Source organism: Bacillus pretiosus (assembly GCF_052947655.1).
In genome coordinates this window covers 1,121,716-1,583,088 of sequence record NZ_CM129593.1, presented here as the reverse complement: position 1 = coordinate 1,583,088, position 461,373 = coordinate 1,121,716, and the positions used below count along the sequence as shown (strand labels likewise).

486 protein-coding genes, 1 tRNA gene, 3 other RNA genes, 2 pseudogenes, 9 riboswitches and 6 other annotated features (2 of these 507 cut by a window edge) are annotated in these 461,373 nt (G+C 35.7%); of the genes and pseudogenes, 140 read left to right on the top strand and 352 right to left on the bottom strand.

Features of this window, described 5'->3' with window-relative positions; genetic code table 11:
* Window positions 1-89, top strand: partial view of a protein-glutamate O-methyltransferase CheR gene (gene cheR / locus ACU8YW_RS08285; protein ID WP_000582890.1) — the 3' end only. The gene continues 694 nt to the left of window position 1, outside the view; 89 of the gene's 783 nt are visible here — the last part of the coding sequence; its start codon lies off the left edge, out of view; the stop codon is at window positions 87-89.
* 33 nt (window positions 90-122) lie between these two features.
* On the opposite strand, the gene ACU8YW_RS08280 is transcribed toward cheR, so the two are convergent.
* The 7 genes from ACU8YW_RS08280 to ACU8YW_RS08250 form a co-directional block, all read right to left on the bottom strand.
* A complete protein-coding gene (locus tag ACU8YW_RS08280; protein ID WP_097907347.1) occupies window positions 123-839 on the bottom strand; it encodes a hypothetical protein in 717 nt (238 codons plus the stop codon).
* Window positions 840-866: 27 nt separating this feature from the next.
* On the bottom strand, window positions 867-2,225 hold the full coding sequence (locus tag ACU8YW_RS08275) for a transglycosylase (RefSeq protein ID WP_426933794.1): 1,359 nt from the start codon (window positions 2,223-2,225) through the stop codon (window positions 867-869).
* A gap of 29 nt (window positions 2,226-2,254) precedes the next feature.
* Complete coding sequence (locus tag ACU8YW_RS08270; RefSeq protein ID WP_087985602.1) at window positions 2,255-3,898, bottom strand: flagellar motor switch protein; 1,644 nt, start codon at window positions 3,896-3,898, stop codon at window positions 2,255-2,257.
* 173 nt (window positions 3,899-4,071) lie between these two features.
* Window positions 4,072-6,075, bottom strand: a complete 2,004-nt coding sequence (locus tag ACU8YW_RS08265; RefSeq protein WP_426933795.1) for a chemotaxis protein CheA — start codon at window positions 6,073-6,075, stop codon at window positions 4,072-4,074.
* A 129-nt stretch (window positions 6,076-6,204) separates the two neighbouring features.
* The gene (locus tag ACU8YW_RS08260) at window positions 6,205-6,573 is read right to left on the bottom strand and encodes a response regulator (protein WP_000940570.1); all 369 of its coding nucleotides are present in this window, start codon (window positions 6,571-6,573) and stop codon (window positions 6,205-6,207) included.
* Window positions 6,574-6,723: 150 nt separating this feature from the next.
* Window positions 6,724-7,401, bottom strand: coding sequence for an OmpA family protein (locus ACU8YW_RS08255; RefSeq protein WP_000977943.1), 678 nt, complete (start codon window positions 7,399-7,401; stop codon window positions 6,724-6,726).
* Between the two features lie 22 nt (window positions 7,402-7,423).
* Entirely contained in the window at window positions 7,424-8,257 is an 834-nt protein-coding gene (locus tag ACU8YW_RS08250; RefSeq protein ID WP_098134026.1) for a flagellar motor protein MotP, read from the bottom strand.
* 172 nt (window positions 8,258-8,429) lie between these two features.
* Between ACU8YW_RS08250 and ACU8YW_RS08245 the strand changes: the two genes are divergently transcribed.
* Window positions 8,430-9,032 carry an HD domain-containing protein gene (locus tag ACU8YW_RS08245; RefSeq protein ID WP_064476552.1) on the top strand — a complete coding sequence of 201 codons (603 nt, stop codon included), beginning with the start codon at window positions 8,430-8,432 and terminating at the stop codon, window positions 9,030-9,032.
* 25 nt (window positions 9,033-9,057) lie between these two features.
* Here ACU8YW_RS08245 and hfq read toward each other — a convergent pair whose 3' ends face one another.
* Window positions 9,058-9,246: an RNA chaperone Hfq gene (hfq, locus tag ACU8YW_RS08240; protein ID WP_087985600.1), complete on the bottom strand. Its 189-nt coding sequence runs from the start codon at window positions 9,244-9,246 to the stop codon at window positions 9,058-9,060.
* Between the two features lie 54 nt (window positions 9,247-9,300).
* Window positions 9,301-9,519 (bottom strand): aspartyl-phosphate phosphatase Spo0E family protein, encoded by a 219-nt coding sequence (locus ACU8YW_RS08235; protein ID WP_002096752.1) that lies wholly within the window; start codon window positions 9,517-9,519, stop codon window positions 9,301-9,303.
* 239 nt (window positions 9,520-9,758) lie between these two features.
* Between ACU8YW_RS08235 and ACU8YW_RS08230 the strand changes: the two genes are divergently transcribed.
* From ACU8YW_RS08230 to ACU8YW_RS08205, 6 genes are all read left to right on the top strand, one after another.
* Entirely contained in the window at window positions 9,759-9,878 is a 120-nt protein-coding gene (locus ACU8YW_RS08230) for a YjcZ family sporulation protein (protein WP_000120183.1), read from the top strand.
* Window positions 9,879-10,043: 165 nt separating this feature from the next.
* Window positions 10,044-10,511 carry a VOC family protein gene (locus ACU8YW_RS08225; RefSeq protein ID WP_000589719.1) on the top strand — a complete coding sequence of 156 codons (468 nt, stop codon included), beginning with the start codon at window positions 10,044-10,046 and terminating at the stop codon, window positions 10,509-10,511.
* 7 nt (window positions 10,512-10,518) lie between these two features.
* Window positions 10,519-11,733 carry an MFS transporter gene (locus ACU8YW_RS08220; RefSeq protein ID WP_097907351.1) on the top strand — a complete coding sequence of 405 codons (1,215 nt, stop codon included), beginning with the start codon at window positions 10,519-10,521 and terminating at the stop codon, window positions 11,731-11,733.
* Between the two features lie 128 nt (window positions 11,734-11,861).
* Window positions 11,862-12,311: an ArsR/SmtB family transcription factor gene (locus ACU8YW_RS08215; RefSeq protein WP_000459087.1), complete on the top strand. Its 450-nt coding sequence runs from the start codon at window positions 11,862-11,864 to the stop codon at window positions 12,309-12,311.
* 19 nt (window positions 12,312-12,330) lie between these two features.
* Window positions 12,331-13,551 (top strand): MFS transporter, encoded by a 1,221-nt coding sequence (locus ACU8YW_RS08210; protein ID WP_426933796.1) that lies wholly within the window; start codon window positions 12,331-12,333, stop codon window positions 13,549-13,551.
* A gap of 123 nt (window positions 13,552-13,674) precedes the next feature.
* The gene (locus ACU8YW_RS08205) at window positions 13,675-14,400 is read left to right on the top strand and encodes a sulfite exporter TauE/SafE family protein (RefSeq protein WP_097889721.1); all 726 of its coding nucleotides are present in this window, start codon (window positions 13,675-13,677) and stop codon (window positions 14,398-14,400) included.
* 87 nt (window positions 14,401-14,487) lie between these two features.
* On the opposite strand, the gene nfsA is transcribed toward ACU8YW_RS08205, so the two are convergent.
* From nfsA to ACU8YW_RS08190, 3 genes are all read right to left on the bottom strand, one after another.
* Window positions 14,488-15,222, bottom strand: coding sequence for an oxygen-insensitive NADPH nitroreductase (gene nfsA, locus ACU8YW_RS08200; RefSeq protein WP_088608790.1), 735 nt, complete (start codon window positions 15,220-15,222; stop codon window positions 14,488-14,490).
* Between the two features lie 233 nt (window positions 15,223-15,455).
* Window positions 15,456-15,773, bottom strand: coding sequence for a magnetosome magnetite crystal formation protein family (locus ACU8YW_RS08195; protein WP_098082110.1), 318 nt, complete (start codon window positions 15,771-15,773; stop codon window positions 15,456-15,458).
* 149 nt (window positions 15,774-15,922) lie between these two features.
* Window positions 15,923-16,501, bottom strand: coding sequence for a YdcF family protein (locus ACU8YW_RS08190; RefSeq protein WP_088062754.1), 579 nt, complete (start codon window positions 16,499-16,501; stop codon window positions 15,923-15,925).
* A gap of 160 nt (window positions 16,502-16,661) precedes the next feature.
* Between ACU8YW_RS08190 and ACU8YW_RS08185 the strand changes: the two genes are divergently transcribed.
* The gene (locus ACU8YW_RS08185) at window positions 16,662-17,327 is read left to right on the top strand and encodes a DUF421 domain-containing protein (protein WP_000923941.1); all 666 of its coding nucleotides are present in this window, start codon (window positions 16,662-16,664) and stop codon (window positions 17,325-17,327) included.
* Between the two features lie 36 nt (window positions 17,328-17,363).
* Here ACU8YW_RS08185 and ACU8YW_RS08180 read toward each other — a convergent pair whose 3' ends face one another.
* The 3 genes from ACU8YW_RS08180 to ACU8YW_RS08170 form a co-directional block, all read right to left on the bottom strand.
* Entirely contained in the window at window positions 17,364-18,719 is a 1,356-nt protein-coding gene (locus tag ACU8YW_RS08180) for an MATE family efflux transporter (protein WP_088062787.1), read from the bottom strand.
* A gap of 129 nt (window positions 18,720-18,848) precedes the next feature.
* Window positions 18,849-19,694, bottom strand: coding sequence for a MerR family transcriptional regulator (locus tag ACU8YW_RS08175; protein ID WP_088062753.1), 846 nt, complete (start codon window positions 19,692-19,694; stop codon window positions 18,849-18,851).
* A gap of 96 nt (window positions 19,695-19,790) precedes the next feature.
* Entirely contained in the window at window positions 19,791-21,464 is a 1,674-nt protein-coding gene (locus ACU8YW_RS08170) for a ribonuclease J (RefSeq protein WP_088062752.1), read from the bottom strand.
* Between the two features lie 332 nt (window positions 21,465-21,796).
* On the opposite strand from ACU8YW_RS08170, the gene ACU8YW_RS08165 reads away from it, so the two are divergent.
* On the top strand, window positions 21,797-22,960 hold the full coding sequence (locus tag ACU8YW_RS08165; protein WP_048543422.1) for a cation:proton antiporter: 1,164 nt from the start codon (window positions 21,797-21,799) through the stop codon (window positions 22,958-22,960).
* Between the two features lie 70 nt (window positions 22,961-23,030).
* Here the strand turns inward: ACU8YW_RS08165 and ACU8YW_RS08160 are convergent, their stop codons facing one another.
* The 8 genes from ACU8YW_RS08160 to ACU8YW_RS08125 all read right to left on the bottom strand — a co-directional run bounded on the left by ACU8YW_RS08160 (window position 23,031) and on the right by ACU8YW_RS08125 (window position 29,649).
* On the bottom strand, window positions 23,031-23,309 hold the full coding sequence (locus ACU8YW_RS08160) for a DUF3986 family protein (RefSeq protein ID WP_426933797.1): 279 nt from the start codon (window positions 23,307-23,309) through the stop codon (window positions 23,031-23,033).
* Window positions 23,310-23,390: 81 nt separating this feature from the next.
* Window positions 23,391-24,740: an aspartate aminotransferase family protein gene (locus tag ACU8YW_RS08155; protein ID WP_000850952.1), complete on the bottom strand. Its 1,350-nt coding sequence runs from the start codon at window positions 24,738-24,740 to the stop codon at window positions 23,391-23,393.
* 180 nt (window positions 24,741-24,920) lie between these two features.
* Complete coding sequence (locus ACU8YW_RS08150) at window positions 24,921-26,471, bottom strand: solute symporter family protein (RefSeq protein WP_001027730.1); 1,551 nt, start codon at window positions 26,469-26,471, stop codon at window positions 24,921-24,923.
* Between the two features lie 2 nt (window positions 26,472-26,473).
* Window positions 26,474-26,815, bottom strand: a complete 342-nt coding sequence (locus ACU8YW_RS08145; RefSeq protein ID WP_000817375.1) for a DUF485 domain-containing protein — start codon at window positions 26,813-26,815, stop codon at window positions 26,474-26,476.
* A 309-nt stretch (window positions 26,816-27,124) separates the two neighbouring features.
* Window positions 27,125-27,754, bottom strand: a complete 630-nt coding sequence (locus ACU8YW_RS08140) for a sterol desaturase family protein (RefSeq protein ID WP_000832138.1) — start codon at window positions 27,752-27,754, stop codon at window positions 27,125-27,127.
* An 82-nt stretch (window positions 27,755-27,836) separates the two neighbouring features.
* Complete coding sequence (locus tag ACU8YW_RS08135) at window positions 27,837-28,130, bottom strand: hypothetical protein (RefSeq protein ID WP_000286360.1); 294 nt, start codon at window positions 28,128-28,130, stop codon at window positions 27,837-27,839.
* 19 nt (window positions 28,131-28,149) lie between these two features.
* Window positions 28,150-28,782, bottom strand: coding sequence for a LysE family transporter (locus ACU8YW_RS08130; protein ID WP_000466560.1), 633 nt, complete (start codon window positions 28,780-28,782; stop codon window positions 28,150-28,152).
* A gap of 138 nt (window positions 28,783-28,920) precedes the next feature.
* Window positions 28,921-29,649 (bottom strand): YqcI/YcgG family protein, encoded by a 729-nt coding sequence (locus ACU8YW_RS08125; RefSeq protein WP_098134022.1) that lies wholly within the window; start codon window positions 29,647-29,649, stop codon window positions 28,921-28,923.
* 266 nt (window positions 29,650-29,915) lie between these two features.
* Between ACU8YW_RS08125 and cspB the strand changes: the two genes are divergently transcribed.
* Together cspB and ACU8YW_RS08115 are read left to right on the top strand one after the other, a co-directional pair.
* Window positions 29,916-30,113: a cold shock-like protein CspB gene (gene cspB / locus ACU8YW_RS08120; RefSeq protein WP_001161731.1), complete on the top strand. Its 198-nt coding sequence runs from the start codon at window positions 29,916-29,918 to the stop codon at window positions 30,111-30,113.
* A 119-nt stretch (window positions 30,114-30,232) separates the two neighbouring features.
* A complete protein-coding gene (locus ACU8YW_RS08115) occupies window positions 30,233-30,481 on the top strand; it encodes a DUF2564 family protein (RefSeq protein ID WP_000534395.1) in 249 nt (82 codons plus the stop codon).
* Between the two features lie 33 nt (window positions 30,482-30,514).
* Here the strand turns inward: ACU8YW_RS08115 and ACU8YW_RS08110 are convergent, their stop codons facing one another.
* From ACU8YW_RS08110 to ACU8YW_RS08100, 3 genes are all read right to left on the bottom strand, one after another.
* Window positions 30,515-30,691 carry a zinc-finger domain-containing protein gene (locus ACU8YW_RS08110; RefSeq protein ID WP_000358801.1) on the bottom strand — a complete coding sequence of 59 codons (177 nt, stop codon included), beginning with the start codon at window positions 30,689-30,691 and terminating at the stop codon, window positions 30,515-30,517.
* A gap of 12 nt (window positions 30,692-30,703) precedes the next feature.
* Window positions 30,704-31,363 carry a ribonuclease H family protein gene (locus ACU8YW_RS08105; RefSeq protein WP_098134021.1) on the bottom strand — a complete coding sequence of 220 codons (660 nt, stop codon included), beginning with the start codon at window positions 31,361-31,363 and terminating at the stop codon, window positions 30,704-30,706.
* Window positions 31,364-31,511: 148 nt separating this feature from the next.
* The gene (locus tag ACU8YW_RS08100; RefSeq protein ID WP_048543446.1) at window positions 31,512-32,000 is read right to left on the bottom strand and encodes a QueT transporter family protein; all 489 of its coding nucleotides are present in this window, start codon (window positions 31,998-32,000) and stop codon (window positions 31,512-31,514) included.
* A 6-nt stretch (window positions 32,001-32,006) separates the two neighbouring features.
* A riboswitch (PreQ1 riboswitch) is annotated at window positions 32,007-32,051 on the bottom strand.
* A gap of 132 nt (window positions 32,052-32,183) precedes the next feature.
* On the opposite strand from ACU8YW_RS08100, the gene ACU8YW_RS08095 reads away from it, so the two are divergent.
* The 3 genes from ACU8YW_RS08095 (at window position 32,184) to ACU8YW_RS08085 (ending at window position 34,432) form a co-directional block, all read left to right on the top strand.
* Window positions 32,184-33,056, top strand: a complete 873-nt coding sequence (locus ACU8YW_RS08095; RefSeq protein WP_106382778.1) for an aldose 1-epimerase family protein — start codon at window positions 32,184-32,186, stop codon at window positions 33,054-33,056.
* 70 nt (window positions 33,057-33,126) lie between these two features.
* Window positions 33,127-33,513, top strand: coding sequence for a reverse transcriptase-like protein (locus tag ACU8YW_RS08090; RefSeq protein ID WP_106382777.1), 387 nt, complete (start codon window positions 33,127-33,129; stop codon window positions 33,511-33,513).
* Window positions 33,514-33,526: 13 nt separating this feature from the next.
* Entirely contained in the window at window positions 33,527-34,432 is a 906-nt protein-coding gene (locus ACU8YW_RS08085; RefSeq protein ID WP_048543452.1) for a DMT family transporter, read from the top strand.
* 2 nt (window positions 34,433-34,434) lie between these two features.
* Here ACU8YW_RS08085 and ACU8YW_RS08080 read toward each other — a convergent pair whose 3' ends face one another.
* Window positions 34,435-34,695 (bottom strand): DUF6123 family protein, encoded by a 261-nt coding sequence (locus tag ACU8YW_RS08080; protein WP_001195212.1) that lies wholly within the window; start codon window positions 34,693-34,695, stop codon window positions 34,435-34,437.
* Window positions 34,696-34,877: 182 nt separating this feature from the next.
* On the opposite strand from ACU8YW_RS08080, the gene ACU8YW_RS08075 reads away from it, so the two are divergent.
* Window positions 34,878-35,438 carry a cysteine hydrolase family protein gene (locus ACU8YW_RS08075; protein WP_098078484.1) on the top strand — a complete coding sequence of 187 codons (561 nt, stop codon included), beginning with the start codon at window positions 34,878-34,880 and terminating at the stop codon, window positions 35,436-35,438.
* 34 nt (window positions 35,439-35,472) lie between these two features.
* Here the strand turns inward: ACU8YW_RS08075 and ACU8YW_RS08070 are convergent, their stop codons facing one another.
* Window positions 35,473-36,333 carry a GNAT family N-acetyltransferase gene (locus ACU8YW_RS08070; RefSeq protein ID WP_106382776.1) on the bottom strand — a complete coding sequence of 287 codons (861 nt, stop codon included), beginning with the start codon at window positions 36,331-36,333 and terminating at the stop codon, window positions 35,473-35,475.
* A 122-nt stretch (window positions 36,334-36,455) separates the two neighbouring features.
* Between ACU8YW_RS08070 and ACU8YW_RS08065 the strand changes: the two genes are divergently transcribed.
* Window positions 36,456-51,488, top strand: a complete 15,033-nt coding sequence (locus tag ACU8YW_RS08065; RefSeq protein WP_446894050.1) for a CLIPPER-2 domain-containing protein — start codon at window positions 36,456-36,458, stop codon at window positions 51,486-51,488.
* 111 nt (window positions 51,489-51,599) lie between these two features.
* Here ACU8YW_RS08065 and ACU8YW_RS08060 read toward each other — a convergent pair whose 3' ends face one another.
* The 15 genes from ACU8YW_RS08060 to ACU8YW_RS07990 form a co-directional block, all read right to left on the bottom strand.
* A complete protein-coding gene (locus ACU8YW_RS08060; RefSeq protein ID WP_426933799.1) occupies window positions 51,600-53,147 on the bottom strand; it encodes a glycoside hydrolase family protein in 1,548 nt (515 codons plus the stop codon).
* A 92-nt stretch (window positions 53,148-53,239) separates the two neighbouring features.
* A complete protein-coding gene (locus ACU8YW_RS08055) occupies window positions 53,240-54,292 on the bottom strand; it encodes a glycosyltransferase family 4 protein (protein ID WP_097889729.1) in 1,053 nt (350 codons plus the stop codon).
* Window positions 54,289-55,089 (bottom strand): glycosyltransferase family 2 protein, encoded by an 801-nt coding sequence (locus tag ACU8YW_RS08050; RefSeq protein WP_098134017.1) that lies wholly within the window; start codon window positions 55,087-55,089, stop codon window positions 54,289-54,291. The genes ACU8YW_RS08055 and ACU8YW_RS08050 overlap by 4 nt, the downstream gene beginning before the upstream one ends.
* Window positions 55,064-56,278 carry an O-antigen ligase family protein gene (locus tag ACU8YW_RS08045; RefSeq protein ID WP_088062742.1) on the bottom strand — a complete coding sequence of 405 codons (1,215 nt, stop codon included), beginning with the start codon at window positions 56,276-56,278 and terminating at the stop codon, window positions 55,064-55,066. The genes ACU8YW_RS08050 and ACU8YW_RS08045 overlap by 26 nt, the downstream gene beginning before the upstream one ends.
* Window positions 56,279-56,281: 3 nt before the next feature.
* On the bottom strand, window positions 56,282-57,718 hold the full coding sequence (locus tag ACU8YW_RS08040; RefSeq protein ID WP_141542765.1) for an oligosaccharide flippase family protein: 1,437 nt from the start codon (window positions 57,716-57,718) through the stop codon (window positions 56,282-56,284).
* Between the two features lie 37 nt (window positions 57,719-57,755).
* Complete coding sequence (locus ACU8YW_RS08035) at window positions 57,756-58,394, bottom strand: sugar transferase (RefSeq protein ID WP_426933800.1); 639 nt, start codon at window positions 58,392-58,394, stop codon at window positions 57,756-57,758.
* An 18-nt stretch (window positions 58,395-58,412) separates the two neighbouring features.
* Entirely contained in the window at window positions 58,413-59,033 is a 621-nt protein-coding gene (locus tag ACU8YW_RS08030; protein ID WP_137035195.1) for a CpsD/CapB family tyrosine-protein kinase, read from the bottom strand.
* Window positions 59,020-59,763, bottom strand: a complete 744-nt coding sequence (locus tag ACU8YW_RS08025) for a YveK family protein (protein WP_426933801.1) — start codon at window positions 59,761-59,763, stop codon at window positions 59,020-59,022. The genes ACU8YW_RS08030 and ACU8YW_RS08025 overlap by 14 nt, the downstream gene beginning before the upstream one ends.
* Window positions 59,764-60,957, bottom strand: coding sequence for an acyltransferase family protein (locus ACU8YW_RS08020; RefSeq protein WP_426933802.1), 1,194 nt, complete (start codon window positions 60,955-60,957; stop codon window positions 59,764-59,766).
* Between the two features lie 328 nt (window positions 60,958-61,285).
* Window positions 61,286-61,426 carry an FbpB family small basic protein gene (locus ACU8YW_RS08015; protein WP_046955196.1) on the bottom strand — a complete coding sequence of 47 codons (141 nt, stop codon included), beginning with the start codon at window positions 61,424-61,426 and terminating at the stop codon, window positions 61,286-61,288.
* Between the two features lie 360 nt (window positions 61,427-61,786).
* Window positions 61,787-62,653 carry a 5'-3' exonuclease gene (locus tag ACU8YW_RS08010; RefSeq protein WP_087980021.1) on the bottom strand — a complete coding sequence of 289 codons (867 nt, stop codon included), beginning with the start codon at window positions 62,651-62,653 and terminating at the stop codon, window positions 61,787-61,789.
* 130 nt (window positions 62,654-62,783) lie between these two features.
* Window positions 62,784-63,509, bottom strand: a complete 726-nt coding sequence (locus ACU8YW_RS08005; RefSeq protein WP_000964966.1) for a P-type ATPase actuator domain-containing protein — start codon at window positions 63,507-63,509, stop codon at window positions 62,784-62,786.
* A 342-nt stretch (window positions 63,510-63,851) separates the two neighbouring features.
* A riboswitch (M-box (ykoK) riboswitch) is annotated at window positions 63,852-64,017 on the bottom strand.
* Window positions 64,018-64,142: 125 nt separating this feature from the next.
* Entirely contained in the window at window positions 64,143-64,529 is a 387-nt protein-coding gene (locus tag ACU8YW_RS08000; protein ID WP_000606860.1) for a DUF350 domain-containing protein, read from the bottom strand.
* Complete coding sequence (locus ACU8YW_RS07995; protein WP_426933803.1) at window positions 64,526-65,761, bottom strand: glutathionylspermidine synthase family protein; 1,236 nt, start codon at window positions 65,759-65,761, stop codon at window positions 64,526-64,528. Before ACU8YW_RS07995 ends, ACU8YW_RS08000 begins: the two co-directional genes overlap by 4 nt.
* 3 nt (window positions 65,762-65,764) lie before the next feature.
* Window positions 65,765-66,076, bottom strand: coding sequence for a hypothetical protein (locus ACU8YW_RS07990; RefSeq protein WP_000169026.1), 312 nt, complete (start codon window positions 66,074-66,076; stop codon window positions 65,765-65,767).
* Between the two features lie 83 nt (window positions 66,077-66,159).
* Here ACU8YW_RS07990 and ACU8YW_RS07985 point away from each other — a divergent pair, with 83 nt between their 5' ends.
* Entirely contained in the window at window positions 66,160-66,609 is a 450-nt protein-coding gene (locus tag ACU8YW_RS07985; RefSeq protein WP_088062736.1) for a hypothetical protein, read from the top strand.
* A gap of 54 nt (window positions 66,610-66,663) precedes the next feature.
* Here the strand turns inward: ACU8YW_RS07985 and ssrS (ACU8YW_RS07980) are convergent.
* From ssrS (ACU8YW_RS07980) to ACU8YW_RS07960, 5 genes are all read right to left on the bottom strand, one after another.
* Window positions 66,664-66,847: non-coding RNA, 6S RNA (gene ssrS, locus ACU8YW_RS07980), on the bottom strand.
* Window positions 66,848-66,868: 21 nt separating this feature from the next.
* Window positions 66,869-67,051, bottom strand: a non-coding RNA gene (gene ssrS, locus ACU8YW_RS07975) — 6S RNA.
* Window positions 67,052-67,167: 116 nt separating this feature from the next.
* Window positions 67,168-68,001, bottom strand: a complete 834-nt coding sequence (locus ACU8YW_RS07970) for a sulfurtransferase (protein ID WP_000637539.1) — start codon at window positions 67,999-68,001, stop codon at window positions 67,168-67,170.
* Between the two features lie 2 nt (window positions 68,002-68,003).
* Window positions 68,004-68,276: a YpbS family protein gene (locus ACU8YW_RS07965; protein ID WP_000451816.1), complete on the bottom strand. Its 273-nt coding sequence runs from the start codon at window positions 68,274-68,276 to the stop codon at window positions 68,004-68,006.
* Between the two features lie 21 nt (window positions 68,277-68,297).
* Window positions 68,298-68,765 (bottom strand): GNAT family N-acetyltransferase, encoded by a 468-nt coding sequence (locus ACU8YW_RS07960; RefSeq protein ID WP_426933804.1) that lies wholly within the window; start codon window positions 68,763-68,765, stop codon window positions 68,298-68,300.
* Window positions 68,766-68,837: 72 nt separating this feature from the next.
* Between ACU8YW_RS07960 and ACU8YW_RS07955 the strand changes: the two genes are divergently transcribed.
* Window positions 68,838-69,092 carry a DUF3931 domain-containing protein gene (locus ACU8YW_RS07955; protein ID WP_000369740.1) on the top strand — a complete coding sequence of 85 codons (255 nt, stop codon included), beginning with the start codon at window positions 68,838-68,840 and terminating at the stop codon, window positions 69,090-69,092.
* A 3-nt stretch (window positions 69,093-69,095) separates the two neighbouring features.
* On the opposite strand, the gene ACU8YW_RS07950 is transcribed toward ACU8YW_RS07955, so the two are convergent.
* Window positions 69,096-72,755, bottom strand: a complete 3,660-nt coding sequence (locus ACU8YW_RS07950; protein ID WP_426933805.1) for a dynamin family protein — start codon at window positions 72,753-72,755, stop codon at window positions 69,096-69,098.
* Between the two features lie 549 nt (window positions 72,756-73,304).
* Between ACU8YW_RS07950 and ACU8YW_RS07945 the strand changes: the two genes are divergently transcribed.
* A complete protein-coding gene (locus tag ACU8YW_RS07945) occupies window positions 73,305-74,468 on the top strand; it encodes a DUF418 domain-containing protein (RefSeq protein WP_426933806.1) in 1,164 nt (387 codons plus the stop codon).
* Window positions 74,469-74,483: 15 nt separating this feature from the next.
* Here ACU8YW_RS07945 and pbuX read toward each other — a convergent pair whose 3' ends face one another.
* The 13 genes from pbuX to ACU8YW_RS07880 form a co-directional block, all read right to left on the bottom strand.
* A complete protein-coding gene (gene pbuX / locus ACU8YW_RS07940; RefSeq protein ID WP_000809222.1) occupies window positions 74,484-75,806 on the bottom strand; it encodes a xanthine permease PbuX in 1,323 nt (440 codons plus the stop codon).
* Window positions 75,807-75,809: 3 nt separating this feature from the next.
* Entirely contained in the window at window positions 75,810-76,403 is a 594-nt protein-coding gene (locus tag ACU8YW_RS07935; RefSeq protein ID WP_426933807.1) for a xanthine phosphoribosyltransferase, read from the bottom strand.
* A gap of 106 nt (window positions 76,404-76,509) precedes the next feature.
* Window positions 76,510-76,611: riboswitch (purine riboswitch) on the bottom strand.
* Between the two features lie 116 nt (window positions 76,612-76,727).
* A complete protein-coding gene (locus tag ACU8YW_RS07930) occupies window positions 76,728-77,474 on the bottom strand; it encodes a type I methionyl aminopeptidase (protein ID WP_098134013.1) in 747 nt (248 codons plus the stop codon).
* 154 nt (window positions 77,475-77,628) lie between these two features.
* Complete coding sequence (locus tag ACU8YW_RS07925; RefSeq protein WP_087985567.1) at window positions 77,629-78,102, bottom strand: GNAT family N-acetyltransferase; 474 nt, start codon at window positions 78,100-78,102, stop codon at window positions 77,629-77,631.
* Between the two features lie 47 nt (window positions 78,103-78,149).
* Complete coding sequence (gene ypwA / locus ACU8YW_RS07920) at window positions 78,150-79,667, bottom strand: carboxypeptidase (protein ID WP_088062731.1); 1,518 nt, start codon at window positions 79,665-79,667, stop codon at window positions 78,150-78,152.
* A gap of 100 nt (window positions 79,668-79,767) precedes the next feature.
* Complete coding sequence (locus ACU8YW_RS07915; RefSeq protein WP_060489642.1) at window positions 79,768-81,705, bottom strand: ATP-dependent DNA helicase; 1,938 nt, start codon at window positions 81,703-81,705, stop codon at window positions 79,768-79,770.
* Between the two features lie 138 nt (window positions 81,706-81,843).
* Window positions 81,844-82,026, bottom strand: coding sequence for a DUF3921 family protein (locus tag ACU8YW_RS07910; protein ID WP_000376888.1), 183 nt, complete (start codon window positions 82,024-82,026; stop codon window positions 81,844-81,846).
* Between the two features lie 61 nt (window positions 82,027-82,087).
* A complete protein-coding gene (locus ACU8YW_RS07905) occupies window positions 82,088-83,227 on the bottom strand; it encodes a THUMP domain-containing class I SAM-dependent RNA methyltransferase (protein WP_000521230.1) in 1,140 nt (379 codons plus the stop codon).
* Between the two features lie 180 nt (window positions 83,228-83,407).
* An RNA gene (rnpB, locus tag ACU8YW_RS07900) (RNase P RNA component class B) lies at window positions 83,408-83,798 on the bottom strand.
* 87 nt (window positions 83,799-83,885) lie between these two features.
* A complete protein-coding gene (gpsB, locus tag ACU8YW_RS07895) occupies window positions 83,886-84,224 on the bottom strand; it encodes a cell division regulator GpsB (protein ID WP_000622425.1) in 339 nt (112 codons plus the stop codon).
* 97 nt (window positions 84,225-84,321) lie between these two features.
* Window positions 84,322-84,876, bottom strand: coding sequence for an SLOG family protein (locus ACU8YW_RS07890; RefSeq protein ID WP_000862919.1), 555 nt, complete (start codon window positions 84,874-84,876; stop codon window positions 84,322-84,324).
* Window positions 84,877-84,932: 56 nt separating this feature from the next.
* Window positions 84,933-85,349, bottom strand: coding sequence for a CotD family spore coat protein (locus tag ACU8YW_RS07885; protein WP_088608764.1), 417 nt, complete (start codon window positions 85,347-85,349; stop codon window positions 84,933-84,935).
* A gap of 155 nt (window positions 85,350-85,504) precedes the next feature.
* On the bottom strand, window positions 85,505-86,110 hold the full coding sequence (locus tag ACU8YW_RS07880; RefSeq protein ID WP_088062718.1) for a YppG family protein: 606 nt from the start codon (window positions 86,108-86,110) through the stop codon (window positions 85,505-85,507).
* 177 nt (window positions 86,111-86,287) lie between these two features.
* On the opposite strand from ACU8YW_RS07880, the gene ACU8YW_RS07875 reads away from it, so the two are divergent.
* Window positions 86,288-86,479: a YppF family protein gene (locus tag ACU8YW_RS07875; RefSeq protein WP_000242661.1), complete on the top strand. Its 192-nt coding sequence runs from the start codon at window positions 86,288-86,290 to the stop codon at window positions 86,477-86,479.
* 28 nt (window positions 86,480-86,507) lie between these two features.
* Here the strand turns inward: ACU8YW_RS07875 and ACU8YW_RS07870 are convergent, their stop codons facing one another.
* Together ACU8YW_RS07870 and ACU8YW_RS07865 are read right to left on the bottom strand one after the other, a co-directional pair.
* Window positions 86,508-86,852 carry a YppE family protein gene (locus ACU8YW_RS07870; protein ID WP_000872967.1) on the bottom strand — a complete coding sequence of 115 codons (345 nt, stop codon included), beginning with the start codon at window positions 86,850-86,852 and terminating at the stop codon, window positions 86,508-86,510.
* 15 nt (window positions 86,853-86,867) lie between these two features.
* Entirely contained in the window at window positions 86,868-87,110 is a 243-nt protein-coding gene (locus ACU8YW_RS07865; protein ID WP_001252041.1) for a hypothetical protein, read from the bottom strand.
* A gap of 85 nt (window positions 87,111-87,195) precedes the next feature.
* Between ACU8YW_RS07865 and ACU8YW_RS07860 the strand changes: the two genes are divergently transcribed.
* Window positions 87,196-87,372 (top strand): phage portal protein, encoded by a 177-nt coding sequence (locus ACU8YW_RS07860; protein ID WP_087985562.1) that lies wholly within the window; start codon window positions 87,196-87,198, stop codon window positions 87,370-87,372.
* A 309-nt stretch (window positions 87,373-87,681) separates the two neighbouring features.
* On the opposite strand, the gene ACU8YW_RS07855 is transcribed toward ACU8YW_RS07860, so the two are convergent.
* Window positions 87,682-88,707: a DUF2515 domain-containing protein gene (locus ACU8YW_RS07855; RefSeq protein ID WP_087985630.1), complete on the bottom strand. Its 1,026-nt coding sequence runs from the start codon at window positions 88,705-88,707 to the stop codon at window positions 87,682-87,684.
* Between the two features lie 103 nt (window positions 88,708-88,810).
* Between ACU8YW_RS07855 and recU the strand changes: the two genes are divergently transcribed.
* Window positions 88,811-89,413, top strand: a complete 603-nt coding sequence (gene recU / locus ACU8YW_RS07850; protein WP_046958934.1) for a Holliday junction resolvase RecU — start codon at window positions 88,811-88,813, stop codon at window positions 89,411-89,413.
* Between the two features lie 65 nt (window positions 89,414-89,478).
* Window positions 89,479-92,199, top strand: a complete 2,721-nt coding sequence (locus ACU8YW_RS07845; RefSeq protein WP_088062717.1) for a PBP1A family penicillin-binding protein — start codon at window positions 89,479-89,481, stop codon at window positions 92,197-92,199.
* Between the two features lie 21 nt (window positions 92,200-92,220).
* Here the strand turns inward: ACU8YW_RS07845 and ACU8YW_RS07840 are convergent, their stop codons facing one another.
* The 10 genes from ACU8YW_RS07840 to panB form a co-directional block, all read right to left on the bottom strand.
* Window positions 92,221-92,739: a YpoC family protein gene (locus ACU8YW_RS07840; RefSeq protein WP_087985560.1), complete on the bottom strand. Its 519-nt coding sequence runs from the start codon at window positions 92,737-92,739 to the stop codon at window positions 92,221-92,223.
* A gap of 3 nt (window positions 92,740-92,742) precedes the next feature.
* Window positions 92,743-93,390 (bottom strand): endonuclease III, encoded by a 648-nt coding sequence (gene nth / locus ACU8YW_RS07835; protein ID WP_046958931.1) that lies wholly within the window; start codon window positions 93,388-93,390, stop codon window positions 92,743-92,745.
* A gap of 15 nt (window positions 93,391-93,405) precedes the next feature.
* Window positions 93,406-94,113 carry a DNA replication protein DnaD gene (dnaD, locus tag ACU8YW_RS07830; protein ID WP_000728534.1) on the bottom strand — a complete coding sequence of 236 codons (708 nt, stop codon included), beginning with the start codon at window positions 94,111-94,113 and terminating at the stop codon, window positions 93,406-93,408.
* A gap of 121 nt (window positions 94,114-94,234) precedes the next feature.
* Complete coding sequence (aspB, locus tag ACU8YW_RS07825; RefSeq protein ID WP_088062716.1) at window positions 94,235-95,422, bottom strand: aspartate transaminase AspB; 1,188 nt, start codon at window positions 95,420-95,422, stop codon at window positions 94,235-94,237.
* 18 nt (window positions 95,423-95,440) lie between these two features.
* Window positions 95,441-95,944 (bottom strand): cell wall elongation regulator TseB-like domain-containing protein, encoded by a 504-nt coding sequence (locus ACU8YW_RS07820; protein WP_088062715.1) that lies wholly within the window; start codon window positions 95,942-95,944, stop codon window positions 95,441-95,443.
* 7 nt (window positions 95,945-95,951) lie between these two features.
* Window positions 95,952-96,122, bottom strand: a complete 171-nt coding sequence (locus ACU8YW_RS07815) for a YpmA family protein (protein WP_000358351.1) — start codon at window positions 96,120-96,122, stop codon at window positions 95,952-95,954.
* A gap of 250 nt (window positions 96,123-96,372) precedes the next feature.
* Window positions 96,373-99,177: an ATP-dependent DNA helicase DinG, 3'-5' exoribonuclease type gene (dinG, locus tag ACU8YW_RS07810; RefSeq protein WP_088062714.1), complete on the bottom strand. Its 2,805-nt coding sequence runs from the start codon at window positions 99,175-99,177 to the stop codon at window positions 96,373-96,375.
* 128 nt (window positions 99,178-99,305) lie between these two features.
* On the bottom strand, window positions 99,306-99,689 hold the full coding sequence (gene panD, locus ACU8YW_RS07805; RefSeq protein WP_088062713.1) for an aspartate 1-decarboxylase: 384 nt from the start codon (window positions 99,687-99,689) through the stop codon (window positions 99,306-99,308).
* Window positions 99,690-99,704: 15 nt separating this feature from the next.
* Window positions 99,705-100,550, bottom strand: a complete 846-nt coding sequence (gene panC, locus ACU8YW_RS07800; protein ID WP_098857571.1) for a pantoate--beta-alanine ligase — start codon at window positions 100,548-100,550, stop codon at window positions 99,705-99,707.
* Window positions 100,550-101,386, bottom strand: a complete 837-nt coding sequence (panB, locus tag ACU8YW_RS07795; protein ID WP_000853116.1) for a 3-methyl-2-oxobutanoate hydroxymethyltransferase — start codon at window positions 101,384-101,386, stop codon at window positions 100,550-100,552. The genes panC and panB overlap by 1 nt, the downstream gene beginning before the upstream one ends.
* A gap of 409 nt (window positions 101,387-101,795) precedes the next feature.
* On the opposite strand from panB, the gene ACU8YW_RS07790 reads away from it, so the two are divergent.
* Window positions 101,796-102,185 (top strand): cupredoxin domain-containing protein, encoded by a 390-nt coding sequence (locus ACU8YW_RS07790; protein ID WP_078183454.1) that lies wholly within the window; start codon window positions 101,796-101,798, stop codon window positions 102,183-102,185.
* A 26-nt stretch (window positions 102,186-102,211) separates the two neighbouring features.
* Here the strand turns inward: ACU8YW_RS07790 and ACU8YW_RS07785 are convergent, their stop codons facing one another.
* The 7 genes from ACU8YW_RS07785 to ACU8YW_RS07755 are packed head-to-tail and all read right to left on the bottom strand — an operon-like array spanning window position 102,212 to window position 107,767.
* On the bottom strand, window positions 102,212-103,192 hold the full coding sequence (locus ACU8YW_RS07785; protein ID WP_046955213.1) for a biotin--[acetyl-CoA-carboxylase] ligase: 981 nt from the start codon (window positions 103,190-103,192) through the stop codon (window positions 102,212-102,214).
* A complete protein-coding gene (locus ACU8YW_RS07780; protein ID WP_088608755.1) occupies window positions 103,177-104,370 on the bottom strand; it encodes a CCA tRNA nucleotidyltransferase in 1,194 nt (397 codons plus the stop codon). The genes ACU8YW_RS07785 and ACU8YW_RS07780 overlap by 16 nt, the downstream gene beginning before the upstream one ends.
* On the bottom strand, window positions 104,357-105,502 hold the full coding sequence (gene bshA, locus ACU8YW_RS07775) for an N-acetyl-alpha-D-glucosaminyl L-malate synthase BshA (RefSeq protein WP_087985552.1): 1,146 nt from the start codon (window positions 105,500-105,502) through the stop codon (window positions 104,357-104,359). The genes ACU8YW_RS07780 and bshA overlap by 14 nt, the downstream gene beginning before the upstream one ends.
* Window positions 105,503-106,204 (bottom strand): bacillithiol biosynthesis deacetylase BshB1, encoded by a 702-nt coding sequence (gene bshB1, locus ACU8YW_RS07770; protein WP_048543522.1) that lies wholly within the window; start codon window positions 106,202-106,204, stop codon window positions 105,503-105,505.
* An 11-nt stretch (window positions 106,205-106,215) separates the two neighbouring features.
* Window positions 106,216-106,611, bottom strand: coding sequence for a methylglyoxal synthase (mgsA, locus tag ACU8YW_RS07765; RefSeq protein WP_046955216.1), 396 nt, complete (start codon window positions 106,609-106,611; stop codon window positions 106,216-106,218).
* A 14-nt stretch (window positions 106,612-106,625) separates the two neighbouring features.
* Window positions 106,626-107,426, bottom strand: coding sequence for a dihydrodipicolinate reductase (dapB, locus tag ACU8YW_RS07760; protein WP_048543525.1), 801 nt, complete (start codon window positions 107,424-107,426; stop codon window positions 106,626-106,628).
* A complete protein-coding gene (locus ACU8YW_RS07755; protein ID WP_048543622.1) occupies window positions 107,426-107,767 on the bottom strand; it encodes a nucleotide pyrophosphohydrolase in 342 nt (113 codons plus the stop codon). The genes dapB and ACU8YW_RS07755 overlap by 1 nt, the downstream gene beginning before the upstream one ends.
* A gap of 240 nt (window positions 107,768-108,007) precedes the next feature.
* On the opposite strand from ACU8YW_RS07755, the gene ACU8YW_RS07750 reads away from it, so the two are divergent.
* Window positions 108,008-108,889, top strand: coding sequence for a YitT family protein (locus ACU8YW_RS07750; protein ID WP_000203306.1), 882 nt, complete (start codon window positions 108,008-108,010; stop codon window positions 108,887-108,889).
* A gap of 28 nt (window positions 108,890-108,917) precedes the next feature.
* Here the strand turns inward: ACU8YW_RS07750 and ACU8YW_RS07745 are convergent, their stop codons facing one another.
* The 29 genes from ACU8YW_RS07745 to ACU8YW_RS07605 all read right to left on the bottom strand — a co-directional run bounded on the left by ACU8YW_RS07745 (window position 108,918) and on the right by ACU8YW_RS07605 (window position 133,542).
* Entirely contained in the window at window positions 108,918-109,559 is a 642-nt protein-coding gene (locus tag ACU8YW_RS07745) for a uracil-DNA glycosylase (RefSeq protein ID WP_088608754.1), read from the bottom strand.
* A 109-nt stretch (window positions 109,560-109,668) separates the two neighbouring features.
* The gene (locus ACU8YW_RS07740; protein ID WP_002096760.1) at window positions 109,669-110,349 is read right to left on the bottom strand and encodes a zinc metallopeptidase; all 681 of its coding nucleotides are present in this window, start codon (window positions 110,347-110,349) and stop codon (window positions 109,669-109,671) included.
* Between the two features lie 112 nt (window positions 110,350-110,461).
* Complete coding sequence (gene ypjB / locus ACU8YW_RS07735; RefSeq protein ID WP_088062706.1) at window positions 110,462-111,250, bottom strand: sporulation protein YpjB; 789 nt, start codon at window positions 111,248-111,250, stop codon at window positions 110,462-110,464.
* Between the two features lie 107 nt (window positions 111,251-111,357).
* A complete protein-coding gene (gene lit, locus ACU8YW_RS07730) occupies window positions 111,358-112,044 on the bottom strand; it encodes a lipoprotein intramolecular transacylase Lit (RefSeq protein WP_088062705.1) in 687 nt (228 codons plus the stop codon).
* A gap of 17 nt (window positions 112,045-112,061) precedes the next feature.
* Window positions 112,062-112,652, bottom strand: a complete 591-nt coding sequence (gene lhaT, locus ACU8YW_RS07725) for a lipoprotein heptaprenylglyceryl N-acetyltransferase LhaT (protein ID WP_097907594.1) — start codon at window positions 112,650-112,652, stop codon at window positions 112,062-112,064.
* 121 nt (window positions 112,653-112,773) lie between these two features.
* Window positions 112,774-113,541: a menaquinol-cytochrome c reductase cytochrome b/c subunit gene (gene qcrC, locus ACU8YW_RS07720; RefSeq protein WP_000554601.1), complete on the bottom strand. Its 768-nt coding sequence runs from the start codon at window positions 113,539-113,541 to the stop codon at window positions 112,774-112,776.
* A 43-nt stretch (window positions 113,542-113,584) separates the two neighbouring features.
* Window positions 113,585-114,259, bottom strand: coding sequence for a menaquinol-cytochrome c reductase cytochrome b subunit (gene qcrB / locus ACU8YW_RS07715; protein ID WP_000932700.1), 675 nt, complete (start codon window positions 114,257-114,259; stop codon window positions 113,585-113,587).
* Window positions 114,260-114,772: a menaquinol-cytochrome c reductase iron-sulfur subunit gene (qcrA, locus tag ACU8YW_RS07710; RefSeq protein ID WP_001290419.1), complete on the bottom strand. Its 513-nt coding sequence runs from the start codon at window positions 114,770-114,772 to the stop codon at window positions 114,260-114,262. It lies immediately after the preceding gene.
* 143 nt (window positions 114,773-114,915) lie between these two features.
* Window positions 114,916-115,371, bottom strand: coding sequence for a YpiF family protein (locus tag ACU8YW_RS07705; RefSeq protein WP_048543535.1), 456 nt, complete (start codon window positions 115,369-115,371; stop codon window positions 114,916-114,918).
* A 155-nt stretch (window positions 115,372-115,526) separates the two neighbouring features.
* Window positions 115,527-116,063: a ReoY family proteolytic degradation factor gene (locus tag ACU8YW_RS07700; RefSeq protein WP_001095922.1), complete on the bottom strand. Its 537-nt coding sequence runs from the start codon at window positions 116,061-116,063 to the stop codon at window positions 115,527-115,529.
* A 73-nt stretch (window positions 116,064-116,136) separates the two neighbouring features.
* Window positions 116,137-117,399 (bottom strand): tetratricopeptide repeat protein, encoded by a 1,263-nt coding sequence (locus ACU8YW_RS07695; RefSeq protein WP_088062701.1) that lies wholly within the window; start codon window positions 117,397-117,399, stop codon window positions 116,137-116,139.
* A 350-nt stretch (window positions 117,400-117,749) separates the two neighbouring features.
* Entirely contained in the window at window positions 117,750-118,862 is a 1,113-nt protein-coding gene (gene hisC, locus ACU8YW_RS07690) for a histidinol-phosphate transaminase (RefSeq protein ID WP_088062699.1), read from the bottom strand.
* Window positions 118,863-118,982: 120 nt separating this feature from the next.
* Window positions 118,983-120,068, bottom strand: a complete 1,086-nt coding sequence (gene aroB / locus ACU8YW_RS07685; protein ID WP_088062697.1) for a 3-dehydroquinate synthase — start codon at window positions 120,066-120,068, stop codon at window positions 118,983-118,985.
* Complete coding sequence (gene aroC, locus ACU8YW_RS07680) at window positions 120,068-121,240, bottom strand: chorismate synthase (protein ID WP_087985544.1); 1,173 nt, start codon at window positions 121,238-121,240, stop codon at window positions 120,068-120,070. The genes aroB and aroC overlap by 1 nt, the downstream gene beginning before the upstream one ends.
* Window positions 121,241-121,513: 273 nt before the next feature.
* A complete protein-coding gene (gene ndk / locus ACU8YW_RS07675; protein ID WP_000415885.1) occupies window positions 121,514-121,960 on the bottom strand; it encodes a nucleoside-diphosphate kinase in 447 nt (148 codons plus the stop codon).
* A 124-nt stretch (window positions 121,961-122,084) separates the two neighbouring features.
* Window positions 122,085-123,047: a heptaprenyl diphosphate synthase component II gene (gene hepT / locus ACU8YW_RS07670; protein WP_000776075.1), complete on the bottom strand. Its 963-nt coding sequence runs from the start codon at window positions 123,045-123,047 to the stop codon at window positions 122,085-122,087.
* A 38-nt stretch (window positions 123,048-123,085) separates the two neighbouring features.
* Entirely contained in the window at window positions 123,086-123,799 is a 714-nt protein-coding gene (gene menG, locus ACU8YW_RS07665; protein WP_088062695.1) for a 2-heptaprenyl-1,4-naphthoquinone methyltransferase, read from the bottom strand.
* 29 nt (window positions 123,800-123,828) lie between these two features.
* Window positions 123,829-124,578: a heptaprenyl diphosphate synthase component 1 gene (locus tag ACU8YW_RS07660; RefSeq protein WP_141542766.1), complete on the bottom strand. Its 750-nt coding sequence runs from the start codon at window positions 124,576-124,578 to the stop codon at window positions 123,829-123,831.
* 211 nt (window positions 124,579-124,789) lie between these two features.
* Entirely contained in the window at window positions 124,790-125,359 is a 570-nt protein-coding gene (gene folE, locus ACU8YW_RS07655) for a GTP cyclohydrolase I FolE (RefSeq protein ID WP_001151478.1), read from the bottom strand.
* 120 nt (window positions 125,360-125,479) lie between these two features.
* Window positions 125,480-125,752: a non-specific DNA-binding protein Hbs gene (hbs, locus tag ACU8YW_RS07650; RefSeq protein WP_001043860.1), complete on the bottom strand. Its 273-nt coding sequence runs from the start codon at window positions 125,750-125,752 to the stop codon at window positions 125,480-125,482.
* Between the two features lie 298 nt (window positions 125,753-126,050).
* Complete coding sequence (gene spoIVA / locus ACU8YW_RS07645; RefSeq protein WP_000416519.1) at window positions 126,051-127,529, bottom strand: stage IV sporulation protein A; 1,479 nt, start codon at window positions 127,527-127,529, stop codon at window positions 126,051-126,053.
* Window positions 127,530-127,771: 242 nt separating this feature from the next.
* Window positions 127,772-128,485 carry a YphF family lipoprotein gene (locus tag ACU8YW_RS07640; protein ID WP_262719588.1) on the bottom strand — a complete coding sequence of 238 codons (714 nt, stop codon included), beginning with the start codon at window positions 128,483-128,485 and terminating at the stop codon, window positions 127,772-127,774.
* A gap of 64 nt (window positions 128,486-128,549) precedes the next feature.
* On the bottom strand, window positions 128,550-128,753 hold the full coding sequence (locus tag ACU8YW_RS07635; RefSeq protein ID WP_001288995.1) for a DUF2768 domain-containing protein: 204 nt from the start codon (window positions 128,751-128,753) through the stop codon (window positions 128,550-128,552).
* A 266-nt stretch (window positions 128,754-129,019) separates the two neighbouring features.
* Window positions 129,020-129,271 (bottom strand): stage VI sporulation protein F, encoded by a 252-nt coding sequence (locus ACU8YW_RS07630; protein ID WP_000369753.1) that lies wholly within the window; start codon window positions 129,269-129,271, stop codon window positions 129,020-129,022.
* Between the two features lie 115 nt (window positions 129,272-129,386).
* The gene (locus ACU8YW_RS07625; RefSeq protein WP_088062692.1) at window positions 129,387-130,409 is read right to left on the bottom strand and encodes an NAD(P)H-dependent glycerol-3-phosphate dehydrogenase; all 1,023 of its coding nucleotides are present in this window, start codon (window positions 130,407-130,409) and stop codon (window positions 129,387-129,389) included.
* A gap of 18 nt (window positions 130,410-130,427) precedes the next feature.
* Window positions 130,428-131,738, bottom strand: a complete 1,311-nt coding sequence (der, locus tag ACU8YW_RS07620; RefSeq protein ID WP_001125888.1) for a ribosome biogenesis GTPase Der — start codon at window positions 131,736-131,738, stop codon at window positions 130,428-130,430.
* Between the two features lie 124 nt (window positions 131,739-131,862).
* Complete coding sequence (locus ACU8YW_RS07615) at window positions 131,863-132,048, bottom strand: capping complex subunit for YIEGIA (RefSeq protein WP_000979052.1); 186 nt, start codon at window positions 132,046-132,048, stop codon at window positions 131,863-131,865.
* Entirely contained in the window at window positions 132,045-132,938 is an 894-nt protein-coding gene (locus ACU8YW_RS07610) for a YIEGIA family protein (RefSeq protein WP_000141603.1), read from the bottom strand. Before ACU8YW_RS07610 ends, ACU8YW_RS07615 begins: the two co-directional genes overlap by 4 nt.
* On the bottom strand, window positions 132,931-133,542 hold the full coding sequence (locus ACU8YW_RS07605; RefSeq protein WP_088062691.1) for a YphA family membrane protein: 612 nt from the start codon (window positions 133,540-133,542) through the stop codon (window positions 132,931-132,933). Before ACU8YW_RS07605 ends, ACU8YW_RS07610 begins: the two co-directional genes overlap by 8 nt.
* Before the next feature lie 116 nt (window positions 133,543-133,658).
* On the opposite strand from ACU8YW_RS07605, the gene ACU8YW_RS07600 reads away from it, so the two are divergent.
* Window positions 133,659-133,793 (top strand): YpzI family protein, encoded by a 135-nt coding sequence (locus tag ACU8YW_RS07600; RefSeq protein ID WP_000513900.1) that lies wholly within the window; start codon window positions 133,659-133,661, stop codon window positions 133,791-133,793.
* 330 nt (window positions 133,794-134,123) lie between these two features.
* Here the strand turns inward: ACU8YW_RS07600 and ACU8YW_RS07595 are convergent, their stop codons facing one another.
* From ACU8YW_RS07595 to ACU8YW_RS07580, 4 genes are all read right to left on the bottom strand, one after another.
* Window positions 134,124-135,173 (bottom strand): type 2 isopentenyl-diphosphate Delta-isomerase, encoded by a 1,050-nt coding sequence (locus tag ACU8YW_RS07595; RefSeq protein ID WP_087985539.1) that lies wholly within the window; start codon window positions 135,171-135,173, stop codon window positions 134,124-134,126.
* 12 nt (window positions 135,174-135,185) lie between these two features.
* Window positions 135,186-136,334 (bottom strand): 30S ribosomal protein S1, encoded by a 1,149-nt coding sequence (rpsA, locus tag ACU8YW_RS07590; RefSeq protein WP_000229549.1) that lies wholly within the window; start codon window positions 136,332-136,334, stop codon window positions 135,186-135,188.
* Between the two features lie 334 nt (window positions 136,335-136,668).
* Window positions 136,669-137,346, bottom strand: coding sequence for a (d)CMP kinase (gene cmk, locus ACU8YW_RS07585; RefSeq protein WP_000361262.1), 678 nt, complete (start codon window positions 137,344-137,346; stop codon window positions 136,669-136,671).
* A gap of 128 nt (window positions 137,347-137,474) precedes the next feature.
* Window positions 137,475-137,648, bottom strand: coding sequence for a YpfB family protein (locus ACU8YW_RS07580; RefSeq protein WP_000738047.1), 174 nt, complete (start codon window positions 137,646-137,648; stop codon window positions 137,475-137,477).
* Window positions 137,649-137,828: 180 nt separating this feature from the next.
* Between ACU8YW_RS07580 and ansA the strand changes: the two genes are divergently transcribed.
* Window positions 137,829-138,803: an asparaginase gene (ansA, locus tag ACU8YW_RS07575; protein WP_087985537.1), complete on the top strand. Its 975-nt coding sequence runs from the start codon at window positions 137,829-137,831 to the stop codon at window positions 138,801-138,803.
* Between the two features lie 36 nt (window positions 138,804-138,839).
* Here ansA and ACU8YW_RS07570 read toward each other — a convergent pair whose 3' ends face one another.
* From ACU8YW_RS07570 to ACU8YW_RS07515, 12 genes are all read right to left on the bottom strand, one after another.
* Window positions 138,840-139,820: a YpdA family putative bacillithiol disulfide reductase gene (locus tag ACU8YW_RS07570; protein WP_088608749.1), complete on the bottom strand. Its 981-nt coding sequence runs from the start codon at window positions 139,818-139,820 to the stop codon at window positions 138,840-138,842.
* A gap of 109 nt (window positions 139,821-139,929) precedes the next feature.
* Complete coding sequence (locus tag ACU8YW_RS07565) at window positions 139,930-140,460, bottom strand: peptidoglycan recognition protein family protein (protein ID WP_001240648.1); 531 nt, start codon at window positions 140,458-140,460, stop codon at window positions 139,930-139,932.
* A gap of 79 nt (window positions 140,461-140,539) precedes the next feature.
* The gene (locus tag ACU8YW_RS07560; RefSeq protein ID WP_001983018.1) at window positions 140,540-140,776 is read right to left on the bottom strand and encodes a DUF3961 domain-containing protein; all 237 of its coding nucleotides are present in this window, start codon (window positions 140,774-140,776) and stop codon (window positions 140,540-140,542) included.
* A 93-nt stretch (window positions 140,777-140,869) separates the two neighbouring features.
* The gene (locus ACU8YW_RS07555) at window positions 140,870-141,079 is read right to left on the bottom strand and encodes a hypothetical protein (protein ID WP_000426773.1); all 210 of its coding nucleotides are present in this window, start codon (window positions 141,077-141,079) and stop codon (window positions 140,870-140,872) included.
* A 78-nt stretch (window positions 141,080-141,157) separates the two neighbouring features.
* Complete coding sequence (gudB, locus tag ACU8YW_RS07550; RefSeq protein WP_000225171.1) at window positions 141,158-142,444, bottom strand: NAD-specific glutamate dehydrogenase; 1,287 nt, start codon at window positions 142,442-142,444, stop codon at window positions 141,158-141,160.
* Window positions 142,445-142,795: 351 nt separating this feature from the next.
* Window positions 142,796-143,404 carry a genetic competence negative regulator gene (locus ACU8YW_RS07545; protein WP_426933810.1) on the bottom strand — a complete coding sequence of 203 codons (609 nt, stop codon included), beginning with the start codon at window positions 143,402-143,404 and terminating at the stop codon, window positions 142,796-142,798.
* Window positions 143,405-143,481: 77 nt separating this feature from the next.
* Window positions 143,482-144,357, bottom strand: a complete 876-nt coding sequence (locus ACU8YW_RS07540; RefSeq protein ID WP_426933811.1) for a MerR family transcriptional regulator — start codon at window positions 144,355-144,357, stop codon at window positions 143,482-143,484.
* Complete coding sequence (locus tag ACU8YW_RS07535) at window positions 144,357-145,139, bottom strand: metallophosphoesterase (RefSeq protein WP_088062688.1); 783 nt, start codon at window positions 145,137-145,139, stop codon at window positions 144,357-144,359. Before ACU8YW_RS07535 ends, ACU8YW_RS07540 begins: the two co-directional genes overlap by 1 nt.
* Before the next feature lie 58 nt (window positions 145,140-145,197).
* Complete coding sequence (locus tag ACU8YW_RS07530; RefSeq protein WP_001231546.1) at window positions 145,198-145,677, bottom strand: LysM peptidoglycan-binding domain-containing protein; 480 nt, start codon at window positions 145,675-145,677, stop codon at window positions 145,198-145,200.
* 22 nt (window positions 145,678-145,699) lie between these two features.
* Window positions 145,700-146,263: a CPBP family intramembrane glutamic endopeptidase gene (locus tag ACU8YW_RS07525; RefSeq protein ID WP_001025770.1), complete on the bottom strand. Its 564-nt coding sequence runs from the start codon at window positions 146,261-146,263 to the stop codon at window positions 145,700-145,702.
* Complete coding sequence (locus tag ACU8YW_RS07520; RefSeq protein WP_088608748.1) at window positions 146,263-147,792, bottom strand: RecQ family ATP-dependent DNA helicase; 1,530 nt, start codon at window positions 147,790-147,792, stop codon at window positions 146,263-146,265. The genes ACU8YW_RS07525 and ACU8YW_RS07520 overlap by 1 nt, the downstream gene beginning before the upstream one ends.
* A complete protein-coding gene (locus ACU8YW_RS07515; protein ID WP_088062686.1) occupies window positions 147,782-148,843 on the bottom strand; it encodes a YpbB family protein in 1,062 nt (353 codons plus the stop codon). Before ACU8YW_RS07515 ends, ACU8YW_RS07520 begins: the two co-directional genes overlap by 11 nt.
* A gap of 289 nt (window positions 148,844-149,132) precedes the next feature.
* On the opposite strand from ACU8YW_RS07515, the gene ACU8YW_RS07510 reads away from it, so the two are divergent.
* Window positions 149,133-149,381, top strand: coding sequence for a ferredoxin (locus ACU8YW_RS07510; RefSeq protein ID WP_001151994.1), 249 nt, complete (start codon window positions 149,133-149,135; stop codon window positions 149,379-149,381).
* Between the two features lie 123 nt (window positions 149,382-149,504).
* Here the strand turns inward: ACU8YW_RS07510 and ACU8YW_RS07505 are convergent, their stop codons facing one another.
* On the bottom strand, window positions 149,505-150,083 hold the full coding sequence (locus tag ACU8YW_RS07505; protein WP_000810851.1) for an ECF transporter S component: 579 nt from the start codon (window positions 150,081-150,083) through the stop codon (window positions 149,505-149,507).
* A gap of 162 nt (window positions 150,084-150,245) precedes the next feature.
* Window positions 150,246-150,385: riboswitch (FMN riboswitch) on the bottom strand.
* 245 nt (window positions 150,386-150,630) lie between these two features.
* Here ACU8YW_RS07505 and ACU8YW_RS07500 point away from each other — a divergent pair.
* Window positions 150,631-151,317, top strand: a complete 687-nt coding sequence (locus ACU8YW_RS07500; protein WP_000711800.1) for a hypothetical protein — start codon at window positions 150,631-150,633, stop codon at window positions 151,315-151,317.
* A 29-nt stretch (window positions 151,318-151,346) separates the two neighbouring features.
* Here ACU8YW_RS07500 and ACU8YW_RS07495 read toward each other — a convergent pair whose 3' ends face one another.
* The 14 genes from ACU8YW_RS07495 to ACU8YW_RS07430 all read right to left on the bottom strand — a co-directional run bounded on the left by ACU8YW_RS07495 (window position 151,347) and on the right by ACU8YW_RS07430 (window position 164,391).
* Window positions 151,347-151,961: a LysM peptidoglycan-binding domain-containing M23 family metallopeptidase gene (locus tag ACU8YW_RS07495; protein WP_088062685.1), complete on the bottom strand. Its 615-nt coding sequence runs from the start codon at window positions 151,959-151,961 to the stop codon at window positions 151,347-151,349.
* A gap of 85 nt (window positions 151,962-152,046) precedes the next feature.
* Window positions 152,047-152,628: a cob(I)yrinic acid a,c-diamide adenosyltransferase gene (locus tag ACU8YW_RS07490; protein WP_087985531.1), complete on the bottom strand. Its 582-nt coding sequence runs from the start codon at window positions 152,626-152,628 to the stop codon at window positions 152,047-152,049.
* A gap of 137 nt (window positions 152,629-152,765) precedes the next feature.
* Window positions 152,766-154,541, bottom strand: a complete 1,776-nt coding sequence (gene resE, locus ACU8YW_RS07485; RefSeq protein WP_000964666.1) for a sensor histidine kinase ResE — start codon at window positions 154,539-154,541, stop codon at window positions 152,766-152,768.
* Window positions 154,541-155,257 carry a DNA-binding response regulator ResD gene (gene resD / locus ACU8YW_RS07480; RefSeq protein WP_000426862.1) on the bottom strand — a complete coding sequence of 239 codons (717 nt, stop codon included), beginning with the start codon at window positions 155,255-155,257 and terminating at the stop codon, window positions 154,541-154,543. Before resD ends, resE begins: the two co-directional genes overlap by 1 nt.
* A gap of 302 nt (window positions 155,258-155,559) precedes the next feature.
* Window positions 155,560-156,717, bottom strand: coding sequence for a cytochrome c biogenesis protein ResC (resC, locus tag ACU8YW_RS07475; RefSeq protein ID WP_087985530.1), 1,158 nt, complete (start codon window positions 156,715-156,717; stop codon window positions 155,560-155,562).
* 14 nt (window positions 156,718-156,731) lie between these two features.
* Window positions 156,732-158,357 carry a cytochrome c biogenesis protein ResB gene (gene resB / locus ACU8YW_RS07470; RefSeq protein ID WP_000910540.1) on the bottom strand — a complete coding sequence of 542 codons (1,626 nt, stop codon included), beginning with the start codon at window positions 158,355-158,357 and terminating at the stop codon, window positions 156,732-156,734.
* A gap of 121 nt (window positions 158,358-158,478) precedes the next feature.
* Window positions 158,479-159,000, bottom strand: coding sequence for a thiol-disulfide oxidoreductase ResA (gene resA, locus ACU8YW_RS07465; RefSeq protein ID WP_000742211.1), 522 nt, complete (start codon window positions 158,998-159,000; stop codon window positions 158,479-158,481).
* A gap of 94 nt (window positions 159,001-159,094) precedes the next feature.
* The gene (gene rluB / locus ACU8YW_RS07460) at window positions 159,095-159,823 is read right to left on the bottom strand and encodes a 23S rRNA pseudouridine(2605) synthase RluB (protein ID WP_000440552.1); all 729 of its coding nucleotides are present in this window, start codon (window positions 159,821-159,823) and stop codon (window positions 159,095-159,097) included.
* Window positions 159,824-160,115: 292 nt separating this feature from the next.
* The gene (gene spmB / locus ACU8YW_RS07455) at window positions 160,116-160,646 is read right to left on the bottom strand and encodes a spore maturation protein SpmB (protein WP_000029511.1); all 531 of its coding nucleotides are present in this window, start codon (window positions 160,644-160,646) and stop codon (window positions 160,116-160,118) included.
* Window positions 160,643-161,239, bottom strand: coding sequence for a spore maturation protein SpmA (spmA, locus tag ACU8YW_RS07450; protein WP_000247806.1), 597 nt, complete (start codon window positions 161,237-161,239; stop codon window positions 160,643-160,645). Before spmA ends, spmB begins: the two co-directional genes overlap by 4 nt.
* The gene (dacB, locus tag ACU8YW_RS07445) at window positions 161,232-162,356 is read right to left on the bottom strand and encodes a D-alanyl-D-alanine carboxypeptidase DacB (protein ID WP_001252621.1); all 1,125 of its coding nucleotides are present in this window, start codon (window positions 162,354-162,356) and stop codon (window positions 161,232-161,234) included. Before dacB ends, spmA begins: the two co-directional genes overlap by 8 nt.
* A gap of 111 nt (window positions 162,357-162,467) precedes the next feature.
* Entirely contained in the window at window positions 162,468-163,382 is a 915-nt protein-coding gene (locus ACU8YW_RS07440; RefSeq protein ID WP_000082674.1) for a superoxide dismutase, read from the bottom strand.
* A gap of 105 nt (window positions 163,383-163,487) precedes the next feature.
* The gene (locus tag ACU8YW_RS07435) at window positions 163,488-163,979 is read right to left on the bottom strand and encodes a YpuI family protein (RefSeq protein ID WP_000067570.1); all 492 of its coding nucleotides are present in this window, start codon (window positions 163,977-163,979) and stop codon (window positions 163,488-163,490) included.
* A 22-nt stretch (window positions 163,980-164,001) separates the two neighbouring features.
* Window positions 164,002-164,391 carry a hypothetical protein gene (locus tag ACU8YW_RS07430; RefSeq protein ID WP_000583791.1) on the bottom strand — a complete coding sequence of 130 codons (390 nt, stop codon included), beginning with the start codon at window positions 164,389-164,391 and terminating at the stop codon, window positions 164,002-164,004.
* Between the two features lie 186 nt (window positions 164,392-164,577).
* Between ACU8YW_RS07430 and mprF the strand changes: the two genes are divergently transcribed.
* The gene (mprF, locus tag ACU8YW_RS07425) at window positions 164,578-167,163 is read left to right on the top strand and encodes a bifunctional lysylphosphatidylglycerol flippase/synthetase MprF (protein WP_048541887.1); all 2,586 of its coding nucleotides are present in this window, start codon (window positions 164,578-164,580) and stop codon (window positions 167,161-167,163) included.
* Between the two features lie 4 nt (window positions 167,164-167,167).
* Here the strand turns inward: mprF and ACU8YW_RS07420 are convergent, their stop codons facing one another.
* Window positions 167,168-167,956 carry a DUF8832 domain-containing protein gene (locus ACU8YW_RS07420; RefSeq protein ID WP_141499058.1) on the bottom strand — a complete coding sequence of 263 codons (789 nt, stop codon included), beginning with the start codon at window positions 167,954-167,956 and terminating at the stop codon, window positions 167,168-167,170.
* Between the two features lie 175 nt (window positions 167,957-168,131).
* Here ACU8YW_RS07420 and deoD point away from each other — a divergent pair, with 175 nt between their 5' ends.
* From deoD to ACU8YW_RS07400, 4 genes are all read left to right on the top strand, one after another.
* The gene (deoD, locus tag ACU8YW_RS07415) at window positions 168,132-168,839 is read left to right on the top strand and encodes a purine-nucleoside phosphorylase (protein WP_000110707.1); all 708 of its coding nucleotides are present in this window, start codon (window positions 168,132-168,134) and stop codon (window positions 168,837-168,839) included.
* 156 nt (window positions 168,840-168,995) lie between these two features.
* A complete protein-coding gene (locus ACU8YW_RS07410) occupies window positions 168,996-170,807 on the top strand; it encodes a sensor histidine kinase (protein ID WP_088062683.1) in 1,812 nt (603 codons plus the stop codon).
* Between the two features lie 107 nt (window positions 170,808-170,914).
* Window positions 170,915-171,445, top strand: coding sequence for a tyrosine-type recombinase/integrase (locus tag ACU8YW_RS07405; RefSeq protein ID WP_000806231.1), 531 nt, complete (start codon window positions 170,915-170,917; stop codon window positions 171,443-171,445).
* Between the two features lie 119 nt (window positions 171,446-171,564).
* Window positions 171,565-171,759 (top strand): DUF3924 domain-containing protein, encoded by a 195-nt coding sequence (locus tag ACU8YW_RS07400; RefSeq protein WP_001094861.1) that lies wholly within the window; start codon window positions 171,565-171,567, stop codon window positions 171,757-171,759.
* Window positions 171,760-172,057: 298 nt separating this feature from the next.
* Here ACU8YW_RS07400 and ACU8YW_RS07395 read toward each other — a convergent pair whose 3' ends face one another.
* The gene (locus ACU8YW_RS07395) at window positions 172,058-172,903 is read right to left on the bottom strand and encodes a DUF72 domain-containing protein (RefSeq protein ID WP_000897337.1); all 846 of its coding nucleotides are present in this window, start codon (window positions 172,901-172,903) and stop codon (window positions 172,058-172,060) included.
* Between the two features lie 160 nt (window positions 172,904-173,063).
* On the opposite strand from ACU8YW_RS07395, the gene ACU8YW_RS07390 reads away from it, so the two are divergent.
* The 3 genes and pseudogenes from ACU8YW_RS07390 (at window position 173,064) to ACU8YW_RS07380 (ending at window position 176,382) form a co-directional block, all read left to right on the top strand.
* On the top strand, window positions 173,064-174,335 hold the full coding sequence (locus ACU8YW_RS07390; protein WP_088062682.1) for an ATP-binding protein: 1,272 nt from the start codon (window positions 173,064-173,066) through the stop codon (window positions 174,333-174,335).
* 229 nt (window positions 174,336-174,564) lie between these two features.
* Window positions 174,565-175,758, top strand: a pseudogene (locus tag ACU8YW_RS07385) (Gly-Xaa-Xaa repeat protein); the annotation flags it as partial.
* A gap of 195 nt (window positions 175,759-175,953) precedes the next feature.
* Window positions 175,954-176,382, top strand: coding sequence for a hypothetical protein (locus ACU8YW_RS07380; protein ID WP_088608746.1), 429 nt, complete (start codon window positions 175,954-175,956; stop codon window positions 176,380-176,382).
* Window positions 176,383-176,508: 126 nt separating this feature from the next.
* On the opposite strand, the gene ACU8YW_RS07375 is transcribed toward ACU8YW_RS07380, so the two are convergent.
* Window positions 176,509-178,551 (bottom strand): transglycosylase domain-containing protein, encoded by a 2,043-nt coding sequence (locus tag ACU8YW_RS07375; protein WP_088062680.1) that lies wholly within the window; start codon window positions 178,549-178,551, stop codon window positions 176,509-176,511.
* A 312-nt stretch (window positions 178,552-178,863) separates the two neighbouring features.
* Between ACU8YW_RS07375 and ACU8YW_RS07370 the strand changes: the two genes are divergently transcribed.
* The 3 genes from ACU8YW_RS07370 to ACU8YW_RS07360 all read left to right on the top strand — a co-directional run bounded on the left by ACU8YW_RS07370 (window position 178,864) and on the right by ACU8YW_RS07360 (window position 181,412).
* Complete coding sequence (locus ACU8YW_RS07370; protein ID WP_000231446.1) at window positions 178,864-179,484, top strand: DUF47 domain-containing protein; 621 nt, start codon at window positions 178,864-178,866, stop codon at window positions 179,482-179,484.
* An 11-nt stretch (window positions 179,485-179,495) separates the two neighbouring features.
* Window positions 179,496-180,494 (top strand): inorganic phosphate transporter, encoded by a 999-nt coding sequence (locus ACU8YW_RS07365; RefSeq protein ID WP_048544857.1) that lies wholly within the window; start codon window positions 179,496-179,498, stop codon window positions 180,492-180,494.
* A 117-nt stretch (window positions 180,495-180,611) separates the two neighbouring features.
* Window positions 180,612-181,412, top strand: coding sequence for a sulfite exporter TauE/SafE family protein (locus ACU8YW_RS07360; RefSeq protein WP_000455764.1), 801 nt, complete (start codon window positions 180,612-180,614; stop codon window positions 181,410-181,412).
* A gap of 310 nt (window positions 181,413-181,722) precedes the next feature.
* Here ACU8YW_RS07360 and ACU8YW_RS07355 read toward each other — a convergent pair whose 3' ends face one another.
* Window positions 181,723-181,950 carry a hypothetical protein gene (locus ACU8YW_RS07355; protein WP_000882907.1) on the bottom strand — a complete coding sequence of 76 codons (228 nt, stop codon included), beginning with the start codon at window positions 181,948-181,950 and terminating at the stop codon, window positions 181,723-181,725.
* 169 nt (window positions 181,951-182,119) lie between these two features.
* Here ACU8YW_RS07355 and ACU8YW_RS07350 point away from each other — a divergent pair, with 169 nt between their 5' ends.
* Window positions 182,120-182,632, top strand: coding sequence for a Crp/Fnr family transcriptional regulator (locus ACU8YW_RS07350; RefSeq protein WP_000600574.1), 513 nt, complete (start codon window positions 182,120-182,122; stop codon window positions 182,630-182,632).
* Between the two features lie 31 nt (window positions 182,633-182,663).
* Here the strand turns inward: ACU8YW_RS07350 and hmpA are convergent, their stop codons facing one another.
* From hmpA to ACU8YW_RS07335, 3 genes are all read right to left on the bottom strand, one after another.
* Complete coding sequence (gene hmpA, locus ACU8YW_RS07345) at window positions 182,664-183,872, bottom strand: NO-inducible flavohemoprotein (RefSeq protein ID WP_097889745.1); 1,209 nt, start codon at window positions 183,870-183,872, stop codon at window positions 182,664-182,666.
* 159 nt (window positions 183,873-184,031) lie between these two features.
* The gene (locus tag ACU8YW_RS07340) at window positions 184,032-184,550 is read right to left on the bottom strand and encodes a hypothetical protein (protein WP_097889746.1); all 519 of its coding nucleotides are present in this window, start codon (window positions 184,548-184,550) and stop codon (window positions 184,032-184,034) included.
* Between the two features lie 114 nt (window positions 184,551-184,664).
* Complete coding sequence (locus ACU8YW_RS07335) at window positions 184,665-185,762, bottom strand: site-2 protease family protein (protein WP_075308733.1); 1,098 nt, start codon at window positions 185,760-185,762, stop codon at window positions 184,665-184,667.
* A 156-nt stretch (window positions 185,763-185,918) separates the two neighbouring features.
* Here ACU8YW_RS07335 and ACU8YW_RS07330 point away from each other — a divergent pair, with 156 nt between their 5' ends.
* Window positions 185,919-186,116 carry a hypothetical protein gene (locus ACU8YW_RS07330; protein WP_001053356.1) on the top strand — a complete coding sequence of 66 codons (198 nt, stop codon included), beginning with the start codon at window positions 185,919-185,921 and terminating at the stop codon, window positions 186,114-186,116.
* A gap of 107 nt (window positions 186,117-186,223) precedes the next feature.
* Here ACU8YW_RS07330 and ACU8YW_RS07325 read toward each other — a convergent pair whose 3' ends face one another.
* Window positions 186,224-187,075: a YhfM domain-containing protein gene (locus ACU8YW_RS07325; protein ID WP_097889747.1), complete on the bottom strand. Its 852-nt coding sequence runs from the start codon at window positions 187,073-187,075 to the stop codon at window positions 186,224-186,226.
* A 108-nt stretch (window positions 187,076-187,183) separates the two neighbouring features.
* On the opposite strand from ACU8YW_RS07325, the gene ACU8YW_RS07320 reads away from it, so the two are divergent.
* Window positions 187,184-187,960 (top strand): class I SAM-dependent methyltransferase, encoded by a 777-nt coding sequence (locus ACU8YW_RS07320; RefSeq protein ID WP_097889748.1) that lies wholly within the window; start codon window positions 187,184-187,186, stop codon window positions 187,958-187,960.
* 39 nt (window positions 187,961-187,999) lie between these two features.
* Here ACU8YW_RS07320 and ACU8YW_RS07315 read toward each other — a convergent pair whose 3' ends face one another.
* Window positions 188,000-188,209 (bottom strand): hypothetical protein, encoded by a 210-nt coding sequence (locus ACU8YW_RS07315; protein ID WP_000880630.1) that lies wholly within the window; start codon window positions 188,207-188,209, stop codon window positions 188,000-188,002.
* Window positions 188,210-188,480: 271 nt separating this feature from the next.
* Window positions 188,481-188,739, top strand: a binding site (T-box leader).
* Window positions 188,740-188,795: 56 nt separating this feature from the next.
* On the opposite strand from ACU8YW_RS07315, the gene brnQ3 reads away from it, so the two are divergent.
* Window positions 188,796-190,151 carry a branched-chain amino acid transport system II carrier protein BrnQ3 gene (brnQ3, locus tag ACU8YW_RS07310; protein WP_097889749.1) on the top strand — a complete coding sequence of 452 codons (1,356 nt, stop codon included), beginning with the start codon at window positions 188,796-188,798 and terminating at the stop codon, window positions 190,149-190,151.
* Between the two features lie 23 nt (window positions 190,152-190,174).
* Here the strand turns inward: brnQ3 and ACU8YW_RS07305 are convergent, their stop codons facing one another.
* The 9 genes from ACU8YW_RS07305 to gltP form a co-directional block, all read right to left on the bottom strand.
* Window positions 190,175-190,471, bottom strand: a complete 297-nt coding sequence (locus ACU8YW_RS07305; protein ID WP_131932946.1) for a DUF3922 domain-containing protein — start codon at window positions 190,469-190,471, stop codon at window positions 190,175-190,177.
* A gap of 98 nt (window positions 190,472-190,569) precedes the next feature.
* On the bottom strand, window positions 190,570-191,202 hold the full coding sequence (locus ACU8YW_RS07300; RefSeq protein WP_000598709.1) for a response regulator: 633 nt from the start codon (window positions 191,200-191,202) through the stop codon (window positions 190,570-190,572).
* Window positions 191,199-192,254: a sensor histidine kinase gene (locus tag ACU8YW_RS07295; protein WP_064476649.1), complete on the bottom strand. Its 1,056-nt coding sequence runs from the start codon at window positions 192,252-192,254 to the stop codon at window positions 191,199-191,201. Before ACU8YW_RS07295 ends, ACU8YW_RS07300 begins: the two co-directional genes overlap by 4 nt.
* Window positions 192,254-192,994: a cell wall-active antibiotics response protein LiaF gene (gene liaF / locus ACU8YW_RS07290; protein WP_075308724.1), complete on the bottom strand. Its 741-nt coding sequence runs from the start codon at window positions 192,992-192,994 to the stop codon at window positions 192,254-192,256. The genes ACU8YW_RS07295 and liaF overlap by 1 nt, the downstream gene beginning before the upstream one ends.
* A 106-nt stretch (window positions 192,995-193,100) precedes the next feature.
* Entirely contained in the window at window positions 193,101-193,763 is a 663-nt protein-coding gene (locus tag ACU8YW_RS07285; protein ID WP_075308722.1) for a PspA/IM30 family protein, read from the bottom strand.
* A 56-nt stretch (window positions 193,764-193,819) separates the two neighbouring features.
* On the bottom strand, window positions 193,820-194,176 hold the full coding sequence (locus ACU8YW_RS07280; RefSeq protein ID WP_000808634.1) for a lmo0954 family membrane protein: 357 nt from the start codon (window positions 194,174-194,176) through the stop codon (window positions 193,820-193,822).
* A gap of 229 nt (window positions 194,177-194,405) precedes the next feature.
* Complete coding sequence (locus ACU8YW_RS07275; RefSeq protein ID WP_088062675.1) at window positions 194,406-195,722, bottom strand: Na+/H+ antiporter NhaC family protein; 1,317 nt, start codon at window positions 195,720-195,722, stop codon at window positions 194,406-194,408.
* 94 nt (window positions 195,723-195,816) lie between these two features.
* Window positions 195,817-195,922: riboswitch (SAM riboswitch) on the bottom strand.
* A 120-nt stretch (window positions 195,923-196,042) separates the two neighbouring features.
* On the bottom strand, window positions 196,043-196,561 hold the full coding sequence (locus tag ACU8YW_RS07270; RefSeq protein WP_097908613.1) for a ribonuclease FAU-1 family protein: 519 nt from the start codon (window positions 196,559-196,561) through the stop codon (window positions 196,043-196,045).
* Window positions 196,562-196,627: 66 nt separating this feature from the next.
* Complete coding sequence (gene gltP / locus ACU8YW_RS07265; protein WP_087985514.1) at window positions 196,628-197,902, bottom strand: glutamate/aspartate:proton symporter GltP; 1,275 nt, start codon at window positions 197,900-197,902, stop codon at window positions 196,628-196,630.
* A gap of 493 nt (window positions 197,903-198,395) precedes the next feature.
* Here gltP and ACU8YW_RS07260 point away from each other — a divergent pair, with 493 nt between their 5' ends.
* Together ACU8YW_RS07260 and ACU8YW_RS07255 are read left to right on the top strand one after the other, a co-directional pair.
* Complete coding sequence (locus ACU8YW_RS07260) at window positions 198,396-199,667, top strand: murein hydrolase activator EnvC family protein (RefSeq protein ID WP_097889752.1); 1,272 nt, start codon at window positions 198,396-198,398, stop codon at window positions 199,665-199,667.
* A gap of 102 nt (window positions 199,668-199,769) precedes the next feature.
* Window positions 199,770-199,931, top strand: coding sequence for a hypothetical protein (locus ACU8YW_RS07255; RefSeq protein WP_001096003.1), 162 nt, complete (start codon window positions 199,770-199,772; stop codon window positions 199,929-199,931).
* Window positions 199,932-199,961: 30 nt separating this feature from the next.
* Here ACU8YW_RS07255 and ACU8YW_RS07250 read toward each other — a convergent pair whose 3' ends face one another.
* From ACU8YW_RS07250 to ACU8YW_RS07195, 12 genes are all read right to left on the bottom strand, one after another.
* Entirely contained in the window at window positions 199,962-201,317 is a 1,356-nt protein-coding gene (locus ACU8YW_RS07250) for a sodium-dependent transporter (protein WP_046958187.1), read from the bottom strand.
* A 111-nt stretch (window positions 201,318-201,428) separates the two neighbouring features.
* Window positions 201,429-201,676: a binding site (T-box leader), on the bottom strand.
* A gap of 61 nt (window positions 201,677-201,737) precedes the next feature.
* Window positions 201,738-202,355 carry an NAD(P)-binding protein gene (locus ACU8YW_RS07245; RefSeq protein ID WP_446894049.1) on the bottom strand — a complete coding sequence of 206 codons (618 nt, stop codon included), beginning with the start codon at window positions 202,353-202,355 and terminating at the stop codon, window positions 201,738-201,740.
* Window positions 202,330-203,085, bottom strand: coding sequence for a sirohydrochlorin chelatase (locus tag ACU8YW_RS07240; protein ID WP_088062668.1), 756 nt, complete (start codon window positions 203,083-203,085; stop codon window positions 202,330-202,332). The genes ACU8YW_RS07245 and ACU8YW_RS07240 overlap by 26 nt, the downstream gene beginning before the upstream one ends.
* A 1-nt stretch (window position 203,086) precedes the next feature.
* Entirely contained in the window at window positions 203,087-203,863 is a 777-nt protein-coding gene (gene cobA / locus ACU8YW_RS07235) for a uroporphyrinogen-III C-methyltransferase (protein ID WP_088062666.1), read from the bottom strand.
* Window positions 203,864-203,948: 85 nt separating this feature from the next.
* Complete coding sequence (locus ACU8YW_RS07230) at window positions 203,949-204,149, bottom strand: DUF3906 family protein (protein ID WP_000366913.1); 201 nt, start codon at window positions 204,147-204,149, stop codon at window positions 203,949-203,951.
* 10 nt (window positions 204,150-204,159) lie between these two features.
* Window positions 204,160-205,782 carry a nitrite/sulfite reductase gene (locus ACU8YW_RS07225; RefSeq protein ID WP_097889753.1) on the bottom strand — a complete coding sequence of 541 codons (1,623 nt, stop codon included), beginning with the start codon at window positions 205,780-205,782 and terminating at the stop codon, window positions 204,160-204,162.
* Window positions 205,783-205,793: 11 nt separating this feature from the next.
* The gene (cysC, locus tag ACU8YW_RS07220; RefSeq protein ID WP_048561381.1) at window positions 205,794-206,387 is read right to left on the bottom strand and encodes an adenylyl-sulfate kinase; all 594 of its coding nucleotides are present in this window, start codon (window positions 206,385-206,387) and stop codon (window positions 205,794-205,796) included.
* 12 nt (window positions 206,388-206,399) lie between these two features.
* The gene (gene sat, locus ACU8YW_RS07215) at window positions 206,400-207,536 is read right to left on the bottom strand and encodes a sulfate adenylyltransferase (protein WP_088062662.1); all 1,137 of its coding nucleotides are present in this window, start codon (window positions 207,534-207,536) and stop codon (window positions 206,400-206,402) included.
* A gap of 38 nt (window positions 207,537-207,574) precedes the next feature.
* Complete coding sequence (locus ACU8YW_RS07210) at window positions 207,575-208,279, bottom strand: phosphoadenylyl-sulfate reductase (protein WP_075308704.1); 705 nt, start codon at window positions 208,277-208,279, stop codon at window positions 207,575-207,577.
* A gap of 86 nt (window positions 208,280-208,365) precedes the next feature.
* Window positions 208,366-208,509, bottom strand: a complete 144-nt coding sequence (locus ACU8YW_RS07205) for a YezD family protein (RefSeq protein ID WP_098717773.1) — start codon at window positions 208,507-208,509, stop codon at window positions 208,366-208,368.
* Between the two features lie 72 nt (window positions 208,510-208,581).
* Window positions 208,582-208,690: riboswitch (SAM riboswitch) on the bottom strand.
* A gap of 116 nt (window positions 208,691-208,806) precedes the next feature.
* The gene (gene lysA, locus ACU8YW_RS07200) at window positions 208,807-210,123 is read right to left on the bottom strand and encodes a diaminopimelate decarboxylase (protein ID WP_000280662.1); all 1,317 of its coding nucleotides are present in this window, start codon (window positions 210,121-210,123) and stop codon (window positions 208,807-208,809) included.
* Between the two features lie 180 nt (window positions 210,124-210,303).
* Window positions 210,304-210,485, bottom strand: a riboswitch (Lysine riboswitch).
* 89 nt (window positions 210,486-210,574) lie between these two features.
* Window positions 210,575-210,970 carry a DUF3888 domain-containing protein gene (locus ACU8YW_RS07195; RefSeq protein ID WP_001228833.1) on the bottom strand — a complete coding sequence of 132 codons (396 nt, stop codon included), beginning with the start codon at window positions 210,968-210,970 and terminating at the stop codon, window positions 210,575-210,577.
* Window positions 210,971-211,224: 254 nt separating this feature from the next.
* Here ACU8YW_RS07195 and ACU8YW_RS07190 point away from each other — a divergent pair, with 254 nt between their 5' ends.
* Together ACU8YW_RS07190 and pssA are read left to right on the top strand one after the other, a co-directional pair.
* A complete protein-coding gene (locus tag ACU8YW_RS07190; protein ID WP_046955254.1) occupies window positions 211,225-213,111 on the top strand; it encodes an LTA synthase family protein in 1,887 nt (628 codons plus the stop codon).
* Between the two features lie 182 nt (window positions 213,112-213,293).
* Window positions 213,294-213,995: a CDP-diacylglycerol--serine O-phosphatidyltransferase gene (gene pssA, locus ACU8YW_RS07185; protein WP_060489528.1), complete on the top strand. Its 702-nt coding sequence runs from the start codon at window positions 213,294-213,296 to the stop codon at window positions 213,993-213,995.
* A 29-nt stretch (window positions 213,996-214,024) separates the two neighbouring features.
* Here pssA and ACU8YW_RS07180 read toward each other — a convergent pair whose 3' ends face one another.
* The 21 genes from ACU8YW_RS07180 to ACU8YW_RS07080 all read right to left on the bottom strand — a co-directional run bounded on the left by ACU8YW_RS07180 (window position 214,025) and on the right by ACU8YW_RS07080 (window position 232,611).
* Window positions 214,025-214,996, bottom strand: coding sequence for a 2-hydroxyacid dehydrogenase family protein (locus tag ACU8YW_RS07180; RefSeq protein WP_097889755.1), 972 nt, complete (start codon window positions 214,994-214,996; stop codon window positions 214,025-214,027).
* 145 nt (window positions 214,997-215,141) lie between these two features.
* Complete coding sequence (locus tag ACU8YW_RS07175) at window positions 215,142-215,309, bottom strand: DUF4025 domain-containing protein (protein ID WP_097889756.1); 168 nt, start codon at window positions 215,307-215,309, stop codon at window positions 215,142-215,144.
* 67 nt (window positions 215,310-215,376) lie between these two features.
* On the bottom strand, window positions 215,377-216,396 hold the full coding sequence (locus ACU8YW_RS07170; protein WP_097889757.1) for a histidinol phosphate phosphatase domain-containing protein: 1,020 nt from the start codon (window positions 216,394-216,396) through the stop codon (window positions 215,377-215,379).
* Window positions 216,397-216,409: 13 nt separating this feature from the next.
* The gene (gene hisI / locus ACU8YW_RS07165; protein ID WP_000426349.1) at window positions 216,410-216,733 is read right to left on the bottom strand and encodes a phosphoribosyl-ATP pyrophosphatase; all 324 of its coding nucleotides are present in this window, start codon (window positions 216,731-216,733) and stop codon (window positions 216,410-216,412) included.
* A gap of 10 nt (window positions 216,734-216,743) precedes the next feature.
* Window positions 216,744-217,049 (bottom strand): phosphoribosyl-AMP cyclohydrolase, encoded by a 306-nt coding sequence (hisI, locus tag ACU8YW_RS07160; protein ID WP_088608742.1) that lies wholly within the window; start codon window positions 217,047-217,049, stop codon window positions 216,744-216,746.
* Window positions 217,046-217,804 carry an imidazoleglycerol phosphate synthase cyclase subunit gene (hisF, locus tag ACU8YW_RS07155; RefSeq protein WP_046955256.1) on the bottom strand — a complete coding sequence of 253 codons (759 nt, stop codon included), beginning with the start codon at window positions 217,802-217,804 and terminating at the stop codon, window positions 217,046-217,048. Before hisF ends, hisI (ACU8YW_RS07160) begins: the two co-directional genes overlap by 4 nt.
* Complete coding sequence (gene hisA, locus ACU8YW_RS07150) at window positions 217,798-218,517, bottom strand: 1-(5-phosphoribosyl)-5-[(5-phosphoribosylamino)methylideneamino]imidazole-4-carboxamide isomerase (RefSeq protein WP_000402304.1); 720 nt, start codon at window positions 218,515-218,517, stop codon at window positions 217,798-217,800. Before hisA ends, hisF begins: the two co-directional genes overlap by 7 nt.
* The gene (gene hisH / locus ACU8YW_RS07145) at window positions 218,490-219,119 is read right to left on the bottom strand and encodes an imidazole glycerol phosphate synthase subunit HisH (protein WP_000560363.1); all 630 of its coding nucleotides are present in this window, start codon (window positions 219,117-219,119) and stop codon (window positions 218,490-218,492) included. Before hisH ends, hisA begins: the two co-directional genes overlap by 28 nt.
* Window positions 219,120-219,704, bottom strand: coding sequence for an imidazoleglycerol-phosphate dehydratase HisB (gene hisB, locus ACU8YW_RS07140; RefSeq protein ID WP_088608741.1), 585 nt, complete (start codon window positions 219,702-219,704; stop codon window positions 219,120-219,122). It lies immediately after the preceding gene.
* Window positions 219,704-220,993: a histidinol dehydrogenase gene (gene hisD / locus ACU8YW_RS07135; protein WP_097889758.1), complete on the bottom strand. Its 1,290-nt coding sequence runs from the start codon at window positions 220,991-220,993 to the stop codon at window positions 219,704-219,706. The genes hisB and hisD overlap by 1 nt, the downstream gene beginning before the upstream one ends.
* A gap of 11 nt (window positions 220,994-221,004) precedes the next feature.
* A complete protein-coding gene (hisG, locus tag ACU8YW_RS07130; protein WP_088062646.1) occupies window positions 221,005-221,640 on the bottom strand; it encodes an ATP phosphoribosyltransferase in 636 nt (211 codons plus the stop codon).
* On the bottom strand, window positions 221,616-222,878 hold the full coding sequence (hisZ, locus tag ACU8YW_RS07125; protein ID WP_088608739.1) for an ATP phosphoribosyltransferase regulatory subunit: 1,263 nt from the start codon (window positions 222,876-222,878) through the stop codon (window positions 221,616-221,618). The genes hisG and hisZ overlap by 25 nt, the downstream gene beginning before the upstream one ends.
* A gap of 308 nt (window positions 222,879-223,186) precedes the next feature.
* Window positions 223,187-223,768, bottom strand: a complete 582-nt coding sequence (gene leuD, locus ACU8YW_RS07120; RefSeq protein ID WP_000433212.1) for a 3-isopropylmalate dehydratase small subunit — start codon at window positions 223,766-223,768, stop codon at window positions 223,187-223,189.
* Entirely contained in the window at window positions 223,746-225,140 is a 1,395-nt protein-coding gene (gene leuC / locus ACU8YW_RS07115; protein ID WP_088608737.1) for a 3-isopropylmalate dehydratase large subunit, read from the bottom strand. Before leuC ends, leuD begins: the two co-directional genes overlap by 23 nt.
* Window positions 225,140-226,204 carry a 3-isopropylmalate dehydrogenase gene (gene leuB / locus ACU8YW_RS07110; RefSeq protein WP_088608736.1) on the bottom strand — a complete coding sequence of 355 codons (1,065 nt, stop codon included), beginning with the start codon at window positions 226,202-226,204 and terminating at the stop codon, window positions 225,140-225,142. Before leuB ends, leuC begins: the two co-directional genes overlap by 1 nt.
* Window positions 226,205-226,282: 78 nt before the next feature.
* On the bottom strand, window positions 226,283-227,803 hold the full coding sequence (leuA, locus tag ACU8YW_RS07105; protein ID WP_076536199.1) for a 2-isopropylmalate synthase: 1,521 nt from the start codon (window positions 227,801-227,803) through the stop codon (window positions 226,283-226,285).
* Between the two features lies 1 nt (window position 227,804).
* A complete protein-coding gene (gene ilvC, locus ACU8YW_RS07100; protein WP_097889760.1) occupies window positions 227,805-228,821 on the bottom strand; it encodes a ketol-acid reductoisomerase in 1,017 nt (338 codons plus the stop codon).
* A 20-nt stretch (window positions 228,822-228,841) separates the two neighbouring features.
* On the bottom strand, window positions 228,842-229,351 hold the full coding sequence (ilvN, locus tag ACU8YW_RS07095) for an acetolactate synthase small subunit (RefSeq protein ID WP_000822948.1): 510 nt from the start codon (window positions 229,349-229,351) through the stop codon (window positions 228,842-228,844).
* Entirely contained in the window at window positions 229,348-231,048 is a 1,701-nt protein-coding gene (gene ilvB, locus ACU8YW_RS07090) for an acetolactate synthase large subunit (protein ID WP_088608732.1), read from the bottom strand. Before ilvB ends, ilvN begins: the two co-directional genes overlap by 4 nt.
* A gap of 73 nt (window positions 231,049-231,121) precedes the next feature.
* Window positions 231,122-231,349: a binding site (T-box leader), on the bottom strand.
* Window positions 231,350-231,366: 17 nt separating this feature from the next.
* A complete protein-coding gene (gene ilvE, locus ACU8YW_RS07085; RefSeq protein ID WP_087985494.1) occupies window positions 231,367-232,263 on the bottom strand; it encodes a branched-chain-amino-acid transaminase in 897 nt (298 codons plus the stop codon).
* A gap of 141 nt (window positions 232,264-232,404) precedes the next feature.
* The gene (locus ACU8YW_RS07080) at window positions 232,405-232,611 is read right to left on the bottom strand and encodes a hypothetical protein (protein ID WP_137036230.1); all 207 of its coding nucleotides are present in this window, start codon (window positions 232,609-232,611) and stop codon (window positions 232,405-232,407) included.
* Window positions 232,612-232,679: 68 nt separating this feature from the next.
* Between ACU8YW_RS07080 and ACU8YW_RS07075 the strand changes: the two genes are divergently transcribed.
* Together ACU8YW_RS07075 and ACU8YW_RS07070 are read left to right on the top strand one after the other, a co-directional pair.
* Entirely contained in the window at window positions 232,680-232,919 is a 240-nt protein-coding gene (locus ACU8YW_RS07075; RefSeq protein WP_000752504.1) for a DUF3911 family protein, read from the top strand.
* 86 nt (window positions 232,920-233,005) lie between these two features.
* The gene (locus tag ACU8YW_RS07070) at window positions 233,006-233,245 is read left to right on the top strand and encodes a YkuS family protein (protein ID WP_060489510.1); all 240 of its coding nucleotides are present in this window, start codon (window positions 233,006-233,008) and stop codon (window positions 233,243-233,245) included.
* Between the two features lie 363 nt (window positions 233,246-233,608).
* On the opposite strand, the gene ACU8YW_RS07065 is transcribed toward ACU8YW_RS07070, so the two are convergent.
* Both ACU8YW_RS07065 and ytfJ read right to left on the bottom strand, forming a co-directional pair.
* On the bottom strand, window positions 233,609-233,698 hold the full coding sequence (locus ACU8YW_RS07065; protein WP_000608225.1) for a hypothetical protein: 90 nt from the start codon (window positions 233,696-233,698) through the stop codon (window positions 233,609-233,611).
* Window positions 233,699-233,806: 108 nt separating this feature from the next.
* The gene (gene ytfJ, locus ACU8YW_RS07060; protein WP_053078521.1) at window positions 233,807-234,274 is read right to left on the bottom strand and encodes a GerW family sporulation protein; all 468 of its coding nucleotides are present in this window, start codon (window positions 234,272-234,274) and stop codon (window positions 233,807-233,809) included.
* A 202-nt stretch (window positions 234,275-234,476) separates the two neighbouring features.
* Between ytfJ and ACU8YW_RS07055 the strand changes: the two genes are divergently transcribed.
* Complete coding sequence (locus ACU8YW_RS07055) at window positions 234,477-234,869, top strand: imidazole glycerol phosphate synthase (RefSeq protein WP_137012683.1); 393 nt, start codon at window positions 234,477-234,479, stop codon at window positions 234,867-234,869.
* Window positions 234,870-234,902: 33 nt separating this feature from the next.
* On the opposite strand, the gene ACU8YW_RS07050 is transcribed toward ACU8YW_RS07055, so the two are convergent.
* Window positions 234,903-236,246 carry a TrkH family potassium uptake protein gene (locus ACU8YW_RS07050; protein ID WP_088062622.1) on the bottom strand — a complete coding sequence of 448 codons (1,344 nt, stop codon included), beginning with the start codon at window positions 236,244-236,246 and terminating at the stop codon, window positions 234,903-234,905.
* Window positions 236,247-237,452: 1,206 nt separating this feature from the next.
* On the opposite strand from ACU8YW_RS07050, the gene ACU8YW_RS07045 reads away from it, so the two are divergent.
* Window positions 237,453-238,688 carry a dicarboxylate/amino acid:cation symporter gene (locus tag ACU8YW_RS07045; protein WP_000814822.1) on the top strand — a complete coding sequence of 412 codons (1,236 nt, stop codon included), beginning with the start codon at window positions 237,453-237,455 and terminating at the stop codon, window positions 238,686-238,688.
* 22 nt (window positions 238,689-238,710) lie between these two features.
* Here ACU8YW_RS07045 and ACU8YW_RS07040 read toward each other — a convergent pair whose 3' ends face one another.
* Window positions 238,711-238,866 carry a hypothetical protein gene (locus ACU8YW_RS07040; protein WP_000184933.1) on the bottom strand — a complete coding sequence of 52 codons (156 nt, stop codon included), beginning with the start codon at window positions 238,864-238,866 and terminating at the stop codon, window positions 238,711-238,713.
* Window positions 238,867-239,002: 136 nt separating this feature from the next.
* A complete protein-coding gene (locus ACU8YW_RS07035; protein ID WP_137035313.1) occupies window positions 239,003-239,422 on the bottom strand; it encodes a MarR family winged helix-turn-helix transcriptional regulator in 420 nt (139 codons plus the stop codon).
* Between the two features lie 162 nt (window positions 239,423-239,584).
* Here ACU8YW_RS07035 and ACU8YW_RS07030 point away from each other — a divergent pair, with 162 nt between their 5' ends.
* Together ACU8YW_RS07030 and ACU8YW_RS07025 are read left to right on the top strand one after the other, a co-directional pair.
* Window positions 239,585-240,016, top strand: coding sequence for a YrvL family regulatory protein (locus tag ACU8YW_RS07030; RefSeq protein ID WP_087984835.1), 432 nt, complete (start codon window positions 239,585-239,587; stop codon window positions 240,014-240,016).
* 33 nt (window positions 240,017-240,049) lie between these two features.
* A complete protein-coding gene (locus ACU8YW_RS07025) occupies window positions 240,050-240,637 on the top strand; it encodes a thioredoxin family protein (RefSeq protein WP_097890357.1) in 588 nt (195 codons plus the stop codon).
* Window positions 240,638-240,666: 29 nt separating this feature from the next.
* On the opposite strand, the gene uppP is transcribed toward ACU8YW_RS07025, so the two are convergent.
* The gene (gene uppP, locus ACU8YW_RS07020) at window positions 240,667-241,458 is read right to left on the bottom strand and encodes a bacitracin resistance undecaprenyl-diphosphatase (protein WP_060489503.1); all 792 of its coding nucleotides are present in this window, start codon (window positions 241,456-241,458) and stop codon (window positions 240,667-240,669) included.
* Between the two features lie 181 nt (window positions 241,459-241,639).
* On the opposite strand from uppP, the gene ACU8YW_RS07015 reads away from it, so the two are divergent.
* The 3 genes from ACU8YW_RS07015 to ACU8YW_RS07005 all read left to right on the top strand — a co-directional run bounded on the left by ACU8YW_RS07015 (window position 241,640) and on the right by ACU8YW_RS07005 (window position 243,418).
* Window positions 241,640-243,004: an MATE family efflux transporter gene (locus tag ACU8YW_RS07015; protein WP_088062618.1), complete on the top strand. Its 1,365-nt coding sequence runs from the start codon at window positions 241,640-241,642 to the stop codon at window positions 243,002-243,004.
* A 70-nt stretch (window positions 243,005-243,074) separates the two neighbouring features.
* On the top strand, window positions 243,075-243,248 hold the full coding sequence (locus tag ACU8YW_RS07010) for a hypothetical protein (RefSeq protein WP_000343559.1): 174 nt from the start codon (window positions 243,075-243,077) through the stop codon (window positions 243,246-243,248).
* Window positions 243,249-243,268: 20 nt separating this feature from the next.
* Window positions 243,269-243,418, top strand: a complete 150-nt coding sequence (locus ACU8YW_RS07005; RefSeq protein WP_000743739.1) for a hypothetical protein — start codon at window positions 243,269-243,271, stop codon at window positions 243,416-243,418.
* A 63-nt stretch (window positions 243,419-243,481) separates the two neighbouring features.
* Here the strand turns inward: ACU8YW_RS07005 and ACU8YW_RS07000 are convergent, their stop codons facing one another.
* The gene (locus ACU8YW_RS07000; protein ID WP_097890359.1) at window positions 243,482-244,000 is read right to left on the bottom strand and encodes a biotin transporter BioY; all 519 of its coding nucleotides are present in this window, start codon (window positions 243,998-244,000) and stop codon (window positions 243,482-243,484) included.
* Window positions 244,001-244,083: 83 nt separating this feature from the next.
* Here ACU8YW_RS07000 and ACU8YW_RS06995 point away from each other — a divergent pair, with 83 nt between their 5' ends.
* Window positions 244,084-244,992, top strand: coding sequence for an aminoglycoside phosphotransferase family protein (locus ACU8YW_RS06995; RefSeq protein WP_097890361.1), 909 nt, complete (start codon window positions 244,084-244,086; stop codon window positions 244,990-244,992).
* Here the strand turns inward: ACU8YW_RS06995 and ACU8YW_RS06990 are convergent.
* The 5 genes from ACU8YW_RS06990 to amaA all read right to left on the bottom strand — a co-directional run bounded on the left by ACU8YW_RS06990 (window position 244,989) and on the right by amaA (window position 248,058).
* A complete protein-coding gene (locus tag ACU8YW_RS06990; RefSeq protein WP_046958209.1) occupies window positions 244,989-245,150 on the bottom strand; it encodes a hypothetical protein in 162 nt (53 codons plus the stop codon). The two genes, ACU8YW_RS06995 and ACU8YW_RS06990, sit on opposite strands and share 4 nt — an antisense overlap.
* Before the next feature lie 98 nt (window positions 245,151-245,248).
* Window positions 245,249-246,022, bottom strand: a complete 774-nt coding sequence (locus ACU8YW_RS06985; protein WP_088062612.1) for a hypothetical protein — start codon at window positions 246,020-246,022, stop codon at window positions 245,249-245,251.
* Window positions 246,023-246,046: 24 nt separating this feature from the next.
* A complete protein-coding gene (locus ACU8YW_RS06980; RefSeq protein ID WP_000041145.1) occupies window positions 246,047-246,493 on the bottom strand; it encodes a flavodoxin in 447 nt (148 codons plus the stop codon).
* The gene (locus ACU8YW_RS06975; RefSeq protein WP_016088748.1) at window positions 246,486-246,662 is read right to left on the bottom strand and encodes a hypothetical protein; all 177 of its coding nucleotides are present in this window, start codon (window positions 246,660-246,662) and stop codon (window positions 246,486-246,488) included. The genes ACU8YW_RS06980 and ACU8YW_RS06975 overlap by 8 nt, the downstream gene beginning before the upstream one ends.
* Before the next feature lie 226 nt (window positions 246,663-246,888).
* A complete protein-coding gene (amaA, locus tag ACU8YW_RS06970) occupies window positions 246,889-248,058 on the bottom strand; it encodes an N-acyl-aliphatic-L-amino acid amidohydrolase (RefSeq protein ID WP_098082187.1) in 1,170 nt (389 codons plus the stop codon).
* A 328-nt stretch (window positions 248,059-248,386) separates the two neighbouring features.
* Here amaA and ACU8YW_RS06965 point away from each other — a divergent pair, with 328 nt between their 5' ends.
* From ACU8YW_RS06965 to dltD, 5 genes are all read left to right on the top strand, one after another.
* Window positions 248,387-248,533, top strand: coding sequence for a teichoic acid D-Ala incorporation-associated protein DltX (locus tag ACU8YW_RS06965; protein ID WP_000440293.1), 147 nt, complete (start codon window positions 248,387-248,389; stop codon window positions 248,531-248,533).
* A 12-nt stretch (window positions 248,534-248,545) separates the two neighbouring features.
* Entirely contained in the window at window positions 248,546-250,060 is a 1,515-nt protein-coding gene (gene dltA / locus ACU8YW_RS06960; protein ID WP_097890366.1) for a D-alanine--poly(phosphoribitol) ligase subunit DltA, read from the top strand.
* A complete protein-coding gene (gene dltB, locus ACU8YW_RS06955) occupies window positions 250,057-251,223 on the top strand; it encodes a D-alanyl-lipoteichoic acid biosynthesis protein DltB (RefSeq protein WP_097890368.1) in 1,167 nt (388 codons plus the stop codon). Before dltA ends, dltB begins: the two co-directional genes overlap by 4 nt.
* A gap of 68 nt (window positions 251,224-251,291) precedes the next feature.
* The gene (gene dltC / locus ACU8YW_RS06950) at window positions 251,292-251,531 is read left to right on the top strand and encodes a D-alanine--poly(phosphoribitol) ligase subunit DltC (RefSeq protein ID WP_000807310.1); all 240 of its coding nucleotides are present in this window, start codon (window positions 251,292-251,294) and stop codon (window positions 251,529-251,531) included.
* Window positions 251,528-252,703: a D-alanyl-lipoteichoic acid biosynthesis protein DltD gene (gene dltD, locus ACU8YW_RS06945; protein WP_097890370.1), complete on the top strand. Its 1,176-nt coding sequence runs from the start codon at window positions 251,528-251,530 to the stop codon at window positions 252,701-252,703. Before dltC ends, dltD begins: the two co-directional genes overlap by 4 nt.
* Before the next feature lie 17 nt (window positions 252,704-252,720).
* Here dltD and ACU8YW_RS06940 read toward each other — a convergent pair whose 3' ends face one another.
* The gene (locus ACU8YW_RS06940) at window positions 252,721-253,815 is read right to left on the bottom strand and encodes an NAD(P)H-dependent flavin oxidoreductase (protein WP_097890372.1); all 1,095 of its coding nucleotides are present in this window, start codon (window positions 253,813-253,815) and stop codon (window positions 252,721-252,723) included.
* Between the two features lie 115 nt (window positions 253,816-253,930).
* On the opposite strand from ACU8YW_RS06940, the gene ACU8YW_RS06935 reads away from it, so the two are divergent.
* Complete coding sequence (locus tag ACU8YW_RS06935) at window positions 253,931-254,851, top strand: S66 peptidase family protein (RefSeq protein WP_097890374.1); 921 nt, start codon at window positions 253,931-253,933, stop codon at window positions 254,849-254,851.
* A gap of 27 nt (window positions 254,852-254,878) precedes the next feature.
* On the opposite strand, the gene ACU8YW_RS06930 is transcribed toward ACU8YW_RS06935, so the two are convergent.
* The 3 genes from ACU8YW_RS06930 to ACU8YW_RS06920 form a co-directional block, all read right to left on the bottom strand.
* A complete protein-coding gene (locus tag ACU8YW_RS06930; RefSeq protein ID WP_000435201.1) occupies window positions 254,879-255,277 on the bottom strand; it encodes an SseB family protein in 399 nt (132 codons plus the stop codon).
* A gap of 85 nt (window positions 255,278-255,362) precedes the next feature.
* Window positions 255,363-255,917, bottom strand: coding sequence for a cysteine hydrolase family protein (locus tag ACU8YW_RS06925; protein ID WP_116363177.1), 555 nt, complete (start codon window positions 255,915-255,917; stop codon window positions 255,363-255,365).
* Complete coding sequence (locus tag ACU8YW_RS06920; RefSeq protein ID WP_097890376.1) at window positions 255,910-256,401, bottom strand: carboxymuconolactone decarboxylase family protein; 492 nt, start codon at window positions 256,399-256,401, stop codon at window positions 255,910-255,912. Before ACU8YW_RS06920 ends, ACU8YW_RS06925 begins: the two co-directional genes overlap by 8 nt.
* 63 nt (window positions 256,402-256,464) lie before the next feature.
* Between ACU8YW_RS06920 and ACU8YW_RS06915 the strand changes: the two genes are divergently transcribed.
* Together ACU8YW_RS06915 and ACU8YW_RS06910 are read left to right on the top strand one after the other, a co-directional pair.
* Complete coding sequence (locus ACU8YW_RS06915; protein ID WP_001175491.1) at window positions 256,465-256,917, top strand: Lrp/AsnC family transcriptional regulator; 453 nt, start codon at window positions 256,465-256,467, stop codon at window positions 256,915-256,917.
* 100 nt (window positions 256,918-257,017) lie between these two features.
* Complete coding sequence (locus tag ACU8YW_RS06910) at window positions 257,018-257,200, top strand: DUF3913 family protein (protein ID WP_000707107.1); 183 nt, start codon at window positions 257,018-257,020, stop codon at window positions 257,198-257,200.
* Between the two features lie 28 nt (window positions 257,201-257,228).
* Here ACU8YW_RS06910 and ACU8YW_RS06905 read toward each other — a convergent pair whose 3' ends face one another.
* The 12 genes and pseudogenes from ACU8YW_RS06905 to ykzS form a co-directional block, all read right to left on the bottom strand.
* Entirely contained in the window at window positions 257,229-258,242 is a 1,014-nt protein-coding gene (locus ACU8YW_RS06905) for a CPBP family intramembrane glutamic endopeptidase (protein WP_098082188.1), read from the bottom strand.
* 195 nt (window positions 258,243-258,437) lie between these two features.
* Window positions 258,438-259,214, bottom strand: coding sequence for an ABC transporter permease (locus tag ACU8YW_RS06900; protein WP_088062593.1), 777 nt, complete (start codon window positions 259,212-259,214; stop codon window positions 258,438-258,440).
* Complete coding sequence (locus ACU8YW_RS06895; RefSeq protein ID WP_088608347.1) at window positions 259,214-260,116, bottom strand: ABC transporter ATP-binding protein; 903 nt, start codon at window positions 260,114-260,116, stop codon at window positions 259,214-259,216. Before ACU8YW_RS06895 ends, ACU8YW_RS06900 begins: the two co-directional genes overlap by 1 nt.
* 14 nt (window positions 260,117-260,130) lie before the next feature.
* Window positions 260,131-260,925 (bottom strand): ABC transporter permease, encoded by a 795-nt coding sequence (locus ACU8YW_RS06890; RefSeq protein ID WP_097890381.1) that lies wholly within the window; start codon window positions 260,923-260,925, stop codon window positions 260,131-260,133.
* Complete coding sequence (locus tag ACU8YW_RS06885) at window positions 260,922-261,620, bottom strand: ABC transporter ATP-binding protein (RefSeq protein ID WP_426933899.1); 699 nt, start codon at window positions 261,618-261,620, stop codon at window positions 260,922-260,924. Before ACU8YW_RS06885 ends, ACU8YW_RS06890 begins: the two co-directional genes overlap by 4 nt.
* Window positions 261,617-261,997, bottom strand: a complete 381-nt coding sequence (locus ACU8YW_RS06880) for a GntR family transcriptional regulator (RefSeq protein WP_000687513.1) — start codon at window positions 261,995-261,997, stop codon at window positions 261,617-261,619. The genes ACU8YW_RS06885 and ACU8YW_RS06880 overlap by 4 nt, the downstream gene beginning before the upstream one ends.
* Window positions 261,998-262,213: 216 nt before the next feature.
* Window positions 262,214-263,182 carry a class 1b ribonucleoside-diphosphate reductase subunit beta gene (gene nrdF, locus ACU8YW_RS06875; RefSeq protein ID WP_097890383.1) on the bottom strand — a complete coding sequence of 323 codons (969 nt, stop codon included), beginning with the start codon at window positions 263,180-263,182 and terminating at the stop codon, window positions 262,214-262,216.
* A gap of 93 nt (window positions 263,183-263,275) precedes the next feature.
* Entirely contained in the window at window positions 263,276-264,226 is a 951-nt protein-coding gene (locus tag ACU8YW_RS06870; protein WP_306295567.1) for a ribonucleotide reductase barrel domain-containing protein, read from the bottom strand.
* A gap of 383 nt (window positions 264,227-264,609) precedes the next feature.
* Window positions 264,610-265,737 (bottom strand): annotated as a pseudogene (locus ACU8YW_RS06865) (ribonucleotide reductase barrel domain-containing protein); the annotation flags it as partial.
* A complete protein-coding gene (nrdI, locus tag ACU8YW_RS06860; protein WP_000634376.1) occupies window positions 265,724-266,083 on the bottom strand; it encodes a class Ib ribonucleoside-diphosphate reductase assembly flavoprotein NrdI in 360 nt (119 codons plus the stop codon). The gene nrdI and the pseudogene ACU8YW_RS06865, both read right to left, overlap by 14 nt.
* 476 nt (window positions 266,084-266,559) lie before the next feature.
* Window positions 266,560-266,877, bottom strand: coding sequence for a hypothetical protein (locus ACU8YW_RS06855; protein WP_000502198.1), 318 nt, complete (start codon window positions 266,875-266,877; stop codon window positions 266,560-266,562).
* 25 nt (window positions 266,878-266,902) lie between these two features.
* The gene (ykzS, locus tag ACU8YW_RS06850; RefSeq protein WP_000356682.1) at window positions 266,903-267,097 is read right to left on the bottom strand and encodes a protein YkzS; all 195 of its coding nucleotides are present in this window, start codon (window positions 267,095-267,097) and stop codon (window positions 266,903-266,905) included.
* 245 nt (window positions 267,098-267,342) lie between these two features.
* Between ykzS and ACU8YW_RS06845 the strand changes: the two genes are divergently transcribed.
* Window positions 267,343-267,921, top strand: coding sequence for a GNAT family N-acetyltransferase (locus tag ACU8YW_RS06845; RefSeq protein WP_088062589.1), 579 nt, complete (start codon window positions 267,343-267,345; stop codon window positions 267,919-267,921).
* A gap of 37 nt (window positions 267,922-267,958) precedes the next feature.
* Here ACU8YW_RS06845 and ACU8YW_RS06840 read toward each other — a convergent pair whose 3' ends face one another.
* Window positions 267,959-268,561, bottom strand: a complete 603-nt coding sequence (locus ACU8YW_RS06840; protein ID WP_426933900.1) for a histidine phosphatase family protein — start codon at window positions 268,559-268,561, stop codon at window positions 267,959-267,961.
* A gap of 88 nt (window positions 268,562-268,649) precedes the next feature.
* Complete coding sequence (locus ACU8YW_RS06835; RefSeq protein ID WP_002096778.1) at window positions 268,650-268,805, bottom strand: hypothetical protein; 156 nt, start codon at window positions 268,803-268,805, stop codon at window positions 268,650-268,652.
* A gap of 263 nt (window positions 268,806-269,068) precedes the next feature.
* On the opposite strand from ACU8YW_RS06835, the gene ACU8YW_RS06830 reads away from it, so the two are divergent.
* Complete coding sequence (locus tag ACU8YW_RS06830; RefSeq protein ID WP_001165081.1) at window positions 269,069-269,254, top strand: YkvS family protein; 186 nt, start codon at window positions 269,069-269,071, stop codon at window positions 269,252-269,254.
* 53 nt (window positions 269,255-269,307) lie between these two features.
* Here the strand turns inward: ACU8YW_RS06830 and queF are convergent, their stop codons facing one another.
* The 4 genes from queF to queC are packed head-to-tail and all read right to left on the bottom strand — an operon-like array spanning window position 269,308 to window position 271,686.
* Entirely contained in the window at window positions 269,308-269,805 is a 498-nt protein-coding gene (gene queF, locus ACU8YW_RS06825) for a preQ(1) synthase (RefSeq protein WP_000918895.1), read from the bottom strand.
* A gap of 18 nt (window positions 269,806-269,823) precedes the next feature.
* Complete coding sequence (gene queE, locus ACU8YW_RS06820) at window positions 269,824-270,540, bottom strand: 7-carboxy-7-deazaguanine synthase QueE (protein WP_000036302.1); 717 nt, start codon at window positions 270,538-270,540, stop codon at window positions 269,824-269,826.
* Window positions 270,533-271,024, bottom strand: coding sequence for a 6-carboxytetrahydropterin synthase QueD (queD, locus tag ACU8YW_RS06815; RefSeq protein ID WP_000368411.1), 492 nt, complete (start codon window positions 271,022-271,024; stop codon window positions 270,533-270,535). Before queD ends, queE begins: the two co-directional genes overlap by 8 nt.
* Window positions 271,024-271,686, bottom strand: a complete 663-nt coding sequence (gene queC / locus ACU8YW_RS06810) for a 7-cyano-7-deazaguanine synthase QueC (protein WP_000711595.1) — start codon at window positions 271,684-271,686, stop codon at window positions 271,024-271,026. Before queC ends, queD begins: the two co-directional genes overlap by 1 nt.
* Window positions 271,687-271,779: 93 nt before the next feature.
* Window positions 271,780-271,823, bottom strand: a riboswitch (PreQ1 riboswitch).
* A 207-nt stretch (window positions 271,824-272,030) separates the two neighbouring features.
* Here queC and ACU8YW_RS06805 point away from each other — a divergent pair.
* Window positions 272,031-273,239 (top strand): ATP-binding protein, encoded by a 1,209-nt coding sequence (locus ACU8YW_RS06805; RefSeq protein ID WP_088608349.1) that lies wholly within the window; start codon window positions 272,031-272,033, stop codon window positions 273,237-273,239.
* Window positions 273,240-273,250: 11 nt separating this feature from the next.
* Here the strand turns inward: ACU8YW_RS06805 and ACU8YW_RS06800 are convergent, their stop codons facing one another.
* The 4 genes from ACU8YW_RS06800 to ACU8YW_RS06785 form a co-directional block, all read right to left on the bottom strand.
* Complete coding sequence (locus ACU8YW_RS06800) at window positions 273,251-273,367, bottom strand: DUF6254 family protein (protein ID WP_000038254.1); 117 nt, start codon at window positions 273,365-273,367, stop codon at window positions 273,251-273,253.
* 100 nt (window positions 273,368-273,467) lie between these two features.
* Window positions 273,468-274,001: a DinB family protein gene (locus ACU8YW_RS06795; RefSeq protein WP_088608350.1), complete on the bottom strand. Its 534-nt coding sequence runs from the start codon at window positions 273,999-274,001 to the stop codon at window positions 273,468-273,470.
* Window positions 274,002-274,140: 139 nt separating this feature from the next.
* The gene (locus tag ACU8YW_RS06790) at window positions 274,141-275,835 is read right to left on the bottom strand and encodes a M3 family oligoendopeptidase (protein ID WP_087984813.1); all 1,695 of its coding nucleotides are present in this window, start codon (window positions 275,833-275,835) and stop codon (window positions 274,141-274,143) included.
* Window positions 275,836-275,995: 160 nt separating this feature from the next.
* The gene (locus ACU8YW_RS06785; RefSeq protein ID WP_000203344.1) at window positions 275,996-276,442 is read right to left on the bottom strand and encodes a MarR family winged helix-turn-helix transcriptional regulator; all 447 of its coding nucleotides are present in this window, start codon (window positions 276,440-276,442) and stop codon (window positions 275,996-275,998) included.
* A 193-nt stretch (window positions 276,443-276,635) separates the two neighbouring features.
* On the opposite strand from ACU8YW_RS06785, the gene ACU8YW_RS06780 reads away from it, so the two are divergent.
* Window positions 276,636-278,132, top strand: coding sequence for a sensor histidine kinase (locus ACU8YW_RS06780; RefSeq protein WP_088608351.1), 1,497 nt, complete (start codon window positions 276,636-276,638; stop codon window positions 278,130-278,132).
* A 29-nt stretch (window positions 278,133-278,161) separates the two neighbouring features.
* On the opposite strand, the gene ACU8YW_RS06775 is transcribed toward ACU8YW_RS06780, so the two are convergent.
* Window positions 278,162-278,443 (bottom strand): aspartyl-phosphate phosphatase Spo0E family protein, encoded by a 282-nt coding sequence (locus ACU8YW_RS06775; RefSeq protein ID WP_000495532.1) that lies wholly within the window; start codon window positions 278,441-278,443, stop codon window positions 278,162-278,164.
* 397 nt (window positions 278,444-278,840) lie between these two features.
* Here ACU8YW_RS06775 and ACU8YW_RS06770 point away from each other — a divergent pair, with 397 nt between their 5' ends.
* Window positions 278,841-279,611 (top strand): divergent polysaccharide deacetylase family protein, encoded by a 771-nt coding sequence (locus ACU8YW_RS06770; protein WP_046958227.1) that lies wholly within the window; start codon window positions 278,841-278,843, stop codon window positions 279,609-279,611.
* 66 nt (window positions 279,612-279,677) lie between these two features.
* Here the strand turns inward: ACU8YW_RS06770 and cbpA are convergent, their stop codons facing one another.
* The 11 genes from cbpA to ykzP form a co-directional block, all read right to left on the bottom strand.
* Entirely contained in the window at window positions 279,678-280,301 is a 624-nt protein-coding gene (cbpA, locus tag ACU8YW_RS06765) for a cyclic di-AMP binding protein CbpA (RefSeq protein WP_048545012.1), read from the bottom strand.
* Window positions 280,302-280,425: 124 nt separating this feature from the next.
* Window positions 280,426-281,055, bottom strand: coding sequence for a class II aldolase/adducin family protein (locus tag ACU8YW_RS06760; RefSeq protein ID WP_048545015.1), 630 nt, complete (start codon window positions 281,053-281,055; stop codon window positions 280,426-280,428).
* A gap of 248 nt (window positions 281,056-281,303) precedes the next feature.
* Window positions 281,304-283,604, bottom strand: a complete 2,301-nt coding sequence (locus ACU8YW_RS06755) for an NEAT domain-containing leucine-rich repeat protein (RefSeq protein WP_098133181.1) — start codon at window positions 283,602-283,604, stop codon at window positions 281,304-281,306.
* Window positions 283,605-284,033: 429 nt separating this feature from the next.
* Complete coding sequence (locus ACU8YW_RS06750; protein ID WP_000117659.1) at window positions 284,034-284,816, bottom strand: DeoR/GlpR family DNA-binding transcription regulator; 783 nt, start codon at window positions 284,814-284,816, stop codon at window positions 284,034-284,036.
* A gap of 40 nt (window positions 284,817-284,856) precedes the next feature.
* A complete protein-coding gene (locus ACU8YW_RS06745) occupies window positions 284,857-286,041 on the bottom strand; it encodes a saccharopine dehydrogenase family protein (RefSeq protein ID WP_088608353.1) in 1,185 nt (394 codons plus the stop codon).
* Window positions 286,038-287,135 (bottom strand): 2-aminoethylphosphonate--pyruvate transaminase, encoded by a 1,098-nt coding sequence (phnW, locus tag ACU8YW_RS06740; protein ID WP_046957075.1) that lies wholly within the window; start codon window positions 287,133-287,135, stop codon window positions 286,038-286,040. The genes ACU8YW_RS06745 and phnW overlap by 4 nt, the downstream gene beginning before the upstream one ends.
* Window positions 287,136-287,150: 15 nt before the next feature.
* Window positions 287,151-287,945, bottom strand: coding sequence for a phosphonoacetaldehyde hydrolase (gene phnX, locus ACU8YW_RS06735; RefSeq protein WP_046957074.1), 795 nt, complete (start codon window positions 287,943-287,945; stop codon window positions 287,151-287,153).
* Between the two features lie 21 nt (window positions 287,946-287,966).
* Window positions 287,967-289,724, bottom strand: coding sequence for a putative 2-aminoethylphosphonate ABC transporter permease subunit (locus tag ACU8YW_RS06730; protein ID WP_142293430.1), 1,758 nt, complete (start codon window positions 289,722-289,724; stop codon window positions 287,967-287,969).
* Window positions 289,725-290,726 carry a putative 2-aminoethylphosphonate ABC transporter ATP-binding protein gene (locus ACU8YW_RS06725; protein ID WP_088608354.1) on the bottom strand — a complete coding sequence of 334 codons (1,002 nt, stop codon included), beginning with the start codon at window positions 290,724-290,726 and terminating at the stop codon, window positions 289,725-289,727.
* Between the two features lie 20 nt (window positions 290,727-290,746).
* Window positions 290,747-291,823, bottom strand: coding sequence for a putative 2-aminoethylphosphonate ABC transporter substrate-binding protein (locus ACU8YW_RS06720; RefSeq protein ID WP_000750887.1), 1,077 nt, complete (start codon window positions 291,821-291,823; stop codon window positions 290,747-290,749).
* Between the two features lie 228 nt (window positions 291,824-292,051).
* Complete coding sequence (gene ykzP, locus ACU8YW_RS06715; RefSeq protein ID WP_000240799.1) at window positions 292,052-292,204, bottom strand: protein YkzP; 153 nt, start codon at window positions 292,202-292,204, stop codon at window positions 292,052-292,054.
* A gap of 146 nt (window positions 292,205-292,350) precedes the next feature.
* Between ykzP and ACU8YW_RS06710 the strand changes: the two genes are divergently transcribed.
* Window positions 292,351-292,686 carry a DUF3905 domain-containing protein gene (locus ACU8YW_RS06710; protein ID WP_000725963.1) on the top strand — a complete coding sequence of 112 codons (336 nt, stop codon included), beginning with the start codon at window positions 292,351-292,353 and terminating at the stop codon, window positions 292,684-292,686.
* A gap of 38 nt (window positions 292,687-292,724) precedes the next feature.
* On the opposite strand, the gene ACU8YW_RS06705 is transcribed toward ACU8YW_RS06710, so the two are convergent.
* The 5 genes from ACU8YW_RS06705 to phaR all read right to left on the bottom strand — a co-directional run bounded on the left by ACU8YW_RS06705 (window position 292,725) and on the right by phaR (window position 297,933).
* Complete coding sequence (locus ACU8YW_RS06705; protein WP_001204694.1) at window positions 292,725-294,074, bottom strand: TrkH family potassium uptake protein; 1,350 nt, start codon at window positions 294,072-294,074, stop codon at window positions 292,725-292,727.
* Between the two features lie 23 nt (window positions 294,075-294,097).
* Window positions 294,098-295,291, bottom strand: a complete 1,194-nt coding sequence (locus ACU8YW_RS06700) for an NAD(P)/FAD-dependent oxidoreductase (protein ID WP_046958233.1) — start codon at window positions 295,289-295,291, stop codon at window positions 294,098-294,100.
* Between the two features lie 94 nt (window positions 295,292-295,385).
* A complete protein-coding gene (phaC, locus tag ACU8YW_RS06695; protein WP_000206842.1) occupies window positions 295,386-296,471 on the bottom strand; it encodes a class III poly(R)-hydroxyalkanoic acid synthase subunit PhaC in 1,086 nt (361 codons plus the stop codon).
* An 82-nt stretch (window positions 296,472-296,553) separates the two neighbouring features.
* On the bottom strand, window positions 296,554-297,297 hold the full coding sequence (locus tag ACU8YW_RS06690; protein ID WP_000250411.1) for an acetoacetyl-CoA reductase: 744 nt from the start codon (window positions 297,295-297,297) through the stop codon (window positions 296,554-296,556).
* Window positions 297,298-297,450: 153 nt separating this feature from the next.
* Entirely contained in the window at window positions 297,451-297,933 is a 483-nt protein-coding gene (phaR, locus tag ACU8YW_RS06685) for a polyhydroxyalkanoic acid synthase subunit PhaR (RefSeq protein WP_000566954.1), read from the bottom strand.
* Between the two features lie 199 nt (window positions 297,934-298,132).
* On the opposite strand from phaR, the gene phaQ reads away from it, so the two are divergent.
* The 7 genes from phaQ (at window position 298,133) to ACU8YW_RS06650 (ending at window position 303,606) form a co-directional block, all read left to right on the top strand.
* A complete protein-coding gene (gene phaQ / locus ACU8YW_RS06680; protein WP_000903018.1) occupies window positions 298,133-298,585 on the top strand; it encodes a poly-beta-hydroxybutyrate-responsive repressor in 453 nt (150 codons plus the stop codon).
* A gap of 42 nt (window positions 298,586-298,627) precedes the next feature.
* Entirely contained in the window at window positions 298,628-299,152 is a 525-nt protein-coding gene (gene phaP, locus ACU8YW_RS06675) for a polyhydroxyalkanoic acid inclusion protein PhaP (RefSeq protein ID WP_000448583.1), read from the top strand.
* Window positions 299,153-299,253: 101 nt separating this feature from the next.
* Window positions 299,254-299,697, top strand: coding sequence for a MaoC family dehydratase (locus ACU8YW_RS06670; RefSeq protein WP_001067917.1), 444 nt, complete (start codon window positions 299,254-299,256; stop codon window positions 299,695-299,697).
* A 147-nt stretch (window positions 299,698-299,844) separates the two neighbouring features.
* Window positions 299,845-300,030, top strand: a complete 186-nt coding sequence (locus tag ACU8YW_RS06665; protein ID WP_000241212.1) for an alpha/beta-type small acid-soluble spore protein — start codon at window positions 299,845-299,847, stop codon at window positions 300,028-300,030.
* Between the two features lie 114 nt (window positions 300,031-300,144).
* Entirely contained in the window at window positions 300,145-301,464 is a 1,320-nt protein-coding gene (locus ACU8YW_RS06660; RefSeq protein ID WP_087984798.1) for a TrkH family potassium uptake protein, read from the top strand.
* Window positions 301,465-301,502: 38 nt separating this feature from the next.
* Window positions 301,503-301,668: riboswitch (yybP-ykoY riboswitch) on the top strand.
* Between the two features lie 90 nt (window positions 301,669-301,758).
* On the top strand, window positions 301,759-302,553 hold the full coding sequence (locus tag ACU8YW_RS06655; protein WP_000383317.1) for a MeeY/MeeF family manganese export membrane protein: 795 nt from the start codon (window positions 301,759-301,761) through the stop codon (window positions 302,551-302,553).
* Window positions 302,554-302,754: 201 nt separating this feature from the next.
* Window positions 302,755-303,606: a formate/nitrite transporter family protein gene (locus ACU8YW_RS06650; RefSeq protein ID WP_097890401.1), complete on the top strand. Its 852-nt coding sequence runs from the start codon at window positions 302,755-302,757 to the stop codon at window positions 303,604-303,606.
* A 27-nt stretch (window positions 303,607-303,633) separates the two neighbouring features.
* Here the strand turns inward: ACU8YW_RS06650 and ACU8YW_RS06645 are convergent, their stop codons facing one another.
* The 9 genes from ACU8YW_RS06645 to ACU8YW_RS06605 form a co-directional block, all read right to left on the bottom strand.
* A complete protein-coding gene (locus tag ACU8YW_RS06645) occupies window positions 303,634-303,945 on the bottom strand; it encodes a cyclic-phosphate processing receiver domain-containing protein (RefSeq protein ID WP_048545036.1) in 312 nt (103 codons plus the stop codon).
* Window positions 303,946-303,959: 14 nt separating this feature from the next.
* A complete protein-coding gene (locus ACU8YW_RS06640) occupies window positions 303,960-304,682 on the bottom strand; it encodes a prepilin peptidase (RefSeq protein ID WP_000495730.1) in 723 nt (240 codons plus the stop codon).
* A 112-nt stretch (window positions 304,683-304,794) separates the two neighbouring features.
* The gene (locus ACU8YW_RS06635; protein WP_000147203.1) at window positions 304,795-305,505 is read right to left on the bottom strand and encodes a LutC/YkgG family protein; all 711 of its coding nucleotides are present in this window, start codon (window positions 305,503-305,505) and stop codon (window positions 304,795-304,797) included.
* Window positions 305,505-306,926 (bottom strand): LutB/LldF family L-lactate oxidation iron-sulfur protein, encoded by a 1,422-nt coding sequence (locus tag ACU8YW_RS06630; protein WP_000061936.1) that lies wholly within the window; start codon window positions 306,924-306,926, stop codon window positions 305,505-305,507. Before ACU8YW_RS06630 ends, ACU8YW_RS06635 begins: the two co-directional genes overlap by 1 nt.
* Before the next feature lie 16 nt (window positions 306,927-306,942).
* A complete protein-coding gene (lutA, locus tag ACU8YW_RS06625; RefSeq protein ID WP_000869144.1) occupies window positions 306,943-307,662 on the bottom strand; it encodes a lactate utilization iron-sulfur protein LutA in 720 nt (239 codons plus the stop codon).
* Between the two features lie 168 nt (window positions 307,663-307,830).
* Window positions 307,831-308,520, bottom strand: coding sequence for a FadR/GntR family transcriptional regulator (locus ACU8YW_RS06620; RefSeq protein ID WP_255256195.1), 690 nt, complete (start codon window positions 308,518-308,520; stop codon window positions 307,831-307,833).
* Window positions 308,521-308,747: 227 nt separating this feature from the next.
* Window positions 308,748-310,148: a sensor histidine kinase gene (locus ACU8YW_RS06615; protein ID WP_426933903.1), complete on the bottom strand. Its 1,401-nt coding sequence runs from the start codon at window positions 310,146-310,148 to the stop codon at window positions 308,748-308,750.
* A gap of 3 nt (window positions 310,149-310,151) precedes the next feature.
* Complete coding sequence (locus ACU8YW_RS06610) at window positions 310,152-310,823, bottom strand: response regulator transcription factor (protein ID WP_088062562.1); 672 nt, start codon at window positions 310,821-310,823, stop codon at window positions 310,152-310,154.
* Window positions 310,816-311,790 carry a YncE family protein gene (locus ACU8YW_RS06605; RefSeq protein WP_097906771.1) on the bottom strand — a complete coding sequence of 325 codons (975 nt, stop codon included), beginning with the start codon at window positions 311,788-311,790 and terminating at the stop codon, window positions 310,816-310,818. Before ACU8YW_RS06605 ends, ACU8YW_RS06610 begins: the two co-directional genes overlap by 8 nt.
* Before the next feature lie 136 nt (window positions 311,791-311,926).
* On the opposite strand from ACU8YW_RS06605, the gene ACU8YW_RS06600 reads away from it, so the two are divergent.
* From ACU8YW_RS06600 to ACU8YW_RS06585, 4 genes are all read left to right on the top strand, one after another.
* Window positions 311,927-313,042, top strand: coding sequence for a CdaR family transcriptional regulator (locus ACU8YW_RS06600; RefSeq protein ID WP_098230413.1), 1,116 nt, complete (start codon window positions 311,927-311,929; stop codon window positions 313,040-313,042).
* Window positions 313,043-313,159: 117 nt separating this feature from the next.
* Window positions 313,160-314,572: a glycolate oxidase subunit GlcD gene (gene glcD, locus ACU8YW_RS06595; protein WP_097890403.1), complete on the top strand. Its 1,413-nt coding sequence runs from the start codon at window positions 313,160-313,162 to the stop codon at window positions 314,570-314,572.
* Entirely contained in the window at window positions 314,569-315,897 is a 1,329-nt protein-coding gene (locus ACU8YW_RS06590) for a (Fe-S)-binding protein (RefSeq protein ID WP_097890405.1), read from the top strand. Before glcD ends, ACU8YW_RS06590 begins: the two co-directional genes overlap by 4 nt.
* A gap of 465 nt (window positions 315,898-316,362) precedes the next feature.
* Window positions 316,363-317,160 carry a CAP domain-containing protein gene (locus tag ACU8YW_RS06585; protein ID WP_446894048.1) on the top strand — a complete coding sequence of 266 codons (798 nt, stop codon included), beginning with the start codon at window positions 316,363-316,365 and terminating at the stop codon, window positions 317,158-317,160.
* A 40-nt stretch (window positions 317,161-317,200) separates the two neighbouring features.
* On the opposite strand, the gene ACU8YW_RS06580 is transcribed toward ACU8YW_RS06585, so the two are convergent.
* From ACU8YW_RS06580 to inhA1, 11 genes are all read right to left on the bottom strand, one after another.
* Window positions 317,201-317,806, bottom strand: coding sequence for a DUF1648 domain-containing protein (locus ACU8YW_RS06580; protein ID WP_060489453.1), 606 nt, complete (start codon window positions 317,804-317,806; stop codon window positions 317,201-317,203).
* Between the two features lie 91 nt (window positions 317,807-317,897).
* Entirely contained in the window at window positions 317,898-318,821 is a 924-nt protein-coding gene (locus tag ACU8YW_RS06575; protein ID WP_098230412.1) for an RluA family pseudouridine synthase, read from the bottom strand.
* A gap of 100 nt (window positions 318,822-318,921) precedes the next feature.
* Window positions 318,922-319,338, bottom strand: coding sequence for a YodN-related protein (locus ACU8YW_RS06570; protein ID WP_060489448.1), 417 nt, complete (start codon window positions 319,336-319,338; stop codon window positions 318,922-318,924).
* 101 nt (window positions 319,339-319,439) lie between these two features.
* Window positions 319,440-321,632 (bottom strand): MMPL family transporter, encoded by a 2,193-nt coding sequence (locus tag ACU8YW_RS06565; protein WP_088062553.1) that lies wholly within the window; start codon window positions 321,630-321,632, stop codon window positions 319,440-319,442.
* 109 nt (window positions 321,633-321,741) lie between these two features.
* The gene (locus tag ACU8YW_RS06560) at window positions 321,742-322,389 is read right to left on the bottom strand and encodes a phosphatase PAP2 family protein (protein ID WP_000727812.1); all 648 of its coding nucleotides are present in this window, start codon (window positions 322,387-322,389) and stop codon (window positions 321,742-321,744) included.
* Window positions 322,390-322,448: 59 nt separating this feature from the next.
* Window positions 322,449-323,498, bottom strand: coding sequence for a spermidine/putrescine ABC transporter substrate-binding protein PotD (gene potD, locus ACU8YW_RS06555; RefSeq protein WP_098230411.1), 1,050 nt, complete (start codon window positions 323,496-323,498; stop codon window positions 322,449-322,451).
* Window positions 323,499-323,536: 38 nt separating this feature from the next.
* On the bottom strand, window positions 323,537-324,337 hold the full coding sequence (gene potC / locus ACU8YW_RS06550; RefSeq protein ID WP_000714201.1) for a spermidine/putrescine ABC transporter permease PotC: 801 nt from the start codon (window positions 324,335-324,337) through the stop codon (window positions 323,537-323,539).
* 6 nt (window positions 324,338-324,343) lie between these two features.
* Complete coding sequence (potB, locus tag ACU8YW_RS06545; protein ID WP_000715495.1) at window positions 324,344-325,192, bottom strand: spermidine/putrescine ABC transporter permease PotB; 849 nt, start codon at window positions 325,190-325,192, stop codon at window positions 324,344-324,346.
* Complete coding sequence (gene potA / locus ACU8YW_RS06540) at window positions 325,189-326,172, bottom strand: spermidine/putrescine ABC transporter ATP-binding protein PotA (RefSeq protein ID WP_000720323.1); 984 nt, start codon at window positions 326,170-326,172, stop codon at window positions 325,189-325,191. Before potA ends, potB begins: the two co-directional genes overlap by 4 nt.
* Window positions 326,173-326,405: 233 nt before the next feature.
* Entirely contained in the window at window positions 326,406-327,773 is a 1,368-nt protein-coding gene (locus ACU8YW_RS06535) for an aldehyde dehydrogenase (RefSeq protein WP_426933905.1), read from the bottom strand.
* A gap of 171 nt (window positions 327,774-327,944) precedes the next feature.
* Window positions 327,945-330,332 (bottom strand): M6 family metalloprotease immune inhibitor InhA1, encoded by a 2,388-nt coding sequence (gene inhA1, locus ACU8YW_RS06530; RefSeq protein WP_001035922.1) that lies wholly within the window; start codon window positions 330,330-330,332, stop codon window positions 327,945-327,947.
* Between the two features lie 342 nt (window positions 330,333-330,674).
* Between inhA1 and ACU8YW_RS06525 the strand changes: the two genes are divergently transcribed.
* Both ACU8YW_RS06525 and ACU8YW_RS06520 read left to right on the top strand, forming a co-directional pair.
* Entirely contained in the window at window positions 330,675-330,809 is a 135-nt protein-coding gene (locus tag ACU8YW_RS06525; protein WP_088062551.1) for an anti-repressor SinI family protein, read from the top strand.
* Window positions 330,810-330,888: 79 nt separating this feature from the next.
* Entirely contained in the window at window positions 330,889-331,212 is a 324-nt protein-coding gene (locus ACU8YW_RS06520; protein WP_088062549.1) for a helix-turn-helix domain-containing protein, read from the top strand.
* Between the two features lie 73 nt (window positions 331,213-331,285).
* Here ACU8YW_RS06520 and calY read toward each other — a convergent pair whose 3' ends face one another.
* The 6 genes from calY to ACU8YW_RS06490 all read right to left on the bottom strand — a co-directional run bounded on the left by calY (window position 331,286) and on the right by ACU8YW_RS06490 (window position 336,353).
* Window positions 331,286-331,879, bottom strand: a complete 594-nt coding sequence (gene calY / locus ACU8YW_RS06515; protein ID WP_000053730.1) for a biofilm matrix protein CalY — start codon at window positions 331,877-331,879, stop codon at window positions 331,286-331,288.
* A 409-nt stretch (window positions 331,880-332,288) separates the two neighbouring features.
* Complete coding sequence (locus ACU8YW_RS06510) at window positions 332,289-333,104, bottom strand: DUF4047 domain-containing protein (RefSeq protein WP_088062547.1); 816 nt, start codon at window positions 333,102-333,104, stop codon at window positions 332,289-332,291.
* A gap of 156 nt (window positions 333,105-333,260) precedes the next feature.
* Window positions 333,261-333,851, bottom strand: coding sequence for a TasA family protein (locus ACU8YW_RS06505; RefSeq protein ID WP_088062545.1), 591 nt, complete (start codon window positions 333,849-333,851; stop codon window positions 333,261-333,263).
* Window positions 333,852-333,917: 66 nt separating this feature from the next.
* Window positions 333,918-334,487 carry a signal peptidase I SipW gene (gene sipW, locus ACU8YW_RS06500; protein ID WP_426933906.1) on the bottom strand — a complete coding sequence of 190 codons (570 nt, stop codon included), beginning with the start codon at window positions 334,485-334,487 and terminating at the stop codon, window positions 333,918-333,920.
* Window positions 334,488-334,684: 197 nt separating this feature from the next.
* Entirely contained in the window at window positions 334,685-335,971 is a 1,287-nt protein-coding gene (locus ACU8YW_RS06495; protein ID WP_002126097.1) for a D-alanyl-D-alanine carboxypeptidase family protein, read from the bottom strand.
* 154 nt (window positions 335,972-336,125) lie between these two features.
* On the bottom strand, window positions 336,126-336,353 hold the full coding sequence (locus tag ACU8YW_RS06490; protein WP_000251865.1) for a hypothetical protein: 228 nt from the start codon (window positions 336,351-336,353) through the stop codon (window positions 336,126-336,128).
* 407 nt (window positions 336,354-336,760) lie between these two features.
* Between ACU8YW_RS06490 and ACU8YW_RS06485 the strand changes: the two genes are divergently transcribed.
* Together ACU8YW_RS06485 and ACU8YW_RS06480 are read left to right on the top strand one after the other, a co-directional pair.
* Window positions 336,761-336,976 (top strand): hypothetical protein, encoded by a 216-nt coding sequence (locus ACU8YW_RS06485; protein WP_048526759.1) that lies wholly within the window; start codon window positions 336,761-336,763, stop codon window positions 336,974-336,976.
* A gap of 179 nt (window positions 336,977-337,155) precedes the next feature.
* Window positions 337,156-337,228 (top strand) — tRNA-Val (locus ACU8YW_RS06480).
* A 63-nt stretch (window positions 337,229-337,291) separates the two neighbouring features.
* Here ACU8YW_RS06480 and ACU8YW_RS06475 read toward each other — a convergent pair.
* The 7 genes from ACU8YW_RS06475 to relB form a co-directional block, all read right to left on the bottom strand.
* Window positions 337,292-337,888, bottom strand: coding sequence for a hypothetical protein (locus ACU8YW_RS06475; protein WP_193671325.1), 597 nt, complete (start codon window positions 337,886-337,888; stop codon window positions 337,292-337,294).
* Window positions 337,889-338,045: 157 nt separating this feature from the next.
* Window positions 338,046-338,591, bottom strand: coding sequence for a hypothetical protein (locus ACU8YW_RS06470; RefSeq protein ID WP_426933907.1), 546 nt, complete (start codon window positions 338,589-338,591; stop codon window positions 338,046-338,048).
* An 81-nt stretch (window positions 338,592-338,672) separates the two neighbouring features.
* Window positions 338,673-338,939 carry a hypothetical protein gene (locus ACU8YW_RS06465; protein ID WP_137012226.1) on the bottom strand — a complete coding sequence of 89 codons (267 nt, stop codon included), beginning with the start codon at window positions 338,937-338,939 and terminating at the stop codon, window positions 338,673-338,675.
* An 18-nt stretch (window positions 338,940-338,957) separates the two neighbouring features.
* Window positions 338,958-339,317, bottom strand: a complete 360-nt coding sequence (locus ACU8YW_RS06460) for a hypothetical protein (RefSeq protein ID WP_306007609.1) — start codon at window positions 339,315-339,317, stop codon at window positions 338,958-338,960.
* A 134-nt stretch (window positions 339,318-339,451) separates the two neighbouring features.
* A complete protein-coding gene (locus tag ACU8YW_RS06455; RefSeq protein ID WP_001178300.1) occupies window positions 339,452-339,634 on the bottom strand; it encodes a DUF3976 domain-containing protein in 183 nt (60 codons plus the stop codon).
* A gap of 28 nt (window positions 339,635-339,662) precedes the next feature.
* Window positions 339,663-340,040, bottom strand: a complete 378-nt coding sequence (locus ACU8YW_RS06450) for a permease (protein WP_306007608.1) — start codon at window positions 340,038-340,040, stop codon at window positions 339,663-339,665.
* A 2-nt stretch (window positions 340,041-340,042) separates the two neighbouring features.
* Entirely contained in the window at window positions 340,043-340,252 is a 210-nt protein-coding gene (gene relB, locus ACU8YW_RS06445; RefSeq protein ID WP_000428506.1) for a type II toxin-antitoxin system RelB family anti-toxin, read from the bottom strand.
* An 822-nt stretch (window positions 340,253-341,074) separates the two neighbouring features.
* Here relB and odhA point away from each other — a divergent pair.
* From odhA to ACU8YW_RS06420, 5 genes are all read left to right on the top strand, one after another.
* A complete protein-coding gene (gene odhA, locus ACU8YW_RS06440) occupies window positions 341,075-343,942 on the top strand; it encodes a 2-oxoglutarate dehydrogenase E1 component (RefSeq protein WP_088062533.1) in 2,868 nt (955 codons plus the stop codon).
* A gap of 132 nt (window positions 343,943-344,074) precedes the next feature.
* Window positions 344,075-345,334: a 2-oxoglutarate dehydrogenase complex dihydrolipoyllysine-residue succinyltransferase gene (gene odhB, locus ACU8YW_RS06435; RefSeq protein WP_330938421.1), complete on the top strand. Its 1,260-nt coding sequence runs from the start codon at window positions 344,075-344,077 to the stop codon at window positions 345,332-345,334.
* A gap of 125 nt (window positions 345,335-345,459) precedes the next feature.
* Window positions 345,460-347,379 (top strand): putative thiazole-containing bacteriocin maturation protein, encoded by a 1,920-nt coding sequence (locus ACU8YW_RS06430; RefSeq protein ID WP_088062531.1) that lies wholly within the window; start codon window positions 345,460-345,462, stop codon window positions 347,377-347,379.
* Complete coding sequence (locus ACU8YW_RS06425) at window positions 347,376-349,325, top strand: TOMM precursor leader peptide-binding protein (RefSeq protein ID WP_087984771.1); 1,950 nt, start codon at window positions 347,376-347,378, stop codon at window positions 349,323-349,325. The genes ACU8YW_RS06430 and ACU8YW_RS06425 overlap by 4 nt, the downstream gene beginning before the upstream one ends.
* 16 nt (window positions 349,326-349,341) lie before the next feature.
* A complete protein-coding gene (locus tag ACU8YW_RS06420; RefSeq protein ID WP_088062529.1) occupies window positions 349,342-350,883 on the top strand; it encodes a SagB family peptide dehydrogenase in 1,542 nt (513 codons plus the stop codon).
* Between the two features lie 30 nt (window positions 350,884-350,913).
* Here the strand turns inward: ACU8YW_RS06420 and ACU8YW_RS06415 are convergent, their stop codons facing one another.
* From ACU8YW_RS06415 to ACU8YW_RS06405, 3 genes are all read right to left on the bottom strand, one after another.
* Window positions 350,914-351,324 (bottom strand): DUF3908 family protein, encoded by a 411-nt coding sequence (locus ACU8YW_RS06415; RefSeq protein WP_000996802.1) that lies wholly within the window; start codon window positions 351,322-351,324, stop codon window positions 350,914-350,916.
* A 298-nt stretch (window positions 351,325-351,622) separates the two neighbouring features.
* Entirely contained in the window at window positions 351,623-352,111 is a 489-nt protein-coding gene (locus ACU8YW_RS06410) for a GNAT family N-acetyltransferase (protein ID WP_330938420.1), read from the bottom strand.
* Between the two features lie 100 nt (window positions 352,112-352,211).
* Window positions 352,212-353,546, bottom strand: a complete 1,335-nt coding sequence (locus ACU8YW_RS06405; protein WP_079245213.1) for an FAD-dependent oxidoreductase — start codon at window positions 353,544-353,546, stop codon at window positions 352,212-352,214.
* A gap of 199 nt (window positions 353,547-353,745) precedes the next feature.
* Between ACU8YW_RS06405 and ACU8YW_RS06400 the strand changes: the two genes are divergently transcribed.
* Window positions 353,746-354,174: a hypothetical protein gene (locus ACU8YW_RS06400; RefSeq protein WP_088062526.1), complete on the top strand. Its 429-nt coding sequence runs from the start codon at window positions 353,746-353,748 to the stop codon at window positions 354,172-354,174.
* A 37-nt stretch (window positions 354,175-354,211) separates the two neighbouring features.
* On the opposite strand, the gene ACU8YW_RS06395 is transcribed toward ACU8YW_RS06400, so the two are convergent.
* Together ACU8YW_RS06395 and ACU8YW_RS06390 are read right to left on the bottom strand one after the other, a co-directional pair.
* Complete coding sequence (locus ACU8YW_RS06395) at window positions 354,212-355,447, bottom strand: TcaA 3rd/4th domain-containing protein (RefSeq protein ID WP_088062524.1); 1,236 nt, start codon at window positions 355,445-355,447, stop codon at window positions 354,212-354,214.
* Between the two features lie 19 nt (window positions 355,448-355,466).
* Window positions 355,467-356,252 (bottom strand): zinc ribbon domain-containing protein, encoded by a 786-nt coding sequence (locus tag ACU8YW_RS06390; RefSeq protein WP_330938419.1) that lies wholly within the window; start codon window positions 356,250-356,252, stop codon window positions 355,467-355,469.
* Between the two features lie 198 nt (window positions 356,253-356,450).
* On the opposite strand from ACU8YW_RS06390, the gene ACU8YW_RS06385 reads away from it, so the two are divergent.
* Window positions 356,451-357,284 (top strand): hypothetical protein, encoded by an 834-nt coding sequence (locus ACU8YW_RS06385; protein WP_046958289.1) that lies wholly within the window; start codon window positions 356,451-356,453, stop codon window positions 357,282-357,284.
* 14 nt (window positions 357,285-357,298) lie between these two features.
* Here ACU8YW_RS06385 and ACU8YW_RS06380 read toward each other — a convergent pair whose 3' ends face one another.
* From ACU8YW_RS06380 to trpE, 10 genes are all read right to left on the bottom strand, one after another.
* Complete coding sequence (locus ACU8YW_RS06380) at window positions 357,299-357,982, bottom strand: DUF2278 family protein (protein WP_088062520.1); 684 nt, start codon at window positions 357,980-357,982, stop codon at window positions 357,299-357,301.
* A gap of 91 nt (window positions 357,983-358,073) precedes the next feature.
* Window positions 358,074-359,573 (bottom strand): L-lactate permease, encoded by a 1,500-nt coding sequence (locus ACU8YW_RS06375; RefSeq protein ID WP_426933908.1) that lies wholly within the window; start codon window positions 359,571-359,573, stop codon window positions 358,074-358,076.
* A gap of 116 nt (window positions 359,574-359,689) precedes the next feature.
* Complete coding sequence (locus ACU8YW_RS06370; protein ID WP_327958013.1) at window positions 359,690-360,049, bottom strand: DUF4029 domain-containing protein; 360 nt, start codon at window positions 360,047-360,049, stop codon at window positions 359,690-359,692.
* 74 nt (window positions 360,050-360,123) lie between these two features.
* Window positions 360,124-360,900, bottom strand: coding sequence for a tryptophan synthase subunit alpha (gene trpA, locus ACU8YW_RS06365; protein WP_048545100.1), 777 nt, complete (start codon window positions 360,898-360,900; stop codon window positions 360,124-360,126).
* Window positions 360,901-360,903: 3 nt separating this feature from the next.
* On the bottom strand, window positions 360,904-362,097 hold the full coding sequence (gene trpB, locus ACU8YW_RS06360; RefSeq protein WP_088062516.1) for a tryptophan synthase subunit beta: 1,194 nt from the start codon (window positions 362,095-362,097) through the stop codon (window positions 360,904-360,906).
* Window positions 362,094-362,708, bottom strand: coding sequence for a phosphoribosylanthranilate isomerase (locus ACU8YW_RS06355; protein WP_088062514.1), 615 nt, complete (start codon window positions 362,706-362,708; stop codon window positions 362,094-362,096). The genes trpB and ACU8YW_RS06355 overlap by 4 nt, the downstream gene beginning before the upstream one ends.
* Entirely contained in the window at window positions 362,705-363,466 is a 762-nt protein-coding gene (gene trpC / locus ACU8YW_RS06350) for an indole-3-glycerol phosphate synthase TrpC (protein WP_088062512.1), read from the bottom strand. The genes ACU8YW_RS06355 and trpC overlap by 4 nt, the downstream gene beginning before the upstream one ends.
* A gap of 1 nt (window position 363,467) precedes the next feature.
* Window positions 363,468-364,493: an anthranilate phosphoribosyltransferase gene (gene trpD / locus ACU8YW_RS06345; RefSeq protein ID WP_088062510.1), complete on the bottom strand. Its 1,026-nt coding sequence runs from the start codon at window positions 364,491-364,493 to the stop codon at window positions 363,468-363,470.
* Entirely contained in the window at window positions 364,490-365,077 is a 588-nt protein-coding gene (locus ACU8YW_RS06340; RefSeq protein WP_000636313.1) for an aminodeoxychorismate/anthranilate synthase component II, read from the bottom strand. Before ACU8YW_RS06340 ends, trpD begins: the two co-directional genes overlap by 4 nt.
* On the bottom strand, window positions 365,074-366,492 hold the full coding sequence (trpE, locus tag ACU8YW_RS06335) for an anthranilate synthase component I (RefSeq protein WP_446894047.1): 1,419 nt from the start codon (window positions 366,490-366,492) through the stop codon (window positions 365,074-365,076). The genes ACU8YW_RS06340 and trpE overlap by 4 nt, the downstream gene beginning before the upstream one ends.
* Before the next feature lie 52 nt (window positions 366,493-366,544).
* Window positions 366,545-366,789: a binding site (T-box leader), on the bottom strand.
* A gap of 42 nt (window positions 366,790-366,831) precedes the next feature.
* Window positions 366,832-367,069, bottom strand: a binding site (T-box leader).
* A 306-nt stretch (window positions 367,070-367,375) separates the two neighbouring features.
* On the opposite strand from trpE, the gene putP reads away from it, so the two are divergent.
* Window positions 367,376-368,854, top strand: coding sequence for a sodium/proline symporter PutP (gene putP / locus ACU8YW_RS06330; RefSeq protein ID WP_426933910.1), 1,479 nt, complete (start codon window positions 367,376-367,378; stop codon window positions 368,852-368,854).
* A gap of 163 nt (window positions 368,855-369,017) precedes the next feature.
* Window positions 369,018-369,416 (top strand): Ig-like domain-containing protein, encoded by a 399-nt coding sequence (locus ACU8YW_RS06325; RefSeq protein WP_098088909.1) that lies wholly within the window; start codon window positions 369,018-369,020, stop codon window positions 369,414-369,416.
* Window positions 369,417-369,440: 24 nt separating this feature from the next.
* Here ACU8YW_RS06325 and ACU8YW_RS06320 read toward each other — a convergent pair whose 3' ends face one another.
* A complete protein-coding gene (locus ACU8YW_RS06320) occupies window positions 369,441-369,836 on the bottom strand; it encodes a PH domain-containing protein (RefSeq protein ID WP_147786906.1) in 396 nt (131 codons plus the stop codon).
* Window positions 369,837-369,911: 75 nt separating this feature from the next.
* Complete coding sequence (locus ACU8YW_RS06315) at window positions 369,912-370,823, bottom strand: DMT family transporter (RefSeq protein ID WP_426933911.1); 912 nt, start codon at window positions 370,821-370,823, stop codon at window positions 369,912-369,914.
* Window positions 370,824-371,026: 203 nt separating this feature from the next.
* Here ACU8YW_RS06315 and ACU8YW_RS06310 point away from each other — a divergent pair, with 203 nt between their 5' ends.
* The 6 genes from ACU8YW_RS06310 to exsF all read left to right on the top strand — a co-directional run bounded on the left by ACU8YW_RS06310 (window position 371,027) and on the right by exsF (window position 376,244).
* Entirely contained in the window at window positions 371,027-371,758 is a 732-nt protein-coding gene (locus tag ACU8YW_RS06310) for an alpha/beta hydrolase (protein WP_088062503.1), read from the top strand.
* Window positions 371,759-371,850: 92 nt separating this feature from the next.
* Window positions 371,851-372,369: a YjcG family protein gene (locus ACU8YW_RS06305; RefSeq protein WP_000765870.1), complete on the top strand. Its 519-nt coding sequence runs from the start codon at window positions 371,851-371,853 to the stop codon at window positions 372,367-372,369.
* 1 nt (window position 372,370) lies between these two features.
* A complete protein-coding gene (locus ACU8YW_RS06300) occupies window positions 372,371-372,793 on the top strand; it encodes a GNAT family N-acetyltransferase (RefSeq protein ID WP_088608364.1) in 423 nt (140 codons plus the stop codon).
* Window positions 372,794-372,892: 99 nt separating this feature from the next.
* The gene (locus tag ACU8YW_RS06295; protein ID WP_088608365.1) at window positions 372,893-374,959 is read left to right on the top strand and encodes an ATP-dependent helicase; all 2,067 of its coding nucleotides are present in this window, start codon (window positions 372,893-372,895) and stop codon (window positions 374,957-374,959) included.
* Window positions 374,960-375,102: 143 nt separating this feature from the next.
* A complete protein-coding gene (gene cotY, locus ACU8YW_RS06290; protein ID WP_001277699.1) occupies window positions 375,103-375,573 on the top strand; it encodes a spore coat protein CotY in 471 nt (156 codons plus the stop codon).
* A 167-nt stretch (window positions 375,574-375,740) separates the two neighbouring features.
* Window positions 375,741-376,244 (top strand): exosporium protein ExsF, encoded by a 504-nt coding sequence (exsF, locus tag ACU8YW_RS06285; protein ID WP_000492937.1) that lies wholly within the window; start codon window positions 375,741-375,743, stop codon window positions 376,242-376,244.
* A gap of 77 nt (window positions 376,245-376,321) precedes the next feature.
* On the opposite strand, the gene ACU8YW_RS06280 is transcribed toward exsF, so the two are convergent.
* Together ACU8YW_RS06280 and ACU8YW_RS06275 are read right to left on the bottom strand one after the other, a co-directional pair.
* Window positions 376,322-376,507 (bottom strand): hypothetical protein, encoded by a 186-nt coding sequence (locus tag ACU8YW_RS06280; RefSeq protein ID WP_033657682.1) that lies wholly within the window; start codon window positions 376,505-376,507, stop codon window positions 376,322-376,324.
* A gap of 101 nt (window positions 376,508-376,608) precedes the next feature.
* Window positions 376,609-376,968 carry a DUF1360 domain-containing protein gene (locus ACU8YW_RS06275; RefSeq protein WP_000899663.1) on the bottom strand — a complete coding sequence of 120 codons (360 nt, stop codon included), beginning with the start codon at window positions 376,966-376,968 and terminating at the stop codon, window positions 376,609-376,611.
* A 125-nt stretch (window positions 376,969-377,093) separates the two neighbouring features.
* Between ACU8YW_RS06275 and exsY the strand changes: the two genes are divergently transcribed.
* A complete protein-coding gene (gene exsY, locus ACU8YW_RS06270; protein WP_088062499.1) occupies window positions 377,094-377,552 on the top strand; it encodes an exosporium assembly protein ExsY in 459 nt (152 codons plus the stop codon).
* Between the two features lie 61 nt (window positions 377,553-377,613).
* Here the strand turns inward: exsY and ACU8YW_RS06265 are convergent, their stop codons facing one another.
* The 10 genes from ACU8YW_RS06265 to ACU8YW_RS06220 all read right to left on the bottom strand — a co-directional run bounded on the left by ACU8YW_RS06265 (window position 377,614) and on the right by ACU8YW_RS06220 (window position 385,658).
* Window positions 377,614-378,174, bottom strand: coding sequence for a spore coat CotO family protein (locus ACU8YW_RS06265; RefSeq protein WP_446894046.1), 561 nt, complete (start codon window positions 378,172-378,174; stop codon window positions 377,614-377,616).
* A gap of 141 nt (window positions 378,175-378,315) precedes the next feature.
* Window positions 378,316-379,086 carry an enoyl-ACP reductase FabI gene (fabI, locus tag ACU8YW_RS06260; protein ID WP_000421885.1) on the bottom strand — a complete coding sequence of 257 codons (771 nt, stop codon included), beginning with the start codon at window positions 379,084-379,086 and terminating at the stop codon, window positions 378,316-378,318.
* Window positions 379,087-379,195: 109 nt separating this feature from the next.
* Window positions 379,196-380,050 carry a dTDP-4-dehydrorhamnose reductase gene (rfbD, locus tag ACU8YW_RS06255; RefSeq protein ID WP_147786908.1) on the bottom strand — a complete coding sequence of 285 codons (855 nt, stop codon included), beginning with the start codon at window positions 380,048-380,050 and terminating at the stop codon, window positions 379,196-379,198.
* 11 nt (window positions 380,051-380,061) lie between these two features.
* Window positions 380,062-381,033, bottom strand: a complete 972-nt coding sequence (rfbB, locus tag ACU8YW_RS06250) for a dTDP-glucose 4,6-dehydratase (RefSeq protein ID WP_426933913.1) — start codon at window positions 381,031-381,033, stop codon at window positions 380,062-380,064.
* A gap of 15 nt (window positions 381,034-381,048) precedes the next feature.
* Window positions 381,049-381,594 carry a dTDP-4-dehydrorhamnose 3,5-epimerase gene (rfbC, locus tag ACU8YW_RS06245; protein ID WP_088062494.1) on the bottom strand — a complete coding sequence of 182 codons (546 nt, stop codon included), beginning with the start codon at window positions 381,592-381,594 and terminating at the stop codon, window positions 381,049-381,051.
* A gap of 8 nt (window positions 381,595-381,602) precedes the next feature.
* Window positions 381,603-382,340 carry a sugar phosphate nucleotidyltransferase gene (locus tag ACU8YW_RS06240; protein WP_088062492.1) on the bottom strand — a complete coding sequence of 246 codons (738 nt, stop codon included), beginning with the start codon at window positions 382,338-382,340 and terminating at the stop codon, window positions 381,603-381,605.
* A gap of 14 nt (window positions 382,341-382,354) precedes the next feature.
* Complete coding sequence (locus ACU8YW_RS06235; protein WP_088062490.1) at window positions 382,355-383,035, bottom strand: glycosyltransferase family protein; 681 nt, start codon at window positions 383,033-383,035, stop codon at window positions 382,355-382,357.
* A 12-nt stretch (window positions 383,036-383,047) separates the two neighbouring features.
* Window positions 383,048-383,734: a glycosyltransferase family protein gene (locus tag ACU8YW_RS06230; RefSeq protein ID WP_088062488.1), complete on the bottom strand. Its 687-nt coding sequence runs from the start codon at window positions 383,732-383,734 to the stop codon at window positions 383,048-383,050.
* Window positions 383,731-384,420 carry a class I SAM-dependent methyltransferase gene (locus ACU8YW_RS06225; protein ID WP_088062486.1) on the bottom strand — a complete coding sequence of 230 codons (690 nt, stop codon included), beginning with the start codon at window positions 384,418-384,420 and terminating at the stop codon, window positions 383,731-383,733. The genes ACU8YW_RS06230 and ACU8YW_RS06225 overlap by 4 nt, the downstream gene beginning before the upstream one ends.
* Before the next feature lie 140 nt (window positions 384,421-384,560).
* Entirely contained in the window at window positions 384,561-385,658 is a 1,098-nt protein-coding gene (locus ACU8YW_RS06220; protein WP_088062484.1) for a glycosyltransferase, read from the bottom strand.
* Window positions 385,659-385,823: 165 nt separating this feature from the next.
* On the opposite strand from ACU8YW_RS06220, the gene ACU8YW_RS06215 reads away from it, so the two are divergent.
* From ACU8YW_RS06215 to ACU8YW_RS06185, 7 genes are all read left to right on the top strand, one after another.
* A complete protein-coding gene (locus ACU8YW_RS06215) occupies window positions 385,824-386,711 on the top strand; it encodes a BclA C-terminal domain-containing protein (RefSeq protein ID WP_446894045.1) in 888 nt (295 codons plus the stop codon).
* Window positions 386,712-386,833: 122 nt separating this feature from the next.
* On the top strand, window positions 386,834-387,679 hold the full coding sequence (locus ACU8YW_RS06210; RefSeq protein WP_088062481.1) for a TylF/MycF family methyltransferase: 846 nt from the start codon (window positions 386,834-386,836) through the stop codon (window positions 387,677-387,679).
* 141 nt (window positions 387,680-387,820) lie between these two features.
* Window positions 387,821-388,579, top strand: a complete 759-nt coding sequence (locus ACU8YW_RS06205) for a class I SAM-dependent methyltransferase (RefSeq protein WP_088121629.1) — start codon at window positions 387,821-387,823, stop codon at window positions 388,577-388,579.
* Window positions 388,580-388,585: 6 nt separating this feature from the next.
* Entirely contained in the window at window positions 388,586-389,521 is a 936-nt protein-coding gene (locus ACU8YW_RS06200; protein ID WP_088608369.1) for a glycosyltransferase family 2 protein, read from the top strand.
* 146 nt (window positions 389,522-389,667) lie between these two features.
* Window positions 389,668-390,828 (top strand): FtsW/RodA/SpoVE family cell cycle protein, encoded by a 1,161-nt coding sequence (locus ACU8YW_RS06195; protein ID WP_088062475.1) that lies wholly within the window; start codon window positions 389,668-389,670, stop codon window positions 390,826-390,828.
* Window positions 390,829-390,902: 74 nt separating this feature from the next.
* Window positions 390,903-391,643: a bis(5'-nucleosyl)-tetraphosphatase PrpE gene (gene prpE / locus ACU8YW_RS06190; RefSeq protein ID WP_426933915.1), complete on the top strand. Its 741-nt coding sequence runs from the start codon at window positions 390,903-390,905 to the stop codon at window positions 391,641-391,643.
* Window positions 391,644-391,798: 155 nt separating this feature from the next.
* Window positions 391,799-393,187, top strand: a complete 1,389-nt coding sequence (locus ACU8YW_RS06185; protein ID WP_088121626.1) for a peptidase G2 autoproteolytic cleavage domain-containing protein — start codon at window positions 391,799-391,801, stop codon at window positions 393,185-393,187.
* Between the two features lie 48 nt (window positions 393,188-393,235).
* Here the strand turns inward: ACU8YW_RS06185 and ACU8YW_RS06180 are convergent, their stop codons facing one another.
* From ACU8YW_RS06180 to ACU8YW_RS06165, 4 genes are read right to left on the bottom strand one after another with little or no spacing between them, the layout of a single operon-like run.
* Complete coding sequence (locus ACU8YW_RS06180; protein ID WP_001079117.1) at window positions 393,236-394,129, bottom strand: RluA family pseudouridine synthase; 894 nt, start codon at window positions 394,127-394,129, stop codon at window positions 393,236-393,238.
* A 15-nt stretch (window positions 394,130-394,144) separates the two neighbouring features.
* Window positions 394,145-394,942, bottom strand: a complete 798-nt coding sequence (locus tag ACU8YW_RS06175; RefSeq protein WP_000673190.1) for an NAD kinase — start codon at window positions 394,940-394,942, stop codon at window positions 394,145-394,147.
* Between the two features lie 18 nt (window positions 394,943-394,960).
* The gene (gene yjbM, locus ACU8YW_RS06170; RefSeq protein WP_001081480.1) at window positions 394,961-395,599 is read right to left on the bottom strand and encodes a GTP diphosphokinase; all 639 of its coding nucleotides are present in this window, start codon (window positions 395,597-395,599) and stop codon (window positions 394,961-394,963) included.
* 30 nt (window positions 395,600-395,629) lie between these two features.
* Window positions 395,630-396,001: a UPF0738 family protein gene (locus ACU8YW_RS06165; RefSeq protein WP_001179996.1), complete on the bottom strand. Its 372-nt coding sequence runs from the start codon at window positions 395,999-396,001 to the stop codon at window positions 395,630-395,632.
* 146 nt (window positions 396,002-396,147) lie between these two features.
* On the opposite strand from ACU8YW_RS06165, the gene ACU8YW_RS06160 reads away from it, so the two are divergent.
* From ACU8YW_RS06160 to ACU8YW_RS06145, 4 genes are all read left to right on the top strand, one after another.
* Complete coding sequence (locus tag ACU8YW_RS06160) at window positions 396,148-396,726, top strand: CYTH domain-containing protein (protein ID WP_048545155.1); 579 nt, start codon at window positions 396,148-396,150, stop codon at window positions 396,724-396,726.
* A 180-nt stretch (window positions 396,727-396,906) separates the two neighbouring features.
* On the top strand, window positions 396,907-397,305 hold the full coding sequence (locus ACU8YW_RS06155; protein WP_000043382.1) for a globin domain-containing protein: 399 nt from the start codon (window positions 396,907-396,909) through the stop codon (window positions 397,303-397,305).
* Window positions 397,305-398,198, top strand: a complete 894-nt coding sequence (locus ACU8YW_RS06150) for a ClpXP adapter SpxH family protein (protein ID WP_000360671.1) — start codon at window positions 397,305-397,307, stop codon at window positions 398,196-398,198. The genes ACU8YW_RS06155 and ACU8YW_RS06150 overlap by 1 nt, the downstream gene beginning before the upstream one ends.
* 230 nt (window positions 398,199-398,428) lie before the next feature.
* Window positions 398,429-398,602, top strand: coding sequence for a hypothetical protein (locus ACU8YW_RS06145; protein WP_046957017.1), 174 nt, complete (start codon window positions 398,429-398,431; stop codon window positions 398,600-398,602).
* Window positions 398,603-398,731: 129 nt separating this feature from the next.
* Here the strand turns inward: ACU8YW_RS06145 and pepF are convergent, their stop codons facing one another.
* From pepF to mecA, 4 genes are all read right to left on the bottom strand, one after another.
* Window positions 398,732-400,558 (bottom strand): oligoendopeptidase F, encoded by a 1,827-nt coding sequence (gene pepF / locus ACU8YW_RS06140; RefSeq protein WP_087984733.1) that lies wholly within the window; start codon window positions 400,556-400,558, stop codon window positions 398,732-398,734.
* 50 nt (window positions 400,559-400,608) lie between these two features.
* On the bottom strand, window positions 400,609-401,853 hold the full coding sequence (locus ACU8YW_RS06135; protein ID WP_097906724.1) for a competence protein CoiA: 1,245 nt from the start codon (window positions 401,851-401,853) through the stop codon (window positions 400,609-400,611).
* Between the two features lie 80 nt (window positions 401,854-401,933).
* Complete coding sequence (gene cls / locus ACU8YW_RS06130) at window positions 401,934-403,478, bottom strand: cardiolipin synthase (RefSeq protein ID WP_000799209.1); 1,545 nt, start codon at window positions 403,476-403,478, stop codon at window positions 401,934-401,936.
* 72 nt (window positions 403,479-403,550) lie between these two features.
* Window positions 403,551-404,234, bottom strand: a complete 684-nt coding sequence (mecA, locus tag ACU8YW_RS06125; RefSeq protein WP_000350711.1) for an adaptor protein MecA — start codon at window positions 404,232-404,234, stop codon at window positions 403,551-403,553.
* A gap of 342 nt (window positions 404,235-404,576) precedes the next feature.
* On the opposite strand from mecA, the gene ACU8YW_RS06120 reads away from it, so the two are divergent.
* Window positions 404,577-405,251 carry a TerC family protein gene (locus ACU8YW_RS06120; protein WP_060489329.1) on the top strand — a complete coding sequence of 225 codons (675 nt, stop codon included), beginning with the start codon at window positions 404,577-404,579 and terminating at the stop codon, window positions 405,249-405,251.
* 49 nt (window positions 405,252-405,300) lie between these two features.
* Here the strand turns inward: ACU8YW_RS06120 and spx are convergent, their stop codons facing one another.
* Window positions 405,301-405,696 (bottom strand): transcriptional regulator Spx, encoded by a 396-nt coding sequence (spx, locus tag ACU8YW_RS06115; RefSeq protein WP_000258267.1) that lies wholly within the window; start codon window positions 405,694-405,696, stop codon window positions 405,301-405,303.
* A 594-nt stretch (window positions 405,697-406,290) separates the two neighbouring features.
* Here spx and ACU8YW_RS06110 point away from each other — a divergent pair.
* Complete coding sequence (locus ACU8YW_RS06110; protein ID WP_000559978.1) at window positions 406,291-406,494, top strand: hypothetical protein; 204 nt, start codon at window positions 406,291-406,293, stop codon at window positions 406,492-406,494.
* A 28-nt stretch (window positions 406,495-406,522) separates the two neighbouring features.
* Here the strand turns inward: ACU8YW_RS06110 and ACU8YW_RS06105 are convergent, their stop codons facing one another.
* Window positions 406,523-408,169 carry a peptide ABC transporter substrate-binding protein gene (locus ACU8YW_RS06105; RefSeq protein WP_088062468.1) on the bottom strand — a complete coding sequence of 549 codons (1,647 nt, stop codon included), beginning with the start codon at window positions 408,167-408,169 and terminating at the stop codon, window positions 406,523-406,525.
* Window positions 408,170-408,521: 352 nt separating this feature from the next.
* Here ACU8YW_RS06105 and ACU8YW_RS06100 point away from each other — a divergent pair, with 352 nt between their 5' ends.
* Complete coding sequence (locus ACU8YW_RS06100; protein WP_426933916.1) at window positions 408,522-409,967, top strand: MATE family efflux transporter; 1,446 nt, start codon at window positions 408,522-408,524, stop codon at window positions 409,965-409,967.
* A gap of 144 nt (window positions 409,968-410,111) precedes the next feature.
* On the opposite strand, the gene oppF is transcribed toward ACU8YW_RS06100, so the two are convergent.
* From oppF to ACU8YW_RS06075, 5 genes are all read right to left on the bottom strand, one after another.
* Window positions 410,112-411,047: an oligopeptide ABC transporter ATP-binding protein OppF gene (oppF, locus tag ACU8YW_RS06095; RefSeq protein ID WP_000166340.1), complete on the bottom strand. Its 936-nt coding sequence runs from the start codon at window positions 411,045-411,047 to the stop codon at window positions 410,112-410,114.
* Entirely contained in the window at window positions 411,040-412,083 is a 1,044-nt protein-coding gene (locus ACU8YW_RS06090) for an ABC transporter ATP-binding protein (RefSeq protein ID WP_000854346.1), read from the bottom strand. Before ACU8YW_RS06090 ends, oppF begins: the two co-directional genes overlap by 8 nt.
* An 18-nt stretch (window positions 412,084-412,101) precedes the next feature.
* The gene (gene opp3C, locus ACU8YW_RS06085) at window positions 412,102-413,118 is read right to left on the bottom strand and encodes an oligopeptide ABC transporter permease (protein WP_000974096.1); all 1,017 of its coding nucleotides are present in this window, start codon (window positions 413,116-413,118) and stop codon (window positions 412,102-412,104) included.
* Window positions 413,115-414,044, bottom strand: a complete 930-nt coding sequence (gene opp3b / locus ACU8YW_RS06080; RefSeq protein ID WP_000534165.1) for an oligopeptide ABC transporter permease — start codon at window positions 414,042-414,044, stop codon at window positions 413,115-413,117. Before opp3b ends, opp3C begins: the two co-directional genes overlap by 4 nt.
* Window positions 414,045-414,171: 127 nt before the next feature.
* Window positions 414,172-415,803: a peptide ABC transporter substrate-binding protein gene (locus ACU8YW_RS06075; RefSeq protein ID WP_088062466.1), complete on the bottom strand. Its 1,632-nt coding sequence runs from the start codon at window positions 415,801-415,803 to the stop codon at window positions 414,172-414,174.
* 319 nt (window positions 415,804-416,122) lie between these two features.
* Between ACU8YW_RS06075 and ACU8YW_RS06070 the strand changes: the two genes are divergently transcribed.
* Together ACU8YW_RS06070 and trpS are read left to right on the top strand one after the other, a co-directional pair.
* A complete protein-coding gene (locus ACU8YW_RS06070) occupies window positions 416,123-416,503 on the top strand; it encodes a DUF3899 domain-containing protein (protein WP_088062464.1) in 381 nt (126 codons plus the stop codon).
* 105 nt (window positions 416,504-416,608) lie between these two features.
* Window positions 416,609-416,825: a binding site (T-box leader), on the top strand.
* Between the two features lie 74 nt (window positions 416,826-416,899).
* Window positions 416,900-417,889 (top strand): tryptophan--tRNA ligase, encoded by a 990-nt coding sequence (gene trpS, locus ACU8YW_RS06065; protein WP_000110998.1) that lies wholly within the window; start codon window positions 416,900-416,902, stop codon window positions 417,887-417,889.
* A gap of 278 nt (window positions 417,890-418,167) precedes the next feature.
* On the opposite strand, the gene ACU8YW_RS06060 is transcribed toward trpS, so the two are convergent.
* The 7 genes from ACU8YW_RS06060 to ACU8YW_RS06030 form a co-directional block, all read right to left on the bottom strand.
* Window positions 418,168-418,914 (bottom strand): YjbA family protein, encoded by a 747-nt coding sequence (locus tag ACU8YW_RS06060; RefSeq protein ID WP_000966116.1) that lies wholly within the window; start codon window positions 418,912-418,914, stop codon window positions 418,168-418,170.
* Window positions 418,915-419,057: 143 nt separating this feature from the next.
* On the bottom strand, window positions 419,058-419,846 hold the full coding sequence (locus tag ACU8YW_RS06055) for a DUF2268 domain-containing putative Zn-dependent protease (protein ID WP_088062463.1): 789 nt from the start codon (window positions 419,844-419,846) through the stop codon (window positions 419,058-419,060).
* Window positions 419,847-419,952: 106 nt separating this feature from the next.
* Complete coding sequence (gene fabF, locus ACU8YW_RS06050) at window positions 419,953-421,191, bottom strand: beta-ketoacyl-ACP synthase II (RefSeq protein ID WP_000412643.1); 1,239 nt, start codon at window positions 421,189-421,191, stop codon at window positions 419,953-419,955.
* 31 nt (window positions 421,192-421,222) lie between these two features.
* Window positions 421,223-422,155 carry a beta-ketoacyl-ACP synthase III gene (gene fabH / locus ACU8YW_RS06045; RefSeq protein WP_001100551.1) on the bottom strand — a complete coding sequence of 311 codons (933 nt, stop codon included), beginning with the start codon at window positions 422,153-422,155 and terminating at the stop codon, window positions 421,223-421,225.
* Between the two features lie 231 nt (window positions 422,156-422,386).
* Window positions 422,387-422,563 (bottom strand): ComZ family protein, encoded by a 177-nt coding sequence (locus ACU8YW_RS06040; RefSeq protein WP_001003337.1) that lies wholly within the window; start codon window positions 422,561-422,563, stop codon window positions 422,387-422,389.
* A gap of 53 nt (window positions 422,564-422,616) precedes the next feature.
* On the bottom strand, window positions 422,617-423,489 hold the full coding sequence (locus ACU8YW_RS06035; RefSeq protein WP_137013517.1) for an NAD-dependent epimerase/dehydratase family protein: 873 nt from the start codon (window positions 423,487-423,489) through the stop codon (window positions 422,617-422,619).
* 29 nt (window positions 423,490-423,518) lie between these two features.
* A complete protein-coding gene (locus ACU8YW_RS06030) occupies window positions 423,519-424,253 on the bottom strand; it encodes a lipase family protein (protein WP_048545174.1) in 735 nt (244 codons plus the stop codon).
* Between the two features lie 156 nt (window positions 424,254-424,409).
* On the opposite strand from ACU8YW_RS06030, the gene ACU8YW_RS06025 reads away from it, so the two are divergent.
* Complete coding sequence (locus ACU8YW_RS06025; protein WP_001211113.1) at window positions 424,410-424,592, top strand: YjzD family protein; 183 nt, start codon at window positions 424,410-424,412, stop codon at window positions 424,590-424,592.
* A gap of 37 nt (window positions 424,593-424,629) precedes the next feature.
* Here the strand turns inward: ACU8YW_RS06025 and clpB are convergent, their stop codons facing one another.
* Both clpB and ACU8YW_RS06015 read right to left on the bottom strand, forming a co-directional pair.
* Window positions 424,630-427,230, bottom strand: coding sequence for an ATP-dependent chaperone ClpB (clpB, locus tag ACU8YW_RS06020; RefSeq protein WP_048545176.1), 2,601 nt, complete (start codon window positions 427,228-427,230; stop codon window positions 424,630-424,632).
* A 199-nt stretch (window positions 427,231-427,429) separates the two neighbouring features.
* Window positions 427,430-427,609 carry a YjzC family protein gene (locus ACU8YW_RS06015; protein WP_000531420.1) on the bottom strand — a complete coding sequence of 60 codons (180 nt, stop codon included), beginning with the start codon at window positions 427,607-427,609 and terminating at the stop codon, window positions 427,430-427,432.
* A 489-nt stretch (window positions 427,610-428,098) separates the two neighbouring features.
* On the opposite strand from ACU8YW_RS06015, the gene ACU8YW_RS06010 reads away from it, so the two are divergent.
* The 3 genes from ACU8YW_RS06010 (at window position 428,099) to ACU8YW_RS06000 (ending at window position 429,352) form a co-directional block, all read left to right on the top strand.
* Window positions 428,099-428,908 (top strand): Cof-type HAD-IIB family hydrolase, encoded by an 810-nt coding sequence (locus ACU8YW_RS06010; RefSeq protein ID WP_048545178.1) that lies wholly within the window; start codon window positions 428,099-428,101, stop codon window positions 428,906-428,908.
* Between the two features lie 105 nt (window positions 428,909-429,013).
* Window positions 429,014-429,154 carry a hypothetical protein gene (locus tag ACU8YW_RS06005; protein ID WP_000516816.1) on the top strand — a complete coding sequence of 47 codons (141 nt, stop codon included), beginning with the start codon at window positions 429,014-429,016 and terminating at the stop codon, window positions 429,152-429,154.
* Window positions 429,155-429,352: a DUF3813 domain-containing protein gene (locus tag ACU8YW_RS06000; protein WP_046957006.1), complete on the top strand. Its 198-nt coding sequence runs from the start codon at window positions 429,155-429,157 to the stop codon at window positions 429,350-429,352.
* A 25-nt stretch (window positions 429,353-429,377) separates the two neighbouring features.
* Here the strand turns inward: ACU8YW_RS06000 and ACU8YW_RS05995 are convergent, their stop codons facing one another.
* The gene (locus tag ACU8YW_RS05995; RefSeq protein WP_060489317.1) at window positions 429,378-430,235 is read right to left on the bottom strand and encodes a YitT family protein; all 858 of its coding nucleotides are present in this window, start codon (window positions 430,233-430,235) and stop codon (window positions 429,378-429,380) included.
* 100 nt (window positions 430,236-430,335) lie between these two features.
* Between ACU8YW_RS05995 and ACU8YW_RS05990 the strand changes: the two genes are divergently transcribed.
* Together ACU8YW_RS05990 and prsA are read left to right on the top strand one after the other, a co-directional pair.
* Window positions 430,336-430,467, top strand: coding sequence for a DUF3941 domain-containing protein (locus ACU8YW_RS05990; protein WP_001120851.1), 132 nt, complete (start codon window positions 430,336-430,338; stop codon window positions 430,465-430,467).
* A 130-nt stretch (window positions 430,468-430,597) separates the two neighbouring features.
* The gene (prsA, locus tag ACU8YW_RS05985) at window positions 430,598-431,455 is read left to right on the top strand and encodes a peptidylprolyl isomerase PrsA (protein ID WP_060489315.1); all 858 of its coding nucleotides are present in this window, start codon (window positions 430,598-430,600) and stop codon (window positions 431,453-431,455) included.
* 52 nt (window positions 431,456-431,507) lie between these two features.
* Here prsA and ACU8YW_RS05980 read toward each other — a convergent pair whose 3' ends face one another.
* On the bottom strand, window positions 431,508-432,362 hold the full coding sequence (locus ACU8YW_RS05980; protein WP_088062457.1) for a CvfB family protein: 855 nt from the start codon (window positions 432,360-432,362) through the stop codon (window positions 431,508-431,510).
* 239 nt (window positions 432,363-432,601) lie between these two features.
* On the opposite strand from ACU8YW_RS05980, the gene ACU8YW_RS05975 reads away from it, so the two are divergent.
* Entirely contained in the window at window positions 432,602-433,093 is a 492-nt protein-coding gene (locus ACU8YW_RS05975; RefSeq protein ID WP_001040146.1) for a YajQ family cyclic di-GMP-binding protein, read from the top strand.
* A gap of 529 nt (window positions 433,094-433,622) precedes the next feature.
* Here ACU8YW_RS05975 and ACU8YW_RS05970 read toward each other — a convergent pair.
* The 3 genes from ACU8YW_RS05970 to ACU8YW_RS05960 form a co-directional block, all read right to left on the bottom strand.
* Window positions 433,623-434,510, bottom strand: a complete 888-nt coding sequence (locus ACU8YW_RS05970; RefSeq protein ID WP_088608374.1) for a helix-turn-helix domain-containing protein — start codon at window positions 434,508-434,510, stop codon at window positions 433,623-433,625.
* 212 nt (window positions 434,511-434,722) lie between these two features.
* Window positions 434,723-434,950 (bottom strand): hypothetical protein, encoded by a 228-nt coding sequence (locus ACU8YW_RS05965; RefSeq protein WP_426933917.1) that lies wholly within the window; start codon window positions 434,948-434,950, stop codon window positions 434,723-434,725.
* 44 nt (window positions 434,951-434,994) lie between these two features.
* Window positions 434,995-436,296 carry an alpha-amylase family glycosyl hydrolase gene (locus ACU8YW_RS05960; protein ID WP_097890469.1) on the bottom strand — a complete coding sequence of 434 codons (1,302 nt, stop codon included), beginning with the start codon at window positions 436,294-436,296 and terminating at the stop codon, window positions 434,995-434,997.
* A gap of 213 nt (window positions 436,297-436,509) precedes the next feature.
* Here ACU8YW_RS05960 and ACU8YW_RS05955 point away from each other — a divergent pair, with 213 nt between their 5' ends.
* Window positions 436,510-437,742: an ammonium transporter gene (locus ACU8YW_RS05955; protein WP_446894044.1), complete on the top strand. Its 1,233-nt coding sequence runs from the start codon at window positions 436,510-436,512 to the stop codon at window positions 437,740-437,742.
* A 276-nt stretch (window positions 437,743-438,018) separates the two neighbouring features.
* On the opposite strand, the gene katB is transcribed toward ACU8YW_RS05955, so the two are convergent.
* The 3 genes from katB to asnB form a co-directional block, all read right to left on the bottom strand.
* On the bottom strand, window positions 438,019-439,485 hold the full coding sequence (katB, locus tag ACU8YW_RS05950) for a catalase KatB (protein ID WP_088062447.1): 1,467 nt from the start codon (window positions 439,483-439,485) through the stop codon (window positions 438,019-438,021).
* 58 nt (window positions 439,486-439,543) lie between these two features.
* The gene (hemH, locus tag ACU8YW_RS05945) at window positions 439,544-440,503 is read right to left on the bottom strand and encodes a ferrochelatase (protein ID WP_426933918.1); all 960 of its coding nucleotides are present in this window, start codon (window positions 440,501-440,503) and stop codon (window positions 439,544-439,546) included.
* A 188-nt stretch (window positions 440,504-440,691) separates the two neighbouring features.
* Window positions 440,692-442,539: an asparagine synthase (glutamine-hydrolyzing) gene (gene asnB, locus ACU8YW_RS05940; RefSeq protein ID WP_097890473.1), complete on the bottom strand. Its 1,848-nt coding sequence runs from the start codon at window positions 442,537-442,539 to the stop codon at window positions 440,692-440,694.
* 239 nt (window positions 442,540-442,778) lie between these two features.
* Here asnB and ACU8YW_RS05935 point away from each other — a divergent pair, with 239 nt between their 5' ends.
* Complete coding sequence (locus ACU8YW_RS05935; RefSeq protein ID WP_048559584.1) at window positions 442,779-443,333, top strand: DUF2777 domain-containing protein; 555 nt, start codon at window positions 442,779-442,781, stop codon at window positions 443,331-443,333.
* A gap of 59 nt (window positions 443,334-443,392) precedes the next feature.
* Here ACU8YW_RS05935 and ACU8YW_RS05930 read toward each other — a convergent pair whose 3' ends face one another.
* The gene (locus tag ACU8YW_RS05930; RefSeq protein ID WP_087984725.1) at window positions 443,393-443,758 is read right to left on the bottom strand and encodes a YisL family protein; all 366 of its coding nucleotides are present in this window, start codon (window positions 443,756-443,758) and stop codon (window positions 443,393-443,395) included.
* Window positions 443,759-443,908: 150 nt separating this feature from the next.
* Here ACU8YW_RS05930 and rocD point away from each other — a divergent pair, with 150 nt between their 5' ends.
* Complete coding sequence (rocD, locus tag ACU8YW_RS05925; RefSeq protein WP_087984724.1) at window positions 443,909-445,099, top strand: ornithine aminotransferase; 1,191 nt, start codon at window positions 443,909-443,911, stop codon at window positions 445,097-445,099.
* A gap of 104 nt (window positions 445,100-445,203) precedes the next feature.
* On the top strand, window positions 445,204-445,488 hold the full coding sequence (locus ACU8YW_RS05920; protein ID WP_046958323.1) for a hypothetical protein: 285 nt from the start codon (window positions 445,204-445,206) through the stop codon (window positions 445,486-445,488).
* A 35-nt stretch (window positions 445,489-445,523) separates the two neighbouring features.
* Here the strand turns inward: ACU8YW_RS05920 and ACU8YW_RS05915 are convergent, their stop codons facing one another.
* A complete protein-coding gene (locus tag ACU8YW_RS05915) occupies window positions 445,524-446,423 on the bottom strand; it encodes a fumarylacetoacetate hydrolase family protein (protein WP_426933919.1) in 900 nt (299 codons plus the stop codon).
* Window positions 446,424-446,669: 246 nt separating this feature from the next.
* Here ACU8YW_RS05915 and ACU8YW_RS05910 point away from each other — a divergent pair, with 246 nt between their 5' ends.
* The 7 genes from ACU8YW_RS05910 to gerPF all read left to right on the top strand — a co-directional run bounded on the left by ACU8YW_RS05910 (window position 446,670) and on the right by gerPF (window position 448,929).
* On the top strand, window positions 446,670-446,849 hold the full coding sequence (locus ACU8YW_RS05910) for an aspartyl-phosphate phosphatase Spo0E family protein (RefSeq protein ID WP_046958324.1): 180 nt from the start codon (window positions 446,670-446,672) through the stop codon (window positions 446,847-446,849).
* Window positions 446,850-446,942: 93 nt separating this feature from the next.
* Entirely contained in the window at window positions 446,943-447,164 is a 222-nt protein-coding gene (gene gerPA / locus ACU8YW_RS05905) for a spore germination protein GerPA (RefSeq protein ID WP_001111187.1), read from the top strand.
* A 14-nt stretch (window positions 447,165-447,178) separates the two neighbouring features.
* Window positions 447,179-447,385 (top strand): spore germination protein GerPB, encoded by a 207-nt coding sequence (gene gerPB / locus ACU8YW_RS05900; RefSeq protein WP_001012513.1) that lies wholly within the window; start codon window positions 447,179-447,181, stop codon window positions 447,383-447,385.
* 68 nt (window positions 447,386-447,453) lie between these two features.
* Entirely contained in the window at window positions 447,454-448,068 is a 615-nt protein-coding gene (gene gerPC / locus ACU8YW_RS05895; RefSeq protein ID WP_001070746.1) for a spore germination protein GerPC, read from the top strand.
* Between the two features lie 6 nt (window positions 448,069-448,074).
* On the top strand, window positions 448,075-448,269 hold the full coding sequence (gerPD, locus tag ACU8YW_RS05890; protein ID WP_001052804.1) for a spore germination protein GerPD: 195 nt from the start codon (window positions 448,075-448,077) through the stop codon (window positions 448,267-448,269).
* A 15-nt stretch (window positions 448,270-448,284) separates the two neighbouring features.
* A complete protein-coding gene (locus tag ACU8YW_RS05885) occupies window positions 448,285-448,671 on the top strand; it encodes a spore germination protein GerPE (RefSeq protein ID WP_000902337.1) in 387 nt (128 codons plus the stop codon).
* A gap of 42 nt (window positions 448,672-448,713) precedes the next feature.
* Window positions 448,714-448,929 (top strand): spore germination protein GerPF, encoded by a 216-nt coding sequence (gene gerPF, locus ACU8YW_RS05880; RefSeq protein WP_001141566.1) that lies wholly within the window; start codon window positions 448,714-448,716, stop codon window positions 448,927-448,929.
* Window positions 448,930-449,010: 81 nt separating this feature from the next.
* On the opposite strand, the gene ACU8YW_RS05875 is transcribed toward gerPF, so the two are convergent.
* The 6 genes from ACU8YW_RS05875 to ACU8YW_RS05850 form a co-directional block, all read right to left on the bottom strand.
* Window positions 449,011-449,298 carry an RNA polymerase alpha subunit C-terminal domain-containing protein gene (locus ACU8YW_RS05875; protein WP_060489297.1) on the bottom strand — a complete coding sequence of 96 codons (288 nt, stop codon included), beginning with the start codon at window positions 449,296-449,298 and terminating at the stop codon, window positions 449,011-449,013.
* A 12-nt stretch (window positions 449,299-449,310) separates the two neighbouring features.
* The gene (addA, locus tag ACU8YW_RS05870) at window positions 449,311-453,036 is read right to left on the bottom strand and encodes a helicase-exonuclease AddAB subunit AddA (protein WP_097890477.1); all 3,726 of its coding nucleotides are present in this window, start codon (window positions 453,034-453,036) and stop codon (window positions 449,311-449,313) included.
* On the bottom strand, window positions 453,033-456,548 hold the full coding sequence (gene addB, locus ACU8YW_RS05865; RefSeq protein ID WP_426933920.1) for a helicase-exonuclease AddAB subunit AddB: 3,516 nt from the start codon (window positions 456,546-456,548) through the stop codon (window positions 453,033-453,035). Before addB ends, addA begins: the two co-directional genes overlap by 4 nt.
* Before the next feature lie 116 nt (window positions 456,549-456,664).
* Complete coding sequence (gene lepB / locus ACU8YW_RS05860; protein ID WP_048567025.1) at window positions 456,665-457,228, bottom strand: signal peptidase I; 564 nt, start codon at window positions 457,226-457,228, stop codon at window positions 456,665-456,667.
* A 56-nt stretch (window positions 457,229-457,284) separates the two neighbouring features.
* Window positions 457,285-457,878 (bottom strand): TVP38/TMEM64 family protein, encoded by a 594-nt coding sequence (locus tag ACU8YW_RS05855; RefSeq protein ID WP_000347516.1) that lies wholly within the window; start codon window positions 457,876-457,878, stop codon window positions 457,285-457,287.
* A gap of 390 nt (window positions 457,879-458,268) precedes the next feature.
* The gene (locus ACU8YW_RS05850) at window positions 458,269-458,850 is read right to left on the bottom strand and encodes a competence protein ComK (protein WP_060489289.1); all 582 of its coding nucleotides are present in this window, start codon (window positions 458,848-458,850) and stop codon (window positions 458,269-458,271) included.
* Between the two features lie 283 nt (window positions 458,851-459,133).
* Between ACU8YW_RS05850 and ACU8YW_RS05845 the strand changes: the two genes are divergently transcribed.
* The gene (locus ACU8YW_RS05845) at window positions 459,134-459,319 is read left to right on the top strand and encodes a hypothetical protein (protein WP_000391440.1); all 186 of its coding nucleotides are present in this window, start codon (window positions 459,134-459,136) and stop codon (window positions 459,317-459,319) included.
* A 248-nt stretch (window positions 459,320-459,567) separates the two neighbouring features.
* Here ACU8YW_RS05845 and cspA read toward each other — a convergent pair whose 3' ends face one another.
* Window positions 459,568-459,771 (bottom strand): RNA chaperone/antiterminator CspA, encoded by a 204-nt coding sequence (gene cspA / locus ACU8YW_RS05840; RefSeq protein WP_000301521.1) that lies wholly within the window; start codon window positions 459,769-459,771, stop codon window positions 459,568-459,570.
* Between the two features lie 373 nt (window positions 459,772-460,144).
* Here cspA and ACU8YW_RS05835 point away from each other — a divergent pair, with 373 nt between their 5' ends.
* Window positions 460,145-460,936, top strand: a complete 792-nt coding sequence (locus ACU8YW_RS05835; RefSeq protein WP_426933921.1) for a phosphotransferase — start codon at window positions 460,145-460,147, stop codon at window positions 460,934-460,936.
* Window positions 460,937-461,027: 91 nt separating this feature from the next.
* On the opposite strand, the gene aceA is transcribed toward ACU8YW_RS05835, so the two are convergent.
* Window positions 461,028-461,373 carry the end of an isocitrate lyase gene (gene aceA, locus ACU8YW_RS05830; protein WP_106383163.1) on the bottom strand. The gene runs 932 nt beyond the window's last position, so only the last 346 of its 1,278 coding nucleotides appear in the window; its start codon lies beyond the right edge, outside the window; the stop codon is at window positions 461,028-461,030.

Genomic DNA, 461,373 nt, shown 5'->3' with positions numbered 1-461,373 from the left:
TACTATTTGTTGGTAGTACCGAACAAATTTTAACACCTGAACGTTATAATCTTCAGAGATTTGATACATTCTTCTACGAAAAAATATAAAAGAGGTCGTCACAATGTAAAGTGACGACCTTTTTATATAACTCGAATTAAAATAATAGCAACAATCCATACAAAGAGAAAAAGAAATGTCATAGACCATTTATGTTCTTGCATCGTTTGTTTCAGGGCCTGTGATAATTGTGTCATATTCATTTCTGCGAGCGCTCTCCATACACTTACATCCCGCTCTTTAGCAGTGCGATCTGTAACGCTAATTAAAATAGTTTCGTTAGACAATTTCGTTATGTAAGCAGTAATAACCGTTACCATTAAATTTATATTTCCTTCTGAAGAATCACTTTCCACTCTAGAAATGAGTGCACTTACATCTAATAACGGAATATGTACCTTTCTACCAAATGATAGTTGTACTTCTGCGAAATCATACGTTCCATCTAACAAAGGAAGTTCTTTTATATGCGCCTGCTTAACAAGCCCTTGTAAACTTCTCATTACTTGTTCAAATACTTTTTCTGTTTGCTTCCCTTCTCCAGATAACGTATGCAACTTTTTAAAGAGTTGTAACACTGTATCCATCTCTTTAGAAAGCATTTCCTTCATAACCTTTCCATCACCTAAACTCGCAAGTAAAATTCCTATTTCATTATTTTTCGAAATAATCTTAGACTGTCCAGTAAACACTAGATTACTATGCTTTCGTTCTTTCTGGATTTCATGTTCCGAAATAGCTGCAGGCTGTTTTAATGGTTGTAGCGTCTTATTATCAATTGTCGTACGTTTAATCTCCATCTAAGCGCCTCCACTACGGTGAAATAATTAGCCCCATTCTTTATTACTCTTTAAAACTAAAAATAGTACGAATAAACCTGACATAATAGCAAACACATTAGAAGCTTGTATTCCTTGTTCGCTACTGTCTTCTTTTTTCTTTTGCGGTTCTTCTATTTGTTCTTTCTTTTTCGAAACGACTCCATTGTCATTTCTACTTTTGTTCTCTTTTTGAGCCTTTCCATCACTTACTTCCTTATGATTTCCCAACGGCTCCTTTATAAAGTAAGTAATTCCTTCTTTCTCTTTCAGCGGCTCTTTTATAAAATCGTTTATTTTCTCTTCTTGCTTCGGAATTTGAACAACTGGCGGTTTTTCTTCCAGGAGCGGAATCTCTATTTTTGAGTCTTCCTGCTTCTCTGGTTCTTTCTCTGGTTCTTCCTTATCTTCTAATTTATCTTCATTCTCTCGTTCTTCTACCTTTTTATTATCTTCTGGTTTTTGCTCCAAAATAGAAACGATATACTCACTTTCTTCAACCAGTTTATTGCCGGCCGCATCCACTATCTCTACAAGTATTTCGTACGTCCCGATTGGTAACCCATCCGTTATTTCAAATACTTTTTGCCAATCCATGTCGCGCTTATTGTAATCTAATAAAAATGTAATCTCTTTATTTTCTTTCCCTTTTAATGTAACACGAACCTCTTTCACAACTGATTCTACGTCTGTCGCCTTCACTCGCACACGTATAGAATCGCCTTGTTTCCGTTCAATTAGCTTCTCTTTCGCCTCGTCAACAGTAACTTTATGCAACTTCGGCAGTTCTTTATCTATTGTTGGCGTGTCATTATTTATACGAATAAATGGGACTTTCACTTCATTTTCTATAAGCTCTTCTTTCTCAGTTTCTTTAGAACTTTGAATGAGCTGAAGATTCCAATCACCTTGCAAATCAAAAGTTTCGACCTTGTAGTTAGAAATCCATCGCTTCGTTTCCTCATCATACTTAAACGATAGCATTCTTTCTTGTTCATACCGATCGTCGTTTTTTGGCAAGCGCAAAATACCTTTTATACTTTGAACATTTTGCTCTTTCGGCTCTACAATAACCCGCACTTCTTCGCCAACTTTTAATTCCGACTTATTTACTGTAATAATCCCTTGATCCGTCTCTATCTTTTTTTCGACCTCTTGTTCATTTGCTACTTCTTGTTGTTGCTCTTTACCTTGATTCACTTCCACTTGCTCTGGCTGCTCTTGAACTTCTTTGTTTTCTTCTTGTACATTCATTTCATTTAATTTTTGATTTGGCTCAATTTGTTCTTCCGCCTGACTTTGCAGTGGGAAGAACAAACACACATTTATGAATAGCCAGCTCATTAGAAAAAACTTTACGTTTTTCATCTACTAACTCAAACTCCTATTTCAACGACTTATAGCGATTTCGTCACTTTTACTCCGAAGAATCCATCTACATTTACAAGTTCACCATACGCCACCAATACATCATTTACATAAATACGAATTGGTTCGTCAATATCCTCATCTAGTACAACCGCTTCATTCTCTTGTAAACTTAAAATATCTTGAATTGTTTTCACTGTGCTTCCAAATACAAATTTCACATTCATTTCTACATTTTGTAAGATGGATGTATCCATGTATACTGGTTCCATTTGTTTTACTTCTTTAAATTCAATAGGTTGCACAACAGGTTCTACAATTTTTTCTTCTTCAATTTCTTCCGTAACAATTTCTTCTTCCTCTTCCACCATTGGATATAGAAGTCTTCTTACCATTTCTTTCGCTTCTGAAATCGGTAAAATTTGATACATTTTCGATTGAAGCAGGTCGCCAATTTCAAGGTTGAACGTAATTTGGACGAGTTCGTCCACTTTCATTGACTCTCCCAAATATTCCATTTCTTCTTTTAACGTTACGAATTTAACATTTGGTGGTGTCATGTCCATTTTTTCTTGAAACATTTCTGACATCGCCGTCGCAGCATGCCCCATCATTTGGTTCATGATTTCTTTAATACCGCTCAGTTCTAATTCACTAAGCTCCTTCTCTGGATCAACTTCCCCTGTTCCCATCATCATTAAATCTACCATTGTTAAAGCGACATCTTTCGTAAATACGAATACATTCTCATTCTTTAGCCCTTCAACAAAATCAACATTTAAAATAACAAACGGGACTGGTACTCCGTCATAATGACGAACATTGATTGATTCTACATTGGGCGTACTAATTGTAACTGGCTGATTTAATAGTGTTGACAATACTGTTGAAGCTGAACCAATTGAAATATTTGCAATTTCACCAAGGACATCTTTCTCTTCTTGTGTTAAATGCTCTTTTTCAACTTGTTCTTCTACAATCTCAGTTTCCACTATTTCTGCTGGCTCATCTTTTTCTTCTACTCCACCAGATAATTGCATTAATTTATTTACCATTCGTTTCGCATGTTCAACTGAAACAATTTGCACAAGTTTAGAGTTTACAAGATTATCTATCTTTAAATCAAACGATACTTTAACAATCGTTTGATTCCCATCAATCTCAGAAATTTTCTCCATTTCTTCTGATAACTTTACAACTTTAATTGTCGGCGGAGACATATCTACTGTATCTTGAAAGAATTCTGACATAGATGTAGCTGCGAACCCCATCATTTGATTCATCGCTTCTTGTACAGCACTTAGCTCTAATTCACCAAGTTCTTTTCCGTCTTCCACTTCACCTGTTCCCATCATCATTAAATCAGCAATGGATAATGCAACATCTTGCTTAAGGACAAGAAGGTTTTCCATATCTAATCCTTTTGTAAAATGAATGTTTAATACAACGTGTGGAACTTCGACGTCGCTTGAATCATATAAATCTACCAATTCTATGCGAGGAGCAGTAATACTTACTTGCCTATTTAAGATTGTTGATAATACAGTCGAAGCTGAACCAAATGATATATTTGCAATTTCGCCAAGAATATCACATTCTTGAGGCGTTAAATGCTCATTTTCTTTTTCGAGCACAATTGTGCTCGTATCCCCTTTTGTGTGTTGCTCAGGCATTTTCTCTGCCTCCTCATTTCTGTTTTTCTATCAAATGATATAAACTCTCATTTTATTTTAACAAACTTATTATATAAAACGTTAATATGTATTTATTCCCATTTTTAGATTAGTAACGATTAACCAAAAAGCTCCCCAATTGTATACAAGTGGGGAGCTTTCCTTCATTCCTATTATAAACCTTCTGGGTTTAAAATGAGGACCACTCGTCCATCACCGAGAATTGTCGCACCAGAGAAATAATTAGAACTCTCTGCAAAGAAGTCACCTAATGACTTTAAGACTATTTCTCTTTGACCGATAATTGTGTTTACAATAAGTCCATAGCTGCGATGTGTATTACGAACAATTAACACAGGAACCATTTGACCATCATATGACGCAAACGCCTCATCTACTGTTTTCTCACCAAATACAGTACTTAAATGCTTCACTTCAATAATTTGATTACGGTAATTTAACACATCTTTTCCTTGTAAGGATTGGATGTCTTCTTTTTTAATCCGAATTGCTTCAACAATATTGCCAAGAGGGAAAGCATAACGTTTATCATTTGTTTGAACAAGCATAGATTGAATAATGGACAACGTTAATGGCAGTTCAATTCTAAATGTACTACCTTTCCCTTCTTCAGAATCAATAATTAAGTGTCCACCTAAACTATGGATCGTATGTTTCACTACATCTAATCCAACGCCACGCCCAGAAAGGTCTGATACAACTTCAGCTGTACTAAATCCTGGTTGGAAAATCAAATCAAATACTTCACGGTCCGTTAATTTATTTGCCTCAGATTCTGTTACAACACCATTTTTAATCGCTTTTTCTAATACTTTCCCTTTATGAATTCCATTTCCATCATCCGTAATTTGAATAACGACATGATTTCCACTATGGAACGCTTCTAATTTAATCGTACCTGTCTCATTTTTTCCTGCATCACGACGTTGTTCAACAGTTTCAACCCCATGATCAATTGCATTACGAATTAAATGGACGAGTGGATCACCGATTTCATCAATAACAATTTTATCAACTTCGGTGTCTTCACCTGTAATTTGTAAATCGATTTTCTTTCCTAAATCTTTCGCTAACATACGTACCATACGCGGGAAACGATTGAAAACAGTCTCTATCGGTACCATACGCATATTTAATAGTACATTTTGAATATCTTTTGAAATATCACCTAATCGATTTAAATGCTCAATTAATTCCTTGTTTTGAATTGCTTGTGCCAATTCATCTATACGACCACGCTCAATTACACTTTCTTCAAACATGTTCATTAATCTTTCAATTTTTTCTAATTGAACACGTATGGAACGATTTTCCACTTTACCATTTTTCGTTTTTGCAGCGCTTTTAGCAGGTGTAGCATTAGCAGATTGCTTCGATACTTCTTTAATTGATTCCACATGAGTAGCCGCTTGTAAACCTTCCTGCATAGCTTCTTGTGTACCCAATTCTTTCGAGACTACTTCTTTTAATGTATGTCCTTGCTTCACTTCTACTTTCTCAATTTCAGAAACATGAAGCACTACTTGTTTTAATTCTTCTTCACTTTGATCAGTATCCATAAATACTGTGAACTCAAAACCGAAAGCATCTGCTTCAATTTCTTCAATACTTGGAACTGTTTTTTGTACATTACCTACATTTTGCAGTGCTTCAATACACATAATTGCACGTACTGCTTTTAAAATAGCATGTTGCTCAACAGTTATATGCACTTCATGCGAAACTGCATCATCATTATTTATAGGTTCTTGCTCAATATATTCCGCAGGAGTTTCTACATTGCCATTCAATAATGCTTCTAATTTCTGCTTAGTTGTAATTACATCAATATTGCCCATTCCGCCTTGTTGCACATCTGCAACCATCTTCTCTAAATTATCAATGCACTCAAAAATCACATCAATAATCTCTGCATTTACAACTATATTCCCATGACGAATTTCATCTAAAACGTTTTCCATTTTATGCGTTAAATCCGCCATTTCCGTAAATTCCATACTCGCTGACATACCTTTAAATGTATGGGCTGAGCGGAATATTTCTCCTACTACACTCATATCAGCAGGATTCTGTTCTAAAATTAGCACATTTTCATTTAGCGACTGTAAATGTTCTTCTGATTCCTCAAAAAATATATTTAATAGATCTGTTTGCATTTTCATCCCCTACCTGTCTAACAAACATTTCATTTATGTATAACAATTTAGTGTTTTAAAGCAAGAAAAAAGGGGGCCACACGCATATCCACTATCAATGTTTAGATTCCTTGTGGCACCCCTTCTATATTAGCTGTTTGCTACTTTTGTTAAAGCTTCAATTACTCGATCCGCTTGGAACGGCTTTACAATAAAGTCTTTTGCTCCACCCTTAATTGCATCTAATACCATACCTTGTTGTCCCATTGCAGAACAAATAACAACTTTTGCACTTGAATCAATTTTAATAATTTCTTTTAACGCTTCAAGTCCGTCCATTTCTGGCATAGTAATATCTAATGTTACAATATCCGGTTGAAGTTCTTTAAACTTCTGAATTGCTTCTACTCCATTCTCTGCTTCACCAATAATTTCAAATTCAGAATTACTTTTTAATAAGTTTTTAATCATCGTTCGCATGAACATCGCATCGTCTACAACTAAAATTTTATGTGCCATTCTTTTTAATTCTCTCCTTCTATGTATAAATATATCTTAATATTTCACCTTATCATTCTCACTCATTATACAAAATAAAATGATAAAATTTAATATTTTTTTAAAAGAATTTTCGTATTTTCATTATTTTATTATTAAAATGATAATATACTATTCTTTTATGTAAATGACAACGCGACGGTTTTTCTCCCAATTTTGCGGTGAATCATTTGGTACAACTGGCTTTGTGTCTGCATACCCTACCGCAGCTAGTCTTTTATCATCCACATTATACACTTCGATTAAGTGGTGAATCATATTTGCTGCTCTTGCTGAAGACAGCTCCCAGTTAGAAGGGAATTTGTCATTATGAATAGGTCTACTATCTGTATGCCCTTCAACAACAATCGGATTTGGTACTGATTGGAAAAACCCAACTAATTGACTTATTATCTCTTTCGCTTCCGGTTTAACGTTCGCGTCACCCGTATCAAATATTAAATTATCTACTATAACGACGCTTACTCCTGTATCCTCACGATATACATTCACTTGACTAATACCGTTATTATCTACATATGCTTTTAATTTCTTATATAATTCATCCATTCTTTTTTTCGAGACCATTTTTTCATCATTTTTTTCATGCGAAATATCTGGTATTGTATTTTCCATTACTTTCGCATCTACTTGCTCCACGTCACTAAACTTTTCAAGCATCTTTGACAATTTTACTGCATCCTGCTTTGATGTAGCAACTAGTAATACAAAGAAAGTTAATAATAACATCGTTAAATCTGTAAAAGTCGTCATCCAACGAGGCGATCCCTTTTGCGGTCGTTTCATCATAACCATACCACTCCTTGAAATATTAGGCTGCTCGTTTTACTTTTTTTACCTTTGTTTCGTATACATATGTATCGAGTTTCAACTTTAATTTAGAAGGAATTTGACCGCGATATAATTCTGAAATCGCTTCAATAACAAACTTCTTCTCTGTATATAAATCTTCAATACCACGATACACCTTTTCAGCAAGAGGGATTGCAATCATATTTGCAAGTACTGATCCATACAATGTCGTTAACATCGCAACTGCCATCCCTGTACCAATTTGCGATGTGTCTTGCAAGTTTTGAAGCATAATGATAAGACCAATTAAAGTCCCTATCATGCCCCAAGCTGGAGCGAAATCACCAATTTTATCTAATAATGTCGCTCCCTTTCTTAGCTCATACACTTCCGTTTCAACATCTTTCATTAACACTTCTTTTAATTCCTCTTCATCATAACCACTTAACATGAGTTGAATTCCTTTTTGAATAAAAGGATTGTCTACTTGCTCTCCATCAACTTCTAAAGAAAGTAGGCCGTGTTTTTTAGACTTTTTCGAAAAATCAACAAATAAATCCGTTAACTGTTCTAAATTTTCTTCTTTTCTATGTAAAACAGTAAAAATGCTTTTCGTATATTTTTTTATTTCTCCAAATCGATATGCCACAACAATTGTCGCTGTAGTTCCCCCTATGACAATTAAAATAGATGAAATATCTAAAAAGTTTTTAAAAGCTTTTATTCCGCCGCCGCCAATCATAATTGCCGCTATCACTATAGCAAAACCTACTATAATGCCGACTGGGCTAGAAATGTCAAACTTCCTTTTTCTTCTTTGTGGTCTAGCAAATCCTTGATTTTCTTCTCCCATATTCCTGCCCTTTCCTTTTCATTTTTATAAAACATTTTTTTATTTTAATAATGCGTTTTCACATATAATAAGTATTATACGCTTATCATCTGTTTATCGCAATATACTCATAAAATTGACACATTTCATTTCCATATTAGAATTATAGTATGGAAATATGAGGAGGATCACGATGGAACATAACATTTTACAAGTCATTGCACTAGCAGAAAAATTAAAATATGAAATGCGACATAGCTGGCTTTCTAACGGACGTCAAGAAAGTGTTGCTGAACATACGTGGCGCATGTCTCTAATGGCCATTTTAGTTGAGCCTTATTTAGATCAAAAAGTAAATATTGAAAAATTACTTAAAATGGTTATTATTCACGACCTAGTCGAAGCTGAAGCTGGTGATATTCCTGCTTTTGATACAATGAATAGTCATGAATTACAATTACAAAAACAAATAAATGAGCAAGAAGCCATTTTAAATATTAAACGAACATTAAAAGGTTCTCTCGGTGAGGAATTATATGATTTATGGATGGAGTTTGAAGCGAAAGAAACGTACGAGGCAAAAGTAGCTAACGCACTTGATAAGCTTGAGGTGAAAATTCAGCATAACGAAGCTGATATTGATACGTGGCTACCCATTGAGCATAAAATGACATTCCAAGTAGCAAAGCATACAAACTTTGATTCTTTCCTATCTAAATTACAAAAAATGATTGAACAAGATGGCGAAAAGAAATTACTAGCTGCTGGCATTGATGTGGAAGCTTGCAAACGATAATGAAAAGACACTCAATATGAGTGTCTTATTTTATTATCGTTGATATAGCCTGCTTGTATATAAGCTGTTGTTTTCCATCAACTAACATTAAAACGGTAAATTTGTCTATCGCAACAACTTCTCCTACTATTCTAACGCCACTCTTTAAAAAAATTGTAACAATACCTTTTTCTTCTTTTATTTGTTTATATAACTCTTCTTGTAAATGTTCCAAATACTTTTCTCTCCTTTTTTACAAAATATCTTAATATAAAAAACTGCAAATTATTTATTTGTGTACTTTATCTTTTACATTCATAAACTTATTAATAAGTATATCTAAATCTCGGCTAAATAACAAAACTTTATCATGATCCAATCCGTGTCTAGCAACAAGTTGGATTAGCTCTTTCTTTTTGTTTTCTATTTTATTGTGTAATTTTCCCATCTCCATCTCTTTACTAAAACTCCCTTTTCCCATAATATTACTTGTAAAATTATAGTACAAATCCTCTCATAAAAAAATATAAAAATGGTTTTTTTTACAATTTTTATATTTTTTTATGAACAAATTGCAAAATATATAATGATTTCTTCACATACCCCTAGCACAATATACAATCAAAATAACCATACAGGCGTTTGTCTAATTACAAAAGAGACTGGCTCCTTTTCCATACAAAAAACATACTGTATATAGTAGTCCATGAATTATATAGATTAACTTACTCAAAAGGAGGAAAACATATGAGCTATGGTGGAAGTTGCTCTGGTTTCGGCGGTGGATTTGCTTTGCTTATCGTACTATTCATCCTTCTAATCATCATCGGATGTAGCTGCTGGGGTGGCGGCGGATACGGATACTAATATATCCTATCCTTAACAAATGAACGAAAAACTATACGAAAACAGCTCATATTCGAGCTGTTTTTTCATACTTTCGTATGAAGTGATATCCCTCTTTTTTGTGATTTCAACTAATAAAAAAACGTTTACTATGAAATAAGAAATGTTTTACTAAGGAGGATTACAATGATTAAAGGTCTTTACGAAGCACACTTACCTGTCAGTAACTTAGAGATATCAATATCTTTTTATGAATCACTTGGACTGAAATTATATAAAAGAGGAGATGATATTGCTTTCTTTTGGATTAAAGAAAACGAAAGTTGGCTCGGTCTTTGGGAAGGCACAGAATACAAAGTTAATTATCATCCCTCTTTACGACACATCGCCTTTCAAGTAAGCTTACATGATTTAGAAAATGCAATACACTGGCTAAACCAAAAAGGAATTTCAGCAAGAAAAGATTTTGGAATGGAACCAATTGAGCCGATTGTTTTTCCAGAATTAGCACATGCCGCCGTATACTTTAATGATCCTGACGGAAATAGTTTAGAATTGATCGCACAATTACCTGTTGGACTTCCTACAGCGGAGAAAGTGTATTTAAGCGAGTGGAAAAAACAAGTTCAAGCATCGTCATTACATAAGGATTAATCTTTTTATGTCAGTTTCTTATTCCGCACTTCTTAAAACAAATAGTAACTTCAAAAAACTATTTTACGGTCAAACATTAAGTGTACTTGGAGATTGGTTTCATACTGTAGCTTTAGTAACATTCGTCTATAGCATAACGGAATCTTCGTTTATGATTGCACTCACTTTTATAAGTAAAGGTTTACCACAGCTACTTCTTAGCCCCTTTATAGGCGGAGTTGTAGATCGTTTTTCTAAAAAGAAGATTCTGGTTTTTACCGATTTTTTACGAGGCATGATCGTCCTCACTTACTTATTTGCATTATATAAAATTGAGATTATTTTCATTTCTAACATATGTTTATCCGTACTTTCTTGTTTATTTGAACCAGCTAAACAAGCAACCTTAAAAAATATCGTACACCAAAATCATTTCGTAACTGCTAACTCTCTTTCTAGTACAATTAATGGTTTTATGTCTATTATGGGGGCTTCTCTAGGCGGGATAATTGTACAATCTTTACATATTGAGTTCGCTTTTTTAGTAAATAGCCTGTCATACTTTATTTCAGCCTATTTTATTTATACTATGAATGTCCCTTCTCATGATACTTGTAACAAGAAAAAAGCATTTTTTACTGATATAAAAGATGGTTACACATACATATTACAAACAAAAATCATTTTAACGTTAATTCTTGTCGGCATTTCATGGGGTATTATTGGAGGCGCTTATCAGCTACTTCTAACAATCTATGCCGAAAAGATGTTCCACACCAACATTGGAATTTTATATACGATTCAAGGGGCTGGGCTTATGATTGGGAGCCTCCTCGTTAACCTTTATATATCTAAAAATGAAGAAAAAATGAAAAAAGTATTCGGTTGGGCCTATTTCCTACAAGGAATTTTCTTTCTCGGATTCATGTTGTCCGATCAACTTATTATCGGTATCATTACATTGCTCTGTATGCGCATAGCAGGAGGAATTATCGTTCCACTTGATACGACATTACTTCAAACTTATACGAATGAAAATATGATGGGTAAAGTTTTTTCATTCCATTATTCCATTTACGGATCACTTATTCAGTTATCCATGTTTTTTACAGGAGCGCTTTTAGAAATTCTTTCTCCGCAAATTATTGGTAGCCTATTAGCTCTATGCTGTATTTTTGTTAGTTTTATATGGCTTTACCTGTTTTATCGCGGGAAACTGAGTGAAGAATCTACTAACACTTAATAGCATGTTTATGTACATGCTATTTTTATTTATGTCGAAATATAAAGGAAAAAGGCGATTTATTTTCCTTACGTTCTAATTTTTTAGAATGTACAATAAATTTAGATCATAAGAAAGGAGATATCATAATGTTTGACGATAGACTTACTATTTCAGCTGAGCAGCAGAAGCTCATTTCTAATGCAACTCGCATTCAAATTCTTCACCTTTTAAAAGACGAGGCACTCACTGCAAAACAAGTAGCTACTAAACTAAATAAATCTGCTGGTAGCGTTCATTATCACGTTCAAATTTTATATGATGGAGGGTTACTTGAATTAGTAGACACGAAAGAAAAACGAGGAATTATTGAAAAATATTACAAGGCAAAATCTGCTCATTTCTATATTGAAGAAAGCGGCACAGAAGGAACGAATACAGGCAGTCATATTGTATCTCATTTATTTTTAACTCCAGAGGAATTACAACAGCTTACTTGGGAAGTTACACAAGTTTTATTACGCTGGGAAAACAAAACCGCTCGTCAATCAAACTCCGAAGAGGAATACGCTATTTCCTGCAGGATTAAAAAACAATGAAAGAAAGGTCCAACTGCTTATGAAAAATAAATTATTATTATTGTCGGGAACAGGAATTTCTCGTTTAGGTGATTTTATGTATCTCATCGCCCTAAACTTAATGGTGTTAAATAGCACAAACTCCCCTGCTGCTGTAGCAGGATTATGGATTGTTGGTCCAATTGCGACCGTTGTTACAAAAATATGGTCTGGTAGCATAGTAGATCGATTAAACAAACGGTCCATTATGCTCATCACAGATATAATTCGGGCAGCTATCATTGGCTGTATTCCACTATTTGATTCTATTTGGGCCATTTATATTTTTATCTTTTTAACTCGCATCGCTACATCATTTTTCGATCCAGCATCATTTTCTTATAGAACAATGCTCATACGAGCTGAAGAACGCGCTCAATTCAACGCTTGGAATAACTTTTGTACAAGCGGGGCTTTTATTATCGGTCCAGCCCTTGCTGGAATACTTCTCACCACGTACTCAGCATCCTTTGTAATTTACTGCAACTCACTTTCCTTTCTACTTTCTACTATTCTCATTTATTTCTTACCAAACATTACACTACAAACAAAGCAAAACGAAGAAGTTGCAAATACTTTCGTACAAACATTACGAAGTGATTGGAAACAAGTTTTTTCATTCGCTCGAACTGAAACTTACATCATTCTCATATTCGTTTTATTTCAAGCCACTATGCTTGTTTCTATGGCGCTCGATTCACAAGAAGTTGTATTCACAAAACAAGTACTGTTTTTATCCGACATGGAATATAGCATGCTTGTTAGTATAACTGGTGCTGCATATATTTTCGGTTCATTTCTTGTTTCTCTCTTTGCTAAACGATTACCGATTCAACATTGTATCGGATTCGGTACGATATTCACAGCAATAGGTTATGTAATATTCGCCTTTTCAAATTCATTTATAGTCGCGGCAGGCGGTTTCATTTTACTTGGCATTTCTTCATCATTTGCTGGTACTGGCTTTATCACATTTTATCAAAATAACATCCCGGTTCATATGATAGGACGTATTGATAGCGTATTTGACTCAATAAAAAATTTCATCCAAATCTTTTTCGTTTTAGCAATTGGGGCATCCGCACAATTTCTTTCCGTTCAAATTACTGTAATCAGTAGCTCGTTACTCATTCTTTTCCTTTCCTGTTTATTAGCAATCCGGGTAATGACGCCTTCACGAGAAAAATATTTTAAGGCTACAGGGTCATCATTGGAATATTAAATGCGAGAAAAAAGCGGCTATTTAGCCGCTTTTTTCCCGTTTTAAAGGACAGTAAGCCCCACTGATTAAAGTTTCACTTTATGTTAAAATATGTATTGGATCTGATTACGTAGGAGGGCTATTTTGGAGATTACATTCATTTTCATATGTATTATATTAGTAGCTTCTATTTTACAAACGAGTACAGGTTTTGGCTTTTCTATTATGGCAACACCTTTCTTACTCATGTTATTTCTACCACAAGAAGCTATACAAATAAATATCATTTTATCATTAATTATTTCCATATCACTCATCTGGAAAATAAGAATGGACATTGATTTTATTCTATTGAAAAGATTAATTTTCGGAAGTATAATTGGTGTTCCTTTTGGTATTATCATTTTCACTTCCATTAACATAAACACATTTAAATTAGCAATTAGCATCCTTCTCTTACTATTAACGTTGATGCTAATATGCAACTTTAAGATTCAATCAACAAAATCTAGAGATTTCATAGTTGGCGGATTATCTGGTCTTTTAACGACAAGTATCGGTATGCCAGGACCTCCACTGTTACTTTATTTTACAGGAACTGATACGAAAAAGGAGAAGTTACGAGCAACTACATTGGCTTTTTATCTATTTATATATTTCATTAGTCTACTAACTCAAATACTCTTCACTGGGACAAACAAAACAATTTGGGAATCCAGTTTATATGCTATTCCAATCGTATTTCTAGGTTTGTATATAGGTCAAATTATTTTCAAATGGCTTAATCAACGGATTTTTAAAATATTTACGTACATCCTTTTGAGTTGTACGGGTATGTATCTTCTTATTGAAAGTTTGCATTTATTATAAGTAAGTTTTTCAAGATAAAACGATTAAAGCTTGCTTCATTTTTCTCCTCCAAAAAAGGCAGACCTGCATGCAGGTCTGCCTTTTTACTCATTTCTTATTAAATCCTTTTTCACTTAAAAACTCTTTCATATGCATTCTTTTTTCTTTAGCCATAAACGAACTCATTGATTCCGTCCATGTTACGTTTTTCTTGTTTGCTGATCTTTCTTTGTAATACGAGCTCATCGTTTCATCGTATTCGTTTAATAATTCATCATATTTCTTTTCATCATACCCATTTTCATGAAGAATTGCTGCTACTGGTAAACGCGGTTTCACTCCATGATTTTCATCTGGTACACCAACTGTCATTCCGAATATAGGATATACTTTATCTGGTAAATGAAGCAATTCACTTACTTCTCTCGGGTTATTACGAATACCACCAATATAACAAATACCGTATCCTAACGATTCTGCTGCTAACGCTACGTTTTGCGCGAACAGTGAAGCATCTACAGTCGCAACGATAAAGTCTTCTACTCCTTCATGCTTAATCTCTGTACCATGCTGTTCACACGCCATTTCAAGTCGTTTTAAATCTGCACAACAAACAAAGAATGCTGCGCAGTCTTTCACGTGACGATTTCCGGATAGCTCTGCTAGTTTAACCTTTAGGTCTTGATCTGTTACATATATAACAGAATACGCCTGTACAAAATGCGAGGAAGCAGCATGCTGCGCAGCTTGCACCATTCTTTCTACTACATCTTTCGGAATTGATTCTTCTTTATATTTACGAACTGAAACGTGTTGCTCCATTTTATGTATGATCTCATTCATGAAAAACACTCCTTTTTTCTCTTCATAATGAAAAATTAACATATCTTTTTCAATATTCACAACTTATAAGCACAAAAAGAGCAATTCTTTTTGAATTGCTCTTTTTTAAAACGTCTATTAGTACGGTAAATGAAATTATATCGACGATTCCTTGCATTATATCAACGATTTTTCAAATATATCGACTTATCAACAAATACCGACAGGTTTACATCAAATTATTTCTTGTCTTATTACGTTGTTTTCAAAACTTTAATACCTTTTACGATATTCCAAATGAAGTAATAAATCCCTACAAGAATGAATACTGCATATGTGGTCATCATTCCAATTCCAGCACCATCAGATTGATTGAAGCTTAAACCATATATGCCGGATACTGCTAATCCACCAAATAAAACCGCATACGGGAAAATATGTGACCAAAATGCTTTTTTCGCGTGGTATTTCACTTCATCCTCCGCAACGAAGTAGACGATAATTGGCAGTAAAAATGGTGCAAAAAAGATACTAAAGTAACATAGTGAAGATAATATATTATTTCCTTTCATCCGATTCACCTCTAAATAGTTTTTGTTATCTTCATTATGTCAGGAATCGATTCTAGAAACTATCGCTTTACCTTTCATGAACATGACATATTTGTAAGATTTTCATCAAAAATAATCCCGACTGGACTTCCAGACGGGATTACTTTTCTCTATATTCGATTCATAAACCAATATTGCGTAATGGCTAAATACTCTCGTATATTCGATGGAATGACAATTCGCTTCGGTGTTTCAGCCGGAAGACCTTCTAATTGTAAACCTTGCTTGGCTGCTATTTTTTTCGCTCTAAACATATGGAAATCGTTTGTTACGATCATTCCTTTTTTCATATTGTCTGGAATTAACGGTTTTGAGAATTTAATATTCTCATCTGTACTCGTTGACTTATCTTCCATTATAATGCGGTCTTCTGCAATTTTTAGTTTCATTAATCCATTTTTCATTGCTAATGCTTCTGAAATATCTTCTCCTTTTCCTTTCCCTCCAGATACTATAGCAATTGTTTTCTCATGTGATTGTAAATACTCAGCTGCTTTATCAATACGATATTGCAATGAGTACGACGGTTTCGTTCCATTTACTTTCGATCCTAATACAATTATATAATCCGCATCGTAGGTTGCATTCATCTGTCCATGCTTATAAATGTTATATTGTAAAAATCCTGCATAAACGGTGCAAATGATTATAATGCCTATCATATACTTAATTATTTTCTTCTTTTTCATATCCATATACTCCTATGTTCTTTGCTTCTTTCATGATAATATCCATTTATTTGTTTGTATACAGACAAATTCCAATTCAGCCTAATTTATCCTCTGGAAAGTAATATTTATATTTCTTTCGGGAACAGTAAGTACAACTTTGCACGAAGGAGTGTCTCTATTGCTTCTCTTTTTATGTAACGTATCGTTCTTTTTCATCTTATTTTTACTATCACTTAAAATGCTCGGTAAATCAGCTTTAGCACAACTAACTCCTCATGATTTTGGTGCTATTATCTTTTTATCTTATTTAGCTTTTCAGGCCATACCTGTCTCTGGTGCTTTGCAAGCTTTTCTCGGTATGGTCGTTATTACATGTTTGCATTTGCTTCTTACAAAATTAAGCTTACTAAACAAACTAAATCGTTTTATTCTCGGACACCCTATCATTTTAATTAAACATGGTGATATTATTTTTGAAAACTTACAAAAAAGTAGATATCCAATCGCTGAACTACTGTCTAACCTTCGCGTCGCAGGATATCCAAGTGTTCACGAAATTGAATATGCTATTTTAGAAGCGAACGGAGCCATTAGCATTTTACCAAAGCGTGAACTTGTACCATTAACTCCAAAAGATTTAAACATAGATGTTACGTATGCTGGATTACCAATTGCCCTTATCGTTGATTCGCAAATTCAATACGATAACTTAAAGTTAATTCATAAAGACGAAAAATGGTTATATAAAGAATTAAAAGAAAAGGGCATCACTAATATTAAAAGCGTTGCTTTCGCGTCTGTTCAAGAAACAGATGGATCTTTTGCGATTAGTTTAAAAGAGTAAAAAAATCCCCTTACTTGCTCAAGGGGATTTTCTTCATTAAATCGCTTCTTTCTCTCCCGCCATATTTAATGGAACAGGATGTTTCATACGATTCATCGTAAATACGATAATCGCTGTCAATACTTCAGCTACTGGCATAACGAGCCAAATTCCATTTATCCCAAATACTTTTGGCATAATCCATAATAATGGAATAATAAATAGTAACCCTCGGCTCATTATAATCAGCACTGATTTTGTCGTTTGTCGCACTGATTGGAAGTACTCTCCATACACAATGTTATATCCTAAAAATACATATTGGATAAAGAACAAGCTAATACCCGTTAATGTTAACTCCAATAACTCTGGAGATTGGACATCAAATAGACCAATAATATATTTCCCGAAGAATAATCCGATAACTATTGCAATACCACCGAGTACTACCGCAATTTTTACAGCGAACTTTAATCCTTCACGCAATCTTTCTGGTAAATTTGCCCCGTAATGGAAACTAGCGATCGGTTGTAACGCTGCTCCAACACCGAAGAATAGTAGTAATGTCATCGCATGAATACTGTTCACCATCGCATAAGAAGCGACTCCTACTTCTCCTGCATATTGAACGAATGCAATATTAAAACCAATCGTAACAATCGCTACTGTACTTTCTGCTGTAAAACTAGGAAAACCTATAATCATAATTTGTTTAACTGTATCCCATTCAAAATGGAATTTCGTCCACTTTAAAATACTACTTTTTCTAAAGAAATGCGTTAATAATACAAGGAAACCAATTGCTGCTGAAAGAATAGTCGCTGAAGCAGCACCTGTTACACCCCATCCAAAGATGAAAATAAAGATATAGTCAAACACTATATTTAATACAGCAGTTACAACTAGACCTGCCATTGCTAAATTAGGATTTCCGTCATTTCGTATAAATGTACTTAAAATATTTTCTAAAACGTATATCATTCCAAATGTTAATAACACGTGTAAATAGTCTAACGTATACGGTAAAATCACTTCGTTTGCACCGAATAAGTATGCTAAATCTTCTATTCTCCATAAGCAAATCGCTGCTAACACACCTACGATAATTACTGCTACCGTCATGGATTGAGTAAAAATAGATCTTGCCCTATCTAATTTATTTTCACCTAGTGCAATGGAATATAACGTTGCCCCGCCCATTCCAATCCATAATGAAATAGAGAAGAAAATTGAAAACGCTGGAATAGCCACGTTTACTCCTGCTAATCCGTTCGCTCCAACTCCCCTACTAATCATAACCGCGTCAATCACAATATTAACTGACATTAACACCATTCCTAGAACGGCTGGTATTAAATAAGAAATAAATAAACTTTTTATCGGTTTTTCTCTTAACTTTTCTGTTGTTTCCATCATATAAATGCTCCTTTTTCAATGCTCTGTTCACAGTTTAAACCTTCAAGTTACTTGAAGGTCAATAGAGAATTAAAAAATAGGTAACTTAATTATCGTGTTTGATGCCAATTTGTAATGATACGAGTCCTACAACTTATTGCTTTGTTTTTTCATTATAGGAATTTGAATTTCTGTTACTTGCTCCTCTGGATTATCTGTTACAGACCAATCAATTAATGCAATCTCAATCGCATCTCCACTTACTTCGTATCCTTCTTGATTAATATATTTCATTAACTTCTTATACGTTTCATCCGTTTCTTCATATGGTCCATGATGATATACACAGGCAAACATGCCTTCTTTAATTTCATCTGAACTATGTATTTGAAAAGGCATGTAATCCAAAAGAATAAAAACACTGCTATATGCTTGAAACTCATTTTGCATTAATCCTTTTTTCGCAACTGTTACACCGATATCTCCAGAAAATAAGCTATCATCCATTTGTTTCATATTTTTTTGCAACGAATGAATATAGTACTCAAACATATCATCCGTCGTATTCGGGGCAACCGCAATTGCTGTAATTTTTCGCTGCGGGATCTCTTTAATTACCATTTGTTCAGCTTTTGCTTTTGTCGCTTCCTTAATTAAATGAATTTTATGTTCCATTTTCGCCAAAGCATACTCAATTTCTCTTTGTTTTTTCAACATCATTTCTTGTTGTTTTTCCAGTAAATTGAGTGCGTATGCCGGATTTCTTTCATCAATATATTTCTTAATTTCCTTTAATGGAATATTTAATTGGCGTAAAAATTTAATCGTATCTAATAGTGAAAATTGATCGATCGTATAATAGCGATAATTTGTTTGCGGGTCCACAATGGACGGATGAAAAATCCCCTTTTCATCATAATAGCGTAAAGTAGATTCCGCTATATTATGCATTTTTGCCATTTCTCCAATTGTAAAACGTTTATTTAATAACATCTTTTATTTCCTTCCATTTCTATTTATTTCATTATATGTTCATTCTGTCTTCAAAACAAAAAAGAATTCCCCTAAGAGAATTCTTTTTATTAAATCTTAAACCTCTATTATTATAGGAAGGATCATCGGTTTTCTTTTCGTGTTAGTATATATAAACTTCCCTAAAGCCTCTCTTACTTCTCTTTTCAAAATACCCCAGCTATTCACATTCTCTTTCTTTAAATTATTAATCGTAATAACAGCTAATTTATTTAATTCCTTCAAAAATTCTTCTGAATCACGAACATAGACGAATCCACGAGAGATAATATCAGGACCGGAAATAATTTCTCCATCCATTTTATTAAAGGTAATAACTATTACGAGCATTCCATCTTCTGAAAGTTGTTTTCGATCACGTAATAAGGCATTTCCAACATCACCAATTCCTAAACCATCTACATATATATTTCCAGCCTGTATTTTTCTAGATTGAATGGCCACTTCATTACTTATATCTACAACATCTCCATTACGAACGATAAAGATATTTTCTTTTTCGACACCAATTGATTCTGCTAACAAGCTATGGTGATGTAGCATTCTAAACTCTCCATGAATTGGGATAAAATATTTAGGTTTCATTAAAGTGAGCATTAATTTCAATTCTTCTTGATACGCATGACCAGATACATGAACTCCAGTAGAACTACCTGATCCATAAATTACTTTTGCTCCTAAAGCAAATAAATTATCTATAATTCTTGAAACGTTACGTTCATTGCCTGGAATCGGAGTCGCCGCTATAATAACCGTATCTTCTGCTAAAACATCAACTTGTCTATAGTTTCCACTCGCTAAACGCGCTAAAGCTGCCATCGGTTCTCCTTGACTTCCTGTACAAAGTATCGCTACCTGCTTTGGATCTAAACGATTTACTTCACTCGCTTCAATTAACATGTCGTCTGGAATATGTAAATACCCTTTCTCTAGAGCAACTTCTACTACATTTACCATACTTCTCCCGAGCAGAGCTAGTTTTCGATTTGTTTTTATGCAAGCTTCAACTATTTGCTGAACACGATTCACATTAGAAGCAAATGTAGAAATAATTACTTTTCTATTTGCTTTCATAAATATTTCCTCTATCCGTTCCCCTACCGATCTCTCTGATGGAGTAAAACCTGGTCGTTCTGCATTTGTACTTTCAGATAGTAAAGCTAGTACACCTTCACTACCTATTTTAGCCATTTTATGAATATCAGGATGTTGGTTATTTACTGGTGTTAAATCAAATTTAAAATCCCCGGTGTGTACTACAGTACCTTCTGGTGTATGAAACACAATACCGAGACAGTCTGGAATACTATGATTCGTTTTAAAGAATGTCGCCTTAATAGAACCGAGATCGATTTCTGATTCTGCGTGAATAACGATTAATTCCGTATCATTTTGAAGATTATGCTCTTTTAATTTAATTTCAATTAAACCTAACGTTAACTTCGTCGCATAGATTGGTACGTTTAGTTGTTTTAAAAAATATGGTATTCCACCAATATGGTCCTCATGTCCATGCGTCACGACTAACCCGCGAATTTTTTCTTTATTTTCTTGTAAGTATGTGATGTCTGGAATTATTAAATCAATTCCTAATAAACTTTCATCTGGAAATTTAGATCCACAATCAATAACGATAATATCATTTTCATATTGAATAGCGTACATATTTTTTCCTATTTCATTTACTCCACCTAAAGCAACGATAGACAAATTGTTTTTTAATGACTTCAAATGATAAGCCCTCCCTTTCACATTTATAATTCTTGAAATCGTATTTAGGCTTTATTATTTGTAATGAAAAAGGGCTTCATACTATTTCATACATATAAAAATTCACACACTATTCTTATATGTATATCCCTAATAACACCTTTTCTCTCCAAAAAAGCTCCCATTTTTTCATTGATTTTTTGTAAAATATATTATATATTAATTACAGGTTCAAATTACGAGTTCAAAAGAACTTGTAATCAGACCCTTTGTTTAATGGGTTTTACATATTTTCATTAGGCAAATTCCGAGAAATCGTATGATAAAAATAAAAATGATGAGGAGAGAATCCGATGGATTTCGAATTTTTCTTTCAAATTGCACTTATTTTATTAAGTACAAAGCTTGCTGGTGACCTTAGTGTTAGACTAGGTCAACCTTCTGTACTCGGTAAATTAATTGTCGGTATCGTTATCGGTCCAGCTATATTAGGTTGGATTGAAAATTCAGAGCTTCTAACACAATTAAGTAATGTCGGTGTTATTCTTTTAATGTTTATGGCAGGACTTGAAACAGACTTAGAGGAATTAAATGCAAATCGTAATTCTTCTTTAGCTGTTGCCCTTGGAGGTATCATTCTACCATTCGTAGGTGGTTACGTTTCTGGTCTTGTTATGGGAATGGAACAAGGAAATGCTGTATTTTTAGGATTACTTCTATGTGCGACAAGTGTTAGTATTTCCGTACAAACACTTCGTGATTTAGGAAAGATGAAAACACGTGAAAGTACAACTATGCTTGGCGCGGCTGTATTTGATGACATTCTTGTTGTTATTTTATTAGCATTTGCAATGAGCTTCTTAGGTACAGACGATGTTAACTTAACAATGGTTATCTTGAAGAAAGTTGTATTCTTCGCTTCTATTATTTTAATCGGATGGAAAGGTGTTCCTGCGATTATGCGCTGGTTATCACCACTACGCGTATCTGAGTCTATCGTGAGCGCGGCTCTTATCATCTGTTTCTCATTCGCATATTTCGGCGAACTATTAGGAATTGCTGGTATTATCGGTGCTTTCGCCGCTGGTATCGCTATTTCTCAAACGAACTACAAACATGAAGTAGAAAAGAAAGTAGAACCAATCGCTTACGCTATGTTCGTTCCAGTATTCTTCGTTAGTATCGGTATGAATATTACATTTGACGGTATTGGCAATCAAATTTGGTTCATCCTAGCATTAACAGTAATCGCTGTATTAACGAAACTAATTGGTTGTGGATTTGGTGCACGAATGACTGGATTTGACGCTAAGTCTTCTGCAATTATCGGTGCTGGAATGGTTTCTCGTGGTGAAGTTGCACTTATCATCGCAGGAACAGGACTTTCTTCAGGTCTACTAGCACAAGATTACTTTACAGCTATCGTTATTGTCGTTATTTTAACTACAATGATTACACCACCAATGTTAAAATACACTTTTGGTGCAAAAGATAAAGCAATGAAAGCAAGTAAATAGTAAATAAGCTTTCTACAATAAAAAGAGATTACTATCTTATAAGATAGTAATCTCCTTTTTCATTTTATCTCTAAACAATTCCATTCTTTTTTAACCAGTTTTCAAACATAGTTCGTGCTTCTTCATCATCCATATCATTACTAAATGAATACACCATAATGCCGTAATCATCTATATATTCACCTAGCTTCATTTTCTCCACTTTCTTATAAAAATTGTCTACCTCATAGTGCGGAATATAAGCGTCCCAAACTGGTTCATTTATTCTTTTGTACGCCGTCACTTCTAAATCGTATCCATCTTCATAATACCCGATGTGATAATGTTGACTAGGGTCATATTTCTTCATAAAAGTTCCCTCCCTTTGAAAATTTATCATATTTCACATAATAAACAAAAGCGAGCTGTATATTACAGCTCGCTCGATTCATTAAATACGTTCCATCGCCGTCTTCAACGTTCCAACAACAAAGGCAATTTCTTCACTTGAAATAACAAGTGGTGGTGCTAATGTTAAGACGTTATTATATCCTGCTGTTGTCATGCCGTTTCGTCCAATAATTAAACCTTTTTCTTTACAAGCATTTACAACACTTGCAATTTTGTCGTTATCAATTGGTTCTTTCGTCTCTTTATCATTTACTAGTTCGATTCCAACTAGTAGACCTTTCCCTCTAATATTCCCAACAAGTGGATGCTCTCCAATTTCTTCTTTTAATTGCTCTAATAAAAGCGAGCCCATTTGTGCAGATCGCTCAATTAAATTTTCATTTTCCATAATCTCTAAGTTTTTAAGCGCTAATGCACAAGCTGCAGGATTTCCACCAAATGTATTAATATGACGGAAGAATTCATATTCTCCCTTCCCTTTAAATGCTTCATATATTTCTTTTTTCACAGCTGTCGCTGATAACGGTAAATATGCGCTCGTAATCCCTTTTGCCATCGTAATAATATCTGGCTGAACGTCATAATTCATAAATCCAAATGCTTTTCCTGTACGTCCGAAACCGCAAATCACTTCATCACTAATGAGCAAGGCACCGTGTTTTTGACACGTTTCATGAACAGCTTTCATATAGTCTTGTGGCGGCATTAAAATGCCTCCGCCCGTAATAATTGGTTCCATAATAAAAGCTGCAATCGTTTCACTTAATTCCCATGTCATAACGCGATCTACTTCTTTTACACATTCTACATCATAAATATTCTCTCTTTCTATTCCAGGCATACGATAACAATCTGGCGGCGTTACATGTAAAAATCCTGAAGCAAATGGCTCATATTGATATCTACGCTGTGCTTGTCCAGTCGCTGCCATCGTTGCCATTGTATTTCCATGATACCCGCGGTAACGTGACATAAATTTATAACGATGCGGTTCACCTTTTTGAGCATAGTATTGTCTTGCTATTTTAAAAGCTGTTTCGTTCGCTTCCGAGCCACTATTAGAGAAGAAAATAACATACTCTCCTCCAAGCCACTCATTTAATTTTTCTGCAAGCTTTATAGCCGGTTCATGCGATTGTGACATTGGAAAGTATGATAATGTTTGTAATTGCTTATAAGCCGCCTCTGCGAGCTCTTTTCTGCCATATCCACTATTCACACACCAAAGACCACTCATACCATCTAAATATCTTTTCCCTTCTATATCTTCAACCCAGCACCCTTCTGCTTTTGCCCCTACCATTGTACTATTTGGACTAAAGGGACGCATTCCGTGCCAAACATATTGCTCATCTTTTGCTAATAATTCATCAGTCTGTTTCGTTTTCATCATTTCTTCCACCTTCCATAACAACTTATTTTTCACAAAAGCTGTGCTGGTGCCATGATGATTTAATTTTCTCCCTGCTTATTTTCATTCCACAAAATTAAGACAAAATCCTACTTACAATACAGTAATATTTACAAGGAAAAAAGAGCTTTTCTTATATATCGAAAAGCCCTTCTCTTTTTAATGTGACGATGCATCACTAACACCATGACCTGTATTAGATTTCACAAGAATCTCATCAAATTTCGCAGCATCTTCTTTCTTACTAGATAACACGGTTCCTAAATATGCTGCAAGGAATCCAAGCGGAATTGAAATAATTCCAGGTGTCGTATATGGGAATATCGCTTCCCCAACAAATATAGCTTTTCCAGCTACAGGGTTCCAAACATTTGGACTTAACGCTACGAGAACAATTGCTGATACAAGACCAACGACCATACCCGAAATGGCACCTGTTGTATTGAAGCGCTTCCAATATATTGTGAATAATATAACTGGTAGATTTGCACTCGCTGCAACTGCAAATGCTAATGAAACTAAAAATGCTACGTTCAACGTTTGAGCAAATAACGCTAGTATAATGGATAATACCGCTACCCCAATAGACGCATAGCGAGCCATTGACACTTGCTCTTTTTCCGTTGATTTCCCCTTGCGAATAATTTCATTATAAAAATCATGTGCAAATGCTGATGCTGCTGTTAATACAAGGCCTGCCACTACAGCTAAAATAGTTGCAAAGGCAATTGCTGATACGAAAGCAAATAAGAAATCTCCACCTAACGCTTTAGCTAATAAAGGTGCTGCCATATTACCAGCAGGGTTTGCTTTCATAATTGCCTCATTTCCTACAAATGCTGCTGCCCCAAATCCTAAGAAGATTGTCATAATATAAAATGCGCCAATTAACCACGTAGCGTACACAACAGATTGCCGTGCCGTTTTTGCATCACGTACTGTAAAAAAGCGAACAAGAATATGTGGTAATCCGGCAGTACCAAGAACTAGTCCTAAATTTAAAGACAGTGTATCAAGACCATCCTTATACTTTACCCCTGGATTTAAAAATGAATCTTTTAATGGCGTAGCTGTTTTCATTTGCGCGAACATTTCAGTCACACTAAAATTAAATTTTGAGAACACGATAACAGAAATAATAAATGTACCAGCCATAAGTAATACAGCCTTAACAATTTGTACCCAGCTCGTCGCAGTCATTCCACCAAAAATAACGTACACTGTCATTAATGTACCAACGATTAAAACGGATGTCGTATATTCGATCCCTAATAATAATTTAATAAGTGCACCAGCCCCAACTAATTGTGCAATCATATAAAAAATCGAAATCGTCATTGTATTAAGTGCTGCAACGCCGCGAACTTTTTTCGCATCAAAACGCGCCGCAATCATATCTGCTAACGTGTACTTCCCTAAATTTCGAAGTGGCTCTGCAACTAAGTATAATACAACTAAGTAAGCAACTAAGAAACCGATACTATAAAAGAACCCATCAAATCCAGTTAATGCGATCGCTCCGGCTATACCAAGAAATGACGCAGCAGACATGTAATCTCCCGCAATGGCCAGACCATTTTGCCAACCAGTTAATCCCCCTCCAGCTGTATAAAACTCACTCGCATTTTTCGTTTTCTTCGACGCAAAATAAGTTATGACGAGTGTACCAAGAACGATGATTAAAAATAATGCAAAAGCAGTTATATTCAAAGTTAGCCCCTCCCTTTTTGCATATCTTGTAGAATTTTTTGCGAGATTTCATCAAAGGATTCTGCTTTTTTGCTATAAATCATACATAATGACCACGTCATGATAAATTGCGCAAATGCAAACACCCATGCCCACGTAACATCCCCAAATGCTGGTGTATTGAGCACCTTTGAATACGATGTTAAAATAGGTAATGCAATAAAAAAGCTTAAAAAGAAAATACTCATCGGAACGATAAACTTCTTTTTCGTATTTAATAGCAATTGAAATTCTTCTGACTGAACAACCTCTGTATAATTCACTTCATTTTGTAACTTACGTGCTGATGTATCATCTCTTTTCATTCCCATTCCCCTCTCTTACTGAAAATACAATTACCCCTTGTATACCTAAAGACTAAATTTTATAAATATTCAGAAACTTATTTCTATTTTAGACAATCCATACATTCCTGCAAAGATTTTTCGATAGACATTTTTCGCCAATTTCTCCTAAGTTTTTAATATACTTTTTCAACATAAAAATTACGTACTTCAATTCCTCACCAGTCAAGCTTTACAGGAAGTTATCTTCCATCTAACTTCCTCATATTTGCCGGATTGTGAGGCGGGAGTTTTACCACCCGGCAAATTTCCAAATAAAAAAAGTAGTGCTTATCGCACTACTTCTGTCTTTTTCTCTTTTTCTAAATTACGAGCTGTTTCACTTAATTCAACGTCTTTCCCATCTTTAAGCGTTCCAAATATGAAATCGAATACTGGATTTGAAACACCAAACCAAAACTTTTCATTTTTATAATGGTGTAATATGTGCTGTTTTTTTAGCCATCTTCCAAACTTAGTGAACGGACGAATCGGCTTATGTGCAATATAATGTTTCCATTCATAAACGAGAAGCATGATAATCATTCCAATTCCGAATGAAAGTGTAATAGTAGCACTTTTTGTTATACCATATGCTATAAGTAAATATATAGTAAAGCTAGGTATACTAAACCATACAGGCAAAAACAATAGTTTTAAATCATCTGGATATACATGATGATCATAATGTAATCTTCTTAACATTTTTAATAAAAATACGTTTTTAGGTGGCTTTAAATGGAATAAAAACCGATGTGTCATATATTCGTTAAGCGTATAAAAAACAATCCCAAACAAACACGCGAACATACCGATCCATGTGAAAAATTGCATTTTTAAAATAATGATGAAAATAAATAAAATACTATACATAATAACGATATCATGTTGTAAAAAGAACTCTTTCCCCACTCTCTTCATCTTCCTTCCCCCTTTTCCAAAAAAACAGCCGCAACATATCGTTACGACTATTTCTTTTATTTTTTATTTTATTCTATTCACTTTACAAATTTGCCTGCTGCTCTATTGTCGAGAAAAAATTGTTCGATCCAAATATATTTTGCTTTGGAATAATATGTTCCACCGCAAACACTGTTACTTCTCCTCTTTGTACCTCTCCAATAATGAGCCCAAATATTTCATGATTTAGCGCAAACGTTGGTTGCTTTGTTTGCAGTAATCTTGCTGCATTATGAAATACCGCTTCATATAGTGGATTCCTATCAGTAATTTCTTTTCGGATTTTGGGTGCTAACGTAATAATAATTTCTTTTCCGTCAATAGTGGTTCGATACATAAAAATCTCCCCTTCAATCTTATGTGAACAACTGTAAAGCTTTGTATGCAAAATGGATAGAATATCCTACTAAAATAATACCGGCTCCGGCTGTTATATAGCCAAGTGCTTTTTGCTTTAATAAAGTTCTGCCAAAATGGACAGAAAAAGCAATATTTAAATTCCATAAAATAATGCCAACGATAATACAAAGACTGTATAAAAAGGCTTCTTGTTTCGTTACCTTCGTAAGCAATGAGCTAAGTGTACTTCCGTATATACCAAACCAAAAAACAAGATTTAATGGATTGGATATCGCAATTAAAAAACCTGCCATAAACGATTGTTTAAGGCCACCTACCTCTTCCTTTTTATATTCCATATTCGAGTGGGAAATTCCTTGTTTTACACTTTGAAATCCTAAATAAAATAATAAGAAAAACCCTGTGCAATACATAAAAGCTTGTACATATGTATACATAAACACAGAAGATAAACCGAAATAAATGAGAAGCATAAACAAAATATCTGCAGTCATTCCACCAATTCCAACAACCCATGCATGCCAAAAACCTCGTTCAATTCCTCGTTTTAACATTTCAATATTAATCGGACCTACTGGCGCAGCTAATGAAATACCTAATACAATTTGTTGTATAATCGCTCCAAACATCGCTCTATCCTTTCTACTTCCTTTACTATTAAGTAATGATGTAATGATTAAAAATAGACTAGCTTTCATCAAAATATTTACTACTAAAATACCCTTTTTTATCCAAAATATGCAAAAGAGCCATCTGGATGATGGCTCTTACTTTTCTAACTTATGAAGAAAAGGACATTTTCCTTTTATCGGCTCTACATCGTCTCCTATGAAGTATTGTTTCCATTCGCGATGATCTGGATCACCATAATGACTAATGTTAGGGTGTTTCGGCAGCTGATCCCACTTTTCAACTCGATCTCGGACCGTTTGTCTTGAATATGCTCCTTTAGGGCGCTCCCCTTCTAATCCATCAAAGATGGTACGCGGTTGAAATCCAATAACGAGAGAATTTCCTAAATGCCTAGTTTTTCGTTGTTTATAAGCTGGCGCATTTCCAAATGCGAATATCGGTTCACCACCAAATGAAAATTCCCATAAGTAATGGTCTGGGTCTTCAGGAATTTGCTTCGGCCATTTTTGGTCATCGTTTTCATGTAAATATTGTAGTACTTTCCAAAAGTACTCACGATAATATTCCAGTGATTGTTCCTCACATTCCGGTTCCACAAAAAGAAAGAATCCTCTTCTTACAATTGGGCGCTCTTTCATTAACTCTAAAAAAGATAACATTGTATGTGGCAAATGACTCCAATCATTATGAGAGAGAAATGAATAACGAAGTTCATTCTTTTTCAAAGCTGTTAAGCCGAAATAACATGGGAAAGTTGGTTCTAGCACGACACTCGAAAAATTTTGAAATTCTTTTGTAACCCAATTTGGTATGTCAGTTCTCGTTCTCATTCCTTCATTATCTAATAAATAAGACTCATTCATTCTTTCTTTCACCTCATTATGTATAGCATTCAATTAAGAATATTACATACTCGGCCTGTCCTATACCTATTTAAAAATTCGGCTGAAAAATTATTTAAAAATACAAAAAAATAAAATCGCTTACTTGACTAATTTCTACCAATTCGTGTATATTTAAATTAATCATTTAGCAGAATATTCAAGATTATAGCATTTTTAGTTTATATTATCTTTCAAATGAATTTCACTAAATGAAAAAAGCAAATGTTTTTAGGAGGAATTGTAACATGCAAGGAAAAGTAAAATGGTTTAACAACGAAAAAGGTTTTGGATTTATCGAAATGGAAGGCGCTGACGATGTATTCGTACATTTCTCTGCTATTCAAGGTGACGGCTACAAAGCTTTAGAAGAAGGTCAAGAAGTATCTTTCGATATCACTGAAGGAAACCGCGGACCTCAAGCTGCTAACGTAGTAAAACTTTAATCCAACATATAACAGGAGGTTACCTTACTTGGTAACCTCCTTTGTTATTCCTTTGTATATTTCCGTTTTACAGAGCAAAAACTATGTGAAATGCGCAATATACAAAGGAGGAAGTAATAATGGGATCAGAAGTAAATGATTTTGAAGAAGTGAAATTCCGTGTAGAAACAGCACAAAAAATGGTAGGGTCAGCGACAATTTCAATGGATCCAGATACATTAGAGCATGCGACTACTGCTGTAGAAGCCGCTCGCTCTCAGCTTGAAATTATGAAATCTGTTGCGACAGATTTAGATGAGCCATTTTTAATGAATGAGGAAAAGAAATTAAGTAAATGCGAGCATCAACTAAACGAAGCAAGACACTAAAAAACATCCAGAGAATTTTCTCTGGATGTTTTTTCATGATAACTGTTCCCCATACTTTTTCAATGTTTCTCCAACTGTACATTGTCGTATACAAAATGAATGAGCGTAATACTTACTATTTGTCTTTCGATTATGTTCTCGCAAGAAACATCCTTCACAATACGTTTCTAATAAGTCATTTACCTCTGTAATGAGTTGCTTTTTATCCACCTTTGCACCTCTCTATTCGGTTATTTCTTTATGACTATCAATGACTGTTCCTTCTAATGCTTGCGTAGCTAATTGATGCGCTTCTTTATTTTGTTTTCTAGATATCGGCTCACTTACAAGTTTTAATTTCATTTGCTTCGCTTTTTGTTCAATTTGATCTAAGTAATGATTTAAATGCTCATCATAACAAGGCCATTCTCCAGCCAATTGCTGCAGTACAACTTGAGAATCGCCGCGAAGTGTAACTGCTTCATACTTAATTCCGAATTCCTCGAGTATATTCATGCCATATAGTAATGATGCATATTCCGCTTCATTATTATCATATATACCTTCTATATATGCATTACGGCGAATTCGGTATTTTGTATTTCCTTTTTTATAGTATACACATATACCTACTCCAGCTTCTTTCGTCTGTACATCATAACCGCCATCAAAATAAACGAGGATTTCTTGGGGCTCTTCCTCTACTTGTTTACTCAGCTTTTTCATTTCCTTTAATGACCATTCTGCATCCATTTCATCATAAAATGATAGTTCTTTCACTCTTCCTGTTTTCTCGAAATCCTCTGCAAATTGCAATACATCTTCTATGTTCATATAATCTGTCGTTAATTCCGTCTGCAATCCGCTCTTTGTTTTATACAACCAATGAATTTTATATTTCATACTAGATTCCCCTTATATAAGACTTCTTATATGTAGTCAGCTAATGAAAGCCTCACTTTATTTTATTATATTGTATCAAGAGTCACAGCATTATATTCAATATGATTACATACAAAAAGAGCTATCCCTATAGGAATAGCTCTTTCATCTATTGCATAAATCTTTCAAATTGTACTCGTTTATTAATCCAGTACATTACAGGCATACCAATTGCCATGACAACAAATTCACCGACGGCACATGTTAACCAAGTCAACATAAATGGTAAATCAAATGCAAGATGAAGCTCAATTGCAATCATAAACATTGTAATTGTAAAAATAACTGTATTAAAAATCATACGAGCCCAAACACCTTTAATAAATCGCATAGAAATAATCGTTGCAACTAATGCAAGAATAGATTGCCCTACTCCAAATACTAAATCGTAAGCGATCATAGGTGAGAAAAAGAGATTTGTTAAAAATACACCTAATACAATTCCGTAAATTGCTTTCTTATTAAATACAACAAGATGATTAAACATCTCTGAAATACGAAACTGTACACTCGTAAAGCCAAATGGCTGAATAAGCATAGAAACAGCAATATATAATGCCGCTAAAATACCATTACCGACTAATGTTCTTATATTCATGACAAAATCTCCTTAGTTTTTTTACGTGGGATGGTTTCGAACCACGTTATTCGTTTTTTAAGCAACAAGAATATATTCTACGCAATACACACTCTCTCGTCAATAGATTCCTATCATTAACTACCTTTTTTCTTTTAGACAACGTATAATAAAACATATGAAAGTTTTAGGAGGTTTCGCTTCATGACAGCAACAATTCAAAATGAAAAAGTGGTCGTTTCCATTTCTGACAAAGGTGCAGAATTACAAAGCGTTCGCTTAAAAGAAGATAACACTGAATACTTATGGCAAGGCGATTCTTCTTATTGGGGGCGCCGCGCACCAATTTTATTCCCAATTGTCGGCCGATTAGTAGATAATACATACTACGTAGATGGTAAACCATATTCTTTAACACAACACGGCTTTGCTCGTGATCTTACATTCTCTGTACAAGAACAAAGTGAAACGAAAATCACTTATATTGTAACTAGTAATGAAGAAACATTAAAAAAATACCCATACGAATTCGAATTACTCGTTTCTTATGAGCTAGACGGACAAATCGTTCATGTAACATATGAAGTAAATAACCCTACTTCAAAAGAGATGTTCTTCTCAATCGGAGCACATCCTGGTTTCAACTTCCCCTTATTAGAGGGCGAATCATTTACAGATTATCATTTATCATTTAATGGTTCTGAACGCTTAGAAACAAGCGTATTAGAAGGACCTTACCTTTCAAGTAAAAAACAATTAATCGCTGAAAATACGAATGAATTACCACTTACATACGATTTATTCAAAAATGATGCGCTTATTTTTGAAAATATGAATACGGATGAAATCTCTATTCGTTCTCATAAACATAATAAATTTGTAAAAGTAGAATTTGACGGATTCCCATTTGTCGGCGTATGGACACCAGGCCAAAACGCACCTTTCTTATGTATTGAACCTTGGTACGGTATTGCTGATGAAGTAAATCCGGCAAAAGATTTCAAGGAAAAAAAAGGAATTCAATCTTTACAAGCGAATGAAACATTTACATGTCGTTATAGTATTACAATCGGCTAAGTTACTCTATCCCCTACTTCAAAGAAACATATAAGTAGGGGATCATCTTATAATTTGGAGGTTTCTCACTTTGATTGAAGTATATATTGATGGTGCATCAAAAGGAAATCCTGGTCCTTCTGGTGCTGGAGTGTTTATTAAAGGGGTGCAACCAACTGTACAATTATCATTGCCCCTTGGGACAATGTCCAATCATGAAGCAGAATACCACGCTTTACTTGCGGCATTAAAATATTGCACGGAGCATAATTATAACATTGTCTCTTTTCGTACAGATTCGCAACTTGTCGAGCGAGCTGTCGAAAAAGAATACGCAAAAAATAAAATGTTTGCACCACTATTAGAAGAAGCATTACAGTACATAAAAAGTTTCGATCTCTTTTTTATTAAGTGGATTCCAAGTAGTCAAAATAAAGTTGCTGATGAATTAGCTAGAAAAGCTATCTTACAAAATTAACGGGGGTATGAGTGTGAAAAAAGATTGGGTTGCTCCTCTTGCTTTATTATTTGTCTCTTTTATTTGGGGAGCTACATTTGTTGTCGTTCAAAATGCTATGTCTTTCGTTGGTCCATTTACTTTTAATGGTATTCGCTTTTTATTCGCTGGAATTATTTTATTATTCGTTCAAATGATTTTCTCAAAAAAATCTTCAAAACAAGATATAAAACAGAGTAGTCTCGCTGGATTAATCGTTGGATTTTTTTTATGCGTTGGCTATGTATTACAAACATTCGGCTTACTTTATACAACTTCTTCAAAAGCTGGTTTCTTAACAGGTCTTAGTATCGTTATGGTACCCATTTTGTCTTTTATCTTTTTAAAACAAAAAGCTACCATTTTTATCGTAATGGGCATTGCTGTAGCAACAGCAGGTTTATACTTATTAACTGCTGGTGATTCTTTTCAATTAAACATTGGAGATATACTCGTTCTCGGTTGTGCAGTTGCTTTCGCTGCCCATATTCTTGTTAACGGCTTCTTCTCTAAGAAAATATCACCTTTATTATTAAGCACGTCGCAAGTATTAGCTGTCGGTATGTTTTCTTCTATTTGTGCCTTTTTGTTTGAAGATTGGGAAAAATTATTTTCAGTAGCACTATGGACGAATTCTTCCTTTTTATTCGCTCTATTTCTAACTTCCCTATTTGCGACATCCATTGCTTTTTTTATTCAAACATCAGCACAAAAACATACGTCTCCAACGAGAGTAGCAATTATTTTCGCAATGGAGCCTGTTTTTGCTGCATTAACAGGCGTTCTCGTTGCAAACGAACAACTTTCTATTTCTGCTATTATCGGATGCCTATGTATTTTCCTAGGCATGGTTTTTGTTGAATTACCTTCCAAAACAAAAAAAGAAGCGCAGGCTGCGTGAAGTTATGCTTGTAACTTCCGCATAAAAGCCTTAGCGCTTTTTTTATCTGTAATTTCTTCTTCTTTCAAACGTTCTAATAACGCAACAAAATAACTTCCATCAAACTGTAATTGATGTTTAATTGTCGCTTCTATTGCTGCGTTCACAATTCCATCAGATGCACCAGTATATCCTTGTCCGAACATAATAAACCCTTGTGCTTCCTCTGATAGTTTAAATCCTTTCGTATGTAAGAATGAAAGATAATCTTCTACTGTTTGCATGATATTCCCACCTACTCAAAAATTCTCCATCTCCTATCATACATGTTTTTACACGCTATGAGAATGAAATTTCTTTGACAACTTTGTAAATCTATCGTCTACTGCATAGACAATAGAGGATTTCCTTGCAATATGAATGAATATGTATAGTGGAACTTATTTCATATTAAAGGGGAGACACAATGAAACAGGCACTATTAATTATCGATGCGCAGCAAGAATTAATGGATGGGAATGAACAAGAAAAAGAAGTTTTTCGCAAAAAAGAGTTATTATCTACACTAAATACAGCCGTACAAAAAGCAATACATGCAAATGCCCTTATTGTTTTCGTAAGAGATATCGATGTTGCTTCTGGTAGCGGAGAAGGATTTGAAGTACATAATGAAATTAAAGTACCTCAGTCTGCAATCCTTATTAATAAAGCAGCAACAAACGCATTCTATGGCACTTCTCTACTTGAACTTTTAAAAGAAGAAAAAATTAATCATATCGTTATCGGTGGATGTAAAACAGAACATTGCATCGACACCGCAGTTAGAACAGCTACTGTACAAGGATTTGATGTTACATTAATTAAAAACGGTCATTCCACAACTGATTCTAACGTGTTATCTGCAGAACAAATTATTGAGCACCATAATAAAGTTCTACACGGTCATTATAATGTGGATCATTTTTCTATGGTGAGAGATATCGAGGAAGACCTCTTCCAACCAACTCACGACCAATATCGTGATTAATAAAAAAGAATCCTTCTAAATGAAGGATTCTTTTTTATCCAAAAATTTGCGCTGCAATACTGTATAGTTCCCCATTTCTTTTCAAAAATTGATCACTATTTCTCATCATAATTGGCGGTGTATTAACCTTTTGAAAACCAGTAATCTCTAATTCTTTCATGAAACCTTTCTTTCCTTCTGATACATCAATTCTTAATTTACCATGATGCTCTCTTGCTAAATCATGCACAATTCTCATTGCCATCGCATCATTTTTCGCAACGACTGGACCTATTATTTTATTTTCTGGTGTTTGTATACTTAAACCGTAACCTAATACATTTTGGTTGTTGTCCTTTACAACGATGCACTGTTCACTTTGTATAATTCTTTTCATTAAAAATGCTTTTCTATTTGTTCCAAACGCATTTTCATCTAATTTTATTATTTTTTCTAAATCACACTCTTCATAATTCATCATATAATCTTCATTTCCTACACAATAATCATTCACATTGTACGAGTTACATATGTATTTAGAAACATAGCTTACTGCCCTAAATCCTAGTTTTTCATATAAAGGCTTTCCTTCATCCGTAGCAATAAGCATAATTGGAGTTTGAGCCGATACGCTCTTAATGCATGAATTCGTTATCGCCTTTCCAATCCCATTCCCCTCATATTTCGGATGTACAATGACCATTCCGATAGACGCTAATTTCTCCCCATATAATATAATTGCCGCGCTAGCAATAAGTTCCTTTCTCTTATTCCACACACCGTATATAATACCTGAATCAAAAATAGTCTCAATTTCTTCTTTATTATAATCCCACCCAATATAAGAAGATAATGCTACAATATCGCCTATTTGTTTGTCCCTAAGACGCTCCACCTTAATTTCCAATTCAAGCATACTTCATCCCCTTCTCTAGACATTTAAATCATTATTATTAAATCAACTTGTACATGTTTCCCTTTATTTGTCACACACATATCCTATTTTGACCAAGACTATACTATAAATGAGGTGACAACATGCCCATTACGAATCGATTTTCTACCACCACTAACGGCGCACTCGCGATTACAGGTAATACTTTAGGCTTAAGTAAAATTAGTAATCAAAACCGGGCTGGTACAATCGGGGCAATTGGTGCATTTATAACTACAAATACCGCTTTACAAGTACCGAGTTTTCCTGCTGGTACAACATTAAGTTATACACAAAATAGTTCTACCGCTATTTTAAATATCCCTGCTGGTAGTACTATTCTTTACGCAGAACTCATTTGGGGTGGAAACTACTTATCTCGTGATCAAAACATTACGAGTGTATTAGGAAACCCGGTTTCTTTTACAACACCTGTTTCAACATACTCGATTACCCCTTCAGCTGTTACAGCTTCAAATCAAACATTCGTTTCCGGATCTGTCACATTTGGATTTTATACACGTTCTGCAGATGTAACATCCCTCGTTCAAGCTGGAGGATCTGGCTCTTATACAACCGGTTCTGTCCCTGGACTTGTTGATCCTTTAGATGCTTCTAACGGAGCTATCAATTCTTCTGGATGGACGCTCATTGTCGCTTATCAAAACGGTTCCTTACCCGCAAGAAATTTAACAATTTACGTAGCTGGTAACCGTGTTTCTGTAGAAACTGGTAGTGCAGATGTATCTGTCTCAGGGTTTTTAACACCTGCCGGAGGACCTGTAAGCGGGAGATTATTTATAAGTTCTACTGAAGGGGATGCTGATTTAACTGGGGATCAAGCATTATTTGGACCAAATTTCAGTTCATTAAATGCATTATCTGGGCCAAATAATGCTGTAAATAATTTCTTCGGTTCTCAAGTGAATAATGCTGCCGGAAATTTAGATACAACTGGGACATTTGGAACACGAAATCAAAGTGCTTCTACAAGTACAAATATCTCCGCAGGAAGGCAAGGCTGGGACATTACTTCTATTGATATTTCTCCTTATTTAACAAATTCCCAAGTGTCTGCCGCAATCCGTTTAACTACTAACGGAGATGCATATATGTTAAATACAGTCGGATTACAAATTAATATAAACTCGCCTAACATACAAGCAACGAAAAGCGTGAATAAAAGCGTCGCAGCAATTGGAGATGTTCTCACTTATACCGTTACTATCCCTAATACCGGGCTTCTTCCCGCCAATAACGTTATTTTTATAGACAGTCTTCCTAACGGCACTTCCTTTATACCTGGCACTGTAACGGTAGATAGCATACCACAAACAAATGCAAATCCGGCTGCTGGTATATCTCTTGGAACCATTAATAATAACGCTTCTCGTACAGTAACTTTCCAAGCAACTGTCGTTTCCCTTCCAAATCAGAATCCAATTTCTAACAATGCGAATATTACATTTCAATATACACCAATTGCCGGAGGAACAACTTTTAACGGTCTTGCAACAAGCAACTCTGCAGGAACACAAATTAATCTTGCAGATATTAATGGTACAAAATCAGTTAACAAACTTTTTACTGATATTGGAGAAACGTTAACATACAGTATTGCCTTAGCTAATATAGGAAATATCGCGGCAACGAACGTTATATATACGGATCCGATTCCTAGCGGGACAACTTTCATTCCAGGGAGTGTAACTGTTAACGGCGTTACTCAAGCTGGAGCGAATCCCGCTAATGGTATATCCATTGGAACCATTGCTGCTAATTCTACGACTACTGTTTCATTTCAAGTATTCGTTCCTTCTATCCCGCAAACAAATCCAATATTAAATAGTGGCACAACAACATATCAATACATTCCTGTACCAAATCAGCCAGCAGTAAGCGGGACTGATACGACCAATATCGTATCTACTCAAGTGAATAACGCTACTGTCACAATGACGAAAGCGGTAGATAAAAATTTTGCAGATATTGGTGATACACTAACGTACACTGTTTCCTTTACAGGTACAGGTAATACTAATGCGAATAACGTTATTTTTAAAGATATCATTCCTACTGGAACAACTTTTGTTCTCAACAGTTTAACAATAGATGGAACGACACAAGTTGGAGCAAATCCTGCTAACGGTGTAAATGTAGGATCCATCCCAACTGGCACAACAAAAAATGTTTCGTTTCAAGTAGTAGTAAACACAATACCCGCGTCAAATGTCGTTTCTAATGGATCAAGCGCTTCTTATCAATATACCGTCAATCCTAGCCAATCACCCGTTACAAAAAATATCTCTTCTAATCTTGTTTCCACTCAAATTAACAACGCGAATTTAACATTAACAAAATCAACAAACAAACAATTTGCTACAATTGGCGAAACGATAAGTTATACAATCCTCATTACAAACAGTGGAAATACAGCCGCAACTAACGTGCAACTAACAGATCCACTTCCAAATGGAACGATATTGACTCCTGGTACTGTAACACTAAATGGAGTTTTGCAAAATGTAAATTCTCTCGTCGCTTTACCTATCGGAACAATTCCTGGCGGAGCTACTTTTACTCTTTCTTTCCAAGTAACAGTTATTAATATTACCGCCCAAAATCCTATCATTAATAATGCTTTCGCTTCTTATCTATATACTGTTAATCCAAGTCTGCCACCAACTTCAAAAACAGCAAATTCTAATTCTGTTACATCAACAATTAGACTAGCAAACCTTCAAGCTACGAAGTCTGTAGATAAAACATTTGCGGAAGTTGGAGATGTATTAACTTATACCTTTGCTCTTACAAACGATGGAAATGTTGCGGCGAACAATGTAGTACTATCCGATTCAATTGCGAATGGTACTGCCTTTGTACCAAACAGTGTTACAATTAACAATGTTGCTCAGCCAGGTGTTACACCAGCTAGCATCAATATTGGTAGCATCAATGCAAATACTACAATTACAGCTTCATTCCAAGTATTAATAACTAGCATCCCAAATCCAAATCCTATTTCAAATAGCGCTTCTATTTCCTATAACTTTATCGTGGATCCAAACGCTTCACCTGTAAGTAAGAACACTACTTCAACCACTACATTTACTCAAGTAAACGATGCAAATGTCATTTCAGCAAAAACAGTGGATCGGGCATTTGCTACTGTTGGGGATGTATTAACTTATACTATTCTTTTAACGAATGCAGGAAGTGTTACTGCTGATAGCCCTACTTTCGTTGATACGAATCCAGACGGTACTACCTTTATTCCAAACACTTTCCTTATTAATAGTGTACTCCAAAATAACGCTGATCCAAACGCCGGTGTTCCGTTACCTTCCATTCCTGCTAACGGTGAAATTACTGTTTCTTATCAAGTAACCGTCACTGCTTTACCTACACAAAATCCAACAACAAATTCATCTAGTACACAGTATAGCTTTATTCTAAATCCAGGCGATCCACCAACTATAGAAACCTCTTTAAGTAACACTGTAAGCACACAAATTAATTTAGCAAATGTAGTTATTGTCAAACAGGTAGATTTAACTATTGCTGATGTTGGGCAACCAATCACATATACAATTGCCTTAGCGAACCTTGGGAATACTCCAGCGAATAATGTAGTTGTTACCGACATACTCCCTCCTGGTACGACTCTTGTACCAAATAGTATTTTTATAGGCGGCGCTTTACAGCTAGGTGCTGATCCAAGTGTTGGTCTTCAAGTTGGAACAATTCCCGCAGGTGGAATTACAACCATTGTTTTTCAAATTAGTGCAAATAGTTTACCTTCACCAAATCCAGTTCAAAATAGTGCTGCACTACAATATAGCTTTATCGCAGATCCAAATTTACCTGCTGTTGTTAGAAATGCCACTAGCAATATCGTAACGACACAAATTAACACCGCAAATCTTGTTGCTACGAAACTAACAAGTACAAATTTCGCTGATGTTGGCGATGTCATAACTTATGCAACAATTTTAACGAATAACGGCAATATCCCTGCCACTAATGTAACGTTTACAGATATCATTCCAGATGGTACCATCTTTCTTCCTAATACTGTAACGATTAACGGTGTCCCTATAGCAAATGCAAATCCTGCTAACGGCATTTTGATCGGTACGATTGGGGCAAATTCATCACGTACCGTTTCATTCCAAGTTTTTGTACCAACTATTCCTGCTGTAAATCCAATTACGAATCAATCAGGCACTACATTCCAATACACGTACGATCCATCCAAACCAGCCATCATGCAGATGGTTACTTCTAACACTGTACAGACAACTATTAATAACGCTACGATTACCTCTGCAAAATCTGCTGATAAACAGTTTGCGAACGTAAATGATATTATTACGTATACGACTACTTTAACAAATAACGGGAACACACTTGCATCAAGTATAGTATTTACAGATACCATTCCAAGCGGGACATCTTTTATTCCAAATAGCGTAACAGTAAATGGTACTACACTCTCTAATGCAAATCCTGCTAATGGCATAGCAATTGATCCGATAAATCCCAATACAAATACAACAATCTCATTTCAAGTAATCATAAACTCTATCCCTAGTCCGAATCCAATTCCGAACCAAAGTAACACAACATACCAATATGTCGTAAATCCTAACTTACCTCCAGCATCCGCCAATGTGTTAAGTAACTTAATAACAACTCAAATTAACAATGCTACGATTATCGCTACAAAATCAGTGAACACACCGACTGCTGCAATTGGAGATATCGTTACCTATACGATTGCAGTTACGAACACAGGAAATATTCCCGCTAGTGCAACTGTTTTAACGGATGGACTTGGCGCAGGGGCTTCATTTATCCAGAATTCTGTAACTATTAATAATGTTCCACAGCCAGGATTAGATCCATCACTTGGTATTCACTTAGCAGATATTCCTCCCGGAGATACTATATTCATTACTTTTCAAGCACAAATTTTAGCGATACCACCTAGTGGCACATTAACAAATAACGCTCTTGTAAATTATGAATATAACGTGAATCCAAACCAATCACCTGCTGTTGGTAGTACAATTACGAATACGACGGTTACTCCAATTATTGATGCTACTCTATCTATAAATAAAACTGTCAATTCAACATTCGCTACTATTGGAGATACACTCACTTTCACTTCTACCATTATTAATTCCGGGAACACTACCGCAAACAATGTTATTTTTACAGATTTACTGCCAGATGGTACGACGTTTATCCCAAATAGTTTTACAGTAAATGGAATAACTATTCCTAATACAAATCCACAAAACGGTATTAATATCGGGAACATAAATTCAAATGCATCAGTTATACTCAGCTTTCAAGTAAACATTACAACAATCCCAAATCCTAATCCAATTCCTAACAAATCATCGCTTCAATATAGCTTTATTGTTGATATAAATGAACCGCCTGTTTCACGAACCGTTCAATCCAATAAAACTTTTACTCAAGTAAATACTGCCTCCGTTATCGCAACAAAAACTGCAAGCAGTACATTTGCTGCTGTTGGAGATACAATTACGTATACAACTACTCTCACTAATAGCGGAAATACTACCGCAAACACACCTGTTTTTATCGATATATTACCACCTGAACTTTCATTCGTTCCTGATAGCTTACAAATTAATACCATCCCACAACTTGGATTTAGACCAGATAGCGGGATTTCTTTAGACCCCATTCCAGTTGGGGGAACAACAACAATTAGCTTTCAAGCTATCGTTGGCTCAATACCAGCTACAAATCCTACGTTGAATCAATCCAGTACGACATATTCTATCATTGTGGATCCTACCCAGCCGCCAGTGACAGAAACAGCTACAAGTAATCCAACTTTAGTGCAAATTAACGAAGCTATTATTCAAGCAACAAAAAGTGTCGATCGTCTATTTTCTGACATCGCACCCGGAAATTCATTTTTAACTTATACAGTTTTATTGGATAATATAGGAAACACAACTGCTACTAATATCACTTTTACAGATCCGATTCCAAATAATACAGTATTTATAGAAGATAGCGTTCGAGTAGGTGGGGTTTTATTACCTGGAGTAAATCCGGCGAACGGGATACCAATTGGGGATATTATTGCAGGAGATTTTATAAACGTCACCTTCCGTGTGCAAGTAGTTAGCATCCCAAATCCTATTTTTACAATCGGACCTGGGGGACCAAACTCACCCGTTGTAAACGGAGCTTCTATTAATTATCAATTTATGACAGGGCCTAATTTACCACTCGTTTCACGAAGTACAACATCTAATCCGGTTTCAACACAAATAAATTCCGGAGAAATTTTGGCAATTAAATCTGTAGATAAAACTTTTGCAAAGATCGGGGATACACTTTCCTATACAATTTCATTAAGCAACCCTGGAAATGTCACTTCACAAAATATACTTTTCACGGATATTTTGCCTGATGGAACGACATTTATATCTGGTACTCTTGTAAATGATTCTGGTGCTCAGCAAATTGGAAACCCCGCTAACGGAATTCAAGTTGGAAATATAAATCCTGGCAGTGCGATTGCTATTACGATAAACGTACTTGTAACAAACATTCCAAGTATAAATCCAATTTCAAATTTTAGTTCTGTACAGTATTCACATGTGGTCGATCCTAGCCAACCTGCCGTATCACAAACGAATATATCTAATACTGTTTCGACAACTATTAATAGTGCTATATTAACTACTACAAAAAGTGCTGATAAATCCATTCTTTCTGTCGGAGATACGATTACGTATACAACTACTATTACAAATACAGGAAATACTGCAGCAACGAATATTACTTTCACAAGCGCTATTCCAGCCAACACTACATTTATACCAAATTCGGTCACAATCAATGGTATGCAGCAACTTGGTGCACGGCCAGCACTTGGAGTCAATATACCCAATATCGCTCCTGGCGAAACAGTAACCGTTACTTTCCAAGTAACTGTTATTTCTATTCCCCCTTCAAGTTCAATTATGGATAACGATACAATTTTATACTCTTATACCGTTGATCCAAGCGCAGCTCCTGTTACTACTTCTACTTCAACGAACAGCGTTACAAACCCTGTACTAGATGCTATGATAACGATGATTAAATCAGTTGATCAAACACTTGTAACACTAGGTGATACTATTACCTATACGACACTTTTAACGAATAGTGGGAATACAAATGCTACGAATATTACGTTCACTGACCTTATTCCAGACGGTACAACGTTCGTTTTGGATAGTGTCACAATAAATGGCATCACACAAATTGGTCTTAATCCTAATACAGGTATTACAATTGGATCAATTGCTCCTAACAGCTCAATAGCAATAGCATTTCAAGTTACCGCTACTTCTACTCCTGTTCAAAATCCTATTGCCAATTCGGCTAGTGCTTCTTACACATTTATCACTGACCCTAATGCCCCTATTGTTTCAAGGAATGTTACTTCAAACACAGTGTTCACTACAATTAACACAGCTATCATTCTTTCATTAAAACAAGTCGATAAATCCTTTAGTCGTATTGGAGACACACTCACCTATACTGTTGCTTTAACAAACAATGGAAATTCATCCGCACAAAATGTTATTTTCTCAGATACAATGCCGAGCGGAACTACATTTATTGCAAACTCATTTTCTATTAACGGGGTTCCTCAAAGTGGTGCGGACCCATCGAACGGTGTAAATATTGGGCCTATAACAGCTGGGTCTACAGTAAATGTTTCATTCCAAGTAAACGTGGACTCATTACCAACTGAAAATACAATTGTAAACTTCTCATCGACATCGTACCAATTAGTCTCACCGCCTGATCCAGAAACTTCAATTAGTAATCCTGTTTCAACACAAATTAAAGAAGCTATATTATCCATGACGAAAAATGAAAGTGTCTCCTTTGCAGATATCGGGCAAACTGTTTTTTATACTACGTCTATTTCGAATATAGGAAATACAGATGCAACTAATATTGTATTTGCAGATGCATTACCAAGTGGACTCACATTTGTTCCTAACACATTAACTGTTGATGGTGTTTTACAACCTGACGCGAATCCAAATACAGGTGTATTACTTGCAACACTTCCACCAAATGAAATATATAGTATCGTATTTCAAGTTACGGTTAACAGCATCCCACCTATTAACCCTGCACCAAATATAGCATCAACGACGTATGAGTTTAGTGTTGATCCAGGTAATCCGCCGGTATCGAATACAGCTAGCTCCAACACTACACTTCTTCAAATAAACAACGCAAATATTATTAGCACAAAAACAGCAAATCTTACTTTTGCAGATGTTGGTAATACAATAACATTTACACTTAACCTTCCTAATACCGGGAATGTTGCTGCTACTGATGTAACTATTATCGATATTCTTGATAGCAATTTAAGTTTCATTCCAAATAGTTTCACAGTTAATGGGCAAACCATTCCAAGCGCTGATTTGTCTACTGGTGTAAACATAGGTTCAATTAATGGTGGTAATACGGCAATCGTTACATTCCAAGCAACTGTTACTACACTTCCAACACTTAATCCAATTTCTAATTTTGCTTCTACCACATATCATTATGTCGTTGATCCTAGCCAGTCACCTATTACAACTTCCAATCAATCCAATACAACGACAACACAAATTAATAGCGCTATCCTTACTGCACAAAAAAATTCAAATGCGGAAACAGTAGATATCGGGCAAGATATTGTATACTCAGTTACGATTACAAATAGCGGCAATGTTAGTGCGACGAATGTTATTTTTACCGACCTAATTCCAGACGGAACTTCCTTTGAACCGAATAGTTTTACACTTAACGGAACTACCATCCCAAATGCAGATATCATTACAGGCGTTCCAATTGGTGATATCGCGCCAAACGAATCTGTCATCGTAGCATTTCATATTAATGCCAATGAAATTCCACCTATAAATCCAATTACCAATCAAGCTAGTGCTAGCTTCCAGCATATCGTTAATCCGGCTAATCCACCTGTTTCAAAAAATATTACTTCTAATAGCGTTACAACAAAAATTGAAAGTGCTATTTTAAACACTATTAAAATAGGAGATAAAGCTTTTGCAACGATCGGTGATACGATTACGTATACAACCACTATTACGAATACAGGAAATATCTCTGCTAACAATGTTGTTTTCTCAGACCCTATACCGACATGGACACAATTTGTTGCAGGATCAGTCATTGTTGATGGCACTTCATTACCATCCGCTTCTATCATTGACGGTGTTGGCATAAATACAATAACTCCCAATCAAATCGTAATAATTATGTTCCAAGTGCAAATCATAAGCAACCCAACAACGTTCACACCTGAACTCCAAAACTTAGGATTTGTGAACTTCCAATATAACGTAGGAAATGCATTACAACCTCAGCCTGGCAATGTGGAAACGAACGTCTTCGTTACTTCTATTAATTCAGCAATACTTTCAGCCGTAAAAACTGCTAATACAGCCTTTGCAAATATCGAAGACACGATCACTTATACAGTTTTGATTCAAAATAGCGGCAATACAAACGCTACGAATGTAAATTTCTCAGACCTCATTCCAGCAGGAACGACCTTTGTTGAAAATAGTTTTACTGTAAATGGAAGTACCATTCCAGGTGCAAATCCAAATAACGGAGTGAATATCGGAACCGTTAACGCGGGTAGTTCCTTAACTGCTACTTTCCAAGTCATAGTTACATCTACTCCACCTTCGAACCCAATTACAAACGTTGCATCTATTCAATACGAATTTATAGTTGATCCGGCCTCTCCTCCTGTTACCGGCACAATAAATTCTAATAGTGCTTCCACACAAATTAATAACGCGACTGTTACAACTGTTTTAGAAGCAAATCGTACAATCGTATCTACCTTAGATATAATTACGTATACAGCAACATTAACGAATACTGGAAACTTCCCTGCAAATTCTGTATTACTCATTAACGGAGTTCCTGAAGGTGCATTATTTGTTCCAAATAGTGTCACGCTTAACGGGATTTCACTTCCAGATGCAAGTCCAACTCTCGGTATTCCAGTTGGTATTATCGCACCAGGTGATTCTGCTACTATTACGTTCCAATTTCTTGCAAGTTCTATTCCACCACAAGGAGCGATTATAAATCAAGCACTTACAAGTTACACTTATATTGTCGACCCAAGTCAACCTCCAGTTACAGCAACCTCTTCATCTAATACGGTAAATACAGCTGTCGTTGATGCATCGCTATCTGTAATTAAAAATACAGATTCTCTCGTACAATCTACTGACGGTACAATCACTTACACGGTAGTCGTTCAAAATAACGGAAATACAACTGCAAATACAGTTACTTTAACAGATTTGGTCCCAGAAGGAACTGCATTTATTCCGAATAGTGTAACCATAAATGGCGTTTCAGCTCCGGGTACTGATCCAAACGTAGGAATCTCCTTAAACGCCATTGCACCTTCAGAAATCGTCACCGTCACATTCCAAGTTATCGTTCAATCCATTCCAAGCGTGAATCCAATTTCTAATATAGCCCGTATTGACTATACTTTTATCGCCGATCCAACTGCTCCTATCATCTCTCGAACAATTACGTCTAATCCAGCTTTCACACAAATTTCGGATGCGAATGTTCTTTCTTTAAAAGCTGTCAATGCACAACAAGCAACAACCGGTGACATTTTGACCTATACGATAACACTAGAAAATACCGGAAATATTCCAGCTACTAATCTCATATTTTCAGATACGATTCCAGAAGGGACTACATTCGTAGAAAATAGTTTTACACTTAACGGAACAGCTATACTTGGTGCAAATTCAAATGCAGGTGTTACTTTGCCTAACCTAGTAGCAAACGCTACTCACCTTATTTCGTTCCAAATTCTTATTAACGATTCATTCTCGCAACAATCGATTACAAATCAATCTAATACAACATATACAATTCAACCAGACCCAGGACAACCGCCTATTACCGAAACATCTACAAGTAATATTGTCATTACAAATTTCGTGCAAGCACAATTGACAGTTACAAAAACGTCCAATCCAATAACTGTAGATATTGGCGGAACTATACTTTATATTTCTGAAGTGAAAAATATCGGCAACGTTGACGCAATAAATATTATTTTTACAGATTCTATTCCAGCTGGGACTACATTCGTTCCCGACAGTGTCACAATTAACGGTGTACTTCAACCAGGTGTAAATCCAGAAAACGGAATTCCAATTGGAACGATTCCACCAAACAGTTCCAAAACAATACTATTTCAAGTACAAACAAATAATCCACCAACTGCAACCGAAATTGTAAATCAATCATCTGTAAATTATCAATATGTAAGTATTCCTACAGCTCCACCAGTGAATCGCTCTGCAAATTCTAATATCGTTACAACATCACTTCAAAATGCAAATATTATTTCTGTTAAACAGGCGGATGTTACTTTCGTAGCCATTGGGCAAAATATTACCTACACAAATACACTACAAAATATAGGAACTGTTCCAGCGAACAATACGGTGTTCATTGACAACATTCCAGAAGGTACTATATTCATTGAAGATAGCTTATCAATAAATAATGTGATTCAGCCTGGTGCAAATCCTCAAAATGGAGTAACTCTTGGCACGATACAACAAAATGAAACAATCACTATTTCATTCCAAGTACAACTTACAAATATACCAGTGGGCAACACAGTCATTAACATTTCAGACACTTCGTATGAATACCAAATTGACCCTAGTTCTCCGATTATTCAGCGTAGATCATTATCAAATGCAGTAAATACTGAAGTGCGGACGGCAAATGTTAGTGCAATTAAATCTGCTAACAGATCTATTACACGTATCGGTCAAATCATCACATATACAGTCGCAGTTACAAACGCTGGTACAGTACCTATTACAAATACTATCCTAATTGACGCAATTGCTGCTGGCACTACATTCGTTCCAAATAGCATCCTTGTAGACGGCATACCAAGACCTAACGAAAATCCAATTACCGGTATCAATCTTGGTATTATCCTTCCAAATAATACGATTATTGTTACGTTCCAAGTAAATGTAGTCTCTATACCTGCACAAAATACTATTAATAATATCGCTGTTATACACTATGAATATAAACCGGAACAAAGCGCACCACCAATTTCAGAAACAACCTCTTCCAATACTACAAATATACAATTTATTGATGTGATTCTTATCGCTACAAAATCTGCTAATAAAGTATTAGCTAATATTGATGACACCATTGAATATACAGTATTCATTCAAAATAACGGATCTACTACAACTAACTCCATCTTTTTTACAGATACTATAGAAGATGGAACAGTATTTATTCCGGGAAGTGTAACAGTTAACAACACTGTACTTCCTGCAGCAGATCCGAATATCGGCTTTTTCATTCCTAATATTGCGTCAGGGCAAGCGACTACAATAACGTTACAAGTTTCCGTTACGAATTTGCCAGCTTTAAATCCAACGCCTAATACTGCAAACATCGTCTACGACTTTATTTTCAATCCTGACTTTGCACCAATTCAAAAATCTACTACTTCCAATACTACTTTCGTCCAAATTAATGATGCTGATATCGTTTCACTGAAAACTGTTGATTTAACTTCTGTAACGATTGGTGACATTTTAACTTATACAACAACTTTAACGAATATAGGAAATGCAGATGCTACTACTGTTGTATTTACAGACAATATACCTGACGGAACAACCTTTATAGAAGGTAGCGTTTTAGTAAATAATATTCCTCAGCTTAACGCGAATCCAAGTACTGGTATACTTGTAGGAACGATTGCTCCTAACGTTTCTATCCCAGTCACATTTTCCGTTACTGTGGTAGCTCTTCCAGCTAGTGGTCGTATTCAAAATCAATCAACTTCTCGTTATACAATTAATAGCGAAGAACAAATATCGACTAGTAATATTACTATCACTGAAGTTATTTCTGCTCATGTAATTGCAACAAAAACAACACCTATCCAATACGCTGACCTACAAACGATTATCCCTTACACAATTTCCATCACGAACAATGGGAATATACAAGTTGAAAACATTATCGTTACAGATATTATTCCGGCGAATACGAGCTTTATAGATAATAGTGTTATTGTGAATGGAAACGCCCGTCCAAGTGACAATCCACTTAACGGGATACGAATTGATAACATTCCGCCTAATACGACAGCAACTATTCTATTTCAAGTACGGGTTACTTCGATTCTGCAAACAAATCCAATCTCTAACACGAGTACAATCGAATACCAATACACCATACCAAACCAGCCGCCTATTACCGAAACTATCATTTCATCAGCTGCCGTAACAGAAATTCATCACGCAAATTTAAATAGTAATAAAGCTGTTGACCTTGCATTTGCAACAGTCGGTGACACGTTAACGTATACGATTACACTCAATCAAACTGGTAATGTTGCAGCGAATAATGTAACCATTCAAGATATGATTCCTCAAGGTACTACATTTATAGAAAATAGCGTCATTGTAAACGGAGAAGCCCTTCCGGGAGTTAATCCAGTAAGTGGTATACCAATTGATACTATAACTGTCGGCGGAAACGCTGTCGCTTCATTCCAAGTAACCGTGACTTCTATCCCAACACCAAATGAATTGACGAACCAAGCCATTACTACTTTTAACTATATAGTCAATCCAAATAATTTACCTGTTACAAACACGACTACAACAAATACCGTCACAACAACTGTCCAAAATGATAATGTCGTTGCCATAAAGTCTGTTAATGCTACGAATGCTTTACCTAGTCAAACTGTAACGTATACAATTACGATTACGAATAGTGGTAATGTAACGATTGAAGATATTATTGCCATAGACACCGCACCAGTAGATACAACCTTCGTTACAGGCAGCGTTACGATTAACGGAATCAATCAGCCTAATGAAAATCCTGAAAATGGTATTACATTAGGAAGCCTTACTCCTAATGAATCTACTATCATTACTTTCCAAGTAACAATATCTCCTACAACTCTTCAACCAGCAATTAATAACGATGCTTCTGTTTCCTATACTGTTACCATTGACCCGAATGAACCACCTATTACAATTACAAAGCAAACAAATGTCGTTACAACAACAGTAGTTGATCCTATGGTTCGTATTAACAAAACAGCCGACACATCTATTGCCGTTATAGGTGATATGATTACATTCACATTAGAGGTATTGAACCATTCCCCGATTCCTACGATAAGTACTTCTATTTTAGATATCATTCCAACTGGTACAACATTTATAGAAAACAGCGTAACCATTAACGGCACTCCTGTTCTAAATGTCCGTCCAGACACTGGTATGAATATCGGTGCTTTACCAGCTGGCTCCGTAGCAAAGATAGCATTTAAAGTTCTCGTCACGTCTATCCCTTCAAACAGCACAATTATCAATTCTGCTTCCGTCACAGCCGCCTTCCAATTGACACCACAGGACCCAATTATTACTTTCATTGACAATTCAAATATCGTTCGTATACCAGTTCAATTTATAACTGCAACAGTAGTGAAAGATGCTTCCGTCAGCTCAGCTTATTTAAACCAATATTTTGATTATACGATGCGTATTACGAATACTTCTGATATTTCACTTTCAAATGTTTCATTACAAGATACCATTCCAGCAGGTTTACAATTTATGAACGGTACTGTCTTTATTAACAGCGAACGCTCTCCACTAGCGAATCCGAATATCGGTTTCCTAGTCGCTACTAATTTGGAACCAAACGAAACAATTATCGTATTATTCACAGTACAAGTGATAAGTCCACCTGTTAATAATGAATTTAAAAATACGGCGGATATTTCTTTACAACTTCAAGTCTCGCCTACCGATCCACCAATTACAGTAACCGTTACAAGCAACGAAAACATCGTCACTTTTATTCCAAAAAATCCTGATGAAACACTTCCAAATTTCAATTGTTTCTTTGACGGCGAACGTTTTATACGCATTACTCCTCGAAATATACGAAATTACTTTTGGACTTGGATTTGGTGGCGTTAATTTAAACAAAAAGAGATTGTAGTTTGGTTGAAACCAAATTACAATCTCTTTTTTATTCCCTTTATCGTAATACCTAATAACTCGTCCAAGCATTTACAACCAATCATCATCTCAAGTTATTTTAGTCGTAATAAGCTGACCAGCCTCATTAATCGTTACTTTCCATTTCGCTCCACTAGCAGTCTTCATAATGATACCTTTACTTGCTTCTATTTCAATATCTCCAAACATTCTTCCACCAGTTGTCGCTAACCAAGCATTCCCATTTTCCATCGACGATCTTGCAAACATACGATTAATCCGAAAACGCTTATGGTCTTGAGAATAACCACTCAATGTAATTCTTACTTTATATAGTTGACTCGCCTTCATATTCGATATAATTGTATCGCCTACATTTAATGGAACATCCGATGCAACAACCCAATTTCCAGTTGCACTTAATGCATATTCAATTTTAATTTTCTTCGGGCTCTCTCCCCATCCAAAATACATTCCAAAACAATTTAACATTTTGATTGGATTTTTCGTAAAATCTAGCTCAATCACAACTGGATTACTATCTGGAACATCGATATAGTTTACACTTTGTTCATCTATTAAATTAAAGCAATTTACGAGATTCCCCCCGTAAGGTAATTTCCCACTTACTTGCTTAACAGTATACTTCTGCGGAGCGTTTACTAAAATATCATCTTGATTCCCTATTAAATGTGGTTTATTTAACGTAATCGGTAACTGAATTCGAAGAGATTCTTCATAGGTAGACGTACAAACATTGTATTGCCCTTTATCTACAATAGTTGTGGAAAGTAAATTTGAAAAAAGGTAGTTACGATGTGAATTAGAAGAAAATTCAATGACAATCTGTTCACTACTCATCCGGTACGTATCCCAAATCATACAATCAAATGTATTATAGGCACCCGTACAACGAATGACTTTTTTCGTTTGCTGTCTACATTGTACTTGAATATCATGAAACGTATTTCCTGAACTTTCATTTGGTAAATCACTGTTTCCATCAACTTCTATCCCATACTGACATCCATCAATAAATATAGATTGAAATACATTTGCGTTAATCCAACAAGGTGTATTTATATCATCTATATATTCTGTCTTCAAATGTATTGCAGTTTGAAAGTTTTTAATTTGAATAAAGTTAACTTGAAAGAAACTAATATAATCCCATGCTTTTTGACAATAAAAGTGTATAGCCTTACCTTTATATGACGACGTTGCATTTATTATATTAATATTTGATATAAGAGAGTGATTAGGAACTTCTATTTGTTGTGAACCGAAAACATAAATGACAGCAGATTGAAACACTGGGTTTATAACTTGAACTGTACCACCTGTAATAGACGCATTTTGTTGCAGTTCAAACGCATTAAAATCTCCATCAATTTGCAACGTAACAGTAGGATCTAGCTCTAATCTTACATTTGATTTAATAACAATCGGTTTTACAATTTTGTACGTATTAATCCCTGTAATTCTAACCGTCGAAATTCGGTTCGCTACACAATAATTTATAGCTTGTTGAATTGCTAATGAGCTATCATTCCCTGAGTTCGGAACTGCACCAAAACAATCAATATGGACACTATTTTCTGGTGCACAATCTTCTTGGGAAGAAATATATTCTGACAAAATAAATTCACTCCTCATATTACCTTTTTCATATAATATGTGAGTTTTCTCTTAAAAGTTTCTCTAATAAAAAAAACAAACGACTTGCACGGTCATTTGTTTAATTCATATATACTTTTCGTTTCTTCTATCATTTTAGTTAATGAGAAATATCTCTCTGCTTTCTCTCGTGCTTTCAGTCTAATACGATTCACCTTTTCCTCATTTCCTTGTAGTTCCTCAAGCTCACTTGCAAACCCTAATTCGCAATATTCAGATACCAAAACACCTGATTCTCCATCTATTACCGCTTCATTTATTCCGCCAACATCTATTGAAACAATCGGTGTTCCTGTAGCCATTGCTTCAATTACCACCATTGGAAACACTTCACGAAAAGATAATAAAAGTAGGGCATTCATATTTCCTATAAACCTATGTGGCTCTGAAATATTCCCTAACATCTTTACACTTTGCTGCAATCCATACTTTTCTATTTCTTTCATAATAGATTCTTTTTCTGGTCCATCACCAGCAATATAAAACAAAAAGTCATCTCTTTTTTTTAACACATTTGCAATTTTTACAAATAATTGATGGTTTTTCTCCTTGGATAGTCTTGCTAATATCCCTATTTTATAAATAGATTCTGTCTTTTTCTGCTGGAATAAAAACTTTTCAATATCCACACCGTTATAAATTGTCTTTATTTTCTCTTCTGCTACATGCATTGAAATTAAATTATTTTTTTCAAACTCACTTACTGTAATAATATTATTCACATATTTATTTATAAAATAACGAAAAAGAGTTGGCATTTTCTTTTCTAATATCGTTACATTATGTTTCGTATACACGACTTTTATCTTTTTTTTCATGAACTTTTGAATTGAAAAGGCATATAATACCATTCGCAAACTATTTGCATGAATAAGTTCTATCTTTCGTTTACAAATCTCACTTCGTAAGTAATGAATATTTCTCAAATGATTCCATCGACTAAGTAACATGAAATTTTCTTTTCTAGTAAGAGACTCATATAGTTCTCCATCACCTGCAGCTGTATAAACCGTAAATTTCTCATCACGCAAATTGCTTTCCAATTTACAGAAATAACTCTCGGCTCCTCCAGTTATCAATTTATCTGTCATCAACAATATATTCATAATTGCGTCTTCCCAACTACATTGATTTTATTTTTTCTATAGGCATGATAAGCATACTTACTAAAATAGTAAAGGATTTGCACAGCATTAAGTCGCTTTTGTTCCCTTAATAATTTCCAATAACGAAAAGCGGCTCTAATTTTATTTCTCGAAACAGAATTTGCTACAATTCTATACTTCGCTAACACTTGCTGTATCCCTTTCGCTTCATGTCCTTCATGTAATAAGTTCAGCCATAACGCTGTATCTTCCGGCTGTACACTAGGCATTTCAATATGCGGAATTTTTTCACGATCAATCATTACTGTTAAACAACCGATAATTGTATTTCCTGCCAAACAATGATAGTCAACAAATTTTGGTACATCCACTTCACGATTTAGTTCATTACTGTTTTCATCGATTAAACTATACGATGCATATGAAAAGGCCGCATTCATTTCTTCCATAAATAACAATTGCGTCTTCAATTTATGAGGCAACCATATATCATCGCTATCTAAAAAGGCAATATACCTTCCTCTCGCCTCTTCAATCGCTATATTCCGAGCTTTAGCAGCACCAACATTTTCTTTTAATGAGAATAATCTAATACGCGAGTCTCCTTCTATTATCTCTTTAATTTTTGCAAGAGATTGGTCAGTTGAAGCGTCATCAACGATAATCATTTCCCAATCTTCATATGATTGATTCTGTACAGATAAAATCGTCTCACCTATAAATCGTATACTATTATAAGAAGGTGTTATTACAGAAACATGAGGCGCCTTATTATGTACTGATAGACATTTTACCATCTACCTTTCCCCTTCCTTCATATATTGAAATGTACTTCACAACCATTGCTAAAAATAAAAAGAACGCTTCGTTAATAATAAGTGACAATGACATCATCTGAAATAAAAATGCAATTATAGTCAATAAAAGGTACGGTTTTTCACGAAACAAAGTATACTGCGTTAACTTGAACATTAATATGAATAAAAAAGCGCTATATAAAAGAAAACCAATTGTACCCGATTCAGATAAAATTTCTAAAAATGTATTGTGTACATATAACTTTTCATTAAATTGAAACTCATAATAATTCGAAAAATTAAACGCACCGATTCCGATATATGGATTGGATAAATAATATTTAAAAGCAGCTTCCCATAATGTAAATCTACCACTTCCATTATCGTGCGAAAAATCAGAAATTCGTTTATTCAATATGTCATCCAATTGGCCACCCATTACACTATTTGATAAACTAAAAATCACTACACCAAATAATAGTAAACTTATCATTATTTTTATTTTTTTTGCAAAACTAGATGTACATATATATACAAAAACGACAAGCATAAGTGCTAATATCCCTCCTCTTGAAAAAGTTAATAAACTTGTCGTAACACATAAAATCAATCCTATAATGTTCGTCATATTATGTAGATTTGTCATATAATACATAAAAAATATTGTATTATAAAAAATAAAAATGTTAGGATCATCTAGCAAACCAATTAATCTTGGATACCCTCTATCAACTAATAGTCCAGCAAAAATTTCTCTCTCTTCTCCACCGTATAATCCAAAGTGCTGTAAACCGACTATATAAAGTATTAGGCTTACAACATTAAATACGAATCCTACATAGACGATAGATGATTCGAGTGTTGCTATTTCAACATTTCCTAATAAATTTCTCATTATAAAATAACACCCTAAAACAAGTAGCACACCAAGAATCATACGAATACTAGCATTTAAATATATAGAAAGAATTCCACTCAAACAATAGATGAAATAAAATAGTAAAAATACAACTTCATGAAAATATAGCTTTTGAATATGAAAGTTTTTAATTGTTAAACAAAAATATATAACTAAAAAAATCATATATATCTTCAGCGAAAATCCAATATATATGTTGTATTTACTTAACATGACAAATAATATTAAGAGCATAATCCATTTCATCGATATCTTTATATTATTTTCCATAGGCTATATCCCCTGTTTCGTAATATAATCCTTTTTGCGTGTTTTTCTTATAAACGAAAGAAGAAGTTTTTTCAGCTCGTAATCATATAGGAATATACCAACTACTACGATTAACGTATTCAGAACGAGCGCAATGAAATGATATGTGTGCAATATATATTGCACTCCAATAAAAGTTACGCCAAAATAAATTGTATACGGTATTACAATTTGGAATACAATTTTTTTCTTCACTACACTTACCGCTATATACCCAACTAAAGCCACAATTTCAAATAAAACCATAGCGTAAGCCGCTCCTATCACTCCACCAATACTACTAAAGCTATAAAGCATAATCCCACCTATCACTAATGCTATACATTGCACCACCGTTCTTTTATTTTGACGTCCACTCGTTGTTAAGCCGTCAGCTATAGCAATATTTAAACTTTGCAGCACAATGAGAAATGATAATATTTGGAGTGGTTCTACTGCATTTCTCCATTCCTCCTGAAAAAATATAGAAATAAAGTATGGCGCTAAATGATATAAACCTATCGTCATACATATTCCCACAATCGCCATTGATTTTATTTGAAGTAAGTTTAATTTCGTATGCTCTTCTAAATTATTCTGATTATAATGCTTAAAGAGTACTGGATAAAATGCACCTGCAATCACCCCTGGCACTTGATATAAAGCTGCTGGCATCCGATACGCCACTGCGAAAACACCTACCATACTTAATGGCAATGTATAGTTAAGTAAGATAGGTGCTAATTGTGGCGTACTCATTATTAAAAAACCACTAATAATAAAAGGTGTCAATTGCCAAAATAACGCTTTATGAATTACGACCTTCATATTCATACTCGTCTTTCTTTTCATTACATATATGCTGAATACACCACCAATCATATAACCAAATCCATATAAACGAGCAGTTATATAAACTGGTAACTCTACGAAAATACAAAAACATGTAATGATAATGACAACTGCCGCTGATACAACTTTAATAAGCGCTATATACTTCATACGCTCCGTCAGCTGAAAGTAGGCAATCCCTATATTTTGCCAAGTTAATCCTATTAACATGAAAAACATTACGTTTATCATCATATAAATCAAATTTCTATCCGCATACATATAATGAATAGCAATATAGCCGATTATAGAAATAAAAATAAGTAGAATCATCCTTACTTTTATATACGACGATAAAATTGTCTCTAAGTCTACTCCATCTTTTGCCCCTTCTCGAAGAAACGTATTCGTAAGTCCTAAATCTGTAAAAAATAACATAACAAACGTCACTGCTATGGCAACACTAAACATCCCATAATTTTGTGCATTAAAAAAATTTGCTAAAACAATTAAACTCACAGCCTGAAGAAGATTAGCTAAAATTGTGCTATAAAATAGATGGATAATATTATTTAAAATAGATCTCCCCATACCTGCTCTCCTTTGCAAGCAACCTACTTACATATATTTATCTTGCACCATTACCGTTCAATACTATTAAAACAGTTTTACATAAAATCCGAATATCCATCTTAATCGTTTTCAATTCAATATACTCCATATCCAATTTCAACTTTTCTTTCGGATCAAGATTATATCCTCCATTTATTTGTGCCCATCCTGTCAACCCTGGCTTCACTATTAAACGATTCTTGAATTCTGGAATATACGTATCAAATTGTTTATAAAAATACTCTCTCTCTGGTCTTGGTCCGACAAAAGACATATCACCTTTTAAAATATTTAAAAGTTGCGGTAACTCATCAATTCTCGTTTTCCTTATAAACGATCCAACTTTAGTAATTCTTGGATCATTTTCATTTGCCCATTGTGGTCCATTTATTTCAGCATCTTTTACCATCGATCTTAATTTAAATACATTAAATTTCCTTCCATTAATCCCTAAACGTTCTTGAAAATAAATTGGAGCTCCTGCTGTTTCGAAAGCAATCATAATACAAAAGAACAACATAATTGGTAGCGTTAATAGTAACAATATGAGTGAAAATATAATATCAAACAAGCGCTTTATACTTCGATTCAAAATACTGGTCTTTTCTTGAGCCGGAATCGTATACAACTTGGCTTGATTTGTTTCACGAATCATAGATCGTTACCCCCACATTCAAGAATATAAAACTATACCTATTAATTCACATTCTTTCCTCTTTATATTTGCTATCACTTTTTGCACCTTACGTAGGGAATCTTTTCGCTTTTTGACTGCTAAGACCACTCCATCGCATTTCCCTGCAATCATGTGCGTAGCAGGAAGCTCAAATACTTCAGAGGAATACAAGAAAATATAATCAAAATCTTCTTTCCACTTCGCCATTACATGATCAAATTCATCCGTAGCAACTAAAGGCGTTCCGGTGTGTACTGTTTTTTGGGCAGGAATACAATATAAGTATTTAGATAAATTACTAGAAAAAGATTCATAACTACAAGGGGAATCGTTTATTATATCGTTCACTGTTTTCGTATAATTGCTTTGTAATAGTAGATGTAGTTTAGGATCAGAAAAATTCACGTCGATAAGTAACACCTTTTTTTTCATCTCTGCAAACACTACCCCTAGATTTACTATAAGCGACGCGATAACACCTCTATCCTTCGTTGAAGTAACTGTGAACACTTGTTTCCCCGATTTTTTCAACTCGTGATACACCGTATAAAACTGCTCTTTCATAAAAGCATCATGCGGATTAAATGGCAGCTTTTTCTTTGTCTTAAACATCGACATGTTCACCTCGATATATAGATGATTGCGCATCAACTTCTGTAGATTTCTTTTTTCTATTCGGTTTCATATTTATGTGACCAATAACAGTTACTGTTGTTATTTTCTCTAAATCTTGTTCCACGTATATACGCTCATCAAAATAATCTCGAAATACAGCTAAACCTATCCCAACAAAAAAACTAACAATTAAAGAGATAGGAATGATAAGTTGAAATTTCGGAAACAACTTTTCAGCTTTTTCCTGTAACTCAGGGTCAGTTAATATTTTTATCCCCTGTACATTCGTATACTGTTGAAAGCTTTTTTGAGATTGTTCTGCCAATGACTTTACAATTTCTTTGACGATTGTAGGATCCGAATCTTTTACTGCGACAGTAACGATTTGTGAGTTGTCCATATTCACCACTGAAATTTTTTGTGCTAATTCATAAGTTGATTGCTCTAATTTTAAATTTTTTTTAACCGTTGAAATAATGAGTGGACTTTTTAATATATCAACATACGACGTTACAAGTTGCTTATTTTCCTGTGTTTTATTCACTGCATTTTCCTTATTAAACCCATCTAAATTCCCAACGAGAATTTGCGTTGAATATTGATACGAAGGCTTTAATATATACATAGAAATAAGAATTAAAGAACCTGTTACACAACACATCGTCAAAATAATTGTTACTACTCTTCTTTTCAATAGCTGCTGAAAATCCTTCATACTAATTTCTTGCTTCAATTATTTCACCGCCTTTGTTTGAATGACATCCTGCAACTCACTTTCTGCAGATAGTCTTTTCTTTTCTAAATTCGATTGCTTTGTTATATACTTTCCGATCCTGAATGCAAATTTTTCTACAAACAAATAAGAAATTATTGCTAGTATAAACGAAAGAATGAGCGATAACATTAAAACAATAGGTAACGGAAATATTTCATGAAGCATATACACTAGGGAAAATAAAGATATGATGTGGTATAAATAAAGACTGTAAGAAATCTTCCCCAAATATAACAAGTATTTATTACGTAGCAAGGATGACAAAGTTGATACTGACAAGCTTAATATGACAAATAAACATGCACTTATCGCTACTACGTAGTCTCGAAATATAAAATTATTAAGCAAATTAATTTCTCCAACAAGCCCTTCATACATATAAAGTAAAACCGCAAATAAAAACCATGCAATTTTCTCATTTTTAGTACGATTACTATAAAAAACTATTAAATTATTTTTATATTTCGCAACTAGTGCTCCTAGTAAAAACAGCACTGTGTAATGCAGAGTTAATGCATAACTAGTTAATGTTATACTTGAGTGAAATAAAAATAAAATCACGACAGAACATATACTAAAACTAAACAATGACAATAATGAATACCTCAACGTTTTTCGTAAACAAACCATCAAAACTAACGGAAAAATTATCGATATTCGCATTTCATGAACAAGTGACCAAATTACGCCGTTATATGCATCTGTATTATATTTCCCAATTAATAAAATATGTTGCGCTATTAAGCTTAAAGAACTTTCAATCGTCCATGAGCGATTAAACCATTCACTTAAATTAGAAATACCATATTTACTCATTGTAGTCTGGCATAAAATAGCTATAATTATTGCTACGATATATGGAATATAGATTCTACATATACGCTTTAAAAGGAATGATCCGTAGCTATCGTAGTTTTTTTGAATGGATCTATACAAAACAAATCCACTCAAAACAAAAAAGATAATAACAGATTCGTTACCACTACTAAAAATTAGACGAGCAGGTGTTTCTTTTAATAGATAAATAACAAATGGTTTATTATCTTCATAACTGTAATTTTGAAATACTGAAAAAATCATTAAATGATGGCCAATCATTACTATCAATGAAGAAATTCCTCGTATAGAATCCAGTTCTTCATACCTATCCATCGTTTTACATCAACTCCTACTGAAATGATAATAATCATTTCAAAGCGACACCATTATTCATATTCCTCTCCTTTCTTTTCATTCCAATTTTTCATATTAAAATGATTTTATAGCGTAATTTTGAATGTATTGTAACATTTTTTGTAATATTATGAATAGTGAATCTTAAAAATTGATATATACCAATTACAACCTCGAAAAATGAATAATATTGACAGAAAAACACTATAAAAACATCTTGCATAGTTACAAAATTAAAGAGAGGAATAGAGTTTTTTCAATATAAAATAAAAAAGATAGCCTTTAAAGGCTATCTTTTTTATTTTATTTAATTATTGGCACCACTATATGCTACATGTCGTTTCTCAATTCTCTCTTCAATTTCTTTCATATTTTCTTTATTATTTAATAGTGATTGTTTATTTTCAATTAATAATTGTTTAAAAGATTTTCTCACTTTTTTTCTCATTTTCATTGTCCTCCTTGGGGGATGGTTTATATAAAAGATAAGGAATTATCTGTGTGCCCTTATAATAATTGATTGTTGTGAATTCCATTTGAACTTCATATGAAAATTTCATTTATTTTCTGACAACTTTGTGAACATACAAAAATGTGATCATCTTAAAACCATTTTGAAATTGCTTCATTTCATTATAAAAGTTGCTATTGTCATCAACTTCTATCAATATATTTTGTCGAAACATTTATATATTTAAAATTGAGTTCGATATAATTTTATTTACTACTATACTGTTCTTAAAAACAAAAAGAGGGGTGTTATATAAGTCAAAGTTTGACTTATATAACACCCCTCTTTCAAAACTATTTATAGCATATTGATTAATATTTCAGGTCTTCCCCAATTCATTTCTTCACAAACGAATCTAAGTTTTTCTTCATCCATTGTGTGTAATCCTTCTTCTAGTAAACATGAAATTGGAACTTCACAATGAATTTGTGCCAATTGTAATGAAATATTTAAGTTCTCTAAATCACTTTCAATCTTTGTACGCTGCGCTTTCGTTAATGTTGCTACATTTTCTAGTACGGTTGCTACTGTTCCATGCTCTTGAATCAATTTATACGCTGTCTTTTCGCCGATACCTTTTACACCTGGGTAATTATCACTCGTATCTCCCATAAACGCTTTCGCATGCACGATTTGCCACGGCTCTACGCCTTTTTCTTCCATGATTTTCTCTGGTGTGTAATATTCGTAATTTCCAATTCCTTTGCGCAAGAGCATAACTGTAACGTTCTTATCAACAAGCTGAAGTAAATCCGTATCGCCTGTTAAAATATAAACTTCCGCTTCATTACAGTATTGTTTTGCAAGCGTACCAATACAATCATCCGCTTCATACCCTTTCATACCGATAACTGGAATAGACAATTTCGCAGTCATTTCTTGAACTAAATCAAATTGCGGAATTAATTCTTCAGGCGGCGCTACACGATTCGCTTTATAATTCGAGAACGATTCTGTTCTAAATGTCGTACTACCCATATCCCAGCATGTTACGATATGTGTCGGTTCAATTGCTTGCATAGCTGTTAATAAATGTTTCATATAACCATGAATCCCATTTGTAGGGGTACCATCTTGTCGTTTCATAAATTGTCCGTAGACACTTGTTGCGTAAAAAGCACGAAATAATAGTGCCATACCATCAACTAATAATACTTTTTTCATAATCCCTCTCCTACCAAAAAAATAATAACCCCACGTCATCACGTAAGGTTATATAAATAGATTACCATTCTACGTTTTTTCAACTTTGTCTATTATACATTGTTTTTGTATATTTAGCATCATTTACACATTAAGACGTTCTACTACAACAAGTATGAAGAATTCCTGTATACGTATTTTTCCCAGTCGAAACAACTACAGCCTTTGCATTTCCGCCAACAATATGAGTCCCTTTGAAACATACGTTTTCAAGTTCAAGTGGATTATAGTCTTTCATTCGTTTTAAAGGAATAAATCGTTTACGCTCAAGGTGATAGCAACTTTCAAATTTCTCAATACTTGCATCTTTTCCTGTTAGCACGGATTCATTTACTAATAAATCATTCGCGTAAATGATACGTACATCTGCTGGTACTGTATCACCTTCTGAAAGAAAAATCATATCCCCAGGAACAAGCTCTTGTACTGGCACATTCATCATTTTTAATTCACCGTTTAAACCTGTTACACTAGAACATTCTACTCGAGACACAGTAATTTTCTCACATTGTAATCCATCACGCACATGTTGTTTTGAAAAACCTGGAATCATTCCACTTAGCTTCATCATTACTTCCGCAATACGCGCTCTTTTTGAAATTAATTCGTTTCGGCCGTATACTTGAATGCGTTTTTGTGCCTCTTTCATAGATAATCCGTCTCTTGTTGTTTTAAAATACGCAAATACAGATTTTACATCTCTCGTTGCGATTTCAATTAATAAATCTTTATTTTTTTGAAGCATTGTTTGTTCTTTCATTGATTTTTTACTTAATTTATATGACGTGTTACCCACAGTTTTGTTTGCATATAACATATTATCGTCTCCTCCTGTACAACATAGGAAGAAACGCTTTGTTTCTCAATTTATCCACTTTACCGTAACAGTGTTTAGCGCTTAAACATGCATATAAACGCTACATTATGATAAATATAGAGGGAGGAACAAGTCGTTTCCTGCCTACATCATATATTTTTGATTTGAAGTATATGGGTAACGGAACCGAGTCAGAATTTGACATGCTCCTCACCTCCTCGTTTAATTTTATAGTTTATACTATGAAGTTACTCATAGATTTGTAACAAAAAGACCCTTACTCCGAAAAGAGTAAAGGTCATGGCATACACAAATAAACGATTCCTAAACAATTAGAAATCTACGGACCTCTCCCTCACCGAGTTTTAGCACTGTATAGCATAGGTACATTACCAGCTACGTTAAGAAAAACCTTAATTCGATCATTCCTGTTGACCCATTGGCGTCTCTCGACATTTTTGGGCAGTAGCATTTCTCTATACAGGAGCCTCACCTAACAGAGACTTATTTTTATTACATAGAAAATGTTACTCTTATTTAAAATAGATGTCAACAGTAGCCTACAATTTTTTCGAAAGGTATGGCGAACTAACGTATATAAAATAAAAACCTTTACGTCTAAACGTAAAGGTTTTAATAAGTTATACAACCAGCAATTACAATCCCAATGGAAAGCGATAAAAACATAAGAAAAAGACCGACTGCTTGATTATCTTCTTCAAGACTTTTGTTTATATTAAAGCGTGGTGTAAGCCACTCAGCTAAATAAAAGACGATAATTTGAGCCAAAATCCCAACGGCTCCCCACGAAACCATATCAAGAAGTGAAATGGAATTAGCTGCTGTCGAATATAAAACAATAGCTAACCCAAGTAATCGTCCTCCAAGTACATAGCTTACCGCCTTATTCCCTTGGGCCATTAACTTAAATTCTTTTACTTTCGTTGTCACTTCCATGAGGAACAGACCAATGCATAAAAGGCCCAGTGTTACTGCTAAATATAATAAAAAATTAATCATATACTTTCCTCCTTTTTTATACCTACCGGTAAATAGTACGATTCATTCCCCGTAATTTTTTCCCCAGCGCGAATACCGATACTACTCGCTTTTCCAGCAATTAAAAACGAACCAAACACATACGACAGTTTCTCCATCCCTTCCTCTGTTTCCAAAGATACGACTGGAAGTTCTGTATACTTTTGAAATATCGGCAGTGACGCTTTATACGTTTGGTGTGCATTTTGAATCATAATATTTTCGTCCTTATCGCGAACGGTAATTGTGTCTCCTTCTCTACCAAATGAAGGTTTTTGAACGAAAGAACCTTTTCCCAAAAATAAATCTCGTTCTAAATATGTAGGTAACATATATTCTTTAATCCACTGTTGTTCCTCATTTGTATAAAAGGCCTTTTCTTCTGCTAACCCCCAAATCAGACACTGAATTGATTTTGGCTGAAGTAAAAATGCTGACAAAGGATTTATTATAAAAAGCTTTCCGGCTTTTACAAGTTGCAACAGTTCCACACCTACGAAGTCTCCTGTTTCAGGATCTTGATCCTCAATTAAATCTTCTATCGGATATGTTTGGCGATATAAAATATCAATCTGTACTCCATCCCTATCCACTAAAGCATCTTTTGTAATTCTAAGTTCTGACATTGGCACTACTTTATTTTCAACATGGCATAACTGACTCAAATACATAGTCGTATTCCAATCCTCAATATGTTCATGATGTGCTGTAAAAACAACATTTGGGTTATCTATTCCCTTTGTCGCTTCCATTACGGCCTTTGTAACACCAGAAGATAGTAATCGTTCTTGACCCAAGTTTGGATCATCATAGCCTAGTTTTCCACAAACTTTTCCATTCATTTGAAAGCATTCCATAATAAAAGTTGGTGTATCACTATTAAACTCAAGCATTTTAATTTGGTTATCACTTGTTAAAACGAAATCAAATCGTGAAATAACAGATTCAGGATATAATCCTTTCATTCTAATAAACGATAAGCTTGCAGGAGGATACCCAAGTTCAAGAAGCTGTTCGTCACTTAAATTCCGCAAAAGTTTAGCAGTCTTAAAAAATATTTTCCCCATTCGTTCAGTTGCTAATTGCAATTGTTTCATAGTCTGATTTGTTATAGAGAAAACATGAAACAAACTATACTCACATTCATATAAATCCGACCAAAAATTCGGATATTTCGAATAAAACGCTTTTCGTTCTCTTATGTATTGCGACATATGTTAGCCCCCAAATCCTCCCTTTGAACCGCTTCCAATTCCACCTTTAAATTCCGCAGACGATTGATAAGATTTAAACGCCGATGAATTTTTAAAAGTGGATTTATTTTGATAGTAACTCCCACCATAAAAATAATGCCCACGATAACCTGACCTACTATCATCACACTGCCATACCCCAAGTTCATCATCCCAATCCCAATCTGAACAACTATTATCATTCGGTTTTGGGGGAAGATCTTGTGCGCAGCCAAATAAGGTGCCAGTCATTAAAGACGTTACGACACCACCTACTAGCCATTTCGTTTTTGTCACCTTCGCACTCCCCTTTTTAAATTCTATTCCTATTATATAAGATAGCATGATAAAGTAGAAGAAAAAGGAAGAAGAGGGATAAAATGCGCTTAGAATATCGACTTAATGATGAAACGAAAAGATATCCTGCTTTATGGAGCTACGCAAATATTTCTAACTCTGAAATCATCGCACGCATGACGTGTGAATATTTTATAAAGGATAACAAGACATATGTTGTTACTGCTACTTCAGTAGATCCAGACGGAACAGCAGTTATATATATTCAAAAAGAAGAGTTTGCAAATGACCCTTCAGATCCTACATACTCTCACATCGGTTTTGAGGTTAGAGAACTAAGTGAAACGAGTTCAAGCATAATAGATCGGAAAGATGTATGGAACTATGAAGAAATTTTGCCATCTCTTCATTCAGACCTTATATATATTCAGCGCGACGGCATGCATATGGAGTTCGCTTTAGATTCAAGAGAGATTGATGAAGATAGAAAGTGCTATATTTATTATGGAAACTTCACAGGTGAATCCAGATAAAATAGATATATGTATGCAACAAAAAAACCTTACGTATAAAACGTAAGGTTTTTATATAGCCCCACATATGCCGTTCTCTCTAGATGTCCATAAACCTGCTCTCACAGGTGGATGCTCTCACAAATGTTTGTAACTTCCTTCTTAAAAAGATGGCATGTTAGCTACATTTAAATATTGAACTTCCATATTAAACTTATTGGTTTAAGACATGCATAAGCTACGTACACCGTAGGAATTTTATATAATGTTAGTTGAAATAAGACCCCCGCACGTGCCGCTCCTCGTAAATGTCCAAAAACCCGCTACTCGCAGGTGGATGCCCTCACAGTTACCGTACATCTTCCTCCACAAGGAAGGCTTGATGATGGTCGCTAAATATTGAGCTTCCGTATAACTAACATCGGTTTTAGACATAAATAAGTTACGTACACCGCAGGATGTATTATTTACTTGTCGTTATATTATCACATTGTTTCCAATGTGTAAAATACAAAGTTTTTCGAGCAATTTCTTGCTTGTGACCTTATTTTAATACAAATTATTTTTGCATGCAAGTGATTAATCTTCTTCTTTTGCAATTTGATTTTCTGGATAAGAAATCCAATCACTCCAGCTACCTGCATACAATTTAACATTTTGGAATCCAGCTAATTTCAATGCAAGGATATTTGGACAGGCTGTAACACCAGAACCACAATATACAATTGTTTCCTTATCTTTCGAAAGATTTCGGAATCGTTCTTGTTGCCCAGCTTCATTCTTAAATTGCCCTGATTGTACAATTCCATCCTTCCAAAAATAGTTTACTGCTGTCGGAATATGTCCTGCTTTTGGATCAACTAGTTCCTCTACACCAGCATAACGTTTTGGCTCTCTAGAATCAATTAACGTAACATCTGCACCTGCATGAATATTCTCTCTCACCGTTTCCATCGTTACAAGCATATGATCTTGTACATTTGCTTTGAATGTTTTTCGTATAGCAACAGGAATTTCCATTGTTATCGGTAGTCCATTCTCTTTCCAAGCTGGAAATCCACCATCTAATATATATACTTTCTCATGTCCTACATAGTTTAATAACCACCAGAGACGAGAAGCATTTGCACCCGCTTGACTGTCATATGCAATTACTGTCGTATGTTCATCAATACCAGCTTGTGAAAGCTTGTCTGCAAACTCCTCAATATTCGGCAATGGATGGCGACCACCATGTTCTGTTACAGGACTTGATAAATCTAAATTCAAATCAAAATATAATGCATGAAGAATATGTTCTTCCTCATACTTTTCTCTACCCCAATTAGGATTCGCTAAATCAAAACGACAATCGATTATACGGACATTCTCATCTTCTATATGCTCACGTAACCATTCGACTGTAACTATCATCTTTAACGACCTTCTTTCTCTTGCAAACGACTTACATACTCCATAACCATTTCTTCTGTAACATATTTACGCTCTAGTGTAACACCATTTTTTGCAAGATCATTAATTTGCTTTGTTACAACATTAATGACATCAACCGAAAATTCTTTCCCATTTGACGCAAGAGATACGGCTGCTTCAATAGCTGCTTCACGCTGCGCATCTAATTGTAAACATGCTTTTACACTTTCATTTTGTTTACGAGAATGTGCTGTAATTGCTTTATGTACTTCCATCTTCTCTTCCCCCTAAATAAGTTATACGTTCTCATTCAATTCCATTGCAAGCCGAATCATATCACGGCATACAATCCCATTTTCAATAATCTCTTCTTCATAATGCTTCGAAAAGTAATCAAAATCAATAGAAAAAATACGAAATCCACATTTTTGATATAAAGCAAGTTGTGAAACACTAGAATTGCCCGTACCAACTTCAAGTTTTAACATACCATATCCTTTAGCAGTTTCTACGGCATGACTTAATAGCTGCTTTCCAATCCCTTTTCCTTGCAAATGCTCTACAACCGCAATATTCATAATTTCCATCGTCTTCGGCCTTGTTTCCAAAAGAACATATACACCGACAACTCTCTCCTCCTGCTTAGCTACATATGTTTTCCCTCTTTGTACATATGTATCAATTTGCCCCTCACTTGGATCAGCAAGCAATAATAAAGGTTTCGGTATAGCTTCTTTCGAAATATACTCTATTACTACACACATAAAAAACTCCCCTTTCTCTATTGTTCTAAACCCTCCTTGTCTACCATAAATAATAGAAAGGAGGGATTCACCATGGACAACAATGAGAAAAAGTGCAACGTCATCTCTATTGATGGAAAGAAGAAGAAAAGCGACACGTATTCCTACCCAAAATTAGTAGTAGAAAACAAAACATATGAATTTTCTTCATTCGTCTTATGCGGTGAAACACCAGACGGCAGACGCCTCGTTCTTACTCATATGATTTCTACCGATGAATTTGCTGGGTTTGTCAAATCTTTAGATACAGTATTGCAAAAGAAAATTGAACGAATCTTTTTCTCATAACGACTATATCACATAAATTTCTTTTTCAATCTCTACTAACTGCTTTTGCAATTGTTCTTTACTTTGTTCATATAGTGATACATCAATTGTTTCAGCCAATGCAAATAATACACTTTCATAATAATTCATCACATCTTGCTGCATCACTTTTTGGAATAAGTTCCATTTCAAATCCCACTCTTGCTTATAATGATGAACAAATAAATCTTTTTCATCAGCTACATAGTTTGATACGAAAGGCTCTAATACAACTTTAGCCTCTTCTTGCATGAAAGCTTTATCATTTTTTTCAAAAAAGCTTTTTTCATTTTTAAAATGCGCCAGTGCTTTTTTGAAATCTTTTATTTCAACTGAAGGGAACGGTTCTTTATGTGCAATATCTTTATATTCATAATCCACTGTTCCACTCATAGAAATTGATTCATTTTCTACTTTACAGTTCACCACAATTTCATTCTTTGCACGCTTCATCGCTTCATCTATCCATTTCTCAAGGCGTAATGATGTCGCACGCATTTCTTGTAGTAAATCATGCTGAATAAATGCCACTAATTCCATAACGCACTGTTGCAACTGCACTTTCACATTCCCATCCGTTCGCAGCGATGCTGGATTAATAAATTCAGTAAACACATCGTTATAGCGTAGGAATAGACGCTGTTGCACGTAATAAAGCAATTCTTTCACTTCATTTTGCATCGCCTGCTCTTCAGCAAGCACACTATATGATGAAATAATATGAAGTAGCTGATCACGCTCTGCTTCATATTTTTTCGTTTGCTTCTCTTTCTCTTCATTCCCCTGCTTTGCACCGTTTATCATATTTACTAAAAGCTGATCTGCTCCTTGCAATGTACCATATAAAGCATGAACAGATACGAGCATTAAATCTCTCATCATAAAGGATGTAAATGATTCCTCGAACTTAGCAATCCCAGAGTTTTGTAAAATACCGTACTTCTCTTTTTCAATATTCTTTCCTTGCTTCTCTTCAAGTGCACATAAACTTGAAATTGCAAATAAACGCGGATTTCTAATACCGTATTGCAGTAGCTGGTCTGCGATATAACCTTTTACCATTTCAAGTTCTTCTTCAGACTCTGCTAAATCGGCCGCATTAATTAAGAAAAACATTTTATCAAGTGCAAAAGTATCCTTTACACGACCAAGCTGGATTAAGAATTCACGGTCAGCACGAGAGAACACATGATTATAATACGTTACAAATAAAATAGCATCTGCGTTTTTAATATACTGGAACGCAACGTCCGTATGACGGGCGTTAATAGAATCCGCTCCAGGTGTGTCTACAAGCGCTACTCCTTGCCTTGTTAAAGCACAATCATAATAAAGCTCCATGTACTCAACAAAACATGATTTTTCTTCATTCGCTACATAATCAGAAAACTCTTCTAATGTAACTTGTACTTGCTCCCCTAAATGAGCAGAAACCGTATCATACCCTTTTTGTACCGCTCTTAAAAAGCTAAATGTTGTTTTTTGCTTCCCAGTTGGTGAAGGATATTTCATAACTTTATCAATTTGTGCTAACGCTTCATCTAACGTAGTAATCTCATAATGAAACAACTTATAAACAGCTTTCATATCTTCTAATAGAGCTTGCTTTGATTTGAATTGAACCATTACTGTTCCGTGTGGTTTTTCCTCTGTAACCGGCAAAATTTGATTAATCGTTGCCGTCGTCGGATTTGGTGATACAGGAAGTACATTCCCACCAAGCAATGCATTGGCAAATGATGATTTCCCAGCACTAAAAGCTCCGAATAACGCTACTGTAAATTGTTTCGTTTCCACACGACGCCTTTTTTCTATTACCTCTTGCTGTACATGTTTCAGCGCTGGCAATGGCTCTAATATCGTTTCAGCTTTCTTCACTTTCTCTAATATACGCTGAATATTTAAAGCTGCTGTTCCTTTTATCTCTTCCTCACAAGCCATTACGTTATCGTTTACGCTTTCCTGCTCTTGTAGTGTGAATTTCTCACTAACAATTTGTATTTTACTTTGCAATATCTCCTCTATTTGCAAGCCTTCTGGTGTAGCAACACGCTCGTGCCAAACATTTTGCAAATAACTTTCATATGTCTCTAAATTGTTACTGTATTGCAATTGCGTTTCTTTTGCCGTTTGCAACATCATATATTTTTCAATCTCTTCTTCAATGCGTGCAACTGCTTCCTTCACCTTTTGCTTTAAAACGACTGCACTTTTATCAAAAATTTGCTGCGCTTTTGTAAAATAACGTTTCTTCAGTTCATTCGCTACATCCGCTGTATAAAGAAGTAAGTAATCACCTGTGAAACCTGCACCTTGTTTAATGACTTCAGCTAACATTTCTGGTCCAAAAGCAATTTCTAAAGCATATATGTCTTTCCCAATTTCCTCTGTGAACAATCCTTCTTCTTTTAAGAAGGCAACAATAAATTCTTTCACATGAAAATCAAGTTGCGTTTCAACAGTCTTTTGCAAAGCAGAATAAAAAGCATCTAAACGTCTCTGTTTTTCTTGCTCCGTCTTTCCTTTCGCAAACAACAAACCGACCTTAAATTTAGTTAATTTCGTTTCTAAATACGCATTTGCCAATTCTCTCATTTCAAATGGCATTAAATACGCGTTATCTAATATAGCTTGTAAGCCTTTTATAAATTCGTTTCTCACATGAGATTCTTTACTAGCCTCGCGTTGTTTAGTTTCCGTTAGCTCTTCTTTCTTTTCAACTATCTCTGAAATAGAAAGCGGCGATGCTAGCTCTTCCTCATATTTCAAAAGAGCTTTTTCATTTTCTGAAAGAATAAATGAAAAATGTTCCCTCATTAAATATTCTGTTTCTCGCTCCATTCCATCTCTTACATACTGCACTTTTTCTTTCATAATAGAAGTAATTAATGTTTCTAAGCTCCCAATTTCATTATGTGTATGGTTCATCATTCGTAATGAAGTATAATACACTCCATCTACTTCAATATCCCAGTTAGAGAACGATTGTTTTACACTATCTTTATAATCCTCAAACGATAATTCATTTTCTTTATGTTTATCTATTTGATTTACAACGAGATAAACCGTTTTATTACGTTGTTTCAATTCTTTAACAAATTGCAAATTCACTTCCGATTGGACGTGATTATAATCCATCATATAAAAAATCACGTCTGCTAGATGCAGCGTTGATTCTGTCGCTAATTGATGGGCATCATCTGTTGAATCAATCCCTGGTGTATCAACTAACATAACACCCTCAGGAATTGGCGCATCATTCCGATAAATATGAACACCAATTACCTCATCACCGTCTTTACAAATTTGTTTTAATTCTTCAGCTGAATATGCACCATCATATTCGTACTGTTCTCCAGATTTAACTGTTACAACAACACGATCCATTCCTTTTTCAATTTTGACAACGTTAGCGCTTGTCGGAATTGGACTTGTTGGTAACAACTGCGCTTTATATAGATGATTCATCATCGTTGATTTCCCTGCAGAGAAGTGACCGCAGAACGCTATCATAAGCTGTTCTTGTTTATATTTTTGAATCACCTCAAACAACTTTACACTATTCTCTGCATCGCCGTGTTTTTGCCACTCTTCATAAAAACAAACAAGTTTTTTCATACCGTTTGTCTGTACTATGTTTGTCATCCCCTTGTTCCCCTTTATCCAAGATGTATATACTTTTTCCCGCTATTTGCGAGCTCATAATCATCAGGAGATACATCCCCTCATCGATTACAGTTTCACTTTACTATCATACTAAATTTTCAGCATATTCTCATTAAAAATAAAAAATCCCTTTCATTCTTTTTACAAATGAAAGGGATTTTATGTCATATCACTCATTTTGCTGTTCCTACTCCATTTAAAACATACTTTGCAATAACTGCATATACAGTGACTGTACCTGCTACTAATGCATATACCATACTCATGCACCAACCTTTTTTGATAATGATTATCACTTTTAAATACATTTTATCATTAAAGAGAATCATTATCAATACTTTTCATAAAGAAAGCCCCTTATAGAAAGGAGCTTTACTGCCTGTTTTGAAGAAGGTTAAAACTTGTTGTGCACTCTTATTATATCTCATAATACATATCTTAACAGTTTTAAAAATTGGAAATTACCTATATACCCTCCTCTTTACATTTTGTATAATAAAAGGGAATTACTTAACAAGGAGGAAAATAATGACACAAAATATTTCACAAGGCGAGAGGATACATTCCATAGATATTATTAGAGGAATAGCTGTACTAGGTATTTTTCTTGTTAACTGGCCAATTATCGCCGGGGTTGACTCACGTGATATTACAGGAATTTACGAAGGGATAGACAGCTATATTCGCCTATTTTACGATATGTTTATTCAAACGAAATTTTATACAATTTTTTCGTTTTTATTCGGATTAGGTTTTTATATTTTTATGAATCGTGCTGAGGCGAAAACCGATCGTCCAAAAACTTTGTTTGTTCGCCGCTTACTTATTTTATTATTATTTGGTTTCTTACACTACGTTCTTTTATGGGACGGGGACATTTTACATACTTATGCAATTACCGGATTTTTCTTATTTTTATTTTACAAGAGAAAGCCACGTACTATTTTAATATGGTCAATTGTACTATTAAGTTTCATGCAATTGTTCACCTTAGTAGGTTCTCTTCTCATGTTATTAGTGCCGGTAGATGAACTAGGCCTTTCCATAGCCATTATGCCGTTAGAAAACTGGGGCTTACAAATTACAGACAGATTCCATTCTTTCTATTCTGAAGCAATAAGTAACAGTCTTATTATGCTTCCTGAAACACTAGGATTGTTTTTACTAGGATTATATGCCGGTAAAAAAGACATTTTCCGCCGTGCTAAAGAATTAGATCTAAAACTTAAAAAATGGCAAATCATTATGTTCATTTTAACATTACCGATGTGGTTTATTATGGTTTACTTCTTTATGAACAATCAACCATACACACCATGTTCACTTATGGGTATTACGATGATAAGCGGAAAGACATTGTTCATCTTCTACATTGTCACGTTAATGCGTTTATTACAAAAAGAAAGATGGCAAACATTATTACGTCCGTTCCAGTATGTTGGTCGAATGGCGTTAACAAACTACATTTCACATACAATTGTTACATTGCTTGTATTCGGACTATTGTTCAAAAATGATTATCTTGCTCCATTATGGGTAGGTCCTCTATTTTGCATTAGTTTCTATACGTTACAAATCTTTATTAGCCGCTGGTGGCTGTCACGTTATCAATACGGGCCACTTGAGTACATTTGGCGTCTTGGTACGTATGGGAAAATGATGCCACTTAAAAAGAAAAGCAAGGTCTCATAATGAGACCTTGCTTTTTTACGCTTCTCTTACTGCACTTTGCATAGACACTGGCTCTTCTTTTACTTTCACTTTACGCTGCGGCACCATATTAAATACGATATTTAAAAGTACTGCTGACGCACTTCCAAGTACAATTCCGTTATCTGTTAAAATACGAATGTTTTCAGGAAGTTGTGAGAATAATGTCGGAACAACTGTAACCCCAAGCCCAATTCCGACAGAACATGCAACGATTAATAAGTTTTCTTGTTTACCAAAATCAACGCTACTTAACATTTTAATACCATATGCCATTACCATACCAAACATCGCTAACATTGCACCGCCAAGTACTGATTTCGGGATAATAGTTGTAATAGCTGCGATTTTTGGAATGAACCCAAGAACGATTAACATACCACCACAAGTATAAATAATAACGCGATTTCTTACTCCAGTTAATTGAACAAGTCCTACGTTTTGAGAGTATGTTGTATATGGGAACGCGTTAAAAATACCACCTAACACCATCGCTAATCCTTCTGCTCGATAGCCTTTTGTTAATTCTTTTTCACCGATCTTTTTATTGCAAATATCAGATAATGCGAAATATACACCTGTTGCTTCTACAATCCCTACGCAAGCAACTAAAATCATCGTAATAATTGGCGTTAATTCAAATGTTGGTGTACCGAAGTAAAATGGCTGAATACCGTGGAACCAATCCGCTTCTCCAACCGCTTGCAAACTTACTTTCCCCATAAACGCTGCAACAATTGTACCGAACAATAGACCTAGTAAAATAGAGATTGAACGAATAAACCCGTCAAAGAAACGATACATAATGATGATAAATAATAATACACCAAATGCTAACGCTAAATTCTCAAGACTACCGAAATCCTTACTTCCTACTCCCCCAGCCATATCATTAATCGCTGCTGGAACAAGTGTAACTCCAATTACGGTAACGACAGATCCTGTTACAACAGGTGGAAACAGTTTTACAAGCTTTCCAAATAATTTCGCAAAAATAACAACGAATAACCCGGCAGCAATAATCGCTCCATAAATAGAAGACACACCGTATTGTTTCCCGATTGCAATCATCGGCCCAACCGCTGTAAATGTGCAACCAAGTACAACGGGAAGTCCAATACCGAAAAAGCGATTTGATAATGCTTGTAAAATCGTCGCAACGCCGCACATTAATAAATCAATCGAGACTAAATATGTTAACTCTTTTTGATTTAAACCAAGTCCGCCGCCCACAATAAGCGGAACGATAATTGCGCCAGCATACATCGCCAGCATATGCTGCATACCAAGCGATGCGATTTTAAATGGATGTTGCTTCATCGTTTATTTCACCTCCGCAGTTTCTTGCTGTACAAATGTAACTGTGCCGTTATCAAGTGATGCAATTTCTGCTAGTGACTCAACACGAACTCCTTGTTCACGAAGCTTCTTTCCTCCATCTTGAAATGCTTTTTCAATAACAATACCAATTCCTGCAATACTTGCTCCTGCTTGCTCTACTAAACTCATTAAACCTAAAGCAGCCTGACCATTTGCTAAAAAGTCATCGATAATTAAAACACGATCATTTTCATCGATATGATTTCGAGATAATGAAATTTCATTCGTTTCTTGTTTCGTAAATGAATATACGTTTGCAACGTACATATTATCTTGTAACGTTAACGATTTACGTTTTCTTGCAAAGATTACTTTTACACCAAGCTCTAATGCAGCCATAACTGCTGGTGCAATGCCTGAAGATTCAATCGTCACGATTTTTGTAATGTTCTCTTCTTTAAAACGTTTAGCAAATTCTTTTCCGATCTCTTGCATAAGTACTGGGTCAATTTGATGATTTAAAAATGCATCTACCTTTAATACGTCACCAGATAAAACCTTTCCTTCTTTCAAAATCTTTTCTTGTAATACTTTCATGTTTGTTCCCCCTCTTATGCAATAAAAAACTCCAAAAGCCGCCACCACTCGTTACAAGTGAGAGACGCGCTTTTGGAGTTTCGCAAAAAAGAATGCTAAACAAGCAAATATATTCGTCCTCACTCATAGTCAAAGTATTTACGGTACTTCGGTAGAAACTTGCAGGCCATATCCCCGCGATTATATGAGTGTAGCTAACTATTTATTTTATAGAAGGATTATAACGCACTTTTTATACTTTGAAAAGCATTTCTTAATAAAACACGTACAAATTTTATAAAAACATCATTTTTGTTCGAGTTTTGTAAACTCTTACATATTATTTCAAAGTGTCGTTAAAATAATCGGCCCATCTTTTGTAATCGCAATTGTATGCTCATATTGCGCTGATAATTTCCCGTCCATCGTTCTTGCAGCCCATCCATTTAAATCTACTTTTGAATATCGCATACCTACATTGACAATAGGCTCAATTGTAATTACCATTCCTTCTTGTAGTTCAGGCCCTTGTCCTTGTTTCCCAAAATGAAAAATTGCTGGTTCTTCATGAATCTCTTTACCAATCCCGTGCCCCGTAAAGTCTCTTGCAACCGAAAAACCTTCAGTAGCTACATAACTTTCAATTGCATAGCCAATGTCTCCTACATGATTACCGATTACCGCCTGACCAATCCCTTTATATAAAGCATTCTCAGCTACTAACAATAACTTTTCTGCTTCATCAGAAACATTTCCAATTCTATACGTCCAAGCAGAATCTGAAAGACCACCATTTAAGTTTACTACCATGTCAATTGTTACAATATCTCCCTCAGTTAAAGGAACATCGGCGGGAAACCCATGGCACATTTCAGCATTTACAGATGCACATATCGCATATGGATACCCGTTGTAACCTTTCTGCTGAGGTGTTGCACCATGCTTTTCTAAATAAGCTTCAACAAACGTATCAATTTCTTTTGTCGTAATACCTGGTTTCATCATTTTGGCAATTTCCCTATGACATGAAGCAAGTAATTTCCCAGATTCATGCATCAAATCTATTTCATTTTTCGTTTTAATTGTAATCATTCTACCTCTCCTTGCTAAACCTGCTATTTGCTACTAAAGTTCAATCATACACATCCTCTGTCAAAATTTCAAAACTCTCAATTACAACAAGTACAAAAATATGTATCCTATACTTCTAAATCAAAATAAAGAAACAGAAGATCCCCTCTGTTTCTTAATCATTTTTACATATATAATTCATTTTCAAAAACTCAAAACAACTACCATTTGTTTTCTGTATAAACGTTCCAACAGCTTCAAATCCTGCTCTTTTATACACTTTAATCGCTCTCTCATTACATGTCGCTACTGATAGTGTTATATAATTGCAACCATATTTTTCTTTACTAAAAGCTAGTCCAGCGTTTACGAACTGTAAACCAAATCCATTTCCAGTTATATCAGGTCTCATTCCAAGACCTATATCAACCGTTCCATCATTTATTTTACAAACAGTAAAAAAACCAATGAGAGTGCCATTTTCCTTCACAGAAAATGTATGATTTCCTCTACTCTCATCATGTAAAAACTCAGCTAAATCTTCTTCATCTGCACCTATATCGTAAAAGGAATACCTCCCTTCATAATGCCAGTTATATGCAATTTCTTCTGCTTCTTCTTGCGTCATTACTGTATATGTATAAGCCATTCTTCTATCCCCCTTATAAAAAAGAGCTGCAATTAAGCAGCTCTTTTTTATAACTCATAGATTTCTTTATACTTCGCTTCTAAATAATCTGCTAAGTAGTTTGCATTTAATCCTTCACCTGTCACATCTTCTAAAATTTCAAGTGGCTTTTTCGTTTTACCGTATTGGTGAATATTTTCTGTTAACCATTCACGAATTGGTGTTACGTTTCCTTCTTCTAATAATGCATCAAAGTTCGGAATGTCTTTTAACATTCTTTGCTTAAATTGCGCTGCATACATATAACCAAGCGCATAAGATGGGAAGTATCCAAATGAACCACCAGCCCAGTGAACATCTTGCAATACACCTTGTGCATCGCTTTCCGGACGAATTCCTAAATATGCTTCCATCTTATCATTCCAAGCCACTGGCAAATCCTTCACTTGTAATGTACCATCAAATAATTCTTTCTCAAGTTCATAACGAACCATGACGTGAAGCGGATATGTAAGCTCATCTGCTTCTATACGAATGAACGATGGCTTCGATTCGTTAATCGCATCATAAAACTCATCTACTGATATATCATTGAATTGACCATCGCTATACTCTTTTAATAAATCATAATTTTTCTTCCAGAATGATTTATTACGACCGATAAAGTTCTCAAAGAATAATGATTGTGACTCATGAATACCCATAGAAGTTCCACTACATAGCGGTGTACCTTCGAATTTCTCTGCAATATTTTGTTCATATACAGCATGGCCACATTCATGAATTGTTCCAAACACTGCCATACGGAAATCTTTTTCATCATAACGTGTTGTAATACGAACGTCCCCTCTATTTAATGTAATCTCAAATGGATGTACCGTTTCATCAAGACGACCTGCTTTAAAGTCATAATTCAATTGCTTTAATAACTCTAATGTAAAGTTCTTTTGTTTTTCTTTTGAAAAATGTTCTGATAAAGCACTTGTCTTTAATCTCTTTTGTGACTCCGATATTTCTTTTACGAGCGGAACGATACGCTCACGAAGTTGACCAAATACGTGATCTAACACTTCTACTGTAATACCTGGCTCATACATATCTAACAATGTATTATATTTATATGTTTCGTAACCCCAATATGTAATGAATTTCTTTTTAAATTCAACTATTTGTTCTAAATACGGACGGAACATTTCGAAATCAGATTTTTCCCGAGCTTCTTCCCACACACTTTCCGCTTTCGCTTCTAATTTCACATACGCCTCGTATTCCGCTTGTGGAATTTTCTTATTTCTATCATATTCTTTACGACACTCTTCAACCATTTTCTTCGTCGTTTCAGAAAGTTTATCTTCACTTATTAAAGCTTCAAGCTCTGTTAAATAATTTCCCATCTCATCTGAAGTCGACATAACAAACACTTCTGATGAAAGCATACCAATTACTTCTGAACGCTGGTCTACACCTTTTTTAGGCGCACCTGTTCTTAAGTCCCAAAACATTAAGCTTAATGCTTCACCGTAATTTTGTATCTTCTTCACATATGTTAAAAATTGTTTTTCTACTTCATATGTAGCTACTGTCATCGTATAAAACCTCCCTTTTCTACCTCAAACTTAATTCGACATGGAAACCTAAATTCCTTTTATAATAGAAAAAAAGCTTGGCAAGCGCCAAGCTTTCTCCTTATAATTCTTTACCTTCTACTGGTAGTACGTTTTTCACCGCTTCTATCACTTTCTCATCTTCTGTATCAGATAAGAAGATTGATATAGCCCCTTTATCGTCGCTCGTACGAATTAAACGTCCAATCCCTTGACGAAGACGTAAAATCATATACGGTACATCTACATCCCAGAATGGATTATTTACATGTTTACGCTTCGCTTCAAACACAGGATCGTTTGGAGGGAATGGTAATGACCAAATAATAACATGCGATAATGATGAACCAGGAATATCTAAACCTTCCCATAAATGAACAGCACAAAGTACAGTCTCTTCTTCATTTTGGAAACGAGAAACGAGCTGACTAATTTCTTGATCCCCTTCATATAGGAACGGAACGGACATTTGTTCTTTACTTACATATTCTTTAAACGCTGCAAGTTCTTGTGTTGTACGGAATAATACAAGTGTACGTCCATTTGTTTTCTGTATATTTTCAAGTGTATATTGACACTTTCTTTCCCATTCGTTCTCTTTCGTATGCGATAGTAAGTTTACTGCCATTTGCTCCTCATAATCAAACGGTGAGGCAACTGAGAATGATAAGTAATCTTTTACCCCTAGGCTATTTGCTGTAAATGCGAATGAATCGTTGTTAGATAATGTAGCAGAAGAGAAAATATACGGGATTTTCTTCGAGAATACTTTCTCTTGTAATACTTCTTCAACTGCACGTGGCATAATCACTAACGTGAAGGCTCCATCACCTTCTTCACCCCATGTAATTACATTTTTCTCGTGCATGAACAGACGAAGTGAATGTTCTAATACATCTAAATGTTCATCAACGATATTTAAATCATACGTGTTTACTGTATGCATTTCACTTTCAAATACTAATGCATCACCGACTTCACCAATTTTCGCATAAAGTCTATTCGCTTCAGCTGTTACTTTTTCTGTCACAGTAATTTCTAAACGATCAGAACCGGCGATTTCCTTTTTATTTTCTTGTAACACATCAAAGAATCGCTCTGTTTGCCAAATTGTTTCTTCTACTAAATGTGCAAACTCTTCACGAATATCGTTTTGCAACAATCTTGTTAAAAGTTGCTCCATCATCGTTTGCTTTAAACGATATGTTAAAGCTTTTTGAGCTGCATATTCTACAAGATGTCCTTCATCGAATACAACGCAGCTACTTTCAGGTAATAACGGAATTTGCCCTTCACGCTTACGAGCATCGTACGTCCAAATATGATCCATATAGAAATCTTGAGAACAAATAATTAAATCTGCCGCTTTACGATAATGTTCACGAGAAAGAGTTTGACCACAACGATGACGAGAATCACAAGTGAAGCAATCTTGGAAGTAATCCCAATTTACTTTTGACCATTCCTCATCATTTAAAAGTGGAAATTCTTTTCTGTCACCGTAGTGAGTAAAGTTTTGCATCGTACCATGATCGAATACAAACTGTGGTAATTCGTAGTATACATCTTCAATTACTTCTGGAGCTCGTCCACTCATAACATCTTCAAGTTTACGTAAACATAAATAATTATCCATTGATTTCGCAAGTCTAACATCAACAGATAGTCCTAATGCTTCAGATAACTTAGCAATGTCTCCTTCTTCTTTCACAAGCTGCTCAATTAACGTTTCATCAGCACAAGCGATAATAGCTGGTTTTCCAGTATAACGCGCATAGCAAATTGCATATAGAAGATATACAATTGTTTTCCCTGTTCCTACACCCGCTTCTGCGAACATTACTTTCTTTTCTTGGAAAGCACGCTCTAATTGAAACGCCATAAAAATTTGTTCATCACGCTCTTCAAAGCCTTTTTCCGGAAGGATATCGTAAAACACATCTCCAATCCATTCATTCAACTTATCATAAAAATTATCTTGTTTTCCTACTTCAAATGGTAATCTCTTCTCAGTAAACATCCTTAGCCTCCAACCAAAAAGTTTTTCTATAAAAAGATATAGCAACTGCTACTCATATGTGTGCAGCCACTTTTCCCTGTTGCCATACATAGAAATACACGAAAAAAAATTTTCCTTTCGAAAAAGGAAAATTTTTTTCTATATTAATGACTTTAAATACCGTTTATCAATCGCTGTTTCGTGTGAAAGAGCTGACAAATATTCTTCTTGTGCTTTTTGTATTTCCTCTACAATCGCACCTTGGCTATCCACTTCTTTCCCGATCTCATCATACGTACGATGAATAGCTTTTTGAATCATAGATAATTGGAAACTATCCATATCACGTCCTCCTTTACGCATTACATAATAGCCAGTATATGCGCGCTGGAGGAGTTTTATACTATGAATTACGCGGTGGACGTTTTCCGAAGTATTGGTAGTAATCTGTACGGATAAATCCATTAAACAGTTTACGTTTCTTCGATGCATCTTTTCCATAACACTTTTCAAATGCTTCGTAGCTTGTTAATACATACGCTGACCATGTATCTAATGGGCGGAATACTTGTCCCATTTCTTTGTACAATTGTTCAACGAGTGCTTTTTCACTTAAACGTTCTCCGTATGGAGGATTCGTTACAACATAGCCATAATCCTCTTTTGTCGTGAAATCTTTTACTTGCATTTGTTTAAATGTAATTAAATCACTTAAGCCCACTTCTTCTGCATTATCTTGAGCAACTCGGATCATACGATGATCAATATCTGATCCAATGATTTGTAGTGGTTGATTATAATTCGCTAAATCTTCAGCTTCTTGACGAGCTTCACGCCAGTTTTGTTTACCAACCCAGCCCCACTCATCTGATGCGAAGCCACGGTTAAATCCTGGTGCAATATTTTGTCCAATTAATGCTGCTTCAATCGGAATTGTACCTGATCCACAGAAAGGATCCACGAAAGGACGATCCGGCTTCCAGTTTGTTAACTTAATTAAAGACGCAGCCAATGTTTCTTTTAATGGGGCTTCCCCTTGATCCATACGGTATCCACGTTTATGAAGTCCAACACCACTTGCATCAATTGTTAATGTTGCAATATCCTTGAGCATTGCGATCTCAATACGGAATAACGGACCATCTTCTTCAAACCAAGTTGTACGTTTATATGTTGTTTTTAATTTTTCAACGACAGCTTTTTTAACGATACGTTGGCAATCTGAAACACTGAACAACTCAGATTTTAACGATTTACCAATTACAGGAAATTCCCCATTCTCTGGAATATAATCTCCCCAGTTTAATGCTTTCGTCTTTTCAAACAGCTCATCAAATGTTGTCGCTTTGAATTCGCCAACTTTAATTTTCACACGGTCCGCAGTACGTAACCATAAGTTCGTGCGACAAATCGCCTTTTCATCTGCTTCAAATGTTACTTTGCTATTTTCCACTTGGCATTCATAACCAAGATCACGAACTTCTCGGGCAACTAACGCTTCAATACCCATTGCCGCTGTTGCAATTAAAGTAACTTTTCCCATTTGCATTCACCTCTTATGTATAGTTAAACAATAATTAATAGCAATTTGTCCTATTAATCATTACATTTTACGAAGAATTTTCTCATTAACCATTTTAACTCATAATTTATAACTTCATACAAATAAAAAGCCCTCCTCTAACAAAGGAGAGCTGAGTTATTTCATAGTTGGTTCATAACGTTCTGTAAGCCATGTTCTGTTCCTTTGTACTGCAAACGGCCCACGCCTCGTACTCCGGTGGCAATCATCTATCTACAGGTTATACAACCTGTCCTTTCCCATCGTTCATTTCCTTGGAAAAGATTCCCCTACCATTATTTGGGTTTCTCGCTCGTGGGGTTTACCTCGTTCCACTCCTATCATTTCTTCAAGGACTTCGTCACTGTGGCACTTTAAAGGTAGTCAAACCATATCCGAAAGGACTTAGGTTTTTTCCCTGCCGTTAAACCAGCCTTACAGCCAGAATACCCTAGCTTATGAATTGGCTAGGCACGAACACTACAGCCATCTCAGGCCGTGCGAGCATGGACTTTCCTCTACAACGTTGGCGTTGCAGCGATTACCCAAACGTTATGACATCCATTAGTATAGTGGAAACAAAAAGATTTTGCAATGTTTTTTTCTATGTAAAATGCTTTAACCTTTTTACCACTAGAAATTATTCGTATAACTTACTTCCAAATACAGCTTTTTCTAAATTAGATAGACGTTTTAAAATGTCCGTATTCGTGTTGTTATATACAGGTTGTGCAACTGGTGTTTGTACAACTGGTTGTTGTGGCACTTGCGTTGCTACTAATTTTTGTTCCTCTAATTCACGCTTTAAACGAGCATTTTGTTGCTTTAATTGATCAAACTCCTTGTGGAAAGCTTCATAGTCTTTAATGATCATATCAAGAAACTTGTCTACTTCTTCTTGTTGATAGCCTCTCATGCCTGTTTTAAATTCTTTTTCTAAAATATCTTTCGCCGTTAATTTAATTTTATCCGAAATCATTTTCTTCACCTCAAATTTTTGCCAAAACTTTCATTACCTAAATTTTTTCAGAAACAATGCCTTTTGTCAATCATATATACGAGTACTATATTACATATTACTCAGCATTATTCCACTGTTCCTCTTCTATTATATCTTGTAAATCAGAAAAAAGAATAAAATAACTATGATAATTTTCTATTTCTCCTTTTTTCTTTGCTGCTTCTACAATATATTTGGGACTCCCTGGTTTTTCTTCATCATATACAGCTAAAAGTGCATCACTTTTTTCAATAAAAAATTGATTTTTTAATTTAAATTGTTCCGGGCTTTCGTACTTCCGTTTCGTAATACTATCAATATGGTCTGCTTGAGAGAGAATACATTCGTAATATTCACGGTTATCTTCCTTCCAGCTTTCTTCTTGTTCTAAAAACGGAGTAAATACCGCTAATTTTAGATCTGGATATTCTACTTGAATTTCAAAAACAACTTCAGCAGCCCATAATTCGACTCCTAACTGCCCACTTATTATCACCCATTCCAAACCTTCTTCTACAAAAGTAGTTAATTTTCGATGCAATGCTTTTTTTATACATTCCACCCCTGGATGATCATTTTTAAATATACCAAGTTCAAATGGCTTATATCCCGTTACAGCAATAACTTTCATATCAACACTCCAATTACAAAAAAAGAACTAGCATTTCGCTAGTTCTAACATATCATTTACTTTTTAAATATTCCACCAACGTTTGGTCCAATATTCGGACCTACTGGTGATACATTATTCGGTAAGAATGGTGATACATTTGGTCCTGGACCAAATGGAGATATTTGATGTCCAAAATGTCCATGATGTCCAAAATGTCCATGATGTCCATGACCACATGGTCCACATCCGCCGCCGAATCCTGGATCAACTGGGTCTACCACATTTACATTCGAGTTTGTTTGTGGGAAGAAGTTTTGGTTTTTAATTTGTTGATGGTGTACATGTGTTGTATGCGTTGGGAAAATGTGTGGCACCACCGTTGTTGAAAAAGAGTGTGTTACGCATTGTTTCGTCGGATGAATGACAGGAGCAGTTGTACAAATAGGTCCTACAGGCTTATGCCCTCCAAAACAAGGATGACAATGATGCATAGTTTTTTCTCTCCTCTCTCGTTAAAAAAATCTGACTACACTTTACAATATGAGAAAAGAGAGAAAGCCGTTTGTTATATATACCCATTTATTACAAGGAAATTTGTCTAGCCTTCTGCTTTATACGTAATGCTTTTTATAGACAACCCCCAAAATTACTTACCAAAAAAACCTCCAACTTGCTTTACAATACCTGTCACTTGGTTCATCGCATTCATCATTTGTCCAGCTGTATTCATCATTTTATTTACATCATAGTTACCATCTGAGTTTTTAAATTGGGAAACAAAACTAGAAAATTGACTCGGTTGCTGTTGTTGTTTTTGTTTATTCTGCGTCGGGTACGGTTGTTTTGGTGGATAAAACATCGCTTGTTGATTTCCATAGGGAGATGGTGGTGGCATATAGTATTGTGAATTCATATAAGGTTGCTGTTGTTGATCCATATAAGGCTGCTGTTGTTGTGGTTGATTCGTATAGGGTTGTTGCTGTTGCTCCATATAGGGCTGCTGTTGTTGATTCGTATAGGGTTGCTGCTGTTGCTCCATATAGGGCTGCTGCTGTTGATTCGTATGTGGTTGCTGCTGTTGTTGTGGTTGATTCATAAACGATACTTCAAATGGCTGGTAATAATTTTGATTTCCATAATTAGGTTCGAAAGGATACATATTATACCGTAAATATGTATCCGTATTATATTGGTACATATTTTGCTGTGCATATGGATAAGATTGCTGATATACGTTAGATTGTTGAAACATGCATTCTCTCCTCCTTCACATAAGTTTCTACATATATAATATGTACTTGTAAAATAATTTGTGTGACGGAGTATCTGTCTATTTTTGTCGGAAGTTTAAATTTTTAAAAAATTAAAAAAGAAAACCCTTCCATGCTATGATAGTGAAGAAGAAGATTCTCATGGGGGAGGAATCAACATGGTATTAGGGGATTTAAAACAAGCTTTTTCTCAAAAAAAGGGGTATTACACAGAGAATGTAAATGAATTGTTAGACTTTGCGAGACATTGGTATCTCGAAGGGAAAATATGCATTTCAGATTACCGAACATTAATAAAAGAATTAGAAATAAACGGTGCAACAAAACCTACAACAATGACAGAAGCATAAAAAAAAAACAAGAGGGTTTCCCCTCTTGTTACTTACATTGCTCAATTATATTTTGCAAAGTATACGAAATGGCTTGATGTGTTTCAAAGAATCGCTTACCTTTACCTTTATTTACAAAACATTGCAACACATTTGTCTGTAAATTATCGTACACTTGATCAATTTGCTGTACATGTATATACTTCGGTTTTTCTTCCTTAATCCATTTATAAGCTAATTCTTTCCACACTTTTAATTCCTCATCTACCATATCTACAAATGGTTTCATATCCTTATAAAAATCGTACTCAATCATTTCTCTTTTTTTCACATTCGCTTCATTATTATACTGCATGAGTTTTTCTGAAGATTGTATCAATGCTTCATACTTCATTTTATTCCCACCTTATTATGCACTCACTACGACGTTTTGAAATGCCTTCACCCAATTCCCTTTTTCTTCGTGATGCACTAATTTATTTTCCATATGCTCAATATGCATTTCTGTTATTTCTATCTTATTGCATATTTTTTCACCCGTATCCTTCAATGCATGATTCATTCTAATCCCTATATTCATTTCCAGCAAATCGAGAGAACTTAACATTTGATCCATTGTTTTCATTACATCTTCCTTCTGAACCATCGCCATATACAAAACGCCCCCTTCTTTGCTTTTCCTTTGTCATGTAATTTCGCCGAATGACTCCTCACTCCTGCTCACATGACAAAACTAGTTGTTATTCGTCAAAGAAATCATTTTGTATGTCATTTATAGAAATGGTAACAATACAAAAAGGAGGTGTATGAAAATGACAAAGAACAAAAACGACAAAAAGAAAAAACAAAACAAACAAAATAAACCCGAGACTGGCAACCCTAAGTTAGATGGTCCAAACTTCCCTGCTACATAAAGTGAAACTTTAATCAGCAGGGGTTTTGTTCATCCCCACTGATTATTAGCCTTCTCAATCGGGCTTTTACGGGCAGTTGATCCACACCTAAATTCTTTGCTTTCACTGAATTTTGAGACGTGGGTCTTACTGCCCGGCAAGTAGCGGGATAAAGTGAAACTTTAGCACTTTTACAAAAAGCTAATTTCTGAAGCATCCTTAATCTCCTATATTCATTACGTTTTGAGATTAAATTGTTAGCATACACGGCAGGATTACTTCACATTAAGAAGTCCCGTCTTCATTTATGAAGACGGGACTTCTTTTTTATTATATCACGAACTCATCCATCCTTTTAACAAAACGATTTACGATAGAAGCAACATAGATTTGCTCCCTCTTTCTTTTATACCATTCTGTTATATCAACTTCACCCTTATACTCTTCCAGTAGAAACAACTCATTTATTTCCATATCTCTACAAAACCAATCTCTCATACTTATTTCCTTATGTGCAACGACAGGATAAACCTCTCTAAGGGCTGGCGTACAAGATTTTCTAGCTTCTCTTACATAATATTCATAATCTGCTCTTGATCCTGTGTGTATAGTTTGCAATGCAAACCTATGGAATAAACTTTTATAATTCGGATGAAACAGTAACTCCGCTAATTTCTGCCCTAGTTCTATACGCTTTTGTAACGTTTCAAATTGATAAACTGAAAAACCATACATCCTCCCTTCAACAGTCGGAAAAATAACAGCACTAATATGAAGCATTTCTTGCAATTTAAAAAGTGCAGTATGGAATACATGTTTTTTAAAATATGCATTCTCAATAACTGGTTTTTGAATTTTATTTTGCTCATTTATAATAAGCGCTGTCATGAGCCTATTTATATCTTTTTTTTCCCAAAAATAAATCCATTCTTTTTCCATAAAAATTGATACGTTAAAATATTGTAACAAATAGAATAGTGGTACCTGCCTCCTCTTACTTTCTTCGTATAACAATAGCTGAGGAAATGCATCTAAAAAAATAATCCAATTCGCTTCTTCATAAGTCAGAAACAAATGTTTTTTTACTGTTTGAGGTAAAACAGTAGCATAATATCTCCCTTTTAAATCAGTCATATTCCATCCAGCATTTCTCGAGACCATACTTGCTAAAAAGGCCCACCTAATTTCACTGTTCCTTACATAATATTCTTGATAAGACTGTGTTCGAGAAATATTGTCCATATTAGCCATTTCTATTTTCCTCTTAATGTTATAAACGATTGTTTTTTCTTCGTCTGTACAAACCATATTTTTACGATATTGTTTAATTTTCTCATAATCATTCCATGTAAACATAAATAAGTCATCATGCCTTTCTTCAAAAAGGTCACATCTTTTTTCATTTTTTGTTATAATCACCTTTGTAAGTAATTCTTAGCAAGTTGGGAGTGGACACACTATGACCATTCGTTACCCAAACGGAAAACGGTACAATCAAGCTTCACAACCTCATAAAACACCAATTAAAAAACATACTTATAGTAATAGAGGTATGTCCCTTGAAGAGGAATTGAATGAAACAAATGAATATTACTTAACCCATAATATTGCATGTGTACATAAAAAACCTACACCTCTTCAAATTGTAAAAGTAGATTACCCCGCTCGAAGTGCTGCAGTGGTAAAAGAAGCGTATTTTAAACAACCTTCTACAACAGATTACAACGGTGTATACAAAGGGAAATACATCGATTTTGAAGCGAAAGAAACAAAAAATAAAACCAGCTTTCCACTTCAAAACTTCCACCTTCATCAAATTGAACATATGAAGCAAGTAATCGTTCATGATGGAATTGCATTTGTTATTATTAAATTTACACTTTTTGATGAACTTTATTTACTAGATGCAAAACATATTATTGCATTTTGGAATCGTCAAAATACTGGTGGACGGAAATCGATTACGAAAGAAGAAATAGAAGAGCATGGATCTTTATTATCATGCGGTTATCACCCTCGGATTGATTATATCCGTGTACTAGACACGGTTTATTTTTCGTGATAGAGTCATCACTAAGGCTCTTTTTTCGACTTTTGGGGAGAGAATGAAAGGTAGGAGAAAGTATAATGTCAGATAATTATCGTTCTCGTACAGAACGAAATCATGTAAAAAATCAAAATCAAAAGCAAGAAACAAATAAAGAAAAAAAACCAAAGAAAAAAGGCTCCTTTTTTAAAAAATTCCTTATAGGTTGTCTACTTCTTGGTATCGTTGGTCTTATAGCTAGCGTTTCCGCTTTCTTTGTTATGGTGAAGGACGCTCCAAAATTAGACAAATCAAAACTTGTCAATCCTTTATCAACAAAGTTTCTTGATAAGAATGGGAACTTTTTCTATGAATACGGTGCTGAAAAACGAACCCACGTTACGTATGATCAAATTCCAAAGGTAGTTGAAAGTGCATTCCTTGCAACTGAGGATTCACGTTTCTATGATCATAATGGAATTGATTTTAAACGAACTACAAAAGCAGTTATGGAAAATGTCACTGGAGGGTTCGGATCTCAAGGTGGTAGCACGATTACACAACAAGTAGTCAAAAACTATTTTCTAACGATGGACAAAACTGCGAAGAGAAAAGTACAAGAATGGTACCTATCTTACAAATTAGAGCAACAATACTCTAAACATGAGATCTTAGAAATGTACTTAAATAAGATTAACTTAGGTAACCGTTCGTACGGTATTGCAACAGCAGCCAAAAAATATTATAACAAAGATTTAAAAGACTTACAGTTACATGAAGCTGCAATGCTTGCAGGTTTACCACAAGGTCCTAATATTTATGATCCAACAAAAAAAGACAACGTTGAACGAGCTACACAACGTCGTAACGTCGTATTATCATTAATGAATCGACATGGTTATATAACAAAAGATGAAATGAATAACGCAATGAAAATCTCTGTAACTGAGGGTCTTCAACCGTCTTCAGAAATAACTGAGATGAAGTATCAAGCATTTTTAGATGCTGTTGTAAAAGAAGTTGAAAAAGAATATCCCGATGTAAATATCGGTTCAGATGGTTTAACAATTCATACAACAATTGATCAAGATGCTCAAGATTACGCTGAAAAAATTATGGATGGCAACCTTATTAAGTATCCGAACGATCAATTCCAAGGATCATTCGTATTTATGGATACACAATCTGGCGAAGTTCGAGCAATTGGAGCTGGGCGTAAAGAAAGTAAGTCTACTTTCAAAGGTCATAATATGGCAACTGATTTAAAACGCCAAGTCGGTTCAACGATGAAACCAATTTTCGACTACGGTCCAGCATTTGAGAATTTACAATGGTCTACATACCATCAATTAAACGACTCAGAGTATACGTATTCCAATGGTAAGAAAATACGAAATGCAACAAAAAGTTACAAAGGTGACGTTTCACTACGTGAAGCTTTGAAAAAATCATTAAACATCCCAGCTTTAAAGACAGCTCAAGCGGTTGGTCTTCCTAAGTCACAAGCGTTTGCTGAAGGCTTAGGTATGACATTTAAAGACGGCAAAACATATGAATCAACAGCAATTGGTAGTAACGATAGTTCTCCATTAGAATTAGCAGGTGCATATGCAACCTTTGGTAATGATGGTAACTATAATAAACCGCACTTCGTAAAAGAAGTCATCTTCCCAGACGGTAAAAAGAAAAGTTTTAAACCGAAAGAACAACGTGCAATGCAAGACTACACAGCTTACATGGTTACTGACGTTCTTCGTGACGTAGTAAAACCTGGTTCTGGTGGTACAGGTCCAACAGCATACGTTTCTGGTTTTGACGTAGCTGGTAAAACAGGGACACAAAACTTTGATGAAGACGTTCTTAAAAAATATGGTATTCCAGCTGATGCAAACAGAGATAGCTGGTTCGCTGGATATACACCACAATATACAATGGCTGTTTGGACTGGTTACGAAAAGGATGGTCCAGAAAATTACATTGGTGATCGCTCTACTAGAATTGCACAACAAATGTTCCAAGTAATGATGAGCAAATTTGCTACAGATAAATCTCGCTTTGAACGTCCTTCTTCTGTACAAGAAATAAACGGAGAATTATACGTAAAAGGTGCGAAAAAAGATGCAATTAAACAAATTAAAGTAGATGCACCTAGTGGTCTTAATGTTACTTTCGATGGGGCTAGCACCGTTACACTAAACTGGTCTGGACCAGCAGAAGTTGATGCGTATGCAGCAAGCTATAAAGCAACTGACGGTTCAAGTGGTAGTTTATCAATAAATGGTACGACAGCTTCTCTTGGTGGTATTAAACCAGGCGTTACTTACAGCTTCTCTGTGGTAGCGAAAAAAGGTACTGGAACAAGCCCTGCAGTTGGTGCATCCTTCACTGCACCTGGCGGAACTCCAGACCCTAAGAAAGCTGAAGAAGAGGCTAAGAAGAAGGCTGACGAAGAAGCTAAGAAAAAAGCTGATGAGGAAGTACAGAAAAAAGCTAATGAAGATAAACAAAAACTAGAAGAAGCTCAGAAAAAAGCTGCTGAAGAGCAGCGTAAACAACAAGAGCAACAGCAACAACAAGAACAACAACGTAAACAACAAGAAGAAGCTCAGAAAAAGGCTGCTGAAGAAGAAGCCGCTAGAAAGAAAGCCGATGAAGAAGCTGCTAGAAAGAAAGCTGAAGAAGAGGCTGCTAGAAAGAAAGCTGAAGAAGAGGCTGCTAGAAAAAAAGCTGAAGAAGAACAACACAAGCAACAAGAACAACAACAAAATACCGGAGGAGATACACCTCACGCAGACGGAAATGCTGTTATAACAGAGTCTTAATACAAAAAGAAGTCCTTTCTCTTAACGAGAAAAGGACTTCTTTTTTGTTATCATTTTCTTTACATATAGCTTTTCTATTTCAATATACAACTGCGCTAACTGAATATAAGAATGATAATTATTCGTTTTTTTTATAATGAACGAATATCGCTCTACAAAATTAACTGGTTGTACTTCCAATATACTCGTGTAATCTTCCATTTCGTTCAAACTATGGATAGGTTGCTCATTTAACCAATATACAATTGATAACAAATGCGCTGCAAAAAGAATCATTGGACCTTCAACTTCTTGCTTATTTCTGTTTCGAAATAGTGTAGCAATGTCTTCATGCTTACTTTTCCATACATTCAACAGTACAGGAATACTATTTTCAATTTCATTCCACGGCTCATATTGTCTTTCAATATCAAATATAAAGTAAGTATTTTGTATTATTTCTTCAAAAGACTGATCTGTATGATACGTAATCGAAGTTACGCTTTCTGTAAAAAATGGTAAGCACCGAAATTCTTTCGGTATTTCTATAACTCGCTCCATCCTTTATTTCCCCTTCATTCGCTTCTTTCCTTCACGACACACTTCTAGTAATCGGCACTCTTCACATTGTGGTCGCTGTGCTTTACAGTGGTAACGCCCAAAGAAAATCATACGATGATGTGTAACGCCCCATTCATCCATCGGAACTTTCTTCATTAATGTCTTTTCTACTTCTAACACCGAATCTTTCCACCTACAAATCGCTAACCGTTTACTCACTCTCTCTACATGCGTATCAACAGCAATCGCTGGAATTCCAAATGCAACCGAAACAACTACATTCGCTGTCTTTCTTCCTACTCCTGGTAATTTCGTCAGCTCGTCACGGTCTTCTGGAACTTTCCCGTTATAATCATCTAGCAACATCTGGCACAATTTTTGAATATTTTTCGCCTTATTTCTAAACAATCCAATGGAACGTATATCTTGTTGTAATTCTTCTAAAGACACGCTTAAATAATCTTCTGGTGTTTTATATTTTTGAAATAAATTTTTCGTCACTTTATTTACAAGTGCATCTGTACATTGTGCAGATAACGCCACCGCGATTACTAATTCAAATGGATTATCATGAATTAATTCACAATGTGCTTCTGGATACATATCCGCCATTGTGTCTAAACAATAGCGAATTTGCGTTTTATTTAACATATACTTCCTCCTACATTACTGCTCCAACCAATTATAAAAAGGCACTTTCCCAGTAAATTTCGTCTCTTGTTTTGTCGTTTGCTGCGTTCGTTGTTGATTTGCTCTAAATTTCCGTCCTTGGTTTTGGGCTTGATCTACTGTTTTAATACCATTCTTTTTCCACTCAAATAAAATACGATCAATATATCGGAAATTAAGCTTACCGCTCATTACAGCTTCCCTGAGGGCCGCTTGAATTAAATTCGGATGATGTTGATCTTGATCTTCCCACATACCCAACGTTTCACATTCAAACGGAGAAAGTGGTCTTCCAAATTCTTTTTCAAATACTGTATATAAATTTACTTGCAGTTGTTTTATTTCTTTTTGTTCTTCCTCTATTGATTCGTTCATTAAGAAATGCAATATTTTTTCCCATAGCGGTTGTAAAGAATAACTTTCACACATCATCGCTTCTGATTTTTGTCCACCTTCTAGTGATAAAAAACCTTTTTGAATCAATGTCTGAATTACTTCCATACATTTCATTTCAGTAATCGTCATCCGTTCTGAAATCTCTGACGGAGTCGGAAACGAATTGCCCGATTCTAAAAATGTGTGTACATGAAGTACAACCATAAATTCCATTTCATTTAGCCCTAATTTTTTATAATGCATCATAAGTAATTTTGGAATTGCAATGCTTCCCTGCTCAAACCACTGTAACATCATTTTCTTTTTCATCACCAAACACCTCGCTCTCTAGTATAACACACCTTTCGCTATTTCTTTTTGCCACAATTCGTCAAAAAAACCTTCCTATTATGTAGGAAGGTTTTTTGTATTGCGTTAATAAAATATACAATTAAGCTTGCACTTTACTTTTCATAAACGTATGAATGCGTTCCAATGCTTTCTCTACTTGTTCAAGAGATGTCGCATATGATAAACGAACGTTATTTGGAGCACCAAATCCTGTACCTGGTACAAGAGCCACTTTTTCCTCTTCTAATAGAGCTTTTGCCCAATCATCCACAGTTTCGTATCCTGATAAAGCTACAGCTTCTTTTACATTAGGGAATAAGTAAAATGCACCTTGTGGTTTAATGCAAGTAAAGCCAGGGATTTGAATTAATTTATCATAAATAATGTTTAATCTTTCTTCAAATGCTTGACGCATTGTTTCTACAGGTTCTTGTGAGCCTGCATATGCTGCAATTGCGCCGTATTGAGCGATTGAAGTAGGGTTTGACGTACTATGACTCGCTAAGTTCGTCATCGCTTTAATAAGCTGCTTATTTCCTGCTGCATATCCAATACGCCATCCTGTCATAGAATGAGATTTAGATACACCATTAATAATAAGTGTTTGTTCTTTTAATGCATTAGAAAGCTGGGCAATCGAAGTATATTCTGCTCCACCATAAATTAATTTTTCATAAATTTCATCTGAAACGATTAAAATATCGTGTTCTAAACATATTTCTCCAAGCTGTTGTAATTCCTCTTTGCTATAAATCATTCCTGTTGGATTGCTCGGTGAATTAATAATAACTGCTTTCGTTTTCTCTGTAATTGCCTCACGCAGCTGCTTCGCTGTAATTTTGTACTCATTGTCTTCCAGGCCTTCTACGTAAACTGGCTTACCGCCAGCAAGCTTTACTTGCTCAGGATAACTTACCCAATAAGGAGTTGGGATGATAACTTCATCTCCTTCATCAAGTAACACTTGGAATAATGTATATAATGCATGCTTTGCACCGTTACATACAATAATTTCAGATGGATCATACGCAATTCCTTGATCACGTGTAAACTTCTTCACAATTTCTTGTTTTAACGCTTGTAATCCACCTGTTGGTGTATACTTCGTATGTCCTTCTAACATCGCTTTATGTGCAGCATCCATAATATGTTCTGGCGTATTAAAGTCAGGTTCTCCTGCCCCTAATCCAATTACATCATGACCTTCTGCTTTTAATGCTTGTGCCTTTGCTGTAATTTCTAAAGTTGCAGATGGTGTTAAAGCAGCTACTCGCTTTGCTAATTTCATTTGTAGTTCCCCCTACATCTATTTTTCAATGCTATATCGTTTTAAAAACTGACCATCTTGAAATGCAAGATTGTAGTAACTATAACGATTGTCATCATCAATATATGTAACTTCCCATAGTGGTATATTGTTTTCAACGCCTAATTTTACTTTTAAAATTTCTTTAGGCTTACTCTTGGACTCTTTACTGTCATCTCCGACTTGTTCAATCGTTCTTTGTAAAGCATCTTTTTCAGAAATACCTTCGCTCTTTTTCCTTACTATAGTTTCCCCTTTTTTCTCAGGCACCCAAACGATAAGTTTTTCTCCTTTTTCATCTGTACCTTGTACGACTGTATATGAAGATTCTCCATTATAATAATCAACAGATTTTACTTTTGTAAGCTTTGCCTTTTCTTTCGCAATTTCTACAGATTTTGCCTCTTTAGGGATTTTCTTTTCCATTGCTTTATTGTAAACATACGCCCCATATATTCCGCTAGCAACGATTACGATAACGATTGCAAAGATCCACTTTTTCATTGTATCACTACGTTCTGTAAATCGTAAATACAGCTATTTCTTTATCTTTTTCGTCTAATGCTAATCCGAACATGAGGTCCTGTTCTTTTAACGTACGATTCAAACTATCAACAATTTTATACAAGTCAGACGAATATTTAATACGCGTCGTTGATAGGACTTCGATTTTCTTATCCATGAAAAAACTCCTCCGTTACACAAAAATTTCTAATTATAGAAGAACGCAATACGGTTACAATAAGAGTACATTCTTTACAACCCCTGCTTCATCACCCATCTATTATAGCAGGACATGTACTGCAAAAAAAGGTTTCAAGTCGAAAACCAATACATTTTGTATACAAGAAGTAAGAAAAATAAAATTCCTCCTACCCACATTTTTTACGCCTGAAGCTTAAATGTACTTCAGGCGTATTTTTCTTCCAATTTTATTTATTTGGCCATGCCTTTAATTGTTCTAATAATTCTTCTAGAGGGCCTTCATAAAGCGGAACAGTTGGGATTGATTGTAAAAAACGTTTTCCATAAGAAGCGCTTATCAAACGACGGTCTAATACAAATACTGTTCCGGTATCTGTACTTGTTCTAATCAGACGACCAAATCCTTGTTTGAAACGCAAGATTGCTTGCGGGAGTGCTAACTTAGCGAATACGTCCTCTCCTTGATTTTTTAACCACTCTCCTTTTGCTTCCATCATCGGTTGATGAGGAGGCGTAAAGGGAAGCCGTACAATAACAAGACAACTAAGGGCATCTCCAGGTATATCTATCCCTTCCCAAAAACTACTTGTTCCTAACAAAATCGATTTGTCGAACTCTTGAAATTTACGAATGAGACGACTTCGGCTCTTATTATTTACACTTTGCGTTAATAATAAATACCCCTCTAATTCCTCATCATTTTTCAAATTCGTATACGCTTCTTTCAACATTTCATACGAAGTGAATAAAACAAGCATTCTACCTTTTGTAGCTTTCGCGATTTTTGCAATATGTGCCGACACAGATTTAATATATTCTTCATTACTTGCTTGCTTAATAAAAGGCACATCTGTTGAAACCATTAATTTCATCTGTTCTTCAAAACGGAATGGTGATGGAACCTGTAATGTATTGGGAGCAAAATCATGTAAACCTAGCTCCTCTTTTATATAGTCAAATGAATCGTTTACTGTTAACGTTGCTGATGTGAAAATAACACTCTTTTTCTGTGTTAAAAATTCATCCGCAAGCCTTTCACCAATATGAACAGGCTGTGCATATAAAACGGTTGAATGAATTGTTCCCTTCGTTTCAGTCTCCATCCATGTCACATATGAATTTTTTTCTAAAATGAGTAATTGTAAAGATTTTTCCATCTTTCTCAACAACTCAATTAAATGCATAAATTCACCTGTAATAACATGCATCTCCCATTCTAATTTACTTTGCAATATATCAACTTGCTTCTCAAGTATAGTCAATAATTTTCTTACATCGTATACAAAACGATTTGTTAACTCGGTAATGCTATCCCATAACTTACCTTTCTCTACTTCCGTGTTATATCGATAAATGAGTGGCATATTGCTTATCCCTTGTTCCTGCTTTGTTTGTTTAAAGATGAAAGCACGTAACATTTGGAATAGCTCATCCGCATCAAATTTCAATTCCTTCAAACTATGACTCACCATACGGAAAGTCGAACGAGAGGCTTGCTCTGATTTTTTCATCATTTTATATACTTTAGAAAGTACATCATCTGTTTCTAGCGTACCAAGACGAGATAAAACTAATTGAAAATACATACAGGAGAACTGTTCACCTAATATTCTACTCGCCGCTTCCTCGATATGATGAGCTTCATCAAAAATAATATGTTCACATGAAGCAAATAGTGGTTCTTCACTTGAAAAATCTTGAAATAATAACGCATGATTTGTAATAACGATATCTGCAAATAATGCTTTATTCTTTGCTCGTTGATAAAAACAACGGCTATACCAGTTGCTTTGCATCCCGCCTGGACTATGTACATCACTACAAATACGGTTCCAAAGTAACTTTCCGCCCTCAGGAATATTTAATTCATCACGATCGCCAGTTTCTGTTTGCAATAACCACACTAAAATTTTTGCCTTTGTGAGCGCCATATCATAATTTTTCTCTTCCTCTTGCAAAGCATATTCAAATTTATGTAGACAAAGATAATGCTTTCTTCCTTTCAAAAGAGCTACTTCAAATGAAAATGGCATTATTTTCTGTAATAATGGAATTTCTTTTTCTAATATTTGTTGTTGCAGTTGTACTGTTTGGGTACTTATGATGACAGGTTCTTCTTTTTTCGTTGCAAAATAAATACTTGGAAGTAAATATGCAAGAGTCTTTCCTGTTCCTGTTCCTGCTTCAATTAGTGAAAACCTAGAATCTCTTAGTGCTGTATATATTTCCTTCATCATAATCTGTTGGCTTTCTCTTTTTTCAAACCTTGGCATATTCAATTCAAGTTTATCGATTGCCTTATGCAAGAAAGCATCAAATTTAGATGAACATGTTTCACTGAGATTTAAAGCATAATTCCGTTTTCGAAGCGCAATATTTCGATACACTTCATACCCCTCTGCCACTTTTCTACCATGCATCATTTTCTTTAAAATATTTTCAGAAAGTACATCCGCTATATCACTTTGAAAAACATCGCTCAATTCATAAAGCGATTGCAAGGTGACAAGTGGTAACTTTTCAATTTCATTTAAAAATTGTAAAAATAATTCCGCTGTTGCAAGAGCATCACTATCCGCACGATGCGGTTGATCGTGCTCTAATTCATGTTGTTTAGCTAAATCACGTAATTTATAACTATCAGCTGTCGGCAAAAGAATTTGCGCCAACTCCACTGTATCAACTTTCGGACAATGTACTTCTGTATATCCAGCCCACCTTAATTCTTCCGTTAAAAAATTCCAATCAAAGTGAACGTTATGTGCAACAAAAGCTGCACCTTGCAATAGCTCAACAACCATCGGGGCTACATCATGAAATAACGGGGCTTGCTTAACCATACTCTCATCAATCCCTGTTAATTCTGTAATAAATGGCGGAATCTCTCTCTTCGGATTAATAAAAGATGAAAAAATCTCTAGTATCTCTCCATCTTCCACTACAACAGCTGCGATTTGGGTAATTTTATCCTTCCCGTCCTTCCAGGAGTTCCCTGTCGTCTCTAAATCCACAACGACATAACGTTTACTCATATATGTAACACCTCAATTTCTTACCTATCAATCACAAAATTATATAATGTTACTATACCACGTTTTATCTCATCTTAATGAAAAGATGCACAAAAAAGCTATCTCCATAATAGAGATAGCCTTCTTACTTATAATATCGTACCCGCTTTTTCAGTGCCTAACATTTGGATAATTTGATTATCATCGTCTAATACTGCAATTTTCGGCTCTTGGTTATGAATATTTTCTTCTGCCACTAAACCGTAGCAAATAATAATAACTTTATCCCCTGGCTGTACAAGCCTTGCAGCTGCACCATTTAAACAAACAACACCGCTACCGCGTTCTCCTTTAATAACATATGTCTCTAAGCGCGCACCATTATTGTTATTTACAATTTGTACTTTTTCATTTTCTAAAATATTTACTGCATCCATTAAATCTTCATCAATTGTAATACTACCTACATAATTTAAATTTGCTTCTGTTACTGTTGCGCGATGTAACTTCGCTCTCATCATTGTGCGAAACATAGATGCTCCCCCTTATTAAACCGTTAATGTTATATTGTCAATTAATCGTACATTCTCAAATTTAACTGCAATTGCTAAAATGATTCGTCCTTCAATTTTATCTATTACTTGTAGTGAAGGATAGGCATATAAATCAGCATAATCTACAGTGCCTTTCGTATACGTCTCAATATACTCTTTCACAAGAGTTGTAATGATTTCTGCATTACGTTCGCCTGCTTCAATTCTTTCTTTCGCTATACATAGACTGCGGTATAAATGAGGAGCCTCTTCACGCTCTTCTTGTGATAAATACACGTTACGAGAACTTTTCGCTAATCCATCTACTTCCCTTACAATATCCACTGGTACGATCGTAACCGGAATATTAAAATCAGCGACAAATCCTTCAATGACAGCAACTTGCTGTGCATCTTTCATACCAAAATAAGCACGCGTTGGCAATGTAATATTAAATAGTTTCATTAGTACAGTCGCAACTCCAGCGAAATGACCAGGTCTTTGTTTGCCACATAATACATCGGTACGCTTCACAACTGCTACTGTTGTCGTTTGTTCTGCTGGATACATTTCTTCTACGCTCGGATAAAATAAATAATCTACACCGTTTTCTTTTGCTACATTTTCATCTCTATCAATATCACGAGGGTATCGATCTAAATCTTCATTCGGCCCAAACTGTAGCGGATTGACAAACACGCTTAAAACCACAATTTCATTTTCTTCTCTTGCCTTACGTAATAAAGTCGCATGGCCTTCATGTAAATAACCCATCGTTGGAACAAAACCAATACTTTTTCCACTTATACGAAGTTCGTTTGTAATTTGCTGCATCTCTTGCACTGTAGTTACGATTTTCATTATTGTTTTCCTCCGTATAACGCTAAGCATTCTTCCTCTTTCATTGTGAATGAATGTTTTTCTTCTGGAAATTGCCCTGTCTTTACTTCAGTAACGTATTGTGAAATCCCTCGCACAATCTCCTCTTGAACAGACGTATATTGCTTTACAAATTTCGGAACACGATTTACGCCGTATGAGATAAGATCATGATAAACAAGTACTTGCCCATCTACTTTTTTCCCTGCTCCAATTCCAATCGTCGGAATTGTTAGTTGCTTCGAAATTAATTCCGCTAACTGCATTGGCACACATTCTAACACAAGCGCTATCGCACCAGCTTCCTCACATCTCTTCGCATCTTCTATTAATTTTTTTGCACTTTCAGCATCTTTTCCTTGTACTTTATACCCACCTAGTACTCCTACAGATTGAGGAGTTAAGCCTAAGTGTGCCACGACAGGAATTCCCGCATTCGTCAAGTAATGAATAGTTGATACCACTTCCCCTGCACCTTCTACCTTCAGTGCATGAGCACCACTCTCTTGAACAATGCGGCGTGCATTCACCATCGTATCTTGAGGCGACACATGATACGACATAAATGGCATATCAGTTACAATAAACGTCTCTTTCGCTCCTCGGCGTACAGCTTTCGTATGATGAATCATATCCTCTACTGTTACAGGTACTGTTGAATCGTAGCCAAGCACAACCATCCCAAGGGAATCTCCAACTAGAATCATATCAACTTCAGCTTCTTCTGCTAACTTAGCAGATGGATAATCATACGCCGTTAGCATCGTAATCGGCTCACCTTGCTCTTTCATCTTCAAAAAATCTGTTTTTGTTTTCAAAAACTACTCCTCCTTTATACAGGAGAGAGGAGATGGCCGAAATCATATAAAAAACCCCTCTGGCCATAAAAGGGCAGAAGGGTTGTGTGTTAGTCGGCATTATTCATCCCTCTGTCCCAGTCCGTTATTGGATCAAGGCAGAATCCAAGTTATTATTTTTCGTATTGCTTCGAATCATGGTGCAGTTCGCTCTGATACTGCCCACATTCGAACTAATTATAGCAAACTCCAAAAAGGAATTACTACATTTTTTTGAAAAAATAATTTTTTATTCCTATTATGGTATGTGAAATTTTTTATAAATAACTCAATCATAGAAAGATTAAGCTTTGTTTAAAATGCCTCGTATAACTCTTAAACTAATGATGCAGGTTAATGGAGAAAAGTACTTACAAAAGGAGAATTGCGCATGTTTATGAACAAATGGTTATTTCCATTCACCGGTTTGCTTCTGATGATTGTAGGGATGATAACTTTTAGCTCCTTCCATGCATTTGCCTCAGTTAACGTCGTAACACAACCTATCGATTCAACGAAAGTAATTGAGGTCGAACTGAATGATGATTACTTTCATCCAAACGTCATCACCATTCCAATTGAAGAGTCAACAACATTGTTATTAAAAAACAAAGGTAAGAATGAACACACCTTTACAGTAAAAAAACTCGGCATTGATGTCGTAGTCGAGTCAGGAAAAGAAAAAAACATTACCGTGAAACCTAAAAATACTGGTACATATGAATTAATATGCCGGTACCACCTTCTTAAAGGAATGGAAGGCAAAGTAATAGTCAAATAAAAAGAAGTTCCCAAAAGGAACTTCTTTTACTTAATTTCGATATCCGCAGAATGAATGTGATGTACTTTCCCTTCATGGTCCTCCAGAAGCAATACACCATCCTCTGTAATTCCTTTTGCTACGCCTGTAATTGTCTCTCTCATCGTTCGAGCGGTAATTTCTTTCCCGATGCTCACAGCGTAACTTTCCCAAAGAATTTTAATGACAGAGAAACCATTTTGTAAATACTCTTCATATAATTTTTCTAGTTGTAAAAAGATTTGTTGCATCAGCTCTGCACGAACAATTGGCTCACCGGATTCAATCGCTAAAGAAGTAGCAATATGCTGAATTTCCTCATCAAAATGCTCTTGCTTTTGATTTGCATTAATACCAATACCCATAATGACAGCATTAATTTTATCAGGATCAGCCTGCATTTCTGTTAATATACCTACAGCCTTTTTACCTTGAATTAAAATATCATTCGGCCATTTTATTCCTACGTTTACACCCGTGCACTTTTCAATTGCTTGTGCAACGCTAACAGCCGCTAATAAAGTAAGTTGTGGTGCATGATGAACCGGGATTGATGGACGTAAAATAATACTCATCCAAATTCCTGTTCCTTTTGGTGAATGCCATTTCCTACTTAAACGACCTCTGCCGGCTGTTTGTTCTTCTGCAACAACAATCGTTCCTTCTTCTGCACCTTCATAAGCAAGTTTTGCTGCAATATGCTGCGTAGATTCAACAGACTCTTCAAAATATACCGTTCTACCAATATGTTTCGTTTGTAACCCTAACTGAATTTCATTAGCAGTCACTTTGTCTGGCTTACTCGCAATTCGATAACCTAATCGACGCACAGCTTCAAGTTCATATCCCTCATTCCGAAGGTCCTCCATATGTTTCCACACAGCGGTTCTTGAACAACCAAGTTTATCACTAATCGTTTGGCCAGATACAAACGCGCCATCCGCTTCTGAAAAAACTTGCAATAACTGCTTTCTTATAGTAGATTGCATTCTTGCAGCCACTCCCTTATACACTCTTTCTCATTAACTACGTTTCCTTGTAAGATTGCTTCTTCAACCTTTTGAATCATTTCAGCAACCCACGGACCTGGCTTTTTATTTGCCCAGTTTAATAAATCATTCCCAGTCACATTCATTTCTTGTCGATTCTTGATTGGCAATGCTTCAAACAACGTTTGTACTCGTTTCACAGATGTATTATCATAGCTTTCAATCATCGCTTCATATACTCTTTCTGCCATTTCAGCGATATGAATTCCCGTTTTATAAAGAAAGACTGTATCCCAATCCTTCTCCTTTCTCGTACGGAGTGTTAATAAAACTGCGACGATATCTTTTATTTTTTTATTTGAAAACTTCCATTGACGTAAAAAGACAGATGGATGCTCTTCCCCAATACAATATAAGAAGAATGCCCATGCCTCAATGTCCGTTTCAAAAGAATCCCAGTTATACTGCGTAGCTTTTAATAATCTCTCATCTGACATTTGTAAATATGGCAGATGAGAAAATAGCTTCGTTTCTACTAATTCTTGCAAGCCCTTCACGCAATATGTACCAGTTAACAGTTTCTCAAACTCCACTGTAATTCGCTCAATTGCAATGTGTTCTAGCAAATGTCCATATGTTTCTATTGCTTGTTTCGTTTTCATTTCTAAAGAAAAACCTAACGTACTTACGAAACGAATACCACGCATCATTCGCAGGGCGTCTTCTTGAAAACGATCCGCAGCATTGCCAACCGTCACAATTTCTCTCTTTTGAATCGCTTGCTGTCCAGCAAATAAATCAACCATTTTGCCTTCTTCTGTCATCGCAATTGCATTCATTGTGAAATCACGACGTTTTAAATCCTCTTCTAATGAACGAACAAATTGAACACTACTAGGTCTTCGAAAATCTTCATATTCGCCCTCTGTTCGAAAAGTGGTTACCTCATAAGGTTCACCATTTTCTACCACAATTACAGTTCCATGCTCAAGACCAACAGGAACATGTCTTGGAAATATAGCCATCACTTCTTCTGGTAAAGCAGATGTCGCAATATCAATATCTCCAATCGGCCTATCGATAATAAGATCTCGTACGCTTCCACCGACAAAGTAGGCCTCATGTCCTTGTTGCTTTAAAGTCTCAATAATAGAACTAGCTTTTTTAAATCTTTCCATTTTTGTCATCCCTTAGTACATCATAGTAAATCGTTTCATATTGTGAGACGATTTTTTCAGAGCGGAACTGCTCGTAAACACTTTCTCTTGCTCGCTCTCCCAAATTACGGTGAAGTTCTTCATCCTTTAATAGCTGAATGGCTTGATTTGCCACTCCTGTTGGATCGCCAACTTCACATAAATATCCTGTTTCACCATGTTGAATGACTTCTGGAATACCTCCAACCCTTGTTCCGATACAAGGTACACCACACGCCATCGCTTCTAATAAAACAAGACCAAAACTCTCCTTCTCTGAAAGAAGCAACATTAGATCACTCATCGCAAGTAGCTCTGCAACATTATCTTGCTTCCCTAAGAATAAGACGCGATCTTCAATATGTAAATTTTTTACTATCTGTAAAATCGTGCAAAATTCTGGTCCATCTCCAACAAGAAGCAACTTCGCATCTACTTCTGTAACAATTTTAGCAAATGCCTGAACAACATCTTGCACACGTTTCACTTTACGGAAATTTGAAATGTGAATCAGTATCTTTTCACTCTCACTTATACCGTATTCTTTCTTTAATTGAGACATATCACGCTTGAAATATACACGCTCGTCTATAAAGTTATATACCGTTTGAATGTTTTTATTTGGTTTTACAAGCTCATGCGTTTCGTTAATCAATGAATGCGAGACAGCCGTCACAACATCAGATTGCTCAATACCAAAACGAATTAAATTATTTAACGAAGGGTCAGAACCTAACACAGTAATATCTGTTCCATGTAAGGTTGTAACAATTTTAATACGCTCTCCAATCATTTGTTTTGCTAAATAAGCACAAATGGCATGTGGTATTGCGTAATGCACATGTAAAATATCTAGGTTCTCTCTTTGTGCAACCTCTGCCATTTTACTCGCTAACGCTAAATCGTATGGTGGATATTGAAATACAGAGTATTGATTTACCGTCACTTCATGAAAATAAATATTTGGATACACTTTATTTAACCGGAATGGTAAACCCGATGTAATAAAATGAATTTCATGCCCGCGTTCCGCTAATTGCTTTCCTAATTCTGTTCCAACAACTCCAGAACCACCTACAGAAGGATAACATGTAATACCTATTTTTAATTTCATTTACATCCCCCCTATTAAATCAGCATGTAATAAAACCGGTTTCTTACTCATAAATCCCTCGGCATATAAGACTCCAACTTCTTTTCCAAACATTTTCTCTCGAGCGACCACAGTTTCAACGTAACCTTCTGTTAACGGCGTTTTCACACCATCACTCCCTGTTGAAAACTGACTTTCATACGCTTCTAATGCTTCCACTTTTATAGAAAGGTACTCACTTATATCTATACAAAAATTCGGTTTATGAAAACCATTAATCATATAATAATAAAAAGACTCCACGCGATGTGGCGAAACCTCTGGCATATATTTACGAATTCCCGCTGAAAAAATAGCTTCTTCCACAAGTTTTGCACAATTTGCATGATCTGGATGACGATCTTCATAATACGGCGCGAAAACTAGTTTCGGTTTATATGTACGAATCACCTTTACAATTTCACGTATATACTCTTCTTTCATATACAAACCACGGTCTGGCATCGCTAAATTCAGTCTCGTTTTTACTCCCATTATACGAGCTGCCGCCTTTGCTTCTTCTTTTCTCAATTCTATCGTTCCATTAGAAGAAAGGTCAGCTTCTGTTAAATCACAAATACCTACTTCATACCCTTGCTTCGTATATTTAGCAATGGTACCAGCCATGCCGATTTCGACATCATCGGCATGAGCACCAAACGCTAATATATGTAATCCACTCATAATTGTTCCCCTCATTTTCTAAACTTGCGGTAATCTAAATCTCCTCGCTCTAATGCGTGCATTAACATTTCAGCACTTGCCATATTCGTTGCAAGTGGAATCGCATATACATCACATAAACGAAGCAATGCATTTACATCTGGTTCATGCGGCTGAGCAGTTAGTGGATCTCGGAAAAAAATCACCATATCCATATCGTTTTTTGCAATCATGGCACCAATTTCTTGATCGCCACCAAGAGGACCCGACTGAAATCTTGTTACAACTAAACCAGTTGCCTCCATAATACGAAGTCCTGTCGTCCCTGTTGCAAATAATTCATGTTGTTCAAAAATTGGTTTATATGCGTATGCAAACGAAACCATGTCATCTTTCTTTTTGTCATGTGCGATTAAGGCAATTTTCATCCGTTGTCTCCCCTTTAGTCGATAATATTTTCTAAACCGTACACAAGATGATCTAGATTCATTACTGTATCAATTGATAGTTTTACACCCGACATAAATGATGCACGATTGAATGAATCATGACGAACCGTTAACATTTGTCCATCTCCACCAAACATTACTTCTTGGTGTGCAATAAGTCCTGGTAAACGTACACTATGAATGTGAATGCCGTCTACATTTGCACCACGAGCACCTTCTAGTTGTTCTACTTCATTCGGATGACCTTGCTGCTTTGATTCACGATTTTGACGAATTAATTCTACTGTTTTTACTGCTGTACCAGATGGTGCATCTAACTTTTGATCATGATGCAATTCAATTACTTCAACATCTTGGAAATACTTCGCTGCCATTTGTGAGAATTTCATCATAAGAACTGCACCAATTGCAAAGTTTGGAGCGATAATTGTTCCTACTGCTTTTTCTTTCGCATTCTCTCTTAATTGCTTTAGTTCTTCTTCTGTAAATCCAGTTGTACCAATAACAGAACGAAGTCCACGCTCAACTGCTAGTGTAACGTGTTGTTTCCCAACTTCTGGCGTTGTTAAATCTAACAACACATCTGCTTCTACTTCCTCTAAACAAGTATGTAAATCTGCGTAAATTGGCGCTTGTAACGCTGGCATGCCCGGTAAATCAGAAATTTTCTCTCCACCATGCTTATAATCCACTGCTGCTACCAAATTAAAATGTTCCGTTCTTTCCATAAGAAGGACTGCTTCATGTCCCATACGTCCTCTTGGTCCAGCGATAATTACTTTAATTTCTTTCATTATTCTTTCTCTCCCTCATCAATACGTGTCCAGCGATCTTTATCACGTGTATTAAATTTATTCATTACAATGTTATGTGCCGTTTCTAAATCAATATTTAAACTATTTGCCATACAAATCATAACAAATAATACATCTCCAAGCTCTTCTTCCAGACTACGTTCTTTTTCAGTTGTTTTCTTCGGTTTCTCACCATAATAATGATTTACCTCTCTTGCAAGCTCCCCCATTTCTTCCGTTAAACGAGCCATCATTGCAAGTGGACTGAAATAACCTTCTTTAAACTGACCAATATATGCATCTACTTCTTTCTGCATATCCTTCATCGTTTTTGCTTCCATACAATTCACCTCTAATCCTTCCTCTTTCATGTTAGCCAATTCATCGCGATTTGACAAATATTATTCCCCGCCAAACACCTATTTGCGACCCTTTTTTGGATAGACTATAATAAAGTGAAACTTTCTTTTGCGTTTTTTTTACAGCCTTCTCTATTTTTACTAACAACTAGAAATTACTTATCATTATGTTTTACCGTATCAGCGGAGCAATGCAATTTACATAATTAGGAGGATTTCTATATGACATCAAATTTGAAGATTCGAAATATCATTTTCATTTTAATCGGTTCCGCTATTTTTTCTTTCGGTATTGTGAATATCAATATTGAAAATCACCTTGCAGAAGGTGGATTTACCGGTATTACACTATTATTGTATTTTCTATTTAAGTTTGATCCTTCTTATTCAAACTTAATTTTAAATATCCCTATATTTTTTATTGGTTGGAAGTTACTTGGAAGAACGACATTTATCTATACACTAATCGGCACCTTCAGCGTATCTTTATTTCTATGGATTTTTCAACGTTACGAAGTTCTTAACTTACATTTAAACTTACAAAATGATATGACACTCGCGGCTTTATTCGCCGGGGCATTTATCGGTGTCGGTCTTGGCATAATATTTAAATATGGCGGGACTACTGGCGGTGTAGATATTATCGCAAGACTCGCTCATAAATATGTTGGCTGGAGTATGGGGAAAACGATGTTTATGTTTGATGCTATCGTCATTATCGTCTCTATTCTTACCTATTTATCATACCGCGAGGGCATGTATACGTTAGTTGCTGTTTTTATCGGGGCGAAAGTCATTGATTTTATGCAAGAAGGAGCCTATGCGGCAAAAGGAGCAACTATTATCTCAGATAAAAACGATGAAATTGCTGCCAAAATTTTATCTGATATGGAACGCGGAGCTACTTTTTTAAAAGCTGTTGGATCGTATACGAAAGTGGAACGGAACGTATTATATTGCGTTGTTGCTAAAAATGAAATCGTGAAATTAAAAAATATTATTACTTCTGTAGATCCTCATGCCTTTGTTGCTGTAAGTGATGTACATGATGTAGTTGGTGAAGGTTTTACGTTAGATGAAAATAAAAATCCGTTACATAAATAAACGCAACTAGAAAAGCTCTCTAGCTTTTCTAGTTTTTTATTACATATTTTTTAAGTTTATCTAAATCCTCATAAATAAGCTCCAATAAACTCCGATTATAAAAAATGGAAGCAGGATGAAAGGTCGGAAAGATATGATATTCTTGCTCTGACCATGTAAACACTGCACTTTGCATATCCTTTAATTTTTGAATGGGCTGTTTTAATAATTGTCCGTGCACATCTGTTATTTTTTTATTTTTTCCTGTTAAACGTTGAAGACCGATATTTCCAAGGGTGACGATAAGCTTCGGATTTATTTTCTCTAATTCATAATCTAACAAAGGCGCATGGGCAAGTATTTCTCCTTGATTTGGTGTTCTATTATATTTTTTCTGTATGATTTCACCATTTCGTTCTTTTTTCTCTCGCCATTTATAAGGCCTACTTCGGACAGCGCTCGTAATATATACCTCTTCCCTTGTAACATGAATCCGTTCTAAAAAACCCATTAATTGTTTTCCCGCTCTCCCGCTAAACGGAATCCCATTATGAATTTCTGTTTCACCAGGCGCTTCTCCTAACAGCATAAATTTTGGATTTTCAGGACCTTGTCCACTTAAAAAGCCTTCTAACTGATAAGAAGCGCTTTGTTCTTTCACTTGTTTTACTAAACGACTTGGATATTTCACTTCCCCCACCGCCTTTCCGCATTACTTCTATTCCTTCTATTATTTCTATTTGCAATACATTATATAATTCAATCCACAAAACAAAAAAGACTATCAAAATTGATAGTCTTTAGTCGTCGCTACGCTGCATACCAGTATACATTAATACGAGACGTAATAATTCAAATACTGCTACAGCTGCAGCCGCTACATATGTTAATGCTGCCGCATTTAATACTTTACGAGCTTGGCCATATTCATCTGTTGATACGATACCTAACGCTTCAATTTGTTGCATTGCACGCTTTGATGCATCAAACTCAACAGGTAATGTCACAAGTTGGAACACAACACCTGCTGCCATTAAAATGATACCTAATAACAACAAGTTAGACATAGATGCAAAGGCACCAATCATAATAAATACCCAAGAAATATTCGATCCAAAGTTTGCAACTGGCACTAACGAATGACGAATACGCATAAAGTTATAATCTTTTGCGTCTTGAATTGCGTGTCCTACTTCGTGTGCTGCAACTGCTGTACCAGCAACTGAATGACCGTAATAGTTATCTGTTGATAATCGAACTGTTTTGGCAGTTGGATCATAATGGTCTGATAAATGACCTGGTGTTTCTTCTACAGCTACGTTGTATAATCCGTTCTCATCTAAAATTTTTCGAGCCACTTCCGCTCCTGTCATACCTGAAGTTGAATAAACTTGTGAATACTTGCTATAGGCACTACGTACTTTTGACTGTGCATACAACGGTATGATCATTATGATCGCGAAGTAAATTAAATAAAACATCATGAACCTCTGAACCTCCATTGAAGTTTTAATTATAGTACTTCTCATTCTATTTTCTTCTGACATCATTGTCAATGAATAAACCTTACAATCCGTATCTTTATTTATTGCATTATCTATTCTTAGAGTGTACATTACTTTTTCTTTTTTCTCTCTCTCCTTTATACTTTCTCCATCCAACATAAGTTAATGTGAATAAAATAAGACCTCCAGTAATTGTCATAAACCAAATGAGTGAGGGTGCAATTTCATCTTTTTTTACTGTGTGAAATATTTTTTGCAAATCCCCTTTAATGATTCCTACTTGCATTTGCCCCCCTTTCGTATTTAACATAACGTTACGAAATTCATCCAAATAAGATAAATGGGCATTTACACGCTGCACTTCATTTTCTGGCAGGGCGATCATTAAGCTTGGATAAATAATATTAAATTCATGTAAAAATGTGTTTAACGTTTGTTGAAACTGTCCCGTATCTTCTTTTTTCATCGCTTTTTCCATTTGAGAAAAGGCACCCATTACTTTTCTTTCTCTTTCCATCCAAAGCGGTTGATATTTCGACACTTGCGCATCAACAGCGAGCTGCAGGGCTAACACATTATCAATTTTAACTTGTTTACCTAAATCTGTTTCCGAGAGAGATTGTTTCGCCTTGTCGTAAGCTAAAGAAATAACTCTAACCTGATCTGGCGTTACTTCTTGCTTCTTTTCATTCCCCTTTATAACAAACTGCTCGGAGAAATGTTGTAATACTTGTACTGCTTTTCCATCTTCATTACGCTTCACTAATTGTAATGAGTCGTCTAACAACCCTGTTAGTTCACTCCACTCTTCAGCATATATACGTAACGGAAACATTATAATTAGAAATGCTATTAATCCAATTAATGTTCTCTTCATCACGGTCCCCCCTATAACTACTAGTACAAAATATGTTAATTTGGACAAGAATAGAACAGAACTGGACCGAAAAATATATTATCATTTTACAAACAAAAAAATTCTCTTTAAACAGAGAATTTTTCCTTTGAAACCCTTTTCTTTTTTACGAAATATCTATACAAACTGTAACAAATTATGCTGCCGCATAAAATAAATAATAAAATAGCACACGCAGCATGCATAAAGAATTCTTCTGGTAACATTAATATAATTGGATCCGTTTCAATATCAAACATCCAATAATCATTACTGAATAAAAGTTTATGGAATAATACAAAACTCTTTTCAAAATTAATAGCGATCGGTAACATGAGCGCGATCGGTAAGATAATTGTTAAAATTGATCCGTGCAGTAAAAACTTTTCATTTTTCTTTTTTAATAAATAAATCCCGCCTATTATTGCAATCATAATTGTCGCATACATCACATATTGAATTTTCACTAAAATATTTTTAACATCTACAAAATGAATACGGCCATTTGTGGACATATCTAATGTTGGAAACTGTAATGCTCCGTCATAAAACGGAGATAAATATGTGATAAGCACATCATAATTTCTTTTAATATCATCCTTCGTCATATCCGCTAAGTCTGGAATGTTTAAAAAATCAATTTCAAAATAATATAGCCATTTTCCGTACACCACCACCGTTGTTGCGAGTGCAAATATAGAAAATGCTATGCTATATGAAACAACTATCGTAATCAATCGATCCAATATTTTTGTACGACTCTTATTCTTCTTCATTTTCTCCCCCTAAATGTTCATAAAGAAAACTGTTTTCGGTTCTCACGTAAGCAATAATAATATGTAACACAAAGCACTGCGATACTTAGCCAGAACGTAAAATAACCAATTTCTCCTACAAACAAATGCATAATTCCATATCTCGGCATTTGCCAAAATAAATAATCAATTGCATCATTATGTAATGTCCATATAGCTGCTACCGCAAAATGCCATTTTTTTATACGGTAAAACGGCGCATATAGCACTGCTTGTACTGCCATCGCAAAATGCGAAAGCATTAACATATACCCCATAAGACCAATAGGACCTTTTACATAGATCATAATTGCATTTACAACAACAGCCCATATACCATATTTCATTAAAGTAACAATCGCTAGCGCCTCTATTAATCCCCAATTTCTCTTTCTTAAAAAAGCAATTAAAACAAAGACAAAAAAGAGACTTGCCATCGGGCTATCGGGTACAAACGGCCAAAATATAGGTGAGGTTTCTTTTAATTGATTTCCATACCATATAAATCCGTATATTGTACCTAATATGTTAACAACTAATAAAAATAATAATATAGAGCGTTGTCTTAACATTGCATACAAATAAACCAAGCTGTATGTCCAACACCTTTCAAACAAAGTCATTCTTTCCTCAAACTCTACTCTATTATATAGTAAACTTTCTTTCATCAAAATAAAAAGCTGACTACAAATTTTTGTAGTCAGCTTTTTATTATTTTTTATTATACTTTGCAACGAATTCCGAAAGTTTCTTCAGTTCCTCATCTGTACCTTTAAATACCCCTTTAGGCATTGAACCTTTTCCATCTTTCGCAATTTTAGCAATTTCTTCTGGCTTTAAAGTTAAGTTTTGCAGTGCAGGCGCTGCTGCCCCGCCCTGTAAATTGTCACCGTGACACGTTAAACAAGTATTTTTTTGCATTAATTTATAGCCGTCATCATTTTTATCAACTGGTGCTGTTTTTACAATTGCTCCTTGTTTTTTTGCAGCTTCCCAGTCGTGGTGTGCTACAGATTCCCAAGTTAAAAAGATAATCGATGCAATTGCTAAAAGCATAAATCCAGTTGCTACAGGACGCTTCAATGGGCGTCTTTCTGGGCCTCGGTCAAGAAATGGAGCTAACAATAATGCGCCAAACGCAATCCCTGGCATAATAAACGCTCCAATTACAGTAAATGAACCAGAAGCATAAGAATACTTTAATAACTGATACAAGAATAAGAAATACCAATCTGGAAGTGGTATATATCCGGCATCAGTTGGATCTGCCATTCTCTCAAGTGGTGACGGATGCGCCACTGTTAAACATAAATAACCGATTAAAAAAACTGCACCAACCATCCATTCTTTTAACAAGAAGTTCGGCCAAAACGCTTCTGTTTTTCCTGGGTATTCAGAATAGTCTTTTGGAATATTTGGTTTCCGAGCTACTGGTACCCGAGAATCTCCTACAAACTTCATCCCTTTGCCTCGATGCATAATCTCCCTCCTTTAGTTCTTTCCCCTTTAATTTAGCAATCTCTTATAGCGGACCGGAAATACCTTGTTTGCGAATCATGATGAAGTGGAAGGCCATTAAACCTAGAAGTGCTGCTGGTAAGAAGAAGACGTGAATAGCAAAGAAGCGAGTTAATGTTTGAGCGCCAACAATTTCGGAATGACCAGCGAGTAATGTTTTAATATAAGGACCAATGAGCGGCGTTTGCTCTGCAATTTGAATCCCTACTTTCGTAGCAAATAATGCTTTCATATCCCACGGTAATAAATATCCGGTAAAACCAAGACCTAACATAACAAAGAAAATAAGAACACCAACAATCCAGTTTAACTCACGAGGCTTTTTATACGCACCCTGGAAGAAAACTCTAAGTGTATGTAAAAACATCATTACAATGACGAGACTAGCGCCCCAGTGGTGCATACCACGAACAATTTGCCCATATGCAACTTCATTTTGTAAATAATAAACCGATTCCCAAGCATTTTTAATATCAGGCACATAATACATCGTCAAAAACATTCCTGATAAAATTTGAATTACAGTAACGAAAAAGGTAAGTCCTCCAAAGCAATAAACGAATGCAGAAAAGTGATGTGCCGGGTTTACATGTTCAGGTACTTCATGATCAGCGATATCACGCCATATTGGTGTAATATCTAACCTTTCATCTACCCAATCATAAATTTTATTTAGCATCTACTTTGCACCCCCTTTTGGCTTCGCTTTGCCTAAATACAGCGTTCCATCTTTTACTTTGGACTCGTATACATCAAGCGGAGCAAGGGGCGGCGTGCCTTTAATGTTCATCCCGTCTTTTGTGTAACGGCCCCCGTGACATGGACAAAAGAATTGATTCGGATGTGCTTTGTCCGAATTCCAGTTAACTGTACATCCTAAATGTTTACATACTGGAGAGAACGCAACAATGTCTCCGCTTTCATCTTTATGAACCCAAGCTGATTTTGGCTCTTCGGACTTGTACCAACCATCAACCTGCTTCACCTTAAAGTCGAAACGTTTCGGCTCTGTTGTAATATCCTTTACTTGTGCAACAGCAACCATATCCGTTCCCGCTTCTTTTCTTAACACCGGATCAAGCGCAAATCGCGTCATCGGCATTAAAATACCCGCTGCCATAAAGCCTCCTACCCCTGTAAGGGTGTAATTTAAAAACTGTCTTCTTGATACACGATGTTCTTTCTCGCTCACGAAAATTTCCCCCCTCTATCAGAAATTGTCCCCTCGTGATAAATTATATAAAAAATAAAAACTAGGACACTATCATGATATAATACGCTTAGGTACAGGTCAATATCATACTACTCATAATAATAAGAACTTTCTGTTTATTACTACTTTCCCCATTTTTCTTCTAACATCACCATTATATTTTTTATATGTGCATGAATAACTTCTCTTTTCGCTTGATCACTAAATTGTTCTAACGCTAATGAAGGAAACCAAAATAAATCTCCTTGTAACTCTTGCATATCTTCTTTCCATGAAAAATCACTTGTAACATAAGCAATATGCTTAAAACCTTGCTTTTGCAAATGATTTGTCCATTCTTGCAAACGACCTTTTTCATTTTTTTGACTTTCTACTAAATACGTAAATGCAGGTAGTAAAAGTACTCTTCCTTTATATTCTCTTTCCAACTCCATACTCAACAATTCGATAAATTCACCTTGTTCTACTACCATTTTCATTTCTTTTGCTGCCGAAATTGATAAAAGTGGTATAACACCAGTATCTACATAATCTCTTGCTTGCTCAAACTGCTCCACATCTTTTACACTCCATTTCAAATGTCTTCCCTCCCTTCATTTTCAAATGACAGAACTTTCACTTTATATATATTAAACCATACTAAAAGAGGTAAAAAAAGAAAAACTACCTATATTAAGGTAGTTTTTCTTAAAAAAGTCTGAAATTTGTAAAATTTTATGAATCCAAATGAATTCTATAACATCTTTAACTCAGCTGTTAACTTATGAAACGCTTCCTTATCTTGCTTATCCAGCGCTTCATCAATTTGTTTCAAAAGACGTTCTCTTCTAAAAGAAAATACACTTTCTTCTAAAAATCTTTCTGCAAGTAAACGATCTTTTTCATTTACTTCAATATGCTTTGGTAAATACGGGTTTTCTTCTAATACAGCTACATAATTGGCATTTTGAAACGATGATTTAAAATTGAGTTGAATATAAATATCTTCATCTCGATTTAAACGAATATCATGAAACGATTTTTCAGCATCTGTTGTCATAACATTTTGTTTAAAAAAGTGAAATGGTGTGTCTTTCACACAATTCGCGGACATCACTAAACCACGCGGACAATATTTTGCATGCTCTACGAAGTGGACTTTATGCATCAATTGGTCATGACTCATTAAATAATTCAAAATCCATACACATTCACGCTGTTTCAGTTGGTAATTATTCAAAAACCATTTTACAAAATCCTTCTTCTCGTTTACAGAAACAGGGGTATTCATAGCAATTAAGTCCCTCCTCTGTCTTTCTCTTTTCTTTTTAGATTCAAGAAGCGGTATTCAGTTTCCTTCCAACTTATGAAAAATCCTCTAAATTATATAACAATTCTTCAATATGAATTTGTGTCGGGTCTAGTTGTATTAACTGAGTAAATACTTCTTTCGCCTCTTTTCGCATACCTTCTTCCAATAAGAAATAACCGTACTCTTCCAAGAAGTCTGGATGATTCTTAAAAGAAGTATATGCACTTTCATAGTGTTTTAATGCATCCGAATACATTTCTAATTGTTTTTTTGCAAACGCAAGATCCCAAAGTAGTTGTGTATCTGGTTCTCCGCTGTCAATCGCACGCTCTACAACTGCAATTAACTCTTCATATTTTTCTTGTTCTTTTAAGATATACGCATATTTTAATATCGCACCTAAATGTCCTGGATCTAACTCAAGCGCTTTTTGAAGCACTTCCTCTGCTTCCGCTATTCTTCCTAATTTCGCCGCAATGTTCGCTAATTCTACATAAAATGGTACAGAAAGCTCATCTACTTTAATTCCTTCTTGAAGTGTTTCATAGCTTTCTTGAAGCATTCCTTCTTTTTCATAGCTTTTCGCCAAATACATGTACAGCGATGCATACTCCGGATCTAATTCTTTTAGTTCTTGCCAAGCACCAATTGCTCTTTGATATTCTTCACCTTGGTATAATGTGAAGGCATATCCAAATAATGAGTGGATATCTTTTTGTTCCTCTAAACCTGCTTCATAGTAAGAGATCGCTTCTTCCCAATTTCCAATCGCACTTAACGTTTCTGCGAGGCGAAGTGCAATGACAACACCACCCATGACTTTATGTTCTGCTAATAGCGACTCATAATGAGTGATTGCCTTTTGTTCTTCACCTTTACTACTATATAACTCTGCTAATCCAAACGTAATAACAGGTTCGTCAGGCATCATTTCTTTCGCCTTTAATAGTTTTTGTTCTGCTACATCATCGAAACCTTGCATTTGGAATAAATCTGCAACAAGTAATAACGATTGAACATATAAGTCATCATTTTCTGGAATATCATGAAGCACTTCAATCGCTTCATCTTCTTTGTCTAGATCAATATATAATTCTGCTAAAAATACAGTGAATTCACTTTCTTCCGGATACAATAAACGCAAGTCTTCTGTAATAGCTAACGCTTCATCCGTAAATCCAAGTGTATGATAATAGCGAGCGATATCATACTTCTCTTCATCATTCGCAATTTTTAATTGTTCTTTTAATAATTGTAATCCTTTTTCCGCTTCACCATTTTCAATATATGAAACAGCTTGTTCAAACTTTTGCATAAACGTCTCCTTTAATTCTAACAAATATTATTTTCTGTTCATTTACCCCGATTGGTGCGGGCTAATAATCAGTGAGGGGATGAGCATCCCCTCACTGATTAAAGTTTCACTTTATCATAAGCAACTAGGTGTACGAACGCAACCTTTAGAATGAGCATACTTCATCTTGTACTTTCACTGACAACGATTCAAACATGACACCGATACCGCATTACTACTTTCTATTGTACCGTTTTCTTTCATTACCGTGCAAATAACTTCCCTTATTAATTATTAACACGCACGGATCAAGCTTTACAGGCCTTCATTTAAATAAAAAAGACTCCTATATTAGGAGCCTTCACAAACTCTTAAGAGTATGTTTCTTCTTTCTTTACTTGCTCGTTTACAAGCTCTTTCAATAATTCTATAATTTCATCATTTTCTTCTTTCAAACCGACAGTAATACGAATACCATCATGTATACCAAATGCAGCACCAGAACGAACAATATATCCTTTCTTCATTAATCGTTCGAAAGCCTCATTACCAGGAATACCGAGTTTTAAGAAAATGAAATTTGTTTGAGATGGATAATAGAATACGTTATATTCCTTACAAAATGCGTAATATTGATTTAATCCTTCTTCATTTTTTTTCACACATTCTTGTAAAAATACTTGATCTTCTAATGCAGCGAGTGCTACAGCCTGCGCTACAGTCGATGTATTAAATGGTAACCTTGCTACTTCTAGCTGCCCGATTAAATTCGCATTACCAACCGCATATCCGATACGGAAAGCAGCTAAACCATATGCTTTTGAAAACGTGCGTAAAACCATAAGATTTTCATACTGTTCAAGAAGTGGTAATGTTTGCGGATAGTCTTCTGCCCCCGCATATTCATAATATGCTTCGTCCATAATAACGAGCGCTGACTTAGGAACTGATTCTAAAAATGAAAGTAAATTTTGTTTCTCTACATATGTACCTGTCGGATTATTCGGGTTACAAATCCATACAATCTTCGTTTTATCATCTACTTGCTGTAACATCGCATCTAAATCGTGAATGCCATCTTTAAGTGGTACTTCACGAACTTCTGCTTCTTCAATAACAGCATGGTGATGGTATTGCGAGAATGTTGGATTCGCCATTACAACATTTGTTCCTTCATGTAGTAATGCACGACTAATCATTTGAATGACTTCATCTAATCCACTACCAAATAACAGTTGTTCTGCTTTGACACCTAACTGCTCTGCTACTTTTGTCCGAAGTTCAAATGCATATCCATCTGGATAAAGAGCGTATTGACTCGCTAAAGAAGTTAATGCTTCTGTTACGCGTGCTGAGCAACCGAATGGATTTTCGTTCGATGCTAATTTCACAATTTTTGATAATCCATATTCCCTTTTTACTTCTTCAATATTTTTCCCAGGTACATATGCTCTCAAAGTTAACAATTGCTCTTTCACTCTCATTTTTCTTCCCCCAGTCGTTTTATTCAATTCAATTACAATAAGGTTGTAATTTCTCACTGTAATCGTTTATCTTAACCGTCACTATTACGAGGATACCTTTAAACAAGCACTTCTTAGCTCTTAAACCATATCCTTTTGAAATGCCTCTAACGCAATATGAACAGTCTCATCTGGAATAGATACGACATTCACTACCCCATATTCCTGCATTAACACCATATGAATTGCTCCAGCGTTCGCTTTCTTATCTTGTTTCATCAATTGAACGAGACGCTCTACACTCAAATCACTTGGCATTTTTGGATATCCGTACTTTAAGAACCACTGCTTCATCTCTTCATAAGAAAGATTAACCTTGTACACTTGCTCACTTAAAAACAAGGCAAATAACATTCCAACCGCTACTCCGTCACCGTGAGTAATATTTCCATATCCTAGTTCTTTTTCAAGAGCATGGCCTAACGTATGTCCAAAGTTCAAATGAGCACGTACACCTTTTTCTGTTTCATCTTGCGATACAATGTTTGCCTTTACAGGAATTGCCTTCGTTAATATATGGATTAACTTCTCATCACGAAGATCCGCTAATGTTTGCACTTCTTCTTTTAACCAATGATACAGCTTTACATCACCAATAAGAGCATGTTTTATCACTTCTGCATAACCTGAACGCCACTCTTTTTCAGGAAGTGACTGTAAAAACGGCGTATGATATACAACTACTTCCGGTTGATGGAATGCACCGATCATATTTTTACCTAACGGATGATTGATCGCTACTTTCCCACCCACTGCGCTATCGTGAGCTAATAAAGTCGTTGGAACTTGAACGAAGCGAATTCCACGCATAAACGATGCAGCAACAAAACCAGCTAAATCTCCAATCATCCCGCCTCCAAGTGCAATAATTAAAGAATTTCTATCTAATTTATTTTCAAGAGCTGACGTATGAGCCGCATAGAAATTTTCAAAAGACTTCTCTTTTTCGCCACTCGGTACGACAAATGAAAATACTTTTTGCTTTATTTGCAACGCGTCTACAACTGTCTGTAAATGTAAAGACGCAACAGCTTCATCTGAAATGATCATGATGTTTGACACAGATGGCTGCATGTTTTGAACAATCGTTGTCAACTTTGACAACGATTGTTTTCCTACATGTACATCATATTCTTTTGATTTCGTTTGAATATGTATGTTTCCCATTAAAATCCCCTCGCATATTCATTATGTTTCTCAATATTTTCACGAATAAGGTCCATACGATCTAATCCGAATTGTTCTATTAAAGCTGTCGCTAATTCCCAAGCCACAACCGCTTCTGCAACGACACTAGCTGCTGGCACAGCACAACTATCTGAACGTTCAATACTTGCTGTAAAAGGCTCTTTCGTATCAATATCTATACTTTGAAGAGGTTTATATAGTGTAGGGATCGGTTTCATCACACCGCGCACAACAATTGGCATTCCAGTCGTCATACCGCCTTCTAATCCACCTGCATTATTTGTTCTTCGTGTATATCCATGTTCCTCATTCCACAGAATTTCATCATGAACTTCACTTCCCGGTCTATGCGCTGCTTCAAAACCAATTCCAATCTCGACACCTTTAAAAGCATTAATGCTCATAATTGCAGCTGCTAATTTTGCATCCAGTTTTCGATCATAATGCACATAGCTACCGACCCCAATTGGCATTCCTTCCACAATCACTTCAACGATTCCACCTATTGAATCACCATTTGCTTTCGCATCATCAATTGCTTTCATCATTTGGTTACCTGCTGCTTCATCTAAGCAACGTACAGGTGATGCTTCTGTAATACTTTTTAATTCTTCAATTGAACTATAGGTAAATTCCTGAGCCTGTACACCGCCAATTTCAATTACATGGCCCGCCACTGTAATACCAAGTTCTGCTAACACTTTTTTAGCAACCGCACCAGCAGCAACACGCACTGTCGTTTCGCGTGCTGAAGAACGCTCCAGTACATTTCTCATATCTCTATGACCATATTTAATCGCACCATTTAAATCAGCATGCCCAGGTCTTGGTTTTGTTACTTTCCTTTTCATTTCTTTTTCTTCTTGTTCCGTTAAAGGCTCTGCGCCCATAATTTTTGTCCAATGTGCAAAATCACGATTTTCAACAACAAGTGCAATTGGAGAACCTAATGTCTCTCCATGTCTAACACCACTTACAATTTGCACTTGATCTGTTTCAATTTGCATGCGTCTACCACGCCCATGCCCCTTTTGCCTTCTAGCTAACTCTTCATTTATATCATCCGCTACTAAAGGCAGTCCTGCCGGAACACCTTCTATAATCGTTGTAAGTTGTGGACCATGAGATTCACCAGCTGTAATATATCGCATACGTTATTCCTCTTTTCGTATATGTATTTATCCCGCTATATTAAGCAATGATATTATCTTTCCTTACTCTAAAAATATGAAAGAAATTATATATTTGATCAGCCATTCGCTTATTCTCCGATAGGCCTTTTACTTTACATATCAATATATCATAACAGCTCTAACTTCGTAACTAATTGAAACAAAAAAAGTGCAAGAAGAATACCCCTATTCTCCTTGCACTTTCTACTATTATCACAGTGATTAAAGCGTTTACAAATTATTTCAAAATAATTAGTAAATCCATTCATTCATTAATTTTGAGTAGTCAACTAATTCTTCTTCCTTAAAGAAAATAGCAATCTCGCGCTCTGCACTTTCTAACGAATCAGAACCATGGATAATGTTTTTCGCAACAGTTACACCGAAATCTCCACGAATTGTTCCAGGAGCTGCTTCATGTGGTCTTGTTTTACCCATCATGTTACGAGCTGTATCTACTACGCCTTCACCTTGCCATACCATTGCGAATACAGGTCCAGATGTAATAAAGTCTACTAATTCACCAAAGAAAGGTTTCTCTGTGTGCTCAGCATAGTGTTGTCCAGCAATTTCCGGAGTGACTTGCATTAATTTTGCACCAACTAATTGAAAGCCTTTTTTCTCAAAACGAGCTACGATTTCCCCAATGAAGGCACGTTGTACACCGTCTGGTTTTACCATTAGAAATGTTTTTTCCATAAAAAATCTCTCCACTTCTGAATTATGTATGTAATTGTATATCCCCACACACATATTAACACCCTTATCACAATTGCGCAATAGTTTTGAAATAGAGAGATTATTTTATTTTTTAGAAAAAACACTAAAATTTTCGTTTCCCAATATACTTTGCTACATTTTGTAATGCATACTTCGCTTGTCCACGCGGAAGTGGTTTTATGATTTCTAATGCTTTATGTAAATAACGTTCACTAAACGCAAATGCTTGATCAATAGCGTCACTATTTTTTACAGCCTCAATAATTCCTTTCATTTCGTCCGCTGTTGTATTTTCATGTACAGATGTGATTTTCTTACGAAGCACGGGATCTTCCATAGCGTATAGGGCAGGAAGCGTAATATTCCCTTGTAACAAATCACCACCAGCAGGTTTTCCAAGCTTCTCTTCTGTGGAAACGAAGTCTAAAATATCATCAATAATTTGATACGACATTCCTACAAAATACCCATACCAAAATAGTCGATTTACCGTATCACGATTAGCGCCAGCAGCAATTGCTCCTAGTTGACAACTCGCAGCAATTAATAAGGCTGTTTTTCGCTTTATTCTTCTTAAATACGTTCGTAAATTTTGGTCATAATTGTACTTATCTTTAATTTGTTCAATTTCACCTTTACACACTTCTAAAATGGTATGCGATAGCGCCTGATGCGCCTCTGGAATTTCGATATTTGTTATACATTCAAGAGACTTAGCGAACAAATAGTCCCCTGTATACATTGCAATACGATCTCCCCATTTCGCATTCACAGTTGCACTACCACGTCGTAAAAATGCAGCATCAATAACATCATCGTGAACAAGAGAAGCCATATGAATAAGTTCTAACGCAACAGCTACATGTTTAATTGCATCTAACTTATAATCTCCAAATTTTCCCGCAAGCAACACAAATACAGGACGAATTCGCTTCCCACCAGCTTCAATAAGTTGTAATGCCGCCTCTTCTACCAATGGCTGTTCAGAAGCAACTGTCTTTTTTAATTCTTTTTCTATCACATTAATATCCGATCGTAAAAAAGAGTACATAAGTTGTAACTTCATATTGTTCACCTTAACCTAAAACTTCTTTTTTCTTTTTTCTATTTTGATTCTGGTTTCATACCTAAGTGCATCGCTGCTACCCCAAAAGTAAACGGCTTCACTTGTACACGTTCAAGTCCAGCTTTTTCGAACATATGAGCCAATTCTTTCATACCTGGGAATGTACTAGCAGATTCTTGCAGCCATGAATATTCTTTAAAACTTTTCGCAAATAACTTTCCAAATAAAGGCATGATATATTTAAAGTATAAAATATACCCTTGTCGAAAACCAATCATTGTTGGTTGAGATGTTTCTAAACAAATCACTTTTCCACCTGGTTTTACTACACGCGTCATTTCTTTTAATACGTGCATATAATCCGGTACGTTACGTAAACCAAATCCAATCGTTACATAATCAAATGTGTTATCTTCAAATGGAAGTTCCATTGCATTCCCGTGTAAAAGTTCTACTTGTTTTAATTGTAACGCCTCTACCTTTTGCTTACCGACAGATAACATATTTTCACTGAAGTCTACACCAACAACCTCGCCCTGTTCACCTACCGCTCCAGCTAGCGCAATTGTCCAGTCCGCTGTCCCGCAGCATACATCAAGAGCTTTGCTACCTGGTTTTACATCCATAATGCGCATCGTCTCTTTACGCCACGCTTTATGTCTTTGAAAACTAATGACAGAATTCATCACATCGTATTTATCAGAGATTTTCTCAAATACATCATGTACTCTTTCTTCTTTTGATTGTTGCATGCTCGTACCTTCTTCCAATGTAAAATTGCTTATGTCTTCGATTTATCTCTTAACACAGAGTTTATTTCGCTTATATCTGTGTGGTTTTCCAAATATTGATTTTCTTTCTTTCTGAGTTCCATCATCCATCCATGAATAACTGTTTCTACCTCCGCTTTATCCTTCATAATCCCTTGAACTGCTTGAAAAACAGGTGAATGTTGTTTATCAGCGTGCAGTTCATATTCTTTTTGAAGACGGTTTTTTCCTAGTACATACGTTATAAACGGCTTCCAATGCGATAAATGAAAATGATCACATGTTTTTTGCAAGAGTGCAGACTCAATCGTTACTACACTTTCCATTATGTCATCCATCGTTTCATGCGCTTTTTGATATAACATTATTTTGTGTTCATTAATTTCTTTAATTCCTTCAGCAAGCGCACGAATTAAAACAATATCACAATTCATAGACAGTAAGTAATAATATAACCCACTATAGTAATCACCAGCAAGCACTGTTAACTGGCGACGTTTATGCGATTCATTTGCTTCTTCCCCTGCTTTATTTGATACTCTTTCATGTGTATCAAGTGCAATTTGCACAAGCATAATCGTTACTACATAATGCTCAATTTGTTCTATATGTAAATTTTCACTTTTTAAAGCACCATATAACAATGCTATTTTTTCTTCATCAATAAATGGTTCTTCAATATAGTTTATAAAATAAGGATGGCGTAATTTCTCCATCAATTTCTCTCTTATACCCGCATACCCTCCGTAGATGTCACACACAAAAATCACCCTTGTTTTCTAATTCATAAAACTTATTATAACACATACATTCTATTTTCTATAACCAAAACTTGGCTACTCTTTCCAAACTTCCACCGAACTAAATAACATCTTCCATTCTTTTTAGTAGTCTTTCTATTCTCACTCTGCCTTGCTAAAACTATATCATTTATTTACATAAAAAAAAAGAAAAGCAGTTTCCTACTTTTCTTTACTTTGTTTTAATAAAAGATAAAATTTCACTACGTGCCGCTGCATCATTTTCTAACACACCACGTACTGCTGTTGTTACAGTTTTCGCGCCCGGCTTTTTCACACCACGCATCGTCATGCACATATGTTCCGCTTCTACTACTACCATTACACCATGCGGTTCTAGTACTTCCATAATAGAGTTCGCTACTGTTGATGTAATACGTTCTTGCAGTTGTGGACGACGTGCAATTGTATCTACAGTTCGAGCTAATTTACTTAACCCTGTCACTTTTCCGCCTTGCGGAATATATGCAACGTGAGCAACTCCATAGAATGGAACTAAATGATGCTCACACATCGAATAAAACGGTATATCTTTTACTAGTACAAGCTCCTCGTGATCTTCTCCGAACACTTTATGCAAATGTTCTTTCGGATCTTCATGCATACCCGCGAACACTTCTGCGTACATTTTTGCCACACGCTTTGGTGTATCAAGTACTCCCTCACGATTTGGGTCATCTCCGATTGCCTCTAAAATAAGGCGTACTGCATGTTCAATTTGTTCTAAATTAACTTTTGCCATCCGCTAGCCCTCCCGAAAACCTAAAAGTGATACGAACACATTCTAGCATATTTATGTTTTTAAAAGCAAAAAGAAGAGTTCCCAAAAAGGAAACTCTTCTTCCCTGTTAATATGTAAGGATTATTTAACCGCATCTTTTAACGCTTTACCAGGTTTGAATGCAGGTACTTTACTTGCAGCGATTTCAATCTCCTCACCTGTTTGTGGGTTACGACCTTTACGAGCCGCACGCTCACGAACTTCGAAGTTACCGAATCCGATCAGTTGTACTTTATCACCTTGTTTTAAAGCTTCTAAGATAGAATCAAAAACAGCGTCTACTGCTTTTGTTGCGTCCTTTTTAGAAAGGGAACTTGCTTCTGCAACAGCATTGATTAAATCTGTCTTGTTCATGCCATTCACCTCCTCCCAAAGATAAGACTGTATAATGATCATAAAATGAGTCTTACTTTCATTTGTAGGCAATTTTTACAAATTCTATACTACAAAGATGTAGATAAATCATTATCAACGCCTATATTATACGATTCTCCTTTATAATTCAATATTTTTAAGGAAATTGTTACTCTTAAAATGTGAAAATCTGATGAAACTTGACAATTTACAACAATATATTAGATAATAACTGTTTATTTTGCTATTCTATACGCGAAAATCAAAAAAATCCCTCTACGATGAGAGGGATTTTTTCTTATAATATAATCGCAATTAATCCGCCAGATCCTTCATTAATAATTCTTTCTAGCGTTTCTTTTAATTTATATCTTGCATTTTCTGGCATTAAAGATAGTTTCGCTTGAATGCCTTCTCGAACAATAGAGCTAAGTGAACGTCCGAATATATCAGAATTCCAAATTGATAATGGGTCATCTTCAAAATCCTGCATTAAATAACGAACTAATTCTTCACTTTGCTTTTCAGTACCAATAATTGGCTCAAACGTTGACTCCACATCTACTTTAATCATATGAATAGACGGAGCTACAGCTTTTAGTTTCACACCAAACCTTGAACCGTGACGAATAATTTCTGGCTCATCTAAGCTCATGTCAGCTAACGCAGGCGCTGCTACACCATATCCTGTTTGCTTTACCATACGCAGGGCATCCGCCACTTGATCGTATTCTATTTTCGCATGAGATAAATCGAGCATAAGCTTTAATAAATGATCTTTCCCTCGAATTTCTACTCCTACTACTTCTTTTAAAATTTGATCATATAATTCATCTGGTGCATATAAATCAATCTCTGCTACACCTTGCCCCATATCAATGCCAGCTAAGCTCGCTCGATCAATAAATTCATACTGACTAAACTGCCAAACGACACGGTCCACATCACGAAGACGTTTTATATCCTTCACAGTCTCTTGAACAGCTTCTTGATAACTTTGGCGTAACCAATGCCCTTCATTTAACACCATCACCCAGCTCGGAAGGTTAACATTCACTTCTAAAACCGGGAACTCAAATAAAGCCTCTCGAAGCACATTGTACACATCTGTTTCCCTTAAACTTTCTACACTCATCGCAATGACTGGGATATCATATTCTTCAGATAAACTTTGGCGCAATTGCTCTGTATCTGGATGATACGGCTGTACAGTGTTAATGATCATAATGAAAGGTTTTCCGACTTCTTTTAACTCATTTACTACGCGTTCTTCTGCCTCTATATAATCTCTTCTTGGAATTTCACCAATCGTTCCATCTGTTGTAATTACAACACCAATTGTGGAATGTTCTTGAATTACTTTACGTGTTCCGATTTCTGCAGCTTCATGGAATGGAATAGGTTCTTCATACCAAGGAGTATTAATCATGCGCGGGCCATTCTCATCTTCATAGCCTTTTGCTCCTGGAACCGTATATCCAACGCAATCTACCAATCGAATATTCACTTCAAGACCTTCATCTACTTCGATAGAAACCGCTTGGTTTGGAACAAACTTCGGTTCCGTCGTCATGATTGTACGACCAGCAGCACTTTGAGGCAGTTCATCCTGCGCCCTTTGACGGTCAGACTCATTCTCAATATTAGGAATAACTACAAGTTCCATAAATTTTTTAATAAATGTTGATTTCCCTGTTCGAACAGCTCCTACAACTCCAAAATAAATATCACCGCCTGTGCGTTCCGCAATATCTTTAAAAATATCTACCTTTTCCAAGTGATTCCCTCCCTCAATATTTTTGGGAATAATTCCACATTTATAGTCAACTAATACCTTCTCTAACGTTGCCTATAATATCTGATATAATATAATGGTATTCTAGAAGTTCGGACAATATATCATATAATTTTGTCCAATTTCATATGACTATTAAAAAATACCTTTTGTTTGCATCGCAAGTTGTGTAACATAAAAAACCTTTCTTCTAGAACTTATTCACTAAAAGAAAGGTTCATGACTTATGATTTTAAAAAAATTGGTTCTCCATTCTTTACCGTATACGGTAAAGAATACGCAGGTACAAATGGAGAATCTTTCAAAAGTATATTCCGAATATCTTCCCCTTCCTTAAATTGCCCTTCATTTTTTTTCAACGCTTCATATAAGTCGATTCGATAATCAACATAAATTTCTCCCTTTTCATTGATTACAAAAGGAAGCCCTTTACCAGAATACGGACTTGTCACTTGCGGCACATCTTTATATCCTAGTTTTTTGAAATCTAATTCATATACACCATCTGAAATTACCTTTTTAAAAGGCGGATATTGATGTTCATCCCGATACATCCTAAGCTTTAATGATAATTCCTGGATTTGTTCAGCCATCCTAACATCAATTAACTTTACTGTCGGATTTGTTTCAACGTCTATTAATACGTATTGGTATACTCCTCCGCTTTCATACGCATTTCCTGGCGCCTCCTGTATGTAACGCGGAGCAATCTTTTGAAAATCGATTGGATACTTTTGATAAATAGGCGTACTCATATCCCGCGTCTTAATTGGCAATATCCCCTCATTTTGCTCCTTAAATGTCACTACAGCTTTTTGAACAACCTGTATCTGATCTTCATAAGGAACGGCATTTTGTTTCATATTTTCTTTCGGATACAGACATCCTGTTAAAAGGCTCATACAACAAAATATTAAAATAATATGGACTTTTTTCACTAGCAATCACCTTTTCATACTAATATAACTTGCTCCGTATGTAGCATTTTCGAGACCATTCCCTTTACTGCTGTACAGGTCCACTAAATACAACAAGAAAAATAACAATTCCTGACACAATCATAAGGGTGTACGCTACTAACGCTGTAATCCCTTTCAAAAATTTATTCTTTATTTTGTATCTACTTAGTAAAATAAAACTTACTGCAAAAAACATAAATCCAATTGCTCCTAAAGCAAACCACATTTTTATGAGCCCTTCTGACATATACACACCCCTTTTTATTAATCTATTTTTATACTATTTTAACAAATTAAAATCTTTAAACAAATACAAAAAGAACATTTTACTACAAATTAAGAATATATAACTTTAATCAACAGGTTTTTTCGCATCTTCCACTAATCTAAATAAAAATAAAACCGAAGCGAGTGTATCTCTCGCTTCGGTTGACCAAATATGCCCAAAACAGCTCTATTCCCATACTTTCATAGCTATCATATGCAATCTACAAACTCTTTGTTTCTTATATCTTATTTTTTAAACATTTTGCTTAACGAACCAAAATCAGCGGGCATATTATTGTTAATAATCGCTTTTACAATTTGATCCTCTTGTTCTTTCGGCACTTCACGTCCTGCCATAAGAGCCACTTGATGAATCAATTGACGAAGCACAGTTTCATCACGTAAATTCGCATTCTGTACAGATGATGCTAATTTAAAAATGTCTTCTTTATTCACTTTCGCTTCTTTTTCAATGTTATTAAAAATGTTATTATCCATTCTTTTCACCCTCTCCTCAAGTTACTCTTCATCCTATGCAAAATTAAAAAAATGGTGAAAAGACCCATAAAAATAAAAAGCGACAGAAGTACAAATGTACTTCTGTCGCTTTTCTTTAAAGTAAGTCAGGTATAGCTTCCACTTCATGTTTTCGAACACGTCCCATTAATGAGCCTACTGCATCTTTCACATTATTCCCATTGAATAGCACGTCATATAAAGCAGCTGTAATCGGCATTTCAACTTCCATTTTCTCTGCTAATTCGTGAGCAGCTTTCGTTGTTCTTACACCTTCTACAACCATACCCATGCTTTCTAACACCTCTTCTAAAGAGTGTCCTTTTCCAAGCATATTTCCAGCGCGCCAATTTCGGCTATGAACACTTGTACAAGTTACAATTAAGTCTCCCATACCAGTTAGACCAGCAAACGTTAATGGATTTCCGCCCATTTTTCTTCCTAAACGAGCAATCTCCGTTAAACCACGTGTCATTAATGCCGCTTTCGCATTATCACCTAATCCAAGTCCATCAGTTATCCCAGCAGCTAATGCGATAATATTTTTTAACGCACCACCAAGCTCAACTCCAACGATATCTGGATTTGTGTATACACGGAAGTAACTATTCATAAACAAATCTTGTACTTCCTCAGCCGCTTCCATACGCTTTGCTGCAGACGTAACAGTTGTCGCTTGACGTAAACCAACTTCTTCAGCATGACTCGGTCCAGATAGTACAACAACATCTTTAATCAAGTCCTCTGGAATTTCTTCCTCAATCACTTCCGAAATACGTTTTGATGTACCAGGTTCAATCCCTTTACTTGCATGAATCCAAGTAGTCGGACCTGCTACATATTTCTTCATATCTTGTAATACCTCTCTATACGCTTTCGTTGGTACTACAAGAAGTACTACATTTACATCTACTAATGCTTCTTCTAAAGAAGAGTAGGCTGCGATTGTGCTTGGCAATGTAATTCCTGGAAGGTATCGACTATTCTCATGTGTTGTATTAATCTCATCCATAAGTTCAGAACGATTTCCCCAAATACGTACATCATGTCCATTGTCAGCTAATACCATCGCTAACGCTGTTCCCCAGCTACCTGCTCCAACTACTGTGATTTTTGTCATAAAATCACATCCTCTCCATTAGTCTCTTGCTCTAGCGATAATGTGAATCGGCGTTCCTACAAAACCGAACGCTTCACGTAAACGATTCTTTAAGAAGCGCTCATATGAAAAGTGCATTAATTCTGTATCGTTTACAAATATAACAAATGTTGGTGGTTTTACCGCAACCTGTGTCGCATAGAAGATTTTCAGACGGCTACCATTATGAGTTGGTGTTGGATTCATCGCTACCGCATCCATAATTACATCATTTAATACGTTCGTTTGAATACGGATACTATGGCTTTCATTTACTTCATTAATAACTGGTAATAATGTTTGTGTACGCTTTTTCGTTTTCGCAGATAAGAATACAATCGGCGCGTACTCTAAAAATTGGAAATGAGCACGGATGTTTTCTTCAAATGCTTTCATTGTTTTTTCATCTTTTTTCACTGCATCCCATTTGTTTACGACGATAATAACAGCACGTCCTGAATCATGAGCATATCCAGCAATTTTTTTATCCTGTTCAATAATTCCTTCTTCTCCGTCTAAAACGACTAAAACAACGTCAGAACGTTCAATCGCTCTAAGTGCACGAAGTACACTATACTTTTCTGTGCTTTCGTATACTTTCCCTTTTTTACGCATACCAGCTGTATCGATGATTACATAATCTTGACCATCTTTACTATATGGTGTATCAACAGCATCACGTGTCGTTCCCGCTATATTACTTACAATTACACGTTCTTGACCAAGAAGTGCATTTACAAGTGATGATTTCCCTACATTTGGACGTCCAATTAAAGAGAAACGGATTGTTTCATCATCATACGCTTCTTCTTCAATCTTTGGAAAATGATTTGCAGCTTCATCTAACAAATCACCAAGTCCTAAACCGTGTGTACCTGAAATCGGGAATGGCTCGCCAAATCCTAATGCATAAAAATCATAAATATCACTACGCATTTCTGGATTATCAACCTTATTTACCGCAAGTACAATTGGTTTTTTAGAACGATATAAAATTTTAGCAACTTCTTCATCTGCTGCAGTTACACCATCGCGACCATTCGTCATAAAAATGATAACATCTGCTTCATCAATCGCTACTTCCGCTTGTTGACGAATTTGTGTCAAGAACGGCTCGTCTCCAATATCAATTCCACCTGTATCAATAATGTTAAATTCATGATTTAACCATTCTCCCGCACTATAAATACGGTCTCGCGTTATACCTGGTATATCTTCTACGATTGAAACTCTTTCTCCAACAATTCTATTGAAAATAGTAGATTTTCCTACGTTCGGGCGGCCTACTATTGCTATTACTGGTTTCGGCATATACTTTCATCCTTTCAACTTGCTTCTGTTTATTATGTAAAAAACCCTTCTTTGTGCAAGAAGGGATTTGCATTCCAGAATATTTCTCAGCGTATCAAAACACCTCACATTATACCACACGTTACTAATGTTTCACAATAATATATACATTCTCTTGTAAGCGATGCGCAATACCATCTAAAATTGCCTCTAAATTATTTGCAACAAATTCTAACTCATCTGTCGATTCACAAGTAAACAAAGGGGCACCACCAGCAAATTTCTCCGGCGTTGTTGTAATAACCGCGAGAATTACACTTTCTAACATCATCTTTTATCTCCCCTTCCTTTCGGGGCTTCCGATGACATATGAACAGCACTTTCTAACGTCGGCACATTCCCTATGACACCTATCGCTTTCTCTGCATCTTGATCTTGTGGCAAGACAAAAATCCCAACCCTACCATCTTCTAAATCACGCTTTGCTAGCGGCACAAGCGCTGGCGTACCAGAATCTCTATAAATCCCTAAAGCAACAGAAACATCATGTAAAATAGCTTGTCGTTGTCCTAAGTTTGAGATTGTCACCATCGCATCAATTGTTTTCGGCCTTAAAATAAAGCCCATTCCATATTTCATAATTTCCTCTTGCCTTGCTGGCAATCCAATATTCATAATGTAAATATTATCAATATACAGCCCCGCTCCTTCAAAACGAAGTGGAACATGCTCGATATCAACAAGATCATGTAACCTTCTGCCAGACATTAATTTTTTCGCGATAATAAATGCGATTATAGCCATAATTACTCCAGCAATCCACGAATGGAACCCTATATACGCAAACGTCGTTGCAAACGACGTTAACATCGCCAAATAGTTTCGACTTTCAAAAACTAATGCAATCCCTTCAATATATGTATTTCCACGCGGTACGAGCTCATATCCATCTAATTGTTGAAGGGTATTTCTTTCCATATTACGCACATCACGAAACTGTGTTGCTGCTAATGTAAGAAATGTAATAGCAGAAAAATCTTTTTTCAAAATTGACGGAATCGCAATTGCTCCTAAAGCCGCTGCAATTAACCCCATCGCAACGTGAATAATTTTTCCGTGGAGCCTCGTCGGATATTGACGCGTATCTGTCCGGAGCATTAGCACTCTCGTTACTGTCCCCGCTATTACTCCGCATAAAATGGCCGGTGTATATTCAGTCATGTATTACCCTCGCCTTTCTTTTACGTGCTTTCCTCTTGAACTGTTCCATGTATACTGATGCTTTTGCAATCCAAAACAAAATTGCCATGAAAAATGTAGCAACGGCGACGATATCAAAAAACGCTAAACTTCCGTAATCATAAGGGAAATGTAGTTTTCGAAAAATAAGTGTCACTAACAATTCCCCCTGTAACATTCCTATATAAAGAGAACATAATCGTAATATGCGATCCTCATGCAATAAAACCGATGCATACACAAGAGCACCACTTACCAAAAACAACCTGTCCACCACAATCCAAATCGGATCATATACTTCTAACAAATGAAAACTTGTATATAACATTGCAATAATAAGTGCCGAAAGTAAGCTATATAATTTTTTCCAAATAGAATATAGTGCGATTCCTATAAAAGCAACAATACAAAGCAAAAGTGCATTTACTGATACCGTGAATGAAGCAATCGTTACATGTAACGGAGAGCAAATAATAAAAATCAATATACAAGCGCTTATCTTCCACCGCATAGAGTCCTTTTTCATAAAAAAAGTTACAACAATCCACCCTATCCAAGCTAAAAAATAAAAAGTACTCCCTTCCATCATTTCACCTCCTATGTTTTCCATTATGGGAACTTTTTATGAAAGTTAATCCACTTTCTTCGCGCATAGTTTTTTCATATAACAGCAACACTTTTAATAAGGAGGTGCTATTCATTATGGGTAAAGATCGTCAAGAACGAAAACTAAGAGAATCACGACGCGTTGAATCTGATCGTGACCAATCACTACAATATCCGGGTGCAACTGGACTGGATACACCAGAGCAAGCCCGAAAACAAAATCAGCACTAATGAACACAAAAAGACGGTTTCGATATTGTACGAAACCGTCTTTTACATAATTATTTTAATGATTTTTACTTATATCAAAATAATATTTAACATCCGAATTTTTCTATGGTTTATTTTTATCTCCACCTATTTTTCCTTTACGAAATTAAACCCTCCCTAATAATTCAGTAGCAAACTATCTACATTTTCCAGCCTCTTTTTCAGTCGCAACTTGCACAAGATAGTGTTTATATAGGAATAATTTTATTTTGATAGAATATTAATTCCATTCCTCACTTTATATTACTAAAACGAACAAAAAACAAAAAATCAACCAAACGGTTGATTTTTTTATCTTCTACTATAATGCGTCGTATCAATACCACGCTGCGTTAACCAATGATACGTTTCGCCCTTTACAACAAGAGGTACAGCCTGTAACTCTTCTATCGTCTTTGCACCAAGAGCTGTCATAATAAATTTCAAATCTGTATGTAAAAGATCAATTTCATCCACTAACTTCTCGATACCATCTTGCATTAAAATACGTAAAAAGTATCCAGCAAACGCAGTTGTATTCGCCCCTAATGCGATTGCTTTCGCTACGTCAAGCGCTGTTTGTATACCCCCAGATGCAATAAAAGAGAGGTTATTATTTGTAGAGGTTGCTTCAATAATCGAGGTTGCTGTTTGTATGCCCCAGTTATTAAAATAAGAAAGCATTCGCTGTCTTCTTTCATTTTCAACAGCAGCAAAATTTGTACCACCTTGTCCACCAATATCAATTGCCGTTACACCTATGCTCGCTAGCTGTTGTATTGTTTCCTTACTCATCCCAAATCCAACTTCTTTCACAATGACAGGAACTTTACTATTTAATACAATTTTCTCAATGCGCTGAAGTACACCAGTAAAGTCACGGTCTCCTTCTGGCATCGTTAACTCTTGTATGACATTTAAATGAATTTGCAATGCATTCGCTTCAATCATATCAACGGCACGCTCTGCTTGTTCGATAGTTGCCTCACTACCTAAATTAGCAAAGAAAATACCATTTGGATTTACTTTTCTGATAATCGTATAAGAAGCAGCCTCACTTTCATCTTTTAACGCCGCCATTTGCGACCCTACAGCCATAGCAAGATTATGATGTTTCGCTACATATGCTAATTGCTCATTAATATGTAACGTTTTCTCTCCCCCACCACCAGTCATCGCATTGATAAAAATCGGCGAACTTAGTGAAAGTTCGCCGATTTTTGTTTCACATGTTATTGTGTCATAACTTGAATTTGGCAATCCTTGATGCACAAAATCAATATCATGAAATCCATGCGTACGAGACTGACCAGTAGAAAGAGCGTATTCAATATGATCTAATTTACGTTTTGCCCTTACCACTTGTACCCCTCTTTATTTCTTTAATTTTTTCAGTTGTTCACCAATAATATCACTTAATTGGAAAGTAGCAGAATCAGCATTTGGTTCATACTGACTGTAATCCTCAATTACATTATTTTCCTCAAGCGTTTCTTTTATACTTAAAGAAATACGTTTCTCTGCAACATGGACTTCAAGCACTTTCACTTTTACTTCTTGTCCCATTTCCAATACTTCATTTGGATTTTTCACGTGACGATTTGCAATTTGAGATACATGCACAAGACCTTCAACGCCAGGTAAAATTTCAACGAATGCACCGAATGTAACAAGACGTTTTACTACTCCCTCACGAATATCTCCAGCTTTTATTTCGCCAGCAACATTCTCCCAAGGTCCTGGCTGAGCTGCTTTAATTGATAAAGAAATACGTTGTGTATCAGCATCAACAGATAATACCTTTACCTTTACCTTTTGACCTTGCTCTAATACTTCAGAAGGTTGCTCTACACGTTCGTGTGAAATTTGTGAAATATGAACTAAACCGTCCACACCACCAACGTTAACGAAAGCACCAAAATCCGTTAATCGTTGCACTGTTCCTTCAACAACGTCTCCTTCTTTTAATGAAGAAATCGCTTCTTTTTTCTTAGAATCTAGTTCTAATTCTACTACTGCTTTATGCGAAAGGATTACACGATTTTTTTCGCGGTCTAATTCAACAATTTTCACGGCTAATGTTTTGCCTTTATAGTCAGTAAAATCTTCTACATAATGTACTTCTACAAGTGAAGCTGGGATAAAACCACGAACACCAAGGTCCACAACTAATCCACCATTCACGATATCTTTTACAGTAACATCAAACACATGACCAGAAGTAAATTTCTCTTGTAATTCTACCCATGCTTTTTCTGCATCAACAGCACGTTTAGATAAGACAAGATCATCTTCTTCTAATTTAATAATTTTCAATTCTAGTATTTGATCTAATTCTACAACATCGCTTGCTTTTTCAATATGAACGTTAGCTAATTCACTAATTGGAATTACGCCATCTGTTTTGTATCCAACATTTACAAGCACTTGTTTCTCTTCAACTTTCGTTACAGAACCTGTAACAACGTCACCAACTTGTAATTCTTTTGAATCCATAACTTCTTCATTCATTTTCTCTACCATGGAAATACCTCCCTACAGAATTGACAAAGCATTTTTTATGTATATACGAAATGAAAACATATGTTTTCATTTGCATGTTTAAGAATTTATCATCACATACTCAGTTTTCATACATTTCACTAGAAAATATATTAAACCTATATAAATAGTATACAGCAAAATCATCTTGAAGAAAGTATGTTTTGAAATATAATAGCGAATATATTCTGAAAGTTTTATCCTTCTTTTACTAACTTCTTACAAATCCGAGCATTTGTCAAGGAAAGAGACTCACAATTCACGCATCCTTTACATTTCTATATAAACAAAAAAAGAAAGAGGTTATCCCCTTTCTTTATTTTGCAAACACTCCTGAAACAATACTCATAATTTTTTGGACAACTTCTTCAATTGATAAAGAAGTTGTATCTAATTCCAATGCATCATCAGCTTTCTTTAGAGGAGAAACCTCGCGTTCTGAATCTAATTTATCACGCTGAGCAATTTCTTTTTTTAACTGCTCTAAATTAGAATCGAAACCTTTATTTATATTTTCTAAATGTCTTCTTTCTGCTCTTTCTTCAACAGAAGCAAGCATAAAGATCTTCACTTCAGCATCTGGTAACACATGTGTACCAATATCACGGCCATCCATTACAACGCCGCCTTTTTCCGCTAACTCTTGTTGACGACGCACCATTTCTTCACGAACAAGGCGATGTTTCGCCACAATAGATACTCGATTCGTCACCTCAGGTGTACGAATTACTTCAGAAACATCTTGTCCATTTAAAAATACAAGTTGTGTATTTTCTCCTTGCTGAAACTCAATATTTACATTCTTTACAACTTCCATTAACTTCTCTTCATTTTCAATGTCCACTTTTTGTTCAAGGGCTGCATATGTAATCGTGCGGTACATTGCGCCTGTATCAATATAAACGTAAGAAAGTTTCTTTGCCACAACTTTTGCAACCGTACTTTTTCCAGCAGCTGCTGGACCATCTATAGCAATTGAAATTCGTTTATCCATTGTAACACCTCATTTTTTCACTTATAAAACAAAACGAAAAGCAGGTATTCTCCTGCTTCTTCTCATTTGCTTCACGTCATTAAATCCTCAATTATTGTAGCATAATCCTTCATAGAAGAAAATGAAAACTACCTATTCACCTGTAAGATTTCTGCTTTGTTTTTTACCATGACACCTTCATAATAAACAATTTTAGATAAATATTTCACTGATGACTTATGTATAAATAACAATTGCACAACAGAAAGACAAATGAATTGTATTACTAATATACGAATAAAAATTTTCTCCATCTTTTTCAATGTAATTGCTCCCTCCTATCCTACATTTACACATTTCGTTTCGTGATTTTATACATCGTATATATAGCAGCTAACTTTATTGTCATTTCCGAGGCATACTTTTATACATTTCCATTGTCGAATTTACTCAAAACATGTTATGTTCTAAATGTATTTTTCAACTTGAAAGGGGTATAAGCATTGAAAAGAATCCTAGTTTTACACACAGGTGGAACAATTGCAATGGAGGAAGATAAAGAAACTGGGGTCGTACAACCAGGTGAAAAAAATCCTCTTTTAAAATTTATTCCTGATTTAGAAGGCGATGTTGATTTAATCGTTGAAGACGTGTTCCATCTACCATCTCCTCATATGACACCGAGCGAAATGTTACAATTACAAGTCATCATTGATGAAAAAGTAAAACAAGACAACATTCATGGCGTAGTCATTACGCATGGTACGGATACATTAGAAGAAACAGCCTATTTCTTAGATTTAACAGTGCAAGCAACTATTCCAATCGTTGTAACAGGTGCAATGCGTTCTAGTAATGAATTAGGTGCTGATGGTCTATATAACTTCTTATCGGCTGTAAAAGTAGCTAGCTGTAGTGAAGCTGCTGAAAAAGGTGTTTTAGTCGTATTAAACGACGAAATCCATTGCGCTACAAATGTAACGAAAACACATACAAGTAACGTGGCAACATTCCAGAGTCCACAGTATGGACCAATCGGTATGGTAACAAAGCGCGGCGTTGTATTCCATCACGCTTTAGTACACCATGAAACATATTCAGTAAATAAGGTTTCTAAAAACGTAGTTGTTCTAAAAGCATACGCTGGTATGGACGATACATTGTTAGCAGCAATTGAAAACCTTCCAGTAGACGGGATTGTTATTGAAGCACTTGGACAAGGTAATTTACCTCCAAGAACACTTCCTAGTCTAGAACGATTAATCGACAAAGGAATCCCTGTCGTATTAGTTTCTCGCTGTTTCAATGGCATCGTGCAAGATGTATATTCATATGAAGGTGGCGGCAAACAATTAAAAGATATGGGTATTGTATTCACATACGGTTTAAATGCTCAAAAAGCACGTATTAAATTATTAGTTGCATTAGAGAATACAAATTCTCATGAAACAATCCAAAATATGTTTATGCACAATTAAAAAGAAGCTGTCGAAGTTTATTTCGACAGCTTCTTTTTATATTTCCCTTGACGCAATGGTTTGCGCAATCGCATCCCCATGAAATCGACCGTTCTCAATAAATATTTCATTCGCATTATTTCCAGCAGCAATTACACCTGCAATGAAAATATTTTCAGCGTTCGTTTCCATTGTATCCTCTGCATAAATCGGACGTCCTGTTTCTACATCAATCCGAACACCCATCTTCGTTAAGAAACTATGATCAGGATGGTAACCAGTCATCGCAAATACAAAATCATTTTGGATTGTATATGCCTCATCATCGACTGTAAACGTTAATGTATGTTCAGTAATTTCTTTCACGTGAGCCCTGAAATGCATTTGAATTGTGCCGCTTCGTACTAACGCCTCAAACTCCGGCAAAATCCACGGCTTAATGCTTGGTGAATACTCACTTCCGCGATATAAAACCGTTACACGCGCACCGGTTTTAACAAGTTCTAACGCGGCATCTATACTCGAGTTTTTCCCACCTATAACTACTACATCTCGATCAAAATAAGGATGTCCCTCTTTAAAATAGTGAGCTACTTTCTTCAGTTCCTCGCCGGGAACATTCATATAATTTGGATTGTCATAATATCCAGTTGCTACAACAACATATTTCGCTATATATATTTCTGTACTTCCGTCACGCTTTGTTGTCTCAACATGAAAAACTTCTCCATCTTTTTGTACTTTTTCCACTCGCTCAAAAGCATTTACACGTACAGATTTACGCTTTACTACTTCACGATAATACGCAAGCGCTTGATTTCGAACTGGCTTACGATTTTCTGTAATAAAAGCTACATCACCAATTTCTAATTTTTCACTAGAAGAGAAAAATGTTTGATGAGTTGGATAATTATAAATCGCATTTACAATGTTTCCTTTTTCAATTACTAACGGATTTATCCCTACCTTTTGCAACGAAATTGCTGCTGCTAATCCGCACGGACCGCCTCCAATTATGATAGCTGTTTCTTTCTGCATACTCAGCTCACTCCTAGTCTTCTACCAATACGCTATTTATAAAAACAAGAAAAAACCTACTTACAGCAGTAGGCACCTATCTTTATTGTATTCATTTTTCATATATTTGTCATCTAAACGAAACGTACATCCGATAGACATCTGCTAAAAACTGCTGAAATTTAATACCTTGTTTCCCTAATACATTTTCAGGATCAATCTTTCTAGCTGGGTCAAGTGTTTTATGTGATACGATATCTTTCTTCGGATTCAAGCCGAAGTTTTGACATAAATACGCATGATACCACGTAAAACGGGTATATGCTTCCCAAAAGTTAACATCACCGCCATAACAAAGTTCCACTCCAATGGCAGCCTTATTAGCATCATAACCATATAAGTCATTATCTGTCGGCACACCATATCGAACGTGATAGGCAACTTCATTTATAGGAACAATTTCCAATATTGTTTTATCATCTATAAATGTATGTGCCGAAGCTTTCGGTTGTATTTCATTAAAATAATCCCGATTCCCTATCGCATTGCTACCAGGGTTCCCCGTATCATGACTTACAATAAACCTTACTTTAGAAAGAGGAATTCCCGGTCGTGAACTTCCATACCCAATATAGTTACGCTCTATAGGAAACATCGCCATTACTACCAACTCCCGCTTCAGAAGATTACCTTACTTCTTTATATATGTATTCGGTAGCAATGTCCTTATCGCATATTTCCTACGCGAAGAGAAAATCGAAAATATTTGATGTGAACACCATAAATAATAAAATACTTACAGCAACTCCATAAAAACCGTAAAACCAAACACAATCTTCTTTCGTATCTAAACCGAAAAATTTATTTACAGATTGTAATAATGTGCCGCGCTTACTTTGTTTGTTTCTTAATACTTCCACTCGTTCTACAACATCTGCTGGCATCATAAATCTTTGGTCTACTGTCATTTTCATCATTTATCTCTCCTTAAAATCATTTCCGTTTTGTTTATCTAAGGAAAGTATAGCACGTTTGTTCGTGTAGAACAAGCGTTCTTTTTTGTTTTTATTTTATTTTTCAACAATCCAAGTAAGAATTGAGATTACAAAAGCGATAATCGGCCCTACTACAACTGCACCAAATATTAAAAACAGTAGTCCTTCTCCGAACATCCGAACGTTACTTGTTTTTCGGGCTTTCATCGTTCTTGAGAGTTCTCCCTCTAACCTCTTAACCTTTTCTTCTAATTGTTCTACTCGTTCCATCATTTCATTTTCCATATACAACACCTCACACTAATACTTCAACAAAAAAACGTGATTCCCTCGAAAGGAATCACGTTTTCTCACGATATAATATTATACCCAACCTCTGAAGCGACTTGCTTCAGCCATTTTACGAACACCGACCATATACGCAGCTAAGCGCATGTTCACTTTACGAACTTGTGCTGTTTCATAAATAGAATCAAATGATCTTACCATTACTTTTTCTAAACGTTGTTCTACTTCTTCTTCAGTCCAGTAGTAACCTTGGTTATTTTGTACCCACTCAAAGTAAGATACTGTTACACCGCCAGCACTTGCTAATACGTCTGGAACAAGTAAAATTCCGCGATCTGTTAAAATTTTAGTTGCTTCTAATGTTGTTGGACCATTTGCAGCTTCAACAACGATTTTTGCTTTAATATTATTAGCATTTTCTTCTGTAATTTGGTTCTCAATTGCAGCTGGAACTAAAATGTCGCAATCAAGTTCTAACAATTCTTTGTTTGAAATTGTATTATTAAATAGTTTTGTTACTGTACCGAAGCTATCACGACGGTCTAATAAATAATCAATATCTAATCCGTTTGGATCATGCAATGCACCGTAAGCATCCGAGATTGCAATAACTTTCGCGCCTGCATCATGCATAAATTTAGCTAAGAAGCTACCAGCATTACCGAATCCTTGAACAACAACGCGTGCACCTTTAATATCAATGTCGCGTTTTTTTGCAGCTTCGCGAATACAAATTGTTACACCTTTCGCCGTTGCTGTTTCACGTCCATGTGATCCACCTAATACAAGTGGCTTACCTGTAATAAATCCTGGTGAATTAAATTCATCAATACGGCTATATTCATCCATCATCCATGCCATGATTTGAGAGTTTGTGAATACATCTGGAGCTGGAATATCTTTCGTCGGTCCTACGATTTGGCTAATTGCTCGTACATAACCGCGGCTTAATCTTTCTAACTCACGGAATGACATTTCACGTGGGTCACAGATAATTCCACCTTTACCTCCACCGTATGGTAAATCAACAATACCACATTTTAAACTCATCCAGATTGAAAGTGCTTTCACTTCATTTTCTGTTACATTCGGATGGAAGCGAATTCCACCTTTCGTTGGACCAACAGCATCATTATGTTGTGCACGATATCCTGTAAATATTTTAACAGTCCCGTCATCCATACGAACTGGTATTTTCACTGTCATCATACGAATTGGTTCTTTTAATAATTCATATACTTCGTTTGGATAACCCAATTTTTCTAATGCTTCACTAATAACAATTTGTGTCGAATTCAATAGTTCAAAATGTTGTTCCCTTTGTTGTTGTGTTTTTGTTTGAGTTCCCTTTTCGGCTACCATAGTAAGTAAACCCCCTGTAATTTCACTTGTTTAGTAAACCTTCATTGCCTAGTATACACCGTTAAATTTGGAATGCAATAGAAAACGCTAACAAATATATACAAACTATTTCCTGTTGCAAGCGTTTTCACTATCATTATAGTCCTTTTATTGCTTTTAGAAAAGTAAAATACTTAAATACTTAAATGTTTTTTATTTTACTTATATATAACAACTTAAGAAGATATTTTTAAGTATAGTAAAGAGCGCCCAAATATTTATGATTCCCGCTATACCATTAATTGTTTTGACATTTTCAGACCAACATTTTAGGTTTCTCCAAATAAAAAACAAAACCTTAGCTTTGTTATATTAGCTAAGGTTTTGTTTTCTCACAAAGTAATTGTGTATTTGTTCAATTGCTTGAGAAGCCATTAATTCTTTACCATACTCCATTAGACGATAAATAGTTGCTGTAGACGGATTACCATATTCCGCTAAAATAGCTATAAAATCTGCCTTCAGTAATTGAACCTGCTCCTCTTCTTCCATCCAAAGATAGAAACGCCCATCCCACGTATATAGTTTTCCGCCAGTTACATCAAGGTTATATAAACGATTCGACAGGTTAATTACGTCATCTAGTGTAGCAAACTCATAAAGTATATGCTCGCTTTCATCTAGAGTCACTTGCATTTCAATAAACTCGTCACGGAACTCATCATCTGTATCCACATCTTGATGTTCTTTCGTTACAATTACGACCATTCCTTGCGCTTGTAGAGAAAATACTTCAACTGCAATTGGACCATCCGCTTCAAACCCTAGTTCCTTATTTGCTTCTTGCATCATATCACGAAATAATTGCTGTACTTTCGGTGCATTTCTCCACAAATCTTCTTTCGTTAATCCTCGTTCAGATAAATCATCAAATGTTAAGAAAATTTTTATCTTATTGTAATTTAATCGTTCCAGCCTCATCTCATACCCTCCCTACGTAACCAATGAATATAATTTTTATTATATGAAATAGAAAATAGATGGTTCTTTTCGAACAACTATTCTAACATTTTTAACCAATCATCCCATTCTTCTTTCGTATCACCAATTAGGCATGTTTGAATGTTCAACTGATCTCGAGCACCTATTTCTCCTATAAACCCAACAGAAAGTTTCTCACTTTTTTCTTGCAACAAATTCATGTCCTTTATCGCGTTCTTAAGTTCTCGTTCCTCATCAAAAGAGACTACTACATATGTAGGTTGTATTTGCTCAACAGCTAACAAAATACCATCTTCCGCTAAGCTTGACCTAATATATATCACCTCATATCCTTTTAAGCGTAAATACGTTGAGAAAACAAACCCTTTCAACATATTATTTTCTAACACGACAACTTTGTGTATAGAAGAAAATGATGATGCATTATGATACACCATTCCTAGACGAGTTTGTAAAAATGATACGACATATTGGAATTGCACCATTGTAACTTCATTATTATTTTTTAACGTTAACAATTTATTTGACACTTGAAGAACAATACTTGCTATGACTTTTTCTGTTGCATAAATACTGAAAGCCTCGTTTAACAATGCAGAAGTTGTAATTTCATCAAATTTTAACAAAGCTTGCAGTAAATCGTCCACTAAAATAACTTCTCTATCGTAATGTATTTCTTTTTGAACATTACTCTGCAAACGATTCCCTTCTAATAATTGAACTGCTTGTCCAATCATCATGCCGGAAGAAACCTTGTCCATTAACCATTTCAAAATTTGAATATGCTCTTCTGTATATAATCGATGCCCCGCATGATTCCGCTTCGGGGCAATAATTTGATATCGTCTTTCCCATGCACGAAGCGTACTCGGCTGAATTCCAATTATATTCGAAACAGCTTTTATGTTATATTTCCCGTTTAGAGTTGGCATCATTTCCCTCCGCATAACGTAATAATATGTGTTTGAGCAGGTGCTCGGAAGCGAAGTGGAATCAACGTTGTTCCATACCCATTACTAACAAAAAGAGTCATATTTGAATGCTTATATACGCCACCTTTTAAATATTTTTTAGATGGGAATAATCGAATCTGTCCTCCATGTGTATGTCCACTTAACACAAGTGAAATTTGTTCTTTTCCAGACATTTTATTTATTATATCAGGGTTATGGCTAATTAATATGCGAAAACCATCTTCTTTGCAATCAGCCAAAGCTAAATCTAAACGATCACGCTTCAAACCAACATCATCTACACCGAGCAAACAAATTTTTTCTCCTAGTTCAGACTCAAATACAACTCTTGTATTATCTAAAACTTTCACATTATTTTCTAATAACAAAGCATCTAATTCATGATATTCAATCTCATAATCATTATTTCCCCACACAAAATATACAGGAGCTATCGCTCTTAACTTTTGTATATTTGCAGAAATTTTCGATAAAGGGACGCCTCTTTCCGCTAAATCACCGCCAATAATTACAAGGTCTACTTTTCCTTTTACTTGTTCAATTAATGAACTTGAAATGACCCTTCTATGAATATCAGAAATAAAAAACACCTTTACTTTTTGAAAACTTTTCGGAAATTCTTCAAAAAGTAAAGTATGTTCTAACACAGTATTACGCATCGCTTCTGTATACATTACCATTACAAGAAGAAATATAATACCAATACATATGAGAGCACTTAATAAGATAATCCATATCATATATTTTTCACTCCCTTCCGCATAAAGATAATCCTCAGTTTTTATAGTAGGTATGCTACTAGCTATCCTGTTTTGCGGACTTATCTTTTATCGGAATTTTTATTTCTTGACCTACATTCACTTCATCTTCTTGTAAATCATTATACTTTTTAATCACTTCAATCCCAGTTTCATCTGAAAAATATTGCTTCGCTATACTTTCTAAAGTTTCTCCTTCTTTTACCGTATGCGTTACTACTTTCTCAGATGTTGCCTCAGACTCAGATTTAGCTGAATCAAAGAAAATGACCTCAAACGCACTTTTCCCAGCGTTATTACCATCACTTTTCACCTGAATATATTTATCTGTATACCATAAGATACTAATTGGTAGTAATATGAATAGAAATGTTAAAACTCGGACGAAAATATGATTCATTTTAAACTTTTCTTTTTTCTCTTTATTTCTATGAATTTCACTACGCGGCGGTAAACTTTCTTTTTCTTCCACTCGCTCAACTTCTAATTCCTCTTCGAAATCAGGAATTCGTTTTCTCATGTTGTTCACCACCACCTTCCATTTATTTTCTTAATTGGAGTCCCATTATAAAATCAACAAGAAAGTGTGCAAAGATTGTTATAAATAAATTTCCTGTCCATTCAAACACATAACCAAAGACAAAACTAATGAAACAGACGAAACAAAACAAAAATGGCTTTGTTATATACCGAATATGTAACACTGCAAATACTAAACTCGCTATTACAATTCCAAAGTGCGTCTGCACTACACCTCTAAATAAAAATTCTTCTGCAAAGCCGATAATGAACGTAATAACGAGTAGGTGCATAACTGACATTCCTTGAAACATCTTATCGTTAATACCACCATCATCAAACCAAGACTCTGGAAATACTCGCATTGCAACATAATCTAATAACACAATACCAATCGCCAACAAGCCACCTATTATAAGTATAGACACCGGTTCCCACTTCCACAGACTATACACCGATTTTATATCTCGGAATAATACATATGCTAGTAAACAACCGATACCGATAATAATGAACTGTGTGATATACAGATTCAGCCTTATTTCTTTCGGACTCATATCTTCAATATTATGCCTTTGAATGTTCATCATTCCCCCATCTTTTCTAGACCGAAAAGCTTTTGTAACTCTGTTTCCCAATTATAGTCGAAATCCGATTGTTGCGCTTGTCTTTTTTTATAATCTATTTTTGTAATACCACAATAGTCACAGCAATTTTTCAACTCGTTCTCTTTTCTATAACCGAACTGTTGTAACAAATATTCACGCCTACATTCTTTCACTTGTATCCACGATTTCATGTTTTCTAGCTCACTATATTTATTACGTAGCCTTATTTCTACTTCAACTATTAATCTGTTCATAATTTCATCTGACAAGCTCTCTAATTTTAATTTTCGCTGTTGTATGATTCCAAGCTGTTCAAGATGATAGCGGATGAAACGCCAATATTGTTCATTAAATCTTGCTGCATTATAACAAATTTCTTCTACCTCTTCTATTGGTAATTCTTTCGTTTGAAACATTCTTTCTTGTAGTAAAGAGAATAAAAATTGTATTTGCGACTGACTTGGCAATTCATCTTCAATTATTGAAATTGGTAAATCGTGATCTAACGGACTACATAGTAAGATAGCTATACTCGGTTCACCATCTCTTCCAGCTCTTCCGATTTCTTGTAAATAGGAAGCTATATTAGTCGGATAATGAAAATGAATAATATAGCTCGTATTCGACTTATTTACTCCCATACCAAAAGCACTTGTACATATTACAAGCTGCAACTGGTCATTCATAAACTGCTGTTGAATTAACATACGCTCTTCATGTTCCATACCACCATGATAAAAAGCGACACCAGTCACGCCTTTTCCTCTTAAATACTCCGTTAAACGTTCTGTCCACGCTCTGCTTGAACAATATACAATCCCTGGCCCTTGTAAATACATCACCTGGTTCAAAAGCGCTTCTTTCTTCTCTTCTATCGTCTCCACAAATTGTACTTCCATCGCAATATTTGGACGATCAATAGAGTATACATGCTGCGTCACTTTCTTCAAATCTAAACTCTCTGCTATATCTCGGAGTACATCTTTTGTCGCTGTTGCCGTTAATGCTAGCACCGTAGGAGACCCGATATTTTCAATGACTACATTTAGTTTTTTATAGTCTGGCCTAAAATCATAACCCCATTGTGAAATACAATGAGCCTCATCCACAACAAATAATGAAATATGAACTTTCTTCAATTCTCTTATTAACACTTCCGACTGCAACATCTCTGGTGAAACAAAAATAAATTTATATGAAGCTAATTTTTTCATCGCTTCTCTTTTTTCATGTAATGTCCGAAAACTATTAAGTGCTATTACTCGGTTTTTCACAACATACTTTAATTGTGTAACTTGATCTTCCATCAAAGATAATAATGGTGATACAACAAGCACGGTTCCTTCTTGCATTAGCCCTGGAAGTTGATAGCACATAGACTTCCCTCTTCCAGTCGGGAGCATTGCTATAACATCTTTTCCTTCTAATAAATCTGTAATTACCCCTTTTTGCCCTGTACGAAATTCAGAATATCCAAACCATCTATATAAATATTCCTCAAGCTTCATTTATACCCTCCATCCGCGCCAATACAAGACGAACTTCAAAATAAGAGATACCCTCTCCAACCGCTTGTTTCAACTCACGCAACTTACGTGTTTGTAATGCCTCAATTACTTTTGTTACTTTATCTATTTTGTCTTTTTCCATAAACATCTCGATTGAAAACTCTTTTTCCCGCAAAGCAATTTCAACAAAATGATCTTCTATCGTTGCAACCTTTAAATTTCTAATTGTCGCTATTTCATCTAAAGAGCGTCCTTGTCTCCAAAAATTATATGTTTTTTTCGTTGATAAACTAAATAATTCAGCTCTCTCATTTGGATAAGAGATAATCTCAGCCAATAGCGGAAATTCATTTTCTTTATCGTGAACTTCTTGTATAAAGAAGTGAATCGTACCCCAAAATAAAAAATACACCCGGAATATATCTTGTTTCGTAATTTCCGCTAATTGCTGCAATGTACAACCGATACGTTCATATCCTGTTAATCTATATGTTACAATCGTCGCTTCTACTACATCACCTTTTCCTAAAAGATTATGTATTTCTTTCCATAATCTTTTAGCCAATTCACTTCGCCTATATGGTATACCTGTTAAAAAGCGTTTTACCCACATCATTATTTCTGTATCTTGTTGAATGGGAATAAATTTCGTATTATTCTGTTGTAAATTAGATATAGTTTGAATAATTAATGATAAACGTTTCCAAAATGTTTCACCTAATTCACCATAGTGTAAACTATGTAAATGCGCGGGAAAAGCATACACTTCCTCCCATGTATGTAACTGCATTTTACCTTTAGATGTTAACAAATATGTATTTTCATGTATTTCTCGAATCAAATCTGCTTGCAACAACTTTGCAACTTCACGATCATAGTCTGTTCTATTTAACGATTTATATATTCCAAACAAAAATGAAATTCGGAACATGTTTCCATCTTGTAACGTTTGCGAAGATCGTTTTCCTTTTAATAAATAATAAATAGAAGAAACGGTCCTTTCACCATTCAATTGTTTTAAACAATACAATAAAGTATATTGTAGTTGCATTACCGCTTCCACCTTTCAATCTAGCTTAATTACTTTTTAGTATGATTGCACTTACTCATTAAACTTATCATATCGGCACTATGTACTTGTATATAGTATATTGTACCAAACGAAATAACATTTACGTATTTTGAAAATCTTATGACATAATGCAAAAATTAGTTGACACTCTAATTGATAAGGATTATCATTATAATTTTATGTTGAAAAGTTTTAAAAACCGTTTTACAATAAGGTTATAATTTTTATGGCGAGCTTTTCACATACATATTATCAGGAGGGAAAAAAGATGGCAAAATATACAATCGTTGATAAAGATACTTGTATCGCATGTGGTGCTTGCGGCGCTGCTGCACCAGACATTTATGATTATGATGATGAAGGTATTGCATTTGTAACGTTAGACGATAACCAAGGTATCGTTGAAATTCCAGATGTATTAATTGAAGATATGATGGATGCATTCGAAGGTTGTCCAACTGACTCAATTAAAGTTGCTGATGAATCATTTGATGGCGACTCTTTAAAATTCGAATAGTCTTTTATTAACTTCAAAAAATATCCCTCATTCATATGAGGGATATTTTTTGTTTTCTATTTTCATTCTACTTAATAAAAAACCACTAATAGTTCCATACTACTAATGGTTTTATTTTATATTTTATGCATTTTTCATTTTTGCAAACACCCATACTTTCAGGCGTGAGAATAACGCTACAAATACAATTGTCACAACAATTCCTTTAATCAAATTAAATGGTAAGATTGCCGTTACAACCGTTGTTCTTATAGCCTCGCTAGACATAGCTGGTGAATTTAAAAACCAAGTGTAAGCTGGGAATATAATGATGTAATTTAATACACTCATAATGAGCGCCATTGTAATTGTCCCTAGCATTAATCCTGTCGTTAAACTCTTAACAGTACGATACTTTCTAAATAAGAAAGCTGCCGGTCCAATAAATAAACATCCTGCAATAAAGTTAGCAATTTCTCCAACTGGCACTCCCGTTAAACTCCCTTGAATTCCGTAATGTAAAATATTCTTTATCGCCTCTACAATTATCCCTGCAACTGGCCCGAAAATAATTGCTGCAATTAGAGCTGGTACATCACTAAAATCAATTTTTAAAAATGGCGGAAGCCCTGGAAACGGGAAATCCAACATCATCAGTAAATATGCAATACTACTTAGCATCGCTACACTCACCATCTGCACTACACTGTTTTTTTGTTTCATCTTTCTCTCTCCTTTTCCATCGATCTTCTCATGGAAAGTGGAAAGGTTCTGCTATGCCTACTTTTTCATAGAACGAAAAAACCCTTTGTGTTTTACACAAAGGGAGAATTTAAGGCACATCAAACAGACGTTCAAATCCATATCTTTTTTGAACGCTTGAACCTCCATCTTCTCCCATCCAGACTATACTGTCGGCTTTGGAATCACACCAAATCCTGCCTTAACGGCTCGCGGGCTTAGAACAAAATCACATATAGTTCATCACCGCCGGTCGGGATTTTCACCCTGCCCCGAAGATAGACCGATATTCTATTTTCCACTTTATTATACAACAACATAATCGTATTGTGAACAAAAAAAGTGTAACTTATTAAAAATAAGTTATTAATTTTATATAATTAAAACCAATCACTATATTTTACAATACACCCCAGATTTTTTAGTATTCGGCATTTCCCCTATGAATCCCCTAGTCATATATAATGAAAAGTGATAAGATGTTGAATTGTTAAGATAAGAACATTTTCTGGATTATGGAGGAAATGTCATGAAAAAAGAAAAGAGACACTCTATTCGAGAAGCAATGAAAAAAAACTTAAGAAAAGAATACTTTTACTTAAAAAAAGAATTACTTTTCTACTGTCCAATTGATTTAGGCACATTCTCAAGCGAGACATACTATGCTGCTTTCGATGAAGATGGCATCAGTATTTATCAGTATGATAAAAAAACAGAGAGTAAATTAAAACTGTGTGAGCGTCACCCATGGAAAAGTTGGAATAAAGTGAAGGTGGATCATTATTTGACAACTTCTCAATTTATTTTTCAAGGTGAGCGAAACTGGATATTATCCCTTTTCCAAAAAGGAAAAGAAGCTCAAAAAATAATTGAAGAGCACACATCTTTACAAACTGAAGTTGTTTCCCGCTCCTTCTTGAAAAAACTTCCAGGGTTCCGTTCTAATGCACCGTTGAATAAATACATCGGCAGCATTTGCTACACTGCACTTATTGCATTTTTATTAAAATGGATGATTCCATTTCAAGCACCACAAATCGCCCTGTACTCCATTTCAATCGGTTGTATGCTTCTTGGTTTACTTTGTTTGACAATCGGTTTAATTGAACCGACTATTGTACTATTTCGAACGAACGAAAAAACAAGAACGAAAGTATTTTACTTATATAGCTACTTAGCTATTTCTGGATTTATATGTGTCTTTATTTTTTGGTAAAAAAAGAGCTAGTTTAACTAGCTCTTTTTTTACTTTACGTATAATTGTTGATTTGGATAAATCCTATCTTGCTGCAGTCCATTTTTATCTTTAACTTCCTTAACTGACATACTAAATTTCCGTGCAATACTAACTAAAGTGTCCCCTTTTTGGACGACATATAAGGATGAGGAAACAACTTCATTTCTCTGTTCATTTAGAACAAGCAATGGATTCATCGCATTCTTTTTCGCCATCGTCCATCTTCCTTGATGAACTTCTAAATGTAAGTGTGCACCTCTCGATTCTCCTGTATTTCCTACTTCTCCAATTATTTCTCCTTTTGAAATATAATCCCCTTGAACTACATATCTCTTATTTAAATGCGCATACACGGCCTCATATTCTCCATGTTTAATAAATACAACGTTTCCATAACTACTTGAATAGTAAGACTTTGTTACCTTACCTTCTTGAATAGCTGCCACAGGCGTGCCAATCGGTGCCGCTATATCTATACCGTAGTGTTTTCCATGCCTTGTCCCAAAATAATCACTTATCTGCCCTTCAACAGGCCATGTCCATTGATTTCCCTCTGCGTACACATGTAATTGAGAAAAAAACAATACCGTCAATAACATGACGCCACATTTTAACACTTTCATATACATCCTCCGTTTTCTAATTAACACCATACCTTCTCTTATTTTGGTATATTACAGAAAAAAGTATACAAAAAAAGAAAGTGAATCACTCCACTTCCTTCTCGTTTTTATCACGAAAAACGATTGCACTGCGATTATACTCCACATCTTTTACTTGTAATCGAGCGTTTATTACTCTAGCTACCGCAAACAAATAATCAGATAATCTATTTACATACTTTAGAACAACTTCATTTATTTTCCCTTCTTTTTGCAAGGACACTACACATCGTTCTGCTCGCCTTACAACTGTACGTGCAATATGAATAGCAGCTGCCGCTTCGCTTCCACCTGGTAAAATAAAACGCTCTAACGGCGGTGCTTCTTCTATATACGAATCAATCCTTCTTTCTAAGCTTTCAACCATTTCAACCGTTACTTTATAAGGAATTTTCCCCTCTACTATCGCCAAGTCTCCCCCGCAATCAAATAGTTCATGTTGAATATTTTCAAGTTCATTGTAAATATCTCCAAAAGATCCGCCTTGTAGCTTAGTCATTGCATATCCAATATGAGAATTCGCCTCATCTATCGTGCCATATGCTTCAACTCGGATATTATCTTTATCCACTCTGCCGCCTATTACACTTGTTGTCCCTTTATCTCCTGTTTTCGTATATAATTTCATCGCTTCACGACACCCCTCTTGCTATTCTTCATTCGACTAAGATAGAAAAAAAGTTCTACTATTATTTATTTAATTGATTTTACAAAAAAATAAAAAACAGTAGAACTTTATTCATTATCAACTTTAAAAACGCATATCTAAATTATACGATTCGGTAAATATACAGAGAATGTAGTTCCCTCTCCAACAACACTTGAAACAGCAATTTTACCATCATGGCCTTGCACAATATTTTTTGCAATCGCAAGCCCGAGCCCCGTTCCACCTTTTTTCCCACGTGTTCTTGCTTTATCAGCTTTGTAGAAACGATCAAATAAAAATGGAATATCTTCTTCTGGAATACCAGCGCCCGAATCTTGTACTTCAAAAGTAAGACCATTATTTTTCGTATTAATTACAAGCGTTACATGTCCGCCTGCATTCGTATGACGAATTGCGTTATCAATTAAATTCGTCAATACTTGTTCCATACGATCTGCATCAAACGGGTATTGTTCAATTGGATTCTGGAAATCAACCGTTAATGCGACTTCTTTATCCTTTGCAATTCCTTGGAATTTACGACCTATTTTTTCAACGAAAGGATGAATATCAACTTCACCTATATGTAACTCTACATTACCACTTTCCATACGCGCTAAATCTAATAGTTCATTTACAAGTTTACCTAAACGAACGGATTCATCATAAATAATTTGAACAAACTCATTAATTTCTTCTTTCGTTTGCACAATATCATCTAAAATCGCTTCACTATACCCTTGAAGCATTACCATCGGTGTACGAAGTTCATGTGATACGTTCGCAATAAAGTCTTGACGCATCTTCTCAAGACGGCGCTCTTCCGTCATATCACGTAATACAGCTACAGCACCACGAATTTTCGTTTGATTGTAAAGCGGCGTCATAAGAACTACATAGTTCCCTTTTTGTAAATTAATTTCAACCACTTGTTGTTGTTCACTTTCTACAACGAGATGGAATAGTTCAACAAGTTCAGAAGGTAGTTTTTTACTGAGCTCTACTTCCTTTTCCTCTTGCCAAACTTGTAAGAAATGTTCAGCCGGCGGATTAATTACAACGACTTCACCTTCTTGATTTAACGTAATAACCCCATCTGCCATACTACTTAAAATACTAGCTAACTGTTCTTTTTCTTGCTGCAGGGCATTCATATTAAACTTCAACTGTTTCCCCATTTGATTTAAGGCCGTTGCAAGCTCACCAATCTCATCCTGAGATACCATAGGTGCTTTCGCATCAAACTTCCCACGCGCGACCTCAAAAGCAACCTCACGCATTTTACGGAGTGGTGCTGTAATTCGAGTAGATAAGAAGAATGCAAAGAACGTTGTTAATATAATCGCAATCCCTGCTGATAAGAATATAAAATCAGTCGTTCTCTCCATACCTTGTATCGGTACTTGTAAAGATTCGTATACGAACACTGCACTTTGATTTTTTGAATGCACTGGTTTTCCGACAATCATAATATCATTTTCAGTGTTTTTATTCTTTCTACTATTAGAGGCTTTTCTAATGTTATTCTTAATTTCTTTTTTGTCTGTAAAAACAGCCGCTAATTCTTTGTCTTCTTTCAAATCATCCATTGTAAGAGTGACTAATCCTTCTTGTTTCGGCGAAGAAGATATTTCTTTACCATCTTCTACAATAATGATCCTTGAAAGTGGATCAGAGAATTTGTACGCGATATTCTCAATCGTTTTTACATCGGCACCTTCCTCAATTAACTCTGAAACACTTGTTGCAACTTTTTGAAGCCTAGCTTCACTCATATCAACATAATATGTTCTAAAAAACTGTGAAAGTAAAATCGCAACAAATCCGAGCACAAACGAAACGAGAAGTAATATAGTCATCCATAACTTCCCTACTACACTTCTCCAAAGCATCAGTCGTTCACAACCTCAAATTTGTAACCTACGCCCCAAACGGTAACAATCATCTTCGCAGCATCTGGTGATTTTTTGCTTAACTTCTCACGTAAACGCTTTACATGCGTATCAACTGTACGTAAATCTCCGAAGAATTCATATTGCCATACTTCTTTTAACAATTGCTCACGATCAAATACCTTATCAGGCGCTTTCGCTAAGAATAATAGTAATTCGTACTCTTTCGGTGTTAAGTTTACTTCATTACCATCTGCTGTAACACGGTGTGCATCATTATCAATTGTTAAATGAGGGAACACAGTAACATCTTTTGTCGTTGTATCTTGTGTAAAGAACGTTGTTGGTACAGAACGGCGTAAGACCGCTTTCACACGAAGCACTACTTCACGTGGGCTAAATGGTTTCACAATATAATCATCAGTTCCTACCTCAAACCCTTGTACTCGGTTTACTTCTTCACCTTTTGCCGTCAACATAATAATTGGCGTCGCTTTCTTCTCACGAACCCCTTTACACACTTCAATACCATCTTTACCTGGCATCATAAGATCTAATAGGATTAAATCGTAATCATTTTGTAACGCCATTTCTAAAGCTGTATCACCATTGTCCGCTTCTTCAATTGTGTATTGTTCTCTTTCTAAATACATTTTCAACAAACGACGAATACGATCCTCATCGTCTACAATTAAAATTCTTGATTCATTTTCCATTTCTACCCGTTGCGTACTTTTACCACAACGGTTTACACCTACCCTTCTACACTAGTATGTTGCGCTATTCTCGTTTATTTAAGCAATCTTCTAAATGTTTCACTTCCCATATTATGCTTCACAAGAATAATAAAGTTTGTTCAATTTTTTTCCAAAACTATGTATTTTTTTTGAACAGGATATAATGTCCTCGACATCATTTTACAAAATCAACCGCTACTTTGTCATGTTTTTCTCAAAAAAGAAGAAAAGTTGACAAAAATAAAATAGGAAAGTGACATTCACTCTCCTATTTTATTTCTCTATGCGTATGAATGTAAACCCGCGATAATTAAGTTTACTACAATAAAGTTAAACATAATGATTGCAAAACCAATTACCGCTAACCACGCTGACTTCTCTCCGTGCCACCCTTTTGATAAGCGTAAATGTAATACCGCCGCATAAAAGAGCCAAGTAATAAGCGCCCAAACCTCTTTTGGATCCCAACCCCAAAAACGTGTCCACGCTATTTGAGCCCAAATCATGGCAAAAATTAATGCACCTAATGTGAAAACCGGGAATCCAATTGCAATAGAACGATATCCGATTTCATCCAGTAAATCACTATTTGTATTCTTTACTAACGGCTGAAGTGCTGCCGATACTCGTTTGCGTAAAACAAGTCTTAATACAATATAAAGTAATGTCCCAACTAACACTGACCAAATAACAGTATTTAATTTTTTCGCATTTACAATCGCTGGAACTTCAACTGTCGGTTCTAATTTATTTTCTGTCAATAACTTTCCTTCGTGCGGTCCTACTAAAGCTGGAAGATTGTACTTCATTTCCACTTGTTGTTCATTTTTATCAACCCATTGAAACTTCGCTTCATATTTCATACTAGAAAATAACGTTGTCACTCCAATAAAACCAACTGTACAAACAAGTGTGAACACTACCGTTTCTAACCAAAATGTACGTTTGCTTCTCGTTGATTGGTCTACATTTTTCAATAAATACATAACGCCCGTAATAAAACTAATTGCTAAAATTGCTTGTCCTGCTGCTGCAGTCGTCACGTGAATATGCAACCAATTACTTTTTAAAGAAGGAATAAGCGGAGATATTTCCCTCGGAAACATACTTGCATAGGCAATTAATAAAAGTGCAACTGGTAATGCAAAAAGTCCGATTATACTTACGCGATACATAAAATACATGACAATAAATGCTCCGACAAGCATCATGCCGAAAAATGTACCGAATTCAAAAAAGTTACTAACTGGTGCATGTCCTGATGCAATCCATCTTGTAACAAAATATACTGTTTGTGCAATAAACCCTAAAATTGTAATCGTTATTCCTATATTTGCCCATTTATGACCTTTTTCTTTAATTGCTCCCCCGAAAAATAGAGTTGCAATTAAATATAAAATAAATGCGGTAAAGAGAAAGTTACTACTTATTTGCACCATATCGTTTCCCCACCTTAACTAATTTTTTTATCCACTACTTTATCGCTTGGCTGCGGAATTGCCGTACCTTCTAGTACTCTTTCAATATCTTTCTTTAAACCGAACCAATTTTTATTCGTGTGTCCTGCAATCCACCATTCATCATTAACGCGTTGTATCCAAATACGACGATGATTCCAATACATCCCTTGAATGACACCAACCATAAATATAAATCCTCCAATACCGAGAATCCAAAGCGTTAAATCTTTCCTTACAGTAAGTGCTGTTGCATTTTGCATTTCCACACCTGCAAACGACATTTTATATTTATTATTTCCATCAGGTTCTATATTTTGCTGAATACCAACAAAACTCACTTCACCATCTGGTGTTTCAGGCGTAAACATTTTAAACACAAATGCAGGGTTGTTTGGTAATTTCGTTTTCGTATTTGGTCTTCCACTCTCATCAAAATAAAAGTCAGGGAAATAGCTTAATAGTTCTAAAGAATAACCATTTCCTAAATCATATTTTTCTGTAGGGTTCGTTAAATCAACTTTGATCGGTCCCCACTTTTGATTATTTTCTTTGTTTTGCAAATGGAATGACATGCTTTTAAATTCACTTTCTTTGTAATCCACTTGATATATAGCAAATTGATCAAATTTCAGCGGTTCATTCACTCGAATTTCCGCTTCTTTTACTTTTTCTAATTTCGGTTTTTGTCCTGCTATATTTTCGCCGACCGCTTTATATAATACAGCATTCGTTTGGAAGTTTTTCGCAATCATTTTATCGCCTACACGATCAATCGCTTCATCAAAAACTTCCTTGTCCTTACTTTTATCATAAACTTCCTTAATAAATTTCTCGTTTTTTAAATAGTATTGACCATCCGTTCCTGGTATTTCTTTCGTTTCACCGTCACGTAACCAAAGGGCTTCGTCTACGTACATACTCGGTAAAAAACGGAGCATTGCACCGAATAAAAAGATAATGAGACCAATATGATTCACATATGGACCCCAGCGTGAAAACCGTCCCTTTTCCGCCAAAATATTTCCGTCTTCCACTTTCACGTTATAGTTTCTTTTCTTTAAATTCTTTTGCACTCTTTCAAGATCACCATCTTGCGGTGTACCAGTACCGTATAATCTTTGTCTCTTTAAAAAGCTAGGGTGTCTTTTCACCCCTTGCTTCTTTAAAGCTTTATAAAGTGGAATGACACGGTCTAAGCTACATATCACAAGTGAAATACCAATTGAAGCAATTAAAATCATATACCACCATGAACCGTATAAATTATTAAATCCTAATTGATAGTATAATTGCCCTAAAAATCCGTATTCTTGCTTATAATATTCAGCTGGTGCAATTCCTGGAGTTATGTACATTTCTTGTGGAAAAATAGTTCCTATCGCTGATGCAGCTAAAGTGATTACAATGAGCCATACACCCACTTTTACAGAAGAGAAAAAGCTCCAAATTTTATCGACTATCGTTTTTGTTTGCGTGAGAGATCTCCGAGCACTCCCCTCATAGCGCATATCCAATAGTTTTATATTTTCATTGCTTTCAAATGGTTTCCCACATGCTTCACAAAAAACAGTTCCTATCGGATTAACGTGTCCACATTCACACTTAATTTCTTTCAACACTCTCACCGCCCCTATATCTATATGTACTATTGTATATTCTACCCTCAAGTTACCGCAATACTCAGAATTTTTAAATCAAAGACGCTATAGGTAAGCGCCTCGTATGTAAAGGCTTTCTTTATTACGGAGTAATTTTCTTTAAATACTCTTCCAATTGTTCTATCGTTTGTTCACCTTTAATCTCTTGAATCACCTTACCATCCTTATCAATCAAGAAGCTTGTTGGTAACGGTATTACTCCATACGTTTTTATAATTTCTCCACCTTTATCAATTGCGACTGGGAACTTAAGATCGTATTGTTTCACAAAATTCTTAACAGCAATATCCGTTTCATCTGCATCTAACGCAATAATTTCAACGCCTTTTTCTTTATACTTTGGATATAATTCGTTCATATAAGGCATTTCTTTTTCACACGGTTTACACCAAGTGCCCCAAAAGTTTAAAAATACACCTTTTCCCTTTAAATCTTTTAATTCAATTTTCTTTCCTTCTAAATCTGTTACAACAAAATTAGGTGCTTCTTTTCCGATTTGCATTTTCTCTTCTTTAGTGAAATATCCTTGATAAAGTGTAAATCCTACAGCACCGCATAAAATGAGTAGAATCATAACGCGAAATAATAAGCGATTTTTTTTCATATTGTCTCCCCTCTCTTCGACGAGTGATAAATATATGTATTTTTTAATAAATCACCAGCGGAGCATTCCACTGGTGAAAGTTTCACACTATCGATTAGCGCGGCTTTGTAGAAGCCAATGCACGTAATTGTTTCACCTCATGTGGTGACAATTCTCTCGCATCACCAGGTCGCAAGCTACCCACTTCTAAAAAGGCGTAGCGTTCACGCTTTAGTTTCACTACTTTACAATCTAACGCTTCAAACATGCGGCGTACTTGACGATTACGTCCTTCATGAATCGTTAATTGTACAATCGCAGTCTCTTTACGCTTGTCCCAAGAAATAATTTTCACTTGTGCTGGTGCTGTTTTCCCATCTTCTAATGCAACACCTCGTTCTAACATGCGAATTTTCTCACCTGTTAATGGCCCTTTAATTTTTGCAACATACGTTTTTTCAACTTTATATCTCGGATGCATTAATACATTTGCAAATTCCCCATCATTTGTCATCAATAATACGCCAGACGTATCATAATCTAAGCGTCCGATTGGGAATAAACGTTGTCTAATTTCAGGGAAAAAGTCTGTTACAACACTTCTTCCTTTATCATCTGATACACTTGAAATTACGCCAGTTGGTTTATATAGTAAAAAATAAACAGGTTCTTCTTTTTCAAGAGGGATGTTATTTACTTCTACTTTATCTTGAGGAGTTACTTTCGTTCCTAACTCCTTCACTATTTTTCCATTCACTTTTACTTTTCCTTGCTGAATTAATTCCTCAGCCTTTCTTCTCGATGCAATACCTGCTTGCGCAATCACTTTTTGTAATCGTTCCATTTCTTTTTTTCACCTCGAATTTATCTTACCTTACATTAGAAAGACTTGGCAACCGCATACGCTTGACGGCCATTCGCTTCATCTTACTTAAACAACATAGCGATGATAATAAACATATAAAGGGCAAATCATGTTTTTACCTTTTATTATTGTCCATATTCTTCATATTGCTCACAATAAAAGTTCATCATTTTGTCAAAAATACCACATAAAAAAACCACTATTAAGCAACACCTTAATAGTGGTCGTATACGTATTATAAGCGAAATAGCATAAAAAATGAATAGCCGCCTTACTTAAACATTAAAGAAACAAACACAATTGAACAAATAATCCCGATTAAATCGGCAAAAAGTCCTACTTTTAATGCATCTCCCATTTTTCTAATTCCAACAGCTCCGAAGTATACTGTTAAAATATAAAAAGTCGTATCTGTACTCCCTTGCATCGTAGAAGCCAATCTTCCAATAAACGAGTCTGGCCCATATGTGGCAATTAAATCGGTCGTAATACTTAAACCAGCAGAGCCTGAAATAGGGCGTATAAGTGCTAGTGGAACAATTTCTGCTGGGACATGAATTAAATCTAACATCGGCTTCATTACTGATATCATTGCATCTAACGCTCCAGACGCCCGAAAAATCGAAATAGATACAAGCATTCCAACCATAAACGGTAAAATAGAGATCGCAATTTGAATCCCTTCTTTTCCCCCCTCAACGAACGATTCATACGTCGGCACTTTCTTTATTGTGCCATATAAAAGGATAAAACCGATTACACAAGGGATTACCCATAATGATATCGTATTGACAATACTCATTTTTTCCGCCCCTTCCTACTCCTTCTTCGGTAAAAATAGCGGTCAATCCAAATCGCTCCGATCATAGAGAGTACTTGTGCAATGAATGTTACCCCAACAATTTCAGTAGGATTCGCTGATTCATACGTCATTCGAATCGAAATGACAGTAGTAGGAATTAAAGTAATCGCTGATGTATTTAATGCGAGAAACGTCACCATAGAACGGCTCGCCGAATCCTTCCCTCCATTTAACTCTTTCAATTGTTCCATCGCTTTAATACCAAGAGGGGTTGCTGCATTACCTAACCCAAAAAAGTTCGCCATCATATTCGATAAAATAAATCCCATTGACGGATGATCTTTCGGTATTTCTGGAAACAACCTTTTTACTATCGGCATAAAAAGTGACACTAACTTTTTTAACAACCCTGCTTCCTCTGCAATTTTCATTAAACCGAGCCAAAATACTAATACACTAATAAGTCCTATACAAATTGTTACTGCATCTTTTGCTCCGTCAAATACGGCTTTATTTATTGCTTCCATCGTTCCATTTATCATGGCATATACAATCCCTATGACTGCCATCGCTACCCATACGAGATTAACCATCGCTCCCAACACCTATCATATGAGAAAAAATTTCTTTCACATTATTCCAATACATTCCCGTTGTAGCTACTAACTTTCGTTTACTATAAAATAAATTCCGTTCTCCAACTTTCTCATTGCCAACATAAATTTCCGTCTTCCCAACCTTTACTCCATCTTTAAGTTTTGCACTTTTATCAAGTTCAACTTTTAATACGACATTCTTTCTTTCCTGCTCAGTTAATGGCACTGCAAAACTATTTTTTGTATATACATGATTGGCATATTTCTTTTCAGTTATTTCAGCAAGAGCTCCTTGTCCTACAACGTTCGTTTGCTTGAAACGTTCAAAACCTTTATCAAATAAATTCATATGATCATCCCAATCACTAGAAGCGCTCAAAGTTACGACAATTAGATCTAGTCCATCTTTTGATGCTGTTGTAACAAGTGTCCGTCCTGCTTTCTTCGTAAAACCTGTTTTTCCTCCTGTCGCAAATTCATAATAAGATGTCACGAGTTTATGTTTGTTTTTCCACGGATAATCCCACGAATCTGATTTATACGTTTTTGTCCCAAAAATCTTCTTAAAGGTTTCGTTCCCCATTGCATACTTTGTTAAAAGTGCCATATCATAGGCTGATGAATAATGGGATCCATCTCCATCCAAACCATGTGGGTTTGAAAAGTGAGTATCTTTCATTCCAATTTGTTTCGCCTTTTCATTCATTAAATATACGAACCCTTCTATACTTCCTCCTACATTTTCAGCAATTACTTGTGCTGCATCATTACCAGATCTAAGCATGAGTCCGTATACTAAATCCTCTAACTTCACTTTCTGTCCAGGCTTTAAATAAATTGCTGATCCTTCTACTCTCACCGCTTCATTACTAACCGATACCATTTCTTTCATTTTTCCTGATTCAGCAGCTAACAAGGCTGTCATAATTTTTGTTATACTAGCAATTTTTTGTGGCTCATGTTCTGCTTTTCCGTATAATACACGACCGGACTGTTGCTCCATTAATACAGCATTTCGAGCACTGACATTACTGTTCATCTTTGCATATGTAGGAATTGGTATAACGCTTGCGTACATAATAAGAAGCGTGATTATTACACAAATTCGTCTCATATTTCCCCCCACGTCCTTTTGGCACTTTTTGTACAAGTGTATGCTTGGCCTTTTAAAATATGAACGAAATCTCTTTCTCCTTCTAATAAAAAAGACGCAGAGAACCTGCGTCTAATACGGTGTCCATTCAATTTGTTTCGCACTTTCAAATCTTTTTTCTACATCAGGCCAATTTACAACATTCCACCAGTTTTTAATATATTCATCTTTTCGATTTTGGTATTGTAAATAATACGCATGTTCCCACACGTCTAGCACGAGGAGCGGTATCGTATCCCATTGTGTAAATAATTGATGAAGTGTACTCTGCAAAATTTCTAATCTTCCAGATCGTGGTACCCAAACGAGAAGCGCCCAGCCTGATCCTTCCACTTTAGAAGCTGCTTCTGTGAAATGTTTTTGAAAACGTAAAAAACTCCCAAAATCTTGTTCAATCTGTTGTGAAAGAGCCCCTCTTGGACTTCCGCCACCATCTTTTTTCATGTTATTCCAAAATATCGTGTGTAAGTAATGACCTGATCCATGAAAAGCCGCTTCTCTTTCCCAATGCTTAATTAAATCAAATTGATTTGTTTTTCTCGCTTCTTCCATCATTTTCTCTGCCTTATTTAACCCTTCCACGTAACTGCGATGATGTTTATCATGGTGTAACATCATAATTTCTCTAGAAATATACGGTTCTAACGCATTATACGGATAAGGTAATGGTGGAAGTGTATGCCCTCCAATCGGAACAGCTCGTTCACTATCCCCTCTTTCATATAGTTCATATTCCTCTTCTCCTTGCACGAATACTTCCTGCAAATGATGCTGAATATGTTCTACATCATCACTTATTTCATACATAAACTCTGCATCTGTATCATACTCATGCTCTTTCATACGATCTAATAACGTTTGAATTTTATAAGCAAGCATATGGACATCATACACTTCCATTGCACGGCTATCTAATACGTGAAGAACACTTTCACACCAGCTTTCTACTTCATGAAAGTAATCTGTAAATACACCTTGCTGACTCATGTTACACCTCCTTAATGCTATCCCCATAAATATATTCAAAGGAAATCCCTTATATAACTTTACAAAAGGAAAAGAAGCTAAGTCCCCTTAGCTTCTTTTTCGCAATTAATATTTGTGTAACATCTTTGTTTGGTAATCCGTCTCATAATATTCTAGTTCTTCACGCATCAATTGAAATTTTCCTTCTAAACTCTTCATCACTTGCTCTATAGATGCTGGTGGCGTTTGTTGAAAAACGATGGAGTTTTTCCCTGTATAGGCAGACCGACTATTTTCATACCAATGATCACTCTTTGGTGAGAAAAACTCTGCAATTACTTGATGATAAATTTTATATAAAATTTTCTCAGCTGCTGTTTTTCGAAATGGCTGGCTATTTAACAAAACAAAACATGCATCATGTCCTTCTTCACAAAAAACGAGAAGACGTCTTATTGATGCTAATAACCCTTTATAATATTGCTCGTTCCCTGCTGGTTTTTCTTCTAATAAAGAAGGCAACGTATGATAATTTACATAATTGGTTATCAAAGTAATAACATCTTCTAAAAACATAGAAACTTGTTCTGTTTGATTTTCAACCATTAGATTAGACATTTTTTCCCTCTCCTTTGCCATTTCACGCTATTTCTACTCTTTTATTTTTATGTAATTCAGCTAATATTTCTTGTACTTTCACCACTGTTTCCTCATCAAAATATTGTTGGAATGCTTCTATATTATTTAAATATAAACGTTTTTGCATGCGATGCTCATTCTCTTTCAGTAAACAACATATCGCTACAATATCCCGTAAATATATGTCTTGTTCTTCTACTTTACATACTGGATTTCCTTCAAAAGGAGTAATTTCTTGTAAAACTTCTTCAAAATATCGAACGTATAAAACGGAAAAAGTTCTCTCTTTATTATTTAATATATATGTCACTTCAGATCTATTAAAGAAATCTTCTGATGTATTAGGTTTCGCTTTCTCTAACTCATATCCCGCATAACCTATTATAATCATCTACTTCCCCTCTCTTCCTTCTTTCAATTCATTTTAACTTAATTTTCTGACAAACGAAATACTCTTTTAAATATGACCCATATAAAAAATAGCTTCTCTATACAGGAATTTACCTTTTTATTTTTCTTGAAGTTTGTCATAATAATATTATTGTCTCAGTTTTCTTATACAAGGAGAGTTGTATTTATGTCGTTTTCATGGAAACGTTTCTTACAAATCGGGAAAATTATCTTCCCATTTGTTGTATTAACAATTGTATTCTTTCAAGCAAAAAAAGAATTAGCAGGCATTTCTTTTTTAGAAGCAATCAATACAATTAAAAACATTCCAACCGGAGGAGTCTTTTTAGCAATTACACTTGGTGCATTTGCCGTATCAACAATGTTCTTTTATGACTATGTTATGCTTCGTTATTTAAAAGCTGATATACCAGTCCAAAAGATTTTTCGTATCTCATGGATTGCTAATACTTTAAATGGATTTATTGGGTTTGGTGGTCTCGTTGGAGCTGGTGTACGCACAATGCTTTATCGTCCATACATAAAAGAAAATGGCAAACTTATTAAAAGTATCGCCTGGATGACAACTGCTTTTATTAACGGACTCGCAATTCTTTCTTTCCTCGGTCTTATTGGAATATTAGACACAAGTTTTATTTTGCATGAAAAACCGTGGCTATGGCCTGTTCTTATTTTCTTCGCCCTTTTCGTCCCTATATACATTGGCTTTTCTAAACTAAAAAATAGAAAACCAAAGCAAACCGAAGGGCAAGAAGAAGGGGAAGAAGAAAAAAATCCAACTGTTTTATACTCATTAGTTTCATTAGTTGAGTGGGTATCTGCCGGTATTGTTATGTACGTCATACTAATATTATTTGGTATCGATATCGAATTTCAAAAGTTTTTAGGTGTGTATGTAATTGCTGCTTTAGCTGGTGTTGTTAGTCTCGTTCCTGGTGGACTTGGTTCATTTGATCTTGTCTTTTTAACTGGGCTCGGACAATACGGCATTGATACAGGCGTATTACTACCTGCTATGTTATTATATCGCCTCGTCTATTACATTTTACCTTTCTGCCTTGGTCTTATTTTTGCAGCTTTTGAAATGACAGGCGTGGCCATTAAAAAGTTTGAAGATAAACCTTTTATTGCGCCTGCATTAGAAACAACTGGTGTTATATGGACTTTGCAGCGTGATTTTCTAGGAAAACTAGGTTCATGGGCCTCTGCTGCTTTAACAGTATTTGCTGGATTAATGGTTATTTTATCGACCATTCTACCGACAAGTATAAACAGGGCACATGCCTTACATATTCTAGCTCCAAAACATCTTATTCAATTTTCTTTTAGCTTATCACTAACATTTGGTATTCTCCTCCTGATCCTTTCGCGAGGGATATATTATGGAACAAAGCGTTCTTACTATATGACGATTATTTCTTTAATCGGGGCAGCCATCTTTAATACGCTAAAAGGGATTGATATTGAAGAGACGTTTATTTTATTAATCGTACTCGCTGTATTATATATGCTTCGTAAAAGATTTGTACGCGAGAAAATGGAAGTCTCACTTTCTGATATGGTAAAAGTTTTTATATTCTTACTCATAACTTTATATTTATATAAAAACTTAGGTATTTTATTTGCAGGTGCAAAAGAAGCTTTTAAACCTGATTTTGTCGTTCGTAATATTACACAAGTGAAACGAAGTGCATTAGCAGCTGCCTTTTTCGTTCCTACATTTTTACTGATTGGCTCACTCATTGCCAATCGTTATCGAAATGAATTTCCCGGGCAACCAGCTAATGATAAAAGGTTGCAAAACTTTTTAGATGAACATGATGGTAATGTACTTAGTCATTTAGGATTTTTAGGAGATAAACAATTTTTCTTCAGTAGTGATGGGAAAGCGCTCCTTCTCTTCTCTATAACTGGAAAACGTCTCGTTGTGCTAGGTGATCCAATTGGGGATCCTTCCTCCTACCGTACTGTGTTACAAGAGTTTTTAGCTGAGGCTGATCGATTTGGATACATTTGTGTATTCTACCAAATAGAAAGTAAATGGATGAGTTTATATCATGATTTTGGTTACAACTTCTTTAAACTTGGTGAAGAAGCTGTCGTTGATTTGAACACATTTACAATAACAGGAAAAAAACGAGCCGGTATGCGAGCGACTTTCAACCGTTTCGAACGAGAAGGCTATACATTCTCTATTCATCAGCCACCATTCTCAAACGAATTATTTGAAGAGTTAAGAAAAGTTTCAGATGCGTGGCTCGGCGGAAAAAAAGAGAAAGGTTTTTCACTCGGATACTTTGATCGTGAATATATTAGCCGAGCACCTATCGCTACATTATGTGATGCTGATGGAAAAATCATTGCATTTACAACCTTTATGCCCGTATATCAAGACGGATCATTGTCTGTTGATTTAATGCGCTATTATCCAGATGCACCTAGCGGCATTATGGATGCAATTTTCATCCACCTATTCCAGTGGGCAAAAGAAAATGAATACCACTCCTTTAATATTGGTATGGCACCACTTTCAAATGTAGGTTTATCGACACAATCTTTTTGGTCCGAACGAGTTGCTGCTGCCATCTTTAATAATGTTCGTTATACGTATAGCTTCAGCGGGCTACGTCATTTTAAAGAAAAATATAAACCAGCATGGAGCGGTAAATATTTAGCATTTAGAAAGAATCATTCTTTACCAATTACAATGCTCTCTGTAACAAAATTAATAGGAAAAAGAAAAAACAGCTAAACATTTAGCTGTTTTTTCTTTTTTGAACTTGTACAATAAATTCTTTTTCATATTTCTTACCATTTATATAGAAATCTCCCCATATTTTATACGTTCCTTCTATAGGAAATGTAATACGGTATTGTAATTGCTCATCTGTATCAACAGGTATTGCGTATAAAAAGTTTTCTCTCGTTTCGTCCACGATATAGAGCGCTTCCACTTCTCCTCTCTCTGAATGTAATTTCAATTTCTCACCCTTTTTCGCTTGGAATTGAAATGTTAACGTCGCTGGTTCATTCGGATGCAATGCACCAAATAATAGAGAAACTTCATACTCCCCTATTTTTTTTGTAAGCACACTATCGATTGGAAATTTTACTTTTTTCTTATTTTTCTCCTCTATTTCTCTCCCAAAATCTTTCTTCGCAAATGATTTCACAGACTTGTTTTTGTCTTCATATAAAAATATTGTATACCTTTCATCTTTCGCTATGTTGGAAGATACCTTATATGATCCATTCCCTGCAAATGTAGGTTTCATTTGTTGTACATGTTTTAATTGTCCGTCTACAATAACTGCCCGAATTTGATCATTCACACCACGAACTTCGTTATTTTTATTATTTAGTAATTGAAACAAAATATTTACTTTCTCATTTCCTTTTCCATTTGACACATCCCATTTTACTTCCTGAACATCACCTACAGTCTCTGTAGTTTCCTGATACTTTTTTATGTAAAATCCGCCTACTACAATAAATAGTAAAGCAACAAGTCCAATGACAAGATTTTTCAAAATATCACCTACCATTTTTATTGTCTCTGTTTATACAAAACTTCTTACATATATATTCTAGATTATGATTTATGAAATCCTCCTGCTTTGCACATATTACAAATAATTAAAAGATTTTAATTGAAAGGATTGATAGTGTATAATGCAAATGATATTGATTTCTATCAATACATTATAAGGAGGACTTTTCATGAGTGTACATATTGAAGCAAAACAAGGCGAAATTGCTGAATCTATTCTATTACCTGGTGATCCATTACGTGCAAAATATATCGCTGAAACATTTCTAGAGGACGTTACTTGCTATAATAACGTGCGTGGTATGTTAGGTTTCACTGGAACTTATAAAGGAAAACGCGTATCTGTTCAAGGTACAGGTATGGGTGTTCCTTCTATTTCTATTTATGTAAACGAATTAATCCAAAGCTACGGAGTTAAAAATTTAATTCGCGTTGGAACTTGCGGTGCGATTCAAAAAGACGTAAAAGTACGTGACGTTATTATTGCAATGACAGCTTGTACGGATTCTAATATGAACCGTTTAACATTCCCAGGTTTTGATTTTGCACCAGCTGCAAACTTTGACCTTTTAAAGAAAGCTTACGATGCTGGAACTGAAAAAGGCTTACACGTTCGTGTTGGTAATGTTTTAACAGCAGATGTATTTTACCGCGAAAGCATGGACATGGTTAAAAAACTTGGAGATTATGGTGTACTAGCAGTAGAAATGGAAACAACTGCTCTTTACACATTAGCAGCGAAATACGGTGTAAACGCGTTATCTGTATTAACAGTAAGCGATCACATTTTCACTGGTGAAGAAACAACATCTGAAGAGCGTCAAACTACATTTAACGAAATGATTGAAATCGCTTTAGATGCAGCAATTCAACAATAATACATTAAAGAACTCGTCATACGTCTGTCGAGTTCTTTTTATGTGACTTTTTACTAAAAACTACTTTCGGAAGAGACAGATTTTCTCCTCTACTTTTTTGTAACGTTTGTTATAATAAAGAAATCATTTACAGTATTTCTCACAAGAGGTGACGCAGTGAAAAACAGAAGTATCGTCTTTAAACTATTTTTATTAACATCAACATTATTTACAATCATATTCCTCCTTTTTTTCTTAGGACAATCTCTATTTTTAGAGAAATTTTACATTAATAAAAAAGTAAAAACAGTTCAAACTGCTTTTGAGAAGTTCGTAAATACTTACGAAGAAAGTGGTAAAACTTATGAGGAAATTCGAAAACTAAAACAAGAATTTCATGATAAAACAAATGCTGAAATGCAGTTTTTAAATACGAACGGCATTATTAAAAGTGACAATAATTTCTACATTGATGTAATTAATCCTAAAAATAATAAAGCATATTCCATTCCACTCAATAATGTTTTAACGCCAGAAGAATATAATAAATTCGAAAACTTAGGATTGAAAAAAGATGGGATGATAAACGTCGTCGGTTTTGTACAAGATTCCACCATAACACCACTAGAATTGACAACAAACTATAATCGATGGCAAAACGAAAATGTCAACTCAGATTTTCAATCCATTAATGGAAACCCTGCTAAAAATAGACTTACAAGCCGATCCAAAACTGTGACTCAAATTGAGTTTACTGGTATCGTATCTAAGTTACAGCTTCCATCCAAAGCGGATGTTCGTCTTGCAAATGATTTTGAAACATTACAAGCCGTTCAATATTTTGCAGAGATTATTAGAAATGGCACTGCTAACTCACACCAATTAAACACTTATATAATAGATGGTGGAGAGAATATAAAAAATAGTATCTTTGTAAAACCTATTGTGGAAAATGGAAAAATTACAGAGTACGCTTTTGCGATAGCATCTTTACAACCTGTTAATGAAGCGATGCTCGTTTTAAAGGATTATTATGTCTATGCCTTAATCATCGTATTTCTCGTAATTATTTTATTATCCTTCTACTACTCAAAAATCATTGTGAAACCATTAATTAAAATGAATCGCGTTACAAAAAAAATGGCCAATTTTGATTTTAGTGAAAAATTACCTGTGACAGCAGACGATGAAATTGGCGGGCTTTCCGGTAGTATTAATACGTTATCTGTAAACTTAAAAGACCGAATCGATCGATTAAATGTTGCCAATACAAAATTACAACAAGATATTGAACGTGAACGTCAATTAGAGAAAACGCGAAAAGAATTCATTTCTGGTGTATCACACGAATTAAAAACACCACTTAGTGTAATTAGAAGTTTCGCAGAAGGAATTAAAGATGGCGTTAGTAAAGATACGACGTATTACACAGATGTTATTTTAGAAGAAACAGAAAACATGAACAGACTTATTGTTGAAATGTTAGAATTAGCAAAACTAGAATCTGGTACGTACAAACTAGATATGACGACATTCTCAATCGGTGAATTAATTCAACAAGTCTATACAAAGTTATTATTTAGCATGGAGGAAAAGCATTTACAAGTGAACGTAGATGTAGACTCTTCTATATTCGTTAAAGCGAATCGTAGTCGTATTGAGCAAGTCGTTGTGAACTTACTTAGCAATGCAATTCGCTATACGCCAGATGGAGAAAAAATACACGTCTCCGTTATAGAACTGGAAGATATAGTAAAAGTCGAAATCGAAAACACAGGAAACCCTATCCCTGAAGAAAGTCTTGAAAAAATTTGGGATCGTTTCTACCGTTTAGATGCATCTCGTAGCCGTCATACTGGAGGTACCGGTCTCGGGTTATCTATTGTAAAAAACATTTTAGACCTCCACCATGCCGAGTACGGTGTATATAACACGACTAATAGTGTTGTATTCTACTTTAATTTACAAAAAATAAAAGAAGTCAAATAATTTGTCTTAATTTCACTAGGAGTTCACATGAAATTCACACTCTCCCTTTATAGTAGGAAACAAGTTAATCCTTTCCTTTACACACATAAAAGAGGAGAGTGCGTGAAATGAAACAAGCAGGACAACCTATTCAAAATGAAAAACAATTAGAAACTATCAAAAATATACTTTTACAATCTTCGAAACGTGATGGCTTATTATTCGTATTAGCTGTAAATTCTGGCTTAAAAGTAAGTGAAATCTTACAATTAAAAGTTAGTGATGTAATCGATGAACATGAAAATGTTCGCCATTCCATTTTATTTTACAATGAAAAAGTAAAGAAACATAAATGGTTTGCTGTAAATGAAGACTTGCAGCACGCGATCGAAGACTACATGAAAGAACGTAAAACTTGGAAACGTAATGAACCATTATTAAAGTCTCAAAAAGGAACGAAATCTATTACGAGACAACATGCATGGTACATTTTAAACAAAGCTGCAAAAGAAGTTGGATTAGAAGGGATTAGCTCACATACACTTCGAAAAACTTGGGGATATTGTGCATACAAATCAGGTGTTGATATCGCATTTTTACAACACTTCTTTGATCATAGTACTCCATCAAAAACTTTAAAGTATATCGGTATTGCTTAATAACTCTTATACATAAAAAAAGTTACCATTTATAAATGGTAACCTTTTTTATGTTTCACATTCTCTTTTCTTGTCTCTCCTATATTGTAGTGGTACTCTAATAGTAAGGGGGAGAAATTATGAACACATTAACAATTGAATTACCGAAAGAAACGGCTGAAAAACTTGATTTATTAAAACAAGCTTATGAAAAGAAAACAGGTGCTTCCATTTCTGAAAGTACTCTTGTTCAAACACTTATCTCAAAAGAGTTTATCCAAGCGATAACTCCTTTTGATTTACAACAATTCGTCACTGGAAAAGAACAGCATTAATTGCTGTTCTTTTTTTTTGATACTTTATTAGGAGTTTACTAGCATTCTCCCCCGAAAAACTTCTTTGCTTCAGCCAAACCTTTTATCAGGAATCTTCCTACCCGGTAATGTCTCATAAAAAGTTTTTTATTTATTTTTCGGAAAACTATTGACAATGATAATGATAACCATTATCATTTATTACGAAGCCAACAATTGATGAATCAACCAAACGCTCAGTAACATTGTTACCCCTCTTTTTCATATAGAAAGGCACTGTACATTCCCCCTGTTTGTACAGTGCCTTTCTTGTTTATTATCATTCAAACAAATTTAATTGCTCAGGCTTCGGCTCACCATATGTAATGTTCATCATTTTCATAAGCTGTTTCGCATTATCCGCTGCATCTCCGCCCGAATTATTGTTAAATAGTACATATATGTCCTTTGTCTTCTTTTTTAATTGCTCTAGTCTTTCTACCCATTCTTCTAATTCTTTATTGTTGTAGCGATATAAGCAACGAACCGCTCTCCAATTTTCCCCTTTATCAAGCCACCCATGAACATTCCTACCATGAAAACGTATTAACACCATCTCTGCATTCGTTACTTCTAATACGAGCGGTACCGAACCTATCCCGGCCTGCGGCTCATCACAAATGGTATGAATCCATTTCTCATGTTCTAGAAACTGTATCGTCTTATCTTTCATTTCGGGATAAAACCATGTTTGATTTCGAAATTCTATGGCACACGGTAAACCTTCCATTTTTTCTTTCGTATATCGAAGAAAATCCACATTTTTCTTTTTACAATCAAACCATGGTGGATATTGAAATAAAATCATTTTTAATTTATCAGCTTCTATTAAAGGCAGAATAGATTGTTTGTACACATCAAACATCTCATCAAACGTAGAAAAAGGGATTTCACCTTTCATATGTCCTGTCATTCCTTGATATGCTTTTACTATAAAAGCAAAATCTTTCGGTGTTTCCATTGCCCATTTTGTATAGTTTCGTGCAGGTTGCATCGCATAAAATGAACTATCCACTTCCACTATAGGAAAATACTCACTATATGTTCGTAATTTATTTCTATTTTCATAGGGATCTATATATAAAGAATCATGATCTCCCCACCCTGTCACTCCAATGAAAAGCAAATATATCCCTCCCTTTTTAACTTCACCTTCTATTCATTCTACTCACTTCCCGAACACTTCAGCTAATCAATTTTATTAAGTAGCCCCTTCTTTAAGAGTATCCGTATAAAAATATGATATACTAGATGGAAGAATTTTTAAATTGAGGGGTTATTTATTTATGCTTCCAAACGATGATATTGTATCTCATGAAAAACGAATAGAAGAATTAGAAAATAAAGTACGTTTTTATGAAGAACTTGTGAATCAATTACCAAATCATTTCACATACAAAAATCCACATATTGGTTTACAAATAAAGAAAACGAGAACGACTCATTCCATTCAAAACATAAAAAAAGAGAATAAAGAGGCTGATTTTCAACTTACTTGCGATTCATTATTTTTATTTGAGCAACTTGAAACATACTTCATTCATATTTTTGATGCTTTTTCACATCATGTAACCTTTGTTGATGCTAAAGGAAATATCACTTTATGTAACCAAGCTGCAGCAGATGATTTTGGTGTAGTACGAAATGATATAATCGGAAAGCCAATTCAACAATTACTACAATTGCCAGAAGAAAAAATTAAAGCTCTTGAAACATTAAGAACGGGAACAGAAATATATAATGAAGAAGTTTTAGACAAAAACTATGGCATTTTAAATAACCGAATTATTCGTGATTATAACGGAGAGATTTTTAGAGTTATTAGTGTCTTTCATTATTTAAACACAGAACGTGATGCAGAGAAATTTTCTTTAGCAGGGCGAATTGCAGCTGGGATTGCACATGAAGTACGTAATCCTCTTACAACCGTACGAGGTTATTTACAATTTTTACAAGAAACTGTTTCTCCATCTAATAAAGAATTATTTGAAAACTTACTTATTCCTGAATTAGACCGCGCAAATAGTATTATTACAAAATTTTTAGCTATTTCAAAAACACGCGAATTTACAAGAGAACCGTTTCCTATTAATACATTTTTACGTGAGTATATTCAACAGTTACTAGCTAGTGAAGTCTTTTTACATAATATTTCAATTGATTATAATTTTTCTACCGAATTAGATGATGTATTAGTCCATATTGATCGTCATGAACTTGTACAAGTTTTTTTAAACCTATTTCAGAATGCTGTCGATGCTCAAGGTGAAAAAAAACTTTCTATCCAAATTACTAGTTATCGCCTAGATAATTTTGTTCGTATTACTTTCACTGATAATGGAATTGGTATTCCAACAGCCATTCAAGAGTATATCTTTGATCCATTCTTCTCAACAAAAGATTCGGGCACAGGACTGGGCTTGTCAGTAACGAAGAAAATTATTCAAAATCATAACGGTACATTAAAAATGACCAGTAATCAAGATGGTACAACTTTCACTATTTCAATTCCAATTTTACCTAAAACAACCCTTGAAAGATTAAATGACTACAAATGAGGTACTCCTCCACAAACTGCATGCCAATTGTTAAATACCTACAACAATTAGCATGCAGTTTTTTATGCTGAATTTTTCGTCTTTACATTATATAAACCTTCTCTTTATCTTACTTATTTTTGCTAAGAGGGCCAATTTCTTATTTTTTTTAGAAATGGTAGTTTGTCCATCACGAATTTAGTATAAATTTCATTTTAATATATAGTAACGACTATTGATTCTATGAAAGAAAGGAAAAGTATTTTATGGTAATGATTGTTGCGAAGTCAGAGCTTGTAGTTATATTAACATCTCTAAGTCCGAACTTACAGAATTCGTTAGACTTCTTCAAGCTCTTGGCCAAGCTATTCAAGCTGTCTTTCAAAACCCTTCTCAAAATAATATCGATAACTTGATTGCTGCCCTAAATAACCTACACAAATTCCTCAATTGCTTAGATTTATCTCCAGCACAAAAACAAATTGGAAATTCTATTATCGCTAATCTATTAACTATTTTAAAAACAAAACCTTTCTCATGCGGAGCATTGTACGTTGAGCTACAAAGCTTGCTTAATTATTTATTGTATATCGCTAAGTTATTCAAAGTAGATTGCTGCACTATCGACAAACTAGTTAAACTCATAACAGAGATCCAAACTATCCTAGTTCAATACGGGTCAGGTTGCCTTGGAGGAGGAGCAACAGGTGCTACTGGACCTCAAGGACCGGCTGGTGCTCAAGGTGCTACTGGCGCTCAAGGACCTCAAGGTGCTCAGGGACCAGCGGGTGCTCAAGGCGCTACTGGACCTCAGGGTGCTCAAGGTATTCAAGGTCCAGCGGGTGCTCAAGGTGCTACTGGTGCCCAAGGACCGGCTGGCGCAACAGGTGCTACTGGTGCTCAAGGACCAGCTGGCGCAACAGGTGCTACTGGCGCTCAAGGACCGGCTGGCGCTCAAGGTGCTACTGGTGCTCATGGACCAGCTGGCGCAACAGGTGCTACTGGTGCTCAAGGTGCTACTGGCGCAACAGGAGCAGCGGGTACTCCAATTCCTGTAACTATCGCAGCTATCGGAAACTCAAATCCACAAACTATATCCCCTGGAACAAACATCCAATTCAATCAAGTTTTTGAATTAACTAATATCTCTTTCAACGATACTTCAGATACTTTAACAATTTTAGAAACAGGCGTATATGATATTAGTTTCTCAGCGTCTACAACTTTCCCAGGATCTTCACCATTCGGATTCGGTATTTCATTCAATGGCCAACCACCTAATCGTAACTTCTCAACTAACGTTATCGGTAGTGCTGTTTCTTTCTCTACAATCGTTACTTTACAAGCTGGTACAACGATTGCTGTACAGCCTACAGCAAACACTATTTCTATTCCTAACACAGGCGATACAACTGCAACACTATCCGTATTCCGAATTTACTAATTTTCAATCAATAAGTATATTTATAATAATATGTATCGTTTAACCGTGCATTAAATCTCTCTTTATATAGAAAGGAGCACTTATTTGGGAGGATAAGTGCTCCTTCTTTACGTTTCTTTACCTCAAATTTACTCTGTCTTAATCCTCATTTTGTATGATAAATAGTGAAGTCAAAGATATGAAAGAGGGATGAAAATGAGAGTTATGTCACTAATACGCATTTGGATTGCTCTTATGGTATGCATTATTTTATGTGTAGGATTTTTTTTAACTCTAAAATATTCCACTATATCAAAAGCAGAGAGAAAAACTGTTCCATACAAACTTTTGTATGCAAAACAAAGCAACATCCCTTATTCCAATACCTCAAATAATGAAAAAAAAGTTATAAAAGGAATGCTTATTACGAAAGCTGCTAGTTCCGAAGCGTTACTTCAAATTGCTGAAACGATTAAAGTTCAGTATACAAATAAAGAAATTGATGAAATCACGCTTTCTATCCATAATGAAAATAATGGTAATTACGAAGAAGAATTACCTTACGAACCTATTAGTAAAGGAAAAATAATCATCACATACGATTCTCAATCCTTTGGCAGTACAAATGTTACACTTAACGAGTAATACTATTTATCCCAATTAATATGGGCTAACAACTCGTAGGGATAGATACAGCTCCTCCCACCGATTAAAAGTTCACTTAATTTCTCATACGAAAAAGAGGCGAATTTCGTTATTCGCCTCTTTCTTTTACCAAAGTGAAGGAATCCATTCTTTCACTTTGTCGAGCCACTCTTGTTGCTCTTTTTTTCTTTGCTGTTCCTCTTCTTTCCTTCTCTTCTCTTCTTCTTTTCTTCGTTTTTCCTCTTCTATTGTATTCAATTGTTTTTTATAATCAGCCTCAGATATGAGCGATAACTGGAATGCTTTTTGAGCTGGATTGGCATTCGCTTTTTTCATAATATCCCGGAACATTGTCGTCGTAATTTGACTCCCCCCTGGAACATAATGATCGCTATCTGTTTTATCAAATCCTACCCAAATCGCACCTACTAAATCTGGTGTGTATCCAACAAACCATGAATCCTTTGCACCGGTGCTTGGTCCATTTACAATTTGAGTAGTTCCTGTCTTACCGGCCGTATCAACATTATTAACTTTCGCCTTTTCGCCCGTTCCCTTTTCGACAACACCTTTTAATAAATATGTCATCTTTTGAGCAATTTTCTCGCTCGTCACTCGTGTCTCTTTCTTATACCACTTTCCAATTGTTTCACCTTCAGCATTTTGTATCTCTCTAATCGCATGAGCTTCCACTTGGACACCGTCATTTGCAAATGTACTGTATGCTTGAGCCATTACAAATGGAGAGGTCCCAACATGCATCCCGCCTAAAGCAATTGGATACGTACGATCTTCTGGCACTAATGGAATACCAAATCGCTCTAAAGATTTCAATCCTTTATCCAATCCAATTTGTTCCAATAGCCAAACAGCCGAAACATTGTACGACTTTGCCACGGCTTCATACATTGTCACATCACCGTGAAAAGTGTGATCACTATTTTGCGGTTTATATTCTTTAATATTAAATGGTTCATCTTTTAATATATCGTATACTTCATACCCTTGCTCTAAAGCTGGTACATATACAGCCAGAGGCTTTAACGTTGAGCCAGGTTGTCTTTTTAATTGGGTTGCATGGTTAAACTGTAAAAACTGATACGGTCCTCTACCTCCAACTAAAGCTGGTACACCACCTGTTTTTGGATTCATAAGAACTACACCCGTTTGCATAAGCTGGTCTGAGCCATTATCTTTGAAATAACTCTCATTATTCACAACGTCTTCTACAGCCTGTTGTTTTTTCGGATCAAGCTCTGTGTAAATACGATAACCACCTGCTAAAATTTCATTTTGTGTTAATTCGTACTTGTCCATAGCTTCCCTAACAATATAATCTACATATTGAGAGTATTTCCCTTTGTATTTATCATCCACACCACGTTTTAACACAAGACCGCTCTCTTTTTCTTTATTATACTGTTCGTCAGAAATATATCCTTGCTCTTTCATTAAACTTAATACAACATTACGTCGTTCGATTGACTTATTAAAGTTTTTATATGGTGAATATGCAGACGGTGCTTTAATCAAGCCAGCAATCGTTGCAGCCTCTGAAACCGTTAAATCTTTTACATCTTTATCAAAATAAGATTTAGCTGCCCTTTTTATACCCCAAGCACCTTCGCCAAAATAAATTTGGTTCATATACATTTCAATAATTTCATCTTTCGTATACGTACGCTCTATTTTTTTTGTTAAAAAATATTCCTTTATTTTTCGAGAGTATGTGCGGTCTTGTGTCAGAAATACATTTTTCGCAAGTTGTTGTGTAATTGTACTTCCCCCTGCTACAACTTCTCCTGCTGTAATATTTTTAAAAACTGCACTTATAATTCCACTATAGTAAATACCGTGATGGTTAAAAAACTCCTTATCTTCTACTGCAACAATTGCCTGAACCATAATGTCAGGAATATCTTTCCTTTTAACACCTTCTGTTTTAGAAGAAGCTAATTTAGTCGCAACTTCATTATTTGCATCATAAATTAAGGTCGGTTGCGGAACAGCTTGTTTTAATTCAGATATGTCTTGAATGGAAATTATTATATTTATAGCAACAAATAGAGTAGCGAGTAAACTCCCTAATACAATTAATGAATTACGAAGTTTCTTCCTCTTGTTGAACCACTCCTGCATTTTTTTTAAGTGAGTGTTCTTCAATTTCATTCGTTCACTTCCTTCGTTTGTTTACACTCTTCTTTTCAAAAGGAAGAATATACCTCCTTTTAAATTTATTATAATAACGTAGTCGTTCCTATAGTGTAAAGCTTTTCTTTCACATTCATACTTTTTGCAAGAAAAGGACATTCTACAAGTAAGATATTCACTATTGATTATTAATATTATTAATACAACAATGAGAGTTATGTTAAGTTTTTGTAAACTTTTCGATAAAATGTTTTAAAAAACGACAGTTTTTTGTTAGAATTGATTAGCCAATATATTTTACATATATTACTTTTGTGGGGGTAACTAATAATGGTATTTAAATCAAAAAAAGATAAATTTTCTGAAATGTTAATGAATGTTTCAGAAAATTTAAAAGAAGGCGCGCAGTTTTTCGTGGAGTATAAAATTAAAAATGCTAGCGATTTAAAAGAGTTTTCTATGCGCATGAAAGAGTATGAGTCAAAAGGTGACTCATTTATTCACGAAATCATTATGGAGCTAAACAAAGCGTTTATTACTCCAATTGAACGTGAGGACATCCTACAACTTGCAATGAGTATGGATGATGTATTAGACGGATTAGATCATAGTGCTGGTCTATTCGAAATGTATTCTATTACAGAAGCTGATGAATACATGATTAAATTCGTTGAAGCAATTAATCAATGTGCGATTGAGATTGCAAATTCTGTTGAACTACTGTCTAAAAAGAAGTTAGTCGACATTCGTACGAACGCGATTAAGATTAAGGATTACGAATCACAATGTGATGATATTCGCCGTCATGCAATTAAGCACTTATTCTCTCGTGAGAAAGATCCGATTAAGATTATTCAATACAAAGAGATTTACGAAGAGCTTGAAGAAGTAGCGGATAGCTGCCAAAGCGTTGCAAACGTATTAGAAACAATTATTATGAAGAACGCGTAAGGAGTTTGATCATGGATACACTCTTGATACTGACCGTTTTAGTAGTCATTTGCGCTTTAGCTTTTGACTTTATCAATGGATTTCACGATACAGCAAACGCTATTGCAACGGCTGTTTCAACGAAAGCTCTAAAGCCTAGACATGCAATTATTATGGCAGCTATTATGAACTTTTTAGGTGCGATGACATTTACAGGTGTAGCAAAAACGATTACAAAAGATATCGTTGATCCATTTGCCTTGCAAAATGGTTCTCTTGTAATTTTAGCTGCTTTGCTTGCGGCAATAGCTTGGAATTTAATTACTTGGTACTACGGTATTCCAAGTAGTTCTTCGCATGCAATTATCGGCTCAATCGCAGGTGCAGCTATCGCTGCTGCCGGTATTAGCTCATTAAATCTTAAAGGGTTCATAAAAATTCTTGAAGCTTTAATCATTTCACCGATTATCGCTTTTGTTATTGGTTATATCGTATACAGTATTTTTAAAGTGGTCTTTAAAAACTTTAATTTAACGAAAACGAACAAAAACTTCCGTTTATTCCAGATTTTCACTGCAGCATTACAAGCTTATACACATGGTACGAATGATGCACAAAAAGCAATGGGAATCATTACGATGGCTCTTATGGCCAATAACTATCATACTTCTGACGACATCCCGTTCTGGGTACAATTATGTTGTGCAATCGCAATGGGTCTTGGTACTTCTGTTGGCGGATGGAAAATTATTAAAACTGTCGGTGGACAAATTATGAAAATTCGTCCTGTAAATGGTGTAGCTGCTGATTTATCATCATCACTTGTTATTTTCGGCGCAACATTCATTCACTTACCGGTTAGTACAACGCACGTTATCTCTTCTTCTATTTTAGGGGTTGGTGCTTCACATCGTGTGAAAGGTGTAAAATGGGGAACTGCAAAACGTATGTTAATTACATGGGTTATTACACTTCCTATTTCAGCTTCGTTAGCTGCATTATTTTACGCTTTATTACACTTAATCTTTTAATTAAAAGTCGTCTTCCTTATTTTTCTAGGAAGACGACTTTTTTGTGAACAAACCTTTTTCTTATTAAAAAGCGTGTATAATAATTGGTGGATAAGTTATATAGAGGAGTTGGAAATTTTGGAATACATCATGTTACTTTTCATCGGGTTAATCGCCGGGACAGTCGGGAGTCTAGTCGGGCTTGGTGGCGGAATTATTATTGTTCCGTTATTAATCGGATTACACAGTCTATCACCACAACTTGCAGTAGGAACTTCAATGGTAACAGTCGTTTTTACAGGACTATCTTCCACCCTTACTTATATGAAGCATAAACGAGTAGATTACAAAAGTGGACTTATTTTATTTATCGGGAGTGGCCCTGGTGGTATCATCGGCTCGTGGGCAAACAAATTTTTAAACCAAGATACATTTTCTTTATATTTTGGGATTTTCCTTATTTTTGTCTCCATCCTTCTTATGTTACGAGACAAATTAAACCCCCTTTCTTTATCAAATATGACGGTAATTAAGCGTTCTTTTACAGATAACGAAGGAAACACTGTACACTATCAATTTCCACCGCTTCTCGCTATCTTTATCGCCTTTATAGTTGGTTTTATATCTGGATTATTTGGAATTGGCGGCGGTGCCTTACTTGTTCCAGCAATGATGCTACTTTTTGCATTCCCAGCACATATTGCTGTAGCAACTTCGATGTTTATCGTTTTTTTATCAGCAATTGTAAGTTCTGCAACTCACATCTCCCTTGGAAATGTCAGCTGGGTTTACGCATTAATTCTTATTCCTGGTGCATGGATTGGCGGGAAAATCGGGGCTTATATTAATACAAAATTAAGTGGTAATGCCGTAATTAATTTATTACGTATCACATTAATCATTCTTGGAACTAGATTAATCATTACTTCTTTTTTATAACGCGTTCTTTTTTATAACGCGTTCTTTTTAGAATGCGTTTTTCTTATACACATGAATATAAAAATCCTCCTAAGAGAACAAATAAAATTAAACAAACACATAATAACATATAATTGGAAATATGTACTTTCTTCAAGTTGACCACTCCTATAACTGCGACTGTTATCTTTATGATAGCGAAAAAATAATTCACTTGCAGTTACAAAGTGCTAACAATGCAAAATCATTTATTACAAATTTTATCCTTATATTTCATTTCTTTGTATATTCTATCGTTTTAATAAAAAAAGATGTCATATTGACATCTTTTTTAGTGAAGAAGTGACCATCCCATAAAATCCTCATGTACTTGGCACGCCCTCTTATCGTTTCGATCATATAATTCAGCATAACTATCTGTTTCTTCATCATAAGCCATCGTATAAATAATTTGGCCGTCTACTTCAACGGATAACACGACTCCACCTTTCATCTCTTCTACATGAATGATAGCATTCGCCGGAATTCTCATATCCGTCATTTTTATCGCATCTAACAATATACTAAACCCCCTACAGCGTATTCATTGCTAGTACTATTACACACTAAATAGTATACTACTGTAATAGCATATATTTCGTCAATGAAATTGCTATTTAAAAGCATATTGTCTTTATACATATACGCTAAAATAGAAGAAATAGAAATGTTTAAATGGGGGGCTAACATTGATTCTACACAAAGGAGATGTACTATTCCGTCAAGGCGAGGACGGTCCTTTATATTTTATAAAAACAGGTTTATTAAAAGTAGTACGGATAGAAGAAGATGGAACACCATTTCTATTCAACATTATCGTTCCAGGTGAAACGATACCTCACCATTCTTTAATTTCACCGAAGGAATATCACGGTACAGCAATCGCTTTAATGAAAACAGAAGTTGAACCTATAATTAGTAATGAATGGTACGATCAACTTCAGGCAAATCCTGCATCATATGCAAATATTGCTATGCAACTACAATCAAAATTAAGAATGATGCAACAGCGTATCGATCAATTGACAACCGTCTCTCCGAAAGAACGTCTACATCGTTTACAAGAATGGTTCACACTATATTTAGGTGACATTCCTATATATGAAATATTAACACAAACTGAAATCGGTCAACTCATAGGTATACGCCGTGAAACGGTAAATCGGCTGTTACGAGAACAAATAAAAAACGAGGTAAAATAATACCTCGTTTTTTACTTATTTCAAACTTCATCTATTGTAAGCTTGCTGCTGGACCGAAAAATTCATAATGAATATGCTCTTGTTCCACACCTAAATTAGTTAGTGCAGCATTTATATGCTTCATAAATGGTACGGGACCACAGAAATAAAATTCTGCTTCAGTTGTCGGAATAATAGTTTGTAACCATTCAGCTTCAATGAAACCTTCTTTATCAAAGTTCTTCATTTCCATATCTTTTTCAGTTGGTGCAGAATAGCAAGTGTATGCTTTAACTTGTTCGTATTCATTATCTACTGTCTCAACGTGTTCTTTCATTGCATGTGTATTACTATTTATCGCTGCATGAACAAAACATACATTACGTTTTGAGTTTTGTTCAATTAACGTATTTAGCATACTCATCATTGGTGTAATACCTACTCCACCACTAATTAGCACAACTGGTAATGTTGAATCCATATTTAATACGAAATCTCCTGCTGGTGCACTTACTGGTAACATATCCCCTTCTTCTACATGATCGTGTAAGTAGTTAGATACTTTACCGTCCGGTGTATCTACACCTTTTTCTTTCTTTACACTAATACGATAATATTCTTTTCCAGGAGCATCTGATAAACTATATTGACGATTATGTGTATACGTTTCACCTTCTATATTTATTTGAATCGTTACATATTGTCCTGGGATGAATGAAGAAACTTGCCCACCATCTTCAGGTTTTAAATAAAATGATGTAATAACGTCGCTTTCCTTCACTTTTTTAACAACCACAAAGTTACGGAAATCTTTCCATCCACCTTCTTTATGTGCCGTTTCTTCATACATCTCTGCTTCAATGCTAATGAATGCATCAGCAATGACACCATAAGCTTCTCCCCATGCATTTAAAACTTCATCAGGTGCACCTGCGACCTCTTTAATTGCACGTAGTAAACATGTACCTACAATCGGGTAATGCTCTGCTTTAATACCTAAACTTCTATGCTTATGACCAATTTGTTTTACAACTGGAATAATAGCTTCTAAATTATCAATATACGTTGCAGCTGCATAAACAGCATTCGCTAGCGCTTGTTGTTGTCTTCCCTTTTTCTGATTTGTATGGTTGAAAATATTCAATAACTCCGGATGTTCCGAAAATAAAATTTGATAAAATCTCGTTGTAATTTCAACGCCTTTTTCTTGTAATAATGGTACTGTTGACTTTACGATTTCAATTGTTTTTGCACTTAACATTGTATCCCACTCCTCTATTTCCTTAACTGTTTTTAGTTTAACTGAATTGTATAGTACATATTGTGATTTTAATCACTATTAACACGGTGTTTTTGTGAATAATATATGAACATTGCACTTACAAAAGAAAATAAGCCAACTAGAATTCTAGCTAGCTTATTATTTGGACTGTATAGCTTGTTGAATTACCCTTATATCTTTTCCATCTCCAAACTCTGTATACCCCCAGATGTTCGTTTCACCTCTATAATTATTTACAATAATATCTAAGTCATGGTATACACGATGTGCATAAACTACATACTCAATATTTTGAAGTTCCACACCTTTTTTTACAATTTCATAGCTTCTATTTACATCACGTTTTATTTTTTCATTCTTTATTTCTGTATGTATATTTTTTAAAGACGATTCTTGTTGTTGAAACCATTGTTTAAATTGGTTCCAGTCCCCTTCTGTATAATTCTCTGCTTTACCGTAATTTAAAAAATTATTATAACTTTCATGCGTCATACGAATAAAATCTAGCACTTTTGTCTCCTCTTGCACATCTTCTATTTGAGCTATTGTACTTACCTCAGCAGGCTTATTCGCATAATGTAATAGCAATTTCATAAGACTATAGCTCGCAATGATCATTACGATAATAATCCCGAATACAATTAACAATTTCTTCATATACAGAACTCCTTCTCTACTAAAGATATTACAAAGTATGACTATACTTGTAACATTCTCTCGTAGAAATATAATTCCTGTATAAATTCTTCCTATCATTTCGACAATATTTTTCTATACATTTCTCGTTGGTAAATGTTCTTGTAAAACAATGTACCCTTCATAAGCTGTGTAACCGAGTATAGCCATTAATCCGATATAACAAGCAAAGACTGTCCATTTTGTTTTCATATCAACTTTATAATAGTTTTCCTGTTGTCTCTTTTCCGTCTCCCATTCCTGTAATTTTCTTTCTGACATTTCAAATGCTTCTCTTATATGAATTGTATGCGTTTCTTTTTCATCTTCATATGGAACGTAATCAAGCGGCTCAAACTTTGGTAAAAGATGCTCTAACACTTCAATCTTTTGAAGTTCTCCTACTTTTAATTCTTTCTCTCTTTCTTTTTGCCTTAATATATTTATTTCATGTTGCATCATATATATATTTCGATGCACCGCACCTGTTTCTTTTAACTCCTCTTCAAGTCTTGCAACATATTCTTTCATTCCATCAATTCTATATCCTAATTCCTTAATTGGCTCATCTCTCTTTATTACTCTATATAATTCCATACAGCCGATAATAAAAATAAATCCTCCCAAAATACTTTTAAAGTAAATGGCATAACCGAGCAATACAATAAGACCCGCTCCCCAAATCTTTGTACTTACAACTGAGATAATTCGTCCACCATCTAATGGAGAAACCGGAATCAAGTTAAAGAAGTTAATCATACTTCCAAGTAAAATAATTAATGCCCAAAATGGCTCTTTCGTTATTATATAAAGTGGAATCGCAGGTAAAAATGACAACAATCCGAAAAGAGGTCCCATGAAGGCGATGTAAGCTTCATCTTTTGCATTTTTCGGCATCTCTTTCATCCCAATAAGAGCGCCCATAAATGGAATAAATATTGCTGGCGATGTTGGTATACCTTTTCTTTTCGCAGCCCATAAATGGCCCATTTCATGAATAAACAACAAATAAATGAGCGCTACCCCAAATTTCCAACCATATATAACCGCGTATGCACCAAGTGATAGAAACATACTGAATACCGTTGAAAACTTTGCTAGTTTAAAAATTGCAAATACCCACTTTAACTTAGAAAGTAAAAATAGCCCTATTGCAACAATAATTCCCCATAATCCTTTTTTATTATTTTTCATATTCCTCTCCTTTATCTCTCATTAATGAATCATATTTATTCATCAAAACTATTCTTTTCTCTATTATGACATATTTTTTTCTATCGTTAGAAATAATGTTTATTTAATCCATTTTTAGCCAAAAATATAAGTATAAATATAAGGAGGTGTTTGCAAATGAATTTACAATCTCTCATAATAGGCGCTCTATCGTTTTTAGCTTCAACTCTTATTTTTTATACCGTTAGTTACGTATTATTATTAGATTTGTTGCCCAATCACGTATTTATTGCCCTTGTCATCCTTTCCGCTCTTATGATTTCTTTTCTTATTACACGAAAATCAATGAATGAGCCATCTGCAAAAGCAAAATAATAGAGAGGGGGTGTTTTCCCCTCTCTATTATCATTTCCTAGGAAAGGCCATATAAACTTTACTAATTACCTTCATCCCGATCTGTCAGGGCTAATTAAAGTTTCATTTTATCTTTGTAAATCCATTTTTTCACCATACTCTTTAACAATTTGAATGATATTTTGAAAAACACCTATTTTTTCTTTTTTGCTATTTAATATTTTCAAATCATAATTTTCATAATATGTTTCTAATGACTTTAATTGTGATTCTGAAGCATCTTTTACCGGAACAGTAGCATGCAATTCATATTGTTTATACCCTTCCTTTACATTTTCACCTGAAATTTTTTCACTCTCTTTTGCTCCAATTAATTTTTGAACTTTTTCTGGGAAAACGACTTGTAAATAATACTCTTGTTCCTTCTCTAACTTGTTGTATAGTGATTGTGAAATCGTATACCGCACCGTATAATTCACTTTTTGATCGCCTGCTTTAATATGAAACGCAGTAATCTGCAAATCTTTTTTTGTTACATCCGTTAAAGGACCTACCTGCATCTCGTCTTCTTTTTGTTCTGAAACATTTGGAAATATAGCCAAAAGCTTTTCCGTATCTTTTTTATTCAGCATATACATAGCTTTCTTATATTGTACCCATCCTCGTCTGTCTTCTCCTCTTAGCCACGCATAATATGTTTCTTTTTTTCCATCCCTATTAATTTGTATTTCATATTCCGGTTCACCAAAACTACCTGTTACTTCTTGTTTTTCCGCTTTATCTATAATGTCTATTACTAACTTAGCTTCTGATTCCTGTAACTTTTTCTCTTTATGTTTTTTTTGTATAACGGTTACCCCTATCGTTTCTTTCACTTCATTCACCGTCTCTTCCACTTTTTTTGTTTCTTTTTTTTGCTCTACTTGACCACAAGATGCTAGTAACGTAGCAAATAACAACAATACATATTTCCTTTTCAACTTAATCCTCCTTTTACAATAAGAAATTCTTATACTCTTCATATAAAAAACAAAAACGTGAAACACTATAAAATACGCTATACTAAGTATTGAAAGGAGGTCTTTTTCATGTCCATTAATTTTCACGATGCAAATAATAAATACACATACGCACAGCGAAACGCCCATATTTCTTGGGGAGAAATGATAAAAAGTATTACAAATATACAAAACAAGCAAATAATTGATATCGGCTGTGGTGGCGGGATTTATACGAAAGAACTTGCTCTTATGGGGGCCAAAAATGTCATTGGACTTGATTTTTCAAAAGAAATATTACAAGCTGCAAAAGAAAATTGTAGCGGCTTTCCAAATATTTCATTCATTCACGGTGATGCACATAACGTCCCATATCCTAATGATACATTCGACATTGTTATTTCGCGCGCAGTGATTCATCATTTACAAGACATTCCTACATTTTTACGTGAAGCTTCTCGTATATTAAAGAAAAACGGTGTACTTATTGTACAAGACCGAACTATTGAAGATTGTACAATTCCTGGAAGCCCCGAACACATTCGTGGATATTTTTTCTCTACCTTTCCAAAACTCATTGAAATAGAATCAAAAAGGCGGCCAAAAACCACCACGATACAGCAAGAATTACAAAAATATTTTCTTCACGTATTCCCCTCTCAAACACAATGGGAAGTACGAAAAATACATGATTCTGTAGAAGCATTGCTACAAGATTTATCACCTCGAACAGGTCGATCCATTCTATATGAATTAACAGATCATGAACTTTCTCAACTTCTACAACAGGTCCAGACCGCATTACAAAGCATCTCTCCTATTATCGAAAGAGATCGGTGGACAATTTGGAGCGCCATGAAATTGTAAGGAAGGAAGCCTCACAACATAATGTGAGGCTTCCTTCTTTCATAATCTAATTTTGCAACACTCTTGATATCCTCCACTTCTGGCCTGTGCACTTCCACACTTCGGACATACTAAATATCTAGACTGATTTGTCAACAAACTACCTTTTTGAAAGAGTAAAACTTCTGCTTGTTTAAACGAACGCGAATAATATAACCACATAAAACCAATTATAGCAATAATGCCAAATAATACTCCCATCGCAAGCATTCCAGTCACCTCTTTTGGTTTGTTCTTTCCAGCAAGTGGATTGTTGTATTATTCTCTGTAAATTCAAACAATACCTTCTTTACTGCTATAAATATCAACTTTCTCTATAAGTTTTACAATTCTCTACAAATTTTTACTCCCATTTTACAATTCACCATTCCCTTTACAACAACGAATATCACATTCAATATTTCCATATATAAATATATCTTTCAAAAAAATGTTGACTTTCAAAAAAAAACATGTGACAATACTGTCAGAATACTTGAATAAAAATTCATTGACGAGAACGAGTACGTTATAGGACTGTCCCCCAGAGAGTTGGCGATTTGCTGAAAGCCAACGTTCAGTGCGTAACCGAAAATCATCTCCGAGAAGTAGAACCGAATGTTACAGTAAGTTCTTACCGGCTGTCCCCCGTTACAAGGAACACGTATCATGTTGTACGTTGTAAAGCCGTATACATATAGACTCATTTCTACATGTATAAATTAGGGTGGTATCGCGGGTAAATATAACTCGTCCCTTTCTTTAGGGACGAGTTTTTTGTGTTCTTACAAATGAATTTAAAAAAGGAGGAAAAACAATGAACACTGTATCAAAAAAACATATTTTTTTCACGGGTCTTATGCTATTTTCTTTATTTTTTGGGGCAGGTAATTTAATTTTCCCTCCCATGCTTGGACAAAATGCAGGTGAAAACTTTTGGCCGGCAATGATTGGATTTTTACTAACAGGAGTCGGTTTACCATTATTAACTGTTATTGCAATTTCTTTATCAGGAAACGGCATGCAACAACTCGCAAGTCATGTTCACCCATTATTCGGAATTTTCTTTACTGTAGTTGTATATATCGCAATCGGTCCTTCTATGGGAATTCCACGCGTTGCAAATGTCGCTTATGAAATGGGTGTTAGTTCTTTCTTACCAGAAACAATTCGTTCTAGTAACCTAGCACTATTTTTATACACAGTCGTCTTCTTCGCTATCGTATTTTGGCTTAGTTTAAATCCATCTAAACTTGTCGATCGCATCGGAAATATTTTAACACCTATTTTATTACTCTCTATTTTCTTACTATTTGTTAAAAGTGTATTTACACCACTCGGGCAATCAGGACCAGCAATGCAAGAGTATCAAACTTCTCCAATCTTCAAAGGTTTTATGGAAGGATACTTAACGATGGATACCATTTCTGCGCTTGCATTTGGAATTATCGTTGTAAATGCCATTCGCTCTAAAGGTGTGAAGGATCGTAAATCCATTGCCATCGCAACAGCGAAAGCAGGACTTATTGCCGCTACTGGTCTCGTACTTGTATATGGTGCACTTGGCTGGCTCGGTGCAACTAGCGTCTCGCTCGGATATGCACAAAATGGCGGAAAATTACTTACTGTTATCGTACAGCAATTATTCGGTCCATACGGTTTACTTCTATTATCTCTAATCGTTACACTCGCTTGTCTAACAACTTGTGTTGGACTTGTATCTGCGTGTAGTCAATATTTCTCAACATTATTGACTAAATTTTCATACAAAATGTTCGCGAGTATCATTTGTGCATTAGGATTATTAGTTGCCAACTTAGGTTTAACGAAAATTATTTCCATCTCTGTTCCAATTCTACTTGTTGTATATCCAGTTGCAATTGTACTCGTTCTACTATCGTTACTTCATAAATATTTCGGTGGATATCGCTCTGTTTATGTAGGTGCTTTAATTGGAGCAGCAATCGTAAGCGTATTTGACGGATTAAAACAAGGTGGCATTTCAGTTTCATTTATCACACCATATTTTGAATTTATCCCTTTATATAATGAAGGAATTGGCTGGCTAATACCAGCATTAGCCGGGGCTATTATCGGCCTTACAATCGCTAAGTTAAGCGGTGCGAAAAAAGTTCCCTTAATAACCGATTCCCGCGAAGTAAAAGCATCCTAAAAAACTCCCGAAAGGGAGTTTTTTTACTTTTGATAAGCAGTATGATTAAAACTGCTTATTTTATACGCTTTCGTATAATATTCGATATTTGTATCCACTGTTTCTACTTTGATAACATCGTAGCAATCTTCTTGCTTTACTAAAAATAAATAGTACTCTTCTGTCGCCTCAACAATTGCAATTTTATCTGTTTCAACATTATATTGTTCACAAAGCGCTTGTAATGCGTTCACATAATCCCCTAATTTTTTAGACTTATCCATGCCAAATATCGTTTGAACTAACATACACTCTCTCCCCTTTGTATGTACTGTTAACAACTTAATGATAACGCTTACATTTGTTAACGTCAATAAAAAGATTTGGCGTAAACTAATAATCAGCGGAGATACCCCCCACTGATTAAAGTTTCACTTTATCATTTCGTCAATTGATGTCTAAACGCATAAATAACTGCCTGTGTCCGGTCACTTACATTTAGCTTATTTAAAATATTACTCACATGTGTCTTTACTGTTTTGAGAGCAATAAACAATTCATCTGCAATCTCTTGATTACTTTTCCCCTCTGCAATTAATAACAAAATTTCAGACTCTCTTTCTGTTAACTCCTCATGCAAAGGTTGTTCTTTCTTCTGACGCATACGAGACATCATTTTACCAGTAACTTTTGGCTCTAATACAGTTTCTCCATCATAAGTAGCTCGTACAGCGTCTGCTATATCACTTGCTCTTGATGTTTTTAATAAATAACTTGTCGCTCCCGCCTCAATAACAGGGTACAATTTCTCATCATCTAAAAAGCTCGTTACAACTACAATTTTCGCTTCTGGCCATTCCTGAATAATAGCACGTGTTGCTTCAACCCCATCCATCTCGTCCATGACAAGGTCCATCAAAATAATATCTGGTCTTAATTGCAGTGCTAACTCTGAACCTTTTCTTCCATTTTCAGCTTCTCCAACTACTTCGATATCTGGCTGCGTTGATAAATATGCTGATACACCCATTCGAACCATTTCATGATCATCGACAAGTAACACTTTTATCATGATTCTCCCCCTCTCTCAATCATAATCGGTACTTTTACTTCTATTTGTGTCCCTTTAGCGGGGAAACTAAGTACTTTTAATGTCCCACCAATTTCATGAACACGCTCTTGCATTGATCTTAAACCATATGAACCAGCCTTATTCACTCCGACTTCAAATCCAACGCCATCATCAATAATTTTTAGAATTGCATATTGATCAATTTTCCGAAGACGTACTTCCGTTTTCTTCGCTTTCGCATGTCGTAAAGTATTGGATAAAGCTTCTTGCACAATACGAAATAAATGATCTTCTACACCTTTTTTCAATTCTATTGGCTCGATTAGCCATTCAATTTTCATATGTTGCTTTCGCGATAATTCCGTCAATAATTCCTCTATACCTTGTGTCAGTTTCTTACCTTCTAATTGTACAGGCCGTAAATGAAGAAGCAACGCTCTCATTTCTGATTGTGCATTTACAACCATATTTTCAACGAGCTGCAACTGCTTTTTTGTCGTTTCTGGAATTTCAGCTACTTGTTCATTAATAGCCGACATCATCATCGACATTGCAAAAAGCTGCTGACTTACAGAATCATGCAGCTCCCTCGCCAATCGATGCCTTTCTTGAGATATCGCTTCTTGTCTCATCTCTTCATTCCAATGAGCTCGTTCATTCGTTACTTTTTGAAAGAGTCCAGCTTGCTCCTCTAATCGACGAGCAAGACCGATTACTTTTCGTTCTACTTCATGAAATTCATCATCTGCAGTAAACGAAACATCACTCGGAAAATTCCCTCGCTCCACTTCAAATAGAAAAGTATTTAATCCTTGTATACGCTGCTCTATATAGTAACCGATTGCATATCCTACAATTCCCCCGATAAGTAAACTTGTAGTCATAATAAACAAGCCAATTGGAACAGAAGCGATGGATTCCTTCCATAATAAATCATACACTTGTTGCTCGCTTTTCCATACATATACAATTGTACAAATGAGTGCAATACTAACAGAAGACAACATAGAATAACGAATATACATCCACGAAATATTTTTTTGTTTCTTCATTATACTTTCCTCACTTCCGTATCGCCTACGACAAGCGAAGAAATAATTTTAATACGACGAGGCGCTTCTTTATACTGCTCTGTTCTAAATGTAACATTGCGATTAAATCCTGTCTCTTCATGTCCTGGCAGGAGTACACGTCCGACAATAACAGAATGATTTAAAGACAATTCAATATCATATGGCACATATAAACGAATATTACCAACGACACCTCGGATAACAATTACCGTTTCTCCTTCTGGAATCATAGCAGTTGTTAAATCTATTTCCACATCACAAGCACCATATTGAACATTAATATCCTCAAGTTCATAAATATGATCCATCATTCGTATATTCCCTACAAACATATTTTTTAAATATGGTTCTGTACGATATATTTGCTTCTCTTCGTCTATAATCCCTTTTTCTTTAATTTCAACCTTCATTGCTTTTTGCTGATGTCCTTGTTGAATCAGTTGATAACCAATTAAAGCTAAACAAGCAAATACGACAAGAACAAATGCTGCTGATGAAAATAAGAAGAATAAAAATACGATACCACCAACAAATAAAAAGACATTTCCCCTTACATAACGATTCTTCTTACGATAATGCCTTCCAAACATAAGCATAATAAATGCAAAAATGAGACCACCTGGTTCAAAATGTCCAAGTATCATATCAAGAAAAAGACCGAATCCAAATATGATGAGGAGCATCCCCATTAATTGTGTTTTTGAAAATTGTTTCTTCATTTCAGCTCCCCCCTTCTTGTTACATATACATAGAAGAAAAGGCATTGCTTTCCAACACCTTTTCTCCTATCACTATATCATAAGCCTGTTTTATAATATACTACTATTATTTTGTTAACTCTTTCGTTAACGATACATCATTCTTCTCTTTCATTTCACGCTCAAGCTTTGCAATCTTCATATCAAATGTGTCACGTTCATGCTCCTCATTTATACGAGATTCTAAGTCGCGAATATGATCTTCAATTTCCTCAAAGCGTAAGAACGGATTATTTTCATCCATTTTATGCATCGCTGTATTCATACGACGATTTGCATGTGCCATATTTTCACGTGCCATTAATTCCATACGTTTTGCGTGCATTTCTTTTAATTTATTTTTCATCTCAGCAAGACGACGCTCTAACTCATCAATTTGATCTACAACACCTGCATACATTTCTTCTAATCGAGTTACTTGCCCTTCATAATACGCTACTTCTTCTAGCGCACGCTCATGTAGCTGTAATTCGCCTGCTTCTTGAGCGACGATCGCTTGCTTTGATCTTTTATTAACGAAATAACGTGCTTGCTCAAGCTCACGAGCGAAATTAGATTTTAATGTTTTGTGGCGCTCAATTAACTTCTCAATTTTTGTTATTTCACGCTCACTATCGCGTAAATATTGGTTTAACATCGCGATTGGATTTTTTCTTTCTTTCTCATCTAACACATTATGAAAATCTGCTAAAATTGCATCGCGTACACGTCCGAATAAAGATTGTTTCATTATAATCTTCCTCTCTTCTACTTTATCAATTTGATTTGGTTTTTATTAATTTTTTATTAGTTTTTCATTAACTTGTTCCACTCATCTTCAAAGTTGCTATATGGTTTAGAACTTTCTGGTGCAGAATCAACAACTACATTTTTTTCTTTTTTCCACTCACGGTATCCGTAGTATAAAACTACTAATGCTGCGATACCGATTAATGCTGGGGAATGAGAAAGGGCGATGGACAAGCCGATCAAACCAACAATACCCCAAGCTAACTTTCCAAAAAATGATTGTGCTCGCACAAATGATTTATAGCTCCAGTACACAACTCCTGCTCCAATTGCGAATCCTATAATACCAGCAAGACTGCCAAGAGCAATTAAAGCTAAAATACCAGCCGCGATAAACGCTAGAAATTGTTTCATCTTGTGCTTGCCTCCCTTCGATTTGATACTCTTATCTTAACTATTTTTTCACTTTTCCATAACGAGCTTAAGAACCGTTTTCGACTCAGACTTAAGACTGAGTTGCATTCAGCCTTTTGTAAAAATATGCGGTAGGATAGGATGATTCACTCTTTTATCGCACATAAAAAGCCGTACAGAGAACATTCTCTGTACGGCTTTCATTACTATTCATAAACTTCATTTTAAATTATGCTGTTTTGTGATACTCTTTCTTTCCCGCTACTTTAGAAAACCTCGGGAAACCAATTAATATAGAAATAATTCCACATACTCCAACTAAGATAGGATAAAACGCATATGGTAACAATTCAATCGGAGATAACGCCGCAAATCCTGCTGCCGTTAACATTTGCGCACCATACGGAATTAACCCTTGCACACAACATGAGAAAAGATCTAATACACTCGCTGATTTACGAGGATCAATTTCATATTGATCTGCAATGTTTTTCGCAAGTGGACCTGTAAAAATAATAGAAATCGTATTATTCGCTGTACACATATTCGTCATACTCACTAAGCCAGCGATACCGAACTCTGCTCCTTTTTTCGAACGAATGTTACGAGTTAAAATATTCATTAAATATTGAATACCACCATTATATTGAATCAGTTCGACCATACCACCAATTAAAATAGCAAGTAATACTAACTCCATCATACCGCCCATTCCAGTCGTTACACTTTTAAAGAAACTCTCTAACGTGTAACTCCCATCTAAAAGACCTATAACGCCGGATAGTACAGTTCCACCAGTTAACACAATAAGTACATTCCAACCAAGCAATGCTGTAATAAGTACTCCTGCATACGGTAAAATCTTTATCCAGTCAAAGCTATGCGCTTTAATCTGCGTGTCACTTCCTAAAGTAACGATTACTAATAGTACAACTGTAATAATAGCTGCTGGTAATACAATTAAAAAGTTCGTTTTAAACTTATCTTTCATTTCTGTTCCTTGTGAACGTACAGCTGCGATTGTTGTATCTGAAATAAATGATAAATTATCCCCAAACATCGCCCCACCAACAACAGTAGCCATCGTAAGTGCAATAGAGATATCAGTTTGCCCACTAATACCTACAGCAATTGGTGCTAATGCAGCAATTGTTCCCATTGAAGTTCCCATCGCTAATGAAATAAATGCCCCTATAACAAAAATTCCAGCTACGATAAATCCTTGCGGTAAAATGGATAACGCTAAATTAACTGTAGAATCAACGCCGCCCATCCCTTTTGCTGTTTCAGAAAATGCTCCTGCAAGTACAAAAATCAGAACCATAATCATAATATCCGGGTTCCCTGCACCTTTAGCAAATCGTTCTACTTTTACATTAAAACTTTCTTTACGATTCATTGCTAAAGCGACTCCTACAGCAATTGAAATTGCTACAAGTATCGGCAATTTATAGAAATCACCTGTAATAATTCCAGAACCAATAAATAGCGCCAAAAATATCCCAAGTGGTAATAAAGCCAAACCATTTCCTCTCGTTTCTTTCAAAGTACCATCTCTCCCTAGTTTCAACCTTTTTCTAATGAATAACAAAAGACCTCTTCCAATGAGAAGAGGTCTTATACATCTATAAGGAACGCTCTTCTCATCTTTCAAGCACATGCTTGCTGGATTTGGCACAGCACTCTGAAATCGAGTCCGCTGCCGAGGCATCGTAGGGCCAGTCCCTCCGCCTCTCTTTATAAGAAGGTTTCATATTTATTTTTTAATAATAATTTCTTCCCTAACTTTACTCGCTTACAAAACAAAAGTCAATTATTTTTTGTATAGATTTTTTTGGTAATTATACAAAAATTTGAATACAACAATCATTTTAACTTTTTGATTTCTTCTTCCAATATTGAAATCCAATAAAATTCACTATTTTTTATTGCATCTATTATCCATTTCGTAGTGTACCAAGCTAACTCATACTCTTCTTTTGTAACATCGTCACTTTTATAAGCATCCTCTAGCTCATCTTCATCCAATATATACATTTTACCGTTCGGTAATAACACTACATCTAAATATAAATCATCAAAATACGGTAAACCACGGTCGTCAATTTTATATTCTTTCGCCACATCGATATAATATTGCACTAATTTTTTCTGATCATCTAACATAGCTGTAATCGCAAAGTTTTTCCCGTCTATGAAATATTGAATCCACGTATATTGATTCCCTGCGATACAAAGTTCTTTACTATCATATTCTTTACAACTAGGTTCTCTTACCTTTTTTATTTCTAATATTCCTAGCATTCCTTCTTCCACTTGCTTAACCGTATAATCCTTCTCTATTAGTCGCTTCCACGAAGAACCGTCACCATATTTACGTTTCATTACGTCCGCTCCCCTTCTATATAGAAAAGCCCCCACATATTATGTGAGAGCTTGTTCAAATTATAATTAAGCTGCTTGACCTTTTTCAGAAATCTCTTTCAAATAAGCTTGTCCTTTTTCAGCGTCATATTGACCTTCCCACTTAGACATAACTACAGCTGCTAAAGAGTTTCCTACAACGTTAACTGCTGTACGAGCCATATCTAAAATACGGTCAATACCAGCGATAAAGGCTAAACCTTCAGCTGGAATACCTACTGTACCAAGTGTTGCTAATAATACAACGAATGATACGCCCGGTACACCCGCAATACCTTTTGATGTAACCATTAATACAAGTAATAATGTAATTTGTTGTGTAATGGATAATTCAATACCGTACATTTGCGCTAAGAAAATTGCTGCAATTGCTTGATATAAAGTTGATCCATCTAAGTTAAATGAATAACCTGTCGGAATAACGAAAGATGTAATTGCTTTCGGACAACCGAATTTCTCCATTTTCTCCATGATTTTTGGTAAAACTGTTTCTGAACTTGCTGTAGAATATGCTAAGATCAGCTCGTCTTTTAAAATCTTAAAGAATTGGAAAATGTTAATTCCAAATAGTTTCGCTGTAAGTCCTAGTATGACTACAACGAAGAAAATCATCGCACCATATACAACTATGACTAATTTCCCTAATGGAATTAATGAAGATAAACCAAACGTCGAAACTGTTACACCAATTAATGCGAATACACCAAACGGTGCAAATTTCATAACTTGGTTAGTCACGTAAAACATCGCATCTGCTACACCTTGGAAAAATTGAAGAACCGGTCTTCCTCTTTCACCAATCGCCGCAACTCCTAAACCAAATAGTACAGAGAAGAAGATAATCGCAAGCATATCGCCCTCAACCAATGATTTCATAATATTCGTTGGAACGATATTCACAAATGTATCTGCAAACGAATGACTTTGTACTTGAGCTGTTGTTTCTGCATATTTAGAAATATCAGTCTTTGTTAATTGATCCATATTCACGCCTTTTCCTGGTTGGAAAATATTCGCTACCAGTAGACCAACAACAATTGCAATTGTTGTAATAATTTCAAAATAAAGAATTGTTTTCCCGCCTAATCGGCCTAGTTTTTTAACATCGCCAACACCAGCAACTCCAACAACAATACTTGCTACAACAATCGGCACAACGATCATTTTAATTAATCGGATAAAAATATCACCAATTGGTTTTAGGTACCCTACAACTGTGCTATCGCCATAAAAAATTGCCCCCACCGCGATACCTAGGGCAAGTCCAATTAAAATTTGCCATGCAAGTCCTATTCTTTTCATATTTGTTGTAACCCCCTCTTCGATGTGTCACTCTACCTCTCATTCTATATCTATAAAACTTGAAATTAAGAGTATTACATATTATTCGACAATTCACTACATTTTGTCCCTGTTAAAAATCATAAATCAAAAAATTAAATCTGACAACAAAATAACTTTTCCTGAACACAAATAATTTTCTTGACAAAAATAAAACCCATGTCAGAAAACCTAACATGAGAACGATTCCTCACTAGTATTTTAGTGGGTTTTCAACTTGAATTTCACTATATAAAATCATGATTTTTTCCCTTTATTTTACAGATAAAATCTAGAATACACCTTTGTTGCACAAACTAAAAAAGTAAAATCACCATTACAAATACTGTTGAAAAATGATAAATTCCGACAAAACTTAGCAACTTTATAAAATTTTCTTTACATTATGGTTACAACGATAGACACTCTTCTTCTTATGATATATAACATTCATAGGGAAAGGAGCCAGACAACCATGAAAAAGAAATTTGCAGCGTTTAGTGTTTTAGCAGCAGGAACACTTTTTGTTTCTCCGTTACTTTCACCCGTATACGCTGAAACGAATCAAGATAAATTATCTAATATTCAATCTGAATTAGAAGGAAAACAAAATGACTTACAAAATAAATCAGTTGAGAAAGAACAAATAGAAAAAGAAATTCAAGAATTACAAAAGAAAATCGACGATTTAACTACTTCTATTAATAAAAACGAAGCTGAATTAAACGATACAAAAAAAGAAATTAGTAAAACACAACAAATAATTACTGAAAAAAAGAAACATATAGAGCAATTACAAACAAACATAGATACGCGTCAGGAAGTTATTAAACAACGTTTACAATCTATGCAAGAAAAACCTCGTACAAACATCATCACAGAGGTATTAACAAATTCTACAAACATTGCTGATCTTGTTGATAATATGTACTCTGTAAGTTTAATTTTAAACAATGATACAGATATTGTTAAAAAGCAAACAACTGACCAAAATGCTGTGACGAAAGAAAAAGAGGCTGTTGAGAAAAAAGAGCAACAACTGAAAGAATCCGAGCAAAAATTAGAACAAAAACAGCAAGAATTACAAAATAACCAACAACAGCAGCAAACCTTTATTAGCGATCTACATACGAAAGTAGCAAAAGTAGATTCAGAGATTGAAGGATTAGAAGAATCTAAAGGCATTTTAGAAAATCAGCGTCAAGCTGTTCAAAAAGCAATTGAAGAAGAAAAACGTGCCGAAGAGGCTCGTAAAGCTGAAGAAGCTCGCAAGGCAGAAGAAGCTCGTAAACAAGCCACTACATCTGCTCAAACAGCTCAAGCAGCTCCAACACCACACGATACAAATATTGGCGGGTTTATTAAGCCAGCAGCTGGATCAAAAACTTCTGGGTTTGGCGTGCGCTCTATAGATAACCATAAAGGAATCGATATCGCAGCCTCAGGAACCGTTCCAATTATTGCCGCTGCTGATGGTGTTGTTATTCGCTCAGAATTATCATCTAGTTACGGAAACGTTGTGTACTTATCTCACCGTATAAACGGAAAAACATATACGACAGTATATGCTCATATGAGTAGCCGTTCTGTATCAAATGGACAAACTGTAAAACAAGGCACTCAACTTGGATTCATGGGAAATACTGGCCAATCATACGGGCAGCATTTACACTTCGAACTTCACCTTGGAGAATGGAATGTCGGTAAGACAAACGCAGTGGATCCATCTCCTTATATCGGATTATAAAAAAAACTCGGTTCATACCGAGTTTTTTTATTTCCACTTCACACACTATAGGCATTCCACATAGACTACAACTAAATGCCCATATTTTACGAGGTGAATCATATGAATACACAATTACAACAGAAAATAGAAGAAGCTAGAGAAACTTACATTGGCCGGTTATTTACATTTGGCGGCTCAGCATTATTTTTAATCGGATCATTCATTGCAGTCGTCACAGCCTATAAAGCGTATAATCGTTTATTGAATACACCTACAACATAATAAAAAGACGGAGAAATCTCCGTCTTTTTATTATGCAAACATTTTAAATACGCCTATCGCATTTAAAAATACAATAATTACCGTTACTGGAATAACATAACGAAGCAAGAAGAACCAAATATTAAATAATGTTTTCCCTTTCGTTTCCGTAACTTCTAATTCTTTCATTAACATTTCTTTACTCATTTTATTTGGTACGAATAGCGAAATGGCTAGTACTCCGAGCGGCAGTAATACATTACTTACCGAAAAATCGACGAAATCAAAGAATGTCTTACCAAATATTTTCACATCACTCATAATTCCAAACGATAATGCTGACGGGATTCCAACTGCAAAAATAAGAATACCAATTAATAATGATGCTGACGGACGCTTTTTCTCATTATCTTTCGCAACAGATGCTACTACAATTTCAAGCATGGAAATCGCAGATGTTAAAGTTGCAAAGAAAAATAAAACTAAAAACATAATGAAGAAAAATTGTCCAAATGGTATTTTCGCAAATACTGCTGGAAGGACGATAAACAGTAGTCCTGGTCCTTCAGTCGGCTTAACGCCTAATGCGAAAATCGCCGGGAAAATTGCTAATCCTGCAAGTACTGTAATAAAAACAGTTAAACTTACAATAGACGTTGCTGATTTAGCTAAATGTTCTTCTTTCTTCAAGTACGAACTATACGTGACCATTACTGAGGCACCTACTGTTAGCGAGAAGAACGATTGTCCCATCGCGTATAAAATCGTATCTGCTGTCAGCTTTGAAAAATCTGGTTTCAAAAAGAACTCTACCCCAGCAAAAGCACCATCGAGTGTTAACGCACGAATAATGATTGCAATAAACAAAATAAATAATAGTGGCATCATATACTTACTTGCCTTTTCTATTCCCTTCTCTACACCTTTACTTACTACAAAAATAGTACAAAGCATAAAGATAAATTGCGCTCCAATCGCACTTACTGGATTTGAAATCGTTTCACCAAATAATTTTCCATAATCAACAACACCATTCCAAAAGCTTCCTGTAACACTATAGTATAAGTACAGTAAAATCCATCCACCTACGACACTATAGAAAGAGAGTACACTAAAACAAGTTACAACTCCCATACGACCAATCCAAGGATATAATTTACTATTTGGTACTAGTACTTTATAAGCTGTAACTGCCTCTTTTTGGGTGCTACGTCCAATGACAAATTCCGCTATTAGAAGAGGCATACCTATAAATAAAGTTAATAGTAAAAATACAAGGAAGAATGCGCCTCCCCCACCATTACCTGCAACATATGGAAATTTCCATATGGCACCAAGACCTACTGCGGCTCCGGCTGCTGCGAGTACAAAGCCTATTTTCGACGTCCATTGCTGTGTTTCTTTCATCATAAATTCTCCTTTTCTGAATATTTAAACTTTTGTTAATTATACACTTTCATTTCATACTCGCACACCTCCTTTAGAAAATAAAAAAGTCCCCTACACGCAAATATGCATGTAGAGGACGATATATGTAATGTAAATACCGTGGTACCACCTCAATTGGATTGATAAATCCCACTTGTTCAAGTACAGGAAAATTCCGATACTCTATCCTTTTAACGGCGGAACCCGGGTTGCCTACTACAATGTTCAACATACCTCTCGCAAGCCCATTCTGTATATTTTATCGTACCGGGCTCACACCTTCCCCCAGCTCTCTGAACGTATCAAATATACATACTCTTCTTGCTCATCGATTTCATCTATTGAAGTTACTTGTGATTATAAATTATATTTTTATAGTTGTAAAGTACAATTTATTCATTATCCTATATGAACTCTTCTCTCTAATTCTTGTAAAAACAATTCTCTTTTTTGTTCATTTTGAACATATACCGACTTTAATACTTCTTGCAACAATATATTTCTCTCTCTTTTCTCTATTTGTATTTCTTTCACTTTTATTCTAACTTCGGATAAAAAATCAAGATACGATTCATACGCCTCATCATATTTATTTGCAATATCATCACGAATTTTTTTTGCAAGTTTCGGACTCGCTCCTCCGGTAGAAACAGCCACATTCAATAATCCACGATGAATTGCCGCTGGAAAATGAACATTACCACTTTCCGGGTTCGTAATAACATTTACTAACTGATTTTCTGCGCTATCTTCAGCAACTTGTTCATTTAATACGGCATCACTACTCGCTGCAACGACTAAAAAAGCACCTTTAATGTCACTTTTTTCATACTCCCTTTGATACCAACGAATTTTCTTTTCTTCCACAAGTTTCACTAAATTCGCATCCAATTCAGGACTTACCACAACTATATCCGCACCTTGTTTTAGTAAAGGAATAATTTTGAATCCCGCGACTTTTCCTCCACCAATGACAACAATACGTTTCTTCTCAACTCGCACTGTAAGTGGATACATATTGATCTCCCTTCAATAATTTCTTCGTTTTCTGAATTAACATATATTGAAATGCTTCATTCTTTCCTAAATACGGACTTATTTTTATCTCATCCAACTCATATTGGCGCACTTCTTTTTCAATATGTTTCATAAGTAAACCTGTAAATAATAAGTAAGGCAGTACAACGATATTCTTTTCTTTTCGTTCAACAACTTCCTTTAACTTCTCCTCAAATTTCGGCTCGGCAGCCGCTAAATAACAAACCTCTACTTTTTTAATTTTCTCTTCATGTTGAAATAAAGAAGCAATCCAGTTTATATCTCTTAATACTTCAGGATCACTACTCCCTCTTGCTACGAGAAGTAGCGTCACTTCATTCTTATCTTCCTGTTCAATGCCACTTCCACTATACACCGATTTCACAAGTGTTTCTGATACACCAAACGGGTTACCGTAGGTCACTTTAACATTCGAAAATTGATTATTTAACTTTTCCAATTCAAACGGTATATCTTTTTTCACATGACCTGCCGCTAATAAAAAAACTGGAATAACAATAATCTCTGTAGCACCACGCTTCACACATGTACGGAACCCTTCCTTAATCGTTGGGCTCGCTAACTCTAAAAAACAAACTTCTTGAATACTTGCCTCTACACGGTTCATGCATGACGTAATAAATGCAACCGCTTCTTCTTTAGCTGCTTTCAAACGACTTCCATGGCATATATATAAGATGGCTTTCATTTTATAACACTCCACTTACTTGATAGGTACTTTCTGTCTGTTTCTCAAACCAATGGATTTTTTCTCGAAAACGGACCACTTCTCCAATTACAATCATGCTCGGATTTTGAATTTGTTCTTTTTTTGCAACATCCACAATTGTTCCTAACGTCCCAACAACTGTGCGCTGCATTGATGTCGTTCCCCGTTCAATAATAGCAGCAGGTGTACTTTTGTCTTTTCCATGCTTCATCAGTTGTTCACATATGTAGGGTAAATTGCTAACCCCCATATATACAGCTAAAGTCTCTACACCTTTCGCTAAATTTTCCCACTTCACTTCTTCTTCAGCACCTTCTTTCCTATGCCCTGTCACAATAGCAAAACTTGCACTTGCATCACGATGTGTCACTGGAATGCCAGCATAAGCAGGAGCAGCTATTCCAGCTGAAATACCAGGAACGATTTCAAATGGTACCCCTTGCTTTGCTAACGCTTCAGCTTCTTCTCCTCCTCTACCAAATACAAATGGATCCCCGCCCTTTAGCCTCGTTACAACTTTTCCCTTTTTCGCATATTTAATAAGAAACGTGTTAATCGTCTCTTGCTTCATCGTGTGATAATTTGGTAGTTTTCCGCAATAAATTAAATCCGCTTCAGGCTTTGCATGGGAAAGCAACTCTTTATTCACGAGACGGTCGTATAAAATAACATCTGCCTTCTTAATACATTTCAACCCTTTCACAGTAATTAAATCTGGATCACCAGGACCTGCACCAACGATATAAACCTTCCCCATCATCTCTCCTCATTTCTACTATTAAAGTGAAACTTCCATCCTTATATACGAATGGAAGTTTTCATTATTTCGTATTACCTTTTTCCTACTCATGAATAACAAATGCTGCACCTTTTCGAATCTTCTTTTTTTCAAATAGAGAAATCTCCTTTACTTCTGGTAACGGTAAAAAATGCTTTTCAAGCTCTATCTCCGCGAGCTTAAATGCCTGTTCTTCACTTTGAGCAACAACAACAATCGGAACAATACTATTTACTAACACAGCTTCAAATCGATATAAATCCATATTGTCCCTCCTAAGACGCTATTACTTCTTCTAACACAGTATTTAACGCTATTTGTAATGTCTCTATACCAACACGGCTGACAAAATCATAAAATGTTTCAGCTGGTAATTTATTCTCTTTGAAATAGCTTATAAATGATGCAAGTACATCAGGTAGATCCTCGCCATCTATTTTCCCTTTTAACTTTTGGTTATAAGCACCGCCATCTAACAGCGTTCCACCTACGTATATTTCAAATGCTTCAACAATTCCTTTTTCCTTCGTTTTCATTTTCACCCCTTGCAATCCAATGTCAGCAATTTGACGTTGCCCACATGAATTCGGGCATCCTACCATATGAATACGAACTGGAACATCGAGTGCAATTTGTGTATCTAAGTACTCTGCGATTTTGCGTAATCTTTCTTTCGTTTCTACTAAAGCAAGATTGCAATACTCAATACCGGTACAGGAAACCGCATGACCAATAAATGATTTAGGACTTGCTGATATGGCTTTAAACAACGGCTCATTTAGTAAACCTGTTACATTTTTTGGCGGAACATTCGGAATAATGAAGTTTTGCGAATTACATGTACGAATCTGTCCATTTCCATACTGCTTAGCAATTCTTGCAATCTCAAACATTTCTTCTGCATGTAGACGTCCTACCGGCACATTAAAACCTACATATTTTAGTCCATCTTGTTTTTGATCTTGAACACCATAAAAGTATCCCGCATTCCATCCTTTGAGAGCACTTTCTCCTTTACTTTGCAATGGTCCTATATACTCTATTAGTTTCTCTTTAAATTTCTCTGCTCCCCAGTCTGCAACTAGAAATTTCAAACGAGCTAAATGACGTTTTTCACGGTATCCAAAATCACGGAATATCGTAGCAATCGCAATTGCTACCGCCTTCACTTCTTCTGGTAAAACGAATACATCTAATTCATCAGCTAAATATGGACGGGCTGATAATCCACCGCCTACTTTTATATGAAAACCAACTTTTTTCTCACCATCTATCTCTTTCGTTGCAGGTGTAAATGCAACACAGTTAATCTCTGCGTTTGCTGAATTATAAATGTTAGAACTAATAGACATTTTAAATTTACGCGGTAAGTTAGAAAACTCTTCATTATGTTGGAAATAATCATATACCTCTTTCACAATACCCGTTGTATCAAACAGTTCATTTGCATCAATACCAGCAAGTGGATTCCCTGTAATATTACGCGTTATATCACCACACGCCCCCGCTGAAGATAACCCAACTCTTGCTAATCTTTTAAAAATATCTGGAATTTGATGAATTTCTAACCAATGAAACTGAATCGCCTGTCTTGTCGTAATATCTATTACGTCACGCCCATAATCCTCAGCGATAGAAGCAAGCACTTCTGCCTGTGCATTCGTAATAATCCCTGAAGGAATATTTACACGCATCATAAAATATCCAGCTTCTTTCGGTCTTTGTAAATATAACCCTGCCCATTTGAATGCGTCCCACTCTTCTTTCGGAATAGATTCGAAGCCATTTTCTGCATAGTAAGGAATATCATTAAAGATTTCCAATCCATCTTTTTTCAATTTATTTTTCTCAGTCTGATTTAATTTTTCATTGTTAGCCCATACTTTTTCATAACTCATTTTTTATCCCCCTATATAAAACTACGCTCTTGTAAGTACTTCACGATTTGTTCTGCACATTCTTCAATAGAATACTTGTGCGTTTCTACAATTAACTCTGCTTTCTCTGGCTCCTCATACGGTGAATCAACACCAGTAAACTCTTTAATATCACCCTGTCTTGCCTTTTTGTATAACCCTTTTGGATCACGTTTTTCACACTCTTCAATTGGACATTTTACAAACACTTCTATAAACTCATCTGCTGCTAATAGATCTCTAACTTGTTTTCGGTCTACTCGAAACGGTGAAATAAACGCTGTAAGAACAACAGTACCTTGATCTACAAATAGCTTCGCCACTTCACCAATCCGTCTTATATTTTCCATACGATCACTTTCAGAAAAACCTAAGTCTTTATTTAAACCGTGGCGTACATTATCTCCATCTAGTACATAGTTTCCAATATTCTTTTCAAATAGTTTACGAGCAACCGCGTTCGCCACCGTAGATTTACCTGAAGCTGATAGACCAGTAAACCAAACTACAAAACTATGATGCCCATTTCTTACTCTTCTCTCATCTTTTGAAACAGATGCTGTATGCCAAGTAATATTCGTATCCATGTCATTCTCTCCCTATTCTGTTACTACTTCTTTTTTCAAACCTTTAATTAGCACTTCCACTACTTCTTTACGACTAAATGTACTCGGCGGAACCTCACCGTTTCTTAATAGTTCTCTTACTTTCGTACCTGATAAAATGACATGATCCTCTTTTCCGTGTGGGCATGTTTTCGTCGAAGCCATCGCTTCACACTTCGTGCAGTAAAAACTATGTTCAAAAAATAATGGTGTAATCCCTAACTCTTCCACTGTAAAGTTTGTAAAAATTTCTTGTGCTTCATAAGTCCCGTAATAATCTCCTACTCCTGCATGATCACGCCCTACGATAAAGTGGGTGCATCCAAAATTCTTTCTGACTATTGCATGGAATATCGCTTCCCTCGGTCCTGCGTAACGCATTGCTGCAGGAAATACACCTAAAAAGACACGATCTTTCGGATAATAGTTTTGAAGTAATACTTCATAGCTTTCCATCCTTACATCAGCAGGAATATCGTCCGATTTCGTTTCCCCAACGAGTGGATTTAAAAAGAGACCATCTACAATTTCAAGGGCAGATTTTTGAATGTATTCATGGGCACGATGTACCGGATTTCTCGTTTGAAATCCAACCACTGTTTTCCAACCACGTTTTTTAAATTCTTCTCTCGTTTCAATTGGATCTAAATGATAAGAAGGAAACGGATTATTTTCAAAGCGTTTTGTAAGAATAATAGCTCCCCCGACATAAACGTTCGGTCGTTCATATAATTTTTTCACTCCTGGATGAGCCTCATCCGTCGTTTTATACACAAGTAACGCTTCTTTTTCCTTGTCAGGCACAAAAATATCTTCTATTTGAATGACACCATATACATTTTCAGCATTAACAAGTTTTACTTCCTCTCCAGCTTTTAGACTCTCTGCTACTTCTTCTGTTACTGGTAATGTAATCGGTATACTCCATATGCTCCCGTTTGCTAAGCGAAGCGTTTCTACGACCGAATCATAATCTTTCTTTCCTAAAAAACCAGTAAGTGGGCTATATCCCCCTGTCGCTAATAGCTCTAAATCACTTAACGCAATGTTGTCTAGTTCAATTTCTTTTTCGATTTGTGATACGTCGTAAGTCTCGTCTATACGATTTATTAATTCGTTTCTTGTACTCATTTTCTATTTCCTCTCTTAGCTTTATTTTCAAATTCATCTTATTGGTAATGAAGACCACATTCTGTTTTCACTTTCCCAGACCACCTACCATCTCTCGAATCGCCACCCTCACCTACAGGTAACGTACACTTCTCACACCCAATACTTGGATATCCAACATCATGCAGCGGGTTATACGGTAAGCTATGTTTGTATACATATCGCCACACTTCTTTCCACGTCCAATGAATGAGTGGACAAACTTTAATAGATTGAAAGCGATGATCTTGATTTATAAACTTTGTATGCTTACGTGTTTCTGATTGTTCCCTCCTTAAGCCCGATATCCAAGCTTTTTCCGCTGCTAATGATTTTTCTAACGGTAAAATTTTTCTAATTTTACAACAAAGATTCGGATTACTTTCCCATAATTTCTCACCATGCAACTTCGCTTGTTCATCAAGCGTAAGTTCCGGCTGTTTTTCTATAATATTTAATGAAGGAAATCGTTTCCGCACTTTTTGAATTAATTCATACGTTTCTTGAAAATGAACATTCGTATCTAAAAATACAACTTTAGCAGATGGATTTACTTGGTTTATAAGATGCAGCAATACCATCCCTTCCACTCCGAAGCTACATGCGTATACAATTTCACTTTTATATTCTTTATAAGCCCAACTTAATACAGATAGCGCGCCTTTCGTTTCATCTTCTTCTGAAAATGAAACATTATTTTCTTCCCACGTTTCATACGTCAACATGTTCTTTCCCCCTGTAAAAGCAAAAAGACGGTTTTAACCTAATATAATAGGTTAAAACCGCCTCTAGTTTTTCTAGTCAGCGCTTTTTACTTTAAACGTACCTTTTCATTTTTCTCTAATTGAATGACTTTCCCATCTTGCACAACAATTGTAATTGAACCATATTTCATATCAGCAAGCATCGCTTGAATTTTCTCAGATACTTCCTCAAAATGTTCCCGTACGCTCACGCGAACAGCCCCCCTTTTTATTCATAAAAAAAATCTTTCCCATTTCGAAAAGACTGTTCGGTAATATATTTTACCTTATCTTTCAAAATGGATTCCATTTTGCTGGATTTAGCACCTTGCTTTCTATAAGCAGGTTGCCGAGCTTCTTCGGGCCAGTTCCCTCCGCTTCTCTTGATAAGCTTTGTATTTGTATTTTATCACAATTCTGATTTTTTTCAATCCTAGTTTTCCGATATATTTTAATTATTTTGTTTTATAAAAAAGGAATTGCCCATCCGAACAACTCCTTTTTCCCATTCACACAAGTTCTTTAATACGTATGCGATCGTTCCCAATAATATTTTCATATGTTTCACGCTCTACAACAATTTGTGATGTGCCGCCTTTCGCGAAGACGACAGCTGGTCTACGAATCCGATTATAATTATTCGCCATCGAGTATCCATATGCCCCTGTACAAGAAATTGCTAATAAATCGGCTGAAGCAACTTTCGGTAGAGTGATATCCCAAATTAACATATCTCCACTCTCACAGCACTTCCCAGCAATCGAGACAAGTTCCTCATTCTCATCATTCCCTCGATTCGCTAACATCGCTTCATAACGAGCGTTATATAAAGCAGGTCTTAAATTATCAGTCATCCCACCATCCACTGATACATATTTCCGAATACCAGGAATATCTTTCACAGATCCGACTGTATAAATTGTCGTTCCAGCATCCCCTACAATACTACGGCCTGGTTCAACCCATATTTCTGGCAGGGGATAATTACATACTGTAAATTGTTCCCTCACAGCACTTGTTACAGCTCGCACATATGTCTCAAGAGTTAATGGTGTATCTGACTCTGTGTAGCGTATTCCGAATCCTCCGCCTACATTTAGCACTTTTACTACATAGTTTGTTCGCTCTCTCACTTGTTCTAAAAATTGACGAAGAACTTCAATCGCTCGCACAAAGCCGGCCGTTTCAAATATTTGTGATCCGATATGTGAATGAATTCCTAACACATTATAATTTGATTTTTGTAAAGCAATCTCAATTACTTGCATCGCTTGACCATTTGACACGCCAAATCCAAATTTCGAATCATCTTGGCCTGTTGTAATATATTCATGTGTGTGCGCCTCTACTCCGGGCGTTACACGAATTAATATGTTCACAAATTTCCCATGTTGCACTGCTAAATCATGCAAAATTTCTAATTCCAAGAAATTATCTACGACAAAACAACCAATATTCGCCTGAAGAGCCATCACAATTTCTTCTTCTGTTTTATTATTGCCGTGAAAATGAATGCGTGATGCTGGAAATCCTGCTTGCAGCGCAGTATATAATTCTCCTCCAGAAACAACATCTAATGACATATTCTCTTCACGAGCCACTCGGCACATCTCCATGCACAAGAACGCCTTGCTTGCATATGCTACTTGATAAGAGAAACCACTTTCTTTAAACGCACGATGAAACGCGCGGCACTTTCCTCGAATTGACTCTTCATCGTATACATAAAGTGGTGTTCCGTATTGTTTTGCTAGCTGCGTCGTATCACATCCTCCAATTTCTAAGTGTCCTTGCCCATTGATTCGGCTCGTGCCGTGTAAATACATTTGAATTCCTCCCTTATTTCCTCTAAAACTCATAACCCCAATCTTCTATTCATTGCAGCACGCTTTTAGATAGACAAAAAACGCGCGGAACAATGTTCACACGCGTTTCTTATTAGGAAAAATATATATTGAAAAAATAAACGAGTTGTTATCTCCTCAAAATAAGAAACCGCATCAACATCTCCAAATAGCTCTCCATAAAATAAATATTATGACAGTACTACATTTATTCAATGCAGTCCCAATATATGAATAAGATGGTTATTCTTATATTTCGGCAATAGTCCCTTTCAACCTATGATCACAGATTCCATTAAATCTCCCATAGCTTACTCTTTCCTATCGCGGCCTCTACCTTTGAGAGTAGATGAGGTAAGTCTATTTAATTTTCAAACATCTAATTGTTGCTATTAACAATACCAAAGGACCATTTTATTTGTCAAACAATTTTTTATATTGTTTTTTTACAGTTTAATTTCGTATCATTTGGTAAGCGCTTTACTGAAATCTTTGACACTTCCCATTCGCCTTCTTCATTATTAAATGTAATCGTTACCTTCTCAAATGGTGGAGCAATTTTCCCAGCAACTCGTTCATACTTCGTTACTTCAATACTTGCTTGAAATAAATATGTACCGCTATACACTTTTTTTAAACTAATAATTTTAGGACATTGATAAGGCTTCAAGCTCCCATATTGTTTTTCAATTGCTTTATTTATTTTCGGAAATAAAACAGAATAAAGGGCATCTTCCATAAGAGGTGCATCATATTGGGCTACCGACACACTCGGTGAAGCAAAAAGTATAACACTACTGCATACTATAAAATATAATAATTTTCGCATTATAACCTCCGTATTATTACACGATTCTTTCTGCGCACGATAATTATCATACATAGAAACTCCGTTTTATTGTCTCCCACTGCCCTTTTTCTACTCAATTATTATAAAAAAGTCCACAACTCTCTTTTATTTTCGTATAATGATACTCATAGTATAATAAACATAATAACAAAGGACTGTTCGTATATATAAAATGAGGCGCTAATCAAACCGGCTCACAAGAACTGTCATGCTTTTTAGGAGAGGAGTATATTATGCTACAACGTCTGTTTCCAAAACTGCGATTTGCACTCGTTGCAGTCGTTTTATTATGGATAAAAACATATATTGTGTACAAGCTAGCATTTGATATTAAAATTGATAACTTCTTTGAAGAATTTATGCTTTTTATTAATCCACTAGCTGCGTTACTTTTATTTTTCGGTTTTGCTTTACTTGCATCTAAACACCGAAACCGTATTATAGTTGGAATCAGTTTTATACTGTCCTTTATTTTATTTGGAAATGCAATGTTTTATGGGTTTTATAACGATTTCGTTACGTTCCCAGTTTTATTTCAAACAAATAATATGGCTGATTTAGGGACAAGTATAAAAGAACTCTTTACGTACAAAACATTACTTTTATTTGCAGATGCAATTATTTTAATGTTTCTTTCACGTAAATTCCCAGCATTTTGCGACAAGACGCCACTTTCTCGCTCTGAGAAGCGAACTTTCTTTAGCGGTGTAACAGCTCTATTAGCATTACAAATTGTCGTTTCAGTTATTTATAAGCCACAAATGTTCTCACGCTCATTTGATCGTCAAACTGTCGTGAAAAATTTAGGTTTATACACATATCATCTATTTGATATTACACTTCAATCTAAATCTTCGGCTGAACGTGTATTTGCAAGTGGTGACGGGTTCTCTGAAATTAAAAACTATACAGACTCAAAAGATAAGCAAGTTGATAAAAACTTATTTGGAGCTGCAAAAGGTAAAAATGTAATTTTGATTTCAATGGAATCTACACAAAGTTTTGTTATTAATAAAAAAATAAATGGAAAAGAAATCACTCCATTTTTAAATGAATTTATTAAAGATAGTTTTTATTTCGATAACTTCTATCATCAAACGGGACAAGGTAAAACTTCTGATGCTGAATTTATCGTTGAAAATTCACTTTATCCGTTAGACCGCGGTTCTGTATTCTTTACTCACGCAACAAATGAATATACAGCTACACCAGAACAATTAAAAAAATACGGATATTCTTCTGCTGTCTTCCATTCAAACGATAAAACGTTTTGGAATCGTGATGTAATGTATCCTGCACTTGGATATGATCGTTACTTTAATTTAAATGATTACGTAGGCACAGAACAAATGTCTGTCGGTTGGGGATTAAAAGATAAAGGGTTCTTTGAACAATCGATTCCAAAGCTAAAATCTTTACCACAACCGTTCTATACAAAATTTATTACTTTAACAAATCATTTTCCATTTCTTCTAAATCCAGAAGATCAATATGTTGATGAGTTTAATTCGGAAAGTGGTGTTGTAAACCGCTACTTCCCAACCGTTCGTTACACGGATGAAGCTCTTAAACTATTTATTAAACAATTAAAAGAGGAAGGACTGTATGATAATTCCGTTATTGTCATTTATGGAGATCATTACGGTATTTCTGAAAACCATAATGCAGCTATGGCTCAGTTCCTTGGTAAAGACGCTATTACACCGTTTGATTCTATGCAATTACAACGCGTCCCTCTCATTATTCATGTACCTGGTCAAGAAGGAAAAGTCATTTCTAAAGTATCTGGTCAAATTGATATTAAACCAACGCTACTTCATTTACTTGGTATTAAAACAAATCAATCAGTTGAATTTGGAACTGACCTATTTATTAAAGAAGAAGATCCACTTATGGTAATGCGTGATGGTAGCTTCGTTTCGGAAAACTATGTTTATACAAAAAACATGTGCTATAAACGAAATACAGGTGAAGAAGCGGACATTTCATTATGTCAACCAAATATTGAAAAAGCAAAAACTGAATTGAAACTCTCCGACAAACTCATTTATGGAGACTTATTACGTTTCGATCCTAACAATCGTTATAAAACCGGAACAATGACAACGAAATTTGAATAGCGCCAGAAGCAACTTTTATAAAAGTTGCTTCTTTTTTTACTTATTTTTCAAATCATTCCGCTATGAAATCTTTCACAAATTGGGAATTTTTTTCGTATGAGGAAGAAATTTATGGTATGATAAAATAAGTAAAATTTCATAAACTAATTAAGAATTTATTACAGAAAGCAAGGGATCAGATTTTGTATAGAGCAGCTATTCCAAACTTATTTACGCTCGGAAATTTATATAGTGGATTCTTATCAATCGGCTATGCATCTTTAGGATATTATAAATCAGCTGCTATTTTAGTACTTATCGGGATGATGTTAGATAGTCTTGATGGGCGTGTTGCTCGATTATTACGCGTTGATTCACAAATGGGAAAAGAGCTTGACTCGCTTGCAGATGTCGTAACATTTGGTGCAGCACCTGCTGTTCTCATGTATTACACATCTTTCTCCAATTATGGAATCATCGGACTATACATAGCGGGACTATTCCCTCTTTTCGGAGCATATCGTTTAGCTCGATTTAATGTTACACCATCTTCTACTTCAATGAAATATTTCACTGGGGTACCGATTACAGCAGCGGGAGGGCTTGTTGCTTTCTTAACATTATTTTCACATACCATTCCAAAAATCGTTCTTATTACAGTATTTGTAACGTTCGCATTTTTAATGGTGAGCCGCATTCGTATCCCAAGTTTAAAAGATGTACCAATTCCACGATATAGCATCATTATTACACTATTTTTAGTTGGAATCATTATCACAATGTACCAAACAGGGTTCGGTAATTTTTCTGTTTTCTTATTCATTGCTATTCCACTATACATTTTGTATATGCTATCTCAATTTCTTAGACAAATACCATCTAAAAGAGCAAATAAAGACAAATAAGAAACCTTCCGGAACCGGAAGGTTTCTTTTTATTTTGTAACGAATACTTTTTGATTTACAGGTGTTACAGGCTCTTCACCGTTTAATACTGCTAAAATATTTCTTACTGCCATTTCAGCCATCGCATCACGCGTTTCGAATGTTGCATTTCCTACATGAGGAGCAAGTACTACATTCTTTAACCCTTTTAGCTCTTCAGTAATTTTCGGTTCAAATTCAAACACATCAAGAGCCGCCCCTTCAATTTCATTCGTTTTTAATGCATGAGCGAGTGCTGCTTCATGCATGATTGGTCCACGTGAAGCATTTATAATATACGCTGTTTTCTTCATCATTTTGAACTGTTCTTCATCAATCATATGGTGCAATTTCGGATTATACGCACAGTTAATTGTAATAAAGTCTGCTGTTTGTAATAATTCTTCTAATGTTACATATGTTGCTTCCAGCTCACTTTCAGCTTCAGGCTTTCGGTTTGGTCCTGTATATAAAACATTCATTCCAAACGCTTTCGCACGCTTTGCAACTGCCTTTCCGATTTCTCCAAGGCCAATAATTCCAATTGTTTTACCGTGTACTTCGCGGCCTAAGAAAAATAATGGTGCCCATCCATTAAATCCAGTTGTACGACATAATGTATCGCCTTCAGGAATTCTACGTGCAGCTGCTAAAAGAAGTGCAAATGTTAATTCTGCTGTCGCTTCAGTTGATACTTTTGGTGTATTCGTTACCGCAATCCCTTTTTCTCCAGCATACGAGTAATCAATATTATCGTAACCAGCACCGTAGTTTGCAACAATCTTCAAATTAGGTGCCGCATCAATCACTTCTTTTGTCACCTTTGTAGAAAGTAGGCTTAACAATGCATCTTTGTCTTTTACACGCTCTGTTAATTCATCTAAAGAAATTAACGCCTCTTTATCGTACATTTCTACATCATGATCCTTTAATAGTTCTAATCCGATTGCTGGAATTTTCCCTGCTACTAATATTTTTGCCACTACTAACACCTCTTCTATAGAAAATAAGATATCTCTTATCTTTTATTGTAAGAAATCCACATATAAAAACCAAGGAATTTGATTATAGTTTTGAAAATCGACACTTTTCCACAAAAAAAGAGGAGATGCAAGTCTCCCCCTCTTCTTATGCTTTTTCTTGCGATTGTTTTCCAAGCTTCACATCGATCGTTCCCTCTGCAACTGTATCACTAATTTGTTCCTCAATAACGGATTGAGATGTAGCATTCGTTTCAGAAGTTTGAGCTTGTTGTTGTGCACCTTGTACATTTTGTTTATTTTGTTGTTTCGCCATTTCTTACCCTCCTTTTTATTCTTTCTTATTTTGAACAAAAAGGGTGGTTTTCATCAAAAAATCGTGATCATTTTGAAATTGTTACTTCTTCTTCCAGTAATCTCATCGTTCTTACTCGTTTCGTAAATGTAGCTATGTGAGAAATATCATGATTACGTAACGTCTTTATATTCTCTGCCACATATTTTCCTAAATCACTCGGATAATGAGCGTCTGAGGAAAGAGTAACCGGAACGCCATGCTTAGCTAATACTTGTAAATATAGCGGACTCGGACACATTTCGCGTACAGGATAGCGATAGTACAATCCTGCATTTATTTCCGTTGCCGTATTTGTTTCTACTAACGCACGCGCAATTTCCTTATAATAAGAAAGTTGTTCATTTTCATCTAACCGATAATTAAATACTTTTATGTTATCAAGATGAGCTATAATATCAAATAAATTAGAGCGAACTGCACACTCAACCGTTTTGAAAAACGTATCATATAAAACATATAAGTCATGTTCCTTAAAATATTCTTTCGTATCTGGATTATCAAATCCCCAGCCATTTAAAAAATGAACAGAACCAATTACATAATCAAAATCTCCTAATGCGAGTAAAGATTGTAATTCTTGTTCACCATCAATAAAATAATCCGCTTCAATTCCAAGTTTAAGCGTAACACCTCTTTTACTCCACCGTTCTTTCGCCTCTTCAATTGCCTTTGTAAAATCATGTAGTGATGTTACCCTTACTTGGTCTAACCATTCCTTCTGTAAACGACCAAGCCTCGAATCACTAATATCGACATATCTTTCATAGTAGTCTTTCGCTTCATAAAAACGGTATAAATGATCGACAATACCAACTTCTTTTATACCTTTTCGCAAAGCTTCTTCTAAATATAAATCAATCCATTTCGTTGTAAATGGCCCTTCTTTCACACGTCTTTGCAGGCGTTCTTGTGTTTTCACAAGCCATTCCATAGAATGTTTTTCTTCTTTAAGTGGTTCATAATGTTGTAACACTTCATTTATTTTAGCTAGCCATCCTATTGAATATGGCCCTTCTTCTAAATGAATGTGATAATCCACCTTCATCTACATTTCCCCCTTATAATGTATCTATTTCACTTCTGTCCCCTACTCGCGAAAGCTTCCCATTTCTTTCTGTCACTTCCTCCATAACATCTTCTAATGATATATTTTTTTCAGCTAATAAAACAAAGCAGTGATACAATACATCAACCATTTCTTTCACTAATTCTTCTTTGTCATTATTTTTAGATGCGATAATTACTTCCGTGCATTCTTCACCAATTTTCTTTAAAATTTTATCTTCGCCTTTTGAAAATAAATAATTTGTATACGATTCAGGAAGTGGATTTCCCTTTCGTTCTTCAATTGTTTCAAATAGTAATTTAAAGGCATTTTCCATATGTATCCCCCTATATAATTTGGTAGTGAAAACATGTTTTCTCTCCTGTATGACAAGCAGGTCCCACTTGCTTTACGACAACAACAATTGAATCTTGATCACAATCTAAATAAAGAGATTGCACATATTGGACATTTCCTGATGTTTCTCCTTTATTCCATAACGATTGTCTTGAACGAGAATAAAAACATGTTCTTTTCGTTTCTAGCGTTTTTTCATATGCTTCTTCATTCATATAAGCTAGCATTAAAATTTCTTTTGTCCCTTCTTCAATTACAACTGCTGGTAATAATCCTTTTGAAAAGTTAGGTTTCATAACCGCACCTCAACATTTGCATTTCTTAATTTTCTCTTTACGTCCTGCACTGTCGCCTCACCATAATGAAAGATGGATGCCGCAAGTGCTGCATCAACTGTTGTCTTTTGAAAAACTTCTATAATGTGATCAACGTGACCACATCCGCCTGACGCGATGACTGGTACGGAAACGCTTTTTGAAATTTCTTCTGTTAAACGAAGATCATACCCGTTTTTCGTTCCATCTGCATCCATACTCGTTAACAAAATTTCGCCTGCCCCTAGCTCGGCAACGCGTTTTGCCCACCCGATTGCATCCATACCCGTATCAACTCTTCCGCCGTTCACATAAACATTCCACTTTTCTTCTGCTACTTTTCTAGCATCAATTGCTACGACAATACATTGTGAGCCAAAGTGTTCTGCCCCTTCTTCAATTAGCTTTGGATTTCGCACTGCCGCTGAGTTGATTGAAACTTTATCCGCTCCAGCTCTTAGTAAATTGTACATATCTTTAACACTTGAAATCCCCCCGCCAACTGTAAGAGGAATAAATACTTTCGAAGCTGTTTTTTCTACAACATCTATAATTGTTTTTCGTCCTTCATGCGTTGCCGTAATATCTAAAAATACAATCTCATCTGCTCCCGCCTCATTATATAAAGCAGCTATTTCAACAGGATCACCGACGTCTTGTAACCCTATAAAATTTACACCCTTTACGACTCGGCCCTCTTTCACATCTAGACATGGAATAATGCGTTTCGCTAACATAACTTTGTTACCTCTAACACTTCTTCTAAATCAATCGTTTTCTCATAAAGAGCCTTACCAATTATGACGCCGTATATATTCATATCATTTAATTTTTTCACATCTTGAATAGATGCCACTCCTCCAGAAGCAATAAGACGAATGCTCACGCTTTTTTGTAGTAACTCCAATTGCTCTAAATTCGGTCCTGCAAGTGTCCCGTCTTTCGAAATGTCTGTAAACACAATCGTTTGAACACCTACATTCTCCATTTGCTTTGCTAAATCAATGTAAGAAATTTCAGACACATCAAGCCAGCCTCTCGTTGCTACGAAACCATTTTTCGCATCAATTCCAACAATGATTTTCTCTTTATATAGAAGAACTGCTTCTTCTAAAAATTCCTTATCATAAAGAGCAGCTGTTCCTAAAATCACTTTATCTACACCCACTGACAATAACTTCTCTACCGCTACAAGTGATCGAATTCCTCCTCCAACTTGCACAGGAATACGTACTGCCTTGCAAATTCTTTCAATAACGAGCAAATTTACTGACTCGCCAGCAATTGCGCCATCTAAATCAACAATGTGCAACTTTTTCGCTCCCAATTTTTCGAATATAATCGCTTGCGCAACCGGATCTTCATTCATTACGGTTTCTTTACTAAACTCTCCTTGATAAAGTCTAACGCATCGCCCCTCTTTTAAATCGATAGCTGGGAAGATTTCCATGCCTCTACCACCCCTTTGAAATTTTTCAACATTTGCATTCCAATGTCACCGCTTTTTTCAGGATGAAACTGTGCGCCGTATATATTTCCTTTTGCTACAAAACCAGGTACTTTCACTCCATATTCACTTATCCCATACACAATTTCATTTGGACAATCTGCATAATAAGAGTGAACATAATATACGAAAGAACCGTCCTCTACTCCATTCCAAAGTGCTATTTCTCCCTCTTTCTTTAACTCATTCCATCCCATATGTGGAATTTTATAAGGAACCTTTAACTTTCGAATAACACCTGGCAATAAACTTAATCCGTTACAGTCTTGTAGTTCCTCACTTTTTTCAAATAAAAGCTGCATCCCTAGGCAAATGCCCAGAAGCGGTTTTCCTGAACGCCCGACTTCTTTTAACACACGCACTAAATTTTTTTCTTCCAATACATCCATCGCTTTCGGAAATGCACCTACTCCTGGTAAAATCACTCCATCACTTCTAAAAATCTTTTCTTTATCACCCGTTACGATGTACTCTGCTCCAATATATTGTAATGCTTGTTCCACACTGCGAATATTTCCCATTCCATAATCTATAATAGCAATCAATTACAACATCCCTTTCGTGGAATTTACACCAGTAATGCTGGCATTTCTTTCGACTGCTTCTCTAAGCGCTCTACCAAACGCTTTAAATAACGCTTCAACTTTGTGATGTGTATTGCTTCCGTATAAAATGCGAGCGTGTAATGTAATATTGGCAGCATGAGCAACTGCTCTAAAAAATTCTTCTGTTAGTTCTGTATCAAAATCCCCTAGCTTCGGATTCGTTAATTCTCCTTGAAATACAATATGTGAGCGCCCGCTAATATCAATTGCGACAAAACCTAAAGATTCATCCATCGGTACATATGCGGAGCCATAACGGTTAATCCCCTCTTTATTTTGCAATGCTTCTTTCAAACAATTTCCGAGTACAATTCCAACATCTTCAACTGTATGATGCGCATCAACGAATACATCGCCTTCCGCCTCCACTTGTAAACCGAATCTTCCATGCCTTGCAAATAAAGTTAGCATATGATCAAAAAATCCAACTCCCGTTTGTACAGAAACGTTCTTGCCTTCATCAAGCTGCAAACTTAATTTGATTTTTGTTTCTGTCGTCTCACGTATTTGACTGCACTCACGCATTATTCTTCCTCCTCAAATCTTATTTGAATTGCTCTCGCATGCGCATGTAATCCTTCTTTATTGGCAAGTTCTACAATATGATGTTGTACATCTCTTAACGCTTCCTCCGTATAAGACAGAAAGCTTGATTTTTTCACGAAATCATCGACTGATAACGGTGAGAAAAACCTTGCCGTTCCACTTGTCGGTAACACGTGATTCGGTCCTGCTAAATAATCACCGAGCGGTTCCGGTGCATATGGACCAAGAAAGATAGATCCTGCATGTTTCACATAAGCTAGAGCATTCATCGGTTCTTTTATATGTAACTCTAAATGTTCTGGAGCGATTTCATTCGATAATTGTAGCGCCTCATATAAAGAAGGAACGATAAAGATAGCTCCATTTCTATTTATCGATTCACGTGCAATTTCGCTTCTTGGTAATGTTTCTAACTGTCTTTCTATCTCTCTTTCTACTTCTTTTGCTAACTCTATATTCGTTGTAATACAAATTGCTGTTGCTCTCTCGTCATGTTCTGCTTGTGATAATAAATCAGCAGCGATATATTTTGCATTACCGGTTTCATCAGCAATAACTACAATTTCTGACGGTCCAGCAATCATATCGATATTTACTATTCCGTATACTTCTCGTTTCGCCAGAGCGACGTACAAATTTCCTGGTCCAACTATTTTATCTACTTTTGGAATCGATTCCGTCCCATATGCTAAAGCAGCAATTGCTTGCGCACCACCTATCGTATAAATTTCATCTACTCCTGCAAGGCTTGCAGCAACTAAAATATGTGGATCAATCCCCCCTTGCCTTGGTGGTGTTACCATTACAATCTTTTTCACACCAGCGAGTTTTGCTGGCAATACATTCATTAATACTGACGAAGGATACGAAGCAGTTCCGCCCGGCACATATACCCCTATATTTTCTAACGGCCGAATGATTTGCCCTCTAATAATGCCTTCACTCGTGCAATCGAACATGGATTGTCTTTTTTGCTTTTCGTGATAAGAAATAATGTTTTTCTTCGCCTCTTGTAACGCTTCTAAAAATGAATTCTCTACAAACATACCCGCTCGTTTTATTTCTTCCTCACTTACACGAAACTCTTTAATCTCCACACCATCAAACTTTTTTGTATAAAAAGATAGAGCCTCATCCGTACTCTTCCTTACCTTTCGAACGATTTCGCTTACACTTCTTTGAACAGTTTCTTCTATTATATTAGCGTTTTCTCGTAGCAATTTTATTTTCGATAACGCCTTTTGAAAATCTTCACAAACTATCTCCATTACAAGTCCCCCTATTTTCCTGACAAAATTTCTTGCTCCATCATATTTACAATACTGAATATTTCGTCTTTTTTAGTTTTTAATGCAGCCTTATTTACAATCATCCGAGCAGATATAGAATACATTTCCTCAAATACAATGAGCCCATTTTCTTGTAATGTTTTTCCTGTTTCCACAATATCAACAATTGCATCTGCCAATCCAAGAATAGGAGCGATTTCTACAGAACCTTCTATTTTAATAATTTCTACATCCTCCCCTTTATCATGAAAATAGTTAGAAGTAATATGTGGATATTTCGTCGCAATGCGTTTCTTTCGGTAGCTCTTCGGATTATACGTAGGAATAGAAGCAACACAAAACTTACACACGCCCACTCCTAAATCTAACATTTCATAAATATCTTTCTCGTTTTCCATTAAAATATCTTTTCCAACGACCCCAATATCAGCTACTCCATGTTCTACATAAGTAGCAACATCTACTGCTTTCACTAAAATAAATGAGATATCTGTATTTTTACTTTGAAAAACAAGCTTTCGTCCTTTATTTTTGAGCTCCGAACAATCAATTCCAATCTGCTCAAAGAGCGGAATCACATGTTTTTCTAATCTTCCCTTCGTTAACGCAATTTGAATGTTACGCATGAAGTTTCTCCTTCTTTCTGGACTACCCATTTCTCTTTCCATACATATTCCACTAATGATTCGTTCTTCGCCTCAACGACCGTTACTATTTGATTTTTTCTTGCAAATTGAAAGGTGTCATTTACATTAGAGAATAAGGATAGCTCTACTTTTTTCCCGTCCTTTTGAAGTAAATTTCGTAATCTTTCCGCTTCTGCTAATCTATTTAACTCATAATGAATAATAATATCTATTCCCTTTTGTTCATATGGTTCTTGTTGCTCTTGCAGCGCCTTCACAATTTGATTGACTTGCACCGCGAGTCCAACAGCCGGCAGCATCTCTCCAAAATTTCCAATTAACTCATCATATCTTCCGCCACTAACAATTTCTTCTCCTATTTCATATATATACCCTTTGAAAATAACTCCCGTATAGTAATCTAAATGTTGGATCATACCTAAATCAATTGATATGTAAGATCCATAGCCTAGTCTTTCAATTGCTTCATATATTTCTTTCACTCTTGCAATCGCCATTTTCATTTCATTACTTGAGGCGAGTTTTTCTGCTTCCTCAATCACTTCTAAGTTCCCAAATAGTCTTGGTAACTTCTCAAGTAATCTTACTGTTTCATCACATCGATCTAATTTCTTTTCTCTAATAAAATTTGATAGAGCCGCATAATTTTTACTTTCAATGTATGTCCTAAGTACTCTCTCTTCTTCCTCATGAATGGAGAGTTTTTTTACAATACATTTATATAATTGCACTTGCCCAATCTCTATTGTAAAAGATTGTACCTTCACCTTTTGAAGTGATTGAATGACGCTTATGACGCATTCAATTTCAGCTCTTACATTATCAATACCTATAATTTCAATACCACTTTGTACAATTTCATTATATTTTCCAGTAAGGGACTCATTCGCCCGAAATACATTCCCGCCATACGTCAGTTTAAGCGGCGTATCCCACCTCTGCGTTCCCATCACTCTCGCTAAAGGAATTGTCATATCTGGACGTAACACGATAATCCGTCCCTTTTCATCAAAAAATTTATACATCTTTTCTTCATCTATCGGTCTATTTTGAAAGGCAAAAACATCATAAAATTCAATTGTAGGTGTCCTTATTTCCTCATAACCTCGCCCTAAAAAAGTACGTCTTAATTTTTGCTCCACCTCTTCAATTAACGTACATTCTTCGAATAAATAGTCTCTCGTTCCATTTGGGTTTGCCCGTTTCCATTTTGTCATCTAAATTCTCACACCTTTCCCTTTCTAATGTATGCTCATTTCATTCACCTAAACCGAAAATAAAAAGAGCCTTGTAGACAAAATACCTACAAGGCTCTTTAGTAGAGTGTAGGTACAACGGGAATAACCCTTGTACCTACACGTTTTCACGCTAGGTTCAAGGGCTTTATGTATGATGATGTAGTTGTGTAAGCACTTTAATAGATTGCATGATATTCATAATACTTACTCCCTTTCTCCTCTGATTTTTACATAGTATATAATACTTAATTCTGAATGTAAATACTTTTTGAACATTCCGTTATTTCTTAATGTAAAGCTACTCTCCTTTCATACTCTACAATTTCTTGTTCATATTGCATCGTAATACTAATTTCGTCTAGACCATTTAATAATTTCTCTTTCCACATTTTCTCGATTGTAAAATGAAACCTGTGCGTACTTGTTTTAATTACCTCATTCTCTAAATCTACTTCTATTTGTTCTCTCGCATCCGTTATGGCAAGTTGTTCTCGCATTTCTTTATCCATTACAATTGGTAACATACCATTTTTCATACAATTCATATAAAAAATATCTGCAAACCCGCCGGCGATAATAACGCGAAAACCATAATCAGCAAGCGCCCACGGAGCATGTTCTCTTGAAGAACCACAACCAAAATTATCACCTGTAATTAATATACTTGCTCCTTTTCTATTTTGTGCATTAAGCGGAAAATTAGGGTTTTCATGGCGGTTATTATCATAACGCCATTCATCGAATAAATATTTTCCAAATCCCGTCCTTTCAATTCTCTTTAAGTATTGCTTCGGAATAATTTGATCTGTATCAATGTTATTATTCATCAGTACTGCAGCAGTACCTTTATGAATACGAAATGGCTCCATCATAACTCTCCTTTCTAGTATCAACAAAATGACCGTATAACGCAGCTGCTGCCGCCATTGCTGGGCTAACTAAATGTGTTCGTGCCCCTTTTCCTTGTCTTCCTTCAAAATTACGATTTGAAGTCGAAGCACAATGTTCTCCTTCAGGTACTTGATCTGGATTCATTCCAAGACACATTGAACATCCAGGTTCTCTCCATTCAAATCCAGCTTCTTCAAATATGTGATGTAGCCCTTTTTGCATCGCAGCTTCTCTTACTCTTTTCGATCCAGGCACAACGAGCGCTCGCACACCTTCTTTTACCTTTCTCCCTTTCACAACAGATGCAGCAATTTCTAAATCAGAAAGCCTGGAATTTGTACAAGATCCAATGAAAACATGCTGAACAGGAATGTCATACGTGCTTTGTCCAGGGCTTAATCCCATATAAGAAAATGCTCTTTCGTCATTTGCATCCTGCTTTTCTGGCAATTTTTCATCAATACGAACACCCATACTCGGGTTTGTTCCCCATGTAACGTACGGTGCTAAATCCGTCACATCTATCGAAATATGCAAATCATAAATTGCATCTGAATCTGTATAAAGTTCAGACCATTTCTTCTCGAATGTTTCAAAGTCTTTCGGTGCATATTTACGTCCTTTTACATAAGCAAATGTTTTTTCATCTGGTGCTATAATACCAGCCTTTGCTCCTCCTTCAATTGCCATATTACAAAGCGTCATTCTCTCTTCCATCTCCATAGCCTCAATCGTATCTCCGTAAAATTCCATTACATATCCAGTTCCAACTGCTACACCGTACTTTGAAAGGAAATGCAAAATAATATCTTTTGCGTAAACACCTTTCTGTAATTTTCCTTTTAACTCAATACCCATCGCTTTCGGCTTTCGTTGCCATAACGTTTGCGTTGCCAATACATGCTCCACTTCACTCGTACCAATGCCAAATGCTAGTGCGCCAAACGCACCATGCGTTGCTGTATGACTATCACCACAAACAATTGTTTTTCCTGGTTGTGTAAGTCCAAGTTCTGGTCCGATAACATGAACAATCCCTTGCTCTTCATCCCCGATATCCGCTAACGGCACCTGAAATTGTTTACAATTTTCCCGGAGTGTATCTAGTTGCTGCTTCGCAATGCGATCGGTAATATTCCAAACATCTTTCGTTGGAATATTATGATCCATCGTTGCGAATGTTAAATCCGATCTGCGAACCGTTCGATTTGTAAGCCGCAAGCCTTCAAAGGCTTGCGGTGACGTTACTTCATGAACAAGATGAAGATCGATATATAATAAATCTAATCCATTTTCGTTTGTCGTAACTACGTGTCTTTCCCAAAGTTTATCTAGCAGCCTTTTTCCCATTATCTCCCTCTCCCTACTAACGCTTGCTCTTCCATCTCTTGTATAACTGCCTTCGTAAATGAAGTTGTCGTCTCATCTCCTCCGATATCTGCTGTACATTTTCCTAATTTAAGAACTGCAGATATCGCAGATTCAATTGCATTCCCTTCTCTCGTTAATTCAAATGATTGCCCAAGCATCATTGCAACAGAGCGCATCATTGCAATTGGATTTGCCTTATTTTTCCCGGCAATATCCGGTGCTGATCCGTGAATAGGCTCGTATAATGAAGGTCCCTTTTCCGCATGACTTGCTGATGGAAGCATTCCTAATGATCCCGCTAATACTGAAGCCTCGTCACTCAAAATATCCCCAAATAAATTTTCCGTTACAATTACATCAAACCGTCCTGGATTCCGAATTAACTCCATCGCAGCTGCATCTACTAAAATATGTTCTAGTTCAACGTCTGGATAACGAAGTGCTACTTCTTCCGTAATAGTTCTCCATAGTTTACTAGATTCTAAAACATTCGCCTTATCAATAGATGTTACTTTTTTCTTCCGCTTACTCGCTAATTGAAAGGCATAAGAAACGATCCGTTCAATTTCATGACGATGATACGTAAGTGTATCTGTTGCTACTTCGTCCGTTCGTTCTTTCGGATAAGAAAAATAAATTCCGCCTGTTAATTCACGAACAACAACGAAATCAATTTCATCAGCGTTTTTTAATGGCGATAAATGTGCCGTTGCGCTTTCTACCGTTACAGGGCGAACGTTCGCAAATACTCCAAGTCCTTTTCTTAGAGCTAATAATCCTTTCTCCGGTCTTTCTTTCGCGCTATCCCACCTTGGTCCACCAACCGCTCCAAGTAAAACCGCATCACTTGCTAAACAAGCGGCAAGCGTTCGTTGTGGTAATGGTTGCCCATTTAAATCGATAGCACTCCCGCCAAAGTACTCATCTTGTAAGTGAAAATGATGTCCATATAACCTTTCTACCATATGCAATACTTCTTTCGCACTTTCCATAATTTCTGGGCCAACACCATCACCAGCTAAACAAACGATACGTTTTTCCAATTTCAACACTCCTTTTAACTGAATTTTCAGAACTTTAATTTGATAGGTAAGGAAACTTCTCCCTCACCCATCAAACACTTATTTCACAAGCGCTATAAGAGATTTTAATTTCCCTGCTGCATGGACATATGCTCTTGCCGACGCTTCCAATACATCTTGCGCAACACCAAAACCTGATACTTGATGCGTTCCTTCTTTTAATTCAACATGAACATGAGCCAGTGCGTCTTGACCTTGTGTAATAGATTGTATGCGATAATCCGCCAATTCACATTCTAATCCTAAAATTCTTTGGATTGCATTATAGATCGCCTCAATACTACCAGAACCAGTGGCTGCATCTTCGTATGCATTTCCTTCTTCGTCTTTTAGTACAACTGTCGCGCATTGTGTACTATTTGATACGAAATGAACTTGTAGTTGCGTAATGTTATATTGCTGAGCTGCAAATGCTGCTTCACCAAGCATAAGTGCACGTAAATCTTCCTCAGTAATTTCCTTCTTACGATCAGCTAATTTTTTGAACGCTTCAAACACCGCATCTCGTTCTTCCTTTGTAAATTCATAGCCAAGCTCTTTCATTTTTTCTGTAAACGCGTGACGTCCAGAATGTTTTCCAAGTACGAATAGATTTTGAGATTCGCCTATTAGCGCTGGTTCAATAATTTCATATGTTGTCACTTCTTTTAAAACACCATCTTGATGAATTCCGGATTCATGAGCAAATGCATTCGCTCCAACGATCGCTTTATTTTTCGGTACAACCATACCTGTTAATCTGCTTACTAATGTACTCGTCGCTTTAATTTCTTTTAGCGTCATAGAAGACTCCGCCTTATAGAAATCTTTTCTAATATGAAGAGCAACTGCGACCTCTTCTAGCGCCGCATTACCTGCTCTTTCTCCAATTCCATTAATTGTTCCTTCTACTTGCAACGCTCCGCCTTCAACCGCAGCTAATGAATTTGCTACTGCCATCCCAAGATCATCGTGACAATGACAAGAGAAAATTGCTTTTTCATATGAAGGAACGGATTCTTGTAAGTATTTAAAAAGAGAATAATATTCTTCTGGATTCGTATATCCAACTGTATCTGGAATATTAATTACATTCGCTCCTGCACGAATCGCAACTTCAACTGCTTCAGCTAAAAAATCTCTTGCTGTTCTTGTCGCATCTTCTGCAGAAAATTGTACTGTCGGAAATAATGATTTCCCGAGTGTAACCGAGCGGTGAATACTATCTAATACATCTTCTTTTGACATACAAAGTTTATATTTCATATGAATATCACTTGTAGCTAAAAATACGTGTAAACGAGGAGATACAGCACCTTTCACCGCTTCATATGCTCTTCGAATATCACTTTCTTTCGCTCTAGCTAAACTCATAACTGTAGCATTTTGAATGGTATTTGCGATGCGTTTTACCGATTGAAAATCCCCTTCGGAAGCTGCTGCAAAACCAGCTTCCATGACATTAATACCTAGTCTCTCTAATTGCCTTGCAATTTGCAATTTCTCTTGTTCATTTAAATTTACTCCTGGTGATTGTTCGCCATCACGTAGCGTCGTATCCATGAACAAAATCTGCTTCATATTATTTGACCCCTGCCTTTACTCGCGGCTGTACAAACGGCATCATTTCACGTAATTTACGTCCAACTACTTCAATTTCGTGTTCATTCTCTTTCTCATTTGTCGCATGGAAATTTGGTTTTCCTGCTTTATGCTCTGCAATCCAGCCTCTTGCAAATGTACCATCTTGAATTTCTGCTAGCACTGCACCCATCGCTTTCTTCGTATCTTCCGTTACAACGCGTGGTCCTGATACGAAGTCGCCCCACTGCGCTGTATCTGAAACTGAATATCTCATATTTTCAAGTCCGCCTTCATACATCAGGTCAACGATTAGTTTTAGTTCATGTAAACATTCAAAATATGCAAGTTCCGGTTGATAACCAGCATCAACTAACGTTTCAAATCCAGCTTTTACTAGCGCAGTTACTCCACCGCAAAGCACAGCTTGCTCTCCAAATAAATCTGTTTCTGTTTCTTCTTTAAATGTCGTTTCTAATACACCAGCTCTCGTCGCTCCAATCCCATCAGCATAAGAAAGTGCCTTTTCAGTCGCAACTCCTGTTGCATCTTGGTATACTGCAAATAATGCAGGAACAGCTGCGCCTTCAGCAAATGTACGGCGCACAAGATGCCCTGGCCCTTTTGGCGCTACTAGAAATACATCTACATTAGCTGGTGGTTTCACTTGATCAAAGTGAACATTAAATCCGTGTGCAAAAACGAGAGAATTTCCTGCCTTTAAATTTGGCGCAATTTCCGCTTCATATACTTCTGGCTGGAGTTCATCTGGTAGTAGAATCATTACTACATCAGCTTTTTCCGCTGCTTCTGCTACTGTATATACAGAAAATCCATCTTCTTTCGCTTTATCCCAAGACTTCCCTTTTCTTAAACCTATTACTACATCAAATCCGTTATCACGTAAGTTTTGCGCATGCGCATGACCTTGCGAACCATATCCAATGATTGCTACTTTCTTTTCTTTTAATACATTTACCGTTACATCTTTCTCATAATAAACTTTTGTCATTTTCATTTCCCCCTATATTTAAATGATTATTGAATTAACATAACTTGCTTATCTTGTTTTTTCATACTACGCGTAAATGCTGTTACACCTGTTCTAGCAATTTCTTTCAAACCATACGGACGAAGTAATTCAATTAATGCTTCTACTTTCTCCTGCGTACCAGTTACTTGCACAACTATGGAATCCTTCCCAACATCTATTACAGCGGCTCGAAACGGTTCAATTAAACTATATAATTCTGCTCTTGCTACTGATGTTGCTACTTTAATAAGTGCAAGTTCTCTTGCGATCATCGCTTCTTCTGTAATATCTGATACTTTCAGAACATCAATTTGCTTATGAAGTTGTTTAATTAACTGCTCCACTTGCTGTTCATTTTCAACGTGTACAACAATCGTCATCCGCGATATGTCCGATGATTCCGTATGACCTACTGAAATACTTTCAATATTAAAATGTCTTCGTGTCATAACACCCGTAATTCGGTTTAATACACCACTTTGATTTCGAACTGTCGCTGTAACAATTCTCTTCACCTTTTTTCCACTCCCTCCATTTGGTGAACACCTTTCCCTGGCGCAACCATCGGCATTACCTTTTCTGATTGAAGTACACGGCAATCAATTACGACCGGTTCTTTTAATTCAATCGCCTGCTTTATTTGCTTCTTTGCAAGAAGTGGATCATCTATACGAACTCCTTTTATGCCATACGCATTCGCAAGAGCGACGAAATCTGGTTGACACGACAGTAAAGAGTGCGAGTATCTTTGATTATAAAATTCATCTTGCCATTGTCTTACCATTCCTAAAGCTTCATTATTTAAAATAAATACTTTAACAGGCAATGAGTGTTCTTTTAACACACTTAATTCTTGCAAGGTCATTTGAAATCCAGCGTCACCTACAATTGCAATAACTAGTTCCTCAGGCTTTGCAATTTGCGCACCAATTGCTGCTGGAAACCCAAATCCCATCGTTCCTAATCCTCCTGAAGTTACCCATTTATCTGGATTTTTGAGCGGATAATATTGTGCCGCCCACATTTGATGTTGCCCAACATCTGTTGTTACAATCGCTTCTCCTTTCGTAATTTCATATAACATATCAATTGCGTATTGAGGCTTAATACTTTCAGAATTTCGTTTATAAGAGAATGGATACTTTTCTTTTCTACTCTTTAGTAAAGAGATCCATTCATGATGATTTTCTTTCTTTCCTTCTGGTTGAAGTAATACTTCCAAAGCTCGCTTAGCACTTGCAACAATAGGAATTTCAGTCGGCACATTTTTTCCGATTTCGGCTGGATCAATATCGATATGCGCAACAGTCGCCTTTTTAGCAAAATAAGCTAAATTCCCAGTAAGACGATCGTCGAATCTTGCACCTATATTAATAAGTAAGTCGCATTCATATAACGCCATATTGGCTGTGTAAGAACCGTGCATTCCTCCCATCCCTAGAAAAAGTTCATCATCTGGCGGAAACCCACCAAGACCAAGTAATGTATGCACAACAGGAATTTCATATTTACGAGCAAAACTTGTTAACTCTTTCGAAGCCTTCGCATGCAATACACCTGCTCCAGCTAAAATTAACGGCTTGTTTGCAGCGCTAATTGCTTGTAATAATTTGTTTATTTGGAGTAAATTTGGTTCATAATTAGGGTTGTATCCTGGTAAATCCATTTGTACGTCATTACAGCGTTCTCCTTGCTCTACTACCATATCTTTCGGAAGGTCAATAACGACTGGGCCTGGTCTTCCTGTTCTAGCAATATGAAATGCTTCTTTAATAATTCGAGGTAAATCTGAAGCCTTTCGCACTTGATAGTTATGTTTTGTCACCGGCATCGTAAGCCCCATAATATCCGCTTCTTGGAAAGCATCACTTCCAATTAACGTCGTTGCTACTTGCCCTGTAAATACAACAAGTGGTAATGAATCAATCATCGCATCTGCTAGACCGGTAATAACATTTGTAGCACCTGGCCCACTCGTTGCAATGACAACCCCTGGATTGCCAGTAATTCTGGCATACCCTTCCGCGGCGTGAATAGCTCCTTGCTCATGCCTTGTTAAAATATGCGGAATTTCACAGTCATAGAGTGCATCATAAAGAGGTAAAACAGCACCACCAGGATAACCGAAAATCACTTCTACTCCTTCCTTTTCTAACGCTTCTAACAATAGCTGTGCACCAGTTGCCAGTTTCTCTTGCGTTTTTGAAGACATTGTTCTTATAAGCCCCCTTTTTGAAAATTTTTATCAATAAAAAAAATCCTACGTCCACACTCCAGCTATGTGCTGAAGGGACGAAAGATTTCGCGGTACCACCCTTCTTCGCAAGAATACTCTTGCCTCAGTGACCCATAAATGAGTCTAGCTAATAACGGAGCTACCGTCTAAGCCTAGACAAATGCTTCAGCTTAGCACTCAAGGGCGATGTTCGTCGACGTGAACCATCGGTTTTCAGCAACCACCGACTCTCTGTGAGGCTTCACAATCAACTACTCCTCCCTCTCAACGCTTTCTTATTGTTATAAAGAGTTGTTATCCAACTTTATTTTCTTCGTAAATCTTCTCTCCATCTTCTACAACTAACTTTCGGAATTCTTCTAATAAACGATTCGTATGTAGACCTGTTTGCCCTAAACCAATCGTTCTACCATCTACTGTCGTAACAGCAATTACTTCAGCAGCCGTTCCTGTTAAAAATACTTCATCAGCTACATATACATCATGCCTTGTAAATAACTCTTCTCTAACGTCATATCCAAGTTTTTCACCGATTTCTAATATAGCGTTTCGTGTAATGCCTTCTAACGCTCCAGCAGAACTTGGTGGTGTAATTAATTTATTTCCTTTTACAATAAACACGTTATCTCCTGAGCCTTCAGCTACGTATCCTTGATCATTTAACATAAGTGCTTCTTGTACTCCAGCTAATTTCGCTTCAATACGAACTAAAATATTGTTTAAGTAATTTAAAGATTTTACTTGAGGCGACAAAACATCTGGACGGTTTCGGCGCGTTGCAACTGTTACAACTGGAATCCCCTTTTCATAATATTCTTGCGGGAATAAAGATAGTTGTTCTGCAATTACTACTACATTCGGTTTCTTACAAGAATCAGGATCTAATCCAAGATTTCCTGCTCCTCTCGATACAACAAGGCGAATGTATCCATTAGATAATTTATTTTGTCGAATCGTCTCAACAACAATATTCGTTACTTCATCTAAAGAATATGGAATTTCTAACATGATGGATTTTGCTGATTCATATAACCGGACAAGATGCTCTCTCAAACGGAAAACATTACCGCTATATACTCTAATTCCTTCAAATACTCCATCGCCATATAAATAACCATGATCATATACTGAAACTTTTGCCTCGTCTTTTGGAACAAATTCTCCATTTAAGAAAATCCATTGCTCGTTCACTGGAAAGCGCCTCCTATGTTCTATGAATTTTTTATTGTTTCCTAGTTTACTCTCCTTTCTAAATAAATCAAGTGAATTTTTAGAAAATTTATAATTTTTAATCGTACGTACATCTTTGATTATATTGATTTAACAGCATTGTTAACGTTTACAAAAAGTCAAAAAATTTTTTTCGTCAATTTCCACTAAAAAAAATATTTGTTTAAAAGAAGGATTTTCATCAATTGATACGAATCTATTGTATTCAATAAACGGACGTCCGTTTTTATAAATTCGGTAATATATAACGACTTTTGCTGAAAAAGGGGGAAAATAATAAAAATAACGCTGTCTAAAAATAACATTCATATTTTTCGTTTCGTAATCATAATCCTATTTTTAAAAAACAATTTGTCAAAATGAAGGAGGAAATCAATATGGCGTGTGTACAAATTAAAGGAACGAGACAAGAGGTAGTAGAAATGCTTCAACTATTTGATCTAATGGATACGAAAGGTTTTTGTAAATTCGATAATTATGTAGAGGTAGAACCAAATAATAAAGAACATAATAATTTTATTGCTTCAATTGACATTCATTCAAATACTTCTTCTGCCCAAGATACTTTAAACGATCAATTCGTAAGTCAAATGCTTACTGGTGTATATAACGACTAAACAAAGATTTACTTCCTACCGTCTTTTCATAAATATATGCAGTGGACTTGAGCATACTAGCAACTAGATGGTAGGAGGTGAGAATTATGGCTAGAATTGGCGTTGAAAACTCATTAACAGATGTTCAACAAGCTCTTCAGCAACAGGGACATGAAGTTGTTACCCTTGGCTCCGAACAGGATGCACAAGGGTGCGATTGTTGTGTTGTAACTGGGCAAGATTCTAATATGATGGGTATTGCAGATGCATCAATTAAGGGATCGGTAATTGCAGCTCATGGTTTAACAACAGATGAAATTTGTCAGCAAGTAGAGAGCCGCACTTAAATGTATTATACAAAAAGAAAGAGGACTCCTTTTCAAAAGGAGTCCTCTTTTTTATATTCACCTAACGGGAAAGTAACATATACTGGATGAAAGCCCTACCTCTCTCTCATCATTACGGTTCCACTGACCGCTCCTTGATTCACTAGTATACATATAAAGCCTACAATAATAATTTATAGGGTTTGTTCACAAAAGTTGTTGGTAAGACTACCCGATCTTTCGCAAACTTTTCGTATTATATTTATAAGATTTATTTACTTTACACTAGCTGTAACCGAGACACGAATTAAAATTTTAACACTAATACAATAACTTGTCAACATTTTTTGTAAATTAAAAACAGACAGTAACGGTTTGTCTGTTTTAGAATGGAGCTTTTTCTTTTATTACATATACAACAAAACCGCTTACTAACATACATAAGCCAACTACTAAGTTTTTGATATTAATCATAAATTCCTCTCCCTTATTCCACACATCATATATATTTACAGTTCAATTATTCCGATCATCTTAAAGCGCACTTTTTCTAATATATCATAATTCCTAAAAAATGCAAGTTCACTTTTGGCGACCATTTACAAATTTATCTACAGTGCTTGGTACCGTATTTAAAGCCTTTTCAATTAAATGTGTACTACTATTGAGGTGTAATACTTGCACACCGTTAGAACCGACTACTAAAAAAGCAACTGGGCTAATAGAAACCCCAGCCCCGCTTCCGCCTCCAAATGGATGGCTTTGCTTCTTCTCTTTATGCTGCCCTTGTCCGTTATTATGCTTTTCGGAAATAAAATCACCTTTAAAGTCACTTCCGCCGGCACCAAAACCAAAAGCCACTTGAGATACTGTTAATACTACATTTCCATCAGCTGTTGAAACTGGACTTCCGACAATCGTATTTACATCTACCATCTCTTTTAAATTTGTCATTGCTGTTTTCATTAAATCTTCAATTGGATGTTCCATTATGTATTGCACCCTTTCCTCATTATTCTTTTTTATACTTTCCAAAATAGAGGAAGTCATACTAACTTTTCCTATTTCAAAAAAACAATTTTACTCTTCTAAGTGGAATTACGCCTTGTACTCGTTCGGATAAAGTGAAACTTTAATCAGCAGGGCTTTGTTCATCCCCCATTGATTATTAGCCATCAGCAATCAGATGTTTACGGGCTACAATAGCGGGATAAAAAAGAAAAAGAGATGCATACTACTATTGAACCTTGTTATGAAAGGAGCCATGACTTTGACTGAGAAATTTGATGAGTATAAAAAAAGAGATAGAATAGATAGTGATTATAGTGACTATAAAGAAGAATATGCAGCTGAGGTTGCACCACAGCGCATTGATTATGATTACGATGAGAAAGATAATAAAGATGATGTAAGATCGTCCGCCGCTGGATCAACTGCTGGCTTTATCGCTCTTGCCTTATCTATCTTATCACTCTTTACCTTCCCAACATTATTTGGTCTTGTTTCTGTATTACTAGGAATTTACGCTTATAATCGCGGAGCTACTGTAACTGGTGGTATCGCTGCGATTGTCGGCGGAATTGCAGCACTCATTGCAATTTTATTCCGAGTAGCACTTGTCGGATTATTGTTCTCCCTTTTTTAAAAAGAAAAAGGTATCTCGCTTATGCGGGATACCTTATCCTGTAAATACATCTTCCGATGGATATTTAATTTTTTGTTTTGCTGGTCGCGCTAAAGAAAAAACAAGTGTTAACGGTCCAATTAATCCACAAAACATAACAAACATAATAATACATTTTCCAAACGCTGATAACTTTGCAGTAATCCCCATCGTTAACCCTACTGTTCCAAACGCTGAAATTGTTTCAAATAGTAACTGAATAAAACTAAAGTTTTCTGTAAGCATTAATACAAATACTGCTGCAAAAATGAGTATTTGACTGGCAACAGCAATGGCTAACGCTCTCGTTACTGTTGACATTTTTATCGTGCGCTGAAATAAAACGATTTCCTCTTTTTTTCTAAAGAAAGAAAGGACGGATGTAACTAAAATAACAAACGTTGTTAATTTAATCCCTCCACCTGTCGATACACTTCCTGCACCAATAAACATTAAAACCATCGTAAATAATATAGATGATTCTTCCATCCCCCCGTAGTCAACTGTATTAAATCCAGCAGTACGAGGAGTAATACCTTGGAAGAAAGAAGCCCATAACTTTTCATTTAAAGGTAAATCTCCTAACGTCTTCACATTATTATATTCCAATACAAAAATCACAATCATTGCTATAACATTTAACGCTACCGTTCCAACAATCATGATTTTAGAATGAAGGGATAATTTTCGAAAGCTACGACTATACCATATATCAATTAATACGGTAAAACCGAGACCACCAATTACGATTAATGAGCAAATCCCTATATTAACAATAGGATCTCCTACATACCTCGTTAAATTATCCGGCCATAGAGCAAATCCAGCATTATTATAAGATGCAATAACATGAAAAATACTATAGTATACACCTTTTCCAAAGCCAAACTCTGGAACAAAGCGAAACGATAAAAAGATGACTCCAATAAGCTCAATACAAATTGAAAATATAAAGACACGTTTTACTAATTTTACAAGACCACCTATATTTGTTTGATTAAATGCCTCTCCGATTAATAATCGATGGCGTAACCCGATTTTTTTACCTAATACCCAAACAATTAAAATGGCAATTGTCATAAGACCTAAACCACCTGTTTGAATTAAAAACATAATAACAATCTCGCCAAACATCGTAAACGTACTTGCAGTATCTACTACTCCTAATCCGGTTACAGTTGCTGCTGACGTTGCCGTAAAGAAAGCATCTACCCAACTAATATGTACTTTCGTTGCGAATGGTAACTTTAATAACAAACCGCCAACCACAATTAAGCAGAAAAAACCTAGTGCTAATATTTGTGGTGGATTTAATCGTATAAAACGATTATACAGCCCTTGTCTTTTTGTTACTTCCATGTTCACTAACTCCCTTTTCCCCTCATAACTAAAGGCTTATAAGAAACCTTACATAGCGGGATAAACCTTATATTCTTATAATATAGTTGAGCATAATCCTTTTTTTTAAAGATTTCAACTTTTATTTATACTCGAACTCCACTTCATTTTATGACAAGAAACTTTCTATTATATTTATTCGTACTCTACAACTCTCGCAACAATCATTTTATATGTATCATTTCTCAAATTCTCATACCTTTCACTCTATGTTCACATCAAGGTCACATCCAACTTTTATAGTATATGTATCGAAGTTGTTCCTCCCTAATTTATAAGACATTCCCCAGTGTCTTGAACAACTTCCATCCCTAATTAAATTGACATAAATTGTCCCCTTCCTTAGGCCATCATTTGCGATGGTCTTATTTTTTTGTTTACTCTATACTTTATATAAAACTCCCTCTCTCTTTCACTCTATGTTCACATGGGGGTCACATCCAACTTTTATAGTATATGTATCGAAGTTGTTCCTCCCTAATTTATAAGACATTCCCCAGTGTCTTGAACAACTTCCATCCCTAATTAAATTGACATAAATTGTCCCCTTCCTTAGGCCATCATTTGTGATGGTCTTATTTTTTGTTTACTCTACCTCTTATTTAAAACTCCCTCTCTCTTTCACTCTATGTTCACATGGGGGTCACATCCAACTTTTATAGTATATGTATCGAAGCTGTTCCTCCCTAATTTATAAGACATTCCCCAGTGTCTTTGAATAGCTTCCATCCCTAATTAAATTGACATAAATTGTCCCCTTCCTTAGGCCGTCATTTGTGATGGTCTTATTTTTTTGTTTACTCTATCTTCTATTTAAAACTCCCTCTCTCTTTCACTCTATGTTCACGTGGGGGGCACATCCAACTTTTATAGTATATGTATCGAAGCTGTTCCTCCCTAATTTATAAGACATTCCCCAGTGTCTTTGAATGGCTTCCATCCCTAATTAAATCGACATAAATTGTCCCCTTCCCTAGACCATCCTATGTGATGGTCTACTTTGTGTTCTAACTAGATTCCCCAACTTTTTTGCTTACTTTAGCAAAAGCAATCTATATTTAAATACATATTTTCATACAAAATATTCAGAAAATACTGTCAAAATAGGCGGTTTTTCTGTACAATTAATGTAGAAAGTAATTTCACAAAAATAAAGGGGGGGTTTTATTGAAACAAACAAAAGCAATCTTAATCGCATTATTTCTCGGTTTAGTCGTCGGACTCACTTTAAATTTAGCTGCACCATCCATTTTTGAACCATTAAATCAATATGTGTTCAATCCACTTGGTCAATTATTTATTCGCCTCATTAAAATGCTAGTTGTTCCTGTTGTATTCATTTCTATCGTGCTTGGATCTGCTGGGCTTGGAGACCCGAAACAACTTGGAAGAATCGGCTTAAAATCAATTTCATTCTTTCTTGTAACTACAGCCGTTGCCATCTCTATTGCAGTTACATTTGCACTGATTATACAACCAGGATCTGGCGGTAACTTTAAAACCGAAGGGCTTAAATATGAAGGGGCAAAAACCGAAACATCTTTCGTCGATACATTGCTAAATATCGTACCAGATAACCCAGCAAAAGCGATGGCTGATGGAAACATGTTACAAATTATTGCCTTTGCCGTATTAATCGGACTCGGTATAGCTATTTTAGGAAAACGGGTTCAAGGTATCCATTCATTACTTGAACAGGGCAACGAATTAATGATGTATCTTGTTAATCTCGTTATGAAATTAGCTCCAATCGGAACATTTGGATTGCTCGCTTCATCCGTTGGTAAAATGGGTCTTGCAGGCGTCGCTGCGATGTTCAAGTATATGATTGTCGTTATGCTAGTACTTATTATTCACGGCGTCTTCGTCTATGGCGGATTATTAAAGGTATTAGCAAAAGAAAGTATTGTCCGTTTCTTTAAACATTTCGGACCGGTAATGGCAATTGGGTTTAGTACATCTAGCTCTAATGCATCTCTTCCGTTTGCAATGAAAACAGCACAAGAAAAACTTGGCGTTCCAAAAGCGATAAGTTCTTTTGTACAACCACTAGGTGCAACAATTAATATGGATGGTACTGCCATTATGCAAGGTGTAGCAACTGTGTTTATCGCTCAAGTATACGGAGTTGAGCTTACTATGTCCCAATTAGCTGTCGTCGTATTAACTGCTGTACTAGCTAGTATCGGTACTGCTGGTGTACCAGGTGTTGGACTTGTAATGCTTACGATGGTTTTAAATCAAGTAAATCTACCGGTAGAAGGTATTGCCTTAATTATCGGTATTGATCGCATTTTAGATATGTCAAGAACAGCTGTAAATATTTCCGGTGATGCAATTTGCGCAATGATCGTCGCAAAATCAGAAGAAAAATATAATACGGATCAATCCGCAGCATCTTAAATCAAAAAAGGAGTGAATTATTTCACTCCTTTTTTGATTTACTTCCTTTTTTCGAACGATATTCTTTTCCTTTATTATCATTACCAGTCTCAAATTCAGTACTAAACTCTTGCTGAAATTGTCCTGATTTTGGTGAGCCTTGATTTCCGCTTCCTTTACTACCATTTCGATTTGTCATATGTCTGCCCCCTTCCTTTACTAGTAGTATGTTACATATTTTCTTTTTTATAATCTTTTACATACGAAAGAAGACCTTCCTCTCATAAGGAAGGTCTTCTCCTTTATTACGTAAGCGTTTTCTTACCTGTGATGAATTAAATAAGTTTTTTAGAAATTGATATCATTATATTCATTTCTTCTTCTGAAAGCGTGGAGAATCTTTCTTGTAAATATTTCTTTTTCTCCCCTTCCATTTTTGCAACTAAATCTTTTCCTTGTTCTGTAATCTCCAAATATACAACTCTGCGATCTGACGTAGAACGTGAACGAGTTACAAAACCTTTATTAATTAATTTTTCTGTAACAGCTGTAATATGACTATTCGACACATTTAACTCATTGGCTACACGTGATACCATTTCTTTATTCGTACGATTCAATATTCTAAGGACGATGAACTCATTCCACGGTATGTAACCACCAAATATCTTTCCAATATCATTACGCAACGTGCGGAACATAGCAAAAACATTTGTCGATAGTTCTTCCATTAATTGCTCTCGATTTTGAGACAACTTTGACAGCCCCTTTTATTTCATTTAGTTAAATAAAAACCTTATTAATAATTTTACATGAAATCTTACTTTTTGTCACCTTATTTTCCCACAATTCGTAGTTTTTTAATAGATATTTCATGATACAATAAAGTTGATTTTCCAGAAAAAGGGGATGGAATAGTGAGTGAAGAAGAAAAATTTTCTAATCTCAATCTAAAAGATAAGACTTTGATTATTGGTTTTGTTATTCTGTTTCTCATTATAATTTTTGCATTTATATTCTTTGTTTATGTAGGAATCTTTCATATTACAGGTATAGAGTATAGATCACGCACTGCTTTACTTCTATTTTTTCTATTAATCACTTTCTTAGACGGTATTACATTCTTTATCTTCGGTTTCCTCAAGGCGTTGCTATATCCAATGACAAAAAACATGCCAAATTGGCTGGCTATTACTCTTTTTGCAATCATTGAAATTACGCTAGATTGGTTCGTCATTCATACTGCCGATGATTGGATAGAGAGCGTACAACTGTCCAATCTTACTGAATTATGTGTCGTACTATTCCTTTTCCTATTAAATCAATTATTAAGTGACAAGAAAGAGTAAGAATGCAAGCTTTTCTATATAAAAATTGGTACAATGAAAACAAATCATACTAAAGAGGTGTTACTTATGAACTTACAACAATGGGCTGATAAAGGTATGTCCTTTGATACATATGTGAATGAAATGAAAGTAAATCAATATGAGCTACTGCACATTTACAATAACTTTTCAATTCCAAATGAATTACTTCCTGTATTAGAAGAACGCCAAAATGATGGCTGGCGTGTTATCGTATTAACAGCTGATTGGTGTGGTGACGCTCTTTTATGCGTACCTGTTATGAAACGAATTTCTGAAGTTGCAAATATTGATATGAGATTATTAATTCGCGATGAAAACTTAGAATTAATGGATCAATATTTAACAAATGGAACAGCACGTGCCATTCCAATTTTTATTTTCATTGATAAAGATGGAAATGAACAAGCCGCTTGGGGACCACGCGCTCCAAAAGTACAAGAGTTAGTAACTTCAATGCGCGCTACATTGCCTGAAAAAGAAGATCCAACATTCGAAGAGAAACAAAAAGAAATGTACGCTAATTTCCGTGCTACATTAGCTGATGATACTTCTCTTTGGGAACATGTAATGGAAAGCATGATGGAAAAAGTAGTAAAATAAAAAAACTGCCGAACTCGGCAGTTTTTTTATTACATAATGAAGAAATAGAATACCGCAGCTAAAATGAAACGATAGTAAGCGAACGGTGTTAGTTTTACACGACCTAATAATTTTAAGAATGAAACAATTGCAAGCATCGCAACAACGAATGCTGTAATAAATCCTGTTGCAAATAACGGGATATCAGCCGCACTTAATATATCCCAGCTTTTAATTAAATCTAAACCACTTGCAGCTACCATCATTGGTACTGCTAAAATAAATGTATATTCAGCCGCCGCTGTATGTGACACGCGAGCTAATAAACCACCACTTATTGTAGAACCAGAACGAGAAAATCCTGGCCAAAGCGCTAAACATTGGAACATCCCAATTGTAAATGCTTGCTTATATGTGATTTCATCTAATGTTCTTGCTGTACTTGGTTTCGAAAACTTCTCAGCAACAATCATTAAAATACCACCAGCCACTAAACTGATGACAACTGGGCCTGGCCCAAATAAAACTTCTTTAATCGCACTATGGAACAATACGCCAAGTACGCCGGCAGGAATCATCCCGATAATAATATGTAATAAATTTAACGATGGTCCATCTGTTACTTTCCCAATACCTACTAAAGACCATAGACGCTTCCAAAATATAACAACAACTGCTAAAATCGATCCCAATTGAATAACAACTTCGAAAACTTTCGCTCTCTCGTCGTCAAATCCAAGTAAATGACCTGTTAAAATCATATGTCCTGTTGATGAAACTGGTAAAAACTCTGTTAAACCTTCAACAGCACCCATGATTATTCCAATTAACCAATCAGCCACGAGTAGTGCCTCCTTAATAACAAATATGTAATTTTTCACACCTTATCATAATACCTTATCCCCTTTTAAAGTGCATCCTTTTTTTATTGATTGTACATGTTGTATGCGCGTATTTCTTTTCTATTTTTTGATTAAATTGTATGATAGTATGAGTTTGTTTTTTTAGCGGAAAGGGGATTTTATGAAAGAAACTAATTCATTCTCACAAAAATTAAAGCAATTTGTATTACTATTTTTCCCGATTTTCGTAACGCAAATGTCATTATTTGCAATGAGTTTTTTCGATACGACAATGTCCGGGCACGCAAGTCCTATTGATTTAGCGGGTGTTGCTATCGGAACAAGTATATGGCTTCCCGTTAGTACCGGATTAACAGGAATTTTAATGGCTACTACTCCAATTGTTGCGCAGCTAGTTGGATCAAAGAAAAAAGAGGATGTTCCCCAAGTTGTCATACAAGCAGTATATTTAGCAATTTGTGCTAGTTTCGTGGTCATCCTTATCGGTTTCTTCACTGTTTCACCTATTTTAAACGGCATGCGCCTGGAAGAACCCGTGGAACGTATTGCGGCACAATTTTTAAGTATTATTGCAATTGGAATTATCCCTTTATTTACTTACACTGTTTTACGCGGCTTTATTGATGCATTAGGAAAAACTCGCACAACGATGATCATTACATTACTATCATTACCAATTAACGTAGTATTAAATTATGTATTAATTTTTGGTCATTTCGGTTTTCCAAAACTCGGTGGTGTTGGAGCGGCAATTGCTTCTGCAGCAACCTATTGGTGCATTTTAATCATTACCGTTATTATTATTCGTACGAAAGAGCCTTTCGCATCTTTCAATATATTTAAACAATTATATCGTCCTTCTCTTTCAAGTTGGACTGAATTCTTAAAACTTGGCGTCCCTATCGGATTTGCTATCTTTTTTGAAACGAGTATTTTCGCTGCGGTGACACTTATGATGAGTAATTTTAGTACGACAACAATCGCTGCTCATCAAGCAGCTATGAACTTCGCTTCCTTGTTATATATGACTCCTTTAAGTTTAGCAATGGCAATGACCATCGCTGTTGGATTTGAAGTTGGAGCAAAGCGATACAATAACGCAAAACAATATGGATTTATCGGGATTGGCTTAGCACTTGCATTCGCCCTATTATATTCAATTCTTCTCTACTTCTTTGATGATGCAATTGCTTCAATTTATACGACAGATATACAAGTTCATCATTTAGCAAAAGAATTTCTTATATTTGCGATTTTATTTCAAATTTCAGATGCAATTGCAACTCCTGTACAAGGGGCACTACGTGGTTATAAAGACGTAAATGTTTCCTTAATTATGACATTAATCGCTTACTGGGTAATAGGTCTCCCTCTCGGTTACATATTAGCAACTTATACTGACTGGGCAGCAAAAGGATATTGGATCGGTCTTATTATCGGTCTAGCATTTGGCGCTATCTTCCTTCTTGTCCGTCTCTTTCAAGTTCAAAGAAAATATACAACAGAAAACCGCCGCTCACGATAGAGGGGCGGTTTTCTTTATGCATATTTTTTCTTTGAACGTATAACATAATGAAAAAGAAAGGTGGATACATATGGACGAAAAAGAAAAAAAGCAATCATTCGATGAAGAATTCGCCCCTGAAATTTCACCTGGATATCGGCAAGATGTACATAAGCCACCTAAATATAAAAACACCTCGTTTTTAATGGGCATTACCATTTTTGCTGCGGTGTTACTCGTACTCATCATTTTCGTTTATTTTTAAGGAAAGGTGACATATTATATATGAAGAAACAAGATTCCAATCGTTCAAAAAGAACTGTGAAAACAGAAAAAGGGTATGCAGGTGATTCTGTTCTTACACAGAAACAAGTCGAGCAAGGAAATTTATATATTGCTCAAAAAGAACTTGGTCAACAAAATGAAAACCTTTAGAATCCCTCAAAGAACTGGGGGATTTTTTTATCCGCTATTTGTAGCACTAATTCATGTTTCACTTTATTTTACATACTGTTTTTGTTCTAACACCTTAAATATATTATTAACCTTTACAATTTTTATTTCATAATTCAATTTCATTTCGCTTCTCTTACCATTTTCAGCACCCGCAACGTACGCTACAGTTTGATAACGAAAACTTTCATCCGTCACTTCACGTATGTCCTCGTTTGTAAATTTATACTCTAAATCCCGAAACCGATTTGGATAATAATTTCCTATTAATTGTTCATACCCTCTATTTACAAATAGTACTTCACCTTTTCGTTTCACATCTTCTTTATTATTAAGCTCAAACACTGATAATTGCTCTGTCACAAAATGTTTTCCTACCTTTTTCATTTCATTATGAGTTAAAGTTTCTATACTTTTGTTCTTTAATTCATTATTTAATCCGTACTTATTAATCGGTTTAAAGCTAGCAAAAACCTCTTCTTTATATGACCAAAACAATCCAAAAGCGATACATAGAGAAATGATGAATAGTCTTTTCTTCGTAATACTCCCGCCCTTCTTCATAATGATAGTTATATTTTAACATATAGAAAGAAAATTCTGATATCATGAAGTGGAATAACTTAATTCAGAAACGAGGAGCAATTATGGACTCTTACAAACAGTATATAAAAGAAGCTTTGCCTAATCTTTCTATACATTCATATAAACAAAATGAAGAAGGATGGGATAATGTAGCAGTTATAGTAAATGATGAGCTACTGTTTCGTTTCCCGCGAAAACAAGAATATGCAATGCGAATTCCTTTAGAAAAAGAACTGTGCATAATTCTCTCTCATTTGCTACAAGAAATCGAGGTTCCAAAGTATCACCTATTCTATAAAAAGGATACTGATACTGTTCCCCTCTGTAGTTACTATACTCTCATTCATGGTGAACCGTTTAAAAAAGAGATAGTTACCAAGCTAGAGAAAAAAGAACTTGAAGTAATTATTACACAATTAGCGACTTTCCTTGCGGCTCTACATAGTATTCCTTTAAAGCGTGTGAAGGCATTAGAATTCCCTATAGAAAAAACACTCACCTACTGGAAAGAGCTACAAACAAAATTAACTCAATATCTTACTAACAGTCTTACTTCATACCAGAAATCAGCGTTAAATTGTTTATTCGAAAATTTCTTTACATGTATCGATACATCCACTTTTCAAAAAACAATTATTCACGCTGACTTTACACATCATCACATTTTATTTGATCACCAAAATAAAACCATTTCAGGGATTATCGATTTTGGTGATGCTCAAATAGGAGATCCCGCCTTTGACTTTGCTGGGCTATATTATGATTTTGGACATGAATTTACTACATCAGTATATGAACAATACAGTACGCTTATTTCACACCATGATCCATTACTCATTCATCGCATCACGACCTTTTATCAATACAGTCCTTTATTACATAATATGATTTATAACTTTGAAACAAAGAATGAACTTGAATTCCTAGCAGGTACAGAAAAACTGAAAGTAATACTACAGGGCCGAGATTAAATTCTCTCCCGATATTCTCTCTCTTCATACATCATTAACTTTTTATCCATTTCAACAATAATTTGATACAGTTGAAACGCTTGTAAAATTTGCAGTTGAATTCCAAAAGGAGCATTCTGTTCTTTTAACCATTGAAATACTTTCGTTTCATCTTTCATTGATTATTCCTCCCTTTATTAAAATCTGCTACAAATATACGGTAAATGATGAAAAGCTTTTCATGTCAATAACAAAAAAGGATGCAAAATTGCATCCTTTAATGTACGATATTTTTCTTCTGCTTCGCTTCTTTCTTTACTTCTTCCCTTTGGCATTCACTACGAAACGCACAACTCATACACTCAGAACGAAAATGACGCTCTGTATAATGCTCAGGTTGTTGCAACATTTCTTTCATTCTAGATAAATCAGCCATGCCAGTTATAATATCTTCCTGTTTCGGAATGTACTCATACTTAGTTCCTTCTATTAAATTAATAACTTCAATTTTTCCTGGAAGAATGCCGAAAGCTTTATAACTGAATACTGTCATTAACTTTTGACAAAGAGCAAGCATTTCCTCATCCGCATCGACAACATACTTTTTAATTACAAACGACTCAGTACTCCACTCACCAACTTCTAATGTCAATGACATGTGGACACCTAACTCTTCCATATATGTTTGAAATTTTTCATACAAAAATAACGGCGGTGTCTGACTATCATCTCTTTCAACAAACTGTAATAAGTGATCTGTTAGCTTCGCTAACACAATATAATACTCCGCCTTCGAAGCAAACATATTAACCCTTACTTTTTTCCAATACTTTTCTATTAATATTAAAAGTACAATTTTCGTTTGTTGGCCCGCAGGTAGTGTGTAATATTCGTTAATAATTCGATTCACAATCATTTGTGCGATTTGTTGCCATTCAAACGAAGAAGGTTCTCTTCTTTTTATATGACGAAAATAAAATTTATGCGGGCAACGCATAAAATCATACAAATGATAATCTGTCATCGTTTTGATTGCGATTTTCTCGTGCACTTGCTCTTCATCTCCCTTCTGCCATTAAGAAAGGTGTTTTACAAATTCAGCTCCAAACTGTAAACATTTTTCTACATCTTCATCTTCTGGCGTTAATTCTACTTTTAGTCCTTCTAACACAACTGCAGCTCCGCGCTCTTGTAGCTTTTCTATTAAAATGTCAACCGCCACGCCGTATTTCGGATAAGCCGAATCACATGATCCGAATACTGCTGCTTTTTTCCCATTTAAATCAATAGAATCCATTGCGTCATAAAAATCTAAGAAATCATCAGGAAGGTCACCATCTCCCCAAGTGTAAGCACCTAAAATAATTCCATCATACTGTTCTAGTATAGAAGCCTCTGGTGAATCCATAATATCGATCACTTCAATTTCATTTTCTGTTTCACGAATTGCACCCGCAATATGATCAGCCATTTCCTCTGTATTTCCACTCATACTTGCAAATATCATTACTAACTTACTCAACTGAATCTCTCCTTTTACCTTGTATCTCTTTTTCTGTTGGAAGTGTACTCTTCTCATCTACATATTCAGATCGAATTACATTTCGTTGCCATTCCATATGCTGATCAACATCTTTATTTTTATCTTTTAATCCCCTCCGCAGAAGGTGAAATTTTTTTCTCATTAACATGTCGCATCCATCCTATTGATAATAATTATCAATTTCAACTACCCTTAGATTAATTGACAGTGATTATCAATGTCAATAACTATTTTTAAAAAAATGATTAAAATGTACAAGCTTGTCCGTTAGCTATTCATATACTATAAATGAGCATAGTTCTTTCTCAGCCCTCTCTGACGGAAAGAAATAAAAGCAACTGCGATAGAGCGCAGTTGCCTTTTTTTATACTTTTTTACGATTTTAGTAATCTTATTGCTGTCTCTAGAAATAATTCCACTCCATAAATTAAAGCTGCTTCATCTACATCAAATTTTGGATGATGATGTGGATAACAAGTATCTATCTTTTCATTCCCCGTCCCCAATTTAATGAAGCAACCCGGTGCTTTTCTTAAATATGCTGAAAAATCTTCTCCTCCCATAGAAGGTTCAAGCTTCACAACACGCTCATTCCCAAACAAATGTAGTGCACTTTCTTCTACTACTTTCGTAATATATTCATCATTAATAACCGGATCATATCCATATCGATACGTATATGTATACTTCCCTCCATGCGCTTTTGTAATTCCTTTCACGATTTGCTCAATTTTCTCTTCTGCTTCTATTCTTAACGCTTGATTAAAAGAACGCACAGTTCCCATTAAAGTTGCTGCATTAGGAATAATATTATCAGCCATTCCCCCATGAAACTGCGTAACTGAAACAACTCTTTGCATGAAAGCACTTGTATTTCTTGATACGATATGTTGTAAATTTGTAATAATCTGCGCTCCGATAGCAATAGGATCTATCGTTTCTTCTGGCCTCGCCGCATGCCCTCCTTTCCCTTGAATTTCAACTGTAAATACGTCCGGTGCCGCCATCATCGGTCCATACGCAATTCCGATTTTCCCGCTCTCCAATCCAGACATAACATGTAAACCTATTACATAATCAACACCATCCATCACGCCTGCCTCAACCATTTCTTGTCCCCCGCCAGGATACACCTCTTCTGCGTGCTGAAAGAAGAGACGAATCTCACCTACGAAATCTTCCTTTATATTTGATAGCACCTCTGCTGTACTTAACAAAATAGCTGCGTGAGCATCATGCCCACATGCATGCATCATTCCTTTATTCACAGACGTATAAGATTTACTTGTCTCCTCTTGAATTGGTAAAGCATCTATATCAGCTCGAATTGCAACTACTTTCCCTTGTCCCGTCCCTCTTTTAATTGCTAGTACACTATACTTCGTCGGTCTCGTTACTTCAAAAGAAGAAAATGAGCATAATGTATCATATATAAATTGTGAAGTTTCTTTTTCATGAAATGATAATTCCGGATATTTATGAAAATGCTGTCTCCACTTAATAATGTTTTCTTCTGAAATAAGATCCTTCCACATCCTCTTCATCAGAAATTCCTCCTCTTATGAAACTTTAACAATTCATATATTAACTATGAAAAACTCAAACAAATATTACATTTCTATCCATTCTCCCAGACCACTTTTATACATTCACACAATCCACTTCCTATTTACATGTCAAACCCATTACAAATTCATACTGAATGTAATATAATTGCTAAGTTAGGGATTTTCTTTTTTAGTATTTAGTGCTAATATCAGAAAAGAGCCTTTTGACTTATTTTTACCTAAAATGTGGAATTTTGTTTTTTTCACAATAATGTAGGACATGATACCTACAAAGAGCTATCATTTCATTAAGAGAGGGAAAGACATGGAAAGATTAAAAGAGATATGGTCTCGACCACTCACACAATGGGTTGCAAAGACGGTTTATTACCTTGCAATTTTATTTGCATTGCTTTGGTTGTATGGATTCCATGATACAAACACAAGTACATTTATTTACAACGAATTTTAGGGTGGGAACGTTATGAAGTTATTAGAACAAATTGAAAAGTGGGCTATTGAAACGCCTGATCAAACTGCTTTTGTTTGGCGAGATGCGAAAATTACGTACAAACAATTAAAGGAAGATTCTGATGCGTTAGCACATTGGATTTCTTCTGAGTATCCAGATGATCGTTCACCAATTATGGTGTATGGCCATATGCAACCTGAAATGATTATTAACTTTTTAGGATGTGTAAAAGCTGGACACGCTTATATTCCTGTAGATTTATCTATCCCAGCTGATCGTGTACAACGTATCGCTGAAAATTCTGGTGCGAAACTACTTTTATCAGGAACTGAAGTAACTGTAACTGATTTACCAGTTCGCATTGTAAGTGAAGACAACTTAAAAGATATTTTCTTTACTCATAAAGGGAACACTCCAAATCCTGAACATGCGGTAAAAGGTGATGAGAACTTCTACATTATTTACACATCAGGAAGCACAGGTAATCCGAAAGGGGTTCAGATTACTTATAACTGCCTTGTAAGCTTTACAAAATGGGCTGTAGAAGATTTCAACTTACAAACAGGACAAGTATTCTTAAACCAAGCACCTTTCTCATTCGATTTATCTGTCATGGATATTTACCCATCATTAGTAACAGGTGGTACACTTTGGGCAATCGATAAAGATATGATTGCACGTCCAAAAGACTTGTTTGCTTCTTTAGAGCAATCGGATATACAAGTATGGACTTCAACACCATCTTTCGCAGAGATGTGTTTAATGGAAGCATCTTTCTCTGAGACTATGCTACCGAACATGAAAACATTCTTATTCTGCGGTGAAGTGTTACCAAATGAAGTAGCTAGAAAATTAATTGAGCGTTTCCCGAAAGCGACAATTATGAATACGTACGGTCCAACAGAAGCTACTGTCGCTGTAACAGGTATTCACGTTACAGAAGAAGTGCTTGATCAATACAAATCACTTCCAGTTGGCTACTGTAAATCAGATTGCCACCTTCTTATTATGAAAGAAGATGGTACGCTTGCACCTGATGGTGAAAAAGGTGAAATCGTAATTGTCGGTCCAAGCGTAAGTGTTGGATATTTAGGAAGCCCTGAATTAACAGAAAAAGCATTTACTATGATTGACGGTGAGCGCGCCTATAAAACAGGCGATGCTGGCTATGTTGAAAATGGTCTTCTATTCTATAATGGTCGTCTTGATTTCCAAATTAAGCTGCATGGTTATCGAATGGAATTAGAAGAAATTGAGCATCACCTTCGTGCGTGTTCTTACGTAGAAGGAGCAGTTATCGTTCCAATTAAAAAAGGTGAGAAATACGATTATTTATTAGCGGTTGTTGTTCCTGGCGAACATTCATTTGAAAAAGAATTCAAATTAACATCTGCAATTAAAAAAGAACTCAATGAGCGATTACCAAACTACATGATTCCACGTAAATTCATGTATCAATCTTCTATTCCAATGACACCAAATGGAAAGGTAGATCGCAAAAAATTATTGAGTGAGGTTACAGCATGACCGCATATGGATCATTTTATTTTTTCGCTATAGTGGGCATTTTATTAATACCTACTATCATAGCTGGACTAAAAGGTAAAATGTTGCGTAAATATAATGCCGTTTTAACATTAGTAATGCTCGTTATTATCTTCTCGGATAAACCGAAGCAAGCGATTATGTTAGCCGCATTTATTATTTGGCAATATGCCCTTATTAAAGGCTATTTAATTTTAAGAAAACAAAATAATAGTACATTCATGTTTTGTATAGCTGTTATTTTGTCGATTTTACCGCTCGTTTTAGCAAAAATTGCACCGTTTGTACCTGAGCTAAAGTTTGTTGTATTTTTAGGAATGTCCTATGTAACATTTAGAGCAGTACAAATGGTATTTGAAGTTCGTGATAACTTAATTAAAGAACTTTCCTTCTTTAATTTTTGGGAATTCATTTTATTCTTCCCAGCTATCTCAACGGGACCTATCGATCGTTACCGCAGATTCCAAAAAGATATTCAAAAGCCACCTAGTGCAGAAGAATATCAAAATTTACTATATACAGGGCTAAACCGTATTTTCCAAGGTTTCTTGTATAAATTTATTATCGCTTACTTAATAAAGCAATATTTTATGGATCCGGCATTCGCTCAGCAAGATACAATCCTATCAAATATGATTTACATGTATAGCTATAGCTTATATTTATTCTTTGACTTCGCTGGTTATAGCTCATTTGTAATTGGTGTAAGTTATATGATGGGAATTAAAATTCCAGAAAACTTTAATAAACCATTCATTAGTCGTAACATTAAAGACTTCTGGAATCGCTGGCACATGACCTTATCATTCTGGTTCCGTGATTTTATTTACATGCGTTTCGTCTTTTTTGCAACGAAGAAAAAGTTAATTAAAAACCGTTACACAATTTCGTATATCGGTGCATTTTTAAACTTTTTCATCATGGGAATATGGCATATTACTGGTGAGCATGTGTATCAATACATTATTTATGGTCTTTATCATGCCGCACTGTTTATTTTATTCGATATTTTCGAGCGAAAAAACAAGAAGCATAAGTTTTGGCCAAACAATAAATTTACACACATCCTTGCGATTGTAATTACGTTCCACGTTGTATGTTTCGGTTTCCTAATTTTCTCTGGACACCTTAACAGATACTTTTAATGCACCCTTCTTATACTAGTAAGAAGTTGCACATATAATATATTTCGGATATAAAGGAGATTTTAAAAATGGCAGAATTTAAAGAGCAAGTATTAGATATTTTAGAAGAAGTATGTGAAAACGATATTGTGAAAGAAAACTTAGATGTTCAATTATTTGAAGAAGGTATTCTTGATTCTTTCGCTGTAGTATCTTTATTAGTTGAATTCCAAGAGCGTTTAGATATTGAAGTTTCTATTTCTGATTTTGACCGTGACGAGTGGGCTACACCAAACATGGTTATCAAGAAGTTGGAAGAAATCCGATGAACAAAGCAAAATTTGGTCCGATGCTTTTAGCATTGGCCCTTTTTGCTGTATTCTTACTTATTCCAACGCGCTTTCTACTTCCACTTTTAAGTGATGAAAAAGTAGAACAAGCTGCCACTTCTTTAAAAGAAGAAAAGATTCAAAGTATGATATTACAGCAAAAAATGTTAGCAGACCCGAAATACCTTCCGATGTACGGTTCATCGGAATTCGCACGTATGGATGCTTTCCATCCATCAAATTATTTCAAAGTAAAGCCTGAAGGGTTCACACCATTCCTACTTGGACGCGGAGGAACACAAGACCTTGTACATGTGTTAAACTTTGCATCTACAATGGATCAATTGAAGGGTAAGAAAATGGTATTCGTTCTTTCTCCTCAATGGTTTGTACCACAAGGTATTGATGAAACACACTTTGCACCTAACTTTTCAAAACAACAAGGCTATCACTTGCTTTTCAATGATGACTTAAAGCCTGAAATGAAAAAGCAAATTGCAAAACGTTTATTAAACTTTGAGATCGTCAAGAAAGAAACTTTACTAAAAATTTCGCTTGAAGGTATCGTTTATGATGATACAAAGCATAAAGTAAAAGCACTTGCTGCTAAACCTTTCGCTTATATTTATCGTAACATTTTAGATCGTAAAGATTTATTTACAGCAATGTTTGATATTAAACCGCATAAAGAAAAACTTGACCCTTCATTAAAACAAATGAATTGGGAAGAAGCTCGTAAACATGCAGATCAAACTGGTGCAGTAGAATCAGGTTCTAACGAATATGGTATCGAAGATGATTACTTCAACAGCAAAATCAAGAAGAAATTAAAGCAACGTGAAGGCTACTTAAAAAATGATGCTTATGATCAATCGCCAGAATATGAAGATTTACAAATTGTACTTGATTTATTAAAACAATCTGGTGCAAAACCACTCTTCATTTCTGTCCCTGTAAAAGGTCCTTGGTACGATTACGCTGGCTTCCCGAAAGAACGTCGCGAATTGTACTATAAGAAAGTTCATGAGCAAATTGAGAAAGCTGGCTATCCAATTGCCGACTTCTCAAATCATGAATATGATAAATACTTCTTAAAAGATCATATGCACTTAGGTTGGAAAGGCTGGGTTTATATCGATGAGGCCATCCAACAATTTTATAAAGCAAACTAACGAAAAGACCGCTTGAATTATTCAAGTGGTCTTTTTCTATATATATTTTGTAATTGTTCGATTACGTTCTCTGCTTCTTTCATAACTCGCTCCACTACATGCTGAGCTGATTCTATTCGTGCTAACGATGACGCTTGCCCTGCCCAAAGCGACATGTATTCTCCTTTATTTTGTTTTGCTGCTTCTTGGCGTATTTTAGAGGTTAATACATTTTGCACTGGATACATCGGAAGCCCTTCTTCTTTCCCTTCATGTCTCTCTATAAATTCATTACGAATACCCCGCGCATATTTCCCGGAAAACGCACGAGTCACAGTTGTACTCGTATCTGTACTACGTAAAACCGCTTGTTTATATACATCATGCGTAATACTTTCTTTACTCGTTAAAAAAGCCGATCCCATTTGAACAGCTTCTGCTCCCAGTGTAAATGCCGCAACAAGCCCTTGTCCGTTCATTACACCACCTGCTCCAACAATTGGGATATGCGGGACTGCTGCTACTAACTGTGGAATTAATGCAAACGTCCCAATCATAGCTTCCTGTTCTTTCCCAATAAACGTTCCTCTATGCCCTCCTGCCTCGCTACCTTGACCGACAATAATGTCTACTCCTAATTCAGCAAGCACTTTCGCCTCTGCCACATGAGTAGCTGTTCCGATGACTTTGATTTCTCTTCTTTTCAATTCATCTATTTCTTCTTTTTCTAACGTTTGAAATGCAAAGCTAACGACTGGCACTTTTTCTTCTACTAACACTTGTAATTGTTCTTTATAACTTTTTGGAAGCTTTAACTGCTCTTCTTCCTCTATACCGAATTCTCTATTCACTCCGCTAAGTAATCCCTTGGCCAAGTTTATCTTCTCTTCTTCTATTTGTATCTCTTTCGTTAACAGTAAATTCACACCGAAAGGCTTATCCGTTCGTTCCCTTATTTTATAAATTGCATCACGAATTTGTTCAGGGCTCATATAGCCTGCTCCAAGCGTTCCTAATCCTCCGCTATTACTTACAGCTGCAACAAGCTCAGGCGTCGTAATTGCACCTGCCATACCTGCTTGAATGATGGGATACTTAATTTGTAATGTATCTATAACTCGACTTGTAAACATCATTTCTCCTCCTATTCCCCTTATATCTTCTTTATTTGACAAACTTTCCCCTTCTTTTACAAGGGTTGAACTTCCTATGAAGCGAATATATTGAAAGTGAAGGAGGCTGACAACAATGATATATCCAAATGCGTTACAACAAGGTGATACAGTTATGATTATTGCACCGTCCGGCCCACCAACAATTGAAAATGTATTAAAAGGGGTAACCCTATTACAAGAAATGGGTTTATCTGTAGTAATCGGGAAGAGTGTTTATGAGAAATATGGATATTTAGCTGGAAGTGATCAAGTTCGGCTCGATGATATACATGAAGCATTTACAAATAATGAAGTAAAGGCCATTTTCTGTGCACGAGGTGGTTACGGAAGTGCTCGTCTCCTCCCTCACATTCAATATGAAATCATTCAGCAGAATCCAAAAATCTTTTGGGGATATAGCGATATTACAGCTTTACATACGGCCTTTTCACGTTATGCAAAGCTTGTTACTTTTCATGGTCCAATGGTTGAAGAATTAGGTAAAGGTGTAGATTCTCTTTCTTTATCTTCTTTCAATCAACTATTCCATCCGTATTCAACCATCTTATCAGCTTCAGAATGTATCGTACCTACCTCTCCATGTACAGTTACAGGCACATTGGTGGGAGGAAATTTAACTGTATTAACGAGTATAATTGGCTCACCCTATGAGATAAATACGGCTAATAAACTTTTGTTGCTTGAAGACATTGGGGAAGAACCGTATCGCATTGACCGTATGTTAAATCAGCTACTTATATCTGGAAAGTTTAATGAATGTAGCGGTGTTATTTTTACAAGTTGTCACGACTGCACTCCTTCTAAACCATCTCAATCATTGCAAACAATACTATATGAATTTTTCGCACCATATCATATACCTGTCCTATTCGGTTTACCGATTGGACATATAAGCCCAAACATCGGGATTCCTCTTGGAGCTACAGCGACAATAAATACAAATAATAAAACAATCTCTATTTCTTCTGGCGTAGCCAATCCGTATTCAAATTAAAAAGGAAAAGCGATTCCGCTTTTCCTTTTATTTATAATAATTAAAAATTCGTCCAGATGCGATATCTGCAACTTCTTCTGGAATAAATGTTTTACTTATATCAGTGCCAACATTTAATACTGCTGTAGCATCTTTCTCAATGCTACCAAATAATTCTTTTCCACGTATCGTAATAAGGGGCGTTCCTTCTGGCAACACGTCTTTTACAAATTCCATTTGTGTAAAGAACGGAACGATCCATCTACCCTCTCCTTGGAAATGACGCAACCGAAGTATTCCTTCTGTTGCCCCGTCCTCTGCTTCTAGTGAACCAGCAACATAAAACTCAGTAGATAAGAGCAATTCATAAAATTCCTTTTGCTTCTGTTTATCGTCCCCTGCTACAACAAGTACTTCTTCTATTCTCTTTACCGGAATTTGCTCCATATGATGCCACCCCTATTTCAAAATGATTGTACTTAGATTATACGAAATATTCTTATTTTTTTCTACATAATTCGCAATTATTTTCTTAAAATAATTTTAACACTTCTTTTGTCGTTACAATCGTAGCAAACTCTTCATGTAAATTTACAAGTGTCATATTGTGAATATCCTCTGCATTATACTCTTTACCATCTAGACCTTTACGGTTAAAAGTAGCCGTTGCATCACTCACTAAATACGTTGTAAAGCCTAAATTTCCTGCCATTCGTGTCGTAGTCTCCACACAATGATTTGTCGTTAATCCTACAACCACTACTGCATTACATTTGTTCTCTCTTAATTGCTCTTCTAAATTTGTCCCAATGAACGCGCTGTTAACAGATTTCTGAATAATCACTTCACCTGGTAATGGCTTCAGCTCTTCTTTAAAGTTCACCGTTTCCGCTCCTTCATAAAACATCGATTGAGCATTTTCTTTATTTACATGTTGAATATGAAAAACTGGTCGTTTCCTTTTTCTCCATTCTGCTAATAACATTCTCATGTTTTCTTCAGCAAAAAGATTATTTCTCTCGCCCCAGTATGGTAACTGAAACGCCTTTTGTACATCAATTATAATAAGTGCTATTTGATTAGTCATCATTTTCTCCTTCATTCGGCTGTAATTGAAACAGAAAACCAAGTTGTTGTGACGCAGTAATAAAACAAATATAAGCGCAAAGCTCTACAATTTCTTTTTCCGTCCAATATTGTTTCAATGCATGAAACATATTATCATCTATTGCCTTTTTATCATGAACAAATGTATGTGCAAAAGTAACTGCTACACTCATTTCTTCTACCTTTTGCATATCATCAGGTCTTCCCTTTGCCATACAGTACGGACATTCATTCCCATACGCTAATGTTCTTCTTACTTGCTCCTTTAGCTCTGCCGACAGAGTTCCTTTATTATACAGTGTATTCTCTACCATACTCCATGAATGTAATAGATCTGGATTATGCCCTAATAACTTTTGAAACTTTGTAACTCCTACATTTGATAATGAAATTCTCTCCAACATTTCCCCTCCTATTTCCTTCCGTTTTATTGTAAAATAAATAAAGTTCACTTTACATTTCATATGAATCTTAATTTATATTTTTCCTTTACAAAAATTATTATTTTACTGGAGGTATATTTACAAATGCAACTAGACCGTGTCGATCGAAAGATTTTAAATGAATTATATAATGATAGTCGCCTTTCCATGCGTGAATTGGCGAAACGAGTAAATTTATCTGCTCCGTCTACTGCAGAACGTGTTCGCAAACTTGAAAGTGAAGGCGTGATTCAAAAGTATACAATCGATATTGATTATAAAAAAGCAGGACTTGTTTTAGATTGTATTTTAGAAATCACTTTAAAAAATGGTGATACAACACGTATGCAACAGTTTATTCAGTCTTATCCATCTGCAAGTTTTTGTTACCGAGTAACAGGAAGCTTATGCTACATTGTAAAAATTTCTGTTCCTTCACTCGTTGAACTTGAAGATTTTATCAATGATGTTTCTTCATATGCAACGACAGTTTCTCATATCGTATTATCAGAAGTATCTCTTACTCCTGATATTGAACATATCTTCCCAGAAGCTTAATTTATTTTTATTCATAAAATACAAAAAAACCCCTTACAATAAGAATAAAAATAATATATTATGTATTAAAATACATAAAGTTCGAGAAAGGGGCTTTACATTGAAAATCTGGTTTTATGAAAAAACGGCACAATTAGATGATTTACTTGGCATTTGGGATAATGTTCCGACTATCCCTCGAATTGGTGAAAAAGTGGAGATTTTAAAAACAGTCCGCACTGTTACAGATATTAAATATGTAAAGAACGGTAATAATTTTCGTGTAGAAATTATTACAAATTAAAAAGTAGCTCCTAAGAGCTACTTTTTAATTATCTATCACGCGCTTTCTTTATAACGATTTTATCTTCTTCTACAGATACTGTTACATAATCATTTTCTTCTAATCGAAGCTTATTTACAGCCTCATCTGGTAGCTCTACAGCCATCAGTCTATCTGTTACGATCACTTGACTATATACTTCATTTTCTTGTGATGCACTCACCACTTTTTCCTCATTTATAAAGCGCACTGGTGGCACACCCACTTCTTTTACTGTACGCCATTGTTTCCAAACGTAAGGAATTAACCAAAGTAATCCAACAACTGTCAGACCAATACCGATCCATAAATTACTTTGCGCTTGTAATTCAGGAATTGAGATTGCGCTACTCTCTTCTCCACCGACAAATTGCATACTTGTTGCAATTAAATTATTTAGAGCATGTACAGCGATATTCGTCCATATATTTTTCGTCTTTATGTATAAAAGGCACATTACAATACCAAACATAAATGCACCAATAACATCAAAATGTCCTAAACCAAAAATAAGTGAAGATATGATTACAGCTTTTTTAATGCCCCATTTATAAGCCATGCGCTGTAAAAAGAAGCCTCTAAAAATAACCTCTTCCATAATAGGTGCTAATACACATGCTGAAATGAAAGTAAATATCGTCATATATACGTTACTCGTGTTAATAACATTTCCTTCTTCTAACATAGTAACTAAGAAATTCGGTAACGTATGTGCTAATATGTAAAATTGAATATGAGATATACCAACTGAAAAAATCATTCCCATTATCGTTGCTAATACAATTAATCCCCACGGTAAACGTCCTGGTTTATCAAAAAAACTATTAAATACAATATTATTTTTATTTGTTTTTACGTATAACCAAAATAACGGAAATAGAAAAAATACAGTTATTTGTGAAATAACTTCCACCGTATTATCAGAAACATTTGATAGACTTAATGGGATCATCGTAAGGAACAATCCTATAATCATCCATCCAAAAAAGCTACGTAGTCTTATACGTGAAAATGCATAGTGCACATAGAACACCTCCAAAAATAGTAAAAGTAAATGGTGTGATAACTAAATTATAATATGAATATAGTTGAAGTTCTTCCTATTTTTCTCAAATACTTTCGAACAATATATATAGTAATCATTCTTTTCTTCCAGTTGAAATATACAAGAAAGTTATGTAATAAAAATCCCCGTTTTTACAAGCGGGGATTTCTTTTATTATAATACGTCACGTTTTTGGAATAATGCACTTGATGCTACAAGTAATACAACAAAGTATACAGCTACAAGTAATAAGGAAGTTGTAAATGTAAACTCTGTAAATGTTGGTTCCGTTCCGCCACTTACTAGTTTATTGCTATCGTACACACTTAAATTTAAATGGAAAAACACTACAAATTTCGCTACACCTTTTGCAAACATCATTAATACCATATTAATTGCTCCTTGTAAGAAGAAGAGAAACATCGTAATAATTAATGGTAATACAGACTTTCTAAATACGTTTGCTAAGAAAAATGCAAGCGTCGCAAAGAAGAACGGCGAAAGTACTTGATATAAAGTAGATTTCATTACGATTCCTACCGTTAATTCTGTTTTACTACCATCCATTACAATTCCGCCAATAATCATTGCAATTAACGTGCTAGCAAATATGATAAATACTATAGTAAGTAACACTGTAATATATTTAGAGAATAAAACTGTAATTCGCTTTCTTGGACGGATTAATAACTGCTTAATTGTACCTTTTTGGAACTCATCAGTAATCATACGAGAAGCAATCGTAATCCCAAAAATTGTTGCAAACAAAGTAATTAAACCAATCTCTGAACTTGCAAAATCTAAATATGATCCTTTAAATTCACTTCCGTCTCCCCATTTCAGCATCGCTAAAACTCCCAAAATCTCCAATACTGCAATGACACCAATTAAAATATACATACCTTTTTTCGCATGTAACTTTAAAAATTCATTTTGAATTAATTTAAACATTACGCTTTCACTCCCCCTGTAATCGCTAAGAACTCATCCTCTAACGTTTTATTTTGAACAGTAACTCCGTATACAAGCACATCGTCATTTACAAGTCGTTTTACAAGTTGTGGGATTTCCTCTTTCATTACAGATACTGCAATTACATTTCCTTGCGTCTTACCTTTAATGATTTCATTTGCTTTCTGTACTTGATCTACTTCAAACGCTACAACTACTGTCTCATCGTGTTTCGCTTGTTCGTGTAAGTTGTACTCCTGCACAAACTCACCTTGCTTAATAATAACGACGCGATCACACATGAGTTCAATTTCACTTAATAAGTGACTTGATACGATTACAGCAATATTCTCTTCTTTCGCTAAACGTTGTAAATAATCTCGAATTTGGCGAATACCTGCTGGATCTAATCCATTTGTTGGCTCATCTAAAATTAAGATTTTCGGCTGATGAAGTAATGCCTGTGCAATTCCTAAACGTTGTTTCATACCAAGTGAATATGTTTTCACCTTTTTATGAATTGCGTGCTCTAATTCGACAAGCTTTACAATTTCAGCAATGCGCTCTTTACTAATTGGTGTAATTGCCATGTTCGCAAAATGCTTTAAGTTTTGCATTCCAGTCATATAATCATATAGTTCAGGATTTTCTACAATTGCCCCAATTTGCTCTAGCGCCTTTTCACGCTCCGTGCGAATACTATGACCGCAAATTGTAATATCGCCCTCTGTCATTGATATAAGACCTGTCATCATACGAATTGTCGTCGTTTTACCACTACCGTTCGGTCCAAGAAACCCGTACACTTCCCCTTCACGAACTTCAAATGATAAACCGCGGATAATTTCCGTTCCACCAATCTTTTTTCGAACATTCTCTAACTTTACTACTACATTTCCCAATGTTGATTCCTCCTTTAGGCTTCTAGTTTCTTATCGATTATGCGACCTGTTATATAAACAAATAAAACAAATATACCGATTGAAAAAGCAATACTATATAAATTCATAAGCTTTTCTGGATAAAGAAACACATTTGCTTCTGATGATTCATCTATATACACTAACTTTGTTATAAAAGCAGGTGTAGGTGCAAGTCCACCTAGCATTTCATATATCATATTGATTACTTTCGTTACTAGTAAAAATAAGAAGAAAATAATTACATACTCCATTTTTTTCTTTTTCAAAGAAAATACTTTAACGCCAGCTACTGTAAAAAGTAAAACTAACAATACACTTGATAAATTAAATACATATAACACACTGCTAAATAATTGTTTTACTATATCTAACGTAAGTGTACTTTCGGTAAATAACAATCCATAGAGTTCTGTACCTTTTATTACTTTCATCGAAATGCTATAGAAAAACATAGTACCTATTACTTCAAAACACATTAAGCTAATTGCCGCATATAACAATATTGCTAAAACAATTTTTTTACCAGATATCGGTGTTAATCGAAATAATGTACTTTCGGTCATTTTCCCAAACGCAGACATCGCCTGCAGAAATACTAATACCGCAAAAATTATATAAACTAAGAATACTAAGGCAACTATAATCATTTGCCTTACTTCTCCTGATTCTTGTTTAATATAATTCCCCATACTTACAAAAGCGACAGCTGCAATAAATATGAATGACAATAACGAAATGAAAATTTGTTTTTTATTCGCATTGTACATATATATTAAACTGGCCTTCATCTACTAAACACCTCCTTAAACAAATTCGTAACAGCTTTTCCTCTTTGGAAACGTAATTCCTCTACATTTTCATGCAATACACTCTCACCATCTTTTAAAAAGATTACTTCGTCAAAAATATTTTCCACTTCTCCAATTAAATGTGTTGCAATTAAAATAGTACAGTCTTCGCGATAAAACTGTAAAATAAGTTCCAGTACATGCTCCCTAGAAACGAGATCAATCCCGCCCAATGGTTCATCTAGTACGTATAACCTCGCTTTCCTCGAAAATGTTAAAATAATTTGTAGCTTTTCAACCATACCTTTTGATAAAGCTGTAATTTTTTCTTCTAACGGTATTTTAAATTCCGCAATTGTATCTACCGCTTTTTGAATGTCGAAGTCTTTATAAAAATCTCGATAGAAGAATAAAGAATCTTTTACCGTCATCCAATCATCAAATACTGGTTTATCCGACATAAAAGAAACAATTTCTTTCGTTTCTAATCCTACCTTTTTACCAGCGATTGTAATACTGCCTTCGGAAGGATGCTGCAGACCGGCAATCATTTTCAATAACGTCGTTTTCCCGCTCCCGTTATCTCCAACGAGTCCTATAATTTTCCCTTCCGTAATCTCTATGTTTAATTCACGGATCACTGCTTTCAATCCGTATCTCTTCCATAAGTTTTCTATTTTTAATAACTCTGTCATTCGCTCTCCTCCCTCTTCTCGTGTAATGAAGAGCGAAGGATTGTAAGAATTTCTTCTTCTGAAAAACCTAAATTGTCCATTCCATCTATAAAAGAATGAAGTAATTCTTTCGCCATCTCTTTTCGCAGCTCCATAATTTTCTCCCCTTCATTCGTTACATATCGTCCCATTCCTCTACGTGTGACAACAACCCCATCCCGTTCTAGCTCTTGAAATGTACGCTGAATCGTATTTGGATTTACTTGTAATTCACTCGCTAATTCACGTACAGAGGGAATTTTATCACCCGGCAATAAATGTCCTGTTACGATTTCTTTTTTTATGTATTCCATTACCTGAATGTAAATTGGTGTATTTGGAGAAAACTCTATTTTCATTTCTTCCCTCCTTTTGTATTGGTGTACTAGTTAAATAATACACCGATACAAATAGTTTGTAAATACCCATTTAATTACAAAAAAGTTCTATCCATTTGCTGGATAGAACTTTTTAAACAGAACTCGTTATACAAAAATAATAGTGTTATGTAAACAAATCCATAAAGAAAAGCTGTCTTATCAATGAATAAGACAGCTTTTCTTTATGAGTATATATTAAAAATCAAACACGAAGTCATCATCAGCTAACTTTTCAACGTTCGTTGCTTTTACGTAACCATTCCCTTTTACAGAGAAGAAATCATGGTTTTTCGTATCTGTACGTAAACCATTTAAAACGATTGGGTTAATTTCTTCTTCTTCAAACTTCGGCTCAAGTCCTAAGTTCATAAGTCCTTTATTCGCATTGTAACGAACGAAACGATTTACATCCTCTACAAGACCGATAGAAGTGTAAATTTCTTCTGTGTATGCCATTTCAATTTCATATAGTTCCATTAATAACTCTTGTGTTTCTTTTTGCACTTCTTGTTGATCTTCTGCAGAAAGTTCTGCGAAGAGTTGTTGTGCTAAAATACCGACGAATACGCCGTGAATTGACTCATCACGAATTATTAGGTTAATAATCTCACCACTTGCTGTCAATTTACCTTGACCTGCTAAGTAAAGTGGGTAGAAGAATCCACTATAGAATAAGTAACTTTCTAAGAATACACTTGCTACCATCGCCATGTATAACTCTTTTTTCGTTACTTCAGGCTTTAATAAACGACGATAGTAACTAGTAACAATACCAGCTTTTTTCTCAAGTAATGGATGATTGTCTACCCAGTCAAAAATATCATCAATTTCTTCTTCAGTAGCTAACGTTGTGAAAATATGACTGTAACTCTTCGCATGTACTTCTTCCATAGCTCCCATGAAAGCTAATACACTTTTCGCTTGTAAATTTTCAAGATGAACAAGTACAAGTGGCATCCCTTCGCCACCTTGTTTCGTATCTAAAAGTGTTAAACCACCTAATACACGCTTATAAGCAACCTGCTCTTCTTTTGATAATTGTGCCCAAGTATTTTTGTCAGAAGATACTGCGATTTCTTCTTCTGTCCAAAACTGAGCGATGTTTTGCTTCCAAAACATTAAACTAAAATCATCTTCTTTTTTGTTCCAGTTTACCGCACGCATTCAATCGCCCCTTCTCTAAATAAACATGAAAAATTGATAACTAAGCATGAGCAGGGTTCAGAAAACCCTGCTCATGATGTCTCACTTTTTATATTAAACGGTACAAGCTACGCACTCTTCCACGCTTAACTTACGTGTTCTCGTATAATAAAGACTCTTCAAGCCTTTTTTATGTGCATAGATGTAGTAACGTGCTAATTCACGTGTTGAAATATCACTATTAACGTAAAGAATTGTACTAATTCCTTGGTCAATATGTTCTTGGATTTCTGCGATTAAATCAATTAATTTAAACTGATTCATATCGTAAGAAGATTTATAGTACCAGAACGTATCTTTTGATAAATACGGCATTGGATAATATGTTGTCGCATTCGCATATGTTCTTGATTCGATTTGACTTACGATCGGCATTACGCTTGAAGTTGCATTTTGAACGTAACTGATAGATTGTGTTGGAGCGATAGCAAGACGGTATGAATTATATAATCCATTCTTCTTCACTTGCTCTTTTAAACTTGTCCAATCTTCTTTTGTTGGAATATGAATTCCTTCAAATAGTTGCTGAACTTTTTCAGTTACTGGGCTGTAATCTGTCGTTTCGTACTTTTCAAAGTATGTGCCATTCGCATAATCAGACTTATCGAAGTCTTTAAATGTTTCGCCTTTTTCTTTAGCGATCTCCATACTTTTTTCAATAGAGTAGTAATTTAACATCATAAAGAATGTACGAGCGAACTCTTTCGCTTCTGCACTTTCATATGCGATTTTGTTTTTTGATAAATATCCGTGTAAGTTCATTGCGCCAAGTCCAACTGAATGAAGCTCATCATTTGCTTTTTTCACAGTTGGTGCATTCGGAATGATCGTCATATCAGACACAGCTGTTAAAGCTTCCATTCCCGCATGAACAGCTTCACGAATTTCTTTATTTTCCATTACATTCACGATATTTAACGATCCTAAATTACAGTTAATATCACGACGGATAATATCATCTGTACCGTAATCATTTATTTCAGAAGTTTCTTGAAGCTGGAAGATTTCTGTCTCGAATGTTCAACCGAGTCCGCTACTCCTCAGTCCGTTGCTCATGCAACTGCTGTATGTCACCATACAGGACAGACTATATCATCACCTACAGCATTACCTGATTAGGTGCTCCGCTTTTCGAACGCCAATCGCTTGCGCTCTACTCCCATAAGGGATAGTCGTTAGGCTTTTACTTATCTTACATACTTCAGAATGTATCTTATTACTTTATGTTGTCCCATAACTCTGCTATACAAAATAATAAGATACATTCTGAACTTTTATATTTTCATTCTAAGATAAGATTTAGCACGGTAGGTTACCTCAAATTTGAGGCTTTCCCCGTTTAACGGAGTTTTCGACTAGCATTTCTACTAGAAGGTGCTACATATTTAACACAAGTTCGACATCTTCACAGTTCCAATATCCTTCAGTGGATGTTGGTTATTTGCATTTGATTTAAACATTAAGTATGGGTAACCAGACTCAAGCTGAATCATAGCAATTTTAATAAGCATATCACGTGCACTAATATCTAGCGGCTTCTTCTTCACTTTCGGATTGCTCATTAATTCATCGTACATTTCATCAATGTCTATATCATCTAAATGCTTTCCGTATTCTTTATACACCGTATAAGGCGCGAAAACATGGAAAGGTTCGTTTTTCTCAGCAAGCTCAAAGAACTTACTTGGAACGATAATTCCGATTGATAGAGACTGAATACGGCTCTTCTCATCGGCATTTATTTTTTTTGTATCAAGGAATTCAATAATATCCCAATGGAAAATGTTTAAGTATACTGCGCCGGCACCTTTTCGTTGCCCAAGTTGATTTGCATATGAAAACGAATCTTCAAGTAATTTCATAACAGGTACTACACCACTTGCAGCGTTATCGATACCTTTAATTTGCTCACCGCGTGCACGTAGCTTAGACAAGTTTAAAGCTACTCCACCGCCGATTTTTGATAATTGCATTGCAGTATTAATGTTAAAGCCGATTGAATTTAAGCTATCATCCATCTCTAACAAGAAACAAGACACCATTTCTCCTCTTCTGCTTCGTCCCGCATTTAAAAAGGTTGGTGTCGCTGGTTGGTAGTTTTGTTTTACAATCATGCTTGCGAAGTGTTTTGCCTTCGCAACATCACCGCGTCCTAAGTATAATGAAACAATTGCTACACGATCTTCATAGCTTTCTAAGTATTGTTTTTGATCATTTGTTTTTAACGCATAATCTTTGTAGAACTTAGATGCTGCCATATAAGATTGGAACTCGAAGTTTTCACCATAAGCGATGTTATATACCTCTTCTACTTCCTCCAAGCTATACTCGTCCAGAACGTTGTAATAGTAATCATATTCTTTCATATACTCCATTCGCTCTGCCACGCTATTAAAATGAACGGTATTTTCTCTAGCTTCTTCCATAAAGACTTCTAATGCCTCTTTATCTTTATGAAGCTGATAAAAACCGTCCTGCATTTGCGTGATTTCATTATTCAGTTCAATGTGTCGCAATCTCCCGCACCCTTTCCTTAAAATATTCTACATCATTATTTGTTCCTGATAACTCAAATTTTGATACAATAGGCACTTCATATTTAGCAGAAATTTTGTCAGCACTTGCACCGAACATGTCTCCCCAGTTACGATTGCCGCTTGCAGATACGCCTTTTAATTTTTCATTATTGCGCTCTAAAAATTCTAAAACACGTTCTGGTACATTGCCAAAACCTGTTGTATACGTAATTAAAACAAAGTCTTCATCTATTACTAGATCTTCACCAATTTGAACGGCCGGCATATTTAATTTGTGAATGAAACGCTTCACGTTTCCTGTCATAGAATCATATGCAACTATCATTTCCGACCCTCCCTCTCCAATCTATACTCTCTGTATGTTGTTTCTTGATTTCTCTATATATTGTATTACGTTTCAAAATAAGACACAAGATATATGTATAAATTCTTTCTTTTTTTAAATTTTACTTTTCGACAAGACAGTCGATTTTTTTCAATACAATGACTATGAAACAACATTCTAAAACTCATGTCAATAAAGTGCTTTTCAAAAAAGTTGTCAACGAATTTAACCTTATTTTTAAAAAAGTTACCAATATATTTTGTCATAAAACGGCAAATGCTGGAGGAATATATTTCTCCAGCATCACGCAAAAAAGAACAGACATGAAACGATAATCTGTTCTAAAAAACGATTACATTTATCAGTTTTACTTTATTAAATATTATACATATACTTTCGGTTCGCGTTACATACTAAAAGATAACTATTATAGAAAAAGATTATTATTATGGAAATTCAACTTATTTATGAAAAGATTATTCTGAGTGCTCAATGCGCAAAATATCTTTTACAAATATATGATGTGGATTTTCATCTTTATCAATCATTGTACATACAGGAGCTTCTTCATCAAAGTACACAATCATTCCTTCTACGTACTGATATGTATGTTGAACTTGTACGGTTACTTTAATTTCTATAGCCTCTTCATATGCTCTTTTTATTTTCTGAAGCATTTTTGCCGAACACTTTCGTTTCTCTGGATACATGACCATCCCCATAAACCTATTGCCAGCTCTATCTTTCCACATATAATCCCAATGCGGTAATATGCCTTGTTTAAAATCGCCCATAATTCCCCTCCCTATATTCTTCTAGTTACGAACGTGGCGTTTCTGAATATGTATAAATTACTTGTCCGCCGCGCTGTGCGTTCCCAATAATATGTTTAAAATCTTCTCGACTTACTACAACTTCTCTGAACGTATAAAATACATCTTTCGTAACAACATACTCCTTTATTTCACCATTTTTCAGCTGATCCAAAATTGCATTTGCTAATTCTTTATCCATGTATTTCACCTCTATGCAATATTTTATTTTATCGTATATTCTATAGGTCAACAACTGTAAAATTATCCAGGTGCTATACCTTCATTTCATTTTCATTATTTTTCAAAAAAGATCTCTTTAGTATATGTCCACTAAATATCATATACTAACATAGCTACTTCTCTATATCAATCATTTCAGTATTCAATTATGCAAAGTTCCATACCACTATGCTACAATATATAAATAGAATTAGGAGGGATACTATGATTCGGAAAGCAAAAAAGACAGATGCGAAGGCAATTGCACCTTTATTATATAACGCTCTGCACGAAATTGCTGAAAAAATCACAGGCAGCACAGTTGAGACAGAAGTATTACTAGGACTTGAAACATGGTTCTCAAAAGAGAGAAATCGACTGAGCTATGAAAACTGTTTTGTATATGTACAAGACGGGGTTGCAGTTGGGGTTATTGTCGCTTATCACGGTAGTGAAGCAACAAGTCTTGATGCACCAATTGTACATTACTTAAGAGAATTACATAAAGATGAATCAATTACATTAGAAAAAGAAGCTGAACTTGATGAATATTACATTGATACATTATCAGTTTCAAGTGCATATGGCGGAAAAGGAATCGGTTCTCAATTAATTGAAGCTGCTGAAATCCATGCAACTGAAAAGGAGCATGAAAAAATCGCATTACTTGTTAATTTAGAAAACAAACGTGCCTATTCACTATATGAAAAACTAGGTTATAAAAAAGATCAAATCGTTATGCTTGTAGGCGAACCTTATGCACACCTCGTAAAAACATTAAACATCAAAATTTCTATGTCTTAAAAAGAAAGCACACGATTTATATATAAATCGTGTGCTTTTATGTTAATTTTGTATTTAATATATTTCCATCCATCACTTCGTGGAATGTATAGGTTGTACATCCCCATGGCTTCCTATGTAAAATAGGAGAACCAGACCATCCCATCGCTCTCAGCTCCGCACCAACCATTGCATTAATGTAATTATGACCTACAAGAGCAATACTTCCATGTACGAGAGCATAACGGTGTAATAAGTAAGCCGCTTGCCTTGCCCTCTCTCTTACTTCCTTATAAGACTCAACACCTTTATAGTAACCAAGTATCCATAATGTTCGCCCGATAAACATCCATACGTTAGGTTTACATTTCAACCATGTTGGAGCATAAAAATTCGTCGGAATTTCAGCTTCCCTAAAAAGAGAATTTTGCATAAAAGATAAAGAATTCATTAATTCAGCTGCTGACTGTATAGCACACCTTTGATCACTCGTTACAATCAACTTTGCTGCTTCAACCGCTTCCATTGTTTCCATTGGTATAGGTGCTTTTTCTGTTATAGTATGTAAGTCATATCCTTTCATCCATTCATGAAAGGATGTAACCGTCATTGGTTCTATAGTACGATCTAAGCAGCCATGACGAATAAAAGAAATCTTCATTCTTTCCACTCTCCATTCATCACTTACGAACTCTATTATGTACTATTTTTAAATATCATACCACGCAAAAAAAGAAAGTTATACACCTTTACATATCCCCACCACTCTCATGTGTGACCCCAGCATGTATACCATCCATCCCATCAAAATATGTAGTCGTTTCATGATGACGAATCTTTTTTAAATTTATATAAGAAAATACAAATAAAGTTAATGCTATAACACTCCCCACAAATTCAAACATCATTTTACCGCCTCTAATTTCTCCCACTTTAGTAGGTTATTGTATTTTTTCATTATACCCCTATATAAAGATGCACGCATTTAAACCGTTCTTTTTTTCTAATAACTTGGAGTTCTTGCATATTTTCTTACAAAATGTGAATATTTTTCGAATTTTTACTTTGGAAACATTTACAAACTAGACAATATGGTTCAAAATAAGAGGAAATAAAAAAAAACCAAAATTATTCTTTTTTTGGAAAACTGTAACAAGGAGAGTTGCTTATGCAGATCGCAGAAACTGGAGATATCATTGAATTTAAAGGTGGAATGCAAGGCCGTGTTCAAAAAGTAAATCAAAACTCCGTTATTGTAGATATAACAATTATGGAAAATTTTAGAGAACTAGATATGGAACCTCTTACAGTTGTAAGTCATAAAAACTATACTGTCATTAATCAAAATGCATAATATAATAGAAAGAAAGGATCTGTATGTTATACAGATCCTTTCTTTCTATTATATTAACGATTATCAATTGTTTCTGGATATAGATCATGGTTCATCATACGGTAGTCTGCCATTTGTTCATACTTCGTGCCTGGGCGACCGTAGTTGCAGTAAGGATCAATTGAAATCCCTCCACGTGGTGTGAATTTCCCCCATACCTCAATGTAACGCGGATCCATTAATTTAATTAAATCATTCATAATAACGTTCATGCAATCTTCGTGGAAGTCACCATGATTGCGGAAACTAAATAAATATAGCTTTAAAGATTTACTCTCTACCATTCTTTGTTCTGGAATGTAGCTAATATAAATTGTTGCAAAATCTGGTTGACCTGTTTTCGGACATAAGCTTGTAAATTCAGGGCAATTAAATTTCACAAAATAATCACGGTTTGGATGATTGTTATCAAATACCTCTAAAATTTCTGGGCTATATTCAAATAAATATTTTGTATTTTGATTTCCTAATAAAGTTACATCTTTTAAATCTTCATCTAATCTTCCTGCCATTTTAAACATCCCTTCTCATTATACTCCGCGTTTATTTCCCCATACTAACGCATGAAGCTGTGGCAATACTTTTGCATTATTCATTTCTTTACAGTTAACCGCTTTTTCAATAAGCCACTCGTATTTATCTAATAATTTTTTAATCAACATCGCATCATCCACAGTTTTTGTATCATCATTCCCTACTTGTAAGAAGAATGGAACATCTGGATAACGTTCGTGCATCTTAACTGCATACTCAAAGTCATAATCGTCAAATACTACTACCTTTAAACTAATATCTTTTCCTGCTAGTTTCTGAATAACAGCATCTAACTTCTGAAAATCAGTATTCATCGTCGAACTTGGTGGTTTTGGAGAAATCGTTATCTCATCAATTTGAAGTAACCAATCTTGCCATTTACTCCCTTGCGTTTCGATTGCCGTCCGCATTCCATTCTCTTTTAATATAGAAAGAAGAAACTCAATATTTTTCAACAATGCTGGATTTCCACCTGAAATCGTAACATGAGAAAAATTTTCGCCACCAATTTCTACAAGCTCGTTCCAAACGTCCTCTGCTGTCATCTGTCTAATTTGTTCCTTAGCCGATCCATCCCACGTAAAAGCAGAATCACACCATGCGCAACTATAATCACAGCCAGCTGTACGGATAAACATCGTCTTTTGTCCCACAACCATTCCTTCACCTTGAATGGTCGGACCAAATATTTCTAAGACAGGGATTTTACTCATCGAGCATCCACTCCCGTCTTACTTCCGCATAACTAGTTGGCGTCTCGAAAAGACGAACAAATTCAACACGAGCTCCTTTATATTCGTTCGCACGATTATCTTTTAGTAATGCTTCTGCCATCTTTTCATAAATCCAAACGACCATGTTTTCAGCAGTCGTATTCATTGCTGGTAACGTTTCGTTTAAATAACGATGGTCTAAATAAATTTCTATTTCATTCTTCCAAATTTCTTTTATATCTCCAAAGTCAATCGCAAGACCTATTTCATTTACATATCCACTAATCCCAAATACAACTTTATATGTGTGACCATGTAAGTTTTTACATTTCCCCTCATAACAGTGTAAATGGTGTGCTGCATCAAATGTAAATTCCTTGCTGACCATTACTCTTTTATTATGATATTTGAGCTGTTTACGCTGAATATCCTTGTCCATTTTTTGCAAATTTTCTACGATGCGAAATCCAAAGAAATTATCCATTAGTTATTTGCTCCTTCGCGTTCTTGTAGGTACGTATCTAATCCTGCTTTACGAAGCTGACATGCTGGACATTCACCGCAACCATCACCAATGATTCCGTTATAACATGTTAATGTTTTTTCTCGAACAAACTCGAATGCTCCAAGTTCATCTGATAATTTCCATGTTTCCGCTTTATCAATCCACATAAGTGGTGTATGAATTACGAACGGATAATCCATGGATAAATTTAAAGTAACGTTTAACGATTTCACAAACACGTCACGGCAATCTGGATAACCACTGAAATCAGTTTCACATACACCCGTTACAATATGACGTGCTCCAACTTGTTTTGCTAATACAGCAGCAAATGATAGGAATAGTAAATTTCGTCCATCTACAAACGTCGATGGCAATTCACCTTCTTCATGTGTAATCTCCATATCCGTTCTCGTTAACGCATTTGGAGCAAGTTGATTTAATAGACTCATATCTAGCACCGTATGTTTAATTCCTAGCTCTTTCGCAATTTCCGCTGCACAATCAATTTCTAGTTTATGACGTTGATTGTAATTAAACGTTACAGCTTCTACTTCTGCAAACTGCTCTATTGCCCAAAATAAGCATGTCGTACTATCTTGTCCTCCACTAAAAACAACAACTGCCTTTTCTTTTTTCATTTCACTCATTCTCCTTCTCTACTACGAATAAGAAGAAAGAACGTTCTTGAACTGTCACAATAAAAAAACAAAACAATACCTAAAGATATTGTTGTTTCCATAGTTTTTTATAGAGGGAGTTCGCGAACCTCTCCCGTGCAATGCACGGAATTCCTTCTTTCATTGACAAAGCTTATTGTAACATATTGTATACTACCAGAAAAAATTTCTGATTTTTCCGCTATTTTTCATTTCATTTCTTTCATTTTATAGTATGATGAATTTAATGCGAGAAGAGAGGAGGCACCCCACTGAAACCCTTTATTATTTATCTCTTTCTAAATATATTATTCATCCTTGTTACAATGCTCGTATACCATTTATTTTGGAATCAAAAAGGGAAACGTTCTCCTAAATTAAATTCAGCTATATTTATTGCATTATGTTGCCTCGCTACCATACTATGTATTACTTTCGGAGCAAAAACAAATTATGGATTTCAATTTGATATGCGCCATATCGTATTAATTGTCGGTACATTAACAGGGGGCCCTATTGCTGGTGCTTCCATCTTAACTGTATTAAACATATACCGCTTCTTATTAGGGGGAATAGGTGTTTTTCCATCCCTTATCGCTTCGGTTCTACTGTTTATTGTTCTACTATTAACATACAAACTATTTAACCGAAGTTCTAATCGAATAAAAATAGCACTCGCTATCTTTTACAGTCTCATATTTGGCTTGGGCTGGGTACCTTCTTTCCTCTCAGAGGTTACAAATAGCGCCGATTACATACCCCATATTATCGTGTACGAAATATGTACAATAATTGGAACAATCCTTATTTTATATTTGCTACACATACTACAAATGCAAGTTCGTCTTCAAAACGAACTTATGAATGCCGAAAAATTCCATTTAATTGGAGAAATGGCAGCGTCCATCTCTCATGAGATTCGCAATCCATTAACTTCAACAAAAGGATTTTTACAACTCTTGCAGTCAAATACATGCACTGAGCAAGAGCGAAAATTATATATCGACATAGCCATCAACGGAATCGAACAAGCAAATCATGTTCTTACAGACTACTTAACTTTCGCGAAACCAAGTATTGAAAAAGAACAACAGTTACAAGTAGAGGAAGAATTATTGCATGCCTTATCTTTAATCACACCTCTTGCTAATTTAACAAATGTTCGTATCCACTATATCAAACAAAGTACATCTTTCTATATCGCTGGTGAAAAACAAAAACTAAACCAATGTTTATTAAATATTTTAAAAAACTGTATTGAGGCAATGCCTACAGGCGGTGATCTCGTACTCACTTTAGTTCCAGACCATAAGCATATACAATTGTATATAAAAGATACAGGAGTTGGTATGGATCAAGAACAAGTAAAACGCCTTGGATCCCCTTTCTACTCAACGAAAGAAAAAGGAACTGGTCTTGGAATGATGGTCGTATTCAGTGTTATTCAAGCTATGAACGGAAAAATTGATATTATAAGCGAAAAAGGTACAGGTACAACCTTCTTATTAACTTTTCCACTCATACAAAAAACGTGATGAAATACTCATCACGTTTTTTCTGTTCCTTCAACTAATTCAGCAAAGGCTTTCACTTTACCATGTGGTTTTTGATTTTCTTTACGTGCTTTCCACGCGCGCTCTTCTTCTTTCTTTTTCTTGGACATACTTTTCAACTCCTTCTGTTCTTTCTCCATGTAGTATTCCAAAATAAGAAAGAAAACTATGCACGTATCAAAAAAGAAGTGGTCTCCCACTTCCTTCTGATTATCGTTGCAAAATTGCGTGTTTCGCCTCTTTTAACTGCGTAAGATGTCTTTGTTCATGCAAATCAAGAAATTGAACCCACTGATACAAATTCAAATCGTTAAAAATAGGATGCTTTAATCCATTTTCAAATAAATCTTTTTCATCTATCACACTATGAAGCGCGTGTAATAGTTCTTGTCGTGAATGTTCTAGTAATTGAATTCCTTGCTGTTTTTTCATTAACGTTTCTGTTGGTTCCATTTGCTGAGGAGCTTCTCGTTTATGTGTGCGATCAAGCGTAAGTTGGAGGTCTTTAAATGGAGTCGTATTTCTTTCATTTTTTTGTAAAGCATATACAAGGGCAGATGTAACTGATTGTTCAACTAAATGCAAGTGATGCAAAATTTGAATAATACTCCATTTATCACGGCGTGGCTTTACATTCACTTCTGTATCATTTAACATTTCAATTTCTGATAATAGCGTGCTTCGAGTAGACTGTAATAAGTTCACCAAACTTTCTAAACTCACATCCATATTAGATTGAAGCATACTTCTTTCCCCCCTTTTTGTTGGTGAAAAGAGGTGCTCCTTATTAGAAACACCTCTTTAGTATTCTGAATTTTCTTTTATTATCTCATCATTTTCTCGTTATGTCGATGTTAAACATGTGAAAAAAAGCGCATGTTTTTTACAATTTTGTGTCGTCAATCGCACGTAGCCACGCTTCAATTTCTGTAATGACACTTTTCACACAGCCTTCAGCAAATGGTGATGTTAAATTTGCAACTTCTACTAATTCCAAGAATGATTTACTTCCACCTTGTTGACACAGATTCACATAATCTTCCCATGCCTCTTGTCTATTATCTCTTGCACGTTTCCAAAATTGCAGTGCACAAATTTGTGCTAATGTGTAGTCGATATAGTAGAACGGCGAGCTATAAATATGTCCTTGACGTTGCCAGAATCCACCGCGCTCTAAATAATCATTATCTTCATAATCACGATGCGGCAAATACTTTTTCTCTATATTACGCCATGCTGTCTTACGCTCTTCTGGTGATGCTTCTGGATTTTCATATACATAATGTTGGTATTCATCAACAGATACACCATACGGTAAAAACAGAAGTGCTGAACTTAAGTGAGAGAAATAATATTTATCTGCATCTTCTTCAAAGAATGACTTCATCCATGGCCATGTAAAGAATTCCATACTCATAGAATGAATTTCACATGCTTCATACGTTGGCCAATTGTATTCTGGAATTTCAAACTTACGACTTTCATATACTTGGAAAGCGTGACCAGCTTCATGTGTTAATACATCAATGTCGCCAGATGTTCCGTTGAAGTTTGAGAAAATAAATGGCGCTTTATAATTCTCAATATATGTACAATATCCGCCACCAGCTTTTCCTTTTTTCGCAACTAAATCTAATAAATCATTATCTAGCATGAAATTGAAAAATTCATCCGTTTCAGCCGATAACTCTTTATACATCGTTTTCCCATGATTAACAATCCAATCCGCATCTCCTTTTGGAGTTGGATTACCAGTAGCAAACTCAAAGTTTTCGTCGTAATATGCTAACTTCTCTACACCAATACGTGCTTGTTGTCGTTTTCTTAACTCCGTTGTAACGGGAACGATATAATCTAGTACTTGCTGACGATAATTCGCCACCATTTCCGCATTATAATCTGTACGGTACATTCTTGCATATCCAAGTTCAACAAAGTTTTTGAAACCTAAAGATTTGGCGATTTTCGTTCTCACTTTAACAAGCTCATCATAAATACGATCTAACTCTTCCTCATTCTCAGCTAAAAATCCGTAATATGCTTCACTTGCTGCTTTACGTTCACTTCTTTCTTTCCCTTGCATAAACGGAATCAGTTGCGATAACGTTCTTTCTTCTCCTGCAAAGTCAATTTTTGCAGATGCTAATAACTGTGTATATTGTGAAGACAATTTATTCTCTAATTGTAAATCTTTCACAACTTCATCAGAGTATGTTTTCAAATCACACTCCGCTAAAGCAAATAATTGCTTTCCATAATACGCTTCTAATTCTTCACGGAATGGAGAATGAATTAACGCATTATAATACTTTGTACCATATCCTTGTACAACTGGAGAGAATTCATCAAAGAAATCTTGCTCTTCCTTATAAAAAGCATCTGTCGTATCAACAGAATGACGAATGTAACAAAGGTTCCCCATTGTACCGAAGTCGTTGCGAATTTCGTTAATTGAATTGATGACTTGTTTTTGTTCTTCTACCGTTTTTACGTTATCAAACTTCTCTAAAGCAACGGTAAACTTTTCTTTTAATTCTTCAATATTTGGCCGTTTATATTCATAGTCTTTAAATGACATGAACGAGCCTCCTCTCCATTATGTGCATCCTTACTATAATTCAATGCTTACTTACAAATCTCCTCTTATTCTTCAACAAAATACGGCAGATGCTGTCATAATTACATGTAAACAAAAGAACCTTGGATTTCTTTATCCAAAGCTCTTTTGAAACATACTATTATTTTTCATATTTTCCAATCTTTTTTAATAGAGCTAGTAATTCATCCTTTTCCTCTTTCGTTAACATTTCAAAAGACTGATGTATAACTTGCTCATGCCCTGGAAAAATAGAAGCAATAAAGCTCTCTCCAGATTCAGTTAGTTGTGCATAAATAACACGTCTGTCATTCGGGCACGGAATTCTCTTTACTAGTCCCTTTTTCTCTAGCTTATCTACAACATATGTAATGCTGCCACTAGCTATTAAAATACGCTCACCAATTTGCTGAAGTGGTTGACCGCCTTTATGATATAACAGTTCTAATACAGCAAATTCAGTTGGATTTAGCCCGTTACTTTGTATAGATTTATTTGTAGTATCCATAACAGAACGATGTACACGAGATAATGCAATAAATACTTTTAAAGATTGAGAAATATCTTCTCGTTCATTATTTGATGTCATACAACTTTCAACCCTTCACTTAAATTCTCAGTAATAAAAAGAAAAAACAACTTAGTACTTCATCTGAATTCCGAATGAGTATTCACTCATTCATTTCCTCTCCCCAAATATATTATGAATGATTCTTGAATAAAAACATGACAATTTTAACATAGTTTATATATAATGATAATAAAAAAGAAGGAGTACCAAATTGAAAGTCAAATTCCACAGCATAGTTTTATATATAGTTCTTGTTATCCTACCAACGATAGGGATTGGTGCTACATTTTATTCATATCATTCGTATAAAATGAAGCAGGAAAACAAACTATCTGCTCACACGGTTCTCTTTTTATATAGAGACTATTTAGATCATCACCTTGGTGAAGCAATTTCCGCATTAAAAATGCTCTCAAAGGTCGTAGGAACCGAGACTGGAAATATAAATGGAGTTAAACAAATTGTACATGATACAGATGGAAACGATGCACGTTTTTCTGGTTTATATTACGCTACACCAGAAGGAATCATTACAATCGCATCTGAAGGCGACCGGCCACCTGTTGATGTCTCAGATCGCAAATATATTCAAGACGTATTGCAAACGAAGAAAACAACTGTATCATCAGTCATTACAGATCGTGTTCTTGGACATCAAGCTATTATGATTGCTTCTCCCATTTTCAATAAACAGAAGGAAATCTCAGGCTTATTGTTAGCAAGTTTACGCTTTGACTACATTTCAGCATCTTTAAATGCCATTAAGCCACAATATCATTTTGAAGTAACTGATAAACATGATGTAGTTTTTCTCACCGATGATAATAACGAAACAAGTGATGCGCATTCTAATATGCTTACTACCCCACTCAAAAGATTAAATTGGAAGGTCTCTGTTTCTCCATTGCCTATCCATCAAAAAACTTTATATCAGTGGGTTGCAATAGAGTGTATAGCTACTTTATTTTTAATGTCTATTTTATTTTTACTTGCTCAATATATGTTGTTAAAACGTCAAACAAAACTGGAAAGACAACAAAATGAACTACAAAAAATTGAATTAGTTGGAACTTTTGCAGCTAGTACAGCCCACGAAATCCGTAATCCTCTTACCGGAATTAAAGGGCTCGTCGCTCTATTAAAAGAGAAATATAAAGATGAACAAGATCAGTTTTATTTTTCCATCATCGAACAAGAAATAGAACGGATTAATGAAATTGTAAGCGAATTTCTTATTCTTGGAAAGCCAACTGCTATCATTGAACAAACATATGATGTGAGAACCATTCTAAATGAGGTAGCATTAATTATTCAATCTGAGGCGAATCTACATAACATTGTATTCCATTTACATTTGCCAGACCATCCTGTTCATATCCGTTGCTCAAAAGACCATATGAAACAAGTGGTTTTAAACATTACAAAAAATGCAATTGAAGCCATGAATTCTGGTGACACACTGACCATTTCCGTAACAAACAATGAGACACACGCACAATTGAAAATTACAGATACTGGAAAGGGAATTCCGAAACATATTCAAAAACACCTCTTTCATCCGTTCTTTACTAATAAAGATACTGGAACCGGTCTTGGACTTGTCATATGTAAACGAATTGTAGAGATGTACAATGGGCATATTTTTATTGATAGTATAGAAAATGAAGGAACGACAGTTCATATCGAAATTCCGTTACACCTAGTATAATTATCCTTATCCCAAAAGGGTAATTATACTTATTTCATAAAACCAGCCACAAGCATTCGCCAAAAATTACTTGATTTCCCTTCATACCCAATTTGAAAAATAGGTACCTTTATAATTGATAACCATTTTGGTGTTTGTTTTTCTTTATAACACTGGTACTGTAAAATAAGCTTGTCCAATTCTTGACTCACTTGAATTGTCTCCATACTATTTAACCCACTTGTTAAACCTAATTGAATCATTTCTTCACGTTTCATATGAATATCACGTGAAAGCTTTTCTAATGTGTACTTCCTTTTTACAGTAAACATCCATATCCCCCTTATTATACTTCCGTGCTCTCGACTTTACTTCTCCATCGGCCTTTTAACTACTTAATCATATTTGAATTTGAAGAATCAGAAAATTTAACATTTTCTCCCTGTAATTTACAAATCTTTACCCTCACTTTGAGAATTATTACAAATTATTCTATCTTTGTAAATACATTCGCAATAATAGACATTTTTTTCATCTTCTTTTTTTACAAATACCAATTAAATAGCGGATTCTCTATTTTCCATATACTTTCCTTCGACATTTTTTGTTTAATTTATATAAAAACGCAAAACATAATGATGATTGATAAAGTGAAATTTAATCATTGGGGATTTTGTCCATTCCTCACTGCTCGCAAATAGCGGGATAAAATAGAAAGGAAATATTTATATGCGCAAATATACGATTGCATTGCTTATATTTACTATGTTTTTACCATCCTTCTTGTTTCCTGTTCAAGCAAAGGCCCATACAAACAAAGTCGCTATTGTCATTGATGACTTCGGCAATAATATGAAGGGGACTGATAAAATGTTATCACTTCCTATTCCACTGACTGTTGCCGTTATGCCTTTTCTCCCTTCCACAAAGGAAGATGCGATAGCGGCTCATAAGAAAGGGCACGAAGTTATTATACATATGCCAATGGAACCTATTAAAGGTAAAAAAGAATGGCTTGGACCAAAAGCAATTACAACTGATTTAAGCGACGAAGAAATAAATAACCGACTCGAACAAGCGATTCAAGAAGTACCGCATGCAATTGGCATGAACAATCATATGGGATCAAAAGTGACCGCGGACGAAAGAATTGTACGACTTATACTTGCAGCTTGTAAAAAACACGGTTTATTTTATTTAGATAGCAAAACAAATCCTAAGAGTGTTGTCCCAAAAATCGGGAAAGAATTAGGAGTGCCTATTATTGAAAATCAATTATTTTTTGATGATGTGTATACGGCGGCACATATTTCAAAACAAGCCCAATTACTCATTAAAAAACTTCAAGAAAAACCGATTATGGTAGCTATTGGACACGTTGGACCTCCAGGTGAAATTACATCACGTGTTATAGAAACTTCTATTCCTAACATTCGCGCGCATGCAGATTTTATTTTTTTATCTGATTTAGCACTATCTCCACCTCCTGTTTCAAAATAAGATTCATTACTTACACTAAAAAGGTACCAATCTGCATATAGCAAATTGGTACCTTTCCTTTTCACCTTAAATATAATCTACATGACTCACCCTGAATCCTTTTTTCTCTATTTTTTCGATTAATTGCTTTAATCTTTTTTCATTTAACTCATCTGCTATATTTACGATAACGCGGCGAATATATTGATCACCGTTATCTAGTGTAAATAATCCACCGATATTAAATGCTTTCAACAATGTCCCAAGTTCTTTAATCGTTCCCTTACAATCTTGTGTTGCAATTGTTAATATATAACCACCCGTCCGCATACCGAATGAATCTTCAATAACATCAAATATATTGGAATGTGTTAAGATACCGACAAATTCATTATAGTCATTTAGCACAGCTAAAAATGGAAGTCGACGAATAACATAAAATGCTCTAAAAAAAGAATCCTTTTCAAAAATAAATGCGGAGGAATCTCCCAGCATATGTTCCGCACTTAATTTCTCTAATCCGCTATTACACTTCTTTTCTAAAAGATCTACTTTATAAATAATCCCTATGAATTTCTTTTCATCTTCTGCTAATACAGGGATTGCTCGAAATCCCGTTTCATTCATAATGTGCAAAGCCTCTTCACCTGAATCGTTCATTTTGCAAAATGTTACTTGCTGTTTTGGCAGAAAATGATATTTAACTCGCAAAATATGTTCCTCCTTACATGTCAACATGTAATCTATATATAATAAGGAGACCTATATTTTATGAGTGAAATTATTTTTAAAACGCTTTCATTTTTTATTGACTTGTAACGACATCACAAACATTTTATATAACAGAGCTCTTTGCACCTTTTATCATTAACAACTTTACATGGTAATTCATTAAATATTCTATACCCTCTAGCCATTTTTTCGCTTCTTCTGGAGTTTTCCCCCACACAATCATGCCATAATTATGAACAAGAACTACTCCTCCACCTTCAATAAAATTCGGTACATTATTTTCTAATAAATCAGCAAATTTCTTCTCATCTTCTACAATGGGAATTGTCATTTCTGTTATACCTTCTTTTCCAAAAACACGTTCCACACTACGTTTATCGAATGTTACTTCCCCTTCTTCTCCATATAACTCTGATATTAAATGACTATCTACAGTCTGCACTTGTAAAATACATTCTGCACTACTTTTTTTATAAATATCCGCATGCATAAACGATTCTGCAGCTGGTTTTTCTTCATTTTCAAATACTGGCTCACACATACAATTAACAACAATAAAGTCTTCTTCTGAAAATAACCCTTTATCTCTTCCCTCAACGTTTATTAAAAAAGTTAACGGCTCTTTTGACGTACAGAGTGATAAACTAATTTTTGTACCATAAAACCAATCACGAAGTGCCAATTCAGATTTCACATCTTTTAATTCATTCCATTTTTTTAGAAAAAATAACATTTCGTCACCCCCGGCATAATATTTATATAATGTTCGAATCCTTTCTATGTAAAAGGAGTATTTTTTGATTATTCTAAAAATTTAATTGAATTATCACATGATAACGCCTTTTTGTCAATATAGTTTCATAGCTCTTCTTTAAAATGGGCCATCCATATATCTATACTTCTGTCTATTCCCTATTTCATTTTGTACATAAAAAATACGTTATTCTTTTTAAATCAAAGAATAACGTATTTTCTCATCTTTTATTTCTTTATTGCGTTATATAAAAACTGTGCATATTGTTCACGTGTTACGAAATCATCACCTAAAAAGTTTCCTTTTCCATCACCTTTTGATATATTATTATCCGCTAAAGCTTTCACATAGCCTTCTGCCCAATGACCTTTTGGCACATCAGTAAAGCTCTCTACACTCTTTTCATTTCCCTTTAACTGAAATACTTTTTGTAATACTACTGACATTTCATATCGAGTTAATACTCCATCTGGACGGAACTCCCCAGTACCATCTCCTTGCATAATTCCAGCTTGCGCAACTGTGGCAATCTCTTGCTCAAACATATGCCCTTTCGTATCTGTAAATCTCTCTTTCTGCTCTACTTTATTTTCTAATTTCAAGTACCTTTGTACTAAAGACGCAACTTGTCCACGAGTAATACTATCCCCAAATCCAAATTGTCCATTTCCATATCCCTTGAAAATATTTTCTTTCGCTAAATAATGAATTGCTTCTTCTGACCAATGTCCTTTTGGTACATCTTTAAATTCTACTACTTCTACTTTTTCATCTTCTTTAGAAGTATTGTTTTCTTTAGAATTGTTGTCCCCTTTACTTTCTACTACATTTTGAATTACAGATCCTGTAAAGAAAATACCTGTATCTGCAAATGGATCTTTCACTCCAAATTCATATACTTTCTCACCTGGTGTACTCCATTTCACTACACCATTACTATACGTACCACCATCACTCTTCAGACGGATTTTTGTAGATACCTCGCCGTCTTTTTCGTATATAGGTACTTTTACTTCTTTATTTACTTCTGTATCCTCTAGAAAGACTTTTTGGTTTTGAACATTAATATAAGCCTTCTTACTTAGTTCTATTACTGGTCTAACATCGCGGATTTCATTTGCAACAAAACTTAAATATACTAACTTATTCAACTTACTAACTGGCGATAAGTCTGAAATATAATTTGCTTCTAAATCAAGTTTTTGTAAGTTTACTAGATTTGATAATGGAGTAATATCCTTTAACTCATTATTAGGTAAATCTAATTCTGTAAGCTGAGTCATTTTAGCAAGTGGTGTCACATCTTCAATTTGATTTTTACCGATAAATAATTTATTTAATTGATTCATTTGATCAATACCCGATAAATCTTTAACTTTATTACGCGTTAATACTAAATCTTTTAAAGGTAATGAATATAACGGTTTAATATCTTCAATTTGATTACCTGCTAAAGTTAAGTATGTTACATTTTTCAACGCGCTTAATGGAGCAACATTCGTAATTTTATTATTTGCTAAATTCAAGTAATCTAGTTGTTCCATTTTCGCTAATGCTGTTACGTCTTCTATTTGGTTGCCTGATAGATATAAACTTTTTACATTTTTCATTTCAACGAGTGGTGCAACGTTTGTAATTTTATTATTACTCAAATCAAGAGATGCTAAATTATCCAGCTTAACAAGTGGTGTTACATCTGAAAATTCATTACCACGCAAAGCTAAATGATTTAATTGCTTTAAATTAGCAAAGAACGACGGATCTGTTATCTTCGCATTCGCAACTGTTAAAGATTTTAAATTTGGCATATATTTTAATGCACTATAATCAAGAATCTCATTCGTGTTTAAAAACAAGTCCTTTACTTGTAATAACTCCTCTTTCGTAATTGGTGTATTTAAATCTTTTCTATTAAATACTTTTTTATTAACAAGTTCTCTTAATTTGTTATCTGTTATCATATTTTGACTATCAACTGGACGATCCGTTTCCGTATTGCCTGAATTAGAGTTATCATCTGGTTTCTCTGTTTCTTTGTCACCTACAGTTGGATCTTTAATTTCAAATTGAACTTGATATTTGTGATCATATCCGATGGCCGGAATAAGTATATGCATTTGCATATTATGCTTCTTCTCAAATTCGCCAATTTCAAATTGGACCACTTTCGTTCCATTTTTCCTCTTATCTTCTGATAAAACTTTCACATCTTGAAATACACCAGGTTGGTTTTTATCCTCTATTCTAAGATATTGAAAATAATCGCTATCTTGTATTGTTACAGTAACGATTTTTTTCCCATCTTCAATTGCTACTTTAGGATTTTTTATGTACTGAGAAACCATAGATGGCTCATCTTTTTGATCCTTATATATTTTAATCTCAGTATCGTATGTACGTTCACTAGCTGCTGCCACCGACTGGTTTGCTTCAGCTTTTAGTGCTGCTAATGCGGGAGTAGAGTATGTAGCAAATGGAATTGCTAATGTTGTGGCTACTACTAGCGCCTTAATATAACTTTTTTTCAAAATAATATCCCCTATCATATATAATTTTCATAATTGATAAACGTTATCAATTATCTACAAATAAATGATAATGAATATCATTATCATTGTCAATGGTAATATTACACTAAGTTTATATTTCCAAAGATAAAAAATAAAAAACCCTTTAATCAAAGGGCCTTTTTACCTAGCGTATGAAGAATTTCACTTTTTTCTTTTTCATTAATAAAACCAATTTTTTGCAAAATATTTGCATACAATACAAGTTTATTATATATCCGTTCTGACATGCTTCTCCCTTCTTTCCTTCGACCAACTTTTTTTGTATTGGTAAATTATATGAAAGAGATGAGAAAATGTGTCCACTTTTTGCATACATACAAATCTTTTATCCCGCTATTTGCGGACAGTAAAACTCCCACCTCAAAAACAGGTGGGAGTTCAATTTATTTAGCAAATTGTCCATTGAATATTATGATTTTTGACTTCCTCTTCAAAACTATAGGGCATTTTCTTATCACAAATTACATGTTGAATACGTGAAAATGCTGCTATTCGGTAATTTCCTTTTACCCCTACTTTTGTATGATCACATAAAATATATGTTTTCTCCGCTAATTTCAGCATCGCTTCTGACAGTTTCGCCTTTTCTAATTCAAAACTAGAAACCCCAAAACCAGGTAACAATCCATCAATCGAAACGAATGCTTTATGAAAATGAAATTGCTGGATTACTTGCTGCGAAATAGAACCTGACACACGTGAATGCTTTGGAGATACTTTTCCACCAATAAATAAAACTTCACCGTGAAACATCTTTTTATTAATAGAAGAAATTAATTGTGTAGCTACTGGAAATGAACTTGTTACAATCGTTAAATTTTTACGATGAACAAGATATGGCACCATTTGAAGTGGTGTACTTCCATCATCAATCGCAATCACATCCCCATCTTCCACAAACGTTGCTGCTTTATACCCAATTCTCTTCTTCTCTTCTATATGCAGCATCTCTCGTTCTAACATTGGTGCCTCTATTCCAGCTCCCGGAAGTTGGACGGCTCCACCATACACTTTCTTCAACTTCTTTTCACGATCCAATTCTTCTAAATAACGACGAATCGTCTCTGTTGATACAGCAAACTCTCTCGCTAACTCTGAAACTTTTACTTTCCCTTTAAACTCTACCTTCTCAAGAATGGTTCGCTTTCTTTCTTCACCTACTACAGACATAGCTTCACCCCATTGATTTCTACCTCATACACTGCCTTACTTATACAAAGTTATAACTTTCTTTTTCAGTTAAAATTTCTTCATGAATATGAATACCACGCTTTTTTAGTTCATCAAAAATAATTTGTGGATTTACAAAAGCTTCCTCAGGTGTCACAACACCAACTTTATTTACATTCCCTTTTGCGATTAACTCTGTAGCAATCCCAAATGGAATACCGACGTTTCTCGTATAAGCTCTTAATTTTTCCCACCCTACAACAGAACCATCAGATAACGGGTGTGTATGATATAATATGTGCCTTTGTTTCTCATTATTTTTCATACCTATTACTTCTACATGAAGTGCATAACCGTAAATTTCTGTTTCTTTCCCTTCTTTCGATTGCAATAAATACTTCGAAATACAATCCATAATACCAATTTCTTTCCCATTTATGTCAACCAGATCATTACGCAATATACCATAATCATATAAAGCACGTACGAGCTGCATATTTTGCTTTGGCCAAGTTCCTCTCGTCTCTATCAGTTTGACGCCTTTATTTTCTAGTGCTTTTGCTAACGTAATCGTTTCAGAATGCGGTATTATATACTGCGTTGCCTTACCATAAGGCGCCGGTAATTCAATTTCTCTTGGACGCGCAAACGGAGGTACTTGCTTAAACTCACCATCTTCATATACTGTACGCGATGGTAAATGTGGATCATATTCATATGTCGTTGTTTCTGTAATTGATGCAGAAAAAGCAATTGGACGGTACGAGCCATGACTTACACGTACTGACTCTACAGTATCTAGCTGATTTGCTGCATGCATTGCCATCATTTGCGTTACACCTGGCGTCATACCAAAACCGGGTAAACACGTTTTTTCATTTTGAGCAAATATAGAATGAGATTCATTTTCTTCACCAAATCCATTCAAATTCACACCGTGACAACCCGCTTCTGCAATACATCGAGTAGACAATCCATTTAACTTAATTGTCGTACCGTCCATTACAATGTCATAACCTTTCATTTTTGCAACCGTATCCTCGTGATTCGTTACATCTACTTTCACAAAATCAACACGAGGATCATTGAGCCATTCTACTACTTTCAGGCCCTCTTCTTCATTAAAATCAGCTACTGTAATCGCCTCAAAAGATGAAAATTGCACTAAATCTAAAATTGCTTCACGACAAATTTTACCTGCTCCCCCTAAGCAAAATACTTTCAACCTATAACAACTCCTTTAGCAATACTATCAACTAAGCGATGGATATCTGCCTCATGTACATCACCGATATTTCCAATGCGGAATGTATCTACTTTTGAAATTTTACCTGGATAAATAACAAACCCATCGCACTTTAATTCATTATATAACTGCCCAAAATCAAACCCCTCTTCTGGATAAATGAAGGATGTAATAATAGGCGATTGATATTTTTCATCTACTAGTGGCTTAAATCCGATTTCTCTCATTCTATTCACTAATATTTTTTGATTGTTATAATATCGATTGTAACGCGCTTCTACTCCGCCCTCTTTTTCTAATTCAAGTAGTGCTTGATAAAAAGCGTGTACAACATGTGTAGGTGACGTAAAACGCCATTTCCCATTTTGATTTTCCATCGTTTCCCACTGATCAAATAAATCTAATGATAATGAACGTGCCTGCCCTTTACATTTCACCAATTCATCGCGCTTTGCAATAACAAAGCCGAATCCAGGAACCCCTTGAATACATTTATTCGCACTACTAATTAGAAAGTCAATTTGCAACTCAGCGATATTTATTTCAATACCACCAAAACTACTCATTGCATCAACTAGTGTTACTTTTCCGTATTGCTTCCCTAATTTACATACATCTACAATTGGATTGATAATACCTGTTGTTGTTTCACAATGAACAACTGCAATATGTGTAATCTCTTTATCTTGTTGCAATATCTTTTCTACCTCTGCAATATTAGTAGGCTCCCACTCTTCTGTTTGACTGACCACGACATCTATATGTAACAGCTCTGCCATTTGTACAATTCGCTTACCGTACGCACCATTTGTACATACGAGCAGCTTTCCATTTTTAGGAACGACAGATCCAATCACTGCTTCAACTGAAAACGTACCGCTTCCTTGCATGAGAACAGTTGTATATGTCTCTTCTTCCTTCGTTGCTAACGATACAAGCTTAGCTCTTACCTCTTGTACCATTTTGTTATATTCAGCATCCCACGTACACCAATCGTATAACATAACTTCTTTTACTGTTTTGGTTGTTGTTAATGGTCCAGGCGTTAATAATAAATAGTGATTTTCAGTCATGATCCTATTCCCCTTTTATGAAATAATAAGTTCTTGTTTCTCGATATGTTCCATTACGTTTTCGAGTTCCTGCATCGTTTCTATCGTAAAGTGCGCCCCATTTTCAACGAAACGATTGCGAACTACTTCTATTTTTTCACGAAGTTCTACCGGATCCATATTCTCCACTTCCTCTTCAGTTAAGCCGAGTTCGCTACTGCCGAGAATTACACCCACTGTCCACATACCAGCATTTCTTCCCTCTTTCATATCTGATACCGTGTCTCCAACTTTTATCATATGATTCATTGGATATACACCAAGCTCCATCGCATTTTTATAGCACATCCACGGATACGGACGACCTGCTGGAACATCATCTGGTGTTACAAGAAAATCAGGTTTATACCCTTGTAGTGCTGCTTCTTTTGCTACAATGTCCATCATTTCTCTCGTATAACCAGTCGTTGAACCAATTTTAATTCCTCTTTCACGTAAAGAAGCAATCACTTCTTTTACTCCATTAATCGGCGACGCATAGCGCGGTAAAATAGTGAAGAGAATCTTTTCGAATTCTTCATACATCTCCTGAATGTCTGCTTCTGTTGGTAATTGTCCGAAAATACGATTCCACTCACTCGCAATACGAGGCATCTCTGTTAATGCCCTAACATGATCAATTTTCAATAATCCCATTGGCTTACGGGCTTCTTCTGCAGTAATTGCAACACCGCGTTTATGGAAAATCTCCATAAATACTTCCAGTGGTGCAAAACATCCGTAATCAACTGTTGTACCTGCCCAATCAAAAATAACTGCTTCTACTTTCATCTAATCCATCACCCTTCTTATTTATCTTTTTTGCCATTGTGACGTTCGGTTACGAAGTGCTTTCGTTCCCCATTCATATACAACTCTCACTACAATATTTGTAACAACAATAAGTACACTCATTGCAGCTGCTGGTGCTACATTTCCTGCATCATCCATATTTACAATTGATACGGCAGCTAGTTTAAAATCAGCTGCATACAGGAATACAACTGCTGAGACAGTTACCATTGAATTTACGAAGTAGTACATTACCATTTCTAAAATGGCCGGTAAACACATCGGTACCGTAACTCGAAAGAATGTTTTATAAAACGGTATCCCCATCGACTGTGAAACAAGTTCAAACTCTCGGTCCAATTTCTTTAAAGCTGTCGTTGCCGTAACAAATGTTACAGAATAAAAATGAATGATATTGACTAGTACTAGCACAGCAATTGTTCCGTATAGAGAATGGAACGGGTTCGTTACGGAAAGTCCAAAGATTTGTATTGTTGGTTGACTAAAGAAGAAGACGTAGCCTAACCCAAGTACTAAACCTGGTATCGCTAAAGGAACGATAGAGAAAAAGTAACCTGCTTTTCGGAAAAATTGTAGCTGATCTATTTTCTCAATCGCATAAGCGAACATAAATGTTAAAACCGCTCCAATAACTGCAGTAATTGCTGAAACAATTACGCTATTTTTAAATGCTTCAAGTCCATCTCCTGTTAAACTGGAAAAATTGAAATGCTCAAATGTAAAGCTCATATTATATGGCCATACTTTCACACTTGCAGCAATACCAACTGCCACAAATAATAGAATGATCATAAGCGTTACTACGCTACAATATACGAATGAAATAACATCTCGTTTCTTATTATTTATTATTCTGTAAGGTACTGATTTGGAAGATAAGAGATTCGCCTGCTTTCTTTGCGTAATGCGATCAACTGCAAAGGCAAATATAGCTGGGATTAATAAAATCATTCCGACTGTTGCACCCATCGGCATATTTTGCTGCCCAATTACTTGCTTATATACGTCAGTAGCAAGTACATTATATTGCCCACCAACAATTTTTGGTGCCCCAAAATCAGTGAAACTAAGTGTAAACACAACGAACATCGCACTAATTAATCCGTACTTTACACTAGGTAAAGTAACAGTGAAAAATTGCTTTGTTTTACTCGCTCCTAACATATTAGAAGCTTCATATAAACGATAATCAGAGCCTTGAAAAGCAATTAATAATATAAGAAATGCTTGCGGAAATGTATACATGACTTCAGCCATTACAATTCCTACTGGTCCATATAAAGGGATTTGTATCCCTTCAAACAAACCAAACATTCCTTTCGTTACTAACCCTTGATTACCAAATAAATATGTAAATGCGATACCATGCATCATCGTTGGTGCGAATAATGGTAACAACGCAATATATTGAAATACACGCTTTCCAAACACATTCGTACGAGCGATCGCATAGGCGTAAGCGAAAGCGAGTGTTACTGCAATAATTGTTGTCGCGCCCGAAATCCATATCGTATTTTGTAATGATTGAACTAGCGTTGGTGTTGTGAAATATTTACTGAAATTCGCAACACCAATGAAAGCTCCATCTTTATCATAAAAAGCTTGTGTAAACAATTGTAATAGAGGTAATACAAGCATGATCAAAAACGCGAGAAGCATACCAATAATTAATAGTCTTTGTATCCACTCTTCTTTACCGATACGTCTCTTAATCTTTTTTTTCGTACTTTCTACCTTGAAATCTTCTAACATCTCCATCTATACAATGACCTTCTTTCCATATGACAACATATGATTTTCTAAGAAAGAGATTTGAATCGGCTTTCCTTTTCTAATTGCGGTTGCTTCTACTTCTGATGCCAATATATCCACTACAATTTTCTCGTTATAAAGATGTGTTTTTTCTTCTACGACCCGCACTTCCGTCCGATATACAGATCCGCGAAATTCCATGCTTTCCACAACCGTTTTAATACCATCCTTTTGTACAACTGTTACATGCTCAGGACGAATTGCATGTTCTTCATTGTTTTTCGAAAAGAAATTAATAGAACCAATAAAATCTGCCACAAATGGATTGGCTGGTCTTTGATAAATCTCCTCTGGTGTGCCAATCTGCATAATTTCCGCATGATTCATTACAACAATTTTATCGGCCATCGTTAATGCCTCTTCTTGATCATGCGTAACCATAATAGTTGTTACTCCTACTTTTTCTTGCAAATCACGCATTTCTCTACGTAACTTTTCACGCACTTTTGCATCTAAAGCAGATAATGGCTCATCGAGTAACAAAATATCCGGAGACAGAGCGAGCGCACGTGCAAGTGCTACTCGCTGCTGTTGTCCACCAGACATTTGAGCAGGATATTTATCTTTTACATTCAGCAAATCTACAAGTTCTAACGCCTCTAGCGCTTTCTCTTTTACTTCTGCTTTTCCATATTTTTTTGTCTTTAAGCCATATTCAATGTTTTCAAGTGCTGTTAAATTCGGAAATAATGCATACGATTGAAACACCATTCCGAAATTCCTCTTTCCAGGAGGTAATGCTGTAATATCTTTTCCATCCACAGCGATACTACCTGTTGTTGCCTCTTCTAGCCCTGCTAAAATTCGAAGCAATGTTGTTTTCCCACAACCACTTGGGCCTAATAAACATACAAACTCATTTTTTTTCACAGTAAAAGAAATATCTTTTAACGCTGTAAATGCATCAAACTGTTTTTGAATGTGTTGAATTGATAAATATTCGCTCATTTTTTCTCTCTCCCACTCACTTACTTTTTCGGTTCTGCTTTTTGGCCAAACTCTTTTTCCCATTTTTCTAAAATTTTGTCACGATTTTCTGCTGCCCATTTAAAGTCATTCTTTTTGTATAACTTTTCTGTCACATCTTTAGGGAATCCATCTGGAAGTTTATAATCATTTTTAATTGTCGCGAATCCATTTTTCTCGAAGTATAACTTCATTACATCATCAGTAATTGCCCAATCTAAAAATGCTTGCGCTAATTTTTCATTTTTTGCATTATCTTTTTTAATAAGTGCGTTCGCTTCTACTTCCCAACCTAATCCTTCTTTCGGCAATACAACTTCAACTGGTGCACCTTTTTGTTTCTCTTTCAAAGCACTATAAACCATTGATACGCCAACTGGATATTCACCTGCGCCTGCTAATTTCGCTGGTTTTGAACCTGAATGAGTATAAGTTGCCATATTATCATGAAGTTTCTTCATGTAATCCCAGCCTTTATCTTCACCCATAATTTGTAACCATGCAGAAACTGTTAAAAATCCTGTTCCAGAAGAAGCTGGATGTGGCATAACAAGCGTTCCTTTATATTCTGGTTTCGTTAAGTCTTCGTATGATTCTGGCATCGGTAAATTCTTCTTCTTTAATTCTTCTTTATTTATAGCAATCCCCGTCATAAATGCCGTATTACCTACCCATTTTTCTGGTTGCTTATCATCTTTAAATTGCGGAAGAACACGATCCGCTCCTTTTGGAGAGTATCCTTTTAACATATCTTTTTTATCTAAAGCTAATAGACTAGACGCTGCTGTTCCCCATACAACATCTGCTTGTGTATTTTTTCCTTCAGCTAGCAATTTCGCTGTAATAACTCCAGTTGAATCACGAACAATATTCAGTTTCACATCTGGATATTTCTTTTTAAAAGAATCAAGATAAATTGGTACAAGTTCTTCTTCAATCGCTGTGTAAACAGTTAATGATCCAGATAATTTATCATCCTTTACTTTTGCCCCAGCACTTTCTTCTTTCTTTGCACCACACCCCATTAATAACGAAAATACCATTCCAGTTGCTACAGCTTTAAAGATTGTTTTTTTCACTGTCTCTCTCTCCTTTTATAAATCTTATGTACAACTCTAATATAAACAACTAGTGTAAAAGCAGTATTAAACCAACATTAATCTTTTGTTTGTTGTTTGTTTTTGTGTAATACGTTGCTACTTCTATGTTTTTTCGCATTTTTCTGCTAATAATGAACACTAAATTTACAAATAATTAAAAAAACCTTTATAATCCCACAAAAAAATGAGGCGTTTGTAAAAAACGCCTCATTTTTGTTTACCTTTTTTTGAATTACGATTTGCATACTTCGCGCTATTTTCTCCTTCATACTCTAATGCAAATTCTGCATCTGGTAAGCTTTCTTTCGGAGTTTTATTATTGTTGATTGCCGCATTTTGTTTCACTTTTCTTTTTACCAATACATTCACCTGCTCTCAAGAATTCACTTTCTACTCTAGTTTGAAACAACATTAAATAATTATTACTGGCAAGTGTTAACAAGTACATAAGGCCGCTAGATGGAAATACTACCTATGAAAAGAACATTAGAAAAGGGGCGATTATTTTGAAGAAGAAAGATAAAATCCAGTCACCAATTTTAGATGAAACGCTCCCGCATCAAATGAATTTCCCATCTTTTAAAGGAACAGGAAAGAAGATGCAACAACCTTTCATAAATCAATATGACGTCGTAATCGGAGACAGTAAATATGATTCCGAGAATAGTCCACTTCACAATTGGACTGATGAAGTAGACCCTGCCATTATGGCTGGAGAAGAATGGATTCATCCTACAAATGATATTGGGTGGATTTCAGAAGAAAATCAAGAGTTGCTAAAAAAAGAAGTGGATAATAAAAATGAGGCTTTTATGCATCCGCAATTTGGCATTAACGACTAAAAAACCATTCTACCTCACATAGGTAGAATGGTTTCATACTATCCAATAATAATTCTCTCTTTCGGGTATTTATAGCGAGGTGGCTGTTCTCTTCCCCCACTAGCCAGTATAAATGTTAAAATACCGACACGCCCAATAAACATAAGTACAATGAGTACAAGTTTACCAACAGTTGTTAAATCTGGCGTAATACCTGTCGATAGCCCTGTCGTTCCGAAAGCAGAACACACTTCAACAATTAAACTCATAAGCGGTACATTTTCCGTAATAGATAAAATAAAGAGTGCTGTGGCACATAATAAAATCCCCATCGTCATAACGACAGATGCTTTTAGCACGTCTTCTTCATGTAACTGACGTTTGAAGACTCTAACCGTTCTTCCACCTCTTGCAAAAGTGTATAACGATAATATACTAACAGCAAATGTTGTTGTACGTATTCCGCCCCCAACCGAACTTGGAGATGCCCCTATAAACATTAATATACTCATAAATAAAAGCGTCGGTTGTGACAATTCACGTATATCCATTGTAGCAAGTCCACCGCTTCGCGTCGTCACAGATTGGAATAATGTATAGAAAACTGTTTCATGCCATGACTTTCCTGCTAAAAATTGATTTCGTTCTAGTAAAAAAATCATAATGGTTCCAACGATAACGAGGGCAAAAAATGTTGTTGTCGTCAATTTTGTAAATAACGAAAAGCGGAATAGTTGCTGTCGCCTTTTACTAAAGAATTGCTTTATTTCCATTAACACCGGGAAGCCAATCGCTCCTAAAATAATAAGTAACATATGAATCATTTGCACAATATAATCTTTTTTGTACGGAATTAATGATTGTCCAGTTAAATCAAATCCGCCGTTCGTGGTTGCACTAACAGCGGCAAAGAAACCGTGAAAATAAGCTTCTTGCCAAGTTGGAAAATAAAGTAGAAATCTTGTACCTAATAGTATCGCTCCGATAAGTTCTATCGAAATAATTACAATTAAAATAGAACGCATCAATTCTACAAGGCCTGATAAATTCCCTTGATTATGGTCTGCCATAATGAGTCTTCTTCTCTGCAAACCGATCTTTTTCCCCGTTATAATCCAAACAAACGTACCAAGTGCCATAATTCCTAAGCCGCCTAATTGTAAAATAAGGGCTAACATAATAATTCCTGCCGTAGTAAATGTATCTGAAATTGTAACAACAGACAGTCCCGTAACACTTACCGCACTAACAGATGTAAAGAGGGCATCGATAAATGTCCATTTCACACCAGACTTCGTAACAAACGGGAAACTAAGCAATATCACCGATACAACTACTGCTAATAAATAAAATAAAACAATGAGTTGTACAGGACGTAATTTTTGTAAAAACTTTTTTATATCTCTCATTCCATCACTTCGCTACCTTTTTTCTATCGATTAAATAAAGAAAAATCTTCACTTTCTTTATTTGTAAATAACTGCTCAAATAATTTGGCAAATACCATTCCATACACAGTTCCATTACCTCCATATGGCAATGCGTAAAATAAATTATGTATCTCTTTGTCTTCTTTTAAAATAGGGAGACCATCATGACTACCGCCAAATGCTGCCGCCCAATAGTACTCTGCCTGTATATTCTTATACTGCGGGAACATCTCTTTTACAATGTTAATAAGGATATCACGCTTATGCAATAATTTCGTATCACCAATTGTTTGAATTTGCATCGCTTCATCTAATCCGCCTACAATAATACGGTTTTGATACGTTCGAAAATATAAGTAAGGCCGTGCTGTTTCCCAAATTAATGATTGTTCATGCCAGCCTTCAAATGAATCTACCTTATTTGTCACCACTGCATATGATGTTTCCACTGTTGTATTTTTTTCTTTCTTTCCGAAAAGTGCTTCATAACCTGTCGCCATAATAATATTCTTTGCTACAATTTGATTTCCTGTTTTCGTGTAACAAATTAAATCATTTTGGCGTTTTTTTATATGTATGGCCTCTGTATGCTCAAGTATAGTAGCTCCCATTTGATTTGCTTTATGCAAAAGGCTATGCGCTAATAAATACGGATTCACTTCGGCATCACCATGCGTATATAACGCTGCTTGTTTTATAAATGAATACTTCTTCTTCATATGTGAATCGGTAAAATATTCAACCGGGAATCCATAATGGCGTAACGTATTATATTCTTCTTGTAAAAACGATACATCCTCATTTCTACTTGCATAATACAAACTACTTCGCGGAATAAACTGGGGATCAATATCGAGAGTCGGTACAACTTGCTCCATTGTTCGTAGCGCTTCGTAACAAAGCTTATATGCTCGTACCCCCTTTTTTTCACCAAATGTATGGATAAGTGAGGTTAGCGATTTATCATGAAGAAATTGTAGTAAACCTGTATTAGCAGCTGTGCTACCACATGCGATTGCTCGTTTTTCAATGAGCGTAACACGCATTCCAATTTTCGCTAACGAATACGCTATATGAGCACCTGCTTCTCCGCTTCCGACTACAAGCACATCACATATCATATCATTTTCTAATGATGGATAACAAGGTATAGAAACTCCTGTATTCCAAAACAACTTACCAGTCATAAGTTTCATAATTATACTCCTAAAATATAAATTTCTCCTTTCTATCTTTTGTTATTTCCCATAAAAAAATCCAACTAACATACGCTAGTTGGACTTTTTATTTTTAATTAGAACGCTCCTCCAGCCAATTTCCAACCGTCGGATATGTTTGTTTTACCGCTGTTCCACCGTAAACGATCGACATATGTCCCGTTGGTAAACATACATATTGTTTATCTGTGCTAGAAATATGGTCTAGCAAAGCTTCTACTTGGCATGGCAGGGCGATATGATCACGTTTCGCAGAAATATTTAAGACATTCGCCTTAATATTTGCAAGGTCTACCTTTTGTCCGCGAATAACGAGTTCACCTTTCACTAATTTATTATTTTGATAAAAATCCCGAATCCATTGTCTATACGATTCACCTGGGAATGGAATACCGTCACCAACCCACTTTTGAACTAATTTCCAGCTTTCGACGAAGCGCTCATTTTCTGAACGATCAAGTAAAGCGACATATGGACCTACAAAGTTTGTAATTGGTTTTAACATCTTATTTCCGAAATCAATCATTTCTGGCGGAATATTTCCGAATGTATCAACCGCTTTATCTAAATTGAAGTATTTCTCATCTAATAAAGGACCGTATAATCCTGTTTCAGAGAAATCAAAAGGACTTGTCATAAAGATTAAGTTGCGAATTGGCATGTGTGGATGAAGTGCTGCATAAATAGAAGTTAGCGTTCCACCCATGCAATAACCAAGTAAAGAAATCTCGTCCGATTTCGCAGTTCTCATTACTTTCTTCACTGCTTTTGCAATATAATCAAACACGAAATCATCAAATTTCAAATGACTATCTTCTAAACCAAATGTGCCCCAATCAAGCATATACACATCAAAACCACGATCTACTAAATATTCCACTAAACTATTTCCTGGAGTTAAATCCATAATATACGGTTTATTAATAAGCGCGTATATTAATAGGATTGGAACTCTCTGTGTTTTTTCTTGTTTTGGAATGTAACGATACAGCTTCGTTTTATTCTTCGTCCAAATAACTTCTTTTGGTGTTAAACCAACTTGTGGTTCTGGTTCGCGTAATAAAACTTCGCTCGCTCTTTTCACACGGCGATATGCTTTACGATATTCTTCTGGGTACAACTCCAATTGCTTTTCCCATTCCGTTACGAATGTAGTCATTTTTCTATCTCCTTTTCGGTCGATTTATTTCTAAAAAAAGAAGTGCATTCCTGCTATGGATATGCACTTTTTTCTCGATTCATTACATGTATAATCCACCGTTAATGTTTAATTGCTGACCTGTGATATATGCACCGTCACGGCATAGGTATACTACACCTTTTGCAATTTCATCAGCTTGACCAAAACGTTTTTTCGGGATTTTCGCAACGATTTTTTGACGTACTTCTTCTGGTACTTCTGCTACCATTTCAGTATCAATAAATCCTGGGCAAATTGCGTTTACAGTTACATTTGTTTTTGCAAGCTCTAATGCTAATGATTTTGTAAATCCTAACATACCTGCTTTTGCTGCAGAGTAGTTTGTTTGTCCAAATCCACCAGCTTGGCCAATAATAGAAGAAATACTAATGATTCTTCCTTCTTCTGCTTCCGATATGTATGGAAGTACCGCGCTTGTTGTATTAAATACACTGCTCAAGTTCACGTCAATTACGCGCTCCCAATCTTCACGATTTAATTTTTTGAATGTACGATCTCTTGTAATACCAGCATTATTAACAAGAATATCAACTTTACCAAAATGATTCACAGCTTCTTCTACAAGTCTGTTTGCATCTTCTACTTTCGAAACATCCGCTTGAACTGCATAAACGTCATGTCCTTCTTTTCCTAATTCATTTACTAAGTTTTCAGCTGCTTCTTTACTGCTGTTATAGTTAATAACTACTTTTGCTCCCTCTTGTGCTAATGCTACTGTAATTGCTTTTCCAATTCCTTTTGCCCCACCTGTTACGATTGCTACTTTGCCATTTAATTGAACCATTTCTTTTCCCCCTTAAATGAATTTGTGAACGATTGTTATGAATCATTTTGGTACTCATATTAATAGAGTCCATATATTAATTATGTTTCGTTGTTTATACATGAAAAAGAGATTCTCCCTTTCCCTTTTACACGTTATAAACAAACGCTATTATCATTTTTTATTTTCCGGCTTATTCGCAGGTTTTACTTCTTCTTTTGCAGGTACTTGTAGTTTCGCTAGTACTGCATTTTGCTTTTCTAGTAACTCTAAAATTTGATCAACTTTCGTTTCTAGCGTGCGAATATCTTGTTTTACTTTCGTAACATCACGCTTTAATGTAGGAGCTTGTCCTAATGAATCCACTTTCTCTTCTAGAATTTCCTCAATGTTATCAACTTTATTTTCTAAATTGATAACAAGCGTAGCTACTCTAGCGATATCCTCTCTCGTCGGCACATTCACCTGTTCTAAATAATTTTTTGTCGTATCATTTAATGCTTTTTGATAAAACAAATTCAAATCTAGAACGCTGCCCATCCAAGCAGAATATTCTTCTGTTTTAATTGTTTCATTGAGCGCTTTTCCCCAAAATGTTTCGGTTTGTTCATAAGCATTTTTCCATGCTTGCAATGGATCGAATTTTTGATCAATCACTTCGCCTACACTCCCTTTTTCGTTTTTGAAACAATTCAACCTATTCACTATTTTCTAATATTCTGAATAAAACTTCAAGTCTATATTTTATTTTTCTTTATTTTCCGATAAATGTGTTGACATTAAAAACAGATAGGTGTAAATTGCACTTATAAGCAAAAAAATTCCATCTAACTGATTCATGAGGTGATGCACAATCATGCTACATAATGAACCAGAACACCCAGAAAGTTTGGAAAAAAACCAAGCGAAACAACCAAACTCCATGCCCAAAAACTTCTTAGTTCCTTTCTTACTTCTCTGTCTAAAAGACTGGAGTCTTCATGGTTACAAACTCATTCAAATGCTAATGGACATCGGCTTTTCTTCTGTTGACCAAGGTAATGTGTATAGAACATTGCGCAAGTTAGAAAAAGAAAATCTCATTTCTTCCACTTGGGATACAAGTGAAGGCGGGCCAGCGAAACGAATTTATTCTTTAACAGAATATGGAGAGCAATATTTAACAACATGTGCAACTTCTTTTGAACATTATCAAAATATGTTGCGGACGTTTTTTACGTTATACACCAATGCGTTCTTTCCATTTTCTACTTCTCCAGAAAAGGATGAAAAGGATTCTTCATCTTCACCTGGTGGTACAGCAGAGTAATCTGCGTTCACAATATGCAAAAAAACATTTGGAGGTCAAACAATGGAAACTAAACCATACGAATTAGTCGATGCATTTTGGAAAAACTGGTCTCAATCTCTTTCCCTCTTCTCTTCAGCTGGGAAACAATTAGAGCAACTTACTTTAGAAACTTTAAAACAACAACAAGACGCTTTGCATAAATTAACATCAGGGGTAGATGAACTAGAAAAAGAACTACAACAATTCACTGCTCAGTTCAATAACCAATATACAGATTACGTGAAGCAATTAACTGGAAACTCCTTAAATGATCAAATTAACGAGTGGCAAGGGAAATGGAATGAACTTTCTAATCAAATGCACCAACTGACTGTTTCTCCTACGAAAACATCTTTGTCTATTCTTACTCAAACTAGCGGTCAATTTGAAGAAACAACAAAACAATTTATTGAACAACAACAATTACAACGTGAAGAGGTTCAAAAACAGTTAGAAGTTTTTTTGGGAGAGTTCAAGTCCAAACAACTAGAACTCGCAAAGCAGTTCGAGGAAAACTCAAAAAATTTATTTACTTCCATCAAGTAAGAAAAATGTGGGAGCTAACTGCAGCACAAACAAAACTCTTTCTTCCTCCTACTACATCAAGATGGCTAGCATTTTTCGATATGGAAAAGAAGGAGGCCAAAATGAATCCATTTCAAGAAGCACAAACTGTTCCGGAGCTTCGTTATGATGAGATTCAAGTCGGTGATCAAGCATCCCTTACAAAAACTATTACGGATGAGGACGTTATTAATTTTGCAAAATTAACTGGAGATGTGAATCCTATTCATATTTTAGATTCTTTTGCAAAAACAACAATGTTTAAAGAACGTATTGCTCATGGCATGCTCGTTTCCAGTTTCATTTCGACGATTCTTGGAACGAAACTCCCTGGCAAAAACACGATTTATTTATCTCAAAACGTTTCATTCCGTGCTCCTGTCAAAATCGGTGATACACTTCGCGTTGTGGCAGAAGTCATTAAAAAACGAGACGATAAAAAAATCATTACGTTGCAAACAAACATATATAATCAATCCGGTGATATTGTCGTGGAAGGTACAGCGACAATACTGAAAAAAGAGTAGCAAATTTGCTACTCTTTTTTCTATCCAATAACTTCTAATCACACCGATTACTTCCGCGTATGAGTACGTCGTTTCCACATAAAATAACGTTACCAGTTTAGATAAGTATTTAGCTGAATTGGACTACTCATAAGGATGTGTATCAACATGGTAAAAACAAACAAATTACTAGTTCCAGGTGCAGAACAAGCGCTTGAACAATTTAAATATGAAATCGCACAAGAATTCGGTGTTAGCTTAGGTTCTAATACAGCATCTCGTTCTAACGGTTCAGTTGGCGGTGAAGTAACGAAACGACTAGTCGCTTTAGCTCAACAACAATTACGTGGATAATACAATAACCTATGGCTTAGAGGCAGATATTCTCTGCCTCTTTCTATTTTTAACATACATAATCGTGCTTTTTCACATACTAGTAAGAGCAAACTGAAAGGAACGATATGTGACATGAAACGGATTAATATTAGCATGAGTCCTCCCCGTGTTCTTACTTTGTCTTTTATTATGTTATCAGTTATCGGTACATGCTTATTAAAACTACCAATTGCTACAACAACTTCTATTTCATGGATCGACGCTTTATTTACAACAGTTTCTGCTTGTACTGTTACTGGGCTTGGTGTTGTAGACACCGGAAAAGTATTTACTTTGTTTGGACAGTGTGTCATTTTAACGCTTATACAAGTAGGGGGACTTGGCATTATGAGCTTTGCCGTTTTAATTGCGATTATGCTCGGCAGAAAAATTGGTCTTCAAAACCGAATTTTACTGCAACAAGCGTTAAACCAAACGAACATTGGTGGTGTCATTCGTCTTGCCAAAGCATTATTTTTATTCTCTTTTACAGTCGAATGTATCGCTACTTTGATTCTTTCTTTTGAATGGGTACCAAAATACGGGATTGCTAAAGGGATCTATTATAGTTTTTTTCATTCAATCTCTGCTTTTAACAATGCTGGTTTTTCTGTGTGGAGCGATAATTTAATGTCCCATTCTCATAGCATTCTTGTCAATCTCGTTATTTCCTCCCTCATTATTTTAGGTGGGATTGGTTTTACAGTAATCGTAGATATAAAAAGAAAGAAAAATTTTAAAAACCTTACATTACACTCAAAACTTATGCTCTCTTCTACTCTAATCGTCAATATTATTGCGACTGTTTTTATTTTTATATTCGAGTTCCACAATTCCCTTTCTATGAGAGGATTTACCCCATTTGAAGAAGGAATGGCCGCTTATTTCCAGGCGGTTTCAACTCGTACTGCCGGGTTTAATACAGTTGATATTTCTGCATTATCAAAGCCCTCCCTACTATTAATGATGCTCCTTATGTTTATTGGCGCTGGTAGTGCTTCAACCGGTGGTGGAATTAAGTTAACAACATTTTTAATCATGTTTTTTGGGGTATTTAAATTTTTACAAGAACAAGATGATATTGTCGTTTTTAAAAAATCTATTAAAGATACTCTCATTGTCAAAGCATTGACCATCACTATTATTTCCATTTCATTTATCTTTTTTGCTATTTTAATTTTAAGTATTACTGAGCGAGTTCCTCTATTGATGAGTGCTTTCGAAGTATTTTCTGCATTTGGGACTGTCGGTCTCAGTATGAATTTCACACCACACTTAACTATGATCGGAAAAGCTATTATCATCTTTATGATGTTTTTTGGGAAAATGGGACCTTTAACATTGGCTTTTTCATTTGCACGTAAAAAGAACCGAAAAATAAAATATCCGAATGAAGATATTTTAACAGGTTGACAACCGTATACATTATCCATATAATGAGAGTACAATAGCATATCTCCAAAGGGGAGTAGCGTCCAAGAATATTTCTTGGAAACAAAGTCGTCATTACGTAGAACTTAGTTCTTCCGGCTTTGTTGGCATTTTCATTACATATGTCTAGCAAGACCTTTGCCTATTAACGGCAGAGGTCTTTTTTGTATTAATTTCCAAATTCTTCCAAAGTTAATAGGCAGGAGTATGGGGAAACTAAATAGTGGGGAAATTCTTCACTTATTTAGTACTTATAGAAATGAGAGGAGAATGTACATGGATGTATCATTATTATTGGAGTATGGTTGGGTATTACTCATCCTAATTGCACTAGAGGGGATTTTAGCGGCTGATAACGCTCTCGTTCTTGCAATTATGGTAAAACATTTACCAGAAGAAAAACGAAAGAAAGCATTATTTTACGGATTAGCGGGGGCATTTGTTTTCCGATTCGGATCGTTATTTATGATCTCGTTCTTAGTCGACGTATGGCAAGTGCAAGCAATCGGTGCCATTTACCTTATGTTTATAGCTGGTAATCACTTATTTAAAACGTATGTTAAAAAGAATACGGATGAAGAAACAGAAGAAAAAGAAGCAAAGAAAAAACAAGAGAACTTTTGGTGGACTGTATTTAAAGTTGAGGTTGCTGATATCGCCTTCGCAGTTGATTCAATTTTAGCTGCAGTTGCGTTAGCAATGACTTTACCAAAAACAGGATTAGGTACAATTGGTAGTCTTGATACTGGGCAATTCGTTGTTATCTTTGTAGGTGGACTTATCGGGTTAATCATCATGAGATTTGCAGCAACTGCTTTCGTACAAATCTTAAAACGTAAACCAGGACTTGAAACTGCAGCATTCTTAATTGTAGGTTGGGTTGGTGTGAAACTAGCAGTTTATACATTAGCGCACCCTGCATTAAATGTAATTCCGCATTCATTCCCAGAATCTACACTATGGAAGCTTACATTCTGGATTGTATTAGTGGGAATCGCAGTTGGCGGTTGGTTCTTCTCGAAAGAAGTAGAAGTAAAAGTAGAAAAGAATTTAGACGAAAAAGCGCTGTAATTACAGCGCTTTTTCTTTTTCCCTTCCCCTCTCAATGTCCAGAAAAAATTCTATTATACTACCATTTGTAAGCGTTTTCTCGATATATGTATGTCCTTTTTGTGAAACATTGCACAAACTTATTGAAACTAAGAACAATTCCATGTACTTTATTCATATAAGGAGTATTTATAGATGATGTACTAAAGGAGCGTATTACTCATGCTAGAGCAAGGAATAGATTATGTTGTCAAACTGGCTAAGAGCAAAAAACAAATGCTAGATACAAACCCGATGCAATATTTCATTCGTGCCGCACTTGCGGGTATTTATATCGGTTTTATTATTGTACTATGTTTTAAATTAGGTAACTTTTTTCACATTGCAGATTCACCGGCAACTTATTTAGCTGCTTCTATGTTTTTCGGAATTGCCCTCGTACTTATTATATATGGCGGTGCTGAATTGTTTACTGGAAACACAATGTACTTTACTGTAGCAACTTTAAGAAAAGAAACAACGATTTCTGATACACTTCGTAACTGGGTCGCTTGTTATGCAGGGAATTTAGCTGGAGCTTTATTCTTTGCCTTACTATTTTATGCAACTGGAATTTTCGAAGCAATTGATCACGGCCATTTCATGAATAAAGTAGTAGAAGGAAAAATGAATACACCTACAATGCAATTATTCTTTAAAGCAATTTTATGTAACTGGCTTGTATGTCTTGCGTGTTTCTTACCTTCTCAAGTTAAAGGTGATACAGCAAAAATTATGATGATGATGCTACTCGTTTTCACATTCTTCTTATCTGGTTACGAGCATAGCATTGCAAACTTATCACTGTTTGCTCTATCTTTAGTTTCACCGCATCCGGAGACAATTTCTTTTGCAGGTGCTATTCATAACTTAATTCCAGTTACAATCGGTAACATTATTGGCGGGTCCGTCTTTGTCGGCATGGTATACCATTACTTAACAAAGAAAGCACCTGACGTGAAACAAGAAGAAACTGAATTAGTAGCGGCTCAACAAGAAGAAATCATTCCGTTACAAGCACATATGAAACATTAAAAACTCCAAAGTAAAACTTTGGAGTTTTTAGCTCCCCACATATTTAACAACAAGGTGCGGATTAATTTCGCCTTCTTCCTTTCCCTTATTAATTCTCTGTTTCATCTTGTGCATACCGATGACATCATTCGTATGAAGGTGAATTTCATTTACATATAAACCCTCTTTACAAAAAGCCTCTACAAAATCTAATCCATTTCTTTTCCCCCATCCCATATTAAAATCAAGGGAAAGAATATTCACATCATAATCCCGAACCATTTGCAAGGCACATTCTACTGTAGTGGCGGGCACATACCCGTACGGACAACTTCTTTGATCATCCATATATACATTCATGTTCTATCCTCTCTCTATTTTGTATACGTGAACAACATGTAACATATTGCCCCAAGGCTAATAAAAGGACCGAACGGAATTTGGCTCCTCATTTTCATACGTTTTAATACTATACCAACTCCAAAGAAACAAAGACTAAAGCAAGATGCTAAAAATAAGATCATAAAAATCCCTTTCAGTCCCACTATAAATCCAAGTAACGAAAGTAATTTTATATCTCCTCCACCAAGCCCTTCTGGATATATCTTTTGCATGCAATATAACAAAATGAATATAACGCCACTACCAACTATACTATCTGTCCAAGTCACTAACGGCACAAAAACACATTCTAAAATAAGTAAACAGGCAAACCAAGCTAAAATACGATTGGGGATTAACATATATATGTAATCTGTAACTGAAATAATAAGAAGTAGAGAAAAAAGCGATAAAATGATGATAAGCTCCCGTTCCACCCCAATCATATATACAGTAAGAAGAAATATCATTCCTGTTACAAGTTCAAATACTACGTACAAAATTGAAATTTTCCTCTTACAATTCGTACAACGTCCTCTTTGTATACAAAAAGAAATGATTGGAATCAATTCTTTTGGCTTTAGCACATACTTACAATAATGACAATGTGAACGCGGGGTAATGATAGACTCACCAAGTGGTACTCTCATCGCAATTAACATAAAAAAAGAACCAAACACCATCCCCACTAACAATGCATATAAATAAGTGAACATCCCTTCCTCTCCTTTCCAGAAGAACATAGCAAAAAAAGGAGAGAAATTCTACTTCATATTATTTCTATTCTATTAAAAAAGCAGGCCATTTTCTGGCCTGCTTTCCCCTCTTTTATACGATGAAATATACTGCTTTTAATGGTCCGTGTACTCCGACAACAAGATTCATTTCAATATCTGCCGAGTTACTAGGTCCTGTAATAAAGTTAATACAAGATGCTACTGCCTCGCCATTTTCTACACGTGTGTTCATATCCTGAACTGCTTGTGTAATACGAGGCACAAGTGTTTCACGTGGAATAATAGCAAAGTATACAGTCGGTAAAAAGTGTAAAGAACGACCTTGGCCTTTATGACTTTGTACAACAATCGTACCAGATTCAGCTAAAGTATAATCACTAAATGCGATTCCAATATTCGCTCTTTCTGCGATACGCATATTCTCTTCTTTTTTCTCAGGATCCCATACATTCACTTCAACATTTTGCTTTGGAAGCTCTTCTTTAAATAAAGAAGTCAATCCATAAGAATCAAAACGTTCGTCTGCCGATAACATAATAGGTCCCCCGCCGTTTTCCACGATTACTTTTTGAATATCTTCACGTAAACGGTCGTTTGTCGTTTCTACTACAGTTGTATGAATGTTTGTACATTGATTTTTAAATACTTCTAACAATTCTTCTTTTGAATAATCTTTTAGCGTTTCTACATTCACATTACTTTTCCATGCTGGACGCTTTACGCCTTCCGTTTTCCGCTCACGTCCAAGTTCTTTTGCAATATTATCTAGAAAGGACTCACGGTTTTGAATTAATCCTGTCATTATTTGTCCCCGCCTTTCTTATGATCTTTATACCAATCACGGAATCGTTCTTTACTTGGAGCCGGGAATTCACGAATATCTGTCCAGTTTTTAAGTGGCCCAACACCTTTTGATACACGGTTGCCCGATGTAAATGGACTCATTGCTGCTGGCGCCATTTTTGATCCCATTTTATATAAAGCTGCTGAAGATGCACCCATACTAAACATTTTCATTGCTAATTTTTCTGCAAGTGGTGCACGTCCTTCTTGCTCAACAATTACTTGACGATGTTTTAATAATAAATCATGCAATGGTATTTTTACTGGACAAGCTTCTGTACACGCTCCGCATAAACTAGAGGCATATGGAAGCTCTTTGTAATCATCGTATCCACCTAAAAGTGGTGTTAATACCGCACCGATTGGTCCTGAGTATATAGAACCATACGAATGTCCACCAACGTGACGATATACAGGACATACGTTAACACAAGCAGCACAACGAATACATTGCAATACTGAGCGGAATTCAGACCCAAGAATTTGAGAGCGGCCATTATCAACAACAACTAAGTGGAATTCTTCTGGTCCATCTACTTCCTCTTCTTGGATTGGTCCCGCTACAGTTACATAACTTGTTAATTTTTGCCCTACTGCACTACGACATAGTAAACCAACTAAAACATCTAATTCTTCCATTGTCGGAACCATACGTTCCATACCCATTACTGCAATTTGAGTTTTCGGAATCGACATAACAAGATCGGCATTACCTTCGTTCGTTACTAAACAAAGAGAGCCAGTATTTGCAACTGCAAAGTTACAACCTGTCACACCAATTTCTGCATCCATAAATTTCTCACGAAGTTGTTTACGAACAAACTTTGTCATTTCATATGGATCATCAGAATTTTCATAGCCAAGCTTTTCTTTAAATACATCACGAATTTGCGTTCTGTTTTTATGAAGTGCGGGCGCAATAATATGTGAAGGTGGATCGTTATCTACTTGCAAGATATACTCTCCTAAGTCACTTTCTAACACTTCACAACCAATCTCTTCAAGGGCATGATTCATACTAATTTCTTCAGTTACCATTGATTTTGATTTTACAACTTTCTTCGCTTGTTTCTTTTTTGCAACGTCTTGAATATACTTTGCTGCTTCCTCTTTCGTTTTCGCAAAGTACACATGTCCGCCTCTTTTTGATACATTTTCACTTAACTGCATTAAGTAATAATCAAGATTTTCTAACGTATGTTGGCGAATTTGTTCACCTAGTTCACGCCACTCTTCCCAATTTCCTAATTCTTCCGCTGCTTTTAAGCGATTCGTATATAAGCGCGTTTGCGCAGAAGATACTGCTCCGCGCATAAAAGAATCTTGAATTCCATCGCCAACGCGATCATTAAATTTTTTCTCACTGATTTTCATAGACATAGCTTATGTTCCCCCTTCATGAGCGACTATTTAGTACCTCAGCAATATGCATTACTTTTATTTCTTTTCCTAAACGCTCAATACGTCCGCCAATGTTTAACAAACACCCACAATCTGCACCGATTAAATAATCAGCACCTGTTTCCATTGCACTATCTACCTTCTCATCTACCATTTGCTCAGAAATTGGAGTCATCTTCACTGAAAACGTTCCCCCAAACCCACAACAATTTTGTTCGTTTGGCAGTTCTCTCACAGTTAATCCTTTTACATTTGATAATAAAATTCCTGGTGCCTCTTTTACTCCAAGCAGGCGTGTCATATGACAAGATTTATGAATAGTAGCTATCCCTGGTAAGCTTGCACCAACATCTGTCACTTTTAAAACATCTACAATAAATTGTGTAAATTCATATGTTTTATCAGCAACCTTTTGTGCACGTTTAGCCCACTTCGGATCATCTTTAAAAACATGCGGATACTCATGAAACATTGTCGCACAAGAACCAGATGGTGTAACGATATATTCTGCATCTTCGAAAGTTTCAATCATATGTTTCATCGCTTCTTTTGCTGCTTCTACATGGCCGCTATTATAAGCAGGCTGACCACAACAAACTTGTGCTTCTGGAAATTCAATTTCACAACCTAAACGCTCCAACACTTCAACTGTTGCTTTGCCGACGTTTGTTTCAAACATATCGACTAAACAAGTAACAAATAAAGTAACTTTCATAATTATTACTCCCCCTTTTTACAACTCCACCAATAAACGTATGGTCATCAGATGACTAAGGAAAGAAGAAGTAGGCTCAACCATGGCCTATCCTCTCCCTCTTCTAAAGAAAACGCTTACTTAATCTTTCTCTATTTTATCAAAAAATTTGATTTTTAAAAGATTAAATTACGAATTTATATCGTTTTTACCTGTGACAATATGTTCTACATTTGTTAAATGATCTAGCATTGCTTGCTGCGCTAATTCTACATCTTGCTTTAACACTGCATCATATATAACTTGATGCTCTTCTATAAGTCGTTCTGATGTTGTTTGTTCACCATATAAAATAATGCGTCTTGATTCACCAATCGTTTCAGCAATCATCTCTGAAACATGATTCATGAGTTCAAGCAAAATGTTGTTATGCGAAGACTCCGCAATTCCCATATGGAACTGAAAATCTGCTTTTTCGCCAGCCTTTTCATCTCCAATGCTCTTTACCATTTCATCTAACCAATGCTTCATATTTTGCAAATTATCTTCCGTACGTTTTGCCGCAGCTGCTCGAACTGCCCCCACTTCAAGCACCTTTCGTACTTCTAATAAGTTTAAAATATCTTCTTTCTTCATTAATAATTTATTGTTTAATGATTTTGTTAATGAAGAAGAATCGAAATTCTTCACATATGTACCTTCTCCTTGTTTCATCTCAATTAAGCCCATTGCTCTTAGCGCACTTAGCGCTTCACGAACAGCAGATCTACCCACTTGAAACTGCTCAGCTAATTGATGTACAGGAAGTAGTTTGTCACCAGGTTTTAACGTACCATTTTTAATCATTGTTAAAATAGCTTCAGATACTTCTTCGTAAATCTTTTTCGGTTTAATAGATTTGTACTCCAGTTAAATCACCTCAGTATCTTCCAAACAACAATTGAAACGATTTATAAGAACTTTGCATCATAACTATTTTAGAACGAATTGGTAAGAAGTACAAATGTTTTGTTCATAAAATCGTCAAATTTTTAATATTTATTTGATATTAATTTATATTTATTCCTCTATTCATTGCACTCATGAAGAAAAGCATGTCCTTCACGTTAGAACATGCTTTCTTCAACTTGTATTTTCAATTTAATACTAACCGTCGTTCCATGCCCTTTTTCACTTTCAATTCGCCACTGTCCATCATGTATATGAACAATTTGTCTGACAATGGCAAGGCCTAAACCTGTTCCACCATGTTGACGACTTCTCGCTTTATCAACGCGGTAAAAACGTTCACCAAGATTTTCTAAATGCTCTTTTTCAATACCGATTCCTGTATCTTTTATGTTTAATTCACAGTAATCATCTATCTGCCTGAGTGTTATCACAATATCCCCATTTTGATTTGTATACCGTATCGCATTATCTAACACGTTATGAAGCACTTGTTGCATACGATCCTCATCAATCATTACAATGATTTCTGGATTTAAATTTGTTGAAATACGAATTTTCTTTTCTATAAACTTAATCTCATACGTATCTAACACATCTTCAATCAGTTGTGAAAAAACGATAGGTTGTTTCTTTAACGGAAAATGTTCACCTTCTAATTGTGCTAAATCTAATAAATCATGAACGAGACGCTGCATACGACCCGCTTCTTTATGAATGAGCTGTGTTACTTTTTCCTGCTGTGGTCCCTTCGCTACACCATCTAAAATAGCTTCACTATATCCTTTTATATAACTAAGCGGTGTTCTTAGTTCATGCGAAACGTTAGCTAAAAATTCCTTACGCTTTACGTCTTCTGTCTCTAAAGAATTTGCCATTTTATTAAATGCTTTTCCTAATCGTCCAATTTCATCTTCGGAAGAAATTGTAATCCGTTCTGAGAAATCTCCCGTAGCCAAATGATTGGCAACTCGTTCCATTTGCGAAAGCGGTCTCGTAATAGCAATAATAATCTTTCTACCAATCCATATTGTCAGTAAAGTCATAGCAAGTGCTAATGGTGCTAAAATAAGGCCCATATCATATATTAAGTCTTTTATACTTTTTAAAGGAATATAAGAATATACAATGCCAACTAACTTTTTATTTTCTAAAACAGGGATGACAACCCCCATAATATTTCGGTCAAAATGTTCCTCATACCCTATCTTTGTCACAGTTTTTCCATCTAATAATGCTTGCCTGTCCCCTTCACTTATAAGAGAATGATGATGCACATCAAAAGGTAAACACGCGCTTAAATCACGCGGATTAGATACGAAAAGAACATCTGAACTAGATATTTGATCAAATGCTCTTACTTTCTCTTCAAAAGTTGCTATTCCTTCACGCTTATCATATTGCGCAGCAAGACGTTTCCCTTCCATTACTAATGAATCTTTTAAATTATCAACGTATAGTTTTTCATACGAGTATAAAGATACAAAATAAAGAAAGGAAACTGTTACACATACTGCACATACTACTGTAAGCCAAAGCTTCTGTACCATCGTAAACATACGTTACACCTCAAATTTATAGCCTACACCCCAAACCGTTTGAATGTAGTTTCCACTTTCTCCAAGCTTCAAACGCATCGTTTTCACGTGCGTATCCACTGTTCTTGTACTTCCGGCATAATCATATCCCCATACCTTTTCCAGCAATTGTTCCCGGCTAAATACTTGTCCCGTATGTTGGCAAAGAAAATAGAGTAAATCAAACTCTTTTACTGTAAGAGAAATCGGCTCACCATCAGCCTCAATCTTCCTACTTTTTTCATTAATAAGTATCGGTCCAAACCGAATCTCTTCTTGTTGCTCTTGCTTTGTATAACGTCTTAGCACAGCTTCCATACGAGCAATTAGTTCTCCAGGACTAAAAGGCTTTACAATATAATCATCTGCTCCCATACGCAAGCCGTTCACCCTATTCCACTCTTCACCTTTTGCTGTTAAAAATATAATTGGTACATCCGACGTTTTTCTAATTTCTTTACAAACTGAAAGTCCATCCATCTCTGGCATCATAATATCTAATACAACGAAATCATAATGATCAGTCTCTAATTTTTTTAGAGCCTCTTTTCCATTTTCAGCTTCTCCCCACTCGTATCCGAAATTATCTAAGTACATTCCAACAAGCTGCCTCATATCACTTTCATCATCTACAACTAGCACCCTATATTTACTCATTGTCCTTCCCTTCCCTCTCTATGAGTTGAAACGGCCCTTTTCCGACTTTAATTGTTCGTTTTATTTTCAAGCTCTTCATATCCATGACACACACTTCATCACTATCATAGCTTGCTACGTATCCTTCTGCTCCGCTCTTCAAAAATGCAAATGGATTCGATCCTACTTCTACAGAAGCCACCTCTTTATACGTGCTAACATCAAACTTTCTAAGCGTATTCGAACCGTGACTTAATGCATATACATTCTTATTATCCTTCGTTATATTCACAGGCATAAACGGAGCATGTAAAGAACGTACCATTTCTCCGCTCTGCAATGAATACACTAATACTTTTTCATTGACTTGATTTCCATCACCATGTCCGCCAATCCATATTTCTTTCCCATCTGGGCTAATTGTCGCTCCCGTTGATGCTGGGGGAATCATAAAGGATTGTATCACTTCTTTTTTCTTTGTATCAATGGTCGTTAGCTTCGTATCATAAAAGTTTAATACAGATAACTGGTTATCGTGCTCTACCATCGTAATTGGTCCTTTTCCTGTTGATACACTCCCTGTCTCTTTCCCTTTTATCGTAAAGAACCTTACCTTTTGGGCAGTTTGATCGGCAGCAAATAATTGTTTTTTATCCTCGGATACAATCACATTTACAATGCCTTTTCCCGTTTTATATTTGTCCACTTGCCTTCCTTCTGCTAGTGAATATACATACATGTACTCTAACTGCTTGCCATATACAAGTATGTCCTCACCGTTTGGAAGTAGTGCAACTCCTGCCATTGGTTCATTAAGTTCCCATGTCGTAATTAACTTTTTAGTTTTTTCATCAACAAAACTAATACTACCTTCTTTTATATTCGTTGTTATAATAACACTTTTATCTTTAGCAATCGGTGTATATGAACTTCCTTGACACCCTACTAATAGAAATAAAAAACAGAGAAGAAAAACATACTTTCTCAAAAGATTCCCTCCATCTTCGGATGATTTCGTTATAATTGTAAAATAACAAATAAATGTGTGGAAAGTGTGAAATTTTCCTTTCTTACTTCATTTACATATATAATGTACAACAAATAGAATTTGAGGTGTGCAAATTATGCTTTTTCCTGATTTAGCGAATAAAATTGTACGAGAAGTACGCAGATTAATTAAAGAAAATATCATTATCATTAATATACAAGGCGTTATTATCGCAAGTACAGATGTAGAAAGAATCGGCCAATTTCATGAAGGTGCACTCCGATGCGCGAAACAAAAGAAAACTGTCATTATTACAAAAGAAGATGAACGACGTTTGCAAGGCGTAAAGGCGGGTATGAACCTCCCCTTACTATTTCATGACGAAGTAATTGGTGTCATTGGAATTACAGGCGAACCTGAAAACATTTCACAATACGGAGAAATATTACGTAAAATGACCGAACTACTCATTCACGAAAACTACTTTTTAGAACAACTAGAACTTGAACACCGTTCTTATGAAGCATTTGTCTTTGATTGGCTTCAAAATACAGACTGGTCTCCAAGCTTTCTCGATCGCGCAAAAACACTTGGTATTGATTTATATAAGAAGAAACAACTTATTTTGTTCTCTATCGATCAAAATGACACAATGCTTCAGCGTAAGATTTGGCAACACGTACGCAATCTATTAACAAAGGAGCATCTATTTGTTCGTTGGGGAAATGATCGATTCATTTTATTTACAGCCACAAACTCCAAAGAGCAAACGTATCAATTTTTAAAAAGATTAAAACAAGACTGTGAAACTTTGTTTTCTATTCCTTTATATATTGGGATTGGACAATCCGTTACACCAAGCAATATGAACTTATCGTACGAACAAGCATTACAAGCTCTTTCCGTATCACTTGAAACGAAAAAAATTGTATTTAATGAAGATTTACGTTTAGAAATGTGCTTACAAGATATTTCTGCTGAAACGCGGGAACAGTTTCTAAGGCGTACTATCGAAAACTTACTATCATCTCCTGAGCTTATGCACACTTTACGCTTATTTATTGATTATAACCAATCCTATAAACAAACAGCTGAACAATTACATATACACATTAACACATTGCATTACAGACTTAAAAAGGTTGAGGAGCATACAGGACTTGACCCGAAACAATTCAAAGACTTAAACATTTTATACTTCTCGCTCCTCTTATTAGATAATCAAACAAAAAAGAATGATAAAAAAGATTAATCTTTAGATGATTATACATAGAAAGAATCCCTCAACTTTTTTATCATTATAATGAAAGCACTGTTACAACGTTTTTTATGATGACTAAATACGTTAACAGTTTGAGGGGGATTTCCAATGTTAGAAAAGCAAATTATTCATTCATTCGTATCCATTGTTGGTGAAGATAATGTAGATACATCCAATATGGGGCGTTTAACGTATAGTTATGATGCCACTCCAAACTTCCAAGCAATGCCTGATGCAGTCATTGCTCCTCGTAATACAAATGAAGTAGCTGAAGTGTTAAAAATATGTAACACTCACAAAATTCCTGTATATGTTCGTGGTTCTGGAACAAACCTTTGCGCGGGGACATGTCCACTTGAAGGCGGTATCGTCCTTATCTTCCGCCATATGAATAACATTTTAGAAATTGATGAAGAGAATTTAACAATTACTGTACAAGCTGGTGTAATTACACTTGATATTATTAAAGCGGTAGAAGAAAAAGGTTTATTTTATCCACCAGATCCAAGCTCGATGAAAATTTCTACAATCGGCGGTAACATTAATGAAAACTCAGGTGGATTACGCGGATTAAAATATGGCGTAACACGTGATTATGTGATGGGTCTTGAACTTGTCTTACCAAATGGCGATATTATTCGTACTGGCGGTAAATTAGCAAAAGATGTAGCCGGTTACGATTTAACTCGTTTATTTATCGGTTCTGAAGGAACACTTGGCGTCGTAACAGAAGCAATATTAAAACTTGTTCCTATGCCTGAAACGAAGAAAACGATGCTTGCACTATATGAAGATATTAATGAAGCTGCACGTGCTGTTTCTTCTATTATTGCAAATAAAATCATTCCAGCGACACTTGAGTTTTTAGACCAGCCGACAATTGAAGTAGTAGAAGAGTTTGCACAAATCGGTTTACCAACTGATGTAAAAGCAATTTTATTAATTGAACAAGACGGTCCACCTGAAGTTGTCCATCGAGATATTGAAAAAATGGCTAACGTTTGCCGCTCTATGAATGCAGTCGATGTTCGCATTGCAAAAGATGAAGCGGAAGCAGATGCGCTTCGGACAGCTCGCCGTAGTGCACTATCAGCACTTGCAAGATTAAAACCTACTACAATATTAGAAGATGCAACGGTACCACGCTCACAAATAGCTCCGATGGTTGAAGCTATTAATGCCATTGCAAAAAAATATAATATTCCTATTTGTACGTTTGGGCATGCTGGCGATGGCAACCTACACCCAACTTGTATGACAGATGCTCGTAATGAAGAAGAGATGCACCGAGCTGAACAAGCTTTTGCTGAAATATTTGCGAAAGCAATTGAACTTGGTGGCACAATTACTGGTGAACATGGTGTTGGTGCGATGAAAGCTCCTTATTTAGAAATGAAATTAGGTAAAGAAGGTATTGCTGCCATGCAAGGAATTAAACAAGCCTTCGATCCAAATAACATTATGAACCCTGGCAAGATGTTCGCGAAAGACACTCGCAAAAGAGTGGTGGTTGAGCGATGACAACATTAAATAAAGAAAACATTCAAAAAGAATTTAAAGAAAGATTAAGTGAAGATGAACTACTAAACTGTATGCGATGCGGTTTCTGTTTACCTACTTGTCCTACTTACATTCAATCTGGATATAAAGAATCACATTCACCACGAGGACGTATTGCATTAATGAAAGCGGTCGTTGACGGTTTAATTGAACCAGATGAAGATGTTGAAAATACATTGAATGTTTGCCTTGGCTGCCGTGCTTGTGAACCTGTTTGTCCATCAGGTGTAAATTACGGACATTTATTAGAAGAAGCTCGTGATATTATAAATCAAAACAAAAAGTTCTCGGTGCCAGTGAGAGCCGTTCGTAAAGTCGTTTTTGAAGGGCTCTTCCCGCATCAAAATCGAATGAGAACATTAACAGGGTTAATCGGATTTTACCAACGTTCTGGTTTACAAACACTAACACATAAAATGGGTATTATGAAGTTATTCCCTGAAACACTTGCAACAATGGATCTCGTTTTACCAAAAGTCCCTAAAATGAAAGCAATGAAAGATCGTCCTGCATTTTTACCTGCTGAAAGTACAAAAAAGAAACAAGTTGCATTCTTCACAGGCTGTTTAATGGATACGATGTTTTTAGAAACAAATAACGCAACAATGAAACTTCTTCAGTTAGCTGGTTGTGATATCGTTATTCCGAAAACACAAAGTTGCTGCGGTGCATTACATGGGCATGCTGGTGAAAAGAGCGGAGCGAAAGAATTAGCGAAACGAAATATAAAAGCATTCGAAGATTTAAATATCGACTATATTATTACGAATGCAGGTGGTTGCGGAGCTTACCTCGTAGACTACGATTATCTTTTAAAAGATGATCCACAGTGGGCTGAACGCGCAAAGCAGTTTGTTTCTAAAATTAAAGATATTACTGCTATTCTAGTAGAACTAGATTTCCATAAACGAAATGACTTACGACTTCCATCGCAAATTATTACGTATCAAGACTCTTGTCATTTACGCAATGTTATGCGAACATCTTCAGAACCTCGTATGTTACTAGAAGCAATTCAAGGCGCAACATATCGTGAAATGAAAGATGCGGATCGCTGCTGTGGTTCTGCTGGTATTTACAATATTGTTCATTCAGAACTATCCATGGAATTTCTAGATTATAAAATGGACCGTGTACATGAAACAGAAGCAGCAACTATTGTTACTGCAAATCCAGGTTGTCTACTACAAATGAAATTAGGCATTGAACGAGAAGGACTTTCTCATAAAATGAGAGGAATTCACATTGTAGATTTATTATTAGAAGCAATTGAAACCAACTCGTAATAACTCGTAACATACGTAATAATAGGAAAACGGCTATCTCCTTCGTCTATGTAAAGAGATAGCCGCTTTTTTGTCCGCTACAATATTAAAAATATGTTACTTTATTATAAAAAAGAACAACAGATACATTACAGTTTTGTAAAAATCAATCCAGTATATTCCTAAAAAAAACTCTCAAACCATTGATACAATAGGATTCTTCATTTTCCGTTTAGGTAAATTCATCCAAAATACCCCTCTTAAAACCAAGTATAAAAATGCTGAAAATTCCTTTTATACTCTATGTTTCTCTTATTTTTCCTCTTTTCCCCTCTTAGGATAAATTAGGTAAATTTTAAGTCTATGAATTTTTTTCCATCTTTTTTCTCACAAAATCTATGCTACGATGAATTTGTCAGTCAGACAGGCTGTCAAAAACAAATCGTGTGAAAACAAATTAAAACTTTATATAGGGGGACACACATCATGAAAAAGCGTGTTTTATTATCTGTAGCTGCTGCAACGGCTCTTACTTTAGGAGTATCTTCTCTAGATGCACAAGCTGCAACAGTACAACCATCTAACGTAAAGGTTCAAAATATTCAGCATTCAAAAGTGATGATGAAGCAAATGAGCCAACAAGAATTACAAGCATTCTTACAATCTATGGGCGTGGAATCATTAGCACAATGGCAACAAGGAAACTTCCAACCAAATTGCATTATTCCTGGTCAACAACCAACTGAAAATGTTGTAACTGAGCAACCAACAGCTAAGCCAGAAACTCAAAAGCCTGCTGAAGAAGTTCAAAAACCAGAAGCTCAAAAACCTGCTGAAAACAACAATACTCAAAAACCAGCTGAACAAAAACCTGCTGAGCAAAAGCCTGCTGAAGAAGCAAAATCTTTAAGCGAATTCGAACAACGTGTTGTTGAATTAACAAACGCTGAACGTGCAAAACAAGGCTTACCAGCACTAAAAATCGATACTGAATTAAGCAAAGTAGCACGTGTTAAATCTGAAGATATGCAGAAGAATAACTACTTTGATCATAACAGCCCTACATACGGGTCTCCGTTTGACATGATGAAGAAATTTGGTATTTCTTATACATCTGCAGGTGAAAACATCGCTCAAGGCCAACGTACACCTGAAGAGGTAGTACAAGCTTGGATGAACAGTGCTGGACACCGTGCAAACATCTTAAATAACGGCTTCACTCACATCGGTGTTGGCTATGTAGAAAGCGGCAACTACTGGACACAACAATTTATTACGAAGTAAATAGATTAAAAGAGTCTTCTCATAATGAGAAGACTCTTTTTTATGTTTCATAACTTTCTATTATGTATGAGTATAAAATGTAAAACATGAACAAAATAGAACCACTACTTATTACACTAAGTAATACATAAAACCCCCACTTCAAGTTCAAAAATAATGAAAATAATATACTACATGCCATCATTTGAAAAATCCGCCTACTCACTAAACGGATCTTTTGTAATTTGATTGGGTCTTTTTCCGTACTCTGCACTTGTTTAAACAACTTACTAAGCATAAAAAGAAACATACTAATCCCAATTGTTAGTCCTGTTTGAAAGGATATCATACTTCCAAAATTAATAAAGAGAATGAGCATATGGATAAACAACATAAATAAAGTAATCGTCTTTAGAAATCCACTTATAATGACATGCTCGCCTTCATTAAACTTATATATATTATGTGAAATAATATACATCAACCCATGTAAAAAAATAAGAAAAAAAGGAATAAATGCTATAACAACTTGTTTACTCATAAAATCGTTCGGCCCACCATTTTCATCCCAATGTACAGCCATCTCATTTGGTAAATATGGATAGAGGCATAGAGTAACTAAAAGACAAACGAAAAATATTCCTAGTATGTATTTATATTTGACCAAGCAATTCTCACCTCTCTTTTCTCTTAACGGCTTCGCTTCTTTTAGAGAAATTCCTGCAAGAATCTACTTTTCTCAAATTTAAACTTACACTTTACGCATTCATTCTTTGAAATTCTTTCATTGTATCATTTAATTTTGCAGGGAATGGTACATCCACTTCGATCTCTTCTTTCGTAATTGGATGTAAGAGGTTTATCTTCATCGCATGTAATGCTTGCCTGGACATATATTGCGTTTGTCCACCATATAATACATCCCCAACTAATGGATTACCATGATAGCTCATATGAACACGAATTTGATGGGTTCTACCTGTTTCTAATTGTAACGTTACGAACGTAACATTTTGGTTTTTAAAATACTTCTCTACTTTATAAAATGTGATAGCTTGATCTCCCTTTGGAGAAACACGTCGTCTCGTCGCATGATGGCGATCTCTTCCAATAGCTGCGTCAATTGTTCCTTGCTTACCTTTTACTTTCCCTTCCACAAGCGCCGCATATGTTCTTTTAATTTTTCGTTCCATTAATAAACGATCCATAATTGCACCAGCAATTCTATGCTTAGCAAACACGACACCACCTGTCGTATCTTTATCTAACCGATGAATATGACGAACCTTCGTCTCTAAACCTTGCATTTGAAAATGAAAAGCAACAAGGTTTGCAAGTGTTCCCATCCCACCTTTTTCCGCAGGATGCGTATCCATCTTCTCAGGCTTATTTACGATGAGTACGTGATCGTCTTCATATACTACATCTAATTCACCATATTCAGGATCTACATCGTATTCTTCTTCCATAAACATATGCACTTGTAACTTATCGCCTTCTTTTAAAAGCTCATTCCATCTTCTCTGTTCTCCGTTAACGGTAATACCTTTTTCCATACGAAGCTGATGTAACAACTTTTTCGGTATTTCCCATTCTATTTTTAATAACGAATCAATACTTATGCCATTCCATTTCGCTGGAACAGTAATTTCGCACCATTCGCCCTTCTTCTTCGTTTCCATACTGTATCACCTTATTTCTATTGATTCTCTCATTGTAACGGAAAACACAATTTGATGCACCGTCAAAAATAGAGGCCAGTCTTATAGTAGACTGGCCCCCTCACGCTCTACGCCGTTTCATTTCCTGCAATACTTCTTCCGCTTTTTGCTCATACGATAAATCTTTAAAGAAATCCGCCAATCTTTTATAATCATTATACGTATCTAATAAGTCATCAATTTTTTCTACTTTCATCACTTGTTGTTTTTGCTTCATTTTTACTGGATAACGATAGCCCGATACCTCTTGTATTTTGTAATACTCATCCTCTACTTGAATGACCTTTACAAGTTCCTCCTCTTCCGCATCCATCGTATACCCATCAAAATCTCTAAGTAATTCATAAATGATATGAGTCCATTCATCTTTTGGATAATATCCTTTTTCTAACCGATAACCGACAATGCGATACATATGCCCATCGTTTTCTGCAAACTGTACTGTATCATTTAGCTTAAACTTAAAATAACGAAACATTGCCTTCACCTACTTATATGTAATGTTCTTATCACATACTATTTGCAAAATGTAGGTCTTGCTATTCATAAAAAAATACTCATCTATAAGATGAGTATTTTTTACGATGATTTTTCTCTTTTCTTTCGGAATGGTAACCACCAGTTCCAATCTCCAAACAGTTTCATTAAACTTGGTACAAGCATAAGACGAATAATTGTTGCATCAAGGAATATTGCTAATGCAACACCAAGCCCCATTTGCCGTACTGGTAAAATATCAGTAAAGGCGAACGCACCTGTTACAACAATCATAATTAACGCAGCTGATGTAATGATCCTACTTGTTGACACAAGTCCTTCTAACGTTGCTTGATCATTATCTCCTGTTTCTTCATATAACTCATGAATACGTGAAATAAGAAAAACTTCATAATCCATACTAAGCCCAAATACGAGACCAAAAATAAAGATTGGTAAGACAAATAGAACAGGACTCGCTTCTAAACCAAAATGCCCACCTTCAAATAACCAAACAACAATTCCAATTGTTGCGCTTAAACTAAGTATATTCATAATAATCGCCTTAATTGGAATGAGTATAGATCGGAATGCAAATAATAATATAACAAAGGTCGATCCAAATATAACAGACATACCAATTGCAACTTTATCTTTAATTTCATCTTCTAACTCTTGTTGGAACGTCGTCATCCCGCCTAAATAATACGTAACATCTGTTTCTTTATAATTTTGTTTAAAATCACGAACCCACTGTTTAGCAGTTTCAGTACGTGGTTTTGTTTTCAAAAAGATTTCTATCGTCGTCTTATTTCCTTTCGTATACGCTTCAAATATAGGAGCTAGTTTCGCCGCTTCTGGCGACTCTAACATTCCAGCAACTTGATCTGCTTTCATACGAGTTAACCCGTCGTATAAACTTCTAACTTCATATACTTTCTTATCATCTTTTAACTTTTGAACGACTTCTTCTATCTTTTGTAAACTTTCTTTTTCTTTCATATCTTTTTTCGTCTCTACCACTAACGTAACATCAGCGTGTTTTTTTGCAGTTTTATTAAATGCCTCTTCGTACTTCTCATATGCAATTCTTGTATCACTTTGTTTAGGTAGAGCTTCTACGTCAGGGAACTGCAAATTAGCTGTACGTAACGGTAATAAGCAAATAACAATAAATGTTGTAACAATAATAATCATTGCGATTGGATGTTTCATTACAAATTGCGCAAATTTGCGCCAAGCCTTTGCCGGCGTATGTGCTACTTGATTCTTTTTTAATATTCGTTTCCCAATTAATGATAATAGCGCTGGGAGAAGTGTGAGTGAGAATAAAATACTCATAATCACAACAATCATTCCGCTAATTGCGACAGACTGAATATAATCGATTTTAAAGAAAAACAAGCCAGATAATCCAACAAATACACATAATCCTGAAAATACGATAGCGCGCCCTGCTGTTTGATATGTAATTGCTATCGCTTCTTTTACCGCTCGCTTTGCAACTTCCTCTCGAAAGCGATTTACAAATAATAGTGCAAAATCAATAGATAGCGCAAGTCCAATCATCGGTGCAACATTTAACACAAAGATAGATAGTTCCTTATCGCTACCTATAAAGTATAATATGCCCATCGTACTAATAACACTAAGCGCCCCATTTACAATTGGTAAAATAGATGCCAAAAGACTACCAAATGAAAATAGTAATACGAGAAATGCAATTGGTAACCCAATCATCTCCGCTACTTTTAAATCATTTTGCGTTCTTTCATTAATCTCTTGATTAATTTTTGGAAACCCTGTAGGCGTTACTTTTAATGCGGCATTACTTTCCTTTTCGATTTTATCAGCAAATTGCAATGTCTTTTCCATTCGTTCTTTATTTGTTTTCCCGGAAAATAAAATTGTCGCATAGCCGATATCATCTTGTAACATTTCTTTATTTTGCACTGGGTGATGGAAAGATTCATATGTCTCTTTCTCTTGTACATTCTTTACAATTCCCTCTACTTGCTTTTGAAATTCCTCATGTGAAGCACCCTTATTTTTTTCAAAAACGAGTAGAAGTGTGTCTTGAGACCTCTTAAAATCTTTATCTAAAATTTCTTTCGTTTTTTGATAGTCCCCTTCCGTTTGGAAACCATCACCGCCTAATACTCCCGGCAGCTTTGGAGCGAAAATACCGAGTGCGATCGCAACCAATAGTAATGCTACAATTACTGTATAACGAAACTGATACAAAAAAGCTCCTAATTTCCCCCACTTATCTACTTTATGTACATTTGTTTTCACACATTTTCACCTACTTTAAATAATTCAATTGTCATTTATACTGTATCACATCTTCGTACAAACAAAAAACGTCTGGAAACACTATAATGATAGTTTTTCCAGACGTTTTTTATCTCTCTTTATTAAGTCCCAATCTCTTGGTAAGTAAACGATGGCAGTAAATCGCCATAATTAACAAAATACCACCTACACAATAACCAGCTAAAATATCAGTTGGATAATGTACATTTAAAATAACTCTACTTAATCCAATCGATACAATTACAATTCCCATCAAAATCGTTATAACATATTTTCCAGTTACACTCTTCAAATTTGCCGCAATAATATAAGTAAGAAACCCGAATGTCATAATAGATAACATTGCATGTCCACTAGGGAAGCTATACCCAAGCGCATCCAACGTTTCATTTAACGATGGGCGCTCCCTTTTCACAATTTCTTTTATCCCTTTATTAACAAGATGTGTTATTAAAATGCCCATTGGATACACGATCATCGCAGCATAATAACGTTTTCTCCAAAAAACAAGTAAACTTATAGCCAGCGTAGTTACGATCCCGATAGCAGAACCTAATTTTGTATAGTGTGAGAAAAATGTAAGCGAACCTTCTGTTTGTAATCCTTTTACTAATGCTCGGACATATGTATCCATCACTGTAACGCCACCCGCATGTACGCGCCAAGCAACAATGCCAAATACAGCAAGTAATAAAACGATACATACTACCTCATATTGATGCAACTTCTTTTTCAAGCGATTTCCTCCTACTATGAAAAAATGCGATTTCTATTTTAGAAACCGCATTTCCTTACTTATTTACCTTTTGTTTTTAACTCTGTCCAGTAACGATCATAGTCTTTTAGCTTATCGTCTACATCAACAAGCCATTCTGTACGATCTAATTCTTCTTTCGTTAAGAAGATCATATGATTATCACGATATTCTTTACTATGAAGAGGATGAGCTTTTTCATTAGGATTACTGTATCCAATTGACTCGTAGTTTTTCACACTTACTTTTTCATCTAATAAGTAGTTCATAAACTTCTCTGCAAGCTCTTTGTTTTTCGCACCTTTTGGAATTGCTAACGTATCAGCCCAAATTGTGCCGCCTTCCTTTGGTACAACGTACTCTACATCTTTATTATCTTTTGCGATAAATGCTGCATCTCCAGACCAAACTGTTCCGATCCAAGCATCTTCTGTAATGAATTTTTGTTTAATATTATCTGTATCAAATGCTAATAAGTTTGGAAGCAGCTTCTTTAAATCATCTGCTGCTGTCTTTAACTGTGTATCGTCTTTCGTGCTGTTTGAGAATCCATGCTTCTTAAGACCCATACCTAATACTTCACGAGAATCATTTAATAAAGTTACATGCCCTTTATATTTCTCATTCCATAGGTCAGTCCAGCTTGTAGGAGCTTCTTTCACATACTTTTTATTGTATGCAATACCTGTTACGCCCCAAGTATATACTAAAGAATATTTATTCTCTGGATCAAACGCCGGTGTTTTGAAGTTAGAAACCATATTTTCGATATTCGGGATATTCTTTTTGTCTAACGGCGCTAATAAATCCATTTTCGCCATTGTTTTAACCATGTAATCAGACGGCTGAATTAAATCATACTTCGCGCCACCTGCTTGTAATTTCGCAAGCATTTCTTCATTACTTGCATACTTATCATAGTTAATTTTCACGTTATATTTCTTTTCAAAATCTCTTAGCACTTGCTCATCAAAATTGTCAGCCCAGCTATAAATGTTTAACTCTTCTTTCTTTTCACCACAACCAGCAAGTACACCAGCAACAAGGCTAAAGCTAATTGCTGCGCCGGCTAATCTTTTCATTAATTTCATCGGTTTATTACCTCCTCGTACTTTCTATATCATTCGTATTATAAAGGAAGGTGTCCTCCAGAGTTTTCTTCACCATCTGCACCTTTGTTACGGAAGATTTCAGATAGAACCATTAATCCTACGATAGCCACAATTAAAATTGTAGAAAGTGCATTAATTTCTGGTGATACTCCGCGCTTAACCATACTGTAAATGTATAATGGCAATGTTGTTGATCCTGGTCCTGATACGAAGAAACTAATTACAAAATCATCAATTGATAATGTGAATGTTAATAATGCGGCTGAAATAACCCCTGGTGCAATTGCTGGGAACGTTACATAACGAAACGTTTGCCACGGCGTTGCTCCTAAATCATTCGCAGCCTCTTCTAAATCACGTCCCATACCAGAAAGACGCGCTGCTAAAATAACGACAACAAATGAAATACTAAATGTAATGTGCGCAATAATAATTGTTGTTTTGCCAAGTTCCATACCTAATTGACTAAATAAGATAAGTAAAGATAATCCCATTAAAATATCAGGAATTAAAATTGGTAAATACACAAGACCGTTAATAGCCCCTTCATAACGATATTTATAACGATGTAATGCAATCGCGAAAATCACACCAAGAACTGTCGTTACAACCGTCGTTACGATCGCAATCGTCATACTATTTACAAACGCATCAATAACATCTTGCTTTTGAAATAAATCTGTATACCAATGGAATGTAAAACCTTCCCATTCCGCATTAATGCGAGAATCATTGAAGGAATATACCATTAAAACCATCATTGGAAAATACAAGAACAATAAAATTAACCAAGAATAAGAAACTAAAAACTTCTTCATCTTTGCCTATTCCCCTCCGTTCCCATCATATTTATATACTTTCGTTGCACGATAATATAAGTAAATTAACAGAACAGAGAATAGAACAACAATCATAGATAACGCAGATCCAAACGGCCAGTCACGCGCTCCTAAGAATTGATTTTGAATTACGTTTCCGATTAACGCTACTTTCGATCCACCCATAACGTCTGATACAACAAACATTCCGATAGAAGAAACAAACACTAAAATAGAACCAGTAGCAATCCCTGACATCGTCATTGGTACTGTTACATTCCAAAATGCCTTTGCTGGTGTTGCTCCTAAATCATAAGCTGCTTCTAACTTACGCTTATCAAGCTGCTCAATCGCTGCATACACCGGTAAAATCATAAATGGTAATAAAGAATAGACCATTCCGAGTATTACAGAAGGTGTGTTATATAGTAAATTTAAAGGTTCACTTATAATACCTAGTTTCAATAGCAATGTGTTTACAAGACCTTGTGAACGTAAAATAACAATCCATGCGTATGAACGAACAAGGAAGTTAATCCAAAACGGGATCGTTGCCAATAATAAAAGAATTGAACGGTATTTGCGATCAACAATTGTAATTGTATAAGCAAATGGATAACCAATTACTAAACAGATTACTGTTGTAATAACTGCAATCTTAACAGTTTCCCATAACGTTCCCATGTATAGTGGATCAAACACACGAGCTATATTCTCTAACGTAAATTGCATTTCAACTGTCCCATATGCCCCGCGCTGCATAAAGGCAAATGCCAATACAAACAGAAGGGGAATTAGGAAGAAGATTAACAGCCACGCGACTGTCGGTAGTGCGAGTAATTTCCCTTTTTTCAATTTAAGGTCACCTCGTCCTCTTGCTCCCAGCCTACGTATACATTATCTCCAATGCTCCACTGCGCTGCTTCTTCAGCAGTTTGATATGCCATTAGTAATTCTGATGTTTTCTCGTCACGTACATACAGCTTTTCCATATTTCCAACAAACTCAACGTCTTCAATATGTCCAAGATGGTATTCTTTTAAAATCGGCTCTTCAACCGAACGTACTTTTACGTTTTCAGGGCGAATTGCTACATAGCCTTCCCCGTTTTTCACAATATTATTTTCACCGATAAATGTCGCAACGAACATTGTTTTCGGCTTATTGTAAATTTCTTTCGGCGTTCCAATTTGTTCAATATGTCCTTTATTCATAACGACAATACGATCACTCATGCTCATCGCTTCTTCTTGATCGTGCGTTACGTATATGAATGTAATTCCTAAATTACGTTGTAAGTTTTTCAATTCACGTTGCAAATCTTTTCTTAACTTAAAGTCTAACGCCCCAAGTGGCTCATCTAGTAATAATACACGCGGGTTATTTACAATCGCTCTCGCAATTGCTACACGCTGCTGCTGTCCACCAGAAAGCTTTGCAGGTTTACGATTACGGAACTCAAGTAACTGCGTTAAACGCATTGCCTCTTCAGCACGCTCTTTCTGCTCTGCTGCCGGTACTTTCTGCATTTTCATACCGAAACAAATATTTTTCTCCACATTCATATGTGGGAATAGCGCATAATGTTGGAACACTAAGTTCATATGACGCTTATATGGTGGCAAATCGTTAATCTTTTCATCATCTAATAAAAGATTCCCTTTAGTTGGCGTTTCAAAGCCTGCGATCATGCGAAGTAACGTTGTTTTCCCGCAACCACTCGGCCCTAAAATCGTTAAAAATTCCCCTTCTTTAATGTCTAAAGAAAGAGGTGGGATAATCACTTGATTTCCAAAATGTTTTTCTACTGCTTCAACTTTAATAATCTTTTTCATTTTCCCGTCCTATCTACCTTAAATTTTAATTTTTATATTCATGAATAAATATTTATGTTCTATAGACTATTTTTTGTTTCGATCCAAACAAAAATGGTTGTTTAGCGTTCTCTTCTATTCTTTATGTAGTATGTTTGATTCATTTTTGCATGATACATATGTCGAACAGAAAAACCCCTTCCATTACGAAGGGGCTATTATCATACGGCTACGCCTACTGATAAACACCATCATCATTTTAACAACTTTCGTATGAATTTTAAAGCACTTTTTGTAGAAGAGTAACGAATTTTCATATCGAATGCCGTAGATTGGGCTAAAATGCTTTTATAATGTGAAAAAGTCCGAAAACTTTCTTCCCCATGATAACTACCTAATCCACTACTTCCAACACCACCAAAAGGTAAATATGGCGTTGCAAGATGATAGACAACATCATTAATACAGCCTCCGCCATATGAAATATTACTTGTCATTTTCTTTTGTACTTCTTTATCCTCAGAAAATACATATAACGCTAATGGCTTCGGATGTTGCTGAATTGTTCCAATTACCTCTTCTATGTTGTCGTATTCTACAATTGGTAAGATCGGACCAAAAATTTCATCTTCCATAACAGTACTTTGCCATGTAACATTTGTTAACACTGTTGGTTCTATATGTAAAGTTTCTTTTTTATAGTTCCCGCCGATTACCGTTTTACCATCTTTCAAAAATGAACATAAACGTTCAAAATGACGTTCAGTCACAATTCGTACATAATTGTCATTGTTTAGTGGATCTTTTCCATACTGCTCCGCAATTTCGTGTCGTAATGCCTCGATTAACTGTTCTTTCACCGAAGCATGCACATACATATAATCAGGCGCTACACACGTTTGCCCTGCATTTAAAAACTTACCCCAAACAATTCGTCTTGCTGTTACATCTATTTTTGCATCTTTATGTACAATACATGGGCTTTTTCCCCCAAGTTCTAACGTGAGTGGCGTCAACCGTTTCGCTGCTGCTTCCATCACAACTTTTCCAACACCGACACTACCTGTAAAGAAAATATAATCAAACGGTTCCTTTAACAATTCCGTACTCTTTTCTACACCGCCTTCTACTACCGCTACAAGCTCTTCTTGGAATAATTCCTCTAACATCCTCGTAAGTACTTTGGAAACGTTTGGCGTTAACTCTGACGGCTTTAAAACAATTGTATTTCCAGCCGCCAACGCTCCTACAAGAGGTGCAATTGCTAATTGAAACGGATAGTTCCACGGTGCAATAATAAGTGTCACACCGTACGGTTCAGGAACTACTTTCCCCTTTGATCCAAAATGAGTGAGTGCTGTTCGAACCCGCTTCGGTTTACTCCACGATGAAATATGCTTCAATTGAAAGGAAATTTCTTTTAATACATATCCAACTTCCGTTGTAAACGACTCATGAACTGACTTATTTAAATCTAATTTCAATGCCTGAAATATTTCTTCTTCAAAACGCTGAATGCCTTCATAAAGCTTCTTCAAATTATTCTTTCTCACTTCTACACTTCTCGTATGGCCATTATAAAAATATGCTTTTTGTTTATTTACAATAGAAGAAACACTCATTCATTCACCTTCTCCCACTATTTTTATCCAATTCTTTCATTATTTATATAGACTTCATATATAATAAATTTCTATTCGTAAAGTTACATTATATATAATTTCTTCTTGCATATAAAATTCATTGCTCACAAAAAAACTACCGAAAGAAAATCTTTCGGTAGTTTTACTGTATTAACGATATAAACGAACAGCACCAGCAGAATTATCATCAGCTTGTCCTACTACTTCAAACTTCAGGCCAAGATTCGGTAAAATACGTCCTGCATCTGGAATCTGTTTATTAATATACGTTTTCGAATCATCAAACTTCGGTACGCCTGCTAAGCCATTATACGTATACGTTCCGCGCGTTGGAGATACAACTTTCCAAGCTGGCGTTTTATCAAATGAGAACGCCGCATCAGCGATTTGGAATCGTGTACTACTTGCTACTGTTGGTTTACCATTTAAAGTTCCAACAATTGCTTCTGGATGAGAATCAACTACGCCAAGGAAACCATGTCCTGGATGTAAACCAACCCAGTTATCTGTATAAGCTGAGTCTGCATACCATACAACCATACCTGTGTTGTATTCTGGACCGCGAGCATATTTCAATGCGTTATCCGAACCAGCATAGTTTCTCCACTCTACATAATAGTTATGTTTTTTCTTCTCTGTTCCATTAGATACAGCGAATCCATCTAATTTGAACTGCGGTGTACCTTCTGCATCATCAGAGAATACTACTTTACCGTCTACATTTAGTGATGCATTATCAAGTAGGAAACCGTTTAATGCTAAACCACCATCTGTAATGTACTCAAATGTTAATTTTACTTTCTTACCTTTGAATTGGCTTAAATCGTATGATTTGTCAATCCATTTTCCATTTGTTGAATGTGCATTTCCACTATTTGCTTTCTCACCCAGTTTTTCGATTAATGTTTGCTGACCATCTTCTGTTACAGCATGTACTTCAAGGAAATCATACTCTGCTTCAATTTCATACAATGACTTGAAATCAAATTTCGCAGTCGTTGCATTTGTTAAATCGAACAGTGGCGTCTCCATTTTTGTGTGAAGATTGTCACCTTTTGTGCTGTAGTAATACTGCTTACCAAATGCTGGAGCAATTGTTTTTATATCTTTATCTGGCAAGTTAACACGAATCATACCTGGGCGGTTAGATTTCGTAACACTTTGGTCCAAATATGTTGCTAGACCGATACCTTTATTTAATTTCTCGTAATCTACTTCTACGATATTTGCCCAGTTACCACCGATTGTTTTTTGGAAAAACTCTTTATTTTGTGGTGAGAAACTCGTTGGCGTTGTTCCTGCAATGTTACCAGCCCAGCTTCCGCCACTCATAACAGACCAAGCTTGAATTGGTTCACCGTCACCAGTATAGTCTGTATCATACTCATCTGGAAGACCTAAATCATGACCATATTCATGTGCGAATACACCAACTGCGCCATCTTCTGGTTCAATTGTGTAGTCGAATGCCGCGATCTTTCCCCCCCAATATGGAACTTTCGCTTGTGTGCCTTCAATTGGGAATGGTTTTGGTCCAACAGTCCAGCGATGTGACCAAATTGCATCGTCACCTAATTTACCGCCGCCTGCTTCTTGTCCAACACCCGCATGGATAATCATTAAGTGATCAATTAAACCGTCCGGTTGTTTTTGATTTCCATCGCCATTTACATCATATTGATCGAATTGGTCAAACTCTGATAAATCAATACCGCTATCTACAGCTGCTTTTAATGCATCTTTTACTAAATCACGTGGTCCTTTTGGTCCTTTATTATCATGACCTGTCGCACCATCTGCACCGTAATCAGCAGCTTTACCAGGAACTGTTAACCATTTTGTAACTGTTCCGTCTACTGTATAACTACCGCCAGATTGCTCTTCGTAATATTGTTTAAACGTTTCGATTTTGCTGCCATCCTCTAATGCGAATGGCTCATTACCGAATAACATTTTTTCATAATGTTCTTTGTTAAAATCGTCAGTATACATATAACCAGGTTCTTTATCGATATTGTTATGTTTAAAGTCAGCGTACTCTACAAGTAAAACGAGTACTTTATCTTTACGAACTTCACCGTTATATTCTTTTCCCTTTGCTGGAGAAGTTGGTACTTTACCATTTAGACCACCCTTAACTGGGCCTGTCGCTGCAGGTGTTCCTGTTGCTGGTTTGTCTAACTTTTCTTTCGTATCAGCTTTCGCATCTTTCACTTTCTTTAAAAAGTCAGATGCTTCTTTTGTAAGTGGGTCCCCATTTGATACTTCTTTCCCAGGATTTTCACCCTTTTTGTTCTCTACGTATTTTTCGACGGCTTTCTTTGTTTCTGTCTCTGAAGCCTTCGAATCAATTACCCCACGGTTTTTTAGCGCATTTGCTAAACGTTCTTCTGGAATTAAATGATCATCGACTGGACTCGTAGCTGTCTTATTCACAGGTGTTTCAGCATATGCAGACTGGCCACCCGCCCCGAATGAAAGACCTAACACAGCTGTCAAAGCGATTGATGACAAAACTTTGAACGGTTTCTTGTTCATCCCTTATTTCCTCCCCTAATAAAAAATATGTATTACAAATTGAATTTTATTAAAAATTCAATATTTTTTCAATATTTAGTTATATTATGTAATTTTTTTAACATATTTGTAAAAATTCCATAGTTAGCATACGAATATATCACAATTCAACAATGTTTTCTGAAAATATTGAAAATATTTGTCAGAAACTTTATAATCGCCATAGAGGGAATTTAATGGGGATTTTATCTTTGTTTTATCTACAAAATATTTGATAATTCACTATATAAAACACAAAATGCGATTGCATTATCATATATTCTGTAGCAGCAGTTATGACCGATAATTAGGGAGGAATTACATTTGTACAAAGATAAGACTGACGCACTGGACCAAGAATGGATTGATTTAATACTTGAAGCTCTAGACGCTGGTATCGCCCTGCAAGATATCGAACATTTTTTAAGACGTATGAAGCCATCCAGTCAGGCTCAATAGCCTTGTTCTTTTTAACGAAGTTTATGTTATAATAATGACATCATAAGACGACTACATATTGATAGAAAGGTGCGCAAATATGATTGGAGAACGTATAAAACGCCTTCGCTTACAAAAAGGTATTTCATTAACTGAACTTGCCGAAAAAGCTGGTGTTGCTAAATCTTACATTAGTTCTATAGAGCGAAATTTACAAAAAAACCCTTCCATTCAGTTTCTTGAAAAGATCGCAGCAGTTCTACAAATTCCAGTTGATACTTTACTTCATGATGAAACAACAAAGGAAACTAACCTAGACTCCGAATGGACACAGCTTGTTAAAGATGCAATGAACTCTGGTGTCTCCAAAGAACAATTTCGTGAATTTCTTGAATTTACAAAATGGAAGCACGATCAAAAATAATAATAGAAAGAAGTGCTAACAACCAGCACTTCTTTTTCTTTATAAAAAAAAGCGGGGGATACCCGCTTTTTTATTATTTTTCTTCGCCAGCTTCTTGGTTAGCATTGAATGTCCATTCTAAATTCAATGAATCACCTTGGAAGATATTTTGGTCTTTTCCATCATCTACAAATTCAAATTGTACCCATAAATAATCCTCTGTACCAGCTTCTAATCCACCCTTTTCTCCCCACTCAGGAGCAAAGATGTCTTTAGCTAAAAGATCTGGATCAGTTTTTTGTAAATCAGCTAAAGTTGTTTCATATACAGGCTCACTTTGTTTATCCCAGTTCCAAAGGAATTTCACTTTAACGTGCTTACCAAAGTCTTCACCAGCATTATCACCTTTTGCATCTTTCACAGTATACTTTGTTGCTAGTTTAACGTCTTTAATTGTTAATGAACCGCTATTCTTTAATAAGAACTCTTTCTTAACAGAATCCCCTGGTTTTAAATCTTTAATATCTACAAGCGTTTTAGGGTCTAATGTAAGATCTAACGTCCCAGCTGCAAATGTATTATTTGATACTTCTTTATCGCTAAAGTATGCAAACGTTCCTCCACCAATTAAAGATAACCCCAGTGCCGCTGATGCAACTCCCATACCTAATTTCTTTTTCAGACTCACAATCAATTCCCCCTAGCTGTTTTTTATATTTTTCCCCCTATAATTTTTCAATAAGGGACATAAAGAAAACTATATTAGCTTAGCTAATATTCGTTCTCTTTTAAAAACCTTAAGTTCATTATAACGAACAACTCTATATAAATACAACATTTTTTTATTAGTATTTTCAGTTATTTTTATTTCTCAATATCATTTTAAATTTTCGGAAATTTGTTGAGAAACAAAGAAAAACGTAATTAATTTTCACTATCTATACTAATTAGTATCTTTCACCATCATGCTGCCAACCAGTTTTCTCGTATATGACGTGTATTGTTAAAATAAAGAAGACACGCCGAATAGGTGAGTCGCAATGCTCTCTCACCTATTCGGCTTTATAACCTCTATTCGCTCTGAAAAGTTGCTGTATTTACTTGCTATCTTTATTTTTCTGTTCTTCTTGTTTCTTCTCTTCTAGTTTTTTCGCCTCTTCTTGCTTCTTACTCTCTTCTAGTTTTTTCGCTTCTTCTTGCTTCTTACTCTCTTCTAGTTTTTTCGCTTCTTCTTGCTTTTTACTCTCTTCTTGCTTTTTCGCTTCTTCTTGTTTCTTACTCTCTTCTAGTTTTTTCGCTTCTTCTTGCTTTTTACTCTCTTCTTGCTTTTTCGCTTCTTCTTGTTTCTTAGCCTCACTTACTTGTTTTGCTGTTTCCTCTACTAGTAATTTCTCAAAATCTTGAATTTGTTTATCAATCACCTGTAACTTTACCTCTTTATCAACATACTCACAATTGTCTTTCACTATATGAAAACCAGCATTCACATATGAGAATACTGGCTTATTCGATTCGCTTTTATTTCCTTTTAACTCTTCTTGCACTTGATTATAAGGACCCTCTATTGATACATATACTTTTTGTAACAATTCTCTTTCCGCAACTATTTTCTCACGCCCTTGCTTCCACGTAGCAAGCACCTGCTCTAACTCTTGAATGGAAGTAAAGGTTAATTTCAATTTCATCCCTTCATACTCACGCAAAATAACTTCCTTATGTTGCTTAGCTTGTTCTGTTAATTGATCAACTGTTTTTGGAAAAATACTTGCTGTAGAAATAGTAGCCTCAACTTTCGTTTCATGAATGAAAGCTGCTTCTGTATAAGTCATCATTTGAGAGCCTAAATAAAAAGTAATAGAACACAAACATGGCAATATAAGCATCCTTTTGAATTTGCGAGGTGGCTTCAGCATTTTAATCTCTCCTATCGAACAACTTGTTCTTTATCAAGAACTATACCTTTATTATAATAAAGTGAATTATAAAATGATATAAGAAATTATGTTTCTTTGTACATTTCACTTTTATCATAAAAAGAGACTATCATTTTTGATAGTCTCTTTTTATGATTACTTTTTCTCCACTCCATCGCCTTGTTGTGCTTCAAATGTCCATTTTAATTGCAGTTTGTCGCCTTGGAATTCATTTTGAGGTTCATTTTTATTAATAAAGTGGAATTTCACTTTAAATGAATCATTAGTTCCTGCTTTAATACCTTTCTCAGGCCATAACCAACTTACTAAATCATTTTCTGCAGCAGTCATTGTTTTACTCTTCAACTCTTTCAATGTCATTCTCTTAATTACTTCATCTTTTTTATCTATATTTTTCAAGAAAACTACTTCAATGTCTTCACCAAAGTCTTTCTTATTATCTTTCTTCACATCTTCTACATCATACTCCGTATTTAATAGTACTTTTTTAATATCTAGTGTACCTTTATTCTCCAATTTAAATTCTTTTTCAATTGTATCACCTGGTTTTAAATTATCCACTTTCACAATTGTTGATGGGTTCAGCGCTAAATCAAGTGTTCCAGACGCAAATGTATTATTTGACACTTCTTTATCGCTAAAGTATGCAAATGTTCCTCCGCCAACTAATGCAGCGCCTAATACCGCTGATGCGATACCCATTCCTAATTTTTTCTTTAAAGTCATGTCCATATCCCCTTAATATATATATATATTTGTTAACTTCCTAAACGGAAAGTATAACCAAACGAACTAGACGGATTGTTCTACTTTTTTATCTTTCTTTTCTCCGTCAATGCTACGAATAGCGCCAAAAATAGAAATTGCGGAATAGCCAAGTAAAAAGACTCCAGGAATAATGAGAAGTAATGCTGCTCCCGCTTTTGAACTCGCATAATTCAGTCCATAACCAACGTATGGAACTGTAATATCTGCATACTTTCCAATTACATTCTCTGCAAGTACTGGTGCTAAATCTGGTCCGTTGTTGTTATCCCCTTTTGTTTCATACATTACTTTTCCATTTGTATCTTTCACACCGATAATACGGTGAGTGATAATTTTGTCATCTTTCTCTTTAAACGTAATAACATCGCCTTTTTGATATTTAGAACCATCTTTCGTCGGTTCTATCGCAATGATTGATCCTGTTAAAAATGTCGGTTCCATCGATCCTGATAACACTGATTTAAATTGATATCCCATCACTGTTGGATCCCCACCGCTCGCTTTTGAAGAAATAACTACAAAAGCTAAGCAAATCATCAATGCAAATAAAACAAATGAGATAACGTTGCTAATCACCCTCCAAATTAATTTCATCGTTTCTCTCCCTCTCCGTTGTTTTATGTTATTTGAAGTATACAATATTCACTTTAGTTCTCTAACAAGAACACAAGTAAATAATATAACGAACGATATGGAAATGCAATAAGAAAATTTACAATTATTAGTTAAATCATTTTTGAAATGCATACAAAAAAGACCGTGACAAAATCTCATCACGGTCTACTAGCAATTTATTTTTCTTCTGATTTCATCCCTTGGTTATTTCGGCGCAGCACTACATATAAAATCGCTCCAAATAATAAAATCGCACCTATTCCAACACTTATCACTTTCACATTCGATTCCTTTACTTCAGGTGCAACTGTATCTTTTTTAGGCATCGCAAAAGTAACATCTTCTTTTGAAAGAACATTTATAGTCGCAATCGTTTGATTATTCTTTATAATATCTACCGCACCAACTACTTCACCGCGATGAATTCCTTTTTGATACAAAGATTCTTTATCCACTGAATTAACCCGAAAAGCCGTTTTTATATTTTTCCCTTCATCTTTCTTTAGCATAAGCTCTGCACTTTTTTCCAGCTCAGAATCAACATCTTTATTTAAATACTTTGCCTTTTGGTGCCAACTATGTTTATCTAGTACAGTTTGCTTCGTAAATTGCCCAAAAGAATATTCCGCCATCTGCTTCAAATCTTCATAAATTTCAGGTCTTTGAGAAGCCATTACTACATTTATAATACGATTACCATCCTTCTCATTTAATAAAACGAGCGTATTGCGTGCTTCATTCGTAAATCCTGTCTTACCACCCATACTATATGGATTTTCAAAATAAGTAGACTTATTAAAAATAGAAACTGTTTGCGTAGATGTCGTAACCGTCGTTCTTTTCGTATTCATCGCTTGTAAAATTTCAGGATACTTTTGCACACCTCTCGTAATCATGGCCATATCATATGGCGTCGTATAATGATTTGGATCATGCAATCCATTTGGCGTTACAAAATGACTATCTTTAGCCCCTAATTGCTTCGCCCTTTCATTCATCATATTGGCGAAGTTTTCAACACTTCCTCCAATACGCTCCGCAATCGCATACGACACATCATTCGCACTCAGCACCATTAAAATCATAAGTGCAGTATTTCTATTAATAGTCTCACCAGGGTGAAACTCAATTTGATAATTACTCTTCTCTTGATCTAATGCTAATTGTGAAAACGTAAATTGATCCTCTGGCTTCGTATGCTCCATCAGTAAAATCGCCGTTAACACTTTCGTCATACTAGCAGGGAACGCACGATGATGTGCATTTTTGTCGTACAACATATCTCCTGTTTTCGCATCAATCGTAGTCGCAAACTGACTAAAAACATTCGGCCCTTCCGCAGGTGGAGGTGCCACTTGCTCCGGATTTACTCCAATATTCGTCTCAGCATATAACGTCATAGGTGTCAAAAAAAATAAACAAATAACCATAACGAAAACCGAAATTTTCTTAAAATTTACCATATGACTCTCCCTTTTCCCTTTACTTTCACATTCTATAAAATACCTCTACCAACCTATATGTAATTTGTATTAATTTGGAAGAATATTCACTTTTTTCACTATATCACACTTTTACGATAAAGAACATAAATATACAATAAAAAATAAGAAGGAATTATTCTTTCTTATCCTTCTCATCAATCAATGAATCTATTAAATTTTGACTAGCTTCCTCGGGTGTAATCTCATCTGTCATCCCCATAAACGACCAGCCTTTAGAATCGACCCACTCAACAAACTCTTGTAAAAACTCATCATGTGTAACATCCACATCAAGAATCGAGCCATTAATCGAAATCGTTCTATTTCTAGATACGCGCATCTTGAACGTTTTCCTTACCATTACAATAATTCTCCCTCTACTACTGAATATTTATAAAGTGAAACTTTAATCAGCCTTCACCAATCGGGCTTTTACGAGCAGCCTGCCACCACCTAACTTCTTTGCTTTCGCTAAATTTTGAGGTGGGGATCTTACCGTCCGCAAATAGCGGGGTAAAATAATCTTGTATCTCTGTTATACATGATTTTAAGTAAATTGTAAAAAGGATATATTGGCCAATTTGCATATTGAAGCTGAAAATCTATCATCCTGCAAAAACATGAAACGATATGTAATTGATCATAAATGACTAAATAAATCCACATAAAAAAACAAAACAACTTACATTTTATCACACCAAATACAAATGACTTCAGTACAATAAAATGGAATATACTAGAAGAAGACTTAAAATGAGGAGGAACTCTATGGCGCGTTGTACGTATTGTAAAACGAAGTGGACAATAAAAGATGTATGGTCAATACTCGTGACATTTGAAAAAGATTGCCCGTATTGTTTTGGAAGGCAGTATCTATCAAATGACACCTTTCATCATGCTAATGCCGCTCTACCTTTATTATTCTTATGTCCTTTACTTGTTGATTTAAGCGATGAAAACCCTTTGGATAAATACATTAAATAATATGACCGCTACATTCTACTAAGTCTTATTCTCATCATTATCCCTTCAGACACTACTCGCATAATTGCATATGATTTCCCTTTTAAAACTTACTATAAAAATATTGTAAAATTTCAGTTAATTATATATAATTGCTTTAGCATAAAGATTAAAGATGCTGTTACATACGCATTTTTGAAGATCCCGTAGCTCAGCAGGGAGAGCGCCACCTTGACAGGGTGGAGGTCGTGAGTTCGAGCCTCTCCGGGGTCATAAAAAAAGAGAAACCGTATCAACCTTCTACGTGATATGGTTTCTCTTTTTTATCTAAATCAATCACTTCCCACCAAACATCTTCTCCAAAGACTTCGCATTAGCAAACAATACTTCTTTCAAGTTATCATCTGCAACGATTTTATAGTCGCCATCTTTGTTTTTCTTTAAGTTCAATGTAACTTCGCGAGTTGCCATGATTGCATCTTTATCTGATAAGTGTTTGACGATTGCTGATGTCATCGTTTTTTCGATTGCTTTTTCAGATTGCTCTTTGTCTTCGCTAAAAGCACTAGCGAAGGCCATTGGCATAACTTCTCCCACTGCTTTTGTTACAGCAACGGATAGATCAGCAGATGTAATTTTCACTTTCACTTCTGCTTTGTCATCCTTTTTCGATACTTCTTCTAGCTTTTCAAATTTAAAGTTTTTCGTAATTGCACTCAGCATTGCTTTTGCCTCAGCATCATCTGTTTTTTCATTTAGTTTGTTAAATTCCTTGTCACTCTCAACAAATGTACGAGCCTTTTCTATATCACCTTTTTGTATCGCTGTTAAAAATTCTTCTGTCGTATCTTTCGGATTTGCACACCCTGCTAAAACACCTACTGTTAATCCTACTACCATCATTAACAGTAATAGTTTCTTTATCTTTTGCACGCTCATTCTCCTCTTATCTTTTCTAGTAAGTCAGCATTATATAATAGTATGAAACTGACATTACAAACATTTTTTAGTATAGCATTTATATGATTTATTTTCTATTCATTCCCAAAATATTAAGAGCCTTGCAGCTTTCCTACAAGGCTCTTTTCTATCAATCCGTATCCGTAGCACAGATGAACCACATTTTCTGCTCCTTACTATCTAACACCATCCAAGTAACATCCCACGCAACATCATAAAACCAATCTGTCCAAGGGCTATAGCTTTCAAAAACTTTAATATCTTCGTATCGATCTTGGAACATATATTGACATAGATTAACTGCTAATTGTTTTGCGATAACTGGTCGTTTCTTAAATGTTTCATATGCTCCACCCGACAAAATTTGAGCGGCAATGCTACCATCAAGCATGACTGCCCATTGCTCTTTAAAATGAAACTTATATTTTTCTGACGTATGTATTTTTAACTCTTCTAAGTTATGCATTATATCTAAAGAGTTGAAGATTCTTCTAAAGAAGTGCTCGTATCCATCTTTCAAATGTGGTATTTCTTTGAAAAAATTTTCTTTATGTACTTTAAAACAGCTTATAACCGCTCCGCCATTTACGTTTTGTTCCTTGAATGTATGTATGAGTTGCTCAATAGATAAGTCATTCGTGTCTATTTTTTCAAACGTCCCCTCTTTCCATCTCATAACGCCCACTACTCTCTATTAAAAATTTATTTCCTCATTATAAATAGCAAAATAAAAACCAGCAACTTTAAGATTGCTGGCTTATCTCTTATTCATATTCGATAAAACAATAATAATTGCTCCAAACACATAATGCCCCGCTACCATCCACATACTCCTCTCAAAGATCATAAGTGATAACCAAAGCGATATATTAATAGCAGCAAATAATACATATAAAATGAAGTCTCTCTTTTGTAGCGCTTCTCGATTCATCAAAATATAAATTGCGCCGATTGGCGGAAGGATGAAGCAAAGGAAAAAAACAAACATTTTTCTTAACGACCATGGATAAGTTACTGTCTGCATATGAGTCTCCTTTTCACTTTATAGTACATGTAACATCGGTCTTACTACTCTATATTCGTCACTATAAGGCTCCTTTATGATTAAAGATGAGTGAGGATTTTTTTCTTCCTCTATCATTGTGAATACTTCTGTTTTTTCTTGTACTATGTTGGATTCACTGTTTTTAGTAGGTTTTTTACTTGTTTCAATTTTCTTCGTTACTTCTCCGAGCCTTTGTCCAACTTTTTCAGCTTCGGCAGGTTCATTCGTAACATAGTATTCTTGGTGCTCCCATACTAACATAGGTGGCACTTGTTCTCGTTTGTTACATATTATATAAGTAATACTAGCTATAAGTAGTAGGCATATTAATAAAAAGAAGATAGTTTTTTTATTCATATACTATGCTCCCTATCTATCATTTTATTAAATTATATAATATCCATTATATGTAGTAAATGGATTTCATGGGAATTTTCGGATTTTACATCAAAAAGAAAAACCTTACTACAGTAAGGTTCCATTTTTATATTCTATAGTGATTGATTTATTAAAACGATCATTACGATAATCGCTATAAACATAACAACTAAACAGCCGATCATTTTATAAAAGCCTCTTTTCGTTAACGTCCCACCTTGAACGTCTTTTCGAATAAATAAGAATACGGCTAAAAATAATACAAGTCCAATGCCAAAAGCATACATCATTTGCATATGTTAATCTTCCTTTCTCTCTTCCATCTTAATATCTTTTCGATAAAACAACAAATGAGATAAAAACTGTACTCATCGTAAGTGCCATAAGTATGTTTAATAGTTCAACCGCAGATAGTGTAATTACGTGTAGATTTAAACCGAAAGAGAAAAGAAGGTAATATGCCGTTAGCGCAAAAAAGCTGAAGAACATTCCTTTATAACGAATAAGTTTCATTCGCTCATCTTTTTCTTTAAATTGCGGGTGTAAGTAACTTAAGCAGAAACACATAATCATCATCGTAAGTACTGTATACGTTGGAGCCAGTGGTGCGGAATGCGTCATTATGCCCGCTAATACCATGGTTCCACTCATAATAAAGAAAATAATTCCCATAATTAAAAAGTACTTTTGTGAATAATTCATCCCTATTCCCCCTCTTCTTTTCCTTCATAAATAAATACATGTTCTATCGTTGTCTGAAATGTTTTTGCTATTTCAAATGCTAACGGAAGTGATGGATCATATTTTCCCTTTTCAATTGAAATGATGGTTTGTCTGGAAACTCCAAGTTTCTCAGCCAATTTTTCTTGAGATAGTCCAAATTTTTTTCGGTATTCAACCATTTTATTTTCCAAGGAAATTTCTCCCTCCTTCCTTACAGTGAGTATATATGTAAAGCAACCTTTACGTCAAGTTTCCTTTACATGCATTTTAGTTTGTTTCACTCTATTTATATAGAAGAAACTTTTCAATTTCAGCACGTCTATTTTGAAATGAAACGCGGAACACTGTAAATAATTGTTACTATATCTTCTCCTCTCTATTTTTTAAATTTAATATCTCCCTATTTGTTTTATCCTTTTAAAATATTTCATTCATCTCTTTATTCCACGAAATGCGTTATTGGTTTTACGGTGTTTTTCGTCATATTTATAGAAACTAACTGTTTATGAAGCATTTTTTATGTTTAGCAACTTTTTTTGTAGAAATCCTTCACTTTCCTTTCAATATTTAACACTATCTAAATAAAGTTTACGATAAATTCATAATTTTTTATTTTTTATACTATATTCCGTTATATTGTTGTATAATATCAATGAAAGCGCTTATTATTTCAATATACATAATTCGAACTCATTTTTATCGAAACATTCTAATTATTATACTTATATTTACATGCAACAATTTTAGTTATTCGTGTAGGTATACCAAATATATCCACCCCATTTTTCTGTGAAATTACTTTATAACATGAAAGATTAACTTGGGTGATAAGTTATTGTGAATGTTTTTTTACAAAACAGATAAGTAATAGTGTTTGGTATTATGTAAATTATTGTAATAACATAAGAATAAAGAAAACATTTACATTGATTGTTGGTTCATCAATTATTGAAAAGAGCAAAATGCACCTTTTGTTTGGAAAAAGGATTATATGCATTGGGAGGTTTAAACAAATGACGAGGAAGAATACAACGACAAACCCTTGGGCCAAGTTCCATGGTCCGAACCTTGGTTATGTTATTGAGCAGTATGATCTTTACGTAACTGGAGCAGGTTCTGTTGATCCGGAATTACAAGAGCTTTTTGAAATTTTTGGAGCTCCTTCGTTTCAAGATGATGTCGTAACAGGGGACAACACAGCAACACATTTTTCTCCTCAAAACACAGGGAACATTGAAAAAATTCTTAAAGTCGTTCAGCTTGTTGAACAAATTCGTTCATTCGGGCATACGTTGGCTCACATCAATCCGATGGAAGATGCTGCTAATGGACAATCTCTTCTTGAGAAAGCAATGAACGAACTGAGCGATGCTGACTTGAAAGCGATTCCAGCGAAAACAGTATGGCAAGATGCACCAGAAGGTATTCACACTGCACTTGATGTAATTCATAGATTAAAAGACGTTTATACAAAATCTTTAGCTTATGAATTTTCTCATATACAAGATAGTGAAGAACGCGCGTGGTTGCATCAAATGGTGGAATCAAATTCATTGCGTCAACCACTATCAAATAAAAAACGAACTGCTCTTTTAAAACGTTTAACAGCTGTTGAAGGTTTCGAGCAATTCTTGCATAAAACATTCGTTGGGCAAAAGCGTTTCTCTATCGAGGGCGTTGATATGCTTGTACCTGTTCTAGATGAAATTGTTCTCGAAGGTGCAAAGGGCGGCGTAGAAGATGTCATGATTGGTATGGCTCACCGCGGTCGTCTAAGCGTACTTGCACACGTATTAGAAAAACCATATAGTCACATGTTTGCTGAGTTCAAACATGCAAAAATAGAAGGCGCAGTGGCAAATTCTGGCTGGACTGGCGACGTGAAATACCATTTAGGTAGAGAACAAGTCGTTAGTAACGAAGAAGTTAGCACTCGCGTTACATTAGCAAATAACCCAAGTCACCTTGAGTTCGTTAACCCTGTTGTAGAAGGTTTTGCACGTGCGGCTCAAGAGAATCGTAAAAAATCTGGTCTTCCAGAACAAGATACTTCAAAATCATTCGTAATTTTAGTTCATGGTGATGCTGCATTCCCTGGTCAAGGTATTGTATCTGAAACGTTGAACTTAAGCAGATTGAACGCGTACCAAACAGGCGGAACAATTCATGTTATCGCAAACAATGCAGTTGGCTTTACGACTGATAGCTATGATTCTCGTTCTACGAAATATTCAAGTGACCTTGCAAAAGGTTTCGATATTCCGATTGTTCACGTGAACGCTGATGATCCAGAAGCTTGTCTTGCTGCTGCTAACCTTGCGATTCAATATCGTATATTGTTCAAAAAAGACTTCTTAATCGATTTAATTGGTTACCGCCGCTACGGTCATAACGAAATGGATGACCCAGCAGTTACGCAACCACAAGTGTACAAAAAGATTAAAAATCACCCAACTGTAAGAGCTATTTATGCAGATCAATTACAAGCTGCTGGTGTTCTAAATGCAGATGAGGTTGAAACAATGACTCAGTTTATACAAGAGCAATTAAAATCTGACTATGCACAAGTACCGCCAGCTGATACGAGCGCTGCAACAATTGACGTTAAAGTGCCAGATGTTGTTGCAAAAGGCATTCAGCCAATTGATACTGGTGTTGAGATTGACTCACTTCGTGCAATTAATGAAGGTCTACTATCTTGGCCAGAAGGCTTTAACGTATATCCGAAAGTAAAGAAAATTCTTGAACGCCGTAAAGACGCTCTTGAAGAGAACGGTAAAATTGAATGGGCACTTGCTGAGTCATTAGCATTCGCTTCTATTTTACAAGAAGGTACGCCAATTCGTTTAACTGGTCAAGATTCACAGCGTGGTACATTCGCGCACCGTCATATCGTATTACACGATACTGATACAAATGAAACATATTCACCATTACATCGCTTACCAAACATTAATGCATCCTTCTCTGTTCATAACAGTCCGTTATCAGAAGCTGCTGTTGTTGGTTACGAGTATGGTTATAACGTATTCGCTCCAGAAACTCTTGTTATGTGGGAAGCGCAATATGGTGACTTCTCAAATACTGCGCAAGCATTATTTGATCAATATGTTTCAGCAGGAAGAGCAAAATGGGGTCAAAAATCTGGTTTAGTTCTTCTATTACCGCACGGTTATGAAGGTCAAGGACCAGAGCATTCTAGTGCACGTCCAGAGCGATTCTTACAGTTAGCCGCTGAGAATAACTGGACAGTTGCAAACTTAACGAGCGCGGCACAATACTTCCATATTTTACGTCGTCAAGCATCTATCTTAGGAACAGACGCTGTTCGACCATTAGTATTGATGACGCCAAAGAGTTTATTACGTCACCCACTTACGCTTTCAACTGCTAGTCAGTTAAGCGAAGGACGTTTCCAACCTGCTCTAGAACAAGAAAACCTTGGCATGAAACCAACTAAAGTAAAACGTCTTGTTTTAAGCACAGGTAAAATGGCGATTGACTTAGCAGCAGAAATTGAGTCTGGTAAACATGAGTATAACTTAGATGAAGTTCATGTCGTTCGTATTGAACAGCTGTACCCATTCCCTGCTGAGAAAGTTCAATCTATTATTAAACGCTTTAAAAACTTAGAAGAAATTATTTGGGTTCAAGAAGAACCTCGTAATATGGGCGCATGGCATTACATGGCTCCAATTCTGTTTGAACTTGCTGGAGATAAAGTGAAAACAGGTTACATTGGACGCCCAGATCGCTCTAGCCCATCTGGTGGCGATCCATTCGCTCACAAAGCTGAGCAAGAACTAATTGTTGCACACGCTTTAGATGTGAAGTATAACTTCCGTCAAGATAAACAAGAAATTGAAGTTTTCAGCAACTGAAAGTAATAATGAAGGTTTCTAGCTTGCTCCCCGGACAGATATTCTGCCCGGGGGCAGGCTAACAAATGGAGATTACCGAAGACGAAAGAAGAAAAAACACACCGTTAGGCAAATAAGGGGAGGACATTTAAAATGATCGAAATTAAAGTACCTGAGCTTGCAGAATCTATTACTGAAGGAACTATCTCACAATGGCTTATCAACGTAGGCGACAAAGTTGAGAAAGGTGGCAGCGTTGTTGAGCTTGAAACTGATAAAGTCAATGTAGAAATCATTGCAGAAGATTCAGGTATTGTATCGAAGTTACTAGGCGAACCTGGGGATACAGTTGAAGTTGGTGCAACTATCGCAATTTTAGATGCAAACGGAGCACCAGTTGCAGTAAGTACACCTGCACCGGCTGCTGAACAGCCAAAACAAGAAACAACTGAAGCACCGAAAGCTGCGGCACCAAATGCTGAGCAAACTACAACTTTACAAGGTTTACCGAATACGAACCGTCCTATCGCATCACCAGCTGCTAGAAAAATGGCTCGTGAATTAGGTATCGACTTAAACGACGTACGTAGCACAGATCCACTTGGACGTGTGAGACCACACGATGTACAAGCTCATGTTGCCGCACCAAAAGAAGCACCAGCTGCTCCAAAAAGTCCAGCTCCTGCTCCAGTTGCAAAAACGGAATTCGAAAAACCAGTTGAGCGCGTGAAAATGTCCCGCCGCCGTCAAACAATTGCAAAACGCCTTGTAGAAGTTCAACAAACATCTGCAATGTTAACAACATTTAACGAAGTTGATATGACTGCAATCATGGAATTACGTAAAGAGCGTAAAGATGCTTTCGAGAAAAAACATGATGTACGTCTTGGCTTCATGTCATTCTTCACAAAAGCAGTTGTTGCAGCATTAAAACAATTCCCATTATTAAATGCTGAAATTCAAGGCGATGAGCTTATCATTAAAAAATTCTATGATATCGGTATTGCAGTAGCAGCTCCAGATGGATTAGTTGTTCCAGTTGTACGCGATGCTAACCAATTAAACTTCGCTGAAATCGAAAGCGAAATTCGTAATTTAGGTATGAAAGCACGCGATAACAAACTTTCATTAAAAGAGTTACAAGGTGGTACATTCACAATTACAAACGGTGGTGTATTCGGTTCTCTAATGTCAACACCAATCCTAAACAGCCCACAAGTAGGTATTTTAGGAATGCACAAAATCCAAGTACGTCCAGTTGCAATTGATGCAGAACGTATGGAAAACCGTCCAATGATGTACATCGCTTTATCTTACGATCACCGTATTGTTGATGGTAAAGAAGCAGTTAGCTTCCTTGTTGCTGTTAAAGATATGCTTGAAGATCCAAAATCATTATTATTAGAAGGTTGATAGATTAATAATCTATTACAGGCTGTAGAATGAATTATTCTACAGCCTTTTTTTATTGCATTCATATGGGACAAATTTCATTACATAAGCTAATAATGTATGCCTAGAACGTAAGGAGGATTAAAATGAATAACCTTCCAATTGATGCAAAACTTAAAGCAAATAAGGATACTTTTTTCCTCCCCGACTCAAACGGGGGTGTCTATTTTCGAAATAATGCCAGTTCATTTCGTATGGACGGTGATGGAATTTACAACTGGATTGAAAAATTAATGCCAATGTTTAACGGGAATTATTCTTTAGCAGAAATAACCGATGGTCTCCCTCTCCCCTATCAAAATCGTGTATTTGAAATTGGAGAGATTTTATATGAAAATGGTTTCGTTCGGGATGTAAGTCAAGATGCACCTCATGAATTAAATAGCGCATTACTTGATAGATACGCTTCACAAATTGAATTTTTAGAAGCTGATTCTCATTCAGGCGCTCTAAAATTCGAAACGTATCGCGCGGCAAACGTCCTTATAATTGGTTCTGGAGATATGCTTACTTCCTTAGTTTCTTCTTTATTAGAATCAGGATTACCTACCTTTCATTACCTTGTTACAGATTATGAGGAAACAAATTACGATCGCATTCATGAGCTAGTAGAACTTGCACATGAAGTTGATGATCATGTCCTAGTTCAGGAAATAGATACGACAATTGATCGTCCCCTGCATGAAGTGTTCGAGCCTTTCGACTGGATTTTGTATGTTTCTCAAAATGGAGATATTGAAGGCCTAAGAGCAGTTCACACGATTTGTAGAGAAGTAGGAAAGAACTTCATACCTGCCGTCTGTTTATCAGCACTTGGTATAGCCGGCCCTATCGTAACAGCTAATCGTGAAGAATGCTGGGAATCCGCATGGCATCGGCTACATGAAACGACTTTACAAAATGAACATTCATCAGCATCATTTTCACCACTTCCATCTGCAATGTTAGCAAATATAATCGTATTTGAATTACTTAAGCATGTCGCTGATGATTCTTACCGAGAAAAAGAACCACAATTCTTTTTATTAAATTACGAAACACTCGAAGGAGCATGGCATCCTTTTATAAAACATCCTCTCGCAACTGATGAAAGTTTTACAATTGATACGATAGAAAATCTTTCTGAACAACTTGAGCAGCGGTCCAACCAACATACCTCAACTGATTTATTCCGCTTTTTCGACTCATTAACTTCTAAAGAAGCTGGTTTATTCCATGTATGGGATGAACAAGATTCATATCAATTACCGTTATCACAATGCCATATTCAAGTAGCTACTCCACTATCAGATGGTCCTGCTTCCCTCCTGCCTCTTATGACTTGTGGTGGTTTAACTCATAATGAAGCGCGCCGAGAAGCTGGTTTAGCAGGAATTGAAACATATGTAGCGGAAATTATGCACCGCCTTATTCCTGAACATAATGATATCGGTATTGGCGCTGGAGAAACGATGACAGAAGGTGTATACCGGGCGCTACAACAACATTTAAATAATAAATTGTATGAGCGGCAGTCACATATGCTAGAAGAAATTACGACGATTGATTTAACTGCAATTCATGATAAACATTGTAGATTTTATTACGATGCTCTCTCTACAATTCATGAACCTCCTAAAATAGCAATGAGTGAAGAGATTCTCAGCTTTCCTGTCGTTTGGGTCGGTATAAATGATCGCTGGTACGGTGCATCTAATATTAATATGACGTTAGCCTTACGAAACGCACTACAACTATCACTACTTCATATTCAAAATGAAGAGACTCCTTACAGAGCTAATATCTTGCCTGAATCCTCTATTATTTTATATGACACGGATTCTTTTAGAGTGGAAATACAAGCTGAAGAAGAAGTTCCAGGTGTGCAATCTGTGCAGCTTGCCTTGCAACATTTAGAAGAACATAATTTTTATCCATTCGTGTTTGATTTAGCCATTGAATCATTTTTGAAAGAAAACTTAGATGGTGTGTACGGTGTATTAATTGCAAAGGAGGACAGTCTATGACTCAAAATATATTGCTTATAGGAGATGGCTTACTTGCAAACTATGTACATGATCAACTATGCAAACAATATTCTATCATTCGCCAACATAACCTTACAGAAGAACTCCCTGAAAATATTCATCTCGCTCTCGTATTACATGATGGCTCTCCTTCTACTATTCATCATGATGCCGAGCTAATGTTTCGATCGAATCATATTCCATGGCTACGTGCATTCACTTCATTTGGTGAAGGTATTATCGGTCCTTACATTCATCCTCTTGCAACTGGCTGTTCCAACTGCTCTGATGGACGCCGATTTATCGCTGGATTTGATCAACAAGAAATGTGGGCACTACAGCGGAAATATGCGTTAAAGGCAGATAATGTAACAAGGCGTGATGTACGTGCCACCCAAAATGGTATGTTACAAATGTGCCATCTTATTCGTGCAGAAACAGAGAAAATATTAACTCATAACCATTCTTCTTTAGAAAATGAACTCATTTTACTAAACTTACAAACACTGCAATGTACGCGGCATTCTTTTCTTCCCGATCCGCTCTGCCCTGTATGTAGCAATTTGCCTGATGATACGGCAGATGCAGCAGCGATTTCGTTACAACCGAGCTTAAAAACAAGCGAAGCAGCATATCGCTGTCGTTCCATTCATGAACTAAACACATTTTTAACGAGAGATTATTTAGATTATCGCGTCGGTATGTTGAACGGAAAAATGCAGCATTCTTTATTACCATTTGCTGACGTTATTATAAACATGCCATTAATGTTTGGAAATGAAGGTGTTGCAGGCCGAACTCATTCATTTGCAATGAGTGAAGCGACTGCTATTTTAGAAGGTTTAGAACGATATTGTGGTATGTCACCTCGAGGAAAAAAGACAAATGTACACGGCAGTTTTCGTGAGTTAGAGGATCATGCACTTAATCCCCTCTTGCTCGGTGTACATACAAATGAACATTATAATCGTAATAGTTTTCCGTTTAAACCGTTTGATCCTGACTATGAACAAAACTGGGTATGGGGCTACTCTTTATTACAAAACCGGCCACTTTTAGTTCCTGAATCAATTGCTTATTATAGCCTCGGTCATCGAGATGCTTTCGTGTATGAAACATCAAATGGATGTGCAATTGGTGGTAGTTTAGAAGAAGCAATTTTTCATGGCATTTTAGAAATTGTAGAGCGTGACGCCTTTTTGCTCACTTGGTATGCCGAATTACCTCTCCCTCGCCTTGATCTTAGTTCAGCAAATGATACGGAATTACAATTAATGATTCAGCGGCTGTACACGATTACTGGGTATGAATTACATGCTTTTAACGCAACGATGGAACACGGTATCCCAAGCTTATGGGTAATTGCGAAAAATACGCGTGAAAATGGAATGAACGTTGTTTGTGCGGGAGGCTCTCATTTAGACCCTGTCCGCGCTTTAAAGAGTGCCATCCATGAAATAGCAGGCATGTTACTAATAGCAGACGATGAACTCGAACAAAAAAGAGAGCACTACGAAAACTGCTTACAAGACCCTTATCTCGTAAATAAAATGGAAGACCATAGTATGCTGTACGGATTAAAAGAAGCAGAAGAACGTCTTCACTTTCTTTTACGTGACGATGCCCCGGTGCAATCGTTCCAAGAAATGAATGCATTACAATCAGTTGATCTAGATTTAACATCCGATCTTCATCAACTTTTAAACCGCCTGCAGCAATCTGGACTTGACGTAATCGTTGTAGATCAAACAGTACCTCTTATAGAAAAAAACGGATTACATTGCGTAAAAGTCATTATTCCAGGCATGTTACCGATGACGTTCGGTCACCATCTCATTCGAGTTACAGGACTGGATAGAGTATATACTGTGCCGATGACACTTGGATATACAAACGAACCTTTAACGAATGAACAATTAAATCCACATCCGCATCCGTTTCCATAGTAAAGGGGGGGATTTTATGCAGCTGGATACTTTTTTACATCATCTCCATTTTTCTATCGATGAAATTATGCCGAATCATGAAGTGGACTGGGAAGATGCACCGCTTCCTTATAAATTATACCGAAATGTACCTATCATTCCTCTCTCTTTAGAAATCCCATTATCTTTACCTAACTCTTCTACTACACCTACTTTGAAGGAGATTGGTCATTACCTTTGGTCCTCATTTGGTTTAACACAGTTATGTCAGCTAAATAGCGAAAAAATTTTATTCCGAAGATCTATCCCTTCAGGCGGCGCTTTATATCCAAATGAATTGTATATATATTTAAAGATCGATGATTATCCAGACGGTATTTACCATTACGACGCTGCGCACCACCGACTTATTTTACTTCGCGAAGGAAATTTCGATTCTTACATTACAGAAGCACTTGGCAACCGTTGTAACATACAGTCTTGTTTTGGCGCTGCATTCGTATCCACTATGTTTTGGAAAAACTACTTTAAATACAATAATTTTTCGTATCGACTTCAAGGATTAGATAGTGGTGTTCTCATCGGACAATTACTTGCATGTGCCAAACAATTCGGTTACACAAATGGCGTATACTTTCAGTTTCTAGACCGTGCAATCAATCATTTACTCGGACTGTCAGAAGGCGAAGAAAGTGTGTATGCTGTCGTTCCTTTAAGTACAGAACCGCAAACGAATTGGTTTCACAATGATTACCGTGAAAATAAAACAGTTACTTCTCATGAGTTGTTACAGCAAATTCCGCCGTTAGCACACGAACATTTCGTTCGCTCAAAACATGTAAATGAATATCCAATGTTAACAAAAATAAATGAAGCTTCTATGATTGAATCGACAGCACACTTCCAAACACTACATCATGAAGAGCACTATCAACATCATGCGCACGCTGTACAGTTGCCGCAAGTAGAACGGTTATCGTATGATTTCTTACAACTTTGTAAAGAACGGTATTCCCCTGATGCTGACTTTACTTTCACGAAATGGGATACAGCCGAGCTCGCTACTTTACTACAAGAAGCGAGTCTCTCCTTCCCTTATTACAACGACCTTGATGGTCAGTATGTAAATGAAAATGCACGGGTCTCATTATATGGATGTTTTTATAACGTAAAAGATATAGAGAACGGTGCTTATTCTTATAACAGTAAAACACATTCCATACAGCCACTTCGATATGGAGACCTTCGTTATCCCCTTCAATCCAGTATGACGATGGATAACGTAAATCTTTTTCAAGTACCGCTTTGCCTACATGTAGTCGGAAAGAAAGATTACTATACAAATGCATTAGGCTATAGAGGATACCGTATTCACCAAATGGAAGCTGGCATACTCGTTCATAAACTCGTTTTCGCCGCAACCGCGATGGGGATGGGCGGGCATCCATTACTAAGTTTTAATACAAATTCATGTGATCAGTTATACGGGATAGATACTGGAAATGAAACGTCTCTCATTCAAATTCCTGTTGGGGCGTATCGAGCGCGGAATTGGTTAAAAGGGGATTTGCGTAATTAGAAGCACGCCGGTGGACGGCGTGCTTTTTTACTAGATTAATTTAAAAATACTCTTAATTTGTCTCGCGAATAACCAATTTTTCGTACCGTAGTTATCATTTAAACTATCTAAATTGATAGATTGTCCGTTAGCAAACTTTAATTCTAACGTTGTATTTTTGTCATTTGTTTTTAAGTTGCTATGTGTAATTGCTTCATACTTTAATTTTTCGATTTCAACATATTCATCTTTTTCTTGTCCAATCACGACATGATCTTGGAAGAAGAACAATACTTCTACTTTCTTACCGAAACAAAATACATTTTTCGTATAAATTAATGTCGCATTATCAAGTCCGACGCATACTTCTTTCATTTCTTCAACAACGTTTCCAAAGTCTTCTTCTTGTCTTGCGTTTGATTCAGCAATCCATTCTTCGATTGTTTTCATGTTAATTGCCATACTGTGCCCCCTGGTTCGATCATTGCTTTATTAAAAATAAATACTATATGAAAATATAAGCGATAAGTACTATGTTTTCAAGGGCGAACGGTATATTCGAAATAAAGTGAAACTTTAATTAGTGGGGGTTTTCTTCATCCCCCACTGATTATCAGCCTTCACCAATCGGGCTTTTACGGGCAGCCCGCCCCCCACTTAGCTTCTTTGCTTTCGCTGAATTTTGAGGTGGGTGTCTTACTGCCCGTTAATGCAGGATAAAGTTAAATTTCAAATTAATCTACTAGAGGCACCGATTTCATTATATTTTAAACGTTTGAACGAGACATTCTTCATCATCGATTAACTGTGTTTTTTCATCAAATTCGATGTTTAGCTCCCTATATACTTTCTTCCAAAAAGAAACAGCTGGTACATTTTTCACAAGTTCGATAACGAAATATTGTCCTCGTTTCTCTTTTAGTATATTCTCAATAACTTGTTTACCGATTCCTTTTCCCTTGTACTGATTCAATATGAAAATGTCATTAATACAAAAGTCATTTTCTTTTTTCAAAAATGGACGTTCCAGTAGTAATAAAAATCCTACAATATCATTATTACTTTTAATAAAATACGGAGTGATTCCGTCATTTTCCCAAAACATGTACAAATCTTCGTATTCAAAAAATCCATTTGCCCCAATCTTTATATTAGGAGTGAATGTAGAGAGGTCATGAAGATATAGTGCATATAAATTACGTAATATTTCTTTTTCTGATTCTTGAACTGTTTGAAGTGTTACAAACATTTTTAATGATCCCCTTCCCTATATATAACTATTTCCAATTCGCTTCTTTCGCCAAAAATAATGATTCCCCTTTAACGAAAAAAATAGCACTTAAAAAGTGCTATTCTGCTCTCCTTGCCGCTTGCTGAATTGGATCCCAAACGCTGTTATATGGTGGTGCGTAACTTAAGTCGACATCTTCTAAATCGTGAATGCTCATTTTATTGAAAAGTGCCATTGCGATCACATCAATTCGTTTATCTACACCTTCTTCTCCAATTACTTGTCCACCTAATAATTGTTTCGTGTCAGAACGATATAATAATTTCAAGTAAAGTGGTTTCGCATTAGGATAATAGCCCGCCATATTTGTGGAGTCTACTTTGACTGTTTTATACGGAATATGTAGCCCTTTTGCTTCTTTTTCATTTAAACCTGTTCTTGCAAGCGTCAAATCCATAAATTTAATAATACCTGTACCTAACGTACCTTTAAATGCTCTTCGTTTATCAAGCATATTCAGTCCAGCAAGTCGCCCTTGTTTATTGGCAGTCGTTCCGAGCGGGATATGATCATGAATTTCCTTTATAACATGGTAATGTGTTGCGCAATCACCAGCTGCATATACGTCCTGCACATTCGTTTGCATATATGCATTTACTTCGATTGCCCCTTTATAATTTGTACGTATATTTGTTCCTTCAAGAAAATCAGTATTCGGCTTCACTCCAACCGATACTAAAACAAGATCTGCTTTATACGTACCTTTATCCGTTTCAATTTGTTCCACTCTTTCATTTCCTTTAAATGCTTTCACATTTTCATTCGTTAAAATTTCAATATTGTGTTTATCTGCTTCTTTATGTATATATTCAGCCATATCTGCATCATAAATCGTACCGATATGATCATTTCGCTCAATCATTCTTACTTTCTTACCAAGTTCGACGAATGTTTCTGCCATCTCCAGTCCAATCGCACCACCGCCAATAATGGTTACATCTTCAACTTTATTCGTTTCTAGCGTTTTTAATATACGCTCAGCATCTGGAATTGTTTTTAAAAGATGAACGCCTTGCAAATCTCGACCTTCCCACTCTGGCATAACAGGACGTACGCCAGTTGCAATTAATAAACGATCGTACGGAAATTCAAAAATATCTTTCGTCTTCGTATGCTCTGCGTACACCACTTTCTTTTCCGTATCTACTTTCGTTACTTCATGTCGTACTTTCGCATCAATTCCATATTTATCACGAAACGTCTTCACATTACGCGCAATTAATTTTTCCGTTGAAGCGATAGCACCACTAATGACATATGGTAACCCACACTGCGCGTACGAATAAATTTCACCTTTTTCTAACGTTACAACAGTTGCATTTTCATCGTTTCTAACAATTTGCATAGCTGCGCTCATACCAGCTGCATCTCCGCCAATAATGACATAGTTCACTTTACCACTCCTTCTTTTCTACATACTCTTTACGTTTTCCATATTTTTCAGAAATAACACCTACTTCCATTGTAAAGAAAGAGCATTTCATCTTCAAATTTGGTGCACAAACCTATGCCTGAATAGGTAGCCGTCGTGTCTTATAAATAACATGTTTAATATGCTATAACAGTAACTACCGAAAGTAGGTGAAACATATATGTGTGCCGGCCTTCTCGCTCAAACTCCAGAGGAACCGCAAGAACCGAAACCCGCCGTGTCACTTGACCAAGAATTTTCCATTAACGCAACATTATACAGCGCTCGCGCTTGGTTATCTAATGATGAAACCTTCGCACAAACGATTTGGAAAGGCTCTCACTTCGCTTCAGCATCACACGCTGGCAAGTCTATCTTACCAATCGGTACTGTAAAAATTTTAAACTTATCTGATGATACAATAACAGTTACTGCATCATCAGAATCAGATGATGCCCTCAAAATAGTGGTACCGCCTCATTCTGAAGGTGTGTTAACATCTAGTGCATTATCTGATGTGCAAGCAAGTACATCAGGAGGAGCAAGTAAAGTCACATTCCTCTTTCATATCTTTTTTTCAAGGGATCCTGGTTCAGCTAAAAAACCATAGAAAAGGTACAGCTATGCACTGTACCTTTTTCACATGTTTATTCTCTTGCTTTAATCAGTTCCACATTATAGGATTCAATATTGGTTAACGTTCCTGAAAAATACGGATTTTCTCTATACCAAGACTGTTTTGAAAAGTACGCTTGCATATCTTTCGTTTGAAAAATATTTCCATGTCTTGCGTATATTTCATTTCTAGCAATTTTCAACTGTTCTTTCGATAAATATGTTAATTCTGCACTCGTTAGTTTTCGAATATCACTATCCGGGAAGATGAAACCATTATATACATACCGAGTCGTAGGCGGCGGAGTAACATTGTAAACAACTGTTTTTTCCGCACTTTTCTTTTCGAATGGAAGATTATAAGACGAAAGTGCCGTTACCGTTTCTACCTTTGTCGTTTCCCTTCCACTTTCTCCATTTCGTTCTAAATAAATCGTCGCACTTCCATCAGTTGCTACAGGCCCCCATGTAATTTCTTCTCCTGCCAGCGCTGTAACTGGTTTTTGATTCACATACAATGTTGCACCAGGCACGTTCGTTTGAACCGTAATATATTGTCCTTGCAACGTTAAATCTATCGTTACGTTATTTTGACCTTGTTTCATAAGTACAACCTTTTCTTCACGTGATAGTTTCACATAATCATTTTTATATTCTGCTTGAAACACTTGAGTTCCTGGAAGAAACGGTCCATATTGCTTCTCAAACTTTTTGTCATCTGTTTTATCTATTTCTTTTCCGTTCATTTTTAAAGATGTACCTTTTTCATTTGTAAGCAATGTCGTATAATACGTCTTCGCTTTCAATTTATACCGATCAAATAAAAAGAAATACTTTCCGTCTTTCGTTAACGAAAAGTCTGCTCTTTCGATTCCGTTCCCTTGTTTTTCACCTATCCTCAACTGTTCTTTCAATTCATTCACATAAGATGAATTTTCTTTTATATACGAAAATAGTGGCATTAGACTCTCTCTCGTTACAGTAACTGATGGATCATCTGCCGTGACGATTTCAGCTAACTTCTCCCCGTTCCTCTCTTGTAAAATAGTAATGATCCGATCTACTTGTGCCGCCTGCTTATAATACGATGATCCGTACAAATACAGTCCAACAATCACTACAGCAAGTAATGTTAAAATTGTAATGCCAACCTTTGTACCGCTGCTCATTTTCTTCTTTACTGCAAGACTCTCCCTCTTCCTCCCGCAGCTTTGACAAAATTGCACACCATCTTCAAGCTGAGTCCCACACTTTGTACATACATTCATCCATTCAACCACCTTTTCTTTAGAGGCCCTTTAATCCCTGTGTAAAGGTTTGAATTATCGTGCTAATGTAAGACCACAGTACAATGAATGTTGCAATTCCAATGAAAATATTTGCGATAAAAAGAGTATAAACAAGATCTAATCCACCGTTATCTAGTTTTACTGTAGCTACAATTATACTAATTCCCATATATGTTGTAGCCAGCCCTAATAAAATTGGTAAGAAAAAGATTAATAAAAAGCTAAACAGAAAAGAAAGCAATAATATAGCAATTACCGGAGTTGCTATCGTTCCCCATATTCCAAATACTTCAAGAAACGAAAAAGATGATTTCATCATCTTCCCACTGACAAAAATAATAAATCCGACAAATAAAGTTAAAATAAGTAAAAATAAAAAGACCGTTACAGAGTCCAAAAAGAATGTAGGAGTAGATATATCTGGTGCAAATGTTTTCGTAACAGCTGCTGCAGCACTCATCATTCTATAAAAAATACATGCCCCTAAAAAACAAATAAGAACAAGACTTACAATTCCATTTCGTACTTCAACCTTGCCACTTTTCATAATAGCTGTCGGTGCTTGTAATGCGTGTTTAAAAAACTGAAAGTAGCCACTTGCAAACCGCTTCGCTTGCTCTACCGTTTCATTTGATCGAGTTTCCTCTGCTGGTGCTACGCGTGCTTGTTGCTCACCTTCCTCCTGTGCACCACTCGCTACGGCTTCCTCCGTCAACGAATGTCCACAATTCCCGCAAAATTTTGCCTCTGCTGTATTTTCCGTATGACACGCCGGACATTTCATTATCGCATCCCCCCCCTTAAGCAGATACCATATAGGGTGTTACAAATTCAATATATGACTTTGTACATAAAACATGACTACAAGAAAAAGATTATGAAATCCTTCTTTCAAATGAAAATATATGTGCTAGCAATCTTGAAAAATAATGCTATTATGAAACAGAACAAATAACATTTTTAACAGATTGGATGACTGGTAATGGAATTAGTAAACTCAATTTTTCAAATACTCCTTACAAGCGTAATCCAATTATTTTCTTTAATTGGCGTTATCATTGTAATTGGATTTCTATTAGGTTATTTAGAATCTCTCACACGCATGTATTGGTCGAGAGCTTTCGGAAGAAAAGGATTCCTTTTAACGGCGTGGATTGGTGTTCCTATTCATGAACTTGGACATGCCATTATGTGTGTACTATTTCGTCATAAAATTGTAGCAACGCAGTTTTTCCCAACAGATACAAGCCAAGGTGCTTTAGGCTACGTACAACATCAATACAATCAAAAAAGTGTATATCAACGAATTGGGAACTTCTTCATTGGAATCGGTCCTATTATTTCCGGTATTACTGCGTTAATCCTTTTAATGCGCTATTTCGTACCAAATTCATATTTCTTATTTAATACAACCCTCGAAAAAACAATCGCTTCTACTTCTATTAATATAGAAATGGTTCAAAACATGCTTTTATCGACGTTTGTATTATTGAAAAGCTTATTTACAATAAGTAATTTATTAAATCCTTCTTTTTGGTTATTTTTATTTATCGCCATTTGTATTTCTGCACATATCGCTTTAAGTAAACCAGATATTAAAGGATCAATAGACGGTGTTATCGTCATGTTTATCGTATTATTTTTATTCAACATAATAGCAGGACTATTTCAGTACGACAGTAACCAGCTCATTGGAAAAGTGATGAAGTATAATATGTACCTCATTGCGTTTTCTAGTGTGGCTCTGCTGTTCTCTTGTATTTCTACACTTGTTAGTTTTGGGTTTTATAAAATAAGAGGAGGGCGTTCGTTTTGAACGCCCTCCTCTCATCATTTATTTCCCTTATAATCACAATGCTCAACCGGAACACGAGCATGTCCTTCTTCATCAGTACACCATGACTGTGATTGGAAGGCAAGAAAGATACCGATCCATTCTTCTTCCTTTTCAAAGTGAATAAGTATTCCCCCGTCTTGCCATATACCATTATCACCTTTCCATTTCTCTACATTCCCTTGATTCATATGAATATCGTGTATACCGTTTCCTGGCTCGAAATGAAAGTAAGAATCAGGTGTATTTTCTTCTGGTCCCCATCTTTCACCAAACGCATAAATAATTGCTTTTTCTTCTACCGCTCGTTTTATATAACGCTCTATTTTTTCATTTAAATCATTATCCACTCCTGCTTTTTCAGCTGGTAAAGGAATCATTTGCTTCGAATCAAATACATTACCTCTTACGTAGTCTAAAGCTACTTTCGGCTCATTGTTTTTAACTTCTGTAAAACCGAATGGTAATGTCGGTAAAATGTGAATCGCCTCTGACCGAATATCGGTACTCGCAAAATATAAAACCTCTGACGGATAACTTTGCGATTTCACGTTAATTGCAATACGATAATCTACTCCTGCTTCGCCTTGTAAATGAACTTGATAATGAGGTGTTTTCCCTTTTCCAATCTTTGATTGTATAACTGTACCTTTTAACACGCCGTAGTTTTTTAGGGGCATACATTTCATCTCCTATTCATTTAGTAGAAGCTTTTCATACTTAAGGCATTATCCATATAAAAAGAAAATCCTCCTTTCTCAGGAGGATTTCTTATTTTCTCAACAGATACCAAAAAATAACCTCTACCACTACAAGCAACACCGCACCAAAAATCATTAACGTCGTCTTCTTTAATAGTTCATTTTCACGATACGGTATATTACATAAATAAGCACCTAACGTAATCCGTGACGGGCAAGCGATTGTCGCTACTGATGATGCGGTGTTTTGCAGTGTTGTAACGTATTGCCAAGGGAGTGCTACGTTTTGCGCAGTTTGCATTTGTAGTTTTATGAACATCGCATTTGATCCTGCGTTACTACCTGTTAAAAAGCCACCGATTCCGCCGATAAACGGAGCAACGAAAACGAAAAATGTTCCAAATGTTTCACCAGCTGTTTTTGCCAGTAATGAATGCATGCCAGATGCACCCATTAGTTCTGAAATGGCGATAAACATTGTCGTTGTAATCGCAAAAGGAATCCATTGTTTTATCGTTTGCGAGAGTGATTGTTTAATAATATGAGATGGAATGCGGAAGAAAATAATAGTAAATAAGCAAGTCATACCGAGCCAAAATCCTGGTGAATATAGTAGCTCCAGTTTATAAGAGTATGATTTTAAATCAAGGACTGCATATGATCTGAATACATCATGTAATGCTGGTACGAGGCGAGAAAGTAAAATACAAACTGTTAGGAATATATAAGGGCTAATAATTTTTATAATAGATACTTCTCTCTCCGTTGCCGCAGCATGTTCTGTCATTAAATTTTGCTCACTTTTTCCTTTTAATTTAATGATAAGAAAACCAAATGCAATTGTAACGATAGAACTTAATATACCTGCTAGTTCAACACTTACGTATGCGTTAGAAAGATAAATTCCGAGAGAAAATAATAGAAAGAAACCGAATCCTTCTTTCCACTTTTCAATAACAGCCTGCCAACCACCAACAACGTGTAAAGAAAGGATGACGAAATAAACAAACATCGGAATGCTTAGTAGTGCCGTATTTGTGCCAAGTGTTGTAAGCGGCATATTTATAAGCTGCGAACCGATAATCGTACCAGTTGCCATTGCGCCCCATGAACTAGCTAGTAAACCAATAAATGAAAGTAGTACAGCTTGAAACGGTTTATAGCCTAATGATAGAAAGATAGGTGCTGCAACCATGAAGCCAATTCCGAATCCACTTACTGATTCGATTAGCGGACAAATACCAAAACACATAAGTAGCATTTGTAATAAACGATCGTGCGTCACTTCTTCTAGAAAACGTGCTACTTGATCGATGTACCCCATTTTGTTCATGAGGTGAAATAAAAAAATACCGAAAAACAACACGTACCCGACAATAAAACAAATTAACCAACCTTTAATCGTTGCGTGCACAGTTTCACTTATCCCTAGTTGAAACGTTGGCGAGAGTAAAACGATTCCAACAGACACAACGTAAGCAATTAAAGAGGACCTTAATGACGTTTGTTTAAATAAAAATAAACAAATGAAAATCATCATAATTGGGATAAGTGCCAACAATATGGCCATGTTATCATCTCTTTTCATTAAAAATACAATTTTTAACTATTATATAACAGATGTCATAATTTTCAATTGTTTTTACTACAGATTCAAAAAAGGAGCCATCTAGCTCCTTTTTTGAATCACTCCCATTTTCTTTTATCCTGAAAAACGCTCTGCTGTCCAACTATTTTGTCTAACACAACAAACACAATATAAGCACATATTACTTGCAATAAAACATTTCCAAATTTCATTAATTCAAATGAATGGATCCAGCGAAATAATTCGTTTAATAATACAATTGAAACGATACTAAATAGTTCTATACTAATCGAAAATATACATATTTCTAAAATAGATTGCTCTTGAATGCGATTTAAGTTGGAAAAGATGAATACATATCCTAAAAATAGAGCCATCACCTCTATTTTCGTCATGCTAATGAGCCAAGCGTATAATGGTACAGTTAGAAGAAGATATAGTAGTTTCCGTCTTAGCATGCTTTCTCACCCTCTAAGTTATATGTATTTTCTGTATATTTTAACATTTATTACGTAAAACAAAAAGAAGAGACTTATGCCTCTTCTTTTTGTTTTGTTGCCTGTATTAATTCACATATTTCTTCTCGCTTTTCATTTTCTAACAGCTCGATAACTTTACTTCCAACGACTACTCCATCACATATTGTAATCATTTCTTCTACATGTTCCTTCGTTGAAATACCGAACCCTGCCACTACCGGTAAATGTGTATGTGATTTTACTTTTTCTAAGTAACTATGAATCTCACCTTTAAAGTTTTGACGTACTCCTGTTACGCCCGCTACTGTAACAGCGTAAACGAACCCTTCTGATTCACTCGTAATTTTTTCAATTCGCTCAATTGGGCTCGTTACTGTAACGAGTGGAATTAGCGCAATGTTTGCCTCTCGAAGTAACGGGGCAATAATATTTTGTTCTTCATACGGTAAATCCGGAACGATCATACCGTCTACACCTGCTTCTATACAGTTTTCGATGAATCGTTCTTTTCCGAATGCGAGTACTGGATTTAAATATGTCATGAGTACAAACGGAATTTGTACTTTTTTCCTTACCTCTATTAATGCTTGAAAAATGCCTTTTAATGTTACACCGCTATCTAGCGCTCGTTTTCCTGCTCTTTGAATCGTTGGACCGTCTGCGACTGGATCTGAAAACGGAATACCGATTTCAACGATACTTGCTCCTGCTTCGTCTAGAAAACAAATTCTTTCTTTTAATTTTTCAAGGCCACCATCTCCGCCCATTACGTACGGAATAAATGCTTTCTTACCATTTTCAAACGCTGCTTTAATTTTTTCTACTCCCATTTTTTACACCTCTTCCATATAACGTTTTATACTCTCTACATCTTTATCCCCGCGGCCAGATAAACAAATGACAAGCCCTTCGTCTTTCTTCATTTGCGGCGCTAATTTTAATGCGTATGCGACAGCATGTGAGCTTTCTAACGCCGGAATAATCCCTTCTTTTTTCGTTAATAATTGAAATGCTTCTAACGCTTCTTCGTCTGTTATTGAATTATAAGAAACGCGTCCAATATCTTTTAGCAAGCTATGTTCTGGCCCAACACCTGGATAATCGAGTCCCGCTGAAATAGAATGTGCTTCTTGAATTTGTCCTTCTTCATTTTGCAGAAGGTACATCATCGATCCGTGTAAAACACCAACGCTTCCTTTCGTTAAAGTAGCTGCGTGCTTTTCTGTATGAACACCTTTCCCAGCTGCTTCTACGCCGTAAAGAGCGACCTCTTCATCGTGTACGAACGGATAAAACATGCCCATCGCATTACTACCACCACCAATACATGCAACGACTGCCTCTGGTAATTTCCCTTCTAACGCTTCATATTGTTTTTTCGTTTCTTTCCCAATTACACTTTGGAAATCACGAACAATTTGCGGGAATGGATGTGGTCCAAGAACGGATCCCATAATGTAGTGTGTATCGTGTACATGTGAAACCCAGTAGCGAAGCGCCTCGTTTACCGCATCTTTTAATGTGCCGCTACCTGCCGCTACGCTTTCTACTTTCGCTCCGAGTAATTCCATTCGGAACACATTTAATTTTTGACGTCTCACATCTTCTTCTCCCATAAAGATGACGCATTCTAATCCGAGTAGGGCACATACAGTAGCTGTTGCAACTCCGTGTTGTCCTGCTCCTGTTTCAGCGACAACTTTTTTCTTGCCCATTCGTACTGCAAGTAGTGCCTGACCGATTGTATTGTTAATTTTATGAGCTCCTGTATGGTTCAAATCTTCACGTTTTAAATAAATCTTTGCACCGCCGCAATACTTCGTCATATTTTCAGCGAAATAAAGCGGTGTTTCTCTTCCGACGTACGTTTTTAAATAATGATTTAATTCCTTTTGAAACCCTTCATCTTGCATTGCTTCTTTATATGTTTCTTCTAGTTCTAATACAGATTGCATTAACGTTTCTGGAACGTATCGTCCTCCGTATATACCGTAGTGACCTTTTTCATCTGGATATGCGTAATTCATTTGGAACACTCCTTCGCTTTTATAATAAATTGTTTTATTTTCTCTACATCTTTCTTTCCTTCTGTCTCCACTCCGCTACTTACATCGACCATGTATGGCTGAATAGTTCGAATCGCTTCTTCTATATTAAGAGCGTTTAACCCACCAGCTAATATCGTTTTCTCTCGCAATTTTTTTGACATATGTGCGAGTAACTCCCATGAAAATTTCTTTCCATTTCCCCCGTGAAACTTTTCTTTCGGACTATCAAACAATATATAATCCGTTTCATATGTTTGAGCATTTTTCATATCACTCTCTGAAGTTACCCCAAGTGATTTTATAGACGGAATATTCAATCTTCTAATTTGATGATTGTCTTCATCTCCATGTAGTTGCACATGTGTTAACCCGCAATCATCTGCAATTTTCTCGATTACTTCTACTGATTCATTTACGAAAACACCAACCTTTAACACGTTTGTTGGAAGCTCCTGAATGATTTCTTTCGCTAGCACTGGAGTGATTTTCCGCTTACTTTCTGCAAAAACAAATCCGAGTGCATCAGCTCCGTATTCGCAAGCACGTTTTGCCGTTTCAACATCAGTGATACCGCAAATTTTCACTTTCATATGTTCACCTTACAATCTTCAAAAAAGGTATGAATAGAAGATGATGTCATAAGTGCTTCTCCAACTAATACACCTTTCGCTCCAGCTTTTTTAACACGGATAATATCTTCCTTTGAATGAATCCCACTTTCACTAACCCAAAGTAATTTCTCCTCGTTTAATCGTTTTCCAAGCTTTTCTGTTTGGCTTAAATCGACTTCGAATGTTTTTAAATTACGGTTGTTAATACCGATAACGTGCGGATTTAATTGAATTGCAATTTCTAATTCCTGCTCATCATGAACTTCAACAATTGCCTCTAATCCTTTTTCTAGTACGTAGCTGTACAGCTCTTTTAATTTTTCTTTCGTTAACGCCGCTACAATTAATAAAATAATATCTGCTCCAGCTTCATACGCCCTATCAATTTGAATCTTATCAATTATGAAATCTTTACATAAAAGCGGAATGTTACTTTCTGCTCTTGCCGTTTGTAAATCGTGAAACGACCCTTTAAAAAATTGACCGTCTGTTAAAACAGATACTGCTCCTGCGCCGCATTCTTCATATATTTTCACTTGTTTTCGTACATCAACGTGTAAATTAATATCTCCTTTTGATGGTGATGCTCGCTTTACTTCTGCAATGACAGTAAACTGCTGTAATGCTTCTACAAGTGAAAGTGTCTTTCTACTTTCTTTTAATGGCGTATACGTTTCATATAATGCCGCAACTTCCTTTTTCTTTTGGTCTACAATTTTATCTAAAATCGTCCCCACGTTAATTCACCCTTTCTAATTTTTCATTACTTGCTGCAATTAATAAGTTTAGTTTGGCTAATGCTTTTCCAGAGTCAATGCTATATGCCGCTAGTGTAATTCCTTCTTCAATCGTTTCTGCTTTTCCATTTGCAAAAAGGGCTAGACCTGCATTTAATAAAACTGTATCGCGGTAAACATTCTTTTCTCCGCTTAATACTCCGAGCGTAATCTTTGCATTTTCTTTCGAATCCCCGCCTCTAATCTCTTCGTTTTTCACTATTGAGAAACCATATTTCTTAGGTTCAATACTCGTTTCTACTATTTCATTATCTTTCAAAATGACAACATAATTCTCTCCTTGTAATGATGCTTCATCTAAAAATCCACTTCCGTTTACGACAAGCGCTTGTTTTCTGCCTAGTTTCTGTAATACTTGCGCAACTGGTAGTAACATATCTCGTTTATAAATGCCGACAAATTGTGTTTCTAAATTTACCGGATTTGTTAAAGGACCAATTAAGTTAAAAATCGTCGGCACATTCAATTCTTTTCTTATTTTCATAATGCGTCTTAATGCTGGATGCATCGCTGGTGCAAATAAAAATGCGATGCCGACATGCTCTAATAAATGATCAATTTCGTTTGGCGTACTGCTAATATTTACACCGAGTTCTTCTAATAAATCTGCACTTCCTGTTTTACTAGAAACAGCTCGATTACCATGTTTTGCAACCTTTACGCCAGCTCCTGCCAGTACAAATGCCGATGTTGTACTAATATTAAACGTTTGGGCACCGTCACCACCCGTCCCACAATTGTCCATCGCTCCTTGTATATGGTTCGAAAACGGTAATGCCTTTTCACGAAGAGCTCGAACAAGGCCATATATTTCTTCTGCTGTTTCACCTTTCGCTTTCAGTAATACTAAGAAAGCTGCAATTTCACTCTCCAATATGTTTTCATTTAATAAAAGAAGCCCTGCTCTATACATCTCCTCTTCTGTTAAATGTTGTCCCTCCACTAATTTACGAAGATAGTTATTCATACTCTTTCCTCCTCCTTCACTTCTGTTAAAAAGGCACGTATTAACTTTCCACCTTCTTCTGTCGCGATTGATTCCGGATGAAACTGTAATCCGAATAGCGGATAATAATTGTGACGAACTGCCATAATTTCTCCATCGTCCATCGCTGTCGCTAGTATGTCAAAACACTCTGGCAAGCTCGTTTGCGCTGCAACAAGGGAATGGTAGCGCATCGCCGTTAATGGCTGTGTTACATATGAAAAGATTGAAGTTCCATTATGTTTTACACGTGATGTTTTACCGTGTTTAATGCGTCCTGCTCTTACAATGTCTCCTCCAAATGCTGATATAATTGCTTGATGACCAAGGCAAATACCTAATATGGGAACGTTCTTATAAAAATGACGAATCACTTCGATACAAATGCCAGCATCCTCTGGTTTTCCTGGTCCTGGTGATAGCACAATTCCTGTTGGATTCATCCCTTCTAACTGTTCTATCGTTATTTGATCATTTCTTACGACAACAATTTCTTCCTCGCATTCACCTAACAGTTGATACAAGTTATATGTGAATGAATCGTAATTATCAATTAGTACAATCATTTCATTACCTCCAATAGTGCTCTCGCTTTATTTAACGTTTCTTCATATTCAGCTACTGGGTCTGAATCATAAACAATTCCCGCTCCTGCCTGAACGTATGCTTTTTCATCCTTTACGACCATTGTTCGAATGGCGAGCGCCATATCAAGATTCCCTGAAAAACTAACGTATCCAACTGCACCTGCGTATACATTTCTTTTTTCATTCTCTAGCTCATTTATAATTTCCATCGCTCTAATTTTCGGAGCTCCCGACACTGTTCCTGCTGGTAGGCAATACGCTAATGCATCAAATCCACTCATTCTTTTTCGCAATATTCCGTAAACTTCAGATACAATGTGCATAACGTGAGAGTATTTTTCTACTTTCATATATTTATCTATCGTCACGGATCCAATTTCACTTACTCTGCCAATATCATTTCGCCCAAGATCTACAAGCATCATATGCTCCGCTCGTTCTTTCTCATTTTCTAACAGTTCTTTTTCAATTTCCGCATCTTGCTCCTTCGTTTTCCCTCTCGGCCTCGTACCCGCAATTGGATTCGTCATCACCTTATCTTCTCTAACTGATAACAAGCTTTCCGGCGAAGAACCGAGTACAACATAATCTTGAAAATCGATATAGAACATATATGGTGACGGATTGGCAATTCGAAGTTTTCGGTATAACGCGAATGGATCCCCAATACATTCACTTTGCAAACGCTGTGACAGTACGACTTGGAATATGTCCCCGGCTCTTATATGTTCTTTCGCCGTTTCTACCATCGCGCAAAATTCTTTTTCTGTTATAGAAGAAGTGAATGATAATGTTGATTTTATTTCAGTTACTTCCGCTTCTTCTCCCCTCAGCACTTCCTCTTTGTATACTTGCAATCTTTCATATACTTCTTCATAATCTGCTGAATCATCTTCCCTGCATACATATACAAATGATAATTTTTGACGTAAATGGTCATACACGATAAACTCACGATATAGTAAAAGGTGTACTTCTGGAATATTTAGTGGATCGTGTAAATCTGCTACAATGTTTTCATATTGCCGAATGACGTCATAGCCAATATAACCAACTGCTCCTCCGCAAAATGGGAATGGACTGTCTACTTGAGCTGACGCGATTTCTTCTTCTAACACTTGTAGTACGTTACCTTGCAACTCTTCTGCCCGGCCGTAAATCGTTCGTTCTACTTCCGTACCAACACTTTTCACTTCACCATATGGATTACATCCTAAGTAAGAATAGCGTCCTTTATCTTGATGAAGCTGCGAACTTTCTAATAAAAACTTTTTCTTTCCCTTCATACGTCTATATAAAGAAATTGGCGTAATGCTATCTCCTTCTTCTTCAGCGATTACTAAAAATGCTCTTCCCTGTTCTTTTTGCTTCATAAATTCCTCTTTTGTCATCATGCCTTTCACCTCAATCTGAAAAATAAAAAAGTCCCCTACATATCGAAAATATGTAGAGGACGATAAATTTACCGTGGTACCACCTCATGTTGGACGCAAAAGCATCCCGCTTTATTCAGGTACAAAATATATACCTTATCCTTGTAACGGCGGAACCCGGGTTGCCTACTGAAAATAATTGTTCAGCATACCTCTCGTAAGCCCATTCCGTATATGGCACCGCACCGGGCTCCCACCTATCCCCGGTTCTCTGTAACGTCTCCAATATACGTACTCTTCTTACTTCAACGATTTCATTTATTTAATTTTTTGTACACAAAAAGGGAGTACTCATCCTATAGAAAGGACGGGTACTCCCGTGGTGCCACCTTAATTCGTTACGAATGTAACGCACTTTACCGTATCAAAAACAATACGTGTCTCTTGTATCGATGAGATCATGTCGCCAAAGCCTACTTCTTTCGTTTCGGTTTGGAAGCTCCGAAGCCCATTCCACATCAATTCCATACTGATTCGCACCAACCATCAGCTCTCTGACATGTTCATCATGTGTACTCTTCTTCATCAACGCTTGCATTTTTTTAAGTTGCACTCATTATAGACCTTACTTTTTTCATAAGTCAATACTTTTTAAAAATTTTTATTTTTCTCTCCTTTCAATATTATATTGACAAAACAACCTCTTTTTATGTAAATATAATAAATACTCTATTAAAAATAAGGTTTTTTGTATGAATATTATATATTAAAAAAGTAAAATGATATCAAAAAACGCTTACATTTCTGAAAATTCGTATTTCTGTATGGATTTTTCAGAATAATCATGATAGATTATAAATATGCATAACGCATCAAAAGACATGACAAAAGGAAGGGGAACTTCATGAGTACGCAGATGTTAACTTTAACTTCAATCTCTATTTACATGCTCGGGATGTTAGTCATTGGCTATTTCGCCTATAAACGAACGTCCAACTTAACAGATTATATGCTTGGCGGGCGTACACTAGGCCCCGCAGTAACAGCATTAAGTGCTGGAGCATCCGATATGAGTGGTTGGCTTTTAATGGGCTTACCCGGTGCAATGTTTAGCGTTGGATTGAGTAGTAGTTGGATTGCGATTGGCCTAACACTAGGCGCATACGCAAACTGGCTTTATGTCGCTCCTCGCTTACGTACCTACTCTGAAATTGCAAACAACTCTATTACTATCCCAGAATTTTTGGAACACCGCTTCCACGACAAATCTCACATGCTACGCTTAGTATCCGGACTTGTTATTATGATTTTCTTTACTTTTTATGTAGCTTCAGGATTAGTTTCAGGCGCTGTATTATTTGAAAATTCATTTGGTATGAACTACCACGTTGGATTATTCATTGTTGCAGGCGTTGTTGTCGCTTACACATTATTTGGTGGTTTCTTAGCAGTAAGTTGGACAGACTTCGTACAAGGAATCATTATGGTAATTGCTCTTATTCTTGTTCCTATCGTAACAATTATGAATTCGAACGGACTTGGACCTGCATTTGATACAATTCGTTCTGTAGATCCAACACGTCTAGATATTTTTAAAGGTGCCTCTACTTTAGGAATGATTTCTTTATTCGCATGGGGCCTTGGTTATGTTGGACAACCTCATATTATCGTACGCTTTATGGCGATTTCTTCTGTAAAAGAGATTAAAAGCGCACGAAGAATTGGTATGAGCTGGATGATTTTCTCTGTTGTTGGAGCTATGTTTACTGGTCTTATCGGTATTGCTTACTATTCACAACAAGAGTTAACATTATCTAACCCAGAAACAATTTTCCTTGAACTAGGAAAAATTTTATTCCATCCACTTATTACTGGATTTTTATTAGCAGCTATTTTAGCAGCTATTATGAGTACAATTTCATCTCAATTACTCGTTACTTCTAGTGCTATAACCGAAGACTTATATCGTACATTCTTTAAACGCTCTGCTTCTGATAAAGAGCTTGTATTTGTCGGTCGTATGGCTGTACTTGTTATTGCATTAGTTGGGTGCGCATTAGCGTTTAAACAAAATGATACGATTTTAGCTCTTGTTGGATACGCTTGGGCTGGTTTCGGTTCTTCATTCGGACCTGCTATTTTATTAACCTTATATTGGAAACGTATGACGAAGTGGGGCGCACTTGCTGGTATGATTTCTGGTGCCGCTACTGTTATTATATGGACTCAATTCGAATTCTTAAAAGATTTCTTATATGAAATGATTCCAGGTTTCGCTATTAGTTTACTAGCCATCGTAATTGTTAGTTTACTAACACAACCTTCAAAAGAAGTTGAAGAGCAATTTGAGAATTTCGAAAAACAACATAGTCATAATTTATAAAGGAAAAGCTCTGCTGTTATCGTATCAGCAGAGCTTTCTTTTTATGAAAGTTCGACAATCTTCTACTCGAATTTAACAATTTCTTTATGTTTCGTTAAATTAAACATAACACTAGTCCTTTATAGTAGTACTATCAGCACTTATACAGGAAGGGGACTCCAACATGTTAGCAGCTTTCCAGCAACAACAAACACGAAAATTTTCACCTATTACAAATACTTCTGCGTCTCGTTTGAACATACAACCTAATCCACCTAAAATTTCAATCGCTCCTTCTGTTATTTCAGTCATTGGTGTTCATATGAAAAAAAATAAGTTGAAAGTAAGAACTGGACAAAGCACTGAGTTATCAGCCTCCGTTTTGCCAGTGCAAGCAACGAATAAAGAACTTATTTGGACAAATATGAATGCTGATGTTATCACAATGTATCCAAAAGGTGATACGGTAACGATTACTGGAAAAAGTGCCGGAAGAGCAGTCGTAATTGTCACAACTACTGAAGGAAAGTTCCGTGACCTATGTATTATTCATGTACAACCTTATATGACAAATCCAAAGTAAAAGAGTGGCTTCCTAGCCACTCTTTTACTTGATTTCAATGTTTGAATTTTTACTTGTAACAAGATTGATGAATTGGTCTTTATCTTTAGGAGAAATAACTTCTGTTTTATGTGCGCCGTAAACAATTTCAAGTCGATCCAATGACAATGCATGAGCAGCTATTGGATTTTTCGTATTTGAAATTTGTTTTATATCTCGTATAAATATGCTTTTTTTAACGAGACCTGATCTAATTGTAATTGTTTCTTCTCCGACGATGTATTTTGTCGAAAACCAACTCCACATAAATAATATTGCTAACGGAATTGTAAAAAATAAAAGAAAATACTCTTTTCCTGCAAATAGAGGAGCAAAACACGCTCCAATGACAACGAAAAAAATCGGATATAACCATATATCTTTTTTTGATGGAAATTCCATTAAACTTCCCTTCCTCCCCTATATTTCTGTAAAACAAAAAGAGAAGTATCACAACTTCTCTTTTCTCCTCTAACATTATAATTCCTGTGTATACGCCGGCTCATTTACTACATTTTTTGCTGTTCGTTTTTGTTGCTGTAGTAAGAAAACAGATACACCAAACAATACGAGCATGCTACCGATAATTTGCATGGCATTTAGTCTTTCACCGAGTAAGAAGAACGCTAATATAGATGCTCCAACTGGTTCACCTAAAATACTCATTGAAATTGTTGTTGCATTTACGTAGTTTAATAACCAATTATTAATGACGTGTGACACTGTCGGCACGACCGCAAGTAAAAGAAAAACGGTCCAATCCCACTTCGTATAACCTGTAAAAGGCACTTGCAATACTATATTATAAATCCCCATAAAAATACCTGCGAATGCAAAGACTGTAAAGCTGTAAATCCAATGTGATACTTTCTTTACCGTCGTTTGTCCGATAAATAAATAACCGACAACTGCTATTACACTTAAAAAGGATAATATATCTCCATAAATTGCTTGTTCACTTAATCCTAAATCTCCCCACCCAATACACATTACGCCTAGTATCGCTATTCCCATTGTCGCAATGGCTGAGTATGTTGTTCTTTCTTTAAATAAGAAAAAACCTCCAACTAAAGATACGATTGGTTGAAGTGCTAAAATAATCGTCGAACTAGCAACTGTCGTATGCTTTAAAGATTCAAACCACAAAAGAAAATGAAGCGCTAAAAAGAAACCAGATCCAATTAAAAATCCCCAATCTTTTATTTGAATCTTACTAAACTCTTCCTTTTTTTTCAAAACGATAGGCAGCATAATAAGTACGATAATCCATAATCGATACATACTTAATATTGAAGATGGTGCTGAGGACATCTTTACAAAAACTGCTGCGAATGAAATGGCTATAATGGAAATTGCTAATGGTAGTGCGATTGATCTTTCTTGTTTCAAATTCCGTCTCCCCTCTCACCTGTCAAAAATCCCACTTCATTATATCCGTTTTCTTTTATAACTTAAATACTAATTTTTTAGATTCTTCGTACCATTATGGTAAAATAGAAACGAAAGCACCTATTAGTGAATATTTCTTTCTTTTTCACTACAAGCGTCGCTCTTACAATCATTACAGTAAATTTTTATTTAGGGGGATCCACATGAATCAAACAATAGGGAGAATTGAAGAAATTTCATTTTATAGCGCATCACTTCAAGAAGATGTTACACTTCTCGTTTACTTACCAGTAAATTACACACCACTACACAAACATACAGTTGTAATTGCACAAGATGGTAGAGATTATTTTCAGCTTGGTAAAGCGCACCGTGTAATTGAGCGCCTTCGTGAAACTGAAGAAATTGACCGTACAATTATTGTCGGTATTCCATATAAAAATGTACACGATCGTAAAGAAAAATATTTCCCAAATGAAGTGAAAAACGCTGCGTATATTCGTTTCCTTGCTCATGAACTTGCACCATATATCGATGAAAATTATCCAACGTACCAAATCGGAAAAGGTCGTGTGTTAATTGGTGATTCTCTTGGCGGAACAGTTTCCTTTATGACTGCACTTATGTATCCGCATACATTCGGTAAAGTCGTTATGCAATCACCATTTGTCGATGACACAGTGATGAATTTGGCAAAAGACTTTAAAAATCCGGAGGCGCTAGACCTTTATCACGTCATTGGGACAGAAGAAACAGCTGTAAAACGCACTGATGGACAAGTATCCGATTTCGTTGGGCCGAACCGTGAGCTCAATACGCTTCTGACAGATAGAAATTTCATCACGCATTACGAAGAATTTGAAGGTAACCACACGTGGAAATATTGGCAAACTGATTTACCGAAAGCTTTCTCTCATATTCTATCAATGAAATAATAGAGAGCAGTATTCAGAATAATTTGATATAATAGATTAAGAGAGTTATTTTCTCAAAATCTAACTAGACTTACAAAGGGAGGAATTGGAACATGAAATTAGGCATTGTAATTTTTCCATCTAAAATGATTCAAGATAAAGCGAACGGATTGCGTAAACGTTATGATCCGCACTACGCATTAGTTCCGCCACATATTACATTGAAAACACCCTTTGAGACGCAAGATGAACAATTAGAATCGATTGTAAAAGAGTTACATACAATCGCAAGTAAAACGAACCCTTTCACCCTTCATGTCGGAAAAGTTGGTTCATTCGCACCTGTTAATAATGTTCTTTATTTTAAAGTAGAAAAAACACCTGAACTTACTTTCTTAAATGAGGAAATGCATAGCGAATTCTTTATACAAGAACGCGAGTACGCTTTCGTACCTCATTTAACAATCGGACAAGGCTTATCCGATGCAGAGCATGCTGATGTATTAGGTCGATTACGTATGAAAGATTTCTATTATGAACAACCAATTGATCGCTTCCATCTTCTATATCAATTAGAAAACGGAACGTGGACTGTATACGAAACATTCCACCTTGGAAAGGGGAACAACTAATTTGCACGCACAGATCGTACAAACGGACGAACAACTAAGAGATGCATTCTCTGTACGTAAGCAAGTATTTGTGAATGAGCAACAAGTTTCTGCTGACGAAGAGTATGATGAGTTTGAAGAAACTTCAACACACGTTGTTATATATGATAATGATGTTCCAGTTGGTGCTGGTCGTTTTCGCATACTGGATGGAATAGGAAAAATGGAACGCATTTGCGTACTAGCTTCCCATCGTAAAAAAGGCATTGGAAAAATTGTTATGGATGCACTTGAAGCGTATGCGAATGAAAACTCGCTACCAAAATTAAAGCTGCATGCCCAAACACATGCTGAAGATTTCTATAAGAAACTTGGATATGTAACGCATTCTGATGTATTCATGGAAGCAAATATTCCTCACGTCGTTATGATAAAAGAATTGTAATTTGAAAACAGGAGGTATCCCCTCCTGTTTTTTACATTGCTATTTTCTTTTTCTTCCGCTAAAGTTAAATGTTGATGCTATAGTTTTGAAGGTGAATATATGACACAAGAAAAATTTTCACAAAAATCATTAACGCACGCTGACATTCCGCGTGCAACATATCATATTCCGAAAACATCTACCCATTTAATTATGGAAGAAGATGCAGATGCGGCGTATTTTCGCGCTCTCGAACAACAAAATGTTTTTTTAAATGAAAAACAATTAGAGGCTGTGCGAACGACAGAAGGCCCTGTCCTTACATTGGCTGGTGCCGGAAGCGGGAAAACATCTGTTTTAACAACCCGCGTAGGTTATTTAGTAAATGTAAAACAAGTTCATCCACGAAATATTTTATTGCTTACATTTACACAAAAAGCAGCTGAAGAAATCCGAAACCGTGTAGCGAATTTACCAGGTATGAATCGCGCCGCAAGTAGCTACGTTGTTGCTGGTACGTTCCACTCTGTCTTTTTAAAATTACTTCGTAGTCAAGGATATAGTCAGCAAATTTTAGCAAACGAAAAACATAAACAAATTATGATAAAGAAAATTTTAAAAGAATTACGTTTAAAAGACGATTATGATGCTGAAACAATGCTCGCGATGATTTCACTTGAGAAAAACAAATTGAATCGTCCGAAAGATGTACAAGCAAAAACACCCGTTGAACAAGAATTTAAAGAAGTATACGAACGTTTTGAAGAAGTGAAACAACGATATAATTATATTGATTTCGATGACATCCTATTAGAAACATATTATATGTTAGAAAATAACGCTCCTTTGCTTACCCAATTACAACAACGTTTCCACTATATTGAAGTAGATGAGTTTCAAGATACATCGTATGCACAATATGAAATTGTAAAATTGTTAGCCACGCCAAGAAATAATTTATTTATCGCGGGTGATGACGACCAGGCGATATATGGCTGGCGAGGAGCAAGTCACCAAATTATTTTATCTTTTCCAAAAGAATTTGATAACACTACGATTATCGCACTTAATACGAATTATCGATCCAATCCTTTTATCGTCGGACTTGGAAATGAAGTTATCAAACTAAATCAAGAACGTTTTGATAAAGAGCTATATTCTGTGCGTGAAGAAGGTGTACAACCTTTTTACGCAAGACCTGCTACGACTCTTGATGAAGCAAATCAAATTTTGCAGCTCATTCAAGAAAAAGTAGATAGCGGCGAACGCAACTATAAAGATTTTTGTTTACTGTATCGCACACATTCTGTAAGCCGTTCGTTACTTGATCAGCTTACAATTCACAAAATCCCATTTATTAAGCACGGGGCGAGTCAATCATTTTATGAACATTCTTTAATTAAGCCTGTATTAGATCATTTAAGACTGGTGATTGAACCGTTTCGACTAGAATCACTTTCAAATATATTGCCAACTATGTATATCGGGCGTGATGATTGTATTTCATTTATTGAACGTGAACAATGGAAATATGGTGAGGGGCGGTTCCCTTCTCTTCTTCATTTCTTATTATTAAATCCGAGCTTAAAACCTTTTCAAGTAAAAAAGGTAAATGAGCGTATCGATTTTATTAAATTTATAAAAGAATTAGAACCGAAAAAAGCATTAAAAGAAATTATTCATGGTAAAGGAAAGTATTTAGAGTACTTACAAAGTAACGATCGTTCTTCCTTTACGATGCATAAAGATATACAAGAAGAAATGTTAGAAGAATTAATGGAGTCCGCAACTCGTTTTACCGATATTCCAGCTTATTTACAATTTATTGATGAAGCAATTCAAGGTCAAAAAGAAATGGAAGCATTAAAAACAATGCCGGAAAAAAATGCTGTTTCGCTTATGTCTATTCATAACGCAAAAGGCCTTGAATTTCCATGCGTCTTTTTACTTGGAGCGAGCGATGGTATTCTTCCCCATACTTCTTCTTTAAAAGATGCAAATGATCGTGTTACAGAGACTTCTGAAGCTTTAGAAGAAGAACGTCGACTACTTTATGTCGCAATTACACGTGCGAAAGAAGAACTTTACATTTCCTCTCCGCAATTTTTTAGAGGAAAAAAATTAGATATATCTCGTTTTTTATATACTGCGCGAAAAGATTTACCTGAAAAGACATCCACTAAATAAGGATGTCTTTTTTTATATTGCATTATGTACATCCCTACTAATATAAATTCCCTGCTTTTATCGTAAGAATTAACGTAATATCAACCATATCTCATTCATATTGTAATAGTGTATGTCAGAACTCACGATAAGGAGTGAACATAATGAGCTGCAATTGTAACGAAGACCATCATCACCATGATTGTGATTTCAACTGTGTATCGAATGTCGTTCGTTTTATACATGAATTACAAGAATGCGCAACTACAACATGTGGATCCGGTTGCGAAGTTCCATTTTTAGGTGCACATAACAATGCATCAGTAGCGAATACACGTCCTTTTATTTTATACACAAAGACTGGAGAACCTTTTGAAGCATTTGCACCATCTTCAAGCCTTACTAGCTGCCGATCTCCAATCTTTCGCGTAGAAAGTATAGATGATGATGACTGTGCTGTATTACGTGTATTAACTGTAGTTTTAGGTGATGGTACCTCTGTACCACCTGGTGATGACCCAATCTGTACGTTTTTAGCTGTACCAAATGCAAGGTTAGTATCGACATCTACTTGTATTACTGTTGATTTAAGTTGTTTCTGCGCTATTCAATGCTTACGTGATGTTTCTATATAAAACTAAATATTAATTTAAGCATGGATTGGGTGGCAGAGTTTTCTGCCACCCAATCCATGCTTAAAAGCTATTATTATGTATTTTTCATAAAATTGGGAACTTGTCTAGAACATAGAACCTGTCCTTTTCATTAACTGAAAGTAGAAACAGATAAAGGAGTGAAAAACATGTTCTCTTCTGATTGCGAATTTACTAAAATCGATTGCGAGGCGAAACCAGCTAGTACACTACCTGCCTTCGGTTTTGCTTTCAACGCGTCTGCACCTCAGTTTGCTTCACTATTCACACCATTACTATTACCTAGCGTAAGTCCAAACCCAAATATTACTGTTCCTGTAATAAATGATACAGTAAGTGTCGGAGATGGTATTCGAATTCTACGAGCTGGTATTTATCAAATCAGTTATACATTAACAATTAGTCTTGATAACTCACCTGTTGCACCAGAAGCTGGTCGTTTCTTCTTATCATTAGGTACGCCAGCTAACATTATTCCTGGATCAGGTACAGCAGTTCGTTCTAACGTTATTGGTACTGGTGAAGTAGACGTATCCAGTGGTGTTATTCTTATTAACTTAAACCCTGGTGATTTAATTCAAATTGTACCAGTTGAGTTAATTGGAACTGTGGACATCCGTGCTGCAGCATTAACAGTTGCACAAATTAGCTAGTAAAAAGCGGTATTTCTTCATTAGAAATACCGCTTTTTATATTTATAATAAAAAACACTCACAGTAATATGAGTGTTTCATTCTTCATAATGTTTTATTGTGTTCTTCTTTTTCCCGCAATTACATCCCTTTTTCTTCACAAATCCTTGTTGTTGTAATTGTTCTTGGTATGCCTGTTGTTGTGCTTGGTGTTGTTGCTGTATATGATACCATTGCTGCAGGTCATATGAATTTTGCCTTGGACTATTACTCACAGCAAACATCTCCTCTACTGTCAATTCTGTCTATTTACTATATGAACAACTCTTTATTTCCGTTCCCTCATTCCTTTAAACTCCGCTTTTTCTCGTATTATGAAAATATATTATTCTCCCATAAAATATCCTGTAATCGTTTCAATGATTGCCGCTGCTCCTGCAATAGCTAATAATGCAAGTAAAGGCTCTGCAACGATAGGAATCCAATTATATAAAACTAATAAAAAAGCACTAACCCATACACCTGTACACCAATAACAGCTTAATAATTCGCCAACCCACTTTCTTAATCCTTTACCTTTTACTTTTGTAAAAGTTGATACACTTCCATCTGGCTCTGTAATCTCTAACTCATCAATAAACGGTCTTCGCAAAAAGGCTGTAATTTTATCATAAACAATTAAACGAGTGAGCCTAAAGGCAGCTAACGCAAAAATAAAAAATAAAAGCCAGCTTGTAAACAGCATGATTCCACCTTCCCTTATCTTCTTTCGCCTATTTAAAAAAAAAGGTCTTGAGATTGTGACCAAATCTCCTCGACTCCAATATCTTATTAATGTAAATACAAACAAGAAGATAAGGAGTGACATTAATGAGTTGTAACGAAAATAAACACCATAGCTCTTCTCATTGTGTAGTTGACGTTGTAAAATTCATCAATGAATTACAAGATTGTTCTACAACAACGTGTGGATCTGGTTGTGAAATTCCATTTTTAGGTGCACACAACACTGCATCAGTAGCAAATACACGCCCTTTTATTTTATACACAAAAGCTGGCACACCATTTGAAGCATTTGCACCATCTGCAAGCCTTACTAGCTGCCGATCTCCAATTTTCCGTGTGGAAAGTGTAGATGACGATAGCTGTGCTGTCTTACGTGTGTTAACTGTAGTATTAGGTGACGGTTCTCCTGTACCGCCTGGTGACGATCCAATTTGTACGTTTTTAGCTGTACCAAATGCAAGATTAATCTCGACATCTACTTGTATCACTGTAGATTTAAGCTGTTTCTGTGCGATTCAGTGCTTACGCGACGTTTCTATCTAATAAGTTAAGTAAACTAAAAAACTATTGGGGTGGTAGAAGATTTTCTACCACCTTTACATATTTAAAAGCCAGCCATACTAATCGATTGGATATCATCTATAGACAACTTAATATCTCGCATACTATTTGGCGGCATAATAGCTACAATTCCATTACGATACGATATGATTGATCCAACATATGAGACTGTAGCTGTTTTTATTCTGCACCTTATTTTCGGAATATAATGAGGGCGGTTTAATAAAAAATGAATCTTCTCTTCATTATTCATATCCTTAAATGATTTATTATACGGGACAGTTCTCACTGGCTCTTGTTGTTGTTGTTCTTGTTGTTCTTGTTGTTCTTGTTGTTCTTGTTGTTCTTGTTGCTCTTGTACTTGTTCCGCTTCTTCCATTTTTTCTTCTACTTGTTGCTCTATTACCTCTTCCACAGCACTACTTACAATATTTTCGTTTCTATTACTTTCCTCTTTTCGATCTTCATTTTCAAAGTTTGTTAAGATAATTCTTTTTATTTTCGGTGCAGCAAGTTCCAAATTTACTTGCGCAATATATAACAACGGTTTTCCAACTGTTGAACTTTTATTTTTATTCTTCACACTCGTCCCTCCCACTTCCATACGTAGCTGAATAAATCGTGTACTATTATAGTTATATTCATAACGTGGTAAGAACTTTCGTTAAAAATCGTTCTTTCTAAGAACAAATAAAAAGGACAATCTCAACATTTAGAGATTGTCCTTTAAAAATTAATATTATATTTATCCTAGGATATGATACCCTGAATCAACATGAATGTTTTCTCCTGTTACGCCGCGTGCTAAATCACTGAATAAGAATACTGCTGTATCCCCAACTTCTTCTGGAGTTGTTGTACGACGAAGTGGTGCGCGCTCCTCAATTTCTCTTAAAATTGAGTTAAAGTCGCCTACGCCTTTTGCAGATAACGTACGAATTGGTCCTGCAGAAATAGCGTTAACGCGAATGCCGTGTTGGCCTAAATCGTTAGCTAAATATTTTACGCTCGCTTCTAATGAGGCTTTCGCAACACCCATAACGTTATAGTTTTTCACAACGCGCTCGCCGCCAAGGTATGTTAACGTTAAAATATTTCCGCCTTCTGTCATTACTTTCTTCGCTTCTCTTGCTACAGCTGTTAAAGAGAATGCACTAATATTTTGTGCAAGTAAAAATCCATCGCGAGAAGTATCTACAAATTCACCTTTTAAATCATCACGATTTGCAAAAGCAATACAGTGTGCAACACCGTGAATTGTACCAACCTCTTGCTTGATTGTTTCAAAGCAAGCTGTAAGTTCTTCATCATTTGTTACATCACAAGGTAATACAAGTGATTCTTGTCCTTCTAATGTGTCCGCTAATTCACGAACGTTTCTTTCTAAACGTTCTCCTGCATATGTGAATATTAATTTTGCACCTGCATTATGCAAAGAGCGAGCAATTCCCCACGCAATACTTCTTTGGTTCGCAACGCCCATAACAACAAATGTTTTCCCTTGTAATAGTTCCATGATATATCCTCCCAGAATTGCTTATACTTGTTATTAGTACCTGATACTATAATTATAGTACCATAAAACCTCTTAAAGGCAAACAAAAAAGTCATTAACTTAAATTTTGTTAATGACTTTTTGTTTCTATAAAAAACCGCTCTAATCCTTCTTCCCAAGAAGGCATTTGTGAAAAACCATTTAATCGTAGCATATTATGTTGGAAAACAGAATATTTCGGTCTAGCTGCCGCCGATCCAAATTCTTCGGTTGAAACAGGTAATACATTCACTTTCATATTTGCATCCGAGAATATTTTTTTGGCAAATTCAAACCAAGAACATGAGCCTCTATTTGATACATGATACGTACCGTATAAAGAAGTGTGAATGAGCTTATTAATCATCACATTTAAATCCGCCACATAAGTAGGAGAACCAATTTGATCCGCTACAACAGATAATTCTGCTCTTTCTTTTCCTAACCGCATCATCGTTTTCACAAAATTGTTTCCATACTTACCATATAACCACGATGTTCGAACGATAAAATATTTATTATGTAACTCTTTGACAAACTGCTCTCCCGCATACTTAGAAGCCCCGTATACATTTATCGGTGATGGATTATGAAACTCATGATAGCCATCTGGTCTGTCACCTTGAAATACATAATCGGTACTAATATAAACTAATTTCGCCCCTACTAATTGTGAAGCAACCGCTACATTTCGAGCTCCTATTGCATTTATTACATAAGCAAGGTCTTGTTCTTTCTCAGCATGATCAACCTTCGTATACGCTGCACAATGAATAATTATATGTGGCCTTATTTCTTGTACCAATTGCTGCATTCGGGATATATTTGTTATATCTAGTAACTTTTTATCAAATGGATATATGTCATATTCTTCAGCATTTAACTCTTCTTGTAGTTGCTTTCCCAATTGACCATTTGCTCCCGTTATGATAATCCGTTCTTTCATTTATATGCCCCTTATTTTTCTTTTAGTGGTTTCCACCATTCTATATGATGTTCATACCATTCCACCGTTTCTTTTAGCCCCTTTTCAAACGTATACTGCGGTTCCCACCCGAGCTCATTCTTCATCTTTTGTGCATCAATCGCATAACGACGATCATGCCCTAAACGGTCTGTAACATACGCAATATCTTCTTTCGTTTTTCCTAAGAGAGATATAATTTGTTCCACAACATCTACATTGGTTTTTTCATTATTTCCACCTATATTATATACTTCTCCTATACGTCCCTTATGCAGAACAACGTCAATCGCACTACAATGATCCGTTACATGTAACCAATCTCTTACATTTAATCCATCGCCATATAACGGTAGTTTTTTTCCTTCCAGCGCATTCGTAACCATTAACGGAATTAACTTTTCAGGATATTGATACGGCCCATAGTTATTGGAGCAACGCGTTACTATAACTGGTAATTGATATGTTTTATAATAAGATAAAGCTATCATGTCGGCGCTCGCTTTGCTTGAAGAATATGGACTATTTGGAGCTAACGGGGTTTTCTCGGTAAATCTACCTATCTTACCTAACGAGCCGTACACCTCATCTGTTGATACTTGCACGAGTTTAATATGTGGATATTTTTTTACTAATTCTAATAAGGTGACTGTCCCAATTACATTTGTATCATAAAAAGGGATCGGATTTTCAATACTACGGTCCACATGTGATTCAGCTGCGAAATTGACAATTACTTGCACATCACGTTCCTTAATAACATGCTCCAGCAGCTCTCCATTTTGAATTTCACCTTTTACAAAATAGTAATTCGGATGATCTTGAATGGACTTTACATTATTTAAGTTTCCACTATATGTTAATGCATCGAAATTAATAATTTTATATGTTTCATAGCTTTGTAACATATAATGCACAAAATTACTTCCAATAAATCCGGCCCCACCTGTTACTAATATATTCATACACAACTCTCCTACTCAAAAACTATCTTCATATTCCTGAAGTAACGGTAATATTCGATCTTTATCAGACAAAATAGGGCTTGTTACCGGCCATGGAATTGCTAAGTCTTTATCGTCCCAAAGTACCCCTGAGTCATGATTAGCACTATAATACTCATCTACTTTATACATAACAATAGTATGCGGGACAAGTGTACAAAAACCATGTGCAAATCCTTTTGGCACTAATAATTGCCGATGATTATCCGCGCTTAAAATATATCCTCTCCACTGTTTAAACGTTGGTGAATTTTTTCGCAAATCAACGATAACATCATAAATTGCTCCTTGCATAACTTGAATAAGTTTCGTTTGTGCTTTCGGATTTTTTTGAAAGTGTAATCCCCGAATCGTTCCCGCTTCTGCCGAATACGAAACATTATCCTGTACAAATGAATACGTAACTCCCAATGTTTCTAGCACCTTCTTATTATAACTTTCAGTAAAAAAGCCACGCTCATCTCCAAATAACCTCGGTTCTAACAATTTCGCGTCGGTAAAGTTTGTTTCTATAACTTTCATATTCTCACCTATTCTCCGTTAAACTGTTTACCAAAGTTTATATCCCGCGCTAACGTATTCGCCCTTTGAAGAGAAACATGAGTTCCTGCATCAGTCCACCAACCGCTCATTTCATTATAAGTAAGTACCCCTCGTTTTAAATACCAATTATTGATATCTGTAATTTCAAGCTCTCCCCTTGCGGAAGGTTTTAATTCTTTTATATAAGAAAAGACTTTCGGGTCATATAAATAAATTCCTGTGACTGCATAGGAACTTTGCGGCTCTTTCGGCTTTTCTTCAATTTCAATTATTTTACGATTTTGAATATTTGCTACGCCAAATCTCTCAGGATCATCTACAGATTGCAGCAGTACTTTCGCACCTTCTTTTTGATTTGCAAACTCTTCAACATACGGACGAATATCATCCGAAAAAATGTTATCGCCTAATATAACTACCATGCGATCATTCCCAACAAAATCTTCACAAAGCCCTAATGCTTGTGCAATTCCGCCAGCCTTATCTTGCACACGATACGTAAAGGACACGCCAAACTCTTGACCGCTTCCTAAAAAACTAACAACATCTCCCATATGCTCTTTACCTGTAATAATCATAATATCTGTAATCTCACATTGTTTCAGCTTATATACTGCATGATAAATCATTGGGTAACGTCCAACAGGAAGCAAATGTTTATTCGTTACTTTCGTTATTGGATATAGCCTCGATCCAGTACCACCTGCTAAAATAATCCCTTTCACTCTGCATCTCTCCCTTATGATGGAGATAAAATATCTTTATACTGTTCTACAAACACTTTTCGATCTTTCTCATATGTATCCGCATCAAATTCATCTCCGTTATAATGAATACACCATAAATTTGATTGATTTGGGATACCAATTAAATAACCAGCCCTTTGAAACTCTAAAGACTGTGATACATCATAAAAGTGGAACCCTTGAAACAAATCTTCTCGCCACGGAATATCATACTGCGTTGCCATGAATAAGCCATCAATTGCCTGCACCGACATAAAAGATTGGCTTCCATAAAACCCCTGATCTAAATTTAATAATTGATAATTCCGTCTTCTATACTCAATCACTTTCCCTACTAAATTTTTCCCTTCCCACCATATCCCGTTACTCGGTAAAAATTGGGCTCCAGCTACTCCAATTAAGCCGAGCTTTTCATTATCTTTAAAAAGGGAAATAATTGTATAGAACATCTCTCGATTAATAAGATAAGTATCCTGATGTATATAAACCTTATACTTCGCGGGATATGAAAGTGCTCGGTTATATGCGCTTGCCATACTTTTCGCATCTCGTATCGGAAAAATTTGTACGACATAATCAGGGGGAACAAAAAGGTTTCTTATTTGTCTCTCGCATTGTTCAAATAGCTCTTCATTATTTACACAAACAACAACTAATATTGTACGATCCTTCATTTTGTAGCCCCTCTATTCGTCTTGATTTACATCTGACATATAGTTCTCCACAAATATCTTTCTATACTTGTCATAGTTGGTCATATTCACATCAATATGATAGTGAATGCACCACGCATCACGCTGTACAGGAACCCCAACTGTATAGCCAGCTTTTCTAAATTCAAACGACTGAGATACATCATAATAGTCAAACCCATCAAACAAGTCTTCTCGCCAGGGAATATCGTATTGCGTTGCCATCAATAAACCGTCGATACATTCCACAGGCATAAATGTTTTTGACTCATGGTACGGCTGTTCTTGAGTTGCCATATAAAATAAATCGTTCATATAACCAATTACTTTCCCAATAACTCCCTTGCCTTCATTCCATATCCCGTTTGGAGGAACATATTGGGCTCCAATCATTCCAATCATTCCAAGATGTTCATGTTCGTTAAATAATTGAAGTAATCCATATAAAAATGCCACATTCATAATGAAAACATCTTGGTGTATATATACTTTATATTTCGCTGGATGCGAAATCGCTTGATTATATCCGCTCGTCATACTTTTCGCATTCCGAATTGGCATAAATTGTACAGTATACCCTGGAGGCACTGCTAAGCTCAATATATGTCGTACACACTGTGCATACATTTTCCGATCATTTATACATGTAACAAATAATATTGTTTTTTCAGCAGCACTCATAGCTGTGATTTTTCTGCTTCAATAATATACTGAAATACGACCGTCTCAGCCATGAAGCCACTTCCAAGACGATATTTTTTACAAATTCCATATAATTCCTCAATAAGTGGTTCGTACATTTTATGATCAACATATACACGATCTACTTTACTAATCGAATAACCTGCTTTTAAAAACATTCGGAGCATTTCATTAAATGTAAAGAAACGAATATGCGTTTTATCTAATAAACCATATTCTGTATACGTCCAATTTCCAGCAAGTAACGGCGCTAATACTGAAATGTGAGCAACGTTTGGTATACTTGCTAAAATCACACCATTTTCTTTTATATATGGCTTTACTTTTTCTATTACAGCCCACGGATCAAATAAATGCTCTAATACGTCTCCGAATATGACGCAATCAAATTGCTCCTCCTCATACGGCATATCCATTGTTTCTATATCGCCTAAAACAACATGATCTAGTTTTTCTTTTGCTTGTTCTGCCGCCTCTGGGAATGCTTCGATTCCTGATACACGTGTGCCATTTTCTTTTATGACCGCTCCCAATGCACCACTCGAGCAACCGATATCAAGAACTTCTTTCCATTCCTTTTTTATATGCTTTAATAAATTCGGATTCACTGCATTATAATAATGCCCGGACTTTTCTTCGTATAAAGAATTTTTTGGGGAATTCATTTTACACACTCCTTATGCAAATTGAATTTGAAATATAAATCTCATTCACCAAATATTGGTTCCATTACTGATACACTAATATATAACCAATCTATTAGTGTTAGAATAACGATAAATCATTTCTAACAAAACGAAACTTATTACACTTTATATTGTTTATCAAAAACACCCCGAAAATATTTGCGGTTATATTCAATTGCAGCATTATTCGGAACATAAGAAGCTGCTAGTTCATTGTAATAATAAGCTTTATCTTGCTCTCCTAACTTGCTATAACAAATACACATTTGTAAATAGGGAAGCCATGTGTAGCTCGCTGGACTATGAAACGGACTCTCCGTCGCCATTGGTACTTCCGTTGCAAGTTTAAACCAAAATATCGCTTCGTTATATTTTTGTTGTTCCATATATATATATCCTATTCTTGTACAATTCTCTCCTCTAGGAACATCATATCGAAACGACTTCACGCAAGATTCAACTGCTTTCTCCCACATTCCAATCTTTGCATAGCAATCTCCTAACTTACCACATGCATAAATTTTCTCTTCATACCATCCTTCGTCTTGATTAAGAAATGTTTCATATAGTAGAACTGCATCATCATATTTTTGATTATCCATAGATTCATTCGCGTAATAAAATAAATCTCTCGGACTCAATTCTTCTCCAGCTGCTACAGCATCTTGAAAAATTTTCAAATTACGATTTGTTACCTTTTTTTCTTTTTTATGTGTAATAGCAACATTACTACTAAAAGTTTCACCAGAAATAGCTAAATATTCATGAACCTTTCCAAACCATTGAAATTGTTTTTCACGCTTTACAAGTCGATTTCTTTTTGTACAATATAAAGGTTTCCCGTTAGAATCCATTGCAAGATGATACGGCATCGAAACTGCATCCACATTAGGATCTAATTCTCTTTTTAATAGGATCAATGCCTCTTGAGCATCTTCTAATAACACATCATCAGCATCTAGCCATAATATATATTCTTGTGTTGCTTTCGAAAAAGAAAAATTTCTAGCTGCCGCAAAATCATTAATCCATGGAAAGTCATATATGTTGGAAGTATATTGAGCTACAATTTCTTTCGTTCGATCAATGGAACCTGTATCAACTACAATAATTTCATCAACAATTTTTTCTACTGCCTCTAAACATCGACCTATTGTATCTTCCTCATCTCGAACAATCATACATAAACTAATTGTGATTCCTTGCTTGTTCAACATAATCACCCTCTTCCAAATCAATCATATGTTATACATACAATAAACTTTCCACTTTTTTAACTTACACAAGCAGTTTAAGATTTCTTTTCAATAATTCAAATGTCCGTGTCATTTTCTTCCGGTTTTGCATCTACTATATAATGAACGCTTTATGGAGGTGAATTTATGTCAAATAATAATTATTCAGATGGATTGAATCCCGATGAATCTTTATCAGCTAGTGCATTTGACCCTAATCTTGTAGGACCAACATTACCACCAATACCACCGTTTACCCTTCCTACCGGACCAACTGGGCCGACTGGGCCGACTGGGCCGACTGGGCCAACTGTACCAACTGGACCGACTGGACCGACTGGGCCGACTGGACCGACTGGACCAACTGGACCGACTGGACCGACTGGACCGACTGGACCGACTGGACCAACTGGAGACACTGGTACTACTGGACCAACTGGGCCAACTGGAGACACTGGTGCTACTGGACCAACTGGGCCAACTGGAGACACTGGTACTACTGGACCGACTGGGCCAACTGGAGACACTGGTACTACTGGACCGACTGGGCCAACTGGTGCTACCGGACCGACTGGACCAACTGGACCGACTGGACCAACTGGGCCAACTGGACCGACTGGACCATCAGGACTAGGACTTCCAGCAGGATTATATGCATTTAACTCCGGTGGAATTTCTTTGGATCTTGGACTTAATGCTCCAGTACCATTTAATACTGTTGGATCTCAGTTCGGCACAGCAATTTCTCAATTAGATGCCGATACTTTCGTAATTAGTGAAACTGGATTCTATAAAATCACTGTTATCGTATATACTGCAGCCGTAAGTCTATTAGGAGGACTTACAATCCAAGTAAATGGGGTACCTGTACCTGGTACCGGAACGACTTTAATCTCAGTTGGAGCACCTATCGTTGTTCAAGCAATTACGCAAATTACGACAACTCCATCATTAGTTGAAGTAATTGTTACAGGACTTGGATTATCATTAGCTCTTGGTACGAGTGCATCCATTATTATTGAAAAAATCGCTTAATTTTTTCCTTAGCAGTAAAACTGATATCAGTTTTACTGCTTTTTCATTGGTAAATTCAATCATTAAATCCTTCTTTTCTACATAGTCATAATGTTGTATGACATTCTTCAGGAGGCAATTATATGGAAAATAAATCGGCTGTCCAGCTTTATCTTGAGTTATTAAAGAAAACAATTTTATTTGAAATATGGCTAGAATACGAACCATACTTACCTGCTTCTTTACATATATCTAAAGAACTATCATATGAACCAGTTACGGTTCCACTTCCTTTATTTCTTAAGCAGTATATAGAAAATCACAATTTAAAAATCGTTAATCCTAATGTTTCAAACGATGAGCGTCAAGGTGGCAAGGATTGGCCAAGAGCTGCACACAGTATGGTTGGTCGAAAACGTATGAATCAATTACAAGAGGCGATGGAAACTGTAGTCAGGGAAAATATAGAAGGCGATTTTATTGAAACTGGTGTATGGCGCGGAGGATCATGCATTTTTATGAATGGGTTTTTACAAGCAAACAACATTAAGGATCGTACTGTATGGGTTGCCGATTCGTTTGAAGGTCTGCCCGCACCTAACTTAGAACAATATCCGAAAGATTACGGTGATTATTTGCACACATTCGATTACTTACGAGTTTCTTTAGAAACAGTGCAAGAAAACTTTAGAAAATATGATTTATTAAATGATCAGGTGAAATTTTTAAAGGGTTGGTTTAAAGATACATTGCCTTCAGCACCGGTAGAAAAAATTGCAATTGCTCGCCTTGATGGTGATATGTATGAATCAACGATGGATAGTCTTGTAAATTTATACGATAAAGTTTCAACAGGTGGCTTTATTATTATTGATGATTATGGATTGATAACATGCGCAGAGGCTGTAACAGATTTCAGAAGTGAAAGAAACATAAAAGCTCCTATGACTCAAATTGATGATTTCGGTATTTATTGGCGAAAAGAATAGGATACAATTTTATTTTTTTGAGGGGTTCTATCACACTACTTATTCATAAGGACCTATCATGTAAAGTTCCCCTCACTATAAATGATTAACTTATATATGCAATAAAAATCTCTTACTTTACTACAAGGACGGAGTGAATGTATGAACGAAAATGAGAAAAAAATCACATTAATTCCACCCCCAGAACTCGTTCAATATGTAGGTGGTGACTTTGAAGAAGTTGGAAAAGAGTTTATACAGTATTTTATTGAATTTGGAAATTTAAAATCAAATGAAACAGTGTTAGATATAGGCTGCGGCATCGGCCGAATGGCGGTTCCATTAATGAATTATTTAAGTGATGATGGTACTTATTATGGATTTGACTTATTCAATGCGGGAATTACATGGTGCAAAAATAACATTTCAACACGCCGTAACAATTTCCATTTTGAACATGTCGATATATATAATCAATTCTACAATCCCGAAGGAAAAGAAGATGCTTCCGAATACAAGTTTCCATATGAAGATGAATCATTTGATTTTATTTTTTTAACGTCAGTATTTACCCATCTCCTTCCGAAAGAATTAGAACATTACGTATGCGAGATTGCACGAGTTCTAAAAAAAGATGGGAGATGTTTTATTACTTTCTTTTTAATTAATCCTGAATCTTCCTATTACTTAAACGCAGGACTAAGTACGTTAGGTTTTTATCATCAAATTGACAATTGTTATGTTCTAAATAAAGATATCCCGAACTTCGCAGTTGCCTATCCTGAAGAAGATATTCGTATCCTATTAAATAAGTATGGGCTAGAAGTACAGACTCCCCCTCATTATGGTTCATGGTGTAGCAGAACTAAACACACAAGTTATCAAGATATTATTCTTACACAAAAAACTTCTGAAAGGTAGTTGTATATGAATAATATTAAAAATCCGCCTCTCGTTTCCATCCTTATTCCCACCTATAATCGACCACATTATTTTAAAATTGCTTTAGAAAGTGCATTAGCACAAACGTATTCAAATATTGAAATTATTGTAGGAGACGATAGCACAAATAATGAAACAGAAAAATTAATATACAGACATTATTTACATAAGCATAAACATATAACGTACATTCGAAATGCTTCTACTCTAGGACAATTTCATAACGCCCTTATGCTCTTAGAACAGTCAAATGGAGAGTACATAAATTTCTTAATGGACGATGATATATTTTATAATAATAAAATCGAAAAAATGATGTCTTATTTCCAACAAGACTTAAATAAAAATCTCGCGCTTATCACATCCTATCGCACTTGGATTAATGATAATGGAGATATAATTGAACAACATCCCTCCATGAAAAAATTATATGATGAAGATACTCTACTAAATGGGAAAGCTTTTGGAAACCGTATGCTTATACTGGGACAAAACATTATTGGTGAACCTACGACTGTACTCTTTCGAAAAGATCTATTAGCAGAACCATTCGGCACTTTAAATGGTAGAAAATATGGTTGTAGTGTTGATATGGCCTCTTGGATAAGTTTACTGTCAAAAGGTGATGCAATGTATATAACTGAGCCCTTAAGTTCATTCCGCCTTCATACGGGACAGCAAGTACATTACAAATTCCTTGAAGGCTGTGAAGATTTTTTACATCTCGTTTTAACCTCCAAAAAATATGGTTTCTTACAAGATAGCACCCGTTATAAATCGAGTCTGTTAAAAGCTTGCGAATGGCACGATGATGCTGTGAATTTTTATCAGCTATACCCAAACCTCATTCCAACTTCCGATACACATGCCCGTCTCTCCTATTGTTTAAATATCATTACAAAAGAACTCCGAGAAATATAGTCCATCACACGGTAGGCACTATTCCTTCCGTGTGATGTATGACTTCCCACAAATAGTGGAATAAATGTATGCATAGTCTGCTTGTATATTATTTTTATCATGACATGATCCATATACTTACTAGGCGATAGAAAGGAATACATACATTGAAAGATCCAAATTCTCAATATCAAATAGACTACGTATTACTATTCATCTTATTTGCCATTGGGACTGTTAGTTGCTTTGCAATTGCAAGTGCACAAGCCTCTTTACCACCATTTTTGCAAAATGTAAATTTTGTATTAAAGCAAATCCAATGGTACTTCATTGGATTTATAGCCATCGGTTTTATTATGATTATCGATTTCGATCGTTATCAAAAAATTGCTTGGTATTTATATAGCTTTGCATTGGTACTACTAATTGGACTAGAACTTCAAGTACCAGGTGCCGTTACAATAAAAGGTGCGACCGCTTGGTACAGGCTTCCAGGCATCGGAAATTTCCAGCCTTCTGAAATTATGAAATTGTTTTTAATTATCGTCACCGGACGAATTATAGCAAATCACAATGAGAAATATTTTTTCCGAACAATACACAGCGATTTTTTATTACTTGGAAAAATATGTGCAACAAGTTTGCCACCCCTACTACTTATTGCAAAGGAACCTGATTTAGGAAACACAATGGTAATTTCAGCTATGCTCGCAGCAATGATACTAGTTTCTGGTATACGTTGGCGTTTTATTTTCGGATTAGTTTCTGGTATTTTTGTAGCTGGCGTTACATTAACGTATATTTTTTTTACTCATACAAAATTCTTTAAAGCACACATTTTACAAGAATATCAACTAAATCGCTTCTACGGCTGGTTAGCGCCATACAAATATGATGCGCAAGGCTATCAATTAAGACAAGCTTTCTTAGCTACTGGATCAGGGGAAATGCAAGGAAAAGGTTGGGAAAATGGACAAGTATACTTTCCAGAACCACATACGGATTTTATTTTCACCAATGTCGCTGAGCAATTCGGCTTTTTAGGCGCAAGTGTCATTGTTTCACTTTTTTTCCTACTTATTTTCCGCATGATTCATATCGCTTTAGAAAGTAATGACCCTTTCGGTAGTTACATCTGTGCTGGTACAATCGGAATGTTTACTTTTCAAGTATTTCAAAATATCGGGATGACCATCGGATTACTACCTATTACAGGAATTACATTACCCCTTATGAGCTACGGAGGAAGTTCCTTACTCACATACATGATAGCGATTGGCTTCGTTTTAAACGTTCGCTCAAGAACGAAAATCTTTATGTTTAAATGACGAGCAAAAACAGTATATTTTTATCTCTATCCTTTTTTAGATATACTAATGAAAAATATGGTGGAGGTTTAAATATGAAATTTGACATTATAGGGGATATTCATGGATGCTTTCAAGAGTTTCAAGATTTAACGACGAAACTCGGATACAACTGGAATAGTGACCTGACGTTTCACCCTGACCAACGTAAGCTTGCTTTTGTTGGTGATATTACAGATCGCGGCCCTCATTCATTACGTATGATTGAAATTGTATGGGAACTTGTCATAAATAAAAAAGTAGCTTATTACGCTCCGGGAAATCACTGTAATAAACTATACCGTTTTTTCCTTGGGCGTAATGTGACAATCGCTCATGGACTCGAAACAACTGTTGCCGAATATGAAGCACTGCCTTCTCATAAACAAAACATTATAAAAGAAAAATTTATCACCCTTTACGAGCAATCCCCTTTATATCACGTACTCGATGAGAAAAGGTTAATTGTATGTCACGCTGGAATTCGGCAAGATTACATAGGAAGACAAGATAAAAAAGTACAAACCTTTGTATTATATGGCGATATTACAGGAGAAAAACATGCTGACGGCTCTCCTGTCCGTCGCGACTGGGCACAAGAATATAAAGGAAAAGCTTGGATTGTATATGGACATACACCAGTTAAAGAACCTCGCTTTGTAAATCATACAGTCAATATTGACACTGGAGCTGTATTTGGTGGCAAACTAACCGGACTACGTTATCCTGAGATGGAGACCGTTTCCGTCCCTTCCTCCCTGTCTTTTGTCCCTGAGAAATTTCGCCCAATTTCATAACTATCCTTATTTCAGATACCATTCACAAATTACGAGGATTACCGTATCATTTAGGCGGCTCTCCTATAAAAACTAGGTAAAGTAATTAAAAAAAGATGCAATAAAGTGCATCTTTTTTTAATTACACGGCATATACTGTCGCAGGAGGTGACAGAATGAAGAAAAAATCTTCTAAACAAAAAAGAAAATGCCCGCCTTTTTATCTGCCCATGTACGGAATTAACAACTGGTGCAGCATTCGAGCTGCAGCTTTAGAAGAACCGGACGGACAAGGGGCTTCCCCCAAAAACAAAGCTAAACCAAAATATGTCTCTTTAGAAAATGCTGTAATGAGCCGCATAATCGATAATAGAAAAACAAAGATGCAGCAAAAAAATAAACCTCTCTCTACTCACACTGAACAGGTTGTGCCTTCTGAGCAAACAGAGAAAAATACAGAAGAAGACATCCCTGTAGCAATAAATAAAAAAGCAGAATCAGAAATTCCAGCTGCTATTATAAATCAAGTGAAAAAAATAAGAAAAGCATTAGCACCATCCAATGATATACAAACAGAAAAAACGATCATAATTCAAACTCCTACACCTGAAAATACAAAAGTAAAAAAAGGGGGACGATATGCACATGCAGAGGGGCTTCACTCTAATGCAGAGGGTACAGCTTCACATGCAGAAGGACTTCTTACACACGCAAAAGCTTCTTTCTCTCATGCGGAAGGATCAAAAACGAAAGCAACTGGACATAGTTCCCATAGTGAAGGAAGTGAAACGACAGCAGGTGGCTCTTATTCTCATGCGGAAGGTAAACATACAATCGCTTTAGGCGAAGCAGCACATGCAGAAGGAACCGCGACTATCGCTAACGGATTCTCTTCTCATGCGGAAGGTAATCATACATCAACAGCTCATTTTGCAGGTAGCCATATTATGGGGCGCTTCGGCACAGCAGAAGAATCTTATTCTTGGTTTATTGCAAACGGCACAAATGAAACCGATCATAATATCGGTGCAAAGTGGCTTGCTCATAATGGGGAAATGTATATTGATGGCGCTTCTTACAATGCAAGTGGAACTGATTTTGCACAAATGTTTGAAACAACAGACAATAATTTTATTGATGTAGGTTATTTCGTTACATTTAGTAGCGAAGAAAAAATTCGGATCGCTACTTCAAACGATTCATTCATTTTAGGAATATCTAGTGCAACCCCCGCCCTTATAGGAAATAGCGGTGCTTTAAGTTGGCAAAAACGCTATAAAACAGATAACTTTGGAAAACGCCAATATGTACGTACGGAATCGCAAGACATACAACCTCTTTTAAATACAGAATGGGATCCAACTTGCAAATATATAGCAAGAAAAGATCGTACCGAGTGGCTTCCTGTCGGATTAATTGGACAAATGTTAGTACGCGATGACGGCACTTGCGAAACGCATGGATATTGTCGTCCAAATAACGATGGCATTGCTACAAAATCCGAAAGTGGCTTTTTCGTTATAAAGCGCACGGGTGAAAATCAAATTTTAATATTATTCCGCTAAGAAAAAAGGGAACAAAATTCTTCGTTACATAAGAATTTTGTTCCCTTTTTAAGTATGCCTTAATACCTCTTCCATATCGCTTGGAATCGTTGTAGTGAAAGACATTTCCTTCTCTAAAATAGGATGATAAAACGTCAAAGATGTACTATGAAGTGCTTGACGTTTTATCACATCTCTTCTTCCTCCATATAAATCATCACCAAGTAACGGGTGGCCTATATGAGCCATATGTACACGAATTTGATGCGTTCTTCCGGTCTCAAGCTCAAGTGATACATGCGTCTTATGATTGGCGCTATCCATCACTCTAAAATGAGTAACTGCTCTTTGCCCATTTTCACAAACGGTTCGCTCAATAATGCTATCCGATTTTCGTCCAATCGGTGCATCAATCGTTCCTTCTCGTTCTATCATCTCACCGTGAACAATTGCTTCATATGTTCTTTTCACAGCTTTTTGTTGATGCTGTTTCGATAAAAGATGATGCACGAAACGATTTTTTGCAATAAGCATAAGCCCTGAAGTATCACGATCTAATCTTGTTACGATATGCACCGTACTTGCAAGATGCTGCTTATCATAATGAGATAAGAGCGCATTCGCAACACTACCTGCCGGATGTTCTCTAGACGGAATCGTTGACATGTTCGCCTCTTTGTTTATGACAAGAACCGCATCATCTTCATATACAATACATAAAGGGATATCTTCTTTAATCATCCCTTCACTTCTTTCTTCCACTGGAAAAAAGACACGTAATTCTTCACCAGCTTGCAACTGATGACGAACACTGGCATGTTGATTATTTACTTCAATAGCTCCGCCGCGAAATTTTATATCCGTTAAGGCGGCTTTAGAAATCCCTTTTGTTTTTAAAAATTCTCTAACTAAAGTTCCCTCTTCAGCCGATTCTATATCCCATTTCAATGTAAATCTGTTCAAATATATAAACCCTTTCTATTTATCTGCAACAAACGAATCACGAACTCGTTTCCAGAACGGGAACGGACGGAAACGAACAAATCGTACTTTCTCGTTTGCAACGCGATACTGGATTGATTTCACATCTTGATGAACCATCGTTAAATGGTCCACCGTAATTTGTAAGTTCATTCCCGCAGCCGGCTTCAACACACATGTATGATGCTTCGGCAATACGAGTGGCGAGCCTACAGTACGAAACACACGGTTATTAATAGATGCCATTTCTGCAATTTGAATCGCTTCAATAGAAGGGTGAATAATCGCTCCGCCAAGCGCCTTATTATACGCAGTACTTCCCGAAGGAGTAGAAATACAAAGGCCATCCCCGCGGAACGTTTCAAAGTACTCTCCGCGTATTTCCACTTCTGTTACTAATGTACCTTCCGCACTTTTAACAGTTGCTTCATTCATCGCCAAATACTGTGACTCTTTACTCCCATTCACATAGCGAATAATCACTTCTAAAAGCGGATATTCCACCACTTGGAATGGTGTTTTAGCAATTGCAATTACTAATTTCTCTACTTCTGTCGGTAACCAATCTGCATAGAAACCTAAATGCCCTGTATGTACACCAACAAATGCTGTTTCATCCAATCGATTATAATAACGATGAAATGCATATAAAAGCGTTCCATCTCCCCCAACAGAAATTACAATATCGGGTTCCTTTTCATCCATTATAAATCCAAAATCTAGCAAGTATTCTTTCATCGTGCTTGCCAGTGTATCTGATGATTGATCTCCCTTTGACATAATTGTAAATTTCATCGCCCAACACCCTTTAGTTTATGATTCGGAATCTTTCGTTTCTTGTTTTCTTGAAAAAGCTTTCTGCGCTTCTTGAATCTCAAGACGAATAGAAGACATTTCTTCATCTAATAAAAACGCCGCTTCCGCTGCGCGTTGCAAGCGTATTTTAATATCTTCAGGAAAACGTCCACTATATTTATAATTTAAAGAATGCTCAATTGTTGCCCAAAAATTCATTGCTAACGTGCGTATTTGGATTTCTACCAATACTTTTTTTTCTCCCTGAATCGTTTGAACGGGGTAACTAATGACAACGTGATAAGAGCGATAGCCGCTATCTTTCTTTTGCGTGACATAATCACGTTCTTCCACGATTTCAAAGTCATTTCGTTTTCGAAGATATTCTACAACAGGCTTAATCTCATCAACAAATTGACACATCATTCGAAGGCCCGCGATGTCTTGCATATCTTCTCTCAGCCGATCTAGCGGTACATTTCTCTTCTCCGCTTTATCAATAATACTAGCAACCGACTTTACCCTTCCTGTTACAAACTCAATTGGAGAATGCTCTGTTAACATTGCAAATTGAGTACGCATTCCTTTTAGTTTCACTTTCAGCTCTGCCACCGCTTGATGGTAAGGTGCTAAAAATTCTTCCCAATTTCGATTCATTTCAACCACCACCAAAATCAATCCATTTGCTTATAGAAATACTTTTTCTACAGCAGTTACTAGTTCTTCTCCGTAATTTGCATTACCTTCAATATTTTCAACTAAATATTCTACTTCTTCTTTTAAATTTTCTAATTCCATTTCAACGTCATTCACACGAACGAACATTACTATATCGTTATTCATCGCTTCATGCATTGCTTCCCAGCATGTGTGCGGAATACTTACATAAATGAAAGATGATTCGTTTTCTAAAATATATAAAAATGATAAATTGTCTGAGTCTACAAGTACGTGATTACGCGCACTTAACTCCTTTACCTCTATTTCATTATTTTCCGCACAAAAAATAAGCGCATTCTCTCTCTTTTCTACGCTCTTAACTTGAATTTTATTTTGCATGCTCTAACTCCTCCATCTCAACTTCCTGTCTTACTTAACAGTATTATTGTATCATAACATGGACGCAAACAAATAAAACATTGAACCAAATTTATGAAAAAGCGATAATGTGTAAAGAATTATTTTTTAAAAGGAGCGCGCATACAATGACACAAGAAATTGAAATTGAATTTAAAAATATTGTTACAGAAGAAGAATTCGATACATTATGTAAATCATTCTCTATTGAGGTATTTACGAAACAGGTGAATCACTACTTTGAAACACCGGGCTTCTCGTTAAAAGAAGCTGGCTCTGCACTTCGTATTCGTCATAAAGGAGAAACTTATACATTAACATTGAAACAACCTGCAGAAATCGGCTTGTTAGAAACGCATCAAGTCGTAACAGAAGACGAAGCAAGAATGATGATGGAAACAAACGGAATCATTCCAGGGGCTGTAATGGATCAACTACACAAATTACAAATTCCTGTTTCCACTTTAACTTATATGGGTAGTTTAACAACTGAAAGAGCCGAAACACTATTTGAAGGCGGAACGCTTGTCTTTGATCATAGTTTCTATTACAATCACGATGATTATGAAATTGAATTTGAAGTGCAAGATGAAGAAACAGGAAAAGCTGCATTTATTCATTTATTAAAACAGCACGACATACCAATCCGTCATACAAATAATAAAGTAAAACGCTTTTTCCTTGCCAAACAAAACAAAGCACGCTAAAGTGAAAATTCCACTAGTGAATACGTTCTACTAGTGGATATATCTCACTTTTTAAAAGGAAAAGATTCTTTTACATTTGAAAAATAAGCAAAGAACGTTATGAAGGCTGTTTATTTGCCCTCTAGAACATTCCATTGCTACAATAGATATACATTTCATGGAAAAAGGAGTTTATAAAGGATGAGCAAGCAACCGATGACACCATTTGAAGCAATTGGCGGTGAACAATGCATTGCAATATTAGTAGACACGTTTTATTCCTATGTCAGTAAACACCCTGACCTATCTCCCATCTTCCCGGATGATTTAACAGAAACCGCTAGGAAGCAGAAACAATTTTTAACGCAATATTTAGGTGGTCCTAATTTGTACACTGAAGAACATGGTCATCCTATGTTAAGAGCACGCCATCTTCCGTTTGAGATTACTCCAAAACGAGCAGAGGCTTGGCTATCATGTATGGAGCAAGCAATGGATGACACAGGAGTGCACGGTCATATAAGAGAGTTCGTTTTTGAACGTTTAGCGCTAACTGCTCAGCATATGGTTAATACTCCAAACGAAACAGGTGAAGTGTAATGGATAAGCAGGAAGCAATGCATATAAATATGCCATCTCCTTCCGCATGTGAGCATAAGTCTGTAGAAGCATATTTATTTATTGATCCACTTTGCAAAGATTGCTGGGAAATTGAGCCCTTTATTATTAAACTATGGCTTGAATACGGGAAATACTTCTCTATTCGTCATATCGTAACAGGAAAAGTGGATGGAACGAACGCTTCCTCACACAAATGGAATAAACCTGCTAATATTCGATTTGTGTGGGAAAAGACAACAAGTTTACAAGGTTTTTCATGTGATGGAAAGGTACATATGCAAGAAGCATCGTCAACACCATATTTAGTTTCGATGGCAATTAAGGCAGCGGAGTTACAGGGCCGAAAAGCAGGTTCGAAGTTTTTGCGAAAACTCCAAGAATACATTTTCCTTGAAAATGTATCAAACCCTGACTGCGAATTATTACTTGCATGTGCAAGAGATAGCGATATTGATGTAGAAGAATTTAAAAAAGACCTACATTCCGCTAGCGCAAAAAAAGCTTTCCAATGTGACTTAAAATTTACAAATGAGATGCACATTACAGAAATACCTTCTCTCGTATTCTTTCATGCGAATTCAGATGAAGAAGGTATTAAAATCGCTGGAACTTATTCCTACGACGTATACGTACAATTATTGAAAGAACTTGTAAAATGTGAAATCGAGCCAGAACCATTACCACCTTTAGAAGTGTTACTAGAAGCAACGCAATTTATATCTTCAAAAGAAGTAGCATTTATATATGACTGCTCGCAGCAAGAGATCGAGCGTGAACTGAAAAAATTACAACTGAAACGAAAAGTACAAATGATTGACGTAAAATGTGAGCGTTATTGGAAATGGATAGCAAAAGAAAAAGACCTGGTGTAAAACACCAGGTCTTTTTCTTTACGGCTTATAAAAATATTAAAGGGGATGGGAGAAATTTTCACGTTCAAACAAAGGGGTATATGTTTGTATGTGAATTCGTTCACGCTTATTATATTACAAGATTCGACGTCAGATGACAACCCCTTTTGTCGAATTTCACACTTTTGTCACATTCTAAACGTTTTCATTTCTGAATAAGCTATAAAAAAGCTATTTTGGAGGTGTTCCGTATGAAAAAAACGTATATTTTACTTATCTTACTAGCTGTCATCGTTTCTTTTTTCTTGTACATCCTCTCTCTACTACAAGCTTTTCCTAAAATTATTGCCTTCCCTCTTTTATTTGGAGTCATTGTCATCGCTCTCTCTTATTTCAACCATAAAAAACGATTTAAAGGGTTTTAACTACAAAAATCACCTGTAAAACTGCCTTCTAATTTAGAAAAAAGAAAGAAATTCACCTTATCCCTTCGACAAATATCGACAAAAAATATTAAAAACAAAAAAGACGAGGTAAATTCCTCGTCTTTACAATTACTTCTCTTCAAATAATAATGCTTCTAATTCATTTAATTTCTCTTCAAATACTTGTAGCGCTTCTTTTACCGGTTCTGGAGATGCCATATCTACTCCAGCCTTTTTCAGCACTTCAATTGGATAATCTGAGCTTCCTGCTTTTAAGAACTCATTAATGTAACGTTCTACTGCTGGTTGCCCCTCTTCTAAAATTTGTTTAGATAAAGCCGTTGCTGCACTAAATCCTGTTGCGTATTGGTATACGTAATAGTTGTAGTAGAAGTGCGGAATACGCGACCACTCTAAACCAATTTCTTCATCGATTACTAAAGCATCACCGAAATACTTCTTATTTAAATCATAGTAGATCTTCGTTAACATGTCTGGCGTAACCGCATGTCCTTCTTGTACTTTCTTATGAATAATATGCTCAAACTCTGCGAACATCGTTTGACGGAATACAGTACCACGGAATCCTTCTAAATAATGATTTAATAAGTATAGACGCTCTTTCTTATCTTCTGTCGTTTTTAATAAATAATCGTTTAGAAGTGCTTCATTACAAGTTGATGCTACTTCCGCAACGAAGATTGAATAATCACCGTATACGTGCGGCTGCGTCTTTCTTGTATAGTAACTATGCACGGAATGACCGAACTCATGAGCAAGTGTATATAAATTATTTACATTATCATGCCAGTTCATTAAAATATACGGATTTGTTCCATATGCACCAGATGAATATGCTCCGCTTCGCTTTCCTTTATTCTCATACACATCTACCCAGCGATTTTCATATGCTTCTTTTAAAATGTCAACATACTCATCACCAAGTACGTTTAAAGACTTTAATAACATGTCTTGTGCTTCTTCATACTTCACGTTCATTTTCACTTCTGGTACAAGTGGTGTATATAAATCATACATATGAAGCTCATCAAGTCCTAGTGCACGCTTACGAATATCAATGTAACGATGTAGCAAGTGTAAATTATCATTTACAGATTCAACAAGTTGATCATACACCGCTTCAGGAATATTATTATTACTTAATGCCGCTTGACGTGCAGAATCGTATTTACGAACACGCGCATTGAAATTATTACGTTTCACAGCTCCGCTTAACGTGCTTGCAAATGTGTTCTTATATTTCCCGTACGTTTCATATACAGCTTTGAATGCATCTTCGCGCACACGACGATCATCACTTTCTAAAAACTGAATGTAACGACCATGTGTAATTTCCACTTCTTCTCCATCCTCACCTTTAATAGATGGGAATTTCAAATCCGCATTATTCAACATACCAAATGTATTACTTGACGCACTCATTACTTCAGATGCTTCTGCTAATAGAGCCTCTTCCGCTTCAGATAATACATGCGGGCGTTGACGCGTAATTTCTTCTAATGCATGTTCATATACACTTAAGTCTCTATTTTCTGTCAAGAATGTTTGCAGTGTATCTTCTGAAATCGATAAAATCTCAGGCACAATATATGCTGTGCTACTAGATACTTGTGAATATAAATTTGTTGCGCGGTCATTTAATGCTTGATACACAGAGTTTGTTGTATCTTGATCGTAACGCATATGCGCATATGTATATAGCTTACCTAATCGCATTGAAATTTCGTCTTCATATTGCAATGCTTCAAGTAAATTGTTCGCAGAGTCACCAAGTTTCCCTTTAAATTCAGTTAACTTCGGTAATAGCTCTTTAATGGCTTGGAATTCTTTTTCCCATTCTGCATCTGTTTGGAAAATATCTTCTAGTCGCCACGTACTTGATTCTTCAATCTCTTTGCGATCTGGTAATGTTTTTGCTGTGTTTTGTTCAGACATCCTTTAAGCCCTCCTTTAAATATCTCTACTTACATACAATTCGATTTTTCTTATGTAATTCCTTCACGATCAGTCTTTATTATATCCCCTTTTCCTTCTCTCATGTTGTACTTTGCCTCAAATAAAGATAAGGCATACGTTAAGCAAATTTCATCATATTTTATAACTTCCTCCTCTGTTTTTAACATAACTACTTCTCTTTTTTTCCGGTACTTATAAGTCCCTACTTTCTGCAATACACCTGCATAACATAAAAATGTCATATATTCAGCAACTGCTACTTTCCATATATGCCGTGAAAAGTACGGGAGCATGCGCCTTTTCGTATACGTTTTCACATAACTACATACATATTGAAGGGAAATACATTCCCCTACCGTAAGCTCACCTATACATTTTATATATAGAAAAGCTTGCCATATAAATGGATTTGTTTGAAAAGCAAATGAGGACGGGAGTGGCACACCGATTTCAGAAGGAAAATTTGCTGGGGTACATTTACATTGATATAAAAGGCGTAATAGTGACTTATGATTGTAATTCCAAATCGGCAGAGCATTTTGCCGAAAATAGCTCTTTCGCTTTTTCCATTCCTCACCTAATGTTTCTTTTCGGAAAGAGACGGGAGAAAAGAGCATTTCAAAAGTAGTCGTTTCAGTTGGTAAATAGATAATATGTGAGAAAGAGACGCTTGTAGAAAATGAAGTGAGAAACGCGCATTTCATAAATGATTTTTGTTTCGAACAGAAGAAAATAAGAAATGGCTGAGGATAAGATTGTAAGGAGAAAGCCATAAGCGAGGAGAATTTCATCCAATATGCTGATTGCCTTTTCAATTGATTTCCACCAATGATCCAAATGACCTGTATACCAGCTCGCCAATACGAATAGGTTCGTTTGTACAGCTGCTCTATAGAGAGATTGGCGCATTGGTATTCAATCGCAATTGTTCTCCCTGCTCTCTCTATGAAAATATCTGGTCGTTGCTGAATTTCTGGAAGATAGTGCTCTATATACACAGGAAAGTTTTGACGTTTGAACCACCTATATAACAATTCTTTACCGTGCATATGATACATAGATTCTGCTTCATAAAAGGCAAGACACGCGTCCATTTTCTTATGAGCAAAATGCCAACTTTTTTGTTTCCCTAATTTCATTTGCACTTCCTTCCCGCAAGCTATGCAAAAGAAGCTTTCCTTTTTACGCATACGATGTAAAAGCTCTTCATCATGATGATAGAGTAGATGGATTTTTTCTCCGTTTTCTCTTGTGGCGATAAACATCGGAATCACACCCTTTCAGCTCCTTATATTCTACAATTTATTACAAATTCCTTTTAAAAAAGAGATGTCCCAATTTCGGACATCTCTTTTTATAATAAAGGTGATAATAATCGATACGTCGATTCAACAATTCGTCTATGAAGACGCCTTTTATGAAAACGATCGACATGAATTTCACTTGATTCTTCTATATCCTCTTTATAATCTTGAACAAGTTTTCGAATGCTGTCTGTATCATATAAAAAGGCATTTACTTCAAAGTTCAAATGAAAACTTCTCATATCCATATTAGCAGTCCCAATTGAAGCTAAATCAGAATCGACAATGACAACTTTACTATGAAGAAAGCCTTTTTCGTATTCATATATCTTTACCCCTGCATCTAAAAGCTCTGGGAAGTACGATCTCGATGCGTAAAAGACGGTGCGCTTATCAGGCTTACTCGGCATTAACAAACGGACATCAATACCAGCAAGTGCAGCTACCTTTAATGCGGATAAAATATCATCATCTGGAATGAAATACGGCGTCGCAATCCAAATTGATTTCCGTGCAGATGAAATCATGGCAAAGTATAAATGTTTAATTGTTTCCCATTTATTATCTGGTCCACCTGCAACGAGCTGTACGCCTCCCCAATGATCACCCTCAACTGCTTTCGCTTGTAAATATTCAGGGGCCAGCACAGCCTCACCAGTCATATAAAACCAATCTTGAAGGAAAATAAGTTGCAAGCTTTGAACAGCTTCACCACGCAAATATAAATGCGTGTCTCGCCAAAAACCGAAATATTTATCCTTCCCTAAATATTCATCACCAATATTTAATCCACCGACAAATCCTTCATTTCCATCAATAATAACGATTTTCCGGTGGTTTCGATAATTAATCTTATCGTTTAAAATCGGAAAGCGCACAGGGAAAAACGGAATCATTTCTACTCCTGCATCATTCAATTCTTCAATATATGAATTCGATAATCTAAAACTTCCAACCGCATCATATAAAAAACGAACGACAACACCTTCTTTTGATTTCTGTATTAAAATATCTTTAATTTCTGTTCCAAGCTTATCATCACGCACAATGTAATATTCCATATGAATGTGGTGTTTCGCTCGTTTTAATCCATCTAAAATAGCCTGAAACGTTTCATCTCCATTTGTTAATGTTCTCGTTTCAGTTTGAAATGAAATATTTAAAGCGCCTAAGCGGTCCGCTAAACGAAATAACAGCTCTTGGTGCTTATGATTGCGCAAAATCCGTTCTTCGTAATCTTCATGCCCTTTATATTGTAAAAATGCTTGTTCATCGAGCAACGCCTTCTTTTGGAACATTCTCTTCCTCCGAAAGTTCTGTCCAAATAATAAATAAGCGAAGAATCCAAATACCGGAAAAATGCCTAACACAATGAGCCATGTAAGTGTTTTAGACGGATGACGGTTCTCTAAGAAAATAACGCAGCCAATTAAAAATGCAGATACCGTAAATAAAATACTAATAATACCTAAAATCGAAACATCTTTTATACCAATTACATCCGAATAAAATGCTACATCAATAAACATACGTAACGAAACAAATAACGCGAACAATAGTAAAACAAAGAAAATCAACTTTAACGTATTTTTCATCTCTTACCTCCTTACTAAGAAAGCTTTCCTATTCTTCATATAAAAAGCCGATTTCATACTACAGAAATCGGCCTACGTTTTAGCAGGAAAATTATTGCGAATTGTTTCAAGCGCATGCTCTTTCACAATTTGTTTCCCATACTCACTTACACGATGAATTGTTAAAGTTGATTCTTCTCCGTATTCTAAAACAATACTTAAAATACGATCAATTTCTTCTTCATCATGTAGCACTTCATCGAATTCCACATATACATAATAGCGGTTCTCAAATGAATACAGCTCATCTTTTATATCTTCAAAGATAAGACGGTGGCTTAATGAAATGACATCTTCAAAATCATTAAATTTAATTAAAAATCCAAACGTACCATCTTCGTTAAAGTTTGTTCCTGCTTGTTCCTCTACCTCTTCCACTAATTCTTGCTGGAATAATGATTCAATGCCTTCATCTAGAGGAATGTCTATAATTTTATCTACACCTATTGGTAGTTCTAGCTTTTGTCCATCCTTTGAAAGCTCTGCTTTCGTTACAAGTACTTCAATCCCTTTATCGACTGCTTGCACTTGAATCCATAACGGTCCATCAATAAAGAAATCATCATGATCACGAGCTTCGTCCATCATCTCCCAAAAGAGCTCTTCACTTCGTTCGCGGTCATACCAAATTTCTTCACGATTAAACCCTCTATCCTCTATATCAATGTACGTAATAAAAAATTTCATCGTATGGTCATTAATTCTTTCAATATCCAAAATACAACTCTCCCTTCCTGCTTAGAATTGTTATGAAGGGATTCCCCACTCATATGACAAATCAATAGATTCTTGTACTCTCATTTTATGATAAGATTCTCCAGAATGGAAATAAAATCGATTTATTTTACAAAAATAGTTATATGCCTATCTTTATTCGACCATCTACACAAATATATCATTATAGCGATTTCTCACTCATGAAAAATTTGGACATACATTTCCACCCTCCCCCGTACACTGTAATAAAGTGAAACTTTTATTAGAGAAGGTGATTTAGTCTCTCTCTTCACCACATACATACAGTTCGCTTATTAAAACATTATAAATGGAGGCAGACGAATGGACTTAGAGTTTTTAACATCTGTACTAATGATTGTCGGTATCGATGTTGTATTAGGTGGTGACAACGCAATCGTCATCGCACTAGCTAGCCGAAATTTACCTGAATCGAAACGAAATAAAGCCATTTTGATTGGTACTCTTTTAGCAATCGTTCTAAGAATTATCCTTACTATACTAGCTGTCTATTTACTCGACATTCCATTTCTACAACTTATCGGGGGCGTTTTACTTACATTAATTGCAGTAAATTTACTAACTGATAATAGCAACGATCTTTCTGCTATTCAGGGGAAAACAACTTTATTTCAAGCTGTGCGTACAATTGTATTCGCAGATCTCGTTATGGGGTTTGACAACGTTATTGCCATTGCAGGTGCAGCTCACGGAAGATTTTTACTCGTAATAATCGGCTTACTCATTTCTATCCCGATTATTATTTGGGGCAGCAAACTTATTTTAATACTTATGGAACGCTTTCCATTCCTCATTTATTGCGGAGCAGCGATTCTCGCCTATACAGCAGGAAAAATGGTTACACATGAAGACAGGCTTGCAACGTTCTTTCATAATAATCCAAATTTCACCACAAACATGCCTTTCTTATTCATTTTCACTGTTCTATGCATCGGTATTATCGTGCAACAAGTTCGATTACGAAATGTGAAACATTAAAAAAAACCTTCTACTATATAATAGGTAGAAGGTTTTCATATTATTATAATTAATTTACAAGACGCTGTGCTTCACGTAATTGAAACGTTCTTACTGTACGTGGTAAGAAACGGCGGATTTCGTCTTCATTGTAACCTACTTGAAGGCGCTTCTCGTCAATCATAATTGGACGACGTAAAATCCCTGGATAGTCACGAATCATCTTATATAAATCTTGAAGTGGTAAAGACTCTAAGTTTACATTTAATTCTTGGAAAACTTTCGAACGAGTAGAAATAATCTCATCCGTTCCGCTTTCTGTCATACGTAAAATCTCTTTAATTTCCTCAATCGTTAATGGATCTGAGAAAATATTACGTTCTGTATAAGGAATATGATTTTCCTCTAGCCATAATTTCGCCTTTCTACAAGACGTACAGCTTGGAGAACTATATAATGTTACCATACAAAGCTCACTCTCCTTAAAGAGTACAAATTCTGTACTAATTACAGTTTAAATTTCTAAATTCAGCAATTTTTTACGATACCTTGTCTTATAACAAAGTGCAAAAAATCTCATTTCATGTAAGCAACAACTTTGAGCAAACAACAATTACTTTTAATAAGTAACTTCTATAATCATTATACAATAGATTTTGCAAGAAATATACAGTAAATTTCCTTCTAATTGAGAAAACTCTTCCGTGTATTCCACTGCTATGTAACATGATCACACTCACTTCAGCTGTAATTTAACAATAACCTTCAACCCTCTTAATACTGGCTTGTCATAGATTTTTCATGTGATATACAGTTATTTCCCCATAATCTTCTCTATGAAAAAGAGAACGTTTTCTTACCTTTTCTTCATAAATCAATTAAGAAATGTAAGACTATACAAGTGAGAATCTAAAGGAACATTTGTTCTCATTTTAACAAACATCCTCATCCATGTCTATACGATTTCTAAAATAAATCAATAATTTTTCTGACATTTCTTTCTTTTTTATCTTTTATCTCATACAATAAACATACAGACAGGCAAAGGGGGAATTTGCAAATGATTGCTTTTTTTATTGATTTTGTCACTGTTGCTGCCCTCATCATCGGAATCACAGCATTGATTGGTGTCATTACAAATAGCATTGGTGAAAAACTCTTTGGCGGTAAAGAAAAGATGAAGTTTGTTAATAAAAGTTTGGATGTACAATCCGGCTGGAACCAAGTTGGTGGGAAAGGTATTTATAAGAAACGTACGTATTAAAAAAAGCAGGCAATCACCTGCTTTTTTCTTATTTCTCTACTGACGCCCATTTAAAGCTTAAATCACCGCCATATTTATGGTTGTACATATTTTTAATTGATTCTCTTTGTATATATGCTCTACCACGTTGATATACTGGAACAATCGCAGCGTCATCAAGTAACATTTTCTCTGCTTCTAGTAAGTTTTTCCAACGGGCATTTACATCACTTCCATCTTTCTTCGCTTTCATGATAATTTCATCATATTTCGGATTAGAGTATTTCATTTTATTTTGCGATCCGTCCGTCACAAACATATCAAGGTATGTAACTGGATCTGGGAAGTCTGCACTCCATCCAGAGAATGACATGACAAAATCGCCTGCATCTTCTAGTTTTAGTTTTTGCGCAAATGGTTGTTGTTTAATTTTCACTGTTAAACCTGGTAAATTCTTTTCTAACTCACCTTTTAAATATTCACCTGTTTTCTTCGATAATTCAACATCTTCATTTAATAGCTCTAATTCAATTTCATTTTTACCAAGCTCTTTTTTACCAGCTTCCCAATATTTCTTCGCTTCTTTCACGTTTGGTTTTACAATATCTCCATTTACAGCACGGAAGTCTTTTTTATCCGGCCCTTTAATGAAATTATCAGGAATTAATCCTGTGGCTGGCTTAGAACCGTTATTTAATAATGTATCAACGAACGGTTTACGTTCAAAAGCAAGTGAAATTGCTTTACGAATATTTTTATTTGCTAACGCTGGATCTTTTTGATTTAAACGAAGGAAGAATACAGATGTATCTTCTACTGTTTGGAAATCTGGTTTTCCTTTATATTTATCGATGAACTCCGCTAATAACGTCGCTCGATCGACTGCGTTTGTTTCATATAAATTAATTGGTGTAGACGTATCTTTAACAATATTAAAGTTTACTTCCTCAATCTTCACTTCTTTATTGTCCCAATATGACGCACTCTTTGTCATTTTAAAGCTACGTTCATGTTGCCAATCACTTAATGTAAATGGTCCGTTATAAAGTGTTGTATTCGCTTCCAAACCAAACTTCGTACCTTGTTCTTTTACAAACTTTTCATTCACAGGATAGAAGATTGGATATACCATTAAATCTACAAGGTATGGAATTGAATTGTCTAATTCCACTTCTAATGTATGATCATCAATCGCTTTTACACCTAATTGATCCGGACTCATCTCTTTTTTATTAATTTTCTCTGCATTTTTTATATCATACATAATGTACGCTGATTTCGCAGCTGTATCTGGGTTAATTGCTCTTTGCCATGCGTATACGAAATCTTTCGCCGTCACAGGCTCACCATTTGACCATTTTGCGTCTTCACGTAATTTAAATGTATATTTTTTACCGTCTTCTGACTTTTGGAATTCCTTCGCTACACCAGGAACTAGCTTATCATCTTTTCCTAAACTGTATAAGCCTTCCATCGTATTAGTCATTACTCTTGAAGAAACCGCATCAGCTGATAACGCTGGATCCATCGTTGGAATTTCTTGCGTTTCAATTAGATTAATAACTTGCTTCGCACCGCTTTTCCCGCTATCCCCTTTTGCGTTCGCTTGCGGTTCATCTTTTTGGTAGCTACATGCCCCTAACATCATGCTCATCGCTACTGTTGATACTACAAAAACTGGCATCTTTTTTTTCATACTTCCACCCTCCACAAAAATGTTAGCCCTTTCATTTTCAAACAAAAAGAAATATATATATGTTCTAACAATTCATATTATACACACAAATATATTTTTTGTATATTTATATTTCTATTTTATTAAAATTTTCTGTTAAAAAATAAACCTTTGTAAACGTTTCATTTTGCTGATTATCCTTACTAAAGTGTTGAAAATGAATGTTTTTATATTTTTCTAAATTATCAGAGAAAAATAAATTTTATATCCCATAATACTTTTCGCATAATTATCCTTTTCTTTTTATCATAAAATAGCGCTCCCTTCATAATAAAGATATGTAGGTTAAAATGAGTGCAAAGGATAAGAAAGTATGTTACGATACACCTTGCTAAAAATAGATATCGGTAAAGAGGGGACGGACATGGCAGCAATTCAGGCAAAAAACGGGCCGACAGAGAAATTAAGTTTATTCTTATTAACATGGCCTATTTTTCTAGAAGTTTTTCTATTTATGTTAATGGGGATCGCTGATACTTTCATGTTAAGTGCATTATCAGACGATGCTGTATCTGGGGTTGGTGCAGCGAATCAATATCTCCATATCGCTATTTTGGTACTAGAAGTCATCGGGAACGGCGCAGCTATCGTCGTATCTCAATACCTCGGTTCCAAACGTTTTATGGAAGCATCTAAAATATCAGCTTTAGCCGTCACATTAAATTTAGTGGTCGGACTCATTATAAGCGCTGGTTTTCTTTTATTTTCAAAACATATGATGATGGCAATGAACTTACAAGGCGATGTACTCATGTATGCGCAAAACTATTTATCCATCGTCGGAGGCGCTATTTTCCTTCAAGCTATTATTAATTCATTAGCCGCAATTATCCGCGTACACGGCTTCACAAAGCAAGCGATGTTTATTTCACTTGGAATGAATTTTATTCATATCGCTGGAAACTACGTACTCATTTTCGGGAAATTTGGTTTCCCAGAACTCGGTGTACAAGGGGCTGCCATTTCTTCTGCTGTCAGCCGACTTATCGCACTTATCGTTTTCTTCTGGTTACTGTACCGCGTTATGGAATACCGTGTGAAATTACAATATTACTTCACCTTATCAAAGGAATACATCGGAAAAATTTTAAAAATCGGGATTCCATCTGCATTTGAGCAGGTTATGTATCAAGCTTGCCAAATTGTCTTCTTATACTATGCAACATACTTAGGAACGGAATCATTAGCGGCTAGACAATACGCTACGAACATTTCTATGTTCACTTATTTATTCGCGATTGCGATCGGTATGGGAACAGCCATTATTATCGGACGCCTCGTTGGCGGTGGTGAAAAAGATGAAGCGTATGAACGCGTATGGAAAAGTGTAAAATGGGCAATTGGCGTCACTTTATGTATGGTCGCTCTCGTCGTTACATTCCGTACACAATTAATGGGACTATTTACAGATAATCCGCACATTATTACGTTAGGTGCGTCAGTTCTTTTACTAAGTGTGCTACTTGAAACGGGACGTACGATGAATATCGTCATTATCAATTCACTTCGCGCAGCTGGTGATGCAAAGTACCCAGTTTTGATCGGAGCATTCTCTATGGTGTTAATGAGTTTACCACTCGGTTACTTTTTCGCCTTCCATTTAGATATGGGGCTCGTTGGTATTTGGTTAGCGATTGCTATTGATGAATGGACACGTGCCATTATTATGTTCTTCCGCTGGAAAAGTAGGGCGTGGGAACGTTATGCACTCGTTAAACCTGAAGAACAAGAGGAAATTGTTTCTGTTCAAGCACAGTAACACTCGTTTAATTAAGGTGTAGTCATTCGTAAAGGAAACTTATATCTGCGATTCTTTAAATATATCGACTTACCGAGAAATGTTGACAAATCTATTATATAGTAGAAAAAAGCCAATCTTCTTAACGGAAGATTGGCTTTTTTATTATTGATAAATCTCTTTATATTTCTTATACTCTGCTTCAGAACATAATACGAAATGTCCTGGGCGAATTTCACGCATTGTTGGTGCTTCACTAGCATAATCATGCTGAGATGGATCGTATACGATACGTTTACGATTGCGCTCATAATCTGGATCTGGAAGCGGAATTGCTGATAATAGTGATTTCGTATATGGATGAATTGGATTCGCATATAACTCTTCACTTGTTGTTAGCTCAACGATTTGACCACGGTACATTACGCCGATGCGATCACTAATGTATTTTACCATCGATAAATCATGGGCAATGAATAAGTATGTTAAACCTTTTTCCTTTTGTAACTTTTTCAGTAAGTTTACAACTTGCGCCTGGATTGATACGTCAAGTGCTGAGATTGGCTCATCGGCAATGATAAATTCAGGCTCTACAGCAAGTGCGCGAGCGATACCGATACGTTGACGTTGTCCACCTGAGAATTCATGCGGGAAACGGTTTGCGTGCTCTTTATTTAAACCAACTGTGATTAATAATTCATGAACACGGTCCATACGCTCTTTTTTGCCTTTTGCTAGTCCGTGAATATCAATACCTTCTGCAATAATATCCCCTACTGTCATACGAGGGTTTAATGATGCATATGGATCTTGGAAAATCATTTGCATTTTACGGTTGAATTTCTTCAGCTCTGCACGTGATTTTTTACCATGTACATTTTCACCATCGAACAACACTTCACCAGCAGTTGCATCATATAAACGAATAATCGTTCTTCCAGTTGTCGATTTACCACAACCTGATTCTCCTACAAGACCAAATGTTTCTCCGCGGTAAATATCAAATGAAATATCATTAACCGCTTTGACAACACCACCACTCACGTCGAAGTGCTGTTTTACATTTTTTACTTCAATTAATTTCTCACGTTGTTTAGTCATGTTGTTCACCTGCTTTCATTTGAAGAATGCGTTTTTCAACGACTGCCGGTGGTTTTACTTCTGGAGCTTGCTCGTGAAGTAACCAAGTTGCCGCATAGTGTGTATCACTTACTTTAAATAAAGGTGGGTCCATTTCAAAATCAATTTTCAATGCCTGTGGATTACGTGGTGCAAAAGCATCTCCCTTTGGCGGCTTTAATAAATCTGGAGGCGTTCCAGGGATTGCGTATAACTCTTCTTCTGAACCATCTAAACTTGGCATAGATGCGATTAAGCCCCAAGTGTATGGATGTTTTGGATTGTAGAAAATTTCATCAACCGTTCCAATTTCAACAACTTTACCTGCGTACATAACTGCTACGCGGTCCGCAACGTTTGCCACTACACCTAAGTCATGTGTAATGAAAATGATTGCCGCTTCTGTTTTTTGCTGAATGTCCTTCATAAGCTCTAAAATTTGCGCCTGAATTGTAACGTCTAGCGCTGTTGTCGGCTCATCGGCAATTAATAATTTCGGGTTACAAGCTAACGCCATCGCAATAACTACACGCTGTCTCATACCACCTGAGAATTGGTGAGGATATTGTTTTAAACGCGCTTCTGGATTCGGAATACCTACAAGGTCGATTAATTCTAACGCAACTTTACGTGCGTCTGCTTTACTCATCCCTTGGTGTTTAATAAGACCTTCCATAATTTGATTCCCAATTGTCATCGTTGGATTTAATGATGTCATTGGATCTTGGAAAATCATCGCGATATCTTTCCCGCGCACTTGCTGCATTTCTTTTTCTGTCAGTTTCGTTAAGTCACGACCTTCAAATACGATTTCACCGTTTTTAATACGCCCTGGAGGATTCGGAATTAATCCCATTAACGCTTTAGAAGTAACTGATTTACCAGAACCAGATTCTCCTACAATCGCTAATGTTTCTCCTTTTTTTAAATCAAAAGTAACACCGCGTACAGCTTGTACTTCACCTGCATGTGTATCAAAGGAGACTTGCAAATCTTTTACCTCTAGCAATGTTTTCATTTTTACTTCTCCCCTCTTTTACTTACGCATTTTTGGATCTAACGCGTCGCGTAATCCGTCTGCCATTAAGTTGAATGCTAAGATTAACATACTGATGACAACCGCTGGGATGAACATCATATGTGGATACGTTTGAATTGATTTATAGCCGTCATTTACAAGAGAACCAAGTGATGCGAATGGTGGCTGAATACCTAAACCGATGAAGCTTAAGAACGCCTCACCAAACACTGCTGTTGGAATTGTAAACATTGTCATTACGATAATTGGTCCCATTACGTTCGGGATTAAGTGTTTTACAATTAATTGTGTATTTGTTGCACCTAATGTACGAGATGCTAATACATATTCTTGATTTTTTAATTTCAGGATTTGTCCACGAACGATACGTGACATCCCTATCCAACCTGTAATCGCCATTGCTAGTGTAATTGACCATATACCAGATCCCATAATGATTACCATTAAAATAACGATGATTAAGTATGGAATACCGTTAATAATCTCCATAACACGTTGCATAATATTATCTACTCTACCGCCATAGAACGCTGAAATACCTCCATAAGCAACCCCAATTACTAAGTCAATCGCCGCTGCTAAAAGAGCGATATATAATGATACACGCGTACCTTCCCATGTTCTTGTCCATAAATCGCGGCCAAGATCATCTGTACCAAACCAGAAATACTCTTTAATATCACGTTTTTCATATTGGTCAACACCATATTGATCCGTACCGTCAAATGGTAGCCAATGAACATTTTCAATAACAGGAATTTTCGGTGGTAATTTCGCACGACCTAAGTCTTGCTCTTTATAAGAATGCTTACTTACCATCGGTCCTAAGATTGCTAGTAATATAATAAGCGCTAATAAAACGAAACCGAACATTGCTCCTTTATGTTGGAACAAACGTCTTCTTACATCTTGCCAAAACGTTAAGCTTGGACGGGCAATGACTTCATTATCAACATTATTTTGATTGGCTTGTTGAAATAAATCTGGAGATAATTTTTGTACATCTTTCATCATTTTTTCCCTCCCGCTAAACGAATACGAGGATCAATAATTCCGTATAAAATATCGACAATGAAAATAACTAAGATGAAAATCGCACTATAGAAAATTGTAGTTCCCATAATAACTGTATAGTCATTCACTGTAATAGATTTAACGAACTGTTCCCCTAGTCCTGGTACAGCATAAATTTGCTCAATAACTAATGTCCCTGTAATTAAACCTGCAACCATTGGTCCTAAAATTGTTACTACTGGAATTAACGCGTTACGAAGTGCGTGTTTAATAATGATAACGCCTTGGCTAATTCCTTTCGCTTTCGCTGTTAAAATGTAATCAGCTTGCATAACTTCAATTAACTCTGCACGAGCAAAACGTGCGATTGTTGCGATAACTGCCATCGATAAAGCGATTGTAGGCATTACGGTAAACTCTGGTCCTTTCCAGAATGCTACTGGGAACCACCCAAGTTTTACCCCTACGAAATATTGTAGTAATGCGGCGAATACGAACGATGGTACCGACATCCCGAGTACGGAAATAATTGTCGCCCCATAATCGACCCACGTATTGTTACGAAGTGCCGCAACGATTCCTAAAATTAAACCGATAAATGTTCCTAATATAATCGCTTGTAAACCAAGTTGTGCTGATGGTCCAATGCGATCCACAATCATATCTGTTACTGGACGGTTATCATATTGGAATGATACCCCTAAATCACCTTTTGCTAAGTTACCTAAGTAACGTGCATATTGAACTGGTACTGGATCATTTAAGCCATATTTTTCAAGAATGATTTCTTTTTGTGCCGGTGATAGTTTCTCCTGGTTTTTAAGCGGAGAACCCGGAAGTAATTTCATCAAAAAGAAAGTCAGTGTAGTAATTAAAAATAATGTCAAAGCCATGTACACGAAACGTTTTAATACATAACGTCCCATAGTCAAGCACCTCCCCGTTTTTCTCAAAAGCAATAAGATAGTTTAAAATATTCTTACTTTTATTTTTTTAAAATAAGAGCATACGCCCATCATAGGCATATACCCTTATTCATGATGGAAACCATTTTTAGTTTTTTAGTTCAACCCACTTATAGCTAAATTCTCCGCCATATTTATGTTCTAATAGGCCAGTAATTGAGCCACGTTGTAAATAAGCTTTTCCTGGTTGATATACTGGAGCAATCGCTGCATCTTCAAGCAGTTGTTTTTCTGCTTGTAATAATGCATCCCAGCGAGCTTGTACATCAACTTCTGTTTTCGCTTTTTTAATTAAATCATCATACGCTGCATTTGCATAATTTACTTTGTTTTGCGCATTACCTGTCGTATACATTTCAAGGAATGACATTGGATCCATATAATCTGGACTCCATCCCGCGTATGACATTGCGTAATCTCCACTTGCTTCAAGTTTTAATTTTTGTGCAAATGGCTGCATTTTTGTTGAAACTGTTAAACCTGGTAAGTTCTTTTCAAATTGGCCTTTTAAATACTCTCCGATTTTTTTAGCATCATCAGTATCAAAGTTTAATAGCTCTAACTCTACTTTGTCTACACCAAGTTCTTTTTTACCAGCTTCCCAGTATTTTTGAGCTTCTTTAATATCCTCTTTTATAAGCTTTCCGTTTTCTTCACGGAAGTCTTTTCCATTCGGACCTTTTGCTAAGCCTTTCGGAACAAAACCATATATCCCCTCTGAACCATCGTTTAAGATAACTTTCCCGATATTTTCACGCTCAAAGGACATTGCAATTGCTTTTCGGATATTTTTATTTGCTAAAAATTTATTCTTTTCATTTAAGCGAATAAATTGTGTAGATGGTCTCTTAATCGTTTTAAAGTCAGCATCTGATTTGTATTTGTCTACAAACTCTGATGTTAAGACTACACGATCAATTGCTTTCGTTTCATATAAATTTATAGCAGTTGAACGATCCTTAACAATATTGAAGTTTATTTCCTCAAGTTTTACTTCTTTATTTTCCCAATACGTTGGATTCTTCGTAAGTTTGAAGCTTTGTTCATGCTTCCATTCATTTAATACGAATGGACCATTATAAAGTGTCGTATTGGATTCTAATCCAAATTTTGCTCCTTGTTCTGTTACAAACTTCTCATTCAAAGGATACAATGTTGGATAGACTGTTAAACTTACAAAATAAGGAACAGGGTTATCTAATTCCACTTCAAGTGTATAATCATCAATTGCCTTTACACCAAGCTCTTCAACTGGCAATTCTTTTTTGTTAACTTTCTCCGCGTTTTTAACATCAAATAGTATGTAAGCAAACTTGGCACCTGTGTTTGAATCTACAGCTCTTCGCCAAGAATAAACGAAGTCTTTCGCTGTTACAGGTTCACCATTAGACCATTTCGCATCTTCACGTAACTTAAACACATACTTTTTGCCATCCTCTGATTTCTCATAAGATTTAGCGACACCTGGAACAAGCTTATCGTCTTTCCCCAGACGATATAATCCTTCCATTGTGTTATTCATGATGTTAGAAGATGCTGCATCTGTTGATAACGTCGTATCCATAGTTGGGATTTCAGCTGTCTCGGTTAGATTTAACACTTGCTTGTTTGAGGATTTTTCTTTTGCGCCTGCTTTATTATCCTCTTTTTGGTAACTACAAGCTCCTAACATACTGACAGTCAACGTCGATGCAAGTAATAACGGTATCTTTTTCTTCATGTTGTGTTGCCTCCCCTAATTGCACTTCCTGTACCCTCACTTGTAAAAAAGTAGAATTGAAAGAATAATCTCCAAGTTTCTACAATTTTCATTATACATATAATATAACAATTGTGAATATAATTTTTTGTTTTTTTGTTAAAATTTTTAATAAAATGTTTATTTTTTTATTTTTTTGTAAAGGGATACGTTAACATTGCTACCATCATCTTAAAATCAGACCTTTAATTGCGTATAATTTTCAAAAAATTAATTCTAGTACATATTATAGCTTTTATAGTATAATAATTCTAGTAATATTTTGACGGAGGGGAACATTTTGAATAAAGTTTTTTTTCATACTTGTATACTAATTTTCATAGCGATAATCGCTTCTAGTATTGGCGCAATCCTCGTTTCATCGCGATTTTTGTTGAATTTTGTCAATATATCGTTTTATGCCGCACTATTTTTTATTCTTGTCGGCGGTTTTTTATTCATATTTCAAAATGGATTTTTTAACGTAACAATTTACGCCTTTCAAAGAGTGTTTGGTACGAACAAAAAAATTGACTCTTTAATTGAAGAAGCAGAGGAACCTGTCGATAAGAAAGAACGTATTTATAAAACATATTCATTCAAATGGACGTATCCAATTTGTATTACAGGTATCGTTCTTGGGTTGTTCTCAACCCTCATTAGCTTTACTATTTTGATGTAGTTTGCAAACACTATCCCATATGATATAATAATCAGCAAAACATTTTGTTATAAAACTTTAGTTCTTTCATATTAAAAGAGCTTAGGTAACAATAAATAAATTTATATGTATGCGATGATAAAGAAGAGTACATATTGAGGCAATTTCAGAGAGCTTGTGGCTGGTGTGAACAAGTAATTGCGCAGTATGGAATGGGCTTTTGAGCACCAAACCGAACCGAAAGTAGTAGGCTTTGGCGTTATATCCAAACGTTATTATGGATTAGAGAGATTTCACAGTAGTGAAATAATTAGGGTGGTACCGCGGTCCATTCGTCCCTATAGTTTTTGGGATGAATGGGCTTTTTTGTTTGCCTTCTCTTCCCCATCACGCATTCAAATTTAGGAGGAATTACTTATGTCAGTTATCTTTTCTGGTATTCAGCCGAGTGGAACGATTACACTTGGAAACTATTTAGGAGCTATGAAGCAATTTACAGAGCTTCAAAATGAACACGACTGTTATTTCTGTATTGTAAACCAACATGCGATTACAGTACCTCAAGATCCCGTACAACTTCGTAAAAACATTCGCAGTCTTGCTGCACTTTATGTAGCATGCGGCATCGATCCTGAAAAAGCTACTTTATTTGTACAATCAGAAGTACCAGCACACGCTCAACTAGGATGGATTATGCAATCAGTTGCTTACGTTGGAGAATTAGAGCGTATGACTCAATATAAAGATAAATCTTCTGGTAGAGATTCAGTTCCAGCTGGATTACTAACGTATCCACCATTAATGGCGGCTGATATTTTACTTTACAACACTGAAATCGTACCTGTTGGTGATGATCAAAAACAACATATGGAATTAACACGCGACCTAGCAGAGCGTTTCAACAAACGCTTCCGTGAAGTGTTCACTGTTCCTGAAATTCGTATTCCAAAAGTAGGAGCTCGCGTTATGTCATTAACAGAACCTACGAAAAAAATGAGTAAATCTGATCCGAATCCAAAAGCAATGATCAGTATGCTTGATGAACCAAAAACAATTGAAAAGAAAATTAAAAGTGCTGTAACTGATTCTGAAGGTATCGTGAAATTTGATAAAGAAAACAAACCTGGAATCTCTAACTTATTAACAATCTACTCTTCATTCTCTGGAAAAACAGTTGAAGAAATAGAAGCAATGTACGAAGGAAAAGGATACGGAGACTTCAAAGGCGACCTAGCAGCAGTAGTCGTAGAAGCAATTCGTCCAATCCAAGACAAATATAACGAACTAATCAACTCACCAGAACTAGACGAAATTCTAGACAAAGGTGCCGAAAAAGCAAACCGCGTTGCATTCAAACAACTACGCAAAGTAGAAAACGCAATGGGACTAAGCAGAAAACGTAGGTAACATATAAAGCGGAGGCGACTGTTTAGCCCTGACGGCTAAGGTTCTTTCCCACAGAAGGTGCTTTTTACCTTCTCGTGGGGAAGGTTCTTAGACGCGAAGGGCTAGGAGCCGGAGCTGGATTTCTTATAAAGCGGAAGCGGCTCGCTTAGAATGTGAGGGGGATGGAGCTCCTGACGTAGAGGCGCTTTTTGCCTCGCAGGAAGGCGCGAAGCCACCGAACATTCTTGCCGCTGGAGCTAAGTTACAACAAATTAAAAAACCGCCAATTGGCGGTTTTTTTAATTTACCTTTTGCTCGTTTTCCATTTCCCATAACTTTTCAAAAAATGGCTGTCCTTTTACGAGACGCTCGCATAATTGTTCGTGCTTCTCAGACCAGCCTGTTTTCGCTTCATCATACAGTTTAGCCCAAATATCTTCAAATTCCATATGTTGAACCATTCCGTATGCTGATGGATCCCACTCTGTGAACCAATAGCGAATTTCTGCTGTGTTTTTCGTTGTATGTAATTGATCTAACGCCATAAATAATAATTGTTTCAGCTGTCTTTCTTTACGAGTTAAGCCATTCATAATGAAAGGTGATGGTGATAAAATATGATGTTCTTTTTCCATTTCTTCTACTTGGAACTCATACTTTTCTGCTTGTACGTTTTCTACCATCTCATATACCATCTGCTCTTGGCGCGGTATAAGTCTGCTCTTTCGAATTGGTACATTGTAACCAATTGTGTCAATCGCAATAATTCCTTTTCCATCTGTAACAACAAAGCAATACTCTTGCTGCAAACGTTCATGATTTTTACGAATATATGCCTTATGATGTACGTCTTCCAACAATTTTTGCGGAAGCTCTAACAATTCGTCCTCGATGTAATGATATAATGTGGCATCTACTTTTAATAATGGCACTTGATCTAATAGCTCAATCGTATCATCTTTCCGCCATTCGTAAAAATGACAAACGTTATACCCATTCTCTTCACCTTCAAACCAATTTACCCATACATCATGTAGATATAACATTCACTACCCCTCACTTCACTACTGTTTGTATCAATCATTATGTTCAATTTTTCTTAACTTTATTCCACCTAAGGAAATATATTCTAATTATTATTTTTTCTTCTATTAATACTAAAAAAAACAGGAAATAGAGCTCCTGTTTTTTATATATGAAATGTATTTGCTTTATTCAATATTTCTTTTGCATCTATAGATAATAAAGAAAGTGTATCTTCTCCTTCCAATGTCACACAATCTTTGACAATATGAAATCCAAGCGCATAGCCCAGCATCTTTGGATAAGAGTGAAATCCATTTAATAAGATGTCGTGCTCCCTTGTTCCTCGTTTTATACTTATTCTTTCATGTACAACATTTTTCCAATAATAAATAGCCTCTTCTTTTGAAAGATACGTCGTCCACGGTGCATTGTTTTTTTCTGAATATCTTTCCGTTACCGCTTGCTCAGCTAGCCCTTCCATAATCATCGTATCAAGTAATGTATATTCTGTTTCTTTCGTCTCAATTTGATGTAACCTGCATATGTGATGATATTCATGCGCCAATAACACCTTTAATTCTTCCACCGAATTCCGTCCACATACGAATAAGAAAATAACGTGACGCATAGATAATCCCGCCCTACCGTTATACTCTTCTTGTACAGTTCGATTATAGGAATCTGATAATAAAATAAAGACAGGGACATCTGGACCTTTTAACCAGGTTTTCAGTTTCTCATACTCCGTACGTAACTCTTTCCAAACTTCCTTTTCCTCTAACTCTTTTACTTCTTGTTCTCCTCGTATAACTGGGCGGTACATACCTTTAGAAATTAAAAAGCGATACAACCTGTCTTTTGGCAGCGGGATATACTTCGTAAACTTTTCACACAGCTTTTCTGGCCGTCCATAATATAGATGTAACCACTCAGCAGTTTCAACAATCCCCATCTTTATCCCTCCTTTTTCTTATGTATATGCAAAAGGAGAAAAAGACGTAAAAATAAATAAGGAGTTTTTTCGCAATATATTGCGAAAAAACTCCTTATCTCATCTATTATTTATACGATTTAAATACTAATACTGCGTTATGACCACCGAATCCTAGTGAGTTACTTAATACTGCATTTACTTCTTGTTGTCTCGCTTTATTCGGTACGTAATCTAAGTCACATTCTGGATCTGGTGTTTCATAGTTAATTGTTGGAGGGATTACTCCGTCTGTAATTGATTTAATTGAGAAGATCGCTTCAACAGCACCAGCTGCTCCTAATAAGTGACCTGTCATTGATTTCGTTGAGCTAATTGCTACTTTGTACGCATGCTCACCGAACGTTTCTTTAATTGCCATCGTTTCATACTTTTCATTCGCATCCGTACTTGTACCGTGCGCATTAATGTAATCAATATCTTCTGGCTGTAGACCTGCATCTGCTAAAGCTTGACGCATTGCACGCACGCCGCCTTCACCGCCAGGAGCCGGCATTGTAATATGGAATGCATCACCAGTTGCACCGTAACCAGCGATTTCCGCATAAATGTGAGCACCACGAGCTAATGCGTGCTCTAATTCTTCGAGAATTAAAATACCTGAACCTTCACCCATTACGAAACCACTACGGTTTTTATCAAATGGACGGCAAGCTGTTGCTGGATCTTCATTAAATGTTAATGCTTTCGCTGAACTAAATCCTGCAAATGCCATACTTGTTAACGGCGCTTCTGCTCCGCCTGTTATCATTGCATCAGCATCACCGCGTTGAATTGCTTTAAATGCATCACCAATTGAGTTTGCACCAGATGCACAAGCCGTTACAGAACAAGTGTTAATTCCTTTTGCTCCTGTTGCGATCGATACTTGACCTGCTGCCATATCTGGGATCATCATTGGTACGAAAAATGGGCTCACGCGGCGCGGACCTTTCTCAGTAAAAATCTTAAATTGTTCTTCGTATGTTTCCATACCACCAATACCAGAACCAATCCATACACCAATTCGAGGTCCGTTTTCTTCTGTAATTTCAAGCTTTGCATCTGCAACTGCCATTTTCGCTGCTGCTACTGCATATTGTGTAAAGCGATCCATACGGCGCGCTTCTTTTTTATCAATATATTTCTCGACTTCAAAGTCGTTAATTTCTGCTGCTACTTTTGCTGGAAACAGTTCCGGATCAATTCTTGTAAGTCGTCCGATTCCAGATACACCCTTTTTAATGTTTTCCCACGCTGTTTCAACATCTGTTCCGATCGGTGTAACAGCTCCTAGTCCTGTAATTACGACCCTCTTTTTCTCCATACAAAATACACTCCTTTTTTTCTCTCAGTCCTTATTTACCCCAACGAAGAGCAACTGCTCCCCATGTTAATCCGCCGCCGAAACCAACAAGTATAATTAAATCACCATCTTGAATACGTCCATTTTGCAATTCCTCTACCATTGCAATTGGAATTGAAGAAGCTGATGTATTACCAAACTTTTCAATTGTCATACTCATTTTTTCTTGTGGTAAATTTAATCTCTCTCTTGCAGATTCCATAATACGAATATTCGCTTGATGTGGTACTAAAAAATCCACATCCTCTTTCGTAAGTCCCGCTTTTTCTAACACGCGAAGACAGGAATCACCAAGTTGGCGAACAGCAAATTTAAAGACTTCTCTGCCGTTCATCATAACATACTCGTCTTGATAAAGATGCTTACCGCCGCTTCCGTCTGCTCCTAATTCGAAAGATAGAACGCCTCTTCCTTCTGAAACCGCCCCCATTACGATAGCACCGGCTCCGTCTCCAAATAGTACTGCTGTATTTCGATCATTCCAGTCTACAATTTTAGATAGTTTATCACTACCAACTACTAATACATTTTTATAAGTTCCCGTTTGAATAAATTGCTGCGCTGTAATCATTCCGTACATAAAACCAGCACACGCTGCACTTAAATCCATTGCGGCTGCGTGTTTTGCGCCAATGGCTTCTTGAATGACACAAGCTACTGCTGGGAATGCTCGATCTGGTGTTACTGTTGCCACTAAAATCAGGTCGATATCCTCTCCGCTAATCCCGGCATCTTCAAGTGCTTTTTTAGAAGCCTCTACCGCCATATATGAAGTATCTATTGTATCATCGGCAATGCGTCTTTCTGCAATTCCCGTTCTCGTACGAATCCATTCATCAGATGTATCTACGATTTTCTCTAAATCGTGATTTGTGACTACTTTTTCTGGCACATATCTTCCGATCCCTAAAATGCCCACGTTCACATCGCAGCCCTCCGTTTTATATCAATTATTATGACTTGGTACTAATTTTAAAACATAAATGTATTTTTGTCTAGAATATATTTCAGCTAAAACATAAATCCAGCATTATTCACTTTATTGTTTATTAAAAGAAACAGAAACATACCTTTCCTGTTTCTTTTGAAATATAAAAAGGCCCGAACCGCTTCTATCCACGGTTCGAGCCTCTCTTCCCTTCCAAAAAAGAAGGTTTTATTCTTTATCTGCTTTCCCAAGCTCATATGCTTCGTTCATAACTTTCATCAATAACTCTAATACTGGTTGTGCTTTCTCCATATCAAGCGCAATTCCATTCGAATCTAAGATGGCCTTTGCTTCTGGTAAATGCTTCATTGCGATTTGTAAAAATTGCATGCTTTTCTCATTCATATTATGTTCTTCCTCTCCATTAAAACTTTCACATACATAGTGTAACACGCTCGCTATCCTTCGTATAACTCTTTATATTTTTTCATATGTGCCAATTGTTTATTTAAACCGTATTCTAACGGGGTATTTCTTTTTATCGAAATAACCTCGACAGCATCATTTCGTTCTTCCTCATTCTTTTTATTCACTTTATCCGCTGCACGTAAAAGGTTCATACCTTTTTTCCATAATGACTTTTTACCACTAAGTAAATTGTATATGCCGAGATGCTCCTCGTTCATTCCATTTTCCCATAAGTATTCACATACATCTTCCACGTACAATAGATCACTTCCATTTTCCTCGCTCGCATAATGGCACTCTTTCTCATCCAGTTCTGATAAAATGAGCTGATGATACATCATAAAAGATGGTTGCCATGGCCCATATAATGTAGGAACTCGAAATACACTATATGGTGCCTCTCCTTTTTTCAATCCTTCTTCCACTTTCAAAAATAAACGTTTATTTTCAGATTCATCTGCGTTTCCTACTTCAATAGAAGAAATTAGATTTAACTTCACTTTCTGCTCTGCACACAGTCTTATAATCCGCTTTAAATACTGTAATATAACTCTTTCATTCCGAAAACCACTTTGTTGATTTGGCTCATACAAGCAAAAGTAAACCGTATCGAACTTCTCTCCTTCTACTGATCTCCATCCATCTTCATCTCTTATCGAATAATACGTAAATAACGCATTTCGTCCAATCAACAATAACTTCTCTTCATTAATTTTTTTCATATTCTCGAATTCATCAAAATCAAGACCGTACACTTCTACTTCTTCTGCAATCATTTTATTCACAAGGTGATAACCTACAAACGTAAGTGCACCTATAATTAGCACGCGCTCCATACCACCAACCCTTTCTCCTTGAAACAAATAGCTCCTCATTTATGTATATGGGAGCTTCACAATTCTTCTTCATATTTTTTAAAGAAATCAGTCGTTTGCCTAACCATTTTATATTTCACATCTTGCAGATGGAATAAGACAGAAGTATCACATTGATTGAATTGCCTCATTTTCTCATATTTACGTAACAACTGTTTTCTTCCTCTTTTTTCTTGTGTTGATACGAAAACTTTAACAGGTACACAAGACGGAAGAAGCGTAAATGATTTCTTATTTATTTTGGATTCTAATTCTTCTTCTTTGGAATCATACGCCAAACTTAATTCCTTCACTAATCTTTTGTAAAAAAACTTATGCTCTTTTTCAAACTCCACATATTCTGGTAAATCTAAACATGGATTTAACATAATGACAGAGCGTATACATTCAGGGTATTTGTTCATCATTTCAAGTGCTACAAGTGCACCCATACCATCTGCCATAATGTGCATTTTCGCATTTAATGTCTCTTTTCTCAAAACAACGTCATATAAACGTTTTGCTAGACGAACAGATTGGTCGTTTCCCCAATGTCTTCCGTATAAATTAGAGGAAAAGACCGTGTAGCCTTCCTCAATAAGGCCATGTAAAAAATAAGATCTACCTGCATGCTGTGTCCATAAACTTGTACCATTCTCAATAAAGTAGTTATAATCACCGAGAAGCATAACAGAAAATCCATTTGGCTTCTCCGGTAAATAAATGACACATGGTTCTTTTTCTAAATAAAAAAAACGTTCCGTAATACTCATTTTTCCCCCGCCTTATTTTCTAAACGTATAAAAGTACTCTTCTATAATGTATGAACGGAATGCAAATTTGCGTTGAAAAATCTACAAATATTTTTCTATATTCTTTTTTCAATTGTGTTACAATAAGGACAGATTGAACGAATAGAGGTGTAAAATATGCGTTTCATTTGGGCATTAATTTGGTCGTTCGCGCTTGTACATATGATGAGCTACGTAATCGGCTCTATGACTGGCGGTACATACGATTTTAACCAAGCGTCTATTTTCTCAGTTGTTCTTGCGGTATTAGTACTAGCAATTTCAGCTACAATTCCAAACGAGCCAGTAGAACAACACTAAAAAAAGAGTCCGGATTTTATCCGAACTCTTTTTTATTTTACTTTACATGAACGACTAATTCGTTATTTTCTACATCAACAACTACGTGACTGTTATCAGTAATTGTTCCTGCAATTAATTCTCTCGCTAATTTCGTCTCAACTTGACGCTGTACATATCGTTTTAATGGACGAGCTCCGTACATCGGATCAAAGCCAGCTTCTACAACAAATTCTCTCGCTGCGTCTGTTAATTCTACTGTAATATGACGGTCAGCTAAACGACCTTGTAATTCTTTTACAATTTTATCAACAATACCTTTAATTTCATTCGTTGTAAGAGGTTTGAATAAAATAATTTCATCGACACGATTTAAAAACTCTGGTCGGAAATGTCCTCTTAATTGCCCCATTACAAGTTCTCTTGATTCCTCTTTAATTGAGCCATCTGCTTCTAATCCATCTAACAAATGAGCAGATCCAATATTTGAAGTCATAATAATAACCGTGTTTTTAAAGTCTACTGTACGTCCTTGAGAATCTGTAATGCGTCCATCATCTAACATTTGTAATAAAATGTTGAATACTTCTGGATGTGCTTTTTCGATTTCGTCTAACAAAATAACTGAATACGGTTTACGTCTTACCGCTTCTGTTAATTGACCGCCCTCTTCATATCCAACATATCCAGGAGGCGCACCAATTAAGCGTGACACAGCATGTTTCTCCATATACTCAGACATGTCGATACGAATCATTTGCTCTTCACTATCGAATAAAGACTGCGCTAACGTTTTTGCAAGTTCTGTTTTACCAACACCTGTCGGTCCTAAGAAGATGAAGGAACCAATTGGACGGTTCGGGTCTTTAATACCAGCGCGTGCACGAAGAACTGCGTCTGATACTAAGCTTACCGCTTCCTCTTGTCCGATGACACGCTCTGATAAAATTTGCTCTAAGCGTAGTAATTTCTCGCGTTCACCTTCAACGAGTTTTGCGACAGGAATACCAGTCCAGCGTGAAACAATATCAGCAATCTCTTCTTCACTTACTTCCTCACGTAATAAGCGATTCTCTTGTTTATTATGTGCACCCATTTCTTCTGCTTCTTTTAACTCTTTTTCAATTGCAGGAATTTTCCCGTGACGAAGTTCCGCTGCTTTATTTAAATCGTAATTACCTTCTGCTTCTTCTAATTCACGGCGCAGACGCTCTAAATGTTCACGTAAGTCACGCACTTTATGAATATCTTCTTTTTCTTTTTCCCATTTCGCTCTCATACCACTTGCAACTTCTTTTAAATCCGATAATTCACGTTGCAACGTTTTCAGGCGCTCTTGGCTACCAAAGTCCTTCTCTTTTCCAAGAGCCGCTTCTTCAATTTCCAGCTGCATAATGCGGCGCGTTACTTCATCTAATTCTGTTGGCATAGAATCAATCTCTGTTCGAATTGTTGCACACGCTTCGTCAACAAGATCGATCGCTTTATCTGGTAAGAAACGATCCGAAATATATCGATCTGATAAAACGGATGCTGCTACAATCGCGCGGTCATGAATATTTACACCATGATAAATTTCAAAACGCTCTTTTAAACCACGTAAAATGGAAATTGTATCTTCAACAGTTGGTTCTTCTGCTAATACTTGTTGGAAACGTCTTTCTAGTGCTGGATCTTTCTCAATATATTTACGATACTCATCTAACGTTGTCGCCCCGATACAATGCAGTTCACCACGCGCAAGCATCGGTTTTAACATATTTCCTGCGTCCATCGCACCTTCTGTTTTACCAGCACCGACGATTGTGTGAAGTTCATCAATGAATAATAAAATGCGACCTTCACTCTTTTTAATTTCATTTAATACAGCTTGCAGACGCTCTTCAAACTCACCACGGAATTTCGCTCCAGCTACAAGCGCACTCATATCTAATGCGAAGATTGTTCTATCTTTTAATCCTTCTGGTACATCCTTCTTCACAATACGCTGTGCTAATCCTTCAACGATTGCTGTTTTACCAACACCGGGTTCACCAATTAAAACCGGGTTGTTTTTCGTTTTACGTGAAAGAATGCGGATTACACGTCGAATTTCACTATCGCGACCGATAACAGGATCAATTTTCCCTGCTCTCACTTCCGCCACTAAATCACGACCATATTTTTCCAACGCTTCATAAGTTGCTTCTGGATTTTGACTAGTCACTCTTTGATTCCCCCGAACTGTCATTAAAGACTGTAATAAGTTATCTTTCGTAATGTGAAATCTTGTAAGTAATTGATTTATATCGCCTTTTTCTTCTGAAAAAGCAAGCAATACATGTTCAACTGAAATGTAGTCATCTTGCAATTTCTCTGCTTCTTTTCCTGCTCTTACAAGTAGTTGTTGCAGAGCACCTGTTATATATAATTTTCCTACTTCTGCACCGCTTCCCGTTACAGAAGGTTTTTTCTTAATTAAACTTTCGGCGCCTTGCTTTAACGCTTCTATATCGACATTCATTTTTTGAAAAATACGCACTGCTAATCCATCTTGCTCTTCTAATAATGTAAACAAGAGATGAACAGTATCTACTTCTTGATGATGATGAGATACCGCTAAAGATTGGGCACTCATAATCGCCTCTTGTGTTTTTGTTGTCATTTGATTTAAGTCCATCTTTACAGTCCTCCAAATGTTTGACTTTCTTTGACCTTTGATTTGATTATACGCCAACTGACTTTTTTATACAATAATTTTGCTTATGTATTTTCAAACTTATTATTGGAAAAAGAAAAAGGGAACATTCATTATACAACTGAAAAAATATACGCAATGCGTAACGACAAAAAAGCCGCAATAATGATTGCGGCTCCTGTTACGGTTTTCTTTTATATGTCCACTGACGGTTATGATTCGCGTTATCTGGAAACTTTTCACCCGCAGTTAATTTCACCATTTGCGGATCTTTTACCATACTTCCTGTTTCACCAATTTCTACGTAAATACCATCGTTTGGCGCTTTTTGTCCAGAACGAAACCTGCGATTTTGTCCCATTTCCATTCTCCTTCCATGACGTCTTTGCCTCATTAGTATATCCATTTTAAAAGAAAGCTTTTCTGTCATGTTTAGGAAACAAGTACTACATTTCGTTCTTGTACATATACATGAATGACACAAGCTTAGGAAGGGATTTCTTTCCTATTTGCAGAAAAAAAAGAAACCAACCTACTATAGGCTAGCTTCAAAGGAGAGTCAAACATATACGAGAAGATTACATGTTCATTATAAGCCTCATCATACGAGCAATGTAACCCTTTTCACAATTTGTACATAATGAAAGAAACATTGTTTGAACTTTCTAAAAAGACGTTGACTTTTCTTAATTTCCAGCGAGAAATAGTAGACACCGCAGTACTTTGCGACGTAAGATGGATATATAGTGAACTTTCCATCTTTGGTTTTCTCACCCAGTTTAACCTCTTATTTCTGCATATTAAAAACGGAAATACAGATAGAAAAAAAAATATTATAAGAGGTGAAATTATGAATAAACAGCATTTAATCGCATTAGACTTAGACGGCACTTTATTAACAGACAACAAAATAATTTCCACTCGAACAAAACATACAATTGCAAAAGCAAAGGAGCAAGGACATATTGTCGTTATTTCAACGGGACGTCCCTTCCGTGCTAGTTTTGATTACTACAAAGAACTCGGTCTTAATACACCAATCGTAAACTTTAATGGTGCTTACGTACATCATCCTCTTGATTCAAAGTGGGGAACACATCACTCTCCTCTTGAGCTAGCAACAGCCCAAGAAATTGTCCGAGCTTGCTTTGATTTTGGTGTAAAAAATATATATGCTGAAGTAATGGACGATGTGTATGTTCGTGAAATTGATGAAGATAAAAAACATATTTTCGAATTCGGTTCTCCAAAGATTTTTACAGGAGACTTATTAAATATTTTAAACGATCATCCAACCTGCTTATTAATTGACGCACATGACGAGCATTCCAGTGCAATTCGTCAACATTTAACTGATATGCATGCTGAAGTAATCGACCATAGAAAATGGGGCGCACCTTGGCCGATTATTGAAATCGTGAAAAGTGGGTTAAATAAAGCTGTCGGATTACAAAAAATTTCTAGTCATTACAACATTCCACAAGAGCGAATTATCGCTTTCGGTGATGAAGATAACGACTTTGAAATGATTGAATTTGCTGGTCACGGCATCGCAATGGGTAATGCAATTCCTGAATTAAAATCACTCGCAAATCATACGACATTAACGAATGAAGAAGATGGTATTGCGCTATATTTAGAAGAGGTTCTTGGATTATAATCTAAAAATTCCCTGCTTATAGTTTCTCGCCAAACGCTCATACTATTATTAGACGCAAAAGTCAGCGCGTCGATTGTTTTCAGCTAAATAAAGGGGGTTTTTCGAATGGGTAAAAAGAACAAATCAAAACGTTTTATCCAACAAGGAGCCGATGCTGTTATGAAGCATGATGCAAGATTCCCGTACCGTGGTACATTAGCTGAGGCAGAAAAAGCGAGAAGTAACTCTTCTTTTGGAGGGGTTTAAATGGGGAACTTACTATTCCAACAAGCTAGAGATGCCGTTGCAAATGCCGTCACTTGTTCAAGCGGTACTGAGCAACAAGATCTCGTATATAGAGCAAAAAACGCTTTGCACTCTGCTTATGCAAACTCTTCAACAGCTGAAAAAGTTCAGCTACGTGAAATGCAGGAGCAGTTGCAAAATATTACGAATTTACATTAAAAAAGAGGACCAGCTTTGGTCCTCTTTAATCTTTTCGAAACAAACCAAACACTCCGACCGTCTGTAATACGTTTGTAAATGCACCTGGGTCCACTTGCCTAATAACCCTTTCTAATTCATATAACTCATAACGCGTAATAACAATCATTAACATTTCCTTATTTTCATTTGTATAAGCGCCTGTTGCTGGTATAGTTGTAATCCCCCTCACTAAGCGTGAATGAATTGCCTTTCGTACATCTGTCCCATTCTTCGTAACAATTAGTGCTGTAATTTTCACATGACGTGTATGAATCGCATCAATAATTCGCGTTGACACATACAAAGTCACCAAAGTATATAATGCTTTTTCCCATCCATACACATAGCCAGCCGCAATAATGATAAGTGCATTAAAGAAGAAAAAATACGTACCGACAGGCTTATCTTTAATCTTTGATAAAATCATGGCGATAATATCTAAACCACCTGTAGAAGCCCCCCACTTCAACGCAATCCCTACCCCAATCGCTGAAATAATCCCACCAAAAATCGCATTTAATATAATATCGTTCGAAACCGCTCTAACCGGGATAATTTCTAGAAACAAAGTCATAAATATCACGCAAAGAAAACTAAAGAAAGTAAAGGCCTTCCCAACCTTTTTCCATGCTAAAATAACGACGGGAATATTAAACAAACTAAACAATACCCCCGTTGATATGTGAATAGATAAAAAGTCCCCTAATATTTGTGATAACAATTGAGACAATCCAGCAAAGCCACTCGCGTACACTTTCGCTGGCGTTAAAAATAAATTCATTCCAATCGCGTTTAACAAACCTGCGACAATTACAACGATTAACTTCTTTATAAGTTCGGTATAATTCAACTTCAAATCCATTTCTAATCCACCTTTATTATTCATGAATGCACTGCTATACATAGTCTTTACGAAAAAGGAAATGATAAACGTACAACGGTTAGAAATGGAGTTGATACATATGCCACATACGAGTGATAACGACAAAAAAGCACGCGATAATAATGCAAAGCGTACACAAAAAAATGAGCAAGAACAAAAAAATATTCAGCAAGGTAAGCGTGCCTATTCTAAAAAGACTGATCACCTTTGATCCCATCGTACATCAACAATATTGTTGATGTACTTTTTTTACATTTTACAGGGAAAAAACATTAAAAATTCACTTCATGTTCACTTCTATATTCTACAATAGCGATAACATATTCGGATGAGGTGTTGGCATGAGAGGGAAACACATTTTCATTATTACTGCACTAATAAGTATATTAATGCTAGCTGCTTGTGGACAAAAAAACAGCTCAGCTACAGTCGCTACAGCAACAGATTCAACCATTAAGAAGAGCGACTTCGAAAAACAGTTGAAAGATCGTTACGGAAAAGACATGCTATACGAAATGATGGCACAAGACGTTATCACGAAAAAATATAAAGTATCTGACGATGATGTAGATAAAGAAGTACAAAAAGCGAAAAATCAATATGGAGATCAATTCACAGCAGTACTCGAAAACAATCGTTTAAAAGATGAAGCTGATTTCAAAAATCAAATTAAGTTCAAACTTGCTATGAATGAAGCAATTAAGAAAAGTGTTACAGAAAAAGACGTGAAAGACCACTATAAACCAGAAATTAAAGCGAGTCATATTTTAGTAAGTGACGAAAATGAAGCGAAAGAAATAAAGAAAAAATTAGATGCTGGCGCTTCATTTGAAGAATTAGCAAAACAAGAATCGCAAGATCTACTATCAAAAGATAAAGGTGGAGACCTTGGATACTTCAATTCAGGCAGAATGGCGCCTGAATTTGAAACAGCTGCCTATAAACTAAAAGTCGGACAAATTAGCAATCCCGTTAAATCACCAAACGGTTATCATATTATTAAATTAACTGATAAAAAAGATTTACAACCTTACGATGAAGTGAAAGACTCCATCCGTAAAAACTTAGAAGCAGAACGTATTGCCGACCCTACATTCAGTCATAAGTTAATACAAAAGGAATTAAAAAAGGCAAATATTAAAATAAATGATAGTGACTTGGAAGATACGTTTACTCTTGCACATGAGCAAGGGAATTAAAAAAGCACCGCCTTATTTTTACAGCAAAATAAGGCAGTGCTTTTTATTTAATTTACTTCTTAAAATACGTCCAACCTTCTTCTTGGTAAATCTTTTCTTCTTTCATCAACTTACCAAGCGCACGCTTAAACGCAGCTTTACTCATGTTGAAACGTTCTTTAATATCTTCTGGGTGGCTCTTATCCCAAAACGGCATTGCTCCGCCTCGTTCTTCCATATATGCATAAATTACAGTAGCATCATCTTCCATTCCTTCTTCTTTACGAGGAAGAAGTGAAATGTTAATTGTACCGTCATCTTTCACGTCAATAATACGGCCCGTTACACGTTCACCGATGCGGACTTGTTCTTTTCTTTCAGTATGGTGTAAGAAAGCACGGAAATGCTCATCAGTTAGTATGAATGAACCAACTTGAAGTGAACGATACACACGTCCATTTACGTTTTTATTACGCATAGATGGCGTCGCATCTACGATAATTTCTTGCATATCACTGTCTCTTGCCGGAAGAGCGATAAGGCGATCACGATTCGTTAATTTTAACGTACAATATAATTCGTCGCCAACTTCAGGCCATACTGGCATATAAATCGGGAACTCATCAGCTGGGATTAGTATATCTTTTGATACACCAATATTAACAAACACACCTAAACTAGGAATAACTTCTACAACCTTTACCCAGTTCCAATCAAAAGTTGTAATAAGCGGCTCCTTCATTGTTGCTGAAATACGATTTTGGTGATCAAGGTATAAGAATACATCAATCGTATCGCCTTCTGCAATTTCTCCAACTAATTCGTTTTTATGTAAGAAGATTTCTTCTTCTTCAGTCCCAACCATATAGCCGATTTCCGTTTCGCGTAAAACAGTTACCTGTTCAATCGATCCTAATTGTAAATACATATTTTTTAATTCCCTTCTATATATATAAAATTAACTTTTTTATATTTTTTATCATTCCAAACAAAAGTTAATTATAACACGATTTTTCCTTTATTTGTCCAACTGCCCAAAATTCACTATAATAAAATGAGGTTACATAAATATAAGTATGAAAACACTTAAGTCTAGGCTCGTTTTCAGCTATACTTTAGTATGTACAGTACATAAAAAGATTAGAAATTTATTTGGAGGTGCTAACTATGGCAAAAGATAGTTCTTTTGACATCGTTTCGAAAGTAGAATTACCTGAAGTAACAAACGCAATTAACATCGCATTAAAAGAAATCCAAAACCGATATGACTTTAAAGGAAGTAAAAGTGATATTAAATTAGAAAAAGAAGTACTTGTTTTAACTTCTGATGATGAGTTCAAATTAGACCAAGTAAAAGACGTTCTAATTTCTAAACTTGTAAAACGTAACGTTCCAATTAAAAACTTGGATTACGGAAAAGTTGAAGCTGCGACTGGTAACACTGTTCGCCAACGCGCAACACTTCAACAAGGTATCGATAAAGATAACGCGAAAAAAATTAACAACATCATTAAAGAAATGAAATTAAAAGTAAAAACACAAGTACAAGATGACCAAGTACGTGTTACAGCGAAAAGCCGTGATGACTTACAAGCAGTTATCGCAGCAGTTCGCAGTGCTGACTTACCGATTGACGTACAATTTATTAACTACCGCTAAAAAGAAAAACACCCTCTGTGTAGAGGGTGTTTTTCTTTTTAGCGTGTAGAGAAAATATTACAAAGTCTAAGATTACGAGCAATCGGATAGTTAGAATAAGTATTTAATTATTATGCATAAATGAAGAAGGTCCTTTTAATAATCGGCGCAAAACCTCCCTCCCTACTCAAATGTAACAAATTATGAGTATAAGAATATTTTCCACCCTTTCATGTAATGTAAAATTAGTAAGGAATTTATTTTATGAAAAAATGTTAATTAAACAAGAGTTAGAAGTGGTTATTTGAAGAAATTAATACTATGTTTTTTATTAACTACATTCTGTCTATATATTGCAGGGTGTTCTAATAATATAACTACACCCGAGGATACACCTAAAGCTTCAACACCTGCGAAGTGTAAATACATCAACAAAGCTTGGTATAAGAAACCTATAAAATGTAATAATTGATGATATAAGTTATAAAAAAGACACCGTAAGGTGCCTTTTTTTATAGAAATTAATAAGATATTCATCAGAAATTATGAATCATTTTTTATTTTGTTTTTCAAAATATTTTTCTTTAACCATTTTTATTAGATTTTCTTTTTCTGTTAGTTCAAAGATAAATAATGCTTTTTTCATGTTGTCAGCCACATCTTCTTCATTATATTGTTCTAGCTTTAGCAAGTTCCAAGCTTTTCCATAATATAATTCACCTAATAAATATAAAGTATTTAGATTAATAGCTAATTTAATCCCCATATCATTGTATTTTATTGCCTCTTCATGTTGATTTGCAAGACCTAAAATTTTCGCCAAATTAAAAATGATTTTTAATTTAATCTCTTTATCTCTAGGAAAATCTAACTTATTAAAATTAGTTAAACACCTTCTTAATATAGTAATACTCTTTTCATACTCTTTATTTGCCCAATGAAATATAGCCATCGACTGCATAATATCTATTTCTCTTTCTGATAAAAAATCAACATTCGTTACAGTTAGTTTTAGTGCACTATTTAAAAGATTTAAAGCAGTTTTTATTGATTTATTTACATGAAATATAGCAATGGCTTCATGCCATATTAGAAATTGTTTATCTTCTTTTAACTGGAAATTATTTTCGTTTTTCTCTTGTTTCACTATTTCGTAAAGTTCATTATATTGTTTTTGTTTTGTACAATCTCTCATTACATATTTTACATTTTCTACATATTTTAGTTTTTTATTTTGCGTTAGTGCGAAAATATTATTTGAATCAATACCAAGTCTTTCAGATAATTGATATAACAATATGCTAGATGGATAAATCATACCTTTTTCTATTTTGCTAATTTGACTTTGCGAACATATTCCATGACACAATTCAGATTGTGATATATTCTTTTTCATTCTAAGTTCTTTAATGGTAATACCCAAATCGTAAAATTCCATTTTTCCTCCTCAAATATAGCCCTCAATGAGTAACAGAATATTTTTCACCCTTTAATGTAATGTAAAATCAATATAGTTGCAATTATTGTTTTTCTAAAGGTCTTTTCATTTCTTTTCTCAGCTGCATTTCGAAGTGAGAGTCTTACTTCACAGAAAAACAGGCTAGGGAGAAAGTTTTCTCCTTAGCCTGTCCCACCGAGATTTCGCATTTATTAAGAGCAACACCATATTGCTTTATCAAATGATTTTTTAGGTATGTATACTTTATCATTTTCGATTTTGTATTTTATATCGTTTCTTTTCAGAACTGCCGTATCAACAGAATGAACACTATCGCCCCACCGAACAAATTCCCCTTCATCACGCTTTTCCCAAAAATAAAAACTTACGAATACGATAAAAACACATACGCATAGAGCGAACCACTTCTTTTTCCGCAAATACCTCACCACCTTAAACTGAAGAACTACTAAAAAAACGCTACTCATTTCCGTCTCTTTTTAACCGCAATTAAAAAAGCAATAAACAATACGTTCACACCGACGATTAAAGAGATAAATAGCCAATTCACACCTGTTTCCCCGTTAACTTTATATACATTTGATTCTTCACGCTTTAAAACAAGATAAAACTTTCCGTTTTCTTCTCTTATAATTTCATCTTCTAACAATCCTCTTAACTCTTGTTGTTCGCCAATTGCACTTACAGGTAAAGCAACTTTTTGTGTTTCTTTCGTATTATTAATCGCTACTAATGTTACTTCATCTTTATACTTTCGTTTCAGTACACTCATTCCATCTTTATCGTATAAAAGCTCAAACGTTCCATGGCGTAAAGATGGTCTCGCTTGTCTAAGCTCACCGAGTTTCGTTATGTGCTGCACAAATTTTTCATCTGATTTGAAATCCATTAATCGTCTATTATCCGGGGTATCCCCTCCATCTAATGCAATTTCAGTCCCGTAATAAAAATTCGGAATACCTGGTGATGTTAATAAATATGTAAGGGCTAGTTTCAAACGAGATGGTGGATAATTCATATTCTCTTTTGCAATACGGGCAAACCTTTTTGTATCTTGATTATCTAAAAATGTAACGAATTCCCCTTCTTTTTTACTCACATCATATAAAGGTTTCACCGATACATCCACTTTAGAAAACGATTCTACTATTTTTTCGTTATATTCACTATCTTCCTTTGTCATAATACGAAAATCTTTCTTTATCACTTGCATATCTTTTTGCACGTCATCCCAGAAAGAACGCGACTTTTTTTCACTATGTATCACATAACTTCCATCTAAATCGACTTCTTTGATCCACCATTTCATCGCGTCTATAACTTGTTGTTCGTTTTCTCCAAGCGGAAATTGGAATATAACTTTCATCCCTTTTGCATGCGCTTCTTGTACAAGTTCTTTCACATCATTTTCTGTTCCGAAATGTTCATTTACCTTTTGAAAATTTTGTACATCTAACCCATCGTACTTTCCACTTTCAAAAAACGGTGAAAGCATAACAGTGGTAAAACCCATTTCTTTTATGTAATCCAGTCTTTTTATAATCCCTCTTATATCTCCACCCTGATATCCTTCTAAATTTCCAACTTCTAACTGTTTGTCATTTTTCGGTTCTCCATTATTGAAGCGATCAATCATAATGGAATATACGACTTCGTCTCGCCACTCTCTTTTTTCATCTGCAAACGTATGTATTGGCACAAACAAAACGACAGCTAAACAAAAACAAATAAATAATTTCCTAGTCCGTATTTTCCTCACACGCATCCCCCATGTTTTTTAATTGTAAGAATATTATACCAATTTTCAGGACGAATCACATACGTTGATTTCATTCCCCCAAAAATACTTCATGTTATATTTCCTAACATGAAGTATAAAGTTTTCCGAATTTTTAGTTGATTTTTCATTTCATTTCGAATATGATATGAAACATAACAAATCGATGTTATTTTTTATAACATCATAGGAGGAGAGAGAATGAATACAGGAGATACGGTTTTTATGTTTGTAACGACAGTAATGGTCATGTTAATGACACCAGGATTGGCACTTTTTTATGGGGGCATGGTTCGCAGTAAAAACGTACTCAGTACGACAATGCATAGTTATAGTGCAATGGCTATCGTTTCGATTCAGTGGATTGTGATCGGCTATTCTTTATCATTCGGACCAGATTGGCACGGACTTATCGGTACACTCAATTGGTTCGGTTTAAACGGAGTTACCTCCGCACCAAATCCAGACTACTCATCTACTATTCCTCACAATTTATTTATGATGTTCCAACTCATGTTCGCCATTTTAACTCCCGCTTTAATTTCAGGTGCATTCGCCGAAAGAATGCGATTTTCTGCTTTCCTTATTTTCATCCTTCTATGGACAACAATCGTTTACAATCCTGTCGCTCATTGGGTATGGGGCGTTGGCGGATGGCTAAGAGAACTCGGCGCATTAGACTTCGCTGGTGGTAACGTCGTTCATATTACATCTGGCGTGGCTGGCCTTGTATTAGCTATTTTCCTCGGAAAACGAAAAAACATAAACGGTACTTCTCCTCACCATTTACCATTTACAATGTTAGGCGCAGGCTTACTATGGTTCGGCTGGTTCGGTTTTAACGTCGGAAGTGCATTATCTTTAAACGACGTAGCTTTAACCGCATTTATTAATACAAATATAGCAGCAGCTGCATCCGCATTAACTTGGATGCTTTCAGAATGGTTCTTCCAATCAAAACCGACTGCGATGGGAGCTGCTTGCGGTGTAGTTTCCGGTTTAGTCGCTATTACACCAGCTTGCGGGTTCGTTACACCTTTCTCCGCTCTTCTTATCGGAGCAATTGGCGGCGTATTATGCTTCGGAGCAGTCTTTTTCTTAAAAACAAAATTCGGATACGACGATACACTCGATGCATTCGGATGCCACGGTATCGGCGGAACTTGGGGCGGTATTGCAACAGGACTCTTTGCAACTACTACTGTAAATGCTGATGGCGCTAACGGATTATTTTACGGAAACGCTGCTTTACTGTTTAAACAACTGGTAGCAATTGGCGCAACATATGCATTCACAATCATAATGACGTACGCCATTATTAAAGCAATTAACTTCTTTCTCCCTGTTCGGGTAGATGAACACGAAGAACATATGGGACTTGATATTTCGATGCACGGAGAGAAAGCTTATGAGTACACAGAGCGAGTGAACTAAAAAAAGAGATGCAATCTATTGGTAGTAGATTGCATCTCTTTTTATTGTACTTGTCGGCGCAGTATACCCCACCTAGTATTCCGGTGAATATATCAGCGATTCTTCGGATATATCGACGATTTTTTAAATATATCAGCGATTATTTCAATATATCGACGTTTCGACACGATATATCCATTTACCAACAAATTCCGACATGACGAAACTGAAAAATACCCCGGCGTAACTTTACATACATACAAAAAAGACGACCGTTTAACAGTCGTCTTTTCCTACTTATTTCGGAGAATTCCCCACATATTGCGTAATATCAACATTTAGCGCTTGTGCTAAACGCATACCGTACTCTTGATCTGCACGGAAGAAGTTACAAACAGCTAGTAATTTCGTGCGCTCATTTACGTCTTTTAAGTCATTTGTTAAGTTTGCAATTAAGTTGTCTTGCTCTTCTTTAGAGAATGAACGGTAACGCTCACCTGCTTGTTTGAAATCATTTGGTTTGTCAATTTTTTCACGAGATACGTAGCCTTCTACTTTCATAGTTGAATCGCGGTAAGTTGGGTCTTCAACTGGATTTTCAGCATGACGGCTCGGTTCGTAGTTAATTGTAGATGGGTTTTGATTGATTTGCATCGCACCATCACGTTGTTGGTTGTGAACAGCTGCGTATGGGCAGTTTACAGGAATTTGTAAGTAGTTTGCACCAAGACGGTAACGCTGTGTATCTGGATAAGAGAATAAACGACCTTGTAATAATTTATCTTCAGATGGTTCAATACCATTTACAGTTGCACTTGGAGAGAACGCCACTTGCTCTACTTCCGCAAAGAAATTTTTCGGATTACGATTTAACGTCATCGTCCCCACTTCAATTAATGGGAAGCGATCTTCTGGCCATACTTTCGTCGGATCTAATGGATCGAAATCTAAAGAATCCGTTTCATCTAGTTGCATCACTTGTACGTGTAAATCCCACTTCGGATAATTTCCTTTTTCGATTGCATCGAACAAGTCACGAGTTGCATGGTTGAAGTCTTTTCCTTGTACTTCTTGCACCTCTTTTGCACTTAAGTTACGTACACTTTGCTGTGGTTTCCAGTGATATTTAATGTAGACGATTTTACCTTCTGCATTAATCCATTTAAATGAGTGAACACCGAAACCTTCCATTTCACGATAGCTTGCTGGTGTACCGTAATCAGAAAATACCCACGTCATCATATGTGTAGATTCCGGGCTTAACGTCATGAAATCCCAGTAACGATCTGGCGTTTGAATGTTTGTATCAGGTGCTGGTTTTAAAGAATGCACCATATCAGGAAATTTAATTGCATCACGAATGAAGAAGACCGGTAAATGGTTACCTACGATATCGTAATTTCCTTCTTCTGTATAAAATTTAACAGCGAACCCACGTGGGTCACGAGCTGTTTCCGGAGAACCTTGACCATGAATAACCGTTGAGAAACGAACAAATACAGGCGTTTCAGTTCCTTCATTTTGTAAAAATGCTGCCTTCGTATATTGCTTCATGCTGTTTTTCGTTACGAATACACCATGAGCACCTGCACCACGTGCATGCACAACACGCTCTGGAATACGTTCACGATCAAAGTGAGCTAGTTTTTCTACTAAATGATAGTCTTCTAATAATACCGGTCCACGGCGACCAGCTGTACGAGAATTTTGGTTATCTCCAACCGGAGCACCTTGGTTTGTTGTTAAGCGATTATTTGGATTCATCTAGGGGATCCTCCTCTTTCTCTTTTAGTAATCATTGTTTATTTAAAATTATTATAAACTAATTATTATTTAAAACTAGATTCTTGTCAACTATTTCCTTCATTTTTTTGGAAACAATTTCAGCTAAGCAATCAATAAATACAGATTGTGAATTTGGCATATTCGGTCTAAAATATGCCACGTTTAATTCATCAGTTACAACTTTACATTCGTAATCATTGTCATATAAAACTTCTAAATGCTCTGCCACAAACCCAACCGGACAGTATACGAAAGATTCATAGCCATGCTTTTCAAATAAATCTCTCGTTAAATCTTGCACATCCGGACCAATCCATGGGTCAGGCGTATTTCCAGCACTTTGCCAACCCGTTGTATAGTTTGGAATATCGGCAGCCTCCGCAATTAAATCCGCTGTATGTTGCAATTGCTCCACATAAGGGTCTCCTGCTGCAATAATTTTCTCTGGTAAACTATGTGCTGAAAAAATCACGACAGCTTTCTCTTTATCTTCAATCTTTGTAAATGTTTCTTTTAGTTGCTCTGTCCAATACGAAATAAATTTCGGTTCATCGCACCATTGTTCAATCGGTTCAATAACAGGACCACCAATTTCTTCCGAAAGACGAATAGCACGGTCATTATATGCTTTAATGCTAAATGTAGAATAATGCGGTGCTAATACGATACTAATCGCCTGCTCAATTCCATCTTTCTTCATCTCTTCTACTGCATCCTCTATAAATGGAGCTATATGTTTTAATCCTAAGTAACAAGTAAATTCATACTCTTTAAATATTTTATTCATTGAATCTGTTAATTTATGCGCTTGCTCTTTCGTAATTTTTGCAAGTGGTGAAATTCCGCCAATCGCTTTATAGCGTCTGATTAAGTCTTGGAGTGCTTCTTCTGAAGGTTTATGCCCGTGGCGAATATGTGTATAGTACGCTTCTACATCATCTAATGATTCTGGCGTTCCATACGCCATTACGAGTAAACCTATTTTTTTCTTTGTCATCTATATAACACCTCAATTTTATAAATGAGAATCTTTTTCAAGAACATTTGTTTCCAATTATAACAACTAATAATAAGTACGTCAAAATAATTATTCTAAATAAGTATTATTTCTAATATGATTTTGAATTTTATATGACAATTTATTTAATAGAAAAGCGACTTACTTTTATGCAAGTCGCTTTTCTTCTATTCTTTAATATTTATCCCATACTCTTTAAACCAAACATGAATTTGCGCTAAATGAGCTAAAAGCTGCGGACCAGTCATTAATTGACCGAACCAAGGGGATTGAAATGCACTGCCACCTGACTCAATTAATCCACTCAGCTGTTCTTTATCAAATAGTTCATGCAAAATTGAGCCTTTATCTGTTAATAAATCTTGTAGCCATACTGTTACCGCTTTTGTATAATGCGGATTATGGGTTTTCGGATACGGGCTCTTCTTTCTATATAAGATATCATTTGGAAGTAATCCTTCTAACGCCTTACGCAATAGACCTTTTTCGCGGTTTTTATACATTTTCATTTCCCAAGGAATATTCCACGCATATTCGACAAGTCGGTGATCCGCAAATGGAACACGTACTTCTAAGCTTGCCCCCATACTCATACGGTCTTTTCTGTCTAATAATGTTGTCATAAACCATACCATGTTCAAGTAAAATAATTGTCGTCTCTTTGCTTCAATTGGGCTTTCTCCCTCTAAAACAGGAACTTCTTGAATGGATTCTTCATAACGCTGCTGTACATATTGTTGTAAGTTTAATTTATTTCTCCATTCTTTCTTTAGCAGTTGTTCACGTGCTTCTGTAGAGCGCATCCACGGAAATGCACTCGATTGCAAATCATCTTCTCTATAAAACCACGGATAACCACCAAATATTTCGTCTGCACATTCCCCAGATAAACCGACGACAAAATCTTGTTTAATTTCACGGCAAAACCATAATAATGACGAATCGATATCTGCCATACCAGGCAAATCACGAACGAGTACCGCTTCTGTTAAATACTGTGCTAATTGTTCATTTGAAATGACGCAGCGATGATGGATTGTTTGAAACGTCTCAGTCATCAAATGAATAAATGGCGCATCTGAATTCGGCTGAAACGCATTCGCTTTAAAGTATTTTTCATTATCTTCATAATCAACAGAGTATGTGTGTAATTGCCCTTTTCCTGACCTTGCGTATTCTTTCGCAGCAATCGCTGTAATGGCGCTCGAATCTACACCACCTGATAGAAAAGTACATAGTGGTACATCAGAAACGAGCTGCCTTGTAATCGCATCTTGTAATAAAAAGCGTGTTTTCTCTACTGTTTCTTCAAAGGAGTCTTCATGTTTTTTGCTTTCCACATTCCAATATCTCCATATACATAAACCGTTCTTTGAAAATGTCATCGCATGCCCTGGACGTAATTCTTTTATACCAGCATAAATGCCATGACCAGGTGTTCTAGATGGTCCAAGACCGAATATTTCGGATAACCCTTCTAACGTTACTTCCGCTTTCACATCTGGATGCGCTAATATCGCTTTTAACTCTGAACCAAATAGTAATCGCCCACTATCATATTTATAAAATAGCGGTTTTACACCTAGTCGATCTCGCGCAATAAATACTTGTTCTTTCTGTTCATCCCATACAGCAAACGCATATATACCGTTTAAATGATCGACACATTCTTCTTTCCATTCAATATACGACGCTAATAGCACCTCCGTATCAGAATGACCTTTGAACGTATATCCTCTTCTTAATAATTCCTTTCGAATATCTTCTGTATTATACAATTCACCGTTATAGCAAATTGCATAATTCGTTTCATCTTTTAAACAAGTCATCGGTTGTTTACCACCCTCAGGATCAACAACGATTAACCGTTTATGCCCAAATGCGACATTGCCTTTAATCCAAACTTTATTATCATCCGGGCCACGCTTTGCTAACGTCTCAGCCATCTTCGTAACGACGTCCCGTTCTCCTTCTAATGAGCGTTTATAATCCACCCATCCTGTAATCCCGCACATACGAATCATCCTTCCATCTTATTTCTTTTCCTAAACAAGCAGTAATCCACACCTTAGAGGTGCGGATCAAAAAAATGACAAACTTGACGATAATCTACTATCCACATACGGAATAGCTTTTTCACTCAGTAAAACGTGTTTTATTGTATGCCCACCTATGTCTAGATGTGTCTAGTTATAAAGAATGCACGAACTGTCTATAACAGAAATAACTACTTTTTATAAAGGAGAAATCGTGTATGATACAACGTAACCATATTTTATATAACCAGCCTCGCGCTCATACAGTCGGTAATGTAGAATATATAAACAATGAATGGGTATTCTTTGATGATGAAAATGATGAAGCATTTTTATTAGAAGATATTGCCGAAGATGGCTTTGAGATTTTATATAACAACAACTGGCTACCAGCTCGTTTCTATGAACAAGATGTATTACAAATCGCCAACGAACAGCACCATTTACAAAACGGAGAAATGATACGAATTCGAAAAAAATTACTTCTTAGCTATACGGAATGGCTCGAGGAATTACCTGACTCTGTCTTTACATTATTAACCGAATCATTGCAATCCCTTCATTACTCTTTATATGATTGCATGTATTGTCATAATTATTTATCTTTCTTACCGAAAGAGGAAGCATGCGAAGGAGTAAATATTCTTTTGTTTGATAACGAAGAGATGATTTGTACATTGCAGCACCATTTTGTTCGTCACGCTACGTCAAATAAAAACATGTTTCGTTTTACGAAAGTAAACGGAGAAGAGTTGCATATCGATGCAACATAAAGTAAAAAAACCACCTTATCTCCCAAGTCTTTGAGATTATTAGGTGGTTTTATTTTTTATTAGAATACTTGCCAGCCAATCGGTAATTTCAGTCCAAGGTAAAATACCGCTACAAGCGCGATAACAAATAATCCCCAAAATGCCCCTGTTGCCTTGTTCTTGCTCATTTTCACAAGAACCATTTCCATTCCAGCGATAACTAAAATACCAGCTACCATTTTTAAACCATACCACATGTGCACGTTACTTGTTGCAGTCTTCATAATACCCATGTACAACATGAAACCTGTCACAATAATGATAATGTACATAAGACGAAGCCCCATATGTACACCTTTACCTTTTCTTCCTGCTGAATAAAGTGAATACGCAACGAAGAATAAAATTAAACCTAACGCCCATGCTGTAATATGCATATGTACCATCGTATCCCCTACCTCCTCTTTTCACACTTTTTCACTCTATATGATAACATGTTCATTTATTTTCAGGAAATGTTTCGCTTTTTTACATTTAAATGATATAATATTTAGAGTATTTACAAACTTCTTGTAATAACAAAAGGGGGAACAATCATGATTCAAACTAAGGATATTATCGAACTTACAGACACATACGGAGCAAATAACTATCACCCACTTCCGATCGTTATCTCTAAAGCAGAAGGCGTTTGGGTAGAAGATCCTGAAGGAAATCGCTATATGGACTTATTAAGTGCATATTCTGCAGTAAACCAAGGTCATCGTCACCCAAAAATTATTAACGCTTTAATTGACCAAGCTAATCGTGTTACGTTAACTTCTCGTGCTTTCCATAGCGATCAATTAGGTCCTTGGTACGAAAAAGTTGCGAAACTAACTAATAAAGAAATGGTACTTCCAATGAATACAGGTGCAGAAGCTGTTGAAACTGCAATTAAAACAGCTCGCCGCTGGGCTTATGATGTGAAGAAAGTAGAAGCAAACCGTGCTGAAATTATCGTTTGTGAAGATAACTTCCACGGCCGTACAATGGGTGCTGTTTCTATGTCTTCGAACGAAGAGTACAAGCGTGGATTCGGTCCAATGCTTCCTGGCATTATCGTAATTCCTTACGGTGATTTAGAAGCGTTAAAAGCTGCTATTACACCAAACACAGCTGCATTCATTTTAGAGCCTATCCAAGGTGAGGCAGGAATTAACATCCCACCAGCTGGTTTCTTAAAAGAAGCTCTTGAAGTATGTAAAAAAGAAAACGTTTTATTCGTAGCAGATGAAATCCAAACTGGCTTAGGCCGTACTGGTAAAGTATTTGCTTGTGACTGGGACGGTGTAACTCCTGACATGTACATACTTGGTAAAGCACTTGGCGGCGGCGTATTCCCAATCTCTTGCGTAGCAGCAAACCGCGACATTTTAGGCGTATTCGAGCCAGGTTCTCACGGTTCTACATTCGGTGGTAACCCACTTGCATGTGCTGTTTCTATCGCGGCTCTTGAAGTGTTAGAAGAAGAAAAATTAACAGAGCGTTCTCTTCAATTAGGCGAAAAATTAGTTGGGCAATTAAAAGAAATTGATAACCCAATGATTACTGACATTCGTGGTAAAGGCTTATTCATCGGTATCGAATTAAACGAGCCAGCTCGTCCTTACTGCGAACAATTAAAAGCAGCTGGTCTATTATGTAAAGAAACACACGAAAATGTAATTCGTATCGCACCACCGCTAGTAATCTCTGAAGAAGATTTAGAGTGGGCGTTCCAAAAAATTAAAGCGGTATTATCATAATAATAAAGAGGTTATCCTACATGTTGGGACAACCTCTTTATTTTTTTAGTAGTTTACCGTAAAGTTAGATTGAATATTCAGTTTATTTTACAGGGGGTAATTGTATGCTTTTGAAATACGGCAAACATATTAACTATTTAGCTACTATTCTCATTTCCATTACATTCATCGGATTCCTATTATCTATAACGTTACTCAGGTACTACTCAACACCTCATACATTCATGCTACTTAAAATCTCATTTTGGGCTGCTGTTTTCCTTACAGCTATCGGTTTTGGCCGCGAAAGAAGTTCTCTTGCCGTTATGCTAATCGGGATTTGTACGTTAATACTCATCGGATTATATATTTTTGCTATTTTAGATTTTTTCAATAACCCATGGCCATAAAAAAGAGCTATCTATTAATAAGATAGCCCTTTTCTTCATTTCACTACATTTCGCAAAGTACCAATTCCTTCTACTGTAATGACCACTTCATCACCCGCATGCAAAAACTTCGGTGGTGTGAAACCTTTTCCGACACCAGCCGGCGTTCCTGTTGCGATAATATCGCCTGGCTCTAACGTCATTCCTTTACTTATCGTTGAAATGATTTCTTCTATTGAAAAAATCATTTTATTTGTATTTGAAGTTTGTCTTACTTCCCCATTTACTATTGTTTCAATGTGTAACGCATTTGGCGTTTCAACCATTGATTTATGAATTAGATACGGTCCCATCGGACAAAATGTATCGAAACTTTTTCCAAGAAAAAATTGTTTATGCTTCCTTTGAATGTCGCGAGCAGTTATATCATTTATAATGGTATAACCAAAAACATGCTCAAGCGCTTTTTCTTTTTTTATTTGTTTCCCTCGCTTACCAATGATGATAGCTAGTTCTCCTTCATAGTCTAGTTCATTCGTTGCGTGGGGATGACTATTAATTTTTTCATTCATTCCAATAACTGTCGTTGGCGCTTTCGTAAAGATCATTATATTTTCCGGAATTGACTCTACTACGCCCATTTCTATCGCATGCTCACGATAGTTCTTTCCAACGCAAAGAATATTCTTCCTTGGCCTTGGAATTGGTGCTAATATTTTCACCTCAGTTAACGGATAATACGCCGCCCCTTCATTTTCCTTCGCCCAATTTACAATATCACATATTTTTTCAAAGCATTCGGTTCCTCTTTCAATACACTCTAACATTGTAATCGGAATCGTAACCTTTTCCCCTTTTTGTCTTTGCGCTTCTCTTACATGCAATACCTTCTCTTCCTCTTCATCCACAATACCTACAAATACCTTTTCATCTTTTTTCGCCGTTACCAAACGCAATATTTCCACTCTCCATCCTAAAACTCATGACCTTTAATTGTATTCGCATCCGTCAGAAAAAAACCTTCTCATGCACGCTAATTTTTACAATATTCTTCTCATATTCTATTCGTTACTCCTTTATATTTGGCATAAAATGTAGAAATTTTACTTTTTTTAGCGAAGGTGTTTCTTTTTTATTGGTTTTTTGTATAATATGTACTACATATATACTAAAAATTTCATTTAGAGATGGAGCCGATTTCAATGTTTGAGCAAGCGATTGAAAAAAAACGTGAAAAAATGATTTATTTTGCTGAACGCTACGGAATGACTTCTCAAAAAACAGTGGATTGTAGCCAAGAACTGGACAGGCTCTTAAATGTAATTTGGCATGTACATACGGATTTTTACCCTAATCAAACACTCAATACACACACGCAATAACGTGTGTGTTTCTTTTATAAAAAAAAACACATTTTATTGAAAACGCCCATACAATAGTAGAAAAGAAAATTTAAAAAACGAAAGGTGTTTTGTATGCCAGCTATGGTCGGACATATTCGTATCGTCAATATTGGATCAAGTGGTATTTTTCATATTGGAGATGTATTTGCGATTAGGCCTATTAGTTATTCACGCGCTTTTGCTGGGGCCGGCTCTTTTAATGTTGGAGATAACGTTTCTGTCTACAATTATCAAAGCGCAACGACTGTCAATGATTCAGATGTAATTGATCAAGCGATAATTGGTTCAACTTAGAGGAGGCGATTGCATTGAATTTTTATGTAAACCAAAGCATCATCATTAATAGCATTAGAATTGATAGCATTACAACCTCTTCTGTATTCCAAATTGGTACTGCAGGAAGTATTAAAGCTCTATCTAAATTCTCAAATAGCGGTGGATTTACAGAGCCCCTTCGCCCATTGCAGGCGAAAGGACAAATTATTTCTATCAAACCATCAACTAGTTCTTCTTAAGACATCCTTGTCATAAATATATAGCAGGAATATTTTTACCCTCCCTACTGAAAAGGAGGTTTCACAAAATGAATCAAGATATATATACTTACTTACACCAACTTCAACAAGCTCTTCAAGCACAACAAGCAACCATCCTTAACCTAGAAGATCAAGTTCGCCAACTCCAAGAAGAGCTTAACGAATTAAAAAATCGCCCCTCCTCTTCTGTAGGAAAAGTGGAATACAAATTCGATCAATTAAAAGTAGAAAATTTAAATGGTACTTTAAATATCGGTTTAAATCCGTTTTCAGCAAAAGGACAGCAAATTGAAGATTTCCAAGTGGATACAGAAACATTAAAAGTAAATCCTGAAACAGATACAAACCCAGATTTTTACCAAGGCATCCTTCAAGAAATGCATCGTTACTTAGATGAAGAAGCATATAATCGAATTCTCCATTTTGAACAAGAAGAGAGAACGCCGCTCGATGAAATGTATCGACAAATGATGGTTGATGACATAAAAAAACAGATGGAGCATAGACTTCCTTATTATTTATCACAAACGCAATCCTATGAAGGGATTTCAACAGATCCAGATTATTTACGAGATATCATTATTCAAGCAATGAAACATGATATCGACAAAGCTTTCCTCTCTTTTATTCAACACATACCGGGCAATTTCCGAAAGGAGTAAGTATGTATGAATCTTAACGTTGTAAATCGCGAATTAAAAGTCGGCCAAATTAAAATGAACGGTGTATCGTCGTCCGCACTCTTTTTAATTGGGGATGCAAATTTCCTCATACTATCTTCTATTCTTGATACACCATTTGAAACTGTTACAGAGGGTCCATTTGTACCATTAGTCACAGATGTCCCTCCTACTCCAGGTTAAGGAGACTGAGAAACTATGTTACATCATGTGTCTGTTGTCCAAAATGTTTCTATTATTTCTTTAGGGATTAGTGCCGTATTTCAAGTTGGAGATGCCAATCAAATGGAATTAAAAAGTAGAGCTCTTGCCGTCCATAGGGAAATTCCTTGTTATATAAAAGACGAAGGCCGCTTAGACGCATTTGAAATCTTTACAGATGAACACATCACAATCCCAAAACGAACGACAGATGTAAAATTAAACATTGTAAATGAATGCCCTTTTATTGAAGTAAACAATGTTGAATTGCGAACACTTTTAAATTCTGGTTGCTTTCAAATTGGAAATGTTGATTATGTTTTTAATAACTCTCGTATTATGCAAATCCGCCAATATATTACGGATGAACCTTCCGCACAATAATTCATATAGTAATTAAAAAGCTTAGTAAAGTAGGTGGATGGTATGCCTTCTGTTGTTGGAAATCTCGTCGTTCAAAACAGTAATGGTTCTTTTAATTTAGGGGATTTTTATAACGTGTCTCCGAAAGAAAATACGAAAGCTTATAATGGTTCCGGAGCTTCCAATGTTGGATTTGTCGTGAATACGTTTAACGGTGTTAGTGCAACAAATACGTTTGATTCTGATGTGGCTGATCAAGATCAAATTGGAACAGCGTAAAAAAAAGTAGGAGAATATCTCCTACTTTTTTCTTTTACCTCATTCAATATTATCAAAAACTCCACTGTTTACTGTTTCATTTTATTTAAATGATAACCCCTTCTCCTCCAAAGCATTTCTAAGCTTCGGCATAGACGCAGGTCCCATACCATGTAGTTTTAAAATTTCTTTTTCACTATACTTTGAGAGTTCTTCTATCGTGTGAATTCCATGGTGTTGCAGCGCATTTCGTGCTGGTGATGAAAGAAGTGAAAGAAATCCTGTTTTTGGTTTCTTTTCTTTCTCACAGGTTGGGCAAGTTGGACAATCGCTACTTTTATAATATTCATGTCCTTTTTCACATGTTCTTAACGTTTTTTCCGTTGTCATTTTCAAGCCTCTCTATTCTTCAATTTTTACAACATGGTTGCCATCAAAGAAGTATAAGCATTTCTCTTTCACAGGATGTTGCAAGCTTTTTTCAAGTGCCTTTGCATATAAAGAAAGCTGCACTTTATATCGATCTTCTAAAATTGGTTTCGCTTGATCGAATCCGCCTGGGAACTTCCCTTCAATCGTATCCGTTTTAAAGTCGATTAGCGTGATACCATCTTCCTCTTCAATCATGCAGTCAATAACCCCTTGGACAAGAATTGATTCCCCGCTCTTCCCTTGCCAATCTTGATATGCTTCTTCTGCTGCAAGCATCATCGTAAATGGCACTTCACGCTCAACGCTTTTCGCCGCTAATACCCTTTTACCTAAGTCACTGTCAAAGAATGAAATGACTTTTTCAATCGCTATTTCCTCTGCTTGCTCGAATGTTAATAATTCTTTATTAACCATGCCACTAATTTGCTCTCGAATCACTTCTTCTGTAATCGGCTTCTTCAAATCAACATGCTGCATGACAGCGTGAACTGCCGTACCTCTTTCAGCGTACGTTAATCCTTTTTTCTCCATAAAACGAGGGCGTGTTTTAATTGGTGCACGTAGTTTTTTAATAAAGGCATTATCGCTACCTTCTTCAGATTGATAATTTCTCTTTATTTCTGTAACAGACTGTTTCGCACGATGAGATGTCGCTTCCTCATATCCGTACTTCCACATTAATCTGTCGTACACTTCTTCTTTCCGTTCACTTTGCAGGGGAACAGCTTTTTTCTCACGAAGTGCTTCTAACAATTCTTGTTTCTCTTCTTGAACCGGTTCCGGTGCAAGTAACGTTTTGCCGTCAACAACTTCTACTTTCCAGCTCGTGTCATATCCATAGATTTCACCCGGAATGCTTCCTTGTCCTAATTCAAGAAGCATTTCACTATCACGATGTCTATATAATGAAGGTGCAATCCAGTCTAAATAACAAGACGCTCCGGCACGTATATGGTCTGGTAATAACCATTCACTATGCTCCCTTGCATCAAGCCATTTTTCCATTTCTTTATTTGCATCCTTAACCGTTCCAATTAAAATTAACTTCTCTTTCGCACGCGTTAACGCTACGTATAACACGCGCATTTCTTCCGCGATTAATTCCATTTTCATTTTACGCTTAATTGCTAGTTGCGATAATGTCGTATATTTAATGCGTTTACGAGGATCGATAAATTGTGAACCGAAACCAAAGTCTTTATGCAGTAAGAAACGTTTCATTAAATCTTGTGTATTAAAACGACGACCTAGTCCCGCTACAAATACGACTGGGAACTCAAGTCCTTTACTTTTATGAATCGTCATAATACGAACGACATCTTCTTGTTCACCTAAAGCTCTCGCCGTTCCCATATCATCACCGCGTTCTAAAATACGCTCAATAAAGCGTAAGAAGCGGAATAATCCTCTAAACGATGTTGCTTCATATTGTCTTGCACGGTCATAAAGTACACGCAGGTTTGCTTGCCTTTGCTTTCCGGCTGGTAAACCGCCAACAAAGTCGTAATAACCTGTCTCACCGTACACTTTCCAAATTAAATCAGAAAGTGACTGTTGACGCGCGAATTCACGCCATCCTTGCAGTAAGTTATAGAACCACTCTAATTTATCATGTAGTTCTTGTTCTTCTTCAAGCGGTGCCCCTTTTAAGAATGAGCTCATTACTTCATAAAACGAACCTTTCTTTCCGTGAGCACGCAATGTTGCAAGTTCTTCATCATTTAGTCCAACGATTGGTGAACGAAGTACGGCGGCAAGCGGAATATCTTGCATCGGATTATCGATCACGCGGAATACGTTCATCATAATATTTACTTCTGTCGCTTCAAAGTAACCAGTCGCAAGATCAGCGTATACTGGAATTCCTTGCAGCTTTAATTCTTCCATAATTTGCGGCGCCCATGGCATAGAGCGAAGTAAAATAACGAAGTCGCGGTATTGTACAGGGCGCATACTATCCGTTTTACGATCATACACTTCATAACCTGAATCAACCATCGCTTTAATACGCTGCGCCATAAGGCGAGCTTCAAGTTGCGCTTTTTCTACTTCCGCACCTTCTTCACCGTCTAGCACTTCTTCTTCTGTTTGCTGAATACATAGTAGTTCAGCTGCTACATCTTCACCTTCTGGATAGCTAGCACCTAACTTTAATTCAGCGTCAGCATCATAGTCGATTTCTCCGACTTCTTCGCCCATAATTTGTTTGAAAATAAAGTTCGTACCTACTAACACTTCATGACGGCTACGGAAGTTTTTCGCTAAATCGATTTTCATTCCGCCGTCTAATCCTTCTTGCGTAAAGCGTTTATACTTTCCTAGGAACAGGCCTGGTTCTGCTAGTCGGAAACGATAGATCGACTGCTTCACGTCACCTACCATGAACAAGTTCCCTTCACTCTCAGAATCTTTCGTTACGAATTTAATAATGGATTCCTGTACAAAGTTCGTATCTTGATATTCATCGACTAGTACTTCAGCAAATTTATTACGATATTGAAGCGCTACTGCTGACGGCTTCATTTCACCGTTTTCACTTTGTTCACTTAAAATTTGTAGACAGAAATGCTCTAAATCTGTGAAATCAACCATCCCTTTATCACGCTTCATCGCTTGGAAACGCTCTGTAAATACTTTTACAAGCTGTACGAGTTTTTCTAATACAGGATGCATATCTTGAAAATCTCGTAAGAAACTTTCAGGTCTGCGGCTAAATAACTCTTCTTGTAATTTCTTCACTTCATCTTTCGCTTTATTACGAAGAGAGTCTACTTGTTTTACAACATCCTCGTTGTAATCACTTTTCTTAATACGCTTTAACGTTTGCCACGATACATTTTGCATCGCTTCATACACATTTGTCCATGACTCACAAGCAGCTGATGACAACATTCCAAGTAAAACTGCATCTGCTTGCAGGGTTTCAACGCGGGGCGCCGGACCGTCAGGAAGCATCGCGAGTTCAGTCGCTTTACGAATATGTGTCTCTGCTGTTTCAAGCTGGAATTTCACATCTTCTAATAAGTAAGAAGCGTACACTAAATCTTCAATTGTCTTTCCTTCCACGTCGTATGCTTCTACTAATTTATCGAGCCATTTTTCCGGATTTGGATGCGCTCTTGATTCTGTATGAAGCGCTAAAATCATACGCTGTAAGTCATCATCACTACGGTCACTCGTATAACGGTCAACGAGTTCAAAGAAAATACTATTATCTTCAATTCCATACTCTTCTTCTAATATGTCATCTAACACTTCTTCTTTTAATAATTCGTTTTCTGTTTGATTCGCAATGCGGAAACGAGGATCAACATCAAGCATGTAGTAGTATCCTCTAATTACTTGTAAACAAAATGAATGGATCGTTGAAATAGAAGCTTTATTTAATAAGCTAAGCTGCTTTCTTACGTGCTGCGATCCTGGCTCATCAATTAATACCTTTTCTAACGCTTCCCCAATTCTGTTTTTCATCTCTTGCGCCGCTGCATTCGTAAATGTTACAACGAGCAGGCGGTCGACATCGACTGGATTTTCTTCATTTATAATCTTTTTAATAATACGTTCAACTAATACTGCTGTTTTCCCTGATCCAGCTGCTGCCGCGACTAATATATCACGTCCGTTCGCTACAACCGCTTTCCACTGGTCATCCGTCCACTGACTACCTTCTGGTTTTTTAGGCCAATTTTCAATCATTCTCCGCCAACCTCCTCTCTAATTTTCTCCATCGCTTCGCTATCTTTCATATCTTTTAGCGTACGGAACTGGTTATCTTCGAGTGATTCATCGAACTGACAAACAGATTTGAAGTTACAGAACGTACACGCCGCTTTATTCCCCTTCTTATAAGGAGCAATATCAATAACGCCTTCTGTAATGTCTTTTCCAATATTTTCAAACGTATGGTGTACGTATTTTTGAAGTACGTTAAACTCTTGTTCACTTGCAATACTCGAACGCGCACTAAAACTGCCGTCTTTTTTCAAACCAGCAGAAATAATATCAGAGCTTCCTGTCGAAAGTTTGTTATCCATTAAACGAACAACATCAGCATCTCCTAGTACAAGTCCTTTCATTTTAAATTTCTTTAAAATCTCTTTCTCAATTTCTGCTTCAGATGCGTCACCCTTCATCTCAACGATCGGGTTATGGATATGGAAGTACAGTACACCAGCCGGTGATGCAGTACCTCCCTTTTTCATCCACGTATGTGCATTCGAAGTAACAACATCTAAATACGTTAACATTTGAAGTGCTAATCCGTAATACACTTCCGTTAAGTCTAACGCTTTTGAGCTTGATTTATAATCAATAATACGTAGGAACGTCCCATTTTCATCTTCCGCCTTATCAACACGGTCAATACGACCAACTACTTCCATCTTTACACCATTTGGTAATGAGAATTCCATCGGCGGAAGCGATCCTGTACCGCCCATACCGAATGGCACTTCTAAATCAACTGGTACGAAACCGCTTGACTTCGCATGTTCACGAAGAATGATTGATGTACGGAAAATGATTTGTTGTAGTTTTTGTTTTAAATAGAAATGACGATTTGAACTTAATAAAATTTGTCTTTGTAATAACGGTGCAATCTCTTCTATTACTACAGCAGAAAGATGCTCACACTCTTTTATTGATAAATCCGCCCAAGTACGGTTTTCGCGTAATAGCCTGTCCGCAATTCTCTTCAGCGCTGCATGGAATAGTTCCCCGATATCGGGTGCATCCAGTTTGAAAATGTCACGCTCTCTTAACGATAAACCGTGCTGCGCGAAATGAGCATATGCGCAACGGTTAAATAGTTCCATACGAGATACGCTTCCTTTTATTTTATCTCCATATAAATCTCTACTTACAACTGTACTTAGCTTTTGCGCACGATTTCGGTAGAATAAACTTGATAATACGCGGCTACTTTTTTGTTTCCATTCATCTGAAGTTACGTAGAAGTTATATACATCCCACCAAAAATCTAAATTCCCTTCAAATCCATATCGCTTCCACGTTTGAAGTTGCTGCATAACATATGACAACGTTACTTCTGGCGTTGCTACGTATGAAATTTGTTCCGAGCGTGATAAATCATTCACGTCATTCGTAATAAATGTATCTTTCACATCAGGGAACATTCTTTTTATTTTCTTAATAAAGCTAGACGCAAGTAACGTCTTCCCTTCCTCATCTGCAAGCGGGCATGAAATATATAATTTCTCAGTTGCTCTCGTTACCATTTGGTACATAACGAACTGTTCTTCTAATAAAGTTTGTCTCGTCGTTGGTGCTAATTCGATACCTGCAACGCTAAGAACATCTCTTTCCTCATCAGAAAGCATCCCTTCATCCATCGGTGCTGCCGGAATAACTCCTTCATTCACGCCAATGACAAATGTTGCTTTCACATTTGATAATCTTGAACGATCAATATTAGCAATTAACACTTGGTCTAATGATGGCGGAATGTTTGCGAATTGAAGCGCCTCAAGACCTGTCGACATAACATCTGTGAACATAGAAAGTGACATTTTCTCTTCGCCAAGCATCTCAACGAACGTATCAAGAAGACTCATTACTTCTTCCCATACTTGCTCATGATCTGTCGCAAATAAAAAATCTCCGCTCTCTTCTGCACGAATACGTAATGCTTCTAGTTTTTTCGGAACGTCTAGCTCTTCTAAAAATAAATAAACAGCTTCGCACATTTGCATAACTGTTCCCGCTCGCTTCAGCCTTTTTTGCATACGAATAACAGGCGTTCTTACAACGTCGCGCAGTCGATTTATTCTCTCTTCCATTTCACGTTCACTGTCTGTAATCATCTCGTCCGTATCGTCAAGAGAACGATAGCGGCGATACATCCACGGATCCTCAGAAGTCCATCTCTTCCCTTGTACACCGTAGGCTAAACAGTAGTTTTCAAACTCATCCATCTCTTCGCGCATCGTTTCTTTTCTTACGTCTAGTGGATATAAAAGCTCTGTTTTCACGCAGCGGAACACTGCATCATAACGCCAATTTCCACTAATAATCTCGAGTGCAGAACGAATGCATTCTACTAGCGGATGATGTGACATCGGGCGTTTTTCATCGATGAAATGCGGGATATTATAATCTGTAAATAGCGTTCGCATCACATCGTAATAACTTTCTCCGTTACGAAGAAGGACTGCAATATCTCGGTAACGATAGTCTTCATCCGCCACAAGTCTACGAATTTCACGCGCAACACCTTCTACTTCAGCTCGTAAATTCGCTGCTGTACTAATCGTTACACTTGCTTCTCCGTGAAACTTTTCATTTGGACGTGCTTCGTAATGCGTTTCTAAATGCGCTAATGCTTGCGAATGAAAACGCGGTTGTTCCATAAGTGGAATCTTTTTTTCAATTTCTATCTTCTCTTCACGCGCCACTTGCTTTATTTTTTCATACGTTAACGTCGTTTCATAAAATAAATCTAGTTCATTTACTGGCTGCGCTAACGTTTTTTCATCTATCGTTAACGTGATCGTAACTCTCGCACCGCAAATCATAAGCTGTCTTACAATTTCTAGTTCTTGTGGTGAAAATGAATGAAATCCATCTATATAAATTTCAGCCCCATTTACATATTCAGAATGTGGAAGCTTTTCGACTAGCAATTGTAGGTAGTCTTCTGAATCCAAATATTTTCCGATTAAAGCACGTTCAAAATCATCATATAATAGTTGTAAATCATACACTTTATTCGCTAATAGCTTTTGTTCTGCACTGCTACTATGTGCGTCTAATTGTTGCCACATTTCATATACGTTAGATGGCGTCACATTGTAACGTTTAAACTCCGCAATCATACTACCAAGATGTTCAAAGAAACCGTTTTGCTCCGCTGCTTTTTGGAACACCGATAATCCATCTTTACGAGACTCTACAATTTTACGAAGTAACATATGTACGCCCGCTTCATCAATGTGAAGGCGACTCGCTCCACCAACTTCTTGCAGTACCTTCCACGCTAATCGTGAAAAACTAAAAACTTGTGCCCGAATAGAACCTCTTACATCCTCACTACCAATTAACGCCTGCTGCGTTTGGAATGTCATCTGTTCTGGCACAAGATATAATATTGTTTCCCCTCTTGGACGCTGCTTTAACTCTTCTTGCACTTCGTGTAAACAAAGTGTACTTTTTCCACTTCCCGCTCTACCAATCACAAATCGAAGTGACATGTAACCCCACCTTTCACTTACATAACGAACGTTAGTTTGCTACTATAATTGTATTATAGGACACGAAAAAAGACAAACAGAGTAGTTTGCCTTTTTCTATACTTCTATCTATTATATCAACCTTTTGAAAAATTCGTTTGCACCTCTTGAATTGGCCAATATCGTAAATCAACTTTACCGACAACTGTATCAGCTTTTACAAATCCAAAGTGTCTACTATCCCAGCTCCCGAGGCGGTTATCACCCACTACAAAAATATAGCCAGGTGGCACCGACTTTTCTTTCGTTAACTCTTCTAGTTTAAAATCACCTGTTAGTTGTCGTCCATTTATCTCTTTCTTATACGTTTCTAAATAAGGTTCATCCACGAATTGTCCGTTTATATACAGTTTATCATGCTTATATTCAATTTGATCTCCAGGTAAACCGATAATTCGTTTTACGTAGTCCTCTTTTTTATTCGCATGAAACACAACAACATCAAACCTGTTCAAGTCCCCCACTTGATAACTCACCTTATTTACAACGAGCATATTACCATCTTGCAATGTCGGCATCATTGACTTCCCCTCTACAACGTACGTCGAAAAGAAAAACGTTCGAAAAAATACAGCTAATAATACACCAATTAAAATTGTTCGTATCCACTCTATGCCTTCTTTTTTCAAAGTTTTCTTCATCCGCTTCTCCCCTTATCCTTTAATAATGAAGCTTTCCTTTACAAAGAAGACTATTCTTAATGTAGTTCTAACTTTACTTCGATTTTCTTACCGACATACCATAAAATAAAAATACCAATTGCTACAATGACTGATTTCACCGGATTATGAATAAATGACATTAAATCATGACCGATATACGTTAAAATAAAAATCATCACAAGCTTTCCGAACGCAAGCGCAAGCCCGAACTGTTTTACACTAATGCGAGATAAACCAGCGACAACGTTTATAAGCGCAGACGGTGTAAACGGAAAACAAAATATGACGAAAATCGGCGCAAATCCTTTCCTTTCAATCCATCCCATTGCCTTCCTTACTTTCTCATGTTTATTTACAAAAGAAAAGAAACGACTTCGTCCAAAATGGCGGATAATGAAAAAGACAAGTAAGGCACCCATTACTGATCCAAGCCAAGAATAAAGAAAACCGAGCCAAAATCCAAATGCAACAGCATTTGCCAGTACAAATACGATGAGTGGCAATGCCGGTATTAACGCTTCTATCATCGGTAAACCAATACCGAGAAGTGGTCCGAACGCTTTATAACTTTCAACAATATGATCCATATTTTCTGGTGAAAAATACTCTTTGATTGTCTGAAAATCCATTCTACACTTTACCCCTTTACTCTAAGTACTACCTCTACTGTATCATTGCTTATATGAAAGAGGAAATGGTAGATACGACATATGGAGATGTAATTATTAAGTTTCCATATCTTCCATGAGAATTCCTTCATTATTATGCTATGATAATCTATCAATATTCGACAAGACGTTTTGCGATTTTGGAAATGATCCTTTTGTTTTAGTGGCAAATTCCTCAGTAACTGAAATTATATCGACGATTTTCTGAATATATCGATTGTAACTCGCATTTTATCAGCGATTTTTCAAATATATCAACCACAACTCGATTTTTATCAGTGATTTTTCGAATATATCGACTTACCGATAAAAACTGACAAATAAAAAAGATGGGGATTTTTCCCCATCCTCTTAAACTTCCTCTTCTTTCACAAAATATACTTTCTCGTATGCTGGTTTTAATCGAGATTCTTGAGTTTTATCAATCTCTTTAAAACAAGGATTCCCTTGTTTTTTTCTACGATCTTCATATTCAGTACGCAATTTCGCTGTACGATTTAGTTGATTTTCAAAACTGCTTTTTGATATTTCTAATTTCACAGCAAATCCATTTATAAATCTAACAATAACATTTCCATCTTTTGACTCTTTATTACTTTCAATATAAAAATGAGACAACCAAGCACACTCTTTTCTAGAGTATGAATAAGTGGGAAAAAAATAAAGTTGATCTGTCGGACTAATCGCAATCGGTGCTTTATGTGTAATATGAGTTAACTCTTTCGTTCCTTCTTTTCTGCCTAAGAAACTAGAGCCATGCTTGCGGCAACTTCTTTCTATAATATCTAGGGGCTTTTGAAATACGAAAAAAGAATCTTCCATCTCAACAACTCGTGTAACGATTTTCTTTTCACTTAGAATAACAGGAAGTAAGGCCATTGTATTTTTATTTACCACATAGTTTTCGACATAGCGTTCTACTTTACTTTCCATATTCTACTGTCTCCTTTTTTCTATTTATATTAGCAGCTGCATATATAATTCTAGCACCTATGAAAAGGAAATGGCTTACAGATTCCGCTTTTTTACAATACTTTATCATTTATCAAACATCTTTTAAATTATAAAATAACAATATAGTGTTTTCGTAATAAAAACCTATATAAAATGTATTTATACTACCAATAAATATTTACAACTGCTTCCTCATTTCGCATCATTACGACAATTAACTTTGCTATAATTAAAAGTAAAATCCAATAAATGGAGGTCCACTATGGAAGAAAAAGAAATGCAACCAACGATTCAAATGAAAAATAGCAGCATTGTGATCGTGAAAAACTCATCCAGCATTATATTCGGCTTATTTTTCATTCTACTATTCTTTGCAAAGCCTTTTCGTAAATCGAAATGCTCTGAATGTAAGAAACGCGAAAAGAAAAAGATTGGAAAAGAAGAGTAAAAGGCCTTCCATTTTGGAAAGCCTTTTACTCTTCTTCGTCCTCAAAAAAACGACTATTTTTTCTTATTCATCTAAAGCGAGCGAATGAGATTTCTTCAATCGTATTGTGTAGATCTTCTTTATTCCCGCTACGAACATCGAGTATGACTTCATTTGTATACTTTTCCCCCAAATATAATCATTATGCTCGTATATTACAACAAAAAAAGGATGGCAGCAGCCATCCTTTTCCATAATGAACTATAAAATTATAGTTTGATTACGTTTTTAGCTTGAGGTCCACGGTTACCATCTTCGATTTCGAAGCTAACTTTTTGACCTTCTTCTAGAGATTTGAAACCTTCAGTTTCGATTGCAGAGAAATGTACGAATACATCGTTTTCGCCTGGAACTTCGATGAAACCGAATCCTTTTTCGTTGTTAAACCATTTTACTTGTCCTGTTACTGCCATAATTATTTCCTCCTAAAGAAAACACAATTTATTTTAGTCTTCCTGTATAAAAAAAGAATCCACACATTATCAAACACGAAACATAAACTAGTTCTCACATACTTTTTCTCGTTCGTTTTTCGGCACTTGATAATATATGGATTGCTTAATTTAACTATTCAACTGACTTCATCATAGCATACTTAAAATGAAATGTACAATCTTTTTTGAAAATAACTGACAAATTAAATTGATTGTACATTCGTAAATAATTGATTTTAGTATGTGCGGATTTCACTATAAAGTGAACACATACATCATTTGAATACGATTACATCCCTTGTTCTGAAGTGTTACAATATAATCGTACAGTCGTTATATTGGAGGGGATTATATGTCAAACTACATCAACGAAGAAAAGCTTACAGGGGGAAATGTATCAAATGTGTATCGTTCTGAAAATACTGTTCGGCGAGAATTAAAGCCAGGCAGTGCAAAAATTCATACATTATTACAGCACTTAGAAAACAAAGGGTTTCATCATGCTCCAAAGTTTTTAGGTGTAGATGAAAAAGATAGAGAGATTTTATCCTTTATTGAAGGAGACGCTGGGAATTATCCTTTAAAAGAATATATGCGATCTAATGATGTTTTAAAGGAAATAGCAAAGATGCTCCGCCTTTATCATGATGCGGTAAGTGACTTTCCCTTATCAGATGAATGGCAACCGATGGATCTTACTCCAAATGACATTGAGGTTATTTGCCATAACGATTTTGCTATATATAACATTATTTTTCATGACGAGAAACCAGTAGGTATTATTGATTTCGATGTTGCTGCTCCTGGTCCGAGAATTTGGGATATCGCTTATACGCTTTATACTTGTGTACCTTTAAGTAGAGTGTATTATACAGAATCGGGTGAGGCAGTTCATTATGAATCGGCACAACATGCTAGCCGTATGAAAGAAAGAGTGAAATTGTTTGTCCAGTCCTACGGTAAACATATGGACGAAGATTACTTAGGAATAGTGTTACTACGATTAGAAGCATTATGTACATATGTGAAAAGAAAAGCACAAGAAGGCGACTTGAATTTCCAAAAAATGATTGATGAAGGACATTTAGAGCATTATGAGAAAGATATGAAGTTTATTCGCGATCATAGAGCTGAGTGGATTTGATAATATCGTCTTTTTTGTTAGTAAATCGATATATGTGAAAAATCGTTCCGAAAATAACAAGGAGCACCCTTCAAAAAGGTGCCCCTTCCTTTTATTTCGTAAACTGTGCTTCTTCTGTAGATCCTTTTAGCGCTGTCGTTGATGAAGTACCGCCTGTAATAATTTGAGCTACTTCATCAAAGTAACCTGTTCCTACTTCGCGTTGGTGACGAGTTGCAGAGTAGCCGTGTTTTTCTGCTGCGAATTCTGCTTGTTGTAGTTCAGAGTATGCTGCCATGCCGCGCTCTTTATAGCCACGTGCCAATTCAAACATGCCGTAGTTTAATGAGTGGAATCCCGCTAGTGTTACGAACTGGAACTTATAACCGTAAGATGCGATTTCTTTTTGGAAGCTTGCAATTGTTTTTTCATCTAATTTTTGTTTCCAGTTAAATGAA

What these genes read in the sequence shown, in the direction of transcription:
- resC (WP_087985530.1), bottom strand. Translation starts at nt 156,717, where the DNA reads ATGGTGCAAATAAGTAGTAACTTTCTCTTTACCGCATTTATTTTATAT.
- resA (WP_000742211.1), bottom strand. Translation starts at nt 159,000, where the DNA reads ATGAAAAAAAATCGCTTATTATTTCGCGTTATGATTCTACTCATTTTA.
- ACU8YW_RS06725 (WP_088608354.1), bottom strand. Translation starts at nt 290,726, where the DNA reads ATGAGCGAATATTTATCAATTCAACACATTCAAAAACAGTTTGATGCA.
- ACU8YW_RS07870 (WP_000872967.1), bottom strand. Translation starts at nt 86,852, where the DNA reads ATGAAGTATGAAGCATTGATACAATCTTCAGAAAAACTCATGCAGTAT.
- ACU8YW_RS07890 (WP_000862919.1), bottom strand. Translation starts at nt 84,876, where the DNA reads ATGAAAGTTATTGCTGTAACGGGATATAAGCCATTTGAACTTGGTATA.
- ACU8YW_RS08105 (WP_098134021.1), bottom strand. Translation starts at nt 31,363, where the DNA reads ATGAAATATAAAATTCATTGGTTGTATAAAACAAAGAGCGGATTGCAG.
- ACU8YW_RS06310 (WP_088062503.1), top strand. Translation starts at nt 371,027, where the DNA reads ATGAATCAAACAATAGGGAGAATTGAAGAAATTTCATTTTATAGCGCA.
- ACU8YW_RS07330 (WP_001053356.1), top strand. Translation starts at nt 185,919, where the DNA reads ATGAATTTACAATCTCTCATAATAGGCGCTCTATCGTTTTTAGCTTCA.
- ACU8YW_RS06430 (WP_088062531.1), top strand. Translation starts at nt 345,460, where the DNA reads ATGAATAACCTTCCAATTGATGCAAAACTTAAAGCAAATAAGGATACT.
- cmk (WP_000361262.1), bottom strand. Translation starts at nt 137,346, where the DNA reads ATGGATAAACGAATTTCAATTGCTATAGATGGTCCAGCAGCTGCTGGA.
- mprF (WP_048541887.1), top strand. Translation starts at nt 164,578, where the DNA reads ATGTCGTTTTCATGGAAACGTTTCTTACAAATCGGGAAAATTATCTTC.
- ACU8YW_RS08230 (WP_000120183.1), top strand. Translation starts at nt 9,759, where the DNA reads ATGAGCTATGGTGGAAGTTGCTCTGGTTTCGGCGGTGGATTTGCTTTG.
- ACU8YW_RS07695 (WP_088062701.1), bottom strand. Translation starts at nt 117,399, where the DNA reads ATGCAAAAGTTTGAACAAGCTGTTTCATATATTGAAAATGGTGAAGCG.
- ACU8YW_RS06660 (WP_087984798.1), top strand. Translation starts at nt 300,145, where the DNA reads ATGAAACGGATTAATATTAGCATGAGTCCTCCCCGTGTTCTTACTTTG.
- ACU8YW_RS06325 (WP_098088909.1), top strand. Translation starts at nt 369,018, where the DNA reads ATGTTAGCAGCTTTCCAGCAACAACAAACACGAAAATTTTCACCTATT.
- gerPF (WP_001141566.1), top strand. Translation starts at nt 448,714, where the DNA reads ATGCCTTCTGTTGTTGGAAATCTCGTCGTTCAAAACAGTAATGGTTCT.
- ACU8YW_RS07740 (WP_002096760.1), bottom strand. Translation starts at nt 110,349, where the DNA reads ATGTTTTATTTAATTTACTTCGCGATCATAATGATCATACCGTTGTAT.
- gerPC (WP_001070746.1), top strand. Translation starts at nt 447,454, where the DNA reads ATGAATCAAGATATATATACTTACTTACACCAACTTCAACAAGCTCTT.
- ACU8YW_RS07545 (WP_426933810.1), bottom strand. Translation starts at nt 143,404, where the DNA reads ATGAGGCTGGAACGATTAAATTACAATAAGATAAAAATTTTCTTAACA.
- ACU8YW_RS08145 (WP_000817375.1), bottom strand. Translation starts at nt 26,815, where the DNA reads ATGAAAAGAGATGATACATCAGCACGTAAGTTACAAAATGAAGTGAAT.
- odhA (WP_088062533.1), top strand. Translation starts at nt 341,075, where the DNA reads ATGACGAGGAAGAATACAACGACAAACCCTTGGGCCAAGTTCCATGGT.
- ACU8YW_RS06805 (WP_088608349.1), top strand. Translation starts at nt 272,031, where the DNA reads ATGCTCGTATACCATTTATTTTGGAATCAAAAAGGGAAACGTTCTCCT.
- ACU8YW_RS07420 (WP_141499058.1), bottom strand. Translation starts at nt 167,956, where the DNA reads ATGGTAGGTGATATTTTGAAAAATCTTGTCATTGGACTTGTTGCTTTA.
- potA (WP_000720323.1), bottom strand. Translation starts at nt 326,172, where the DNA reads ATGAAAAAGATTATTAAAGTTGAAGCAGTAGAAAAACATTTTGGAAAT.
- addB (WP_426933920.1), bottom strand. Translation starts at nt 456,548, where the DNA reads ATGTCACTTCGATTTGTGATTGGTAGAGCGGGAAGTGGAAAAAGTACA.
- ACU8YW_RS06395 (WP_088062524.1), bottom strand. Translation starts at nt 355,447, where the DNA reads ATGAATGTATGTACAAAGTGTGGGACTCAGCTTGAAGATGGTGTGCAA.
- ACU8YW_RS07605 (WP_088062691.1), bottom strand. Translation starts at nt 133,542, where the DNA reads ATGGAAGGGAGTACTTTTTATTTTTTAGCTTGGATAGGGTGGATTGTT.
- ACU8YW_RS07025 (WP_097890357.1), top strand. Translation starts at nt 240,050, where the DNA reads ATGAAAACAAATCATACTAAAGAGGTGTTACTTATGAACTTACAACAA.
- ACU8YW_RS06645 (WP_048545036.1), bottom strand. Translation starts at nt 303,945, where the DNA reads ATGAATGTATATATGGATGATCAAAGAAGTTGTCCGTACGGGTATGTG.
- ACU8YW_RS06630 (WP_000061936.1), bottom strand. Translation starts at nt 306,926, where the DNA reads ATGTCTATGAAAATCAGTGAGAAAAAATTTAATGATCGCGTTGGCGAT.
- ACU8YW_RS08045 (WP_088062742.1), bottom strand. Translation starts at nt 56,278, where the DNA reads ATGGAAAATAATATAAAGATATCGATGAAATGGATTATGCTCTTAATA.
- rluB (WP_000440552.1), bottom strand. Translation starts at nt 159,823, where the DNA reads ATGGAACGATTACAAAAAGTGATTGCGCAAGCAGGTATTGCATCGAGA.
- ACU8YW_RS07905 (WP_000521230.1), bottom strand. Translation starts at nt 83,227, where the DNA reads ATGGGAAAAGTTACTTTAATTGCAACAGCGGCAATGGGTATTGAAGCG.
- trpB (WP_088062516.1), bottom strand. Translation starts at nt 362,097, where the DNA reads ATGAATTACGCATATCCAGATGAAAAAGGTCACTACGGTATATACGGA.
- spmB (WP_000029511.1), bottom strand. Translation starts at nt 160,646, where the DNA reads ATGAGTATTGTCAATACGATATCATTATGGGTAATCCCTTGTGTAATC.
- ACU8YW_RS06585 (WP_446894048.1), top strand. Translation starts at nt 316,363, where the DNA reads ATGAAAAAGCGTGTTTTATTATCTGTAGCTGCTGCAACGGCTCTTACT.
- prsA (WP_060489315.1), top strand. Translation starts at nt 430,598, where the DNA reads ATGAGAGGGAAACACATTTTCATTATTACTGCACTAATAAGTATATTA.
- ACU8YW_RS05920 (WP_046958323.1), top strand. Translation starts at nt 445,204, where the DNA reads ATGCTTTTGAAATACGGCAAACATATTAACTATTTAGCTACTATTCTC.
- ACU8YW_RS07960 (WP_426933804.1), bottom strand. Translation starts at nt 68,765, where the DNA reads ATGTGTGTAGTAATAGAGTATATTTCGAAAGAAGCTATACCGAAACCT.
- hepT (WP_000776075.1), bottom strand. Translation starts at nt 123,047, where the DNA reads ATGAAGTTACAACTTATGTACTCTTTTTTACGATCGGATATTAATGTG.
- ACU8YW_RS06575 (WP_098230412.1), bottom strand. Translation starts at nt 318,821, where the DNA reads ATGGAAACGAAGAAGAAGGGCGAATGGTGCGAAATTACTGTTCCAGCG.
- ACU8YW_RS06965 (WP_000440293.1), top strand. Translation starts at nt 248,387, where the DNA reads ATGGAAAGATTAAAAGAGATATGGTCTCGACCACTCACACAATGGGTT.
- ACU8YW_RS08165 (WP_048543422.1), top strand. Translation starts at nt 21,797, where the DNA reads ATGGATTTCGAATTTTTCTTTCAAATTGCACTTATTTTATTAAGTACA.
- ACU8YW_RS08130 (WP_000466560.1), bottom strand. Translation starts at nt 28,782, where the DNA reads ATGTTTGGAGCGATTATACAACAAATTGTATTAGGTATTTCATTAGCT.
- ACU8YW_RS07885 (WP_088608764.1), bottom strand. Translation starts at nt 85,349, where the DNA reads ATGCATCATTGTCATCCTTGTTTTGGAGGGCATAAGCCTGTAGGACCT.
- ACU8YW_RS07260 (WP_097889752.1), top strand. Translation starts at nt 198,396, where the DNA reads ATGAAAAAGAAATTTGCAGCGTTTAGTGTTTTAGCAGCAGGAACACTT.
- ACU8YW_RS08080 (WP_001195212.1), bottom strand. Translation starts at nt 34,695, where the DNA reads ATGCAAACAGTAGAAGATTATCTTTCATTCTTACATACGAAAGGATTT.
- ACU8YW_RS07440 (WP_000082674.1), bottom strand. Translation starts at nt 163,382, where the DNA reads ATGAGTCAGCAAGGTGTATTTACAGATTACTTTCATGAAGTAGAAAGC.
- hisA (WP_000402304.1), bottom strand. Translation starts at nt 218,517, where the DNA reads ATGGAAATCTTCCCAGCTATCGATTTAAAAGAGGGGCGATGCGTTAGA.
- qcrB (WP_000932700.1), bottom strand. Translation starts at nt 114,259, where the DNA reads ATGCTAAATAAAATTTATGATTGGGTAGATGAAAGGTTAGATATTACA.
- ACU8YW_RS06465 (WP_137012226.1), bottom strand. Translation starts at nt 338,939, where the DNA reads ATGCAGACAGTAACTTATCCATGGTCGTTAAGAAAAATGTTTGTTTTT.
- phaC (WP_000206842.1), bottom strand. Translation starts at nt 296,471, where the DNA reads ATGACTACATTCGTAACGGAATGGGAAAAGCAATTGGAGTTGTACCCA.
- ACU8YW_RS07055 (WP_137012683.1), top strand. Translation starts at nt 234,477, where the DNA reads ATGAAAGGAGCCATGACTTTGACTGAGAAATTTGATGAGTATAAAAAA.
- ACU8YW_RS06670 (WP_001067917.1), top strand. Translation starts at nt 299,254, where the DNA reads ATGAATCCATTTCAAGAAGCACAAACTGTTCCGGAGCTTCGTTATGAT.
- ACU8YW_RS08210 (WP_426933796.1), top strand. Translation starts at nt 12,331, where the DNA reads ATGAAAAATAAATTATTATTATTGTCGGGAACAGGAATTTCTCGTTTA.
- rpsA (WP_000229549.1), bottom strand. Translation starts at nt 136,334, where the DNA reads ATGGTAGAGAAAATGAATGAAGAAGTTATGGATTCAAAAGAATTACAA.
- liaF (WP_075308724.1), bottom strand. Translation starts at nt 192,994, where the DNA reads ATGAAGAAACAATTTTCAAAAACACAATTAATGGGGATGCTCCTCATC.
- ACU8YW_RS06785 (WP_000203344.1), bottom strand. Translation starts at nt 276,442, where the DNA reads ATGACATCAAATAATGAACGAGAAGATATTTCTCAATCTTTAAAAGTA.
- fabI (WP_000421885.1), bottom strand. Translation starts at nt 379,086, where the DNA reads ATGGAACTATTACAAGGGAAAACATTTGTTGTTATGGGCGTTGCGAAC.
- gudB (WP_000225171.1), bottom strand. Translation starts at nt 142,444, where the DNA reads ATGGTAGCCGAAAAGGGAACTCAAACAAAAACACAACAACAAAGGGAA.
- ACU8YW_RS06210 (WP_088062481.1), top strand. Translation starts at nt 386,834, where the DNA reads ATGGAAAATAAATCGGCTGTCCAGCTTTATCTTGAGTTATTAAAGAAA.
- ACU8YW_RS06450 (WP_306007608.1), bottom strand. Translation starts at nt 340,040, where the DNA reads ATGAATTATTCACAAAAGTACTTTTTAATTATGGGAATTATTTTCTTT.
- ACU8YW_RS08055 (WP_097889729.1), bottom strand. Translation starts at nt 54,292, where the DNA reads ATGAATATATTGTTGATGACAGATAAATTGATAACTGGAGGAGCCGAG.
- ACU8YW_RS08100 (WP_048543446.1), bottom strand. Translation starts at nt 32,000, where the DNA reads ATGAATATAAGAACATTAGTCGGTAATGGTATTTTAGCGGCATTATAT.
- ACU8YW_RS06925 (WP_116363177.1), bottom strand. Translation starts at nt 255,917, where the DNA reads ATGACTAATCAAATAGCACTTATTATAATTGATGTACAAAAGGCGTTT.
- ACU8YW_RS06705 (WP_001204694.1), bottom strand. Translation starts at nt 294,074, where the DNA reads ATGAGAGATATAAAAAAGTTTTTACAAAAATTACGTCCTGTACAACTC.
- ACU8YW_RS06835 (WP_002096778.1), bottom strand. Translation starts at nt 268,805, where the DNA reads ATGTTTGAATTTGTGGGGAGTGTTATAGCATTAACTTTATTTGTATTT.
- ACU8YW_RS06040 (WP_001003337.1), bottom strand. Translation starts at nt 422,563, where the DNA reads ATGAATGAGAAAAGCATGCAATTTTTACAAATCGCAATGAAGCATTTA.
- ACU8YW_RS08160 (WP_426933797.1), bottom strand. Translation starts at nt 23,309, where the DNA reads ATGAAGAAATATGACCCTAGTCAACATTATCACATCGGGTATTATGAA.
- ACU8YW_RS06920 (WP_097890376.1), bottom strand. Translation starts at nt 256,401, where the DNA reads ATGAAATGTAAAGTGAACTTTATTTATTTTACAATAAAACGGAAGGAA.
- ACU8YW_RS06490 (WP_000251865.1), bottom strand. Translation starts at nt 336,353, where the DNA reads ATGGTAAGGAAAACGTTCAAGATGCGCGTATCTAGAAATAGAACGATT.
- ACU8YW_RS07280 (WP_000808634.1), bottom strand. Translation starts at nt 194,176, where the DNA reads ATGAAACAATTTCTAGCGTTTATCGCGGCTGGTATTTTAGCTTTAATT.
- ACU8YW_RS07630 (WP_000369753.1), bottom strand. Translation starts at nt 129,271, where the DNA reads ATGGATAATAACATTTTTAATAACATTGAAAAAGAAGCGAAAGTGAAT.
- exsF (WP_000492937.1), top strand. Translation starts at nt 375,741, where the DNA reads ATGTTCTCTTCTGATTGCGAATTTACTAAAATCGATTGCGAGGCGAAA.
- ACU8YW_RS06885 (WP_426933899.1), bottom strand. Translation starts at nt 261,620, where the DNA reads ATGACAGAGTTATTAAAAATAGAAAACTTATGGAAGAGATACGGATTG.
- ACU8YW_RS07910 (WP_000376888.1), bottom strand. Translation starts at nt 82,026, where the DNA reads ATGGATAGTTTCCAATTATCTATGATTCAAAAAGCTATTCATCGTACG.
- opp3b (WP_000534165.1), bottom strand. Translation starts at nt 414,044, where the DNA reads ATGGGACGTTATGTATTAAAACGTTTCGTGTACATGGCTTTGACATTA.
- ACU8YW_RS06370 (WP_327958013.1), bottom strand. Translation starts at nt 360,049, where the DNA reads ATGCTAAGACGGAAACTACTATATCTTCTTCTAACTGTACCATTATAC.
- ACU8YW_RS08245 (WP_064476552.1), top strand. Translation starts at nt 8,430, where the DNA reads ATGGAACATAACATTTTACAAGTCATTGCACTAGCAGAAAAATTAAAA.
- ACU8YW_RS05930 (WP_087984725.1), bottom strand. Translation starts at nt 443,758, where the DNA reads ATGGTACATATGCATATTACAGCATGGGCGTTAGGTTTAATTTTATTC.
- ACU8YW_RS06795 (WP_088608350.1), bottom strand. Translation starts at nt 274,001, where the DNA reads ATGCTTCAATCTAATATGGATGTGAGTTTAGAAAGTTTGGTGAACTTA.
- ACU8YW_RS06305 (WP_000765870.1), top strand. Translation starts at nt 371,851, where the DNA reads ATGAAATTAGGCATTGTAATTTTTCCATCTAAAATGATTCAAGATAAA.
- ACU8YW_RS06470 (WP_426933907.1), bottom strand. Translation starts at nt 338,591, where the DNA reads ATGAGATGGAAAGAGGGGACGTTTGAAAAAATAGACACGAATGACTTA.
- ilvB (WP_088608732.1), bottom strand. Translation starts at nt 231,048, where the DNA reads ATGTCTTCAAAAACGCAAGAGAAACTGGCAACTGGTGCACAGCTATTG.
- nfsA (WP_088608790.1), bottom strand. Translation starts at nt 15,222, where the DNA reads ATGAATGAGATCATACATAAAATGGAGCAACACGTTTCAGTTCGTAAA.
- trpD (WP_088062510.1), bottom strand. Translation starts at nt 364,493, where the DNA reads ATGAATAACTATCTTCGTAAATTAGTGGAGGGACAACATTTAACAGAA.
- glcD (WP_097890403.1), top strand. Translation starts at nt 313,160, where the DNA reads ATGTTAGAAAAGCAAATTATTCATTCATTCGTATCCATTGTTGGTGAA.
- ACU8YW_RS07015 (WP_088062618.1), top strand. Translation starts at nt 241,640, where the DNA reads ATGAAAGAAACTAATTCATTCTCACAAAAATTAAAGCAATTTGTATTA.
- ACU8YW_RS07510 (WP_001151994.1), top strand. Translation starts at nt 149,133, where the DNA reads ATGGCAAAATATACAATCGTTGATAAAGATACTTGTATCGCATGTGGT.
- rfbD (WP_147786908.1), bottom strand. Translation starts at nt 380,050, where the DNA reads ATGAAAGAACGGATTATCATAACGGGAGCAAATGGTCAATTGGGAAAG.
- dltA (WP_097890366.1), top strand. Translation starts at nt 248,546, where the DNA reads ATGAAGTTATTAGAACAAATTGAAAAGTGGGCTATTGAAACGCCTGAT.
- lutA (WP_000869144.1), bottom strand. Translation starts at nt 307,662, where the DNA reads ATGAAAGTTACTTTATTTGTTACTTGTTTAGTCGATATGTTTGAAACA.
- bshA (WP_087985552.1), bottom strand. Translation starts at nt 105,502, where the DNA reads ATGAAATTAAAAATAGGTATTACATGTTATCCTTCTGTAGGTGGTTCT.
- ACU8YW_RS08125 (WP_098134022.1), bottom strand. Translation starts at nt 29,649, where the DNA reads ATGAATGAGTCTTATTTATTAGATAATGAAGGAATGAGAACGAGAACT.
- ACU8YW_RS08275 (WP_426933794.1), bottom strand. Translation starts at nt 2,225, where the DNA reads ATGAAAAACGTAAAGTTTTTTCTAATGAGCTGGCTATTCATAAATGTG.
- ACU8YW_RS06060 (WP_000966116.1), bottom strand. Translation starts at nt 418,914, where the DNA reads ATGTTATATCTACATGATGTATGGGTAAATTGGTTTGAAGGTGAAGAG.
- ACU8YW_RS08255 (WP_000977943.1), bottom strand. Translation starts at nt 7,401, where the DNA reads ATGATGAAACGACCGCAAAAGGGATCGCCTCGTTGGATGACGACTTTT.
- ACU8YW_RS06505 (WP_088062545.1), bottom strand. Translation starts at nt 333,851, where the DNA reads ATGACTTTAAAGAAAAAATTAGGAATGGGTATCGCATCAGCGGTATTA.
- cysC (WP_048561381.1), bottom strand. Translation starts at nt 206,387, where the DNA reads ATGGATACGAATATTACTTGGCATACAGCATCTGTTTCAAAAGATGAG.
- ACU8YW_RS08000 (WP_000606860.1), bottom strand. Translation starts at nt 64,529, where the DNA reads ATGATTAATTTTTTATTATATTTAGCAGTAACACTGGGCCTTTTATGC.
- ACU8YW_RS06460 (WP_306007609.1), bottom strand. Translation starts at nt 339,317, where the DNA reads ATGAATAAAAAAACTATCTTCTTTTTATTAATATGCCTACTACTTATA.
- ACU8YW_RS06510 (WP_088062547.1), bottom strand. Translation starts at nt 333,104, where the DNA reads ATGCTGAAGCCACCTCGCAAATTCAAAAGGATGCTTATATTGCCATGT.
- potD (WP_098230411.1), bottom strand. Translation starts at nt 323,498, where the DNA reads ATGAAATTAATGAAAAGATTAGCCGGCGCAGCAATTAGCTTTAGCCTT.
- lepB (WP_048567025.1), bottom strand. Translation starts at nt 457,228, where the DNA reads ATGAAGAAAACTTTGAAAAAAGAAGGCATAGAGTGGATACGAACAATT.
- ACU8YW_RS05850 (WP_060489289.1), bottom strand. Translation starts at nt 458,850, where the DNA reads ATGGAAAGTAAAGTAGAACGCTATGTCGAAAACTATGTGGTAAATAAA.
- prpE (WP_426933915.1), top strand. Translation starts at nt 390,903, where the DNA reads ATGAAATTTGACATTATAGGGGATATTCATGGATGCTTTCAAGAGTTT.
- queD (WP_000368411.1), bottom strand. Translation starts at nt 271,024, where the DNA reads ATGGATAATTTCTTTGGATTTCGCATCGTAGAAAATTTGCAAAAAATG.
- deoD (WP_000110707.1), top strand. Translation starts at nt 168,132, where the DNA reads ATGAGTGTACATATTGAAGCAAAACAAGGCGAAATTGCTGAATCTATT.
- ACU8YW_RS07865 (WP_001252041.1), bottom strand. Translation starts at nt 87,110, where the DNA reads ATGGCGATGGTTCAGAAGGAAGATGTAATGAAAACAATGGATCAAATG.
- ACU8YW_RS07370 (WP_000231446.1), top strand. Translation starts at nt 178,864, where the DNA reads ATGGTATTTAAATCAAAAAAAGATAAATTTTCTGAAATGTTAATGAAT.
- ACU8YW_RS07230 (WP_000366913.1), bottom strand. Translation starts at nt 204,149, where the DNA reads ATGGATTTATATCGATTTGAAGCTGTGTTAGTAAATAGTATTGTTCCG.
- folE (WP_001151478.1), bottom strand. Translation starts at nt 125,359, where the DNA reads ATGGCAAAAGTTAATTTAGAACAAATTGAACATGCAGTACGCCTTATT.
- ACU8YW_RS07225 (WP_097889753.1), bottom strand. Translation starts at nt 205,782, where the DNA reads ATGAGTTATGAAAAAGTATGGGCTAACAATGAAAAATTAAATCAGACT.
- ACU8YW_RS07635 (WP_001288995.1), bottom strand. Translation starts at nt 128,753, where the DNA reads ATGTCAGAAGGGCTCATAAAAATGTGGTTTGCTTTAGGAGCAATTGGA.
- ACU8YW_RS08050 (WP_098134017.1), bottom strand. Translation starts at nt 55,089, where the DNA reads ATGGTAAAATGTCTATCAGTACATAATAAGGCGCCTCATGTTTCTGTA.
- ACU8YW_RS07935 (WP_426933807.1), bottom strand. Translation starts at nt 76,403, where the DNA reads ATGAAAGTATTACAAGAAAAGATTTTGAAAGAAGGAAAGGTTTTATCT.
- ACU8YW_RS05960 (WP_097890469.1), bottom strand. Translation starts at nt 436,296, where the DNA reads ATGCGTGTGAGGAAAATACGGACTAGGAAATTATTTATTTGTTTTTGT.
- ACU8YW_RS05875 (WP_060489297.1), bottom strand. Translation starts at nt 449,298, where the DNA reads ATGACAACGGAAAAAACGTTAAGAACATGTGAAAAAGGACATGAATAT.
- ACU8YW_RS06495 (WP_002126097.1), bottom strand. Translation starts at nt 335,971, where the DNA reads ATGGTAAATTTTAAGAAAATTTCGGTTTTCGTTATGGTTATTTGTTTA.
- ACU8YW_RS06340 (WP_000636313.1), bottom strand. Translation starts at nt 365,077, where the DNA reads ATGATTGTACTAATTGATAATTACGATTCATTCACATATAACTTGTAT.
- aspB (WP_088062716.1), bottom strand. Translation starts at nt 95,422, where the DNA reads ATGAAATTAGCAAAGCGAGTAGCTGCTTTAACACCATCTGCAACTTTA.
- rfbC (WP_088062494.1), bottom strand. Translation starts at nt 381,594, where the DNA reads ATGAAAGTTATAGAAACAAACTTTACCGACGCGAAATTGTTAGAACCG.
- ACU8YW_RS07875 (WP_000242661.1), top strand. Translation starts at nt 86,288, where the DNA reads ATGGTATTAGGGGATTTAAAACAAGCTTTTTCTCAAAAAAAGGGGTAT.
- ACU8YW_RS06750 (WP_000117659.1), bottom strand. Translation starts at nt 284,816, where the DNA reads ATGTCTGTAGTAGGTGAAGAAAGAAAGCGAACCATTCTTGAGAAGGTA.
- ACU8YW_RS05990 (WP_001120851.1), top strand. Translation starts at nt 430,336, where the DNA reads ATGCCACATACGAGTGATAACGACAAAAAAGCACGCGATAATAATGCA.
- ACU8YW_RS06635 (WP_000147203.1), bottom strand. Translation starts at nt 305,505, where the DNA reads ATGACAGGATTAATTCAAAACCGTGAGTCCTTTCTAGATAATATTGCA.
- ACU8YW_RS07985 (WP_088062736.1), top strand. Translation starts at nt 66,160, where the DNA reads ATGCGCTTAGAATATCGACTTAATGATGAAACGAAAAGATATCCTGCT.
- yjbM (WP_001081480.1), bottom strand. Translation starts at nt 395,599, where the DNA reads ATGAATCGAAATTGGGAAGAATTTTTAGCACCTTACCATCAAGCGGTG.
- ACU8YW_RS06165 (WP_001179996.1), bottom strand. Translation starts at nt 396,001, where the DNA reads ATGCAAAATAAAATTCAAGTTAAGAGCGTAGAAAAGAGAGAGAATGCG.
- ACU8YW_RS08280 (WP_097907347.1), bottom strand. Translation starts at nt 839, where the DNA reads ATGGAGATTAAACGTACGACAATTGATAATAAGACGCTACAACCATTA.
- ACU8YW_RS07565 (WP_001240648.1), bottom strand. Translation starts at nt 140,460, where the DNA reads ATGGCGATGTTTCCTATAGAGCGTAACTATATTGGGTATGGAAGTTCA.
- ACU8YW_RS06055 (WP_088062463.1), bottom strand. Translation starts at nt 419,846, where the DNA reads ATGGGGATTGTTGAAACTGCTGAGTGGTTACATCTATATTATGGACGG.
- ACU8YW_RS07515 (WP_088062686.1), bottom strand. Translation starts at nt 148,843, where the DNA reads ATGCAACTACAATATACTTTATTGTATTGTTTAAAACAATTGAATGGT.
- ACU8YW_RS07320 (WP_097889748.1), top strand. Translation starts at nt 187,184, where the DNA reads ATGTCCATTAATTTTCACGATGCAAATAATAAATACACATACGCACAG.
- ACU8YW_RS07375 (WP_088062680.1), bottom strand. Translation starts at nt 178,551, where the DNA reads ATGAAATTGAAGAACACTCACTTAAAAAAAATGCAGGAGTGGTTCAAC.
- fabF (WP_000412643.1), bottom strand. Translation starts at nt 421,191, where the DNA reads ATGGAGAAAAAGAGGGTCGTAATTACAGGACTAGGAGCTGTTACACCG.
- ACU8YW_RS06600 (WP_098230413.1), top strand. Translation starts at nt 311,927, where the DNA reads ATGCTTTTTCCTGATTTAGCGAATAAAATTGTACGAGAAGTACGCAGA.
- ilvC (WP_097889760.1), bottom strand. Translation starts at nt 228,821, where the DNA reads ATGAAAATGACAAAAGTTTATTATGAGAAAGATGTAACGGTAAATGTA.
- ACU8YW_RS07080 (WP_137036230.1), bottom strand. Translation starts at nt 232,611, where the DNA reads ATGAATGTTATTTTTAGACAGCGTTATTTTTATTATTTTCCCCCTTTT.
- ACU8YW_RS08015 (WP_046955196.1), bottom strand. Translation starts at nt 61,426, where the DNA reads ATGAGAAAAAAAGTGAGAAAATCTTTTAAACAATTATTAATTGAAAAT.
- ACU8YW_RS07245 (WP_446894049.1), bottom strand. Translation starts at nt 202,355, where the DNA reads ATGTATCCACTTACAGTGCGAGTTGAGAAGAAACGTATTGTTGTCATT.
- brnQ3 (WP_097889749.1), top strand. Translation starts at nt 188,796, where the DNA reads ATGAACACTGTATCAAAAAAACATATTTTTTTCACGGGTCTTATGCTA.
- ACU8YW_RS06665 (WP_000241212.1), top strand. Translation starts at nt 299,845, where the DNA reads ATGGTAAAAACAAACAAATTACTAGTTCCAGGTGCAGAACAAGCGCTT.
- ACU8YW_RS06775 (WP_000495532.1), bottom strand. Translation starts at nt 278,443, where the DNA reads ATGTTTACTGTAAAAAGGAAGTACACATTAGAAAAGCTTTCACGTGAT.
- ACU8YW_RS07315 (WP_000880630.1), bottom strand. Translation starts at nt 188,209, where the DNA reads ATGCTTGCGATGGGAGTATTATTTGGCATTATTGCTATAATTGGTTTT.
- ACU8YW_RS06800 (WP_000038254.1), bottom strand. Translation starts at nt 273,367, where the DNA reads ATGTCCAAGAAAAAGAAAGAAGAAGAGCGCGCGTGGAAAGCACGTAAA.
- phnW (WP_046957075.1), bottom strand. Translation starts at nt 287,135, where the DNA reads ATGACTGAAAATCACTATTTATTATTAACGCCTGGACCATTAACAACA.
- ACU8YW_RS08020 (WP_426933802.1), bottom strand. Translation starts at nt 60,957, where the DNA reads ATGGATAGGTATGAAGAACTGGATTCTATACGAGGAATTTCTTCATTG.
- gerPD (WP_001052804.1), top strand. Translation starts at nt 448,075, where the DNA reads ATGAATCTTAACGTTGTAAATCGCGAATTAAAAGTCGGCCAAATTAAA.
- ACU8YW_RS06880 (WP_000687513.1), bottom strand. Translation starts at nt 261,997, where the DNA reads ATGAAAATAGAGTTTTCTCCAAATACACCAATTTACATTCAGGTAATG.
- ACU8YW_RS06120 (WP_060489329.1), top strand. Translation starts at nt 404,577, where the DNA reads ATGGACTTAGAGTTTTTAACATCTGTACTAATGATTGTCGGTATCGAT.
- hisZ (WP_088608739.1), bottom strand. Translation starts at nt 222,878, where the DNA reads ATGACAAAATGGAAACGGGCAAACCCAAATGGAACGAGAGACTATTTA.
- ACU8YW_RS06990 (WP_046958209.1), bottom strand. Translation starts at nt 245,150, where the DNA reads ATGAAAGATGAAACGAAAGTATTTCAATGGTTAAAAGAACAGAATGCT.
- ACU8YW_RS07840 (WP_087985560.1), bottom strand. Translation starts at nt 92,739, where the DNA reads ATGGAGCGAGTTATAGAAATACCGAAAGAATTTCGGTGCTTACCATTT.
- ACU8YW_RS06730 (WP_142293430.1), bottom strand. Translation starts at nt 289,724, where the DNA reads ATGGAGATGTTAGAAGATTTCAAGGTAGAAAGTACGAAAAAAAAGATT.
- ACU8YW_RS08195 (WP_098082110.1), bottom strand. Translation starts at nt 15,773, where the DNA reads ATGAAAGGAAATAATATATTATCTTCACTATGTTACTTTAGTATCTTT.
- nrdF (WP_097890383.1), bottom strand. Translation starts at nt 263,182, where the DNA reads ATGCGTGCGGTAAACTGGAACAAAAAAGAAGATGATTTTAGTTTAATG.
- queF (WP_000918895.1), bottom strand. Translation starts at nt 269,805, where the DNA reads ATGGCAGGAAGATTAGATGAAGATTTAAAAGATGTAACTTTATTAGGA.
- ACU8YW_RS07755 (WP_048543622.1), bottom strand. Translation starts at nt 107,767, where the DNA reads ATGGAAGCAAAAACGATGAAGGATATGCAGAAAGAAGTAGATGCATAT.
- hisD (WP_097889758.1), bottom strand. Translation starts at nt 220,993, where the DNA reads ATGGAGATAGTTTGTGAAGATTTTCAAAAGGCGTTATCGAAAATAAAA.
- ACU8YW_RS07295 (WP_064476649.1), bottom strand. Translation starts at nt 192,254, where the DNA reads ATGAAGAAACAAAAAAATATTTCGTGGATGTATATTCGTTATTCTATG.
- qcrC (WP_000554601.1), bottom strand. Translation starts at nt 113,541, where the DNA reads ATGCATCGAGGCAAAGGGATGAAGTTTGTAGGAGATTCTCGGGTACCA.
- trpS (WP_000110998.1), top strand. Translation starts at nt 416,900, where the DNA reads ATGTCAGTTATCTTTTCTGGTATTCAGCCGAGTGGAACGATTACACTT.
- ACU8YW_RS06455 (WP_001178300.1), bottom strand. Translation starts at nt 339,634, where the DNA reads ATGCAAATGATGTATGCTTTTGGCATTGGACTTGTATTATTTTTAGCC.
- ACU8YW_RS06160 (WP_048545155.1), top strand. Translation starts at nt 396,148, where the DNA reads ATGACACAAGAAATTGAAATTGAATTTAAAAATATTGTTACAGAAGAA.
- ACU8YW_RS07845 (WP_088062717.1), top strand. Translation starts at nt 89,479, where the DNA reads ATGTCAGATAATTATCGTTCTCGTACAGAACGAAATCATGTAAAAAAT.
- ACU8YW_RS07540 (WP_426933811.1), bottom strand. Translation starts at nt 144,357, where the DNA reads ATGCCAACTCTAAACGGGAAATATAACATAAAAGCTGTTTCGAATATA.
- gpsB (WP_000622425.1), bottom strand. Translation starts at nt 84,224, where the DNA reads ATGATTTCGGATAAAATTAAATTAACGGCGAAAGATATTTTAGAAAAA.
- ACU8YW_RS06030 (WP_048545174.1), bottom strand. Translation starts at nt 424,253, where the DNA reads ATGAGTATTACGGAACGTTTTTTTTATTTAGAAAAAGAACCATGTGTC.
- ACU8YW_RS07175 (WP_097889756.1), bottom strand. Translation starts at nt 215,309, where the DNA reads ATGGCGAAACAACAAAATAAACAAAATGTACAAGGTGCACAACAACAA.
- ACU8YW_RS07915 (WP_060489642.1), bottom strand. Translation starts at nt 81,705, where the DNA reads ATGTTTACTGAGAAGAGATTACCATTTGAAGTAGGAAAACAAGATAAT.
- ACU8YW_RS08270 (WP_087985602.1), bottom strand. Translation starts at nt 3,898, where the DNA reads ATGCCTGAGCAACACACAAAAGGGGATACGAGCACAATTGTGCTCGAA.
- gltP (WP_087985514.1), bottom strand. Translation starts at nt 197,902, where the DNA reads ATGAAAAGAATAGGACTTGCATGGCAAATTTTAATTGGACTTGCCCTA.
- opp3C (WP_000974096.1), bottom strand. Translation starts at nt 413,118, where the DNA reads ATGATGAAAGATGTACAAAAATTATCTCCAGATTTATTTCAACAAGCC.
- ACU8YW_RS07075 (WP_000752504.1), top strand. Translation starts at nt 232,680, where the DNA reads ATGGCGTGTGTACAAATTAAAGGAACGAGACAAGAGGTAGTAGAAATG.
- ACU8YW_RS06845 (WP_088062589.1), top strand. Translation starts at nt 267,343, where the DNA reads ATGATTCGGAAAGCAAAAAAGACAGATGCGAAGGCAATTGCACCTTTA.
- ACU8YW_RS07210 (WP_075308704.1), bottom strand. Translation starts at nt 208,279, where the DNA reads ATGTTGACGTATGAAACGTGGGAAGAAAATAATGTTTCATTTTCAGAA.
- ACU8YW_RS08135 (WP_000286360.1), bottom strand. Translation starts at nt 28,130, where the DNA reads ATGTATCGAACCACTATTGACGGAAAAGAAATTATTATTACGTTAGCA.
- ACU8YW_RS07335 (WP_075308733.1), bottom strand. Translation starts at nt 185,762, where the DNA reads ATGAAAAATAATAAAAAAGGATTATGGGGAATTATTGTTGCAATAGGG.
- trpE (WP_446894047.1), bottom strand. Translation starts at nt 366,492, where the DNA reads ATGATGACAAAAGAGGAATTTATGAAGCAAAAAGAACAGGGAAGAGCA.
- dnaD (WP_000728534.1), bottom strand. Translation starts at nt 94,113, where the DNA reads ATGAAAAAGAAAATGATGTTACAGTGGTTTGAGCAGGGAAGCATTGCA.
- asnB (WP_097890473.1), bottom strand. Translation starts at nt 442,539, where the DNA reads ATGTGCGGGATTACAGGATGGGTGGATTATAAACGCTCATTAGAAGGA.
- ACU8YW_RS05975 (WP_001040146.1), top strand. Translation starts at nt 432,602, where the DNA reads ATGGCAAAAGATAGTTCTTTTGACATCGTTTCGAAAGTAGAATTACCT.
- ACU8YW_RS06025 (WP_001211113.1), top strand. Translation starts at nt 424,410, where the DNA reads ATGCGTTTCATTTGGGCATTAATTTGGTCGTTCGCGCTTGTACATATG.
- ACU8YW_RS07430 (WP_000583791.1), bottom strand. Translation starts at nt 164,391, where the DNA reads ATGATTATAATAGGTTATGCGGGATATGAGTTAGAGAAAGCGAAACCT.
- ACU8YW_RS07520 (WP_088608748.1), bottom strand. Translation starts at nt 147,792, where the DNA reads ATGAAGCTTGAGGAATATTTATATAGATGGTTTGGATATTCTGAATTT.
- ACU8YW_RS08265 (WP_426933795.1), bottom strand. Translation starts at nt 6,075, where the DNA reads ATGCAAACAGATCTATTAAATATATTTTTTGAGGAATCAGAAGAACAT.
- ACU8YW_RS08035 (WP_426933800.1), bottom strand. Translation starts at nt 58,394, where the DNA reads ATGATTCGTGAAACAAATCAAGCCAAGTTGTATACGATTCCGGCTCAA.
- bshB1 (WP_048543522.1), bottom strand. Translation starts at nt 106,204, where the DNA reads ATGAGTGGATTACATATATTAGCGTTTGGTGCTCATGCCGATGATGTC.
- ACU8YW_RS07790 (WP_078183454.1), top strand. Translation starts at nt 101,796, where the DNA reads ATGTTTATGAACAAATGGTTATTTCCATTCACCGGTTTGCTTCTGATG.
- potC (WP_000714201.1), bottom strand. Translation starts at nt 324,337, where the DNA reads ATGAAGAAGTTTTTAGTTTCTTATTCTTGGTTAATTTTATTGTTCTTG.
- putP (WP_426933910.1), top strand. Translation starts at nt 367,376, where the DNA reads ATGAGTACGCAGATGTTAACTTTAACTTCAATCTCTATTTACATGCTC.
- ACU8YW_RS07530 (WP_001231546.1), bottom strand. Translation starts at nt 145,677, where the DNA reads ATGAGAAAACGAATTCCTGATTTCGAAGAGGAATTAGAAGTTGAGCGA.
- ACU8YW_RS06295 (WP_088608365.1), top strand. Translation starts at nt 372,893, where the DNA reads ATGACACAAGAAAAATTTTCACAAAAATCATTAACGCACGCTGACATT.
- ACU8YW_RS08140 (WP_000832138.1), bottom strand. Translation starts at nt 27,754, where the DNA reads ATGAAGAGAGTGGGGAAAGAGTTCTTTTTACAACATGATATCGTTATT.
- cls (WP_000799209.1), bottom strand. Translation starts at nt 403,478, where the DNA reads ATGAAAAATACGTTAAAGTTGATTTTCTTTGTTTTACTATTGTTCGCG.
- ACU8YW_RS07380 (WP_088608746.1), top strand. Translation starts at nt 175,954, where the DNA reads ATGAGAGTTATGTCACTAATACGCATTTGGATTGCTCTTATGGTATGC.
- pbuX (WP_000809222.1), bottom strand. Translation starts at nt 75,806, where the DNA reads ATGAAGCAACATCCATTTAAAATCGCATCGCTTGGTATGCAGCATATG.
- ACU8YW_RS06220 (WP_088062484.1), bottom strand. Translation starts at nt 385,658, where the DNA reads ATGTTGAACAAGCAAGGAATCACAATTAGTTTATGTATGATTGTTCGA.
- ACU8YW_RS06995 (WP_097890361.1), top strand. Translation starts at nt 244,084, where the DNA reads ATGGACTCTTACAAACAGTATATAAAAGAAGCTTTGCCTAATCTTTCT.
- ACU8YW_RS06005 (WP_000516816.1), top strand. Translation starts at nt 429,014, where the DNA reads ATGGGTAAAAAGAACAAATCAAAACGTTTTATCCAACAAGGAGCCGAT.
- ACU8YW_RS08175 (WP_088062753.1), bottom strand. Translation starts at nt 19,694, where the DNA reads ATGTTATTAAATAAACGTTTTACAATTGGAGAAATGGCAAAAATGCAT.
- ACU8YW_RS07070 (WP_060489510.1), top strand. Translation starts at nt 233,006, where the DNA reads ATGGCTAGAATTGGCGTTGAAAACTCATTAACAGATGTTCAACAAGCT.
- ACU8YW_RS07535 (WP_088062688.1), bottom strand. Translation starts at nt 145,139, where the DNA reads ATGATATGGATTATCTTATTAAGTGCTCTCATATGTATTGGTATTATA.
- ACU8YW_RS06650 (WP_097890401.1), top strand. Translation starts at nt 302,755, where the DNA reads ATGCTAGAGCAAGGAATAGATTATGTTGTCAAACTGGCTAAGAGCAAA.
- mgsA (WP_046955216.1), bottom strand. Translation starts at nt 106,611, where the DNA reads ATGAAAATTGCCTTAATCGCACATGACAAAAAGAAAGATGACATGGTT.
- ACU8YW_RS07600 (WP_000513900.1), top strand. Translation starts at nt 133,659, where the DNA reads ATGGGTAAAGATCGTCAAGAACGAAAACTAAGAGAATCACGACGCGTT.
- ACU8YW_RS06200 (WP_088608369.1), top strand. Translation starts at nt 388,586, where the DNA reads ATGAATAATATTAAAAATCCGCCTCTCGTTTCCATCCTTATTCCCACC.
- ACU8YW_RS05835 (WP_426933921.1), top strand. Translation starts at nt 460,145, where the DNA reads ATGTCAAACTACATCAACGAAGAAAAGCTTACAGGGGGAAATGTATCA.
- nth (WP_046958931.1), bottom strand. Translation starts at nt 93,390, where the DNA reads ATGTTAAATAAAACGCAAATTCGCTATTGTTTAGACACAATGGCGGAT.
- ACU8YW_RS06420 (WP_088062529.1), top strand. Translation starts at nt 349,342, where the DNA reads ATGCAGCTGGATACTTTTTTACATCATCTCCATTTTTCTATCGATGAA.
- panD (WP_088062713.1), bottom strand. Translation starts at nt 99,689, where the DNA reads ATGTTTCGCACAATGATGAGAGCGAAGTTACATCGCGCAACAGTAACA.
- hisI (WP_088608742.1), bottom strand. Translation starts at nt 217,049, where the DNA reads ATGAAACCTAACTTTTCAAAAGGATTATTACCAGCAGTTGTAATTGAA.
- ACU8YW_RS07365 (WP_048544857.1), top strand. Translation starts at nt 179,496, where the DNA reads ATGGATACACTCTTGATACTGACCGTTTTAGTAGTCATTTGCGCTTTA.
- ACU8YW_RS06610 (WP_088062562.1), bottom strand. Translation starts at nt 310,823, where the DNA reads ATGAGTAAATATAGGGTGCTAGTTGTAGATGATGAAAGTGATATGAGG.
- ACU8YW_RS06915 (WP_001175491.1), top strand. Translation starts at nt 256,465, where the DNA reads ATGCAACTAGACCGTGTCGATCGAAAGATTTTAAATGAATTATATAAT.
- ACU8YW_RS07780 (WP_088608755.1), bottom strand. Translation starts at nt 104,370, where the DNA reads ATGGAAAGATTTAAAAAAGCTAGTTCTATTATTGAGACTTTAAAGCAA.
- ACU8YW_RS08215 (WP_000459087.1), top strand. Translation starts at nt 11,862, where the DNA reads ATGTTTGACGATAGACTTACTATTTCAGCTGAGCAGCAGAAGCTCATT.
- leuA (WP_076536199.1), bottom strand. Translation starts at nt 227,803, where the DNA reads ATGAAGCAGATTTTGTTCATGGATACGACGCTACGTGATGGCGAACAA.
- leuD (WP_000433212.1), bottom strand. Translation starts at nt 223,768, where the DNA reads ATGGAGCCATTTCGTATTCATAAAGGTACTGCTGCAGTACTGATGAAT.
- ACU8YW_RS06390 (WP_330938419.1), bottom strand. Translation starts at nt 356,252, where the DNA reads ATGAAATGTCCGGCGTGTCATACGGAAAATACAGCAGAGGCAAAATTT.
- ACU8YW_RS08180 (WP_088062787.1), bottom strand. Translation starts at nt 18,719, where the DNA reads ATGGAAACAACAGAAAAGTTAAGAGAAAAACCGATAAAAAGTTTATTT.
- ACU8YW_RS07820 (WP_088062715.1), bottom strand. Translation starts at nt 95,944, where the DNA reads ATGAAAAAGTGGATCTTTGCAATCGTTATCGTAATCGTTGCTAGCGGA.
- ACU8YW_RS07435 (WP_000067570.1), bottom strand. Translation starts at nt 163,979, where the DNA reads ATGTCTAATCTAATGGTTGAAAATCAAACAGAACAAGTTTCTATGTTT.
- spx (WP_000258267.1), bottom strand. Translation starts at nt 405,696, where the DNA reads ATGGTAACATTATATAGTTCTCCAAGCTGTACGTCTTGTAGAAAGGCG.
- ACU8YW_RS07190 (WP_046955254.1), top strand. Translation starts at nt 211,225, where the DNA reads ATGCTACAACGTCTGTTTCCAAAACTGCGATTTGCACTCGTTGCAGTC.
- aroC (WP_087985544.1), bottom strand. Translation starts at nt 121,240, where the DNA reads ATGCGATATATTACAGCTGGTGAATCTCATGGTCCACAACTTACAACG.
- ACU8YW_RS06890 (WP_097890381.1), bottom strand. Translation starts at nt 260,925, where the DNA reads ATGAAGGCCAGTTTAATATATATGTACAATGCGAATAAAAAACAAATT.
- ACU8YW_RS06535 (WP_426933905.1), bottom strand. Translation starts at nt 327,773, where the DNA reads ATGAGTGTTTCTTCTATTGTAAATAAACAAAAAGCATATTTTTATAAT.
- ACU8YW_RS07555 (WP_000426773.1), bottom strand. Translation starts at nt 141,079, where the DNA reads ATGGAAAATGAAATGATGGAACGAGTAGAACAATTAGAAGAAAAGGTT.
- odhB (WP_330938421.1), top strand. Translation starts at nt 344,075, where the DNA reads ATGATCGAAATTAAAGTACCTGAGCTTGCAGAATCTATTACTGAAGGA.
- ACU8YW_RS07880 (WP_088062718.1), bottom strand. Translation starts at nt 86,110, where the DNA reads ATGTTTCAACAATCTAACGTATATCAGCAATCTTATCCATATGCACAG.
- ACU8YW_RS07750 (WP_000203306.1), top strand. Translation starts at nt 108,008, where the DNA reads ATGACATCAAATTTGAAGATTCGAAATATCATTTTCATTTTAATCGGT.
- lysA (WP_000280662.1), bottom strand. Translation starts at nt 210,123, where the DNA reads ATGTATTTACACGGCACGAGCCGAATCAATGGGCAAGGACACTTAGAA.
- ACU8YW_RS06410 (WP_330938420.1), bottom strand. Translation starts at nt 352,111, where the DNA reads ATGTTTGTAACACTTCAAACAGTTCAAGAATCAGAAAAAGAAATATTA.
- ACU8YW_RS06110 (WP_000559978.1), top strand. Translation starts at nt 406,291, where the DNA reads ATGATTGCTTTTTTTATTGATTTTGTCACTGTTGCTGCCCTCATCATC.
- ACU8YW_RS08155 (WP_000850952.1), bottom strand. Translation starts at nt 24,740, where the DNA reads ATGAAAACGAAACAGACTGATGAATTATTAGCAAAAGATGAGCAATAT.
- cobA (WP_088062666.1), bottom strand. Translation starts at nt 203,863, where the DNA reads ATGGGGAAGGTTTATATCGTTGGTGCAGGTCCTGGTGATCCAGATTTA.
- pepF (WP_087984733.1), bottom strand. Translation starts at nt 400,558, where the DNA reads ATGTCTGAACAAAACACAGCAAAAACATTACCAGATCGCAAAGAGATT.
- ACU8YW_RS07785 (WP_046955213.1), bottom strand. Translation starts at nt 103,192, where the DNA reads ATGCAATCTACTATAAGAAAGCAGTTATTGCAAGTTTTTTCAGAAGCG.
- ACU8YW_RS07490 (WP_087985531.1), bottom strand. Translation starts at nt 152,628, where the DNA reads ATGAAATTATATACGAAAACAGGAGATAAAGGGACAACAAGTGTAATA.
- ACU8YW_RS06935 (WP_097890374.1), top strand. Translation starts at nt 253,931, where the DNA reads ATGATATATCCAAATGCGTTACAACAAGGTGATACAGTTATGATTATT.
- ACU8YW_RS06485 (WP_048526759.1), top strand. Translation starts at nt 336,761, where the DNA reads ATGGCGCGTTGTACGTATTGTAAAACGAAGTGGACAATAAAAGATGTA.
- hmpA (WP_097889745.1), bottom strand. Translation starts at nt 183,872, where the DNA reads ATGTTAAGTGCAAAAACAATTGAAATCGTAAAGTCAACAGTACCATTA.
- ACU8YW_RS06425 (WP_087984771.1), top strand. Translation starts at nt 347,376, where the DNA reads ATGACTCAAAATATATTGCTTATAGGAGATGGCTTACTTGCAAACTAT.
- addA (WP_097890477.1), bottom strand. Translation starts at nt 453,036, where the DNA reads ATGATTGAAAATTGGCCTAAAAAACCAGAAGGTAGTCAGTGGACGGAT.
- ACU8YW_RS07240 (WP_088062668.1), bottom strand. Translation starts at nt 203,085, where the DNA reads ATGAAAGCCATCTTATATATATGCCATGGAAGTCGTTTGAAAGCAGCT.
- ACU8YW_RS06015 (WP_000531420.1), bottom strand. Translation starts at nt 427,609, where the DNA reads ATGGGACAAAATCGCAGGTTTCGTTCTGGACAAAAAGCGCCAAACGAT.
- ACU8YW_RS08220 (WP_097907351.1), top strand. Translation starts at nt 10,519, where the DNA reads ATGTCAGTTTCTTATTCCGCACTTCTTAAAACAAATAGTAACTTCAAA.
- ACU8YW_RS05885 (WP_000902337.1), top strand. Translation starts at nt 448,285, where the DNA reads ATGTTACATCATGTGTCTGTTGTCCAAAATGTTTCTATTATTTCTTTA.
- ACU8YW_RS07040 (WP_000184933.1), bottom strand. Translation starts at nt 238,866, where the DNA reads ATGACAAATCGAAATGGTAGTAAAGGAAGCGGAAATCAAGGCTCACCA.
- ACU8YW_RS07500 (WP_000711800.1), top strand. Translation starts at nt 150,631, where the DNA reads ATGAAAAAAGAAAAGAGACACTCTATTCGAGAAGCAATGAAAAAAAAC.
- ACU8YW_RS08010 (WP_087980021.1), bottom strand. Translation starts at nt 62,653, where the DNA reads ATGAAAAAAGTATTATTAGTTGATGGTATGGCACTATTATTTCGTGCT.
- dltD (WP_097890370.1), top strand. Translation starts at nt 251,528, where the DNA reads ATGAACAAAGCAAAATTTGGTCCGATGCTTTTAGCATTGGCCCTTTTT.
- ACU8YW_RS06265 (WP_446894046.1), bottom strand. Translation starts at nt 378,174, where the DNA reads ATGGAAGTGGGAGGGACGAGTGTGAAGAATAAAAATAAAAGTTCAACA.
- ACU8YW_RS07970 (WP_000637539.1), bottom strand. Translation starts at nt 68,001, where the DNA reads ATGATAGTTACAGTCGAATGGTTACGTGAGCATATAGAAGATGAGAAT.
- leuC (WP_088608737.1), bottom strand. Translation starts at nt 225,140, where the DNA reads ATGGGAAAAAGGCTGCTAGATAAACTTTGGGAAAGACACGTAGTTACG.
- ACU8YW_RS07615 (WP_000979052.1), bottom strand. Translation starts at nt 132,048, where the DNA reads ATGATGTTAGAAAGTGTAATTCTCGCGGTTATTACAACAACGCCGGAG.
- ACU8YW_RS06640 (WP_000495730.1), bottom strand. Translation starts at nt 304,682, where the DNA reads ATGTTCACTTATTTATATGCATTGTTAGTGGGGATGGTGTTTGGTTCT.
- ACU8YW_RS06075 (WP_088062466.1), bottom strand. Translation starts at nt 415,803, where the DNA reads ATGAAGAAAAAGATACCGTTATTACTTGCATCGACGTTGACTGTCAGT.
- ACU8YW_RS07525 (WP_001025770.1), bottom strand. Translation starts at nt 146,263, where the DNA reads ATGAACATTCAAAGGCATAATATTGAAGATATGAGTCCGAAAGAAATA.
- ACU8YW_RS06840 (WP_426933900.1), bottom strand. Translation starts at nt 268,561, where the DNA reads ATGAAGATTTCTTTTATTCGTCATGGCTGCTTAGATCGTACTATAGAA.
- dapB (WP_048543525.1), bottom strand. Translation starts at nt 107,426, where the DNA reads ATGAAAGAAATTAAAGTAATTATCGCTGGACCAAGAGGACGTATGGGA.
- ACU8YW_RS08190 (WP_088062754.1), bottom strand. Translation starts at nt 16,501, where the DNA reads ATGAAAAAGAAGAAAATAATTAAGTATATGATAGGCATTATAATCATT.
- ACU8YW_RS06940 (WP_097890372.1), bottom strand. Translation starts at nt 253,815, where the DNA reads ATGTTTACAAGTCGAGTTATAGATACATTACAAATTAAGTATCCCATC.
- ACU8YW_RS07950 (WP_426933805.1), bottom strand. Translation starts at nt 72,755, where the DNA reads ATGACAAACATAGTACAGACAAACGGTATGAAAAAACTTGTTTGTTTT.
- hisC (WP_088062699.1), bottom strand. Translation starts at nt 118,862, where the DNA reads ATGAGAGTGAAAGAGCAATTGTTAACTTTGAGAGCATATGTACCTGGG.
- lit (WP_088062705.1), bottom strand. Translation starts at nt 112,044, where the DNA reads ATGAAGAAGAATAAGAGTCGTACAAAAATATTGGATCGATTGATTACG.
- ACU8YW_RS06790 (WP_087984813.1), bottom strand. Translation starts at nt 275,835, where the DNA reads ATGTCATTTAAAGACTATGAATATAAACGGCCAAATATTGAAGAATTA.
- phaP (WP_000448583.1), top strand. Translation starts at nt 298,628, where the DNA reads ATGGAAACTAAACCATACGAATTAGTCGATGCATTTTGGAAAAACTGG.
- ACU8YW_RS06615 (WP_426933903.1), bottom strand. Translation starts at nt 310,148, where the DNA reads ATGTTTACGATGGTACAGAAGCTTTGGCTTACAGTAGTATGTGCAGTA.
- hisF (WP_046955256.1), bottom strand. Translation starts at nt 217,804, where the DNA reads ATGTTAGCGAAACGCATTATTCCATGTCTAGATGTGAAAGAGGGCCGA.
- ACU8YW_RS06235 (WP_088062490.1), bottom strand. Translation starts at nt 383,035, where the DNA reads ATGAAGGATCGTACAATATTAGTTGTTGTTTGTGTAAATAATGAAGAG.
- ACU8YW_RS07965 (WP_000451816.1), bottom strand. Translation starts at nt 68,276, where the DNA reads ATGGAAGTACATAAAGCAATTACAGCACATTCTCGTAAACAAAATGAA.
- ACU8YW_RS06760 (WP_048545015.1), bottom strand. Translation starts at nt 281,055, where the DNA reads ATGTTATTTTTTCTAAAAAAATGGAATGAATTAAAAGATGTGAAATCT.
- ACU8YW_RS07390 (WP_088062682.1), top strand. Translation starts at nt 173,064, where the DNA reads ATGCTTCCAAACGATGATATTGTATCTCATGAAAAACGAATAGAAGAA.
- ACU8YW_RS06415 (WP_000996802.1), bottom strand. Translation starts at nt 351,324, where the DNA reads ATGGCAATTAACATGAAAACAATCGAAGAATGGATTGCTGAATCAAAC.
- ACU8YW_RS08250 (WP_098134026.1), bottom strand. Translation starts at nt 8,257, where the DNA reads ATGGGAGAAGAAAATCAAGGATTTGCTAGACCACAAAGAAGAAAAAGG.
- hisG (WP_088062646.1), bottom strand. Translation starts at nt 221,640, where the DNA reads ATGCGTAACATTCAAATTGCGTTAACGAAGGGAAGATTAGAAAAACAT.
- hbs (WP_001043860.1), bottom strand. Translation starts at nt 125,752, where the DNA reads ATGAACAAGACAGATTTAATCAATGCTGTTGCAGAAGCAAGTTCCCTT.
- dinG (WP_088062714.1), bottom strand. Translation starts at nt 99,177, where the DNA reads ATGAGTAAACGTTATGTCGTTGTGGATTTAGAGACGACAGGGAACTCC.
- resD (WP_000426862.1), bottom strand. Translation starts at nt 155,257, where the DNA reads ATGGAAAATGAATCAAGAATTTTAATTGTAGACGATGAGGATCGTATT.
- ACU8YW_RS05845 (WP_000391440.1), top strand. Translation starts at nt 459,134, where the DNA reads ATGGAAGAAAAAGAAATGCAACCAACGATTCAAATGAAAAATAGCAGC.
- ACU8YW_RS06205 (WP_088121629.1), top strand. Translation starts at nt 387,821, where the DNA reads ATGAACGAAAATGAGAAAAAAATCACATTAATTCCACCCCCAGAACTC.
- ACU8YW_RS07170 (WP_097889757.1), bottom strand. Translation starts at nt 216,396, where the DNA reads ATGAAGGTGGATTATCACATTCATTTAGAAGAAGGGCCATATTCAATA.
- ACU8YW_RS06090 (WP_000854346.1), bottom strand. Translation starts at nt 412,083, where the DNA reads ATGAAAACATTGCTAGAGGTAAAAGATTTGCAAGTCTCCTTTGATACA.
- ACU8YW_RS07400 (WP_001094861.1), top strand. Translation starts at nt 171,565, where the DNA reads ATGAACACATTAACAATTGAATTACCGAAAGAAACGGCTGAAAAACTT.
- cspA (WP_000301521.1), bottom strand. Translation starts at nt 459,771, where the DNA reads ATGGCAGTAACAGGACAAGTAAAATGGTTTAACAACGAAAAAGGATTC.
- aroB (WP_088062697.1), bottom strand. Translation starts at nt 120,068, where the DNA reads ATGGGAAACATACATATTCAAACGAAATCAAAAGAATATGATGTACAT.
- ACU8YW_RS06770 (WP_046958227.1), top strand. Translation starts at nt 278,841, where the DNA reads ATGCGCAAATATACGATTGCATTGCTTATATTTACTATGTTTTTACCA.
- exsY (WP_088062499.1), top strand. Translation starts at nt 377,094, where the DNA reads ATGAGTTGTAACGAAAATAAACACCATAGCTCTTCTCATTGTGTAGTT.
- ACU8YW_RS06150 (WP_000360671.1), top strand. Translation starts at nt 397,305, where the DNA reads ATGGATAAGCAGGAAGCAATGCATATAAATATGCCATCTCCTTCCGCA.
- ACU8YW_RS07300 (WP_000598709.1), bottom strand. Translation starts at nt 191,202, where the DNA reads ATGATAAAAGTGTTACTTGTCGATGATCATGAAATGGTTCGAATGGGT.
- ACU8YW_RS07855 (WP_087985630.1), bottom strand. Translation starts at nt 88,707, where the DNA reads ATGTTTACATGGAATGATTATGAGAAAATTAAACAATATCGTAAAAAT.
- queE (WP_000036302.1), bottom strand. Translation starts at nt 270,540, where the DNA reads ATGAGTAAAATCCCTGTCTTAGAAATATTTGGTCCGACCATTCAAGGT.
- oppF (WP_000166340.1), bottom strand. Translation starts at nt 411,047, where the DNA reads ATGACTAAACAACGTGAGAAATTAATTGAAGTAAAAAATGTAAAACAG.
- ACU8YW_RS06155 (WP_000043382.1), top strand. Translation starts at nt 396,907, where the DNA reads ATGAGCAAGCAACCGATGACACCATTTGAAGCAATTGGCGGTGAACAA.
- ACU8YW_RS06655 (WP_000383317.1), top strand. Translation starts at nt 301,759, where the DNA reads ATGGATGTATCATTATTATTGGAGTATGGTTGGGTATTACTCATCCTA.
- ACU8YW_RS06930 (WP_000435201.1), bottom strand. Translation starts at nt 255,277, where the DNA reads ATGGAGCAAATTCCGGTAAAGAGAATAGAAGAAGTACTTGTTGTAGCA.
- ACU8YW_RS06570 (WP_060489448.1), bottom strand. Translation starts at nt 319,338, where the DNA reads ATGTTTCGTTATTTTAAGTTTAAGCTAAATGATACAGTACAGTTTGCA.
- ACU8YW_RS07945 (WP_426933806.1), top strand. Translation starts at nt 73,305, where the DNA reads ATGACACAAAATATTTCACAAGGCGAGAGGATACATTCCATAGATATT.
- sat (WP_088062662.1), bottom strand. Translation starts at nt 207,536, where the DNA reads ATGAGTACAAGAAACGAATTAATAAATCGTATAGACGAGACTTACGAC.
- ACU8YW_RS06520 (WP_088062549.1), top strand. Translation starts at nt 330,889, where the DNA reads ATGATTGGAGAACGTATAAAACGCCTTCGCTTACAAAAAGGTATTTCA.
- ACU8YW_RS08115 (WP_000534395.1), top strand. Translation starts at nt 30,233, where the DNA reads ATGGGATCAGAAGTAAATGATTTTGAAGAAGTGAAATTCCGTGTAGAA.
- ACU8YW_RS08070 (WP_106382776.1), bottom strand. Translation starts at nt 36,333, where the DNA reads ATGCTTGAATTGGAAATTAAGGTGGAGCGTCTTAGGGACAAACAAATA.
- katB (WP_088062447.1), bottom strand. Translation starts at nt 439,485, where the DNA reads ATGAATCCAAATAATCGCTTAACAACAAACCAAGGTGCTCCGGTTGGA.
- ACU8YW_RS05855 (WP_000347516.1), bottom strand. Translation starts at nt 457,878, where the DNA reads ATGGATTTTCAGACAATCAAAGAGTATTTTTCACCAGAAAATATGGAT.
- trpA (WP_048545100.1), bottom strand. Translation starts at nt 360,900, where the DNA reads ATGGGAGTAGAAAAAATTAAAGCAGCGTTTGAAAATGGTAAGAAAGCA.
- ACU8YW_RS06700 (WP_046958233.1), bottom strand. Translation starts at nt 295,291, where the DNA reads ATGAAACTTATGACTGGTAAGTTGTTTTGGAATACAGGAGTTTCTATA.
- inhA1 (WP_001035922.1), bottom strand. Translation starts at nt 330,332, where the DNA reads ATGAACAAGAAACCGTTCAAAGTTTTGTCATCAATCGCTTTGACAGCT.
- ACU8YW_RS07955 (WP_000369740.1), top strand. Translation starts at nt 68,838, where the DNA reads ATGGACAACAATGAGAAAAAGTGCAACGTCATCTCTATTGATGGAAAG.
- ACU8YW_RS07560 (WP_001983018.1), bottom strand. Translation starts at nt 140,776, where the DNA reads ATGATGAAAATGACAGTAGACCAAAGATTTATGATGCCAGCAGATGTT.
- phnX (WP_046957074.1), bottom strand. Translation starts at nt 287,945, where the DNA reads ATGAAAGTAGAAGCAGTTATTTTTGATTGGGCAGGTACAACAGTTGAT.
- dltB (WP_097890368.1), top strand. Translation starts at nt 250,057, where the DNA reads ATGACCGCATATGGATCATTTTATTTTTTCGCTATAGTGGGCATTTTA.
- ACU8YW_RS07505 (WP_000810851.1), bottom strand. Translation starts at nt 150,083, where the DNA reads ATGAAACAAAAAAACAGTGTAGTGCAGATGGTGAGTGTAGCGATGCTA.
- ACU8YW_RS08005 (WP_000964966.1), bottom strand. Translation starts at nt 63,509, where the DNA reads ATGTTATATGCAAACAAAACTGTGGGTAACACGTCATATAAATTAAGT.
- rocD (WP_087984724.1), top strand. Translation starts at nt 443,909, where the DNA reads ATGATTCAAACTAAGGATATTATCGAACTTACAGACACATACGGAGCA.
- ACU8YW_RS06400 (WP_088062526.1), top strand. Translation starts at nt 353,746, where the DNA reads ATGTGTGCCGGCCTTCTCGCTCAAACTCCAGAGGAACCGCAAGAACCG.
- ACU8YW_RS06855 (WP_000502198.1), bottom strand. Translation starts at nt 266,877, where the DNA reads ATGGGCGATTTTAAACAAGGCATATTACCGCATTGGGATTATATGTGG.
- ACU8YW_RS07625 (WP_088062692.1), bottom strand. Translation starts at nt 130,409, where the DNA reads ATGACAAAAATCACAGTAGTTGGAGCAGGTAGCTGGGGAACAGCGTTA.
- resE (WP_000964666.1), bottom strand. Translation starts at nt 154,541, where the DNA reads ATGCTTTGGAGAAGTGTAGTAGGGAAGTTATGGATGACTATATTACTT.
- hemH (WP_426933918.1), bottom strand. Translation starts at nt 440,503, where the DNA reads ATGACAAAGAAAAAAATAGGTTTACTCGTAATGGCGTATGGAACGCCA.
- ytfJ (WP_053078521.1), bottom strand. Translation starts at nt 234,274, where the DNA reads ATGACTTCCTCTATTTTGGAAAGTATAAAAAAGAATAATGAGGAAAGG.
- ACU8YW_RS07570 (WP_088608749.1), bottom strand. Translation starts at nt 139,820, where the DNA reads ATGCAGAAAGAAACAGCTATCATAATTGGAGGCGGTCCGTGCGGATTA.
- ACU8YW_RS08075 (WP_098078484.1), top strand. Translation starts at nt 34,878, where the DNA reads ATGAAACAGGCACTATTAATTATCGATGCGCAGCAAGAATTAATGGAT.
- ACU8YW_RS06690 (WP_000250411.1), bottom strand. Translation starts at nt 297,297, where the DNA reads ATGGTTCAATTAAATGGCAAAGTAGCAATCGTAACAGGTGGGGCAAAA.
- ypwA (WP_088062731.1), bottom strand. Translation starts at nt 79,667, where the DNA reads ATGACAGTAGCTACATATGAAGTAGAAAAACAATTTTTAACATATGTG.
- ACU8YW_RS05995 (WP_060489317.1), bottom strand. Translation starts at nt 430,235, where the DNA reads ATGGATTTGAAGTTGAATTATACCGAACTTATAAAGAAGTTAATCGTT.
- sipW (WP_426933906.1), bottom strand. Translation starts at nt 334,487, where the DNA reads ATGAAATTAATTTGGAGGGTGATTAGCAACGTTATCTCATTTGTTTTA.
- ACU8YW_RS06280 (WP_033657682.1), bottom strand. Translation starts at nt 376,507, where the DNA reads ATGTTTGCTGTGAGTAATAGTCCAAGGCAAAATTCATATGACCTGCAG.
- ACU8YW_RS08225 (WP_000589719.1), top strand. Translation starts at nt 10,044, where the DNA reads ATGATTAAAGGTCTTTACGAAGCACACTTACCTGTCAGTAACTTAGAG.
- ACU8YW_RS06380 (WP_088062520.1), bottom strand. Translation starts at nt 357,982, where the DNA reads ATGCCCCTAAAAAACTACGGCGTGTTAAAAGGTACAGTTATACAATCA.
- hisB (WP_088608741.1), bottom strand. Translation starts at nt 219,704, where the DNA reads ATGCGTGAGTGCAGTCAAATACGTGAGACGACAGAAACAAAAATCAAA.
- ACU8YW_RS05970 (WP_088608374.1), bottom strand. Translation starts at nt 434,510, where the DNA reads ATGGAATTTTACGATTTGGGTATTACCATTAAAGAACTTAGAATGAAA.
- ACU8YW_RS06320 (WP_147786906.1), bottom strand. Translation starts at nt 369,836, where the DNA reads ATGGAATTTCCATCAAAAAAAGATATATGGTTATATCCGATTTTTTTC.
- ACU8YW_RS07005 (WP_000743739.1), top strand. Translation starts at nt 243,269, where the DNA reads ATGAAGAAACAAGATTCCAATCGTTCAAAAAGAACTGTGAAAACAGAA.
- ACU8YW_RS06275 (WP_000899663.1), bottom strand. Translation starts at nt 376,968, where the DNA reads ATGCTGTTTACAAGCTGGCTTTTATTTTTTATTTTTGCGTTAGCTGCC.
- ACU8YW_RS06185 (WP_088121626.1), top strand. Translation starts at nt 391,799, where the DNA reads ATGAAGAAAAAATCTTCTAAACAAAAAAGAAAATGCCCGCCTTTTTAT.
- ACU8YW_RS07405 (WP_000806231.1), top strand. Translation starts at nt 170,915, where the DNA reads ATGAAACAAGCAGGACAACCTATTCAAAATGAAAAACAATTAGAAACT.
- spmA (WP_000247806.1), bottom strand. Translation starts at nt 161,239, where the DNA reads ATGGTTAATCTCGTATGGGTAGCGATGGCAGTCATAGGGATTGTATAT.
- ACU8YW_RS06175 (WP_000673190.1), bottom strand. Translation starts at nt 394,942, where the DNA reads ATGAAATTTACAATTATGTCAAAGGGAGATCAATCATCAGATACACTG.
- ACU8YW_RS07285 (WP_075308722.1), bottom strand. Translation starts at nt 193,763, where the DNA reads ATGAAACAATCTTTATTCGGACGTGTACGCGATGCAATTTTAGCAGAT.
- ACU8YW_RS06105 (WP_088062468.1), bottom strand. Translation starts at nt 408,169, where the DNA reads ATGAAAAAAAAGATGCCAGTTTTTGTAGTATCAACAGTAGCGATGAGC.
- ACU8YW_RS07250 (WP_046958187.1), bottom strand. Translation starts at nt 201,317, where the DNA reads ATGAAAGAAACACAGCAATGGACGTCGAAAATAGGCTTTGTACTCGCA.
- amaA (WP_098082187.1), bottom strand. Translation starts at nt 248,058, where the DNA reads ATGAAGAGGATGTGGAAGGATCTTATTTCAGAAGAAAACATTATTAAG.
- ACU8YW_RS06900 (WP_088062593.1), bottom strand. Translation starts at nt 259,214, where the DNA reads ATGTTTAAATTAATTCAAAATGAATTTTTAAAGTTACATGCGAAAAAA.
- ACU8YW_RS07340 (WP_097889746.1), bottom strand. Translation starts at nt 184,550, where the DNA reads ATGAAGAAATTGTTAATTGTATTCGGGATTATTATCGTAATGATCATT.
- ACU8YW_RS07195 (WP_001228833.1), bottom strand. Translation starts at nt 210,970, where the DNA reads ATGCGAAAATTATTATATTTTATAGTATGCAGTAGTGTTATACTTTTT.
- ACU8YW_RS07065 (WP_000608225.1), bottom strand. Translation starts at nt 233,698, where the DNA reads ATGATTAATATCAAAAACTTAGTAGTTGGCTTATGTATGTTAGTAAGC.
- ACU8YW_RS08030 (WP_137035195.1), bottom strand. Translation starts at nt 59,033, where the DNA reads ATGTCGATGTTTAAGACAAAGAAAAAGCTGCCATTTAATCCGCATGAT.
- ACU8YW_RS06590 (WP_097890405.1), top strand. Translation starts at nt 314,569, where the DNA reads ATGACAACATTAAATAAAGAAAACATTCAAAAAGAATTTAAAGAAAGA.
- ACU8YW_RS07010 (WP_000343559.1), top strand. Translation starts at nt 243,075, where the DNA reads ATGGACGAAAAAGAAAAAAAGCAATCATTCGATGAAGAATTCGCCCCT.
- ACU8YW_RS07270 (WP_097908613.1), bottom strand. Translation starts at nt 196,561, where the DNA reads ATGAAACGTAAATATGGTGACGGTTCTTCGTGGAAGCGACTAATAGAG.
- ACU8YW_RS08095 (WP_106382778.1), top strand. Translation starts at nt 32,184, where the DNA reads ATGACAGCAACAATTCAAAATGAAAAAGTGGTCGTTTCCATTTCTGAC.
- ACU8YW_RS07700 (WP_001095922.1), bottom strand. Translation starts at nt 116,063, where the DNA reads ATGAATACCCCTGTTTCTGTAAACGAGAAGAAGGATTTTGTAAAATGG.
- ACU8YW_RS06975 (WP_016088748.1), bottom strand. Translation starts at nt 246,662, where the DNA reads ATGTTAATGAGAAAAAAATTTCACCTTCTGCGGAGGGGATTAAAAGAT.
- ACU8YW_RS06100 (WP_426933916.1), top strand. Translation starts at nt 408,522, where the DNA reads ATGTTACGATACACCTTGCTAAAAATAGATATCGGTAAAGAGGGGACG.
- ACU8YW_RS07925 (WP_087985567.1), bottom strand. Translation starts at nt 78,102, where the DNA reads ATGGCTTATACATATACAGTAATGACGCAAGAAGAAGCAGAAGAAATT.
- ACU8YW_RS05955 (WP_446894044.1), top strand. Translation starts at nt 436,510, where the DNA reads ATGAATACAGGAGATACGGTTTTTATGTTTGTAACGACAGTAATGGTC.
- ACU8YW_RS06215 (WP_446894045.1), top strand. Translation starts at nt 385,824, where the DNA reads ATGTCAAATAATAATTATTCAGATGGATTGAATCCCGATGAATCTTTA.
- ACU8YW_RS08065 (WP_446894050.1), top strand. Translation starts at nt 36,456, where the DNA reads ATGCCCATTACGAATCGATTTTCTACCACCACTAACGGCGCACTCGCG.
- ACU8YW_RS06355 (WP_088062514.1), bottom strand. Translation starts at nt 362,708, where the DNA reads ATGAAAGTGAAAATTTGCGGTATCACTGATGTTGAAACGGCAAAACGT.
- ACU8YW_RS07255 (WP_001096003.1), top strand. Translation starts at nt 199,770, where the DNA reads ATGAATACACAATTACAACAGAAAATAGAAGAAGCTAGAGAAACTTAC.
- phaQ (WP_000903018.1), top strand. Translation starts at nt 298,133, where the DNA reads ATGCTACATAATGAACCAGAACACCCAGAAAGTTTGGAAAAAAACCAA.
- ACU8YW_RS08040 (WP_141542765.1), bottom strand. Translation starts at nt 57,718, where the DNA reads ATGGGGAGATCTATTTTAAATAATATTATCCATCTATTTTATAGCACA.
- ACU8YW_RS07815 (WP_000358351.1), bottom strand. Translation starts at nt 96,122, where the DNA reads ATGGATAAGAAAATCGAAGTCCTATCAACGACGCGTATTAAATATTCG.
- panC (WP_098857571.1), bottom strand. Translation starts at nt 100,550, where the DNA reads ATGAAAATCGTAACTACAGTGCAAGAGATGCAGCAAATTACAAACGAA.
- dltC (WP_000807310.1), top strand. Translation starts at nt 251,292, where the DNA reads ATGGCAGAATTTAAAGAGCAAGTATTAGATATTTTAGAAGAAGTATGT.
- ACU8YW_RS07930 (WP_098134013.1), bottom strand. Translation starts at nt 77,474, where the DNA reads ATGATTACAATTAAAACGAAAAATGAAATAGATTTGATGCATGAATCT.
- nrdI (WP_000634376.1), bottom strand. Translation starts at nt 266,083, where the DNA reads ATGATAGTTGCATATGATTCTATGACAGGAAACGTGAAGCGTTTCATT.
- ykzS (WP_000356682.1), bottom strand. Translation starts at nt 267,097, where the DNA reads ATGGATAAAGAATTAGCAAATGCAATTTTGGATCAGCTGAAAAATGGT.
- ACU8YW_RS07000 (WP_097890359.1), bottom strand. Translation starts at nt 244,000, where the DNA reads ATGAAGAAGGGCGGGAGTATTACGAAGAAAAGACTATTCATCATTTCT.
- cspB (WP_001161731.1), top strand. Translation starts at nt 29,916, where the DNA reads ATGCAAGGAAAAGTAAAATGGTTTAACAACGAAAAAGGTTTTGGATTT.
- clpB (WP_048545176.1), bottom strand. Translation starts at nt 427,230, where the DNA reads ATGGACTTAAATCAAATGACAACAAAAACACAAGAGGCGATTATGAGT.
- ACU8YW_RS07610 (WP_000141603.1), bottom strand. Translation starts at nt 132,938, where the DNA reads ATGACTGAATATACACCGGCCATTTTATGCGGAGTAATAGCGGGGACA.
- ndk (WP_000415885.1), bottom strand. Translation starts at nt 121,960, where the DNA reads ATGGAAAAAACATTTCTAATGGTAAAACCAGACGGTGTACAACGTGCC.
- cotY (WP_001277699.1), top strand. Translation starts at nt 375,103, where the DNA reads ATGAGCTGCAATTGTAACGAAGACCATCATCACCATGATTGTGATTTC.
- ACU8YW_RS06145 (WP_046957017.1), top strand. Translation starts at nt 398,429, where the DNA reads ATGAAAAAAACGTATATTTTACTTATCTTACTAGCTGTCATCGTTTCT.
- ACU8YW_RS06385 (WP_046958289.1), top strand. Translation starts at nt 356,451, where the DNA reads ATGGAATTAGTAAACTCAATTTTTCAAATACTCCTTACAAGCGTAATC.
- ACU8YW_RS06830 (WP_001165081.1), top strand. Translation starts at nt 269,069, where the DNA reads ATGCAGATCGCAGAAACTGGAGATATCATTGAATTTAAAGGTGGAATG.
- gerPA (WP_001111187.1), top strand. Translation starts at nt 446,943, where the DNA reads ATGCCAGCTATGGTCGGACATATTCGTATCGTCAATATTGGATCAAGT.
- ACU8YW_RS08260 (WP_000940570.1), bottom strand. Translation starts at nt 6,573, where the DNA reads ATGGCACATAAAATTTTAGTTGTAGACGATGCGATGTTCATGCGAACG.
- ACU8YW_RS05935 (WP_048559584.1), top strand. Translation starts at nt 442,779, where the DNA reads ATGATACAACGTAACCATATTTTATATAACCAGCCTCGCGCTCATACA.
- ACU8YW_RS06000 (WP_046957006.1), top strand. Translation starts at nt 429,155, where the DNA reads ATGGGGAACTTACTATTCCAACAAGCTAGAGATGCCGTTGCAAATGCC.
- der (WP_001125888.1), bottom strand. Translation starts at nt 131,738, where the DNA reads ATGCCGAAACCAGTAATAGCAATAGTAGGCCGCCCGAACGTAGGAAAA.
- ypjB (WP_088062706.1), bottom strand. Translation starts at nt 111,250, where the DNA reads ATGAAGAGAACATTAATTGGATTAATAGCATTTCTAATTATAATGTTT.
- ACU8YW_RS06010 (WP_048545178.1), top strand. Translation starts at nt 428,099, where the DNA reads ATGAATAAACAGCATTTAATCGCATTAGACTTAGACGGCACTTTATTA.
- menG (WP_088062695.1), bottom strand. Translation starts at nt 123,799, where the DNA reads ATGCAACAATCAAAAGAAGAAAGAGTACATGATGTATTTGAGAAAATC.
- dacB (WP_001252621.1), bottom strand. Translation starts at nt 162,356, where the DNA reads ATGAGACGAATTTGTGTAATAATCACGCTTCTTATTATGTACGCAAGC.
- ACU8YW_RS06225 (WP_088062486.1), bottom strand. Translation starts at nt 384,420, where the DNA reads ATGAATTCCCCAAAAAATTCTTTATACGAAGAAAAGTCCGGGCATTAT.
- ACU8YW_RS07495 (WP_088062685.1), bottom strand. Translation starts at nt 151,961, where the DNA reads ATGAAAGTGTTAAAATGTGGCGTCATGTTATTGACGGTATTGTTTTTT.
- ACU8YW_RS07995 (WP_426933803.1), bottom strand. Translation starts at nt 65,761, where the DNA reads ATGTCGCAATACATAAGAGAACGAAAAGCGTTTTATTCGAAATATCCG.
- recU (WP_046958934.1), top strand. Translation starts at nt 88,811, where the DNA reads ATGACCATTCGTTACCCAAACGGAAAACGGTACAATCAAGCTTCACAA.
- rfbB (WP_426933913.1), bottom strand. Translation starts at nt 381,033, where the DNA reads ATGAATATATTAGTAACAGGTGGGGCCGGATTTATTGGAAGTAATTTT.
- ACU8YW_RS07050 (WP_088062622.1), bottom strand. Translation starts at nt 236,246, where the DNA reads ATGGAAGTAACAAAAAGACAAGGGCTGTATAATCGTTTTATACGATTA.
- ACU8YW_RS05910 (WP_046958324.1), top strand. Translation starts at nt 446,670, where the DNA reads ATGTTTGAGCAAGCGATTGAAAAAAAACGTGAAAAAATGATTTATTTT.
- hisI (WP_000426349.1), bottom strand. Translation starts at nt 216,733, where the DNA reads ATGGAAAATGCCTTTAAATTACTATTTGAAACAATTGAAGAACGAAAG.
- ACU8YW_RS06375 (WP_426933908.1), bottom strand. Translation starts at nt 359,573, where the DNA reads ATGGCCATATTGTTGGCACTTATCCCAATTATGATGATTTTCATTTGT.
- queC (WP_000711595.1), bottom strand. Translation starts at nt 271,686, where the DNA reads ATGAAAAAAGAAAAGGCAGTTGTTGTTTTTAGTGGAGGACAAGATAGT.
- ACU8YW_RS05980 (WP_088062457.1), bottom strand. Translation starts at nt 432,362, where the DNA reads ATGTATTTACAATTAGGATCGATTGAACAGGTAACTGTTTTACGCGAA.
- ACU8YW_RS06230 (WP_088062488.1), bottom strand. Translation starts at nt 383,734, where the DNA reads ATGAGTGCTGCTGAAAAAACAATATTATTTGTTACATGTATAAATGAT.